The organism is Photobacterium sanguinicancri (genome assembly GCF_024346675.1).
GTDB lineage: Bacteria > Pseudomonadota > Gammaproteobacteria > Enterobacterales > Vibrionaceae > Photobacterium > Photobacterium sanguinicancri.
Window position 1 is genome coordinate 461,372 of record NZ_AP024850.1, and the last position, 461,373, is coordinate 922,744.

Genomic DNA, 461,373 nt, shown 5'->3' on the forward strand with positions numbered 1-461,373 from the left:
GGGTTCAATGTTGGTGTTTTTACCTGGTGCTGGTGAAATTAAACGCTTAGCAGAGCGCCTCATACCCGCTGTGGCGGCGGATACTGTTATCTGCCCACTCTTTGGTCAACTTAATCCTAAACAGCAGCAACAAGCCATTCAGCCTGCCTTAACAGGACAGCGTAAAGTTGTACTTGCCACCAATATTGCCGAAACCAGTTTAACCATTGAAGGCGTACGCTTGGTGGTGGATACCGGCTTAGAGCGCATAGCTCATTGGGATCCCAAAACAGGGATCAGCCGATTAGAGAAAGTTCGCATCGCGCAATCCTCCGCAGAGCAGCGCTCGGGACGAGCGGGGCGATTAGAGCCGGGTGTGTGCTTGCGTTTATACAGCGAAGAGTTGCTATCTCGTCAACCTGCGACCCCACAGCCTGAAATATTACGTGCAGATTTAACCGCATTAGCGATGGAGTTAGCGCAATGGGGATGCCAAGACGCCGCTGATTTACATTGGCTCGATGTTCCTCCCTCGATTAACTTGCACCAATCTCAGCGGTTGTTACAGCAATTAGGCGCGTTTGATGAGCGTTTACAAGTCACAGAGCGAGGCGTGCAGATCCAGCAACTCGGCGCTGACCCTCGCCATGCGGCAATCTTGGCATTTGCTAAACAGCATGGTCCAGCCGCGATGATAACCGCTGCAATGTTAGTGGCGGTGTTAGAAGAGCCACCACGTGGTAATCAAAACCCCGATTTACATTTTCAATTAAGTTTGCTGGAAAGTGGTAAGTTGGCGCGTACCGCTCAGTATTTGCAACGTGCCCAGCAGCATTACAGTAAATTAGATAATAAGAAAGTGGCTCGGTGGCAGCTTGAACGTGATTGGTTGGCGCCTTTACTGGCGGCTGGGTTTCCTGACCGTATTGCTTTATCTCGCAATGGGGATGGTCGCTATCAATTATCGAATGGGCAAGGGGCAATGCTGTCACCTGATGAACCATTGGCAGATAGTGATGTGTTGGTGGTTGTTGATGTTATCAAAACCCGTCAAGGTGATAGCCGTATATTTTCAGCCGTATCCGCTGACAGTGATCACTTACATTCGTTACTGCCTCATCTATTCTATGAGCGCGAGTGGCTTGATTGGGATGATAAAAAAGGGCGTCTAACCGCAGAAACCCATTGGTGCTGCGGTAAGTTGATACTGAAGCGTCAGCTACAAGGTGAACCGGACGCGGCTAAAGCCAGCGAAGCGTTACTGAATGCTGTAATGCGAAAAGGGCTGAGTGTTTTAAATTGGAACGCAAAGGCTGACAGTTTGTTAGTGCGTGCTCGCTGTGCAACACAATGGTTACCTGAATTAGCATTACCAGCCATGGATGAAAAAAGTTTATTAGCAGACGCGGAAATGTGGCTGCTGCCGTACATGAATGGAATGAAAACGTTAAAAGCACTCGCGAAACTGGATGTCGCACAAGCGTTAACGGCACGATTAGGTTGGGATAAAGCTCAAGCATTAGACGTGGCGCTTCCGACGCATTATCAAGTTCCGACGGGATCGCGTTACCCTATCCGTTACTTGGTGGGGCAACAGCCCGTATTAGCCGTTAAGCTGCAAGAAATGTTTGGTGAGAAACATTCACCACAGCTAGCTAATGGCAAGGTTTCGGTGGTGCTTGAACTGTTATCACCAGCCCAGCGTCCGCTACAAATCACCCAAGATCTAGCGGCTTTCTGGCAAGGTTCGTATAACGAAGTGAAAAAAGAAATGAAAGGGCGATACCCTAAACATCCTTGGCCAGATGATCCCGCGAATCATGAGCCGACAAAAAAAATAAAGCGACACCTATAGAGAACAACACTCGCATAACAAGGTCTGCGTGCTGTTAATGCTCTTTTGAGCATAATGATTAATCGCGTCTGAGTTTAAACCCGTGGCATAAACCAAAGTTGAAAGAACATGATGAAGTTATCTATTCGTGAGGCAGCACAAGCTCCACGAAGTGGCCCTAAGCGAAAAGCGCCAGCTAAATCTGACGGTAAAGCACCTAAAAAAGCACCGGCTAAAAAAACTGCCACGGGTAAGCGCAGCCCTAGAAAGAAAACCTCGCGTAAAAAAACAAAAGCTTCATCAAGTTGGTGGCGCAAGCTGCTTGGCTTTGGCGTTAAGCTGACGATTGTGGTGTTTGCCGTGGTGCTGATGGTCGGGATCTATCTCGATACCGTGGTGAAAAATAAATTTGATGGTCAGCTATGGAATTTACCAGCGGTCGTGTATGGCAGGGTACTTAACCTTGAACCCGGTCAAACCGTCACAATTGACGAAGTACGCCGTGAGCTGGATTTATTGCAGTATCACAAAGTGCGCTCGCCGCAACGGGTTGGTGAATACTCATCATCGTCCACTCGTATCGAGGTGATCCGTCGTCCGTTTGAGTTTGATAATGGGCTTGAAGGCAAGCGTCATGTGATGCTGACGTTTGATGGAAACCAATTGCAAAGCATCCATGAAGTGGGTTCAAAGCGCCAATTGGGCTATGTGCGCATTGAACCTAAAATGCTGGGTATGATTGGTGCGACAGGGCGTGAGCAGCGGATGTTTTTGCCACGAGAGCAATTCCCTGAAGTGTTAGTAGATGCCTTGTTGGTGACCGAAGATCGTGACTTTTATCAACATGACGGCGTTTCGCCGTTGGCAATTGTACGAGCATTATTTGCCAATATAAAAGCAGGACGCACCGTACAAGGTGGCAGTACGCTAACCCAGCAGTTAGCGAAGAACCTCTTTCTATCTCAAGAGAAAACCTTGTGGCGTAAGCTGCGCGAAGCCTATATCGCTTTGATCTTAGATTATCGTTACAACAAAGATCGGATCTTAGAGGCGTACTTGAATGAAATTTACCTCGGTCAGAATGGTGGCAAAGAAGTCCATGGTTTTGCCCTTGGTGCGCGTTTGTATTTTGGCCGACCGTTGCAAGAGCTCAGAATTGATCAGCAAGCCTTGTTAGTCGGTTTAGTGAAAGGCCCGTCTTATTACAATCCATGGCGTAATCCGGAACGTGCGCGTCAACGCCGTGATTTGGTACTGCGTTTGATGATGGATAACGGCATTTTAAACGGCAAGCAATATGAGCTAGCGGCATCGCGTCCATTAGACTTGCAGTCTAAGGCTCGGATCTCCACACGTCAGCCTGCATACTTCCAGCAGTTGCAGCGAGAACTGAAAGATAAAGTTGGCGATAAGTTTACGCCAGGTGTGGGCTTGCGCGTTTTCAGTACTTTAGATCCATTATCGCAACAAGAAGCGGAAAAAATGGTGAGCACTATGGTGCCACAACTGAACAAAAAGGCGGGGGTAGAGGTAGAAACTGCGATGGTGGCAGTGGATCGTGTCAGCGGTGAAGTTCGTGCCATGATTGGCGGTAGTCGTCCAGGGTATGCCGGGTTTAACCGCGCATTAGATGCCAGTCGTCAAATTGGTTCATTAGTGAAGCCTGCGGTATATTTAGCGGCGTTGCGCCAGCCTGAACGTTATACCTTAGCCAGCACCATCGATGACAAACCGATCATGCTTAAAGGCAGCAAGGGTAACAATTGGAAGCCGCGTAACTATGATCGTAAATTCCGTGGGCAAGTCCCGCTGTACTACGCGCTCGCTAAGTCGTTAAACGTACCAACAGTGAATCTTGGTATGGCTGTTGGTTTGAACGATGTGATCAAGACCATGGAGCAACTGGGCGTAGATCGTAATGAAATTCCGAAATTACCGTCGATCTTATTGGGTTCGTTTACGCTAACGCCATTTGAAGTCACTCAGATGTTCCAAAGTATTACCAGTGGTGGTCGTAAAGCTGAATTAACCGCATTACGCTCAGTGGTGGATCAGCAAGGTATTTTACTTTACCAAAATTACCCTAAAGCGAGGCAGGCTGTTCCGCAGCAAGCGGCATGGTTAACCACCTATGGAATGAAGAATGTGGTTAGTCAGGGCACCGCTCGTTTTCTCCAGCCACAGTTTGGTTGGGCGGCCTTGGCTGGTAAAACGGGGACAACCGATAAAAACCGTGATAGCTGGTATGTTGGTGCCGATGGTCGTGAAGTGGTGACTATATGGGTTGGACGAGACGATAATAAACCAGTGAACCTAACGGGTTCATCGGGTGCACTTCGAATGTATAGTCATTACCTTAAGTCGCGTCAACCAGAGCCATTGCGCTTATCATGGCCGAGTAAAATCTCGACAGCTAAGTTCCACCGTCAACCCAATGGAACTTTGGGTTTTGATTGCCAAGGCGAGCAATCACTGCCTGTCTGGGATAATAAGGGGCAACTTAAAGCCCGTTGTGAACCGGGTGCGGGTGGTTGGGTGAAAGATTTATTTACGTGGTAAGTCGATGATAGCTGCTGTACCTGGAGCCAATGCATTCAGAATCAATAAATTGATGTTTATTTAAAAAGATAACGGCTCGTTGAGAGAATCAACGAGCCGTTTTTATTGGTGTTTTTTCGTTTACATCACTAATGAATGAGAAACGATAAACCTGTAAGAGGATTAATCGGTTGGATCAAAATAGAAAGAGATGCGTACTCGCGGGTTTAAATAGTCATAAACCTGCTCTGGTAATTTATCGGGGGCGATAGCACGCTCGATCTTTAAATTACTCTCTTCCAAATCAATGATGGGGGCTTCATTAGATGGCACCGATGGATCGTAGAGCAATACGTTCGGAAATAGCAGACTGCTGGTATTTACCGAGATGACCAAACCTAATTGTTGGTTGGAAAGTTGCACTACGCTACCCGGTGGATACACGCCCATTAATTTGACCAGCAACGCCATGTATTCATTGTTGTATTGCGCTTTCTTATTTTTAAACAAATACGACAGCGCACTGTAAGGAATACGCGCCTTGGAAGCATCTTGTGGGTGGCACAACGAATCGTAAGCATTTACGAGGGCAATCAGCTGGGCATCTGCGGTAATTTGATCGCCTTTCAGCCCCTTAGGATAGCCAGAACCATCAATCAACTCATGGTGCTGCTCTAGTATGGGCTTTGCAGCCTCTGGGAAGGTATCTGCAAGGTTTGCAAGCTCAAGGCTATACTTTGTGTGCAAACGTAGATAGTTTTCTTCAGGTGGCGTTAACGGCGTTGTTTTTCGCAATATCGCCGTAGGTACTTTCAGTTTTCCCATATCATGGAATAAAGCCCCTAACGCTAGGTGCTTGATACTTTCCGAAGACATCCCATTCGCTTTGGCGAGCATCATGGCAATAATGGCGACATTGAGCGAATGAAAATAAATATCTTCATGCTCTTTTTTGTCATTCATTAAATGCAGTGCAACGTTATCAGACTCCATCAAGGCATCAACCATGGTGCTAACCAGATCATTGGCTTCATCGATGGCGGTAACAGGGCGGCTTTTGATTTTACTGACAATAGAGCGTAACTGCGCTAATGAGCGTGAAAAATTCTTCTCGCAGCGCTGAACCCTGAGTTTGTAGTTTTTCAGATGTTCAATACGACGCTGCTTTTCTTGCCACAGTTTTTCTGCTTGTTTCCCCAGAAACTGACTTTCTTGTTCTGAAATTGCTTCTGGTTTGGTGTCTGGGTCGAGCGGGGCATTATCGCTCTTATCAGGGATCAGGTAGACATACTTAAGATTTAAGCTTTTTATTAGACGTAGCTGTTGCTGATCTTTGATTTTGAAATGATTGAGCAGAAATGGGTGCTCGGTCCATTGCAAAGGGAGTTTGACGTATAAGCCCGGAGTTAAGCGATCGACCGCAAGTTTGATGTTTGCCATGAGTTAAATAGAACAACCAGTTAATGTTAGCGCTAACCGTGCTGGTTTCGCTTTTTAAGTCATCATAATTATTGTAGGAATTACACTCATTACTGAATATGGCACTGAGTTTGCCCTTGATATGTTACTGGTATGAGTAACAGGTGCTAAAACTAGGCTTATCAACTCGATGCGTGCGGTTTAATAGAATATTACTACCTATAGGCGACTAATATCATTGTGATAAGTTGCTTAAACCACACCATAGGTCAATGCGTTATGGCGTAATTGCTTATCATATCAATAATCACCAACTGAACAAATGTTTGTTCAAAAAAGACGAGATGGGAGGGGGGGAGGGAGTCATTTTTGACTGGTAAAAAAAAACCTCATCCGAAGATGAGGTTTTCAAAAAATGGTGCCGACTACCGGAGTCGAACTGGTGACCTACTGATTACAAGTCAGTTGCTCTACCTACTGAGCTAAGTCGGCACACTAAATTTTTGTCTTTAAGCTGAAAGTATCAACTCAAAGTTATTGGCTCCCCTTGCAAGACTTGAACTTGCGACATACGGATTAACAGTCCGCCGTTCTACCAACTGAACTAAAGGGGAATTATATGGTGCCTCGAGGCGGAATCGAACCACCGACACGAGGATTTTCAATCCTCTGCTCTACCGACTGAGCTATCGAGGCAAAAGTCACACCGAAGTGTTAACTTTTGCAAATCTGCTAAAAGCAGAACTTGCTAAAGAATGGTGCCGACTACCGGAGTCGAACTGGTGACCTACTGATTACAAGTCAGTTGCTCTACCTACTGAGCTAAGTCGGCACACGAATCTTTTTTGTTACCAAGCAAAAGCTTGTTAACGAATTTGGCTCCCCTTGCAAGACTTGAACTTGCGACATACGGATTAACAGTCCGCCGTTCTACCAACTGAACTAAAGGGGAATTGTATGGTGCCTCGAGGCGGAATCGAACCACCGACACGAGGATTTTCAATCCTCTGCTCTACCGACTGAGCTATCGAGGCAAAAGTCACACCGAAGTGTTAACTTTTGCAAACCTGCTAAAAGCAGAACTTGCTAAAGAATGGTGCCGACTACCGGAGTCGAACTGGTGACCTACTGATTACAAGTCAGTTGCTCTACCTACTGAGCTAAGTCGGCACACGAATTCTTGTTTGTCATCAAGCTATTGCTTAACAACTAAATTTGGCTCCCCTTGCAAGACTTGAACTTGCGACATACGGATTAACAGTCCGCCGTTCTACCAACTGAACTAAAGGGGAATTGCTATCGTTGCTTGCACCATTTTTAACTACTAAAGAGAAGTAATGGTGCCTCGAGGCGGAATCGAACCACCGACACGAGGATTTTCAATCCTCTGCTCTACCGACTGAGCTATCGAGGCAACGGAGCGCATTAAAAAGGTTTTCGGCTTTGTCGTCAACGATTTTTTTCAATCTATCGCTTAACTTTGGTTTTTTTGCTCTGATTGATTAGAAAGTACCCCGTAATGCGTTTTTTTTAGGTTGGAAGGGCCTGTTGCTCTTTGAGCAGCGCACGCATTAAAGCCGGGCGTTGTGACACAAAAAGGCGGTATTTTTCGATATTCGCAGGAAGTTTCTGTTTGAAGGCCGTTGCCCAGTTCAGGGTGTGGGTCAAAATAAGATCGGCAACGGTGGGCAGGTTGCCGAATAAATAATCACTCTCGGGGAGCCAATGTGAGGCAACATTAATGGCTTTCTTAAATTCCCAACTGGCGACGGCTTGCATTTCGGGTAAACGAATCGGTTCTGGTAGGGCATAGCGATGCTTCCCGATGTTCCACAAAGGTTGTTCTAGCTCGGTGATGATAAAACTGATCCATTGATGATGGCGAGCTTGTTGTTGCAGGGATTGATGCGGCAGCCAGTGTGGACCATAACGTTCAGCAAGATACAAACAAATTGCGGTTGATTCGCATAGCGTGAGATCGTTGTCGATCAGAGTGGGGACTTTGCCTTCAACATTATGCTGTAAATAGTCTGTCGTTTTTTGCTCGCCTTGCTGAAGGTTGACCAAGTGATATTGCCAATCTAGCCCTAGCTCTTCCAATAGCCATGAAACACGTAATGACCGACTACGAGGGTATCCGTACAAGGTGAGCATATATCGTCCTTTTACTGAGTGACATTGTTAACACTAGACGAAGAATAGCTAACGCGAAAAGACATCATGGTATTTTGTTCTGAGTCGCTAATGGTGGATGTTGGTTTGAATAAAAAGAGGGAGAGTGGTGTGGATGGGCTGATAAATTGCAGACACAAAAAAGCCTCATCCGAAGATGAGGCTTTTTCACTCTAGGATAACCTAGATAATTTGGCTCCCCTTGCAAGACTTGAACTTGCGACATACGGATTAACAGTCCGCCGTTCTACCAACTGAACTAAAGGGGAATTGTATGGTGCCTCGAGGCGGAATCGAACCACCGACACGAGGATTTTCAATCCTCTGCTCTACCGACTGAGCTATCGAGGCAAAAGTCACACCGAAGTGTTAACTTTTGCAAATCTGCTAAAAGCAGAACTTGCTAAAGAATGGTGCCGACTACCGGAGTCGAACTGGTGACCTACTGATTACAAGTCAGTTGCTCTACCTACTGAGCTAAGTCGGCACACGAATCTTTTTTGTTACCAAGCAAAAGCTTGTTAACGAATTTGGCTCCCCTTGCAAGACTTGAACTTGCGACATACGGATTAACAGTCCGCCGTTCTACCAACTGAACTAAAGGGGAATTATATGGTGCCTCGAGGCGGAATCGAACCACCGACACGAGGATTTTCAATCCTCTGCTCTACCGACTGAGCTATCGAGGCAAAAGTCACACCGAAGTGTTAACTTTTGCAAATCTGCTAAAAGCAGAACTTGCTAAAGAATGGTGCCGACTACCGGAGTCGAACTGGTGACCTACTGATTACAAGTCAGTTGCTCTACCTACTGAGCTAAGTCGGCACACGAATCTTTTTTGTTACCAAGCAAAAGCTTGTTAACGAATTTGGCTCCCCTTGCAAGACTTGAACTTGCGACATACGGATTAACAGTCCGCCGTTCTACCAACTGAACTAAAGGGGAATTATATGGTGCCTCGAGGCGGAATCGAACCACCGACACGAGGATTTTCAATCCTCTGCTCTACCGACTGAGCTATCGAGGCAAAAGTCACACCGAAGTGTTAACTTTTGCAAATCTGCTAAAAGCATAACTTGCTAAAGAATGGTGCCGACTACCGGAGTCGAACTGGTGACCTACTGATTACAAGTCAGTTGCTCTACCTACTGAGCTAAGTCGGCACACGAATTCTTGTTTGTCATCAAGCTATTGCTTAACAACTAAATTTGGCTCCCCTTGCAAGACTTGAACTTGCGACATACGGATTAACAGTCCGCCGTTCTACCAACTGAACTAAAGGGGAATTGCTATCGTTGCTTGCACCATTTTTAACTACTAAAGAGAAGTAATGGTGCCTCGAGGCGGAATCGAACCACCGACACGAGGATTTTCAATCCTCTGCTCTACCGACTGAGCTATCGAGGCAACGGAGCGCTATTAAACGGGTTTTGGGCGTTGTCGTCAACCATTTTTTTTAGATAAAACAGTAAATCGGCCTGCTTGCTGGAATTTTACACATAGGGGTGGAAGGATCGCACATTTAAGGTAGTAGAAACCCCAAAATTGGAGTAGGTGAGGTAAACGATGTTTTTGGGGCTGAGGGATTTTGCCGCTGATTTGTCGTTGATTTTCTGTCGCGCCACTTTAAGGAAGTGGCGCGAGGTGAATAAGTGAGCAGCTTGCTAGATCTTGCCTTGATTAAATTCTTTTTGGAAAGTCGTTACCTTTTGTAAGTAACGTCGAGCTTCAGCTTTCGGGTGTTTATTGGTTAATGCCCAATACACTTGGTTGGGTTTCAAGTTATTGAGATCATTCATTGCGCGTTTACGATCATTACGATTGAACGTATTGAGTACGCCACCAGTCCCGCCGTTATAAGCAGAAATCATGCTGTAATGCAGTGAAGTAGGGTGTTTTACATCCCTTAAATAACGGTTTTTTAAGATGTAAAAATATGCGGTTCCGGTATCAATATTTTTGACTGGGTCAAAGAGGTACTCGGGCGAGGGTACGCCTGATTTCTTTTTCACCAACTTAAAAACATCAGCCCCTGCGGTTTTGGGCACCACTTGCATTAGACCATAGGCATTAGCGTGGCTCACTGCATAAGGGTTAAAGCTGCTTTCTGTTTTGATGATCGCGTAAATCAAATCTTCATTAATACCGTAACGTTTCGATGCGTCGCGCACGATGCTGGCATATTTGTAACCCCGCTTATCAACGTGATCGGCCACCATTGGGATTTCCACGTAATACGCTTGTTGAAAACGAACCTTGCGCTTTTTGATTTTATTTTTGACTAAGTAGTCGGCAAAGCGATTAGCACGCCACGACCATTCAACGGGTTTTTTATCTTGATCTAATACTTGGCCAAACAGGAAGGGTTTACCTCCGACTTGAATTTTTTGATCCGAGTAAAGATCGACCCCAGCAGGATCATCGGGAGTAAGAAGGGTTGTTACGATGGCGGCTTTTAAGTGTTTTTCTGGTTCTGTTTTTGCCACGGTTCCAATAACAACAACGCCTCGGTCGAAATCAACGTGGGCACGGCTTTGATAACCGTCGGTGTATTTTACGTAGTGGTGCTTACTGGCAATCATGCCTTCATTGCCCCAATAGCGTTCGACTTCACCATTGAATGAGTTGATCAGTTTATCTAATGCCACTAAATCTTTGGTGAATTGGCCAGGAAGCGGTGCAAGGTTGTTGGCGAAACGGTTTGTCGTGCTGTAGTCAACGTCGTAAATTTTTTCAATAAATTCACGGCTACAACCATTTAATAGAGCTAAGGACAACAATAAGAGAGCGCGTTTTTTCATAACACCGACAGATAAAAAAATGACATCATTTATGTAGCGACAAATGATGTCATTTTCTGAACCTTACGGTAAGCCTTTTTCACCGAAATGATAACAAACCGTGACGTTCAGTAACTATATCGACAAAGATACAGTGCAATTACTCACTCGGCGGTGTGTAACCGTCGATGATCACGTCTTGACCTTCAAACAGGAATTTAACCATCTCTGTTTCAAGCAATTTACGGTGTTCGACATCCATCATGTTGAGCTTTTTCTCATTGATCAGCATGGTTTGTTTACCTTGCCATTCAGTCCAAGCTTCTTTAGAAATGTTGTCGAAAATGCGTTTACCAAGTTCACCAGGGTAAAGTTGGAAATCTAAACCTTCCGCATCTTTTTTAAGGCGAGTACAAAATACAGTACGGCTCATTGAGCGGCTCCTTCAGTCATAACCTACTTACGTACGCAGCTAGTTATACCAGAGTGTCGCGACGGCTGCCAGAACTCCCATGCGTATCACAAAGCCATTAATTTTCTAGGGTTAACCGTTCACAAGCTGATAGTGCAAACTCTCTAAAATTTGCTGAACGGGGGCGGCTAAGCCAATTTTTGCAGGTTGACGTAAGTTATACCATTGGCCGTTTTCTCGTATTTCATGTGGTAGCTTGTCTAATGTGAAATGTACCGGTGTAATGTCGAGATGATAATGGCTGAATGTATGACGAAAAGCGGTAAGCTGCTCTTTCGCGACCACTCTGGATTGATCCGAGAGGCGCTGTTCAATGATGTCTGTGAGTTGATCGTTATCGTGCTGAGGGAAACACCATAATCCGCCCCAAATACCGGTTTGTGGGCGCTGTTCCAGCCAAACTTCATCGCCATGCTGCAAAATTACAAACCATGTTTGTTTTTCAGGCATCGTTTTCTTTGGCTTTTTACCTGGGAACTCGGCTTGGCGCCCTTGCGCTTTAGCTTGGCAAATATCATTGACTGGGCATAATTCACACTTAGGTTTGCTTCGGGTACAAATCATAGCCCCCATATCCATCATGGCTTGGTTGTAACGTTCTACGCCGTCAGCGGGCGTATTGGTTTCCGCTATTTCCCACAGTGCGTTTTCTACGTTTTTTTTCCCCGGCCAGCCTTCGATGGCATAGCAACGCGAAAGGGTACGTTTGACGTTACCATCTAAAATTGGATGATGCTGCTTGAGTGATAGTGATAGAACCGCACCTGCGGTTGAGCGGCCAATGCCAGACAAGGCTTGTACTTGGTCGATATCTGAAGGGAAGATACCGCCATGTTCGTTCACTATGCATTGCGCTGCTTTGTGTAGGTTGCGAGCTCGTGCGTAGTAGCCGAGTCCTGTCCACAAGTGAAGTACTTCATCTTGCTCTGCTGCTGCCAGATCTTGCACGGTTGGAAAGCGTGCCAAGAAGCGTTCGAAATAGGGGATGACAGTTGCAACTTGAGTTTGTTGTAACATGATCTCGCTTAACCATACTTTATAAGGCGTTTTTTCTAATTGCCAAGGCAAGGTTTTGCGGCCAAATTTATCGTACCAAGCTAAAATAGCGTGGGAGAAGGCATTACTGACAGGATTGCTCACAGGACTCTACTTAGGCGCATTGGTAGCACGCTCTTTAATGTGTTTGTTATTGTGTATAGCGACTCTATATTCGAGGTGGATTGCACCATAAAGTAAGCATTCTCGCAATGAAAGTCAGGGCTGTCGTAATGAACCGTCGGTGGATTGATTAGGGCGGTATCTGCTCGGTTAATGTTTTTTTTTGTAGTTGATGGTATAAGCAGGGTGCTGAATTCGACATCAGACTTGCACTTATCCCATAACTTTGGATAATGCCGTCGCTTAGTTTTTATTCTTTTCTAGTTTAGGAAACCCCCCATGAGTGAAGTTACAAAGAAGTCTGGCGACGTTACGCTGACTGAATTTACTGAAGACGGTAAGCTGGTTCGTAAGATCCGTAGCTTCGTTCGTCGTGAAGGTCGTTTAACCAAAGGCCAAGAAATGGCAATGGATAAACACTGGCCGACTATGGGTGTGGATTTCGTTAAAGAAAACCTAAACTGGGCTGAAGAATACAACCGTGAAGCACCTGTTGTGCTTGAGATTGGTTTTGGTATGGGCGCTTCGCTAGTAGAAATGGCGAAAAACGCACCAGAGAAAAACTTTATCGGTATTGAAGTACATAGCCCTGGTGTTGGCGCATGTTTAATGGCGGCAGGTGAAGCTGAACTGACTAACCTTCGTGTTATGTGTCACGATGGCGTGGAAGTGTTTGATTACATGATCCCAGACGGTAGCTTAGATACCGTTCAACTGTTCTTTCCTGACCCATGGCATAAAGCGCGTCATCACAAACGTCGCATCGTTCAGCCAGAATTCGTTGAAATGCTACGTAAGAAGCTTAAAATCGGTGGTGTATTCCACATGGCGACAGACTGGGAAAACTATGCAGAGCACATGGTTGAAGTGATGAATGCAGCCCCTGGCTACAAAAACACGGCAACAGATGGCGACTATATTCCTCGTCCAGAAGATCGCCCATTAACTAAATTCGAAGCACGTGGTCACCGTTTAGGTCACGGCGTGTGGGACATGAAATTCGCGCGTACTGAGTAATTCGTAACGTAAAAATGTACTGAATTTACAGTCACCGTAAATTAAAAAGCCAACCTAGTGTTGGCTTTTTTGCCCTTGGAGTTGAAGAAATGAAACCAACAGAAGAGTTACTCGCTGGTATTTTGGATGAAGTCAGGCCCTTAATTGGTAAGGGAAAAGTGGCTGATTATATTCCTGCCTTAGCCGAAGTTTCGCCGAACAAACTTGGCATCGCTGTGTGTTACAACGATGGTGAGATTATTCAAGCGGGCGACAGTAACGAATGTTTTTCTATTCAATCGATTTCCAAGGTGCTGAGTCTGACATTGGCGATGACCTTGTACGAGCCAGAAGAAATCTGGCAACGAGTAGGAAAGGAACCATCGGGTCATGCATTTAACTCAATGATCCAGCTGGAAATGGAAAACGGTATTCCGCGTAATCCTTTTATTAATGCGGGGGCGTTAGTGGTATCAGATTTACTGCATAGCCGCTTGTCTGCTCCACAATATCGAATGCTGGAACAAGTGCGTGAACTGGCTTGTAACCCACACCTTATTTACGATAAAGCGGTAGCGAGTTCAGAAATGCAACACAGCGATCGTAATGCATCCATTGCCTATTTAATGCGTTCGTTCGGTAACTTTGAAAATGAAGTGATGCCAGTTCTAACTAACTATTTTAGCTACTGTTCGCTGCGGATGAGCTGCGTTGATTTGGCGCGTACCTTTAGTTACTTAGCAAATAAGGGACTTCCTTTAGGCGCAAAAAAAACCATTATCAGCCAAACTCAGAGTAAGCAAATGAATGCATTGCTTGCGACCTGTGGTTTATACGATGGCGCTGGCGAGTTTGCTTACCGTGTCGGTATGCCGGGCAAATCTGGTGTTGGTGGCGGTATTGTTGCGATTGTGCCGGGTGAAATGACGATCTGTGTATGGTCGCCAGAACTGGATCCTTCCGGTAATTCATTAGCAGGTACGGCAGCACTGGAGTTACTTGCAGAGCGTATTGGCCGTTCAATTTTTTAGGGTGATCTTGGTATAGTCCGTCGCCCTTTGCCGTTTAAAGGGGATGAGATGACAGGACTGAAGAGAACACTGAGCAGAAAACGAATAACGATCTTTCGTGCATTAGCTCGTATGATATCTGCGGCACTGGTTGTGGTGGGGATGTTAGGTGCCTCTGTTACACTGGCATGTGAGCCAATATGGCACAATCAGGTGTCGGTTGAACAAGGTGCGCTTTCATTGAATGATGGGCAGCATGCGTTTACTGTTAATGCTGAAGGTAAGCTCTATTTTGGTGTGCATCGCGTGGCATTAAGCGCGGAACAGCAGCAGGTTTTATCGGACTATCATCAGTTGATGCTTGCGGATTTAGCGCAATTATTTCCGATAAGTGATGAGGGTGAAATCAGTGATGAACTGTGCCAAAAAGTAGCGGCGCGTCAACAAAAAGAACAGCAAATTCAATCGACTATTCCAGCACTAAAAGCATGGCGTACAGTGACACTATAAGTTTTAACCAGCCCTAAGTTATTGCAGAAGTGTCGGATAGATAAAATAAAAAACGCGAATGTGGTGAGCATTCGCGTTTTTTGTTTTTAAGCGAAAACGGGATGTTATTCGTCGTCTTCAGCGACAAAAGCGGCCAGTAAATCGTTTAAAAATAGTTTTCCGTGCTCGGTGATCTGCCACTGCTCGCCTTGATCTTGCAGGAAGTTTTGCTCGATCGCCCAATCCATTGTCGGTGCGATAGTACTTAATGGTAAGCCGGTACGATCAATAAAATCTTGCTTTGGACAGGCTTCTAGTAAGCGGAAGCGGTTCATGAAGAATTCAAACGGACGATCTTCAATCGTCACTTCTGTTGCTTGATCTAGGTACGGTTTCGCGGGGTTCAAATAGCCACGAGGATGTTTTACTTTGACGGTACGAACAATACGTCCATCGGCAAAACTGACTTTACCGTGCGATCCACAACCTATGCCAAGGTAGTCACCAAAACGCCAGTAGTTAAGGTTATGACGACACTGATAGCCTGGTTTGCTATAGCCAGAAATCTCGTACTGCACATAACCCGCTTCAGCTAATAGCTGGTGGCCTTGCTCGAAAATATCCCACAAATTGTCGTCATCAGGCAGCGTTGGCGGCTTTGAATAGAACAAGGTGTTGGGTTCTATGGTGAGTTGGTACCAAGACAAATGCGGTGGATTTTGAGCAATAGCTTGCTGGAGATCCGACATCGCATCATCCAGTGACTGATCCGGTAAGCCGTGCATTAAATCGAGGTTAAAGCTGTTTAAGCCAGCATTGGTGGCCAGTAGTGCCGCTTTTTTTGCTTCGTCACTGCCGTGAATGCGGCCTAAGCGGGTTAACTTTTCATCTTGGAAGCTTTGTACCCCGATAGAAATGCGGTTAACACCGACTTGGCGATAGGCGTCAAAACGTCCTGCTTCTACTGTGCCAGGATTGGCTTCCATGGTGATTTCAATGTCGTCACTAAATGGAATACGCGCTTGGATCCCAGCGATGAGTCGACCAATTTCTGGAGGTGAGATCAAGCTTGGCGTGCCACCACCAATAAAGATTGAGTGAAGCGGTCGCGCACGATCATCAAGCTGATAAGCGGCTAAATCGATATCAAGATCGTCGAGCAACGCATCAATGTAGTCGAGCTCGGGAATATCCGCTTTTAAGGCGTGCGAGTTGAAGTCGCAGTATGGGCATTTCTGAACACACCAAGGGATATGAACGTATAAGCTAAGCGGTGGTACTTGCATTAGGCTTCCTTTAGCGCAGCAAAGAGTTTTTGCAGTGCTTTACCACGGTGCGACAGTTGTTTCTTACGTACAGGCTCTAGCTGTGCTGATGCGCATTGATCTTCTGGTACCCAGAATACAGGATCGTAGCCGAAGCCATTGTCACCGTGGGTTTCGGTCAGGATGCTGCCTTCCCAGCTACCGTGGCATACCAAAGGTGTTGGATCGTTTTCATGACGCATCATTACCAGCACACAATGGAAGCGTGCAGTGCGTTGGTCTGCTGGTGCATCTTTCATCGCCTCAAGTAGTTTCTCGATGTTCTGCTGATCGCTTGCACCTTCGCCAGCGTAACGCGCGGAATAAATACCTGGTGCGCCTTTTAGGAAATCAACCTCTAAACCTGAGTCATCCGCGATAGCAGGTAAGCCCGTTTCTTTAGCGGCATGACGCGCTTTGATAATGGCATTTTCAATGAAAGTGGTGCCAGTTTCTGCCACTTCAGAGACGTTGTAATCACTTTGTGCAACCACATCAAAACCGAAATCGGCCAGAATATTAGCCATCTCTTTCACTTTGCCTTGGTTGCCTGTTGCTAGTACAAGTTTGCTCATTACTTTTCCTCTGAAATGCAGTCATTGTATCTGGGGCGCATCATACCCCATTCAATCTACTGGTTCAGTAGATTGCGGATCTGATTCTGTGAGCAGAAAAGAAAAAGGCGTCTAAGAGTAACTTTAGACGCCTGATATTACTGATTTAACTTGAGTCTTAATCGACAAAGAAAGTTTGTTTAAAGTTGATGGTGCCATTGGTACCATTTTGGCTTACATCGATATTAAACTTTAAGCTTTCCTCATTAGCATGGCTAATTTCTGCAATGTAATAAATAGCTTTGCCTTCACGGACTTCGCGAAAAGATAAGCGCTTTTCATTACCCAGTAAATTCCGTGCCGTACCTGACAGTACCGCCGCCACTGCGGGTTTTCCTTGCTGGCTTTTATCCAGTACGGTGACATTGACTACCGCAGAGTAGCGGCTACGTTGGATACGGTAGGTACTGGCCACTTCTGGCGTTAGGAAGGTCGACGGGAAGCTAGAATAGTGTACTTCTAGCTCACCAATATTCTTAAGTTGCTCGGCTTGGGCTGGTAAGGCGCTGAATAAAAGCGCAGACAGTAAAAAAAACATATTTTTCATGACATTATCCTTTTGTTACTCACTTAGTTTTATTCGTCGTTAATTAATAAGACCTTGGCGGTGTTATTTAATTACTCCAAGCATAAGTGGGTAATACAGCGACTCCCCTAAGTATAGAGGAGTCGGGCAAATCCTTATGTGAAGCAGTCACGCGCAACACGATGAAAGGCTGCGGCTACTGTTCGTCTATTCGAGCAGTGGTGCTACGCTGTCAGGCAGAACTTTAGGGCTTTCAATGCGTACTTGCTTATGACGCCCTTGCATACCTTTTTCAATACACACTTGCCCTTTAGCCACTTTAAATTGTTTGGCTAGATATTTGGCAAGGTGGGCGTTGGCTTTACCGTCGACTGGCGGCGCGGTAATGGCGATTTTTAGTTCATCGCCATGTAAACCAACGATTTGATCGCGACTGGCTTTCGGCTGTATATACAGCCGAATAATAAGATCATCACCAGCACGAGCAACAGCGGGTTGACTCATAGTTGGAACCAGACTGGGCCTATTAAGTCACCCATTAGGAAGTTGGCGAACTGCAAGCCGATAAACAGCACAAGAACACTTAAATCCAATCCGCCCATTTGTGGCAAGATACGACGAATAGGGGCCGTTAGTGGTTCAGTTAGCTGATGCATAACGTATTCAATAGGGCTACGACCTTGGCTAACCCAGCTAAGGATCGCACGGATCAGAAGTACCCAGAACAGTAATCCACCCGCTGCTTTTAGCATTGCCAGCGCACCGACCCATAAGAAGTCAGGGCTGAACATCATGTTTCCGCCGCTCACAACCATTTGTAGTGACAGGAACTTCACAACGCTTAGTACGTACGCCAGTAATAAGGTCGCTAAATCTAGCGAGCCGATTGATGGAATAATACGGCGTAGCGGTGCCACGATAGGTTGGGTTGCTTTAATCACAAATTGCGAAAAAGGATTATAGAAATCCGCTCGCGACCACTGTAACCAGACACGCAGTAATACGACCATGATGTAGAGGTCAAATACCGTATTTAATAAAAAAGCCATTGCATTCATATAGTAACCTTAAAAAAGTTTTTCCATTTCTTCAGCGCGAGAGACCGCAGCACGCATTGCTTTGGCTACTGTATCACTCAGCTGATGTTCGTTAAATGTGCGAAGCGCTTCCGCCGTTGTACCACCTTTGGATGTCACTTGTTCGCGCAGGGTTGAAAGTTCGAGATCAGGGTTGGCTTGAACCATTCCTGCTGCCCCCAATGCGGATTGCTGAACCAATAAACGGGCTGTATCAGCATCAAAGCCTTGCTTGATCGCTTCTGCTTGCATGGCTTCCATGAATAAGAAGAAATACGCAGGTGCACTGCCTGCCGCGGCGATCACAGCATTAATGCCAGACTCTTGTTCGACCCAGCATACTTCACCGACAGCTTGCATTAAGTGCTCTGCAAAGGTTTTATCTTGCTGACCAACAATTTCAGATGCGTATAAGCCGCTCATTCCTTTCCCGATTAAAGACGGGGTATTGGGCATTACACGTACGAGCTTTAGTTCGCAAGCTAGCATTTCATTTAATCGCTGTGCTGAAATACCCGCCGCAATTGAAATCACCAGTTTGTTGGTGAAGTTAATACCTTGCAGTTTTTCACACACACAAGCCATTAACTGAGGCTTAACCGCTAATACAATAACATCGGCATGCTCGGCGGCACGTACGTTATCGTCATCGGTGTGAATGCCGTATTGGCGAGCAAGCGGTTCACGACGTTCTGCACTCGGTGCTGTGGCTGTGATGAGGTTCGCGTTGTAACCGCTAGTCACTAACCCTGCAATAATTGAGTGGGCCATGTTGCCTGCACCAATAAAGGTGATTGAGCGTTGTTCCATTGAATAAGGCTCCTTGCCTGTTAAACCTTACCCTTTTAGTTATGGGGGTAAGAAATCATATTTTCTAGAGCAAATGCTATTAACACATACTCGATGGCGGCGGACTAGGCTTTATTGCTGTAGTCACGAGCACCAAAAATCGCGGTACCGATACGAACAATGGTACTGCCAGCAGCAATGGCTGCATCCATATCACCACTCATTCCCATTGAAAGGGTATCGAGTTGGGGGTGATCGGATTGGAGTGCCGCCATGGCATCAGACAATGATTGAAAAGCGGCAAGTTGACTGTCGTAGTCGTGCGCTTTTTCAGGGATTGACATTAAACCGCGTAATACCACATTGGGCATGGTGGCAATATCAGCGGCTACGCTAGGTAGCTCATCAAAGGTTAAGCCTGATTTACTGGCTTCACCGCTGGTGTTGACTTGTAATAGCACGTTGAGCGGTTGGCATTCACTTGGGCGTTGATCGCTAAGCCGACGGGCAATCTTGGCACGATCAATTGAATGCACCCAATCAAAGTGTTCTGCAATAGGGCGAGTTTTATTCGACTGAATGGGGCCGATAAAATGCCAGTCTAAAGCCTCGGCATAAGGTGTTGCACGAAAGTGTTGCACTTTCTCGACACCTTCCTGCACATAGTTTTCACCAAATGCGCGATGGCCCGCCGCTATCGCGTCATCGATAGCAGCAATAGGTTTTGTTTTACTCACCGCCAACAGTTGCACTGAATCGGCGTTTCGGCCGCATTTTTCAGCTGCTGCAGCGATCTGAGTGATGACCTGTTCAATATTTTGCTTGATACTACTCATAATTGATTCTGTGGGGAAAATTAATGGATATCACCGAACTACTGGACTTTAGTGTAAAGCATAATGCCTCTGATCTGCATCTTTCTGCAGGGGTTCCACCAATTATTCGTGTTGATGGTGATGTACGTAAACTGAGTTTACCTGCTTTAGCGCATAGCGAAGTGCATCGCTTAGTTTTTGATATTATGAATGATGCTCAGCGTCGAGAGTATGAAGAAAAGCTCGAAGTGGACTTTTCGTTCGAATTACCTGATGTGGGTCGCTTTAGGGTGAATGCGTTTCACCAGTCTCGTGGTAGTGCTGCTGTTTTTCGTACCATACCTATGCATGTGCCAACGTTGGAATCACTCAGTGTTCCTGACATTTTCTATGATATTGCCCAGCTACCCCGTGGATTAGTGTTAGTGACGGGGGCGACAGGATCGGGTAAATCAACCACGATTGCAGCTTTAGTGGATTACATTAACGAAAACTACAACCGTCATATTCTAACGATTGAAGACCCGGTGGAATTTGTTCATCACAGCAAACGTAGTTTGATTAATCAGCGTGAAGTGCACCGTGATACCCACAGTTTTCAAGCAGCACTACGTTCATCGCTGCGTGAAGATCCCGATGTTATCTTAGTGGGGGAGTTACGCGATCAAGAAACAATCAGCTTGGCACTAACAGCGGCAGAAACGGGTCACCTTGTATTAGGAACCTTGCATACCAGTTCGGCGGCTAAAACTATCGACAGGATCATCGATGTTTTCCCTGGTAATGATAAATCCATGGTGCGCTCGATGTTATCGGAATCATTGCGGGCGGTAATTTCACAAAGCCTGCTGAAATGTACCAGTGGTGGGCGTGTTGCATCACATGAAATTATGATGGCGACCCCAGCCATTCGAAATTTAATTCGTGAAGATAAAGTGGCGCAAATGTATTCGATGATTCAAACCGGCTCGGCAGTCGGTATGCAGACCATGGAGCAGAGTATCAAAATGCTAGTGGCGCAAGGAACGGTCGAAGCGGAAGAAGGCCGACGTATCCTCGACAGTGCCGCAAATCGAATGTAGGAGCGGGTGATGATTTTACAAGACATTCTTAATCAGATGGTGGCGAGTAAAGCCTCGGATCTTTACATCACGGTTGATTCACCGTGTTTGTTAAAGATTGATGGTCAGTTGCAAGCTGTGGGTGAAAGGCTGGATCGTGCGGGTGTTGATGCTTTTTTTGCTGAAGCGCTGGATCCTAAATTAACCCACGAATTTGAGACCACCCGTGAAGCCAATTTTGCGTTAGTGCGTGATGAACTTCGGTTTCGTGTTAGTGCTTTTTGGCAGCGTGAGTTGCCGGGCATGGTGGTGCGACGTATTGAAACCCAGATCCCTAAATTGGATGAGTTATCACTGCCGATTGATATGGAGCGGATGGCACTGGCAAAACGTGGTTTGGTCCTTGTTGTTGGTGCAACGGGATCGGGTAAATCGACGTCGATGGCGGCTTTGACTGGATTTCGCAATCGACAGCGTAGTGGTCATATCTTAACGGTAGAAGATCCGATTGAGTTTGTTCACCAACACGACAAGTGCATAGTGACCCAACGTGAAGTCGGACTGGATACCGAAAGCTACGAAGTTGCATTGAAAAACTCACTGCGCCAAGCGCCCGATATGATTTTGATTGGTGAAATTCGTACGCCTGAAACTATGGAATACGCGATGAACTTTGCCGAAACGGGCCACTTATGTATGGCAACCCTACACGCCAATAATGCCAACCAAGCGCTTGAGCGTATTTTGCATTTGGTGCCGAAAGAGCGCCGTGATCAGTTTTTGTTTGATCTGTCACTGAACCTTAAATGTGTATTGGCACAGCAGTTGATCCCCGATGCGCATGGGGTAGGTCGACACGCGGCCTTTGAGTTGTTGATCAATACACCGCGAGTTGCCGATCTGATCCGACGCGGAGAATTACACGAGATCAAAGACACGATGGCGAAAGGGACTGACTCGGGAATGATGACGTTTGATCAGTCACTGTTCGAGTTGTTTAATGGTGGAAAGATCACCGAGCAAGATGCTCTACACCATGCGGATTCTGCCAATGATTTACGCTTAATGATCAAAAAAGGCGATAAGTTTCAGCAAGGCAATAGCAGCTTAGAAGGGGTGACCGTTAGCTTTGATTAAGATGGCCTCACCATTAGTAATATGATGATCGAATAGCTTTAGGGTTATCATGATCTAAAAGTGACTAAAACCAAACGATAGTATTAAGCCTCTATTTTATAGAGGCTTTTTTATATTCGCGGATCACAGTGATCAGCGATATGAGCTTTTGAGTATATGTAGTCTAAAAGCTGTACAAGCTGATCAACCCTTACGCGTAGCGGATCGAGCAGGATCGATAAAGGAAGAAAGATAAGCTGTGCAGTGATTGGCTGGATAAAAGACAAAAAGCTGATCTTTTATTGTTATTGTTCCAACGTCAGGTTTCTAGCGTGCAACAAAAACGGCGCGACAGATAACTGTTCGCGCCGTTTTAAGTCTTTACTGGGTGCTCTTATTCGCCGTATTGGCGCTCGAACCAACTTTCCAAAATCACTACGGCTGATTGGGAATCAACATTGCCTTTACTGAGTGAGCGGTAGCCACCTTGATTGAATAAATCGGACTTAGCTTCCACTGTCGTGAGGCGTTCGTCGTGTAGTTCAACCTGGTAGCCAAAACGGCCATGGAGGCGGTTCGCGAATTTTTTTGCGCGAGGTGTAATCGCTGGCAGTTCATTACCTTCTAAATCAAGCGGTAGACCTACCACGATTAAGTCAGGTTGCCATTCTTTTAGTAGTTTTTCGATGTCATCCCAATTAGGCACACCATCACGTGCCTTAAATGCACTTAATGGACTAGCTGTACCGGTTAGCTCTTGGCCAATGGCAGTACCTATGCTGGTGGTTCCATAGTCAAACGCTAATACACTTCGTGAATTGCTCATGCATGTCCTTTATCAATAGAAAGATTTGCGGCATTGATACCCAGTTTCGCCACGGCTTTGTGCCAGCGTTCGTTGATCGGAGTATCGAATAGTATAGCGGGATCCGCTTCAATGGTTAGCCAATGGTTATCCACTAACTCTTGTTCAAGTTGTCCGGCATCCCAGCCTGCATAGCCTAAAGCGACGAGGAATTTTTCAGGTGAGTCATCGGATCCTAAAATTGCCAAGATATCTTTAGAGGTGGTGACACTTAGCGTTGGTGTAACCTGAATGCTCGAACTAAACACACCACTATGGTTATGCAGAACAAATCCTCGATCACTTGATACTGGACCGCCATTCAAAACGGGCTGATCTAAATGCTGTGCCTGAGTCACAGGTAAACTGCGCTCAAGGTCGAGTTGTTCCAGCATGTTATTTAATGAAATGTCGATAGGTACGTTAACTACAACGCCCATCGCCCCCTCATCATTATGCTCACACACATAAACCACACTACGCTTGAAGCTGGAATCTTGTAAGGACGGCATCGCAATCAAAAAATGATTTGTCAGATCCATCATTGGTTGTACCTCATTGCGTATCTAAAGAGAGGGGGGTTAGTGATAAGTATGCCGAGGAATGGCGAAACTGTCGATATATCATCAAGATTAAACGTAAAACTGGGCATAAAAAAACGCCCACCAGCTAAGCTGATAGGCGTATTAAATTTAGAGAAGCAGACAATTATGCGTGAGCGTTTACACGGCGCTCAATAGCATCCATCAACTTACCTGTGATTGAAATATCGAAAGCCGCTTCGATTTCACGGATACAGGTTGGGCTAGTAACGTTGATTTCTGTTAGCTTGTCGCCAATGACATCAAGGCCAACAAAAATCAGACCTTTTTCTTTTAGTACTGGGGCGACAGTTTCTGCGATTTTACGGTCTGTTTCACTGATAGGACGTGCTTCGCCACGGCCACCAGCTGCCAAGTTGCCGCGAGTTTCCCCTTTGGCTGGAATACGCGCTAGGCAATATGGCATTGGTTCACCATCCACTACTAAGATACGCTTATCACCGTTGCTGATATCAGGTACAAACGTTTGTGCCATACAGTAGTTTTCACCCATCGCCGTTAACGTTTCGATGATCACTGAAACGTTTGGATCGCCTTTCATTACACGGAAGATAGACGAGCCACCCATGCCATCAAGAGGTTTTAGGATCACATCACCATGTTCTTGGTGGAAAGCTTTCAGCTTATCTGCACGGCGTGTTACTAAGGTCGTTGGCGTCAGTTCAGGGAACCAAGCGGTGAACAGTTTTTCGTTACAGTCACGTAGGCTTTGTGGTTTGTTGACGATCAGTGCACCTTCGTTTTCTGCGCGTTCAAGAATATAAGTCGCGTAGATGTACTCAGTGTCAAACGGCGGATCTTTACGCATTAATACAGCATCAAGATCAGACAGGGCGATTTCTTGCTCGCTTTGGAATTCAAACCAGCCGTTTGGATCTTCTTGTAGCGTTACAACGCGAGTGCGGGCAACCGCTTTACCTTGTTCTAGCGATAGGTCATTCATTTCCATGTAATGAATTTCCCACCCACGGCGCTGAGCTTCCATCATCATGGCAAAGCTGGAGTCTTTTTTAATGTTGATAGACTCGATAGGGTCCATCACGATACCCAGTTTGATCATTGCTGTTATCCTCTTGTTAGCCCAGATCGCCGAAGCGAACTTGTAATGCAGTAATAGCTGTCATTGCTGTTGTCTCGGTACGTAGTACGCGAGGACCTAACAATACTTCATCAAAAGTATATTGTTCGGTCATTGATATTTCATCGGCAGATAAGCCGCCTTCAGGGCCAATCAGTAATTTCACTTTGGTCACTGGCTCTGGCAGGGTATTAATCGAATAAGTTGCACGTGGGTGCAGATTCAGTTTTAAGCCGTCGTACGCTTCGGCACACCAGTCTTCTAATTTCATCACTGGGCGAATTTCTGGTATGACATTACGGCCGCATTGTTCGCAGGCTGCAATCACAATCTTTTGCCATTGATCGAGCTTTTTCTCAAAACGTTCAGCATTAAGTTTAACGCCACAACGCTCTGAAATCAGTGGGGTAATGGTTCTAACACCTAGCTCTACTGATTTTTGAATGGTGAATTCCATTTTTTCACCACGAGAGATCACTTGTCCAAGATGAATATCTAGCGGCGATTCGACGCTGTTTTCATTACGAGCTTGGATTTCAACCTCAACATTCTTTTTGGTTGCGGCAGTGATCACGGCTGGGAACTCGGCATCGCTGCCGTCAAACATCAGCACTTCTTGACCTGGCTGCATACGCATTACGCGGCCGACATGGTTGGCTGCATCATCACAAAGCATCACTTTTCCTTGGGATGGTAGTGACTCTGGGTGGTAAATACGTGGAATTCTCATGGTTAGGTCGATAACTCAATAGTAAATAAATTGGCAAGCAGAATACTAACATGGATACGCGCGAGGTGAATTACAAGAGGGCGATTGTGTTTATCGCCCTTTTATTCAGGATTATGCCCCGAGGTATCCAGTTTGCTGTGGGAAGGTTATAGCTTAGCTTGGTTACAGGCTTCTAAAACAAACGGGTTGTTAGTGCCTTGTGTTTTCTTAATGCGGCGGTCACGTTCACACTCCCATTGGTCAACAGGGTATTGGCGGTTCCATGCTTCCATTAGCTGGCGCTGTTGGCGTGATAGGTTTAACTCGCGGTATTCTTGTGCCATGTAGAGGTAAATACGAGAAATCGCACCGCGAGAAGCTACAGGTGGATCGACGCGTTTATTTTTGAAATCGACCTTCATGTCACACTGGCCATAGAAAGCGCCCTGATTGCCATTCCACGGTAGGAATTGATAGTTAGAGCGGTCGCCATTCACTTCACCAATCGCTGGCGTTAGGTTGTGTAAATCGGACTCCATGACTTTAAAACGTTTGTCTTTACGGCAATTTTTACGGCCGCCGTCTTGCCAGCATTGCAGCTGGTGACCAAATTGCCACGCAGGGACAACGTGTTCCCACTCAATACGGCTGGCGCGTTTTAGCTGTTTACGCACTTGGTAGCCGCAATTATCAAGATCTGGGATCCCTTTTTTGCCTTTCCATTCAATATCACAGCCGCAATAAAAACTAACTGGATGATCTTTATAGATTTTAACCGCTTGTTTTTTTGCATTGGAAAATGAGGTTGGGTGTTTACCTTCAGCATGGCTCGCCGTTGGTAATAACAGCAGACCGAGAAGGGCGATGTAGGCGCGTTTCATGGATTGTATTCGCTCGCAATAGGTTTGATAGGTTTATCAATATTTTACTATTTTAGAACCATATCACGCCATGATGTACCAATAACTTACGCGATTACATAATGCTGAGAGCGGGGAGTATGAGCTATTTGGAGTGACGCCGCCGATATTAAGCGCACAGCGTGAGTGGTTGGCGGCACTGTCGGCAGTGGTAACTGGCTTGCCCGCGTGCCACTTTATTGTGACGGCGTACAGTGAGTTGATGCTGGCTACATTGGCATTGATAGGGGAACGTTTTGCCTTGAACTGAGCTGACATCAAAACTGTGAGTGGTGCGTGCCGGGATACCAAAGACTTGGGTCATGATGGTTTGCCACTCTTTGCCATGCGGGCGAACGCGACCAAAAAGCTTAAATGTGATCAAGTGCGCCACTTCGTGTGGAACCACTTCATTCAGAAATGCTTGTGGATTTTCTTCGAGTAATACGGGGTTAAAACGAACTTCCCAGCCTTGTAAGCGTGCGCTACCTGCGATTCTTCCTCGTTGGGTAAAGTTGATGGTTGGAATGACAAAGCGTTTTTGCAGGCGTTGGTTTGCATGCAAAATACAGTGTTCAACTTTAGCGATAACTTGAGATTGAAGTGAGGACATGGGTAACTTGAATGGCTGGTGGAGTGGGCAGTATAAATAGTTTCAGTAATCGCGACAATAATCGCCATTTTATCTCACGCTTTTTTGGTAAGAGTGAAGAGGGGATTTTAAGCTGGCAATAAAAAAGGAAGCCGAGGCTTCCTTTTTTCTATCAAAATGCAGTTGGCTGAGTGCCAAAGCGAGCTTATTTGATATTGGCGAAATCGCGTAGGATTGCAGCTTTGTCAGTTGCTTCCCATGGGAATTCCTCACGACCAAAGTGGCCGTATGCCGCCGTCTTTTGGTAGATAGGCTGAAGTAGGTTCAGCATTTCTTGTAGACCGTATGGGCGTAGGTCGAAGTTCTGACGAACCGCTTCAATGATGATGTCGTGAGATACTTTTTCAGTACCAAACGTTTCCACCATGATAGATGTTGGATCTGCAACACCGATAGCGTAAGAAAGTTGGATTTCACAACGATCAGCTAGACCTGCAGCAACAATGTTTTTCGCAACGTAACGTGCTGCGTAAGCTGCTGAACGGTCAACTTTTGATGGATCTTTACCAGAGAATGCACCACCACCGTGACGTGCAGCACCACCGTAGGTATCAACGATAATCTTACGACCCGTTAGACCACAGTCACCCATTGGACCACCGATAACAAAACGGCCGGTTGGGTTGATGAAGAAGTTAGTGTCTTTGCTGATCCATTCTGCAGGCAGTACTGGCTTGATGATTTCTTCCATTACGGCTTCACGTAGTTCAGGTGTGGTTACTGAATCACAGTGTTGCGTTGAAAGAACAACGGCATCGATACCAACAATTTTACCTTGGTCGTATTGGAAGGTAACTTGTGATTTCGCATCTGGACGAAGGAAATCTAGTTTACCACTTTTACGTACTTCAGCTTGTTTCTTAACAAGTAAGTGAGAGTAAGTAATTGGCGCAGGCATTAGGATGTCAGTTTCGTTAGTTGCGTAACCGAACATAATACCTTGGTCACCAGCACCCTGTTCTCTAGGGTCTTCTTTATCAACACCTTGGTTGATGTCTGGTGATTGCTTACCGATGGTGTTCAGAACAGCACAAGAATTAGCATCGAAGCCCATGTCTGAATGAACGTAACCAATTTCACGAACAGTTTCACGTGTGATTTCTTCGATATCAACCCAAGCTGAAGTCGTGATTTCACCGCCAACCATTACCATGCCGGTTTTTACGTAAGTCTCACAAGCAACACGTGCTTTTGGGTCTTGCTCTAGGATTGCATCCAATACTGCATCAGAAATTTGGTCTGCAATTTTATCTGGATGACCTTCAGATACGGACTCAGAAGTAAACAGGTGTTTTGCCATGAGAACTCTCACTTTTAAGTATTCATTGAATTAATATAAGTAGCACTTTTATGCGGGCTAGGTGCCGTTCTATTCACACGTATGTACGTTCGTATGTATAGAGCTACTTCCGTCTAGACGGCTATAATACGCAAGTGAGAGTGAAAATCAACAGTACTTATTTTGTGGTTTATAAATATTGATGACGCAAACGTTTACTTTAACTGCGCGAAATCTCTGCGTTTTTGTGACATGGAGCCAGCAGCTTATTGAAAACAGACTTATTTTGTTCAGGAAATCGTTTGCAGTAAGGGCAAATACTTTGCGACAATACCCGCCCGCCGATTCCTGGTTAATTTGCTGCGCCTGATATAGGTACTTTAAGACAAGCAAATAACCATATTACAACAGTCTACGAACCTCTGGAGCAGACATGTCTTCTCGTAACCTTCTTTCAAAGAAAGAGCTGGCTAATGCAATTCGTGCCCTAAGCATGGATGGTGTACAACAAGCAAACTCAGGCCACCCTGGTGCACCTATGGGTATGGCTGATATCGCTGAAGTACTGTGGCGTGACCACATGAACCACAACCCACAAAACCCTGAGTGGGCTGATCGCGACCGTTTTATTTTGTCGAACGGCCACGGTTCAATGCTAATTTACTCTCTGCTTCACCTGACAGGTTATGATCTTTCTATCGAAGATCTGAAGAACTTCCGTCAACTGCACTCTAAAACACCGGGTCACCCTGAATACGGTTACGCACCGGGTGTTGAAACAACAACGGGTCCACTAGGCCAAGGCATCACCAACGGTGTTGGCATGGCAATGGCTGAGAAAGCACTTGCTGCACAATTCAACCGTGAAGGCCACGACATCGTTGACCACAACACTTACGTGTTCATGGGCGATGGCTGTCTAATGGAAGGTATCTCTCACGAAGCATGTTCACTTGCAGGCACATTGGGCCTAGGCAAGCTAGTAGCATTCTGGGATGACAACGGCATCTCTATCGATGGTGAAGTTGAAGGTTGGTTCTCTGACGATACGCCTAAGCGTTTCGAAGCATACGGCTGGCATGTAATTCCTGCGGTTGATGGTCACGATGCTGACGCAATCAATGCAGCGATTGAAGCGGCGAAAGCAGAAACAGGTCGTCCAACGCTTATTTGTACTAAAACGGTTATCGGTTTTGGTTCACCAAACAAAGCAGGCACACACGACTGTCACGGTGCGCCACTAGGTGCTGAAGAAATTACAGCAACCAAAGCACAACTTGGCTGGAACCACGGTCCATTCGAAATCCCTGCAGACATTACGGCTGAATGGGATGCGAAAGAAGCTGGTGCAGCGAAAGAAGCAAGCTGGAACGAGAAATTTGCAGCGTATGAAGCTGCTTTCCCTGAACTAGCGGCTGAATACAAGCGTCGTGTAAACGGTGATTTACCTGCACAGTGGGAAGAAAAAGCATCTGCAATCATTGCTGATCTTCAAGCTAACCCAGCAAACATTGCATCACGTAAAGCATCACAAAACGCACTAGAAGCGTTTGGTGCTATGCTGCCAGAATTCATGGGCGGCTCTGCTGACCTTGCGCCTTCTAACCTCACTATGTGGTCGGGTTCTAAGTCGCTAACAGCAGCTGATTTCTCGGGCAACTACATCCATTACGGTGTACGTGAGTTCGGTATGACAGCTATCATGAACGGTATTGCGCTACACGGTGGTTTCGTACCATACGGTGCAACTTTCCTAATGTTCATGGAATACGCGCGTAACGCAATGCGTATGGCTGCACTGATGAAAATTCAGAACATCCAAGTGTACACGCACGATTCAATCGGCCTAGGCGAAGATGGTCCAACGCACCAGCCTGTTGAGCAAATTGCATCACTGCGCCTAACGCCAAACATGAGCACATGGCGTCCATGTGACCAAGTTGAATCTGCTGTTGCTTGGAAACTGGCAATTGAACGTAAAGATGGCCCAACATCGCTAATCTTCTCGCGTCAAAACCTTGCACAGCAAGATCGTGATGCAGAGCAAGTAGCGAACATCGCGAAGGGTGGTTACATCCTGAAAGATTGTGCTGGTAAGCCTGAACTTATCTTTATCGCAACGGGTTCTGAAGTTGAACTAGCAGTAGAAGCGGCAGCACAACTAACGGCTGAAGGTCGTCAGGTTCGCGTTGTTTCTATGCCAGCAACGGATACGTTCGACAAGCAAGACGCAGCGTACCGTGAAGCAGTATTACCAGCAGCTGTTACTGCTCGTGTTGCTGTAGAAGCGGGTATTGCTGACTTCTGGTTCAAATATGTTGGCCTAAATGGTCGTATCATTGGTATGACAACATTTGGCGAATCTGCACCTGCAGGCGAGCTATTCAAAATGTTTGGTTTCACCACTGAAAACGTAGTGAACAAAGCAAAAGAACTACTAGCATAATTGCTGGGTTCTTCTGCTAATGAAAGGCTTCCTTTGGGAAGCCTTTTTTATTTGCTCTCTATGAATGGAAATGCAAATGAAACAGTATTTATTGGTACTAAGCATATAAAAGCTAAATGGTGAGAAGAATCACATTTATGATGATTCTGAGCAACGCTTGTTATACACTTGCACGGCTTAATTCTTATGTAGCACGGATATGACACTAAAAGTCGCAATTAACGGATTTGGCCGCATCGGTCGCAGTGTGTTACGCGCCCTGTACGAGAGCGGTAAACACCAGCAAATAGACATCGTGGCAGTAAATGAGTTGGCTGAGCCTGAAGCAATGGCCCACTTGTTACAATACGACACTAGCCATGGTCGTTTCTTTAAGCCTGTCTCTCATGATCAGGAGCACTTGTTTATTGCCCATGAAAATGGCGAACAAGACTCTATTCGTATCCTTCATCAAACAGATATTAATTTACTGCCTTGGCGTGACCTCGATGTTGACATTGTGTTTGACTGTACGGGGATTTTTGGTTCGCGTGAAGATGGCTTAGCCCACATTCAAGCGGGCGCTAAGAAAGTGTTATTTTCTCACCCTGCTGCAACGGATATCGACAATACAATTATTTATGGTGTTAACCATGAAACATTGAAACCAGAAGACCGTATTGTGTCGAATGGTTCATGTACCACTAACTGTATTGTGCCTGTTATTAAAGTGCTGGACGATGCCTTCGGGATCGAGTCGGGCACTATCACAACGATTCACTCTTCCATGAATGACCAACAGGTCATTGATGCGTACCACACTGATTTACGTCGAACTCGCGCTGCGAGCCAATCAATTATTCCTGTTGATACTAAATTACATTTAGGTATCGGTCGTATATTTCCGAAACTTTCTGACAAGTTTGAGGCGATTTCGGTTCGTGTACCTACAATAAATGTGACGGCGATGGATTTAAGCGTCACAGTTAAAACAAATGTGAAAGTTAATGACGTAAATCAATCACTGTTGGACGCGACTCGTTGTACATTAGCAAATATAGTGGATTACACAGAAGCACCGCTGGTCTCAATCGACTTTAATCACGATCCCCATAGCGCGATAGTCGACGGTACACAAACCCGAGTCAGTAATCAGCATCTTATTAAAATGCTGGTGTGGTGTGATAACGAATGGGGATTTGCCAATCGGATGTTAGATACCGCATTGGCGATGCATCAAAGCTACGATGGTCTCCCAACGGGAGAGTAGCCTTTTAGCCTGTACTAACGGCTGAAAGTAGATAGACAGATAAAGTAAAGAATTCGTGAGTTTGGCACAGTGCCGAGCTTGAAAGATTTTAGCTAACTTTGAAAAGGGACAAAGAATGTCTGTAATCAAGATGACTGACCTGGAACTTGCAGGTAAACGCGTATTTATCCGTGCTGACCTAAACGTGCCAGTAAAAGACGGTAAAGTAACTTCAGATGCTCGTATTCTTGCATCTCTACCAACTATCAAAATGTGCCTAGAAGCTGGCGCAAAAGTAATGGTTACTTCTCACCTTGGTCGTCCTACTGAAGGCGAATACGCAGAAGAGTTTTCGCTAGCACCTGTAGTTAACTACCTAAACGACGCACTAGATTGCGACGTTAAACTAGCAAAAGATTACCTAGACGGCTTAGAGCTGAACGCAGGTGAGCTAGTTGTTCTTGAAAACGTTCGCTTTAACAAAGGCGAAAAGAAGAACGAAGAAGCACTATCTAAAAAATATGCTGCACTATGTGACATCTTCGTGATGGATGCATTTGGTACCGCTCACCGTGCACAAGCATCTACACACGGCGTTGGTACTAACGCTCCTGTAGCATGTGCGGGTCCTCTACTAGCCGCTGAACTTGAAGCTCTTGGTAAAGCAATGGACAACCCAGCGCGTCCACTTGTTGCTATCGTTGGTGGTTCTAAAGTATCTACTAAACTGACTGTTCTTGAGTCTTTATCAAAAATTGCTGACCAACTTGTTGTTGGCGGTGGTATCGCAAACACATTCATCGCAGCTGAAGGCCACAACGTTGGTAAATCACTGTACGAAGCAGACTTAGTAGAGACTGCTAAGAAGCTAATGAAAGAGTGTGCAATCCCTGTAGCGACTGACGTTGCATGTGCGAAAGCATTCGACGAAAACGCAGAAGCAGAAATCAAAAACGTTGCTGACGTTCAAGACGACGACATGATCTTCGACCTTGGTCCAGATTCAACTGCTGCACTTGCTGAAATTATCAGCAATGCAAAAACAATTCTTTGGAATGGTCCAGTTGGCGTATTTGAATTCAAAAACTTTGAAGCAGGTACTGCAGGCATTTCTAAAGCAATCGCAGATTCAGAAGGCTTCTCTGTTGCCGGCGGTGGTGACACGCTAGCAGCTATCGATAAGTTCGGTATTAAAGCTGACGTTTCTTACATTTCTACTGGTGGTGGTGCATTCCTTGAGTTCGTTGAAGGTAAAGTACTTCCTGCAGTTGCAATGCTTGAAGAGCGTGCAAAAGCATAATTATTAATGTGGGAGCCTAGTGCTCCCATATTTAAATGTTTGTGAATTCGGTCAGGTTTTTATAGAATACTGTCCCAGTAGCAAACGTTTGCAAAGATTTAATATTCACAAAGACAACAAGTTATTAATAGGACTATTGTTATGTCTAAGATCTTCGATTTTGTAAAACCTGGTGTGATTTCTGGCGACGACGTACAGAAAGTATTTGAAGTAGCAAAAGAAAACAAATTTGCTCTTCCAGCTGTAAACGTAGTTAACACTGATACTATCAATGGTGTTCTAGAAGCAGCGGCTAAAGTTAAAGCGCCAGTTGTAGTTCAGTTCTCTAACGGCGGTGCTGGTTTCTTCGCTGGTAAAGGCGTTAAACTTGAAGGTCAAGGCGCACAAATCCTTGGTGCAGTAGCTGGTGCAAAATACGTACACGCTGTTGCTGAAGCTTACGGTGTTCCAGTTATTCTTCACACTGACCACGCAGCTAAGAAACTTCTTCCTTGGATCGACGGTCTACTAGACGCTGGTGAAGCATTCTTCGCAGAAACTGGTAAGCCTCTTTTCTCTTCTCACATGATTGACCTTTCTGAAGAGTCACTAGAAGAGAACATCGAAATTTCTGGTAAGTACCTAGCGCGTATGGCGAAAATGGGTATGACTCTAGAAATCGAACTAGGTTGTACTGGTGGTGAAGAAGACGGCGTTGATAACTCTGATATGGACGCATCTGAGCTTTACACTTCTCCTGAAGACGTTGCTTACGCATACGAGAAACTAACGGCTATTAGCCCACGTTTCACTATCGCTGCATCTTTCGGTAACGTACACGGTGTTTACCAAGCTGGTAACGTTGTACTGACTCCAACTATCCTACGTGATTCTCAAGCATACTGTGCTGAGAAATTCGGTATCGCACCGAACGCACTAAACTTCGTATTCCACGGTGGTTCTGGTTCTTCTGAAGCAGAAATTCAAGAGTCTATCGGTTACGGTGTTATCAAAATGAACATCGATACTGATACACAGTGGGCATCTTGGGATGGCGTTCGTACATACGAAGCTGAAAACCGTGATTTCCTACAAGGTCAAATCGGTAACCCAACTGGCGAATCTGCGCCAAACAAGAAGTACTACGATCCACGCGTATGGCTACGTGCTGGTCAAGCTTCTATGGTTACTCGTCTTGAGAAAGCATTCTCTGACCTTAACGCAATCGACGTACTATAATTTTATAGTCGCCTATTGCTTTAAAGCATTTAAGCTTATGAAAAGCCCGCATTTTGCGGGCTTTTTTTTATTTAAAATCACCCAAATGATAAGATTTTTTTGTCATTACGATAAGATTTATTATTTTATTGTCAGGGAAGAATGGCTGATAATGCCCCGCAAATCATAAAATCGCTGTTATAGTCACTTATGATTATTCTATTGGGTATATAGGCCAATATAGGCGAGTTAATAGAGAGAGAGTAAATATGACCGAGAGTGTAGCCGACAAGGTAGTCGACACTATTACTGATAATGAGTTAACGTCAGGCGTACTTAATGCAGGTACTTGGGTTACTGATAACCAAGATCTTCTTGTCCAGTATGCCGTTAACTTAATTTCTGCTTTGCTGATTTTGTTCATTGGTAACTTGATCGTTAAAGGCATTGCGAATGGCGTAGCGAAAGTGCTGCGTAAGAAAAAAATGGATGATGCAGTCGTTGAGTTTCTTCACTCACTCGTGCGTTACCTGCTATTTGTTATCGTATTAATTGCAGCTTTAGGCCGTTTAGGTGTTCAAACCGCTTCAGTGGTTGCTGTGATCGGTGCCGCGGGTTTAGCGATTGGTCTAGCGCTGCAAGGTTCACTGTCTAACTTTGCTGCGGGTGTATTAATTGTTAGCTTCCGTCCATTCAAATCTGGCGATTACGTTGAGATTGGTGGCGTAGCGGGTTCTGTTGAGTCTATCCAAATTTTCTCGACAGTACTAAAAACACCTGATAACAAAATGGTTGTCGTTCCTAATGGTTCAGTAATTGGTAGCCCTATTACTAACTACTCCCGCCATGCAACGCGTCGAATCGACTATGTTATTGGCGTATCTTACGATGCAGATCTTAAGAAGACTAAAGAAGTTTTAACGCGCGTTGTTGCAGCTGAGCCTCGTGTGCTTAAAGATCCTGAACCAACTGTTGGTGTGGTAGCACTGGCTGATTCATCTGTGAACTTTGTGGTTCGCCCATGGGTGAATACAGAAGACTACTGGGGTGTGTACTTTGATTTGCTACAAGCAATTAAAGAAGAATTGGATAAAGAAAATATCGGTATCCCATACCCACAAATGGATGTGCACCTTAACAAGCAAGAAGGCTAATACCGTTTTTGCTTGATGGATAGCATTAAAAATGGCGCTCAATGAGCGCCATTTTTTTATATTGGGTTCTGATTATGCAGGGACATCGGCGGGTAATCGAATAACCTGATTTGGCAAAGTTGTTAAGAGTGCATCAAGATGCTTGGTCTCAAACGCAAAGGTGTAATCCGGTTTACCTGGTGTGTACATCAGTTCTTGATGTAAATAGACCACAGGGTCGACTAAAATGATCACGTCTTCCGGTAGCGCAAAGGGACAAACAGCCCCTGGCACACAACCTGTTGCCGCTACCATTTCGTCGTTACTGCACACAGATACTCGCTTGCCGACCACTTGCTTGACCAGTTTACTGTCAAGGCGGCTATCACGGTGGGTTAAGAGCAAACAGTGACCTCCACCTTTGATTTTCATGAATAGGCTCTTGCTTGGTGATGCCGTCCAACCCAGTTCATTCGCAATACGAGCGTCTGTTTCGAAGTCTAAAATCGGTTCATGTTGCCAAGCTTGATAAGGTACATCCGCTTGGTTGAATAAGTTGATGTTGGTCTGGTAGATCTGTTCTAACGTATTAAGCGACATACTGTATCCAAAGTCCGTTGGCTAAATGAGTAGCAATAAAGAGCATCATAGCGGCAACAGCAAGATCGATACCGCGCTTTACCTTGGGTTTTGACAATGTTGGGCCTAGTTTTGCCGCGCCAATCGATAAGGTATAGAACCAAGCAAAAGACGCGAAAATTGTACCAATGGCGAAAGCGACTCGATCGCTGCCTTCAAACTGACCGCCAATCGATCCTAGAATCACCACAGTGTCTAAGTACAAATGTGGGTTGAGTACCGTCACAGCTAGTGCCCCCAATATAACGGCTCTACGACCTCGAGCTGTTACTTGTTGGGTTTGTTCTTCTGTATTTTGTGGTTTTAGCGCACTACGCAGCGATAGGCTGCCGTAAAAAAGTAGAAATAAAATACCGCCGACAGTGACGGAGGTCAGTAAGGTTTCGTTACTTGAAAGGAGTGCACCGCCGCCAAAAATACCAAGGCTAATGAAAATTACATCACAAACACTACAAATGGTTGCCGTGGTCAGATGGTGATTACGTTTTATGCCTTGATTTAAAACGTAAGCATTCTGTGCACCAATTGGAATGATTAAGCTCGCGCCTAAGCCAAATCCTTGTAATAAAGCCCAAATGCTCATTTTCTACTTACCTTATTATTGTGTTTTAATGTCATACCTAACTATCGTATCAGTATGTTGAAATGATTAGCGCAAGCGTACACTTAGCGATAGGATTAAGTACAACTAATAAAATTTATGTATCATAAGTTTCTCTAATGATGAGTAACTGAAGTAAGGAAAGCTGATGAGAGGGTTAGATTATCGTTGGGTTGCCGCATTAGATGCGGTGGTGGCACAGCGTGGTTTTGAGCGGGCGGCAGAGCACCTTTGTATTACACAATCTGCGGTGTCTCAACGGATCAAGCAACTTGAAAAGCTGATGGCGCAACCCTTGTTAGTCCGCGAGCAACCACCACGACCGACCGCCGCAGGACAAAAGTTACTAGGGCTATATCGTCGAGTACGATTGCTAGAGCAAGAGCTTTTACCTGAACTCACGCCTGATGACATCAGCCAACCATTGTCGGTGTCTTTAGCGACCAATGCCGATAGTTTGGCAACATGGTTATTACCAGCCTTAAGTCCATTATTGAAAGCACGTCGGATCGAATTAACCTTATTGATCGAAGATGAAGCACGAACCTTAGATAGACTGCGTAGTGGCGAAGTCGTCGGGGCGATCAGCATGGATCAAACGCCAATGCCTGGGTGTGTTGCAGATTATTTAGGGCGAGTGGACTTTCTGTGTGTTGCCAGCCCTGAATTTAAAGCGCGTTATTTTGCTGATGGAACGACGCGCGATAACCTATTTGCAGCGCCCGCGGTAGCGTTTGATCATCATGATGATATGCATGAACAATTTATTCAACAGCACTTTAATTTACCTGTCGGCAGCTTGATGAAACACACGGTACGATCCTCGGAAGCTTTTGTGAAAATGGCGACCGAAGGTCTTGCATATTGCTTGATCCCTCGTATACAGATTATTGATGAACTTGCGGCGGGCGACCTTGTAAACCTTACCCCAGATATTACGTTAATTCGTCGTTTATACTGGCATCATTGGGCGTTAGAAAGCGGGGTTCTGACTGAATTATCTGAGCGTTTGGTGCAGCATGCTCAGCAGGTTCTACCGCAATAATTGCTTATTTTGTTCGTACATCTTGACGTAAATTTACAATAAAACACTGTTCAAATTAAAGGTGGTTTGATAGAGTGCGGTTTCATTAGGATAAATCCTAATATTTGTTGTCCAAGACATACTCATGCTTGTAGGAGAAATAGAATGAAAAAGACGTTACTGGCCACTGTACTTGGTGCGACAGCACTACTATCTATGAATGTATCTGCTGCTGATGTGGCGTTTCCACATCTTGTTACTCAAGGTAACGGCGAAGTGACCGTTACTGCGGATATGGCTATTTTGCATGTTGAAGTCGCCGAAAAGCGTGAAACGGCTAAAGAAGCAAAGCAAGCGGTTGATAAAGCGGTTGTGGCTTTCATGGCACGATTAGAGAAACAAGGCGTGAAACGCGAAGACATTAAGAGTGCAAATATTTCATTAAACCCAGAATACACTTATCCGAAAAACAAAGAGCCAAAACTGATTGGCTACCGTGCGAATCGTCAAGTGACGGTAACGGTGAATCAGTTAGCTAAACTGAATACCTACCTGGATGGATCTTTGGTTGATGGTATTAACCGTATCCAGAATATTGAGTTGAAAAGCAGTAAAGAAACCGAAATTAAGCAGCAAGCGCGCTTAGCAGCGATTAAAGATGCCCAAGCGAAAGCTGAGTCGATCGCAAGTGGCTTTGGTGAAAGCTTAGACGGGGTATGGAAAATTACCTACCTGACACAAAATGCGCAGCCTTATTATGCTCAAGCGCGTATGGCTGCTTACTCAGCAAACGATGCTGCTGAGAGTTACCAAAACGATCAGCTGGTGATTAAAGATCGTGTCGACGTGGTATTTAAGCTGATTGATTAAACTCAGTCCCAGCGATAATGGAACAAGAAAGGCCGCATGATTACATGCGGCCTTTTACGATCTAAGGATCTGAATATTACTTAGCGTCTAACACCAACACCAACACCTAGTGCTTAGTGTAGAATACGCGCCCTAATCGTCCCTTCAATTTGCTTGAGCTTACCGAGAGCTTCTTCTGAACGCTCAGTTTCAACATCAATGACAACATAACCAATTTCAGCACCAGTTTGTAGGTATTGTGCGGCGATATTGATGCCTTCTGTCGCAAAAATCGTTGTTATCTGGTTTAGAATACCAGGGCGGTTTTCGTGAATGTGGAGTAAGCGTGAGCAGTCACGATGTTCAGGTAGTGATACCTCTGGGAAACCAACCGCTGATAATGTTGAGCCATTATCTGAGTATTTCGCCAACTTACCTGCGACTTCAAGGCCGATATTTGCTTGGGCTTCTTGGGTTGAACCACCAATGTGCGGCGTCAGTAATACGTTGTCGTATTGCATTAATGGTGATTCGAACGGGTCTTTATTGGTTTTTGGTTCAACAGGGAACACATCAATCGCTGCGCCCGCAATGTGCTTACTTTCCAGTGCACTGCAGAGTGAATCAATATCTACCACAGTACCACGAGCGGCATTAATGAAGATTGAGCCTGGCTTCATGCGGGCAAACTCTTCCGCCCCCATCATGTCTTGTGTTTCTGGTGTTTCAGGTACGTGAAGGCTAATTACATCACATTTATTGAGCAGCTCGCTCATTGAGAACACTTGGGTGGCGTTACCCAAAGACAGCTTGTTTTCAATGTCGTAGAAGTACACTCGCATTCCGAGGTTTTCTGCCAGAATACCCAGTTGTGTACCGATATGACCGTAACCAATAATGCCTAGGCGTTTGCCTCGGGCTTCAAAGGATGCATCAGCTGATTTGAACCATTCACCACGGTGAGCTTTAGCGTTCTTTTCTGGAATGCCGCGCAATAGTAATAAGATTTCTCCTAACACTAATTCAGCAACACTACGGGTATTAGAGAATGGGGCATTGAATACTGGGATACCGCGACGAGTCGCTGACTCAAGTTCAACTTGATTGGTACCGATGCAGAAACAGCCAACGGCTGCGAGTTTTTTCGCAGCGGCAAAGACTTCTTCGGTCAGTTGAGTACGAGAACGGATCCCGACAAAATGTGCGTCTTTGATGGCTTCGATTAGCTCATCACCTGCCAATGAGCCCTTGTGGTACTCAATGTTGGTGTAACCCGCTTGTTGAAGTGCTTCAATTGCTGAAGGGTGGAGGCCCTCAAGTAGAAGCACTTTGATTTTTTCTTTATCCAGTGAAACATTATCCATGGGGTTCTTATCCTTAAAAACGCAAGTGAAGTCAAAGTACGCTAGCTATCCAATTTGTAGCACCTAGGACGTTATACTAAAAATACTGTAAAACGATGTAAAACAGCAGGATATAAGTAGGTTGTAGGGGAACGGTTGATTGAGTCCGATACGATAGAGCCTAGCTTGAAAGCGTATATTGGTTAATAACGTATCAAAAAATAATCAATAAGGGTAAGAATATTACAAAGAAATGCATAAAAAACGGCGCAGAGGGCGCCGTTTTGTAATCAAGCAACATAACGTATCGGGAATACGGTTACTTTTCGAATTTTTTCACGCCTTCAGGGCTACCCACTAGTAGGGCGTCAGCGCCACGTTCTGCGAAAAGACCCACAGTCACTACGCCTGGTAGTGCGTTGATCTTTTTCTCAAGATCTTTGGCGTCGGTAATTTTCATGTTGTGTACATCAAGAATGATGTTGCCGTTATCAGTCACACAGCCTTCACGGTAAACGGGATCACCACCAAGTTTAACCAGTTCACGACCAATGAAAGAGCGAGCCATAGGGATCACTTCAACTGGCAGTGGGAATTGGCCAAGTACATCAACTTGCTTAGTATCGTCAACAATACAGATGAATTTCTTCGCGATTGCCGCCACGATTTTTTCACGGGTAAGTGCAGCACCGCCGCCTTTGATCATGTCGAAATCGCCATTGATTTCGTCTGCGCCATCAACGTAAACATCAAGGCTTGATACTTCGTTAGCATCAAATACAGGGATACCAATTTTCTCTAGGCGTTCAGTTGACGCGACAGAGCTTGATACAGCACCTTTAATTTCTTCTTTGCGCGATTCAAGAGCATCAATGAAGTGATTTACGGTAGAGCCTGTGCCCACACCGACAATGCTGCCTTTTTTTACGTAGTCTAGTGCAGCCCAGCCGGCAGCTTTTTTCATTTCATCTTGAGTCATGCTATATCTCCTGGTCGTAATGATGACGAGCGTTGGGAGCGCTGATTATAGCTAACAGTGTGGCCTTCGTCAGAATAAAATGTTGACCTATGTCTCTGTTCCATCAATAAAAACCAAGATGACTTTGAATTACAGCGACTTAGCGGAAGGAATTTTTATGCTTTGAGCCAATCGTTTGCTTTTCCTTTCTTATTTGGAGCTATAGGCAAGACGAATTTCTTATGTTTACCAGTGGAATGTGTGCGATGGAGTAATGATCGTAGGCAAGGGGACATCCCAAATTTCATGCGGCAGTTGATTGACGTGCTGGCAGTCATGGGCAAGCCCCAGTGGGTAGGGCAATTGGCGAAAGTGGTGCCAAGGTGCTAGCGTTCGATCGTAATAACCGCCTCCCATACCAAGCCGTTGGCCTGTGGTATCAAATGCGACTAGCGGCGTACAAATAACATCAAGTTCACGTGCCGGTTTGACGAGGCGAATGTCCAAGCAAGGTTCGCTAATACCATAATTGTTGGTGGTCATTGCTGTGGTGGTGGTATAGCGTAAAAATAATAAATGACCACGGCTGAAGGGGTGTAAAACGGGTAAGTACACCGATTTACCTTGTTGCCATAACCACTCTATTAGTGGTTGGGTACTGACTTCACCATCGTTAGATAGGTACAGTGCGATATGCTGAGCTTGAGTAAAGTGAGGTGATTGTTGGCATTGATTCAGCAACTGTTGAGCGGCTTGGCTTTGTTGTTCAATAGAGAGAGCGCGACGACGAGAACGGATCTGTTGGCGAATGTGTTGACGAGAAGAAAGTGTAACCGTTGAGCTCATAGGTCATCCAATGACGAAAGTGAACCGGTAATAGATTGTGTCAAAAAGGGAAGAGCGGTACGGCGTATATCTACAGCCTAACTTTGTACAACCTCATAGAAAAGGTATGCCCCAAGGTGCCGTCGTAAATCTAAGCCCTTGAACCAGATGTTCAAGGTGGATCAGCAACATTAACCGTAGGCTTCTCAGTCGGGCTGAGCATGCTCAATAGCTAATAAAAAAGCCAATCCTGGGTATTTGCTTATCGGCTCGGGGACGTTGATTCACTAACGAGCACCCCAGGGTCAATTCATTATCAACGCTTTGGTTGATTTTGCAATGCTTTATCTAACGTTTCTGCTAATTGATTGATACGATTGGATAAAACATCGTCTTTATTGTCTTTTTCTCGGCGATCACTATGCAATTCACTGCAAATGTTAAGCCCCGCGAACATCAAAAGTTGTTCTGGATTAGAGACTTTGGTGCGTTCGGACAATGTTGTTAAACGCTGATCGAAATCTTCGGCAGCAGCAATAAGAGCTGCTTCTTGGCCTGTAGGACAGTTTACCTTTAAGGTACGACCGAGAATTTTGATTTCAACTGCCTGATTACTCATAAAGTCTCTTATCTGCTCCGTGTCAGCGTGTCTTAAGTTACACCCTGCTTGCGCTTAGGAGTAAATATAGAATAAAGCCCTTTGAACATGCAAGCATACACGCGGTGCTTTGCGGTTCAACACCGTTTGACTACTCAGTTAATAGGCAGTCTGGTGTAAACATCACCCAAATGATAACCACTATGATGGTTCAATCACAACTGGGGGCACCCTCGTTATTTATGCCGCAAGGTATAAGTGGTAGCATACCACAATAACGATTTACGCCAATCTAGATAAGGTAATCACCGCATGAGTGAAGCAAAACTACCCGCTTACAATGTTCTTGATAGTGAACTAAAAAATCACAGTTTAGCGGTATCACCGTCTGAGCTTCATGGCTTATTGATGGGCATGATTTGTGGTGGTTTAACGGTATCGGATGAAAGTTGGGTCGCGGCAGTGAGCGATTATGCTAACCAAGGCGATCCGTTACTAGACAGTGCGAAAGCCACTGTTCGCCAAGTCTTTGATGCCGCTTCTGGTGAGTTGCACAGCATGGCACAAGTTTTATTTACCTCGACTGCTGCTGAATTGGCAGAAAGCCAATTCGAAGTGACGTTATTACTGCCCGCTGAAGACGAGGCGCTTGATGTGCGAGCGGAGGCATTGAGTGAGTGGGTAACTAATTTCATCTCAGGTATGGGCCTGATGGGGATGAAAAAAGCTGAATTAACCCCAGACGTTACTGAAGCGGTGGCGGCACTAGAAGAAATTGCTCAGCTTGGCATCAATGAAGATGAAGACATGGAAGAGCAAGCACTGCTACTAGAACAGATTATTGCGTATGTTCCTGAGTGTGTACTGAGTTGTTTAGTTGGTTTAGGCCAACGACCTGAATCTGTTGAGCAGCCGAATATTCCTGGTATGCCTGCGGATGATGAGCCAACGTTACACTGATCCAATTTGAAGTAAGGGATGAATGTGAAGCACTTTGATGTGGTGATTGCGGGGGGCGCGATGGCTGGAGCCTCGTTAGCTATGGCGATCGATACCCTCAGCCAGCAAGGTTTGAGAGTCGCTGTTGTTGAAGCCGTTGAACCTCAGTTAGATAGCCACCCCGGGTATGATTCGCGCTGTATCGCATTATCGCTTGGGACTGCCGCATTGTTAGATACTATCGGCGTGTGGCCTGCATTGCGTCAAGAGGCGACTGCGATCTCTAATATTCACGTCTCTGATCGAGGTCATGCTGGCATTGTCCGTTTGAGTGCGCAGCAACAAGCAGTTGATGCACTGGGTTATGTGATTGAGTTGGCTGATGCCGGACGCATCTTCCACCAGCATTTAACTGAGTGTCAGCAAGTTACTATGTATTGTCCCAATAGCATCGTGGGCATTGAACGGCAGCAAGACAGTGTCACACTCACATTGAATGCTGGTGAGCAGATCGTCACTCAATTACTGGTTACTGCTGATGGTGCGCTCTCTGGTTGCTGTGAGATGCTGGGTATCGAACGTGAAGAGCATGATTTCGAGCAAGTGGCGGTGATTGCGAATGTGACGACGTCAGAACGTCATCAAGGTCGTGCTTTCGAGCGGTTCACCCCTTACGGCCCTGTTGCTTTACTGCCAATGTCTGACGGGCGCAGTTCGTTAGTGTGGTGCATTAAACCAGAACATCAGCAGCAAGTGATGAACTGGAGCGACAATGAATTTTTGACTGAGCTTCAACAGGCATTTGGTTGGCGCTTAGGAGCGATGGTTAAAACAGGCCAACGAGCTTCGTACCCTCTGTTACTGCGTCAGGCTAAACGCATTACGACTCATCGTGTCGCGGTAGTGGGTAATGCGGCGCAAACTTTACACCCTATTGCAGGCCAAGGTTTTAACCTTGGAGTGCGAGATGTCATGACATTGGCAGAAGAAATCGTTACGGCTTTCGAGCAAGGTCGCGATATTGGTGGAACAGCAATGTTGAGCTGTTATCGTCAGCGCCGCCAGCCTGATCGCCAAGCGACAATCACCATGACGGCAGGATTAGTCGGATTGTTTGCCAATGACAGTTTGCCATTAGTGGCAGGACGAAATTTAGGTTTAATGGCCATGAGTGCTGTTGATTCGTTAAAAGCACCGCTGATCAGGCGTGCCATGGGACAGGTAGAAAGATAATCATGATGCAAAGTGTTGATGTCGCCATTATCGGCGGTGGAATGGTTGGATTAACGCTAGCGGCTGCGTTAGCGGATACCGAACTGCGAGTTGCGGTGATTGAAGGTAAATTACCTGAACCTGAGCTATCTGATTTACCCGATGTACGCGTATCAGCGTTAAGCCGAGCGAGTGAGCGTATTTTACGTAATGTTGGTGTTTGGCCGGGTATTGAGGCTCGTCGCTTTGCACCGTATTCAAAAATGCAGGTGTGGGAACAAGATAGTTTTGCTTGTATCGATTTTGATGCTGCCCGTTTAGCTCAGCCAAACTTAGGTCACATTGTTGAAAATCGAACGATTCAACTCGCTTTACTCGACCGTGTAAAGCAGCTTAATAACGTGACATTGTTGGCGCCAGAGCGTTGCCATAATATCGCATTTGGTGAAACAGAAGCATGGCTGAGTCTTGAATCTGGTCAAAGTCTAACCGCTAAATTAGTGGTGGGCGCAGACGGTGCTAACTCATGGCTACGTAACCAAATGTCGATCCCTTTAACGCATTGGGATTACGGTCATAGTGCGATTGTTGCGAATATTCGCTGTACTGAACCGCATGATAATACGGCTCGTCAAGTCTTCCGCCCAGAAGGTCCGTTGGCATTCTTACCCTTGCATGAGCCTGATTTATGCTCGATTGTATGGTCAGTCTCGCCAGATAAAGCACAAGAGTTATGTGCGTTAGATGACGCGGAATTTAATAAAGCACTGGTTGCTGCTTTTGACGGTAAATTAGGGCTTTGTCAGGTGGAAGGAGAGCGTCAGGCGTTTCCTCTGAAAATGCGCTACGCCCGTGATTTTGTGCGTGAGCGTATCGCATTGGTTGGCGATGCAGCCCATACGATTCATCCGCTAGCGGGTCAAGGGGTTAACCTTGGTTTACTTGATGCTGCAAGCCTTGCTCAAGAAATCAAAACGTTATGGCAACAGCAGCAAGATATAGGCAAACGTACGAACTTACGTAATTATGAGCGCTGGCGTAAAGCGGAAGCGGCTAAAATGATCACGGCGATGCAGGCGTTTCGTGACTTGTTTGATGGTAGCCACCCAGCCAAAAAGTTAGTACGTGATTTAGGTATATTGATTGCCAATACTGCGCCAGGTGTAAAAGATGAATTTATGCGTCGCGCACTGGGTTTATCAGGCTCATTACCGGACCTTGCCAAGTACCGCTAATTAACAAATGTGTTGAAATAGATAACCAGAAAAGCCGCGATACAGAGACCTGTATCGCGGCTTTTTTATATCTGTTTTATATATAGAATCGAACAAATTTGTCCTATTTGGTACTTTTAATCTACATTCATTATCAGTGCATTTATGTGTGAATAATGCACAGCCCCTTCCTGTATATACAGCGCGTTTTGACATGGGCGACGAGCTGTTTTTCATAAGGATGTAAACAATGAGTTATGTACCATCTGAACTACGCTTTACCAATACGCACGAATGGATCCGCGATGAAGGCGACGGTGTGTATACCATCGGGCTGACTGATCATGCCCAGTCTTTGTTGGGAGACATGGTATTTGTGGACTTACCTGAAATTGATGCCGCAACCGATGTGGGAGAAGAGTGTGCTGTCGCCGAATCAGTGAAAGCGGCCTCTGACATTTATGCTCCCTTAACGGGCATAGTTGTGGAAACCAATGAAGATCTAGAGGGATCCCCTGAGCTCGTTAACAGTGATCCATATGGCGATGGCTGGTTGTTTAAATTGAAGTGCGATGATGAAGAGGAGCTTGACGAGCTGTTGGATGCTGAACGCTATCAAGACCTCATCTCTGATTCAGAATAGACATACTCAGGAGCCGCTTCTATAGCCTCAGACTGTCATGCGATGAGCACAAAAAAGCCCACTTACACGTGGGCTTCAATAATCGAACATGTTCCTGTTAGTACACGCGAATACGGCGGATTTCCTGATTCACCTCATTCACGGTTTGGTAATGACGCTGTTCTGCCTTTACCGGTACTAATAACAATCCATTGTTAAATTCATAACCGCCACGGCCATCTATGTAAACTCGGCCGCTGAATAAACGACTAACGTGCTTTGCGACAAGCTTTGGCATGTAACGTTTGAACATTCGCATAAAAACCTAACCTTCCATTGGTCTTGAACAGTGCCATTATAAAACAACACGCATTTCATTTTTGTGATGTTATCAGCATAACGCCTCGATTATTTCCTATTGATTGGTCTATTGATTTGCTCATATTTGCATAAGCAGTGAATTACTCTGCTGTGGTGGGTTTCTCATCAAAGCATAGTATTGGTGAATAAATTCTTGTCTCTGCATATTACTTAAAGCTTAGCTATTGTTTTAAAAGGAATTAAAAACACTTACTTTGTCATTTTATAAGCTTATTTATGCTTATTGATTCTTTTGCTTGTTTAATGTTTGAACAGCTCAGCTTTGTTCGTCATTTATATTTAGTGTTTTGTGCTGTTATCAGCGACTGGTATTAGCAGTTGATTTGTTTTGGATCAATACAGAGTTATTGGCATACGCCAATAATATGTTTATAGCATATGCCAAAAACGAAAGAGAGTACGATGGCTCGACCTAAACTTGCACGCCGTATCGGTTGCCGCCCTGCGTATAGTTGCTTTAAACCCAATGGGGTTCCAATGTCGGAGCTGTCACATCATCAGCTTGCGGCTGATGAGATTGAAGCCATTCGCCTCGTTGATTTTATTGGATTACAGCAGCAACCCGCAGCAGAACAGCTGGGAGTCTCTCGCCAAACCTTAGGTAATATTTTGGTCTCTGCGCGAAAGAAAATAGCGCAAGCCTTAGTAGAAGGTATGGCGTTAGAGCTGCAATCAGCATCGCAATCAACGCCGTTAGCTGAAAAGAAATCTATTAATAAATAAGCCGTTATCAGTAAAGAAAAGTATTAACAAGTAAATGTTAACGAATAAAATTGAATCAGAGAGAATCACGATATGATAAAAGCAATAGCCGTGAATGCTGCAAATAATGTAGCGGGCCACTTTGGTAAAGCCCCTGAATTTGCCGTATATGATGCCCAAGGCCAATTGGTTGAGCGCATGACGAATAGCGGCAGTAAAGCCGTGGGCTGTAAGCATAAAAAGCAGCTACAACGCCGCTTTGGTGAACTGGGTGTACAAGAAATTGTATTAGGCAGTATTGGTCAACGTTCGTTGGCACGCTTACTCAGTGCGGGCTTTGTCGTTAGCCAAGTCGCAGCGCGTACCTCGATTGGTGATGTATTAGCGGGTACCGCACATAAATTGAATTTGACGGAAGCGGAGCAAGGGCGACCTTGTAAGCGTGAAAAGGGCGATTGTGGTTGCGGGTGTGGAACGAAGAAAGCAGCAGCGCCTAAAATTGGCATGATGATGAATACCATGACGCGTTTATCGGGTCTTAGTGGTATTAAGCTGAAATAAGAGGCGCAAGTTATGACGTATTTATTAACGCTAGCAGTTTTTTTATGTGTGATTGCTGCAATGGCGATTGGCTGGATCGTAAAGAAAAAAACAATCGCGGGTAGTTGTGGTGGCTTAGCCAACGTAGGGATTGATAAAGAGTGTGACTGTGAAGAGGTGTGTGATACTCACAAACTTTATCAAATTCAAGAACCAACAACTAAGCCTTCAGCCCAATAAAACCGTGATTATGGGTTATCTCCGTTAGTGAGAAGAATGCCGAAGCGCATGGACGCGTTTGGTAACGGTTTCTTTCACGACTTGGCGTAACCAAGTGAGTTTTGGATGTTCGGTATTACGGCGTTGCCACAGCAAATTAATATCAAAATCAGCAATGTCGACGGGTGGTGGGCATTGTGTCAGATCATCGTTGAATATATCGAGCTGTGCCATTAAGCGAGAGACTACGCAAATCAAATTACGACCCGTTAATAAATGACGGATGGTTAAGAAGTTACGCGATCCCAGCGCGATATGACGTTGAAAACCCTGATCGGCGAGCTGTTTATCAATGCCGCTACACAATATCCCATCTGGCGATACCAGAGCATGTGGTGTCGTGATATAACGCGCTAAACTCACTGGCGTCGTTAATCCTGTCGCTGCACTATCAAACAGACAAACGTGATCTTCGGTATATAAGTATTGGCTGTCTAATTCTTTGTTATTGGCAACCATAGAGCCAATGACGATATCGACATGACGATCGTTAAAAGCGTTAAGGTAATTGTGTCGATCAATATTACAAAAACTGAGGTGGCACTGGGGGGCGAGCTGCTGCAAAGTATCGAATAAGACTGGTGCAAACAGCATTTCAGCATAATCCGTTAAGCCGATAGTAAAGGTGCCTGTGTAATCGTCTGGTACGAAACGTTCTGGCTGCAAAACTTGATTGGTGATCATTGCCAAAATAGTATCGACAGTTGGCGCAAGATCTAAGGCGCGAGCAGTAGGCACCATAAGGTGCCCCTGACGTTCAAATAAAGGGTCGCCTAACAGCTGGCGTAAACGAGATAAGTTATGGCTCATCGCGGATTGGCCTATCGATAACTTATCGGCTGCGCGGGTGACACTACGGTGCTCCATCAGTGCTGAAAACGCGACTAATAAATTAAGATCCACGCCTCGCCAATTAATCGCTTTCATGACTTCCCTTTATTTAATTTAGCTGCCATGGCTTATGGTGCTTAACGACAAATATCAGCCATCATAGGATCACACAAGATCAACAGATCATCGGTGCTCAGCTCAACCCCTGCCATACGGTCACCACTACTAATATTGACCAACTCGTGTTGCTGAATACTTTGATCGAATATTAGAGGTAATGGATTTTTAAGGCCAATAGGCGCGACGGTACCAATGACTAACCCTGTGACTTTTTCAACATCGGTTGCATCGGCGCAGGTCATGCGGCGACAGCCAAAAATATCACGGACTTTTTTGGGATCCACTTGCGCAGGCCCTGGTACGCAGGCTAATACATGAAACCCACTCATATCGCGTAATAAAATGGATTTCACCATTTGCTGAGGATCAACGCCACGTTCTTGAGCGGCTTCTTCTATGGTTTTTGCTGGCTTACTGTGTGGTAAAAGGCGGTATTCCACGCCTTCATCTTCAAGTAACTGAATAACAGCGGTTTGTGTAACTAAAGTCGACATGCTGTTATTCATCATCCAACGAGTAAGGTAAAGCTTGAACTGTCCATAATGCTTCTGGGTGTTCCGCTAATCGGAACTGCGTACCTTCATCAAGATCATTAGGTAGTACCACTAAGGTGATCGCTTGGTTATCTGAAAATTGATAACCCGCAATGACAGTCCCCCCTTTACGCCAGTTTTCGCCTACGCTGCGCTCTAATACATCACCCGCTTGTGGACATTGCTCGCTAGCACCTTGTAGTTGGTACATGGCACGCTTATTAGTGCCACGGTATTTGGCGCGAGCAACCGTTTCTTGACCGACATAACAGCCTTTTTTGAAGCTGATACCGCCAACGGCGTGCAAGTTCATCGCTTGTGGAATAAATTCAAGTTCTGTGGCCGCTTCAATACGAGGGAATGCCGCTTTTATATCGTAAAGATCCCACAAGCTTGTTGTCGCGAGTTGGGCGTTATTTGCCAGTTGAGTGGCAAGTGTGTCTGCATGATCGGCAGCGACGGCGATTAACCAACGTTGCGCGTCTACTTTAACGGCAGTTCCACCTTCAAATGCACGTACATCATCACTGCCTGGGAAGTGTTGATCGATAACGGTTTGGGCATTTTCGCCGCATAGGCCAAGTAGTACATCCTGACCTTCTTCAATATCTACCTTTGAGAACACGGCGTATTTTTTTAGCTCAGGCAGTTGGGTTGCCATGATGCTTTTTCGTTGCAGTAAGGCATATCCTTGCTGGTGGTGGAAAATACGGAAAATAGTACGCATTTTACCTTTGGCATCACAGTGAGCACCGAATGTTGAATGCGCAGGATCGAGTGTGACTACATCACAGGTTACTTGACCTTGTAAGTATGATTTTTTGTCATCGCCCACTAAAGTAACGAGTGACCAATCAGACAGATCGATCAGTGATAAAGTCGGCAGAGTATCGCTGCTAGCTACTGGAAGATGTTCAAAGTGTAAGGTAGTTGACCAAGTGCTCATAAGGCGTATCCACAGTTTGGGTAACCACGTTAGGCAACAGCACTTTGGCTGGCGGACGTAATCACAATAATGAAGTATATGTTGCTATGGTAATGGGCTAAGGGAGATTTGTCAGCTATCGATCAGATGCAGCTCTCATCTTGGCAGATTGCTTGTCTTTGCGCATAGTAGCGGCTATTAGTGACTGATACTATATCGCTAAAATTAACAACCAAGTTGAACATTGAGGTTGAACATGATCAGTGCAGATGAAAAAGCACGCGTTAAATGGGCTTGTCGCCGCGGAATGCTTGAATTAGATGTCATTATTATGCCGTTTTTTGAAGAGTGCTTTGATGAATTACCAGAACAAGAGCAACGCGATTTTATCTCTTTGCTAACGTGTGATGATCCTGATTTATTTATGTGGGTAATGAAGCAAGGGCGTAGTGAAAATGCGGCTCATGCTGCGATGGTGGATAAAATTGTTGCCCTTAACGACAGCAAACTTCGTTAATCTTTCGATTTCACCTTCTACATTTCAAATAGCTGCGCTGCATATTCTTTATGCATGCGTGGCTATTTTTCTTTGTGTCGCGGCTAGCGGCTCAATGACGGCTTTTTTGCTCATCGCTTTTTTTATTGATGTGTTACTGACTGAATGGTTATCTCACATACACACGATGTGGCAGCAACGGGGCTGTTTACAGATCAATGAAAATGGCGATATTCGTTGGCAAAAGGGTGAATACCTCCAATCAGGTCAATTGACGAAGATCCCATTACAAACAAGTTATCTCATCGTTATTTCTGTGACATTTCCTTCGCATCAATCCCGACGCAAGAAAGAGCGATATTTTGTCATTAGTCGAGATTGTTGCCATGGCGATGACTTTCGCACTCTATCTCTTTATACCCGCAGTATTATCAACTCTAAATAGGGTAGTTGCATATCAAACTCCATGACTATATCTAGAGCTAACCTCTTAAGCCGTGTCGCGCGAGGTGGCATTTAAATAACGTTAAACCTTGAGGTGTTATGGCCGATAAAGCTACTTATAACAATTATATCAATAATGAATTTAAGTTTTTTAAAGGACCATTGCCGTGAAAATAAAACATAAGCTATTGGGCTTAACGGGGATCTCCGTTAGTGCCTTATTGTTATCATTAACATTGAGTTGGTTTGCCAATGAACGTGTAGCTGCTATTGATAAAGCAACACTGACTGTGAGTGAACTGGAAGTGACATTATTGAATTTGCGCCGAAATGAAAAAGACTTTCTCGCGCGTTTTGATATGAAGTATCAAGAGACATTCAATAAAAATACGGCATTATTTGAGCAGCAGCTAACGAGCTTAAATTTGAGCGTGACAGGGCTGGATCTCCATCTTGCTCAGATGAATACCTTGCCGCAATATATTCAAAGCTACCAACAAGGCATGATGGCGGTGATTTCTGGCTATCAAGTGTTAGGGTTAACGTCGCAGCAAGGATTGAATTTAACGTTCGAACAAGCGGCAGAAACGTTGCAAAAAGCGGCTTCTCGTCAGCTGGATTCCCAAGCGATCTTCTCTATCATTCAAGATGCGAAGCTGTTTACTGCAACTCAACATTTAGCGTATTTCCAAGATTATCAAGCGGCATACCAGCAAGAACTTGCGTTAGTTGGCGCTCGTGTAAAAGCACCCTTAGTGGCATTTAATGCCGCGCTTGAGCAGGTGCTCGCGCAGAATAAGGTTATCGGGTTAGATCATAAATCAGGTCTACGCGGCGATATTCGTCAACAGTCACATCAACTTGAGCAAGCATTCAATGAGATGTCGCAGCAATTGCGTAAGGTTGGTGACAGCCAGCGTCAAAGCATCATGACGATCACGCTTGTTTCGGTAATGATAGTGATTGCTGCGTTATTGGCACTTTCCATGTTTATCAGCCAGTCAATTCAGCAACGGATCAGTGCGATGAGTAACCTGATGACGGATATAGCGGCAAGCCATGATTTAACTCGCCGTGCTGATGAACAAGGTAACGATGAAATCAGTGATATGGCCGTTAACTTTAATTATTTGCTTACCGGGTTACGTCGATTAGTGAGCGATGTGCAAGGGGCGATCACTGAGTTAGGAGCTGCCTCGGAGCAATTACAACGCCGTAGTCGTGATACGGAAACGTCGATGGCGCAGCAGCAAGCTGAAACGGACTCAGTGGCTACAGCAGTGACAGAGATGGGCGTTACCATTCGTGATATTGCGATGAATACAGAAACTGCCGCAGGTAATGCACATAGTAGCCACGCGGGGGCAGCTGAAGGCTTACAAGAAGTGAATGCAACCAAAGCGCGTATTCGTCAGTTGTCGGATGATTTAGCGCAGACCAGTGATGAAATTGCCAATTTATCGGGCTTATCTGACAACATTGGTTCAGTGCTGGATGTGATTAAGGGTATAGCAGAGCAAACCAACTTGTTGGCACTGAATGCTGCGATTGAAGCCGCGCGTGCGGGGGAACAAGGACGCGGTTTTGCCGTGGTAGCCGATGAGGTGCGAACGTTAGCACTGCGTACGCGTCAGTCGACAGAAGAAATCACTACGATTATTGGCTCGCTGCAAGGGCAAACAGAACAAGTGGTCTCTCACATTAGTCGTTGCCGTGAACAGGGTGATATGAGCGTTGAGCAAGTAGATAGCGCAGAACAAAAAATCAGCCAAATTATGGGTGATATGCAAGCGATTATGGATACCAGTACACAGATTGCAACGGCGGTAGAGCAGCAATCTCATGTGTCTAATGAAGTGGCACAAAATGTAACAGTGATCCGTGATATTACGATGTCGAACGCGGAAGTTTCACACGAAAATGCACAAGCAGCCAACGCTGTCGCGGATCAGGCGCAAGGCTTAGCGAAAGCCATTGCCCAGTACCAGGCCTAACGATTAAACATCTACGACGGCCATTGCAGCTTATGTCTAGTTGTCATTAAAGCGGAGTAATCGCACAGCATAAAAAAGCCCAGTTCACAGCATGAACTGGGCTTTTTAATGTGACTAACTAATCAGCTTTAGCAAGGTTGATCTGGGGTTAGAATTGTCGGCTTCGCCTCGGTATCTACTTCAGGATAATCCAAGGTATAGTGTAAACCGCGACTTTCTTTTCGCTCCATAGCACAGCGTACCATTAACTCGGCAACTTGGACCAAATTACGCAGCTCAAGTAGGTTATTCGAAACACGGAACTCGCTGTAGTATTCATGTATTTCTTGCTTGAGTAGCTGGATGCGGCGCATCGCTCGCTCTAGGCGTTTGGTTGAACGCACAATGCCAACGTAATCCCACATAAAGAGACGAAGCTCATGCCAGTTATGCTGAATGACGACTTCTTCATCTGAACAGTTTACTTGGCTTTCATCCCAGCGCGGTAAGTGATCGGGGAGTGCGACATCATTAAATTTTTTGGTGATACTTTCAGCTGCTGCCCATGCATACACCACGCATTCGAGTAGCGAGTTAGATGCCATGCGGTTGGCACCATGTAAGCCGGTATAGCTGACTTCACCAATGGCATATAAGCCATCCAAATCGGTACGACCTTCTTTATCGACCATCACACCGCCACAGGTGTAGTGGGCTGCAGGTACAATAGGGATCGGCTCTTTGGTGATATCGATTCCAAAGGTCAGCAACTTGTCATAGATAGTCGGAAAGTGTTTAGTGACAAACTCTGCAGGTTTATGGCTAATATCGAGGTACATGCAGTCTGCACCTAAGCGCTTCATTTCGTAGTCGATAGCACGTGCGACCACATCTCGAGGGGCTAATTCTGCGCGTTCAGGGTCGAAATCCAGCATGAAACGGCTGCCATCAGGGCGACGTAAATATGCCCCTTCACCACGAAGTGCTTCCGTCAATAAATAGTTGCGCGCATCGGGGTGGAATAAACAGGTTGGGTGAAATTGATTAAACTCTAAATTGGCAACTCGACAGCCCGCTCGCCATGCCATCGCAATACCATCGCCCGATGATACATCTGGGTTCGAGGTGTATTGGTATACTTTCGATGCACCACCTGTTGCGAGTACCACAAATTTGGCCCGCACGGTTTCCACCGCTTCAATATCGCGGTTCCAGATGTAAGCCCCTAAAATACGGTTTGGCTCATCGGTATTACCGAGTTTTTGGTTGGTAATAATATCCAGTGCGTTATGGCGTTCTAGCACATCAATATTGGGATGGTTCAAGACATTTTCTTGCAGTGAGTTTTGTACTGCCATGCCAGTTGCATCTGCGGCATGAAGAATTCGACGGTGACTGTGGCCGCCTTCTCGAGTGAGGTGATAGCGAGGTTGTTCATCATCTGATTCTTCCTGATCAAATGGAACACCACCATCTATTAGCCACTGTACACATTCTTTTGCATTTTCAGCAATAAAATGAACTACATCTTCATCACAAAGGTGTGCCCCTGCAATTTGCGTGTCTTCAACATGTGACTCAATACTGTCTGACTCGTCGAAAACGGCGGCAATTCCGCCTTGAGCGTAATACGTCGCTCCTTCGCTGCGAGGTCCTTTGCTAAGCACGATAACTTTGCCAAGTGGCGCTAAGCGTAATGCCAGCGATAAACCAGCAGCTCCACTACCAATAACGAGCACATCGCACTGATGTTCGCGAATTTCGTTCATATTAATTTCATATCCCTGTGGCAATCCGCATAATGGTATACCAATATGCGTAACTATGTGAATCAAACCACATTCATTGTGGTGGAATTGCCGTCAAACCATAAGCGAGTTAAGTTGTTAACCGCATTGTTATTCAGCGTGAGAAAGCTCACATGGTATTGCGTTCCATTTTTTAGCTTGTGCCTGCTGCATCTTTATAATGAATGATGCTTATCATCGAATAATCTTGAGCTGAGATGATTCTTCGGCGGCGTAACCTTGTATACTGGTGGTATTTTGCGCCACCGTGATAAAAAAATCGCGCATTATTGTAGAGAAATTATTTTTTATCTTTGGGAACTTTACCTAGTTCAGCAAGTCTTAAATTGTGCTCATGTTATAAAATGCTTTTATATTGCCGCGTGCCAGTGTGGTTAGGGTTGATAGAAAGTTTAGCCTTTGCGCTGAAACTCATGTGGGACAACGTAGAAGTATTGGTATTCACTTGAGGTTAATAAAGTGATGCACGAGTGCAAGACAGATATAGGAGTAACCGCTCGAATGAGCGAGCAGCAAACTGATCAGGTATTAATTGAGCGAGTACAACGCGGTGACAAGCAAGCCTTTAATTTATTGGTCGTTAAGTACCAAAATAAGGTGTGTAATTTAGTTTCCCGTTATGTCAGTAACTCTGGTGATGTGCCCGACGTGGCGCAGGAAGCGTTTATTAAAGCGTACCGAGCATTACCGACATTTCGTGGTGAAAGTGCTTTTTACACATGGCTTTACCGTATTGCCGTTAATACTGCGAAGAATTATTTAGTGGCTCAGGGGCGTCGTCCGCCGGCTTTCGATGTAGATGCAGAAGATGCGGAATACTATGAAAGTGGCAGTGCGTTGAAAGAAATATCGAACCCTGAGAACCATATGTTGTCTGAAGAATTAAAGCAGGTTGTGTTTAGTACGATTGAAGGACTACCTGATGACCTCAAAACTGCAATCTCGTTACGTGAACTGGATGGTCTAAGTTACGAGGAAATTGCTGAGGTAATGGGGTGTCCTGTTGGTACTGTACGTTCACGTATTTTCCGAGCGCGAGACGCGGTCGAAAAACGCATCCGTCCTTTGATGCAACATTAATGTTGAGCCAAACGGTGAAAAAAATGGCTGATAAAGAAAAAATTTCGGCGTTATTAGATGGCGAAGATTTAGATCAGAGCATTATAAATGCGCTGACAGTCGATACAGAAAGCGAGCAAGCCTGGCAAGACTTCAACCTTATTGGTGATGTCATGCGAGGTGATGCACCTCAATGCAAAGAATGGAATATTGCAGGGAGTGTTGCGTTGGCGCTAGAAGCTGAGCCAGCCCATACAGGTGCTGACGTGATGGTTGATACGCAAGATGATATTGCGCCTGTTGTCGATTTGAATACGGTTCGCGAGATCCCTGAATCTCAACCAAGCCCACGCGAAGCGCGTCGTACCTTACCTCATTGGTTAACCCAGTTTGGTCAAGTCGCGATGGCTGCTGGTGTATCGTTAGCGGTGATTGTTGGTGTACAACAATACAATGGTGGCGATGATGGAGCCTCTATCGAGATGGCATCATCAGATTCACAGCTGTCAGTTTTATCAACAGTCCCATTTTCAGGTACAGCTGAGCCCGTAAGCTTAACGCGTGATAGCGTTAGAACAGCACACAACAATGGTCCAAGCGAAGCTCAGATTATGGAGCAACGTCGTCGTATTAATGCCATGCTGCAAGATTACGAATTGCAGTTACGCCTTAATGCTGAAGACGGCAGCATTGATCGTTCATTGTTGAATGCTCAGTAATTCAGATTGAAGCAGTAACAAGCCACGGTGAGTTACTGCAATATTGATGGCGGATACATGAAAAAATTTCTGGTCGGTGCGGCGACACTGGTCAGCCTGATGATGCCATGGCAAGCCTCCGCAGAAGAACCTGTTTCTTCCGCGGAGGCTTTGTTGCATCAGATGGACGTAGCAAGTCGCGAACTTAGCTATGAGTTGTCGTACATTCTTATTAAGAAAAACAGCATTGAGCCATTACGGTATAGCCATGCGCAAATCGATGGCGAAACCTTTGCTCAGCTAGTGTATTTAAGTGGTCCTCCTCGGGAGGTGATCCAGCGTGGTAGCGAAGTCAGTTACTTTGAGCCTGGGTTGGATGCATTTACCATCGACAGCAACAAAATGGTGGCACCTTTGCCACCTATGATGAAAGTTGATGTTGAAGAACTAGCGGCAAACTATGACTTCATCTCTATGGGGCGTGCGCGTGAAGCGGGCGTTGCTTGTGATGTCGTGCGCATTGCGCCTAAAGATGGTACTCGTTATTCGTATTTGCTATGGGTTGCGACCCACAGCAATTTAGTGATGCGCGCCGATCTTCTGGATCGTGATGGTGAGCCTTTAGAGCAATACCGTGCGGTATCGTTCGTGGTGAATCCCAAAATTAGCGAAGTGCTAAAGAAACGTTTGGTATCGGTTGAGCGACCTGTCGTGGTGCAATTACCGCCACAACCGCAAGCTGAACTGGGTTGGCAGGTGAAGTGGTTACCGCAAGGTTTTGAATCGGTTTCTCGTAACCGTCATCGCTTGTTAATGACAGAGCGTCCGGTTGAAAGCAAAATGTTCAGTGATGGCTTATTTAGCTTCTCAATTTATGTGGGTGAAGCCGATGGCTTTACTGTACGTGAGCAGTTAGTACGTCAAGGGCGAAGAACATTGCATAGCTACATGAAAGGCAACGTTGAAGTCACGGTTGTTGGCGATATCCCACCCGCAACAGCGCGTCGTGTTGCTGAATCCGTTGCCTTTACAGCGCAGCCTCCAGCGAAAGCGGAAAAAGTCCAATGATGCGATCTTTAGCAACGGTAATTGCAGTTGAAAGCAACGCAATTACCGTTAGCTGCCAGCAGCTAACCAGTTGTGGGCATTGTGCCTCACGCGATAGCTGCGGGACGGGTATTGTATCTAAAGCGATACCCGGCCGTGCGCATCAACTGACAATTAAAACCCAAGAGTCCATTGCTGTCGGTGATGTGGTTGAAATTGGCTTGGCAGAACAAAGTATGTTGAGTTCCGCCTTGCTGGTTTATTTACTTCCGCTACTCTTCTTAATAGTGGGCACTATTATTGGCCAGTGGGTCTTTGTTGATTTAGCGGCCAGCAGTGAACTGGGGGTGATAGCGATGGCTGGTGCCTGTGCGGCACTGGGTTTGGTTATTGCGCGCCATATTGCTAAGCGTATTGAAGGGCAGTCAGCTTACACTCCGAGCTTAATTCGGGTGCTAGGGGCTCAAATATCCAACGATAGCGTAATAAATGCCGCAAGCAAGGATAGCGACTAGGCGGGAAATTCGGTAGAATCCGTCAACTTGATCGCGAGATCCCATTCATTTAATCACGAGTTAGTCACGTCAATTCATGAAGCACATTCGTAATTTTTCGATTATTGCACATATCGACCATGGTAAGTCGACCCTATCCGACCGCTTGATTCAAGTCTGTGGTGGCCTTTCCGATCGTGAAATGGCTGCTCAGGTTTTGGATTCCATGGATCTTGAACGCGAACGCGGTATCACCATCAAAGCACAAAGTGTGACGCTGGATTACACAGCGAAAGACGGTGAAACCTATCAATTAAACTTTATCGACACCCCAGGACACGTTGACTTCTCATACGAAGTTTCGCGTTCACTTGCTGCCTGTGAAGGTGCATTGCTGGTGGTCGATGCTGGTCAGGGCGTAGAAGCTCAAACACTAGCAAACTGTTACACCGCGATGGAAATGGATCTGGAAGTAGTGCCAATCTTGAATAAGATTGACCTTCCAGCTGCTGATCCTGAGCGTGTAGCAGAAGAAATTGAAGATATCGTTGGTATCGATGCGCTAGAAGCGACTCGTTGTTCAGCGAAAACCGGTGTTGGGGTAGATGATGTTCTTGAGAACATCGTCACTGCGATTCCAGCACCTGAAGGTGATCCTGATGCGCCGCTACAAGCGCTGATCATTGACTCATGGTTTGATAACTATTTAGGCATTGTTTCTTTAGTTCGAGTTAAAAATGGCTCACTGAAGAAAAATGCTAAAATCAAAATGATGAGCACAGGTCAAGTGTGGGGCGTTGATCGTCTGGGTATCTTTACACCAAAACAAATTGACACCACTGAGCTAAATACAGGCGAAGTAGGTTGGGTTGTATGTGGTATTAAAGACATCCTAGGTGCACCTGTTGGTGATACCATTACACTGGCTAAAGATGGCTGCGAAAAAGCGCTACCTGGCTTCCAGAAAGTGAAGCCTCAGGTTTACGCGGGTTTGTTCCCTGTCTCTTCTGATGACTATGAGAACTTCCGTGATGCATTGGGCAAGCTAAGCCTGAACGATGCGTCATTGTTCTATGAACCAGAAAGTTCATCAGCACTTGGCTTTGGTTTCCGTTGTGGTTTCCTTGGCATGTTGCACATGGAAATTATTCAGGAACGTCTAGAGCGTGAATACGATCTTGCACTGATCACGACGGCACCGACGGTAGTTTATCAAGTGGAAACAACACGTGGCGAAACGCTACTGGTTGATAGCCCATCGAAACTGCCAGCCGTGAACGATATCGAAACCATCGGTGAGCCAATTGCACGTTGTAATATCTTAGTGCCAGCTGAATACCTAGGTAACGTCATTACTTTGTGTATCGAGAAGCGCGGTGTTCAAGTTGATATGGTTTACCACGGTAACCAAGTTGCACTAACTTACGATCTTCCGATGTCTGAAGTGGTACTTGATTTCTTCGACCGCTTGAAGTCAACATCCCGTGGTTATGCATCACTGGATTACAACTTCCAACGCTACGAACCATCGAACATGGTACGTGTTGATGTCATGATCAACGGCGAGCGTGTTGATGCACTGGCGATTATTACGCACAAAGACAACGCAAATGGTCGTGGTCGTGATTTAGTCGACAAGATGAAGGAATTCATTCCTCGTCAAATGTTTGATATTGCGATTCAAGCTGCCATTGGCGGTATGATCATTGCCCGCGCAACGGTTAAGCAATTACGTAAAAACGTAATCGCGAAATGTTACGGTGGTGATATCAGTCGTAAGAAAAAACTCCTGCAAAAGCAGAAAGACGGTAAGAAGCGAATGAAGCAGATTGGTAACGTAGAACTGCCTCAAGAAGCCTTCCTTGCTATTTTGCACGTGGGTAAAGATAAATAGAAATCCAGATGACACCTTGCCAGCAATGGTGTTAACTGACGGTTTTTATTAATTAAAAGAGAAAGTCTGAGTTTAAGATGTTTAAACTTGCGCTTTCTCTTTACTGTTGAGTAAGGCTGCAAAATTACGGGGCTTACTCACTGTTTTACTTTGCGAGTTCGCAAAGTGGGTTCAACTATTAGGGATTATAATGGCAAATGTTTTTTCGTTAATTCTGGTATTGGCAACCTTGGTTACCGGTATCGTTTGGGCATTGGATAAGTTTGTCTGGGCACCAAAACGTCAATTGAAAATTGATGCGGCTGCTGCCAATGCGGGCGATGAGATAGATGCTGAAGTTCTTAATTCTGTTGCACCACAACCGGTATGGGTCGAGCAAACTGCTTCGCTTTTCCCGGTTATCGCACTAATAATGGTGTTTCGCTCATTTATTTATGAGCCGTTCCAGATCCCATCCGGTTCAATGATGCCGACGTTACTCGTAGGGGATTTTATTCTGGTTGAGAAATTTAGCTACGGTTTGCGTGATCCTGTATTCCGCCACAAGTTGGTAGAAAACGGTGAACCTGAGCGTGGCGATGTGGTGGTATTTAAGTACCCCCCTCAACCAAACATCGATTACATTAAACGTGTTGTCGGTTTGCCTGGTGATACTGTTCGCTACAGTGCGAACAAACAAGTTTGTATTGCTGCTAAAGGTACATCGGATTGCCTGCCTGTGCCATTGACCAATATGGTTGATAGTGAATTTCAGCAAGGCATGACACAGTTGGTTCAATTTAATGAAAAACTTGGTGACGTTGAACACCAAATTTTGATTCACCCTCTCAAACGTGATCGCACATTAGCGTATCAACCACGCCCAGGCGTGAGCGAGTGGGTTGTACCTGAAGACCAGTATTTTGTAATGGGTGATAACCGCGATAATAGTGCTGACAGCCGCTACTGGGGATTCGTACCAGAAGCGAACCTAGTGGGCAAGGCGGTCGGGATCTGGATCAGCTTTGAGTTTGAACGAGGTGCAGACAGTGCACTACCTTCTTGGATTCCTACCGACGTACGATTTAGTCGTGTCGGTGGCATAAACTGATCGAGATAAAATGACATCTCCAGCAAATAGACTTCAGCGTAAGCTGGGGTACCAATTTAACAATTTAGAACTAATGACCTTGGCGATGACGCACCGTAGCGCCAATGGTACGCATAATGAACGTTTAGAGTTCCTAGGCGATTCGATTTTGAGCTTTGTTATTGCGGATGATTTATACCACCGTTTCCCACATGTGGATGAAGGTGATATGAGCCGTATGCGTGCTACGCTCGTTCGCGGTAAAACGCTGGCTGAGCTTGGTCGTGAGTTTGATTTAGGCGACCACTTACTACTTGGCCCTGGTGAATTGAAGAGTGGCGGTTACCGTCGTGATTCAATTTTGGCTGACTGTGTAGAAGCGATCATCGGTGCGGTTTACTTAGATAGCGATATCGAAGTTGTTCGCGGCATTATTTTAAGCTGGTACCAATCTCGTCTTGATACTATCGAGCCGGGTATTAACCAGAAAGATCCTAAAACACGCTTGCAAGAGTGCTTACAGGGGCGTCGTTTGCCACTGCCAGCATATACAGTAACTAAGGTTCATGGTGAAGCTCATAACCAAGAATTTACTGTACAGTGTGAAGTAACAGGTTTGGACAAACCTGTGATCGGTAAAGGCGGCAGTCGGCGCAAGGCAGAGCAGGCAGCAGCAGAATTTGCTCTTAAGCAGTTGGAATCATGACAGAGAAGCAACATTGCGGCTTTATAGCCATTGTAGGCCGACCGAACGTTGGTAAATCGACGCTACTTAACCGTTTGGTTGGGCAGAAGCTTTCGATTACCTCACGTAAACCTCAAACAACGCGCCACCGTATTATGGGTGTCGATACCCGTGACGGTTACCAAGCGGTGTTTATCGATACTCCTGGCCTTCACATTGAAGAGAAGCGTACGATCAACCGTTTGATGAACCGTGCGGCAAGTAGTTCTTTGACTGATGTTGAACTAGTACTGTTTTTGGTTGACGGTACAGTATGGACAGCTGATGACGAAATGGTACTGAACAAGCTTAAGAAAAGTGAGTTGCCAACAGTACTATTGATCAACAAAGTTGATAACGTTAAAGAAAAAGGCGATTTATTCCCACATCTTGATGCATTGTCTAAAAAAATGGACTTTGTGGATGTTGTGCCTATTTCAGCGAAAAGCGGTACTAACGTTGAAGCGGTAGAAAAAATTGTTCGTGACCATATTCCTGAAGGTGAGTATTACTTCCCTGAAGATTATGTTACTGACCGTTCTCAGCGTTTTATGGCCTCTGAAATCATTCGTGAAAAACTGATGCGTTTCTTGGGTGAAGAACTGCCGTATTCGGTGACGGTAGAAATCGAACGTTTCGATTTCAACCCACGTACCAACGGTTTTGATATCAATGGCTTGATTCTGGTTGAGCGTAAAGGCCAGAAGAAAATGGTGATCGGTAAAAATGGCGAGAAGATGAAAGTCATCGGCCGTGAAGCCCGTATTGATATGGAAGACCTGTTCGAACGTAAAGTGTACTTAGAACTGTGGGTTAAAGTGAAATCTGGTTGGGCTGATGACGAACGTGCATTGCGCAGCCTAGGTTACATCGACGACCTATAAGGGACGCTATGGAAGGGCTACAACGGTGTTTTGTCCTTCACTCTCGTCCTTACAGTGAGACGAGCCTGATCCTTGATGTTTTTAGCGAGGATTACGGCCGTCTTACTTTATTGGCGAAAGGTGCACGGCGTAAACGCTCCAACCTCAAAGGCGCACTTCAGCCTTTTACTCCGTTATTTATGAAATGGACGGGGCGCGGCACCATGCCCATTTTGACCCAAGCTGAGCCCATCTCTATCAGCCTGCCTATGCGCGGCTACATCCTATATTCAGCGCTTTATGTTAATGAACTTATCGCTCGTGTACTGGAAACAAATACCCCCTATCCAGTGTTGTTTCTGGATTACCTGAATGTGCTACGTGAATTGGCACAAGCGGATAACCCAGAACCTGCATTACGACGTTTTGAATTAGCCCTATTAAATCACCTTGGTTACGGTATCGATTTTCTGCACTGTGCGGGGAGTGGTTTATCTGTTGAGGACGGTATGACCTATAACTACCGTGAGCAGCGAGGCTTTATTGCGTCAATGATGACCAATCAATTGACGTTTACAGGGAATCAACTCAAAGCGATTTCTGCACGTCACTTTACCAGCCCAGATCAGCTTCGGGCGGCAAAACGCTTTACACGTATTGCCTTAAAACCTTATCTTGGCGGGAAACCATTAAAAAGTAGGGAACTGTTTATCCCTCGATCAAGGAGTACCGGAAAATGAACAATATACTACTCGGCGTCAATATCGATCATGTGGCAACTCTGCGTAACGCGCGTGGCACACGTTACCCTGATCCTGTGCATGCTGCGGAAGTCGCTGAGCGTGCAGGTGCTGATGGTATTACGATTCACCTTCGTGAAGATCGTCGTCATATTAATGATCGTGATGTCCGTATTTTGCGTGAGACCATTCAAACACGTATGAACCTTGAAATGGCCGTAACCGATGAGATGGTTGATATTGCGCTTAAGACCCAACCTGAATTCGTTTGTTTAGTACCTGAAAAACGCGAAGAATTGACCACTGAAGGTGGTTTAGATGTGGCTGGTCAGCTGGACAAAATCAAAGCAGCAACAGCGAAACTGACGGCTGCGGGTATTAAAGTCTCGCTATTTATTGATGCTGATCGTACCCAAATTGATGCCTCGCTTGCGTGTGGTGCGCCGTATATTGAGCTTCACACTGGCCACTATGCCGATGCAAAAACAGAAGAAGAGCAGCAAGCTGAACTTAAACGTATTGCTGCTGCTGCAAGTTATGCTGATGGTTTAGGCATTAAAGTGAATGCAGGCCATGGTTTGACATACCACAACGTAAAACCGTTAGCAGCACTGCCTGAAATTTACGAGTTGAACATTGGTCATTCAATTATGGGACGAGCAATGTTTGATGGCTTAAATAAAGCCGTTGCGGATATGCGCGCTATCATGCAAGAAGCGCGTAAGTAATGGCTATCCTTGGCTTAGGGACGGACATCGCGGAAATAGAGCGGGTCGAAAAAGTATTAACTCGTCGTACGGGTGAGGCTTTTGCTGAACGTGTTCTAGTGCCGTCAGAGCTGGCTGCGTTTCATGCACTAAAGCTTAAAGGACGTTACTTAGCTAAGCGCTTTGCGGTGAAAGAAGCGGCTTCTAAAGCATTGGGGACTGGTATTGCGTGTGGTGTTAGCTTCCAAGACTTCACGGTGACCAATGATGATTTGGGTAAACCTGTCTTAACCTTATCGGGCAAGGCGGCGGAATTAGCCGCGGCAATGGGCGTAAATCATGTTCATTTGACGATTGCGGATGAAAGGCGATACGCCGTTGCTACAGTGATCCTAGAAAGCTAAACCGTAAAGTAATGAAAAAGGAGAGCCGAGGCTCTCCTTTTTATGGTCGTAATATTAGCGTGACGGTATTAGTGACGATACTCTTTTGATGCTTTAACCACATTATTCATTTCATCGATAAGCTCTAATAGTTCAGGCTCAATATCATCTTGTTTCGCATTGGCTTTTAGCTGAGTTTCAATGGTATGGCACAAGGATTTCAAGCGCGGTACTCCGCTGTATGCACAGCTACCATGCAATTTGTGAATTGACGGCCATAGCTCAATCTCTTTGCCGTCGAGTGCTTCATTTACCAACATTTCGACTTCCGGCATGTAATCGAGCAGCATTTGTAACATGTCTTTGGCGAGATCCTCTTTGCCTGCTGCTTGCTTTAAGGCTAAGGTCCAATCCCAGCTGATACTGTTGTCATACTGCGAGGCTTCTTCCTGCTGTTTTTCGATCGGTGTGAAGATTGCGTCTTCAACCTCATTGTCTGTTGATTGATCGTCTGGATGAGTCCATTTTGACAATATTTGCTGCAAGATATGTTCTTCAATAGGTTTGGTGAGGTAGTCATCCATACCAGCCTTGATAAGACGTTCCCGCTCACCAGCCATCGCATGTGCTGTTACAGCAATCACTGGCGTATGGTGGTTTAGTTCAGTCTTATGGATCTCCTCACAGGCGGTAACCCCGTCCATTTCAGGCATTTGAATATCCATAAATACTAAATCAAAGGCTTTCTGGTGGGCATATTCCACCGCCTTACGGCCACCGGTTGCGGTTATAACTGTTTCTACACGCTCACTCAATAGGGCTGAAATCAGTTTAAGGTTGGCAGGATTATCATCAACGGCCATGACAGTTAATGGCAAAATGGTTTGCGTTGGCTCAGACAGTAATATGGCTTCTGGCTCTAGCAATAAATCATTGCTGCCTGCGAGCGCCTCAAACAATTTACGCTGTGCTAATGGTTTACCGAGACAAGCTGATACGCCCGCTGCCAGTAAGCGCTCTGAGAGTGCCAACTCTGTAGCAGGTAAGCTCACAATAACTTTGTCTGCCACCTGCTCGGCTTTGAACACATTATCAAGCAGAGTCGCAATCGGAGGTTGTTCACCCGGAGAGAGGCTTAACAGGGCAAACTGATGCGGCTCGATATCTTCAGGCATAGTCGAGCGATAGGTGACTTGCAGGCCAGCATTAATCAAGCGTTGCTGCGTTACGGACGCTGCCTGCATGTTTGGCTCGATCAGCAGGAGTTTTTTACCGATCAGAGCTTCAGTGTCTATTGGCTGTGAAACTGGCAAATCAGTTTTCATTAGACGTAAGCTGAACCAGAACGTCGACCCTTGGTGCAAGCGGCTGGTTAAGCTGATTTCACCACCCATTTGGGTGACCAGTTTTTGAGTGATAACTAGACCTAATCCCGTACCACCATAGCGGCGTGAAATACTGGCATCGGCTTGGCTAAATGCTTGGAATAGCTGAGCTTGCTGGCGCTCAGAAATGCCAATACCGGTATCACGAACAATGAATTGCAGTTCGACGTTTTCTTCTTTATCAGCTTTGAGTTCCACCGAGACATCAATGTTACCGCGCTCGGTGAATTTTACTGCGTTACCAATGAGGTTCGTCAGTACTTGCTGAATACGCAGTGGGTCACCAATTAATCCCGCAGGAATACGATTGTCGATCTTTAACGTCAGCTCTAGCCCTTTTTCGTGGGCGTTTGGTGCCAGTAGACGCATGACCTCATCAAGTGATTCGGTAAAATCGAACGGAATATTTTCAAGCAACAACTTACCAGCTTCAAGTTTCGAGAAATCGAGAATGTCATTGATGATCGTGAGTAGATTATTAGCCGATTTTTCAATGGTCTGTAAGTAATCTTGCTGGCTCGAACTTAAACGGGTTTTAAGCATTTGGCGGGTAAAACCAATGACACCATTAAGTGGTGTACGCAGCTCATGCGACATGTTGGCCAAAAATTCCGACTTCACTCGTGCCGCTTCTTGAGCGCGTTTTTTCGCAATATCGAGCTCAACGTTCTGAATCTCTAGCTGTTCAAGCGTTTCACGTAGATCTGAGGTGGCCTGATCGATGCTTTGCTGCATTTCGATATGGTATTCCGCCAGTGAAATAGCCATGGCATTGATACCGTTTTTCAAGGTATCGAGTTCACCCAATAGTTGCCCTTCGATACGCACATCCAAGTGACCACGGCGGATACGGTCAACTACGCTTACCATATGTGATATAGGGCGGGTGACATCTTGCATCAATCGATATGCAAACAAACAAGACAATGTCAGCCCAAGTAATAGCACCATTAAAGCGGTAAATACTTCTTGGTATTGCTGTAAGCGCAGGCTGCTTAAATCGAGTTCTAACGCAATATAGCCCAGCGTGCGTTCTTGGCCTTCGATACCTGATAGCTGACCAAACTGACCTTCGCTGATGATTGGTGCTCGCAATATCATCGAATTTTCATTGAGGCGTGTATCTAAGAGTAACGGGATCGGCTCATCGTCTGGGTACATCAAGGCTTCGAAATTACGATGAAAGTTTGAGGTAACAAACAATTCGTTGTTGGCATCGAATACCGCAATACTGCGTATAATTTGAGAGTGTTTTCGATGGGCGTAGCCAATTAACCGACGTACGGCTTCTCGGTTATCTTTGGTCATACCAAATTCGGTTGAAATGGCCAGCGGCTCAATAATGCTTGCGCCGGTAGAGACAAGTTGATGTTCAAGGTCCTGATAGCGGCTCATAGTGAAAAAAGCGCTTAATAACAGGCCGATAATCAGCGTTGGTGCTAATGTCAGGGTGAAGACCCTGGCACGAAGTCCATATTTGGTCATGGTTCTCTTAATTACAAGAAAGCGATTCTATGGGAGAATTAGTATCCATCAGTGGCCTAGCTTAAAGAAAGTCAGGCCATTCGACAAATTCTCAATGTCTGAACAGTGAGCGAAACACCTATGGCACGCTTTTTTAAGCCTCAAAAACGAAAAATTACCGACACTAAGCACAAGGAAATCACGATAAGTCGCTTAGACCATGTAGGCGCTGGAGTGGGCCACCTGAATAAAAAACCGGTATTTGTTGACGGTTTATTACCAGGCGAAAAAGCGGTTGTTCAGTTTACTGAAGACAAAAAACAGTACGCACGTGCGACTGTGATCAAGCGTCTAACCGATAATGCCGAGCGTATTAAACCGCATTGTCCAATCTATGACCAGTGCGGTGGCTGTAACTTACAACATTTATCCCATTCAGCTCAGGTAGTTGCCAAGCAGCAATCCTTGGGTGAGCTGATGACAAAGTTTGCGGGAGCTGAGGTCGAGATCCAGCAAGCAAAACCAATTGTCGCACAAGATTTTGAATATCGCCGTTGTGCACGTTTCGCGGTAAAGCTCAGTGCCAAAGGGCAACTTGCGTTTGGTTTCCGTAAAAAGCAAAGCAAAGATATTGTCGATGTCGCACATTGCCCAATCTTAGCGGCATCATTGAATGAACTTTTACCGTCATTACGTACTCTGTTAATGGGGTTAAAGGGACGAAAAAACCTTGGGCACGTTGAGCTGGTGGAAGCCGATAATGGCCGTGTTGTGTTGATCCGCCATTTAAAGCCGTTTTCTGACAGCGATATGTCACAAATTAATGCGTTTGCTGATAAAAATGACATCACGTTATATCTAGCGCCTGAGAGTGATGAGCTCAATCATGTGCGTGGTGATAAACCACACTATGGCTTGGACGGGGTTGAACTGACGTTTTCACCAAAAGATTTTATTCAGGTGAATGCGAATGTGAACAAACAGATGGTTGCTCAAGCGGTTGAATGGTTAGATGTGCAGCCAGAAGATCGGGTGCTTGACCTATTTTGTGGTTTAGGTAATTTCAGTTTACCACTGGCAAAACGTGCAAAATCACTGGTTGGTGTTGAAGGTGTCGATGAAATGGTTCATCGTGCTACTTATAACGCCGAAAAAAATGGTATCGATAACGCAACCTTCTATCAGGCTAACTTGGAAGAAGACGTGACTTTGTTATCATGGGCAAAAGAACCCTTTAATAAAATATTACTCGACCCTGCGCGCGCGGGCGCAGCAGGTGTTATGCAGCACGTTATAGCACTTAAACCACAGCGTGTGGTGTATGTGTCATGTAACCCTGCCACGTTGGCGCGTGATAGTCAGGCACTGCTGCAACAAGGTTATCAGTTGGAGCGTCTTGGTATGTTGGATATGTTCCCACAGACAGGACACTTAGAATCAATGGCGCTATTCGTAAAAACGGTTCGCTAAAACGATCGAGTCATACGTAAACGCCATTACAAAAAGCAAAACAGGATAGAGAAATGGTCGCAGTTCGCGGTGCGCATTTAAAGGAAAACGATACATTTGAGCTTTCAGCATGGGTTGATAGTTTGCAGCAAGACGCCAAGATATCGAAGCGTCTAAAAAGCACCTATCAGCGGTGTATCGACATAACATCAACGGAAGATTCAGCAGCATTGTTGCTGTGGCGTGGCCGCGAAATGGTTGAGATCCTCGTGATGCTCAGCATGGATGCAGAAACCTTGGTCGCAGCTTTGCTGTGCCCATTGGTTGAAGCGGGTGTCTACGACTTAGAACAAGTCAAAGAAGACTACAACACTGCAATCATGCAGCTGGTGGCGGGGGTTGACCAAATGGCAGCTATCCGCCAGCTTAGTGCAACCACTGAAGGGGCGGCGCAATCAGCACAGGTAGATAATATTCGCCGTATGCTGCTATCGATGGTGGATGACTTCCGCTGCGTGGTCATTAAACTTGCTGAGCGTATTTGTAACCTACGTGAAGTGAAAGATGAGCCTGATGAGGTACGCCGCGCTGCTGCGAAAGAGTGTGCCAATATTTACGCACCGCTGGCTAACCGTTTGGGTATTGGTCAGTTGAAGTGGGAAATAGAAGATTACGCTTTCCGCTACAAACACCCTGATACTTATAAGAAAATTGCGAAGCAACTGTCGGAGCGCAGGATTGTACGTGAGCAATACATCGAGCACTTTGTCACTGATTTAGCTGACTCTATGGTGAGCTGTAATATCAATGCCGAAGTGCAAGGTCGTCCTAAACACATCTATAGCATCTGGCGTAAGATGCAGAAAAAGAACCTTGATTTTGACGAACTTTTCGATGTGCGTGCAGTACGTATTATTGCCGACCAGCTGCAAGACTGTTATGCCGCGTTAGGGGTTGTACATACTAAATACCGTCATCTGCCAAAAGAGTTTGATGACTATGTCGCTAATCCTAAACCGAACGGTTACCAGTCTATCCACACGGTAGTGTTGGGGCCTGAAGGTAAAACCATCGAAATTCAAATCCGCACCAAGCAGATGCATGAAGAGTCGGAATTGGGTGTCGCAGCACACTGGAAATACAAAGAGGGTGGCGCGGCAGGTGGTAATAAATCATCTTACGATGAGAAAATTGAATGGCTTCGTAAGCTGCTTGTGTGGCAAGAGGAAATGTCAGACTCTGGCGAAATGCTGGATGAATTACGCAGCCAAGTCTTCGATGATCGCGTGTATGCCTTTACCCCAAAAGGGGATGTGGTTGATTTGCCTTTGAATGCGACGCCGCTTGATTTTGCATATCATATCCACTCTGAAGTGGGTCACCGTTGCATTGGTGCTAAGGTGGAAGGGCGTATCGTTCCATTCACCTACAACTTACAAATGGGTGATCAAGTTGAAATTATCACCCAAAAAGAGCCTAACCCATCACGCGATTGGTTAAACCCGAACTTAGGTTTTGTTACCTCTAGCCGTGCGCGTGCCAAAGTACATGCTTGGTTTAGAAAACAAGCACGTGATAAGAACTTGATCGCAGGGCGTGAAATGTTGGAGGCCGACTTACATAAGTTAGGCGCCACCATGAAAGACGCAGAACTTTATGCGTTGAAACGCTTTAATGCCAAAAACCTCGATGAGTTGTTTGTCGGCGTCGGCAGTGGTGATTTGCGTATTAATCAAGTGGTTAATCATATTAACACCTTGGTGAATAAACCCACCGCAGAAGAAGAAGACAAGCAACTGCTTGATAAGCTGACGGAAGCCAGTGAAAAGAGCAGCACCAGCACCCAAAAACCACAACGAGATGCGGTTGTGGTGGAAGGGGTGGATAACCTGATGACCCACCTAGCGCGTTGTTGCCAGCCGATCCCAGGTGATGACATCACGGGGTTTGTGACTCAAGGACGGGGTATTTCGGTTCACAGGAGTGATTGTGAACAACTGGACGAGTTACGTCATCATGCACCAGAGCGTTTGATTCAAACGGTGTGGGGCGGTGGTTTCGTTGGTAACTACAACATTACAGTGCGTGTGATTGCCTCTGAACGAAATGGCTTGATCAAAGAACTCACGAATACCTTAGCCAATGAGAAAACCAAAGTCTCTGGCATGAAGAGCCGTATCGACTATAAGAAACAAATGTCGATCATGGATTTTGAGCTAGAGCTAACGGATTTAGAAGTGCTCAGTAAGGTACTTAAGCGCCTAGAGCAAGTGAAAGACGTCGCCGAAGCGAAGCGTTTGTACTAACGTTGTACAGAACAATAAAAATAAATAACGGGAAGCCTTAGTGCTTCCCGTTTTGTTAAGCGAGATAAAAATGGAAAAAATGACTCCAGCAGCAATGACACAACTACTTGAAATTATGGCGACGTTACGCGACCCGCAACAAGGTTGTCCGTGGGATATCAAACAGACGTTTGACTCGATAGTGCCGCATACTATTGAAGAAGCCTACGAAGTAGCTGATGCTATTCATCAGCAAGACTGGCCTGAAGTAAAAGCTGAATTAGGGGATTTACTGTTCCAAGTGGTGTTTTACAGTCAAATGGCGAAAGAGCAGGGTTTATTTGATTTTGATGATGTAGTCGCAGGACTAAATGAGAAACTAACGCGCCGCCATCCTCATGTTTTTAGTGAAAAAGAATTTGCTGACGATGCGGAAATTAATGCTAATTGGGAAGCAGAGAAAGCCAAAGAGCGCGAACAAAAAGCAGATGACTTGAGTGTATTGGCAAATATTCCACTTGCGTTACCTGCATTGAGCCGTGCTGATAAGATTCAACGTCGTTGTGCCAAGCACGGTTTTGACTGGGATACGCTAGGCCCTGTGGTCGATAAGGTCAAAGAGGAAATTGATGAAGTTCTAGAAGAAGTCATCCAAGTTGAACCAGATCAAGCCAAAATCGCGGAAGAAATGGGGGATTTACTGTTTGCTACAGTTAACTTTAGTCGCCACTTAAAGGTCAACCCAGAGCAAGCTTTACAGTTGGCGAATAAAAAATTTGAGCGTCGATTTCGCCAAGTGGAAGAATGTGTGCTAGAACAAGGTTTGCACCTTGAAGACTGCTCGCTGGAAAAACTGGATGGCATCTGGGATCTTGTAAAGCAACAAGAAAAGTCGAATTGCTAATCAAATTATACTGTTATTGCTCGGTTAAATAGTATGCGGTTAAGGAATAGTTTTGTTGTTATTTTACACGAACAGTTTGTGCAACTCGTATAATTGATTTGAAACAAATAATACTCATGATTGCTGTGATAGTTTTCACGTTGTGGCGATAAAAGGTGTCTGGTATCATTGCTCTCCGTCCAGATAGTTTTTATATCCTCTACACCAATCTTCCAGGTTAAATATGACAACGAATTACATTTTTGTTACGGGCGGGGTTGTTTCCTCTCTAGGTAAAGGTATTGCTGCTGCATCTCTAGCGGCTATTCTAGAAGCACGTGGTCTTAAAGTGACTATGATGAAACTAGACCCTTACATCAACGTTGACCCAGGCACAATGAGCCCAATTCAGCACGGTGAGGTATTCGTTACGGAAGACGGTGCAGAGACCGACCTTGATCTTGGTCACTACGAGCGTTTCATTCGTACTAAGATGACCAAGCGTAATAACTTTACAGCGGGCCGCGTGTACGCGGACGTACTTCGTAAAGAGCGTCGTGGTGATTACCTAGGCGCAACCATCCAGGTTATTCCACACATCACTAACGCGATCAAAGAACGCGTTATTGCAGGTGCTGAAGGCCACGATGTTGCTATCGTAGAAGTGGGTGGTACTGTTGGTGATATCGAGTCACTACCATTTATGGAAGCGATTCGTCAGCTAGCGGTTCAGCATGGTCGTGAGAACACTATGTTCATGCACTTAACACTAGTGCCATACCTTGCAGCAGCAGGCGAAGTGAAAACTAAGCCAACGCAGCACTCTGTAAAAGAACTACTTTCTATCGGTATTCAGCCTGACATCCTTGTATGTCGTTCTGACCGTATGATTCCAGCTAACGAGCGTGCGAAAATTGCATTGTTCTGTAACGTTCCTGAAAAAGCTGTAATCTCAATGAAAGACGTAGATTCAATCTACAAGATCCCTCAACTGATTAAGGCTCAAGGTCTAGATGACCTAGTATGTCAACGTTTCGGCATCACAGCGCCAGAAGCAAACCTTGCAGAGTGGGAACAAGTCATTTACGAAGAAGCAAACCCTACCGCTGAAGTTGTTATCGGTATGGTTGGTAAGTACATTGAACTACCAGATGCTTACAAATCAGTAAATGAAGCATTAAAACATGCTGGTTTGAAAAACCGTCTTTCTGTGAAGATCAAATACATTGACTCACAAGATGTAGAATCAAAAGGCGTTGAAGTTCTAGAAGGTCTAGATGCAATCCTAGTACCTGGTGGCTTCGGTAATCGTGGTGTTGAAGGTAAAATTCAGACAGCACAATACGCTCGTGAAAACAAAATTCCGTACTTAGGCATTTGTCTGGGTATGCAAGTGGCACTGATCGAATTCGCACGTAATGTTGCGGGTCTGGCTGATGCGCATTCAACTGAATTTAACGCAGAAACTAAGAACCCAGTAGTTGGTTTGATTACTGAGTGGGTTGATGGCGAAGGAAATGTTGAAGAACGTACAGATAAATCAGATCTAGGCGGCACAATGCGCCTTGGTTCTCAGCTATGTCACCTAGCGGACGGTTCAAAAGCACGTGAGCTATACAACAGCCCAACAGTGCACGAACGTCACCGTCACCGCTATGAAGTAAACAACAACCTACTTCCTACACTAGAGAAAGCAGGTTTGAAAGTTTCTGGTCTGTCTGCAGATAAGAAACTGGTAGAGATTATCGAGTTCCCTAACCACCCATGGTTTGTGGCAGCTCAGTTCCACCCTGAGTTCACATCAACGCCTCGTGATGGTCACCCATTATTTGAAGGTTTTGTAAAAGCGGCAGGTATTAACCAACGCGGTGAACTTAATCAGTAAGGATTACTGGTAGCAGTGGCGGGGGATGCTACTGCTATTTTTTAGCTTTTTATTTTGAAGATAAAGCAAGAGGAAACATAATGTCTAAGATCGTTAAAGTTCTAGGTCGTGAAATCATCGATTCACGCGGTAACCCAACTGTTGAAGCTGAAGTACACCTAGAAGGCGGTTTCGTTGGTATGGCGGCAGCACCATCTGGCGCATCTACTGGTTCTCGCGAAGCTCTTGAGCTACGTGACGGCGACAAATCACGTTTCCTAGGTAAAGGTGTTCTTAAAGCAATTGAAGCTGTAAACGGCCCAATCGCTGAAGCACTAGTTGGCAAAGATGCGAAAGCACAAGCTGACATCGACCAAATCATGATCGACCTAGACGGTACTGAAAACAAATCACTTTTCGGTGCTAACGCAATCCTAGCTGTTTCTCTAGCGAATGCTAAAGCGGCTGCAGCGGCTAAAGGCATGCCTCTTTACGAGCACATCGCAGAGCTAAACGGCACAGCTGGCGTATTCTCTATGCCTCTACCAATGATGAACATCATCAATGGTGGCGAGCACGCTGATAACAACGTTGACATCCAAGAGTTCATGATTCAGCCAGTTGGCGCTAAAACTCTTAAAGAAGGTCTGCGTATCGGCGCTGAAGTATTCCACAACCTAGCTAAAGTTCTTAAGTCTAAGGGCTACAGCACTGCAGTTGGTGATGAAGGTGGCTTCGCTCCTAACCTTAAGTCTAACGCTGAAGCGCTAGAAGTTATCGCAGAAGCTGTTGCAGCTGCTGGTTACGAACTAGGTAAAGACGTTACTCTTGCTATGGACTGTGCAGCATCTGAGTTCTTCGACAAAGAAGCTGGCATCTACAACATGAAGGGCGAAGGTAAAACTTTCACTTCTGTAGAGTTCAACCACTACCTAGCTGAGCTAGCGAACAACTTCCCAATCGTTTCTATCGAAGACGGTCTTGACGAGTCTGATTGGGATGGCTTCAAGCACCAAACAGAACTTCTAGGCGACAAGCTTCAAATCGTTGGTGACGATCTGTTCGTTACAAACACTAAGATTCTTGCAGAAGGTATCGAGAAAGGCGTAGCTAACTCTATCCTTATCAAGTTCAACCAAATCGGTTCTCTTACAGAGACTCTAGCTGCAATCAAGATGGCTAAAGATGCTGGTTACACAGCAGTTATCTCTCACCGTTCTGGCGAAACTGAAGATGCAACTATCGCTGATCTAGCGGTAGGTACAGCTGCAGGTCAAATCAAAACTGGTTCTATGAGCCGTTCTGACCGTGTTGCTAAGTACAACCAACTTATCCGTATCGAAGAAGCTCTAGGTGCTAAAGCTCCTTTCAACGGTCTTAAAGAAGTTAAAGGTCAAGCTTAATCATTAAGCTTTGATTTTGGATAATTAATTATCCGACGACTTTATGGAAGCCGCCTCGAATGAGGCGGCTTTTTTTATGCTTAAATAAAAAAGACATGCGTGCGAACGCTAGTCAGAAATCGCGTATTGTGGGATGATTGCCGAGCGTGTTGAAGGCGTCTTATTTGCCGAGCTTATGATGAATTGCATTTGGGCTCGGCAAATAGGTATGAATAACAAAACAAAATAGAGTGGGATTTCCATGCGTTTGTTAACTGTACTGATGTTATCCGTGCTGTGCTGGCTACAATATGAATTCTGGCTTGGAAAAAACGGCATGATGGAATACTTGCAGGTTAAAGATAACGTTGAGATTCAGCGTCATGCGAATGCTGAAGTCGCGCTGCGTAATCAGCAAATGTATGTCGAAATCTCCGATCTTAACCGTGGCCTTGAAGCGGTAGAAGAGCGAGCAAGAAATGAACTTGGCATGATAAAACCGGAAGAAACATTTTTCCGTATTGTTGGTGATAATTAATTATCATTGTATTGCCATTATGAATAGCGAACTTCTAACATGACCCAACAACTGACTGCTGTCGTTCCAGCGGCAGGAGTAGGTAGCCGCATGGCTGCTGACCGACCTAAGCAATATCTATCCATTGCGGGTAAAACAATTTTAGAACATACCATCGACCGCTTGTTGAGCCACCCTGCTATTCAGCATGTCGTTATTGCGATTACTCCCTCCGACCCTTATTTTGCTGATTTGCCGCTAGGGCAAGATCCGCGAATTACGGTTGTTGATGGTGGTGCCGAGCGGGCAGATTCCGTGTTTGCAGGTTTGGCAAAAGTACCGAATGATAGCTGGGTATTAGTGCATGATGCTGCTCGTCCATGTTTGCGTCAGAGCGATCTTCAAAATTTGATCGATGCCGCTTTACATAGTGATTGCGGGGCAATCCTAGCATCGCCTGTGCGCGATACCATGAAGCGTGGTAACGGTGAACAAGGGATCGCAAACACCGTTGACCGAAGTGATTTATGGCACGCGCTGACTCCGCAAATGTTTAAAGCTGAAGAGTTACGTGAGGCCTTACAAACTGCATTACGTGACGGCGCGATGGTGACAGATGAAGCCTCTGCGTTGGAACACTGCGGTAAAACACCACGTCTAGTGAAAGGGCGTGCGGATAATATAAAAGTAACCCAGCCTGAAGATTTAGCGCTGGCTGAATTTTATTTGCAATTATTGGTAAAGGAACAAGCATGATGCGAATTGGACACGGCTTTGATGTGCACAAATTTGGCGGTGAAGGCCCAGTAATTATTGGTGGCGTAGCCGTACCTTATGAGCAAGGGCTGATTGCCCACTCAGATGGGGATGTAGCGCTTCATGCTGTTTGTGATGCTTTACTCGGCGCGATTGGCGCGGGTGATATTGGCCGTCACTTCCCAGATACTGATGCTGAGTGGAAAGGCGCAGATAGTCGATTTTTGCTGCGTGACGTTTACCATAAAGTAAAAGCAAAAGGTTACCGCTTAGGTAACCTAGATGTCACCATTATTGCGCAGGCGCCTAAAATGGCACCGCATATTGATGACATGTGTAAAACGATTGCTGAAGATTTAGAAACAACAATCGATAATATTAATGTTAAAGCAACAACCTCTGAGCGTTTAGGATTTACTGGACGTAAAGAAGGTATCGCATGCGAAGCAGTTGTTTTAATTCACAAGGCTAACTAAGCAGTAGCCCACTATAACGGTGTGATTATGTCTGATGTAATGGACAACTTTTTATGGCTTCACGGTAAGCCAACCTCACAAGGCTACATCAAAGTATTACCTGAACACTTTGTTGTAAAAGAGAATCTCGGCTTCTCATTTGCGGGCCATGGTGAGCACTTTATGGTCAAAATCCATAAAGTGGGTGAGAACACTAAATATGTCGTGAACGAGCTAGCAAAAGCATGTGGGGTCAAATCACGTGATGTAAGCTGGGCGGGCTTGAAAGATCGCCATGCAGTAACAGAACAGTGGTTGAGTGTTCATTTACCAGGTAAAGATGATCCTGATCTTGCTCAGTTTGAAGCGGAGCACCCTGGCATTAAAGTGTTAGAGACTGCTCGCCATGATAAAAAATTACGTCCAGGTGATTTAGTTGGTAACTGGTTTGAATTGCGTCTAACCGATATTGATACGCCAGCGGCGGTAATTGAACGATTAGAAAAAGTGCAGCAACAGGGTGTGCCTAATTACTTTGGTGAGCAACGTTTTGGCCGTGGTGGTAATAACGTTGTTAAGGCGCGTGCTTGGGGTAACGATGAATTTCGTGTTCGCGATAAAAGCAAACGTAGTTTTTACTTATCTGCTGCGCGCTCATGGTTATTTAATATGGTGCTATCTGCGCGTATTGAACAACAAAACGTGCACACTGTCATATTAGGTGACTGCTTACAAGCGCAAGGTCGTCATGACAGTACGCTGGTTGAGTCTCTTGACGGTGATTGGCAAAGTAAAGTGGATGCCGGTGAACTTGCGATTACGGCACCTATGGTCGGTGATAATGCTTTACCAACCAGTGCTGATGCGGAAGCGTTGGAACTGGCTGTGATTGATGCAGAACCGCCATTGCTCAAATTGATCCGTGATAACCGTATGCGTCATGAACGTCGCCCACTGTTGCTTAAACCAGATCAACTCACATGGCAGCAAGAAGATAACGATATTGTTGTTTCTTTTGCTCTGCCTGCAGGCTGCTTTGCAACGGCAGTAGTACGTGAATTAATGACAGTACGAGAGCAAGAAGGCGAATACTATGCGAATTCTGATCAGTAACGATGATGGCATTTTTGCAGAAGGGATAAAAACCCTAGCCGAGTCGTTAGCTGAGCTGGGAGAAGTGATTGTTGTTGCCCCTGATCGTAACCGTTCAGGCGCATCGAACTCGCTGACATTAGATATCCCGCTGCGCATCCGTGAAGAAGGTCAAGGGCGTGTGTCTGTTGAAGGCACACCAACCGACTGCGTACATTTTGCGTTGAATGAATGGTTAGATTACCGCCCTGATTTAGTGGTTGCTGGCATTAATCATGGTGCCAATTTAGGTGATGATGTGCTTTATTCTGGTACGGTGGCAGCCGCAACCGAAGGACACTTTTTAGGTGTACCTGCGATTGCGGTATCATTAGTGGGTAAAACACACTTTGCAACAGCAGCACAGGTTGTGAAAGAGGTGATTGTAAATATGCAGTCGACCCCTTTACCGACCAATAAAATTCTAAACATTAACGTGCCTGATTTACCCTATTCTGATCTTCAACCTTGGCAGGTTACACGTTTAGGTGCTCGTCATCGTGCCGAAGATATGGTGAAAGAAATCGACCCTCGTGGCAAAACAGTTTATTGGTTAGGCCCTCCAGGTGCATGCCAAGATGCTGGCCCTGGTACGGATTTTTACGCAATAGAACAAGGTGCTGTGTCGATCACACCATTACAAGTAGATTTAACCGCGCATGATGCCCTTTCAGGCATGAAGCAGTGGATGCAAGATGTGGAGATAAATTAAGGATGCGTCATGTGAGAGAGCGGCATAACCTGATGACATTTTTGAAACAGCAAGGTATCACCAATGAGAGTGTACTGGCTGCAATTGAAAATGTACCAAGGGAGCTGTTTGTCGATGAAGCCTTTTCTCATCAAGCTTATGAAAATAATGCCTTGCCAATTGGCAGTGGTCAGACAATTTCGCAACCTTATATCGTTGCGAAAATGACACAGTTACTGGCGCTGACGCCAGATTCAAAAGTGCTAGAAATAGGTACTGGGTCTGGCTATCAAACGGCAGTTTTAGCACATTTGGTAAACCATGTTTGTTCGGTTGAGCGAATTAAGGCGCTTCAATGGCAGGCCAAACGTCGCTTTAAAAAGCTCGAACTCCATAACATTTCAACAAAACATGGTGATGGTTGGCTAGGTTGGCACAATAAAGGGCCATTCGATGCCATTATTGTTACAGCGGCAGCTGAAAGTTTGCCCGTTGAGTTGTTGACGCAATTAACCCACGGTGGCCGCTTGATTATTCCTGTGGGTGAGCACCAGCAAGTGTTAAAGCAAGTCACGCGTCAGGGTGATGAGTTTTTATATCAAGATATTGAAGTTGTACGTTTTGTTCCGCTAGTAGCTGGAGAGTTAGCGTAAAGCATGATTAAAGGCGTGTTAGGGAAACACTATTGGCGGGTATTAGCGGTAGCAACGAGTTTGCTGCTGCTGTCTGCTTGTAGCTCGAATCCGCCAGCCCCAGTCTCGAGTATTAATAGTAAATACGGTAATGTCGAACGTGGCAGTTTCCGTGGTAGCTACTACCAAGTAAAAAAAGGCGATACATTATACTTTATCGCCTATGTTACTGGTCGTGACGTTAAAGATATCGTTGCGAATAACCGTTTGTCTGCTCCATACACCATTTATCCAGGACAAAAGCTTCAACTTTGGAAGCCGAAATATACAGCGCCATCGTATGGAAAGTCAGCGCCTGTCATCGTGGCTAAAACACCTTCTAAAACAACCAAAAGCCAAGCAAAGCCGAAACCCAAGCCCAAGCCTAAGCCGAAACAAACAACCCCAGTGAAAAAGGCTCAACCCCAGGCTGCACAAAAAACCGCCAATAAAAAAGTTGATCAGGCTCGCACAAAGGAGTACTCTCAAAACACCAAAAGTAACAAAGTTGTTACAAAAAGTGCAAGTTCCAATAACAAGGTTGACCGTTGGATTTGGCCAACGCAAGGGCGACTTATTGCTGGTTTCTCTAACTCTGAAAATGGTAATAAAGGGTTAGATATTGCAGGTCAACGGGGACAAGCGGTAAAAGCATCGGCGGCTGGCCATGTGGTATACGCAGGTAATGCACTTAGAGGCTATGGCAATTTAGTGATCATCAAACACAGCGATGACTATCTAAGCGCTTATGCCCATAACGATAAGTTACTGGTGAAAGAAAAGCAGGCAGTTAAAGCAGGTCAGAAGATAGCTTCCATGGGAAGTTCTGGCGCTAAGAGTGTCCGTTTACACTTTGAGATCCGTTACAAAGGTAAGTCAGTCAATCCGATGCGCTACTTACCGAAAAAATAGACAAGCTGAAGTTGTAATGTCTTGCTAACTCGCCATCTGGGAGGCGCTATGAGTAGAAGCAGCACAGCCAAAAACATCGAAAAATTTGATTTTGATGAAGACATGGAAATGGAAACCCCTACCGTAACAGAAAAAGCGGAAGCCGCTGAAACTGAAGCCGATGATGTAGAAATTTCACGTTACGGAACAACGCAAAAAGCACTTGATGCGACCCAACTTTATCTTGGAGAAATTGGTTTCTCCCCCCTCCTTACCGCAGAAGAAGAAGTGCTTTACGCTCGTCGCGCCTTACGTGGTGACGAAGTTGCCCGTAAACGTATGATTGAAAGTAATCTCCGTTTAGTGGTGAAAATTTCTCGTCGTTACAGTAACCGAGGACTTGCCCTTTTAGATCTTGTTGAAGAAGGTAATCTAGGTCTGATTCGTGCGGTTGAGAAATTTGACCCTGAGCGCGGCTTTCGTTTTTCAACTTACGCAACATGGTGGATCCGCCAAACCATTGAGCGGGCGATCATGAACCAAACGCGTACTATCCGTTTGCCTATCCATGTGGTTAAAGAGTTGAACGTATATTTACGTACTGCACGCGAGCTAGCGCAAAAACTGGATCATGAACCCACCGCGGAAGACATTGCCCTCAAATTAGAAAAACCCGTTGATGATGTCAATCGGATGCTGCGTTTGAACGAACGTGTAGGCTCGGTGGATAACCCGATTGGTGGTGATTCAGAGAAAGCCTTACTTGATATTATTCCAGATGAAAAAAATGGTGGACCTGAAACCTCAACTCAAGACGATGATATCAAACACTCAATAGTGGCATGGCTACAAGAGTTGAACCCTAAGCAGCGTGAAGTGCTAGCCCGTCGTTTTGGACTACTGGGTTATGAAGCATCAACCCTCGAAGATGTCGGCCGAGAAATTGGTTTAACACGTGAGCGCGTTCGTCAAATTCAAGTTGAAGGGCTTCGCCGTTTACGTGACATGCTAACCCATCAGGGCTTAAGCATTGAATCTTTGTTTAACCAAGATATGTTATAGCAACGTAGTTACTATCCTAGCTGTACCGAAAAATTGGGTACATCCATAACGTTAGTATACCAACGAAAAAGAGGACGCATTATGCGTCCTCTTTGTCTTTTTAGTCGTTATAGCCACCAGCTGAACGCTTGATTATAGCAGCGCTTTTAAGCGGTAAAGTTCATCCAGAGCTTGACGTGGCGTCATCTCATCGGGGTTAACTTTGGCCAATGCTTCTTCTACTTCACTTGGTTCTGGGATCAGCGTGAGTTGGTTTTCTTCTTTTGGCACACCACCTGTAGGCTTGATGGCCTGTTGGTGACCGCTCGCTTCCAATTGTTGCAGTTTACTCTTAGCACGTTTAATGACGGCTTTAGGTACACCCGCTAAACTGGCAACGGCCAAGCCGTAAGATTTGCTGGCAGCACCTTCTTGAACGGCATGCATAAAGGCAATTTCATCGCCGTGTTCAACCGCATCTAAGTGAACATTCGCCAAGCCGTCCATCAATGACGGTAGCTCGGTTAATTCAAAGTAGTGGGTCGCAAATAGTGTCATTGCGGCAATTTTTTCAGCTAACCATTCAGCACTGGCCCATGCTAGCGATAGGCCATCATAAGTACTAGTGCCACGGCCAATTTCATCCATTAGTACTAAGCTATTTTGGGTGGCATTGTGCAATATATTCGCTGTTTCTGTCATTTCGACCATGAAGGTTGAACGGCCAGAGGCTAAATCATCAGAAGCACCAATACGGGTGAAAATGCGATCAAGAGGGCCAATTTTAACGGCTTCCGCTGGTACAAACGAACCCACATGGGCCATTAAGGCAATCAAGGCGGTTTGACGCATATAGGTCGATTTACCACCCATATTTGGACCCGTAACGATCAGCATACGGCGATCGTGGTGGAGTGAGATAGGGTTAGCGATAAAAGGTTCGCTTAGCACTTGCTCAACGACAGGGTGACGGCCTGCGGTTATCTCAATCCCAGTTTGTTCGGTGATCTCCGGACGGCAGTAATTTAGAGTGTCGGCGCGTTCTGCAAGGTTCGCCAGTACATCTAGTTCAGAGAGTGCGTTGGCGATTAACTGCAGTTGTTCGAGGTGCGGTAGCAACAAATCAAACAACTCTTCCCACAGTTTTTTCTCTAATGCTAATGCTTTAGATTTTGAATGCAGCACTTTATCTTCGTGTTCTTTTAGCTCGGGGATAATGTAACGTTCGGCATTCTTTAGCGTTTGTCGACGCACATAGTGCGCAGGGACTAAGTGGCTTTGACCACGGCTGACTTGGATAAAGAAACCGTGCACTTGGTTAAAGCCAACCTTTAAACTATCGATATCGTGATGTTCACGTTCGCGCTTTTCTAATTCATCAAGGTAGCGGGTTGCACCATCAGCAAGATCGCGCCATTCGTCTAACTCGGCGTTATAACCTTCAGCTAAAACACCACCATCGCGCATGACGACAGGTGGATTCTCTTTGACGGCACGTTCGAGCAATTCGCAGATGTCATCCATAGGCGCAGCGTGCTGAGCTAACTCTTTAACACGAATTTGGTCAGTGTCAGACAGAATATCGCTGAGTTCTGGTAAGTGCTGTAGCGCGGTACGCATGCGGGCTAAATCGCGTGGGCGGGCAGAGCGTAATGCAAGGCGTGCCAAGATACGCTCAAGGTCGCCCATATTGCGTAGGTTGCTTGCCACATCCATGAATAGACCAGAGTCTTTAAATGCCGCAATAGCATCAAGACGACCATTGAGTTGTTGGCGATCGCGGATCGGTTGGTGCAACCAACGTTTTAGCAAACGGCTACCCATAGGGGTCGCGGTATGATCCAGCACTGATGCCAACGTGTTATCAAAGCCGCCTGCAAGGTTTTGGGTTAGCTCTAAGTTACGACGGGTCGCAGCATCAAGAATCACAGCATGATCTTTACGATCTAAGGTGATCGCGCGAATGTGTGGTAGCGCAGTACGTTGCGTGTCTTTGACATATTGCAGCAAGCAACCAGCCGCACATAAGCCATGCTCCGCTTTTTCAACACCAAAACCCACAAGATCACGGGTGCCAAACTGCAAGGTAAGTTGCTGGCGTGCTGTCTCAATATCAAATTCCCACAATGGGCGGCGACGAGTGCCTTTGATATGTTCAATAATGTGCTGGTGGCTGAAATCTTCAGAGTAGAGTAACTCTGCAGGACTGGTGCGTTGTAATTCAGCTTGCATCGCTTCTTCAGTTTCAGGCTCTGACAACATAAAGCGGCCAGAGGTAATATCGAGTGTGGCATAGCCAAATCGATCACCCGAGTGGAAGATAGCAGCAATAAGGTTGTCGTGACGCTCATTAAGTAACGCCTCATCACTGACTGTACCAGGTGTGACAATACGAACAACTTGACGTTCAACTGGGCCTTTGCTGGTTGCAGGATCACCGATCTGCTCACAGATAGCGACTGACACACCTTGTTGAACAAGCTTTGCTAAATAGCCTTCAACAGCGTGATGTGGCACACCTGCCATCGGGATTGGCTCGCCGTTAGATGACCCACGTTTTGTTAGGGAAATATCTAATAGCTGAGAAGCATTCTTGGCATCATCAAAAAATAGTTCGTAGAAATCCCCCATACGATAAAACAACAACACATCAGGGTTTTCAGCCTTGATCCTTAAAAACTGCTGCATCATTGGGGTGTGCTTTTCTAAACCTTTCACTGTCACGATATTGCCTACTTAGTTTGTTCTGAGATGCCAGATGAAATTCTGGAGAGTAAGGATACGTGAATCCGATCTGGTGGCAAAGTGGTAGCGAGGATTTTCTTCACTTGCACTTGGCGTTAGTATCAAGGAAGTAATACATCAGGAAACGGCATGAGCCACACTCAGGAGAATAGTATGGAATCCACAATACAATTAGCCACTCTATTAGGCGACGCGTTACTAAAACAAGGTTGGACTGCCACTACCGCAGAGTCGTGCACTGGCGGTGGGGTTTCTGCGGCGATTACCGATATTGCTGGAAGTTCAGCGTGGTTTGATCGGGCGTTTATCACTTACAGTAACGAAGCCAAACAGCAGATGCTAGGGGTGAGCGAGTACGCCTTGATAGCAGAAGGTGCCGTGAGTGAAACCGTGGTTGAGCAAATGTCCACTGGGGCATTATTGCATTCTATGGCCGATATTAGCGTGGCGATCAGTGGCATTGCTGGCCCAACAGGTGCAACGGAAACTAAGCCTGTTGGTACTGTGTGTTTTGGCTGGGCAGATAAGACGGGTTGGCATCAACAAACGACCTGTATATTTGCCGGTGATCGCACTCAAGTTAGAGCCCTCGCGATAGAAAAAGCACTGAGCGGAATGGTAGAACGCTTGCAGCAGTTGGGCTCACCAGTGATGTAAGACTATTTACCATAAAAAAAACTCAACCAGTGCTAGACACTGTATGAATAGACAGTATACTAAGCCCATCAACCTTATTTCATTATCCGTTGGAGAGTCGAATGGACGACAACAAACAAAAGGCTCTTGCCGCAGCGTTAGGCCAGATTGAAAAGCAATTCGGTAAAGGTTCAATCATGAAGTTGGGCGATAACCGCACAATGGATATTGAAACTATATCTACCGGTTCATTGTCACTGGATATCGCACTCGGTGCTGGTGGCTTACCAATGGGACGTATTGTTGAAATCTATGGTCCTGAATCATCAGGTAAAACAACGTTAACGCTTGAAGCTATTGCATGTGCACAAAAAGCAGGTAAGACATGTGCATTTATCGATGCTGAGCACGCACTGGATCCTATCTACGCGCAAAAACTGGGCGTTGATATTGATCAGTTATTGGTTTCTCAGCCAGATACAGGCGAACAAGCGCTAGAAATCGTTGATGCACTAGCACGTTCAGGTGCTGTTGATATGATTGTTGTCGATTCAGTTGCAGCACTGACACCTAAGGCTGAAATCGAAGGTGAAATGGGCGACTCACATATGGGCTTACAGGCACGTATGTTATCGCAAGCAATGCGTAAGCTAACAGGTAACCTAAAGCAATCAAATTGCATGTGTGTTTTCATCAACCAAATTCGAATGAAAATTGGTGTGATGTTCGGTAACCCAGAAACAACAACTGGCGGTAATGCGCTTAAATTCTACGCTTCTGTACGTCTTGATATTCGTCGTACGGGTGCAATCAAAGATGGTGACGAAGTTGTGGGTAACGAAACCCGCATCAAAGTTGTGAAGAACAAAATTGCTGCACCATTTAAGCAAGCTGAAACCCAAATCCTATATGGTCAAGGCTTCAACCGTAACGGTGAGCTGATTGACCTTGGTGTTAAGCACAAGCTTGTTGAAAAAGCCGGTGCGTGGTACAGCTATAAAGGCGATAAGATTGGCCAAGGTAAAGCGAACTCTTGTAAGCACCTTGTTGAAAACCCAGCTATCGCAGCTGAAATTGAAAAATCACTGCGCGATATGTTGCTAAGCAAAGAACCACTGGCTGAAGACGAAAGCATTGAAGGTATCGATGCTGCAGAAGGCGAAACGTTTTAATTAACGGCTCTCCTTGTGACGCAATCAGCGATAAAATGAATTAATGACGGGCTCTGTATGAAAATACAGAGCCCGTTTTGTTTGGATGAAATAATGACTGATAACGCATCTAAAAAAAAACAAGGGAAAACTACACCTAAAAAGTCGGTAAAAGAAGCTGCTGTCGGGTATTTATCTCGTCGTGACCACGCTGAAAAAGAGCTGCGGCAGAAATTGAAGAACAGTGGTTATCGTGGTGAAGAGATTGATCAAGCGATCGACTTTTGCCAAGACTATAACTGGCTGGATGATGTTCGTTATGCCTGCATTATGATGAGAAACGGGATAGCGAAAGGGTGGGGGGAGCTGCGTATTAAGCAAGAAATGGAAGTGAAAGGGATCGCGAGCGGTATTATTGATCAGATCTTTGAGGGGGCAGAAACAGATTGGTATGAACATGCTCGCGATGTTGCTATTCGCAAATTTGGTCAGACGGCAATAGATACGCAGAAAGAAAAAGCAAAACGCTATCGATTTATGCAATATCGCGGTTTTAATTTTGACCAAATCGCTTATGCATTCAATCAAGATGAAGAATATTAAAGAATCCTGCTTTTTATTGCGGCTTTTCGCAACATAACATTTCCAGTTACTGCCACCGTTGTTTTACAATAGCCCCCAAAAAATTTATCTTAGAGCGATTCGAGCCCTCACGATTACGTGGTTTGCAGCAAACAGCAAAGCTACATATTGTTAAGGGAATCACTCTACGTGATTATTCTGTCATCAATACAAAGCATTTATTCAGGATTTGCCAATGTACATGAGCACTGATGAGATTCGCCGTGCGTTTCTTGCGTTTTTTGAGAGCAAGGGCCACCAAATTGTGGAAAGCTCTTCGCTTGTACCAGCGAACGACCCAACGTTGTTGTTCACTAATGCAGGTATGAACCAATTTAAAGACACTTTTCTAGGTCTTGAAAAGCGTAACTACACACGAGCGACAACTGCTCAGCGCTGTGTACGTGCGGGTGGTAAACACAATGACCTTGAGAATGTTGGCTTTACAGCACGTCACCATACGTTTTTTGAAATGCTGGGTAACTTCAGCTTCGGTGATTACTTCAAGCAAGATGCGATTAAATACGCATGGGAATTTCTAACGGTTACGTTGAAATTGCCAGAAGAACGCCTGCTGGTAACCATTTACGAAACCGATGACGAAGCTTTCGACATCTGGAATAAAGAAATGGGCATTCCAGCTGATCGCATCGTTCGCATTGGTGATAATAAAGGCGCACCGTACGCGTCAGATAACTTCTGGCAGATGGGTGACACAGGTCCTTGCGGTCCTTGTACTGAAATTTTCTACGATCACGGTGAGCACATTTGGGGTGGCCGCCCTGGTACGCCTGAAGAAGATGGCGACCGTTTCATCGAGATTTGGAACAACGTATTCATGCAATTCAACCGTCAAGCTGACGGTACAATGGAACCGCTGCCTAAGCCTTCTGTTGATACAGGCATGGGTATCGAGCGTATTGCTGCAATCATGCAGGGCGTTCACTCAAACTACGAAATCGATATTTTCCAAACGCTAATTAAAGAGTCTGCGAAAGTTATCGGTCACGATGACCTGTCTAACCAATCACTGCGCGTTGTGGCTGACCACATTCGTTCGTGTGCATTCCTGATCGTTGATGGCGTTATGCCTTCAAACGAAGGCCGTGGTTACGTACTTCGTCGTATTATTCGTCGTGCTGTTCGTCACGGTAACAAGCTTGGTGCACAAGGTGCATTCTTCTACAAACTTGTAGGTCCTTTAGCTGAAATCATGGGCACAGCCGGTGAAGAGTTGAAGAAACAGCAAGCGATCGTAGAAAAAGTACTGAAAATTGAAGAAGACAACTTTGGTCGTACACTGGATCGTGGTCTAGCTATTCTAAATGAAGCGCTAGAAAGCCTAGATGGCAAAGTTTTAGATGGCGAAACAGTATTTAAACTTTACGATACTTACGGTTTCCCTGCTGACTTAACCAACGATGTAGCGCGTGAGCGTGGCTTCTCTATCGATGAAGATGGCTTCAATGAAGCAATGGAAGCGCAGCGTCAACGAGCACGTGAAGCGGGTTCATTCGGTGTTGATTACAACAACGCGATCAAAATTGACGCATCAACAGAATTCTGTGGCTACACGGCAACACAAGGCGAAGGCCAAGTTGTTGCGCTTTACTGTAATGGTGAAGCTGTAGATAGCGTTAATGCTGGCGAAGAAGCACTTATCGTACTTGATAATACGCCTTTCTATGCTGAATCGGGTGGCCAAAGCGGCGACGCTGGTGTGATCAGTGCTGCTGGCGTTAAGTTTGACGTTGCAGATACTCAGAAATTCAGCGATGCTATCGGCCATTCTGGCGTAGTGGCTGAAGGCGCTATCAAGATTGGCGATAAAGTAGTCGCAAACGTTGATACTGCTCGTCGTCAAGCGATTAGCTTAAACCACTCAGCAACACACTTACTGCATGCTGCGCTGCGTAACCTACTAGGTGAGCACGTTGCACAGAAAGGTTCTTTGGTTAAAGCTGACTCACTACGTTTTGACTTCTCTCACCTTGAAGGTGTGAAAGCGGAAGAACTTCGTGAAGTAGAGCGTGTTGTGAACGAGCAAATTCGTTTAAACAACACCATCGAAACGAATGTGATGGACATTGAATCGGCGAAAGAAAAAGGTGCGATGGCACTGTTCGGCGAGAAATATGACGATGAAGTTCGTGTACTAAGCATGGGTGACTTCTCTACAGAGCTTTGTGGTGGTATCCACGCTGCAAATACGGGTGACATTGGTCTATTTAAGATTGTGTCTGAAGGTGGTATCGCTGCCGGTATTCGACGTATTGAAGCGGTAACAGGTGCTGGCGCAATTGCAGCGTTACATGCACAAGAAGCACTACTGTCTGAAACTGCGAGCTTAGTTAAATCTGATGCGGCTTCAGTAGCAAGCAAAGTGGGTGCACTGGTTGCTCATAGCAAGCAGCTAGAGAAAGAAATTCAGCAACTGAAAGATAAGTTAGCTGCACAAGAAGGTGCAGACCTTATTAGTCAGGCGCAAGAAATTAACGGCGTTAAAGTGTTAATTTCTCAACTAGATGGAGCGGATAACAAAGCTCTACGCGGTATGGTTGACGAACTGAAAAACCAACTGGGTAGTGGTGTTGTTGTTCTTGGTAATGTAAGCGATGGCAAGGTAGGCCTTATTGCTGGCGTAACCAAAGATCTTATCGGCAAGGTAAAAGCAGGCGAGCTAGTTAACTTAGTAGCGCAGCAAGTTGGCGGTAAGGGCGGTGGTCGTCCTGATATGGCACAAGCAGGCGGTACTGATGCAGCGGCATTGCCAGCAGCATTAGAATCTGTAACGCCTTGGTTAGCTGAAAAACTGTAAAACTGGAGAGGTGAAGTGGCACTATTGGTGCAGAAATTTGGTGGTACTTCGGTCGGTAGTATCGAACGTATTGAAGCGGTGGCTGAGCGCGTGATTCAAACGCGCCAGCTTGGTCATAAAGTAGTTGTTGTTCTATCAGCAATGTCAGGTGAAACGAATCGCCTGCTGGGCTTAGCAAAGCAAATTGATGAGGTGCCAACACCTCGTGAGTTAGATGTGTTGCTAACAGCTGGAGAGCAAGTCTCTATAGCGCTATTGGCGATGGCCATTAATAAACGAGGCTTCAATGCTGTTTCGATGACAGCAGATCAAGTCACTATTCGAACGGATAATGCATTTAATAATGCCAATATCATATCGATAGATACAGACAGACTGGAAAGCCAGCTTGAGCAAGGTAAAATTGTGATTGTGGCTGGCTTTCAGGGGCGTGATAGCGATAACAATATTACGACTCTCGGTCGCGGTGGCTCTGACACCACGGCGGTTGCAGTGGCGGGTGCGTTGAAGGCTGACGAGTGTCAGATCTTTACGGATGTGGACGGGGTGTACACTACCGACCCCCGTATTGTGCCTTCAGCGGCTCGTTTACCAGAGATTCATTTTGACCACATGCAAACAATGGCTGCATGTGGTGCGAAAGTGCTACAATTACAGTCAGTTGAATATGCGCGTATGCATAAAGTACCCTTGAGAGTACTTTCTTCATTTGAAGAAGGTGAGGGTACGCTAGTTAACTTTGAAACGCAGCACTCACCAGTGATGGTTGGGATTGCGTTACAGCGTCAACAAGCTCTAATTCATATTGATGTGCCACTGGCTGAATTACAGCAACAGGTTGATCTGTTTGGTTTACAGGTTTGGGCTGTTACAAATACAGCACAGAGTGCACAAATTGTTGTCGCTAATGATGATTTAGCACGGCTACGGCTAGTGTTTGATAATAAAATGCGCCATATTAGTGATGTATCGACCCTGTCAATGGTTGGTGATAATGTTGTAACGGTTGCAGAAGCTGTTGTCACAACGTTAAGCAACACGAATATTCAGGTGCATCATAACAAGCAAATGACTGATTGCGTTTCGTTGCTAATCAATGAAGCTGACCATCAAACCGCGGTTGAAGTAATTCATCGTCAGTTTGTTGTGAATCAGGAACTTTTGGGCAATCCATCACTTCTAGCGGTTTCTTGAGTGGGAACTATTTACGAAGTCGTAAAAATTGTTGGATAATGCTCGTTAATATTTATAGAAGAGATTACTCAAGGAGCACATGAATGCTAATTCTGACTCGTCGCGTAGGTGAGACGTTAATGATTGGTGACGAAGTAACTGTCACTGTACTGGGTGTTAAAGGCAACCAAGTTCGCATCGGCGTTAATGCACCGAAAGAAGTTTCTGTACACCGTGAAGAGATTTACATGCGAATCCAAGCGGAAAAAGAAGCTGGAACACCAAATTCTGGTAACTTCTAATTAGAAGAAGGTCGGCCTTTTTATTGCTGGCCTTTTTTGTATCTGGCGGAAAAGTTTTCCTCCATCATTTTACTGCTAAATCAGACATAAATTAGTTAGATACCTCACAACAATGCCCGATTAATTACCTTCTTGGTTACTTACTGTGCATGCGTGAGTTTGTGGGCCATTTTTATCAATAAAGTGTTTGACTTATTTTTGGCTGGCAGTAATATGAGCCCCCGCAACACGGTGAGGTGGCCGAGAGGCTGAAGGCGCTCCCCTGCTAAGGGAGTATACGGTTTATCCCGTATCGAGGGTTCGAATCCCTCCTTCACCGCCATTATCTTTTTAATGGGGTTGCAGCAAAGAAATGACGGAGCGCGCGTAGCTCAGCTGGATAGAGTACCTGGCTACGAACCAGGCGGTCGGAGGTTCGAATCCTCCCGCGCGCACCATTCTTTCTTTTATGAATTTAAACGACAATGAAATGTGTTTAGCTACTTTTCATTGTGGTAAAACAAATTAGTGCGCGCGTAGCTCAGCTGGATAGAGTACCTGGCTACGAACCAGGCGGTCGGAGGTTCGAATCCTCCCGCGCGCACCATCGAATTTGTGTGGTGAGGTGGCCGAGAGGCTGAAGGCGCTCCCCTGCTAAGGGAGTATACGGTTTATCCCGTATCGAGGGTTCGAATCCCTCCTTCACCGCCATTCTTTTGCTATTCGCTAAATATGATGTATTTAGAGTTTAGCCTGTTATCTCTTATAGCGAGAAGATAACAAAGCAACACCCGGAGCGCGCGTAGCTCAGCTGGATAGAGTACCTGGCTACGAACCAGGCGGTCGGAGGTTCGAATCCTCCCGCGCGCACCATTATTTACAAACAGTGATAACCTCAATGTTATTATTGTCGTAACACAGAATTAAGTGCGCGCGTAGCTCAGCTGGATAGAGTACCTGGCTACGAACCAGGCGGTCGGAGGTTCGAATCCTCCCGCGCGCACCATGAATTTGTGTGGTGAGGTGGCCGAGAGGCTGAAGGCGCTCCCCTGCTAAGGGAGTATACGGTTTATCCCGTATCGAGGGTTCGAATCCCTCCTTCACCGCCATTCTTTTACTATTCGCTAAATTATTTAGAGTTTAGTCTGTTATCTCTTATAGCGAGAAGATAACAACGCAACAACCGGAGCGCGCGTAGCTCAGCTGGATAGAGTACCTGGCTACGAACCAGGCGGTCGGAGGTTCGAATCCTCCCGCGCGCACCATATTTACAAGCAGTGATAACCTCAATGTTATCGTTGTAGCAACAAACAGTGCGCGCGTAGCTCAGCTGGATAGAGTACCTGGCTACGAACCAGGCGGTCGGAGGTTCGAATCCTCCCGCGCGCACCATATTTACAAGCAGTGATAGCCTCAATGTTATCGTTGTAGCAACAAACAGTGCGCGCGTAGCTCAGCTGGATAGAGTACCTGGCTACGAACCAGGCGGTCGGAGGTTCGAATCCTCCCGCGCGCACCATATTTACAAGCAGTGATAACCTCAATGTTATCGTTGTAGCAACAAACAGTGCGCGCGTAGCTCAGCTGGATAGAGTACCTGGCTACGAACCAGGCGGTCGGAGGTTCGAATCCTCCCGCGCGCACCATATTTACAAGCAGTGATAACCTCAATGTTATCGTTGTAGCAACAAACAGTGCGCGCGTAGCTCAGCTGGATAGAGTACCTGGCTACGAACCAGGCGGTCGGAGGTTCGAATCCTCCCGCGCGCACCATATTTACAAGCAGTGATAACCTCAATGTTATCGTTGTAGCAACAAACAGTGCGCGCGTAGCTCAGCTGGATAGAGTACCTGGCTACGAACCAGGCGGTCGGAGGTTCGAATCCTCCCGCGCGCACCATATTTACAAGCAGTGATAGCCTCAATGTTATCGTTGTAGCAACAAACAGTGCGCGCGTAGCTCAGCTGGATAGAGTACCTGGCTACGAACCAGGCGGTCGGAGGTTCGAATCCTCCCGCGCGCACCATTATTTACAAACAGTGATAACCTCAATGTTATCGTTGTAGCAACAAACAGTGCGCGCGTAGCTCAGCTGGATAGAGTACCTGGCTACGAACCAGGCGGTCGGAGGTTCGAATCCTCCCGCGCGCACCATCATTTAAAAGCTCAGCTTCGGCTGGGCTTTTTTTATGCCTGTCATTCTCTGTTACCACTTCTGCTACTCATCGCGATTGCACAGCCACACCTACAATGCCTTTATTACTTCATTGTTGCGTTTATTGCAGTACGGCAATTTGTGCGCATGCTTGTTACGAGTGATAAATTGCGTGTTATCTCGCACTTTTATACATTTCTGCACTACGATAGTTACTTTTAACTAAATACGCAGAATCCGTTAATTACCCTCTAATGATGACATTAGTATCAATGCGTTACGGGTCATTTGATTTATAGATGAAAAGCATATCAGAGTGATGAATTCTGATATTTATTGTGGTTGAAAGGGGGATCACCAGCTTTTTGATTGGGCTTAGCTGGATCGAGGGGGGAATGAAAACTGTGAGATAACGCTTTGATCTATGATCGCTATTGTCAGATCTTGGGTTTACAAGATTACCATTACGTTAACGTAAGCTTTTTGTGTTCCATTTTTATATCCTCATGATCTATAAAGTTTTAATTTTACATTCGGCATTTACCCTATTCGCTGATAGTGATTTATCTGGCAGAAATATGATTGTTTTTACGACTTATCGGCAACTGTGGGAAAATAAGAGTAGTTGACGTGTTTTTATTGCTTCTTTGTTAATCAATTTGACTTGTTTTTGTTTGTCATGATAATGCTTAATCGCCAGTCACAATAATGAAAGGAAGCAATAATGACTGATTTAGGTAGTGTGCTAATGGAAGCAGCAACCATCATGATCACCGGAATGGTCGTGGTTTTTGTGTTTTTAAGCATTCTTATTTTTTTAGTGCAGCTTTTGGCAAAGATTGCCCCTGCCGATCCTGAAGTGGTGAATACACCTGCTCAGATGGCGGTAAAAAGCTCGGATACGGTTCAGCCTGAAATTGTTGCTGCGATTGCAGCCGCGGTGAATCAGTATCGTCAGCGCCAAGCATGATCTTTTTAGGACACGGTTTATTACAAGGAGTTTGCGAGCATGTCTAAACCTTTAGCGATTACAGACGTCGTATTACGCGACGCCCATCAATCTTTATTTGCCACGCGTCTTCGTTTAGAAGATATGTTACCGATTGCCGAACAGCTAGATAATGTTGGCTACTGGTCGTTAGAAACTTGGGGTGGTGCAACATTCGATGCTTGTATCCGTTACCTTGGAGAAGATCCGTGGGAGCGTTTGCGTGCGTTAAAGCAGGCAATGCCGAAAACCCCGATGCAAATGCTACTGCGTGGTCAGAATTTATTAGGCTACCGCCATTATGGTGATGACGTGGTTGAAAAGTTTGTTGAACGCGCTCACCACAACGGTATGGATGTGTTTCGTATCTTTGATGCGATGAATGATGTCCGTAACTTTGAAAAAGCCGTTAAAGCAACAGTGGACGTTGGGGCGCATGCCCAAGGGACCATTTCTTATACTACTAGCCCTGTTCACACGATAGATACGTGGCTTGATCTTGCTAAGCGCCTTGAAGATCTCGGTTGTCACTCATTATGTATTAAAGACATGTCTGGGCTTTTAAAGCCTTATGAAGCGTATGAGCTCATTTCCCGTATTAAAGCATCGTGTGATGTGCCTTTGGCATTGCACTGCCATGCAACAACTGGGCTTTCTACCGCGACAGCCGTTAAAGCGGTAGAAGCAGGGTTAGATATTTTAGATAGCTCTATTTCTTCAATGAGCCAAACATACGGCCACACGCCAACCGAAACGGTTATTGCGATGCTGGAAGGCACTGAGCGTGATACTAATTTGAACCTAGAGCAGCTAGAGCCGATTTCAGCTTACTTCCGTGAAGTCCGTAAAAAGTACGCCAAGTTCGAAGGTAGTTTGAAGGGAATTGATGCACGTATTCTATTGGCTCAAGTCCCCGGCGGTATGCTGACTAACATGGAAAGTCAGCTTAAAGAGCAAGGTGCAGCTGATCGTTTCGACGAGGTATTAGCAGAGATCCCGCGTGTCCGTAAGGATCTTGGTTTTATTCCATTGGTTACACCCACCTCACAAATTGTTGGTACACAGGCGGTACTTAACGTACTAACTGGTGAGCGTTATAAGAGCATCACAAAAGAAACCGCGGGCATATTAAAGGGCGAATACGGAACAGCACCTGCACCCGTGAATGCGGAGCTACAGGCACAAGTGTTAGGTGGTGCCAAACCGATCACCTGCCGTCCGGCAGATCTGATTGATGATGAGCTAGCAGCACTGACGACAGACCTTATAACGAAAGCGAAAGCTGAAAAGATCACGTTAGCTGATCAAGAAGTTGACGATGTACTGACCTATGCTTTGTTTCCACAAGTTGGCCTTAACTTCCTTAAAAATCGCAATAACCCTGCAGCCTTTGAACCTGCGCCGCAAGCTGAATCTACCGTGCCTGTTACTACTAATGAGCATGTGACAGCCCCTATGGCCGCAACGGGAGGCATAGAAGCTTATAGCGTTAAAGTGAACGGTCAGGTTTATGATGTGGAAGTTGGCCCGAGTGGTGAACTGACGTCTGTGGTATCAGCAACAACCGCCACCAGTGCTCCCGCAGCGCCAGCGGTGAGTGAGGCTGAGTCAATTGCAGCACCATTGGCTGGGAATATTTTCAAAATTAATGTACAGCCGGGTCATCAAGTGTCAGAAGGTGATGTATTGGTAATACTGGAAGCAATGAAGATGGAAACCGAGGTGCGTGCTGCCCGTAGTGGGGTAATTCAAGCGTTGCATGTGAAAGAGGGTGACTCGGTATCGGTAGGCTCTCCGATTTTGAGCTTAGCGTAAGAGGTATACCATGGACGGTTTATTAAAACTCTGGTCGGAGACCGGGATCGCAAACTTTGAGCTTGGCCAAGTCTTTATGATGTTTATTGGTTTTGGCTTGTTGTTCTTGGCTATTCGTAAAGGCTTTGAACCTTTGCTGTTATTGCCGATTGGCTTTGGGGCGATTTTAGCCAACATACCTAACGCTGGTTTTACTGATGAAGGTGGATTGTTGTATTACATCTATCACGTCGGTATTGAAACGGGTATTTTCCCATTGCTTATTTTTATGGGCGTGGGGGCAATGACTGATTTTGGTGCTTTGATTGCTAACCCGAAAACCTTGTTATTAGGTGCCGCTGCTCAGTTTGGTATTTTCTTTACTTTATTTGGCGCCATCCTACTTAATCTTGTGCCTGGGATGGAGTTCAGTATGGCTGATGCTTCATCTATCGCGATTATTGGTGGAGCCGATGGTCCAACCGCAATTTTCCTTGCGAGTCGATTATCGCCTGACTTATTAGGTGCCATTGCTGTCGCTGCATATAGCTATATGGCCTTGGTACCTATTATTCAGCCGCCGATCATGAAAGCGCTAACCACACCAGAAGAGCGTCAAATCAAGATGCAACAGCTTCGTCATGTCAGCAAAGCGGAGAAGATCTTGTTTCCGCTCGCGGTTTTGATGATGACGGTTTTATTCTTACCTTCAGCAACACCTTTAGTCGGAATGTTCTGCTTGGGTAACTTGATGCGTGAGTCTGGTGTTGTAGATCGTTTATCTAACACGGTACAAAATGAACTGATCAATATCGTCACCATTATGTTGGGTCTCGGGGTTGGTTCAAAACTTGAAGCCGATATTTTTTTACAGCTTGAAACGCTTGGTATCCTATTACTGGGTGCGGTGGCGTTCAGTGTCGGCACGGGTGGTGGTGTATTAATGGCGAAGCTGCTTAACCGCTTTAGCAAAGAAGATATTAACCCGCTCATCGGTGCGGCTGGCGTTTCTGCTGTGCCTATGGCTGCACGGGTCGTGAATAAGGTTGGGCTAGAGTCAAATCCTCAGAACTTCTTATTAATGCATGCGATGGGACCCAATGTTGCCGGTGTTTTAGGCTCTGCGGTGGCTGCGGGTATTTTATTAGCCTTAGTTAGCCCATAGCAGAACACGCTTAATTGCGTGATATCGATATATATTGAAACGGGTAGCAATAAGCTGCCCGTTTTTTTTGTGCGACGAGTTAGGTATAACTAGATCCATAAGAGTAGGATGAATGTTGTCTCAACTCATAGCCCTATAAGGAAAATACCATGGCTTTTTATCCAATGGCTTCGCTTCCCGCCTCGACTCAACAACTCGCTATCACCGCGTTTGGTGAAGCAAATACGCTACAGATACAAACGTCTGCGTTATCCGAGCCACAAGATAACCAAGTCATGGTTGCTGTGGATTTCTCTAGTGTGAACCCCATCGATGCTAAAACACGTGCAGGACTGGGTTGGGCTGCGGCCCAGAACAAAGATAATCTGCCTTGGGTTCCGGGTTATGACATCGCAGGCCATGTGGTTGCAATAGGCGATAATGTGACGCACTTTGTAGTGGGAGAGCGTGTCAGCGGGTTTATTGGTTTTCCTCTCCAAGCGGGGGCGTATAGTCAGTATGTCAATGTGGAGGCGGCAGATTTGAGCATCCTGCCAGATAACGTATCGTTGCAAGTTGCAGCAAGTCTACCGTTAGCGGGACAAACTGCCTGGCAAGCGCTAGAAAAAGTGAAAGTTAAGGCCAGTGATCGGGTCTTAATCTTGGCTGGAGCTGGTGGGGTTGGCCATATCGCGGTGCAGCTCGCGGTTGCTTTGCAAGCGACAGTCTTTGCGACAGGCTCGGCAGATAACAAGGCGTTTATTGAGCAGCTAGGCGCTACGGCGATTGACTATCGTTGTGGTGAGATAGCAAACCAAATTGAACCTGTTGATATTTTGATTGATTTAATGGGTGGCGATGTTGGCATGGCTGCGTTAATGAGTGTGAAGTCGGGTGGGCGAGTGGTGACGATCCCAACGATGACTGCTGAACAAGTGTGTCAGCAAGCTCAATCGCTAGGTTTAGAGGCGACAGGCATGTTGGTTAGCCCAACGGTTGAACAAAACAACACTATGCTTGAAATGGTTGCTAAAGGTCAGCTGAATGTTGAGGTAGCGGCGATCTACCCTTTGGCTGACGGAGATAAAGCGCATCAGCAGATAGAGTCAGGACGTACTCGCGGCAAAATTTTATTGGCTGTAAATAACGCATGATCTCAACATTAGTCAACGGTGATTCGGCCTTATGGGTTTTATTTTCGACTGGATTTTTAAGCGCAACGCTACTACCTGGAGGCTCTGAAGCTAACTTAGTGGCGACGCTGAAGCTGGGTGACAATGCAGTATGGCTGGTGGTGGCTGTGGCCACATTGGGTAATACATTAGGTGGCATGACCAATTATTGGCTTGGCCGTTTGCTTCCAGATAAAACTTCTGATGAAAAACAGGGTCATAGAGCTTTATTGTGGTTAAAAAAATATGGTTACTGGTCGTTGTTTTTTAGTTGGCTGCCGATCATTGGTGATCCCCTTTGCCTCGCGGCTGGTTGGTTACGTATGAATCACTGGCTCAGCTTTCTCATTATTATGATCGGTAAAGCTTTACGTTACACCGTGTTAGCCATGATTGTGGTTGGCTTTTTATAAGGATGTCTTTTGTGCAAAAGTGGTTATTAAGTGCGGCGCTGCTGTCATTTGCCGGTTACCCCTCTCATGCAGCGTTCGCCGCTGCCTCTTCGTCTTCTGTGGCAGCCACTGCTGCACTGCCTGACGGTATCAGTTTAGTCGAGCAGGTTGGGGTTACTGACCCGAATGAACCTGTGATCCCTTACAATAAATATGTCCTCGATAACGGTTTAACCGTTGTATTGCACCAAGATACTTCCGATCCTTTGGTGCATGTTGATGTTACCTACCATGTAGGCTCGGCACGTGAAGAAGCGGATAAATCAGGTTTTGCCCACTTCTTTGAGCACATGATGTTCCAAGGCTCTGACAATGTCGGGGATCAGGAACATTTCCGCTTAATTACCGAAGCGGGTGGGTCGCTTAATGGCACCACCAACCGTGACCGCACTAATTACTTTGAAACCGTACCTGCTAACCAGTTAGAAAAAATGCTGTGGTTAGAGTCGGATCGCATGGGCTTTTTACTGGGCGCCGTGTCGCAACGTAAATTTGAAATTCAACGTGATACGGTGAAAAACGAGCGTGCACAAAATTATGAAAACCGTCCATATGGCTTAATGTACGAACGTATTGGGGAAGCACTTTATCCTCGAGAGCATCCGTACTCATGGCAGACTATTGGTTACATCGAAGATTTAAACCGTGTTGATGTTAACGATTTAAAAGCGTTTTTCCTGCGTTGGTATGGCCCTAACAATGCCACATTAACGATTGGCGGTGATATCGATGTGGCGCAGACGCTAACGTGGATCAATAAATACTTTGGTTCGATTCCACGTGGACCTGAAGTTGAGAAAGCTGACAAGTGGCCCGTCAAAATTGATAATGATCGCTTTATTACGCTGGAAGACAAAATTCAACAACCTATGCTGATGATGGCATGGCCAACATCGTACAACGGCGCGAAAGATGAAGCCTCGCTTGATATGCTCGCGAAAGTGATCGGTGGCGGTAAAAACAGTCTGCTTTATCAAAACTTAGTGAAACCAGGCAAAGTGGTCGATGCAGGCGCATTCCATGATTGTGCCGAATTGGCATGTACCATGTATGTCTATGCGATGGGCCAGAGTGGCGATAAAGGTAACCTAAAAGCCATTCGCCAAGAAGTGACATCGGTATTAAATGGACTTGAACAGCGTGGCGTTAGCGAAAAAGAGCTGAATGAATTAAAAGGCATGGTTGAAGCTAATGCCATTTTTGGATTGCAAAGTGTCAGCGGAAAAGTGTCGCAACTGGCGGCGTATGAAACCTTCTTTGGTGACCCTAACTACTTGCAGCAAGAGTTGGGTAATTTGCGCGCGGTTACCACCAAGAGCATGGAAGCCTCGTACATGCGTTACCTTTATGGCAACCCAAGCGTCACTTTGAGTGTGGTGCCTAAAGGTAAAACTGAACTACAGGCAGCCAAACCGAACTACACGCCAGCAGAGCGAGTACTACCTGAGCACAAAAAAATCACAGAAAAAGAATTAGTCCTACGTGAGCCTATCGACAACTTCGATCGCAGTGTGATGCCACAACCCGCGAAACCTGTTGAAGCCAAATTACCGAATGTATACGACTTTACATTAGCAAATGGTATTAAGGTGCTGGGGGCGAAATATCAAGAAACGCCAACGGTTGAAATTCAGCTAATTTTGCCTGCAGGGCGTCGCTTCGAGCCGCAAGGCAAAGAAGGAGTTGCAGCGTTAACGGCGGCGATGATGGGCGAGGCGACGACGCAATCGAGTGCTGAAACTTTATCGTCAAAGTTAGATGTATTAGGCAGTACCGTACATTTTAGTAGTGGCTTATACACCACAACAGCCTCGGTGACGGCACTGGCGAAAAACTTACCTGCGACTCTAGCTATTTTGCAAGAGAAGCTGTTTACGCCTGCCTTTAGTGAGCAAGACTTTACCCGTTTGAAAGCGCAAGCGATTGAAGGTGCGGTCTACGAGCACCAGCGCCCTAATTGGTTAGCTGCGCAAGCAACACGTGAAGTGCTGTTTAAAGACACCCCAATGAGTATTCCAAGTGAAGGCACTAAAGCTTCATTGGAAAGTTTAACATTGGCTGACGTAACTGCTTTCTATCAAAACTTCTACACGCCTAATGGTGCTGATGTAGTGATTGTAGGTGATGTGAAGCAACAATCTTTGGCCAAAGACCTCGATTTCTTAGCGAAATGGCAAGGAAAACCAGAGCCGAAATTATCCGATTTCACACTGCCGACACTGGGTAAGCAAGCGATCTGGTTAGTCGATAAACCTGGCGCACCACAAACGGTGATTCGCTTGGTTCGTCAAGGTCTACCTTTTGATGCCACGGGCGAGCTTTATGAAACACAATTGGCGAACTTTAACTTAGCAGGTAACTTTAATAGCCGTATTAACCTAAATCTACGTGAAGACAAAGGCTATACCTATGGTGCGGGAGGCTATCAAAGTGGTGGTCGTGAAGTTGGGCTTTCGGTGTTTTATGCGCAAGTTCGTGCTGATGCGAGTTTACCTGCATTGAAAGAGTTCCTAGCCGAGCTTGATAAAATCAGCAAAGACGGCATTACAGATAAAGAGCTGGCATTCATGCGCTTAGCCGTTGGTCAAAAAGATGCATTAAGCTATGAGACGCCAGCTAAAAAAGCGCAGTTACTTGGCCAAATGCTGACGTATTCTCTATCTAAAGACTATGTCAGTGAGCGAAATAACATCGCTGCTAGTATTGATAAGTCACGCTTAAATGCCTTGGCTGAAAAGTGGTTTACGCCGACGGATTACCAGATCATTGTGGTGGGAGATGCAAAGAGCCTGAAACCACAACTGGAAACCCTAGCGATACCAGTAAAAGAAATGACACCGATGAAATAGGGCTTAAGTCATACAGGCTTTAGCATGACGAGATTAAGCCACGATTATTGCGGGACGGTAATATTGTTTCACCAGAATAATCGTGGCAATCGTCGATAATTATGATTACCCTAGTTTGTTATACATAAGATCAAAAATGAGAACAGCTTAGATGGATTTTTCACAACGGTTGCAGCAACTTGCCGCAAATCCAGACGCATTGACTCGCATTGGCCGTGGTTTAGAACGCGAAGCATTACGTATCACGCCACAAGGTAAGCTTTCTAGTGCGTATCACCCTGCGGGGTTAGGTTCGGCACTCACCAATAAGTGGGTGACAACTGATTACGCCGAGTCTTTGCTTGAGTTTATTACACCAGTATCGCGTGATATCGGTGATCTCTTGTCGCAGTTGAGTGATATTCATCAGTTTACTTACACTCAAATGGGTGATGAGAAGCTGTGGCCAATGTCGATGCCATGTTTTGTTGGTAGTGAAGACGATATTGTCTTAGCTCAATACGGCTCATCGAATACTGGCAAAATGAAAACACTGTATCGCCAAGGATTGAAAAATCGTTATGGCAGTATGATGCAAGTGATTTCAGGCGTGCACTTTAACTTCTCTTTCCCTGATGAATTTTGGGATCAGTTGTTTGGTGAACAGTCAGAAGAGCAACGCCAAGCATCAGTGTCGGATGCCTATTTTGGTTTGATCCGTAATTACTATCGCTTTGGCTGGCTTATTCCTTATTTATTTGGTGCATCACCAGCGTTATGTGGTTCATTCATTAAAGAGAATACGGACACTCAGCAACAGTTTAAGAAAACGGGCTGTGGTACGTATTTCTTACCAACCGCAACGGCATTGCGTTTGAGTGATTTGGGCTACACCAATAATGCGCAAAGTGTGCTGAAAATAGGCTTTAATGGTATCGAGCAGTATGTTGATGGCTTACAAAAAGCGATCCGCACACCTTCTGCTGAATTTGCCGATATTGGTGTGAAAGTAGATGGGGAACACCGTCAACTGAACAGTAACGTATTGCAAATTGAAAATGAGCTGTACGCGCCAATCCGCCCGAAACGTGTCGCGCGTGACGGTGAAAAACCATCGGAAGCATTAAGCCGCGGTGGTGTTGAGTACATTGAAGTTCGGTCATTAGATGTAAACCCGTTTAGTCCGATTGGTATTACAGAGCAGCAAGTACGTTTTCTCGATTTATTCCTAACGTGGGCGGTATTAACGCCTTCAGCAGAAATGGATGATGCCGAGCTTGAGTGCTGGCGTGATAATTGGAACCGCGTGGTTGTTGATGGTCGTAATTCCGATCTTATGCTGAAGATTGGTTGTAACGGCGAACGCCTTTCTTTACCTGCATGGGGGCAACGTGTATTTGCGGAACTAGAAGAAGTCGCTATTGCGATGGATCAAGCCGCAGGTAATAACTGTTATCAACAAACTTGCCAACAGTTACTTGAGTGGATTAATAACCCCGAGCTGACGTTATCAGCGCAGATGCTGAAGATGATTGAAGCGCAAGAAGGCATTGGTAATGTTGGTGCTGAATTGGCTCAGCAGCATGCTGATCAGCTAAAACAGCGTAGCTATGCTTTTTACTCGCAACAAGAGTTTGAACAAGAAGTGAAAGTCTCGTTAGAAAAACAAAAGGCGATTGAAGAGAGTGATACTCAATCGTTAGATGCATTTTTAGCGGATTACTTTGCTGATTTGAAGTGATTGACGTATAGCGTTCGTCAACATTCATCAACCTGTTGATGGATAAACGACAGGTGAAAAAATAGGCGGCTACCTTGCCGCCTAGAAAAAAACAATTTCGCAGGGATGACGACAGTTTTACTGCCAGTCATTTATTCTGACTTTCATGAGTGCATTTAGTTCCCAATGAGTAAGAATATGTTTTCGGTAGTGCGCCTTTTATCGCTATTCAGCGTGTTTGCCCTATTGACGGGTTGTGCCACACCACCGCCAAAAGACCAATCTAATGTGTGTAATATTTTCCGTGAAAACCCTGATTGGTATGAAGATGCTATCGATATGCAGCAGGATTGGGGAACGCCTATTCATGTTGCGATGGCGTTCATTAAACAAGAAAGTAGCTTTCGCCATGATGCTCGCCCCCCGAAAGACTATATATTAGGCTTTATTCCATGGGGACGTGTTAGCAGTGCATATGGTTATGCGCAGGCACAAGATCCTGCTTGGTCTGATTACCAAAAAGCGACTCGCAATGGTGGCTCTCGTACCGATTTTGGTGATGCGCTACAGTTTGTTGGTTGGTATACCAGTGAAACTAACCGGCAATTAGGAGTCTCGAAATGGGATGCCTATAATCAATATTTGGCTTATCACGAAGGACGTGGTGGCTATAAGCGTGGTAGCTATAAAGGAAAACCCACCCTTATTAAAATCTCGCGTAAGGTAGAGCAACAAGCCAAAAACTATGGCTGGCAGCTTAAACAATGTAAAGCAGAATTAGAGGATAACCGTAGCTGGTGGTCGTTCTAATAATTGCGTGTTAATAGAATTGGATTCACCACGGCATCAATGTTTGTCGTGGCAAGTTGAGTGCCTGATGAGGGTACAGACGAGGCAAAGGAGAAGGAAGTAATGCCATTATTAGACAGTTTTACCGTTGATCATACTCGCATGCATGCCCCTGCGGTACGTATAGCGAAAACAATGACAACTCCGAAAGGCGATACCATTACAGTGTTTGATCTACGTTTTTGTCGTCCAAATGCTGAAATTTTAACTGAGCGTGGCATTCATACATTGGAACACTTGTTTGCCGGCTTTATGCGTAATCATTTAAATTCAGATACGGTTGAAATCATAGATATTTCCCCTATGGGCTGCCGTACAGGGTTTTACATGAGCTTGATTGGTACACCAACAGAAGCTGAGGTTGGCGCAAGCTGGACGGCGGCGATGGAAGATGTGCTAAAAGTAGAGTCGCAAGATAAGATCCCTGAGCTAAATGAGTATCAATGTGGTACTTACAGCATGCACTCGCTAGATGAAGCAAAGCAGATTGCGACAAGTATCGTGGAGCAGGGTGTTAATGTGAACAAGAACGATGATTTAGCGTTACCGCAAGGCTTACTGAATGAGCTAAGCGTGAAGTAATGCGATAAGCTTTCGTGAGTAAAGTGCACCTAATATTGTTAGTTGCATCCAATAAAAAGCCGACGTGATGTCGGCTTTTTTGTTTTTGGTGTCGCTTGAACGATGTAAGCAATACTGTTAACCGGTTTTTTGTAACTGGCGAGGCAGTACTTTTACCAGCTTAATCATGTTCTCTGATACATCGATGATTTCCATCTGGTAGCGATCAATCTGTACGCTCACTTGAGCATCTGGGATATCTTCGAGATGTTCTAAGATTAAACCGTTTAATGTACGCGGACCATCGGTTGGTAAGTTCCACTTTAAGCTCTTATTAAGGTCGCGGATGTTAGCGCTACCTTCAATGATCAAGCTACCATCTGGCTGTGGAGTGACTTCTTCTGCTAATGTTGGTGCAATTGAGGTTGTAAACTCACCGACAATCTCTTCCAAAATATCTTCGAGAGTGATTAAACCTTGAATGTCGCCATACTCATCAACAATCAAACCGATACGTTCTTTATTTCGCTGAAACTTCAGAAGCTGGATATTCAGTGGCGTACCTTCGGGAATGAAATACACCTCATCAGCGGCGCGAAGTAACACTTCTTTACTGAAATTATTCTTATCCATCATCAAGCGGTACGCTTCACGAACGCGCAGCATCCCGACCACTTCATCAATAGTATCGCGGTATAACACAATACGGCCATGCGCAGAGTGACTTAGCTGGCGCACAATGGATTTCCAATCATCGTTAATGTTGATTGCAGCAATTTCACTGCGCGGCACCATTAAGTCTTCAACCGTCACATTTTCTAAATCAAGAATAGAAATTAGCATGTCTTGGTGGCGGCGCGGGATCAAGCCACCAGCTTCATCCACCACAGTACGTAATTCCTCAGAGCTTAATTTTGAGTCGTTCATACTGTCGACTTTTAAGCCTAGGATAAGCAAGAAAGTGTTGGTAATGCCATTTACAAACCATACTAATGGGTAGAGTAACTTCATAAGTATGTTAAGTAAGATACTGCTTGCGTACGATACGCGCTCGGGGTAAATCGCCGCCAATGTTTTTGGTGTGACTTCCGCAAACACCAGTACCACCAAGGTGAGTGCACCTGTGGCAATAGCAACACCGAAGTCGCCGTACAGGCGCATACCAATAATGGTTGCAATAGCAGAAGCAAGAATATTGACAAGGTTATTGCCGATCAGAATTAGGCCGATCAAACGGTCTGGGCGAGAAAGTAACTTTTCAACTCGCTTGGCCCCGCGGTGGCCTTGGTTTGCTAGGTGTCTCAGCTTATAGCGATTGAGAGACATCATGCCTGTTTCAGAACCGGAGAAGTAACCGGAAATGACGAGTAGTAATACCAGAAGGGAGAATAGTACTCCCGTGGATATGTCGTCCAAAAAACTGTCCTTTAGCGATAGCGATAGTGTGAATCAACGTAATAAATATAGTTCTACGCGATTAGGTTTGTGTGTCAATGATCAAAGTGGTGTTTTATTAACCGCCGATAATGATCTCCTTGACGAAACGACTACCAAAATAAGCAAGGGTGAGTAAAAACGCCCCCACTAAGCTAAACCATACAACGCGGCGTCCACGCCAGCCTTTATGGTAGTGACCCCATAAAAGAATGCTATAAACACCCCAAGCCATCAGTGATAACAAGGCTTTATGCATTTTACCTTGGGCTAGCATATCTTGAATAAAGATAAAGCCAGTGACCAATGTAATGGTAAGAAGAGAATTACCCACTAAAATGATCTTGAAAAGCTGACGTTCCACCATCATTAAAGGGGGGATGTTAGGATTGATCAGCAAACTCTTTTTAGTTTTAAGCTTGTGATCGAGCCACGCTAACTGGATGGCATATAAAGTGGCGATCATTAACGTAGAATATGAGAACAACGCCAGAGAAATATGCAGTAAAACTTGCGGGTGGCCTTCTAAATGGGTAATAAAAGAGCCCGGCAATAAGGTGGCGGCTGTTAAGTTAATTGCGGCAAAGCAGTAAACGACAGGTAACAGGAACCACACGCGCATTTTTAGCGTGGCGAAGGTTGTTAAGGTCGCGATAATGAAACTGATCAGCGAAGCAACGTTTAGAATACTCAGATTCTGGCCGACACCACCAAGAATTAAATCTTTTAATAGTAAGATATGTAACGTTATTGCTGCCAAAGCAGCAATAAAAACAGGTTTGGTTTTTATGCCATCGCTATTGGTTAGGCCCGGAATAACAAGGCCTAAAGCCAGTAAATAGAAGCAAGCTGCCGTAATGGCAATCAACATATCCATAGTAAAAGCGTAACTATCTAAGATGGTTAGAGGTCGCAATTATACCTTGCTGAACACAGAGTCGCCATTGCTACATGAAAGCAGGCGCAGGATTGCGGTATACTAGCGGTAATTTTTTAGAATTATGCCCATTAGAGAGCGGATTTAGCGGTTTTAATTGTTAATCTTTCTATGGGTATAAAAGTTTTGTTGCGAAACGAGCGAGTAGCACATGTTCGAGAATTTATCGGAGCGTTTATCCAAAACGCTTAAAAATATCAGCGGCCGTGGCCGTCTGACCGACGACAATATCAAAGATACGCTGCGTGAAGTACGTATGGCGTTACTTGAAGCGGACGTTGCGCTTCCGGTTGTTCGTGATTTTGTTAAGCGTGTAAAAGAGCGTGCGGTAGGTACAGAAGTATCTAAAAGCCTAACGCCAGGCCAAGAATTCATCAAGATCGTTCAAGCTGAGCTTGAAGCGGTAATGGGTGAATCAAACGAAGAGCTTGATCTTGCTGCGCAGCCACCAGCAGTTATTTTAATGGCAGGTTTACAAGGTGCGGGTAAAACAACCAGTGCTGGTAAACTAGGTAAGCTATTAAAAGAGCGTAATAAAAAGAAAGTATTGGTGGTGTCTGCCGATGTTTATCGCCCAGCCGCGATCAAACAGTTGCAAACCCTAGCATCTGATATTGGCATCGATTTCTTCCCTTCTACAGCAGATCAAAAGCCTGTCGACATCGTTACTGATGCTGTCGCACACGCTAAGCTTAAATTTTACGATGTCTTGATTGTCGATACCGCAGGTCGCTTGCACGTCGACGAAGAGATGATGGACGAGATCAAAGACGTTCATGCTGCTGCCAACCCAGTTGAAACCTTGTTTGTGGTTGATGCCATGACAGGTCAAGATGCGGCGAACACAGCAAAAGCCTTCAACGATACCTTACCACTAACGGGTGTGATCTTAACCAAGGTTGATGGTGATGCACGTGGTGGTGCGGCACTGTCTGTTCGTCATATTACGGGTAAACCGGTTAAATTCTTGGGTGTGGGTGAAAAAACCGACGCACTAGAACCGTTCCACCCCGATCGTGTGGCATCACGTATTTTAGGTATGGGTGACGTACTGTCACTGATTGAAGACCTAGAGCGTAATGTTGATAAAGATCAGGCTGAAAAACTGGCGCAGAAGTTTAAAGAGAAGAAAGGCTTCGACTTAGAAGACTTCTTAAGCCAGCTGAAACAAATGAAGAACATGGGCGGCATGATGGGCATGCTAGACAAAATGCCGGGCATGTCTCAGTTACCTGACAATATGAAAGATCAGGTTAACGACAAAATGTTTAATCAGATGGAAGCTATCATCAATTCAATGACGAAAGGTGAGCGTGAGCGTCCAGAGTTAATTAAAGGTTCGCGTAAGAAGCGTATTGCGGCGGGTTCAGGTACCCAAGTGCAAGATGTGAACCGTCTGCTTAAACAATTTACCCAAATGCAGAAGATGATGAAGAAAATGCAGAAGGGTGGCATGAAGAACATGATGCGCCAAATGAAAGGCATGATGCCCGGTGGCGGCATGTTCCCTGGCCGATAATAAACATTAAAAACGGGATATTTTCGTTAACTGGTGAAAAATTAGCTAAAGAAGTTGCATTCGTCAGTTTAAAGAGTAAAATTCCCGAGCTTAATTTGGCACGGCCCCCGTTGTTTCAGCGGGGGCAATTTTTATTCACAGTAATGCAAAGAGGACGATATGGTTACCATTCGTTTGGCTCGTCACGGCGCTAAGAAGCGTCCTTTCTATCACATCGTAGTTGCTGATTCACGTTGCGCACGCGACGGTCGTAACATCGAACGTATCGGTTTCTTCAACCCTGTTGCTAAGGGCCAAGAAGAGCGTCTACGTCTTGATCTAGATCGCGTAAACCACTGGGTTGGTCAAGGTGCAACAGTATCTGACCGCGCAGCTAAACTAATCAAAGATGCAGCGAAAGCAGCAGCTTAATTAGTCTTTAAATCTGGGTAGAAGATAAACGATGAGTTTAAAAAACCAAGACCACATTGTAGTCGGTAAACTAGGTGCCACCTATGGTATCAAGGGTTGGCTCAAAGTTTTTTCCTATACAGAACAGTCTGAAAGCATTTTTTCTTACGCGCCTTGGCTTGTAAAAGTGAAAGGCGAGTGGAAAGAGCTTCGCGTTGAATCGTGGAAGCGCCATGGCCAAGGGTTGGTTGCTAAGCTTGAAGGTTTGGATATTCGCGAGGATGCCCAAGTGTTCACTAATGCTGAAGTAACTGTACCTGCAGGTCAGCTACCTGCGTTGTCGGATGAAGAATTCTACTGGCGCGAGTTGTTTGGCATGTCTGTTTTCACTACTGAAGGTTACGACCTAGGTAAAGTAACTGACATCCTGGAAACAGGTTCAAACGACGTATTAGTAGTTAAGGCTAATCTAAAGGATGCTTTTGGACAGAAGGAACGCTTAATCCCGTTCCTCGATGAGCAGGTCATCAAGTCGATTGATCGCACTGCTCAGCGGATCGAAGTTGACTGGGATCCTGGATTCTAATCCCCGGTAATAGGTGAACAAATGAAGGTAGGCATAATCAGCCTTTTCCCTGACATGTTTAATGCCATTACCAATTATGGGGTGACAGGCCAGGCGGTAAAAAAAGGCCTTTTGTCAGTAGAAACGTGGAATCCCCGCGATTTTACACATGACAAACATCGTACGGTTGATGATCGACCATATGGTGGCGGACCCGGTATGTTAATGATGGTACAGCCTTTGCGCGATGCCATTCATACTGCCAAACAGTCCGTTGAAGGTCAGGCTAAAGTCATTTATCTATCACCTCAGGGCCGTAAGCTTGATCAAGCTGGTGTTGAGGAGTTAGCTCAGAATGAGAACCTGATTCTTATTTGTGGGCGCTACGAAGGGGTAGATGAGCGCATTATCCAACAAGAGGTGGACGAAGAATGGTCTATCGGGGATTTTGTGCTAACTGGGGGCGAATTGCCTGCCATGACGTTAGTTGATGCAGTTGTCCGGTTTGTTCCGGGCGTGCTGGGAGACTTTGCGTCAGCAGAAGAAGATTCTTTTGCAAATGGCTTGTTAGATTGCCCACATTATACTCGTCCGGAAATGTTGGATGGGCAGGAAGTACCAAAAGTATTACTGTCAGGAAATCACAAGGACATTAGTCGCTGGCGATTAAAGCAATCGTTGGGCCGAACTTGGCTAAGAAGACCAGAGCTCCTGGAAAACCTAGCTCTGACTGACGATCAGGAATTCTTGCTCGCGGAGTTTATCCGTGAACATAGAGCAAGCATTTAATTAATTTAGTATCAGTTTATTCTAGGGTATACACCAATGAGTAACATCATCAAGCAGCTCGAAGACGAGCAACTAAAACAAGACCTACCTACTTTTGCACCTGGCGACACTGTTGTTGTTCAGGTTAAAGTAAAAGAAGGTGACCGTGAGCGTCTACAGGCGTTCGAAGGCGTGGTTATCGCTAAGCGTAACCGTGGTCTACATTCTGCATTCACAGTTCGTAAAATCTCGAACGGTGAAGGCGTTGAGCGTGCGTTCCAAACTCACTCTCCAATCGTTGACAGCATTACTGTTAAGCGTCGTGGTCTAGTACGTCGTGCCAAACTGTACTACCTACGTGAGCGTTCAGGTAAAGCGGCTCGTATCAAAGAGAAACTTGCTCGCAAGTAATCGAACGTGTAAGACGTTTATCGAAAAAGCCCACCTTATGGTGGGCTTTTTTTTGTCTGCAATATAGAGCATACCGTAATCAACTTCATTTGCTTATAGCTTAATAAGTAAAATGCAGACCTAAGGTAAGCGTATTCAGTCGAGCTTCTTGAGGCAGAACGATGTACTGGGTTTCTAACCCAATCAATAAATTATGACTGAGGGGGGCTTTAATACCAAAGGCGAGGTAGGGACGAACACCTTGAAGGGTTTCTTGTTGATTATTGCCATCCTGCCACTGTTCGTATTTAACGTGTGTGTAAGCCGCGCCAAACTTTCCGTAGGCATAAAAACGATTCATGACCGGTACTTCACCACGTAGAGCCAGTATTCCACCTCGATAATCTGCATTCACGGGCTGTGATGTCGCATTACTTTTTATATTGTCATCATCAGCGATATTAAGAAATGAAGCGACTTCAATCGCCATCCCAGGGGTTAATGCATAGCTATAACCAAGCTGAGTGATCCAGCTGTCGTCTTGTTGCTCGCCTGTACTAAAATTACCATAACCCGTATGTACATAGACTTGGTTTGGGTAGTAAGCCGAAGCGGAAAAACTTATGGTGCTACACAGCAGTGCGATGCAAGATCGAGAAGAGAGTAAAGTCATAGCCTATGCATTAATAATGCTCAGTAAAAAACTGAGTGTTATGTGATTTTTGAATGAGTCAAAAATACAGGAAAGGCTGGGTAATAGGAAGAAATGACATAAAAAAGCCAGCTCGAAAGCTGGCCTTGATCGTTAGGGGAACGGGGGAATAAAGGTGCTACACAGTTTCTAGTTTGCCATCATCTTCATCTGCAAGGTCAGTTTCGCCTTTGCCTTTTGATTTTTTAATAACGATGACCGTAACTGCTAGGCTACTTACGATGCCAACAATGGTGGACAGCGTCATTGGTAAGCCAAAGCCCAGTTGCGCATTACTTAGGATAAAGGTGATACATACGGTTGTCATAAAGATAGCTGGGATAGTCGCGACCCAGTGCAGTTTGTTATGACGAAGTAGGTAAGCAGATGCTGTCCATAACATCATTACGGCTGTTGATTGGTTAGCAAAGCCGAAGTAACGCCAGATGATACCGAAGTCAACTTGAGTTAGCACACCACCCAAGACGAATAGTGGTAGCGCCATTAGAAGACGATTACGTAGTGTTTTTTGTTCCATGTTGAAGTATTCAGCAAGGATCAAGCGGCTAGAGCGGAACGCCGTATCCCCAGATGTAATTGGTAGGATCACGACACCAAGGAAAGCTACCACACCACCGACGACACCGAGCAGGCCGATAGATGAATCATAAACGACACTACCTGGGCCACCGGTTTTCACGGCTTCTGCTAATGATTCCACTGAACCGAAGAAAGACAAGGCAAGAGCACACCAGATCAGGGCAATTACACCTTCACCAATCATTGCGCCGTAGAAAACAAAACGTCCATTCTTTTCATTTTCCATACAGCGCGCCATCAATGGTGACTGGGTTGCGTGGAAGCCCGAGATTGCACCACAGGCGATAGTGATAAATAACGCAGGCCAAAGTGGTAAGTCATTTGGGTTCATATTGGTGAACATCTGACTCATTTCGTAATCGCCAAGTAGTGAATGCTCACTGGATACGGCGATAGCAGTAATCAGACCAACTGACATGAATATCAGTAGAGCGCCAAATAGCGGATAGAAACGACCAATGATTTTATCAACTGGCACGATTGTCGCGATGATGTAATAAGCAAAGATAATCACGACCATGGTTGTCATCGACAAGTTCATGCTAGTTTGTTCGTTAACTAGATTCGTTATCATACCTGCTGGCGCAGATACAAAGACCACACCCACAAGCAGCAACAGTACGATAGCAAAAATGTTCATAAAGTGTTTTGCACCGTTGCCTAAGTAGCGACCAGTTAATGTTGGCACTGATGCACCGCCATTACGTACCGATAGCATCCCTGAAAAATAGTCATGCACTGCACCGGCAAAAATACAGCCTAATACAATCCAAAGCATGGCTGCAGGGCCGTATAAGGCACCCATAATTGGACCAAAAATTGGGCCAACACCTGCGATATTGAGTAGTTGTACTAGGTAGACTTTCTTTGTCGACATCGGTACATAGTCAACACCATCCGTTTTGGTATATGCAGGCGTTTGGCGTTTTTCGTTAATGCCAAAAACTTTTTCAATGAATGCTCCGTAGATGAAATATCCACCTATCAGTGCGGCAACGCAGAGTAAGAACCAAGTCATTTTGTTTTCTCGCTGTGTTTGTTTGGGGGAGTGCTTATCGTGCCATCTTACGAATCTAGAGCAGAGATGCACTGAATAAACCAGTGAGTGGTTGTATAGCGAGGTCAGTGGTCGGTGAGTTGATTGAGTGGTTTTAGTTGAGTGCTCGTTTGTCGGTAGATAGATTTTATCTTTGCGAGGTAAGTCCATAATTGCGACAGAGAATTCAGTCTTGGTTAAGTATTTTAACCTATTGTAAATTGGTCATTGTTATCGGTGGGGAAAGTTATGTTGAAGGCGATCAGTGTGACAATTATATTAATTTCATTATTGGGTGGATGCTCTACGACCATTTCTACACAGTCGTTAATAACTGATGAAAACTGGTCTCAGCTTGGATTTAATAAAGGGCGACGAGGAGAAAATCCAGTTGCGGAGGCTGTTCTTCAAAAGACAGTTTCTGAAGTAAACGACATTGTTAATCTTGATTACGATACTTACCTTAAGGGGTATCAGAAAGGGTTGGAGTCTTATTGCTCACTGGAACAGTTACGTCAAATGGGCATGGAAATGAAAATGGACTGGGGTGTTTGCGAATTTCGCCGCGAAGGCGAGGGCCTGTATCAAGTGTATTGGAAGCAAGGGTTTGATCGCAGCATGTCATCGGATGGTATGGCTGGTTACTGACCTTTGCCTGTAAGCAAAGGTCATAACGAGCTTAGCTGAGCCCATATCTGTCTTTGAGTTCTTTGAGGTAACGGCGGCTCACGGGGACTTGTGAACCATGTAACGTGGTGATTTCAGCTAAACCATTTTCAAGTAATTTGATTTCCCTGATCGCTTGCGGGTGGATCAGATATTGGCGATGGCAACGGATCAGCGGTGTTTTTTCTTCGAGCACTTTTAGGGTGAGTTGCGTCGTCGCTTGGGTATTTGGGGTGATCACATGTACCCCCGAGAGATCAGAAAAAGCGGTTTCAATCTCATTTGGGCGTAGCAAAATAATACGGTTATGACCGCAGCACGGGATCAATTCAAGCATGTCATTGGTTATTGGCGAGTAGTCTTGAATCGCACATTCACGTTTAAGGCGCTTGATGGTTTTTCGTAAGCGGTCGTTCTCAACGGGTTTGAGTAAATAATCAAAGGCATTATCTTCAAAGGCTTTGAGGGCGAATTCATCATATGCGGTGACAAATACGACTTTAGGCATAGTGTCGGGGTCGAGCATGCTCAGCATTTCAATCCCTGTGATTTGCGGCATTTGAATATCCAAAAAAATCACATCAGGTTTTAGAGTATTGATTTTTTTCAGTCCCTCAATTGCATTAGGGCACTCATCAATCACCTCTATTTCACCACTTTCAGTCAGTAAATCGATCAGCTCTTCACGGGCATATAATTCATCATCTATCACCAGTGCTTTAATCATGTGAGGGTTTCTCCGTTGAGGCTGATTGTAATTTTAACTGTTGGTTGAGCGGCGCTGTATTGGTAAGTAGCGCTGCGGGTAAAGTGATGACGGCTTCTGTCGATTCGTTCGGCTGGCATTTCATGCTAACGCCATATTGTTTACCGAACATATTTTTAAGGCGTTTGTCGACAATCTTCATACCAAGCCCACTTTCTTCACCTACAGGTTGGTAGCAGCCTGCATTATCAGCGACAACGAGTGTGATCGTCTGATCATGAACGGCGCCGCGAATATGAATAATACCATTCTCTAATAGGGTTGAAGTACCGTGTTTGATGGCGTTTTCCACTAAAGGTTGCAAGGTAAAGGTGGGCAGCTTAAGAGTGAGTAAAACCTCTGGCACATCAACCTGTACATTTAGGCGATCAGAAAAACGAGCCAGTTCAATCTCTAAATAGGCATGAATATGTTGAAGCTCTTCTTTGAGTGTTACCGTTTCGATGTTTTGTTTTAAGTTACGACGGAAAAATTGCGATAAGTGCTGGATAAGCTGACGGGCTTTATCGGGATCACGGCGTACAACGGCATTGATGGTATTGAGTGCATTAAATAAAAAATGGGGATTCACTTGTGCTTGTAGCAAGCGCAACTCTGCTTGTGTTAACAAGGTCTGTTGCTGAATATAACGTCCGGTCAAAATTTGGTTTGAGAGTAATTTGGCTATGCCTTCACCCAGCGTCAGATTAACGGTCGAGAATAGCTTTCGCTTGGGTTCGTATAATTTTATGGTGCCTAGTACTTCATTATTACCACCAATTAGCGGGATCACTAAAGCGGAGCCTAACCGACATTTCTCATGGAGTGAGCAGCAATAAGGGATGTCGTAACCGTCGGCATACACCAGTTCACAGCTATCAATAGCGCGGCGGGTATAGCCTGATGAAATGGGGGTGTCCGGTAAATGGTGGTCGTCACCTATGCCGATAAACGCGAGAATCTTTTCTCTATCAGTAATGGCTACAGCGCCAACCTCGGTTTCTTCGTAAACAATCTGAGCAATTTTTTTAGATGTTTCTTTATTGAAGCCTTGGCTCAAAATCCCAACCGAGCGTTGTGCAATTTTGAGTGCTCGGCTAGAAAAGGCAGCAGAGTATTTTTCGTATATGGTTTTACGGTCTTGGATAATACTCATAAACAGAGCGGCACCCAGTGAATTCGCAATTACCATCGGCAAGGCGATAGCGCTGACTAAATGTAGGGCTTGATCAAATGGTTTAGCGACCACCAGAATAATCAACATCTGCATGATTTCAGCAAAAAGCGTAATAATAAAGACGATAAAAGGCTTAAAAAGTTGTTCAACTTGACCTGAACGAACTAAATATAGGTGCAGCAACCCGCCCATGACTCCTTCCATGGTCGTCGAGATAGCGCAGGCGACATCAGTAAACCCACCCATAGAATAGCGGTGCATTCCGCCCGTGAGCCCCACTGCAAATCCGACGATCGGGCCGCCTAGTAATCCGCCCATTACGGCCCCAATAGCGCGAGTGTTGGCTATTGCATCGTCGATGTTTAAACCAAAGTAAGTACCTAAAATACAGAACAAAGAAAACAAAATGTAGCAGGAAAACCGTTGCGATAACCGCCCAGAAATAGTCGTGATGGGCATGAATAATGGTGTTTTACTCAGGAGGTAAGCAATAACTAAATACACACTGAGTTGTTGCAAAAGCGAGAAAATCAGTTCCATGAGGCGGCCTATGACGGTGATTAGCAATATGGTAACCAGCTTTGAGGGATAACCCCAATATTTATTGCGTGTAAATTTAAATTTACGAATGGTAAATATTGTTTACACCCTGTTGCAATGGGAGGAAAAGGCTTGTTAATGTGACTCTTAACATGAAGCAGAAAAGATTCTGCTAGCATAAAAAGACTGAGACAGATTTTACAGGGAAGCCAACATGCAAAAAGACCAACTCAATAATATTCACATTCAAGATGAACAAGTATTGATCACGCCTGATCAACTCAAGGATAAGTTGCCTGTTAGTGAATCTGCTTTTGGCTTTATTCAACAATCTCGTCAAACCATTGCCGACATTATTCATAAACGCGATCATCGTTTACTGGTGGTGTGTGGCCCATGTTCTATTCACGATGTTGAAGCTGCAAAAACGTACGCGAAAAAGTTGAAGCAGCTTTCTGAGCAACTCGACGATCAGCTTTACATCGTAATGCGTGTGTACTTTGAGAAACCTCGTACCACGGTGGGCTGGAAAGGTTTGATCAATGACCCACATTTAGATGGCTCTTTTGAGGTTGAAGAAGGTCTCCACATTGCGCGTCAGCTATTGATTGATTTGGTTGAAATGGGTATTCCATTAGCAACCGAAGCCTTAGACCCAATCAGCCCGCAGTACATTGGTGATTTATTTAGCTGGGCAGCCATTGGTGCTCGTACGACTGAATCACAAACACACCGTGAAATGGCAAGTGGTTTATCTATGCCTGTTGGCTTTAAAAATGGTACCGATGGTAGCCTCGGTACTGCAATTAACGCGATGCAAGCTGCAGCTTCAGGTCACCGCTTTATGGGGATCAACCGCCAAGGACAGGTTGCTTTGCTAAATACCCAAGGTAACCCGGATGGTCATGTGATCCTCCGTGGTGGTAAACAAACAAATTATGATTCTGTCTCTGTGACTGAGTGTGAAAACGAGATGAGTGCTGCAGGCCTATCTCCGTCTCTGATGGTAGACTGTAGCCATGCAAACTCGCGCAAAGACTACCGTCGTCAGCCTTTAGTTGCTGAAGATGTCATTCACCAAATTCGCGAAGGTAACCAATCAATCATTGGTTTGATGCTGGAAAGCCACATCAATGAAGGTAACCAAAGTGCAGACCTAGCACGTAACGAAATGGCTTACGGTGTGTCAATTACCGATGCCTGCATTAATTGGGATGATACCGAGTCACTTCTACGTCATGCGCATAAAGAACTAGTCCCTTTTTTACAAGAACGTAATCAATAAGTACGGAAAGCAGAGTCATGGTCGCGGAACTGAGCAAATTAAGAGATCAAATCGATGAGGTTGATCGCCAGATGGTTGAGCTATTAGCCCGCCGTCTGTCATTAGTGGAAGATGTTGGTCACGTAAAAAGTCAGCATGGGTTACCTATTTACGCCCCCGATCGTGAAGCGGCAATGCTAGCTTCTCGTCGTGAAGAAGCCGAAAGCAAAGGGGTACCACCTGATCTGATTGAAGATATTTTGCGCCGTACCATGCGTGAATCATACTCCAGTGAAAATGACTCTGGCTTCAAATGCCTCAAGCCTGATCTGCGCCCGATTGTCGTGGTAGGTGGTCATGGTCAACTGGGTGGATTGTTCTGTCGTTTATTTGAACTGTCGGGTTACCAAGTACGTAAGCTAGGTAGTGATGAATGGGATCAGGCAGATGAAATTTTAGCGGATGCAGGTATGGTTGTGGTTTCGGTGCCAATCAACGTTACCGAACAAGTGATTGCCAAGTTAGGCAATTTACCTGCAGATTGTATCTTAGCGGATTTAACCTCGATAAAAAGTGGTCCGTTACAAGCCATGCTTGAAGTACATAAAGGACCGGTTATTGGTTTGCACCCAATGTTTGGCCCTGATATTCCAAGTCTTGCAAAGCAAGTGATTGTGTACTGTGATGGGCGTAACCCAGAGCATTACCAGTGGCTATTAGAGCAGTTCCAAATTTGGGGTGCGAGCTTAAACCGGATCAGTGCGATTGAACATGATCAGGGCATGACGTTGATCCAAGCGTTGCGTCACTTCACTTCATTTGTCTATGGGGTACACCTTGCCGAAGAAGATCCACGATTAGACCAATTGCTTTCGCTAAGCTCACCGATTTATCGTTTAGAGCTTGCAATGGTTGGGCGACTATTCGCGCAGGATGCACAGCTGTATGCCGATATCATAATGTCTGCCCCGCAAAACTTGGCGATGATTAAACGCTTCCATCAACGTTTTGGCGAAGCGATTACCATGCTTGAAAGCCAAGATAAGGCCGCATTCACTCAAGCCTTTGACCAAGTTGAAAATTGGTTTGGTGATTACGCCCAGCACTTCTTAACGGAAAGCCAAGGGTTATTGCGCCAAGCGAATGATTCGACCCACAGATCATAAACCACAACATTATTCAGGCGAGAGTGGTTATTCATTTTCGCCTGTATTCTGTAAAGCTTCTTGCTCGAGTATTCCAAAATTGCACAATTCCTTTCTCCCTGCGTTTGCGCTAACTTCCAATAAAAACGTAACCGAGTAATCACTCACAAACATTGTTTGCGAGTGAGAGCGTTTTAATTTTACTGCGCAATATGAATTTGCTCGATATTATTTATGCTAACACTCTAATTAAATGGATGTTTATACCTAATCTCTCCCTGTTATTTGCTTCAACTACAGATATTAAGATATTAGGAGAGGGGTAATAATATGGATTCGAGAATGAAATTAAAAATGTTAGTTGGCGCGTTAATCTTGTCTAGCTCATCGGCGATGGCGTTTAGTTTTGGTAGCTTAACAGGGGATGGTTTACCCAGCTTAACGTCCAGTCGAACCGAAGGTTTGGGGATTGCTCAAATTTCAGTACCTTATGCAAATAGCGTTAACTACTTTGGTTATATTGATAAAAGCTCAAAGCCATCAGCAAAAATTAAAGGGAAAGATGCGTACTACTTGTATGTGTGGGTGCCTGCTGCATTGGATGAATTGGGTGTGCGTATGATTTCACCTGTGGGGGATTTAGCTGAACCAACGAGTGATGATTTCGTTCAAAAAGGCTTTGAGAAAAAGCTCAAGAAAGATGCGGATAAATGGTTTGATACTTGGATCCGAGTGGAGCGTATGAGCGTGTTCTCACCCGATAAAATCAAAAATGCCAAGAAGGTCTTTAGCGTATTAGATAATGATGATGATGGCGATGACACTTATGAAGAAGAGCGCCATGCTAAATACAATTCCTTAGTTCGCATTGAAACACAGGTAAATAAACCAGAAAAAGCCCTAACGCGAGGTTTGTACCGTGTTGCATTTACCACCTTTAAAAAAGGGAATGTCAGTGGTTCATTTGTTGCAACGGTTGGTACCAATGTACCGGGTGTGAAAATGGCAACCTCATTGTCTGAACTGCATAAAATGGTTAACTAAATTGTTATCTTCTCAGTAATTACCATTGGCATCAGTGGTTGTTCAAAATAAAAAACAAGGGAGCCTGATGCTCTCTTGTTTTATTTTAGTTATTTGAGTCTGTTTCGTTTTATCAAAACTCAATATCAACGGGTTTTACATTCTCGCTTGGGTAGCAACCTAGCACTTTAATGAAGCGGGTTAAGCGCGTGAGTTCTTCGAGTGCGCCTTGCATCACTTCCGATTTTAGATTCTGCTCAACATCAAGGTAGAACATTTCTTCCCACGGATTGCCAATAACGGGACGAGACTCTAGTTTAGTCATATTGATATTGAGGTTACGCAGTACCACTAAACACTCAACCAAAGACCCCGCTTTCTGAGCGGTAGACATGATTAAGGTGGTTTTAGCGGGGATCAAAGACGTCACTTCCACGGGTTTACGGGCAACAACAATAAAACGCGTGAAGTTTTCTTGTTGGTTCGCAATACCTGACTTCACCGCTGTTAAGCCATATATTTCACCGCTGGAGGCATTGCCAATCGCTGCGACATCAGCACGTTGCAGTTCAGCCACTTTTTGCATCGCTTCAGCAGTACTCGAGCAATACTCTTGGTTGATATTTCCCATTGTATGTAAATATTCACTGCACTGCTGGTGGGGCTGTGGGTGAGAGTACAGCGTGGTAATTTGGTCTAGGCTAGTATCGGTTGCGACAAGTAAGCAGTGCTCAATCGGTTGGGTGATTTCACCGACAATCGACAGGCTAGTATGTTGAAGTAAATCGTACACTTCATTGATAGAGCCAGAGCTGGTGTTTTCAATGGGAAGCACCCCATAGTCAGCATTGCCTGTTTCGACGGTATTGATGACATCACGGAACGTCGAACAGCTCATCTCAACCAGTTTAGTTTGTTTTTTACTGAAGTAGTTACGGCTGGCAAGGTGAGAATATGACCCTTGAGATCCTAAGAAAGAAACTCGAGCTACAGGTTGTAAACTTTCTGGGTTGGTGAGTTTTTGCAAATATGCCTGCTGGTATAAGACTGAATCTTCAATAATGGTATGAAATATTTGGGTTACATACTGTGGATCGAGTTGTAGTGCATTACCCGCATCAACTAAACGCAACAACAAGGCTTGTTCCCGCGTTAAATCACGTACTGGTTTAGCTGTTTCAATTTTGCTTTTTGCGACTTCAAGACTAAGTTGGCGACGTTCAGCTAATAGCTGCAAAAGTTCGTTATCTATTCGGCTCACATTCTTGCGAATATCGTCCAATGAATATTGTTGTTCTGTCATAAGGATCCTTGTTATCGCGGCAACTTATCGGTTAATACGGTATATATGTTGTGAATACATGCAAAAAAGCCCCCCGTTTGGGAGGCTTTCTATTCGTCTTTATCTTCTTTCTTGCATAACGAATAGCCTCCACTAAGGGGACATAAAAAAGAAGGTAAAGAAAAACAGGTTTGTTATAAGCATTTGTAGAGAACACTCGTTTCGTATATGTAATAATTTGTTTACAGTCTTGTATCCCTTATGGGATTAAATCACCATATTGTGGTTGGCTAGGGTTGTCAAGGTGAAACCCTAGCCAAAACGAACAAACCCCGCACAGGGCGGGGTTGTTATCAATTCCTCTTCAAAGCTTGCGGTTATACGTCAGCTTCTTCTTCTACCTCTACTTCAGCAAGCTCGGGTTTGTCACTGTGGCTTGCTCGGCGCGCAGAAGGCTTATGCGCTTGTTTATTCAGTTGGCGTTCGAGTTTTTGATAGACTTCAGTAATTGCACCGTACATGTCGTCGTGCTCTGCTGAGGCAACAATATTACCTCCCGGAATAGCAGCAGATGCTTCAACTTTAAATTTACGGCTAGGCTCAGTGCTAACAACGGCATGCTTGTTAATTAGCGGCACTTGATACTTTTCTAACTTATTGAATTTTAGTTCAATTCTCTCACGGATAGCAGGGGTGATATCTAGGTTTTTGCCGGTGATTTCTACTGTCATAATTATCTTCCTCTTTTGCTACCCTTCGTTGGGTTGAGTTCAGATTACTAAATTCAGGCGATGATAATGTGATCTGCGTCACGTTTTGTTTTTTTAAAATATATCCAGAATAATTCTGTGATCAAATCGGTTTTGTCGTAAAAAACTTTCACGAAAAGGCTTGTTTATACCGATCAGGTTAAGGCAGTATGAAGGAAGATAAAACGCTGGCGGCTGGTGCTGACTAGGGGACTTTTTCGATTAGTTACAAACAGTTGTGTTATTTTTGTCCGTTTCGTTCTCGGTGTTATGAGCCACGTAATTGGTGAGCGACAGGCAATGATTAACCAAAACTGGGAAAATTATTAAATTGATGGTGTAACTCGAGTTCTAAAATCGAATGTTTATTATATTGAAATGGACGAGATGAATTGAGCCCGCGTTAATGCATTACTTCATTATAGAATTCAAAAAAACGGCAGCCTGAGGCTGCCGTTTTTCGTTTATGACATTAGTTTATCAACTTGGATTCAGCGCAATTTGCTTTTTAGTATTGGCAATGGGCTCTTCAAGTCCTAATGCTTCATATGCGGTTAGCATTAAATCCAATGACTTACGCGCCGCTTCAGTGTCTGGGTATAAACGTTGGATTTGCTGGCAGCGGTTAACGGCAGCTACCCATGCTTCACGGCGAACATAAAAGTCAGCAGTGGCTAACTCGTAATCAGCAAGACGATTTTTCAGGAAAATCATACGAGCTTTCGCATCAGCAGCATATTGGCTATCTGGGAAGCGATCGAGTAAACGTTTAAAGTCACGGAAAGCCGTGCGTGCAGGTACGGGATCGCGGTCGTGGCGATCGACACTAAACAGATCGTGCATAAAGCTACGGTCTTGTGCCATATGAGTGAGGCCACGCATGTACATCACCCAGTCTGTTTTTTCATGAACTGGATTTAAACGATTAAAACGGTCAATGGTGGCTTCACCTAACGCGAGATCGTCGTTCTTGTAGTAGGCATAAATGAGATCCAATTGTACCTGTTCAGAGTAGGCACCGAATGGATAACGTGAGTCGAGCGTTTCCAAACGTTCGATGGCTTTTGTCCAGCTACCACTTTGTAGGGCTTCTTGCGCAGTGGCATAAAGCTCAGAAGGTGGTACATCTGGCACAACTTCATCAGTGCTGGAACAGCCCGAAAGAAGGGCGACAGCAAGAATCGCTGTGAGAGTCAGGCGTTTCATTACGGCGTCAGATTCCTTGATCAAAAATTTTATTTCTGTGATCCATTACGGTGAGAGCCGTTAACAGATACAATGACACTATTAGGTTATTTTACTCAGCGTTTGGCATTTAGTCTCACGCTTTTTGAAAAAGTTCGCTATGGCACAGCAAATAGAGTTAACAAATACAGTAAATGAGAGCCAGCTAGGCAAACGTCTAGACCAGGTTATCGCAGAATTATATCCAGATTACTCTCGATCTCGCATCAAGGATTGGATTCTTGGCGACATGGTGTCGGTTAACGGCAGTGTCGTTAATAAGCCACGCGCAAAAATGATGGGTGGCGAAGAGCTGCACATTATTGCAGAGATTGAAGATGAAGTTCGTTGGGAAGCACAAGATATTCCGTTGAATATTGTGTATGAAGATGACGATATTATCGTGATCAACAAACCTCGTGACTTCGTGGTTCACCCAGGCGCCGGTACGCCAGATTGCACGGTATTGAATGCGTTATTGCATCATTGCCCGTTGCTTGCTGAAGTACCGCGAGCTGGTATTGTGCACCGTTTGGATAAAGACACGACCGGTTTGATGGTTGTGGCTAAAACAATCCAGTCGCAAACACGTTTAGTGCGTGCGCTACAAAAGCGTAAAATTACGCGTGAATACGAAGCTATCGCTATTGGTAGAATGACGGGCGGTGGCACGATTGAAAAGCCAATCGGTCGTCACTCGACTAAACGAATCTGCATGGCTGTTCACGAGTTAGGTAAACCTGCAATTACACACTACCGTGTTGCAGAGCACTTCCGTGAACATACGCGTTTGATTTTACGTCTTGAGACGGGTCGTACGCACCAGATCCGTGTTCACATGTCATACCTGACTTACCCGCTAGTGGGTGATGTGCAATACGGTGGCCGTCCGCGTCCACCACGCCATGCATCTGATGAGTTAATTGCCGCGTTACGCGCATTTGACCGTCAAGCACTGCATGCTCGTATGTTGCGTCTTGCTCACCCAATGACGGGTGAAGTGATGGAATGGCATGCACCGCTACCAAACGATATGGTGGCGATGATCGACATTCTACGTAAAGATAAAGTCGAGCATGGCGTTGATGACTATTAATATCAGCAGCTAGCGTCAGCTAACACCAATGGATGTGATGAGATGATGACAACGCAAATTATCCCTGACTGGCCTGCACCTACGAATGTGAAAGCAATTAGCACAACACGAGTCGGTGGAACCAGCGTAGCGCCCTACCAAAGTTTTAACTTGGGTTTGCATGTGGGGGATGATCCTCTGGCGGTTTGTCATCATCGTGATAGTTTGCAGCAACAGCTACAACTGCCATCATCACCGGCTTGGTTAAATCAAACACATAGCACGACAGTCTTAACGCTAACGAAACCTTTGCTTGAAGTTGTCGATGCAGATGGCAGTTATACCCAGCAATCGGGTATCGCCTGCACTGTAATGACTGCCGATTGTTTGCCTGTTTTATTGTGTGATAAAGCGGGTACGCAAGTCGCGGCTGTTCATGCGGGGTGGCGCGGTTTAGTCGATGGCATTATTGAACAAGCATTAGCATTATTTAATGCGCCAAGTAGTGACATACTTGTATGGTTAGGCCCTGCTATTGGCCCACAGCAATTTGAGGTGGGAGAAGAAGTACGCCAGCAGTTTATGGCTGTGCTTCCTGAAGCCGAGTGTGCATTTACAGCACACGGTGAAAAGTGGCTAGCTGATATTTATCAGTTAGCTCGTCAGCGCCTATGCCATAGCGGTATTACCCATATTTATGGGGGAGAGCACTGCACCGTGACTGAATCTGATACTTTCTTCTCTTATCGCCGTGATGGTGTGACGGGTCGTCAAGCGAGTTTGATTTGGATTGAATAATCTTTTTTAATTAATCCGTAGCGACAATGAAAAAAGCCCTGCAAGCATTACCTTGCAGGGCTTTTTTATGTTCTGAGATTAAGCCATTAGTTAATAATGGTGATATTCATCGGGTTTGCTTGTGACAGCTGAACTACATTTGCACCAAAGGGGACAGAGTACAGCTCGTAGCCGTTGTCTTTTGCACGGTAGAATCGTTGGTTTACGGTATCGTGTAGCAGCACAACACCTTTATAACTGACTGTGCGCATCATGGCATTTTGAATAACCACAATATTTGTCGCTGCCGTTTTGGGATTGCGACGGTTTTCAATGCGATCTTCAGTACGGGATTCAACTCGTGCTTCTTGACGTACTTCTTGGCGTTTTTCCTGAATATCGCGTTGCGCCATAACATGAGTAGATGAAGCAAGTGCGGCAATGATAACAGCGCTGGTAGTTAGGCCTTTCTTGAACATGATTTTTCCTCGATATGGAACGTCGTATTGATTAAATGGTACGGCATTCTATATTTGGCTGTCAATATTTAGAATGGCATTCCATTTAAATTATCGTTAATGAAGAAAAATTAGTTTATATGTCTGGGAGGGAATATAGATCAGGCGTTATTTAGTAAGTTTGCATAACAAACTCTTCGCGGTTGTGTTGAAATTCTGAGAGATCAACTCCATATATATTAGAGAGAAATAATATCGATATGGGAGGACTTATGCGTCTTGACCGATTTACCAGTAAATTTCAAATGGCGATATCTGACGGACAATCGCTTGCATTAGGGCGAGACCATCAGTATATCGAACCCGCTCATTTGATGTCGGCGTTGCTGAATCAAAATGGCAGTACGATCCGCCCGTTATTGACCATGCTGGATGTTGATACAACGCAATTACGTTCTCGCTTATCAGAACAGCTTGATAAATTCCCTAAAGTGACTGGCATTGGTGGTGATGTTCAGCTTTCACACAGTATGGGGATGTTGCTGAACATGTGTGACAAGCTGGCACAAAAACGAAAAGATAAATACATCTCCTCTGAGTTATTTATTTTGGCTGCCGTTGACGATAAAGGTCCATTAGGACAGTTACTGAAAGAACTCGGTTTAACGGCGACTAAGGTAGAAAAAGCCATCGACCAAGTGCGTGGTGGACAAAATATTGATGATCCTAATGCTGAAGAAAACCGCCAAGCGTTAGAAAAATTCACCATCGATCTGACTGAGCGAGCAGAGCAAGGCAAACTTGACCCTGTGATCGGCCGTGATGATGAAATCCGCCGTACGATTCAAGTCTTACAGCGTCGAACTAAAAATAATCCAGTGATCATTGGTGAGCCAGGTGTGGGTAAAACGGCCATTGTTGAAGGGCTCGCACAGCGGATTGTGAATGGTGAAGTACCAGAAGGTCTTCGTAATAAACGAGTATTGTCACTGGATATGGGCGCATTGATCGCAGGTGCGAAATACCGTGGTGAATTTGAAGAACGCTTGAAGTCTGTTTTGAACGAACTATCTCAAGAAGAGGGGAGTGTCATCCTCTTTATTGATGAGCTTCATACTATGGTCGGCGCAGGTAAAGGCGAAGGCTCTATGGATGCGGGTAACATGCTAAAGCCTGCATTAGCGCGGGGTGAATTACATTGTGTTGGTGCGACAACACTGGACGAATACCGTCAATATATAGAGAAAGATGCCGCGCTTGAACGCCGTTTCCAAAAAGTGCTGGTGGATGAACCTACGGTTGAAGATACCGTGGCAATTTTACGTGGTCTAAAAGAGCGCTACGAACTTCATCATCATGTGGAAATTACCGACCCCGCAATTGTTGCGGCTGCGCGTTTATCGCAGCGCTACGTGTCAGACCGTCAGTTGCCCGATAAAGCAATCGATCTGATTGATGAAGCAGCTTCCAGCATTCGTATGCAAATCGACTCTAAACCAGAATCACTTGATCGTTTAGAACGTCGTATTATCCAACTTAAAATAGAGCAACAAGCGCTGGCTAAAGAAAGTGATGATGCAAGCCAGAAGCGCTTGAGCGATTTACATCTTGAGCTTGAAAGCAAAGAGCGTGATTACGCTGAATTAGAAGAAGTATGGAAAGCTGAAAAAGCGGCATTGTCAGGCACTCAACATATCAAAACAGCCCTTGAGCAAGCGCGAATGGATATGGAGATAGCTCGCCGTGCAGGCGACCTCAATCGTATGTCTGAGCTGCAATATGGCAAAATCCCAGAGCTTGAAAAACAGCTCGATTTGGCCGCCCAAGCTGAGATGCAGGAAATGAGTTTGCTGCGTAATAAAGTAACTGAAGCTGAAATTGCTGAGGTTCTGTCGCGTCAAACAGGTATTCCTGTTGCGAAAATGCTTGAAGGTGAACGTGATAAATTACTGCGTATGGAGGAGGAACTTCATAAGCGTGTGATTGGTCAAGATGAAGCAGTAGATGCCGTATCTAATGCCATTCGCCGTAGTCGCGCTGGACTTTCTGATCCAAACCGTCCGATTGGTTCCTTTTTGTTTTTAGGACCAACTGGGGTCGGCAAAACAGAGTTGTGTAAGTCTTTGGCTAAATTCATGTTCGACAGCGAAGACAATATGGTTCGTATCGACATGTCTGAGTTTATGGAGAAGCACTCAGTGGCCCGTCTTGTTGGGGCTCCTCCTGGCTATGTCGGTTATGAAGAAGGCGGCTATTTAACTGAAGCTGTCCGTCGTCGTCCTTATTCTGTCATTTTGCTTGATGAAGTAGAAAAGGCACACCCTGATGTATTTAATATCCTTTTACAGGTATTAGATGATGGCCGCCTTACTGATGGCCAAGGGCGTACCGTTGATTTCCGAAATTGTGTCATCATCATGACATCGAACTTAGGCTCTGATCGTATTCAAGAGAACTTTGGTGAATTAGATTATGCTGGCATAAAAGATATGGTTTTAGAGGTCGTTAGTCACCATTTTCGCCCTGAGTTTATTAACCGTGTGGATGAAACAGTGGTGTTCCACCCTCTCGGTCAAGAGAACATTCAGCATATCGCAAGTATTCAGGTTGAACGTTTGGTTCAACGACTTGAAGAGAAAGACTATAAATTATCGTTGGATGAGAGTGCATTGGCATTAATTGCTAAAGCCGGATTTGATCCTGTGTATGGCGCAAGGCCACTTAAACGGGCTATTCAACAATATATAGAGAACCCACTTGCTCACGATATCTTGTCGGGTAAGTTAGTTCCAAGCAAAGTGATTCAAGTCGTGGCGGCTGACGGTAAAATTGTCACTAAGCAATAAAGCGGCTTGAGTCGATAGCCAACCCACTATTAGTGGTACAGCTAATAGAAAACACCGAGGTGAGTGATTGCTTCGGTGTTTTTGTATTCGTAATAACAAAACGCGCAAAGAGATGCGGCATTTATTTCCTTTACCTTAATTTACCTGCGAATTCATTTTCGATTCATCTTGAGGCTTGTAATGTGGTTGGGTAATCACACTGGCATCAGCTTATAGTAAGGAGTCATTATGAAAAGCTTAATGGATCAATTGTTAGGGCAAGCAACCAAGCTTATGGATAGCGGTAAGTCGGCGGCAGTAAGCTCATCATCGAATAAAACCGATTTACTTAAAGGCGCTGTCGGCGGTGGATTAATCGGCACATTATTAGGTAATAAGAAAAGTCGAAAGATGGTCTCGAAATATGGCACCAAAGCGGCAATGGTTGGTGGCACTGCTGTTGCTGGTACATTGGCTTATCAGGCCTATAAAAAGTGGCAGCAAGATCAGCCAAGTGAATCGACGGCTCCTCAACCTTTATCTACGTCCTCGGTTAATGATAAAGCCATTGAAGTAAAGGCAGAGGCGAGCGCAGAAAACGTATTACTATTAAAAGCGATGGTATTTGCTGCGAGATCTGATGGACATGTAGATGAAGCCGAAAAACAAGCGATAACGGGATGGGTGCATCAGCAAGGTGTCGGTGAAAATGTTGAAACCATAATTTCACGCTGGATGAATGAACCACTAGATCCTGCTGTATTGGCGAAGGACGTTACCAATCTAGAGCAAGCATCAGAAGTCTATTTAGTCTCATTACTCGCAATTGATGTTGATCACTTCATGGAAAAGGCTTATTTAGCACAGTTATCTCACGCATTAGGACTACCACAGGGTTTAGTTGAGAAAATAGAAGAGCAAGCATCACTATAATCAGAGTGATTGGCGTTGTTATTTGACCGCTTTAGGCTGATTAGGTGTAATTTTGTTCGGTCGGGTGCTTTTGTTGAAGTTATTTCAAAAAGCCCCTTGCCAATGCGATCGAAGTCTCTATAATGCGACCTCACTGACACGGAGCAAGGCGCTAAGCCCGTTACGAAGTCAGTATGTTCTTTAACAATTTGACCATGCAATCTGTGTGGGCACTCGTGAAATGAATAGTCAAAACTGTTCATTGTGACTTTTTAAGTAACAATGAATTTGGCATCAATGAACTGAGTGACCAATACAAAACTTAAGTTTACTTAAGCTTTGGCACAGTCAATTCGAATATCATGACTAGCTTCTAGTTATCGATATTCAATCAGTATTCATTGAGCCATCAAAAACTTTAAATTGAAGAGTTTGATCATGGCTCAGATTGAACGCTGGCGGCAGGCCTAACACATGCAAGTCGAGCGGTAACAGGAATTAGCTTGCTAATTTGCTGACGAGCGGCGGACGGGTGAGTAATGCCTGGGAATATGCCTTGATGTGGGGGATAACTATTGGAAACGATAGCTAATACCGCATAATGCCTACGGGCCAAAGAGGGGGATCTTCGGACCTCTCGCGTCAAGATTAGCCCAGGTGGGATTAGCTAGTTGGTGGGGTAATGGCTCACCAAGGCGACGATCCCTAGCTGGTTTGAGAGGATGATCAGCCACACTGGAACTGAGACACGGTCCAGACTCCTACGGGAGGCAGCAGTGGGGAATATTGCACAATGGGGGAAACCCTGATGCAGCCATGCCGCGTGTATGAAGAAGGCCTTCGGGTTGTAAAGTACTTTCAGTTGTGAGGAAGGCGGTAACGTTAATAGCGTTGCCGTTTGACGTTAGCAACAGAAGAAGCACCGGCTAACTCCGTGCCAGCAGCCGCGGTAATACGGAGGGTGCGAGCGTTAATCGGAATTACTGGGCGTAAAGCGCATGCAGGCGGTCTGTTAAGCAAGATGTGAAAGCCCGGGGCTCAACCTCGGAACAGCATTTTGAACTGGCAGACTAGAGTCTTGTAGAGGGGGGTAGAATTTCAGGTGTAGCGGTGAAATGCGTAGAGATCTGAAGGAATACCGGTGGCGAAGGCGGCCCCCTGGACAAAGACTGACGCTCAGATGCGAAAGCGTGGGGAGCAAACAGGATTAGATACCCTGGTAGTCCACGCCGTAAACGATGTCTACTTGGAGGTTGGGACCTTGAGTCCTGGCTTTCGGAGCTAACGCGTTAAGTAGACCGCCTGGGGAGTACGGTCGCAAGATTAAAACTCAAATGAATTGACGGGGGCCCGCACAAGCGGTGGAGCATGTGGTTTAATTCGATGCAACGCGAAGAACCTTACCTACTCTTGACATCCAGAGAATTCGCTAGAGATAGCTTAGTGCCTTCGGGAACTCTGAGACAGGTGCTGCATGGCTGTCGTCAGCTCGTGTTGTGAAATGTTGGGTTAAGTCCCGCAACGAGCGCAACCCTTATCCTTGTTTGCCAGCACGTAATGGTGGGAACTCCAGGGAGACTGCCGGTGATAAACCGGAGGAAGGTGGGGACGACGTCAAGTCATCATGGCCCTTACGAGTAGGGCTACACACGTGCTACAATGGCGTATACAGAGGGCTGCCAACCAGCGATGGTGAGCGAATCCCAGAAAGTACGTCGTAGTCCGGATTGGAGTCTGCAACTCGACTCCATGAAGTCGGAATCGCTAGTAATCGTGGATCAGAATGCCACGGTGAATACGTTCCCGGGCCTTGTACACACCGCCCGTCACACCATGGGAGTGGGCTGCACCAGAAGTAGATAGCTTAACCTTCGGGAGGGCGTTTACCACGGTGTGGTTCATGACTGGGGTGAAGTCGTAACAAGGTAGCCCTAGGGGAACCTGGGGCTGGATCACCTCCTTAAACGATAGACTGCTTGTTTGATGCAGTGTCCACACAGATTGCTTGGTTAAAATGTAAAAGAGTGAAAAATCATTAGTGATTTTTCAAGAAAGTACTTAGTCCCGTTCGTCTAGAGGCCTAGGACACCGCCCTTTCACGGCGGTAACAGGGGTTCGACTCCCCTACGGGACGCCACTTTCTAAAAACATTCGCTTGAGTGTAATTAGAAAGTGGATGTCTACGGACAAACACAATGCTCTTTAACAATCTGGAAAGCTGACTAGTAAATTCAATCGAATGATTGAATTACAATAGTTTTTATCTTTAATGATAAAAACGAGTTCTCAAAACAACACACATTCAAGTGTCTTGTGTAGAGTCCGGCGAAAAACCAATGTCCTCATTTTTCTTGATCGGAAATGAGTGACGATAAAACCTTGGTTGTTTGAACATACAGACCTCTTGGGGTTGTATGGTTAAGTGACTAAGCGTACACGGTGGATGCCTTGGCAGTCAGAGGCGATGAAGGACGTATTAACTTGCGATAAGCCCAGTTTAGATAGTAAAAATCACTTGAGACTGGGATTTCCGAATGGGGAAACCCACGTGCATAAGCACGTATCGTTACGTGAATACATAGCGTAACGAGGCGAACTCGGGGAACTGAAACATCTAAGTACCCGAAGGAAGAGAAATCAACCGAGATTCCGAGAGTAGCGGCGAGCGAAATCGGATTAGCCCTTAAGCCAGTCTTGCGTTAGGTGAATGTGCTGGAAAGCACAGCGATACAGGGTGATAGCCCCGTAACCGACAACGCATTATTAGTGAAAACGAGTAGGACGGGACACGTGATATCCTGTTTGAACATGGGGGGACCATCCTCCAAGGCTAAATACTCCTGACTGACCGATAGTGAACCAGTACCGTGAGGGAAAGGCGAAAAGAACCCCTGTGAGGGGAGTGAAATAGAACCTGAAACCGTGTACGTACAAGCAGTAGGAGCCCACTTGTTGGGTGACTGCGTACCTTTTGTATAATGGGTCAGCGACTTAATTTTAGTAGCAAGGTTAACCGTTTAGGGGAGCCGTAGGGAAACCGAGTCTTAACTGGGCGTCATAGTTGCTAGGATTAGACCCGAAACCAGGTGATCTAGCCATGGGCAGGTTGAAGGTGAGGTAACACTTACTGGAGGACCGAACCGACTAATGTTGAAAAATTAGCGGATGACTTGTGGCTAGGGGTGAAAGGCCAATCAAACCTGGAGATAGCTGGTTCTCCCCGAAAGCTATTTAGGTAGCGCCTCGGACGAATACTACTGGGGGTAGAGCACTGTTAAGGCTAGGGGGTCATCCCGACTTACCAACCCTTTGCAAACTCCGAATACCAGTAAGTACTATCCGGGAGACACACGGCGGGTGCTAACGTCCGTCGTGGAGAGGGAAACAACCCAGACCGCCAGCTAAGGTCCCAAAGTTATAGCTAAGTGGGAAACGATGTGGGAAGGCTCAGACAGCCAGGATGTTGGCTTAGAAGCAGCCATCATTTAAAGAAAGCGTAATAGCTCACTGGTCGAGTCGGCCTGCGCGGAAGATTTAACGGGGCTAAGCTATACACCGAAGCTGCGGCAATATGACTTGTTCATATTGGGTAGGGGAGCGTTCTGTAAGCCGTTGAAGGTGGTCTGTAAGGGCTGCTGGAGGTATCAGAAGTGCGAATGCTGACATGAGTAACGATAAAGGGAGTGAAAAACTCCCTCGCCGGAAGATCAAGGGTTCCTGTCCAACGTTAATCGGGGCAGGGTAAGTCGACCCCTAAGGCGAGGCCGAAAGGCGTAGTCGATGGGAAACGGGTTAATATTCCCGTACTGCTTATAACTGCGATGGGGGGACGGAGAAGGCTAGGTGGGCTTGGCGACGGTCGTCCAAGTTCAAGGGTGTAGGCTGATAGTTTAGGCAAATCCGGACTATCTTAAGGCTGAGACCCGATGTCGAGTCACTACGGTGATGAAGTCATTGATGCCATGCTTCCGGGAAAAGCCTCTAAGCGATAGGTTATAAGCAATCGTACCCCAAACCGACACAGGTGATCAGGTAGAGAATACCAAGGCGCTTGAGAGAACTCGGGTGAAGGAACTAGGCAAAATGGTACCGTAACTTCGGGAGAAGGTACGCTCCTCGCGGTGATGAGACTTGCTCTCTAAGCTGCTGGGAGTCGCAGATACCAGGTGGCTGCAACTGTTTATTAAAAACACAGCACTGTGCAAAATCGAAAGATGACGTATACGGTGTGACGCCTGCCCGGTGCCGGAAGGTTAATTGATGGGGTTAGACTTCGGTCGAAGCTCTTGATCGAAGCCCCGGTAAACGGCGGCCGTAACTATAACGGTCCTAAGGTAGCGAAATTCCTTGTCGGGTAAGTTCCGACCTGCACGAATGGCGTAATGATGGCCACGCTGTCTCCACCCGAGACTCAGTGAAATTGAAATCGCAGTGAAGATGCTGTGTACCCGCGGCTAGACGGAAAGACCCCGTGAACCTTTACTACAGCTTGGCACTGAACATTGACCCTACATGTGTAGGATAGGTGGGAGCCTTTGAAGCATTGTCGCTAGATGATGTGGAGGCAATCTTGAAATACCACCCTTGTATGCTTGATGTTCTAACGTCGCCCCCTAATCGGGGGTGCGGACAGTGCCTGGTGGGTAGTTTGACTGGGGCGGTCTCCTCCCAAAGAGTAACGGAGGAGCACGAAGGTGGGCTAATCACGGTCGGACATCGTGAGGTTAGTGCAATGGCATAAGCCCGCTTGACTGCGAGAATGACAATTCGAGCAGGTGCGAAAGCAGGTCATAGTGATCCGGTGGTTCTGAATGGAAGGGCCATCGCTCAACGGATAAAAGGTACTCCGGGGATAACAGGCTGATACCGCCCAAGAGTTCATATCGACGGCGGTGTTTGGCACCTCGATGTCGGCTCATCACATCCTGGGGCTGAAGTCGGTCCCAAGGGTATGGCTGTTCGCCATTTAAAGTGGTACGCGAGCTGGGTTTAGAACGTCGTGAGACAGTTCGGTCCCTATCTGCCGTGGGCGTTAGATGATTGAGAGGGGCTGCTCCTAGTACGAGAGGACCGGAGTGGACGAACCGCTGGTGTTCGGGTTGTTATGCCAATAGCATTGCCCGGTAGCTACGTTCGGAATCGATAAGCGCTGAAAGCATCTAAGCGCGAAGCGAGCCTCAAGATGAGTCATCTCTAGACCTTTAAGGTCTCTAAAGGGTTGTCGAAGACTACGACGTTGATAGGCAGGGTGTGTAAGTGCTGCGAGGCATTGAGCTAACCTGTACTAATTGCCCGTGAGGCTTAACCATACAACACCCAAGGGGTTTTACGGACTCCATAACGCTTGAATGCGTGTTAAGAATGAATATTGTAACTAGTTAACTTTCCCAGATTGTATTTATCGCCTGAATGGCGGTGAATAAACCGAATTTGCTTGGCGACCATAGCATTATGGACCCACCTGATCCCATGCCGAACTCAGTAGTGAAACGTAATAGCGCCGATGGTAGTGTGGGGTCTCCCCATGTGAGAGTAGGTCATCGCCAGGCTTCAAATTTAGATAAGTGTATTGAACGACATTTATCGGATAGACAGGCAACTGTTTATCACCGTGTGGAGCGGTAGTTCAGTTGGTTAGAATACCGGCCTGTCACGCCGGGGGTCGCGGGTTCGAGTCCCGTCCGCTCCGCCACTTATTAAAAGCCCTGCTAGCAATAGCAGGGCTTTTTTACATTTGTACTTTGGCGAATTATGGCGCGGCAGCGGTCGTTCGGTTGGTTAGCCTATTTACCTTGGAGGCGGCGGCCTATCACGCCGGGGGACACGCTGATTTTCGGTGTGGCAGTTTATTTATATAAAGTCCCGTCCGCTCCGCCATTTATTCAAAAGTCCTGCCAGCAATAGCAGGGCTTTTTTGCATTTGTATTTTGGCTAATCATGGAGCGGAAGCTGTAGCCAAGTGGGTTAGCCTTTTTATTGACGAGCGTAGCGGCCTGACACGTTGGGGCGCACTGATGTTCGGTATCGCTTCTTCCTGATGATATCTCTGTTTTGTACAAGTGTGATTATGCATAGACTTGCGTTATAAACGATGAATATGAGAAGGTTAACGCTGGAATATATTTTAAGTATTAGGGCTGATATGAAGTTTTTTTATGAGCGCAGTGAATCGGCAACAGAAGTGAACATTGTGATTAAACCACATTCACTCTATTTGATGTTGTTAATGCTTGCCGTCTGGTTATTGAATGATTTCGTGCTGCAATCAGCACCAATGGCACAAGTACTAATGCCTGCCTTTATTATTTTTATAGTGGTCCGCTTTTTTGCCATTATTAAAATCCATCGGGAAATTTTGGTGGCATTGAAAAAAGGGAATGTAGAAACCACGGGTAGTAAGTTTTCCCTCCAGAACCCACTGAAATACTGTATTAAAAAGTAATACTAAGGTGTGTTTCGCCGTCGGAGTGGTGCTTCAATGAGCTAAGCCATCCTCAGCTTTAAACTCTCTTGATGTACGGAAAACGATGATTTTCTAGCAAAGCCGAGCTCAGTCTCGGCTTTGTTGTTTATTGTTTCCAGGTGGGAAAGTATTTATTATTCTCGCGCTGCTAATCCTTTTCTCTTTATCAATGCATAATAGAATAACTATTCGCTAGATGAGGTGTTAGATGGAAAAATTCAACTGGAAGCCTTTATTGTTGGCGTGCCTAATTGTCAGTATTGGCCAGTTAAGTTTAGGGTTGGTTTTCCCATCACTGCCTTGGATCGCACGGGATCTTTCGATCACCACAGATCAAACCCAGTTATTAGTCTCGGGTTACTTACTCATGTTTGGATCGTCCCAACTGATCTATGGGCCACTCTCAGACGTATTTGGCCGTCGGCCTATTTTATTGATTGGATTGTCTATTGCGATCATTGGCTTAGTTGTTGCTGTTTGTAATAGTGATAACTTTTCAGGCTTGTTAGCTGGACGAATTATGCAGGGATTTGGCGCTGGGAGTGTGGGCGTGTTAGCACGAGCAACCATGCGCGATAGTTATCAAAATCAAAGCTTTGTTAAGGCCATGACTTGGGTCTCCATTGTGGCGGCTTTTACTCCTATTATTGGTCCCGTTATTGGCGGTATGGTTAACCATTATTTAGGCTGGCAAAGTGTCTTTATTTTGCTTCTTGCTTACATCAGTTGTATTTGGCTCATTCTTATTTTTTTCTTTAAAGAGACACTGGCTGCAACTTCTCGGCCTCAATCTGTATCCACTTTAGCGCTTTCGTATTTTTCTTTATTCCGAGAGCGTCACTTTATGAGCTTTGCAGGGATTGGTTGGGTGAACTTTACCTTGGTCGTTATCTCTATTTCTTTAATGCCTTTTATTATGCAGGTACAAATAGGCATGGACTCCGATGAATACGCGCTCTGGGCGATGATCCCTGCGATAGGCTTATTGTGTGGTGGGCTATTATGTCAGCGTATACGGCCGCGATTAGGCACCATGAAAGTACTTCAGTTAACGCCATTTATTCATGTTGTATCAGGGATTATTTTTATTTTTGCACCGCTTTCTCCTGTCACGGTAAGTGCTGGGCACTTCTTACTTGCGATGGCCAATGGGATGGCATTCCCGTGTGCGCAATCATTACTACTACTGCCTTATGCAAAAAAAGCGGGCACAGTATCTGCGTTATCTGGCGCATGCCAAATGATTATTGCATCTTTGATCAGTAGTTTTTTACTGCATATCGGCATTAATCAACTTTGGCATTTAGGCTTGGTGATGTTTGGTGCGGCGATAGTAGGTTTAGCTTTAATTTACAGTGGCAGTCATTTGGATAGTGGTAGAGAAGCGGCGGCAGCCCTGAATTAGGGGGGGAACTTGTTCTATCAGATTGGGCGATTTAGACCATACTTACTTTTATAGCCTTTTACCATTAGAGGAGACTCCTCGTGCGCTAAAGGGTGATTCACATGATACAGATTCATATTATAACAATGATGTGGCAAAGCCTCAGTGGCAGAGGATGCAAGTATGATGAAAGTGATAGTCGCAGCAATGGTGGTAGGGTTGGTAGGTTGTACGTCTCCGTATGAGAGCGGTCTGACTGAAGAGAAAAATTGGCAGGGACTGGGTGCTTACCATGGTGAGCAAGGTTACCGTGAACTAAATGAGCAGCGGTTGGGTGATTTAGGTGCGCTGAGTGAAACAGAATACGAAGAGTATCGAGCGGGTTACTTAAAAGGACGTTTTGATTATTGTTCTGGCCGCCAATCCGTATCGACGGTGGTTAATGCGGACTACCTAAATGAATGTACCTCAGATTCAAGCAGTTATGGTTTAACTGGACGAGGTTATTAGTAACGGGTGACTGTTTGATCCATTTGCTTGTTATCAATTCAAAAGGCTGCCCATTGGCAGCCTTTGTTATATCACTAATCGTTAATTGTCGGATTAGTTGTTGCTGTGAAGCTCGCTGTTTAGCTCTACCGCACTCTTATTAGTCAAACATTCAATTTGACCTGTTACTGAGTTACGACGGAACAGAAGGTCAGGTTTGCCTGCAAGGTCGCGCGCTTTAACGACTTCCACTTCTTGGCCTGATGAGTCAAGCATACGCACTTTAGAACCCGCTGTTACGTACAAGCCAGATTCAATCGTACAGCGATCGCCCAGTGGGAAACCAAGACCTGCATTGGCACCTAGTAGGCTGTTTTCGCCAATTGAGACGACAACTTTACCACCGCCAGATAGTGTACCCATGATAGATGCACCACCACCGATATCTGAACCATTACCAACCATAACACCTGCAGAAATACGACCTTCTACCATGCTCACGCCAGTTGTACCTGCGTTGAAGTTGATGAAGCCTTCGTGCATTACGGTTGTGCCTTCACCAACGTGAGCACCTAGGCGAACACGTGATGTATCAGCGATACGCACACCAGCAGGAACAATGTAATCAACCATTTTAGGGAATTTATCTACACAATCGACAGTTAACGCTTCACCGTTTAGGCGTGCTTCAATTTGACGATCGGTTAGCTCTGGTAAATCGATAGGGCCTTGGTTGGTCCATGCGATGTTGTGCAGTAGACCAAAGACGCCATCGAGTACGACACCGTGTGGTTGAACTAAACGATGAGAAATAAGTTGTAGCTTAAGGAAGGCTTCAGAAACAGAGGTTGGTGCTGCATCTGTCGCTAGAATAACAACCACAAGCGGTTGTGAAGAGTTTGCCGCTTTAGCTGCAAATTGTGCATGCTTGTCGTCGTTAGCTGCTACGAAGGCCGCTTGTAAATCAGCGCACTGAGCTGGAGTTATTTCAATTGCTTGGTTGCCTTCTTTGTAATTAACCACAGCGGCAACTGCATTAACTAAAGCATCTGTTGGGTTTAATACAGGGCTTGGAAAAAATGCTTCGATGATTTTACCGTCACGGTTTTTCGTTGCAGTACCTAAGGCAAGAGAAAAGCTAGCCATATTGAATTGTTCTCCATTTCGTAAGTGCTATAGCACTTAATTCGTCTATATATCGTTACCTTCATCATAAAGAGAGTTGTCAGAATATAGAAGAGGGGAAAGGGTAATCAGTGAAAAATGACGTAGATCTGATAAAAATGGGTTAAGAGGGCTAAATGTGGTGGAATTATCGCCATAAAAAAACCTCCAGAAGGAGGTTTTTAGGATATGTACAAAAAGTAAAAAATTAAGCGGCATCTTCCTGAGGAATATCTTCTATTGCTTCAGGCTTTGCTACTTTCTTTTTTGGTGCAGGTTTTGCTTTTTTTGCACCCAGTGCTACAAGTACTTCTTCGCGTTTTTGTGCGAGGAACATTGATAGCTCTTCTTGCTTAGCTTCATCTTCGAATAGTTCACTTTCACTAAGTAAAGCAAACATATCGTCAGCCATATCCAACATTTTGTCGTATGCGTCGGCTTCGGACTTAGAGGTGAAAGTCATCTTTTCTTCTCCGTTGCGCTCAACCACATATTTGACGATAACAGCCATGGTCACCCTCTCCGAATTGATTTACTGGCTGTTTATACAGTAGCATTAAGGGCTATGTCCAGTGATAAGCAGTGTTATGTGATGATGCGAGAAAAATTTGATCGAATTTATGCAAGAGCAGCAGAACGGAAAGGTGGTGATGCAGCCCTTGAGAGCCTGTTATCTGTCGCACTGTCTTCAGAGCAGCTTCAGCAGATCCCAGATGATCGCTGGCTCGCCGCATTTAGCCAAAAAGTGTTTCAATCTGGCATGAGTTGGAAGGTGGTACGGGCGAAGTGGCCCAATTTTGAAGAGGTGTTCTTCGGTTTTGATATCGAAAAAATGCTCTTGATGCCAACGGAAATGTGGGAACGAAAAGCAACCGACCCTGCGATTATTCGCCACTTAGGCAAGGTCATGACCATTCCTGAAAATGCCCGTATGATCCATCAAGCGGCCTGTGAATATGGCTCGTTTTCCAACATGGTCGCACAGTGGCCTTCCGAAGATATTATTGGATTATGGCAGTACCTAAAGAAAAACGGTAAGCGATTAGGGGGTAATACGGGCCCCTATACACTGCGAATTATGGGCAAAGACACCTTTATTTTGAGTGGGGATGTTGAGGCTTATTTACGTAATATTGGGGTGATTGACGGTGGCCGTGATACCAAAAAATCCCAGCAAGCGACATTAGCGGCTTTTAATGATTGGCAGCAAGAATCTGGCCGACCTTTGTGTCAGATCAGCCAAATAATCGCGTTCAGTTGCGGTGATAACCGTATCTAGGGGCATTGCAAGGTTCTAGCTCTATTGAGAGAAATGCCATTGTTGCGCGAAGGATAAGAACATTTCCATTAATGGGCTTTGGTATTTTTCTTTATGGTATAGCAGCCAATACTGACGCTGCATATCGAGCGGCAGTGGCAGAATCACTAAGCGGTGATCATTAACGGCATGTTGGACAGCAAATTTAGACAAACACGTCACGCCGAGCCCCGCAGCGCAGCAGTTGATAATAGCTTCAGTGGTGTTGAGCTCAAACGCTTGGTGCCAATATTCCAGGCGCGGCGCAATGCGGTTTAGAAAGAACTCGCGGGTGCCTGAACCTGCTTCTCGTAAAATCCATTCTGAATGCTCTAAATCGCTTACTTGTAGATTTTTTATCTGGGTCAGAGGGTGATTTGGGTGGCAAACCACTACCATTTCATCGGCTAACCAAGGCTCGATCATCAAATCGGCTTGTTGGACCTTGCCTTCCACCAATCCCACATCCAACTCAAACTCACTGAGCATGTGGCAGATCTGGCTGGTATTAGAGATAAACAAAGATTGATCATCATGTTTTGCATGTTGGCGAAAATCGCGTAGTAAAAAAGGGGTGAGTTGGTTACCCACAGTATCGCTTGATCCAATCCGTAGTTGCCCTGTTGCTGGGCCTGTTTGATTAAATAATTGTTCGATAGTTTGGCTTCGAGCAAGTAACTCATCGGCTAAAGGCAGTAAACGCTTCCCCTGTTCGTTAATGATTAAGCGATTGTTGTTACGATCAAATAACTTATGATCAAGCTGCTTTTCTAGCTCTGCCAGCGCCATACTTACCGCTGGTTTTGAAAGGAATAGCTTTTCAGCTGCAGCGGTAATGGTGCCTTCTTGGGCAACAGTGACAAAAGCATTGAGCTGCTTTAATGCAATAGGATGGGCCATATTCTCATACACCAAAAGTTGCTAATATAATGCAAGTTATATTGTTAAGCATGACTTAACCTTAGGTTAAATATATTCAGTTATTATAAAACAATAGAGTTCGATACACTCCATTTTGTGTTCAGAGTGTGTTCTCAGCCCATGAATTGGCTGGTGGAGAAATGTCATGATTAAAGCGACAAAACGTAAAGTAGCAGGGGCGCCAACCCCAATGGCAGGATTAGCATTAGGTATTGCTAGCCTTGGTTGGTGTTGGGAAAACGTGGCAGATTTAGGTGGTTTGGGCCAACAAATTGGCGCGGGTATTGCGGCTGTATTGCTATTGATTCTTACGGTTAAATTTATCTTCCACCCTAAAATGCTATGGACTGATCTTTCTCACCCTGTCGTTGGAAGCGTTGTACCGACCTATGCGATGGCAACCATGGTGGTATCGAAGGCGCTCGGTCAGTTTTACCCTGTATTCAGCCAAGGCTTATGGCTCTTTGCCGTGGCATTACATGTGGCGTTTCTAGCACTCTTTATTTATCACCGTGCGGTCGATTTTGAATTACACCACATGGTGCCAAGTTGGTTTGTTCCACCTGTGGGTATCATAGTTGCGGATGTCGCGTTTCCTGGCGGCGAGCTATTACCCTTAGCGCAAGGTTTGTTGGTGTTTGGTATGGTTGCCTATGCCGTTATGTTGCCACTGATGATTTACCGTTTAATTTTCAGTCATGAGATTCATGACAATGCGAAACCGACGATTGCGATTATGGCGGCGCCTGCAAGCCTATCACTGGCGGGTTACCTAACGGTGACTGCTGTTCCTTCACCTGTGGTGATTGGCTTACTGATTGGGATCGCCGTGCTGATGACTTTTGTGATTTATGTGGCTTTTTATCGCTTACTGCGTTTGCCATTCAGTGCGGGTTACGCGGCTTTTACTTTCCCTATCGTGATCAGTGCAACGGCATTATTTAAATCAGCGGCTTGGATGACAACGTTTGGTTTTAGCAGTGAGTACGTACAGCAGGTATTTCTCTTGGGCCAAATTGAGTTAGTAATTGCGACTGTTATCGTGAGTTATGTTGCGGTGCGTTACCTTGCTCATTACCGTCCTATCAGCCGTTTATTTCACCCTCAACTTCAGTCTCAACAAGTTTGAGTCTTAGGCTGTGAACATCATTAGCCATCTATATTGAGCAAACGCTAGACAGGTAACAATCTGTTTGGCGTTTGCAGTAAATAATGTGGCTTATTCAATACCTTTCTATTTGCTGCATTCCCTCTATTGGTAGACAATTCCTATAACTTTCTCTTTTGTGTGAGATATCTGCGTGTTTACTGTCTATCACTCCAATCAGCTCGACGTGCTGAAATCCCTTCTGGTTGAACTCATTCGCTTGCAGCCACTGGATAACCCGTTTGAACAAGAGCAAATCTTGGTACAAAGCCCAGGGATGTCACAGTGGTTAAAATTAGAATTAGCCAAGTCCTTCGGCATTGCTGCCAACATTGAATTCCCGCTGCCTGCTACTTTCATTTGGACTATGTTCACCAAAGTGTTGAGTGATGTGCCTGCGCGTAGTGCATTCAACAAAGAGTCGATGACATGGAAATTGATGGAGGTGCTACCACAGCAGTTAGATCTTGATGAGTTTGAACCTCTTAAGCGCTATTTAGAGGGCGATGAAGACGGTTTGAAAATTTACCAATTGGCAGAGAAAATTGCAGATATCTTCGACCAATACTTGGTATACCGTCCTGAATGGGTACAGCAGTGGGAAGCGGGCGAAACCGTTAAAGAGCTGGGCGACGATCACCCGTGGCAGCCTATCTTATGGCAAGCACTATATGATCAGACATTAGCTTTGGGGCAGTCGCCGTATCATCGTGCCAACCTTTATGATCATTTTATCGAGACCCTCACGAACTACGCCGCCAGTGCTGCTGAAGGTGAATTACCTGAAGGCTTGCCAAAGCGTTTGTTTGTATTTGGTATCTCATCGTTGCCGCCGCGTTATATGGATGCGTTAGCTGCACTCGGTGAGCACATTGATGTCCATTTGATGTTCACTAACCCTTGTCGTTATTACTGGGGCGAAGTGCGTGACCGTAAATACCTTGCGCGGTTAGCCGCGAAGAATCGTCTACAAGTTAAATGGCTAGATGATCACAGCGAACAGGGTGATATGGCAGAGCAGCTCAAAGGCAGCATTGAAGATAATGTGCTTGATGAGTTTCATACCGATGCTGTCGGCAATAGCTTGTTGGCCTCTATGGGTAAACTTGGCCGCGATAATTTATTCTTAATGTCCGAAATGCAGGCCAATGAAATTGAAGCCTTCGCGGACATTGAGCGTGATTCACTGCTGCATTCGATCCAAGCCGATATTCTGAATTTAGAAGATCGCCAAAACGACGATATTTTAGATTCAAGTCACCACAAACTGGCGGTGATGTTAGATGATCAATCACTTTCTATTCATGCTTGCCACAGCCCTATGCGTGAAGTGGAAGTTCTGCATGACAAGCTATTGGCGATGTTCGATGCTGATAGCAGCCTAAAACCACGCGATGTCATCGTGATGGTGTCAGATATCAATGCTTATAGTCCTGCGATTCAAGCGGTATTTGGCAATGCTCCGGGTAATCGTTATATTCCATTTTCGATCTCTGACCGTACTGCCGAGCAAGAAAACCCGATTCTGTTGGCTTTCTTACGCTTACTGACATTGCCTGAAAGTCGTTGCCAAGCCTCTGAATTACTCGAACTGTTAGAAGTTCCTGCTGTTATGGCCAGGTTTGGCTTTGATAGTGATAGTTTCGAGAAAGTAAAACGCTGGATCGAAGAAGTTGGTGTACGTTGGGGGCTTGATAGCCAAACCGCTGGCCAATTCGATTTGCCTGCACAGCAACAAAACACCTGGTTGTTTGGCATCCAGCGGATGTTATTGGGCTATGCGATGCCGTACGAGGCTGGCTTGTTTGATGGTATCTCTGCTTATGAAGAAGTGCAGGGTCTCGATGCTGAAATTGCTGGCCAGTTAGCCAGTTTTATCGACAAGTTAATTGATTATCGCCACTGTTTGGCTCAATCACAATCAGTGACTGATTGGACCCAGATTTTGAATCAGTTGCTGGATGACTGCTTTGCGGTCGATATTGACGGCGAACTGGTACTTAAATCAATTCGGGAGTCTTTACATCGTCTGCAAGAACAACTGGATGATGCGCATTACAATGCGCCTATTTCCCCACGCGTCTTGACCGAATACCTAACAGGTAAATTATCTGGTGAGCGTGTGAGTCAGCGCTTTTTGGCTGGCCAAGTGAACTTCTGTACCTTGATGCCAATGCGCTCCATTCCATTCAAAGTGGTGAGCTTGTTAGGAATGAACGACGGTGCTTATCCTCGTAGTATGCCTGCGGAAGGGTTTGATTTGATGGATGGTCGCACTAGAGCTGGTGATCGCTCTCGTCGTGATGATGACCGTTATCTATTTTTAGAAGCTATTCAATCTGCGCAGCAAACGCTGTATATCAGCTATGTTGGCCGTTCTATCCAAGATAATACCGAGAAAGTCCCGTCAGTGCTGGTGAGTGAGCTGGTGGAATATTGCCAGCAAGGCTATTGTCTTGCGGGCGATGAGGCATTACCCGTCGATCAATCAGCGGACAACATCAAGCAACACTTGAATCATTTTCACCCTTTGGTGCCGTTTAGCCCGAGTGCTTTTGAAGGTGACAAGGCCAGTTATGCGGTTGAATGGTTACCTGCCGCAGAGCGTAAAGGTCAGGCTGGTCAAGCCTTTCAATTGTCGGCGCTTGAATCTGAACCTTTTGCTGACGATAAAGTGCTAGAACTTGATTTATCAGAGCTACAACGTTTTTGGCGTTTACCTGTGCGTTACTTCTTTAATCGTCGTTTAAAAGTCTTTTTTGAGCCACCAATGGGGATCATCGAAGATGACGAACCTTTCACGCTTAACGGTTTAGACGGTTATTTAATGCGTGAGCAGTTGTTACAACAATTACTGGATGCCAAGTTAGTAAACCAAGATGAAAGCGCTGTCTTTGATGAATTTTCGGCACAACAAAAAGCGGCAGGTCGTTTACCTGTTGCAGCGTTTGGGGATTTAGATTTAGAGATCACCCGCAATGATGTGTTGGCACTCACCGAGCAGATTTTCCCGTTAATTCATGCTCCTTTGGATGATCAGGAAGTTGATTTAATCTTTAGTTATCAAGGTCACAAGGTGAACCTACAAGGTTGGCTAAAACAAGGTTATCAATCCGGTTTGGTACGTTATCGCAGTGGCAAAATACGCGCTCAAGATCTGCTTATTGCATGGATAGATCACCTCTGCTTGGCGGCAATGCAGCCGCAAAGCTCAAATCCAAACCAAGTTCAGGCTCAGAAGAGCACGCACTTGATTGGTAACGATGAATATCGTCGCTTGCTCCCGATTGATGCCGAGACCGCACGCCAGTACCTACAAGACATTATTGAGCTGTATTTTGATGGCTTAAATCAGCCATTAGCGTATTTCCCTAAAACAGCGTTGGCAGGGATCCAAGCAAGGATCGGACGCGATGGTAGTTTCAAAGACGACGACGAGACAATCCAAAAAGCGTTGAAGAAAATGGCTGATACTTTCAATGATGGTTACTTATTTGCAGGTGAAGGCGCAGACAGTTATATCGCGCGAGTATGGCCTAACTGGGATGATAATTTAGCCAATGATGCGTCACAGCTTGCTAGTCGAATATTGCAAGGTGCGGTATTAAATAGTGAAAAAGTCGAAGAGTAGGCAGGAAGTAGTGTGGCCGTCAGCAAATCATTCTTATTTGTAGGGTGTTTGCTGTACGACCACCGGTCCAGAGGTGACCATGTTTCTGGCTGCGATACTAACCAAAGCGATGGCGTTAAACTGTGAGAAAACTCTCACATTGATAGAAAGAAAACTTATTCAAGCAAGCTAACGTTTATTTCTAAGTTATTGATCACACTTGATCGTGATGAGTAACCAGACAAATGTTAACGGCGGATATTCAGCAAGGTGAACCTTGATGACACCAAAGATATTACCTAGCGTAAGCACTTGGTTGGCGGCGCCAACCCATTTACTCATTACAATCAGAGCTATGACAGAGAAGGATGGCGGGGATGAATAATAACGCAAATACACTGCACCCGATGACGTTCCCTCTTCATGGTGCGCGTTTAATTGAAGCCTCAGCAGGTACGGGGAAAACATTTACCATCGCCAGCTTGTATTTACGTTTATTGCTGGGCCATGGCAGCGTTGATAGCCGACATGGCTGTGAGCTAAATGTTGATCAGATCCTGGTTGTGACCTTTACAGAAGCCGCAACTGCAGAGCTACGGGATCGTATTCGAGCCCGTATTCATGATGCACGTTTGGCGTTTAGCCGTGGGGTGAGTAACGATCCTGTGATCCAACCTTTGCTTGAAGAGATTCAAGATCATAAAACGGCCGCGCAAATTTTATTACAAGCCGAGCGTCAAATGGACGAAGCGGCGATCTATACCATTCACGGTTTTTGTCAGCGGATGCTGACCCAAAATGCATTTGAATCGGGCAGTCGTTTTAACAATGAATTTGTGACCGATGAAAGCCAGCTAAAAAGTATGGTTTCAGCGGATTATTGGCGTCGTGCTTTTTATCATTTACCGCATGCATTAGCGCAAGAAGTTCGCAATATTTGGTCATCCCCTGCGGCCTTATTGAAGGATTTAGGTGGCAGTTTAACCGGTGCGCCGGTGAAGCTCAGCGTTGATGCGATGACGGAATCTTTGGCCGATCTTCACCAAGAAAATCTGCAACGCTTGGATGGCTTTAAAGCCCAGTGGCGTGAACACCAAAGTGATCTCGAACCTTTGATTGCGGGTTCTGGGGTCAACAAACGCAGCTATACCAAAAAAAGTTTACCGACTTGGTTAGAGCAAGTGTCACAGTGGGCAGCAACGCCAACGGTGAACTATGACTTGCCCGATAAGCTTGAACGTTTCCATCAGCAGACCTTGATTGAAAAATCGAAAGACAACCCGCCAGAACATGCGGTGTTTGCCGCGGTTGCTGAGTTATTGGATAACCCTGCTAACTTGCGTGATCCACTGTTAGCTCATGCGATTGCTGAGTGTCGAGAATTACTGGCGCAGGCCAAGCAACGTAAAGGTTGGTTATCGTTTGATGATTTGCTGACACAATTGTCGGCAGCGATTGATAACGACAGTGATGATTTACTCGTTGATCGTATTCGCAGCCAGTACCCAGTGGCGATGATCGATGAATTCCAAGATACCGATCCGCTGCAATACAGTATTTTTAGCAATATTTACACTACAGATACGGCGACACAAAGTGGCTGTGGTTTGTTTATGATCGGTGATCCGAAACAGGCTATCTATGCGTTTCGTGGCGCCGATATTTTTACCTATATTCAAGCGCGCCGTCAGGTAACTGATCACTACACTTTAGGGACAAACTGGCGCTCAACCGCCGATATGATCGCTTCGGTCAATCAGGTATTTGAACATCCTGATAGCCCATTTATGTATGACCAAGATATTCAGTTTTTATCGGTCGCTCATAGCCCTAAAGCGCCAGATCGTAGCTGGTGGTTAGATGGTCAAGTGCAGCATGCACTGACGTTTTGGCATCAAGATAGCTTGGATGGCAAACCTGTCACCAAAGGTAATTACCAAGAGGTAATGGCGGAGGCGACGGCCGCTAAAATCCAAGATATTTTGACTCAATCGCAGCAAGATAGTGCCTATTTCCAAGATAAAGACCACAAGAAATCGATTCAAGCGGGCGATATTGCCGTTTTGGTGCGCACGGGGAGTGAAGGTAAGCTAGTCCGCCAAGCCCTTGCTGAACAAGGCATCGCCAGTGTGTATTTATCTAACCGTGATAGCGTGTTTGGCAGTGCAGAAGCGGCCGATATTCAGCGATTATTACAAGCGGTATTAACCCCTGAAAATGAACGAGCGCTACGGGCAGCGTTAGCGTCGAGCTTGTTTGCTTATACTGCGGCGGATTTAGATTTATTAAATAACGATGAAACCCGCTGGGAAACTGCGGTTACTGAATTTAGAGATTACCGCAAGTTATGGCTTAGTCGTGGTGTGATGCCAATGCTTCGCGCCGTGATGAGCCGAAATGCGATTGCTGAGCGCTTATTGGCTGAAGAGGGCGGCGAGCGTCGATTGACTGACTTGCTGCACATTGGCGAGTTATTACAACAAGCCAGCCAAACGCTTGATAGCGACTATGGCTTATTACGCTGGTTAGCAGAGCATGTTGCTGAACCTAACGGCAATGCTGACGATCAAATCCAACGATTAGAGTCTGAGCGTAATTTGGTTCAGATCGTGACTATCCATAAATCTAAAGGGTTGGAATACGATCTGGTATTTATGCCCTTTGTTTGTAGCTATCGCGCCGCAAGTGAAGCGAAATACCATGATGATCAGCAAAACCTGACCATTCTAGATATTACTAAGCAGGCTGATTCACTAGAAAAAGCAGATAAAGAGCGCTTAGCCGAAGATTTACGTTTGATCTATGTGGCATTAACGCGGGCGGTATACGGTTGTTTTGTGGGTATGGCGCCGATTCGTAATGGCCGCAGCACCAAAGAGCCGACAGGCTTACACCAATCAGCAATGGGTTACTTGGTACAAAATGGCCAAGAAGGTGGCATCAGTGATCTGGAGATCGCGCTGGCGAAGTTAGCGGAAAGCCTCCCTGCTATCACGGTGGCAGAGCCGCCGATATTACCGAGTGATAAGTGGCAACCCGCTGAAGGGGACACGCCTGCGTTAACGGCCAGTCAATTTAGCGCCAGCATTGAGCGAAACTGGTGGATGACCAGCTATTCAAGTTTGGTTAAACAAGGCCACCACAATTCGTATGACAGTAGCTTTGATTTACCGGGTTTTGATACGGATTCGGCAATAGAAGCTGCGGCAGATACGGCATCATCAGATGATGATCACGCTTTAGAGTTGGAGCCTGAATACTCCATTTATACTTTCCCGCGTGGTGCGCGACCAGGCACTTTCTTACATACCGTCTTTGAAGAAATTGAATTTACCGCGCCTGTTGATAGCCCTGAAACCGTGGCGACCTTGACGGAGCTACTGCAAAAAGAAAACTATGAGTTGGAATGGTTACCTGTATTACAGCAATTGATCCGTGACGTATTGCAGTGTTCATTAGACGGCGACGCGATGCGTTTAGGGGAAAAAACGCCAGCGCAACGCTTAACTGAAATGGAATTCTTACTGCCGATCGAGTTACTGGCTGCCCCTATGTTAACCAAGGTGATTGCTAAACATGATGAGGTATCTGCCAAAGCGGGCGATCTGGGTTTTGCGACCGTTAGTGGCATGCTAAAAGGCTTTATCGATTTAGTGTTTGAACACCAAGGTAAATATTATGTTCTCGATTGGAAATCTAACCACTTAGGTGATGATCCATCGGTATACCGCGGCCAGCAGTTGGTCGAAGCAATGCGCGATCACCGTTATGATTTACAGTACCAAATTTATGCGTTGGCATTGCAACGTTTCTTGCGTAGCCGTATTCCTAACTATGACTATGAAACCCATTTTGGTGGGGTGTATTACTTATTCTTACGCGGTATTGAAGCGGGCAGTGACAGTGGTATTTTCCATGCAAGACCAAGTGAGCAACTACTTACAGAATTGGAACAGCTGATTGATGGAGAGCAAATTGATGCTTAAGCGATTACAGGATCTTACTCAGTCAGGTGTACTGCGCCCGCTCGATTATCAGTTTGCTAAGTTTATCGCGCAGCGAGTCGGTGAGTCGCATAGTGAGCATCACGACTTGGTCGCTTTGCTTGCTGCATGGGTGAGCCATGAATTAGGCAAGGGTAACGTGTGTTTAGAGCTGGATGAAAAAAGCACTAAGCGAGTGATGGACTTACCGATCAAGTATTCGGTTGGTTTACTTGAAGGCCTCCCTGAATTTGACTGTTGGGCGGCTATTTTATCCAATTTACCTGTGGTCTCTGATGGGGCAAAGGCTACACCGTTAGTACTTACTGACCAGCGCCTCTATCTGCATCGTTACTGGCATTTTGAGAAAATTGTCGCACAGAAACTCACGCATACAGCGCAAGCGCCTGCTGCCAGTCTGCTAGAGGGTGATATGGCAGCTGTGCTTGATGCGCTATTCCCTCGTACATATGGTTACTTATACGAAGCATTGGCGGTATTTAAAGGCAGTGAGACAGACACGGCACAAGCCCGCCAAGAGCAGGTTTGCGATAAGCTAGATGTGATAGCACCCGCTTTACTGAATTGGCCCGAAATTGATGCTGTATTACAGCAAGCGACGCAAATTGGTGATTTGGCTGCATTAGATAAGTTAGTACCCACTTCAGCCTGTTTGAATTGGCAAAAAGTGGCAGCGGCTATGGCGTTAACGCGCCAGTTTTCGGTTATATCGGGAGGGCCTGGTACAGGTAAAACCACCACTGTGGCTAAGTTGTTGGCAGCCTTGGTGATGCAGGTCGATTTAGCGGCGGGTGTAGAAGCGCCTGCCATTAAATTAGTTGCGCCGACCGGTAAAGCCGCTGCACGTTTGACGGAATCTATTGGCTCGGCGGTGAAATCATTATCGGTGGATGCGATAGTCAAAGAAAATATCCCGACGCAGTCGAGTACCATTCACCGTTTATTAGGTGCAATCCCAAATAGTGTCGATTTTCGTCATAATCGTGATAACCCATTGCACTTGGATGTGCTGGTGGTTGATGAAGCCTCGATGATTGATTTACCTATGATGGCACGCTTGCTTGATGCATTGCCGCCACATGCAAAATTGATTTTGTTGGGTGATAAAGACCAGCTAGCATCGGTTGAAGCAGGCGCTGTACTTGGCGATATTTGTGGCTTTATCGAACAAGGCTATAGTCCACAACAAGCAGCACAACTGAACCAGCTTACTGGGTATCAGTTATCATCGGCGCAACAAAATGTTAGCCCCGTTGCTGATAGTTTGTGTATGTTGCGAAAGAGCTACCGTTTCCACGCTAAATCGGGGATTGGCCAGTTAGCGAGAGCCATTAATAGTGGTAAACCTCAGCTTGTTGATCGTGTTTGGCAGCAAGGTTTTGCGGATATTCGCAATTACCCGCTATCGACTGATAACTACCAAACGCTGATCAAAATGACGGTGAATTTCTACCGTGATTATTTAGACTTAATTGAGCAGCAGGCCTCACCTTCTGACGTGCTTGCCGCATTTTCACAAGTACGTTTATTGTGTGCATTGCGAGAAGGTGACTTTGGGGTACAAGGCTTAAACCAGCGTATTGAGCGAGGGTTAGAGCGCGCAGGTAAAATCAGTACCAGTGATGATACTTGGTATCTTGGCCGCCCTGTGATGATTACTCGCAACGATCATGGTTTAGGTTTGTATAACGGTGACATTGGTATCGCGATGTACGAGCCCAGTAATAGCCTAAATGAAGGTGCAAGCACACCTCGTTTGCGAGTGTATTTCGAAATGCCAGATGGCAGTATCTATGGGGTGTTACCGAGCCGATTACCCGAGCATGACACTGTGTATGCGATGACAGTCCATAAATCACAAGGCTCAGAATTTGCTGATACCTTGATGGTGTTGCCGAAAGATTACAGCCCGATCTTAACGCGTGAGTTGGTATATACCGGCGTGACACGCGCTAAAGCTCGATTACACTTTTTCGCCCAGCCCGATGTTGTGACACGCGCGGTACGTATTTGTACTGAGCGTGCCAGTGGGTTAGCGAGTTTATTAAGCTAATATCAACCTAACTAAGTCACTGCTCGTTCTTACTGGTTAAAATCACTGACAACGCCAGCTTGTGCTGGCGTTGTTGATCTAAAAGTTATAACGCTAAGGTGAGAATTTTAGAACGACGTTGGAAGTTATAGAGGGCTTGTTTTTCCATGGGGAGTTGATCGACCTTGGACTCTATAAAGCCTTGTTCCCTAAACCAATGTAAGCTTTGGGTGGTTAATACAAACAACTGCTTAAGGCCTTGTTCTTTGGCTTGTTGACGGAGGCGGTTCAGTAGTAATGCGCCGCGATCGCCATCGCGAAAATCAGGGTGTACCGCCACACAAGCCATCTCGGCAATTTTGTCTTCAGGGAAAGGGTAGAGTGCTGCACAACTAATGATCAACCCATCACGCTCAATAATGGTAAAGAGCTCAATTTCCTGTTCTAGCTGTTCACGTGAACGACGAACTAAAATACCTTGTTGCTCTAGTGGCCGAATAAGATCTAAGATCCCCCCGATATCATCAATGCCAGCTGAACGTACTTTTTCAGCACTCGCCATCACGATCTGAGTACCAATGCCATCTAAAGAAAAGAGTTCTTGGATTAAAGCCCCGTCTTCTTTGTAGCTAATTAAGTGGCTACGTGGCACACCAGCACGACAGGCACTGATCGCGCCGCGTAAAAAACGTGCCGTCCCACACCCATCTTGCTCTGCTGACACTAAGCGTTGTAGTTCAGTTTCAGCTTCATTGGGCAGTAACTCTGAAATGACATTATTTTGGAGATCGATCACACCTTGCTCAGAACAAAAGCCAATGAGCTTATCGGCCTTTAACTTTATCGCTAATTGTGTCGCTACTTCTTCAGAGGTAAGGTTAAAACATTCACCCGTAACAGAGCTCGCAACAGGGCCAAGTAAGACAATGGCATTTTGATCGAGTTGACGATGAATACCATCACAGTCGATACGGCGAATACGGCCACTATGGACGTAATCAACCCCATCATTGATACCTAAGGGTTGGGCGATGATAAAGTTGCCACTGACGACATTGATCTGTGAGCCTGCCATTGGGGTATTGTTTAGCCCCATGGAAAATCGAGCGGTAATATCAAGCTGAAGAAGCCCTGCGGCTTGCTTCACTATATTCAGAGCCGATTCATCAGTAACCCGAACACCCTGATGGTATGGTGTTGAATAACCATGAATGCCGAGTAGTGAATTGATTTGTGGACGAGCGCCATAAACCACGACAATACGTTGGCCGAGGCTGTTTAACAATGCAATATCATTAACGATATTAGTAAAATTAGCATCACTTATGGCTTCACCACCCAGCATGATTACAATTGTCTTGCCTGCGTGTGCGTTAACGTAGGGCGCTGATTGGCGGAATCCTTTGACAAGTTCTGTACCACGATTTTTCAAAGTTAAACATCCATGTGTGACTTTCGATAGCCCAGTGTGGCCAATTATTTTTTTTGCTTCAAGATCTCGTTATCGATTAGTGAATAATTATTTTTTTATCGAACGTGATACTTAATGTATCGAGTAGATAAAGGTTAGACGTTAATAGTTTTTTGACCAAGTTATGACTAAAGCCATTTCCAAACAGAAAGTAGCAAAAAAGCGCCTGCAAACGACCTTCTTACTAGGGGTGATTAGTTGCGGGACGACCTTAGTGGGTCTGATGACAACTGGGGTTGTTTCATCAGCGTGGTTACTGCCAGAGCCGCCAGCTAATATTGTTGGGGTTTGGACCGAACAAGCGGTGGCTGATTACGCATCTGATAGTTTTGAACTCCGCCCTGATGGTGTTTATGTTAATGGACGCGTGGTAAGTACTCATTATGATTGGGATGGCGATACGCTGCGCTATCAGTTTGGTGATGAGCTCTACGTTTACTCATATTTATCCGGTGACTTTATTCGGCAGTCACCGTCACATTATATTTCAATGTTTCGTCGACAGACCTTGTAGGTATAAAATCAGACATTATCTAAATATAATAGATGTGCCACAGTAACAAGCCTATTCTACCGGTATTAATTTCTATATTTTCAAAGCGATTAATACGCTCTTAAATACTTCATTAATTGAGTTATAATTGACTCTATTTTTAGTTCTAATAGCCTGATTTAATATATTTTTTATCTTCTTTCTCAATGCCTTAGCGTTATCTTACGGTCTCTGTTTTTTATAGATGATCATCTTTTACAATAATAATCATTTTAAAATCATACGTTTACTTATCTCGTCGTTATAACTGAAATTATCCCTGAGCTATTTTTATTTAAATGCATTATTTAGCGTTATATTCACAGCCTTGTTTCGCATTGCAAAATTTGTAAAATAAACCTTAGTGGTGTCATTAATTTGACTGAATTGGTTTCGGCAGACATTTCTAAATGAAATGTGCAGGTGTGGATATGAAGCGCAGTCATCGTTTACAGAAAGGGGTTGCAAGTATTGAATTTGCCCTTGGGTTCATAGTGTTATGGTTTATGACTGTAATGATTATGGATATAGGGCTGAGGAATTATACTGTTGCCGTTGTAAATTTTGCAGCCTCAGAAGCGACGCGAGATGTCAAAGTTCGCCATTTTGAAACTGAATCCGAGTTTGAAAAATACTTTGAAGAAGTATTAAGTGAAAATGCTTTTTCATTATGGGGAGCATTAAATCATGACAGTGAACTCACGGTAGATATGAAGCAGTATCCTAATATTGATGCTTTAGTGGGAGAGCGCCAGCTAATGAATCAAAGTATCGCCTCTGCGCCGATTGCCTCTTATCTTATAACTTTTAATTACAAGCCATTAATTACTCTTGGTGACTACACGTCATTCCCAATTAAGCGGGAAGTGATTGCGGTGCAAGAATACGGCCGTCGAGAGTCTTAAGGTATGTTTACTCATAGTAATAAAAAAATAACTAACCAAACGGGTTCAGTTGCAATTGAATTGACCTTTGTTGTTGGTGCTCTTGCGATGTGCATGATGTTCGCGGGTGATTTAGCAGCAAAGATGACGATTCAAGGTGAGTTAGATAATTTAAGTTACTCTATGGCAAATATAGTGCGAGATCGTACGGCGTTATATTCTCATGCTGATAATGTTCGCGAAGAACTGAGTAGACAAGATGCAGAACAAATCGATCGAATCGTGAGAAGTAACCTGACTCGACAACGAGCTGGATTTAATAACGATAAATATGCCGTTATCGTTGAAGGCGTAACTTTTGATAGTGCTAGTAATGCGAATACGCCTGCCACAGTGAAGCAACTTAAGTCTTTTCATTTAGGCAATAAACAATTGAATTGTAATCCCCCTCCTTCTTCGGAATTTAAAGCATTAACGCCATACACCAATAAAAAACGTTATATGCCAATGTATCGAGTCACTATTTGTTATGAGAGCCCAAACCTGTTTTATACTTTTTCTGGTGCAGAAGAAGGGGCGTTAGTCATTCAATCTTCAAGCATTAACGTGGGGCGCTAGCACGATGCAAAATTATAGTAAGCAATCTGGCGTTGCTGCAATTTGGTTTGTCTTAGTCTTTATTGCTCTCGCAAGCTTAACGGCCTTGGGCGTTGAAGGGGCACGTTATCTTAATAATAAAGCCCGCTTGGGGGATGCCCTTGAAACGGCCTCTTTATTATTGGCAGCACAAGAAGCAAAACAATCTGAAGATGAAAGAAACCAGGCATATGTTACGCAAGTTGCCCGTAGTTATTTGCCAGATGCCAGCACCTCTTTACCACAATTGAATATTCACTATCGAAGCGGTGAAGAGACGATTGAGATCGGTGGTAAGCAGCAAGATGTTGAATTTCTTCAATACAAAGTGACGGCGTCGACTCAACATGATTCGTGGATGAATATGCCAGATGCGCCCTCATTTGATGAAACTCAGAATATAAGTAATTTTGCCGCGGCTAAAAAAGTTGCGATTAAGTCCGGGGTGAGTGATGCTTTTTTAGTTATGGATCATTCCCTTAATATGAACAGTAATACCTGCCAGATTAAATATCCGGGTAGTAATATCTATAAACACCAAACAGCAAAATTATTTATCGCTCACCAATTAGCTCATGAATTTATTAATCGTAAGCAAGGGATCTCGGTAGATAAGAGTAAAGAAGATATTGAGCCAATTGAGGGGAATGTCGCAGTATTTCCATTTGATACCCGTACATCAAATTTTTCAAATGATCAGTCTGGAAGTGGTAATTTGCCGCTCTGCCAAAACCACCTTGATTTTTACAGTGCAAGTGAAGAAAACAGCATTAATGGCCTTGGCGTTGATAAAGGGTTTGGTGAAATAGATTGGAATCACTCCAGCATTAAATGGTTGACGATGGGAGAGGCGTTAAACCGTCAAGACGCTCTTGGTACTTATGTGAATGAAACCTATAACACTCAAGACAAGATTGGCCAATGGTTGCCTGATGCTGAGAAGCATATCGATTATTGGGAAACCGTTAATTCTATTGCGGGCCGTAATGCTTTAGCTGACACATCACGAGAATCAAACTTAATGGCGTTTCCTGATAATCGCCTTTGTCGTGGTAACTTTATGACGGTATCGATTACAAACCCTAAGTTCAATACAGAAAAAAATAAGGTAGGTGGATATTTAGGGTTAATTAATTCATTTACTTCTAATTCACCGATTACGCAAAATAGTGCGCATAAGCCTGGAAGTTACATTGGTGGTTGGAGTGCATCATATCAAGGCATTTTACAGGCACTGAATGATTACCATCATCATGGAGACAAGGACAAACAGTCGACGATGGTCGTTATTTTAGGCGGTGGAGATCGACCAAGAGCCAGTGATAATTTGCGCTATAAGAATGGTCAGGTGATCGATCACTCTAATATATTAAAAAAACTGAGTGATCATGGGCTGTGTGAGAAGATTAAGAGCGATTACCCTAAGCTGAATTTATTTGCGATAGGGATTGATGTGGATCCTAAGAGTTTAAAAGGCGTGACCAAGAGGACTGGCGGGTGTATTGATGATGCGAACACCTCAATGATTGACCACAAGGCAGCCACTGGCACGACAGGATCAACAGATATTTGCTGGGGAGGCACTTCACCTGTCGGCACCGACTTCTCCCTTACGGATTATGGTGTGTCGACCATTAGCGCAATTGTTAGTGCTGGATTAAATGCTGGTGGGGCTGCGGGCCAAAAAGAAGAAGTCGGAAGTATTTACGATCGACGTACTCAATAGCACTGCATTATTGTTTGATCATTATCGTCCTGATGGTGGGCGGTACCTTTCTTGATACTCTTTACAAAATACTGACCTGCTTTTTACAAACCTAATAGCCCGTTTTCTGACGGGCTTGTTATACTTGTTGTTGATTTATCTAACCTATATAGGCTTTTCGTGTTACGTCATTTAACTATCGCAGTGTGCATTATTGGTTTGGCTGGTTGTGCTAAACCTACCGATCGAGGGCAGCAGTACCTTGACGGTGATTTCGAGCAAGTCTTGAATCAAGTTGAGTCGGTAAACTCGGATAAAGTCCGAGATTACAGCCAATTTGATGCGCAGATGACGAAAGTGATTGAACGCTCACCCTCCATGGCGGAAAAGTACTTCCCACTTTATAACCAAATTCAGAGCTGGGCCGCGCATTCTGGCGATCCTACTGAGTTGGCTAATTATGGTATTCAAGCTGCACAAATGGGTGGCGGTGATGGCTACGGTAATGTGATGTTCACTGGCTATTTCTCGCCTGTTATTGAACTGCGTCATCAAGCAAACGAGAAGTTTAAATACCCGGTTTATGGTATGCCGAAATGTGATGGTAAGTGCCCAACGCGTACAGAGATAAACAATGGCGTATTGGCGAATCAGCAACTGGAGCTAGGCTACAGCGCCTCTATGCTCGATGTTTTTATGATGGAAGTGCAAGGCAGTGGCTTTGTCCATTTTGATGATAATGATGAGTTACAGTATTTCGCTTATGCGGGCAAAAATGGTCATCCTTACGTCAGTATTGGTCGCATTCTGATTGAACGAGATCAAGTGCCGCGTGAGAAAATGTCACTAAAAGCTATCTCTGATTGGGTGGCGAAGCAAGATGAAGCGACGGTACGCGAACTGCTAGAGCAAAACCCATCGTATGTCTTCTTTAAGCCGCAAGAGAGCTTGGATGTAATGGGAACCGCGGGTATTCCATTATTGGCGCACGCGTCAGTTGCCGCTGATCGTGAATATTTACCGATGGGCAGTGTGATTTTAGCAGAAGTGCCTCAGCTTGATAGTGAAGGTAATTGGAACGGCAAGCACGTACTGAAACTGCTGATGGCATTAGATACCGGTGGTGCGGTGAAGAAAAATCACCTCGATCTATACCACGGCATGGGTGACCAAGCGGGTATTGATGCTGGGCACTACAAGCATTTTGGCCGTGTGTGGAAGTTAGGTTTACCGAATACCGCCACTGCCGATCCTTGGCTTGTGCCTGCACAGGCTGCGAAGCCTGAATAGAGGTTACCTCTCGGTAAATCCTCTGCCATTTTTATCCTTAGTTTGCTTTTTACACCGCTTGCGCAAACTGGACAATTCTTAATAGAGCGCGTATAACACGCGCTCATTCTTTATCTGAACGACCTAGCTAGCAGTGAATATCCTATGCGCGAATTAGATACCCCAGCCTCAGACAGTTATAACCAACGTTTTGGTGGCACACGTCGCCTTTATGGTAACAGTGAAGTAGAGATTTATCGGGCTGCACATGTCTGTGTGATCGGTATTGGCGGTGTTGGCTCATGGGCTGCAGAAGCATTAGCGCGTTCAGGTATTGGTGAGTTGACGTTAATCGACATGGACGATGTCTGTGTGACGAACATTAACCGTCAGATCCATGCGATGACGGGGACTGTGGGTCAGAGCAAAATTGAAGTGATGGCGGAACGTATAAAGCTCATCAACCCTGAGTGTCAGGTGAATTTGATTGATGACTTTATTACGCCAGAGAACATTCGTGAATACATCGATGGTCGCCACGATTACATCTTAGATGCGATAGACAGCATGAAGCCAAAAGCGGCATTATTGGCACACTGTAAGAGTAATAAGTATAAAGTGATCACCACGGGTGGTGCGGGCGGTCAAACCGATCCAACGCAAATTCAAATCACGGATTTGACCAAGACGATTCAAGATCCACTGGCGAAAAAACTGCGCGATACACTACGTCGTCATCATAATTTTCCGACTAACCCCAAGCGTAAGTTTGGCATCGATTGTGTGTATTCAACAGAGCAGTTGAAGTACCCACAAGCGGATGGCTCGGTCTGTAATATGAAGGCGTCAGCCGAAGGGCCTAAGCGTATGGATTGTGCCAGTGGCTTTGGTGCAGCAACAATGGTGACAGCGACATTTGGTTTTGTTGCCGTTTCTCGTGTGTTGCAAAAGCTAGTACAAAAACACCTAAAATAACGGATAGTTATTACACCGTTCAAGAATATAAAAAAGCGGCTCGCGTAGTGATACGGAGCCGCTTTTTTGTTATTTAATTTGAAGTGTTCACGCGTTTGTAGCAGTCACTTTAATTTGCTCAACAATGGCTTTAAGCCCATTACCACGCGATGGGCTTAGGTGTTCAATTAAACCTAAACGGTCAAAATACGCATCAATATCAAATGCTAAAATATCACTCGCAGATTTGCCTTCATAGGCAGCTAAGACCAGAGTAATTAAGCCTCGAACGATACGGGCGTCAGAGTCAGCGGCAAAGTGGAACACACCGTTTTGATTATCGTGTGTCAACCAGACGAGGCTCTCACAACCACTGACGGTGAGATCGGCGAGCTTAAATTCATCAGGTAATGCGGGAAGCTTTTTGCCTAATTGAATGACGGTGCGATAACGGTCTTCCCAGCCTTTAGCTGTTTGCATTTGCGCGACAATATCGTCAGCGGTAATTTCAGTCCCAAATGGGTGGTGCGGTAATGTCATGGTCTTTCCTTACAGCAGGCTACAGGCTTTGTGTAGCGCAGCGATAAAACAGTCAATGTCTTGTTCAGTATTATAAAGCGCGATTGACACGCGTAATGTACCTGTTAATCCTAACGCATCAAGCATTGGGTGGGCACAGTGATGACCCGCACGCAGTGCGACGCCTTGCTGATCAAGTAAGGTGGCAATGTCTTGATGGTGTACGCCATCAACAACAAAAGAGAACAGGCTTGCGTGTTCTTGTAGGCCAACAATGCGTAGATCTTCAATATCTTTAATACCCTCGATAGCACGCTGGCGAAGGCTCGCAATATGTTGTTCGGCTTGTGGTTGATTAATGGCTTGAAACCAATCAATGGCTGTCGCAAGGCCAAGGCTACCCGCAACATTGGGAGTACCCGCTTCAAATTTACCAGGAACGCCTGAATAGGTGGTGCCGTTGAAGCTGACTTTTTCTACCATCTTACCGCCGCCGTGCCACGGTGGCATCGCTTCTAGTAATGCTAGCTTGCCATACAGAGCGCCAATGCCAGCAGGGGCAAACAGTTTATGGCCAGAGAAAACATAGAAGTCAGCATCCAGCGATTGAACATCTATCGCTTCGTGCACCACGCCTTGAGCACCATCAACGACGACAACTGCACCATGTTGGTGAGCTTCGTCAATTATTTGCTCAATTGGATTTCGGGTGCCTGTGACGTTGGTGATATGGGCTATCGCCACTATCTTGGTTTTGTTTGATAGTAATTGGCTAAAAGCCGCCATATCGAGCGAGCAATCTGAACACATCGGAATTTTGACGACTTTTGCACCCGTCTGCTGGGCCACTATTTGCCACGGAACAATATTGGCATGATGTTCTAATTCGCTGACGAGGATCTCATCATTAGGTTGCAACGTTTGGCGAGCATAGGTTTGGGCGATTAAGTTTAATGCTTCTGTTGCACCACGGGTCCAAATAATTTCACGGTTACTGGTCGCGCCTAAAAAGCGCTGTACAGTTTCACGTGCTTGTTCAAACTTGGCAGTGGCTTTGGCTGTCAAAGAATGGCTGCCACGGTGAACGTTAGCATTTTGACCGCTGTAATATTGCTGAATGGTATCGATCACCACCTGCGGTTTTTGCGCAGTCGCTGCACTATCTAAATACACTAAAGGTTGGCCATTACAGCTTTGCTGCAAGGCGGGAAACTGGGCGCGAATCGCATCGATAGAAAATTGTGCAGTCATGGTGGGTCACATTGCTAATGTTCAAGCCCACAATTGTACTCTAAATTGCCTATTTTGGGTATGAAGGGCCGGTTGGGTGACAAAGCCCGCTTTTTTGGCAAAAAAAAAGCACTGCGTTGGGGCGCAGTGCTAAAAATGATTTTGACAGACAGGTCAAATATACAGGAAGTAACAATTGGTAGATAACTACCGATCCGACACAACTCGGACAATATGCAAACACAACATCGCAACATTGGTTAAGTACAAATGCTACAGAGCAAAAAACTTGTACTACGCCTCAGCTGCGAAACGAATAATAGGGTTTCTGTGGCACTTGAGCAATGGACAATTTATAATGATTACCATAAAAAAAACTAATGTTATGGTCAGGTAGGAAAAGTATGTCGAGACGTTTACCCCCGCTCAACTCATTAAAAGTATTTGAAGCCGCAGCAAGGCACTTAAGTTTTACCCGTGCAGCGGAAGAACTATTTGTCACACAAGCAGCTGTAAGCCACCAAATTAAAGCGCTAGAAGAATTTTTAGGGCTCAAATTATTTCGTCGTCGTAATCGTTCTTTATTGCTGACGGAAGAAGGGCAAAGTTACTTTCTCGACATAAAAGATATTTTTTCTGCAATTTCAGATGCCACAGATAAGGTATTAGAACGCGGTGCTAAAGGTGCGTTAACCATTAGTTTACCTCCTAGTTTTGCCATCCAGTGGTTAGTCCCTCGTCTGAGTGACTTTAACGAAAAACATCCCGATATAGATGTACGCATCAAAGCGGTCGATTTGGATGAAGGATCACTCACGGATGACGTCGATGTCGCGATTTACTACGGACGTGGAAATTGGTCGGGTTTACGCGTCGATAAAATGTACCAAGAATTTTTAATGCCAGTCTGCTCGCCAATGCTACTGAACGGGCCAAAACCCTTACGTTCCTTAGATGACTTGAAGCTGCATACCTTATTGCACGATACCTCGCGCAAAGAGTGGAAGAACTATGTTCGCCAATACAATGTTGCAGGAACAAACGTTAACCAAGGGCCGATATTTAGTCACTCAACCATGGTATTACAAGCTGCGGTACACAGTCAGGGTATTGCACTCGGTAATAATGTATTGGCGCAACCCGAACTTGAAGCGGGTCGTTTAGTGTGTCCGTTCGATGAAGTCCTGCTGAGTAAAAATGCGTTCTATATTGTTTGCCAAGAAAAGCAGGCAGATACGGGGCGTATTCAGGTGTTCCGTGATTGGGTATTAACCAAAGCTGCACGTGAACAAGAGGACATGCCTGATGTCGAATAATGTTTCGAACTCGATACAAAATGAAGCTAAAACTGCGGATTATCCGACGTACATTGTTGATGGCCCCTGTGAAAAAACAGCTAAAGCCACCTTCTTGTTTGCGCATGGTGCTGGTGCGGGAATGGATCATGAATTCATGACAGCGATAGCGCAAGATATTGCAAAACAGGGTATTCGAGTGGTGCGATTTGATTTCCCTTATATGGTCAAGCGTCGTGAAGATGGAAAAAAACGTCCACCCGATCGCCAACCTAAACTTTTAATCGACTTTTTTCGCCATATTGGTGCGCACGAATCGGATACGCTTGTGATTGGTGGTAAATCCATGGGAGGGCGTATGGCCAGCCTGATGGTGAGTGATGTTGCTGCTGAAACACCGGATGTGATGAATTGCCAATCGCGGGTAAAAGGTGTCGCTTGCTTAGGTTTTCCGTTTCACCCTCCGGGTAAACCAGAAAACTTTCGGGGTGAGCATCTAAAAACTATGGCAACGCCAACGCTTATCTTACAAGGAGAGCGCGATACCTTTGGTACACGCGAAGAAGTGGAAGCATGGCAATACAGCGATCAAGTTGAAACGGCTTTTTTACCTGATGGCGACCATGGTTTTAAGCCGCGTAAAAAATCGGGCCATACTGAGACCGCTAATCGGGCATTGGTTGTGAGCCAATTGGTTGATTTTATTCTTCGCTGTACTCAGCCTAAGAGTGAGTAAGCGATGACTAGCCTACCAAGGAAAAAATCAAGCGTTGCATTAAGCGATGAATATGCAACGGCAAACCGTGCTCGCTGGATCCTCGTTTGTGCAACGCTTAGTGGGGCAATCACAGTGATGCTTGGAGCCTTTGCGGCACATGGGCTTAAAGCACAGTTATCGCCGTATCTACTTGATGTATTTAAGACTGGCGTCCAGTACCAAGGATTGCATTCGGTCGCGTTGATCGGATGTGGATTATGGGCACGCATTCTGCCGTCAAAAGCGGTATCATACGCAGCCCTATTTTTCGGTGCGGGCATTGTGTGCTTTAGTGGCAGCTTGTATGCGCTCGCATTAACGGGCATAAAATGGTTTGGACCCATCACACCACTGGGTGGGTTTTGTTTTATTTTTGGCTGGGTAGCATTAACTGTTGCTGCTTGGCGTTCAGCTGAGGGTTCAAAGTGAATCACGTAATTTTATACTGTCGTCCAGGCTTTGAAAAAGAATGTGCCGGTGAAGTTCAAGACAAAGCAAACAAACTGGAGTTGTATGGTTTCCCTCGGGTGAAAAACAATACCGGTTATGTTGTATTTGAATTTTACCAGCAAGGTGATGCGCAGAAGTTTATTAAACTGCAGCCATTTTCTTCACTTATTTTTGCGCGTCAAATGTTTGCAGCGAAGCCTTTGCTGACAGATTTACCGCAAGACGATCGTATTTCTCCTATCTTAGCGGCGGTTGATGGTTTCCCGCGCTGTGGCGAATTACGCATTGAAACGCCAGACACCAATGAAGCGAAAGAGCTGCTGAAGTTCTGTCGTAAATTTACCGTGCCGCTACGCCAAGCGATGCGTAAAAAAGAAATTCTTTACGCACAAGACAGCACTTGGAATCCAGCATTGCATGTGTGCTTTATTGCTCCAGGTTGTTGCTACGTGGGCTACTCATTCACGAACAACAACTCACAGTTCTTCATGGGGATCCCGCGTCTGAAATTCCCATCGGATGCTCCAAGTCGTTCTACGCTTAAATTGGAAGAAGCCTTCCATGTCTTTATCCCTCGCGAAGAGTGGGATGAGCGTTTAGCGCCAGGTATGTGGGGCGTTGATTTAGGTGCATGTCCAGGTGGATGGACCTATCAATTAGTGAAGCGTTCAATGTTCGTTCACGCGATTGATAATGGCCAGATGGCGCAAAGCTTGATGGATACAGGTCAGGTTAAACACCACGAAGTGGATGGTTTTAAATTTGAGCCACCACGTAAGAACGTAACTTGGATTGTTTGTGACATGATTGAAAAGCCTGCACGCGTTGCACACTTAATGGGTGACTGGCTAATTAAAGCATGGGCGAAAGAGGCAATCTTCAACCTGAAACTACCAATGAAAGGTCGTTACGACGAAGTACTGCAAGATATTGAAAATTTGAAGCTGTACTTGGTTAAAAATGGCGTGAAGTTTAATCTTCAAGCTAAACACCTATACCATGATCGTGAAGAAATCACGGTACATATTCAACGTACAGATAACCGTTCAGCCTATTAATTTGTTGTCGGATACTGGATGTTAGATAAAAAAGCGGCCTCGTTAATGAGGCCGCTTTTTTTGTTTCTGGATGAGATAGAGAGAGTTAACTCTAGGCTGTGCTACTTGGTTAGCGCGGTACTCATGATGTGGTTATTCAGGGGCTTGGTAGCGGATATCTTGCAGGTTGAAGCCAAGCTCTAAGTCTGTTTTCAATGACGATACTTGTTTACTTGCACGTGCTGTATCTTCATTACCCGTGATTTTCTTTTGCCATTTTGGGGGTAAATCAGTGGCCGAAAGTACGGCTTCTAAGTCAGGATAGAGCCCTAATAACTCCACAGCGGCTTTTGGGCCAATGCCGGCGATACCGGGGATTTTGCTCGAACTAATTCCTGCTAATCCCCAATAATCAGTAAGTTGCTCTGGCGCAATACCGTATTCTTTTTTGACAAAAGGGGCGTCTAACCAACGTTGTTGGAAGTAATCACGTACCCGTAAGGTCGGTTGGAGTAATTGGCAGTATCCCTTATCTGTCGAGATGATGGTGACCTGTTGGCTGCGTGAGGCGACTTTGAGTGCCAAGGTGGCAACTAAATCATCGGCTTCATCACCATCTGATAGCAATGAATCAATACCGAGTGCCATGAATGCATCTTGAATTTTATCCATGCCTTGAGCTAACTCTTCAGGCATAGGTTTACGCCCTTCTTTATAATGTGGCAGTAGCTCGGCGCGCCAACCTCTGTCATCGCTGTGATGATCAAAGACGGCGACGATATGGGTGGGTTGGCTGTTGTTGATGATTTTATCTAGTGCCTGACAGCACACTTTGGCTGTATTTTCGACGTCAGGTTCACCTGGCTGAGCAGCATGAACACGACGAATAAGGTTTAAAGCATCAATAACAACAAGATGAATAGACATAGCACACAAAAAAAGGACCTAGACAGGCCCTTTATTGTACGCGTTAAATTGTGTTATTTCATTACTGGTGGTGCAGTCACGATCTCATAGCAGGGTTCATACTTGGATCCTGGGAGTTTCATTCGCTGCTGTTCCACGAAACTTTTCAGTAATTTATCCATCCGCTTCATTAGTACGCTATCGCCATTGATTTTAAAGCGACCCTTATGTTCGATTTCACGGATCCCTTCTTCCTTCACATTACCCGCAACAATACCTGAGAAGGCGCGACGTAAATTAGCGGCTAAATGTTCAGGGCGTTGATTCATGTGCAAATCTAAACTTGCCATCGAATCATGCGTTGGCTCGAACGGCAGTTGAAACTCGGGTGGGATCTTCAGCGACCAGTTATAACTGTAGGCATCCCCTGTCGCTAAGCGGTGCTCTTTGACTTGTGGCATCGCATTTTTCATGATGCGAGCAACTTCAGCTGGGTTATCTATTACGATCTGGTAGTGTTTGGTTGCTGCTTCGCCTAACGTGTCGTGAATAAAGCTATCCAAGGTACGGAAATAGGCTTCACTTTCTTTGGGCCCCGTTAAAACAAGTGGCATTGGTTGTGATTCATTTTCTGGTTCCATGAGGATACCAAGAATATAAAGCAACTCTTCGGCCGTACCTGCACCGCCAGGGAAAATGATAATGCCGTGACCAACACGCACAAAGGCCTCTAGACGTTTTTCGATGTCAGGCAGAATGACCAGCTCGTTCACGATAGGGTTAGGTGGTTCGGCCGCGATAATAGATGGTTCCGTTAGGCCCAGAAAGCGACTGTCACCGTAACGTTGTTTAGCATGGCCAATGGCAGCCCCCTTCATCGGGCCCTCCATCGCGCCGGGTCCACAACCGGTACAAATATTCAGCTCGCGTAAACCGAGCTCGTGACCCACTTCACGGGTGTATTGGTATTCAATCGGGTTAATCGAGTGTCCCCCCCAGCAGACCACCATGTTTGGACTTTCACCTGCACGTAATGTTTGTGCGTTACGTAAAATACTGAATACGAAGTTGGTGATATGCGGTGCGCTCGTCAGGTTTAAATCATTACGTTGTTGGACGTGCATGTTCACATACACAATGTCACGTAGCACTGAAAACATATGTTCTTGAATACCACGAATGATTCGGCCATCCACAAAAGCATGCTCGGGTGGGTTCATCAATTCGAGTTTAATACCACGCTCACGGCGCATGACGTTAACATCAAAACTTTTATTTTTTTCGAGCAGTTCTTTGGAGTTATCGGTGTGACTGCCAGAATTCAGTACCGCAAGCGAACAGTTGCGGTAAAGACGGTAAATATCGCTAGAAGCCGTTGCTTTAAGGCGATCGACTTCGAGTTGTGATAGCAGATCCATGCTACCAACTGGGCTGATATGGGTAATCATGGTGACCTCCCTGTTCATGGGAAACAGCAGTTGCTGTGAGGAAAACGAGGAATAGATCCCTTTATCTGGGTTCAAATCGTTTAGTTCTTGGTTTTAGTTTGTGTGATTAGCAAGCCTGAATCGTTCGGGATTGATTATGGTTGTTGATAACGAATCATACTCAGGCGGTAAGCATAACTATTAGTATAGTCAGCTCTTTTTGCTTTTAGCTATTTAATATCAGTAGCTTAATTTTTACATTACACAGCAATATGTGCTTTGCCTAGTAATAAATGTGCAGGGTGTGAGGTTTAAGCTATCCAGCTTAAGCGGTTAGAGCCGGTACTTTTAGCGGTATTGAGTGCTTTTTGGGTGCGTTCAATAATATTCGGCGGGGTATCGTTGGTGTCGAACATGGTCGCACCAATTGAAACGGTAATTGAGACTTGTTGATCACGAAAATGAAACGGTAGATGAGCAACCGCTTCTCGAATGGCATTGATGCGTTTCGTTCGCTCTTCTTCTGTGGTATCTGGCATGATCACCATGAACTTATCGCCATCAAAACGGGCAATAAAATCGGTGTCATCAAGGCTCTGATGAATAGTACGAGCGATGATTTTTAGCGCTTTATCACCCGCGACATAACCAAAGTTAACATTGGTTTCTTTGAAATTATCGACATCAAGCAGAGCGACACATAACGGGTGTTGGTATCGCAACCAGCGGCGGTATTCATGTTCTAGGCGATCGTTAAATGCAGCACGGTTATACACCTTGGTTAAATGGTCTAAGAACATTTTTCGTTCTTGGTTGTTTAATGACTGGTGATGTTCGGCCGTTTTTTCATAAAGTGTAATGACTTTATTTTCGTTATATGCCAATTGATCCAATAACTCGTGCTCTCGTTTTTCGAGCGCGTGAGTACGTTCAATTAAGACCTGTAATTCAGAGCTGATTGTTTCAAGCTGTGGTCGCCATGTCTCGAGGCTTTCTTGTTCTTTCAACCCTTGCTTCATCTGCTGAGATAAGGCTGAGACCCCTGATATCATGGTATGACGTTGTTCGATTAAGGCGCTTGATTGGTCTACCGCCTGATGGGTGGTTTTTTTTAGCGCAGCCAAATCACTGTGTACGCCATCGACAAATTTTTGAGTCGAGCGACGATCTTGGTGATGGCCGTTAATCACTAATCGTAAAATAATTAATGCGTGCTCTACGAGTCTTTCTGCTGTGACACCAGCCAATAGCTTATTACGAATATCTAGCAGCGTGGCGCTGTTGTCATCAGTAAAATCTAGATCGGTGATAAGGTGCTGTAATTCGCAGCTAAGATGAATCAATACATCTTGATCTATGCTGTTACTTTGATGCTGATTGGTTGAGTTTGATAGTAGTTTAACCGCGCTTTCGTACAGTTCTAATAGGCGTATGAGACGGTTGTGATTATCACTTAAACTATCAGGTGATGCTGACAATATATTGCGAAGGTCACGTTTGAGCTGCGGAGGTAAGCCACGAACCCGATTTAGCGTATCACCGCTTAAGTGAATATGTTGCTCAAGGTTTTGGCTTGCTTGTTCGGTGAGTGCCGCTTGACGAGTGACGAGACGCTCAATTAAGGCTAATCGTGGGATCAGCTTACTGATGTCTTTGGGTTGCTCTAGGTCGTGGCGTAGCTCAATCAGTTTTAGGTCAAGCTCCTGGTCTATCCCTCGGCATGCGACAGATAGACGGGTGATCAGGCGCTTTAAAATGACAATCTCGCGACGCGACTTGAGTGAGGCATCACGGAAAGATAGTTGAGCTTGGTCTAGGCGCTGTTTCAATTTACTCACTTCAGAAACAACGGCATTTACGTCAGTCACGGGGGTAAGGCATACCTAAAGCAATCGCTATATAGAGTTAAAGGGGCAAACGAAACCAATAATATGGCGCGTATAGTAACAAAAACATAGTAACTACTATTGATGTAGCGGCATTAATTTCAAATTCTGGATGATTTAATTGACCTTATTATCAGAATCGTGATCATTATTCCAACAAAATTCCAAGCTTGTCGATGCTTGTACTTTGACTAACCCATTATTAATACCTTGCAGACAGGCTTTACGAATATTATCACTCGCAAAACTGGCTGCTGGAGCTGCATCTATTGCACTTAAGTGAACCCATTGACTTCCTTCCTCTTTTTTATTGTTTAAACGGGCAGCATTGGTTGCCATGAGTAGTATGTCGATCAGCTCTTGGTCGTTAATTGCCGTATAAGCACGGGGTAAAAATGGGTATTCAGCCATCCCAATGCGGACTTTGTTGTCGATGTGTCGATCGGCGATAAAACCATCAATTAATTGCTGAATAGAATCAGCGAGCTGAGCGGGTTCACTGTTTAAACGCGAGTTGGGCTCTATGTACAAGAACATCGCATCAGAGAAATGATAAAGGCGTGCTGGCTTGCACACTTCATTTTGGAAGTAAGCGCCGAGCTGACGTTCCATCTCTAACCCTTGTTGGTAGCCTCGTTCCAAGTAAATGTGTTTGAGAAATGGAATTTCAACTAATGCAAAGCGTAAACGATCGCTAAGTGGTTCGTTAATGATGTCGCCTAAGTGCCATTGCTCGAAGTTAGCACTGCTTTGTTGCAGTGAATCGGGGAGGCGTGCATTGAGCATTCGCAGGTTTCTTAGTCCACTACGAGGGTGGGTGTAAAACTCGGTACGCAGCTGCTTAAAGCGATTTTGTAGCATATTTGCCACACTATGGCGGCGCCATAACACAATGCTCACAACCAGCAGTAAACTGATCAGGAAAATGCTCACTTGTTGCTGTTGGTAGAGGGATTTTTCACTCTCAAATTGCTGTCTCTCTAACTCTTCGAGCATTAAAGAGCGTTCCATCATGCGTTGCTGCTGCTTAAACACTTCGACATTGCTTTTTAGCTGTGTTTTTTGCTGGCGTTCAAACAATTGCTCATAACGACGCTGGCTGAGTAAAGCGTTGTAATAATCGCTATTTTGCTCAAAGGCTTGCGATAAAATGACTTCGCCTTGAAGTTGTAAGTTCAGCTGTCCAATTCGACTTGCCGCCAGTAGCCCTGATTGCAGGGTTGAAATGGCTTTCGCTATGTGTCCTTCAGCCAGTTGAAGTTTACCCTCAAGTAAAAGTGTATCGGCATTTAATGCTTCGTTACCTGATCGCTTTGCCATTTGGCGTGCTTGCTGCAGATACTGTTCTGCTTTCGGGTAGTTATAAAGCTGAAGATATACACGTGCAATATTGAGGTATAGCTGCGATGAACGGCCATCGTGCTTTAACTGACTCTCTTGATCTAATGCATTAAAATAATGCACTAAGGCGAGGTTGTAGCGGCCTTGTTGTTCATAGATGGATGCAATAAGCGCGAGCGTTTTTGCCAGTGGTTGGGTGCGTTTGAAGTGCTCGAAAAATTCACCCGCTTGGGTGGCGTGCTCTAAGGCTTTATCAAATACACTGCGCTGTTCAAATAGCGTCGCGAGTCCTAAATTCGCCACGGCGGTCTGCGCTTTGTTATCTTCTTCAACCGATAACCAATACCCGCTTAGTAGGCGATCCAGCGCCAAATCATAGTGGTTATATTTTAAGTAATGTTGACCCAGCGTGAGTTGGTACTCAATTAAGGCTGTAGTGTTATCTAAATTGGTTAATAAGCGTTTCGCTTTGCTAAAGAGCTTTTCGGCTTTTTCTTCAGTACCCACGGCTGATTCAATCACAGCGCGCTGCAATAGCGTTTCGTATTGCAATACCTTCACTTGTTTGGTCAATTTGAGTGGCTCAGATTGGCTAATGGTTGTATCTATATTGTCGAGTAATTTTAAGGCCAACACACTGTTTTGCAGGTTCTCCCAATAGATCTTTGAATAGATCAATTGAGTTTCAATAATGGTGAATTCGAGTTCATTTTCTATCGCGAGTTTAATCGCTTTTTTGATGGTGCTAATAGCGCGATCAGGCTGATTAAGCAGCGAGTGAGCACGCGCCTTAATTTGCATCGCATTGACGGTATTTAGTGGGGTGCGCACCGAGTGATCGGTATCATCATTTACATGGACACGTGAGCTTTCAGTTTGCTCACTCATGCGGCGCTGTTTTAAATAGCGATCGGTGATTCGGAGTGATTTTTCAGGGCTCGTTTGCAGTAGCTCATGTGCTTCCGCAAGGATCGGTGTTGTATAGATTTTTGCTGAAGCGCTAAAAGGAAGGAAACAGATTAGGAAAGCGCAAAAAAGCCAGCGGCAAAAATTCATATTTTCTCTTAAACCACAATAAACACAGTGGTCTAATATACTGGCTTAGGCAATCAAGTCCAGCAAAGGGTATGCTTTTGCTGGACTTATTTTACATCTGTATCGCAGAGTTAGAATTACTGTCGAGCAAGACGGAAATTGTTGCTAGGCGTTTTACCCTGATTTGTACGGTATGGATTAATATCTAGGCCGCCACGACGGGTGTAACGCGCATAAACGGTCAGCAATTCTGGCTGGCAGAAGGCCATAATGTCACTGAAAATACGTTCAACGCATTGCTCGTGGAATTCGTTGTGATTACGGAACGACACTAAGTAACGCAGTAATTTCTCGCGATTAATTTTCTTACCTTTATAAGAAATACGCACGCTGCCCCAATCTGGTTGGTTAGTAATTAGGCAGTTTGATTTTAATAGGTGGCTATGAAGCTCTTCTGTAACGACGTCACCGTCTGCAGCACCATCTAAATGATCAGCGCTGAAATCGTATTCTGTGATTTCAATATCTTGATCATCAATACATTCGCCAGTGAAGTTTACGATGGTTTCATCGGTAAAATCAGTCAAAGGTTGAATGGTGACATCAACGTCAAGGCCTGCGCATGCACTCAGATCTTTGTGTAGTGTTTCAACAATCTCTTGCCAGTCGCTAAAACGTGTTTGGTTAAAGCTGTTAAGATAGAGCTTAAACGATTTAGATTCGATCAGGTTTGGACTGTTGGCGGGTAAACGAACTTCACCGATAGCGACTTGTGGTAAGCCTTTACCGTTTAACCATGACAATTCATAGAGTGTCCAAATGTCGTAGCCAGTGAACGGTAGTTCATCGCCAAGGGCGAGATCGTCACGATTAAGGCTACGTGGAACGGCTTGCAGCAGTGAAGGATCATATTTATCAGCGTATTCAGTTTTTTGACCTAACGTTAAATCCGCTAATTCTGCCGCGTCTTTATATTTGCTCATACTGTCTTGGACACTCTTGGATTAGAATATCCAAAGTTTACTTAATCTTTAATGAGGTTGCGAATGAATCATCCAGTTACGGACGCATTATCTGATTTTTCGGTCCGTTTTATGAAAGCGTGGCACGATGCAGGGCATACATTTCCCCGTAGTGAGGACTTAGTCGGACTTCACTCGCCATGTGTACAACATGATTCGGGTGATGACGTGACTTGGCAGGCAGTAACACGTGAACCTATGGGTGACCTAGCGGCAGTCGAGAAAGGAATTGAGCTGACACTGCATGAAGATATTGTTGCTTTTTATGCCAGCCAGTACAGCGGTGATATGGCGGCGAAGTTTGGCGATCTTGAATTTGATTTATTGCAATCTTTCAGTGAAGACGACACTTTGCGCTTACAAGAGAATATTCTGGGCCACTTAGTGACACAGCGTCGGTTAAAACTAAAGCCTACCGTTTTTATCGGTGCACTGGCTGTTGAAGATAAAGTGATTTCTATTTGTAATATGACGGGGCAGGTTATTTTAGAAACCTTAGGTAAAGATATACGTGATGTGCTCGCTGCGGATGTAGAAAGCTTTTTGACTAAGCTTGAACCTATCGTACGTGAGGATTAAGCATGTACGTTGTAGAAATGAGTTTTGAGTGTTTTGATAACACCACAGTGTCGGCGGTTGATCAGGCGATTAATGGCTTGATGGATGCGTTGCGCTATAACGGTCAGGTGTTAGGCCGTGAATTTCCTATTGTGATGGATGAGGCGATCTTTCGCGTACGAGCCGTTTGCCCTGAAATCGAGAGTCTTCACGCCCAGTTTAATAGTGATAGTGTAAGAGCGTGTTTAAATCGCTTATCACAAGCGAGTTTACTGGCACCTAAAGTGAAAGTGTTAGGTCGTGATCTGAATTCGGAAGCGGCTGCAGAAAATTTTGTGCCATCATGGCAAGTGATCTACACCACTTTTGTTCATACCTGCTCACCATTGCGTTGCGGTGAAACGTTAATGCCAATCCCGTTATACCGAGTCCCCCCAGTATTAAATGGCGATCATAAATCGATCGTTAAATGGCAAACAGAGTGGCAAGCCTGCGATGAAGTGCAAATGGCGGGCGGCTGTAAAGCTGAACATGCCACCCTGCATGAAATTAAAGATGCTGACAGCGACCTGTTTCGACGTGGCTGGGATTTACGTGGCCGAATTGAATACATCACTAAGATCCCGACGTATTACTACCAGTATCAAGTGGGTGGAAAGAGCCTAGCAGAAGAAAAACAACGTCCATGTCCTAAATGTGGCGGTGATTGGTCGCTTGATGAGCCTATCCATGATCTTTTCCATTTTAAGTGTGATGATTGTCGGATTGTTTCAAATCTATCGTGGGATTTTCAGTAGGTTCGCAATCATAATTATTCATTCCTCAGTGCGGTTACTGTGGAAAAGCAAAGGGCTAAACAGCGATGTTTAGCCCTTTTTTTAGTTAATTGTGCTTTCAGGTTTGTTTTCAATCTTTGCTTTCAAGCGCGGTGAGACGAGCTGTTAATGTTGCGACTTGCTGTTCTAGCTGTGCGATTCGCTGTTCTGTTGTAAATGTTGGCGATGTTTTTTCAATCTTAGGCACCTTGGCATTTTTCTTCCAAGCTTGTAGTGCCTTGATGATTAATGGCATAGGTAATGGTGACGTTAGGCGTGACTTTATTAAAGCAACCGATGGCTCTTTCCCTTCGGTAATCAAGGATTGAATCGCTTGTTCTAAATCTTGGCTGATGTCTGACATGGTGTTCCTTTCGAGTCGATATCGAGTACTGATACCGTCTATTTTCGTAGCAAAGCATCCAATTGATCAATCACTTCACACCAATCTGCATCTTGCTCTTGTGATTCTTTGATAAAACGCTTCTGTGAAGGATGCCAAAAAGTGGCTTCTGATAGTGACTCATGCTGCTCTAAGCGGTGGCTTGCTAAGAATTGTTCGATAAATGCTTGTGAATCATTAAGCCCTAATTGACTAAAAAGGTGGCTGAGATTGTGGTTAAAGGTTTCCATTGCACTTCCCCTTTGATTGAAATGAGCCTAGCACAGTGCTCCTTGTCTAATTCACTAAGTATAGGCAGAGAGTGCTGATGAGCAGGGCAATAATGGATGTGATGAAAGTGTTTATTTTGTGATTAATTATGCCAATCATTGTTGGTTTTGTTTGTCGGAGTAATGTGCGTTTTGATCTTTCTAGGATCGTGCTTTTTGTGATGCTTAGATATACACCTTGTTGCTTGTGCGAGATCTCTTACAAGATTGTGGGAAAAAAGCAGAAATCTTCGTGTTCTTACGCTTACCTATGTCATTTATATCTTATTAAACAATAACTTAGTCTTTTTGTGGTGTGGTGTTTATGAACTGTATCACCCTAAAGTGTTATTGGGTGGGTTGTTGGGCTATCGAAATCACGTAATATCTACCGTGTCAGAGGGACACTGGCATTGGAACTTGGAAACGGTTTTTGGAACGAACCGACCTCAGGATGAGGGAAGTAAGCCGGAGCGCTTACTCGCTAGGATAGCGAAAGGACAACGAACGGATACGTTAATGCGGGCTGGATGCTGGCTGAAAGGATACAAAGGATCACTTCAGGATGAAGTCAGGGAACACCTCTAGGATAGAGGCATAAGGGATTCACTTCAGGACGAAGTAAGGGAACACCTCTAGGATAGAGGCATAAGGGATTCACTTCAGGACGAAGTAAGGGAACACCTCTAGGATAGAGGCATAAGGGATTCACTTCAGGATGAAGTAAGGGAACACCTCTAGGACAGAGGCATAAAGGATTCACTTCAGGATGAAGTCAGGGAACACCTCTAGGACAGAGGCATAAAGGATCACTTCAGGATGAAGTAAGGGATACCTCCAGGATGGAGCGAGAGTCGACATAGGATGTGGCGACGGGTCAAGGAACAACCGAAGGACAACTCTAGGATAGAGATTAGGAATTACGCTTGGAAATAAGCTAATCATGGATTGATGCAGGGAGCACCATAGTAGCGGGATTGCTGCATGTAAGACCTAAGGGCGCAACAGAAATGTTGCGCCCGTTCTTTTTCTACTATTTAGATCTATCTTGTTCGCCTCCACGTTTATCTGTGTCTTCTCTTTTTACCGCTATTTCCTACTCTTATTTTGCTTTTACTGCTGTTTTACTTTGTTCATTCATTGTATTGATTGGTTTGGCTATCGTTACCCCCTACCAATATCTGATCACTTTGTGCGAGATCTCTTACAAAGGTGTGGGATAAAGCAATGATTCCTTGCTATAAAAGAGATGCTGACTTTATTAAATTACTGTTATTTATAGCTTTATGTTTTTATGGTCTTTTTCTTAATATAAAGATACGAATAAGTTTTTTCTTACATGGGTTCAATCTGCAGTGGAGCAGCGTAATCTTATTGGTGTCGGAAGGAACTGACGGAACGGAACAGGAAATAGCCAAGGATTTGGGCAGTCTCAGGATGAGACCGATGTATTAGGATGATATATCGTACATGGACTGTGAAGGGAAAGCCGAAGGATTCGGTAATAGTAAGTTAGGATTACTTACTGGTCAGGATGACAAATGGACCACTTCAGGATGAAGTTAGGGACACCTCTAGGATAGAGGCATAAAGGAACACTTCAGGACGAAGTAAAGGACACCTCCAGGACGGAGACGAGAGTCGGATCAGGATGAAACGACGGGTCAAGGTAAGGCCAAAGGACAACTTCAGGATGAAGAATTAAGGATTACGCTGACGGATTACAGCGATTCAATGGATGGATGCAGGGAGCACCATAGTAGCGGGATTGCTGCAAGTAAGACCTCAGGGCGCGACGCAAGTCGCGCCCGCTCTTTTTGGGGAAGGAGCGGGAGCGATTCGAGCCCAATACCAAGACAGACAGATATGACCTATTGGTATTATACCAATCTAACTAAGCAACTGATCGTTCTTGCTGGTTAAAATCAATGATAACTGCGTTGTAGATTTTGTAGATAGAACAACTAGCTATCCGCAATCTACGCCTTGTTCTCAGTGATTTTTCCTGCGCAATCACCTGATCATTTACTTACCCAGATTGGTATTACAAAAAAAGCAGCCTTGGCTGCTTTTTTTGTGTCTGCTATTTAGTGATTGGTCGATATTAGGGCTAATACTCATCCGGTAAACGGTGAGGTGGCACATAAAAACGCATAGGTCTAAACCCTTTCATTACTATGTACCCTTGATAATAGTCTTGCCCATCAGCCGAAAATTCAAACCAATATACGGTATGCCAGTGCCATTGTTGCTCATCACGCAGCTTATGCGATCCTCGGGCTGTACTGAGTAGCTGTAAGCCTAACTTTTCACAGCGTTGCTCTATAAATTTCTGCGCCAATTCCGTTTGGCGGCGTTGTTGCCAAAACAGAAAACAGCCAAACGATACTGTGACAATCCAAAATAAATTGGTCAAATTATCTTCCTTGTAAACCACATTTAACGGCTAATACCCATAGCTTGCAGCGAGTTACTATTGACTACGTGCATGCTGCTGTAACTGAGTAATGGCAGTTACGAGTTCAGGGTTTGCTTGGCTATGAAGTACTTGCAACATGATGCCACGCAATAAAGGCAACATAACTAAGTCGGTAAATAGCTGATTAAACAACACTTGGTCATTAGTTTGAGCCAAGCGTAATAAAAACTCACCGGCAGTATCAGTATGCGTTAAGCCATTCCAGCAGCGCCCTGCAATTGCGACCAGCACTTCTGGGTGGCACAGCTTTGGCTGGCTCAGTACCGCTTTTAAGGCAAGGTTGAGTTGTTGGGCGTCAATTCCTGCCATTGCACGCAATAATGCAGCAATCAGGAATAGGTCGGGCTCAGCTTGTTCGCATTCAAGGTTGAGGCGCTCTTGTAATCGTTCTGCGAGGCTTTGCGGTAATTCACAATGCTCTAAGCAACCGAGTAATGCATATAACGGTGTCATTGGTAGCTTATTGATGCCTTTACGGAGCAGAGTGGTATTGTTTTCTTGTTTCATGCGAGCACAGACATCAGCCAAACCTTGTAAACCAACGGCTTGCCATTGCTCCCAGCCTAAGTCGCCAGTGAGGTAATGCTGAGCGTGTTCATAGTACTGGCTAGAGGAAAGCGATAAGCGTTGGCGAAGCTGAGCATGAAAGATCGCCATCTTGTCGTCGCTAGGTTTGAAGGTGTAAGGGTTTGCTGCTAGCTTTTCTTGTTCTTCTTCCGTTGGCTCACTGTTGAGTGTTGCGCCCATGGCTTCAATCACATACTTGATGAAGTCGCCTACAGCAGCTTGCTTTAGAAGACCACGTTCATCAAGCGGTAAGCGTAAGAACCAAATCCAAGGTGTATTACCCGCTTGCCAAAAAGAAATGGATAAATGAGCATGCTGTTGCAATGGCCATGGATAAGGTTGGCGGTTTTCTTCGACGGCTTTAAATTGCTCAACATCGATTTCGCAAACGCGGCGGCCAAGATCAAAAATTTTGTATTGGCAGCCGGCATTGTCTAACAGTTGGGTGAGGGTATGAAAATTATCCATGGACATCTTTGATTACTCCTAAATGGTTCTTTGATTATATGGACTCTGCGTGCGAGATGGTATCCTTGCGCGCCTGAATTCATCGCACTGGGATAAATGACGTGGATAAATACCTTCATTGCCAACAATTACTGGGAAAGTTGCAGCAAACTATGCAACAACATCAACAATGGGATGCGTGTTCACCGAGTGCGCAGGCATTGGCAAGTATTGAGCCGTTTGCGATAGATACCTTGTCGTGCTCCCAGTGGTTACAGTGGATTTTCATCCCTAAAATGACCCTATTGGTGAGTCAGCATTTACCGCTGCCTAGTCAGTTTGAGATTGCCCCCTATGTGGAAGAGGCGATGAAAAACGAACAAGGTTACGAGGCTATTCTTGCTGTGTGCCATGAATTCGATCATTTACTAAAAGCGAAGTGAGCTAATGGAACTCGAAATTTTATTCCAAGATGAATATTTAGTGGCGGTGAATAAGCCCGCAGGTATGTTAGTGCACCGATCTTGGCTCGATAGTCATGAAACGCAGTTTGTAATGCAAACATTGCGTGATCAAATTGGTCAGCATGTATTCCCGTTACACCGTCTTGATCGCCCAACATCGGGTGTGTTGATCTTCGGATTATCGAGTGAAATTGCGGCACAAATGATGCCATTATTTGCAGGACGAGATATTCATAAAACGTACCATGCCGTGGTGCGCGGTTGGGTAAAAGAGGCGGCAGTATTAGATTATCCACTGAAAAAAGAGTTGGATAAAATCGCCGATAAACACGCCAAAGAAGAACAAGAAGCGCAAGAGGCGGTAACTGCATATTGCCCACTCGCAACCGTTGAAACAAACATTGCAGTGGGTCGCTATAATACCAGCCGCTATTGTTTGGTTGAAATGAAGCCGGAAACTGGCCGTAAACATCAGCTTCGTCGCCATATGCACCATTTAAGTCACCATATTATTGGTGATGTGAACCACGGTGATGGTCGTCATAATCGTATGTTCCGTGAAAATTATGATTGCCACCGCCTGATGCTACACGCATCTCGCTTGCAGTTTGCACATCCGATTACAGGCGAAGCGTTAGACATCCGCGCCAATGTTGATGAGCCATGGCTACGAGTGATGACGGCGTTTGACTGGCCTATTTCTTTAATGTGTGTTGCTGAAAGCTAACGATTAACCGCTTAAATTGTTTGCAACTTTTATCAATGCCGACCACTCTAATACTAAAGGAATGTAATTGTCAGCCTGAGAGGCTAAGCGAGGAAGCGATGGCAAAAATTGGCGTGTTCGTCGGCTCGGTATTTGGTGGCGCGGAAGATGTCGCAGAAGAAGTTGCAGCAAAATTAAATGAAAGCGGCCATTTAACCCAAGTGTATCTTGACCCTGAATTGAGCGATTTAGTCGCCTATCAGCAAGATATAGTGTTGGTGATTTCATCAACCACAGGGCAGGGTGAGATCCCCGATAACTTGATGCCATTGTTTATGGCGTTAAGCGATCAATTCCCGTTAATGCCTGCGATGCATTATGGTGTGGTTGCCTTAGGTGATTCTAGCTATGGCGAAGATCGCTACTGTGGTGGTGGCCGTCAGTTTGATGAGTTGCTACAGCAGTTGCAGGCTAAACCACTCGCACCGCGGTTAGACGTTGATGCTTGTGTTAACTTCGATGCACTAGAAGTGGTGATCCCTTGGCTTGGTGGGCTATTGAAGAAAGTCGCCTAAATTGTTTCTTATCACGATAACAATGACGAACATAAACACAATGACCATTAAGATGCTGTTGTGAGCGTGGCATATAAAAGCACATGGCCAATATAAAGGCGATGTGCTTTTTTGTTGGAGAGGGTGGCGGCTAGCGACTATTTTAGCTTTTCGAGATCGGCTTCGATCTCTGCAATTTTATGGCTAACCACTTGTTCTAAGTGGCGAAGATCACCTAATATTTTTTTCTTAACATCCACTTCTACATGTTTGCGTTTCGTGATTTTATCAAGCTCATCAATGATATGAGTTAGGTTTCGATTGATCTCTGTAACTTCTTTGTATTCTCGGCTACCACTGTTTACAACAACAGATTTGCGTTGGCGTGGAAATTTGAATTTCACACTTTTTGCGAACAGCTCGCCTTTTCGTTTTTTAAAGTAAATTTTAAGAATATCGTTCGCGGCTTCTTGGCGAAGGCTATAGCGTTCGATAGTTTCTGGAAGTTCGATGCCAATGCCGGTGAGGTTTGGGTACATAAAGGCCTCATGTATGGGGTACGGTGGGAGAGAAATGTTGCAATACCAATCTATTCATCATCTAAGTAAATTGGCGATTCTTGTTTGAATAATGTAGCAAGATTGTAAGTTGGACGCTTGCTAAGAGGGCGGGATATGTGGACAAGATCGCCCTTACTCATTTTAAAATCAGTAAGGGCTGATAGGGAGGATTAGTCGTGATGGTCGAGTTTAGCGATCAACTCAGCTTTGAGTACCAGTTGCTCGTCATCCGTTAATTGGCTGCCATGTTCATTAACCACGATGAAAAAGTCTTCTGCGCGTTCACCTATGGTGGTGATTTTTGCGGCTTGTAAGCTGATACGCAGCTTAGCAAAGACGGCACCAATTTTAGCTAATAGCCCTGGCATATCGAGCGCGACTAATTCCATCATGGTTTTCTTACCTGTTTTGGTCGGTAAGAAATCGACTTTGGTTTTGACGTTAAAGTGCAGTAATTTACGTGGCGCGCGTTTCTTTTTACGATCTGACTTCATGTGTGTTAACGCATTCACCAGTGCGCGACGTACTGTATTATGGCGATTTTCATTCAGGGTTTTCCCTGTGGGATCGAGAACCATAAAGGTATCTAATGCATAGCCATCTTTACTGGTCATGATTTGGGCGTCGTGCACGCTCAAATTCTTCTTGTCGAGCTCTGAGACCACAATCGAAAAGAGCTTAGGCTTGTCTTTACAATAAACAAAGACCTCAGTGCCGCCTCTCGTTGATTTCTTACTGAGTAAAATCAATGGTTTTTCATGGTCATGCTGCAACATAGCTTCGGCATGCCATGCCAATTGTTTATGGGTATGTCGTAAGAAGTAATCCGCTTTAAAGCGTTGCCATAAGACTTCTATTTCACGTGGTGCAAAGTTTTGGCTGCGCAGTAACGCAGACGCTAAATGTTGATTGTGGCGGATACGTTCTCGTATATCGGGCGGATTTTCTAATCCGCGACGCAGTGCCTTTTGAGTTGAGTAATACAGCTCTGCCAGTAGTGTGCGCTTCCAGCTATTCCACAGATCTTGGTTCGTGGCACAAATGTCGGCAACGGTGAGGCAAATAAGGTAATCCAGTCGTTCTTCATCACGGACTATTTTGGCGAATGTAGTAACGACTTCTGGGTCGTAAATATCACGGCGCTGCGCGGTCACTGACATCAGTAGGTGGTGTTTGACTAACCAAGAGACAATGTTGGCTTCTGGGCGAGATAAACCATGCAAGATACAGAAATCATAAGCTTCGATAGCCCCCAACTCTGAGTGGTCCCCACCGCGTCCTTTGGCGATATCATGGAAAATCGCCGCGATAAGCAGTAACTCTTTTTTGATGATCCTTGGGTACACTTCGCAGCAAATTGGGTGGCGTTCACGGTTTTCTGGATCGTTAAATTTATTAATATTTTTGAGTACGCGGACACTATGTTCATCGACGGTATAGACATGAAAGAGATCAAACTGCATTTGACCTACAATTTGGCTCCACTGCGGTAAATATGACGACAAAATACCGTGGCGATGCATCAACCTAAAGGCTTTTTGCAGGGCGTTGGGTTGACGGATCAACTCCATGAACTTCTCACGAGCTGCTGGAATATCAACGAGGAAAAGGTTAAGACGACGGCGAGCTGTACGCAGTTGCCGTAAAGTGGGTGCGGCGATACCTTCTATGCTGGAGTTTTCCGCAACGTGTTGGCACATGTCTAAAATGGTTTCAGGGCGCGCCTGAAATAGGGCCGGTTTAGTGGCTTCGATTAAATGCCCGCGAATGTGAAAATCATCACTTAATACAATGACTTCACGTTCTTCGCGATTATTCAAAATAGCCTGATCAAATAACTGCAATAGCATTTTATTGAGTTCTAACACCCGTCTCAGGGTACGGTAGAACTCTTTCATCATCATTTCAACGCCACGGTTCCCTTCAGCGATGAAACCTAGGTTTTCAGCAACAGAAGCTTGGTGGCCAAAGGTGAGTCGATTGTCGTAGCGACGTAGCTCGATGTGCAGTGCAAATCTAATTTGCCATAAAGCGGTTTGGCATTCGGCGAGCTCTCGGTATTCAGCATCGGTAAGAAAGCCAAATCGACTCATTTCCAATAGGCTGGTGGCACCAAAGTGGCGCCGAGCGATCCAACTTAAGGTGTGAATATCGCGTAGGCCACCGGGGCTAGATTTAATATCTGGTTCTAAGTTGTAAGTGGTATCGTGATAACGGGCATGACGCTTTTTTTGTTCATCAAGTTTTGCTTGAAAGAAGACCTCACTGGGCCAGAAGTCTGTCGCGTGTATACGTTCTTCGAGTTGTAGGAATGTTTCTTCACAGCCGCAGATCTGACGCGCTTCTTGCAAATTAGTTGCCACGGTTAAGTCATCAGAACCAATCTCGATACATTGTTCGACAGTACGTACGCTGTGGCCGACGTCGAGTCGTAAATCCCAAAGTAGGGTTAAGTATTGGCTGACTTTTTCGCCGATTGCTTCATCAAGTGCAGTCTGACTCAGTATGAGGATATCGACATCTGAAAGTGGGTGTAATTCACCTCGACCATAACCACCGACTGCAATGAGTGCGAGACCGGGTAACTCATGGAATTGAAAGTTGCGCCATAATCGATGGAGCAAGCTATCAATAAAATGAGAACGAGCATGCACCAGTTCTGTAACTGGACTTCGTGCGAGAAATTGGTCTTTTTGCAACTCTGCAAACTGCTCTAGCTCATCGCGTAGATGCTGTGGGTTACAGTCATGATTATAGTGAGTTGAAGAATCAGTCATTGCTGTCCATGCCATATGATGAAGGTCGGGATGTGCTTATAAAAAAGCCGACGTTATCGTCGGCTTTTTTTATTATGCGTTGTTTACAAAGCGAGGTAATGATTCCTCTTTGCGAAGGGTTAACACTTCGCAACCGGTTTCCGTTACCAGCAATGTGTGTTCCCACTGCGCCGAGTTTTTACCGTCGACGGTGTAAACTGTCCAGCCATCTTCGTCATCGACTAAACAACCAAATTTACCCGCATTGATCATCGGTTCAATCGTGAAACACATGCCCGCTTTAAGTACTGTGCGGTCATTGTTTTTGTAGTGAACCACTTGCGGCTCTTCGTGGAATTCGTTGCCAATGCCATGGCCACAGAAATCTTTCACGATAGAGAAACGGCTGTTACCGTTTTTGATGAACTTTTGAATAGCTGTACCAATTTCGCCTAGTTTCGCACCAGGTTTTACTTTCTTAATAGCAAGGTACAGGCTTTCTTGTGCCACGCGGCAAAGACGTTTGTTTTCAAGTGATGCTTCACCCACTTCAAACATCTTAGAGGTGTCACCATGGTAACCGTCTTTGATAACCGTGATATCAATGTTCACAATATCGCCATCTTTAAGGATCGCTGGTTTACCAAATTTTTGGCCTTCGTTACCATCTTTCTCAGCCGGAATACCGTGACACACGATGTGGTTGATTGACGTACAGATAGATTTCGGGAAGCCGTGGTAGTTAAGCGGAGCTGGGATACAACCTTGCTCTTTGGTGATGTACTCGTGACAGATGCGGTCAAGCTCTTCTGTCGTCACGCCCGGTTTTACGTGAGGTTCAATCATTTCTAATACGTCAGCAGCTAATTGACCTGCTACGCGCATTTTTTCGATTTCTTCCTGCGTTTTGATCTTGATAGTCATTCAATCTTCTCTACGAATTACGGTTTACCTCTCATGTTATCAGCGAGGGGGCAATATGAAAACCAAGTTTCGCTCTTGAGCTAGATTTGGCTGGATTATTGGTGGCTTTATATGGTATAAAGCGCGCCGTAAATGTACTAATTCGGGTTGAAGCTTCGCACTTCACTGGGTTAGTTGCGTTTGCACTAAACTTTATTAATCACTCACACATATCGACACATGCTCCGGGGTGCCCGCTGTTATTTCGCTTAGGCAAATGCAGAAAGAGGGTCGGTAGGATGGGATATGTGGACGCCTAACCCCATAGAGGAATATTCAATGGCAACTGTATCAATGCGCGACATGCTTCAAGCTGGTGTTCACTTCGGTCACCAAACTCGTTACTGGAACCCAAAAATGAAGCCTTTCATTTTCGGTGCTCGTAACAAAGTACACATCATCAACCTAGAAAAAACTGTACCAATGTTTAACGACGCTCTAGCTGAAATCAACAAGATTGCAGCTCGTAAAGGTAAAGTTCTTTTTGTTGGTACTAAGCGCGCAGCCAGCGAATCAATTAAAGAAGCAGCTGTAAGCTGTGACCAGTTCTACGTAAACAACCGCTGGTTAGGCGGTATGTTGACTAACTGGAAAACTGTTCGTCAGTCAATCAAACGTCTAAAAGATCTAGAAGTTCAGTCAGCAGACGGTACTTTCGACAAGCTAACCAAGAAAGAAGCGCTTATGCGTACTCGTGAAATGGAAAAGCTTGAAAAATCTCTTGGCGGTATCAAAAACATGGCTGGCCTACCAGACGCTATGTTTGTAATCGATGCTGATCACGAACACATCGCAATTAAAGAAGCTAACAACCTGGGTATCCCAGTATTTGCTGTTGTAGATACTAACTCTAACCCAGACGGCGTAGACTTCGTTATCCCTGGTAACGATGACGCAATCCGCTCTATCCAGCTTTACACTGGTGCGGTAGCGACAACTGTTACAGAAGCACGTAACCAAGATATCGTAGCGCAAGCTGAAGAAGGCTACGTAGCTGAGTAATAGCCAAGCTCCTTTATTTGAGCTTCTTAAGTTACCTTGCGTAAACTAAGAATGGTTAGCAGGGGCCTACTTAGGCCCCTGATTTTTATATCAAGTATTTAAAACTGAGGATATGACAATGGCAACAGTTACAGCTGCCCTAGTTAAAGAACTGCGCGAACGTACTGCCGCAGGCATGATGGAATGTAAGAAAGCACTTGTTGAAGCAAATGCTGACATCGAGCTAGCAATTGAAAATATGCGTAAGAGCGGTGCTGCAAAGGCTGCTAAAAAAGCAGGTAACGTTGCTGCTGAAGGTACAATCTTAATTAAAGATGCAGACGGCGTTGCCGCTCTTCTTGAAGTTAACTGTCAAACTGACTTCGTAGCTAAAGATGTTAACTTCCTAGCATTCGCTAACGAAGTACTAGATGCAGCACTAGCTGAGCGTCTAGACATCGCTGCACTTCAAGCTAAGTTTGAAGACGCACGTATCGCTCTAGTAACTAAAATCGGCGAGAACATCTCTATCCGTCGCGTTGAGTTTATCGAAGGCGCTAAAGTTGGTTCTTACCGTCACGGCGACCGTATTGGTGTTGTTGTTGCTGGTGAAGCTGACGAAGAAACGATTAAGCACGTTGCAATGCACATCGCTGCATCTAAGCCTGAGTTCGTTAATCCTGAAGACGTTCCAGCTGAAGTAGTTGAGAAAGAGAAAGCAATCCAAGTAGCTATCGCTGTTGAATCTGGCAAGCCACAAGAGATTGCAGAGAAAATGGTTGTTGGCCGCATGAAGAAATTCACTGGCGAAGTTTCTCTAACTGGTCAAGCATTCATCATGGACCCATCTCAAACTGTTGGTCAAATGCTGAAAGCTAAAGGCGCTACAGTAACTAACTTCATCCGTCTTGAAGTTGGTGAAGGTATCGAGAAAGCTCAAGAAATGAGCTTCGCTGACGAAGTAGCAGCTGTACAGAAGGGTTAATCCTTCTTGTAAGAACTCTAAAGACCGTAGCCAAGGCTGCGGTCTTTTTACAACTCCATATCTCAATTGTAAGCCTGGAAGGTAATCCTAATGACCACAAACCCTAAACCGACTTATCAACGAATCTTACTTAAACTGAGTGGCGAAGCGCTACAAGGCGAAGAAGGTTTTGGTATCGACGCACAAGTTCTTGACCGTATGGCACAAGAAGTTAAAGAACTGATTGAACTGGGTGTACAAGTTGGTCTTGTTATCGGTGGTGGTAACTTGTTCCGTGGTGCTGGTCTTGCTGAAGCGGGTATGAACCGAGTTGTGGGCGACCACATGGGCATGCTAGCAACTGTTATGAATGGTCTTGCGATGCGTGACGCACTTCACCGTGCCTATGTGAACGCTCGAGTAATGTCTGCAATTCCTCTAAACGGCGTATGTGATAACTACAACTGGGCTGACGCTATCAGCCAGTTACGTCAAGGTCGTGTTGTGATCTTCTCTGCTGGTACCGGCAACCCATTCTTCACAACTGATTCTGCTGCGTGTCTACGTGGTATTGAAATTGAAGCTGATGTGGTGCTTAAAGCAACGAAAGTTGACGGTGTGTTCACAGATGATCCAGTTAAAAACCCTGATGCTGTTCTTTGTGATAAGCTGGGCTACAATGATGTTCTTGAAAAAGAACTGAAAGTGATGGACTTAGCTGCATTCACTCTTGCTCGTGACCACTCAATGCCTATTCGTGTATTCAACATGAATAAGCCTGGCGCTCTTCGCCGCGTGGTAATGGGTGAGAAAGAAGGCACTCTGATCACTAACGACTAATTTTCGTAAAGGGCTCTAAAGGGCCCTTTATAGTGACCGAATAATCAAGGATATTAATCGTGATTGATGCAATTAAACAAGATGCGCAAGAGCGCATGGCAAAAAGCGTTGATGCGCTAAAAAACCAACTGGCTAAGATTCGTACTGGTCGTGCGCATCCAAGCCTACTAGATACTATTTACGTAGAATACTACGGTGCAAATACACCGCTTAAGCAACTTGCAAACGTTGTTGCTGAAGATTCTCGTACACTGGCGATCACTGTATTCGATAAAGAATTGACGCCTAAAATTGAAAAAGCAATCATGATGTCTGACTTGGGCCTAAACCCAATGTCTGCTGGCACGGTTATCCGTGTTCCACTTCCTGCACTAACAGAAGAGCGTCGTCGCGATCTTGTTAAGATCGTACGTGCTGAAGCTGAGCAAGGTCGTGTTGCTGTTCGTAACATTCGTCGTGACGCTAACGCAGACGTTAAAGGTCTTCTAAAAGACAAAGAAATCTCTGAAGATGATGATCACCGCGCACAAGATGAGATTCAGAAACTGACTGATGTTGCAGTGAAGAACATCGATGCAGTACTAGAAGTTAAAGAAAAAGAGTTAATGGAAGTTTAATTCCTCTCAGCTCATTAGCTTTATGTAAGTTAAGGCGCTGTGCGTGCAGCACAGCGTTTTTTTTTGAGGAAGATTTATGTCGGAATCGACAACTGACACCCCACTGAGCATCGATAGCCTTCCTAAGCATGTTGCAGTGATCATGGATGGCAATGGTCGTTGGGCTAAAGCACAGGGCAAGGCTCGTGTTTTCGGTCATAAAGCAGGTGTTGAGGCTGTTCGAAAAACAGTATCTGTAGCTAATCGTTTTGGCATTAAAGTTGTCACCTTATTCGCGTTTAGCAGTGAAAACTGGCGCCGCCCAGAGGCGGAAGTTTCATTGTTAATGGAACTGTTCATGACGGTATTAGGTCGTGAAGTTAAACGTCTGCACAAAAATAATATTCGTTTGAAAATCATTGGTGATACCAGCCGTTTCAGCCAACGTTTACAAGACAAAATCATGGCAGCTGAAACATTAACCGCAGACAATACCGGCATGGTGTTGAATGTGGCGGCGAACTACGGTGGCCAGTGGGACATCCTTCAAGCAACCAAACGTCTTGCTGTTCAAGTGGCTGAACACGGTTTGACGGCTGAAGATATTACCGAAGATATGTTCGCTGAAGGTTTAACCACCGCAGGGTTACCTGATGTTGATCTGTTGATTCGTACCAGTGGTGAATCCCGAATTAGTAATTTCATGCTGTGGCAGATGGCTTATGCTGAAATGTACTTTTGTGAGCAGCACTGGCCAGATTTTAATGACGACAGCTTTGCGAATGCGATGGCATGGTTTGTTAATCGTGAGCGCCGTTTTGGCTGCACCGGTGAGCAGCTCCAGGCATTGCTTCAACAATAAAAAAGATTTTAAAGAGGATGCAGCTTGCTTAAGCAACGAATTATAACGGCATTGATTCTCGCGCCTTTGGTTATTGCGGGTATTTTCTTCCTACCTTTTCCTGCTTTTGTTGTGGCACTTGCCGCGATTACTATGGTGGGCTTTTGGGAATGGACTCAATTTATAAATGGTAACGCTCGCGTCCAAATCGTGAGCCTGTTTACACTGGTATTTGGTGCTTCTTTAGCTGCAATGCCCACTGATGTTACGGCGCTGGCTGCGGTTGGTGATTCCCACCGTGCGATGCTAGCCGTCGGCGGTATTTGGTGGTTAGTGGCTTCTACGTTGGCGATCACTTACCCAAAAAGCGCTAAGCTTTGGTCATCATCGGCATTGTTGAAAGGTGTATTTGGTGTATTGACGTTATTGCCTTTCTTTTGGGGCATTTTACTGCTTCGTGCCGTTAACTATGCTGAATCACCGTATCACGGCTCACAGCTTGTGATGCTGGTATGCTTTATTGTATGGGCGGCAGATACAGGTGCGTATTTCACTGGTAAACGCTTTGGCAAACATAAAATGGCGCCATCAGTTAGCCCGAATAAGACCATCGAAGGTTTAGTCGGTGGAGCTGTATTGGCAATGTTTATTGCTTGGAGTGGTGCTTCACTGATGAACATTCCATTTTCAGGTGTAGGCTCATTACTTGCTATCGCGATGGTGACAGTGGTGATTTCTGTTCTTGGCGATTTGGTTGAAAGTATGTTCAAGCGTGTTGCTGGTATAAAAGATAGCGGCACAATATTACCTGGTCACGGTGGTATCTTAGACCGTATCGACAGTTTAACCGCCGCGCTTCCCGTCTTTGCTCTATTCTACCTTTGGTAGTCATTATCTCCCATTCAAAGGTAGCTACAGTGTAGCTACCTTTTCTAAGCCAAATGAAGTGATATATGCGTAAGTTATCAATCTTAGGTGCTACTGGTTCTATCGGTACAAGCACACTGGCTGTTGCAGCACAAAACCCTGATTTATTTGATGTCGTAGCGCTTGCTGCAGGTTCTAATGCTCAAAAAATGTTTGAGTTGTGCTGCCAGTGGCAGCCGAAATATGTCGCGATGGCTGATGAGTCGGCGGCGAATGCGTTAGCCGCTATGCTGATTGAGCAATCGATGCAAACAATCGTGCTCGCAGGCGAACAGGGACTCTGCAAGGTTGCCTCCCTAGACGAGATTGATACGGTTATGGCTGCCATTGTGGGCGCGGCAGGGTTACTGCCAACCATGGCTGGTGTAAAAGCGGGTAAGCGTATTTTACTGGCGAATAAAGAAGCCTTGGTAATGTCAGGACAAATGTTCATTGATGCTTGCGAACAATATGGTGCTGAATTGCTGCCAGTAGACAGTGAACATAATGCTATCTTTCAATGTTTACCTGCCGAAATTCAGCGTCGGATGGGGCGCTGCGACCTGACTGAGCATGGTATCAGCAAGATTTTACTTACAGGCTCTGGCGGTCCGTTTCGTTACACGGATATTGCAGAACTAGATGCAGTAACGCCAGAAATGGCAATTGCACACCCGAATTGGTCAATGGGACCGAAGATTTCGGTGGATTCTGCCACTATGATGAATAAGGGCTTAGAGTACATAGAAGCACGCTGGTTGTTTAATGCTTCGCGTGAACAAATGCAGGTGATTATTCACCCTCAGTCTGTGATCCACTCAATGGTGCAATATAAGGATGGCTCTGTGCTTGCGCAGATGGGGCTACCGGATATGAGAACCCCAATTGCGTGTGCGATGTCCTATCCTGAAAGGGTAGATGCAGGTGTTGCGCCGCTCGATTTTAGCCAAGTGGGTGAGTTTACTTTTTTACAGCCAGATTATGACCGTTACCCTTGTCTGAAATTAGCGATGGATGCGTGTTACAGTGGTCAAGCAGCAACGACGGCACTGAATGCCGCCAATGAAGAAGCGGTTGCAGCATTCTTAGATAAGCGCATTGGCTTTACTGATATTGCTAAAATCAACCACTTAGTCTTAGAAACAGCACCCAAGGAAGAACCAACTGACTTGGAATGTGTGATTGAGCTAGATAGAATGGCACGACTTTTAGCTCAGGAAGAGATTGCTAAGGTAGCAAAATGACAGGCATTTTATGGAATTTAGGCGCATTTCTTGTTGCGCTTGGTGTACTAATCGCAGTCCACGAGTTTGGTCACTTTTGGGTTGCTCGCCGTTGTGGTGTTTTTGTTGAGCGTTTTTCCATCGGTTTTGGTAAGGCAATTTGGCAAAAGAAAGGCAAAGATGGTACTGAATATACCTTAGCGATGATCCCGCTAGGCGGTTACGTCAAAATGCTCGATGAGCGAGTTGATGACGTACCAGAGCATCGTCGTCAGCAAGCGTTCAATAATAAAACGCTGTGGCAGCGCAGTGCGATTGTTGCTGCCGGACCAATAGCAAACTTCATTTTTGCTATTTTTGCTTACTGGGTGGTTTACCTCATTGGTGTGCCTGCAGTTAAGCCCGTGATTGGTGATATTGCGCCGCAATCTATTGCTGCAACCGCAGGAATTGAACCAGGAATGGAACTTAAATCTATTTCAGGTATCAAAACCGCTGATTGGGAATCCGTTAATATGGCGATGATCTCCCATATTGGCGATAAGAAAATGGTGATCACGGCGACGGAACCCGAAGGTGGAGCTACTGTCGAAAGAACATTGGATTTAGAGTATTGGCACTTTGATCCTGAAACTGAGCGTGTAATGACGAGTCTAGGGATGAAACCCTATACCCCAAAGATTACGCTCTCTATTTCACAACTTGTTGACGGCGGTGCAGCTATTGATGCTGATATGCGGTTAAATGATCGTATTACTGCAATTGATGGACAACCTGTGACGCAATGGCAGCAAGTGGTTGATGCTGTACGTTCTCATCCCGAGCAAGCGTTAATTATCGAGGTGAGTCGCCAGAGTCAGTTAGTCGATTCAGCCGAGGTTGCTCCTGAGACTAAGTTAGTGACGTTAACATTAACACCTAAAGCCCGAACCTTAGCTGACGGTGAAGTGATTGGTTACGCTGGTTTTGCCCCTGAGCTTGAACCTTGGCCGGAATCTTACCGTCTTAATTTACAGTTTGGTCCTATTGAAGCTGTAGGGAAAGCAACGGAAAAAACGTGGCAGTTAGTCACATTAACATTTGATATGGTCACTAAACTTGTAACGGGTGATGTGGCTGTAAAAAACCTAAGTGGCCCTATTTCAATTGCAAAAGGTGCCGGAATGACCGCCGACTATGGCTTGGTTTACTTCCTTGGCTTTCTAGCATTGATCAGTGTGAATTTAGGTATTGTGAATTTGTTACCGCTTCCAGTATTAGACGGTGGACACTTGATGTTCTTCGCTATCGAAGCAGTAACACGCCGACCAGTCTCTGAACGCGTTCAGGACATTGGCTACAGAGTGGGCTCAGCCATTTTGGTTGCGTTAATGGCCGTCGCGCTATTCAATGATTTTACCCGCCTTTAATAAATGCGTTTTTAGCAAGGAATAATCAGAACAGTAATGGCGATGAAAAAACTGTTGGTCGCATCGCTACTGCTAAGCAGTAGTATGGCGCAGAGTGCTGAACAATTTGTGGTCGACGATATTCGATTTGAAGGTCTTCAACGAGTAACGTTAGGTGCTGCACTATTGAAGATGCCAGTACGTGTTGGTGATAAGGTCGACGACCGTGATATCGCTGATGTTATTCAAGCGCTATTTGCTTCTGGTAACTTTGAAGACATCAAAGTTTATCGCGATGGTGAGGTGTTGTTAGTCAAAGTGTTGGAGCGTCCAACGATTGCTAATATCTCGTTTTCAGGCAATAAAGCGATTAAAGAAGAGCAGTTAAAAGAAAATTTAAATGCCTCAAACATTCAAATTGGCGAAGCCTTAGATCGCACAACGCTGAGTAAAATTGAAAAAGGTCTTGAAGACTTTTACTACAGTGTGGGTAAGTACAATGCGACAGTGCAAGCTGTTGTGACGCCGTTGCCACGCAACCGTGCTGACTTAAAGTTTGTATTTACGGAAGGCGTGTCGGCAACCATTAAGCAAATTAACTTTATCGGTAACGAAGTTTTTACTGATGATGAACTGCGCGGTAAATTTAACCTACAGGCCAATGTGCCGTGGTGGAACTTCCTAGCCAATGAAAAGTATCAAAAGCAGGTGCTGGCTGGTGATATGGAAGTATTGCGCTCTCAGTATCTGAATAATGGTTATTTGAAGTACAAGTTAGAGTCTACCCAAGTATCGATTTCGCCGGATAAGAAAGGTGTCTATATCACCTTGAAGGTTGATGAAGGTGATCAATACACGGTTAAAGGTGTTCAATTCCGTGGGGAAGTTGCTGGTCGCCAAGATGAGTTAGATACACTTGTTACTTTCAATAACGGTGATATTTACAACGGTGCGCAAGTAACAGCTCTAGAAGAAGCCATTAAGCGTAAGCTGGGCGAATCTGGGTATGCGTATCCGCAAGTTACCACTATTCCAGATTTTGACGATGATACGAACGAAGTTTCTTTGTTGGTTAATGTTGAGTCGGGCAAGCGCGTGTATGTACGTAATATTGGTTTCTCTGGTAATACGACAACCAAAGATGAAGTACTACGCCGTGAAATGCGTCAGATGGAAGGCAGCTGGCTAAATTCTAAATCGGTTGAACGTGGCAAAGAGCGTTTGAGCCGTACTGGTTTCTTTGAAACCGTTGACGTTCAGACATCACGCGTTCCTGGAACCGATGATCAGGTGGATGTGACCTATAACGTAAAAGAAGCAAACGCAGGTAGCGTTAACTTCGGTGTTGGTTATGGTACTGAATCAGGTATTAGTTTCCAGGCGGGTTTACAGCAAGATAATTTCTTAGGTACAGGTACACGCTTTGGTATCAATGCGATGACCAATAAATACCAAAAGAATATAAGCTTAGATTACCGTGACCCATATTTTACATTAGATGGGATCAGCCTTGGTGGTAAGGTTTACTACAACGAGTTTGAAGCATCGAATGCCAACATCTCGGACTATACCAACCAAAGTTACGGTGCTAGTTTGACCTGGGGTTTCCCATTTGATGAGCTAAACTTCTTTGAGTTTGGTGTTGGTTATGATCATAACAAGATCTCTAACACCCGAGAGTACTACCAAATCGAAAAATTCAAAGCGATCCATGGTTTTGACCGTGGTGAAAACATCATTGAATTAGATGATTTTGATTGGTCGGTTTCATGGTCGCGAAATAACTTGAACCGCGGTTATTTCCCAACAGCGGGTAATCACCAACGTGCGTCATACCGTATGACGATCCCTGGTTCTGATGCGCAGTACTTCAAAATGCAGTACGATGTGCGCCAGTACATTCCATTGAATGAAGGCCATGATTTCACGGTATTGCTACGCGGTAAAGTGGGTTATGGTAACGGCTACGGTACAACAGAGAATGGCAGTGATCAATTAATGCCATTTTATGAAAACTTTTACGCTGGTGGCTTTAGTACTTTACGAGGCTTCCGCTCTAATACTGTAGGTCCGAAAGCTGTTTATGTTGAAGGTTGTTCCGGTGGCGGCCCATCAGGCAACAACAACTGTGCTACGGGCACAAAAGATGCCGCGGGTGGTAACGCTATTGCATTGGCAAGTGTGGAGTTGATTGTACCAACCCCGTTTGCATCGGAAGAATTTAAAAACCAAATTCGTACCAGTCTGTTTGTGGATGCGGGTTCAGTGTGGGATACCGAGTACGACCTGAAAGATACTGATGGTAAGTACTTGTATGACTACTCTGATCCATCATTAATTCGTGCGTCATACGGTGCCGCGCTTCAGTGGATGTCCCCAATGGGGCCGCTGGTATTCTCGGTAGCTAGTCCGCTTAAGAAGTATGACGGTGACCAAGAGGAATTCTTTACCTTCACAATCGGACAGACATTCTAATTTTTTGAGGAGAACTCTTTTGAAACAATGGATCAAAGCAGCAAGTCTTAGCCTTGTCATTTTATCATCGTCGATGTATGCACAAGCAGCTGAAGCAGCACAAAAAGTCGGTTATGTAGCGACAGGTCAGGCCATGCAACAGTTGGCTAAACGCTATAATGTTACCGAAAAATTACGTAGCGAATTCAAAGATCGCATCGATGAACTTCGTAGCATCGAAAATCGCATGAAAACAAAAGTTGATAAAGCGAAGCGTGATGGTGAGCTACTAAGTGAATCTGACCGTACCAAGATTCAACGTGAACTTGCGTCACTCGATTCAGACTACAAATTAAAAGCAAAAGCGCTTCAAGAAGATCAACGTCGTCGTGGCGCTGAAGAAGAACAAAAACTAGTGATGAAAATCCGTACAGCAATTCAAAGTGTTGCGAAAAAAGAAGGCTATGACATCGTTGTTGATGCACAAGCTGTACTTTACGCAGATCCAAAAGATGACCTATCAAGCAAGGTTATCTCTGCTGTAAAATAATTGATTAAAGCGCCACAGATAACCTAAGCTGCTATGCGTTTAACGTATGGCAGCTTTGTTGTCTCTACCCTTAATGGTGGCGTCTAACAAAAAAGATAAGGTAACTCATGGTTGTAATTACCCTTGCTGAATTAGCAGACAAATTAGGTGCAGAGCTTCATGGTGATGGCACTGTCGAAATTCACTCTATTGCTGGCACTGAGCAAGCTGGTGAAGGTCAAATTACATTTATTTCAAATAGTAAATACCGAAAGCAACTTGCTGACTGCCAAGCTTCGGCTGTCATGCTACAAGAAGGGGATCGCCCTTTCTTTAATGGCAATGCATTAGTGATGGCGAATCCTTATTTAGGTTATGCCAAGGTAGCTCAGTTGCTTGATACCACGCCTGCAGCCGCGAACGATATTGCAGCATCAGCATACATTGCAGATGATGCCGTCGTGGGCAAGGGTGTTGTTATTGGCCACAATGCCGTGATTGAATCTGGCGTTAAGCTGGGTGATAACGTGCAAATTGGCGCAGGCTGTTTTGTGGGTAAAGAAGCCGAGATTGGTGCTAATACTAAACTGTGGGCAAACGTGACTGTTTACCACCGCGTGACATTAGGCACTGATTGTTTAGTACAATCAGGCACGGTATTGGGTTCTGATGGCTTTGGTTATGCGAATGACCGTGGTAATTGGATCAAAATCCCTCAACTAGGTTCTGTTCGTATTGGCAACCGTGTTGAAATTGGTGCATGTACCACGATTGACCGCGGCGCATTGGATGACACTATTATCCATGATGGTGCGATTATCGATAACCAATGTCAGATTGCTCATAATGTATCGATTGGTGAAAACACTGCAATTGCAGGTGCAACTGTGATGGCTGGTAGTTTAACCGTAGGCAAAAACTGCTTCATTGGCGGCGCAAGTGTATTTAACGGTCACATGGAAATTTGTGATGGTGTGTCGATTGCAGGTATGGCGATGGTGATGCGTCCGATTACTGAGCCGGGTTTCTACTCGTCAGGTATTCCGCTTCAGCCAAACAAAGAGTGGCGTAAAACGGCGGCACGCGTTATGAAAATTGACGACATGCATAAACGCCTACGTGCTGTTGAGAAAAAAATAGACGCTGAAGGCTAATGCCAGCGCCATGTATGCCGATATAAATGGGCAACATGCGATTGTGTTCTACGACTCTTAATATCGTAGGACACTTCATTTCCTTGCTATTTTAGCTTTGATTCATCGAACTCGGCTTTGAAATAGCAGCGAATTGAATAACCAAAGTAACATTGTTATTTTGCGTTTCACTTTACTGACAGGAATCCAAGTTTTGACTCGCGAGAACAAAACGTTAAACATCACTGAAATTCAAGAGCTTCTTCCTCATCGTTACCCGTTCTTAATGATCGATCGCGTAACAGATTACGATGAAGGAAAAACACTAACGGCAATTAAAAACGTTTCAGTGAACGAGCCGCAATTTACTGGCCACTTTCCAAAAATGCCTGTATTCCCAGGTGTAATGATCCTTGAAGCAATGGCACAGGCGACTGGTTTATTAGCATTCAAAACATTTGGTGCGCCAGCTGAAAATGAACTTTACTACTTTGCTAGTATTGATAAGGCGAAGTTCCGCAAGCCTGTTGGCCCTGGTGATCAGCTGATCATCGAAGTGGAATACCTGAAAGAGCGCCGTGGCATTGCTATGTTTAATGGTGTAGCAAAAGTTGATGGCACAGTTGTTTGCTCTGCTGAACTAAAATGCGCAAGACGAGAGTTTTAATGATTCACGAAACGGCACAAATACACCCTTCTGCTGTAGTGGAAGAAGGGGCTAAAATCGGCGCGAATGTGACGGTTGGTCCATTTACCTATATCACTAAAGATGTAGAAATTGGCGACGGCACAGAAGTGATGTCTCATGTTGTGATTAAAGGCCCGACGGTCATTGGTCAGGATAACCGCATCTTTCCGTTTGCGGTTATTGGCGAAGAGTGTCAGGACAAGAAATTTAGCGGTGAAGCGACACGCCTCGTTGTCGGTGATCGTAACGTGATCCGTGAGAGCGTCCAGCTTCACCGTGGCACTACCCAAGATAAAGGGGTAACCACTGTTGGTAATGACAATTTACTTTGTGTAAATGCTCACGTTGCTCACGATGTAGTGATTGGCAATCATACCCACATTGGTAATAACTCCATCCTTGGTGGCCATGTTACGGTTGGTGACTATGCTGGCGTGATGGCGTTGTCTGCTATTCACCCATTCTGTACTGTTGGTGCTTATAGCTACATTGGTGGCTGTTCTGCGGTTGTGCAAGATGTACCACCATACGTATTGGCACAAGGGAACCATGCGACACCTTACGGGTTAAACTTGGTTGGCCTTCAACGCAATGGCTTTGAAAAGCCAGAGCTTCATGCTTTACGTCGAGCATACAAAGAAATTTACCGTTCAGGTAAAACATTGGCGGAAGTAAAGCCTGTGTTAGCTGAGATGGCAGAAGAATGGCCATCTATCGGTTTATTCTGTGATGCATTGAATAACACAGAACGCGGTATTATTCGTTAATGGCTAAACCTCTTCGAATAGGTATTGTCGCCGGAGAAATCTCCGGCGATATTTTAGGTGCCGGTTTTATTAAAGCGGTAAAAGCGCAATACCCAGACGCTGAATTTGTTGGTGTGGCTGGCCCTCGCATGATTGAAGCAGGCTGTGAAGCCTTATTCGATATGGAAGAGCTTGCTGTCATGGGGATTGTTGAAGTGTTCGGTCGCTTGCCTCGCTTGTTTAAAATAAAAGCCGAGTTGGTGAAGTACTTTTCAGATAATCCCCCCGATGTTTTCGTTGGCATCGATGCCCCCGATTTTAATTTGCGCCTAGAGCGAGACTTAAAAGAAAGCGGCATTAAAACGGTTCATTATGTGAGTCCATCGGTATGGGCATGGCGTCAAAAGCGGATTTTCAAAATTGAAGCTGCGACTAACTTAGTGTTGGCCTTCTTACCTTTCGAAAAAGCGTTTTACGATAAGTTTAACGTGCCGTGTGAGTTTGTTGGCCACACTATGGCTGATGCCATTCCGTTACAGACAGATCAGCTTGCTGCCCGTGAATTGCTAGGTTTAGATAACAGCAAACGTTGGTTAGCGGTATTGCCTGGTAGTCGTGGTGGTGAAATGAGCATGATAGCGACGCCATTTATTGAAACGTGTCGGCGTTTACACCAGCAACACCCTGACTTAGGTTTTGTGGTTGCTTTAGTGAATGAGCAACGTCGACAGCAGTTTGAGCAAGCATGGCGTGAAACCGCACCCGAGCTGAATTTCGTATTGGTCGATGACACCGCACGAAATGTGATGATTGCTTCTGATGCCGTATTATTGGCATCGGGTACTGTGTCTTTGGAATGTATGCTCGTGAAGCGTCCCATGGTGGTTGGCTATATTGTTAAGCCTCTTACTGCGTGGATTGCACGTCGCATGCTGAAAACCAAGTATGTTTCCTTACCCAATATTCTCGCGGATAAGGAATTGGTACCTGAGTTACTGCAAGAAAATTGCACGCCTGAAAAACTGACTGAACAGGTTAACCATTACCTCAGCACCGATAGCAGCGAATTAATGGCTGAATTTAATCAGCTTCATCAACGCATTTGCTGTAACGCCGATCAAAAAGCCGCCCAAGCTGTGCTTAACTTGATTGGCAAAACGACAGATCAACAAGCAGATTAATCATGAAAGAATTCGAACCATTTGTGTACCCGCAAGCAAATTGTATTGCAGGGGTAGATGAAGTAGGGCGTGGTCCACTTGTTGGTGCCGTGGTAACTGCTGCGGTGATCTTAGATTCTAATAACCCAATTGAAGGGCTAACGGATTCTAAAAAACTGACGGAAAAGAAACGCAATGTGCTGTTTGATGAAATCAAAGAAAAAGCATTAGCGTGGTCGCTAGGGCGTTGCGAACCTGCAGAGATCGATGAGCTGAATATTTTGCAAGCGACGATGGTTGCAATGCAACGTGCAGTTGCAGGCCTGCATATTCAACCTGACTATGTGTTGATTGATGGTAATAAAGTCCCTCAACTACCCATGGATGCCCAAGCCGTGGTAAAAGGCGATTTACGGGTGGCGGAAATCAGCGCGGCATCTATTATTGCTAAAGTGACCCGTGATCGTGAAATGGAAGAGCTCGATGCTCAATATCCGCAATACGGCTTCGCAAAGCACAAAGGGTATCCGACCAAAGCACATTTTGAAGCGCTAGAAGTACATGGTGTTATAGAACAACACCGCAGAAGCTTCAAACCTGTAAAACGCATATTGGGCATAGATTAATCGAGTTGCACACGCACTGATTCGCTCACTAAAAATTTGTGTCAGAAGCGCGCTCCGTGCGGTGTTTTCTGGCACAATGTCCCTCTCGAAATTACCTATCTGATCTGGTTGTCATGGCAGAACCTCGTTTTATTCATCTTCGTATTCACAGTGACTTTTCAATGGTCGACGGCTTGTCGAAAGTACCTCCATTGGTAAAAAAAGTGGCTGAAATGGGCATGCCCGCAATGGCATTAACCGATTTTACTAACCTATGTGGTTTGGTGAAATTTTACTTTGCAGCGCACGGTGCAGGCATGAAGCCAATCATTGGTGCTGATTTCAAAGTGAAGTCGGAAGAGATGGGTGACGAGTTATGTGACTTGACGATTTTGGCATCGAACAACGAAGGGTATCAAAACCTGACGATGTTGATCTCGAAAGCGTATCAGCGTGGTCATTATCACCATCAAGTGGTGATGGATAAAGAGTGGCTGCTTGAGCACAAAGAAGGCTTAATTCTACTTTCTGGCGGTAAAAGTGGTGATGTGGGTAAGGCCTTACTCAAAGGCAATCAGACCCTGATTAACCGTTGTGTTGAATTTTATCAAACCCACTTTGAAGATAACTATTATCTTGAGTTGGTTCGCACGGGTCGCACTGATGAAGAAGCGTATTTGCATTTCGCGGTAGAACTGGCTGAGCAGCAAGGCTTGCCTGTTGTTGCGACCAATGATGTACGTTTCTTAACCTCTGATCAGTTTGATGCCCATGACATTCGTGTGTGTATCCACGATGGTTACACTATCGTGGATCCTAACCGTCCAAAACTGTACAGCGATCAGCAATATTTACGCAGCGAAGAAGAAATGTGTGAGTTATTCTCAGACATACCTGAAGCGCTCGAAAACAGCGTAGAAATTGCTAAGCGTTGTAATGTTACCGTTCGTCTTGGAGAGTATTTCCTACCAAACTTTCCAACTGGTGATATGACTATTGAAGATTTCTTAGTCAAAGTGTCGGAAGAAGGATTAGAGCGCCGTTTAGCCTTCTTATTCCCTGATGAAGAAGAGCGTCTGAAGCGTCGTCCTGAATATGATGAACGCCTTAAAATCGAGCTCGACGTAATCAACCAAATGGGATTCCCTGGTTACTTCTTGATCGTAATGGAGTTCATTCAGTGGTCGAAAGATAATGATGTACCAGTAGGACCTGGTCGTGGTTCGGGTGCGGGTTCATTAGTGGCTTATGCCCTTGATATCACAGACTTGGATCCGCTTGAATTCGACTTGCTCTTCGAACGCTTCCTGAACCCTGAACGTGTATCTATGCCCGATTTCGATATCGATTTCTGTATGGATAAGCGTGATTTGGTTATCGATCACGTGGCTGAAATGTATGGTCGAGATGCGGTATCGCAGATCATTACTTTCGGTACTATGGCAGCAAAAGCCGTCATTCGAGACGTGGGGCGTGTTCTAGGGCATCCCTATGGCTTTGTTGATCGCATCTCTAAACTGGTACCTGCTGAACCGGGGATGACGTTGGCGAAAGCGTTTGAGGCTGAGCCTCAATTGCCACAGGTTTATGCTGCCGATGAAGAAGTCAAAGCCCTGATTGATATGTGTCGCATTCTTGAAGGTGTAACACGAAATGCCGGTAAGCATGCGGGTGGGGTTGTTATTTCACCCACCACTATCACTGATTTTTCACCTTTATATTGCGATGCCGAAGGTGGTAACCCAGTTACTCAGTTCGATAAGAATGATGTCGAAACGGCAGGCTTGGTCAAATTCGATTTCTTGGGTTTGCGTACGTTAACCATCATTGACTGGGCACTGGGAATGGTTAACCCGCGTCTTGTTGCCAATGGCGAAGAGCCTGTCAATATCGCGTCTATCCCTATGAATGACCCTAAGTCATTTGCGATGCTACAGCGTTCTGAATCGACCGCGGTATTCCAGCTTGAATCCCGCGGGATGAAAGATTTGATCAAACGTCTTCAGCCCGATAGCTTTGAAGATATGATCGCATTGGTAGCTTTGTTCCGCCCAGGTCCTTTGCAATCAGGCATGGTAGATAACTTCATCGACCGTAAGCATGGCCGAGAAGCGGTTTCATACCCGGATGAAAAATGGCAACACGACTCGCTAAAAGAAATTCTTGAACCCACTTACGGCATCATTCTGTATCAAGAACAGGTTATGCAGATCGCGCAGGTACTCTCTGGCTACACCCTCGGTGGCGCCGATATGCTTCGTCGTGCGATGGGTAAGAAAAAACCAGAAGAGATGGCGAAACAGCGTGCCACTTTCGAAGACGGCGCGATTAAGAACGGCGTAGACGGCGAGTTGGCGATGAAAATCTTCGACTTGGTAGAAAAGTTTGCGGGCTATGGTTTTAACAAATCCCACTCCGCAGCATACGCTTTGGTTTCTTATCAAACACTTTGGCTAAAAGCGCATTACCCAGCAGAATTTATGGCTGCGGTAATGACTGCTGATATGGATAACACTGATAAAGTTATCGGCTTGGTAGATGAATGTCTTCGTATGAAGCTGAAGTTACTGCCGCCTGATGTAAATAAAGGTCTATACCGTTTCAATGTCGATGATAACGGTGCCATTGTTTACGGTATCGGTGCAGTCAAAGGGGTGGGTGAAGGCCCAATCGATAATATTATCGAAGCCCGTAATAAAGGCGGTCATTTCAAAGATTTGTTTGATTTCTGTGCCCGAATAGACACTAAAAAAGTCAATAAGCGTGTATTGGAAAAATTGATTAAAGCCGGTGCAATGGACCGTTTAGGGCCAAACCGTGCAGCTATGATGGCGACGTTAGATGCGGCGATTAAAGCGGCGAGTCAGCACCATCAGGCGGAAGCGTTTGGTCAAGCAGATATGTTCGGCGTACTGACGGCGGCGCCTGAAGAAGTGGAACATGCTTACGCGAACATCCCTGAATGGCCTGATGCAATATGGCTAGAGGGTGAACGTGAAACATTAGGGTTATACCTAACTGGTCACCCGATTAATGCGTATTTATCTGAGCTAAAACATTACACAACGTGGCGCTTGAAAGATGCGAATCCAACCGGACGTGATAAAGTAGCGACTGTTGCAGGTTTAGTGATAGGCGCAAAAGTGTTTACCACCAAACGCGGCACACGAATTGGCGTTATTTCATTGGATGACCGTTCAGGTCGAATGGAAGTAATGTTATTCTCTGAAGCGTTAGAACGTTACGTCGATCTGATTGAAAAAGATAAAATTGTGGTCGTAACAGGACAGGTCAGCTTTGATGATTTCAATGGTGGCCTTAAAATGTCCGCGCGAGAAGTGTTAGATATCTCTGAAGCAAGAGAAAAGCACTTAAGAGGTCTTGCCATCTCGGTCACCGAGGGGCAGATTGATGAACAGTTTTTTGCACGCTTCAGCCAAGTGCTGGAGCCACACAAAGCAGGTACAGTACCTGTGAACGTGTATTATCAGCGCTCGAACGCACGCGCTAAACTCACCTTAGGCACAGAATGGCGGGTGACGCCTAGTGATAAGCTAATCCTTGATCTCAAAGGGTTGTTGGGTGAGAAGCAAGTCGAGCTTGAGTTTAATTAATAATGTCTGTGATCGCTTACGATGATAGACAAAAGGATTTTGAGTGGTATGAGCCTGAACTTTCTTGAGTTTGAACAACCAATTGCTGAACTAGAAGCCAAGATTGAAGCATTACGTGATGTTTCTCGTCGTGATGAATCTGCGTCGGTTGATCTGGATAAAGAAATTGAACAACTAGAAAAGAAAAGCCTAGAACTGACTAAGAAAGTATTCAGTGATTTAGGTGCGTGGCAAGTTGCCCAAATGGCACGTCACCCTCAGCGTCCTTATACGTTTAATTACGTTGAGCACATTTTTGAAGAGTTCGATGAACTAGCCGGTGACCGTGCTTTTGCTGACGATAAAGCGTTAGTGGGTGGTATTGCACGTATTGACGGTCGCCCTGTGATGATCATTGGTCATCAGAAAGGCCGCGAAACCAAAGAAAAAGTGTTACGAAACTTTGGTATGCCGAAGCCAGAAGGTTACCGTAAAGCCCTTCGCCTAATGAAAATGGCAGAGCGTTTTAAAATGCCGATCATCACGTTTATCGATACAGCGGGTGCATACCCAGGTGTCGGTGCAGAAGAGCGTGGTCAATCTGAAGCTATCGCAACTAACTTAAAAGCAATGGCTGGCCTTACTGTGCCAATCATTTGTAATGTTGTTGGTGAAGGCGGTTCTGGTGGCGCATTAGCTATTGGTGTGGGTGATTGCGTGAATATGCTGCAATACTCAACGTACTCAGTGATCTCACCTGAAGGGTGTGCATCTATCTTGTGGCGTGATTCAGATAAAGCGCCACAAGCCGCTGAAGCTATGGGTATTACCGCTGGTCGTCTAAAAGAACTAGAGCTAATCGATAATATTATTGAAGAGCCGTTAGGTGGTGCACACCGTGATGTGGCTCTGATGGCTGAAAGGCTAAAAGCGCAGTTTAAAGCAACGCTTGAAGAGCTTGATGCACTAGATACAGAAACCTTGTTAGAGCGCCGTTACCAGCGCTTAATGAGCTACGGTTACTGCTGATAGTCAGTGACTAAAGTAATAACAAATTCAATGGGGCAGCCTAACTAGGCTGCCCCATTTTTTATGCTTGTTTTCCCTTTCTTTGTACGTCTTATTTCTTCTCATTGTTATACTGACGCCGTGTTTATTTTCAACGATCATGGTTGCTATGTCTCGCTCGTCGCTTTATCGCCAGCTTCATCTTTGTTTACAGTCCCACTCGCCTAAGTCAAAACGTTTTGTTTTAGCCTTGAGCGGCGGTATCGATTCGCGTGTATTGCTGGATGTCATGGCCGAGTACCTTACGTTACATCCTGATCACCAGTGCGATGCTGTTCATGTTCATCATGGATTAAATGTTCATGCGAATGAGTGGGCAGAGAAGTGTTATATGTGGGCGAAAGCGGTTGGTATTCAATGTTATGTCGAACGAGTTACTTTAATGAAAGACTCTGGAGATAGCCTTGAGCAACTAGCACGAGATGCCCGTTATCAAGCGTTGGCAAAACACATCAAACGTGGCGATGTTTTACTGACTGCGCAACATGCAGATGATCAGGTCGAAACCTTGCTGCTGGCACTAAAGCGAGGCAGTGGACCGGCAGGTTTGGCAGCAATGCCTGTATCAACATCGTTTGCCAACGGCCATCATGTTAGGCCATTACTGCAAATAAGCCGAGTGGATATCGAGGCATATGCCGAGCAGAAAAACCTTGATTGGGTAGAAGATGACAGTAATCAAGATACTCGTTTTGATCGTAATTTTTTGCGTCATCAGATAACCCCATTATTAGTACAGCGTTGGCCTGGGTTACGTAAAGCTGTTGCTCGCAGTGCTGTCTTATGTGGTGAACAAGAGGCCTTACTTGATGAACTCTTAGCAGACAAGCTTGCACTTGCTACTGCTGTTGATGGCAGTTTAGCCTTGAGTGAACATACGCAAGAGCGATTAGGTAAAGCCCTGATCCGACAATGGCTTCAACGGCAAGGTGTCGCGATGCCATCTTGTGCTCAGCTTGAGCAAGTATGGCACTCAGTGGTGCTCGCGCAGCAAGATGCCAATCCACAACTGAATTGGCAACAGCACCAAATTCGACGTTATCAACAGCGCCTATACCTAGTGCAACAATGGCCTGATATCCAAGGTGTTCAGCTGCCTATCACATGCTCTGTACCGTGTGAATTACCACAAGGGTTAGGTCGAGTGACGCTTATGCCAAGCAAACATGGTCAACTTCGTTTACCTCAAAACGATGAGATTGTTTCGGTTCGTTTCAACCCTGAAGGGATAAATGTAAAGCCTGTTGGTAGGGTAGGTAAGCGTAAGCTGAAAAAACTATTCCAAGAGTATGGGGTGCCTAGTTGGAACCGTCGCCGTACCCCATTGGTTTATTATGGCGATCAATTAGTGGCGGTTGCTGGTCTCTTTGTGGTGGATGGTTTTGCTGGGCAAGAGTGTGAACTCACATGGCACAATCCGCTATCCGATTGATATTAAAAGTGCATTGGAAAGGTAAAGCAGGCACAATTACTAGCAGGAAACTACAACTATAAAAGAGGACCTCATGAAGAAAGTTCTTACACTTGCACTGTTAGCCACTGTTATGTCAGCACCTGCTCTTGCTGGCGACCCTGCTGCGGGTAAAGCGAAAGCCGCCATTTGCGCAGCCTGTCATGGCGCAAATGGTATTGCTGTTATTCCAGGTTATCCCAATCTGAAAGGACAAAATGAGCAATATCTCGTTAACTCGTTAAAAGCTTACAAGAATAAAGAGCGTACAGGTGGCATGGCGATGGTGATGCAGCCACAGGCTTCCATGCTTAATGATACGGATATTGCTAACGTAGCCGCATATTTTGCTCAAATGAAATAATTGCTCTAACTGTAATATTGAATAACCGAAAAGCCGCTTGATCACTTGATGATCAAGCGGCTTTTTCATTGGTAACGTGGCGTTTTTAATGAGTAAGAGCCGTGACCTTTATAGGGGAAGAGGCCGCTACAGTTGAATACAAGCAGTACCCGATAAAATGTAGTGATTAACGGATGTGATAATTCTTTCTATAAGGTGATGAATAATTGTTCAGTTGGTCATTCTCTAGTTGCTAAAAATAACAGAAGATATTATTGTACTAGCACGCTGATACATTATTGTTGTTGTCTAGGAGTCATTATGAGTAAACCATCCACACTTGGGGGCGCGTGCATTATCGCCAGTGTTTGTGTTGGGGCTGGCATGCTTGGTTTGCCAAGTGCCGGTGCAGGTGCGTGGACGTTATGGAGTGTGGTGGCCATCTCTTTCACAATGATCATGATGACACTTTCTGGATGGTTGTTACTAGAAGCACTTAAGCATTACGAGTTTAAAGCCTCATTTAATACCGTCACCAAAGATTTATTAAACAATAAACTTAACGTTATTAATAACCTATCGCTTTATTTTGTCGGTGGTATTCTGCTTTACGCTTATATCTCATCATCAGGTATGATTTTTAGTGACATCTTGGGTGTGACGCGTGAATTGGCTTCTGTCCTGTTTGTTGCATTCTGTTCAGCTTTTGTATTGCACTCGACCCGTGCTGTTGATCGTATTTCTATTGTACTGATCCTCTTTATGGTCATCAGCTTTGTATTGGGTATCTCTGGGTTAGCTTCAAATATCAGTGTGCCTGTGTTGTTTGAACAAGCTCAAGGTGGAACCCCATACTCGGCTTATGCACTCGCTCTATTGCCTGTCGCGCTAACATCATTTGGTTACCACCACTCGGTCAGTACGATGCGTGATTACTACCAAGATGAACACCAAGCTAAAAAGGCGATCCTTGGCGGGACGCTAATTGCCCTTACGTTTTACTTAGGGTGGGTGATCTGTATCTTTGGTAATGTATCGCGTGAGGCGTTTGGTCCTGTTGTGACTGCGGGTGGCGGGGTCGATGTATTGATGTCGGCGCTAACTTCAGCGATAGATTCAAATAGCATTCAACAAGCACTGCATGTCTTTTCTATTGCCGCGATCGTTTCATCTTTTATCGGTGTGGGTTTAGGTGTGTTCGATTACTTAGCTGACTTTTTTGGCTTTGGCGATACTAAGCAAGGAAGATTAAAAACCTGGGGTGTAACTTTTCTTCCTCCGTTGGTTTTCTCGTTAGTCGCACCATTTGGTTTTGTTGCTGCAATTGGTTTAGCCGGTGCCGCCGCTACGATTTGGACCTGTATTATCCCTGCTATGTTGGCAAAAAAATTACGTCAAAGACAGCCAGAACAAGAAGGGTTTGTAGTACCTGGTGGCAATGTGACTATTTATGTAGTGATCGCATTCGGGGTACTGACTGCTGCGTTCCATTTACTCGCGATGGCGAACTTACTGCCTATCTTTAAAGGTTAGGGAATCTGCGAAGTAAATACATGAGTCATGTATTCGAGCAATAAAAAAACGGAAGCTTTGGCTTCCGTTTTTTATTGCTCTAAATTTGTGAGTCTTTTGGGGCTAGCGCCTTAACGAAATTGCTTTGTTTCCGGCAAGTAATCAAACCCTGCACTCGCCAAACGAGCAATCAGCTGGGCCTTATCAATTTCGTAATACTTCACCAGATTATCAAGGTCACCAAACTCATCACGGATCTTCATATTGACGATGCTCATCAACATCACGGCATCCATGGTTTCAAAGTTGGTTAGCTTCATGATTAATCCTCGTGATCGCTCATTAATAGGTTAGCAGCAGCGTATGCTGCACGCTCACGCACTTCTTTGGGTAAATCCGTATTCGCAGCAACGTAGTCAAGCGCTTTGATGGCACAGTGAATTGCATTGGGGATATAACCGAGTTCACCACCACCAATTTGGGCGTAGTTCATTCGGATTAATTCGCAACACTCATGTACTTTCATTAGTTCATCCTTAATTAAATCATTAGCTCAATGTACCAGTGTCAGGTGCCGGTAGATTCAGCGAATGATTCACATTTGCAGATTAGTATACCGTGAATAGCGAGGCTTTGATCAATATTAAGAAAGAGGATTAAAAGGGGATACTAACGTGCTAGGTGTGGTTATTTTTGGCGCTTGTGTTGGTACAGTTGGCGATCTGCTCGATCAATTAACGAAATTGATGTATCGCCTTTTTGATAGTGCGCATAACCCAAAGACACGCTGATATTAAGTGCGCGTAATGTTTGGTCTTGCTTCATTAATAGTTGGATACGAGTTGCTACCTTACTGGCAGACTCCCCCGTTGCGGGTTGGAGTAGCGTGGTAAATTCATCCCCACCTAAACGATAACAGCGATCGGTTGCACGCACGGCATCTTTTAAAATGGTCGCAAATCGTCGGATCACTTTATCACCATCAAGATGACCAAAGCGGTCGTTCACTTGTTTAAAGTTATCCAAATCAAAAATGATTAGAACAAGCCCTACATTGCGGCGTTCGCTTAATGCTATTGCATGGCGAATATCTTGTTCAAAGCTGGTACGGTTTCCCAAGGTCGACAAGTAATCTTGTAGAGCGAGGTTTTTCACTCGACGGTATTCAATCGCATTTGCTAATGGGCCGGCAAACAGTCGATGGTAGGTATGAAGCAAGTTGATTTCGTCTTGGTCCAGTTTGTAAGGGGTACAGTACTGGAGTTTGCCGAGCTCATTTTCACCAAAGCGAAGTACAAATGTTTGACGATACTCGGTCGCTTTACCTCTACGGATCAGAGTCGCAGTGCCCTCTAACTCCCAAATTAGCCGATGAATATCAATTTGCTTTTCCATTTCACGAGTGAAAATTTCAAATAGCAGTGCTAAATCAAGCTTGCCTTGGAGCTTCTGTAGGATCAATAGGCGTACGTCAGCACCGAGCGGTTTTCTTCTCGGTTTCTGTGGTGCATCCGCATATTTATCCCAAAGAGCTGGATCCATATCATCATCGAAATAAAGGGTGGGCAATCACTATATGCAAAATTCAGCGTCGATCAACCGTTTGTTGTTAAAATTGATAATAATTAACTGATTCTATTTTAAAAAGTTTCTGAGTTCGCCTTCTTGTCGAAGTGCATCTTCATATCCGAGCTGTATGAGTGACTTGATGTAACCTGGCTCAAACAATATATAGCTCGTAATGGCAGCATCGTCTTGTGGGCTGATCCCTATCATTCTCATTAATGCCCGTGTCATTGGTGGCAGATAGCAGTAATTATCTTGCGCGAGTGGCTCAAAAGACTGGCTTGGGAAAAGGTGAATATGATCGACTACCTTCATATTGAGATTTTCTCGTGCAGTCGTAGGTAAGGTTTGTAATAAGCGATTAGTTCGATCGAGATGCTCTAAATCAGCGGTTAATGTATCGCTGAAAATCGTATCCATTAAATGGCCACCTAAGGTTGCTAACCCTGGTGTTTGAATATGCTCAGACGGTTCAATTTTCTGGTTGATTAAGTTAATGATCAGAATTTTGTCAGCGCCCATTTTGAGTGAAGGGCGTAATGGGGCTAATTGGTGAATAGAACCATCCCCATAATAATGGCGACCGATACGACTGGCGGGGAAAACTAAAGGAATAGCGGCAGATGCCATTAAGTGATCGGTATTGAGCATAGCGCGGCGGCCTTTAGACTTAGCGCGATCCCACTCAGATAGGTGGGATTGGCCTTGAAAGAAGCTCACTGATAAACCGCTTTTGTAACTTGAGGCCGTAATGGATAGTCCCTCTAAGTTGCCAGCCATGATCTGTTTTTCAAGTCGATCGTAATTGTGGACTTGGTTGAGCAATTCGCGCAATGGACGATTATTAAGTAAACCAAATGGTGGTCTTTCGTGGTGCTGAGCTTGCATCCGGGCGTACCACTGGTGGGCTAAATAGCCCGTCATGCCTAATGGACTGGATTTAAAAATTCTACGGCTGTGGAGTCGCCCCCAAATCCATTCTAGTTTCTTCACACCAAGGCGAAAACAGGACGCGTAGCAGGCGATAGAGGTGGCGTTGATAGCTCCTGCGGAAGTACCACAGTAAATAGAAAAAGGGCTGTGATGTACCCGTGGATACCATTCTGAAATGGCTTTGAGTACACCCACTTGATACGCTGCGCGCGCACCGCCACCACTGAGTAATAAACTGATTTTAGGCTTATCCTTTGCCATATCAACATCCTGACTATCTTTGTTTAACTATACAAGGTCTTGTCTGGCAGGATAAGTCTTTTTCGATTAGGCCGAAGGCGGACCAATAAAAAAGCCTCCACGAGGGAGGCTTTAAGATATTGCTTAGAGAGAAGGATTAAGCCATTTTTTGCTTAATAAACTCAACCATCTCAGCAACAGGTACACCGACCTTGCTGCCGTCTTTACGGTCTTTGTATTCCATCTCGCCATTTTCAAGGCTACGGTTACCGATAACGATAGTGTGAGGGATACCGATCAGTTCGTGATCTGCAAACATAACACCAGGGCGCTCTTTACGGTCATCGAATAATACTTCGATACCAGCAGCAGTCAGGTCAGCGTATAGCTTCTCAGCGGCTTCTTTAACTTCTGCAGACTTCGCCATGTTCATCGGTACGATAGACACTTGGAAAGGTGCAATAGCTGCTGGCCAGATGATGCCGTTTTCGTCGTAGTTTTGTTCAATAGCTGATGCAACAACACGTGACACACCAATACCGTAACAACCCATTTCTAGAATTGAGTTTTTACCGTTAGAGTCAAGTACGCCACAGTTCATTGCTTCTGAGTAGGCAGTACCTAATTGGAAGATGTGACCCACTTCGATACCACGTTTTAGTTGTAGAGTACCTTGACCACATGGGCTTGGATCGCCTTCAACAACGTTACGTAGATCTTCAACTTGACCAAGTTCAACGTCACGACCCCAGTTGATACCGAAGTAGTGCTTATCGTCAACGTTAGCGCCAGCGCCAAAGTCGCTCATTACTGCAACCGTGCGGTCAACGATGAATGGTAGTTCAAGGCCAACAGGGCCTAGTGAGCCAGGGCCTGCGCCGATCAGTGCGCGAATCTCTTCTTCTGTTGCCATCTCTAGTGGAGCAGCAACTTCTTTTAAGTTTTCCGCTTTCACTTCGTTAAGCTCGTGGTCACCACGGATGATAAGCGCAACGATTGGAGCTTCGATTTCGTCAGATGCTTTGAAGAATAGTGTCTTAACTGTTTTCTCAATAGCCAAATCGTGCTGCTCAACAAGCTCAGCAATTGTTTTTGCGTTTGGCGTATCAACCAGCGTCATTTCTTGCGTTGGTGCTGCAAACTCAGTAGCAGGTGCTAGTGCTTCTGCTTTTTCGATGTTTGCTGCGTAATCAGACTCTGAAGAGAATGCGATTAAATCTTCGCCACTTTCAGCCAGTACGTGGAACTCCTGAGAACCACTGCCGCCGATAGCGCCAGAGTCAGCCAGTACTGGACGGTACTCAAGACCCATACGGTCGAATGCTTTACAGTAAGCATCGTGCATTGCATCGTAAGACTTTTGCAGGCCTTCTTTGTCGATGTCGAAGCTGTAAGCGTCCATCATGCAGAATTCACGTGCACGCATTACGCCAAAACGAGGGCGGCGTTCGTCACGGAATTTAGTCTGAATTTGGTACAGATTTAGCGGAAGCTGCTTGTAAGAGCTTACTTCGTTACGCACAAGGCTAGTAATAACCTCTTCGGCTGTTGGGCTAAGTACAAACGGACGAGCGTGACGGTCAGTAAAGCGAAGTAGTTCAGGACCCATCTTTTCAGAGCGACCTGTTTCTTCCCAAAGTTCAAACGGCTGAACAACGGGCATCAAAGTTTCAACTGCACCGGCATTGTTGATTTCTTCGCGAACGATGTTCTCGACCTTACGTAAAACACGCAGACCAGTAGGCAGCCAAGTGTAAAGACCTGAAGCCAGCTTACGGATCATACCTGCACGAAGCATTAGCTGGTGGCTAATAACCTCTGCGTCGTTTGGAGTCTCCTTCAGGGTAGAAAGAAGATATTTACTGGTACGCATTGATGGTATCCGTTTGTTGATAAAAATTTATGTGAAGGGATCTATATTATCAGCTAATCCGTTACTCGCCAAAGGATTCATCATCAATTGGCTCTAATGCAATAACGGTAATTGCGTCAAAACTCACGCTGAACCTGACATTATAGTTAAACAGATGTACGGCGTATTGTTTATTGTCAGTTTTCCCTTTTTTGTAAGCTGGGCGGGGATCTTGCGCCAGCACTTCACTGATCACTGCTTGATGATAGGCAGCTTGGCCTTTTTGTAGCTGCTTAACTGCAGAGTCACTGAAAATGACGGGTAAAGTTTGCGGTTCTGAGGCTGCAAATCCTCCGTGGGCACTCGGTAAGCTATCGGAGTAAGGGATGTAAGGTTTGATATCCACAATAGGAGTACCGTCAACCAAATCAACGCCACCTAATTCAATGATCACATTGCCATTTTGTTGGCGTACCCCTTTCAACTCTACCGCTGACATGCCGATGCCATTGGGCCTAAAAGTCGCGCGGCTAGCAAATACGCCAATACGTTCATTACCACCAAGGCGAGGTGGTCGAACGGTTGGGCGCCACCCCGCTTCTAGATTCTGATCAAATAAAAACAACAGCCACAAATGGCTAAATTGCTCTAAGCCGCGAACCGCTTCGGCGGTGTTGGCATCACCTTGTAATACGATTTCAGCCCGCGCACTTGGCACTAGCCCTGGTTGGCGAGGCACCGCAAATTTTTCTTTGTAAGGGGAGTGAATAACACCAACAGGTTCGATAGAAACAGACATACACGCATTCAAGTTAACGAGGATGAAGAAACTTTATCATAAATAAACAAGGAAGAAGTTGTTGAGAATAGCTATCAAGTGTTACATTATAACAATTGTTATAGTGTAACATTAAAATCAAAGCGAATAATAAGGATAGCATCATGAAATCGGGTATCCATCCTGAATACCGCACTGTCGTTTTTCACGACACCAGCGTTGATAAATATTTTCTGATTGGATCAACACTTCAAACAGAGCGCACGATCACTTGGCAAGATGGCAAGGATTACCCGTATTACACCTTAGATGTGTCGTCAGAATCGCATCCGTTTTATACCGGTAAGCAGCGTGTTATTTCTTCTGAAGGGCGTATGGCTAACTTTAACCGTCGCTTTGGACAAATTGGTTCAGCAAAAGGATAAGATGATGAAAGTATTAAGTTCGTTAAAAAGTGCCAAGATGCGTCACCGTGATTGCCAAATCGTAAAACGCAAAGGCCGTGTCTATGTGATCTGCAAATCGAACCCTCGATTTAAAGCGGTGCAGGGCAGTGGCGGTAAGAAGAAATAGCGTGTGATTTGTACTGAAGGAAAGAAAACAATCAAGCCCCTTTTCGAAGGGGCTTGATATTAGGTTTGTTAGACATTATTGCCTAGCGATAGGGCTAAGTGGATTACCAGCCTTTCACTACACCACCTTGAAAGATGTCTTTTGCTGCAGTGTAAACCGTTTCTGATTGGTATGCTTTTACGAATGTTTTCACGTTTTCTGCGTCTACATTATCTTGGCGAGAAACAATCAGGTTTACGTAAGGTGATTCTTTATCTTCAACGAACACCCCGTCACGCTCAGGTGTTAGGTTAATGCTGCTAGCGTAAGTCGTGTTGATAATGGCAAGCTTCACGTCGTCCAGTGAACGAGGAAGTTGAGCTGCTTCTAGTTCAACAATTTTTAGGTTCTTTGGATTTTCAATAATATCAAGAACCGTTGCGGCTAGGCCTGAACCTTCTTTCAGTGTCAGTAAGCCTTGTTGTTGCAGTAGCAGCAGTGAGCGACCTAGGTTTGTTGGATCGTTAGGTACCGCGACTTGATCGCCATCTTGTAGTTCATCAACCGATTTAATCTTGTTTGAGTAACCTGCGATTGGGTAAACAAAGGTATTGCCAGCAACGGTGAATTTGTAACCGCGGTCAGTAATTTGCTGATCAAGATAAGGTTTGTGTTGGAACGCATTCACATCAATTGAGCCTTCTTCAAGCGCTGCGTTTGGTGACACGTAGTCTGTAAAGGTGATCAGCTCAACATCAAGACCGTATTTGTCTTTGGCTTCTTTAGCTGCCACTTCTGCCACTTGCGCTTCCGATCCAGCCATTACCCCAACTTTAATCTTGGTATTATCAACCGCGGCTTCTTTTTCACCACAGCCAGTTAGTACAAGTGCAGATGCTAACCCTGCGACTGCAAAAATGTTTTTTAGATTAAACGCCATGTTACTTCTCCTTTGCGGGGTATTCCCTGATTTTTTGCGTGAGTTAACTTGGCTAACTCACTGTCATAATATGTTGTTGTGTTCGGTGATACGTTGTTATTACGTGATACTAAGATTAGCGATGGTCGGTACGTTTGACTAAGTGATCACCAAGCGACTGGATCAGTTGTACTAAGATAACCAGCATAATGACGGTGATTGCCATGATGGTGCCATCAAAGCGTTGGTAGCCATAACGGATGCCCACATCACCTAGGCCACCGCCACCTACGGTTCCGGCCATTGCCGAGTAACTTACCAGTGTTACTAAGGTGATAGTGACAGCGTTAATGATGCCCGGCAGCGCTTCAGGTAATAGTACTTTAGTTATTATTTGGATTGGCTTTGCGCCCATCGCTTGCGCTGCTTCAACTAGCCCAGTTGGAACTTCCAATAATGCCCCTTCAACCAAGCGAGCGATAAATGGAATCGCTCCGACGGTGAGTGGCACTATGGCTGCAGCTGTCCCGATCGAGCTACCTACAATAAAGCGGGTAAACGGTATAATCGCGACAAGTAGAATAATGAATGGGATTGAGCGACCAATGTTCACCACAATACCCAGTACTTTATTGAGTTTTGGGTTTGCCATTAGGCCGTTATTTTTGGTGAGGTGAAGTGCTACACCTAGCGGAATCCCCAAAATAAACCCAATAAGCCCAGAGGCTAATACCATAGTTAATGTTTGGCCAAGAGCTTCAATTAACAGTTGAACTAAGCGTTCGTTGGTTTGCCACCAAGTAGTAATAGAATCAAGCAACATAACCTAGTACCTCTACGTTAACTTTGTGATCGCGAAGGAAGGCAACCGCATTTTCGGCTGCTTGTTCCGTACCATAAAACTCAGCCAACATCAGGCCAAATTTCACACCGCCAGCGTAGTCCATATCTGAGCTTAAGATACTGATATCAATATTGAACTCACGTGCTACTTGGCTGATCAGCGGAGCGTCAACAGAAGCGCCTGTGAATTCTAAGCGGATGAGAGGGTAACTGTTTTCAATGCGTTCCGCTGTCATCCGCGCTTTGTAATCTTCTGGAATAGAGAGATCCAATGTTGAGCGAATAAACTCCCGCGCGAGTTCTGTTTTTGGGTGGGCAAAAATATCGCCGACTGGGCCTTTTTCTACTAGCTCACCATCGCCAATGATGGCGACTTTAGAACAGATGTTTTTAACCACATCCATTTCGTGAGTGATCAATAAAATGGTGAGGTTTAGTTTACGGTTAATCTCTTTTAGTAGTTCTAAGATCGACTGGGTCGTTGCTGGGTCTAATGCGCTGGTGGCTTCATCACACAGTAGAACTTTGGGCTCAGAAGCCAGTGCGCGCGCAATGGCAACACGTTGTTTCTGGCCGCCACTTAAATTAGCGGGGTAGCTGTTGTGTTTGTCTGACAGCCCAACCAATTGAAGTAGTTCTGTCACTTTGGCTTTTATGTCTGTTTTTGATTTATTCGCGAGCTCAAGGGGCAGGGCTACATTATCAAAAACGGTACGAGAAGAAAGTAGGTTGAAATGCTGGAAGATCATGCCGATTTTGCGGCGAGCAAGGGTTAATTCTTGATTGGATAGCTGAGTTAGGTCAACGCCATCGACAATCACTTGGCCGCGACTAGGGCGTTCTAGCAAATTGACACAACGGATCAGGGTACTTTTACCAGCACCCGATGAGCCAATAACACCGAAAATAGTACCTTGTTCAATGGTAAGGTTGATATCACGCAGAGCATGTATTTCTAACTCTCCCTGATAAAACACTTTGTCTACTCTATTTATTTCTATCATCGAACTTCCTAGATACCAGATAAAATAATGCGTTTTGTGGTTATACGTATTGTATTTGTAACGCGTTTGTGCGAAAAGTTGAATTAAATCGCGTTATGTTGATAACGAGATTAGCAGTCTGGATGGCTAAGTCAATAGATATTTTTACGTCTAGATGGCTAAATGGATTTCGTGTTAAAAACACCCTGCTAAATCCTGACCTCTCTATATCCTCCTTAAAGCTGTAAATAGATGAATCGCAACTGCTGTCGTGCCATAATCTAGCGAAATGAAATATAGAGGGCTTACCTTTGGCCAAACCAGCAGTTTTTATCGATCGTGATGGTGTTATTAATGTTGACCGCGGTTATGTTCATACTGTAGATGACTTTGAATACATCGAAGGTGTCTTTGAATCATGTAAGAAATTAAAAGAAATGGGCTACATGTTAGTACTTGTGACGAACCAAGCTGGTATCGCACGTGGTATGTACACTGAAGATGAATTTCTTTCTTTAACAGAGTGGATGGATTGGAACTTTGTTGATCATGATGTTGAGTTTGATGGGATTTATTACTGTCCGCATCACCCAACGGAAGGCCAAGGTGATTACTTACAAGCTTGTGAATGTCGTAAACCTAATCCAGGTATGTTCATCTCAGCGCGTGATTTCCTAAAAATTGATATGGAAAACTCCATTATGATCGGTGATAAAACCGATGATATGAAAGCGGCGCAAGCGGCCAATGTCGGTTCGAAAGTTTTAGTTCGTACTGGTAAGCCAGTGACAGAAGAAGGTGAAAGCCTTGCATCCGTTGTGCTAGATAGCATCGCAGATGTGCCTGCATGGGTTGCTGCGAAGTAAGCGTAATTCATTACGTTTATGTTCAAAAAAAACAGGTCGCTTAGGCGACCTGTTTTCGTATTAGGGAAAGGGTTATTTATCGGTTATCAAGCGGTAGAATTTCTAATACTTGTTGATAACGATTGGCGAGTTTGAGCAGTTTAGGCTGTTGCTCTGAATCTTCAAACTGAGTCAATGTAATGTGCTTAAGTTCAAGCGTGCTGTTATCGATACTTGGGTCTAGCAGTTGGTTTAATTCATTGGTGAATTGAATCATCTGTAGCGCTAACCCATTCGCTGGGCCTGCATAGTAACTTTGACCATTCTGACGAACAAAAGTCTCTAGCTGGCTAACATGATCGTTACTGCTACGTAGTGAAACATACTGCGCTAATTTGTCACCGTTGGTGTAATAGCCTGTTTGGCTATCACTGAATTGCACGACCAATTTGAGTAACGCTTCAATCTGGCTGTACTCACCTTTATGTGGCAAGTTGTAGAAACGCTTGAGGTTCTTGGCGTAATAAGGTGTTGCTTCTACTTTGGTGTCCACTTCAAATATAGTGAACTCACCTTGTGGTGCAACAGCTTTACCTTGACGATCTCTAAATAACTCGGCGTCTAAGAGCGTTGGTGTATTGTTGGTACCCAAAGCAATGTCGTCCAGCAGTGTTTTAAATATATCGTATCTTATGTAACCGTTTCCGCCGGTAGGAATAATGTAAGGTAAATCAACCAAGGCGCTATCTGTACGGTCAGTGGTACGACGAATACCATCTCGCTCTAGTAATGCAGCCATAGCTGCAAACTTATCAGGCCAGAAACCGTAGTAGTCAAACATGCCGACATAGTTAAACTTCGGATTCACGTTGGGTGCTTTACCGCTGTTGAGCATTTTACCAGCTTCAGCCTGGACTGTTTGTCCTTGGCTGGCTAAGTATGATTCAACGGCTGGGTGGAAACAGCTACGTGGCACTTCCCCTTGATCTAGCTGGCTACGTACTGTGCTTTGATAGATAACATCATTGAGTGTGCGATAACTTATTTCTCCAGTCGTATCTTGCACTTCACATTGGTGGTCTGGTTGTATGACGATATTCACTAAGTTGTTTCTTAGCTCGTCGATACCTTGCGCCATGCCACAGAAGTAATCGAAATTAAAATCAGACACAGGCCATATTTCCATCTGACCAGTACAGACAGGATCTGTTTTGGCGATGAATAGGCGATCTGCATCGCTCCAGCCGAGATATTGCGACATACGATCGAACATCTGAATGTTTTCACGCCAGTTCATGAAGGTGTTGACTCGACCTATTGCGTAATCACTAAGTGTTGATTCATCAAAGTTTTTGCGGTTATTACGCTGCGTATTTAATGGGAAGTGCTCGTAGTAACGCTGCCAATTGTAATCGTTGATTTCGCTGTGGTTTCGTCCTTCATCATGACGGTTACAATCGGTATTTAAGCTGACATTACCATCGGTACAGTACTTAAATTCGCGTAGCACTTTGTCACCAGGTACTTTGTCGCTCCATTTATCATCTAATACCGCATCGTTAACGGCTGCACTCAAAACACCATCGCTTAAGCGTGGGTCAAGGTGGGAGTTTTCAGCAAAGAAAGCGGTTTTAAGTTCTTTATCATAAGCGTTTAAGTTGAAGTACTCCGGTGATGTTGCGGATGAATCGGGTTTTGCACCGAAGGTTGATATTTCAACTTGGCGCTTATAGGCAAAACGCAATGCGGCTTTATCGTATAAGCCAAATACAGGGAGCGCGTCCATCATTGATGGGTTGTAATCCATGATAGAGCTATACGCTGGAATGTATTTTAAACCGTGATTATGCGCTTGCTGTTTGGTGAAGAAGTTGGTGTCATCATTGCTGCCTTGGAAGTTATGGCGTAGCCCAAGATTGTGACCAATTTCATGGACTAATGTTTTCGCGTAATAAATGCCAGCTAAGATACGCCCAACATGTGTTTGCTGCTCAATTGTGAGATCGTCCCAGCGTTTAAGTTGGGTTTTTTCATTATCAGCCCAGACATATGCCTCTTCAGAGGTGAAATCGATTGATTGCCCTGCCACTATCATAGTCGGCAGCATTTTCTCTGTTGTGCTTGACCATAAACTAGAAACTGGGAACATATTGTGTTCAGCCCACAGGCGCTTTTCGAGTTCGTTAATTTTGATTAAATCAACGGGGGTAAGCGTATCTTGCGGAATTTTATTGAGTTCATTAAGTGCTTTTAATGCACTCTCAAGTGGTTCGCTCGCCAGCATTTGTGCTGCTGGTGGTAACGTATTCGATATCACTGCGCCTTGTAAATCTGCCGAGCTTTCACCAAGTTGACCAGTACTTGCTGAATGGGAAAATGTCATCGGTTCAGTGGATTCAAAAGCCCCTTCTTCTATTGGCATTGGTTGTACATTACCTTGGTTATATTGGATCGCGATACGATCCCACAAGCGATGAGCAATGCTTTCTAGTACACCTGAATACTGGTTGACGTGTGCGTGGACGATCTCACCAGTAACTGGATTGACGGCTGATGGACCATAGCCAGCCAAGCCATTTTGTAGGGGTTCGTGAATTAAGTTAATGACGTTGTAGCGTAAGTCGCCTGATCGCTTACCAGAAGGCTCGTGCAGCGTAATTGCTGGTACACCAACTTTGGTTAGTTGTGGATTAATGCGTTCAATGACATCAAGGGTAATTTGCTTATAAAACTGGGTTGTTGGGTCAACATTGAAACTATCAGACAGGTGGTAATCGACGGTAGCTTGCGTTGGATTGAAGCGATGCATGTAATGAATGCGGTTACCATCTTGAGTGTTGTTCCCCAAGTGATCGGGACGAGAGACTTGCGAGGCAAACATACCAAAAGTATCTTCATCGCCTTTAGGGTAAAGCACAGGTTCATAGTCTTGGCTTTGAACTGCATCAAGAGGGACAAATGAATAAAAGTTTGAAACCGTGAAAGTGAGGTTATTGAAATCGAGTCCGTCATTGCCTTGAAATAAGGCATTAACTAAACAGTTCCACTTATTTGAAATTTGATAGTCTTGCTCAAGTTCAATATTCAGTGCGCCATCTTTTAATTCATAACCTTCCCAATCGGTAGCGAGTCGAGCTGGTCCTACGGCAGTATAACACCCTGTTGAATAGGTAAATAAATCATCCCAATCACGCTCTAATACAGCAAGTTTGGTATAATCAGGTGTAAAAAACTTTTTATCTTTCCAACTTACATCATCGTCTTTGTTTTCTTCTTCTTTATTTGTACAGTCATCGTAAGCATCTTCTTTACAGCGGTAATCTTGGTAAGTACCTGGTAGTTTAAGTAGTGGACTTAAGTTTGTGTCAATATCGGACCAACGACCAAAATCATTATTATTTATCTGAGCTTGGCTAATGACATCTGGGCTTAATTGGCGTACTTCTAAACCTTCCTCAGTATAGAAAAATCGAACCAATTTTTCTTGACCTTGCATAAATGGCGCCATGCTAACGGCATAACGTGGTGCTTTTGCCATTGATGGCATATAAAGATAAACTTGGTCAGTTTTAATATCTCTTTTAGTTACTTGTTGAGGATCTCTTTCAACAAGGTCATAACTTTGGTCATCAGCACCACAACCTGCGAGAAATAACGCAGAGATAATACTGGATGCGACCAGTGATCGTTTCATACAAACTCCTTTTGTATTTTAAAATGAATAGCCAACAGCGATTGAATATGTTGCTGTATTGAGATTGAATATGTCTATATCGCCAACAGTGCCACGCTCAGCATCGAAGTAGACACCTGAATTAGAGGTGGAAAGGGCGGTGTAAAAATGTGGTGTTATTTGCCAAAGACCCGTTAATGCGCCTGAATAGTCCCAGTCATATCGAGTGCCATGGTAGTTCCAGCCTGTACCTGCTAGAAGGGATAAGTTCACTTTAAAATCATGCCACTTATAACCAACCCCTGTATTAAATGATGCAACCCATTCGGTTAAGTTTTTCTCTCCCGCTGTTTTGTATTTATGAAAGTTCTTTTTAACTCTGGGCGTGAAGAAGTAATTAAAGTTGTCCCATTTATTAGTGATTGGCATCGAAAGTCGTAAAGCCGTATATAATTCATCTTTCTCTGATAGTTCCGACGTCGGTAAAGTGAGTTGGGAGGCATAACCAATATGGCCGGTTTCTCCCCATGGAAATATCTCATTATTCTTAATGCCAATAACGGTATCCGTTAAGTAAGTACCCGTTTCATCTTCATAAACGCGGTAGCCGCCAGAGTCGAGATAAAAAGTGTGGTTATTATTAAATGTGTAATTTAGATTGCCTGACCAATTTAAATTTCTAATGCTGCGGTGATCATCGGTGTCAAAATAATTAGATGTGTACGTTAGTGATAAATAGCCACCAATATTATTAATATCAGCATGGCTACTATTAGCAAATAGAATATTTGCTATGAAAAAACAAAATATATGCTCTTTGGGAATTCCATTCCGTATTGTTTTTTTTATTTCCATCATGTTCATCCATTAACAATATTATTGACGGTGCTTACTTTAATATTGTTACAGTTTTATATATGGCGTGGTCAATTTTTAGAACTTGTTGAATATTCTGCTTAAATGTAATTTTAAGAGTCACATGTCTCAGAGTAGTAGTATGTTATGGTTTATAAATTCAACTAACTACACTTAGGCTTTAATATTTGACTTAATTATGTGAAGGGGCGTTATTTTGCTTTTATGCGTTTATTGAGTTGAATTTGACACGGTACTAAAAGATTACATTTGAGGTTGTTAGTGATAAATCACCTAATAAATAGTTTGCTATCACCACTTAATCTTATTGATGTAGGGTGATAATCCTTGTTATTAATTTTAATATAGTATTAAATTCTAATACAGAGCGACAAAGATAAATAACGACAAGGAGTGTCGTCGATGTTGTCATATTTTTTACGGCGGTTAATGTTGGTGATTCCTACATTTATCGGTGTAACCTTACTTATATTTACTATCACTCGATTTGTTCCGGGTGGGCCAGTTGAACGCCTACTTGCCAGTATGCAGGCCAAGGGGGATGTGCAATCTACTAGCACGGCTGTTGGCGGAAACAATGCGCTTTCGGATGATCAAATTGCTGAGCTGAATGCCTTTTATGGTCTTGATAAGCCTGTATTTGAAGCGTACACCGAATGGTTGAGCAAACTTGTTGTGCTTGATTTTGGTGAGTCGACCCGTTACTACGAACCTGTTTGGGATATGATTGCTGAGCGTATCCCTGTTTCTGCTTTTTATGGTGGTATGACGTTTTTTATTAGCTATTTCATCTCTATCCCTCTTGGTTATTTTAAAGCCATGCGTCATGGCAGTGTTTTTGATTCCTCTTCTTCCATTCTGATTTTTGTTGGTTACGCATTGCCGGGGTATGTGGTTGGTATTTTATTGATTACCTTATTTAGCTATCACTTAGAGTGGTTTCCGATGGGGGGCTTTGTTGGGGATGATTTTGATGATTACGAAACCATAGCGGAACAGTTTAAAGATATTATGTGGCATGCGGTATTACCGCTAATTTGTTATCTCATTGGTGATTTTGCCACGCTAACAATGACGATGAAAAATAACTTAATGGAAAACCTATCTGCGGATTATGTGCGAACAGCTATAGCCAAAGGTTTACCTTTTAAAACGGCGGTTCGTAAACATGCCTTGCGTAATAGCCTGATTCCTATTGCGAGCCACTTTGGTAATTCATTACTCTTTTTTATGAGCGGCTCATTTCTGATTGAAGTGATTTTCAATATAGATGGAGTCGGACTACTGGGGTATGAAGCTATTATGGAGCGTGATTATCCCGTTGTGATGGGGATTGTTGCGATAAATGCCGTGTTACTAATGATAGGCAATATATTGTCTGATATGTGTGTCGCGGTGGTTGATCCTCGTGTGAAATTTGGAGCGTGAATCAATGACAATTAATCCATTAACTCGAAAAAAACTACTGCGATTTAAACAGATCAAACGAGGGTATTACTCCTTTATTATTTTGTCTGTATTACTGCTTTTATCATTAGTCGCTGAATTATTTATTAATAGTAAAGCGCTCATCGTCAGCTATAACGGGCAATGGCATTTTCCTGTCGTAAGTGATGTTCGTGCAGGATCGGAATTTGGCTTAGGATATAAAAAAGAGACCGATTATCGGGAGCTTCAAGCGCTATACCAGCAACAGTCTGAAGGCAATTGGGTATTATTACCTATTATTCCATGGGACCCGTATGAGCAAGATTTTAGTGGTGATTTCCCACCTACCGAACCGAACTTTGTCGATAAGCACTATTTAGGAACGGATACCATAGGCCGCGACATTGTAGCTCGGCTGGTTTATGGCTTTCGTATCGCGATGGGATTTGCGTTAAGTACTATGGTGATTTCTTATGTGATAGGCGTCGCGGTAGGGTGTGCGATGGGTTTTTGGGGCGGTAAGTTCGATCTTGTTGCCCAGCGTGTCATCGAAATTTGGTCCATGGTGCCATTCTTATACGTCATTATGATTTTGGTCTCGATCACTCAGCCCACTTTTTCGTTATTTGTCGCTATCAATGTGCTCTTTGGTTGGATGGGGATGACGTGGTACATGCGAACCATGACCTATAAAGAATCTGCCCGTGAGTATGTGATGGCTGCGAGAGCATTGGGAGCCTCTACTGCTCGAATTATGTTTAAACATATCTTGCCTAATACCATGGTAATGATTGTAACGCTTGCCCCCTTCACCATTGCGGCAAATATCACAGCATTAACTGCACTTGATTATTTAGGGTTAGGGTTGATGCCTCCGACGCCAAGTTGGGGCGACTTGTTACAGCAAGGCAAGTCGAATCTCGATTCACCATGGATTGTGGTGTCAGTTGTTACTGCGATTGTATTGGTATTGGTGATGGTGACCTTTATCGGAGAGGCTATTCGCGAAGCATTCGACCCTAAAAAATACACCCGCTATATTTAGATCAGAGCGGATCTTTTTCAATAAATTGGTTCATCACTAACACAAGGATGTATAACGATGAAGTTTTTAACTTTTACCGCTGTAGCGGCAGCGACCGCATTTCATTTTAATGTCCAAGCTGCACAGCTACCAGATAATTTGACGTGGGTATCGAATGCCAATGAGCCATTATTTGCATCCGAAGAAGCGCAGTTCGGAGGTAAATTCCGAACCTATATTCAAAGTTTTCCGCAAACATTTCGGGTGATAGGCCCTGATTCTAATGGTGCTTTTCGTTCATGGCTGGTGGATAACCGCCCATCATCTGTTACACGTCACCCTGTTACTAATAAATGGATCCCTGAAATTACCGATGAGTGGGCATACGGAGATGATAATAAAACGGTTTATTTCAAGATTAACCCGAAAGCAACATGGTCTGATGGTAAGGCGATCACATCGGATGATTTCGCGTTTGTGTTAACGTTAATGCGTTCAAAAGATATTATCGATCCTTGGTATAACCAGCATTATACTGAGCAAATAAAAGAAGTTGTGAAATACGATGATCATACATTTGCGGTTGTTTCGACTAAGCCTCGTAATCGTGAAGATTTGATGATCTATAGTAACTTCCAGCCTCGTCCTGCTCATTTCTATCAGACTAAAAATGATAAAAATAATGATGGTATCGATGATAACTTTGTTCGCAAATACAACTTCAAAGCAGAGCCATCAGCTGGACCTTATTATTTAGATAAAGTGAAAAAAGGAAAATCACTGACATTTAAGCATATTGGCCAAGATTGGTGGGGCTACTCCAACCGCTATTTTCAGAATCGTTATAATGTTGAAAAAATCAGTATTAAAGTAATCCGTGATAACGATATAGCGAAGAAGCATTTTGAGAAAGGTAACATCGATACCTTTGCTTTGCTTATTCCATCGCTTTGGCATGAAAAGTCAAACACCAAGCCCTATCAGCAAGGTTATATTCATAAGTTCTGGGGCTATAATCAAGTGCCTGAAGGGGCGGGTGGGATATGGATCAACACTGCCAAAGATAAGCTTGATAACCCGATTATTCGTCAAGGATTAGCGCATGCCATCGACTTTGATGGCATGATCACCAAGTTGCTACGGGGCGATTATACCCGTTTGCCAAATGGTGTTGGGGTTGGTCATGGTGACTACACCAATAATGCAATAACAGCCCCAAAGTTCGCGCCTGAATTGGCGGCCCAAAAATTTGCGAAAGCGGGTTTTGATAAAGTGGGTGGAGATGGCATTCGTATTAATAGTAAAGGTGAGCGTTTAACGTTTGCTGTGACGTATGGTTACGCTCAGCACACGCCGAGAATTGCTTATTTAAAAGAGCAGGCAAAAGAAGCAGGATTAGAACTAACACTTAATCTTGTGGATGGTTCGTCAGCGTTTAAATATGTATTAGAGAAAAAACATCAGTTATCTTTCCATCGAATGGGTACGTCTGAAATTCCTGCATACTGGGAGTATTTCCACTCAGACAATGCCAATAAAGTTCAGAATAACAACTTTACAAATTTTAGTTCGCCTGAACTCGATGCGCTGATCATGGCGTATCGTTCTGAATTCGATCTTGAAAAGAAAAAACAAACTTCGCGCCAAATTCAACAGTTAGTCAGTGAGGAAAACGTCATTATCCCTGGCTATATGGTGCCTTATACTCGTGAAGGTTACTGGCGTTGGTTGAAGTATCCGAAACCAGCGATGACCAAGTTGACTAAGTTTTTGTTCACTACTGGTACATTCCGTGACTATGGCACTTTCTGGATAGATCCCGTTGAATACAAAGAAACGAAAGCGGCAGTGAAAAAAGGACGAAAGTTTGAGCCGATGACGGTTGTTGATGAAACTTACAAGCGGTCCAGTTCGGAGAATAATTAGATGACAGACTCGGTGATTTTATCTGTGAATGATCTCGTCACTGAGTTCACGACAGATGGTGGTGTTGTTCGGGTATTAGATGGTGTGACATTCGATGTGAAAAAAGGGAAGACACTTGGAATTGTCGGAGAGTCGGGTTGTGGCAAGAGTGTAACTGCCATGTCGATAATGGGGCTTTTACCTCGCCCTTATGGACAAGTAGTGGGGGGGCAGGTTTACCTTGATGGAACCGATTTACTTGGATTACCGCCACAAGACCTCTATCACATGCGTGGTAATCGTATCTCAATGATATTCCAAGACCCAATGACAGCCCTTAACCCGGTACACACCATAGGGAAACAAATTAATGAAGTGTTAGAACTACATCGTCCTGAACTGAATAAACGTCAACGATTCGATTATGCGTTATCCATGTTTAAAAAAGTGGGAATTCCTTCCCCAGAACAACGTATTCACGAGTACCCCCATAACTTATCAGGTGGTATGCGTCAGCGAGTGATGATCGCGATTGCACTAGCATGCCAACCCGATGTGCTGATCTGTGATGAACCCACCACTGCATTAGATGTGACCGTTCAAGCTCAAATTCTTGATTTGATGCGTGAGATCCAACAAGAAACTGGGATGGCAATTATCTTCATCACACACGATTTAGGTGTGGTTGCCGAAGTTTGCGACGACGTTGTTGTTATGTATGCGGGGCGAGCGGTTGAAGCTAGTGATGTTTTTAGATTGTTTGAGCAAGCTAAACATCCTTATAGTCGAGGATTACTGCAATCAATGCCTACGCTGAATGTAGGGCATAAGCAGCCGCTGCAAACGATCCCTGGCACTGTCCCGCAATTAGATGAGATGCCTCAAGGCTGTCGTTTTTGCACGCGGTGCCAGTTTATGACGAAGAAGTGTGAATCTCTGCAGCCATCTTGGGAGCGGCTAGGCAATACACATCTCGTGAGTTGTCACCATTGGCGAGAGGTACATTGATCATGGAATTACTGAAGATTAAAGATCTCAAAAAGCACTTCCATTCGGGTGGCGGTTTATTACGAAAGGGTTACTCGGTAAAAGCGGTTGATGGGGTAAGCCTTAGTTTAAATAAGGGAGAAACTTTAGGGTTAGTAGGGGAGTCTGGCTGTGGGAAAAGTACGTTAGGGCGAACATTACTTAAATTATTTGAACCAACAGCAGGAAAGATTTATTTCGAAGGTAAAGATATTACTTCGTTATCAGTAAAAGACATGCGGGTATTAAGGCAAGATATGCAAATTGTCTTTCAAGATCCTACCGAGTCACTCAACGCGCGTCATACAGTGGGTATGATTATCGAAGAGCCATTTGTTATTCACAATATTGGCACTGCAAGTGAGCGTAAAGTTTGGGTGAAAGAGTTACTGGTGAAAGTGGGTTTGTCTGAAAGTGCCGCTGAACGTTATCCCCATGAATTTTCTGGTGGCCAAAAGCAAAGAATAGGAATTGCTCGTGCTATCGCATTAAAGCCGAAACTTCTGGTATGTGATGAATCGGTATCAGCCTTGGATGTTTCTGTTCAAGCGCAAATTATCAATTTACTATTGGCTTTGCAGCAGGAGCTTCAGTTATCGCTTATTTTCATTGCGCATGATTTATCGGTAGTGAAGCATATATCGGATCGTGTTGCAGTTATGTATTTGGGTAAAATTGTAGAAACTGGCCCAACTGCTAACGTGTACACTCAGCCTTCGCACCCTTATACCCAAGCGTTACTGTCGGCGATCCCTATCCCTAACCCAAGATTGCGTAATCAAACTCGAATTATGCTGGAAGGTGAGTTGCCTTCGCCGATTAATCCTCCCCAAGGTTGTCGTTTTCACACCCGTTGCCATTATGCCACAGATAAATGCCAATCAAATCAACCGATAGAAGTGAATATATCAGCTAATCATAGTGTTGCTTGTCATTATCCTTTAGACGTTGCACCCAGTAAAATTGACAAAATAGAGGTATTAAGTACCGATTAAAGGGTATTTGTTTAAAAAGTGCGCGGTTGGTGGTTTTTTTGAATTTAAGGGTTGCCAGCTTTTTGGAACTCCCTATAATACGACCTCACTGACACGGAGCAAGGCGCTAAGCCCGCTACGAAGTCAGTATGTTCTTTAACAATTTGACCATGCAATCTGTGTGGGCACTCGTGAAATGAATAGTCAAAACTGTTCATTGTTACTTTTTAAGTAAGAATGAATTTGGCATCAATGAACTGAGTGACCAATACAAAACTTAAGTTTACTTAAGCTTTGGCACAGTCAATTCGAATATCATGACTAGCTTCTAGTTATCGATATTCAATCAGTATTCATTGAGCCATCAAAAACTTTAAATTGAAGAGTTTGATCATGGCTCAGATTGAACGCTGGCGGCAGGCCTAACACATGCAAGTCGAGCGGTAACAGAAATTAGCTTGCTAATTTGCTGACGAGCGGCGGACGGGTGAGTAATGCCTGGGAATATGCCTTGATGTGGGGGATAACTATTGGAAACGATAGCTAATACCGCATAATGTCCCGGTTTATAATGAACTGGGACCAAAGAGGGGGATCTTCGGACCTCTCGCGTCAAGATTAGCCCAGGTGGGATTAGCTAGTTGGTGGGGTAATGGCTCACCAAGGCGACGATCCCTAGCTGGTTTGAGAGGATGATCAGCCACACTGGAACTGAGACACGGTCCAGACTCCTACGGGAGGCAGCAGTGGGGAATATTGCACAATGGGGGAAACCCTGATGCAGCCATGCCGCGTGTATGAAGAAGGCCTTCGGGTTGTAAAGTACTTTCAGTTGTGAGGAAGGCGGTAACGTTAATAGCGTTGCCGTTTGACGTTAGCAACAGAAGAAGCACCGGCTAACTCCGTGCCAGCAGCCGCGGTAATACGGAGGGTGCGAGCGTTAATCGGAATTACTGGGCGTAAAGCGCATGCAGGCGGTCTGTTAAGCAAGATGTGAAAGCCCGGGGCTCAACCTCGGAACAGCATTTTGAACTGGCAGACTAGAGTCTTGTAGAGGGGGGTAGAATTTCAGGTGTAGCGGTGAAATGCGTAGAGATCTGAAGGAATACCGGTGGCGAAGGCGGCCCCCTGGACAAAGACTGACGCTCAGATGCGAAAGCGTGGGGAGCAAACAGGATTAGATACCCTGGTAGTCCACGCCGTAAACGATGTCTACTTGGAGGTTGGGACCTTGAGTCCTGGCTTTCGGAGCTAACGCGTTAAGTAGACCGCCTGGGGAGTACGGTCGCAAGATTAAAACTCAAATGAATTGACGGGGGCCCGCACAAGCGGTGGAGCATGTGGTTTAATTCGATGCAACGCGAAGAACCTTACCTACTCTTGACATCCAGAGAATTCGCTAGAGATAGCTTAGTGCCTTCGGGAACTCTGAGACAGGTGCTGCATGGCTGTCGTCAGCTCGTGTTGTGAAATGTTGGGTTAAGTCCCGCAACGAGCGCAACCCTTATCCTTGTTTGCCAGCACGTAATGGTGGGAACTCCAGGGAGACTGCCGGTGATAAACCGGAGGAAGGTGGGGACGACGTCAAGTCATCATGGCCCTTACGAGTAGGGCTACACACGTGCTACAATGGCGTATACAGAGGGCTGCCAACCAGCGATGGTGAGCGAATCCCAGAAAGTACGTCGTAGTCCGGATTGGAGTCTGCAACTCGACTCCATGAAGTCGGAATCGCTAGTAATCGTGGATCAGAATGCCACGGTGAATACGTTCCCGGGCCTTGTACACACCGCCCGTCACACCATGGGAGTGGGCTGCACCAGAAGTAGATAGCTTAACCTTCGGGAGGGCGTTTACCACGGTGTGGTTCATGACTGGGGTGAAGTCGTAACAAGGTAGCCCTAGGGGAACCTGGGGCTGGATCACCTCCTTAAACGATAGACTGCTTGTTTGATGCAGTGTCCACACAGATTGCTTGGTTAAAATGTAAAAGAGCGCTAAATGTTGCCCAACAACATTTAGCAAGAAAGACTTAGTCCCGTTCGTCTAGAGGCCTAGGACACCGCCCTTTCACGGCGGTAACAGGGGTTCGACTCCCCTACGGGACGCCACTTTCTTTTAAGATTATGAATGTCTTATTAGAATACGTGGGCGATTAGCTCAGTTGGGAGAGCACCTCCCTTACAAGGAGGGGGTCACTGGTTCGAGCCCGGTATCGCCCACCATCTTTCTTAAGTAAAATGAAATACCCTTGGGGCTATAGCTCAGCTGGGAGAGCGCTTCGCTGGCAGCGAAGAGGTCAGCGGTTCGATCCCGCTTAGCTCCACCACTCTTTAAAAGTATTTTCTTCATAATGAAGTAAGTGCCATTAAAAAGTGGATCTCATTTCTATTTTATAGAATTAGAAACACAATGCTCTTTAACAATCTGGAAAGCTGACTAGTAAATTGAATCGTTAGATTCAATTACAATAGTTTTTATCTTTAATGATAAAAACGAGTTCTCAAAACAACACACATTCAAGTGTCTTGTGTAGAGTCCGGCGAAAAACCAATGTCCTTATTTTTCTTGATCGGAAATGAGTGACGATAAAACCTTGGTTGTTTGAACATACAGACCTCTTGGGGTTGTATGGTTAAGTGACTAAGCGTACACGGTGGATGCCTTGGCAGTCAGAGGCGATGAAGGACGTATTAACTTGCGATAAGCCCAGTTTAGATAGTAAAAATCACTTGAGACTGGGATTTCCGAATGGGGAAACCCACGTGCATAAGCACGTATCGTTACGTGAATACATAGCGTAACGAGGCGAACTCGGGGAACTGAAACATCTAAGTACCCGAAGGAAGAGAAATCAACCGAGATTCCGAGAGTAGCGGCGAGCGAAATCGGATTAGCCCTTAAGCCAGTCTTGCGTTAGGTGAATGTGCTGGAAAGCACAGCGATACAGGGTGATAGCCCCGTAACCGACAACGCATTATTAGTGAAAACGAGTAGGACGGGACACGTGATATCCTGTTTGAACATGGGGGGACCATCCTCCAAGGCTAAATACTCCTGACTGACCGATAGTGAACCAGTACCGTGAGGGAAAGGCGAAAAGAACCCCTGTGAGGGGAGTGAAATAGAACCTGAAACCGTGTACGTACAAGCAGTAGGAGCCCACTTGTTGGGTGACTGCGTACCTTTTGTATAATGGGTCAGCGACTTAATTTTAGTAGCAAGGTTAACCGTTTAGGGGAGCCGTAGGGAAACCGAGTCTTAACTGGGCGTCATAGTTGCTAGGATTAGACCCGAAACCAGGTGATCTAGCCATGGGCAGGTTGAAGGTGAGGTAACACTTACTGGAGGACCGAACCGACTAATGTTGAAAAATTAGCGGATGACTTGTGGCTAGGGGTGAAAGGCCAATCAAACCTGGAGATAGCTGGTTCTCCCCGAAAGCTATTTAGGTAGCGCCTCGGACGAATACTACTGGGGGTAGAGCACTGTTAAGGCTAGGGGGTCATCCCGACTTACCAACCCTTTGCAAACTCCGAATACCAGTAAGTACTATCCGGGAGACACACGGCGGGTGCTAACGTCCGTCGTGGAGAGGGAAACAACCCAGACCGCCAGCTAAGGTCCCAAAGTTATAGCTAAGTGGGAAACGATGTGGGAAGGCTCAGACAGCCAGGATGTTGGCTTAGAAGCAGCCATCATTTAAAGAAAGCGTAATAGCTCACTGGTCGAGTCGGCCTGCGCGGAAGATTTAACGGGGCTAAGCTATACACCGAAGCTGCGGCAATATGACTTGTTCATATTGGGTAGGGGAGCGTTCTGTAAGCCGTTGAAGGTGGTCTGTAAGGGCTGCTGGAGGTATCAGAAGTGCGAATGCTGACATGAGTAACGATAAAGGGAGTGAAAAACTCCCTCGCCGGAAGATCAAGGGTTCCTGTCCAACGTTAATCGGGGCAGGGTAAGTCGACCCCTAAGGCGAGGCCGAAAGGCGTAGTCGATGGGAAACGGGTTAATATTCCCGTACTGCTTATAACTGCGATGGGGGGACGGAGAAGGCTAGGTGGGCTTGGCGACGGTCGTCCAAGTTCAAGGGTGTAGGCTGATAGTTTAGGCAAATCCGGACTATCTTAAGGCTGAGACCCGATGTCGAGTCACTACGGTGATGAAGTCATTGATGCCATGCTTCCGGGAAAAGCCTCTAAGCGATAGGTTATAAGCAATCGTACCCCAAACCGACACAGGTGATCAGGTAGAGAATACCAAGGCGCTTGAGAGAACTCGGGTGAAGGAACTAGGCAAAATGGTACCGTAACTTCGGGAGAAGGTACGCTCCTCGCGGTGATGAGACTTGCTCTCTAAGCTGCTGGGAGTCGCAGATACCAGGTGGCTGCAACTGTTTATTAAAAACACAGCACTGTGCAAAATCGAAAGATGACGTATACGGTGTGACGCCTGCCCGGTGCCGGAAGGTTAATTGATGGGGTTAGACTTCGGTCGAAGCTCTTGATCGAAGCCCCGGTAAACGGCGGCCGTAACTATAACGGTCCTAAGGTAGCGAAATTCCTTGTCGGGTAAGTTCCGACCTGCACGAATGGCGTAATGATGGCCACGCTGTCTCCACCCGAGACTCAGTGAAATTGAAATCGCAGTGAAGATGCTGTGTACCCGCGGCTAGACGGAAAGACCCCGTGAACCTTTACTACAGCTTGGCACTGAACATTGACCCTACATGTGTAGGATAGGTGGGAGCCTTTGAAGCATTGTCGCTAGATGATGTGGAGGCAATCTTGAAATACCACCCTTGTATGCTTGATGTTCTAACGTCGCCCCCTAATCGGGGGTGCGGACAGTGCCTGGTGGGTAGTTTGACTGGGGCGGTCTCCTCCCAAAGAGTAACGGAGGAGCACGAAGGTGGGCTAATCACGGTCGGACATCGTGAGGTTAGTGCAATGGCATAAGCCCGCTTGACTGCGAGAATGACAATTCGAGCAGGTGCGAAAGCAGGTCATAGTGATCCGGTGGTTCTGAATGGAAGGGCCATCGCTCAACGGATAAAAGGTACTCCGGGGATAACAGGCTGATACCGCCCAAGAGTTCATATCGACGGCGGTGTTTGGCACCTCGATGTCGGCTCATCACATCCTGGGGCTGAAGTCGGTCCCAAGGGTATGGCTGTTCGCCATTTAAAGTGGTACGCGAGCTGGGTTTAGAACGTCGTGAGACAGTTCGGTCCCTATCTGCCGTGGGCGTTAGATGATTGAGAGGGGCTGCTCCTAGTACGAGAGGACCGGAGTGGACGAACCGCTGGTGTTCGGGTTGTTATGCCAATAGCATTGCCCGGTAGCTACGTTCGGAATCGATAAGCGCTGAAAGCATCTAAGCGCGAAGCGAGCCTCAAGATGAGTCATCTCTAGACCTTTAAGGTCTCTAAAGGGTTGTCGAAGACTACGACGTTGATAGGCAGGGTGTGTAAGTGCTGCGAGGCATTGAGCTAACCTGTACTAATTGCCCGTGAGGCTTAACCATACAACACCCAAGGGGTTTTACGGACTCCATAGCGCTTGAATGCGTGTTAAGAACGATATTGTAACTAGTTAACTTTCCCAGATTGTATCTTCCGCCGATGGCGTAAGATAAACCGAATTTGCTTGGCGACCATAGCATTATGGACCCACCTGATCCCATGCCGAACTCAGTAGTGAAACGTAATAGCGCCGATGGTAGTGTGGGGTCTCCCCATGTGAGAGTAGGTCATCGCCAGGCTTCAAATTTAGATAAGTGTATTGAACGACATTTATCGGATAGACAGGCAACTGTTTATCACCGTGTGGAGCGGTAGTTCAGTTGGTTAGAATACCGGCCTGTCACGCCGGGGGTCGCGGGTTCGAGTCCCGTCCGCTCCGCCACTTATTTAGACAGAGTTAAGTCTTTAAAATAACTAATAGGGGTGTAGCTCCAATTGGCAGAGCAGCGGATTCCAAATCCGCGTGTTGGGAGTTCGAATCTCTCCACCCCTGCCATCTTTAAGGCTCTAGCAGAAATGCTGGAGCCTTTTTCGTTTTTGGTATTTAGTGCTCAGCAGCGGATTCACCGATACCGAAAATCAGCGCGTGTTGGGCGTTCGGATTTCTCCACTCCTGCCATCTTTAAGGCTCTAGCAGAAATGCTGGCGCCTTTTTCGTTTTTGGTATTTAGTGCTCAGCAGCGGATTCACCGATACCGAAAATCAGCGCGTGTTGGGCGTTCGGATTTCTCCACCTCTGCCATCTTTAAGGCTCTAGCAGAGATGCTGGAGCCTTTTTCGTTTCTGTCATCTAGTTTGTAGTTAAATATAGAGGAGCACTTAACTAGTTAATTCCGCATTAAAACTTTGAGCATTTCACGTCTTCAGGCTTACAAAACATGTCATCGTTGGAGTCAGTGCACTGATCAATAATTTTTGCAATTGCTTGTCCACGACTCGTTGATCGCTCGCTGTATTCTTTGGTAAAGACGCTAAGTCGACATTGATACATATGCAGCTCAGAGTTGGTGTTCTGATTGTTGTTATTCAGTTGAATCTGAAGTTTATACACTTGCTGAGTCAGCTGGCTCACTTGGTACTCAAGTTCAGTGATGCGACGCTCATGATCAGTATTTGCATATGAAACAGGCGAAAATATTATGAATAGTAACGGTATAAACTTTTTCATAATTACTCATTAATTGTTCGATGTTTTATTGTTGGTTGGAGCTTAACAAAATTTGTGCTGAGGCAAAATAAACAATGATGATGATCTAAAGTTAGTGCGGGAAAAGCCTAGGAGGTGATATCTTGTGATTTTTATACGTAAATACTGGAACTACCATGCCTCACCTTCGTTTTCGTGCTATTGATGCGCAACATGTACAAGCGATTTCTACGCAGCTTGTTGATGCGTTACAGCCATTGATGAATTGCCCACGAGAAGACTTTACGATCGAGCATATTCCTTCAACATTCGTTTTTGGTGGTGAAGTGTCTCAAGCATATCCTTTTGCAGAAGTTTTCTGGTTTGATCGTGGCCAAGAGGTTCAGGATGCTGTTGCCGTCCACATAACAGCATTAGTGCGTCAAGCTGTGGCGAATGATAGCCAAGATGTTGCTGTTATTTTTACGGCTCTGACGCCAAGTGCTTATTATGATAACGGCGAGCATTATTAATAGGCGCACGGTAAGATAAGTGACGCTACTGTTAGATTAAGCATAAGTGCGAGCTTATGCTTTTTTATTGGAGGTAAAATGGCGCGTTATATACGAATTTTAATTGTTGCTGGTGTTTTACTAGCTGCAGGTACTATAAGCTTTACAGAGTGGTCATTTAAGGTAACGCAAACCCCTGAGCTGGCGACTGACATTAAAACAGTGGTACCGGAATACTCCTATAATTGCATTACCAAACAAGGTGTTTTACCGCTTGATGTTGATGGTAAATTACATGTGACGGTGTGGAATATTTATAAGCAGCAAAGAGACAATTGGCAAGAAGCACTACAAGAATATAGTGTCGGTAGTCAGTTGGTACTGCTGCAAGAGGCGAACCTTACAACGGGTCTAGCGGATTACCTGCGTAGCGCTTCTTGGCAAGTTACTATGGCAAATGCGTTTAAGTTTTTAGATACGTCTGCGGGGGTTATGAATCTTTCGAAGACCAGCGCTAATAAAACCTGTGCTTATCTCTCTATGGAGCCTTGGCTACGGCTCCCTAAATCTGCACTGTTTGCTCGTTATCAATTATCCAATGGGCAAGAATTAGCTGTCGTTAACTTGCACGGTGTGAATTTTACCGTAGGAGTGGAGGAGTATGAGGAGCAGATGGTTAAACTGGAGCGTGCATTAGCCACACATTCAGGGCCAATGATTTTAGCCGGAGATTTTAATAGTTGGCGTCAAGCAAGGTTAGATATTGTTGAGGCGATGACAGGACGGTTAGCTTTGCATGAGGTAAAACTTGGTAACGATCAACGGATCAAAATCCTAGGTCAACCACTTGATCACATGTATTACAGAGGGCTAGCACTGATACATGCGGAGGCACCATTAACAGATGCCTCCGATCATAATCCCATTATTGCGAGCTTTAAAATCAAGCCAACGCAATCATCAGTGGCCAAACAACAATAACCAGCAACCAAGGTAAAGCGGCAACGATGATCGCTTTTGCACGATCAAAATCAGTCCATGCGCCAACAGCTGCGTAGGTTAATGCGATATACCAAGGTGCTAATAAAGGCATGGTTGTCATGAATGGCGACCATGGATTACTTAGTGGCAATTTGAGTAAACCGTTCAAGCTGTTTAAATCTGCAGCATTTGGCAAAATGTTGGCAGGGTTAAACATAATATTGATGTAACTAGCGAAATCCCCAATCACAGATGGCATCATAATAAAGCATGATGCAGCCAACCATTTACCAAAACTGATCGTGTATTGGCTACCTTTCGTCGCAAGGTTAAGCCATAGTGCCAATATAAATAGGACGGCAGTACGACCAACTAGATCGCTAAATACCTCACCTGCGAGAAGCACTTCCTTAGTCAACCATGCTTGCTGAACATCATGCTCTACGTTACTTAGCTGTGCCGTTAGGGTTTGTTGGAGCCATGGTAAATCAACATTGTTGAAATAGGCTCCCCACATAGCGACAGAGCCAAATATGATCAGAATATACGCTAAAAATGACCACTTCGGTCGTTCATGAATAGCCGCAAAACAGTCGATAGGTGAACGAAAAATATCCACTAAAGCTACGAGTGGGTTTTTAGACGGCGTCATACACTTACCTTAGTTACATCAACATACAGTTTGAGTTGTTGGCCTGGTTTTAGGTATTTTTGACCACTAAGTTGGTTCCATTTAACAACATCAGCGACTTTAACTTTATAACGTTTTGCAATCGTACTTAGGTTATCGCCTTGACGAATTTTGTAGTAAACAGTACGGATGATTTCACCGTCGTTACTGTCTTTCCAAATCGTTAATTTTTGACCGACACGTAGTGTTTTCTTTTTACTTAAACCATTCCACTTGGTTAATTGGTCGATGGATACATTCTGCTTGCGGGCAATGGTCCACAAGCTATCACCAGACTTGACCTTGTAGATTGTACGATAACCACCGCCATGGCTATTTTGGCTGCGAACTTGCTGAAGTGCTGTCGACAGTTGGCTACTTTCACCATCTTGAAGTGCAACAGGGATCAGGATGTGCTTACCAACACGAATGTTTGTATTATTCATGTTGTTTGCACGCTGGATTTGCTTCACTGATGTGTGGTTGCGCTTTGCCAATACGCTTAGAGAGTCACCAGATTTTACTTTATAGCGAACAACCTTCATGCCTTGGTGATTACTGGCTGCAAATTGCTTATTAAAACGAGCAACTTTATTGATTGGCAGTAGTAGGTCATTATTCTTATCTGGTGATGTCGCCCAAGAATTGTAGGCTGGATTCAGTTTTTGTAGATCCGCTGTTTTGATACCGGCATATCGCGCAGCCATGCCTAAATCCATCTGAATACCGGGCTTAACCACGGCAACAGCCGGTTTATTCGCTACCATTGGAATAGATAAACCATACTTCTTCTGGTTTTTAATCACATCAGCAACAGCATAGAGTTTAGGTACATAACCACTGGTTTCTTTAGGTAGGCTAAGTGACCAGAAGTCAGTTGGTTTACCTGCCGCTTTATTATTGCGGATTGCGCGGAATACACGACCTTCACCAGTATTGTAAGCGGCAAGGGCATGCTGCCAGTTACCATCAAACTTACGGTTAAGGTACTCTAGAAGGTCTAGCGCCGCCCGTGTTGACTCTACAACATCACGACGACCGTCATACCACCAGTTTTGCTCTAGGCCAAAGCTACGGCCTGTAGGGGGCGTAATTTGCCAAAGGCCAGCAGCGCGGCCATGAGAGTAGGCAAATTGATCAAATGAACTTTCAACGATAGGTAACAATGCTAGCTCGAGAGGAAGGTTTCGCTCCTCAACAGCTTCTACGATTAAGTATAAGAAAGGTTCTGCACGTTTCGCGACAGTTTCAAGATGAGTTGGGTGTTTGAGATACCAATTACGGTAGTGTCGAACATCTTTATTCTCGGGGATGGCATCAGTATCGATTTGCATGCCAATACGAAGCCACAAGTCTTCTTGTTCTTGTGGCGTGATGACTTTGATTTCTGGTTTGACAATAGGAGGAGTGACAACCGTTTTCGCGGGTTTAACCTGCGTTGAAGCCTCTTTGGGCTCTTGGTTTGTGTTTGCTTGTTCTTCTACTGTGTTCGTTAATTGGCAACCAGCCAGAAATAGCGCACTTGCTAAAAAAAATCGGGACTTCATTGTTCCTGCCTAAAGCCAAAATGGTTGGTGATAATACTTGCCCAACCACCTTAGTGACAAGTGACACAGGTCAAAATTCGTCTTTCCAACGGCGTAGCGCAGCGAAGGTTTCGAGGTCACTATCATTAACTGCTTTATCAGCAACACTTTTTTTGATGTTTGGCTGATCGCAGCGCAAGAAAGGATTTATTAATTTTTCTTGCCCCATTGTGGATGGGATGGTGCTAATGCCTTGTGCACGCTTACGGCTTACCTCTTCACGATAGCGCTGTAAGTGTGGATTTGTTTGTTCTGCCACGAGTGCGAAAGATAAATTGCTCGAGGTGTATTCATGAGAACAGTAAACTTCGGTCTCATCAGGTAATGCAGCCAGCTTTTGAAGTGAGTTAAACATTTGCTCAGGCGTGCCTTCAAATAAACGACCACAACCTGCAGAGAAGAGAGTATCACCACAGAAAAGCTTTTCATCACCCACATAGGCAACGTGCCCTAGAGTATGTCCTGGTAGGCCCAGAACCATAAAGCGCTCACCGAAAAGTTCGACCTGATCGCCATCAGACACGGACTGAGATATGCCAGGGATAGGTTCATTGGCTGGCCCAACGATATTACATTGGGGAGCGAAGCGCTTTAGTTCGCTAATTCCACCGATGTGGTCGTGATGATGGTGTGTCAGCAGGATGGCATCTAAAGTGAGCTGTTGTTCTTCTAATACCTTGATAACAGGGGTGGCATCACCAGGATCGACAACCACGCAATGATTATCTTGACTGTGAATTAGCCAGATGTAATTGTCATTAAATGCAGGTATGCTTTGAATCGTTAGCATTAAATTTGTCTCCAACCTTTAAGGTATTGAGCAATACATATGAAGCCAGCGCGGACATTAAAACATATTGAAGCGCCATACACTTGGTCTCAAGTGAAGCATGGCGAATGGATGGCAAAGCAGCTACAAGCTCATCTTGATGAGTGGTGCCCAAAACTGTTTGGCTATCATATGCTGAAACTTGGAGGGCTCAGTTGTGAACTCGCTAGTGGGCATTGTAACATTCAACATCAGGTATGTATTGATCAGTATAATCCGCTACATAACGTCATTGCGGACACGCTGCACCTGCCCTTTCTAAAAAAATCGTTTGATACTTGTATACTCGCGCATCAACTTGATTATTGTAATGATCCACACCGTTTGTTGCGTGAAGTTGATCGCGTTATGGTAGATGATGGTTATTTGATTTTGACGGGGTCGAATCCAGTTAGTTGGCTTGGAGTCAAAGGCTTGCTGCCTTGGAACCGAAAGAAATACCCTTGGCGCGGGCAAATGTTCATGCCGATGCGGGTGAAAGACTGGCTTGGTGTGCTGAATTATGAAGTGGTTTATAGTGACAAATTCGCGGTACTCCCTGCGACACGACACCTTGCATGTTCAGCATGGGCGGAAAGTGCGTTATCAGAGCACTTCCCATCACTAGGTGGTTTGTATTTTATTGTTGCACGAAAACGCACATACCCTTTGAAGCCTATTAAACCTACTTGGAAATTAAGACGTCAATTAGCACCACTACGTGTTAATTAGAGGCTTGATAGCCTTCATCTGGCTGAGTCGGAGATTCTGCTGCTGCACGCGCTAAATCATCACAGCGCTCATTTTCAGGATGGCCAGCATGCCCTTTCACCCAGTGCCAGTTAACAGTGTGGCGCTGGGTTTCAATATCGAGTTGTTGCCATAGATCTGCGTTTTTCACGGGTTTCTTATCTGCTGTTTTCCAGCCACGTTTTTTCCAGTTATGGATCCATTGCGTAATGCCTTGGCGAACATATTGGCTATCGGTGGTTAAATCAACCATGCAGGATTCTTTGAGGCTGGCTAAGCCTACAATTGCTGCAAGCAGTTCCATCCTGTTGTTTGTCGTCATAAAGTAGCCAGAGGAAAGCTCTTTTTCGTGTTGTTTATAGCGTAAAACAGTCCCGTATCCACCAGGCCCTGGGTTACCTAAACACGATCCATCAGTGAAAATGTCTACCTGCTTGGTCATATTTGATAGTATGCGTCTTAGAGAAAACTTGAGTCTGACACAATCGCCATTATGAAAAAAGCTACTGACCACCGAATTATTGTCTTCGATACCGAAACCACCGGTATGAATATGACAGGCCCACACTATGAGGGCCACCGTATTGTTGAAATTGGTGCTGTTGAGATCGTCAATCGCAAATTCACCGGTAATACGTTCCACGTTTATATCAAACCGGATCGCGCTATCGATGAAGAAGCTGTTGGTGTCCATGGTATCACCGATGAATTCTTGCTTGATAAGCCAACCTACGGCGACATCCACCAAGAGTTTATGGACTTTATCCAAGGGGCTGAGCTTGTCGCACATAACGCGCCCTTCGATATCGGCTTTATGGATTATGAGTTTAGTAAACTCAATGCGTCGATAGGTAAAACAGAAGATTTCTGCAAGGTTACAGATACCTTGGATATGGCGAAGAAGCTATTTCCTGGTAAGCGAAATAACCTAGATATCTTATGTTCGCGTTACGGTATCGATAACTCGCACCGAACTCTCCACGGCGCTTTGCTCGATGCCGAGATCCTCGCTGACGTTTATTTAATGATGACGGGTGGGCAAACCACCTTGGCATTAAGTGCTGACGGAAGTAATGAGGACGGTGTTGAAAAAGCCATCAAACGTTTAGCTTCTGGACGTAAAACATTAAAGGTTATCCGTGCATCTGCCGATGAATTAAAAGCGCATGAATTGCGTTTGGATGTGATCAAAGGTGACCCGATGTGGCGCCAGTAGGAGACGTATGCCACGGTTATTGATATTAGTGATATTTTTGCCTCTATTTTCTTGGGCTCAAGAAAGTACGCAAATGTCATGGCTTGATAACCGTTTCCGTGTCGATCCTACTGTCGATCAAGTGTCTTTTATGGTCAAGCGCGATATAGAAAGTAACTCTGTCGTGATCGTTCGGCCTGATGGCACCAAATATTATGCGTGGCGTCACCCTGATAATGTGTCGTGGTATGAAGAAAAGGGTGTCGATATTATATCGATAGAAAACCCGATGCCCGGACCATGGCAAGCCGTTGGGCGAGTAACGCCCAAAAATAAAATAGATGTATTATCTAATCTTCGACTTGATATTGATGATCTGCCGTCTCGTTTGTATCAATCGGAAACCCTCAAATTTACCGCTCGTTTGCTTCAAGGTGACAAGTTACTGACTTCTAGAGATTTTCTTGATCGTGTGAAGCTTCAAGTTGAGTTGCTAGAGTATGTTGAAAATCCTGATTCTCTTCCTGAAAAATCCAGACCAAGCCCAATTATTCTGGGTGAGTTTGCCGATGATGGCATTGGTTTTGATGAATACCCTGGGGACGGTGTTTTTACTGTTGCGCTACCAATAGACATTCAACCGGGGAAATATCGAGTTCGAGTTTCGTCTCGTAACGGTATTTTTCTGCGTACATTTGAGCAGCAAGTGTTAATTTATCCACCGCCATTAACCGCTGATTTTATTCAAGGTCGTGATCAAATAGAGCCTCACCAGTTTGTGGTTACGCCGGAAATGGGCGCTGTTGTGCCTGGATCTTTAGCTGCCCATATTGAACAAATCGATCCCGAAGGCAAATCGACGATCACACAAGGTCATGCGACGGGCGAGCAAGAAGGCTTGAAAATCATTATCCCTAATCTTGGCGAACCGGGGCAGTATGGTTGGTCTGGTTGGTTATATGCGACAGACTTATTAAATAATCGTGAGTTGATCTTTGGATTACCTAAAAAACATTTTGCAATACAAGCAGAGCTGCAATTGGATCGAAACTTGGAAGATTTTCGTCATCAGCAGCAATTAAAAGCACAAGCAGAAGAAGATGCCCGTTTGGCTGTGGAGCAGGCGCAGGCTCGCTCTAAGGCGATGAAGGTGATTATTGGCAGTAATATTGCTTTGGTTATCTTAGTCGTAGCTGGTGGCTTTATATGGCGAAAATGGAAAACCAAAAAAGTGATCGCTCAAGCTTTAGATGAAGTTGAAAGTGATGATGCAGATGAAAGTGTTAAACCCGCATAATCTGATAATGAGAATAAAAGAAGGGAAGCCGAAGCTTCCCTTTTTTGATCGTGTTGTGTAACGACTTCTATGTCGGCTGAATGCTATGCGGCATTGCCCATAGGCTTGTCAGCTTGTAATGGAGCTGCTGCAAGTTCTTGTGGGTCAAAGTCATCGACGTTGATGGTACGGAGTCGACCGACTTCAGCTTTGCGTAGGAGATCTGCTTCTTGCTCGTTAATTGCATTCAGACTTAAACCGGTATCTGCTAGCTTATCAAGTTGCATAAATGGGTATTTTTTACCTGCAGCTTGGCAGACGCGATCATAGATCGGCTCAGCGGCTAGAATATCTTTCAGCGCTTGTTCCATCATACCCACGGCATTATTTTCTACCGCTTCGAGGAACTGACCTCGTCCTAAACGACTACGGCTTTCACAAGGCGTTTGTAAAATACGTGCTACTTTATGGTCTAGTTTATCCGTTGGCTTTTGGCGTCCAAGTCCCATAGGGAAGAGTACGATGCGCAGTAATCCCGCGACAGGGCGATTGGGGAAATTACGTAAGAATTGATCCAATGCTTGTTCTGTCTGGTAGAGCGAATCTTGCATGCCCCAATGTACTAGAGGTAGATCGTCTTTTTTCTCACCTTCTTCGCTAAAACGCTTCAGTGTGGCTGAAGAAAGATATAGCTGACTGAGTATGTCGCCTAGTCGTGCAGAGAGGCGCTCTTTACGTTTCAGTGAACCGCCCAACACAACCATGGATATATCAGCAAGTAGTGCGAGGTTGGCACTATAGCGGTTGAGCTGTTGATAATAACGGGCAGTTTCATCTTTACGCGGTGTATTAGAACCTCGCCCATCAGTCAGACCAAACCAGAAAGAACGGATGACGTTACTGATAACAAAGCCGACATGGCCAAAGAGCGATTGATCAAAATCGTTTAGCGCTTGTTCTTCGTTCTCGTTGTACGCCGCATTCATTTCTGCAAGGACATATGGGTGGCAACGGATAGCCCCTTGACCAAAGATAATCATCGAGCGAGTCAGGATGTTGGCACCTTCAACGGTCACGGCAATCGGGGCACCTTGATAGCCTCGAGCAAGGAAATTACTCGGCCCCATACAGATACCCTTACCGCCAGCGATATCCATTGCATCAATGACACTTTGTTGGCTGCGGTGGGTACAGTGGTATTTCACTATTGCAGAAATAACAGATGGTTTTTCACCAAGGTCGATCCCTGCAACAGTCAGACTGCTGGCTGCATCCATTACATAAGTATTACCGGCAATACGTGCTAACGGTTCTTCAATGCCTTCCATTTTACCGATAGGTAATTTGAATTGACGACGAATACGCGCATAGGCACCCGTTGCTAAAGCCGCTGTTTTTAACCCCCCTGTTGCATTTGATGGCAGAGTAATACCGCGGCCAACAGATAAACATTCGACCAACATACGCCAGCCTTGGCCTGCCATTTCTTGGCCACCAATGATGAAGCTAATTGGAACAAAGACTTTTTCACCTTGGGTTGGGCCATTTTGGAATGGCACATTCAGTGGGAAGTGACGACGACCAATTTTAACACCATGAATGTCCGTTGGAATGAGGGCACAGGTAATCCCTAAATCTTCTTCGTTTCCGAGGTGGTGCTCTGGGTCGAACAGCTTAAATGCCAGCCCAAGCACCGTCGCGACCGGCGCAAGGGTGATGTAACGTTTGTTCCACGTGAGTTCCATACCAAGTACTTCTTCGCCTTGCCACATCCCTTTTTTGACAATCCCAAAATCAGGAATAGAGCCTGCATCTGAACCAGCTTCTGGGCTTGTAAGCGCAAAACATGGAATTTCTTTACCTTCCGCAAGGCGAGGTAAGTAGTGGTTTTTCTGTTCTTCAGTTCCGTAGTGTTGCAATAGTTCACCAGGGCCCAAAGAGTTTGGAACGCCTACGGTTGAGGATAAGACACCTGATACACCGGTCAGTTTTTGCAGTACCAGCGATTGTGCGTAGGCTGAATAGTCTAAACCGCCATATTCTTTTTTGATGATCATGGCGAAGAACTTGTGATCTTTTAAGTATTGCCAGATCTCAGGTGGTAGATCGGCCAGCTCATGAGTGATTTGGTAGTCATTGGTCATGCGGCAGACTTCGTTGACTGGGCCGTCAAGAAATGCTTTTTCTTCTGCGCTTAGGCGGGGGGCCGGAATATCATGCATTTTGTTCCAGTCAGGTGCCCCACGAAATAAATCAGCTTCCCACCATACCGTACCCGCATCGATGGCTTCCTTTTCGGTGCGGGACATTTCTGGCATCACTTTTTTAAACATACCTAACGCAGGTTTGCTTAAGAGTTGTTTACGAACCGAGGTAATGTTTAGAGGGATAGCGATGGCTAAAAAGATTAACCAGCTAAATTGACCGGCCACATCGAGCACGGTGCCGATGGCTAGGCCTGCTGCAATAGCAAGCGTGAAGGTGCGTAGGTTCGCGCGATGGTAGGCGAGTAACCCGATTAAACCGATCAGACCGAGCAGGTACACAAAAGTGACCATGGTGATTCTCCTTAATCTTGGTGCGACTAATTTTAATTATGTTTGTCGTGTAGGTACGTTTTATGCTAGGTAAGAGGTCTTACCACTTGTGATAATTGTAAGTGTTTTTTTAACAAAATGTAAAATACTTTTCTGCTCTGAAAGTGAACAGTTACATAACCAGTTGTAGTTAAGGCCTTGCTATCACTGGGGTTGACTGAGATCAGTAAGATGCATTTTTGACCTTGCTAAAAAACCTAATAGGTCTAACATACGCATATCTTGTGATGTTGCTCACGTTCCTGAGTCGCTTGTTTTTTCGTCATATCCCCATGCTTCCTTGCTTAAGTGTGTTGATTGTTCGTTTAGCTACTCATCCTCAGTGACAATATCTACCTATATTTGTTGCCTTACCCGAACTCCGACTGACACATGCCCGCCGGAATCCCTCTCTCGGGTGGACAGCTATTTCTGTTGAATCTGTTGCTTAATTGCAGGAGCTCGTAGTGTTGTTATTTCATGCTTTACGCCAAGCGTGGGACGAAGGCTTTTCTTCTTCCAAAATTCGTGCTGATTTAATTGCGGGTATTACCGTCGGTGTTGTGGCTATTCCATTGGGGATGGCACTGGCAATCGCAGTCGGTGTTCCTCCGCAACACGGCCTATATACGGTTATTGTGGCAGGTTTATTGGCTGCATTATTTGGTGGTTCACGTTTTAATATTTCGGGACCAACCGCGGCGTTTGTCGTTATTTTATTGCCTATTACTCAACAGTACGGTTTATCCGGTTTAATGCTGGCGACGTTAATGTCGGGCATGATTCTGGTACTAATGGGGATCTTACGCTTAGGTCAGTTGGTTGCATATGTGCCATACCCTGTTACGACGGGCTTTACGGCGGGTATTGGCTTGGTGATTGCGTTTTTGCAGTTGAAAGATTTACTTGGTCTACATGTGGCAACGAACCCAGTACATTTTCCTGAGAAAGTGATGGCTTACGCGCAGGCGCTACCTTCAACAAACGGTGCGGATGCAGCTGTAGGTTTTGCTACGATTGCGATTTTTATTGGTTGGGCCAAACTAAAAACGCGTATTCCACCACACGTTGTAGCCTTACTGGCTGGTACTGTTATTGCCTTAGTTGTGAATAACATGACGGGGGCGCATGTTGGTTTATTGGGTGAAAAATTCCAATACCAGATTGGTGACTTAATTGGCCAAGGTATTCCTCAAGTATTACCACAATTTACCTTACCTTGGAGTGCTGATGGCATGAATTGGCAGCTGGTGGTTGATTTGTTACCAGCGGCATTCACTATCGCAATGCTAGGTTGTATTGAGTCTTTACTGTGTGCCGTTGTTGCCGATGGTATGACAGGTAAAAAGCATAATCCGGACGCTGAATTAGTAGGGCAGGGCATTGCGAATATGGTCGTGCCATTTTTTGGTGGTATTCCAGCAACAGCCGCTATTGCGCGTACTGCAACCAACATTCGTGCTGGTGCATTCTCGCCAGTTTCTGCCATTGTTCATGCATTGTTTGTGCTGACAGCGATGATTGTGCTGGCACCTGCGTTATCGTATATCCCGATGAGTGCATTAGCGGGTTTACTTATTATGGTTGCTTGGAATATGTCTGAAGCACCACATTTTGTACATACCTTAAAAGTTGCGCCACGCCGTGATGTTGCTGTGCTGCTAACATGCTTTAGCTTAACCGTCGTGTTCGACATGGTTGTTGCCGTTGTTGTGGGTTTACTGCTTGCTGGGGTGTTGTTTATTCATCGTATCGCTAGCTTAACAACTGTGTCAGTTGCTAAGTCTCATCCACACCTTGAGTTAGGTGATGATGTTGTGGTTTATGATATTAATGGCCCGCTCTTTTTTGCGGCTAGCGAAAAAGCCTTTGCGGTAATAGATAATGCGTTAACGGGCACTCGTGCTGTGGTCTTAGATTTTTCGGATGTGACGACCATAGATATTACGGCGATCCATGCATTAGAAAATGCAGTTGATCGTATTCGTGATTACCCTGTTTATTTCTATGGTGTTGCACCGCATGTCGGTACAAAACTGAGCAATGCAGGTGTTTTTGCGGGTGAAAATATTGCGTTAGTGGCGGATGTTGCATCATTACGTAAGCAATTAGCGCAAAACGCTGACAATGTCTCGGTTCAGGAGTCGACACCCTCGACTGTTTCTTTGTACACTGCTGATACTGGCGCGTAATAATGAAGGGTCGCGTGCGGCCCTATAGATGCGTGCATTAACGAATAATAAGAGAATAGCCTATGTACCAAGATCTAATTCGTGCAGAGCTAACCGAAGCTGCTGACGTACTGAACCACTTTTTAAGTGATGATAAAAACATGGCCGACATTGAAGCCGCTGCTAAGCTATTGGCTGCGTCATTCAAACAAGGTGGTAAAGTATTATCATGCGGTAATGGTGGCTCTCACTGCGATGCTATGCACTTTGCTGAAGAGTTGACAGGTCGCTACCGTGAGAACCGCCCAGGCTACCCTGGTATCGCGATTTCAGATCCAAGTCATCTATCGTGTGTAAGTAATGATTTTGGCTACGACTACGTATTCTCACGTTACCTTGAAGCTGTTGGCTCAAAGGGTGATGTGTTGTTTGGTCTATCAACATCAGGCAATTCAGGTAATATTTTAAAAGCGATTGAAGCTGCACATGCGAAAGGCATGAAAGTGATTGCGTTAACCGGTAAAGACGGCGGCAAAATGGCGGGTCTTGCCGATGTTGAAATTCGCGTACCACATTTTGGCTTTGCTGACCGAATTCAAGAAGTACATATTAAGATCATTCATATCTTAATCATGCTAGTTGAAAAGGAAATGGTTGCGGAATAACCCTTTTACTTGAGGTTAGTTGGCTGACCGAGTACAACTAACCTCGTGTGAAGAGTTCTTACGTTTAGCTTTTAAGAAAAAAGGGCATAAAGGAATATGTGTGAATTGCTTGGCATGAGCGCCAATGTGCCAACCGATATCTGCTTCAGCTTTACAGGCTTGATGCAGCGGGGTGGAAATACCGGCCCACATCGTGATGGTTGGGGAATTACGTTTTACGAAGGTAAAGGCTTTCGTACGTTTAAAGACCCGAATCCAAGCTGTAAATCACGTATTGCTGAATTGGTACAGGAATATCCAATAAAAAGCTGTGCTGTGGTCAGCCACATTCGTCAGGCGAATCGCGGTGGTGTGTGTTTAGAAAATACCCATCCATTTACGCGAGAGTTGTGGGGACGTTATTGGACATTTGCTCATAATGGGCAATTGACTGATTACCAGCTATTAGCAACGGGTCGTTTTCAGCCTGTCGGCGATACGGATAGTGAGATGGCTTTTTGTTGGTTACTTAATCAGCTTGAAGCGAAGTTTTCTCAACGCCCAACAGATCCTGATGAACTGTATGGCTTTATGGCAACGTGTTGCGATGAACTGCGTAAACTTGGGGTATATAATATGCTGCTAAGTGACGGGGATGATGTGGTGACATATTGCACCAATAACCTTCATTGGATTACCCGTCGAGCGCCATTTGGCCAAGCGTCATTGATTGATGAAGATGTCACGATAGATTTTAATCAAGAAACAACTCCGAATGATGTTGTGACCGTGATAGCTACTCAGCCACTCACGAATGATGAAAATTGGCATAAAATGGCCGTTGGTGAAATGAATGTATTCCACTTTGGTGAGCCGATTTTTAACCGAGTGGCATCAAAGTAAACGCGTTATTTGAATCATAAAAAAACGCAGTCAATGTAAATTGACTGCGTTTTTTATTATTTATCGTTCGAATGGATATTAATCGTCAGCAGCATAGCCATGCGAAGCTAAGGTATTACCGTCTAAAGAGGCTTGCCCATCGATCATTGCTAGGCGTTCATTGATAAACCAATGTGCGACTAATGGGTAGATGCGATGCTCTTGCTCTTGCACGCGTGAAAAAATATTGTCCACAGTGTCATCTGCAAAGATCGGCACTTTAGCTTGTAAAATCACAGGACCACCATCAAGCTCTTCAGTGACGAAGTGAACACTGGTACCGTGTTCCGTATCGCCTGCATCTAATGCACGCTGGTGGGTATGAAGCCCCGGATACTTAGGTAATAGCGAAGGATGAATGTTAATCATCTTCCCTTGATAGTGACGCACAAAGTCGCCACTTAGGATCCGCATAAAACCAGCAAGGATAATTAAATCAGGCTGATAGGCATCGATTTTTTCAATCATTGCCTTATCAAAGGTTTCTCTGTCACTAAAATTAGCCGCAGAGACATGTAAAGCATCGACATTAGCCTGTCGTGCTCGCTCTAAACCATAGGCGTCAGCTTTGTTTGATAGCACCGCGGCTACTTTTGCATTCGCGATGATACTATTTTCACAAGCATCTAAAATTGCCTGTAGGTTTGAGCCATTTCCTGAGATCAGGACAACGATATTTTTCATTGCCGTACTGCCTTACTTAATTTCTACTTGCTCTTCGCCAGCTTCAACATTTGCAATTTCACCCAGCAGCCAAGCGTTTTCGCCTTCAGCTGTTAGGATCTCGATTGCTTGTGCTGCTTGCTCTTGAGGTAGAGCGATAACAAGACCAACACCACAGTTAAAGGTACGGTACATTTCGTACGTTTCAACGTTACCTGCTTGCTGTAGCCAGTTGAAAATAGCAGGCCACTGCCAGCTTGAACCGTCAACAACTGCTTTTGTTCCTTCTGGTAGTACGCGTGGGATATTTTCCCAGAAACCACCACCAGTGATGTGTGAAATAGCGTGAACATCACAGCTTTCCATCATCTTAAGCGTAGATTTAACGTAGATTTTAGTTGGCGTTAGCAGGTGTTCTGCCAGTGACTTGCCTTCTAGTTCTTCGTTAAGGTCTGCATTTGAAACTTCGATGATCTTACGAATTAACGAGTAACCGTTAGAGTGTGGGCCACTTGAGCCAACTGCGATTAGCGCATCGCCAGCTTTTACTTTCGTACCATCGATAACTTCTGATTTCTCAGCAACACCCACACAGAAACCTGCAACGTCGTAGTCTTCGCCGTGGTACATGCCTGGCATTTCCGCCGTTTCACCACCAATCAAAGAACAACCTGATTGCACACAGCCTTCACCAATACCGGCAACAACTGCAGCTGCTGTATCGATATCAAGTTTACCTGTTGCATAGTAATCAAGGAAGAATAGAGGTTCTGCGCCTTGAACGATAAGGTCGTTCACACACATAGCAACAAGGTCAATACCAATGGTATCGTGTTGTTTCAGATCCATCGCAAGACGTAGTTTAGTCCCTACGCCATCGGTGCCTGATACCAATACTGGCTCTTTATATTTAGTCGGTAGGGAGCACAATGCCCCAAAACCACCAATACCGCCCATCACTTCAGGACGACGAGTGCGTTTAACCACACCTTTAATACGATCAACCAACGCATTACCTGCATCGATATCAACACCAGCATCTTTATAACTAAGAGAAGAATTATTGCCGCTCACAAGAGTTTCCTCACGGTATGTACACCAAACACATTAAATAATCGTACTGATTAGGCCATTATTTAATGGGGCTGAAGTAGAAATCGTGGGTATGATAACAGCAGTCGTGGCGGAAAGGGAAACGTTTGCGTCAATATTTTTGGTTTGCGAATTTCTCGTGAATATCGATGATATTTTAAGCGTAGCCCTGTGGTGAGCATTGGTGATGAAAAAACTGCGTAAGAGAATGGATGATCATTTATGTATAGCGTTTTAATTCTGCTGTGTCTGTTGATTCATTTTTTAGAGATATAAACCTTCCTGAGACAAACGTTTGCTTAAAGAAGCAACAAACACACAAAAAAAGCGTGTTTAAGTGAATGAGTCGCTAAAATTTAGGAAGGTATCGTGTACAATAGCGCGATTTTATATTTTTTTTGCTGTTAGGAGTCATAGATGAAAGTCGTTGAGGTTAAACACCCACTTGTTAAACATAAGATTGGCCTTATGCGTGAAGGTGATATCAGCACTAAGCGTTTCCGTGAATTAGCAACGGAAGTTGGTAGCTTGCTGACTTATGAAGCAACGGCAGACTTCGAGACGGAAAAAGTGACAATTGAAGGCTGGAACGGTCCAGTTGAAATTGATCAATTGAAAGGTAAAAAAGTAACAGTTGTGCCTATTCTTCGTGCGGGTCTTGGCATGATGGACGGCGTACTTGAGCATATGCCAAGTGCACGTATCAGCGTTGTCGGTATCTACCGTGATGAAGAAACACTAGAGCCAGTACCTTACTTCAACAAACTAGCATCAAACATTGATGAGCGTATCGCTCTTGTTGTTGATCCAATGCTAGCAACTGGCGGTTCTATGATTGCAACACTTGATCTTCTTAAAGAGCAAGGCTGTAAATCATTCAAAGTGCTTGTACTTGTTGCTGCGCCAGAAGGTATTGCTGCACTAGAAAAAGCACACCCAGATGTAGAGCTATATACTGCAGCTATCGATGAGAAGCTTAATGATAAAGGCTACATCGTACCTGGTCTTGGTGATGCAGGTGATAAAATCTTCGGCACTAAATAAGCCGAATTGATTTTACGCATAATAAAAAGCCGAACCTTGGTTCGGCTTTTTTGATCTTGTGATGTGCTCTGTCCCGAATTGTATTGGCACATTGAGGACGCAGTATGGCAACATCTTTTAGCTATGAAATAGACATAAAAACGGCAACCATAAGGTTGCCGTTTTTATTATTTGGCTAGCTGTTATTTCTCAATGCCATCAATCTGCGCATTATCAACAACGTGTGATTCACCCAGGTCATCTGGTAACACAAGGTTAAGCAAAATCGCGACGATACCGCATAGGCTGACACCTTGAAGGCTGAATTCGCCGATACCAAAAGCCATGCCACCAATACCAAATACCAGTGTTACCGCTACAATCACAAGGTTACGTGCCTTGTGTAGGTCTACTTGGTTTTTAATCAGAGTATTTAGGCCTACTGTTGCGATTGAACCAAACAGCAAAATCATAATGCCGCCCATTACAGGAACTGGAATGGTTTGTAGTACAGCGCCAAGCTTACCAACAAATGCCAATACAAGTGCTGTTACAGCGGCCCATGTCATGATGATAGGGTTAAAAGCTTTGGTTAGCATTACTGCACCGGTGACTTCTGAGTAAGTTGTATTCGGTGGCGCGCCAAACATCGATGCTGCAATTGTTGCGATGCCGTCACCCGCCATAGTACGGTGTAGACCCGGCTTTTTAAGGTAGTCTTTACCGGTGACATTTGAGATTGCCAACATGTCACCCACATGCTCAACCGCAGGTGCGATCGCAACTGGAATCATGAATAGCACTGCATTGATGTTGAATTCAGGGTAAGTGAAGTTAGGCATTGCTAACCAACTTGCTTGTACCACAGGCGTAAAGTCGACCACACCAAAAGCAAGGCTGACACAGTAACCCGTAACAACACCCGCCATGATAGGTACGAGTTTAAAGAAGCCTTTGGCAAATACGCTGAATGTGATTGTTGTAAGTAATGAGGCGGCAGAAATCCAAATCGCCGCATCACCGTTAACCAGTTGGATGCCACCGTCCCCACTTTTACCAACAGCCATGTTGACTGCAGCTGGTGCCAGACCTAAGCCTATTACCATGATAACTGGGCCAACAACGACCGGCGGCAGTAATTTATGGATGATTCCGACGCCGCGAACTTTGATCACAACGCCCATGAGTACGTATACAACCCCTGCCATCATTAGGCCACCCATGGTGCTGGCTACGCCCCAAGTTTGGATGCCGTACATAATAGGAGCAATAAAAGCGAAAGATGAAGCGAGGAAGATAGGAACAGAACGTTTGGTGATCACTTGGAAAAGAAGGGTACCTATACCTGCACCAAATAGGGCAACATTGGGGTCGAGGCCAGTTAGTAACGGAACCAGCACTAATGCACCGAATGCGACAAATAACATTTGTGCACCTTGGAGAACCTGCATCATTTTTTTATCCACCTTGTCAAAATTTGGTCTTCTAAAAATAAAATCGCGCAATCCTATCACAGTGGCAAACGATTACCTATGCTTTGAAATAGAGTTTTTTCTATCACTGATATGGATACATCCCTTTTGTACGGAGCATCACTAATTCCTGTAAGCGATGCGATATTTCACTTTGGTTTTGCGGGTACCACAGACTTTTTGCTGAGGAATGGCAGATCTGAAGGCGGAAAAATATAAAAACATGAAGATTGACTAAAATCTGTCACGATATCGGGGCTAAGAGGTTGCTGCTGATAGGCAAATCACCTTATGATCGGAATATATCTAAATGATGAATGAGTTTTCTATGCTGCGTTTTGCTTTTTTTATGTTGGCGTTATTGGCGTTGCCTTTGAATGCCGCCACAGTGAATAACTTATATCAGGCTCAGGTTGTATTACCAGACACTGATAAGCAATCAGAACAAACCGCGCGTCAGCAAGGCCTTGAGCAAGTGCTGGTGAAAGTGTCTGGTCAGAGTCAGGTGGTCGATAACGAGGTTATTCGCAAGGCGTTATCAAGCTCAAGCCAATACATTAGTCAATTCGGTGTTGGATCGCTAAATGGTCAACAAACCTTAGATATGACTTTTGATCGGGTGCAAGTTCATAACTTATTAGCTCAAGCCAATGCAACCGTATGGAGCGATCAGCGTCCTGCCGTTTTAGTTTGGTTAGTAAAAGAGAATAACCGTGAACGCGAAATTGTATGGGATCAGACAAGCAACCCACTGCAAACGGAAATGAATACCGCAGCTAATCAGCGTGGTGTACCAGTATTGATGCCTATTGGTGATTTTGAAGATATTACCGCCGTCACAGTACCTGATTTATGGGGTGGTTTTGTTGAGCCTGTTGCAAATGCGAGTTTACGTTATAACCCTGAAGCAATTTTGATTGTACGAGCACGTGAAGATGGCAGTAATGTCTCGCTTTCTTGGCAGCTTTTTGAGCAGTCGGCTGATCGCTTGGTTGCATCACAAGTTGCGCCTAAAGAAGGTCGTGCGAGTGGTGAGTTAGCGGTTGCAACACGCGAAATGGTTAATCAGATTGCCGATCAGTTGGCTGCAAAATATGCCGTGCAACTGGGGGGCGAAAGCCGAGGCCTATTCACCATTAGTGTGGCGAATATTCAAACGACAGAAGATTTCTTTACACTTGAGCGCATGTTAACAAGTTTAAGCTCAGTTGCTTCGGTAGATGTGCAACGTTTACATGGTGATAAGGCGATGTTTGGTGTAAACCTGTTAACGACTGAAGATGCGTTTAAGCGCGAACTGTTGTTGGATCGTCGTATGACTCCGCTTTCTGAAAATAGCTATACAGGACAAGATTTAGTTGAGAGTGATAGCAATATTAATGTTGTTAATCAGGAGCAGAGTATTAGTGATACTGATGTCTCGCGTTCAGAGCAAGACGTAACGACCAATACCGTGATCGTCGGTGATGGTGTGGTATCACCTGAAAAAACGACAGCTCCAGAAGATTCGACATTAACGGAAGGGAGTGTAACCCAGCCGCGTTCATCTGATGTTGTGATGCCATCTGAGGTTGCTGTAGAAAATCAGTTCTATTGGCAGCCTTAACTGTACCAAGCGGCGACTGAATCCGACGCGTTAGATATAAAAACGGCTGCAGATGATGCAGCCGTTTTTTTTAGCGTTGTTAAATGGCATTTATTGCCACTTATTTGTCTTGATGCCTTGCGTGCTCTTCTTTTTCGACTTGAGAAAGGCGTGGCAGTTTCGTTCCTAGTTCCCGCCCTCTTTGACGGGCAAATACGATATTGCCGATGAATGCACACGATGTAATGCCAAGCTCTACTGCTGCTAACCAACGTTCTGCAGGCTCTATCCATAAAATGGTGAGTGCATGCAGGAAGTAGAACATCAAAATGAAATTAGCCCACGCATGAGTGTAGGGCTTTGCCTCGAGTATTCCTTTTAAAGGTAATAGCAGCGGAAATACCCACATGAGCATAATGATGATGTTATTGAGGTGAGGGTGCGGCGAGATAACGCCCTGCCATAACGCGACCCACAGTAATAAGCTTAAGTTACTGGTTAACGCAAAATAGCGTAGATTCTGAGTTAAAGGTTGCATTGCTACCATAAACACCTTCCTTGCGAGTGTTTGTTTTCCATCTTGGCTTTAAGCTCCGTTACCACGCTCTCGAATTGTTTTCGTGTCCGAGAGATTCCAGTAAAGGAAAAACTTAGTCAGCGAGTTTTTTAGCTGTTTGTGCAAGACGCTTTCCTAGCGCCTGTGCCAGTAACATTTCATCCTGATGTAACCCATTACCATTATTTAGGTGAGAAGCCCCATAAGGTGTACCGCCATGCTCCGTAGTGTGGAGTTGTGGTTCAGAATAAGGAATGCCAACGATGAGCATCCCGTGATGGAGCAATGGCAGCATCATGGATTGTAACGTGGTCTCTTGCCCACCATGCATAGACGATGATGAGGTAAAAAGACTTGCAGGCTTACCAATTAACGCCCCTGATAGCCACTGCGCGCTGGTGGAATCAATAAAGTGCTTGAGTGGCGCAGCCATGTTACCAAACCGAACTGGGCTCCCTAATGCTAAGCCGCAGCAAGTTTGTAAATCGTGGTGATTAACCCAAGGATCGCCATCAACTGGGGGCTGCGTTTGCAGCCCTTGCTCATTAATGTCTGGCACCGTTCTTAATACCGCTTCGCAGCCATCAACTTGTTCGATGCCACGGGCTATCTGACGCGCTAATTGTCGCGTACTGCCATGACGGCTGTAATACAGCACTAATATTGAATGCATTAAAGAATATCCAATACTTGCTCTGGTGGGCGACCTAGTGCGGCTTTATTGCCATTGACAACAATTGGACGCTCGATAAGTTTCGGGTTTTCTGCCATTGCAGTAAAAAGTTGCGCTTCAGTAATAGCGTCATCACCCAATGCTAATTCTTTATAAATAGCTTCTTTGGTGCGCATCATTTGGCGTGCCGAATCAAACCCAAGTTGCTTTAGTAGGGTTTCAAGTTCCGCAATGCTTGGTGTTTGATCTAAGTATTTGATGATGGTTGGTGTAATGCCTTTCTCTTCAAGTAGCGCTAATGTTTCACGGCTCTTTGAACAGCGAGGATTGTGATAGATCGAAATAGACATGGTTTCTCCATTTTTAGTTTTGATCCTCCCTGGTAACGTGTTGAGCGCGTAGGGAGTGATGCTTCATTGTAAGGGAATAAAGCGGTATTGAAAGGCGTGTATCAGTGGCTTTGCTATCGCGATCACGCGAGATCGGTTATCGCGATAGCTTGTATCAGGTGTTGTGAGGATCTTATGCGTATTTACAGTGCTGCAAACTTTTCACGAGATAAGCGAAGTTGGTCGATCCGAGCATCGTAACGCGCTTGGTCGAGTGAATTTATCTCAACTAATTGACTGGCCTGGATATAGTTTTTTATGGCTTTATCCCACAACCCACGCAGTGCGAGCAATTCAGCTCGGGCTGCTAGTTCAGCTGCTCGATTTCCTTTTTCCCCTTGTGCTTGGGCAAGCATGTACCAGCCATTGGTATCTTTCGGGTTATCGTAGGTATAACGCAATAACATCGATAAGCTGTCATCGACTTTCCCTGCTTCTTGGTAGGTATGGGCAAGGTTTAAGCGTAATACTTTTTGCTCTGGACTTTGCTTTAAAGCACTCTGTAAGCGAGTAATTGCGGATTCATATTTTTTTTCGCCAATGTCTAAATCGGTTGCGGAATCAATGAAGAAACGATTGTTTGGTTCAGCGGCCAGTAACGGATCGAGTAAGGCATGGGCTTGTTCATATTTACCCGTATCTATCAGTACTAAGGCTTTACCATAGTTCAGCGCGATTTTTTGTTGGCCTCTGGCCTTTTTCAGCTTACGGTCAAACCAATCTAATGCCGCGTCGCTTTCCAACCCAGCAAAACGCGCCACAATACGTGAGCGAGCCAGTAGATAACGATCTGATGGTTCTACCCGACGTGCCGGATATTGACTTGCTCGGTTACGGGTATCTGAAATACGATCTTCCGGTAAGGGGTGAGTCAGCAGCATCGCTGGAGGTTTGCTTGCATAACGATATTGATCGGCTAGGCGACCAAAAAAACGTGGCATTGCTTGTACTTCAAAGCCTGATTTAGCCAAAGTAGCAATACCGATGCGATCTGCTTCTTTTTCGTTACTGCGGGTGTAGTTGATTTGCCCTTGGACTGAAGCGGCTGTTGTTGCGTGCAGTGCAGCCATCCCAGCTTCTGGTGAGGCAATGGCAAGCATAAGAGACCCTATCATTGCGGCCATAGTCGCAGGTGATTTTTTGGCTTGATCTTCCATACTACGCGCTAAATGACGTTGGGTGATGTGTGCGATTTCGTGCGCCACAACAGAGGCAAATTCACTTTCTGATTTGGCATATAAAAATAAGCCACTGTGAAGTGCCACATAGCCACCAAAGAAGGCAAAGGCGTTGATTTCACGATTTTGGATCAGGAAAAAGTTGAATGGGGTACGGACATCATTTGCGTTAGCCACTAGGCGGTGGCCTAAATCTTGGACGTAATCGGCCAAAAGAGGATCGCTGATGATAGGTCGACTTGCACGCAGCATTCGCATGTAAGCATCACCATATTCCAGTTCTTTTTCTATTGTAAGGGTTGAAGCCGCAGTGGTACCAATTTCTGGTAAGCTGTTAAAAGTCTCAGCATGAATAGGCAAACTGCTACTCAATAATGCTGTGATCAGTAAATAAGCTGGGGCTTTCTTCAATCGGGACATAGAAATAATACAATCGCCTTTGGTCTGAATTGTTGGGTCCTAGCCCGGAAAAACAGGGACTATTAGCAATAAGACAATAGAACACCGTACAGGTTTCTTTTTTGTCGAGCAGATGTCATTTACAATGCGTAAATGGATAATAACTGTCAGCACACTGGAATGGAAACGCAATTGCTTAATTTAATGACTGAGCGCTGCCCTATGGCACTATTATTAGCCAAAAGGGCTGTTAACGCGTTGAGTTTGGGACAAAAGCTGGAGATTCATGTTTCTGATTCAGGCGCGAGACAAGATATTCCCCGATACTTAATCAATCATGGTTATGCTATTGAAATTCAGAATGACTCGGCGCAGTCATTGATTCTTTTTGTCACCAAAATGCAAAAATAGAGACAGTTATGCTCGATATGTTTAATCGCTGGTATAAGCGACGTTTTTCAGACCCAGATGCAGCGAGTCTGGTGGTTATCCTTGTGGGTGGCTTTTTAACGATTTATTTCTTAGGGAATTTGATAGCGCCTTTATTGGTGGCAATTGTGTTGGCGTATTTACTCGAATGGCCAGTTGCACGTTTACATAAATTGGGTTTGCCCCGATCGCTTTCCGTTACTGTTGTCTTATTGATCTTTGTCGGGCTGATGGTGATGGCGGTGTTTGGCTTAGTGCCTACCATTTGGCATCAGATTGGAAACCTGATGTCTGATGTACCGACTATGTTTAATGACTTGCAGAGTTATGTATCGTCATTGCCATCACGTTACCCTGACTTTGTGCAGCCACACCAAGTGGATACGTTCATGAATACCCTACGAGAAAAAGTATTGGGTATGGGTGAAAGCGTAGTGAAAGGCTCGTTAGCCTCGTTGGTGAGCTTAGCAGCACTCGGTGTTTATCTTATTTTGGTTCCGTTACTGGTCTTTTTCTTACTGAAAGATAAGCAAGAAATGTTGTCTATCTTAGGGACTGTGTTACCAAAGAATCGTCGCCTTGCCAGTAAAGTTGGCGCGGAGATGAATCAGCAAATTTCAAATTATATTCGCGGTAAAGTAACCGAGATCCTAATTGTAGGTTCAATCAGTTACCTGACGTTTGTGATTTTAGATCTGCGTTATGGCTTGTTACTGGCTGTCTTAGTCGGTTTCTCTGTGCTGATCCCATATATTGGCGCGGCAGCTGTGACCATTCCTGTGGCGATGGTTGGTTTGTTCCAGTGGGGTATCTCGCCTGATTTTTGGTGGCTGCTGGTGGCATACGGTATCATTCAAGCATTAGATGGTAACGTATTAGTACCTATCTTATTCTCGGAAGCTGTCAATCTTCACCCAGTGGCGATTATTATTGCGGTGCTGGTGTTTGGTGGCCTTTGGGGCTTCTGGGGGGTGTTCTTCGCTATCCCATTGGCAACATTGGTGAAAGCGGTATGGAGCGCTTTCTCAGCGACAGAAGATGATGAGTTACAAGAGCAAGCCTAGCGCTTATTCTTATATAGTAAAATGGCGCATTTCGATGCGCCATTTTTTATGATTACTCTGATTATTACTCACCGATTAGCGATAGCAATTGAGTGTCACTTCCAGTACTTTTCGACAAGTCTCAACTTCTTTATCTGTTAAACCTTGAGGGACTTCTGCAAGTAAAGAGTGAATATTATTCCCCGCAGAGTTACACACCATCACCCCTTTTTTTGTGAGGTGGACACACTTTGAATTACCTTTATGTGGGTGAGGACGAGTTGCCACTAAGCCGTGGCGTTGAGCCGTTTTAATAATGCTGGTTACCGAACTTTTTGATCGCATCAAGCGCTCTGCAATATCGATTGGACGTAAGCCATCTTCTTCTTTTAGTAGCATCAGCATTAGCGTTTGTTCGGCATTGAGCTCAGGCGATACCTGACCTACTGTATTTTGTGCTTTGTTTTGCACCGCGCGTGACGTGTTCCAGATTAATCCCAATAGTGTGTCGTTCATTAACATTATCCTTAATATTAAAGTTGAATTTGGTTTTATTTCAAACTAACTGGGGTTATATCTGAGTGAGCAGGCTGTGAGCAAGGTTTGAGTGATGATTTTTATGGATAAAGTGAGGGAAGTCGAACTTTATCGGGTTTTGCGGCGGCATTATGGTTGGTCGGTGATGATCATACGTAACAATAAAAATGCCTGCGGTGAGCAGCGCAGGCATTGAGTTGAACGGTTTTACTGCTCTGTATTAGGCGTCAGCGTGTTCATTTAAGTAGGCAAGCACGACTTCATGATGATCTTTTGTTTTGAATTTATTGAAAACGTGTTCAATAACGCCTTCTTCATTAATTAAAAAGCTCTGACGATGAAGGCCGTCGTATATTTTACCCATGAATTTTTTTTCGCCCCAGACGCCAAATTGGTCGGATACGGCATGATCTTCATCGGAAAGTAACGTGAAGTTTAAATTATCACGTTCAATGAACTTAGGTAGGCGTTTTACCGGGTCAATACTGATACCCAGTACCACAACATTGTGTGCATCTAATTCTGCTTTGCTATCACGCAAGCCACATGCTTGAACAGTACAGCCTGGTGTCATGGCTTTGGGGTAAAAATAAGCTAAGACTTTTTTACCTTTAAAATCAGCCAAGCTAACGTTTTCGTTGTCTTGGTTTAGTAGGGTGAAAGCAGGGGCTGAAGTACCTGCGGTCAACGTATTCATGAGGCTTCCTTATTGATTATGGCCAACAAAATTGACAGTGCCTGTCACCAGTAAATCGGTGCAAAGGGCTTCGAATTCTTCTTGTAATGTCATGAGGTTGCAACCCTCGGGAATATTAGTACTGATTTGGATGAATAAACGATCAGTACTGTCAGTCTCGCTGGCATCGTGAGTGTGTGCGCTTAAGGATGCGATATCGACTTTTCGAGAGGCAAGGAAATGGGTAAATTGACCCACTAAGCCCGGCATATCATCGGCTTCGATATGGAAGTCAGCCGTGTATGAAAATAAGCGCGCTTTATGTTTTGAAGTACGCTTCATCACCGTGAGCAGTTCATGCTCTTGCGCTTTTAGCGGCAAGGAGGCTTCAACGCGAGAGATGGCATTGCCATTGCCTGACAATAACATGATGAGCGTAAATTCATGGCCAAACAGAGCAATACGGCTGTCTATGATGTTACAGCCACACTCGGTGACAAGATGAGTAACTTCGTCTGAGATGCCTGGACGATCCGTACCAACTGCAGTAATAACTAAGTAATGTTCCATATTCTCTACATCGTATTGTTATCTTTCCCGCATGGTAGCACAGGTATTCAGTCGGGATAACCGACATCGCTAGCAACTTCTTATCAAGTTATTGTCAAGATGGTACTTTTACCTACGCTCGTGCTTGAGTTTATATTCACTCAATCGTACCATGAAGTTATATATATCAAGGGGAGATGGACATGTTTTCAGGAAGCATGGTTGCGCTAGTCACGCCAATGGATGAAGCGGGCGAAGTGGATTACACTAGCCTTGCAAATTTGGTGGAATATCATATTGCAGCAGGCACAGATGCGATTGTATCTGTTGGTACTACGGGTGAATCAGCAACATTAACGGTTGATGAGCACGTAAAGGTAGTTGTTAAGACTATCGAGCTTGCGAAAGGCCGTATTCCTGTTATTGCAGGAACAGGCGCTAATGCAACGCACGAAGCCATTACATTCAGTAAACTCTTTATTGGTACTGGTGTTGCGGGTTGTTTAAGTGTCACCCCTTATTACAATAAACCAACGCAAGAAGGTTTATATCTGCATTATAAAGCGATTGCTGAGGCAACAGATCTACCACAGATTCTTTATAATGTACCTGGTCGTACGGCTGTTGACCTATTACCTGAGACGGTTGCACGTTTAGCTAAAATCGACAATATCGTCGGTATTAAGGATGCGACCGCAGATTTAGATCGTGTTCAACAGATTAGGGAACTTTGTGGCGAAGACTTTATCCAACTAAGCGGCGACGATGCTACTGGATTGGAGTTTGTTGAACGTGGTGGTCATGGTGTGATTTCTGTCACGGCAAACGTTGCAGCTGCAGATATGGCAAAAATGTTCAAATTGGCACGAGAAGGTCAGTTTGAGGCTGCACGTGAAATCAATGCACGTTTAATGAGCTTACATAAAAATTTATTTGTAGAATCTAATCCAATCCCAGTGAAATGGGCAGCTCACAAACTTGGTTTGATTGAGTTGGGTGATTTACGTTTGCCATTAACCGTATTAAGTGAGTCAGCACAACCAAAAGTGGTTGAAGCATTGCAAGAAAGCGGTGTGCTGCAATAGTTTGCAACGCGTAGGAGCGCAGGAGCATTAATGAATTCTAAACATAGGTTCGTACTAACGACATTAATGGTTGCCAGCTTGGCAGCCTGTTCGGGTAGTGAAGAGCGACGTCGTCAGGCAAATCAAGATTTTACCTATCTTGAAACTAAACCATTAAGCAACTGGGTGTTGCCTGAAGGTACAGAGCCTTATGCTACTAATGATTATGCGATCCCTAACCAAGCATTTGCTGGTGAAATTGGCGCAGGTGTCGATATTCGTTCGCCACAGCAAGTGCTGGCATTGATCCCTGGTGCTCGCGTTGTTAAAAACGTAGATGGTGTCACCTTAGTGCTAGCTAATAGTGAGGAACTCGCGGGTGTTTGGTCATTAACGAAAACCATGCTTACCGAGCAAGGTATCGCATTACGTGAACAAAGTGCCAACCGCTTAGAAACAGAGTGGGTTTCTTGGACCAATGAAGATGACGAAACACAGGTTAGTAGCCGTTATGTGATCGCTAAGTCTGATAAGCCGGGCGAGAATAACTATCAAATCATTCTTATTGATTGGCGTGAAGGTGATAAAGACGAGCCTGTCTCTGTTATTAATAAAGAACGATATAGCATCTTAATGACTAACTTAGTTACGTCGCGTTACGATGCCGAAGTACGTGAAGAAGCACGATTACGTGCACAAGAGCTAGTGAAACAAATTCCAATTACCATGGGGCAAGATCGTAGTGGTCTGCCTGTTATTATTGCGCGTGCGCCCTATAACGTTTTCTGGGAACGTTTACCATCATTGCTTGATGAGCTTGGCTTTACTATTGAAGGTCGTAACCGTTCACAAGGTGTAGTGGAAGTGAAATTCCGCTCGCCAGATGATCAATTCTGGACGGATCTAGGTGTTAAACCGATTGAGCTTGATGACTCTACTTATAAGCTTCAGTTAGGTGATCTTGGTAACCGTACATCATTGAATGTAACTGATTCAGATGGTAAGCCAATTACAGAGCGTGCGTTAGAAAGCATGGCACCCGTATTTGGTAAAGCCATTGAGTCTAGTAACCGTAAAGCTAACGGTTCATAGAATATTTGAAATGAAAAAAAACCGCTTGAGGCTAACACCGAAAGCGGTTTTTTATTGTCGTAATAATTCGTTTGGAATTATTTAACTTCAATACCTTGTGCCTGCATATCGGCATGGTAAGAAGAACGAACAAATGGACCACACGCAGCATGGGTAAAACCAAGCTCTAATGCAATCTCTTTAAGTTCATCAAACTCAGAAGGCGGCACGTAGCGCTCAACCGGTAAGTGGTGACGGCTTGGTGCAAGGTATTGACCCAGTGTTAGCATGGTAACACCGTGTGCACGAAGATCTTTCAGTACTTGAACGATCTCTTCTTTTGTTTCACCTAAGCCCATCATGACACCAGACTTAGTCGGTACTTCTGGGTGCATCTCTTTGAATTTCTTCAATAGATCCAGTGACCACTGGTAGTTAGCACCTGGGCGAGCTTTACGGTACAAGCGTGGCGCAGTTTCCAAGTTGTGGTTGAAAACGTTTGGCGGGTTGTCACGTAGAATCTCAAGTGCACGATCCATACGACCACGGAAATCAGGCACCAGTGTTTCAATATGAATGCTTGGGTTTTTTGCGCGAATTTCACGAGTACAATCGGCGAAGTGTTGAGCACCGCCATCACGTAAGTCATCACGGTCAACCGATGTTACCACCACGTATTTTAGCTTCATATCAGCAATAGTCTGAGCTAGGTGTGCTGGTTCTTCGGCATTTGGTGGTAATGGACGGCCATGGGCAACATCACAGAATGGGCAACGACGAGTACAAATCGCACCTAAGATCATGAAAGTTGCAGTACCGTGGTTGAAGCACTCAGCTAGGTTAGGGCAAGACGCTTCCTCACAAACAGAGTGAAGCTTGTTCTTACGCATTGCTGACTTGATCTCTTGGATGCGCTTGCTATCTGACGGAAGCTTGATTCTCATCCATTCAGGTTTACGTAGCACTTCCTGTGGCGCTTCTTCTTCTGCAACATTACGTACAGGAATGAGGGCCATCTTATCGGCATCACGGTATTTGACGCCTTGTTCGATTTTTATAGGTTTGCTCATAATTAATTGCTTTCCGTTATCCACTCAACGCTCTGGTAATCGAGCAGTTTTACAAGCTCTTCGACAAGTACAGGCTGAACTTCCGTCAGTTCTGATGGGCCATTAAGTGACGCAAGTTGCGTCATTTCCATACCTGCATAACCACAAGGGTTAATACGCAAGAACGGCGCCAAATCCATATTTATATTGAGTGCCAGACCGTGAAAAGAGCAACCGCGACGGATACGTAAACCGAGTGAGCATATTTTTTGGTTATTTACATATACTCCCGGCGCATCTGGGCGGGCGTTAGACGTTACCCCGAAATGGGATAGCGTTTGAATGACTGTATTTTCAATGTGTGTAACTAAATCACGAACACCCATTTTATTTCGACGTAAGTCGATCAGGATATACGCAATTAGCTGACCTGGACCATGGTAAGTCACTTGGCCGCCACGATCACTTTGAACCACAGGAATATCACCAGTATTTAGCAGGTGCTCTGCTTTACCAGCTTGACCTTGGGTAAAAACAGGGTTGTGTTCGACTAACCAAATTTCATCGGTTGTTTCTGGTGTACGCTCATCGGTGAACTTGTGCATGGCTTGCCATGTTGGTTCGTAGTCGCAGCGTCCAAGGTGTCGAATTATGAGATGTTTTTGCACTGTATCACCCAATTAATATCGGCAAAGCCGAGCTATTCTTGGTTGGCATTATAAAGCTTGGCGGTTGAAATTTCAGCCGCCAATTTGTAGGGGTATTGGGTGTCGCTAACTACAGCACAAGACGAACGATTTCGATATCGCCTAATTCTTTGTAAAGAATCTCAACTTGCTCGATAGACGTTGCTGTAATAGTGACAGAAACAGCGCTGTAAGTACCTTTACCGCTAGGCTTAACGGTTGGTGTGTAGTCGCCTGGCGCGTGACGTTGAATCACTTCAACTACAAGATCCGGTAGTTCAGGCTTGTTGAAACCCATTACCTTATAAGAAAACTTACAAGGGAACTCAAGCAGATCTTTTAGTTTAGGTTGTTCTTGTTGTTGCATTCTGTACTCCAGGATTCCGCAAGGGATAACTCAATTTCAGGCGAGCTATTATACCGATCTTACTACCGACTACCAGTTTCTCGAGACTAGGCGGCAGATAGCAAAAGAGGCAACCTAAGCTGCCCCTTTTTAATTGTTTGTTTTCAGGTAGAAAACTTAGCTTAACCAGCCTTTGAATAGCAACATGATGTAATCAATCAGGCGGCTGAATAGGCTGCCTTCGTTAACATCATTTAGGGCGATAAGTGGATATTCAGCAATATCATCCTCGCCAACACGGTAGTAAAGCGTACCGACTTTTTCGCCTTTCATGATAGGGGCTTTAAGTTCTTTCTCAAGAACAAAGCTTGCTTTCAGATCTTTAGTCTGGCCACGAGGTAGCGTTACAAACGTATCTTGGTCAACACCTAAAGAAACTTCGCTACGATCGCCCATCCACACTTTTTCGGTTACGAAAGTTTCATTCGCTTTATGTGGTGAAACGGTTTCAAAGAAACGGAAGCCGTAGTTAAGCAGTTTTTTACTCTCTGCTTTACGGGCATTCGCACTTTTAGTACCCATCACTACCGAAATTAGGCGCATTTTACCTTCAGTTGCGGTACTAACTAGGCTATAACCTGCGTTGTTGGTATGGCCTGTTTTCATACCATCTACATTGAGGCTTTTATCCCAAAGTAAACCGTTACGGTTGTACTGTGTGATGCCATTGTAGGTGAATGACTTTTCTTTGTAGATTGCAAACTCATCAGGTACATCACGGATAAGCGCTTGACCAAGCAATGCCATATCGTAAGGTGTGGTGTACAGGTTGTCGTTGTCTAGGCCGTGAACATTACCAAAATGGGTTTTATCCATTCCGATGGTTTTAGCCCAAGCGTTCATTAGATCAACGAAAGAGTCTTCAGAACCCGCAACGTGTTCAGCCATCGCAACACAGGCATCGTTGCCAGATTGGATGATGATGCCGCGGTTAAGATCTGCGACTTTTACTTCGCTACCTACTTCAATGAACATCTTTGATGAACCAGGGAAGTTTTTTGCCCAAGCATTTTTACTGATGACAACAGTGTCATCCATCGAGATGTTTCCGCGTTTAACTTCCTGACCAATAACATAACTGGTCATCATCTTCGTCAGACTTGCTGGCGGAATTTGAACAAATTCTTTGTTGCCCGCAAGTACTTTGCCTGAATGGTAATCCATCAGGACATAGCCTTTTGCAGCAATTTGTGGGGCTTCAGGAACAACGGCTGGAGCCGCTACGGCAGATACCGATGCCAGCATCAAAGCAGAGGCAGCGATCGAACGAAAAGTTGCAGCAGATTTCTTCATGATTGATGTAACTTTATTGGGCGATGTCAAAAACTGAACACACTATATCAGATTGAAAGTAATCAACCACCTTTGACATCGCTCCTTATGGTGGGATTAGCGAAAAACTGACAGAGACAAAGTCACGGCCTTTAAATTGGCCGTATTATTGACCAACTGGGCACGAAATAAATCCCGTTAAGGGAATGAAAATTCCCAGCTGGTATTGTTTGATTGCAAAACGTTACTTTTGTTCCAAAGAACGTTGCGATGTAATGATAAAGGCTTTTGGATATTGCTGTGATTTCGCTTTGTCACGTTGTGAAATTGCTTCATCACGATCAATATAAGGCCCTAGGCGAATACGGTAAATATCCGTTTTTTCTACTTTCATTAAATCGACTTTTGTTTCAAATTGCATTTTTAATTGTTCTGCAATTTGTTGTGCTTTTCCTTGATTACTCACCGCAGCAAGTTGAACAAAATACTGATTAGGGTTGGCGCTCTGCCACTCTTCGCTTGATGCTGGTTTTTCAATCGTGATTAATTCAATTTTAACTGGCGCAGTGCCATGTTTGATCACGTCAAGCTTAGAGGCCGCTGCCATACTAAGATCGATTATTCGGCCATCATGGAACGGTCCACGATCGTTTACACGGACAATCGCTGTTTTACCATTATTGGTATTGGTGACTTTTACATAGCTCGGAAGCGGCAATGTTTTGTGTGCTGCTGTCATTGAATACATGTCATATACCTCACCATTTGAGGTTTTATGACCATGGAATTTTTTACCATACCAAGAGGCATTACCTTCTTGGGTAAAGCCTTTTTGGTCTTTTACAATTTCGTAGCGTTGGCCACGTAAAGTGTAATCTTTGTTACCCGCAAGACTTTTGGGTTCATAGCGGGGTTGTGCATCCTCAATATGATCCAGGGTTGGCGATTGTTCTGGTGCCACATCATCAGCAATATCATAGCGCTCATCGCTAGGAGTAGAACTACAGCCTGCCAGAATTAAGACAATAAGTAAGGAGATAACACGCATTTAGGTCGCCTTTGACAACATTTTTCTGTGGGTATGAATAGACATCAGAATGCCAAAGCCAGCCATTAAGGTCACCATCGAGGTACCCCCATAGCTGATTAAAGGAAGTGGAACACCAACAACAGGTAAAATACCACTTACCATTCCGATATTAACGAAAACATAAACGAAGAAGCTCAGAACGATACTGCCTGCCATCATGCGGCCAAACGCCGTTTGTGCTCGACTTGCCAATAATAGGCCACGAGCAATAATGTAGAGATAAAGTGATAACAAGCAGGCGACACCAATTAAGCCCCATTCTTCGGCAATCACCGCAAAAATGAAATCGGTATGGCGTTCAGGTAAGAATTCGAGTTGTGATTGAGTACCTTGCAGCCAACCTTTCCCTACTAAACCACCAGAACCAATGGCAATTTTGGATTGAATAATATGGTAACCCGCTCCTAATGGATCCGACTCTGGATTAAACAGTGTCAGTACCCGTGTACGCTGGTAATCCCGCATTAGGAAGAACCATAAAACAGGAACAAATGCGCCAAGCAATACACCGGCAGAGAAAATAATACGCCAGCTGATACCAGATAAGAACAACACAAAAACACCTGATGCCGCGATTAAAATTGAAGTGCCTAAGTCAGGCTGTTTAGCGATTAAAATCGTTGGTACAAAGATCATCACTAAAGCGACGACAATGTTACGAAAGCTTGGCGGTAGTGGTTTGTTGCCAATAAAGCGGGCCACCATCAGGGGGACGGCCAGTTTGATAAGCTCAGAGGGTTGAAAGCGGACAAAACCAAGGTTTAACCAGCGTTGAGCACCTTTAGAGGCTTCACCAAAGAACAACACCCCGAGTAATAACAAGAGACCTATGCCAAATAGATAGGGTGCCCAGGTCTCATAGTGACGCGGTGCAATCTGTGCTAATGCAAACATCACGCAAAGCGATAGGCCCATGCGTACCGCTTGGCGTTCCATCATTTCAATATGTTGACCACTGGCGCTATACATTACAAGTAGGCCAAAGCACATCAAGGCTAAAATTCCCATTAACAATGGGAAGTCGATATGTAAGCGGTCACTTAGGGTTCGTTTATTGCCAGTGGTGGCCATAATGCTCATTGTGTTACCTCAGTGCTCGATACTGTTTTGTCTAATGGCGCCTTTGGCTTTAGCAGAATGTGGTCGAAAATATGGCGAGCCACAGGGCCGCCGTTTGATGAACCACCGCCCGCATTCTCTAGCACCATAGATACAACGACTTCGGGTTTGTCATACGGTGCGAATGCAGTGAATAGCGCATGATCACGTAAATGCTCGGCAAGTTCCTCTGCATTGTATTTTTCATCTTCTGCGAGGCCAAACACTTGCGCAGAGCCTGATTTACCCCCCGCTTTGTATTGGGCGCCATAAAAGGCACGGCGTGCGGTACCTCGGACACCAAATAGCACGCGTTTCATGCCGTCTTTCGCAATTTCCCAGTCTTCGTCATCCACGCCTGTAATGGGCGGATACTCGTCAAAGATGGCTGGTTTTTCAACGTCATTATCGACAATGTCTTTTAAAAGGTGCGGCGCACGGACAATGCCTTTATTGACTAAAACAGTGGTGGCCTTGGCTATTTGCAATGGCGTTGCTGTCCAATAGCCTTGTCCGATACCAACAGGGATCGTATCGCCTTGATACCAAGGCTGACGGAAACGAGCTTGCTTCCATTCTCGGGTTGGCATATTGGCTTTACTTTCTTCATGAATATCAATGCCAGTGTATTCACCGTAACCAAATTTGGTCATCCAAGCGGATAAGCGATCGATACCGAGATCGTAAGCAACTTGATAGAAGTAAGTATCTACAGATTCTTCTATTGCTTTGTGAATGTTCACCTTGCCGTGGCCCCAACGTTTCCAGTCACGGAATGGGCGGCTATTGGAATTTGGAATTTTCCAGTAACCCGGATCATTTCGTACGGTGCGTGGCGTCACGACACCTTCCGTTAAGGCTGCGACAGCAATCATAGGCTTTACCGTTGACGCTGGTGGGTATATGCCTAGCGTGACACGGTTAACCAATGGGCGGTTAATGTCATTCAATAGTGCTCGATATTTAGGCCCTGAAATACCATGTACAAACAAATTCGGGTCGTAACTTGGGCTTGATACCATTGCAATAACGGCAGAATCGCGTGGATCCATGACGACAATAGAGCCTCGTTTGTATTTTACGATTTCTTCGCCAGTTTCTGGGTCTTTACTGCGCACCGTGAGCTGCTCTTTGACAAACAGTTGCAGGTCAATATCCAAGTTAAGCTTGATATCTTTGCCTGGGATCGGTGGTACGTACTTGAGTGTACGAATAATGCGGCCACGACTGTTCACTTCGACTTCTTGGTAGCCAGATGTGCCGTGTAATAAATCTTCGTAGTAGCGTTCAATACCAAGCTTGCCCATGTCTCGCGTGGCTTTGTAGTTACTGATTTTTTCATCGCGCTCGAGGCGCTCAAGATCACGGTCGTTAATTTTAGCGACATAACCCAAGACATGGGTGAGTGCATCACCATATGGGTAATAACGTTTGAGGTAAGCTTTGACTTCAACCCCAGGAAAACGGTGCTGATTGACCGTGAATAGGGCAACTTGCTCTTCGGTAAGCTGGCCTTTAATTGGGATAGATTTAAAGCGACGGGTATGACGACGTTCTTTTTCAAAACGGGTGATATCTTCGTCGGTAATGCCCATTAATACTTTGAGGCGGGTGAAGGTGGCCTCAATATCAGGCACTTTTTCTTTGGTGATCTCGAGAGCATAAACAGGACGGTTTTCTGCCAGAAGAATGCCATTGCGATCATAGATCATGCCGCGGTTAGGCGCGACAGGTACAACCTTAATACGGTTGTCATTAGATCGTGTCTGATAGTCGTCATGTTCACTAACTTGAATATGGTACAAGTTAGTGAGCAATACGCCTACCAGCACGATAATGCCTATAAATGAGACAAGAGCACGGCGGAAAAAGAGCGCCGACTCAGCCCGATGGTCGCGGATCTGGGTACGCTTTCGTCTCATTGACACTTATTCCCTGTGGTAAGGATGGTTTGCGGTGATGCTCCACGCGCGATATAAACTTTCAGCCATTACCACACGTACCATCGGGTGTGGCAGTGTAAGTGGTGAAAGAGACCAACTTTGTTCGGCCGCTGCTTTACAAGCAGGTGATAACCCTTCAGGGCCGCCAATCAAAATAGAAACATCGCGCGCATCTAGCTTCCAGCTTTCTAGCTGTTGAGCCAGTTGCTCTGTATCCCAGCGTTTACCAGGAATGTCCAAGGTGACAATACGGTTACCTTTCGGTACAGAGGCAAGCATGGCTTCGCCTTCTTTTTGCAAGATACGAGCAATATCTGCATTTTTTCCGCGTTTACCTGCTGGAATTTCAATAAGTTCCAGAGGCATGTCTTTAGGGAAACGACGGCTATATTCTTTATAACCTTCTTCAACCCACTTGGGCATTTTAGTGCCAACGGCAATCAATTGAAGCTTCATGACTGATTAGCTCCAAAGCTTCTCCAGTTGGTACAGGCTACGTGAATCTTCCTGCATGATGTGTAACATTACGTTACCCATATCAACGATAACCCATTGGCCATCATCTTCACCGCTGATACCAAATGGAGGGAAATCAATCAGTTTTGATTCTTTGTTTACGTGATCTGCAATTGAAGATACGTGACGGTTTGATGTACCTGTACATAGAACCATGAAGTCAGTTAGGCTTGACTTACCACGTACGTCAATCGTTACGATGTCTTGGGCTTTAATATCGTCAACTTTATCAACAATAAAATCGTGTAGTTCTTGAACCTGCAAAGGAATCCCCTCGTTTGGTGATAATAAATAAAAAGTTTGCGACAAATCGATCTAAGTCACAATTTAGCGGCGCAGTATAACACGCACTGCCTGATCCGACACAAGCACTAAAAAGGTGTAGGTTCGGTATGGGTGCTTATCCCGCACATCTCAGCGCAGAGCGCACTCAGTGCTGGCCAAGGTTTAGTATCAAAATCCGTTTTCACTTGGATCTCAAGTTGGGTCAATAAACGTAGCAAGCTGACGACTCTGGCATAAGGTAACCGATGAAGGGCGCCGATATAAATTTTACGACGGTTTTGCCATACGCGAAACTGCTCGAAAATAATGTTAAGCGGCGTGCCTTTCTTACCCATCTCTTGCATCTTGTACAGCTGTGTTAATTCGCGCTGCAATGTCCGTAAAATAATAGTCGCTTCAATCCCTTCCCCTTCAAGTTGACGCAATACGCGCTGGCTGCGCTTTGCTTGGCCAGCTAAAACCGCATCAACGAGCTGAAATGGAGTGTAGTGATTATGGCGGCTTAAGGCTTCTTCTAAACGAACAATAGTAAGTTCGCCATCAGGGTAGAGCAAAGTCAGTTTCTGTAGGCTTTGTGCTAATGCCAGCATGTTGCCTTCATGCCATTGAGCCAACATCTGAATCGACTCGTGATCAGCTCTAAGGCCTAATTGTTGGCACCGAGCTTGGATAAAGCGAGGTAAGTGGCGAGGATCTGGTGTATTACAAGGAAGGTACAGTCCCTGACTATCGAGTACTTTAAACCACTTGGTTGATTCTTGCTTTTTATTTACGCGGGGTCCTGTGATTAATAACAGAATATCGCTGTGTAAGCTGTTGCAGATTTCCAGCAATGATTTGGCTTGATTCACGTTTAAGCCAGATTCTGGGATCTCAAGCTCGATGATTTGACGTGCAGCAAAGAGACTCATTGCGTTACAGCAATCGAGCACTAGGTTCCAATCAAGCTGATGATCTATGGTGAAGCTATGACGCTCATCAAAACCTTGTTGCTGCGCGATTTGTTTAATCTGATCGCCACATTCCTGCTTCAGTAGCGGTTCATTGCCAAATAACAGGTAGGATTGACACAGCCCTTTTTTGAGCTGCTGTGTCAGTTGTTCTGGGTAAACTCTCATGGTTGGCTAGTGCCTACCTCGCCTTCTGCGGGTTCCACTGTACTCACTTCCTCTGTGTTGACAGTGTTGGTGCTGTTATACATGTTTGAAGCGGGCATATCTTCCGCTTTGGTATCTTCCATCTCGGCTAGTTTAGCTTCGAGCTCTTGTTCGTCGAGTGTTTCCATCGTTGCTGTCAAACGAGCCATCTGACGTAATATTTGACGCGATGCTTGTTCACGCATTTCGTCTTTGATCATATCTCGTTCAACCGATTTTGCTAGTGCAGTTAACGGGTTATCAAGGAAAGTACGGGTTACCTTCGTTGAGAATGTTTTACTGGCTTTATTAGGAATCGTAATACTGTAGCGTACTGAATAATTGAGTTCGTACTCAGCGGCACGGCTGTTTTGATATAGCGATAGTGTGCGTTCGCCGTCACTTTCACTGATTAAGTGAAGGTTAGAGACTGTCGCAGATGGTGACACGGCTTCAATACCATGCAACTTGAATTGTGATTTTACCAAGCGGGTGAGTTGCCCGTATTGGTCAAAGCTAGTCAGTGATAGTTTGGCGATTTCATCAGGTAGCATGTAAGTACCACGTAAATGGAAACCACACGCAGACACAGTAAGAGAAAGTAGGGCGACCGTAAGTAGTCTAAGGGTGCTTTTTAGAGAAAAGAAAGCCTTCACCAAATTAGCTCCTAAGTAGAGTGAAAACTTATCGACTATAGCGGGAAATCAATCTGATTAGAACCTAGATTGACTGGTAGTTGCTATGACGATGCTAGATAAAAATATCCCCGCCTGAGCGGGGATAGTCTGTCATCAGGTTGTGAACTTAGTTCGCAACGATGTTCAGTAGCTTACCTGGTACGTAAATAACTTTACGTATGGTTAGGCCATCAAGGAATTTCACTGCGTTTTCATCGTTAAGACCAAGCTCTTTTACTTGCTCTTCAGTTGCATCAGCGGCAACTGTCAGTTTCGCACGTAATTTACCGTTGATCATAACTACGATGGTTTTCTCATCTTCAACGAGTGCAGCTTCGTCGAATGTTGGCCATGTTGCAGAGTCAACGTTTGATTCACCTAGCGCTTCCCACATTTCGTAAGAAATGTGTGGTGTCATTGGGTAAAGCATACGTACGACGGCTTTAAGTGCTTCATCTAGAATTGCACGGTCTTGCACAGATTCTTGAGGCGCTTTCGCTAGCTTGTTCATCAACTCCATGATTGCAGCAATCGCGGTATTGAATGTCTGACGACGGCCAATATCATCGCTTACTTTTGCAATGGTCTTGTGAACATCACGACGAAGTACTTTCTGAGCTGAAGATAGTGCGCTAACGTCAACAGTTTCAGCTGTGCCTTTTGATGCGTGCTCGTTAACCAGTTTCCAAACACGTTTCAGGAAGCGGTTAGCCCCTTCAACACCAGACTCTTGCCACTCAAGTGTCATGTCTGCAGGTGATGCAAACATCATGAATAGACGCACGGTATCTGCACCGTATTTGTCTACCATCTCTTGTGGGTCGATACCGTTGTTTTTCGACTTAGACATTTTGATCATGCCTGAGTGCGTTACATCACGGCCTTGGCTATCAACTGCTTTCTCGATACGACCTTTGCTATCACGTTCGATTTCAACATCAGTCGGTGCGATCCACTCTTTGGTGCCTTTATCGTTAGTGTGGTAGAAAGCGTCTGCTAGTACCATACCTTGACAAAGAAGCTGCTTGAACGGCTCGTCAGATGTTACGTAACCTGCGTCACGTAGCAATTTGTGGAAGAAGCGCGAGTACAGTAGGTGCATACAAGCGTGCTCGATACCACCAACGTACTGATCGACTGGTAGCCAGTAGTTCGCTTTTTCTGGATCTAGAATGTCATCAGCTTGTGGAGAACAGTAACGTGCGTAGTACCAAGATGATTCCATGAAGGTATCAAAGGTATCGGTTTCACGTAATGCTGGTTCGCCGTTAAAGGTGGTTTTTGCCCACTCTTTATCCGCTTTAATTGGACTAGTCACGCCGTCCATTACCACGTCTTCCGGTAGGATAACTGGCAGTTGATCCGCTGGAACTGGGTGAACTTGGCCGTCTTCTGTCGTTACCATTGGGATTGGTGCGCCCCAGTAACGTTGACGAGAAACACCCCAGTCACGTAGACGGAAGTTAACTGTCTTCTTACCTTTACCTTCCGCTTCAAGCTTCGCTGCAATTGCATCGAATGCTGCTTGGAATGTTAGGCCGTCAAATTCGCCAGAATCAAACAGTACACCTTTTTCAGTGTAAGCCGCTTCAGATACGTCCAGATCAGAACCGTCTTCTGGTTTGATTACTGGAATGATATCGATGCCGTATTTAGTGGCGAATTCGTAGTCACGTTGATCGTGAGCAGGAACCGCCATTACCGCACCTGTGCCGTAATCCATTAGAACGAAGTTAGCGACGTAAACAGGGACAACGCGACCGTTAAGCGGGTGGATAGCCGTTAGGCCAGTATCCATCCCTTTCTTTTCCATTGTTGCTAGTTCAGCTTCAGCAACTTTGGTGTTACGACATTCATCAACGAATGCAGCAAGCGTAGGGTTGTTCTGAGACGCTTTCTCTGCAAGTGGGTGACCTGCAGCAATACCAACGTAAGAAACGCCCATAAGGGTGTCTGGACGCGTTGTGTATACTTCTAGTGGTGCTTCTTCGCCGTTAACAGCGAAAGATAGCTCAACACCTTCAGAGCGGCCAATCCAGTTGCGCTGCATGGTTTTCACCATGTCAGGCCAACCGTCAAGGTTGTCTAGATCGTCAAGTAGCTCTTGTGCGTATTCAGTGATCTTAATGAACCACTGTGGAATTTTTTTCTGCTCTACAGGCGTATCACAACGCCAACAGCAACCATCTTCTACTTGCTCGTTAGCCAGTACAGTTTGGTCATTCGGACACCAGTTTACAGAAGAGGTCTTCTTGTAAACCAAGCCTTTATTGTAAAGCTTAGTGAAAAACTCTTGTTCCCAACGGTAGTACTCAGGCGTACAAGTTGCGAACTCACGGCTCCAGTCGTAACCCAAGCCTAGCGATTTAAGCTGGTTCTTCATGTACTCAATGTTTTCATAAGTCCATGGTGCTGGTGCTGTGTTGTTCTTAACCGCTGCGTTTTCTGCTGGTAGGCCGAATGCATCCCAACCGATTGGTTGCATGACGTTTTTGCCTTGCAGACGCTGGTAACGAGAAACAACATCACCGATGGTGTAGTTACGAACGTGACCCATGTGCAGTCGACCGCTTGGGTACGGGAACATGGAGAGACAGTAGAATTTTTCTTTATTAGGGTCTTCACTTACAACAAAGGTCTTGTTGTTGTCCCAGTGTTCTTGAACTTTCTGTTCAATGTCCTGTGGGCGATATTGTTCTTGCATCGATGACATCCAGGATTTTGTGAGTTGAGTACAAACACATTCAATATAATCGACATAGAATAACTAAAGGTAAAGGTGTCAACAATAGCTGAGGGTCATTCGATACAGTTATTGTTGCTTTATCTCTGCCTTATACGGTGTTTTGAGTGACTTGTGTTGTCGGTTCAAGGGGAGGAGGTACATATGGCGAAGCAAAAAGCAGAATATGAAGCACTACTTGAGAAAGTAACTGAAGCCTTAAAGCATAGTCCCGAAGAGCTTCAGCAATGGGTTGAAACTACAGAGAAATACCGTCAAGCCGCCAGTGATATGACCAAGGATGAGTTAGCATTGATCTCGGCGTATCTAAAGCGTGATTTGGCTGAATTTGGTCAAAACGTAGAAGAAAGTTCAGAGCCTTTTGATGAAAGCCCATTTTATCAGGCTGTATCGGAAACAATTTGGAGTGGTTTAGCTGAAATTACCGATAAAACCCAATTAGAGTGGCGCGAGGTGATGGGTGATATTCAGCACCAAGGCGTCTATCAAGCTGGAGAAATTATCGGTCTGGGTAATTTAGTTTGCGAACATTGTGGTCATCATCAAATGTATACCCATGTGAAGCGTTTAGAGCCTTGTGTGCGCTGTGGGCACGAGCAATTTACCCGCCAGCCCTTATCACCATAGCTAGGCCTTAACTTAGTTTTGCATTTAGGCGTGAATATAAAGCGGGCGATTAAGCCCGCTTGTTCGTTCAGGTTCTAATTTGAGTTTTATTTACACTGACCCAGCTTGGTCCATACGGCCCAATTGGTGTGGTTATCTATCGGGGATTGGTTTTGAGTCCACCATTGAGCTTGATAGGCGAGACCATTTTGCTGTGCTTGAGCGCCAGCTTGATACACATTGCTAGGTGACCATTGCTGTAATGTACTGCAATCAACTGTCCCCGGCTCTGGTGTGATCCCTTTCACTCGCTGTAAAGCCGCAAAAGTATCGGCAATACCTGTACCACACTCTGAGGTATTACAGCTGCTACCAGCAGGGAATGGACGCGATGTTTCGGTGATATATTGCTCAACTTGATCTGGCGTTAGGCTGGAATCGAGTGAATACATGAGTGCGGCGATACCTGCTACATGTGGGGTAGCCATACTGGTGCCCATTGAGTAGCTATAGTTGTTTTCGCCCGCTTGGCGTTTGCCTGCGTTAAAAGTGGATAGGATCCCACCAGAGCGACCGCCGCCTGGCGCTGTGATATCAATGAGATCGCCATAGTTTGAATAGAATGCACGATTTCCTTCCTTGTTATTGGAAGCAACCGAGATAATGCCTTGGCAGTTACCTGGGCTAAAATCGCGAACATTTAGGTTGTCATTACCTGCTGCCACGACAATGGTGGCGCCTTTCGCTCGGACATCATTAACGGCTTGTTGGTAAGCATAGCCACAAGCCCCTTGGCCACCAAGACTTAAATTTAGGACTTGAGCTGGGTATGGATTGGCTGGTGTGTTGGGAACAGGCAAGCCTGCAGCCCAGCGCATTCCATCGGTAATATCAGAGGTGTAGCCACCACAGGCACCAAGGACTCGCACGGGGACGATACGGGTATTCCAAGCCACACCAGTCACGCCTTGGCTATTGTTACCCTCCGCCGCGATGGTGCCCGCAACATGAGTACCATGCCACGATGAGTTTCTATCTTGTGGCGGATAGTTTTGACCACATTGACCCGCAACTAACCAGTCACCTTCGTCAGTTGCATCGCTATCTCGACCATCGCTATCTCGCGCCCCTTTGGCATTCTTAATAAAATCATAGCCAGGGAGTAAGTTGTTTATAAGGTCGGGATGATCAAAACGAACACCAGTATCGATCACCGCAACAATGACTTCTGAGCCGCCAGTTGTAACATCCCATGCTTTTGGCATATTGATGCCACTGGTCGTATCTGAATAATGCCATTGGAGGTTATATCCCGGATCATTTGGGATCGCGGTCGGCCACATAATACGGTCAGCCTCGGCATATTCGATGTTCGGATCTTGCTGTAGCTGTTCGATCACCGTTTCAAGCTTCGTTTGATCGGATACTTTTAGAATGTGGGTGCCGTTCGCACTTGGGCGAAGGTATTGAATATCGGCACTGATACTTTGTTGCAAGTGGGTTATACCATCAACCATTGGTGATGCCGCAGCCTGCATTACTGGGCTATTAGCACGGTATTTAACAATGACTTGATCGGTTATTAGTGAGTTATTATTGGCTAGAACAGGGCTGCTCGCAATGAGCATAGCCAGTAGAGTTGGTATGGTTCTCATTTTCTATCCTTGATTTTGATACCAAATAGAACAAGCTAAGGCTTATCCAAGTTGGTTTATTGTTATGAGGAAAGTCTTCCTCCCAACCAAGTGTTCTCCTTTTATTTTATTTTTCAGGATAAAAAACGAGAATGGGAATCGATATCAAGGAAATAGTAAAATGCTTGCAAGCGATTTTATACTTGTAGTGATGTGCGTTCAGTTTTATATGTTACTGCTTGATGAATTTTGCGGTGAGTAATGCTAGTAGGCAAGGCGACTAATCCTATTTTATATTGGGTTTGCTGTTAATTGGCAAGATAAAATAGAGTCTTGATAATCGAACTGGCAGGATAATACGACGATGAAAGTCGTATTATCATCCTGCAACCTATTACTCGTCTAGTGGGGGGGCCAAAATAACGGTTGGTTCATCGCTATCACTTGCCTCAGGTGATGTCAGATCACTGACGGGAGCGCCTTGCTTGGCTTGGTCTGTATCCCTTTGATTGAGATCTTTGACCTGTTCTGTGGTCGCGTTGAGCGGCTCATAGCTAAATTTTTGCCCTGCCAATGACGCTTCAATCATCATACCGCCTTTGGCGTAGGTGAAAATGGCTATGCCATTAGTGTAATTGGCTTCGACAAAGTTCTTTCCAGAGCCAGCGCCAACCCCTGTTGTCCCAGCACGTGCTTGCGCGCCTTCTGTTAATGCCACAGCAGAGGCTTGGGCGTCTAATTCAAAGCTACCACTAATAAAGCGTTCGTAAGATCGCTGGTCTTGGAAGAACATGATTTGACTGTAAGATTGTCCTCCAAATTGAAGGCCAACAGAAACTTGGTACAGTTTGGCAAATCCCGTGACGTTTTGGGCTTTATACACAGTGCCAGTACCGTATGCACCGCCGACCCAGAAACCACCTTTACCGACGGAAGGGAAAATAGCGTAGCCATACGCGGAGTCAAAAAAGGGCTGGGTTTGTTGTGCTTGCTGAAAATGCTCAAGGGAAGCACGGATTTCGATGTCTTCTTTAGCGACAGAGCCTGTTGCGATGCAAAGGAGCGCGAGCCCCCCTAGCATTGAAAATAAGCGGTTAACCGTTTTCATGGTGCGAATCCTTTAGTTGTACCAATCTAAATAAGTAACAGCCCAGGTTGGTATAAATACTGAATGTGCTTTCTATCTTAGCAAGATGAAAAAAAAGACGAAGCGTTAATCTTCGTCTTTTAAGGTGCTATTAAGGTTGTTCGGTTTGGGTCTCTCTAAACCCCCCACGTTGACGGCGAATTAAGATCATCGACAACGCTAAGGACCACAATACGTAACCATATAGCGGCCAGCTTCCCAAACTAGTGTAGGGGGTTAAGCCATCCGTTGGGGTAACTTTAGCTCGCAGTACCGCAGTTTCAAATTGCGGTATTTGCTTAGTAATGTGCCCCATATGATCAACGACAGCTGTTACGCCCGTATTGGTGGCTCGCAATAGCGGCTTACCCAGTTCGAGTGAGCGCATCTGTGCGATCTCCATGTGCTGGAATGGGCCAATAGAGGTGCCAAACCACGCATCATTAGACAGCGTTAATAGTAAATCAGTATCAACGTTGACGTTCTGGCGAACCTGTTCACTGAATGCGACTTCGTAGCATAAAGCGGGGGCAATACTATAGCCGTTGGCTTCTAAGTTGGGCTGTACGAAGTCGCCACGACTAAATGAGGACATCGGTAGGTTAAAGAAGGGGGCAATAGGACGCAATAAATCACCAAACGGTACGAACTCACCAAAAGGCAGTAGGTGATGTTTACTGTAACGGGTCGCGTTATCGTAATCGTAACCATTGTCATTATTTTGGCCGAGAGTCAGGATATTATTGAAAAACTCCCCATTTTCTTTTTGGTCTAAAACCCCTGTGATCACTGTGCTGTTGTTTTCGCGAGCCACTTCATCCAAGTTTTGTAAGAACGAAGGAAGGTGTGCTTCTAAGGCGGGAATCGCAGCTTCAGGCCAAACGATAATATCGGCATCCCAGTTTTCACGGGTGAGGTCGATATACTTCATCAGCGTTGGCCAGCGCTCGCTTGGTAGCCATTTTAGCTCTTGCGGCACATTGCCTTGTACTAAGGCGACATCGACGGTTTTATCTGAATTGGGTGTTACCCATTGTGCACCATGAACCAGCAAGGACAAACCTATCACGAGTGCTGGAACCATCAAGGGTTTCCAGTTGCGATCGGAAATTGCCGCCACGATACCAGCGCTGATCAACACTAATGCGAGCGTGATCCCTTCAACACCAAGAATGGGTGCCAGACCTGAGAACGGTGAGTTGAGTTGGCCGTATCCCATCCATAGCCACGGGAAGCCAGTAAATGCCCAACCACGTAGCCAATCTAATAAGAGCCATAACACCGGGCCACTAAGTAGAAGCTGGTAGAAAGGACGGCCTTGATTAAAGCGGTTGAATAGAGCACCAAAAATCAGCGGATAGAGTGCAAGGTAACTGATCAGTGAAACCATGAGGAATACACTGGCAATTTTTGGCATACCACCAAAAGTGTCAATGCTTACATGAACCCAACTGATCCCTGTGCCAAATAAACCCAAGCCCCAGCTAAAACCGATCAATGCCGAGCGTTTAATACTTTGATTGAGGAGTAGCCAGAAAAAGAGCGTGAGTGAAGCAGGGGCAAGAAGCCAGATATTATAAGGTGCGAACGATAAGGTCGCTAAAGCTCCCGCAAAAGCGGCCAATAAAGGCCGCCCAAGGGAGATGAAAAAGGCTTTATTCATCATGGAAAACTAATTAAGTAGTCGTCGTTGGCTGATGCGCTTCATGTGGAATAGTCACCTGAAGCTGAATCACACGACGGTTGTCAGCAGATGTGACTTTAAACGAGTAACCATCAAGTTCAACAACTTCACCACGAGCCGGTAAGTGACCGAAGCTGGTCATTACCAGACCACCGACAGTGTCGACTTCGTCGTCACAGAATGCGGTTTGGAATAAGTCGTTAAAATCTTCAATGGTCGCCAGCGCTTTTACCGAATAGGTATGTTTGCTTAACTGACGGATATCTTGCTCTTCTTCGTCGTCGAATTCATCTTCGATTTCGCCAACGATTTGCTCAAGAATATCTTCGATAGTGATAACACCCGATACACCACCAAATTCATCTACGACGATCGCCATGTGGTAGCGTTCTTCGCGGAATTCTTTCAGTAGGCGATCAACTCGCTTGCTTTCTGGTACAACCACCGCAGGGCGGAGAACTTTGTCCATATCGAAAGCTTCAGAGTCTGGGATCAAGTAACGCAGTAAATCTTTAGCCAGTAGAATACCTTCTACATGGTCTTTGTCGTCACTGATCACAGGGTAGCGTGAGTGTTGAGCATCAACAATTAAATCAATAAGGTCTTCAAGCTTCTGAGAACGTTCGATAGTGACCATTTGAGATCGTGGGATCATTATGTCTCTCACGCGCATTTCTGCTATCTCCATCACACCTTCGAGCATGTCGCGGGTGTCATGGTCAATCAAATCATTTTCTTCCGAATCGCGGAATACCTCGACCAGCTCTTCACGGTTTTGTGGTTCACCTTGAAACAATTGGCCAATACGTTCAAAGAAGGACTTTCTACTCGGACCTTCAGAATTTTGCGAGTTATCTTCGTTCATCACTTTTCATGTCAATAGAGTGGCCTAAACCACGGTAGCTATTCACCCCAAAGGCGAATAGCGTTATAGATAATAAATTACAGGTTGTCGTCGGCGTACGGATCAGAAAATCCCATTTTTTGCATGATTTCTGTTTCCAGCGCTTCCATTTCTTCTGCTTCTTCATCATCAATATGGTCATAACCTAGCAGATGGAGACTGCCGTGTACAACCATATGTGCCCAGTGAGCATTTAGCGTTTTATTCTGCTCTTTTGCTTCTTTCTCAACAACCTGACGGCAGATGATCAGGTCACCTAGCAGATCTAGCTCTACGCCAGGAGGCGCTTCAAATGGAAAAGACAGCACGTTAGTCGACTTGTCTTTGCCACGGTATTCGTGGTTTAGCGCATGGCTTTCTTCTTCATCAACCAAGCGGATAGTCACTTCCGCATCAGCCTTAAACAGGGTGACAGCTGCATTTAGCCACTGTTGAAAATCGGCCTCGCTTGGTAAGCCATCTTGATTTTCAGTTGCATGTTGCAGGTCGAGATAAATAGCCATTAGTTACTCTTTTCTGGTTCTACTGTAGATGTTGCCGCTGCAACTAACGCAGCTTGTTCATTGCGACGACGCTGTTCTGTTAGCTTGCGTTGCTTTTGATCGGCGGTTTCCCACACTTCATAGGCTTGCACTATACGGGCTACCACTGGGTGGCGGACAACGTCATCTGCCTGGAAGAAGTTAAAACTGATTTCATCAACTTCCGATAATACTTCAATCGCATGACGTAAGCCTGAACGGGCACCTCGTGGTAAATCGATCTGGGTTACATCACCGGTAATAACAGCACGTGAATTGAAACCAATACGTGTTAGGAACATTTTCATTTGTTCCACTGTGGTGTTTTGGCTTTCATCCAAAATAATGAAAGCATCATTGAGAGTACGGCCACGCATATATGCTAATGGGGCAACTTCAATGACGTTTCGTTCAATTAACTTTTCAACGCGCTCAAAACCGAGCATCTCAAACAGTGCGTCGTAAAGTGGACGTAAGTACGGGTCAACCTTCTGGCTTAAATCACCCGGTAAGAAACCTAATTTTTCACCCGCTTCAACAGCAGGGCGCGTTAGCAAGATACGACGGATCTCTTGACGCTCAAGGGCATCAACAGCGGCGGCAACGGCAAGGTAGGTTTTACCTGTACCTGCGGGGCCAACACCAAAGGTAATATCATGGGTAACCATGTTAGCTATGTACTGTGCTTGGTTTGGCGTACGTGGCTTAATCACACCTTTTTTGGTTTTGATGTGAATTTCTTTACCGTAAGGGATCGATGAATCCGTACTTTGCTCTAATACACCAGACTCTTTGATCGCAAGGTGGATTTGGTCTGGTTCGATATCTGGGGTTGTATTGCGAACCGGGGCCGTATCGATATACAAATTCTTAATGATTTCAGCTGCAGCGTCGGCGGTATGAGGTTGGCCAACAATAGAAAAGTGGCTACTACGATGATTTATTTCAACACCCAAACGGCGTTCTAGTTGTTTTATATTATCGTCGAAAGGGCCGCAAAGGCTGGAAAGGCGCTGGTTATCGATAGGTTCCAGGTTTAATTCAACAGTAATAATTTTGCTCAAGGTTTGCCTCTCAGTGTAGCCGCCCACAGCAACGGGCGGCTTTCGTATCAGGGCATTGGTCTAAAGGTTATCTTTAGACGTGCGCTATATACTATGGAGTATATACGCCAACACCCAATTCATCTTCTTTACGTGTTTTTGCCATCATCTCGGTAGGAGAGACCGCAATACGTAGATTCATTTCTGCTTCTGTGCGTACAAGTTCACCGCGTAATGAGTTAGTAAACACATCAGTGATCTTAACATCAACAAATTGGCCAATAAGCTCTGCAGAACCTTCAAAGTTCACAACACGGCTGTTCTCGGTACGACCGCGCAGCTCCATGATGTTTTTACGTGACGGGCCTTCAACAAGGATACGTTGTTCAGTACCTAACATCTGGCGCGAGTAACGCATAGCTTGAGTATTGATCTGTTGCTGTAGTTCATACAAGCGTTCTTTCTTCACTTGCACTGGTAGATCACAAGGATAATCTGCCGCAGGCGTACCTGGTCGTGCTGAGAAGATAAAGCTAAAGCTCATATCGAAGTCGATTTCACGGATCAGCTTCATGGTATCTTGGAAATCTTGATCTGATTCACCAGGGAATGCCACGATGAAATCAGAGCTGATTGTAATACTCGGACGTGCTTTACGCAGCTTACGGATTTTCGATTTGTACTCGATCGCTGTGTGTGGACGCTTCATATTTGCCAGAATGCGGTCTGAACCACTTTGTACTGGTAAGTGAAGGAAGCTCACCACTTCAGGTGTATCTTTGTACACTTCGATAATATCGTCAGTGAACTCAATTGGGTGACTTGTGGTGTAACGAATACGGTCAATACCATCAATTGCTGCAACTAAACGGAGTAGTTCAGCAAAAGTTGCGAGCTCATCGTCATGTGTTGCGCCACGGTATGCATTAACGTTTTGACCCAGTAGGTTAACTTCACGAACGCCTTGGTCTGCTAGTTGAGCAATTTCAAACAGCACATCATCAAGCGGTCGGCTAACTTCTTCACCACGGGTATAAGGAACCACACAGTAAGTACAGTACTTAGAACAGCCTTCCATGATAGAAACGAAAGCCGTTGCACCGTCAGCACGAGGTTCTGGTAGGTTATCGAATTTTTCAATCTCAGGGAAAGAAATATCCATAACAGGCGCGTGGTTTGTACCTGACTGTTTAATCATTTCAGGCAAACGGTGCAGGGTCTGTGGGCCAAAAATAACATCAACGTATGGTGCACGTTTGCGAATCGAGTCGCCTTCTTGGGTTGCTACACAACCGCCTACACCAATCACAAGATCGGGCTTTTTATCTTTAAGGAATTTCCAACGGCCTAGCTGGTGGAAAACTTTTTCTTGTGCCTTTTCACGGATTGAGCAGGTATTCAGTAGCAGAACATCTGCTTCTTCTGGGATTTCCGTTAGCTCGAAGCCATTTGAGGCATTGAGAAGATCGGCCATTTTTGATGAATCGTATTCGTTCATCTGGCAGCCCCAGGTTTTAATAAGCAGTTTCTTAGCCATGTCTAACTCTTCGCTCGTAGTGTCAATTATTGCATTCAACATTGCTCGGAAGACGGTAGCCTCATTATTGAGTGCAAGACCGCCAGCAAGCCGCGTATTGTACTGCTTTATCTAGTGCCTGACTAGATCCTCGCCACCCCGAATAAATTGTGGTTTTTTGGACTGGGTTCAGTTGCTATGGTTGAAGGCTCGCATTATGGTTCTAGCAAGGTAAAATATCAGCAGCCAAACAATGAGATAAGTGTATGGAACAGTTTGATGTAGTGATCGCCGGTGGCGGTATGGTGGGGGCAGCAACAGCTGTCGGTATGGCGCAATACGGTTTACGAGTTGTTGTTTTAGACGGACAGCAACCGCAAGAGTTTGAAGCAAGCCAACCTATGGATTTACGAGTATCGGCAATTTCCCCTAATTCAGTGGGACTATTAAGTCGATTGGGTGCATGGAATGCGATCCAAGCGATGCGCGTTTGCCCATTTAAGCGCTTAGAAACATGGGACCATCCTGAGTGCCGTACACGGTTTAGTGCTGATGAGATGCAACTTGATCGTTTGGGCTTTATTGTTGAGAACCGATTGATCCAACTTGGGCTATGGCAACAGTTTTCAGATTATCCAAACCTTACCTTGTTATGCCCAAGCAAAATGATAAACAGCCAAAAAGTATCCAGTGGGGTTGTTGTTACGCTAGATGATGGCCGTCAGCTACAGGCGAAGCTATTAGTGGGGGCTGATGGTGCTAATTCGCAAGTACGCCAGCAATCAGGTATTGGTATTACGGCATGGGATTATCGTCAACACTGTATGTTGATCAATATTGAAACGGCGTTACCTCAGCAAGACATTACTTGGCAGTGGTTTACGCCTAAAGGGCCACGATCGTTCTTACCTTTAGTTGGTCATCAGGGATCACTGGTGTGGTATGACAGTCCACAACGCATTAAACAATTGTCAGCGATGACTGCCGAGCAGCTTGCTATGGAAGTAAAATGTCATTTTCCTGCAGAGGTCGGTGAGTTTACCGTCGTTAATTGGGGAAGCTTCCCGTTAACGCGCCGTCATGCACAGCAGTATTACCAAGATAACATTGTGTTACTTGGGGATGCCGCGCACACAATCAATCCATTAGCAGGTCAGGGGGTAAACCTTGGTTTTAAAGATGTGGATGTTTTACTGCATGAAATAGAAAAAGCGGGAAAGAACTGGGCAGAACAAGATGTACTGAAAAAGTACGAACGTCGTCGTCGTCCTGATAATCTGATCATGCAAAGTGGGATGGATTTTTTCTACACGACATTTAGCAATGATTTATTGCCGCTGAAAATAGCTCGTAACATAGGTTTAAAAGTGGCAGAGAAAGCGGGACCCATTAAAAAGCAAGTATTGAAGTATGCGATGGGAATGTGATTGATCACAAGATTGAAAGAGGCGAGCCAAAGTGCTCGTCTTTTTTATATCTGTTTTTTTGGCAACAATCGGTATTAGCCTGATAAAGAAAAAGCCGAATGTTATTAAAAACATTCGGCTTAACAACCAGAGAGATACGATTTTTGAGGTTGTAAAAAGAGTGGAAAGCCACTCTAAGTCTTCTGCAAAGATACAAAATTTCAATGCGATTAAGCTACTGATAGATGTGTCTTTAACTTGCAACAGGTAAAAGAAAACCCACCAAAAGGTGGGTTTCTAAATGATGGTGCGGACGGAGAGACTTGAACTCTCACACCTTGCGGCGCCAGAACCTAAATCTGGTGCGTCTACCAATTCCGCCACGTCCGCATACTTAGCAATGATTATACAACCGAAGTTGAATAACATCATTAAGTCTAAATTGTGGCAGGGCTACCTGGATTCGAACCAGGGGATGGCGGCATCAAAAGCCGCTGCCTTACCGCTTGGCGATAGCCCTACAGCGTTGCTCGATTAAGAGAACGTTTTTTCTCGGCGAGGAGAAAGAATAAGTTAAGAGAAAATGGTGCGGACGGAGAGACTTGAACTCTCACACCTCGCGGCGCCAGAACCTAAATCTGGTGCGTCTACCAATTCCGCCACGTCCGCATTTTTTATCGTTAATTGCTTAACGAATCTCTTACTTATTAAGTCACATAATCAGCAATTGGTGAGCGCGATTATGATCTTTTTTACTTTGAACTCTAGTGAAAGAGAGCAAAGAATATGGTGCGGACGGAGAGACTTGAACTCTCACACCTTGCGGCGCCAGAACCTAAATCTGGTGCGTCTACCAATTCCGCCACGTCCGCATACTTAGCAATGATTATACAACCGAAGTTGAATAACATCATTAAGTCTAAATTGTGGCAGGGCTACCTGGATTCGAACCAGGGGATGGCGGCATCAAAAGCCGCTGCCTTACCGCTTGGCGATAGCCCTACAGCGTTACTCGATTAAGAGAACGTTTTTTCTCGGCGAGGAGAAAGAATAAGTTAAGAGAAAATGGTGCGGACGGAGAGACTTGAACTCTCACACCTCGCGGCGCCAGAACCTAAATCTGGTGCGTCTACCAATTCCGCCACGTCCGCATTTTTTATCGTTAATTGCTTAACGAATCTCTTACTTATTAAGTCACATAATCAGCAATTGGTGAGCGCGATTATGATCTTTTTTACTTTGAACTCTAGTGAAAGAGAGCAAAGAATATGGTGCGGACGGAGAGACTTGAACTCTCACACCTTGCGGCGCCAGAACCTAAATCTGGTGCGTCTACCAATTCCGCCACGTCCGCATACTTAGCAATGATTATACAACCGAAGTTGAATAACATCATTAAGTCTAAATTGTGGCAGGGCTACCTGGATTCGAACCAGGGGATGGCGGCATCAAAAGCCGCTGCCTTACCGCTTGGCGATAGCCCTACAGCGTTACTCGATTAAGAGAACGTTTTTTCTCGGCGAGGAGAAAGAATAAGTTAAGAGAAAATGGTGCGGACGGAGAGACTTGAACTCTCACACCTCGCGGCGCCAGAACCTAAATCTGGTGCGTCTACCAATTCCGCCACGTCCGCATTTTTTATCGTTAATTGCTTAACGAATCTCTTACTTATTAAGTCACATAATCAGCAATTGGTGAGCGCGATTATGATCTTTTTTACTTTGAACTCTAGTGAAAGAGAGCAAAGAATATGGTGCGGACGGAGAGACTTGAACTCTCACACCTTGCGGCGCCAGAACCTAAATCTGGTGCGTCTACCAATTCCGCCACGTCCGCATACTTAGCAATGATTATACAACCGAAGTTGAATAACATCATTAAGTCTAAATTGTGGCAGGGCTACCTGGATTCGAACCAGGGGATGGCGGCATCAAAAGCCGCTGCCTTACCGCTTGGCGATAGCCCTACAGCGTTACTCGATTAAGAGAACGTTTTTTCTCGGCGAGGAGAAAGAATAAGTTAAGAGAAAATGGTGCGGACGGAGAGACTTGAACTCTCACACCTCGCGGCGCCAGAACCTAAATCTGGTGCGTCTACCAATTCCGCCACGTCCGCATTTTTTATCGTTAATTACTTAACGAATCTCTTACTTATTGAGTCACATAATCAGCAATTGGTTAGCATAATTACGATCTTTTTTACTTCACGCACTTATAAAGTGAATGAAGAATATGGTGCGGACGGAGAGACTTGAACTCTCACACCTTACGGCGCCAGAACCTAAATCTGGTGCGTCTACCAATTCCGCCACGTCCGCATCTGGTAAAGTTTTACATCTTTCGATGATTTCTCTAGAAGAGAAATGGTGGCTACGACGGGATTCGAACCTGTGACCCCATCATTATGAGTGATGTGCTCTAACCAGCTGAGCTACGTAGCCATTTTGTTCTACTCGATGAGTAGTTATTTAATCATGCCGCTTACGCTTCACAGTCGAAACTGAGAAATCAAAGCCACATAATAAAATGTGGCAGGGCTACCTGGATTCGAACCAGGGGATGGCGGCATCAAAAGCCGCTGCCTTACCGCTTGGCGATAGCCCTACAGTGTTACATAAAGTAACTTGCCTAATCTAGTGTTAGGCACTCTTAACCGAGTTAAGAGAATGGTGCGGACGGAGAGACTTGAACTCTCACACCTTGCGGCGCCAGAACCTAAATCTGGTGCGTCTACCAATTCCGCCACGTCCGCATCTGGTAAAGTTTTACATCTTTCGATGATTTCTCTAGAAGAGAAATGGTGGCTACGACGGGATTCGAACCTGTGACCCCATCATTATGAGTGATGTGCTCTAACCAGCTGAGCTACGTAGCCATTTTGTTCTACTCGATGAGTAGTTATTTAATCATGCCGCTTACGCTTCACAGTCGAAACTGAGAAATCAAAGCCACATAATAAAATGTGGCAGGGCTACCTGGATTCGAACCAGGGGATGGCGGCATCAAAAGCCGCTGCCTTACCGCTTGGCGATAGCCCTACAGTGTTACATAAAGTAACTAGCCTAATCTACTGTTAGGCGCTCTTAACCGAGTTAAGAGAATGGTGCGGACGGAGAGACTTGAACTCTCACACCTTGCGGCGCCAGAACCTAAATCTGGTGCGTCTACCAATTCCGCCACGTCCGCATCTGGTAAAGTTTTACATCTTTCGATGATTTCTCTAGAAGAGAAATGGTGGCTACGACGGGATTCGAACCTGTGACCCCATCATTATGAGTGATGTGCTCTAACCAGCTGAGCTACGTAGCCATTTTGTTCTACTCGATGAGTAGTTATTTAATCATGCCGCTTACGCTTCACAGTCGAAACTGAGAAATCAAAGCCACATAATAAAATGTGGCAGGGCTACCTGGATTCGAACCAGGGGATGGCGGCATCAAAAGCCGCTGCCTTACCGCTTGGCGATAGCCCTACAGTGTTACATAAAGTAACTAGCCTAATCTACTGTTAGGCGCTCTTAACCGAGTTAAGAGAATGGTGCGGACGGAGAGACTTGAACTCTCACACCTTGCGGCGCCAGAACCTAAATCTGGTGCGTCTACCAATTCCGCCACGTCCGCATCTGGTAAAGTTTTACATCTTTCGATGATTTCTCTAGAAGAGAAATGGTGGCTACGACGGGATTCGAACCTGTGACCCCATCATTATGAGTGATGTGCTCTAACCAGCTGAGCTACGTAGCCATTTTGTTCTACTCGATGAGTAGTTATTTAATCATGCCGCTTACACTTCACAGTCGAAACTGAGAAATCAAAGCCACATAATAAAATGTGGCAGGGCTACCTGGATTCGAACCAGGGGATGGCGGCATCAAAAGCCGCTGCCTTACCGCTTGGCGATAGCCCTACAGTGTTACATAAAGTAACTAGCCTAATCTACTGTTAGGCGCTCTTAACCGAGTTAAGAGAATGGTGCGGACGGAGAGACTTGAACTCTCACACCTTGCGGCGCCAGAACCTAAATCTGGTGCGTCTACCAATTCCGCCACGTCCGCATCTGGTAAAGTTTTACATCTTTCGATGATTTCTCTAGAAGAGAAATGGTGGCTACGACGGGATTCGAACCTGTGACCCCATCATTATGAGTGATGTGCTCTAACCAGCTGAGCTACGTAGCCATAATTGTTCTTCAAATTTCACTGTCAGATGACTGACCGCTAACTCGGGAACGGGGCGCATTATGCTCATACCAGCGAAAAGCGTCAACAGTTTTTTTAAATATCTCGATAAAATCGCCTTGTTCGATGGATATTTGGACGAAATGAATAATTGGCACACGAAGCAGGCTTTTTTAAGTAGGTAAACACTTGCTTTGTCAGGGTTATCAGAAGAAGTTGTTGATAAACGATAGGTAAAAAATAAGCCAGCAATCATGCTGGCTTATAAAATTTATGCATCAAAATGCGTTTTTAACGTATTTAGTTTTATACGTTGAAGCGGAAGTGAACCACATCGCCATCTTTAACGATGTAATCTTTACCTTCTAGACGCCATTTACCTGCTTCTTTTGCACCGCTTTCACCTTTGAACTCGATGAATGCGTCGTAACCAACAACTTCAGCACGGATAAAGCCTTTTTCGAAGTCGGTGTGGATCTTACCCGCAGCTTGTGGCGCAGTTGCACCAACAGGGATAGTCCATGCACGTACTTCTTTAACGCCTGCTGTGAAGTAAGTTTGTAGCGTCAGTAGTTCGTAACCAGAACGGATCACTCGGTTCAGGCCTGGTTCTTCGATACCCATGTCAGCTAGGAACTCTTCGCGATCAGCATCGTCAAGCTCAGCAATTTCAGATTCGATAGCAGCACAAACCGGAACAACAACTGCATTTTCTTTCGCAGCGTATTCAATAACCATGTCTAGGAATTCGTTATCTTCGAAACCGTCTTCGCTAACGTTAGCGATGTACATAGTTGGTTTGATTGTTAGGAAGTGTAGGTAATCAATCGCAGCAGCTTCTTCTTTAGAAAGCTCGATTGAACGTACCATACCGCCTTCAGTTAGCGTTGGCAGTAGCTTTTCAAGTACAGCAATTTCGTATTTAGCTTCGCTATCGCCGCCTTTAGCACGTTTTGCTTGACGGAAAATAGCACGCTCACAGGTATCAAGGTCAGCCAGAGCTAGCTCTAGGTTGATCACTTCGATATCGTCTAGCGGGCTGATTTTACCTGCAACGTGAACGATGTTGTCGTCTTCAAAACAACGAACAACGTGACCAATCGCGTCAGTTTCTCGGATGTTTGCTAGGAATTTATTACCAAGGCCTTCACCTTTAGATGCACCAGCGACTAGGCCAGCAATATCTACGAATTCCATCGTTGTTGGTAAAATGCGCTCTGGATTTACAATTTCAGCTAGCGCATCCAGACGTAGATCTGGCACAGGTACGACACCAGTGTTTGGCTCGATAGTACAGAACGGGAAGTTCGCTGCTTCGATGCCTGCTTTTGTTAAAGCGTTAAATAGTGTTGATTTACCAACGTTAGGAAGACCAACGATGCCGCATTTAAAACCCATGGTATTAAACCCTTTTGGTGATTACGCAATGCCACGTTAGCTGTTTTACACCAGCGTAACGTAACAAACATTACTAATGAAAACTCACAAGCAGATCGAAATGAATCTATTCTGCTTTGAATGAATGTAGTCGGTTTTGTGCTTTATTAAGCCCATCTTTCAGTAAGATATCCATACAGCGCACAGCTTCATCAGCCGCCGCGTCAATGCATTCTTGCTCTTTAGTCGGTGCTTTACCCAAAACAAAATTGGCGACTTTATTCTTGTCGCCAGGGTGGCCAATGCCAACACGTAAGCGATAGAAATCTTTGTTGTTGCCCATTTTACTGATGATGTCACGCAGACCATTATGCCCACCGTGCCCACCGCCTTTCTTGAATTTCGCTACTCCAGGCGGGAGGTCGAGCTCGTCATGCGCCACTAGGATCTCTTCCGGTTTTATTTGGTAGAAATTCGCTAGCGCTGCCACGGATTTACCTGACAGGTTCATGAATGTTGTTGGGATCAACAAGCGGAGATCTTGGCCATTTGCCATGATCCGGCCAGTCAGACCGTAGTATTTTGATTCTTCTCGTAAGCTGATGTTATGAACACGCGCTAATTCTTCGACGACCCATGCGCCGGCATTGTGGCGAGTTCTAGCATACTCAGGACCTGGATTTGCCAGGCCAACTAGTAGACGAATTTGGTTACTCACGCTTGATTTCTCTCGTCTTAGGCTGAAAACGCGCGCTATGTTATACCAAACTTGGAAAGATTGATACGGATCGCGGTTATTGCCCTGCAAGGTTGTTATAGCCCCAAAAGCAAAACGCCCCGCAAAAGCGAGGCGTTTGTCAGTTCCCGCTTCGCTCGATTAGTGTTCGAACATTGCTGAAATTGATTCTTCGTTGCTAATGCGACGAATAGCTTCCGCTAGCATGCCAGAAAGCGTTAGAACAGATACGCGGCCTGTGTCTATGATTTCTTGAGATAGAGGAATTGAGTCAGTTACGATAACTTCATCGATAACAGATTCACGGATGTTTTGAACAGCCGTACCAGAGAATACTGGGTGAGTTGCGTAAGCGAATACACGCTTAGCGCCGCGCTCTTTCAGTGCTTCTGCTGCTTTACATAGTGTGCCGCCAGTATCGATCATGTCATCAACAATGATGCAGTCACGACCTTCAACGTCACCGATCAGGTGCATTACCTGAGAAACGTTCGCGCGAGGGCGACGCTTATCGATGATAGCGATGTCAGTATCGTCTAGTAGTTTAGCGATAGCACGTGCACGCACAACACCACCGATATCTGGAGATACAACAACTGGATCTTCCAGTTTCTTCGCCAGGATGTCTTCTAGTAACACAGGGCTACCGAATACGTTATCAACTGGTACATCGAAGAAGCCTTGGATTTGCTCAGCGTGCAGGTCAACAGTCAGAACGCGGTCAACACCAACGTTTGAAAGGAAATCAGCAACGACTTTTGCAGTAATAGGCACACGAGCAGAACGGACGCGGCGGTCTTGGCGAGCATAACCGAAGTAAGGGATAACTGCGGTAATACGGCCTGCAGATGCACGACGAAGTGCATCGATCATTACAACTAACTCCATTAGGTTGTCGTTAGTTGGTGCACAAGTTGATTGAATAATGAATACGTCGCTACCACGAACGTTTTCATTAATCTGAACACATACTTCACCATCAGAAAAACGGTTAACTGTCGCATCTCCAAGAGAGATGTATAGACGGTCAGCAATGCGTTGGGCTAGTTCTGGTGTAGCGTTACCAGCAAACAGCTTCATATCAGGCACGGTGGAAACCTCAGGGTTGCGTCCAAGTTGTAATTACTGACCATCCGAAGAATGTGTGCTCAAGGCTGTCAATAAGGGAGACGTGTTGACACCTTTTGCGACAAATCCGTGGAGCCAGTTAGGTAATTTGTTCAGTGTTGCAATGGCCTCGCGATGGGTGCTAAATTCAGCGAACACACATGCGCCAGTACCAGTCAATCTTGACGGCGCATATTCTAACAGCCAAGAAAGCGCCTTATCAACCTTAGGGTGCAGTCTTCTTACTATTTTTTCGCAATCGTTTTCGTAAGTCCCTGCTAATAGTGCCTTCAGGCTGCGTTTTTCAGTATCGCGAGTTAAGTCCGAATGGGTGAAAATATCGACAGTTGCGATGCTAACGTCTGGTTTTGCGACTAAATACCACTTTTCTTCGGGCTCTGCTGGTTGTAATTTTTCACCAACACCTTCAGCAAAAGCACTGACTCCGCGTACGAAAACAGGTACATCAGCGCCTAGGGCTAAACTTATCTCAGCAAGCTGCTCTACGGTTAGCTTGGTTTGCCATAAATAGTTGAGTGCAACCAAGGTTGTCGCAGCATCAGATGAACCACCACCCAATCCTCCACCCATAGGTAAAATCTTGTCTATATGAATATCAGCGCCGGCTGTAATGTTTGCCGCTTTACGCAGGGCATCGGCTGCGCGATAGATCAAATTATCTTCGGTTGCGACCCCTTCAATTTCAGGGGAAATCGTAATTTCCGTGCTGTTATTAGCGGTGATCGTCAGTGTGTCACTGTGATCTAAGAACTGAAATAAGGTCTGTAGATCATGGTAGCCGTTAGGTCTACGACCAGTGATGTAAAGGAAAAGGTTGAGTTTTGCAGGCGCAGGCCAGCGTGTTGTTTGAGTAAGAATTGGGCTGCTCATAACTTATTTCAAAGACCAAGAATGAATAATCAGGGTGATACGTTGGCTATTTTGCGTGAGTACCATTTTTTTTGGTAATACAGGTGAGGTGGTGTAGTCATATTCATCAAACGTCATTTCCCACGTTTGATTGCCCACTGTCTTGGCTAAGTAGCTAACGGTATTTTGTTCATTTAGTTGGTAGCTATCTGCGGCTGTTGGCAGACCAATCAACCAATCTCGCATTTGTTCTACAGGAAGGTTAATCCCCGTGAGTTGCTGGACTAGCGTTGCTGCATCTGTCCCTTGATGACGACGACCATTATTGTCGATCAGTGTGGCACCAGATTCTGTGGTATCGAGTTTGAGTAAAGTACTACCTAAAAAATTGGTAAGAAGCAGCTGATCTTTTTGCGCCGCTGTTTTCCAGAGTAAGTTCGCACCAAAACGAAGATCGGGGCCTTTGTAGCCCAGTTTCCCTTTTGCTTGGTAGTGGCTTAACTGTTCGAGTGCATATTGATGGGTTTGCCAATTGGTAGATTGAACGGGGGCTTGTTGGGCACACCCAGCTAATAATATCAGCATTAAGGCAGTGCTCAGCATGCGATGGCAGCGTTTAAACGACAATGGCACGGATAAATTCATGACGAATGACTCATTCGGTAGTTTGGGCAAACAATAGCGGTAATTAGGCGATAAGCCAAATAAAAGCCGTGGTGACAAAGTGATAATATGTAACAGAAGCACAGGCTTAGCATTGGCTTAATACGCAATTTCATGCGCTTGCAATTAATGTGTATATTGTTAGCGAGTGGGTAAAATAGCACCTAAAAAGCGGCAAATGTGTACTCTATGATGAATGAATCTGCCTGTTTCCTTTTATTACGGTGGGTCATCAAGTAAAATCCCGCCCTAGATCTTTTTATTTGGCAACGTTGGTACACCGTCTCCATGACCTTGCTTGCATTAGGCATCAATCACAATACTGCGACTGTAGATTTGCGTGAAAAAGTGGCTTTTTCTCCTGATAAGCTAACAGCCGCTCTACATGAGCTAGGCACACACCCTGACGTGAATAGTGGCGTTATTATCTCTACGTGCAATCGCACGGAGCTGTATTGTGACGTCTCTCAAGCGGGGCCAGGTGTGCTTATTGATTGGTTAAGCCAATTTCATCAGCTGTCGGCAGATGAGCTCATGCCAAGCCTTTATTTCCATGAAGAGCAAGCTGCAGTACGCCATTTAATGCGTGTTGCTTGTGGCTTAGACTCCTTGGTATTGGGTGAACCGCAAATATTAGGTCAGGTAAAACAAGCGTATTCAGATGCTGGTGATCACCACGCGGTGCACGGCATGTTAGAGAAGCTGTTTCATAAAACCTTTACCGTCGCGAAGCGGGTGCGAACTGAAACTGATATTGGCGGTAACGCAGTATCCGTCGCGTTTGCCGCCTGTACGTTAGCAAAACAGATTTTCGAATCTATGTCAGAAGCAACAGTTTTACTGGTAGGTGCAGGTGAAACAATTGAACTTGTGGCGCGCCACCTTGTTGAGCAAGGGTGTAACAACCTTATTGTTGCTAACCGCACCAAAGAGCGTGCGGCAGGATTATCTAAAGAATTTGGTGCTGAGGTGATCGGCTTACCTGAAATCCCTGATCACCTTCACCGTGCTGATATTGTAATTAGTTCAACAGCCAGCCCATTACCCATTGTTGGTAAAGGGATGGTGGAAAAAGCGATCAAAGCACGTCGACACCAACCTATGCTATTAGTAGATATCGCAGTTCCACGTGATATCGAGCAAGAAGTGGGTGATCTCAACGACGTATATCTTTACACGGTGGATGACTTACAAGGAATTGTGAACAAAAACCGTGAACAACGTAAAGTGGCTGCAATTCAAGCGGAAGCCATTGTCAGTGAAGAAAGCGCCGCTTTTATGAGTTGGCTACGTTCACTGGAAGCGGTAGATAGTATCCGTCAATACCGTTGCCATGCTGATGATATTAAACAAGACTTATTGAGCCGCAGTCTACAGTTACTGGCTAATGGTAGTGATCCTGAAAAGGTATTAACCGAACTCAGTAATAAGCTCACCAATAAGTTGATTCATGCCCCAACGCGCGCCATGCAACAAGCGGCTCATCACGGTGAACCGGAAAAGCTGGCCGTTATTCGTGAAAGCTTAGGATTAGATTCTCAGAGTCTAAGCACCAAAAGCAAATAACGACGTCCTATTCGAGGTGGTAAGTTAAGCATTCTTAATGAGAGATGTTGCTTATCGCCATAAACAGAACATTGATTTGTAGTGAATTATGAAACCGTCCATTTTAGTTAAATTAGAAACTTTGGTTGAGCGTTACGAAGAAGTTCAACACTTACTGGGTGATCCTGGGGTTCTTAGCGATCAAAATAAGTTCCGTGCGCTATCACGTGAATATTCTCAGCTAGAAGAAGTAACCAAAGCTTTCCAAGCGTATCAACAAGCAAAGGAAGACTTGGAAGCCGCTGAAGAAATGGCACAAGAAGACGATCCTGAAATGCGTGAAATGGCGCAAGAAGAAGTGAAAGACGCGAAAGCGAATATCATTCGTCTGGAAGATGAGCTGCAAGTACTATTGATCCCGAAAGATCCAAATGATGAACGTAACTGTTTCGTCGAAATTCGTGCAGGTGCGGGTGGTGATGAAGCGGGTATCTTTGCGGGTGATTTGTTCCGTATGTACAGCAAGTTTGCTGAGCGTCAAGGTTGGCGTATCGAAGTGATCAGTGAAAACCGCTCAGAACAAGGCGGTTATAAAGAAATGATCGCGAAAGTAAACGGCGAAGGTGCTTACGGTATCTTAAAATTTGAATCTGGTGGTCACCGTGTACAGCGTGTTCCGGCCACAGAATCACAAGGTCGTGTTCATACATCGGCTTGTACCGTTGCTGTAATGGCAGAGATCCCAGAAGCGGACCTTCCTGAGATTAAAGCGGCAGATTTGAAAATTGATACATTCCGTGCATCAGGCGCGGGTGGTCAGCACGTCAACACCACGGATTCTGCAATTCGTATTACGCACTTACCAACAGGTACTGTTGTGGAGTGCCAGGATGAGCGTTCACAGCATAAAAACAAAGCAAAAGCGATGTCTGTACTGGCTGCTCGTATCATTAAAGCTGAAGAAGAACGTCGTCACGAAGCGGAAGCAAGTACACGTCGTAACCTACTAGGTTCGGGTGACCGTTCTGACCGTATCCGTACTTATAACTACCCACAAGGTCGTGTATCGGATCACCGTATTACGTTAACGCTTTACCGCCTAAATGAAGTGATGGAAGGTGATTTAGATAGCTTGATCCAACCAGTATTGGTTGAGCACCAAGCGGATCAACTTGCAGCAATGGCTGAACAAAACTAATGGCGTTGTCGATTGACGCTTTGCTCAAGCAAACTACAGCGCAATTGACCGATGCGGGCTCTGATAGCCCGCACATTGATGCTGCTGTTTTGCTTTGTCATGTGCTGGATAAACCGCGCAGTTATTTGCTGACGTGGCCAGAAAAAACGTTAGAGGACGCGCAGCAGCAGATGTTTGATGCATTAGTTGCACGGCGTATTCAAGGTGAGCCGATTGCTTATATTGTCGGTGAACGTGAATTTTGGTCGCTGTCTTTGAAAGTCGCACCGCATACTTTGATCCCACGCCCTGATACCGAACGCTTAGTGGAGCTGGCATTGGATAAAATGCCAAGCCAAGCATGCCGAGTGTTAGATTTGGGAACAGGTACGGGAGCGATTGCACTAGCACTGGCTTCTGAACGTGCTGACGCCTTGGTAACTGGGATTGATCTTCGTCCTGAAACGGCGCAATTGGCGACTGAAAATGGGCAACGTTTGGGTATTACCAATGCGGCTTTTTTGTCTGGAAGTTGGTATAGCCCGTTATCAGCCAATGATCAGTTTGCTGTGATTGCGAGTAACCCGCCTTATATTGACGATCAAGACCCGCATTTAGCGCAAGGGGATGTGCGGTTTGAACCGCTAACAGCACTTGTTGCGCCAGATAATGGTTTAGCTGATATTCGAATTATCAGTGAGCAAGGCCGACAGCATTTACAAACGGATGGCTGGTTATTGATGGAGCATGGCTTTGAGCAAGGCTTCGCCGTTCGTCAGATTTTACAGGATTTGGGGTATACCCAAGTAGAGACAGCTCAAGATTACGCAGGATTAGATCGCGTAACGCTTGGGTGTTGGCAAGGATAGAGAGACAAAACTATGTATGCAGCAGCTAAACACTTCCACATGCTGGCTATCGTTCTGAGCGTATTGTTATTTACAGTTCGTTATTGCTTGATGATGGCTAATTCCACGCTGAATGAAAAAAAATTCCTCAAAATAGCACCCCACGTCGTTGATACGTTTCTATTACTGTCGGGTGTGGCGCTGATCTTCATAACGGGCTTTATGCCGTTTACCGAAGCTGGAAGCTGGTTAACACAAAAACTAAGTTGTGTGCTGGCGTACATTGCGTTGGGCTTTTTCACATTGAAATACGGTAAAAATAAAGTTTTTAAAACGTTCGCGTATTTTGGTGCGTTAGGTTGGCTAGTTGCTGCCGCTAATATCGCAATGACCAAAACATCATTTTTAGGGTGATTGACGTGAACTTTAGTCATGAAGAATTAGAGCAAATGCCACTTGTTGAAGGAGCATTAGCGATGACAGCGTTAACGGATCCTTCATTTCCGAAAGGCTGGGTACAAATCCAACTTGAGCGTATGGCAAAAGAAGCTGAACACGCGTTGATGGATGAACCTAACCCACATGTACGATTGGATGGCTTGATTCGTTTATTTTATCGTGAGTGGGGCTTTGAAGGGGATGAACAGCAATACTTCTCGTCTGACAATATCTACCTCGATAAAGTGTTAGATCGTAAGCGCGGTATTCCTGTGAGTTTAGGTGCTATCTTTCTTTATTTGGCTAATCACCTTGATCTACCTGTTAGTAGTGTCGGTTTCCCCACCCAATTCATTTTGAAAGTGACTTGGTATGATAGCGAAATTCAGTATATCAACCCATTTGACGGTGAATTTTTAAGCCTACGTACTTTAGGTGGTTGGCTTAAAGGGGCGAAAGGCCCATTCGCACAAATTGGCGCAAGAGATCTCGAAAATGCGACCAACAGCGATATAATTAAGCGTTGGTTAACGGTAATGAAAAGCGCTTTACTGCGTGAAGAGCAATATACCGATGCGTTGCGCTGTAGCGATCTTGCTTTGAAGATGCAGCCAGACGATCCGCATGAAATTCGTGACCGTGGTTATATTTATCAAAAGCTAGACTGTAGCCATGCTGCAGCCTCTGATTATAGCTATTTTATTGAACAATGCCCTGAAGACCCTGCAGCTGAGTTATTGAAGTTGCAAGTAGCAGCCCTGAACGAAGAGCCGCTGACCCTTCACTAATAAAGAGAAAAGATAATGATGGAACAGAAAGTAGTTCGCGTTGGCGATCTTGATGTAGCAAACGACAAACCGTTTGTCCTGTTTGGTGGCATGAACGTGCTTGAATCTCGCGATTTAGCGATGAAGATCTGTGAACATTACGTAAAAGTGACAGACAAGCTTGGTATCCCTTATGTCTTCAAAGCGTCTTTCGATAAAGCGAACCGTTCATCTGTTCATTCATACCGTGGCCCTGGTATGGAAGAAGGGCTTAAGATTTTCCAAGAACTGAAAGACACGTTTGGTGTGAAGATCATCACGGATATTCACGAACATCACCAAGCTCAGCCTGTTGCTGATGTGGTTGATGTTATTCAGCTTCCTGCTTTCCTTGCGCGTCAAACTGATTTGGTTCAGACAATGGCGAAAACGGGTGCTGTGATCAACGTGAAAAAACCACAGTTCATGAGCCCAGGTCAAGTGGGTAACATTACAGAGAAATTTGCAGAGTGTGGTAACGAAAATATCATTCTTTGTGAGCGTGGTGTACTGCACGGTTACGACAATCTTGTTGTTGATATGCTTGGTTTCGATGTGATGAAAAAAGCATCAAAAGGCAGCCCAATCATCTTTGATGTGACACATGCACTTCAGTGCCGTGATCCTCAAGGTGCAGCTTCTGGTGGTCGTCGCGAGCAAACGGTTGATCTTGCGCGTTGTGGTATTGCTGCGGGTATTGCGGGCCTATTTATGGAAGCGCACCCAACCCCAGATCAAGCACGCTGTGATGGCCCTTCGGCTTTCCCTCTTGATAAGCTAGAACCCTTCTTGAAGCAAATTAAACAACTTGATGATCTTGTTAAAGCGTTCGAGCCAATCGAAATTAACTGATTATCAGTGCACTAGTGCATACTAGTTATAGTGAAAAGCCCCAGTAAGTTCGCCTACTGGGGCTTTTTTGTTCGGCAATAAAAAAATGAAAATTTGAAAAATTTGGTGGATAGCTCTGCTTAACTGGCCACTTAGTAGCGAATTAAAGTATCCACCTCTTTTATGGTGGGGGATGTAACTATATATTTCATGGTTACGGAGTGAGATGTTTGTCGTTCGCTTTGTGAGAATTAAATGCCAAGCCGATATACTTCGGCCAGATTTTAATTCCGCAGAAGTAGGTTGTTACGTGTCATTATCTCAAGATATACCAGTAAGCAATGAAGACGTGTCCAGTTCTTCATGGAGTAAACACGATACAAGCTGGATGCTAAGCTTATTTGGTACCGCAGTGGGGGCGGGTATTCTCTTCTTGCCAATCAACATTGGTGCGGGTGGCTTTTGGCCCTTAGTGTTGATGTCCTTACTTGCATTTCCGATGACCTACTTTGCACACCGTGGTTTAGCGCGTTTTGTTCTTTCTTCTCGTAATCAGAAAGCAGATTTTACCGATGTAGTAGAAGAGCATTTTGGCCGCTCGGCTGGTCTAGTGATCTCGGTATTGTATTTTCTGTCTATTTTCCCGATCTTGTTGATTTACGGCGTCGGTCTAACGAATACTGTTGATAGCTTTATTGTTAATCAACTGGGCTTCGGTTCGCCATCGCGTATTGCCTTATCTGGTCTACTGGTTTTTAGTATGATCACCATCATGCTAGCGGGTGAAAAGGTGATGCTAAAAGCCTTTGAAATTATTGTTTATCCGCTGGCTGCAATTCTATTTTGCCTTTCGGTATACATGATCCCCAACTGGCATTTACCAACTATGGGTGCGCTACCAAGTGTGGGGGATTTTTCACTGACAGTTTGGCTTTCTGTACCTGTGACGGTTTTTGCATTTAGTCATGCAGCTGCAATCTCAAGTTTTGCCCAAGCGCAGCGTCGTCACTACGGTAAAGCCGCTAACGATAAAGCGGAACATATTCTAAAGCGTACCTCTATCATGCTGATTGGCTTTGTACTGTTCTTCGTTTTCTCTTGTGTCTTAAGCTTAAGCCCAGAGCAACTACTTGAAGCGAAAGCGCAGAATGTCTCTGTACTGTCTTACCTTGCTAATATTCATGACAATCCTTTTATTGTTCTGCTTGGTCCGCTGATTGCCTTTATTGCCATATCATCATCATTTCTTGGTCACTTTTTAGGTGCGCGCGAGAGTTTTAATGGTTTAGTCCGTAAGCATTCTAGTTTGTCGCCAAAAGCGACAGATAAAGCGGGAATTGTCTTTATGATGCTGAGTATTTGGGGAGCAGCTGTGATGAACCCGAGTATTTTAGGCATGATGGAAGCCTTTTCAGGCCCAGTGATTGCGATGATTTTATTTATCATGCCAGTTATTGCGGTTTATAAAGTTGAATCGTTACGCCGTTATCGTGGCAAAGTGAGTAATCACTTTATTTTAGTGGTTGGTGTGCTGGCGGTATCTGCAATCTTATTCAATTTTTAACCGTGCGCTATTGATATAAGCGGAGTCAGGGTTAGTAGATACTGACTAATAGGTAAAAGAAAAGGGTGTCACTGATTCAGTGACACCCTTTTTTGTTTCATTTTCAGGCTGGCTTATAGCTTAAACTGATTAATTTCTTGTTGTAGCTGATGTGACAATGAAGAGAGTTCAGCAGCTTGTCGCGCAGCTTCGTCGGCTTCTAATGCCAGTTCATCAGACACATCGCGAATACCCTGAGTATTGCGAGTGATTTCTTCTGTAACTGAAGATTGCTCTTCAGCAGCAGAGGCAATTTGTGTCGCCATATCGCTAATATTGGTCACTGCTGTATTAATCTGTGACAGGCTAGCAGAGGCTGCGTTTGCATCATCAACTGAAGTTTCAGCTAAGTGGCGACTGTTTTCCATTATACCGACAGCGCGACCTGTTGTTTGCTGTAGCGTCTCAATCATCTGCTGGATTTCTTGCGTTGAAGCGTGAGTACGTTGGCTCAATACACGTACTTCATCGGCTACAACGGCGAAGCCACGGCCTTGTTCACCTGCACGAGCAGCTTCAATTGCGGCATTCAATGCCAGTAGGTTAGTTTGCTCGGCAATCCCTTGAATGGTCGAAAGGATAGTATTGATACTTTGCGCATGTGTATTTAACTCACCAATCACACCTGTTGCGGTTTCGACTTCACCGGCAAGGCTAGAGATCGAGTGCTGACTTTGGGTAACTTGGGTTGAACCATGCTCTGCTGCACTCACCGTTTCACCTGATGTTTGCGCGGTATTATCTGCATTACCGGCGATTTCCTGTGTTGCTGCCGCCATTTCATTAATCGCAGTGGCAACCATATTGATTTCATCTTGTTGATGTTGAATACGAGTGCTGCGTTCTTCTGCTTGCGATGCCGTTGTTTGCGCTTGTTGGCCTAACGAATCAGAAACATCACGTAAGCGCATCACCATTTGGTGCATGTTACCGACAAAGCGGTTGAAATTAAGAGCTAGTTGACCGACTTCATCATCGCTGCGTGGCTCAAGACGCTGGGTTAAATCGCCTTCCCCTGATGCGATTTCTGCGAGTGCATCAGATACACGCATAAGATCGCGGAACAAGAAGTTAACTAGCCAAGCCACAATAGCGACCACAATAATAGTGATCACAATCGAGGTGATGAACAGTTGGCGCATCAGGCTATGCATGCTTGCTTCTTCTGTTGCTTGATCCATTTCGATACCAAGGATCCAGTCGGTATCCGGGATAGCAGTGAAGTGAACGAGCTTATCAACACCTTTGATCTGCATATTTTCAATCTGATTGGATCGCATTTGTGTATCGATGGCAGACAAGGAGAACGCACTGCTGTAGCGGTTGATAGGTTGCAGTAATAAAGACTTATTTGGATGAGCTAAAAATGTACCGTCTTGCTTATTGATCAACATGGCATAAGCATTTTTGCCTGCATCAAGGTTAATCACATCATCAATCAACTGATCGATTAGTACATCTGCGCCAACAACACCTACTAGCTGACCATTTTTACGAACGGGTTCTGCAATAGTCACTAATAGTGCGTTAGTAATGGCATCTTGATAGGCGGTAGTAATAATTTGTTTGCCAGCACTGTTTGCATCTTTGTACCAAGGTCGAGTACGTGGATCGTAGTCCGCTCGGTTACGTTCTGGATGAGAGCGGTACATATCACCTTGTGGAGTACCTAAGAAAATATCGTCAAATCCACCGGCATTACGAGCTTGCTTCAGGAAAGGAACAACATCTGCTTGGCTAGCATGATCGTTAAATGCACTAGCGATATCTCGACGGATGTTAACCCAATCACTGATACCATCGGTTGCTGCGGTTGATAGGCTATTTACGCGGGAATAAACGCCATTACGAGTTTGGTTGTTTAGTTGGTTTGCTGCCAGCCAGGTTAAAGCTGTTGCCATTAGTACAACGGCTGAAAGGCTAGCTCCAATGAGTTTTTGTTTTAATGTTAAGGTCATTGTCTACTTCAATGTCATATTTAGGAACTGTTTGGGACACTAAGTTTATAAACATACTTTTTAATATGCACGGGTATTTAATTAATTTATTAATATTTTTATTCATAATAAATGCTGCGTGTTTTTTATGACGTTTGACTTGTAATTAAGCATCAAAAAGCGACGTTTAAATGGCAGTATTGAAATATACGCCAGTGGAATACTAATCAAGTTGCATTTGTTCTGAAAAACAAAAGTAATAGAGCATTGATCGTGAAGATATTTTACGAAAGAAATAAAGCGGTATGCAAAAAAGTATATTGAAGAGGGTAAATAAAGCGTTATTTAATGAAAAGGCATAGCGCGCAATAAATGATTTACGCTATGCCTTGATTTTAACTAATAGACTCTACTACGTGTAGAGTCTGTTGGTGGGGTTATAGCTTGAAGCGGTTAATCTCTTGCTGCAATTCGTGTGATAGCTGTGATAATTCAGCTGCTTGTCGTGCTGCTTCATCGGCTTCTAGCGCCAGCTCATCAGACACATCGCGAATACCTTGGGTATTGCGGGTGATTTCTTCTGTTACCGATGACTGCTCTTCAGCGGCAGAGGCAATTTGAGTTGCCATATCACTGATGTTAGTGACGGCATTATTAATTTGCGACAAGCTTGCTGAAGCGGCATTGGCATCATCAACTGAGGTTTCCGCTAAGTGGCGGCTGTTCTCCATAATGCCCACAGCGCGGCCTGTTGTTTGCTGTAGTGTTTCAATCATCTGCTGGATTTCTTGTGTTGAAGCGTGAGTACGTTGGCTCAGTACTCGAACTTCATCGGCCACAACAGCAAAACCCCGGCCTTGCTCGCCGGCGCGTGCGGCTTCAATGGCGGCATTCAACGCAAGTAAGTTGGTTTGTTCTGCAATACCTTGAATGGTTGAAAGAATGGTGTTGATGCTTTGCGCATGTGTATTGAGCTCACCAATCACACCTGTCGCCGTTTCAACTTCACCAGCTAAGCTCGAAATAGATTGCTGACTTTGAGTGACTTGCTCAGAACCATGCTCTGCCGCGCTAACGGTTTCACCCGATGTTTGCGCAGTGTTATCTGCATTACCTGCGATCTCTTGAGTTGCTGCCGCCATTTCATTAATCGCAGTGGCAACCATGTTGATTTCATCTTGCTGGTGTTGGATGCGCGTGCTGCGCTCTTCTGCTTGTGATGCGGTTGTACGCGCTTGCTCACCTAATGAGTCAGACACATCACGTAAACGCAACACCATTTGGTGCATGTTACCGACAAAGCGGTTGAAGTTAAGGGCCAATTGACCAACTTCATCGTCACTACGTGGTTCTAAGCGTTGCGTTAAATCGCCTTCACCTGATGCAATTTCTGCTAATGCGACAGATACATGATCAAGATCGCGGAATAAAAAGTTAACCAAGAAAGTAACAGCGGCTACTACTGCCAGTGTAATTAGAATTGAAACGATGATTAATTGACGGAGGGATGACGTTAAACTTGCCTCTTCAGTGTTTCGATCCATCTCAACGCCAAGTGTCCAAGTCGTATTTGGAACTTGTATAAAGTAAATTAATTTATCGTCACCATCAATATTGAGAGTTTCAATTGATTTATCTTGTATTGCTTTTTTAATACTTGATTGGTTGAACTCACTATTATATTGGCTGATTGGTTTTAGCAATAAGTTTTTATTTGGATGTGCTAAGAATGTACCATCACGGTTATCCAGTAACATCGCATAAGCATTTTTACCTGCATCTAGGTTAACCACTTCATCAATAAGCTGATCAATTAAAACATCTGAACCAATTACGCCAACTAGGCGGCCATTTTTATACACAGGTTCAGTAATGGTTACCATGAGTGAACCACTCATTGCATCACGGTAAGCTGATGTAATTGTTTGTTTACCTTCTGCCGCTGCACCCTTGTACCACGGGCGCTCACGTGGGTCGTAAGCACTGTAGTTACGATCAGATATAGAGCCATAGACCTTGCCATTACTGTCACTGAAGTAGATGTCTTCAAAGTCACCAGCTTGTTTTGCTTGTTGTAGAAAAGGCGTTGGATTAGTGCTGTTTATATAAGGTGAGAATGCTTTGGTAATACTACCTCGAATATTAACCCATTCACGAACTGTATTACTTGCGGCATTTGTTAAGCTGTATGCGCGAGAAATTACACCATTACGTGTCTCATTATATAACTGGTCGGAAGCTAACCAAGTTAATGCGGTTGCCATAATAACAACTGCCGCTAAACTAGCACTGATGAACTTCTTCTTTAAAGATAATTTCATAGTTTTTATGATTATATTGAAAAGGAATTATATTTTAGCTTTAAAGTTATAATTGTGCACGTGTTTGTTTTATAGGGCAGATTGTTTTACTGTTAAATTTGTATTTTAATTATTTTTGAATAATAAAATTAATTGTGGATATAAAAGTTATTTATCATCGTATATAAAAAATAAACTTTTTAGTTTTAATTTATAAATTAAACTAAATGTGAGATTTGTATTATACGCAATTCGTGGTGCATATTTTAATTTGGATGTTTAGACGTCTAGATGTTGACTCGGCTAGGGGTTAGTTTTAGTCTAAGCCAAATTCTAAAATAGATGACTAAAGCCATCATGCCGAACACAACACAATCTCAGTCTGATCAGCCCATTGCGCCGTCAGCACTTGCGCTCTTACCGCTAGGGGTATTTCTAACCCTCTTTATTGGTGTCGGGAGTTATTTAACCTTTCAAGGTGTCGATTTTGCCTTCTACCAGTTACCAGCCCCTGTTGCAGCATTACCAGCTGTCGTTGTTGCGCTATTACTGAGTAAAAATAAACTGAATAAAGCGATAGAGCAGTTTATTAAAGGTGTAGGCCATGGCGATATTATCGCTATGTGTATGATTTATTTATTAGCGGGTGCCTTTGCGTCTGTTGCGAAAGCAACGGGTGGGGTAGATGCGACCGTTAACCTTGGTTTGTCGATGCTACCGTCAAGCTTGATTCTGCCGGGTATTTTCGTTATTTCTGCCTTTATTGCGACGGCGATGGGCACATCAATGGGCACAATTGCAGCGGTTGCCCCCGTTGCTTTAGGTATTGCGCAAGCTGCAGGTATGGATGTTGCTCTAACTGCGGGTGTGGTACTGAGCGGTGCCATGTTTGGTGATAACTTATCTATTATCTCTGATACAACGATTGCCTCGACACGCTCACAAGGCTGTCAGATGCGCGATAAATTCAAAGAGAATATCGGCATTGCTTTGCCTGCTGCTATTGCCGCGATTTTATTGTTTGCGGCGAGTAGTACCGCCACTGATGTGCCAGCAACGGGTGATGTTGAATGGTTGAAGGTGCTGCCTTACATTACCATTTTAGTACTCGCGGTATCTGGCGTGAATGTCTTTGTGGTACTTAGCTTGGGTATTGTTCTTGCTGGTGGCGTTGGTTTAGTGGCAACAGATGGCTATGGCTTCGCGACGTATGCGAAAGATATCTATGCTGGTTTTGGCAATATGCAAGAGATCTTCTTACTGTCGATGTTAATTGGCGGTATGGGCGAGTTAATGCGCCAACAAGGTGGCTTAGCGTATCTAACACAGCTGATTAGTCGTGTGATTAACGTGTTTAGTAAAGCGCACACGAAAGGACAAAACTTGCGTGCCAGCGAATTGGGTATCGCGAGCCTTGTTAGTCTAACTAACTGCTGTACTGCTAATAATACGGTGGCGATTATCGTATCGGGTGGTGTCGCGCGTGAGCTAGCTGAAACCAACGGTGTGACGCCTCGTCGAGCGGCAAGTTTGCTTGATATATTCTCGTGTGTCATCCAAGGTATTCTACCGTACGGCGCGCAAGCACTATTATTGGGCTCTGTTTTTGGCTTATCACCATTAGAAGTGGTGAGTCATTCTTATTACTGTTTCTTCTTAGCGATTGCTGCTGTTGCTGCTGTGTTTATTAAGCATGCAGCGCGTGAGGCTGCTACTGCCTAGTGAGCCTTATACACAATTATGCGTAAGCATAGATAAAGCCAATTCTTATCAAGCTCTACTTCGGTAGAGCTTTTTTATGCAAATTTGCAATAAATCAGACAATTAGTGCCACTGTAGGGTGAGCTAACCGACATATTCATGAAATGGATGCACTTGATATCAGTAATTATTTTAAACTAACGCCGATTTCTACTCCTAACGGTTGCCTTTTTGAGCGCAGTAAAGAGTAGTGGCATAAAGGAATAATAATAACTGAATTAAGGTGATATTCATGAAGCAACGCCTATTTGCTAAGACTGCATTAAGTGCAGCTTTACTTGCAGTACTCAGTGGCTGTGCAAGCCAAGCTGATAGTAACGCTCCTACGTGGGATGCTGATAAAGCCTACAAAATTACTATCCTTCACACGAACGATAACCATGGCCGTTTTTGGGAAAACAAATACGGTGAGTATGGTATGGCTGCGCGTAAAACCCTGCTTGACCAAATTCGTACTGAAGTAAAAGCTGAAGGTGGCACAACGTTGCTTCTTTCTGGTGGCGATATCAACACCGGTGTACCTGAATCAGATCTTCAAGATGCTGAGCCTGATTTTAAAGGCATGAACATGCTAGGTTACGATGCAATGGCATTGGGTAATCACGAATTTGATAACCCACTTGATGTACTTCGTAAGCAAGAAGGTTGGGCTGACTTCCCATTTCTTTCTGCCAATATTTACGATAAAAAAACCGGTGAGCGTTTATTCCAGCCGTATCAAATCTTTGAACAACAAGGTATCAAAATTGCGGTTATCGGCCTAACAACGGAAGATACTGCAAAAATTGGTAACCCTGAATATATCGGTGGGGTAGAGTTCCGCGATCCTAAAGCTGAAGCGAAAAAAGTGATTGCAGAGCTGCGTGAAACTGAAAATCCTGACGTGATCATTGCCGCGACTCACATGGGTCACTATGCCAATGGTAACCGTGGTGTGAATGCGCCGGGTGATGTTGCATTAGCGCGCTACCTTCAAGAAGGCGATCTGGATATGATCGTCGGTGGCCACTCGCAAGAACCTGTGTGCATGGAAGGTCCAAACATGTACAACAAGAACTTCAAACCAGGTGATGCTTGTAAGCCTGATAGCCAAAATGGTACTTGGATTGTTCAGGCGCACGAATGGGGTAAATATGTAGGTCGTGCGGATTTCGAATTCCAAAACGGCGAACTACGTATGGTGAGCTACGATCTTGTACCAGTGAACTTGAAGAAAAAAGTGAAGTTGGCTGATGGCTCGAAAAAGCGCGTATTCATTCAAGATGAAATTGTTAAAAATGAAGAAGTGCTTGATTTCTTAACGCCTTACCAAGAAAAAGGCCAAGATCAACTTAACGTTAAGATTGCTGAATCAAACGGTAAACTGGAAGGTGACCGCGGTGTTGTGCGCTTTAAGCAAACTAACTTAGGTCGTCTGATTGCAGCATCACATATGCAGCGTGCCAAAGCAGATTTTGCGGTAATGAACTCGGGCGGTGTACGTGATTCTATTGCCGCGGGCGATATCACTTACAAAGATGTGCTTACGGTTCAACCATTCGGCAATATCGTAACTTACACTGATATGAGCGGTGCAGAAGTACTTGATTACCTTAATGTCGTTGCGACCAAGCCTATCGACTCTGGTGCTTACGCACAGTTCTACGGTATTTCAATGACGGTAGCGAATGGTCAAGTAAACAACGTGGTACTTAACGGTAAAAAGCTAGATCCTAAAGCGACATACCGTTTCACTGTGCCAAGTTTTAACGCTGCGGGCGGCGATGGTTACCCTAAATTGGCTGACCACCCAGGTTATGTAAACACTGGTTTTGTTGATGCAGAAGTCCTTAAAGAGTTCTTAGAAACAAATAGCCCTGTTGATGTGAATGCCTACGCGCCTAAAGGCGAAATCATTTATAAATAAGCGTGAATTAAATCAAAGAGAACGGCTCCTTTAGAGGAGCCGTTTTTTTATGGTTTGAAAAGCGTATGATGAAAGTATTGATTTGAACCAGCAAGAATGAAGAGCATGACACCAGCAATTAAATTAGCGAAAAAACAAGGCATCTCATATCAAGTTCATCAGTATGAACACGACCCAGCTAACACCAATTTTGGTTTAGAAGCCGCTGATGCTTTAGGGCAAGATCCGCAACAGGTTTTTAAAACACTGTTATTTGCATTAAACGGTGACCCCAAAAAGCTTGCGGTAGCAGTAGTTCCTGTCGCCGGTATGCTTGATCTTAAATCCGCGGCAAAAGCGGCGGGTGGCAAGAAAGCAGATATGGCGGATCCTGCTATTGCTGAAAAAACCACAGGGTATGTGGTCGGGGGGATCAGTCCATTAGGTCAGAAAAAGCGCTTACCAACATTTGTTGATCAATCAGCAACGGCCTTTTCAAGTATTTGTGTGAGCGCTGGTCGACGCGGGCTTGAAATTGAATTGTCTCCGCAAGATTTGGTTAAGCTAACACAAGGTACTTTTGCTCCAATAGCCAAAATTTAACAGGCTGTATATTCATGAAAAATATTAATCTTAACTTATTGGTTAGCTTGCAGGCTTTGCTGGAAGAGTGCCATGTTAGTCGTGCGGCAGAGCGGCTGCACATTACTCAGTCTGCGGTTAGCCGACAGCTTTACCAGTTACGTGATATTTTTCATGATCCCTTGTTGATTCGTGACGGTAATCGATTGTTGATGACACCCAAAGCAGAGCAACTCAAGGCAAGAGTGGATGCTGTGCTTGGTGATTGTCAGCAGATCCTTCAGCTAGATACTTTTGATCCGCAAACTTGGCGGGGCAAGGTTGTATTGTCATCATCGGATTATGTTGCGCAATATATTTTACCTGATGTGGTAGAGCTATTACGTGAACATGCACCTCAAGTCTCGGTAGAGTATCAATTATGGCAACCTGATTTTTACTCTGAATTAGGTCAGCGTGATATTCATTTATTCTCCTCCATGCTTTCTTCATTGCCTGAAGGTTTATGTGGTGAACCGATTGGTGCTGATTATCCGGTTTGCGTGATGAGTCAGCAGCATCCTCTTGCTCAGCAAAGTCAGTTATCGCTGACAGACTTTTTACGTTATAGCCATATTTCAGTTTCAGGTGGTGGTGATAAAGACAGTTTTATTGAGCAGTACTTATCGTCGCAAGGACTTCAACGGGATATTAAATTTCGAGTTCCTTTTTTTACTTCTGCATTCAATACGTTGAGTCGTAGCGATATGTTGATGGTTGTACCTGAACATATTGCGCTAAACATGAAGCCAAGCTATCCCATTCATTTTCTGCCACTTCCTATGCCTGTTGACCAGCATAAATACTGGCTAATGTGGCACCCTAAATATGATAGCGACTTGCCTCATCAATGGCTTCGCCAGCGTGTACTCACCGTGATGCGTGATTCTATGTATTCAATGAGTATGAGTTGAAGTCATAAGGTCCATGACTTTTTTTGATTTCAATTAATACTATAGTCTTGTTACTTTAGCGCCCTAACAAGGAGCGCAGCATGACACTCAGTATTTGGTTTTCTCTTTTTATTATCTGTATTTTAGGTGCGATGTCACCAGGGCCTAGTCTTGCCGTTGTGGCGAAGCACAGTCTTGCAAGTGGGCGATTACACGGCATAGTTACATCATGGGCGCATGCGATGGGTGTCGGCTTTTATGCTTTACTGACGCTATTAGGGCTTGCAGTTGTGTTGAAGCAGTCGCCAACCTTGTTTATGGCTATTGGCTATGCAGGGGCTGCGTATCTTGCGTATTTAGGTGTGAATGCACTGCGCTCGAAGGGCGGTATTGCTGCTAAGTTGAAAGCGGGGGAAACAACAAGTTTATTTGAAGCAGCACGTGATGGACTAATGATTTCATTATTAAACCCTAAACTTGCACTGTTCTTTTTAGCCTTGTTTAGTCAGTTTGTTGCGGTAGGGACCGAATCGGTTAGCCGTAGCATCATTGTTGCGACCCCACTGCTGGTGGATGGGTTATGGTACACCTTGATAGCGATAGTCTTATCGCGACCTAAAGTGCTGGATGTATTAAGAACTAAGGCTCTGTGGATAGATCGTTTATCCGGTGTGGTACTTATTCTATTAGCTTTACGTGTTGTGTATTTTGTATAAAGAAAAAGGAGCGCTAGTCGCTCCTTTTTTGATCTGGTCGATCTGAAAAGAGTGCCTCGTCCTAAAAGACATTCACGGGTTATCGAGTTAGCCTTTTTTACTCATGTGGCGCTCTCGATTTTCCAGCTTTTTCTCTGGACTCTTTTTCAACATCACATACAAAGCACCATTGCCGCCATGCTGACGAAGGGCTGAGTGGTAGCACATCACTTCACAGATTTGTTCTAGCCAAGTCGAGAGATAGCTTTTCATTAATGCAGGTGGATTAGAGCGCTCACCTTTGCCATGTATAATGATGACAGTACGAATATCCATGCGATGGCATTGTCGAAGAAAGTGCAGCACTTCGTCACGGGCTTGTTTTAATGTTTTGCGGTGAAGGTCTAACCTAGCTTGAATATCGTATTTACCTAGGCGCATTTTTCGAAATACACCTTCTTGAACACCATCTCGCTTAAATTCCAACATATCATCAGGCTGACACATTTTCGCATAATCCAACGACAGATATTCTGGATCGCTATTGGTCAGTGTTTGGGCTGCAAGGCGGCGTGCAAGATGTGCATCGGTGACTTGATGCTTTACTGTGGTTTCAATTGTATCTTGGGTGATTGGCGCAACGTCGGCCATCATCTCTTTAAAGAGATCGAGTTCATCGTTATTTGGCATGATGATATAGCTTAAGAAACGGGTGTTCTTAGTATACCTATTTGCGGAGAAAAATGATCAAAATGCAAAGCTTCAACCTGATCGAATTATCAGATTGAAGCGAAAAATAAGCCACAAGAAAAGTGACCAGGGTCAAGCTACGACTTGCGGTCGTGCAAACCATAAAGACCCCGGGTCAGCAAAAATAGATTTTGCTTAATGGCTCTAGTGAGGAGAAGGTGCCGAGAGCACTTTGTAAACAAAGAACCCGCCGAAAAAGATCATTAACCCTAACGCACCAAAGATTACAATCATTGAAGATAAGCCAACGGCATTACCGAAGAGGAGATCTAACCAAAAGTCCATGCTAATCCTTAGCGTTGTTGAGTAATGGTGACAAGATACCCAATGATAACGATTTGTTATGATGATCTAGATCAATGGTATTAAAACTGTATGCAAGTTGTACTTTGCTTTGTGTGTCAGATCACTCTAAGTGTGTGATATTGAGCAATCTGGACGTTAGATAAGCAACTGATGTTTTAAAGTGAAAAAAAATGCGTTAAGTACTTGCGTAAATTACCGTGCTGAGTATTATAAGCGACCTCAGCAGCAATCCTGTTGAGTCAGTTGATAAAACTGAATTGTCGGTGAATAGCGCAGCTTGGTAGCGCATCTGGTTTGGGACCAGAGGGTCGGGGGTTCGAATCCCTCTTCACCGACCACTCTTACTTCTGTTGGGTGTATGTCGGACAGAATAATCTGGTAAGATTTAAAATATACAGCTCGGTGAATAGCGCAGCTTGGTAGCGCATCTGGTTTGGGACCAGAGGGTCGGGGGTTCGAATCCCTCTTCACCGACCACCTTATTTCTGTTGAATGTAAGTTGAGCAGAAGAATCTGGTAGGATTTAAAACATACAGCTCGGTGAATAGCGCAGCTTGGTAGCGCATCTGGTTTGGGACCAGAGGGTCGGGGGTTCGAATCCCTCTTCACCGACCACCTTTAGAAAGCCTCGTCGAAAGACGAGGCTTTTTTCGTTAAAGCGAATGTGGATTTGTGTAGTGAATGGCTCAGTGCATAGCGTAGCTTGGTAGCGCATCGCAGCTCTGTAGAGTGGCGGACCAGAGGGTCGGGGGTTCCCTATTTTCAAAAGCAGGCTCTTTACTCTTGGCCTATTTATTAACCTCCTAAACTCTCACCACAAGACACTGTTTTAGTACGCTGATAATTAAGAACTTATTGTCTGGCTTTATGAGTCGAATGCTTTTTATTCGATTAATAGTTAATGAGCCTACTAAATAGTGCTTTTATTAGACTCCGCACATATGGGTGGTAGTATCTCAGCTCTGTATTCTTTTAAGTGTCTGTTATGAAACATGTAATCATTTTTGCTGGTATTCTTTTCGCATTGACTGGCTGTGTAACTAAAAAAATCCAACTCAATCCTGGTGCTGAAAGTGTCTCTGAAATTTCAGAACATTCTGTTCGTTTCTTAAATTGCGATTTAATTAAAACGCATACAATTCAAAATGCGCATCCTAATAATGTCGACTTAGAGCTGAAAAATGTGGCTTACGCGAGTGGTGGTAATCACTACAGTGTCGTAGAAGTACTTGCGACTAGGAAAAATCGTCCAACAAGTGTGGTTGCTGCTATCTATCAATGTGGTGAAAAAATTCAAGAGAAGAAGCCTGAACTGACAACGTCGGATGTTGCCCAGCTATTGCCTGGGGCACATTTGGTTAAAGCGATCACTTTTGCTGAAATTGAAAACGCTACCTGTAAAGTTTTGGGTACGCAGTTTATTGAGAAAACTTCACCGGAAGGCGTTTATATTAACCTTGCGAACGATACGTATATGATGTCGGGTAACCGTTATCAGATTAAGAAAATAGTGTCGACATCCGGTGGTGCACCAACGTCGGTATACGCTGATATTTACCGTTGTAAGCATCAAAGCGCACACTACTAAGTGTTTCGTGGAAAAATGATAATGAAAAAAGCCTCGTCGAAAGACGAGGCTTTTTTTTAAGCGAATGTGGACTTCTGTAGTAGATGGCGCAGTGAATAGTGCAGCTTGTTCGCGCATCGTAGCTTTGTAGAATGGCGTGAACATTCAATGACTATGAGTGTTCAACCATGATTAATTTCGAGGTATCAAATCCTTTCTTTTTAGCATCGGCGAGAAACTTCTTCATGATGCTAGGATCCACTTGCGGTGTGCGTGACAGCAGCCATAAATAATCTTTGTTATAGCCTGAAACAAAGGCGTAATCGTAATTATCTCCTAATTCGAAAACGACATACGATGAATAGAAAGGTCCCCAAAAAGAGACTTTGAGATGACCAACATCGGTTTTATCGACGAAGTAAGCTTTACCTATTGCCTCACTCCATTGTTCTTTATCTGCAGAAAATCCACGGTTAACAACATTGATTCCTTGATCCTTACGCATTTCATAAGTCGCGGTGACATTGGATAGCCCAGACTCAAATGAATGATCGAGTCTTGCCACTTCGTACCATTGGCCTAGAAAGCGATTAATGTCGAAGGCTTTTACCGGCTCTATATCATCAGGAGTATGTGTGCAGCCTGTCAGTAAAATAAGTGACAATAAAAGTGCTCTTATTTGCATGTTTAATCCTCAGATATCGAGCGTAAAATTCGAAGAATGGTAAGCGATAGAGTATTTACCATTCGCACTGTGATTGCCCACTTTGAGTGAGTAACTGAACGCTAAACCCTTCTTCTTTCAAAAGGCTAGGTAAGCCTTGTGGACCGATTAAATGAAATGCACCTACTACTAGCATGTAATTTCCCGCTGGGTATTTTTGGGTATCGTTCAGTTGTTCTACCCAATTGATATTACGCTGGTCGATCAACATAAAATCGGTTTCATCTGAGTAACTGCTAGCGGCAAATAAACTCTCGAGTTTTTCTTTATCGCCATCTTGCCAAGCCGCAATGAGACAGTCGAGTTGATCATCGACTTCATCCCAATCATTAATGGTCTCAAGCAGCATATCTAATCCATTTTTAGGTAGCTTTTTCATCATATCAAGCTGCTTAGCGACACTTTCGAGTTGATGAATAGGCATCGATTGATTAGCGGCACGTTCTAGCAAAATATAATCAATGCCTAAATCGGCTTGAAGCCCGAGGTTATAAGCAAGCGCGAGCTGAATACTCATTACGCTATACCATGGTGGAGCATAAGCCAGATCATTGGGTTTTAGCTTCAATTGTTTGGCTATTTTGTTGAGCTTTAGTGTGTCTGATTCGCTGAGTAATGAGTGGGTTAATGGTGGATTAAAGGTGAATGAAGGCATCTTGGTGTCAAGAATATTGGCTTCGACTATCAGTCCATCAGCGGCTTGCCAGTGATTAAGGAAAATTTCAGGTAGGGGGTACATATCTTGTGTACCCACATGGATCGAGCCTAAGATCGTAAATTGGCGATGGCCATCAGTAGCATGCCAAACCATAGGATCAGCAAAAGCAGAAGATGCTAAAAAAGGGAAAACGATAAACAGTTTCGTGAAGAAAGATTTCAGCATAACGCACCAAAGGTCATTGTTTAACTTAGGTATATCATAGCCCTTTAAGTTGAACAATTTATCCTTATAGTGCGTTAATGTTATGTCGACACAGTAATTTATTGCTTGGTATGAGTGTTTTTTGCTAGTGATTTTCTGAACAATGATTCACTCTTATTGGCATAACCAAAACCACCAAACAATAAATGCGATGAGTGCAACCCCGATAATGAGTACCATCTTAGCTCTCCTTTTTATTGGGTGTGAATAGGCGTAGTCGGTTAGCGTTACTGACGACCGTAATGGAAGACAAGGCCATTGCCGCTCCTGCAACGACAGGGCTGAGTAAAGTACCTGTAAACGGAAATAGTAGACCTGCAGCAACAGGGATCCCTAGCGAGTTATAAATAAATGCGCCAAAGAGATTCTGCTTCATATTGTTCAGTGTGGCTTGAGAAAGCTGTAATGCATCTGCAACGCCGTGAAGCGAGTGACGCATCAAGGTAAACTGAGCGCTTTCAATTGCGACATCACTGCCGCCACCCATGGCTAAACCAACTTCTGCTTGAGCGAGGGCTGGGGCATCATTAATACCATCTCCTACCATTGCAATTCGTTGTCCTTGTTGTTGAAGGTCGGTAATTAATTGGGCTTTTCCATCAGGCAATACACCAGCGATTACGCGATCAATTCCTGCTTGTTGCGCTATCGCTTGAGCGGTGGTTTCTGTATCGCCAGTCAACATCACCACATTGAGCTTCATCGCTTTTAAGCGGCTAATTGCCTCAGCAGAATCGGCGCGCAGTGGATCACTGACTGCAAACACACCTGCGAGGACGTGGTTTACCGCAAAGAAAACAACCGTGGCACCTGTTTGCGCTAGCTTCAGGTTGTCTGCTTGTGCCATTTCCGTCGAGATACCATGTTGCTCCAGTAGGCCGGCATTGCCGAGCTGTAGATCGTAGTGAGTATCCGTTGCAGGTGTACCAAGGCTGCCAACAACACCTAAACCCGGTATTGCTTTAAACTGAACGTTATCATTCAGTGTGAGCGATTGTGCCTGCGCTTCTTGTACAAAGGCTTTTGCAAGCGGGTGCTCTGAATGCAGCTCTAAACTTGCGGCTAACGCTAATAGAGTCTGTTTGTTGTGATTGCCATAGCTAATGGTTTCAGTAACGCGAGGTTTACCTTCGGTAATTGTGCCCGTTTTATCTAATACGACAGTATCGATGTTGGCGGCAACTTGCATCGCTTCGGCATCTCGAATGAGTACACCGTATTCCGCTGCTCTGCCAATACCGACGGTAACTGACATTGGGGTCGCTAAGCCAAGTGCACATGGACAGGCGATAATGAGCACTGTGGTTGCTGTGACTAACATATACACAGCGGAAGGTTGTGGACCAAAGTAGTACCACGCCATCGCGGTGATGGTCGCAATGATCATTACTGCGGGCACAAAGATCGCTGAAATAGAATCGGCCAATTTGGCTAATGCAGGTTTACTGCTTTGCGCTTGGCGAACCAGTTGGATGATACGCGCCAGCATAGTGTCGTTACCAATTTGTTCCGCTTTGAACAGTAGGCTGCCATGTTGATTGATGGTGCCTGCATGGATGGTGTCACCTTGTTGTTTATTCACCGCAAGTGGTTCACCTGTTAGCATGGATTCATCAATATAGGTATCGCCTTGCTCTACAACGCCATCAACGGGCACTTTTGAACCGGGACGTAAACGTACCAGCATGCCTTTTTGAACCTGATCAAGCGCGACCTCGATTTCTTCACCATTGTGAACGATGATAGCGGTTTGAGGCTGAAGATCGATCAAACGCTCAATGGCTTGAGAAGTACGCGTACGCGCTTTCGCTTCGAGTGCATGACCAAGTGTGATTAAACCAAGGATCATCGCGGACGCTTCGTAATACACGTGGCGTGCTTGTGGGGGGAACCAATCAGGTGCAATGACCACCAGAGTAGAGTAGAGCCACGCAGCCCCTGTGCCTAACGCAACCAAGGTATCCATGCTAGCGCGGTGATGAAGGAAGGCTTTATACGCATTCACATAAAAATGACGCCCCGTCGTGACTAAGAGACCTAGCGTAATTAGGCCGATTAATCCCCAACCTATTTGGCTTGCCTTTGATTCAATCATCATACTGCCACCAAATACGCCCCACGCCATCAAGGGAATACCTATGCTGAGGGCGATTATTGCATTGCGAATGTGGGTTTTATAGCTGGTGGTTTGTTGTTCTTGTTGGCGTTGGCGACGAGCGTGTTCATCTTCGCTGACTTCTGCACCGTAACCTGCTTCGATAACGGCGGTAATAATATCGATATTTACGGCAGTACCACTGACTAAAGCTGTGCGTTCGGCCAAGTTAATATTAGCGGTTTGTACCCCTGCGACACCGAGAATTGCTTTCTCTACTGAAGAAACACAGCTTGCGCATGTCATGCCGGTTAGTAAAAACTGCGTCGTTTGTTGGTTAGCTGGATCTTCAGCCTGAGTTGTTGTTTCAGTGTCATTGTTAGTATTGGCTTGATGCTGTTCTTGGTCTGTTTCTACACCTGCACTTTTAGTCACCGCCGAGGTTTCATTATCCGTGCTCGCCGTGGTATCGCGAAACTCAGGTGGTGTGACGCTGGCTTGAAAGCCTAATTGTTCAATGAGCTCAATGAGGGTGCCTGTTGTAAGGGCACTGGAAATGACAGCAGTATTTTTAGTCACACTAAACTGGCTGATATCCGCTTGTTCGCTAAGTACTTTCTCTACTTTTGCGACACACTTTCCGCAGCTTAGTCCACTGAGTGCCAAGGTGATAGTCGGCTGTTGTTCAACACGGTAACCTAAGACTGTGACAATTTCGCTGATTTCTTGCGTGGAAATAAGCCCTGAAATATCGAGTTGGTGTTTAGTGACTGTGGCTTTACTGACGAGTGGGTGTTGATCGAAAACTTGCTGCACTTTGGCAACACAGCGTCCGCATGACAAACCTGCTAGGGGTAATGAATGTTGCTGACCGACGCCATAGCCGAGATGTTCGATAGCGGTAAAGACCGTATGTAAGGGTTCTTCAGTGCTCACCCTTGCTTGCTTTGTATCAACATCGGCGGTGGTATTGGGTAGCGCAGTTAGTGCAGCCTTTATTTTATTAGCGCAGTTCATGCAGCGAACTTGGCTTAAAGGTAGATGAAATTCAGCCATAGTTTTAACCTTAATCAAATAGGTATAAGGCGGCAGTATGGTTAGCGATAACGTAAGTGAAGGTGCTAGCCCACTGTCGATTATTTACGAGTTAGGCATAGAATAAACCTTCCATCAACTGGAAGGTCAACAGTATTTATGCAATGCTAATAAACATGGCTGTGATGGATGTTTACGTGTGATTGGCGTGTAAAACAAAAGGTGAAAAAATGAACATTAGCGATATAGCTAAAAAAACCGATTTGAGCACCAAGACGATTCGGTTTTATGAAGATAAAGGCATTATTAGTTCACCGCAGCGGGCGAGTAATGGTTATCGCCGCTATAACGAGAGCCACATTGCCGAACTCAATTTGATTCGACGTGCGCGTTTGGTTGGATTTACCTTGGATGAAGCGAAAGCCTTGCTGGGATTATCTCGTGATCCTGAGCGAAAAAGTGCCGATGTGAAAGAGAAGGCGCTAGAGAAGTTAGTGGAAATCGATCATAAAATAGCTGAGCTACAACAGATGAAGCACACCTTGGAAACTTTAACCAATCAGTGTCCAGGTAATGAAGGGGCGGTTTGTCCAATTATTGAAGGATTACAAAATCCGTCGTTCCTATCATCGCCCTGCTGCAATGCGAAAGAAGCGTTGTAAGTTATGGTTTTAAACCAATCTAAATAACAGATAATTACTTTTTTAGGTTGATGTGAAATAAATTAATGTATAAAAATCAAATCAATAGATGCAAAAAAGCCATATTAAAGATGGCTTTTTTGACAGAAAAGTGACCACTTAATACATGGTTAACTTTGGACGATTAGTGGCATTAGTACAGTAGCGAGTAAAGCTGGCGACGGTACAGTGCGGCAATCGCATTCCCTTGACCAAGGGCGGCAAGGATGTCCATCATCGTTTTTTTCGCATTGCCATCTGCGAAGTTCATGTCTTTTCGCAGTAAACCAATCAACAATTCTAATGACTCTTCTTGGCGGTTCACTTGGCTGTATTGTAGTGCAAGCTCGTAGGCAACGTGTTTATCACTAGGGTCTGCAGCTAGTTTTTCTTCGAGTAAGCGAATTTCAGGTGACTCACTTGCTTGTTTATGAAGTTCTAGTTTTGCCATCAGGCCTTTATATTTAGCATCTTGATCTTGCATGGTAATGGTTGCAAGTAAGGTTTCTGCTTCATCAAATTGCATCGTTTCAACTAAACATTCTGCAATCGCAAGTGTGACAATAGCTTGTTGTGGGAACTTAGGTGCAAGCTCTCTTAGTATCGGCAGTGCTTGATTAAAGGCTTGGGTATCAACCAAATTCAACGCTTGTTTTAGCGCAATTTCATCTTGGCTTGGTAAATGTTTTGCCAGCATGGTACGAAGACTATCTTCTGTTTGTGGGCCAGCAGAGCCGTCAGCTGGTTGACCATTTTTGAAGAGGGCAACAGTAGGAAGGCCACGAACGCCAAATTGTTGTGCGACTGCTGGTTGCGCTTCACAGTTCAATGTTGCGACGGTGAGTAAACCTTGGTACTCAGCAGCCAGCCTATTGAGTAAAGCGTTAACTTCAATAGTTTCAGGCATTGATGGCGCCCAAAAGCTAATAGCAACAGGAGTCTGCATTGATTGCTCAATAACTTGCTGTAAATTTTGTTCGTTGATTTCGATAGCTGAGTTTTGGTACATGCCATTCATTCCATAAACTGTTTGATACTCACTATATGGGGATCGTGGCGTTAATATCAAGGGGATGCTGGGGGGCTAAAAAGCAAAAAGGAGAGCGAGGCTCTCCTTTTAACCGTTAAAGGTTAGAAGCAATGCAAGTGTCACACAAACACAAAGCATATTTAACTGTCGTAAGGACATGAGCGTTCCTCATAATGTTCTTTTTATAATTAATAGTTGCGGTGTAGCTATCTCTGATAGTGACTAATTTACAATCACTCTATGACAGTAATATTACGTTAGTGGTACTTTTTGATTAAATCGCGCTATATCGGACTAGAAAAGTTATTTAGCTAACTTTAGAAGGCTACATATGAGCATATGGGTTAAATAGAGTGTTATTTTAGGATTGTGTTCATGATGGATAAGTCATGATAAAGACCATCACAAGTATTATGAATGGTCTTTGCTTTAGGCTATGCGGTGTCTGGCTTAGACGCTTTTACTTAGTATTTTATCGAGTATGCTAGAAGGTAGCACTCTGCGTAAGAAACCAAAGAGATATGTTGGCTGTGTGACAAAATAGCGAGCCTTTGGCTTATCACTGCCAATTATATGTAATAAAGGGCGTAAAACGGCTTCTGATGTCAGTGTAAATTTATTAGATGGTGAAGATTTACCCAATCGTTCCAGTGTCTTATGGTAATTATCAATATGGCGAGACTCATCAATATTGATGTGTTTTTCGAATGCATTTTTCGCATTTTCACGGAAGTGACTCTCGATGGGGCCGGGCTCAATCAAGCAGACCTTGATTGGTGTATCCATTAATTCAAGACGCAATGTGTCGGTATAGCCTTCAAGGGCGAATTTACTGGCATTGTATGCCCCGCGATATTTCATTGCGACTAAACCCAGCACTGAGCTGTTTTGAACAATTTTACCACTGCCTTGCTTGAGCATGAGGGGAATAACGGCTTGTGTGAGTTCATGCCAACCAAATACATTGGTTTCAAACTGTTCACGTAAAGCTTGAGTGGGAAGATCTTCTAACGCGCCCGCTTGGCCATATGCGCCGTTATTAAACAACACATCTAATTTACCTTCTGTCAGTGCAAGCGCTTGTTTTAGGCCTTGATGAATCGAATCTGTATCTGCTAAATCAAGTTGAACACATTGCAAACCTTGAGATTGCAATTCATCGACATCATGTTGTTTTCGGCAACTGGCTACTACGTTATAACCCGCTTTATGAAGGGCAAAGGCACAGTGGCGACCAATACCTGTACTGCAGCCAGTGATTAAAATTGAGCTTGTCATGTGCTTCCTGCTTTTATTATTTATCATGAATCTATTGGCGAATAGATAAAGGGAGTTTGCTTTTTTCTACCTAATTGCCGCTATTATTGATTTCTAATACTTTAATAATTTCTGTCGCCATGTAACCCGCGATCCACGGCTGTGCTTCCGCTTTCGGGTGAAGGCCATCATCCATCATCCACTCTTGCTTCAAAATCACCTCTTCAAGAAAAAAGGGCAGCAAAGGCGACGAATATTCCTGACTTAACGCTGGGTAGAGTGCGCTAAACAGCTGGCTGTATCGTTTACCATAATTAGGGGGAACTTGAATTTGCATTAGCAAGCTCTGAGCGCCACTGGCTTGAATGTCTTCGATCATCATCGCTAAATTGTTACGAATCGTTTTAGGAGGAAACCCTCGTAAACCATCATTCGCACCTAGCTCGATTATGACGTAATCTGGTTGATGACGGTCTAATAGGGTTGGCAGCCTTGCGAGTCCATTGCCTGTGGTATCCCCAGAGATACTGGCATTGATGACAGTTAAGTCATGGCCTTGCTGGCGAAGTTTGGGCTCAAGGAGTATTGGCCAACTTTGTTCAGCACGCATGTTGTAACCCGCGCTTAGGCTATCTCCTAGCACCATTAAGGTGCCACAGTATCCAGTTATCGATACTAAGGGCAGCGTAAAAATAAAAATTAAAACTGAAAGGAATCGTTTCATGTCTACATCCGTGATTAAAGCTGTGTCCGTATCTAAGCACGTGGCTACGACAACATCGTCTATTACTATTCTGCAGGATGTTTCGCTTGAGGTCGAGCAGGGTGAAAGCATTGCATTGGTTGGCGTCTCTGGTGCTGGTAAATCAACCTTAATGACCTTACTGGCTGGGTTGGATATTCCCACGTCTGGTGATATTGAATTGTTGGGGCAATCATTAACGACGTTAGATGATGAAGCACGCGCGGCTTTACGCAGTGAATCGATTGGTTTTGTTTTTCAAAGTTTTTTATTAATCCCTTCGTTAACGGCACTTGAGAATGTGCTCTTACCTGCGATTATCCGTGGTGAAGAGGGTGATGCCACTCGTGCAATGGAGCTGCTTGCCCAAGTGGGCTTACAAGGGCGTGAAACGCATTTACCGACCCAGCTATCAGGTGGAGAGCAACAACGTGTCGCCTTGGCGCGTGCATTTATTACCAAGCCAAAAATCCTGTTTGCCGATGAGCCAACGGGTAACCTCGATCAGCATACCGCCAGTACCATTATTGAAATTCTTTTTGCGTTAAATCGCGATCATGGCACCACGTTAGTCTTGGTTACTCATGATCCGCAATTAGCGCAGCGTTGTGATCGCGTAGTCCGTATTGAAGGCGGTATGGTGGCAGCAGCATGAGTGAGCTTAGTGAAACATCGGTAACAACACGGCAGCGTACGCCGCATTTATTATCTCGTTGGAGCTGGCGAGAGTTATGGCAAGGGCAGTTATGGCCTGTCGCAGTGGCATTAACGCTCATTATTGCGTGCGTGTTTGCGCTGTCGGCACTTGTTGTGCGGGTCGAGAAGATCATGACGGATCAGGGGCGATCCGTGTTAGCAGCAGATTTGGTTCTGGTGTCGGGTAACCCGATTGATGATGACACTCTGGCCTCCGCATCGCAGCGCGGTTTAACCGTATCTAAGCAAACTCGATTCGGTACGATGGCATTTAGCGATGAAAATATGCAGCTAGTCAGCGTAAAAGCGGTAGCCAATGATTTTCCGTTACGTGGCAATTTAGCCTTGTCGTCTGGCGAGGCGGCAAGTGTTCAGTCACAGCATGTGCAGCCGGGCGAACTTTGGTTAGCTGAACGGTTATTTTCATTACTCGCGGTGAAAGAGGGTGATGAAGTCATGATAGGTGATGCGCAGTTCACCGTTTCAGGCTTAATCGCACAAGACCCTGAATTATCTTTTAATCCATTCAGTCAGATGCCCGCGGTGCTTATTCACTATGATGATATTGCACGTACGGGGGCGGTACAGCTTGGTGGTCGAGTGCAATATCGGGCGTATTTTGTCGGAGCTGATGCTGTTCTTTCTCCGTTTAGACAGAGTATTGAACTGCAAGCGGGTCAGCGATGGATCAGTGAATCAACCCAAGGGCGAACGGGTGATTTGATTGATAGAGCTCGTCAATATTTATCCTTGACCCTCATTTTGGTCATTATCATGGCCAGTGCCACCTTGGTTCTTACCTGTCAGCACTACACCGCTAGCCGTCGAGAAACGGTTGCTATGATGAAAAGCCTTGGTGCACGTAAGGCATGGTTATGGCGTTGGTTGGCTGGTCAGCTATTGATGCTATTTGCTTTTGCGGCTGTGCTGGGTGTCGGTTTAGGGGCTTTACTGGAGACTTTATTACGGTTGCCATTAGGGGATATTTTACCCGATCCGCTACCGCCAATGGGGTTGACTCCCTTACTCACCAGCGTGTTGGTGGCCTTGTTGGTTGCGATACCAGGGATGGGGATTTCATTAATTAAACTTGTGAATACCCCTGCCATTGCTGTTATGCAGCCTGAAGGCTCTGCGCAATCCGGTTCAGGGTTATTGAATACAAGCCTATTGAATACAGGGCTATCGAATACAAGCCAACTATCACCCTGGCGCTTTGGATTGGTGTTATTGCCCCTTGGTGCTTTATTGATTTGGTTTGGCGATAACACCTTGATGTGGTTAACCCTATTAGGGCTAGCCGTTATGCTGATCTTACTTGCAGCAATCGGTGTTGCTGTCGTGGCGTTATTACGGAAAAAACGTTGGGGGCCAGCGATGCAGTTGGCACTGAGCCGTATTGGTCGAAGTCCTTTAGCGACAGGAGCACAGTTAGCAGCATTAACAGCGTCGCTGATGTTACTGGCGGTGATATGGCTGCTACGAACAGATTTGCTCGCGGATTGGCAGCAAACCTTGCCACCTGATGCACCGAATGTGTTTGCTCTCAATATTAGTGAAGCGGAAACTCAGCCTTATTTAGCCGCGTTAGATGCACAAAATATTGAACATTCCTCGATGTACCCTGTTATTCGCGGGCGTCTTGTTGCCGCCAATGGCGAGCAATTTCTTAAGGGTACTCAGATTCCGCAAGATAATAAAAATGCGCAAGCGAGCGGTGATCAAGCCCAGTCGGATGAAGCCCAGCCGGATGAAGCATTACGCCGTGAGTTAAATTTCACATGGCGCGAATCGCCACCCGTACATAATCAAATTATAGCGGGAGCATGGGGCGGTGAAGGGACGGTATCGGTTGAACAAGGCATTGCAGAACGCTTGAGCATTCAAGTCGGCGATGAGCTGGCATTTACCGTTAACAGCCAGCCATTTTCAGCGGTCGTTGGCAGTATCCGTCATGTTGAGTGGCGTAATATGCGACCTAATTTTTATTTTATCTTCTCGCCAGATGTGGTGGCAGAGCTCCCTGCGACCTTCTTAGTCAGCTTTCGGATTGGCTCAGATCAGAGTCCTTTGCTCAATCAACTGGGTCGTGACTACCCAACGGTAAGTCTGATGGACTTACGGACCATGGCATCACGTATCCAGTTAATGTTACAGCAAGTGTCACTGTCGCTATCTGTACTGGCTGCGCTGGGGGTGGTGAGTGGGTTATTACTGGTACTGACGTTATTACGCCTTGGTTTGTCGCAGCGTCAGCAAGAGATGAAGCTCTATCGTACTTTAGGGGCGAGCCGTCAACGGATCAGTGCAACGGTATGGTCTGAATACGGCATGATGGCACTGATTGCCGGTGTGATGGCAACCTTGGGGGCTGAGAGCATGGTGGCTGCCTTAGTGTACTTTGGGTTTGAGCTCACACCGCAATGGCACCCGTTGCTTTGGTTAGGTTTACCTGTGATCGCTGTAGGGCTGGTATTGGCATTAGCGCAAAGTATGCTGCCTAAATTGCTCCAGCCGCTAAAAAATTAGGTGTTAGCCACATTGTGAGCGGCTATTTCACGGTATGAAGGGTTTCTTTTAAGGCGTGTTCCAGTTCTGGAAAGCAAAATTTAAACCCTTCTGCTTCAAGTCGAGCAGGGAGTGCGCGTTGACTGTCGAGTAACAGGCAAGCAGATTCCCCAAGCCCCATTTTAATCAGCCACTCTGGGGTGCTTAGAACATGGGGGCGGTGCAATACTTTGGCTAATGTCTGGCTAAATTGCTTGTTGGTGACAGGTGCTGGCGCGGTAAAGTTAAATGGCCCCTTTGCTGTCGGGTGCTTCAATAAAAATAGAATACCTTTCACCATGTCTTGCAAATGGATCCAAGGAAAATACTGACCGCCACCACCAATAGGGCCACCTAAACCAAGTTGATAAGCGGGTAGCATTTTGGCTAACGCACCGCCATGCCTTGCGAGCACAATGCCAGTGCGAAGTAAACAGACGCGGGTTTGATCTGACTGCGCTTGCAATGCGATATCCTCCCATTTCTGGCAGACATGATGGGCAAAATCATCTTTGTTTACTTGCAGATTCTCATCAAACATATCTTCTTTTTGGTCGCCATAGATACCAACAGCTGAACCACTAATGAAAATGTGGGGTGGGTTGTGTCCTGCCTTTAATTTGTTCACCAGTTCTTGGGTGATGTGCCAGCGGCTATCGCAAATCTTTTGTTTCTGTTTTTCGCTCCAGCGTTTATTCACGATAGGTTCTCCCGCCAGATTAATAACGGCATCAAAACTATCGAGGTTGTCTAATTCAATGAGCTGGTTAATGACTTTTATATGATGACCTAAACGTTGATAAGCGCGGGTGGTATCTCGGGTTAGGACGGTCACCTGATCATGGTTGAAGTGAGGAAGAAGCGCTTTGCCGATAAACCCTGTCCCGCCTGTTATTAGTATGTTCATTGTAACCTCTCCCTTCCTTCAAATGCCGTGTGGGTATTCGTTTGTAACTGCCTTCGGGCTGATACTAGATGATACCCCGATAATGCTTTGATAGATCACCAGTTTGTATCTGGATGTATGACGTTATGATTTTGGTGCGAAGTGATTATCAGCAGGCTAAGTATAACGGAGATGTAAAAATCGAATTTGAAAGGAAAACAATTGAGGGGAAACTTTTGGATACGAGACCATTTTAGAATGGCTAAAAACCATATTAATAACAAGGGATAAATTTAACAATAATCATATTTGTGTGCTACTTCGCGCTGTCTACATTTCAAATTGTAACCTAGTGTAAATTAGCACTATCACTACAGTATGAAGGCATCATAAAGGAGTGATGAGTGAAAGGATTCACGGCATTTTTACAGTCCATGCTTTCTAGTCTGCGCGATTTATTACCCATTATTGTGGTGATAGGATTTTTCCAGCTTATTGTCTTACAGCAGCCTCTTCCTCAGCTTGGCACTATCAGCTTTGGCTTACTGCTGGTGGTACTTGGCCTAACGTTATTTGTGATCGGTTTAAACATGGGATTGTTTCCCATCGGCGAATCGATGGCGCAAGCATTTGCCCGTAAAGGGAGTGCAGCGTGGTTGTTATTTTTTGCATTTTGTCTGGGTTTTGGTACCACGATAGCGGAACCTGCGTTAACTGCTGTGGCATCTGAAGCGGCGTACGTAGCTGCTGAAGGGGGCATGATTGCGAGCAATGAAAGTGCGATGCAGGACTATGCTTCAGGATTACGGTTAACCGTTGCCTTATCGGTTGGAGTCGCAATTGTATTAGGGGTATTGCGGATTTTAAAAGGTTGGTCAATTCAAAGAATGATCATCGGCGGTTACTCGTTAGTCATGGTGATGACATGGTTTGCCCCCCCAAGCATTATCGGTATTGCTTATGACTCGGGTGGTGTAACGACATCCACCATTACCGTTCCCTTAGTCACCGCCCTCGGCGTCGGCTTGGCTTCATCCATTAAAGGCCGAAACCCTATGGTTGACGGCTTTGGTTTGATTGCTTTTGCTTCCTTAACGCCCATGATCTTTGTGATGGCGTATGGCTTATGGTTAGCTTGAAAGGAGTGTTGATATGAGCCTACTTGCTACCACCGCCCAGCACTTTCTATCGACTTTCATAGGCACTGTCCGTGATGTTATGCCGATCGTGATCATTATGTTTGGTTTCCAGTTTGCGGTATTGCGCCGCCCAGTCAAAAATTGGCGCAAAGTTGCCACTGGTTTTGTGCTGGTTATTTTTGGCTTATCTTTTTTCCTTATGGGGCTAGAGTTAGCGCTATTTCCTCTAGGGGAGTCGATGGCTCAGCAACTCACGGCGCCTGCTTTTTTGTTTGATAGTGATGAAGTGATCCCATTACACATTGATTGGTCTGAGTATTATTGGATTTACCTATTTGCTGCTGCTATTGGTTTTAGTACGACTATTGCCGAACCTTCATTGATTGCGGTGGCCATTAAAGCTAACCAAGTATCGGGTGGAACCATTAAAGTTAATGGACTGCGTATTGCGGTTGCGCTTGGTGTTTCCATGGGGATTGCACTGGGGAGTTACCGTATTGTCGTAGGTGACCCGCTGCATTATTACATTTTGGTTGGTTATATCATTGTTGTCATTCAGACCTTTTTTGCACCCAAAATGATAGTGCCACTGGCGTATGATTCTGGTGGAGTGACCACTTCAACAGTGACCGTACCGATTGTGACAGCATTGGGACTAGGGCTTGCCTCTACTGTCCCAGGACGAAATCCGATGTTAGATGGTTTTGGTCTGATTGCGTTTGCGAGTTTGTTTCCGATGATGACAGTGATGGGCTATGCCCAGTTATCGGTATGGCGAGAAAGGAGATCGGAAAATGCGCTTTAAATTGATAGTCGCGTTTGTTGAAGATGATAAAACTGATGCAGTGCTTGATGCCGCGCGTGCTGCTGGTGCAACGGGGGCTACGGTAATTAATAACGCCCGCGGAGAGGGGCTTCACAAAAAAACCACTTTCTTTGGCTTGTCGTTAGAAGTTCAGCGCGATGTTATTTTATTTTTAGTGGAAGAACACCTTGCGCGCCATATCCTCGAAACTATCGAGCAAGTCGGCGAGTTTGATTCGGCATCGGGGCAGGGGATTGCGGTTCAAATTGATGTAGAAGATGCCGTTGGCGTTGCTCATCAAGTCGAGCAACTCACTAAAGTTGTGGAGGATAAATTATGAGTGATGCAGCGATCGTTAGAGTACGTGATGTCATGATGAACACTTATGCCATGGTTGAAGGTGTGACGACAGTGGCAGAGGCTATTGGCATTGCTAAACACCAACAAGTGAAAGCATTGATAGTGAATAAGCGGGATGCTGATGATGAATTTGGCATCGTCTTAATGAACGATATCGCCAAAAATGTGTTAGCGAAAGACCGTTCACCCAAACGGACTAATGTGTATGAAATCATGACTAAGCCTGCGTTATCTGTCAGTGGTTCGATGGATGTTCGCTATTGTGCGCGGTTATTTGAACGCTTTGGGGTGAGTCGTGCACCAGTGATCGAAGATGGTAAAGTTTTGGGGATGGTCAGTTATAACAACATCGTACTGAATGGCATGCTGCGGGACGAATAGCAATCATAGTGTGAAGGGCGTAACATACTTTGCATTCGGTATTGATTGTATTTATACGACTTATGAAATTGTTTTTTGCTTCAGATTTACACGGCTGTGCTGAGAGCACCCGTACCATGTTGGCTGCGTTTGAACAAAGTGGTGCTGAGCACTTAGTCTTATTGGGTGATGTTTTAAATCATGGCCCTCGCAATGCCTTGCCAGCGGGCTATGCACCGATAGAAGTCGCAGAGCAGCTGAACCAATATGCTGATCGTATTTTGGCGGTACGTGGCAATTGCGACAGTGATGTTGATCAAATGCTACTCGACTTCCCTATGATGGCGGATTACAACTGGGTATTGCTGCCAACGGGGCGCCGCTTATTCCTAACTCATGGTCACCTTTACCATGCGGACAAACACCCTCGATTACGCCAAGGTGATGTGATTGTTTCGGGTCATACGCATTTACCTGTAGCGCAAGCACACGGTGACTATTTTGCGTTTAATCCGGGCTCGACAACGATTCCGCGGGGTGAGCATCAAGCGAGTTATGGTCTGTTAGAAGACAAGACATTGTCGGTAATGAGCTTTACTGGCGAGACCTTGTGTTCAGTAGCGTTGAGTGATTAACGTCGCGGAGAGTCGCGAATAAAAATGATAACAGTAAGCGCACCTCGGTGCGTTTTTTTGTGGCTGCAATCCCCCCTGATGGTATTGAATGATAATGGGATCTGTCAGTAATACTCGGCTTTTACGTGTTTTGGGATGAGGTTCGTAGGCTTTGACAGAAACCTAACATGCAGCGCTAGAACAATAAGCATAAAGGTGCAATGCTTAGTGACATTAGCGTAACATTAATGTGCGCGGCAACGTATGAATAGGCAGAATATGAACAAGAATTTATTAGGGATAGCGCTTGGTGGTTTGTTGATTGCGTCGGGATTAGGCGCGAGTGGCTATTTCATAGGCCAGACGATGTATAACGCCAAAGTAGCAATGAATACGGCTGAAGTGAAAGGTCTAGCTGAACAGCGTGTTGAGGCGGACGTCGCAAACTGGTCGCTAAGTTTTTCTAACCAAGTGAAGAGTAAAGCAGAGATCCCTTCACTGTATCAACTCGCCGAAAAGCAGCAGCAAGAAATCGTCGATATACTGAAAGCTAATGGTTTTACTGATGAAGAAATTACTGTTGGTCTGATTGATTACAGTACCTATGAATACCGTGATGAAAACCAAGTGGTTGTCGAACAAGATCATGATCTAACGGGTACCATTAGCTTAGAAACGACCAAGATCCATGAAATAGCCAAGGTGCGTGCTGCGGTCAATAAGTTGATTGCTAAGGGCTACAATATTTCGAATCATGCTCCGACATATCGGTTTACCAAGCTGAACCAAATAAAGCCTGAAATGCTGAAAACTGCCACTAAAAATGCGCGTATCGCTGCTAATGAATTTGCTGAAAATGCCGGTGTTAAAGTGGGCAGCATTCGTACTGCTCGTCAGGGGAATTTTTCGATCACCGATGCTGGGCAGGAATACGGTGACTTGTATAAAATCGAAAAAGACATTCGAGTGGTCACCAGTATTGAATTTTACTTAACGGAATAGCGTGATTTTACTTAATTGAGTAGTACGGACAGTTGGCGGTGAAATGTGTTCACCGCCCGTTGCTTTATTCTTCTATTGTTACTAGCTATTACTACTACTTGCTATCCGAGTGTCCCAAATCGCGTTTGGGATCGATAATATCGCGTACTCGCTGCTTCAATATCTTCGCTTCAGGAAAGCCACCGTCGGCTTTACGTTCCCATATTTGCTCACCATTACATAAGATACGAAAGTGACCACCTGTATCTGGGTGGAGGCTGACGGTTTCTATCTCTTCGCTAAACGTATGCAGTAACTCTTGGGTGAGCCAAGTTGAGCGCAGCATCCAGTTACATTGACGGCAGTAGTAAATATCAATTTTTGCTTTTTCCATATCGTGATCTTCCAATACGTTTAATTCATACGCTAAAGCTAATGACTAAAAACCAAGTAGTAATTTGAAGCCAATAACAAAAGTCAGTAGTTCAAAGCACCGCTTGATCAAGCGGTTACTTTTTTGTGTCGCAAGGTGGGCGCCAAGGTAGCCACCTAACAGTGAGCCAAGTAATAGCACAGGGATCCAAGGCCAAAATATTTTCGCGCCTGCAACATACATGGTGACAGCACCAATACCGTTCCAAAATAACCCGACGCTAACGAGTGTCAGAGCCACTGCTTTTTTGTAATCAAAGCCGAACCATCGCACCAAAAATAGCGTGACAAACAAACCTGTCCCTGCAGTGAGTGAGCCATTAAGGATCCCGATCAAGGCCAAACCTAGCCCACCTATGATCATGCCGATTCTATTACGGTGCTGAAGTTGTTCAGTTTGACCGAGCTCTTTTTGAAACAGTGAATAGATACCTAGCCCTAAAATTAAGCTGCCAAGTAAGGCTTCAGCAATTCGCCCTGGTACAAAAAGGATTACATTAGCCCCTAGGATGACCCCAAGCGATCCAGCTGCCACTACATAAGAGGTTAAAGCCCAGTTTAACGAGCCTGATCGAATATGTTTGATGGCGGCACCGACACCAAGGGCGACACTGGCGACTTTGTGAGTGGCAAGGGCAATACTAAAAGGGAGACCAAGAAAGATCAGTAGTGGAAATTGGATCAGACCTGCACCACCACCTGAGAGGGAGGCAAGGGTATTTGAAATCAGTGAGCCGATAAACAGGCCAAGGGTGTTGATGACATCCATGAAAGTACAAGCTTATCCGTAAGCGTAATAGCGTGTTAATTAGCATACGGACTGATGTGCAATATTGGAATGGTTATGGATACTGATACTAAAAACTAATATTGGGCATGATAAAAGAGAGGCATAAAAAAACGCCCCCATCAGAGATGGAGGCGTTCAAGTGGCAGTTAGTCGTTAAAAACGATTAAGCGCCAGCTTCTTCAGCTTGTTTAGCCTGAATCGCAGTAAGTGCAACTGTGTATACGATATCGTCTACTAGTGCGCCACGAGAAAGGTCATTTACAGGCTTACGCATGCCTTGCAGCATTGGACCGATAGATACTAGGTCTGCTGAACGTTGTACTGCTTTGTAAGTCGTGTTACCCGTGTTTAGGTCTGGGAATACGAATACAGTCGCTTTACCCGCTACTGGCGAGTTAGGCGCTTTAGAAGCAGCAACGTTTTCCATGATTGCAGCATCGTACTGTAGAGGACCATCGATGATTAGATCAGGACGTTTCTCTTGAGCAATGCGAGTTGCTTCACGTACTTTATCTACGTCTGCGCCTTTACCAGAAGTACCAGTAGAGTATGAGATCATAGCAACGCGTGGTTCGATACCGAATGCTTTCGCTGAATCTGCAGATTGAATTGCGATTTCAGCAAGTTGCTCAGCGTTTGGATCTGGGTTGATTGCACAGTCACCGTATACCAGTACTTGATCAGGCAGAAGCATGAAGAATACTGAAGATACGATAGATGCATCAGGTGCAGTTTTGATGATTTGGAACGGAGGAACGATAGTGTTCGCCGTAGTGTGAACAGCACCAGAAACTAGGCCGTCCACTTCATCGTTTTCTAGCATCATAGTGCCAAGGAAAACTGAATCTTGCAGTTTTTCACGTGCAACAACATCAGTCATGCCTTTCGCGCCACGTAGCTCAACAAGACGAGCAACGTAGTTTTCGCGTACTGCTTCAGAATCGATGATAGTTACGCCAGCACCAAGTACAACGCCTTGTTGCTCAGCAACACGCTTGATTTCTTCTGGGTTACCAAGAAGTACACATTCAGCAATACCGCGCTCAGCACAGATAGCCGCAGCTTTAACTGTACGTGGCTCATCACCTTCAGGAAGAACAACACGCTTAGCCGCTTTACGAGCAAGTTCAGTTAGTTCGTAACGGAATGCTGGTGGGCTTAGGCGACGCTCTTTCGTTGAACCTTCAGTTAGCGATTCAATCCACTGACCATCAATGTGGCTAGCCATGTATTCGTTAACGAATTCAACACGCTCTTTATCGTCCGCTGGTACTTCTAGGCTGAAGCTTTGAAGGTTTAGCGATGTCTGCCAAGTGTTACCTTGAGCAGTCATAACTGGAAGACCAGTTTCGAATGCGCGCTCACAAAGATCAGTTACTGCTTTAGGTAGCTCGTAGCCGCCAGTAAGTAGTAGAGCACCGATTTCAACACCGTTCATTGCAGCAAGACATGCAGCAACGATAACGTCAGGACGGTCTGCAGAAGTTACTAGCAGTGAACCTGGACGGAAGTGTTCAACCATGTGAGGGATAGAGCGTGCACAGAAAGTGATGCTCTTAATACGACGAGTCGCGATATCACCTTCGTTGATGATTTCAGCGTTTAGGTGCTTCGCCATGTCTGTTGCACGTGTTGCGATTAGCTCTGGGCTCCAAGGTGCACAACCAAGTACACGGATAGGGCTAGAGTTGAACACTTGCATAACTTCAACGTTTGAAGGAACAGTACCTTCAGCATCGTCAAAGATTTCAGATAGGTCAGGACGAGTACGGCCGTCAGCATCTACAGGTGCGTTTAGTTTGTTAACGATAACGCCAGAGATTTGCTTGTTTTTCGTGCCGCCGAAGTTAGAACATGCTACTTCGATACGCTCTTTAAGTTGTGATGGGTTGTCTGTACCCGGAGTCACAACGAATACGATTTCCGCATCCAGCGTTTTAGCAATTTCATAGTTAATCTGGTTCGCAAATGGGTGCTTGCGAGTTGGTACTAGACCTTCGATTAATGCAACTTCAGCATTAGCTGTCGCTGTTTTGAAACGTGCAACGATATCTTCTAGAAGAACATCGCTTTGGTCGTTACGAAGAAGCTCTTCAGCACGAGCCATTGATACAGGATCTGCAACGTTCATGTCGCTGTTTGCGCGAATGATCGTTGTTGTTAGATCTGGCTGATCGCCACCGTGACGCGGTTGAGCGATAGGCTTAAAGAAAGAAACACGAACGCCTTTGCGCTCCATTGCACGAACAACACCAAGACTAACGCTTGTTAAGCCAACACCAGCGCCAACTGGGATAAGCATAATAGTACGGGACACTATGAATTCCTCAAACTATTGAACAATACAGCGCTGTTCCGTAATCGTTTTAGGCCACTAGTGGTTAGAAACAACTATGGAACAACACCACAATAAAAATAAAAGTTCATGGGATTAACCATGAAAAACGGCCGGCCTAAGCCAGCCGTTAGAGGCTGTTTTAATCAACAACCTGATAATCTCAGATTAGATTTCAGTCAGACGAGCTGTATCTTCTGCGATTACTAGTTCTTCGTTAGTCGAAACAACCATTGCAGGAATACGGCTGTTTGCAGAAGTAATAGTACCTTCTTTACCGAAACGTGCTTTAAGGTTAGCTTCGCTATCTACTTCAACACCTAGGATAGCTAGACGGTTAAGAACCATCTCGCGGATAGGTGCAGAGTTTTCACCGATACCACCAGTGAAAGTAATTGCGTCTAGACGACCTTCTAGTGTTGCAGTGTAGCCAGCAACGTACTTAGCTAGACGGTGACAGAATACGTCCATTGCACGCGTTGCTTCTTCTTTCTCGCCGTAGTTGTCTTCAACGAAACGACAGTCAGAAGTCACTTGAGTTAGACCTTGTAGGCCAGACTCTTTAGTAAACATAGTGTTGATTTCAGCAACGCTCATGCCTAGCTTGTCGTGTAGGTGGAACATAACAGCAGGGTCTAGGTCACCACAACGTGTACCCATAACAAGACCTTCAAGAGGAGTAAGGCCCATAGAAGTATCTACAGATTTACCGTTCTTGATTGCACATACAGATGCACCGTTACCTAGGTGACAGTTGATGATGTTTAGTTCATCTTCTTTCTTACCTAGTAGCTCAGCTGTTACACGCGTGATGAACAGGTGAGAAGTACCGTGTGCGCCGTAGCGACGGATACCGTGGTCTGTGTATAGGTTGTACGGAAGAGCGTATAGGTACGCTTCTTCTGGCATAGTTGTGTGGAACGCAGTATCGAATACAGCTACGTTTTGTAGTGCAGGGAATGCGCTCTGAGCAGCTTTAATACCAATGATGTGAGCTGGGTTGTGAAGCGGTGCGAAAGTCGCAGCGTCTTCGATACCTTGAAGAACTTCATCAGTGATAAGAGCAGAAGCAGTGAATTGCTCACCACCGTGAACTACACGGTGACCGATAGCTGCTAGGCTGTCAGCAAGTTCAGGCTTAGAAGCAATGATAGTATCTACCATGAATGCTAAAGCTTCTTCGTGTGCAGCACCGTTACCAAGCTGTGCTTCGTGCTTACCATCAAGTTTCCACTTGATGCGAGCTTCTGGAAGGTGCAGACATTCTGCAAGACCTGTTAGGTGTTCATCACCTGATACAGGATCAACGATTGCGAACTTTAGAGAAGAGCTACCGCAGTTAAGTACTAGAACCAGCTTAGACATGAGAGTGACTACCTATAATCTGTCTGAAAGTTGATATTCATTCGAATAAAAAAGTACCCATAGAATAGACGACTTTTTATACAGCCGATCTAATCTGGGTCAAATTCGTGTCTATCCGTAGAACTGAGAATTGAGAAACCCACAATCCTGGGTCATCCTTGAGGTTGCCTTAGAGTTGCCATAATAGAAATTACGAGCAACAATTAATTGAGGCGTGCTGTAGGATAGCGATTGTTACGCAATATAACAAAAAGATTTTTAGAAAAGTTTAATTTGAATCAAGTTTATTATCACTTAATTTGAATTGTTGTACTAAAATTTGAAGTTTGGTGTTTTATGAGTCGAAAATCGATTTGGTCACTGCTCCGTAATGGGCAGGATTACATGGCTATATGGCCAATGCGCAAAGAACTGGCTCCTATGTTCCCAGAGCCGCGCTATATTAAAGCGACACAATTCGCAATTCGTGTCATGCCAGCAGTAGCTGTGATTAGCGTATTAAGCCAGATGGTGTTCCACAATTATGATGCGATTCCACAAGCGATGATTATTGCGCTGTTCTCTCTGAGTATGCCGCTGCAAGGTTTATTGTGGCTTGGCCGACGCAGCCGAACAGATCTGCCACCATCATTAGCGACTTGGTATCGTGAACTTCATGACAAGTTAGAGAATGAAGGTAATGCGATGCAGCCAGTGAAAGCGAAGCCACGGTATTTGGAATTAGCGCAAGTATTAAATCTCGCGTTTAAGCAACTTGATCGCACCTCGCTTGAGCGTTGGTTTTAATCTTGCCTAGATAGCAGATAGCAGATAGCAGATAGCAAAAAAGCCCAGAAATGGGCTTTTTAGTCTCTTAGCTTAATAAAGCGAAGATTAGAACTCGTCGTCTTCTAATAGTTGACGTTTTGCACGAGCAGCTGGCTTAGCCAGAATCTCAAGGTAGAACGACGGTTGTGCTGCAGCTTCAGCGTCATCGATGCACTTGTTGATTTCTTTTACGTGGATCACTGTTGCTTCTTGCTCAGTGTTACCAAACTTACAATCAAAATCCCAGTAATCTGCACCCTGTGGAAGCGCTTTGTTACGCTCGCGTTTCAGGTATTTCTTCACTTCGTGCTTAACAGCTTCTACAACGCGTGGAACGGCTTTTTTTGGGTGAGTTAAAGCAAATGTTTTTTTCATCGTTTTCCTAAATCAAATTTGGGCACTGCTATGCAGGCGCTGATCACATTTTACTTCAATTTAGCGTCAGAGGCGATAATGAATCTATTTTGAGCAATCACAAGTTAAAAAATAGCCCACAATTAATGCAGGCCAATCCTTATATGTGTCTTTTTACGGTTGTGATTCCGCATTTTTCATTACTTAGTTAGCTTAATAACAGACTGTCATCTGCTAGTTCTTCGCCGCGGACTTTGCTAAACATTTCGAGCAGTTGTTTTACATCCATCCCTTTGCGCTCTTGCCCCATCACATCTAACACTATTTTGCCTTGGTGTAGCATGACAGTACGTTCTCCGTATGCCAGTGCATCTTTCATTGAGTGTGTGACCATCATTACCGTCAGATTAAACTCATTCACCACGGTATTAGTAAGCGCTAGCACAAAAGCAGCCATGCGCGGATCAAGTGCTGCGGTGTGTTCATCAAGCAATAGCAGTTTACTGTCTGCCAAGGTTGCCATAACGAGGCTAACTGCTTGGCGTTGACCGCCAGACAATAAACCTATGCTATCGCCTAAACGATCTTCTAACCCAAGGCCAAGAATACTGATGCGCTCTTGAAATAACTTTCGGCGGTTAGATGACAAAGCATGTTTCCAGCTACGACGCCCACCGCGTTTGTAAGCTAACGCCATATTTTCTTCTATGGTCAGTGATCCACATGTTCCCGCCAGTGGATCTTGAAAAACACGAGCGGCATACCGCGCACGCTCATGGACACTGTGGTGGGTGACATCAATATTATCGATCAGCACATGGCCGTCGGTCATTTGGGTTTCGCCACTGATCGCCCCTAACAGGGTTGATTTACCTGCACCGTTAGAGCCGATAACGGTCACAAACTGTTTTTCTGGCACTGTCAGTGATACGCCACGTAATGCGGGGTTTTCTAATATTGTGCCTTCGTTGAAGGTAACGCGAATATCGTTTAGTTCTATCATTTTATTACCTCCGAGTTAGGCTAAATTCTTGGTGTGAGAGGGGGCATTTTTGCGCTTTCTTTGCTTGGCCTTCTTTTGAAATGATGACTTCAACTTAGGCGCGATAAGGGCGGCTGCAACTAAAACGGCGGTGATTAAATTTAAGTCGGATGCTTGTAGTCCAAACATGCCGCTACTGAGTGCGAATGCAACGGCTAAGCGGTAAAGCACTGAACCCAAAATAACGGCAACAACGGCAACCCAAATCTTTCGGCCTGGGATTAAAGTTTGTCCTAAGATGACCGCAGCAAGGCCGACCACAATTGTGCCAACGCCTGATGTCACATCGGCAAAGCTATTGGTTTGTGCAAATAACGCACCAGAAAAACCAACAAAACCATTAGACAGCGCAAGACCAAGGTAGGTATACAAGGCGGTATTGCCCCCTTGCGCATTGACCATACGGCTATTAACGCCTGTTGCACGTAAGCCGAGGCCAAAATCACTCGCCAATAAACGAACAATGAACCAAGCACTAAACAGAACCAGTAAGAACACCATTGCTAGTCGCAGCACGCCCGAATCAAAACCATGATCCATGGCAAAAAATTCAAGTGGTGTAAAGATAGTCTCTTCGCCGAGTAGTGCTAAGTTAGGTTTTCCCATGATACGAATATTGATGGAAAAGGCGGCAATCATGGTGAGGATGCTGGCCAGTAAATGCAGGATCCCACAACGAATGGCAAGAACCCCGGTGACTAAACCACAGAGCCCGCCCGCAATAATGGCAAGCCCAGTGGCTATCCATGGGTTGATACCAGCCACAATGGCGGTTGCGGCGACAGCTGCGCCCATCGGAAAGCTGCCATCAACGGTTAAATCGGGAAAGTCGAGTACGCGAAAAGTGAGGTAAACCCCAAGCGCGACCAAGCCGTAGACGAGGCCAATTTCAAGCGTACCGATAAAGGCGAAAAAAGACATTAACTGCTCCTTGTCTTTGATACCACAAGTCGGGGGGAGCCTACTTGTGGCATTGTCCTTGTGTTTATTTTAAGAGATTTTTAATCGAACGGCTGTTAATAGAACTGCTTTTAATATATCTGTGTGGCGCTCGATCTTAGATCAAGTGCTGACCACGAATTAACGGTTTCAGTTAATTCGTGGTGTTTAGCGGCTACTGTTTAATAGAGGTCGCACGTTTAAGTACTGACTCTGGCAATGTGATCCCTAGTTTTTGTGCGGCAACTTTGTTTAGGGCAAGATCAGAACCTTTAGCCACTTTCACTGGGAGTGAAGAGATCTTTTGCCCTTTCAGGAGAGCATCAACATAATCTGCGGTTTGCATGCCCACTTGGTAGTAATCAAATCCTAGTGCTGCAAGAACACCGTTTTCGACATAGGTTGTTGATGCACCAATGATGGGTTTATTGGCTTGGTTAGCGGCATTGACTAGACCATCAATTGCACTGGCGACCGTATTATCAGTTGGGGCGTAAATAACATCCGCTTTTGAAGCGACAATTTGCGCGGCTGATTGTACATCTGCACTTTTTAGTGCTGTGCCCTCAACAACCGTAAAGCCTTTTTCTTTCGCCGCGGCTTTCAGCAATTCAACCAGTGCAACAGCGTTGGATTCACCAGGGTTGAACACCACACCGATACTTTTCATATTCGGTACAAGCTCGTGCATTAAATCGACATGCTGTGCCACAGGAGAGAGGTCAGATAATCCAGTCACATTACGTGCGGGTTTATCCATGTTTTTGACTAATTTGGCTCCTACAGGATCGGTAACGGCAGTAAAAACAACAGGGATAGAACGAGTTGAAGCGGCAAGGGCTTGCGCCGTTGGTGTTGCAATACCGACTAAAACATCCGGCTGCTCACCAACAAGTTGCTTGGCAATTTGTACCGCAATCGCTGGGTTACCTTGCGCTGTTTGGTAAGTGAATTCGAGGTTCTCACCTTCGATATACCCTTTTTTCTTAAGGCCGTCGAGTAAACCTTGGCGAGCTGCATCTAAAGCGGGATGTTCAACAATTTGTGATACTGCAACGTGCGCGGTTTCGGCCACGGCAAGCGATGACGTTGCCATTAATGATGCGGCAATACAGACCGCAGATAATAATTTATTTCCTTTCATACTTGCTCCTTGCTGTGTTCCGTTCCGTGTGTTTTTTATCTGCTGGTATCAGCAATTTTATTGGCTTGGAATAATGTTTTAGCGCAAAGAGAAAAGAAAGAACATCTAAATTTTAACAATATTGAAACATGCAAAAGGCAAGAGTAACTGCATTTTAAGTCTATAGTAGAGAATAATATTACAACGAGATATGACGGGGTTCATTAGTGTCTAAAATGTGAACTGACTCTGAAATATCATTCTTTATTGGAATATTCATCCATGAGTGAGGATATTTCAGATTATGTTCAGTTTGCTGACAGGATATGCGGCGATAATGCATTTATAGGGCTATTTATTTTCCCATAGGATGGAAGTTTATGTGGCTCCTTGAGATACAGCTGTATCTCTCCCAATGAGTCCCAGTACCTCGCACTACATAAGTAGAGTGAAGTAAAAAAGCTTGGCCGCCGATGGGACTCAATCCACCCTACTCATCATGACTTCCTTAAATCGCCACTTTGCGATTCAGAGCCTTATTCGTAGCATTGTAATGACTTGTTTCGACCATGAATCTTCGTCATAGCTGCAATCATCTTTTCTTTACTCATGTATTGTTTCGGCAATGGCTGCATTTCAACCTGATAATCTGGCGCTCCTTGCTTCAAGACCGTTTCAGAAGAAACTGGCGTGACCATCACAACCTTTAAGTTTGGATTTCGCGAAAGAATACGTGACGCAGTACCTAGCCCTTCTTCAACATGGAATCGACCCGCTGTGTGTAATATCTGGGTATGTGGATGCGTCGCCAAATAATTCACCATGCTTTCTGCCATCGTGTCATCCCAGGCTGTTTGCGCGGCAAATTGACGTTTAGTTTGTGCTTCATCCCCATGGTGCATCGAGCTGATGAATTTATCTTGATAGGCATCTTCCGCCAGTGTCAGTGAGCCTGCAACCCAAGTTCGTTCATTTGTCGGTAGGCGATTTAGGTAAGTTTCACCGTATTTACCAATGCAACGAACGATAGGCTTTGGTGCGTTGGCAGCAATGACATCAAGATTATTGGTTTTCGCAAATTCAACCAAAGGGCGATAGTCAGAGATGTAATTTGGCCATGCGTTAGCGTCTTTGGTTAAGCTTGCTTCACCAATTTTGTTTGCCAGATAATCATCAACAACCCCTTGCTTATCACGAGTGAATTGTTCCATAGAAAGCGCAAGATTCGTGTTTTGGCTGTATAACGCAGCAAGTAACTGTGCTTGTAATAAATGGGCTGCAGGATGGCCATGCCATTCACCGACTAACACTATGTCTGCATCTTGGATCTGGACGGCTAGTGCAGAGAGAGAAAGCACTTCACCTTGAGGGGAACTAATAGTGTAGTCATAAAAAGTTGGCGCGAGAGTGTTTGCTGTTACAGCGCTGGGTATGGCATTAATTGTACTTGGTGATGATGCTGATTGTGCCGAGCAACCAACTAATAAACTAATACAGCTGAGAGAAAACCATTGTTTCATGCTTTTCATTAAATATTCCCAAACCTTAGGTGTGCAGAGTGTTTGCTAATTGATAGCAGTAACTTTAACTCTAGATGAAAGGCTGGATAATAGAGCAGATGAAATTGATTCTCAATATTTAATGAGAATCAATTTCACTTGTAATGATTAATTCGTGGTGCGAGGAAAAAACAGCTTACAGGCTATTTTTTCGGTAAACACGGATTGAAAAATCAGCTTCACAACGAAACTGTGTTGCTTTGGCCAGTTGTGCCCATACCGCCTCTGAAGTTTTCCAAGCAAATGGAGTCATTTGCATCAACGCAGTGGCTTCGTCACCGTTTAGGCTCATTTCGTAATGAAGCTGCTCATCTTCAATCAGTGTAAACCCTTCAATATTCTCTGGGGCTATATCATGCAGGCGCACGTCTGAATAAATGAGCTCTTTTAATTGATATAAATGTCTTGCAGCTGGTGTCACGGTCACCAGCAGGCCATTTTCTTTGATTGTGCGTTGAAGCTCTTCTTGGCGACAAGGGGCATAAATGCGAACAACAGCATCTAGAGAGTTATCTGCGAAGGGTAACCTATGGCTAGAAGCAACGCAGAAATGACATTGAGAGTAACGTTTTGCTGCGTAACGTACTGCTATTTTTGAAATATCTAATCCATGAATGCTTAAATCAGGGTGTTGTTCGTTCAGCTTAGTAAAAGCTGAAGTGTAGTAACCTTCTCCACAACCTATGTCCAATAGATTGGTTGCACCTTGTACCATGTTTTTATTTAGCGTGTTAACAACATGATCACGCAGCGGTTGGTAATGATCGGTATTTAGGAATAAACGACGCGCTTGCATCATTTCCTTATTGTCTCCCGGGTTTTTAGAGCTTTTATGATGCGCGGGCATCAGATTCACATAGCCTTCTTTTGCAAGATCAAACTGGTGATTATTCTCGCAGCGCCAAGTGTTGGCTTGTTGAGTAAGTGGTTGATGACAAAGAGGGCACTGATAAGGCATGAATTTAACCGAGATAAAAATGAGAGCTCTATTGTAATCCTCCGACAATCCAGCTGCAACTAACGGCTTAAAGCACATTTATGCGTTGCATGTTTCATATCTAGCATCAAGAAATACGATCGGAATCACAAACAAAAACAATTATTTCTGAATACAAAACAACGCTGTTTTTATTCAGGGTTGATTCAGGTTAAATCGCTATCTTAATGCGTAATCCGAGTGCTTAATGTACTGATAAAGACATAAATACTTGGCTTTTTTTGCTCCAAAAATGTGTAAGTGCCCATGCTTTTATAGGAAATTCGATGGCATCAGGGCTTAGTCATCATTCATGGATGAAAAGCAAAATTATTCGGTTTGTTCAAGAAAGATCCACTGCCGTGAACATGCTGAGTAGGGATAACTAAAAATAATATTAGGACTCAGAAAAATGAAAAAAACAATTCTAGCAGCACTACTTCCAGCAATGCTTGTAGCAGGTACTGCACAAGCTGCATCTGTATACCAAGCTGAAGACGGTTCAAACGTAGACGTATTTGGTCGTCTAGGTTTTAACGCACATAACCGTACTTCTGGCGATAACGCTGATGGCGATATGCGCGGTAGCTTCGATAACCGTCTAGGTTTTGGTGGTTCTCAAACTATCAACGATCAAATGTCAGTGATCGGTTGGGCTGAATACCAAATCGGTGCTGCTGAAGGTTCTAACGCAGGTAACGATAGCTTCACCGCTCGTTACGTGTGGGCCGGTGTAGACATGGGTAACATGGGTAAAGTTACAGGTGGCCGTGTGGCTTCTGGTCTTATCATGGCGACAGACATTGCTGATGTATTCGCATCTTCAGATGTTAACCTTGCAAGCCAAGCTAGCGTAATCAACACCAACGCAACTCAAGTTTTCCGTCAAGATGATACTATTCAGTACCAAAACAGCATCGCTGGTTTTGATATGTCTGCGGCGTACATCATCGGTAACGATCGTCTGAAAAATGGTTACAACCTTGCACTACGTTACACATTAGACATGGGTAACGCAGGTAAACTAGCTCCAGTTGTTGGTTACCAAAGCAACACTGCTGAAGATGGTACTCGTGAAATTGTTAACGGTTCAGCGACTGGCTCTGAACTAGATAAGAACGATTTCTGGGTTGTTGGTACGCGCTACTACTTCAACGACCTAATGCTAGGTGCGGTTTACTCTGAAGACAAAGTAAGCTACCGCGGCAACGTTGAAGATACTAAAGATAAAGGTTACGAACTAACAGCTGTTTACGACTTCCAAAACGATTGGGTTGTTCGTGGTGGTTACCGTGACTACAAGAAAACATCTGGCTCAACTACAGACAGCAAGATGAAAGATTGGACTGCTGAAGTTCAATACAAACTAACAGATCGTTCTTCTATCTTCACAAGCTACATCTTACGTGATGGCGAAGATAACTCTAAAGCAAGCAATGCTAAATACGATCTAAACCAAGATTACTACAATGTTGGTCTACGTTACGAATTCTAATCGAATCGTAACTGTTAGAAATATACTGCTTTAAGACAAGCCAGCGTGAGAACGCTGGCTTTCATCTATCTGATACTTTGGCAATCAAGCACTTAGTTAGTAAGGGAAGGGAATGAAAAAGACATTAATGGCACTGACATTACCAGCATTATTGGTTGCGCAAGCCGCTTGGGCCGATGTGATGGTGAAAATGCCTAGCAATTTTGAAATATTGGCAACGGAACAAGTACGTATCAAAAGGGCAACGAAACAAGTAGCACTACCAGAGGGCGATCAACATATTCTGGTGCGTTTTGATAGTCCTACTAACCCTCACTCAACGGCGCAGTCACTAGGGTTTGTCAGCTCTAAGCCTATTCTTGTGAGTTTTACTGCAAAAGACGGTGAAGTGGTGTCGTTGGTGCCACCAAGAATTGATACTCAGCAAGAGGTAAAAACGTTTGCTCGCCAACCAACCTTTAAGCTTGTTGATGCAAAGGGAAACACGGTTGCGCATGAATCGACGAAGATACTGTTCGAAGGCTCACCAATGACGGCGGATTACAATGCGATTTTAGCTGATCAAATTGTATCACCTGCGCCTGTTTTATCTTCAACTGCGGTTGCTGGAAGTGGTGTCGCTGCGGTTAATGCCGCGCAAATAGACGTGAACAACTTAACCCCACAACAGGCTGATGCCTTGCTACGAGATTTGTATAAAAATGCGGATGAAAAACGTCGCAAAGACTTTATGCGCTGGGCGTTAGGACTATAACTGGTGAGCACGTTAGCATATTAGCGCTAAGCGTAAGATAGCTTTAAAGAAAGCCCAGAATTTCTGGGCTTTTTCATTGGTGTTGTTTGTTCTAGCAGCTAGATTGAACCTTATATTCTGCTTTATCGAGACTGTGTTTTTTCATTCTCAAATACAGCTTCTTCCGAGGGATTTGTAAGTAGCTTGATACTTCGTTAATACGACCTGCAAACAAGTAAAGTGCGTCTTCAATCACTTGTTTTTCGTAGCTATCAACTAAATCATCGAGTGGACTACTCATTTGATCTAGTGGTTTAGTGCGTTCTTGTCCGGCTAACTTAACAATACCTATCGCATAAAGCTCCGCGACATTTTTAATTTCTAAAACGTTTCCTGCCCAATCATGGCGATTCAGGGTATTGATATACGCTTTATCCACCGACGGTAATGGTTTTTTCAGGGTTAAACAGCTCTGTTTCAAGAAGTGCTTAAATAGCATGGCAATATCGCAAGTACGTTGCTGGATTGTTGGCATGCTTAAACGAACCTGACTTAAGAAGTAGAACAACTCAGGCAAGAATACTTCGGTTTCCACTTGTTGTTCAGGGTTGTTATTGGTGACGGCCAATACGCGTACTTCTTTTTTACCCTGACGTTCTTGCTCTAACAAGAAACGACATAGCCATTGTTGGGTTTCTTTAGGCATTTCTTGTGGGTTGTGCAAGCATAGGGTACCACTGCGCGCAGAAATCATGCTGCGCTGTAAATCAGGTGTCGTGCTGACTGCGCTGCCTTTTAATGTCACGTAAGGGCCTTGGCGAATGTGGCTACCATCGTGTAATAATTTCGCGACGGTGCTGCGACCCGTACCTTGGCAACCTTCGATCAGTACATCTTTGAGGGTTGGTGCTGTTTCAGCAATTTGCTCGCGGATTTTTGTGATCAGCGGACTATCGCCAAGTAAAATGCTACTAGCTCCTTTAAGTAACGTAATACGTTGCTCGATCGTTTGTTGACGGCGAGGTAAAAAGCGTTCAAGCAGGGCTAATAATTGCTCTGGCTGTAATGGCTTTTGCAAGAAGTCGATCGCGCCTTTTTTGACGGCATCGACAGCCATTGGGATATCACCGTGACCAGTGATCATAATGACAGGCAATTCAGCATCTAAGTCTTTGATCTGTTCGAGCAATTCGATACCGCTGAGCCCTGGCATGTACATATCCGTTACGACTACACCTGCCCAATCTTTATGGAGCATTTCAATCGCTTTAGTCGGATCGGTAACAGCAAGTGCACTATAACCAGCAATCTCTAAAAGGCTTTGATATGCCTCAACCACATCTTGGTCATCATCAATGACCAGCACTTGAATATCATTAGTTATTTTCATGTGTAGGTAACTCCAGTATCACCATGGCGCCCCCCTCGAGGGCAGACGCGAGGGAAATGCTTCCCCCAAATCGGGTCAAAATTGAGCGGCAGATGCTTAAACCAAGGCCTAATCCCACATCTTTTGTTGTGGTGAATGGCGTGAAGAGTTTCTCCATCATGGTGGCATCAAAACCTTTACCTGAATCACTTACAGCGATCAGGGTGGTGCTATTGTCTTGCGATAGTAAATGGACTCGAATGTGGCGATTATCGCAACTTGCGACAGCATCACAGCTATTTACCAATAAGTTCACTAATACTTGTTCAAATTGCACGTCATCGGCATTGATTTTCAGATCTGGCGATATTGCATTTTCGATTGTTGTTTTTTGTACTCGAGCTCGTCCTTCAACAATCTGCATTGCTTGCTCGACCGAGTCACTGACCGCAATATTTTTTAATGGGTTATCAGCGGATTGTTTTTTAGAAAAGTTGCGCAGGCTCGCAATGATACGGCCCATACGTGCGGTTAAACCTTCTATTTTTTCAAGACTGCTCGGCAATTTATCAATTTTGCTTTGCTTAACCGCCATTTTAGTCGCAAAAACATGGGTAGAGATGGCTGATAAGGGTTGGTTTAACTCATGTGCGAGTGATGTCATAGTTTGACCCACAACCGCCATTTTAGCCGCTTGAATTAATTCATCTTGAGTTGAACGCAGATCTTGTTCAATGCGTTTACGATCTTCAATTTCAGCACGAAGCTGGCGGTTGCGATTGGTCAGTGATTCTGTTTTTTCATACACGATACTTTCGAGCCAGCGGGCGGCTTTTTCTTGTTCGGTGATGTCTGTCATCGTGATGATAACTTTGTCTGTCGTTCCTTGTTTAAACAGGCGAAAGTCGAGGCGTAGGTAGAGATGCTCTTCGTTGTGGTAATGCTTGAGCGTCAGGTTACAGGCCCCGTTTTCTAGCAGTGGACTAGCAGGGTGGAATAGTGACTCTAGTCGCGAATCAATATTACTATTAAATAGCTGCCATACCACCATGTTTTCAGTATTATCTTTTTGATGTTTAAACAGTTGTTGGGCACTTGAGTTGACCGATTCGACATGACCCGCCAAATCACAAGTGATGATACTGGCTTGTGTATTGTTAATCAGATTAAGTGCGTTAGTGCGTTCCATTTCTTGCATTTGAAGGCAAAACTGACGCAAGCTTTCGCCGATCAAACCAATCTCATCATTACCCGTTACTTGAATTTCAACATTTAAGTTGCCTTTAGTGACTTCATGTAAATGCCTACCTAGTGTATTCAAGCGTTTTACAATTCCTCGGCCAACTAAGTAAATAGACAAAATAATGGCCATTAAAATGGATAAACAAACGGCACCCAATAATATTAAGTTACTGATAATGATGGCATTTCTTGTCTGGTCGTTTAGGTCGATTAAACTGGCGTCTGCATTGGTAACCATCTTTTGAATTAATGCTTCTTGGCGTGCTAAACGCTGTTGAATATCTTGTTCGTATTGATTTATGGCGTGGTAGATTTCAGAATCTTTTCGTAACTGCTGTTCTAGCTGGCCATTGGGGGCAACGATAGCGATCAGATCATTCAAATGCTCACGATAGGTTGAGGTTGAGGGGTAATGGCTCAGTTGTTCGCTCATGGTTTGAACTTCTGCGATCTTGTAGCCAATAAAGTAAAATGCGTTGCTGAGATCGCGGCTATGGTGCTGCAAAATAATTTCTTGTGCTAACTGGTGAAGTTCGTTTTCTTTGACCGTGATGGATTGAATCAACGAGAACTCAGTCATAACATCAATGATCGCATTGGTGTCTATGATGTTGGGTAGCATACGGGTAAGTTGCCATTCTACTTCTTGCTGTAGCAGGGGTAATTCATTGATTAAATCTTGGTGTATCCAGTGAATATTATTTTCGACTTGCAACAGCGTATTACGCTGAATATTACGCTGCTCAAGTTGTTGCGTGTATTGGCTTAACGTATCTGCTAGCCCTTTCTGAGTCGCCAAAATGGCATTGTATTGCTCCATGCTGACGGTGTCTTTAATGGCTAAATTGATAAGCTGGAGCTTGGCTGTGATTTTTTGCTGTAACTCTTTATGCACAATAGGATCGGTATTCATACTGATCTTATTTAGTGCCGCTTGAAGTCCCGCAGTATTACGTTCTAGCTGATAACTCGAACGGAGTGTCGGCATGTTTACGGTGACAATTTCTTCAATATGATCGTCTAGCGTTTCCCAGTTATACACAGCAACGCCACTCACCCCGATCGTTAGCATTGCCATAAAGCCAATCGCGAAAATGAGGCGGTTACCAATGGTATTCACATTAACCATGATGATAGACCTCGAGCTCCATCACGATATCTTCGGTTATTGCGATCGAAGCGTTGAGTTGCTCATACATATCTAGACACCATAAGTGACTGTCATTTAGCCCTTGGTGTTTTTTGCTCGATAGCTTGCTACCATTTTTCAGAATGTCTTTAAGATCTTGCTCTGAGATTGGAGGGGTTGTTGCAAGCGTTATAGCTTGTTTTAACTGCCGCTGTTGTTGTTGCGTAAGCTGGCTAAATGTTTGTATTTTATTGATCAGTAGCCAAGCTTTATTGTGTAGTGCCAGTGAGTGAACAATTGTATGAGTAAACAGTTGTTTCACAATAACCCCACGTTGCTTGATCAATGCGTAGTCAAGGCGCTGACCTTCTGACAGCACGTTATGATCATGTGAGTGAGGGTAGCGCTGATGGATTTCTTGCTGTGGCGATTTATTACTTTGAAAAGATTCAATGTATTGTAAAAAAGGCACTGTTTTATCTGAGTGATGTAAGTTTTTTATACTGCCCATATAAGCGGGTAAAACAGGGCTGTTCGGTTGGTAACTAAAGCCAATAAAAGGGAAAGGCTTCTGAGTTCTGAAGGCGAATACATCCATAACAGGCGCAACACCAACTAAACCACGAGATATTTGGTCTGTCACATTAAACATGGATACAGAAGCGAGGTTACCGCTGATTTTGTACAACAGTTTCCAGCCTGCTTGCCAGCCGTAATGCTGCAAAATACTTTCAACCATGTAATGACTAGAGATGGATCGCGAAGGCGTTGCCATGATTAAGTGCTGAAAATATTGTGGATGCGTCAAGCTTTCCCAACTGCTTGGTCGGTCGAGGTTGTGTTTTTCTAAATAGCGTTGATTCCACATAAATCCGTAACGGGAATAGCCTAGTAATGCGATTTTTTTATTAAATTGTTGAAGGGTCGCTTTTACTTCTGCATTAGCAAATTTTTCACTGACGCTTGGTAATTTCATTAATGCATTGCTTTGTTTCAGTTGCTCAAAAATGGGGATCGAGGTTGAAATCACCATATCAATATCGTGCGTAGAATCATTGAGTAATCGTAAAGCGGCATCTTCGTGGCGATGCAATATCTTTATTTTTACATCTGGATATTTGGCCTGATAATCCGAAATTAATGTACCCAGTGAATTTTGACTGAAAGTTGTTAGCACAATAAGAGGCGTGTTGTAAGCAAACACAGCCTGTGGGAGTAGCATCAATAAAAGAGTAATCAAGCGGTACATAGGAATAACGTCATGTTGTGTGGTTAGCGTTAGAGGCTAATTAAATTTGATGCTTCATGAATCAATGTATCGGGTTGTTGCGGGGGATTATACTGAAAAAAAAGCGTGAGAAAGCATTCTTGAGCTTGGATAGGCTTTTATTTGAAAACTTGTTTTATATGTGTTGATAGTGACTCATTTGTTGGTTATCTGTTTATATTAATCACAAAAAACTGGAGCAAGCTCCAGTTTTAGATCGCAATGAAAATCGTGTTATTTCGATTTACGCACTAAGAATTTGTTGTAGCTCTGTCGCACATAGGTGGTACTGGCGTGGACAATTGCGCCATGTTTGTAGCATGCGTTGGTATTTATCAAGCATTGCAACTTGGCTGTTGAATTGGTGCTCAGTTTTATCAAACTGCGGGTACAAACCTTCTTCTTCTGTTAGGAAGCGAACATAGTGTACCAGTTGAGATTCAGTCGCAGCGTCAAAACCTAAGAATTGAAGGCGGCGTGTGTCGACTTGACTTTGATCGCCTTCATTTAACATTTTGTGTGACTCTTGCATTGCGTGGTGCATTTCCATGAAATCGATCACTTGGCGGCAAGTGTTCTCGCTCATGTTACCGAAATCTTTATCTAGTTCACGCATTTGTAAACCGTAGCCACGTTCTACAATTGTTTGTAGACGACGGTACTTTGCTGCGTTCTCAGGTGTTAACTGAGACATAAGGTAATACTGGTTAGATAAGATTAAGCGTTGTGCGTTGGTCATTTCCATGATGATAGGCCTTTAATATTTTTTATCTTCTGACGCTGAGATTAGCAGTTTGGATGTAAAAAAACATGATCTGACTACATGTAGCACATGTTTTTTTGTTAAAAAGTATAAGGTGGTGAAAGGTTAGTCATCTGTATGCTATTAATGCTATATAACCTTATATTTAACAAGGAATTGAGGTGTTTGAGTTACGCTAGATGCTGCTTTAATTTGGTGTGTCTGCATTGGTATTTTTAAATACCAAGCTTGACAGCAATATGAATTCCTAACAGGTATCAATATTCGTTTTTTGTGAACATTTGAACACAAGTGGGAAATTTTGACGCCTGAATATTATGCAATAAACGATGCTTTTGTTGGATAATTTTGCAAACGACCTGCTGTGCATTGAACAATTGTATTCTTCCCTTTACCCTTCCGCGCCTGACGAATAAGTCGGTAACTCACAAATTGCATTAAATCCCCGATAACTCGGCCAATATAACGGCATTTTTGAATGTTGTTTTATCAGCGAAGAATGAGAAGTCGATTGCTAGGATGGCATGGATCAAGGAGAGCAAAAGGAAATCGAGCGCATTTGGTATTGATCTTACTAACCCAGTTTGTGGGTTGAGGATTGATGAAACGAAGCGAGCAATAATTATTGTTCGATAAGATGAGTAATGACAATGCAATTGATTTCTGGTTTGGTCGGTATTCTGGCTTTAATTTTAATCGCTTATTTTTTATCAGAGAAGCGTTCACACATTAACTGGCGTACCGTGTTGGGGGCGCTGGCTATTCAAATGACTTTTGCCGCTATTGTTTTGTATAGCGAAAATGGTCGTGCCGCATTGGGTGAGTTTTCGAGTGCAGTACAGAACATCATTAATTTCAGTAATGAAGGCATTAGCTTTTTGTTTGGCGGATTAGTATCAGACAAAATGTTTGAGCTGTTTGCTGGCGGTGGTTTCATTATGGCTTTCCGTGTATTACCTGTAGTGGTCTTTTTCTCTGCTTTTGTCGCGGTATTGTATTACCTCGGTATCATGCAGTTACTGGTTGGTACTTTAGGTCGTGCTTTATCAAAAATGTTAGGAACAAGCCGTGCTGAATCTATTTCAGCTACCGCCAACATCTTCCTTGGTATTTCAGAAGCACCACTCACGGTTCGTCCTTATATTGCACGCATGACACGTTCAGAGCTTTTTGCCGTAATGGTGGGTGGTATGGCATCGGTTGCGGGTTCAGTGCTTGTGGGGTATTCACAAATGGGTATCCCATTAGAATACTTACTGGCTGCATCATTTATGGCAGCGCCTGCTGGTTTGATGATGGCAAAGCTTCTGATCCCTGAAACAGAGCAAGCGTGTGATTCTGCTGAAAGTGCTGAAGACGAGAAAAAGCCGGCCAATATTATTGATGCGGCAGCGCAGGGTGCTCTACAAGGCATGCAACTAGCACTAAATATTGGTGCGATGTTGTTGGCTTTCATTAGCTTGATTGCGATGCTGAACGCATTATTAGGTTGGGCGGGTTCATTAGCTGGTTTTGAAGGGCTTTCGCTCGATCTGGTGTTTGGCTACTTATTCTTACCATTTGCTTATATTGCGGGTTTATGGGATTTCGACGCTGCCCAGCAAATGGCCACCTTATTTGGTACCAAAACTACCATTAATGAATTTGTGGCATTTTCCCAACTTGCGCCAATGATTGAAAGTGGTGTGCTAGATAAGCGTACTGAAGTGATTATTGCGTTCGCATTATGTGGTTTTGCTAACTTTGGTTCGATAGCGGTGCTATTGGGTTGCATGGGGCTGATGGCTCAAACGCGTTACGATGAAATTGCTAAGCTAGGTATGAAATCATTAGTCGCAGCAACCTTAGCTAACTTGTTGAATGCAACGGTAGCAGGATTGTTTATTTCGCTGACGCTTTAATCACAGTGAAATGATTGTTATTGAAAGATTTAGTGTCGACACTAGGTTTCGACACTAACTATCGAAACAAATAAGTATCGAGAGACAATCGCGATAATCTAAGTCGATAAAATAACAAGGCCACGCAATGCGTGGCCTTGTTGTATCTGTGGCTATTGGAGGGTATCAACTCAGGCCAATAATGTTGCCATCAGCATCAATATCAAGGTTCATAAAGGCCGGTTTTTCAGGTAAACCAGGCATCGTCATGACATTACCGCAAAGGGCGTAAACAAAGCCTGCACCCGCACACAATTTTAGTTCACGAACCGGAATGATAAAGTCACTAGGTGCACCTTTAATGCTTGGGTCATGACTGATTGATAGTGGCGTTTTTGCCATGCAAACCGCTAAATTATCGTGACCTTGTGCTTTAAGTTCTGCCAGTTGTTGCTTCGCTAGTTCTGATAATTCAACCCCACGACAGCCATAACCAACTTCGGCGACTGCCATTAATTTTTCTTCTAATGGCTGTGATAATTGATACAGCGGCTTGAAGTTAGCTGGTGTTTCACACGCTTTAACAACGGTGTGAGCAAGTTCTACAGCGCCTTCACCACCTTTACCAAAGGCCTCGCTTAAGGCGACATCAACATAGGTATCAAATGTCTCGTTAGCGATCATCTCTTTAAGTTGATTGAGCTCCGCATCACTGTCTTGTGGGAAACGGTTAATGGCAACCACTACAGGTACACCGTATTTAGCTGCGTTATTGATGTGCCATTTAAGGTTGTCAAAGCCAGCAATCAGCGCTTTCTCATCAGCGTCAAAAATAGCATCTGGTAACGCTTGGCCTGGACGTAGGTCGTATAACCCTGAATTTGCTTTCAAGCCACGAAGTGTCGCGACGACCACGGCACAGTCAGCACCACGACCTGCTTGTTGTGCTTTGATATTACAGGCTTTCTCAAAGCCCATATCAGAACCAAACCCACCTTCTGTGACTGTGAATTCACTGAGCTTTAGTGCTATACGATCGGCAATGATAGATGAGTTACCGTGCGCAATATTGGCAAATGGCCCCGCATGGATCAGGGTTGGTACACCTTCCAATGTTTGCATCAGAGTTGGTTCAATGGCTTCACACATGGTTACTGCCATGGCGCCTGCAACTTGCAGGTCTTCTGTTGTAATAGGCTGACCATCAAGGTTGTAAGCCACCACAATGCGGCCTATACGTTGGCGCATATCGGCAAGGTCGGTAGAAAGCGCCAAAATAGCCATTAATTCCGATGCTGCAGAGATATCGAAACCATCTTCACGCTCAATGCCGTTGATGGTTTTACCTTCTTCGTTTTTACCGACAGTGATCATGCGAAGCGCACGATCGTTATGATCCATTACTCGACGCCAAACAATACGATTGCGATCAATTCTAAGCGTGGGTAGCCCTGTTTTTTCGCTAAACACATCAAAGCCATGACGCTCTTCATGGTATATGCGCGCATCAATGGCTGCAGAAGCTAGGTTATGAGCTGCCGTTACCGCATGAATATCACCAGTCAGATGGAGGTTCAGTTTTTCCATAGGTGCAACTTGCGCGTAACCACCACCAGCAGCGCCGCCCTTAACACCAAATACAGGACCCATTGAAGGCTGGCGAATACAGGCTATAACGCGCTTGCCAATCTTAGCTAATCCTTGAGATAGGCCAATAGTTGTGACTGTTTTACCTTCACCTAATGGGGTTGGTGTAATGGCAGTAACAAGAATCTGTTTACCTTCTGGACTGTTGGCTAGGCGCTTAAGAATCGACGTTTTGACCTTGGCTTTTAACGTCCCTTGAGGCGTTAAATCTTGCGGTTCAATACCCGCATTAAGCGCAATTTGGTCAATAGGAGTGAGTGCGGTGTCGCGGCAAATTTGAATGTCGCTTTTCATGTGGGCTCATACCTTTTTAAACAATGGGGAAGCACTGCTTTGAGCTGCTATGGCAGGTCACGCAATCGTTTGCGGTGGCTTTATACCACAATTTTATCACGGTTATATAGTTTTATTCCGATATATCTGTTGTTGATTTGTTGGTGGTTATAACACTATCAAAAAGCCAATTCCGAGAACTAGCTAAAAGTCTTGGTATTAAGGTCTTTGTCTGTTGTTTCAATTTTGTTAAATGTGTTGTTGGTAACAAAATTAATTTTATGGCGCTGAATAACCACCCAGATTATTGGTCGTAACTACTCAGGAGGATGAGGATTTACGATAGGCAGACTTGAGGGGGGATAGATGTAAAGCCGTTAACCTGCCTATTAGATTAATAACCGTCAGTGAGCTGCTGGGTGAAATGAGATTGCAAGTAGTCGAGCAATAAACGCATCTTCTTTGAATCGGCAGCGCGAGGCGGATAAACACCGTAAATATTAATATCACTAAGCTGATAATCATCCAAAATAATCTGCAACTTTCCTTCTTTCACTAATGGCAATGCATCGTATTGTGGTAAACGGCCAATACCATGTCCCCCAACGACAAAAGCGGTTCTTGCTGAGGCGCTATTGGTGGTAATACTGCCTTGCATTTTGACATTGTAAGCGCGTGTCCCTTTGGTCAGCGTTTGAATTTTTGAAGTCTTTTTATATACCACCCATTCATGATGAGCCAGTTCCGCTGGGGTTTGTGGTAGGCCATGTTGGCTAAAGTAGGAAGGGGCGCCACAAAGGGTATTCTTCATCGTCATGAGCTTTCGGGCATACAAGCCTGAATCCGCCAAAGGTGCACCACGGATTGCTAAATCAATGCCTTCTTGAATAATATTCACAATATCATCAGTCAGATTTAGGTCGATTTCTATTTTAGGATATAGGGTTTTGAAATCATTTAGTGCTGGCACTATGGTGTGCATGCTGATGTTAACAGGGGCGCTAATGGTAATTTTGCCTTCCGGCTCTTCCCGTAAGTTTTCGACTTGTTGATTGGCGGCGGAGGCTTCTTCACTGATCCGTTTACAGCGAAGGTAATAGCGTTGGCCTGCATCGGTAAGGCTGATGCTACGGGTCGTACGGTTTAAGAGTGGGATCCCAATATGATCCTCGAGCTTCTTCAGGTGATAACTCACCACGCCTCGGGAAACCCCTAGCTGTCGAGCGGCGGCAGAAAAGCTGCCTTGCTCTACTATTTGGGCAAAGACCACCATACTTTTGAGCTGTTCAAATGATACGTCCATCGCTTTTCGCCCCTATGTCTGCCTGATTTGTTTATTGGGTTCGTGTACCTGGCTCAAGTTGTATTGAGGTCATCACGTCTGCTGACTTTAGCAGAACAAAGGCTAACATTGATCTAATTATTAGAACAATGATGCCAAGTTTATCGCCATTGTCTGAATCTAAGGGAAGGCATAGACTTTCGTTACTTGCTTAATCGGACGACACGAGGCGAATAATGAAAATTCTAATGGTTCTGACTTCACACGATAAATTGGGTAATACTGGGCATAAAACAGGCTTTTGGGTCGAGGAATTTGCCGCACCGTATTACCGCTTTTTGGATGCGAATGTAGATATTACCTTAGCGTCTCCTGCGGGTGGGCAGCCTCCTATTGACCCGAATAGTGAACTTGAACAATCACAAACAGATGCCACTGTACGCTTTAACCAAGATGCAGATGCCCAACTGGTGCTTGCCAATACCCTGAAATTAGCCGATGTATCTGAACACGACTACGATGCTATTTTTTATCCGGGGGGGCATGGTCCGTTATGGGATCTGGTTGATGATGCAGACTCAATTGCCTTGATTGAATCGTTTTGGCAAGCCCAAAAGCCAGTTTCTGCTGTGTGTCACGCACCTGCTGTGTTACTTAATGCTAAAGACCAGCATGGTGAGTTTATTATTTCGGGTAAAGCGGTGACAGGCTTTACAAATTCAGAAGAAACGGCTGTTGGTTTAGCAGAAGTAGTGCCATTCTTGCTCCAAGACGAATTAGTAAAACGTGGTGGACAGTATGAGTCTGCACAAGATTGGCACCCTCTAGCCATTCGAGATGGCAAGCTGATCACTGGGCAAAATCCTGCCTCGTCAGAAGCAGTCGCGGAAGCGCTGTTAAATGCTTTAAAATAATTTAATTGGCTATACCGCTAGTGGAAGAATCCCCTTAGCGGTATAGCCTTTGCATTCATAATAACGATATCGTAATCACGAAAGGAATGAGCAATGCTTAATTTCACCTTCCACAACCCTACTAAAATTTTCTTTGGTGAAAACCAAATTGCTGCAATCGCCAAGCAGATCCCTGCTGATGCTAAAGTCTTAGTGACCTACGGCGGTGGCTCTATTAAAGCGAATGGGGTTTACGATCAAGTAAGTAGCGCACTTAAAGATCACCAATGGAGTGAGTTTTCTGGTATTGAACCTAATCCACAATTCGATACTTTGATGAAAGCTGTCGCGCAAATTAAAGAACAAGGCATTACTTACTTACTTGCTGTCGGTGGTGGTTCTGTTGTTGATGGTACTAAATTTATTGCAGCTGCTGCGCGCTTTGAAGGTGAGCAACCGTGGGATATTTTGGCGCAGCATGCCAAAGTAACAGATGCAGTACCTATGGCTTGTGTGTTGACCTTGCCAGCGACAGGTTCAGAGAGTAACACAGGCGCAGTGATCACGCGTGGCACCACTAAGTTAGCGTTTATGTCGCCTCATGTTCAGCCTTTATTTGCTGTTCTTGACCCGAAAGTCACGCTAAGTTTATCTGAGCGCCAAGTGGCGAACGGTGTGATTGATGCTTTTGTTCACACCATGGAGCAATACTTAACATTCCCAGTGAATGCTAAAGTACAAGATCGTTTTTCAGAAGGCCTATTGCTGAATTTGATTGAGGAAGGTCCAAAAGTATTAGCAACTCCAGATGATATGGAAGTGCGCTCTAATATTATGTGGTCTGCAACGATGGCACTTAATGGCCTGATTGGTTCGGGTGTTCCACAAGATTGGAGCACACACATGATTGGTCATGAGTTGACTGGTCAATATGGTATCGATCATGCGCGTACGCTGGCGATTGTTTTACCTGCCGTTATGAAAGTGCAGCGTGAGCAAAAACGTGGCAAGTTAGTGCAATATGCACAACGCGTTTGGAACATTGTTGATGGCACTGAAGATGAAATCATCGACCAAGCTATTGCGAAAACAGAAGCCTTCTTCAAGGCTATGGGGATGCCAATTCGCCTAAGCGATGCGGATCTTGATGCTGCAAGTATCGATGTTCTCGTGGCGCAACTAGAAGAGCATGGCATGACGACATTGGGTGAGCATGGCGACATGACATTGGATGTTAGCCGTAAAGTGCTAGAAGCCGCTTTATAACCGAAATTCATTTCGGCAATACGTATTGAGTCAGTGCTGCTACTGGCTCAATAGCGATAATATCTAAAGCCCTGTGAGTATACACTGACAGGGCTTTTTGCATGAATCATTCCCGCTCATTTCTGTCAAACTGATAGTATTATTACAGATTAATGTCGTAGTAAGTTGTATCGTGGACTTTATTCTATGGGCAAGTTATTGAATTATATAGCCCGATATTGGTGTGCCACTGTCGATAGCTAAAAGTGAAAACTGGCTTTCCATTACTGGTGGTTTGCTGCTGTAATACTTCTCTTTATTGTGCGTGCTCAGCCTATAAAAAGAAGATAAATATAATATGAATAAATCAACCAACAACCAAACAGCGACACATGCGATGGCGATAGAAGAGCCTGTTACCAAGTGGCAGCATACTGCGCTGCTCTCACTCTTTATTATGGCTAGCCTCATTAGCTTTATTGTTGTGATGATTGAAGCGAATACCCGTTAATTAGGCATCAAAAACGGCAAGACTGATAAGCTCAGATCTATTGCTGTGTTTTGATGACTGTTCAGCGGTTATAAAAAAGGAGAGCACATGCTCTCCTTTATAAATTGATTGGGTTACTTGTGAACCAATTAGTACATCACTTTATGGCCGTAGCTTGCGAGAATACTTTTGATGTTTTCCATCGTTTCTTTTGGCGGCGGATTAACCCCCGTTAGTTGATACTCAAAGCCCATCGCTTCCCACTTGTGCTCGCCAAGTTGGTGGTACGGCAATAATTCAACTTTCTCGATATTATCCATGTCTTTGATGAAATCGCCCAGTAAGTGCGCCGATTTTTCATCGTCAGTGTAACCAGGAACAACAACGTAACGTAGCCATGTTTTTTGACCGCGTTTGTGCAGGTAGCGGGCAAAATCTAAAACACGTTTGTTAGGTACGCCCACAAGGTTTTGGTGAATAGAGTCATCCATTTGTTTGATATCAAGCATGACTAAATCAGATGCATCAAGCACTTCATCAATCACGTCGGTGTGCTTACGAATGTAGCCATTGGTATCAAGACAAGTGTGAATACCTTCAGCTTGAGCGGCGCGGAAGAAATCACGAACAAATTCAGGTTGCAGCATGGCTTCACCGCCTGATGCCGTTACACCACCGCCAGATGCTTTCATAAAGTGACGGTAAGAAGTGGCATCTTTCATGATCTCTTCAACAGTAATCTCTTTACCGTCGTGTAAGTCCCATGTGTCGCGGTTATGGCAGTATTGGCAGCGCATTAAGCAACCCTGCATGAATACGATGAAACGAATACCTGGGCCATCAACGGTTCCACAGGTCTCGAAAGAGTGAATACGACCTTTTACTGACATTGTTTTACTTCTCCGCAGTGGTGCGTGTTTTGCCTGTTATTTTATTACAAAACAACAGGTGAAAGTAGCTAAAATGTCTTTAAAAATGTAAGGGTTTTGTGCGTTTATTCGTCCAGTTGTTGGTGTTATCAGCGCTAAGGGTGTAACTCAGTTACTTTTTGTTGCCACTCAATATGCCACTGGTTGAGTTTGTCGATAGGCATAGGTGCCGCAATAAAATAGCCTTGTGCCAGCTGACAATTAAGATCACGCAGTTGTTGCCATATCTGGATATTTTCTACCCCTTCCACAATAGCGGTTAAAGAGAGGCGATTACTCAAAAATAGGCAAGACTCGACAATCGCTAAAGCTGTGTCGCTGGTTGTAATGGCTTGGGTGAAACCCATGTCAATCTTCAGTGATTCAAATGGTAGGGTTTCAAGTTGTTTTAAAGATGAAAAACCAGTACCAAAATCATCGATTGATAAGGTGAAGCCATTCATTCCTAAACGAGAGGCTGATTCAAGCGCACGGCCAGTATTTTTCACCATGTCTGATTCCGTCAATTCAAAATAGACTTTATGGTGCAAGTTGGGGGTGAGCTTAGCTCGTTTCAGGACATTGTCGACAAAACCTGGGGTGCTTAATGTTGCCGACGTGATATTGATAGCCACACGTTTCGCTTTTAGTAATGCGGTATGTTCAATGATGTAGTTTAGAGTATATAAGGCTAAATCAGCGTCTTTACCTAGTCGACTAACAAGAGGAATAAACTCGTTAGGGCTGATTAAGCCAAGTTTGGGATGATGCAGGCGCATTAGTGCCTCAGTTGATACCCAGTGACCCGTGGCGATGTCAACAATCGGTTGGAGGTAAGGCACAAACCAATGTTGCTGAAATGCTTTCTCTATGATGCTCTCATCGACCATGCTCGCTGTCGAAGGGCGGGCATACTGTGTCTCGACCTTTGTATTACGCGCACTTTCAATCATGCTCGCTAGCGTGGCGAGCTGTACTGGCTTTGCTAAAGCACCTAATAAATTTAGATGATAATCAGTACACATTTTACTGACTGAGCGGATCACTTCTTGGCTAGTTGCACTGGTGATGACCACACTACCTTTGAACGCTTGCTCTGCAATTTTGCTCAGAAAAGTAATCCCATCCATTTCTGGCATATTTAAATCGCACAGCAATAAATCTGGTGAAAACCTGACCATGGCTTCAAGAGCCTCTATACCTGATGAGGCCGTTTGGATTTCATCCTCTGGCTCAGTCAGCAACTGAGCCAGTTGGGTTGCCATTATTTGACGCTGGAAAGCGTGATCTTCAATTAACAGTACTTTCATTGAATGCAGAGACCTGCTGTTCTAGTTGGTGAATATGGTGTTCAATTTCTTTTAGCTGCTTTTTAAATACACTATCATCATTTGGAACTTGAGGTTGTTGAGCGAGTAGCTCCATATCTTCACAGGCTTGCGCTAACGATTGATATTCGACCATTCTTGCCGCGCCTTTCATGCGGTGACTTATTAAGGCTATGTTATCAATATCTTGAGAGAGCAATACTTGCTTTAGTTCGGCTAGGTCGGTTAAACAAGCTTGGTGATATTGCTGCAAAATTTGTTGGCATAATGCTGGGTCACCAAAAATATTACTTAAACTTGCAAGGCTAATGACTTCGTTAGCGGCCAGTTCAGTGATGCTTTGTTGCTCCGCGCTGAATGTCGCTTCTTTTACAGCGAAAGGAGAAGGTTCATCAGTAAATGTCTCATAAATTAAAGAGCCAGATATATTGCTACTCTCTTCTTGATTAGGCGTGAAATCCCCTAAGTCCCATTCATCGAGATCAAAACCACACCCTTCTTGCTGCGTGATATCGGCATCAGGATGTAGCCATAGAGCTAATACAGTATCAAGTTGCTGTAGTGTCACAGGCTTAAACAGGCATTGATCAAAACCATTGGCTTTGCAGTTCGATTTCTCGCTGGCGGCAGCATTGGCTGTCAGGGCAATAATCGGGATTAGTTTCCCCGTCGGTGTACGGAAACCTTGTTGTCGCACCGCCGATGCAAGGCCATAACCATCCAATTCTGGCATGTGGCAGTCCGTTAAGATCAGATCATAATCTTGCTGATGTAGTGCATTTAATGCTAATTGCCCGTTATCTGTAATATCAGCGCGATAGCCTAGTTGCAGCAACTGCTGAGCAATAATTTGCTGGTTTATCGGGTGATCTTCCGCTACTAAAATTTTAAAGGGCTTCAAATCGACATTTTCGTCAATGAGCGTTTCTACACACTCTTCCGTCACACTTAATTGATTGTTGGCAGGCGGTTGTAGCTCTCTGATATCGGAACGATAGCCCTCTGTAAATGCGGAAGGATTAGCTTGTACGGTCAGCACATGCTTTAGCTGCATTGGCATTAACGGTGACAGCGATAATATCCAGCCGTGCTCTGTCGGCTCTGGTGAGAGTAGACTTGATTGACGTAAGAATATCCATTTTACATGAGCAAAATGTTCGGCTATCCATGCAGGCGTCAGTTGTAGTGCTTGGTAGTCATATTCACTGATTATGAGAGTATTGAGCGCTTGTTTTTTCTCCTGTAATTGCAACGAGGCCAATAACTCTTGCTGGTTGTATGCTTCGATAGCATGTGTTTGTTCAGACCAGTTGTTCAAGTAGCCATATAAAGCTGAATGTTGCTCGTGCGGCAAGTTTATCAAGCCACAACTCGGTAATAGCATCGTGTATGTGGATGCGGTGATTACAGGAAGTGTAAGGTGAAAAATAAACTGACTGCCAATACCTACTTGGCTTTCTACATGTATTTCCCCCCCCATGAGTTGCACCAGTTGGCGGCAGATGGAAAGGCCTAAGCCTGTGCCACTAAAACGGCGTTCGCTACTAATATCAGCTTGTTCAAAAGGTTGGAATAGTGTCTGAATATCGCGGTCGCTGATACCAATTCCACTGTCTTCAATGATGAAGCGTAAAGTTTGTTGATTATCATGCAGGCTAGCCACATCAACCAATAGGCCAATATGACCATGATCGGTAAACTTGGTCGCATTGTTTAGCAGGTTATTCATGACCTGACGTAAACGAAGTGGATCAAAAGTCATGATTTTGGCAACCGTAGGGTCAACCCAAAGCTTAAATCGAACCCCTTTTTGCTCGGCGTGGACAACGTGGGGCTGAACCAACTCGTGGATCAAATTCGCCATGTCATAGGGTTCAGCGCTGAGGCTCAATTTTCCAGCTTCAACTTTTGAGAAGTCTAAAACGTCATTGACGATATTAAGCAAGTTATTGCCTGACTGCACCAGGCTGGTATGGATACTTTTAGCTTCTGGGCGGTAAACATGGGGTGCTAGTAGCTCGAGTAAGCTTAATACTCCACTGATAGGCGTGCGGATCTCGTGACTCATCATCGCAAGGAAACGTGATTTTGCGATTGTGGCTGCTTCAGCATCTTTGCGCGCAAGTTCAAGTTCGTGTTGCTGTTCTTTCATCGGCGTAATGTCGAGCAATATGGTATTCCACTGCCAGTCATCGCCCTGTGGCGTGATGTGGCAGCGAACCTCGATCCAACGCTGGCTTGTTTGTCGGCTCTTAAGCTGTAACTCTGTTTTCCAGTAGCCTTTTAAGCAGGCGTCACGCATAGCAGTGAGAATATCGTTGTTATCGTCACGCTGCTTTAGTAATCGGAAAATAAGCATAGGCTGAGCAAATAATTTACTCGCTGAAATACCGATGAGCTCATGTACTTTGTTACTAACAAAAAGCAATTTAATATCACTTGGGTCATCACTGCGCTGAACGTGCTGTAGCAAAACACCATCGAAGTTGTTGGTAAGATAAGTGAGTTGCTGCTCTACCTGCTTACGTTGTTTTACTTCATTGGTTAGCTTGCGGTTCCAGTACATGATAGTAAATATTATCAGTGCTGAAATGGCGCTGACGATGGCGCCCCATAGTAGTAATTCTTTATACGGGATGCCTTTGTGAACGGTTACGGTTTGCCATTGCTTATCTATTTCGCTGAACTTTTGTGGTGGAATAGCATTGAGCGCTTTATTCACCAAGTCTCGTAATAAGCGGTTATCTTTTGATACGGCCATACCGACGGGGTGATGGTATGAATCTAATTTACTGTCGATGATTTGTAAGCGGCCAAGAAATTCGCTTTGCAGTAATGAGGATGCGCTTGAGATCGATATAACAGCAACATCGATTTTACCTTTCATTGCAGCGGTGAGAAGTTCTTCATTATTGTCATAAAAGGCAAGGGGATTACCCTCAAACAGTTTTTTGCTTAATGCATGCCCGTAGCGGTTTTTAAGTACACCAATTTTACTTATGTTTGAGAACGGCTCTTGGCCCGTATTGTCAACCATGACCCAGCTCTCTTCGGTATAAGGCTGAGTACAGCTAATAAATTTCTTGCGATCTGCAGTACAAGTGACGGCTGCAATCATATCGAAATCTTGTGCTTCTAATTGTGGTAGCACACTTTGCAACGATGTTATCGGCATCGTAGAGACTGGTATTTTTAGCAGCTTGCTAATTTCGGCTAATATGTCGGCACTTATCCCTCTCATTATTCCCTCACTATCACTGAACTGATAAGGGAAGTCATTGGGGTGGTAAGCGACTTTTAAGGTTGAGTGACTATCAAGCCATTGCTGTTCTTCTGGTGTTAAATTCAGATTATTTTCAATGTTTAGGTAACGCTGTTGAGACGTTGTTAGCCAAGTATCATAAATTGATGCCAATAGGTGCTGGCTTAGTGATTCATATGCAGTATTTAAATCCGCAATGATAGTGGCATTGTTTTTGTGACTGGCAATGTAGAGCCTTTCATACGGAAGATCGGGTAACTCCTGGAAAGAAATAGCGCCACGATCATCTTCACGTGAAAGCATGTTTCGTAATGTAATGGCGTTACCAATGTAGGCATTTGCATCTCCAATCCGCATAGCATTAAAGGCTGCTGAACTAGATGAGTATTGCTCAATATTTAATTTTTTATTGGCTAATTGACGCAGTTGCTCTTCAATGGCAAAGCCACTTTCAACTGAAATCACTTGGCCCGTTAGGTCTTGAATATTCTGAATAGAAGGGTCTTTGCTCACGACAGCCATAGGTACCACAACCAGTGGTTTACTAAAGTGCATGATTTTTTTACGTTCAAATGTTGACGATACACCCACTAAAATATCAATTTCGTTGTTGTTAAATCCCTTAAGTACATCGTCAAAATTCGGGTAAATGACCGTTTGGGTTGTGTAACCACTCTTCTTTGCAATTTCATACACAATACTTGGTAGTAAACCTGCCATGTGACCGCGATCAGAGACATAAGTAAATGGTGCCCAATCAAAATTCGGATAGCCAATGCGCAGTACTTTATTTTGTATTGTGGGTATGGTCGTCGCAGGTTTTATATCCGTAAATATAGGCTGAACCTGAAGATCATTGGCTAGTGTGTTGAAAGTAGGGGCGATAAAACAAATAACAAACAGAATAACTCTTAACATGGTGTTGTGCTTCCTGATGCTTTAGCGGTCATTTGTTCTATCGGAGTTGCAAACGCATCGTCTTGAGCACGAAGTGTTTGATACCAAGTCGGTGGTTCGGCTAATGCCTCAAATGTCCAACGGGCTTCCATTAAATATTCACGCTGCTGGTGGGTCAGTGGTAATAAATTTAAACTAAATAGCTCAATTAATTGGCGTGCAATGACATGATCGAAACGAAAGTTCGGCCAAATATTCAGTAATGCTTGGCCTGCTTGTTTATATTGTTTTTCGTTAAATAAACATAGTGCCTGCTGGTAGGCTTGCGTTTCTGTGTTCAAAGAGTTCCGCTGGCGTTTAAGCCAGAGTTTTTTGAGTAAACGGTGTGAGGCGTTACTTTCATCATGACTCAACTTATCAAGCTTTGTAAGTGTACTTATTTCTGATTTTGTCATGCAGAGGTGACGATAGACTTTCTGCAAAATAGCATTGAATTCAAAGCTACTTTCTCGTAATTCTTCGGCTGTTGTAATGTAGTCATGTTGCAAATAGCGATAGGCTTTAAAGTTATCGCCTTTTTTCACTGCTTGCAGCGCTTTTAATACTGAGACAAAAGCACGATCTTCCACAGACAGCGCTTTCTGTGAAGTTTGCATTAGCCACTGACGCTCAATGGTATGTTTTTGAACGATCTCTTGCTCAATTTGACTCACAAATAAGAGCGCATGATAGCGAGGCATATCCCAAATAGAATATTGGATATGCACACAGGCTTCTCGTAGCCTTGAAAACGCACTTTGTGTGTTATTGACCTGTGCTAACCAAAAGATTGAAAACTGGCGTTCAAGATTGGTATTACTCAGTTGCTGAGCATGCTGCCAATATTGCATTGCATCTGTGAGCTGATGGTTTTGTAAGGCAATTTTCGCACTAAGGTCAAGTACTAGTAAATGGTTAGGGTGATTAAGGCGAACGGCCGTTAGCACCGAATTAGCAGACGTTAAATCTTGCTGTAATAAATACAGTTCAACGAGCAAGATCTGTGCAGGTAAGTGAGGGTGTTTAGGGACAAAGCTCGCTAATAAGGCCGTTGCTTTTTGGTACTCACCATCAAGGGTTAATCGCTTGCACAAAGCTGTAATCGCTTGGCGAAATGCTTTGGTGCTTTTTGCTTGCTGCAATGCCACTTTGGCGCCGGAAACCCCTGAAAGTTTAAATCCAGTATGGACGTGATTATTGAGTTGACGCTGAGAAAAGCTAGCTTGTAGGCGCTGTTGTAGAGCATCGGTACGAAGCGGTTTGATCAGGTAGTCGTCTGGTTCAAACTCAGCAAAACCCATGAATACTGGGATTGAATCTTCTGCTGTGATCACAAATACCATTGGCGAATGTGCCAGTAGTTTTTTTTGCGATAGATGCTCAAGTAGTTGCAACCCAGTGCTGCCATGGCCAAGATTAAAATCAATAAAAAGAATATCGAACACTTTGTTCTGACACATCTTAATTGCATCACTGGCGTTGGTTGCCGTGTGGATATTGGCAGGGTTGAAACCACAGTTTTGTAGGATCAGCTTGGTCGTCTGTTGGATGATCGAACAGTCGTCTACAACAAGTACAGAGCTATCTTGCCGCATTAAATTTATTACCTTACTCAAGCGTATATTAAATTATACATAGCGTTATATCCCTGTGGGTTACCTGAATCTGGTAAGTGTATAGCTTAACGTTATTGCTAAGCAGCATTCATCCTGAAATTTACATTGATACAAGGAATGGGTATTTTTCGCAGATAATAAGTGAGAGCGGTATTTTTGGCAACAGACAAAATACTATTCAGTATGTTATGTGGTTAATGTGTTTTTTTTGTGTGAAATATTATCATCATTACCAGTTTACAGTTTGCAGTACTGTTTGGGTGGTAGTAATCGAAAGGATTTAAAAAAAGGCATAAAAAAAGCCGACCCTAAGGTCGGCTTTTTAACAACAATTCAGAAGTCTAGATTATAGAGATTCTGTGAAAGTACGTGCGATTACGTCTTTTTGTTGTTCAGTCGTTAGAGAGTTAAAACGCACAGCGTAACCCGATACACGGATAGTTAGCTGAGGGTAGTTCTCTGGGTGCTTAACTGCGTCTTCTAGCGTTTCGCGGTTAAGAACGTTAACGTTCAGGTGTTGACCGCCTTCGATGCCTGCTTCATGGTGGAAGTAACCATCCATAAGACCAGCAAGGTTAGCTTTTTGCGTATCAACTTCTTTACCTAGCGCGTTTGGCACGATAGAGAAAGTGTAAGAGATACCATCTTTAGCGTCAGCAAACGGTAGTTTACCTACAGATGTTAGAGATGCTACAGCACCTTTCTCATCACGACCGTGCATTGGGTTTGCACCCGGTGCGAAAGGAGCACCTGCTTTACGGCCATCAGGCGTGTTACCTGTTTTCTTACCGTATACAACGTTAGATGTAATAGTAAGAATAGACTGAGTTGGGATTGCATCGCGGTACATTTTCAACTTACGGATTTTGCCCATAAATGTTGAAACTAGTTCACAAGCGATGTCATCTACACGTGAGTCGTTGTTACCAAATTTAGGGTAATCACCTTCGATTTCAAAGTCGATAGAGATACCGTCTTCGTCACGGATAGGCTTAACTTTTGCGTACTTGATAGCAGACAGTGAGTCAGCAGCAACAGATAGACCAGCAATACCACAAGCCATTGTACGACGAACGTCACGATCGTGAAGCGCCATTAGAGAAGCTTCGTAGCTGTATTTGTCGTGGCTGTAGTGAATGCTGTTTAGTGCAGTCACGTACTGTGTTGCTAACCAATCCATGAAGTGATCTAGACGATCCATCACATCAGCGTAATCTAGAACTTCGTCAGTTACTGGCGCAGTTTTAGGACCGATTTGCATTTTAAGCTTCTCATCAACGCCGCCGTTGATAGAGTAAAGCATAGTTTTTGCAAGGTTAGCACGTGCACCGAAGAACTGCATTTGCTTACCAACAACCATTGGCGATACACAACAAGCGATAGCGTAGTCATCAGAGTCCATGTCTGGACGCATTAGATCATCGTTTTCGTACTGGATAGAAGAAGTATCGATAGATACTTTTGCACAGAAACGTTTGAAGCCATCAGGTAGCTGCTCAGACCAAAGAACAGTGATGTTCGGCTCTGGAGAAGGACCCATAGTGTATAGGCTGTTTAGGAAACGGAAGTTTGAACGCGTTACTAGCGTACGTCCGTCAAGGCTCATACCACCCATTGATTCTGTTGCCCAGATTGGGTCACCAGAGAATAGCTCATCGTATTCAGGCGTACGTAGGAAACGAACCATACGTAGCTTCATTACGAAGTGGTCGATCATTTCTTGTGCTTGAACTTCAGTGATTAGGCCTGCAGCGATATCACGTTCGATGAAGATATCTAGGAACGTAGAAGTACGGCCTAGAGACATTGCAGCACCATTTTGTGATTTAACTGCAGCTAGGTAGCCGAAGTAAGTCCACTGAATAGCTTCTTGTGCATTAGTTGCAGGACCAGAGATATCACAGCCGTATTTAGCTGCCATAGTTTTGATCTGACCTAGAGCACGGTGTTGCTCTGCAATTTCTTCACGAAGTTGCATAGTCATTTGAACATCTTCGCCAGACTCGAAACGCTCTTGTAGAGACGTGAATTGAGCGAATTTGTCTTTCATTAGGTAGTCGATACCGTAAAGTGCTACGCGACGGTAATCACCAATGATACGACCACGGCCGTATGCATCAGGAAGACCAGTCAGAACACCAGACTTACGACATTTCATGATGTCAGGCGTGTAGATATCGAATACACACTGGTTGTGTGTTTTACGGTATTCAGTGAAGATTTTAGAAACTTCAGGGTCTAGCTCACGACCGTATACTTTGCATGAACCTTCAACCATACGGATACCACCGTTAGGGATGATAGCACGCTTAAGTGGCGCTTCAGTCTGAAGGCCAACAATCGTTTCAAGATCTTTGTTGATGTAACCTGCGTCATGCGCAGTAATGGTAGAGATAACAGAAGTATCGAAATCAACAGGAGCATGAGTGCTGTTTTCCTGTTTGATACCTTCCATTACTTGAGTCCAAAGCTTGTTAGTCGCTTCAGTACCTTCAGATACTAGGAAAGACTCGTCACCCTCGTAAGGAGTGTAGTTTTTCTGGATGAAGTCACGAACGTTTACATCGTTCTGCCATTCGCCAGCAGCGAAACCTTCCCAAGCTTTAGCAAATTGCTCAGCCATTGTATACCTACCTATATTCTATTCAGTAGAAAAAATAATCGTGTTATCGACATCTAAAACTTAGTGATGGCCTTGGCCTTTAAGTTCTGGACGGCGATGGATAATCCAATAAGTCATACCAACTAAGAAGCCACCACCAAGGATGTTACCTATGGTTACAGGGATCAGGTTGTTAAGAACAAAATGACTTACCGTTAAATCTGCGAATTGCGATGGATCAACACCTGCCATGGTCCAAAATTCAGGACTAGCGAAAGAGTGAATCACGATACCCATCGGAATCATAAACATATTAGCAATGCTGTGCTCAAAACCACACGCTACAAACATAGCAACAGGGAGCAGCATTACCATAATTTTATCAGTTGCGGTTCGACATGAAAATGTCATCCACGTCGCAAGGCAAACCATCAGGTTACATAGCATACCCAATACTACGGCTTGGCCAAAAGTATGGTGCAATTTATGTTGTGCAATTTTCATTGCATTGATGCCCCATTGGCCGTTAGCGCCCATGTGTTGCTGTGCAATCCAAATGCAAGCGACAAAGAAAGTAGCACCAACAAAGTTACCTAAGTAAACAACAACCCAGTTGCGTAATAGTTGAGCCGTTGAAATACGACCACTTGCGCGAGCAACTGTGGTGAGTACTGAAGAGGTGAACAGTTCACCACCACAAATAACGACAAGAATAAGACCAAGACTAAATGCAAGACCACCAACAAATTTGGCCATGCCCCAAGGCATATCACCAGCACCTGTTGTCACTGTGGTATAGAAAACAAAGGCGATAGAAATAAATACGCCAGCAGTAATAGCAAGGAAGAAGGATTGTAGTGGGTTCTTCGTTGCTTTGTAGACACCAACTTCTTCGGCTTTATGCGCCATCGCTGGTGGCATGAGGGCGTCAAACGGGTTGTTTTCAGTCTTCAAAGGAATGCTCTTTAAGTTCAAATTTTTGCTGACTGAATAATAGCAAATGGCAGCGCTCAAAAAGTTGACCCAGATCATGGCGGTGAAATTATATAACAAGATGGGTCGATTTGTTATATGTCATACAAACCTAAGTGTTTGTTTTTATTGAGTATAATTTTTTTGATAAACACTAAAAAAATTTTAATGTAATTTACTTTCACCTTCGTAAGGTGAAATTTACACTTTAGGGTTAGTTTCGTAATTTCAATAAGATAGTAAGAATAAATGCGGGTTTCTAGAAGTGAGTGATGTTTTATAGAAACAAAGATTTCAAAGAGATTGTTAAAACAAAGTTGTATTATTAATCAATACCTTGTTAAAAATGTCGTTTATCTTTGTTGAGACAAGTAAAAAGGATGATACAGGGTAACCTTACCATCCATTATTTTGTTACAAAGTGTGATCTATAATCGATATTGTATGATTTTTATTCGCTTTTTGTCGCTTGTAGTAAGAATTCAACAATTTCTGATGTGCTGGGAATTGCTTCATGTATTAGATCATCTGATGCGTCATAAGAGCGTATTCTCGTTTCTACATCCCTTCAGACAGTAACGCTAGTCTCTTGTCATCAACATGTCTCATTAGAACTCAATGGGTGAGTTGTGCCTAATGAATGGGGAGCAAGAAGACAGAGCTAAAAATGTTGTAGTAATGGCTTATTTTTCTAACACATATTTTACCCAGTAAGCAAAACTAGAATATTTTTCGTACATTTTGACGCTTATCTCATCTTAATGGTGCGACCAGTGAAAGTTGTCACAGATTAGCTGGAGTGGCTGTAGCAGAATTGTGTGGCTTAATAAAAACGATCACGCATCTTGTGCTGATCAAAAATTAAATGTCGAAGTAATATGCTGCTTAATAGCAAGTATGCAGATAAGTGGATGACGCCTCGACATAAAAACGAGGGATACGATGAAAACCAAGATTGCTAATTACATTGATGGCTTACGAGATGATTATATTCAAGCTGTCCAGCATTTAGTGTCGATGCCAAGTGTGTATCAAGATGATGAGAGTAATACGCCATTTGGGCAGCCAATTGATGACTGCCTGACTGCGACATTAGCATTTTGTGAAACCCTAGGCTTTTCAACTTATAAAGATCCTGAAGGCTACTATGGCTACGCTGAGATAGGGCAGGGCGAGCAGATGATTGGGGTGCTTGGCCACCTTGATGTTGTGCCTGTTGGTGAACTTTCTGCCTGGGATTCCGATCCGTTTGCGGCAGATATCCGAGACGGTCGTATATACGGTCGTGGCACCCAAGATGATAAAGGCCCGACGATTGCTGCCATGTTTGCAGTGAAAGCCCTACAAGCCTGTGATGTTGCTTTTACTAAACGAGTACGTTTTATCTTTGGTACCGATGAAGAAACACTGTGGCGTTGTATTGACCGCTACTGTGCTAAAGAAGAAATTCCACAATGTGGCTTCACACCTGATTCTGCTTTCCCACTGATCCACGCTGAAAAAATGTTGATCCAATCTTACTTGAAGTGCAGTGGAGATGTAGATCTTAGCCTTAAATGTGGCGGTGCACTGAACGCCGTACCTGAGTTAGCTCGTTATCAAGGGCCTTTACTTGAAGAGTTGGTTGCTGCACTTGATCAAATGGGATTTGATTTTAGTTGTGAAGATGATGAGCTGACTGTCTTTGGTAAAGCGGCGCACTCGGCATCTGCTGACACCAAAGGGGTGAATGCGATTGCACGTTTATGTATGGCGCTAGCCAAAGTGGGTGTTGAGCACCCTATGGTGCGATTCATCGCTGAACAAGTAGGTGAAGATGCGAATGCCAAAGAGATTTTTGGCTCTGTAGAAGATGTGAGTGGTCGATTAACCTTCAATGTGGCGCAGCTTGAGATTAATGAAACCAACAGCCAGTGCGGTATTGATATCCGTGTGCCTGTTACCTTCAGTAAAGACGATTACGACAACGACATCAAAGCGGTCAGTGAACAGTATGATCTGCAATACGAAGAGTTTGATGTATTGCCGTCCCTTTATATGCCAGCGGATAGTCCAATTATCCAGAGCTTAATGAAAGCATACCAAGATATCAGTGGCGATATGGAAAGTAAGCCAATGACTTCTGGTGGGGCGACCTATGCCCGCGCTATGCCAAATTGTGTTGCGTACGGGGCGATTTTCCCTGGCCGCGAGAAAGTTGAACACATGCCAAATGAATACCTCATTATCGATGACATGCTTAAAGCGATGAATGTGTATGCCAATGCCATTTATCAGCTACAGGGAGTAGAGCTATGACAACGGCAACAGAAAAAAGCCAACCAGTAAATGCGAAAAAATCATTCAAGATGCCAACGGTTTATACCATCTTGTTCATTATTATCGCTTTAGTGGCTTTGCTGACATGGATTATGCCAGCAGGTAAATATGACTACATGGTGAACGGTACGGATCAGATCATACCGGCAGCCGAAGTGTTGGATTACAACGGGGGTGAGCGTTTACTGCCTATTCCTGGTTCTTATCAAGAAATTGAATCATCCCCACAAGGTGTGATTGATGTATTGATGGCACCGATCAAAGGCTTCCATAAAGCCGTTGATGTGGCGCTATTCGTGCTGGTTATTGGTGGTTTCTTAGCGATTACCATGCGTACTGGGGCGATGGACTCAGGGGTTGCGGCGATTGTCCGTAAATTCCGTGGCCGTGAGCAAATGCTGATCCCTGTTTTGATCACCTTGTTTGCATTAGGGGGGTCAACCTACGGGATGGCGGAAGAGACCGTTGCATTCTGGGCGGTGATCTTACCCGTAATGGCTGCGGCTGGTTATGACCGTATGGTTGCCGCGGGGATCATCTTGCTTGGTTCTGGTGTGGGGGTATTGGCATCAACAGTAAACCCATTTGCAACAGGTATCGCATCTGGTTTTGCAGGCCTACCGATTGGTGATGGTATCGGTTTGCGTGTTATCCAACTGACCGTGCTGATTGTTTTAGCGTCTTGGTTTGTTATGCGCTATGCCGCGCAAGTGAAAGCGGATAAATCAAAATCTGTGCTTGCGGACATTGAATTTGAAGATGAATTCTCTCACATGAAAGAAGACACTGGCGAATTCACCACCAAGCAAAAACTGACCATGAGTGTGTTCTTCGGCGCATTCTTAGTCATGATTTACGGTGTTATTCCATGGGAAGACATGGGCATCACAGCCATTCCGACATTGTGGTGGTGGTTCGATGAACTTTCTACTCTGTTCTTGGCATCAGCGATTTTAATTGCTGTTATCAACCGCATGTCTGAAGGTGATTTCATCAAAACCTTCATGGAAGGGGCAAAAGACCTAATTGGTGTTGCGCTGGTGGTTGCCGTAGCACGTGGTATCTACGTTGTTATGGATAACGGTGTGATCATCGATACTATTCTTAACTGGGCTGAAGGTATGGTTACGGGCTTGTCATCTGGCGTGTTCGTGATTGTGACTTACCTGGTTCATATCGTATTGAGCTTCTTTATCCCTTCTACCTCTGGTCTTGCAACGGTTTCTATGCCGCTAATGGCACCATTGGCTGACTTCTCGGGTATTGGCCGCGATTTAATTATCACCGCTTACCAATCAGCAAGTGGTTGGATTAATATTTTTGCGCCAACGGCGGGTCACTTAGTGGCTGGTTTGGCATTGGCAAAAATACCGTATGAACGCTTCTTGAAGTGGGTTATGCCATTCGTCGTCATGGTATTTGTTGCTACTATTCTTGTCTTGTTCGTTGGTGCGGCACTGCTGTAAATCTGTCGTTCACACAACAAATAGCATAGATATTAAAAGAGGTGTACCTAGGTACACCTCTTTTTTTATGGCTATTCAGTGAAAGCATCGAGCTTGCTAAGCGCTTAGAGGCTTAGAGGCTTAGAGGCTTAGAGGCTTAGAGGCTTAGAGGCTTAGTTATTCGTTACGGTAAACTCACTTAAGCGGTTTCTCTGATCTTCCGCTAATTGCGATAAGTGACCACTTGCTTCAGCTGTTTGGCTAATACCTGCCACATTTTGGCTGATGATATCGTTGATGTTATTGATATTCAGAGTGATGTCCGAGATTGCACGGCTCTGTTCATCAACCGATGCCGTCACATCACCATTCACTTCACTAATATGGCGCAGTGCTTGGGTAATGGATTCAATTTGTAGGCTCGTTTGCTCAGCGATCTCGTTATTCTCTTTTACCTTAGTTAGGCTGTTATTAACCGCTGTAACAACCGTTGAAGATTTGCTTTGCAGTTGTTCGATAATAGTTTGGATTTGCTGAGTCGATTCTTGTGTTTTGGCTGCCAATACACGTACTTCATCGGCAACAACCGCGAAACCACGACCACTTTCCCCCGCACGAGCGGCTTCAATTGCTGCATTTAGTGCTAGCAGGTTCGTTTGTTCAGAAATGCTGTCGATGACAGTAATAACTTCACTGATTTTGATGCTCTGTTCATTAAGATCAAGCACCTGCTCTGATGTTTCGTTCAATTGCAGGGTTAATTCTTGTGATAGTTCACGTGACTGCTGGGCAATCGCGGTACCTTCAGCACCCATTTCCAATGCTTGTTGGGCGCTATCATCAGCGGTTCTGGCGTAACCATCGACCTGTGAAGCGGCGGCTGAAAGCTCTGTTACTGCATGGGTAATTTGTTCTACTTGCTGCTGCTGTTCACGACCGTTGACTTCACTTTGCGTCATTACTGCTGCTAGCTCGGTTGAAGAGGTAGCGACTTCATCACCAACACCACGAAGGGCACGAATAGTTTGATTAAGCTGTGAAATAGCATCATCAAGGCTAGCACCAAGCATACCTAACTCGTTTTTACCTGCGATGTCAGTACGGGTAGTCAGTTTGCCTTCTGCCAGTGATTTTACTGCTAAGTAAAGGTTTTGCATTAGGTTACTGATCGCATTGGCTAGTAGCAAACTCATTGCCATAGATAGAATGATAGCAATGGTAGAGGCGATGATCTGACTTGAAGCCACAGAGCCGAGCAGCTCATGTGAGCGTCCAGATAGTTCCTCTGTGTGTATGATTGCATCTTGAGTGAGGCTGGTGATGATATCTGTATTGACGTTACCCAAGTCAATCATAGCTGTCACGGCTTTTGCTTTTTGTGCATCAAGCGCGATGATTTGAGTAACTTGTTTTTCCCACTCATCAGCGTGGTTGATCAGGGTCTGTGCTTCTGGCCACTGACGGAAAGATTTTAGTTCTTTGATCAGCAAACGCGTTTGTTCAAGTGCTTTACTTGTCGCGTCACTATTTTGACCTTTTACACCTTCTGCAATTTCAAACAACATTAAACCACCAATACTTGAAATATCGGATAGTTTATTGGTCCAGAGGGAAATATCTTCGCTATTACGGTGACTTGCAACCGCACTATCAGCATCATTAATATCGTTTGTGATCCAACTTGTTGCATCATATATTGCGTTAATATTTTGACGATGTTGGCGGACGTACTGTGAATTAATCGTATATTGATTAAAGTTGCGAATAAATTTATTAAGTTCAGATTTAACGTCAGGTGTTAGCGCAATATTATCTGCTTTTATTAAATCACTATAACTTTGCTGAACTTTGGCGTAATTGTCATTGTTCGTAGCTACCATTTTATCTAAGCGATCATAGAAACCTAGACCATATATAGATGCCATGCGGCTAACATCTTGTAAATCTTGAAATTCTTTCAGTGTTGCATTAAAAGAAATGTAGTTGTTTACCGTGTTTGTATTTTCTTCTACGTCAGACAGTAAGCTTTGGCTTATTAATATGGTAATAATAAAACAGATAATTGCAAAGGCGGAAGAAAGGGATAGTAATATTCTTAATGGAATGTTTTTTATAGTATTTGTCATGTCTCATCTACGTCTGAAGTATGTATTAATAGAGTGTGTTACTTTTATTGTTATTCTTTTATTTAGTAAATATTAGAAGACTAATATTTTGTTAGGCATTATATACGCAGATAAGATGTTTTAAAGGGGGAACATGAAATTTAGGAATAAATTCCTAGTAAGTAATAAAATAAGATATGTGTTATTTATATTAGTTCTTTACATTCATTCATAAAGTTATATTTAATATATAAAGTGCAATTATGATTTCATTTAATCAAACAGTTAAAAAGAGGCAATGTGTTAGTTTTGCCTCTTTTTTAATGCGTTGATCTATGAGTTATCTAACACTAATCACATTGCAGGAAACAATATTTGGTAAAGGTAACCTGCGCTGATTGCCATTCCAAGAATGACAACAAGGAACGCGATAATCATTTTATTTTTGAAGATCGATTTTAATAGAATAACTTCCGTTAGACTTGCACCCGCACTACCGATAATTAATGCCATTACTGCACCTAATCCCATGCCTTTTGCGGCTAATGCTGCACTAAGCGGGATAACTGCTTCTGCACGAATATAGAGTGGAATACCAATCACGGCTGCGACAGGAATGGCAAAGATATTATCGTCGTTCGCTACACTTGCAACCCATTCTGTTGGCATAAAGCCATAAATCATCGAGCCAACTGCAATACCACCAATCAGGTAAGGAAGTACCTTTTTGAAGTCTACCCATGTAGATCGCCATACTCTAACCCATTTACTAACAGGCTTAGCCTTGCTGCCACAACTTGAGCCACAGCCTTTAGATGCTGGTGCTTCATAAGCTTCTGGTTTGATATAACGCTCAAAGCCTAGCTTTTCGAGTGTGTAACCGGCAATAACGGAAACACCCATCGCAACCATAAAGTAGAACACTGTCACTTGTAGGCCAAAGGTAACCGCAAACAAGCCAATAATAATTGGATTTAGCAGTGGGCTAGCAAACAAAAATACCATCATGGTGCCAAACCCTGCTTTAGCGCGAAGTAATCCTTTTAGAAACGGAATCGTTGAGCATGAGCAGAAGGGGGTAATTGCGCCAAGGAACGCTGCGATGATATACCCTTTTCCTCTCTTTGCACTTAAGATCTGCTGGATCTTTGCTGGGGAAATATACTCTTGCAAGATCCCAACAGCGTAGCTGATAAGTAAAAATAGGACGGTTAGCTCAGCAGCAAGAAAAACAAACATATCTAAGGTGTCTTTTGCCATAGTGAGCATGCTTGGAGTGATCATAGTAAGCCTTAAATTTTATAGTTAAATCTACATTTCTGGAATAGTCGAAATATAGGCGCAATTAATTTCATCGTCAATATATTTCTGCTATTATCGAAATATAAATTACCGAGATGAAGTAAGGCCAGAAGTTATGGATATCGAATTTTTTGCTAAGGCCCTGAAAGAACTAGGTCATCCGACACGTCTTCAGATTTTTAAGCATTTGGTAAAGTCGGGTCATCAAGGCTTAGCCGTTGGTGATATACAAGAAGAGTTGGGTATTCCTGGTTCAACCTTGTCACACCATATTTCAAGTTTGGTGGCGGCAGGTCTAGTTAAGCAGCATCGGGAAGGGCGAACGCTTTATTGTGTGCCACAGTATGATGCCTTACAGCAAGTAATTGATTTTTTGCAGGATGAATGTTGTAGCCGAGAGGCATAAGGTAATGTGAAGAGAGTTTATGCTTTAATATTGGTACCTAACGTACGAATATTTTGTGCAGCTCCTTCGCTGTTGTAGGTCATTTGATGCTTGCCGCGGCTTTGCTGGAATAAGTTATTTAATTTATGAAAGCTTAGCTGTGCACGTTGAAGTGCTTCACCATTAATTTCATTGAGTTCTTTACAGCGAGCGGCGCAGGCTTTGATGGTATTAACAGACTCGATGTGAGTTGGGGACTCTGTTAATAGTTGACGTTGAGTATGGCTAGCAATGAGGTGGTCTTGTTGTTGGACCTTATGGATAAGATTGAGTTTTTCTTTAGCAATACGCTCAATTTCAGTAGATTGACGCGAGACGATAGCCCCTTTTTCCTGCTCAAGAAGGCGAGACAACGACATTAATGTTGCGTGTTGTAATTCAAGCAACTGATCTATGGTCTGAGACATCTAAGGTTACCGATGGTTAGCAGGAAATTATGAATTGTTATGGTTAAAGGGAAGGGTTACTTCCCCTTAAATACCACGTAACTCATCTTCAAATTTTGTCATATTTGATGCAAGTTTGTCAGCATCAACTTTGTACGAGCCATCTGCGATAGCTTGTTTAATTTCGGCAACTTTTGCGCTGTCAAAACTGGGTTCAGCTGCAAGTTGTTGGTGGATTTGTCCCACTGCTTTTCCTTGTGCGCTAAGGGATACAGCATCATTTTTCACACGCGGGCTCGACGCAGCAGCAGCAGCAGCTGTCGATGGCGCATCAGATGATGTACTACCTACTTTGGTTTGATTACTACGCGTAGTCGGAATTGGTTGTCCGGTACGGAGCTGATCGATATTTGCCATAAGATTAACCCTTTGAACAAAATACTGATTGAATATTCAAGTACCTAATAGAGGTAGCTTGGGTATCTACTATCGGCCGTGAATATTATAACTTTAGCACCTAAATTAAAAATTTACGGTCACTTCACCAACACCCGTAACGATACCATCGACCACACGTTTGGATTTGTTATTTTGGATGCGGACTTGTTCGCCAAGTGCACCATCACCTAGCGCAGTACCATTGGTGACAATATTCAGTCCACTACCACCTGCACGGATTAACACTGAATCATTACGGCACACCAAGCAAATATCATTGCCTTCAATCGTATCGCCCATATTAACGCCACGTTTTACTTTAGAACCAATAACTTGGTTTGGATCTTCAAAGCTAACACTGCGTTGGAAGCGGTTTTCAACCAGCTTTATGGTGAGGTCTGATGCTGATAGCACAGTGCCTCTTGGCAAAGGTTTAGTTGCAACAACACGTGGTAATAGTAGCTTTACTCGCACAGGCACATATACTTGCCAGCCTTCTGATGGACAATTGATAAGTACAGTGACATTGCCGGTCATTGATTGTTTGCCGGGAACAGAAATATTGAGAGGAACGGTACATTCAGCGAGGCGTAATCGTGAATCAAGCTGGGTTGCCGTTACTTGTAGCTCGCCGTTTTGTGGTGCTGATAGGCTGTCAGTGACAAAATCCTCTGCCGTTTGCTGTACGGTATGTAGATAATTTGTACTTGTTCCATGTACAATAGTGCTAAAGATAATCGCGAAGATGCCGACTATCAGTAATAAGGGTGAAAAATGTGCTTTATTTGTCACTGTTTTACTCATATTAACAATATTGCAGGGGCTGAAATCGCAAGTGATGAAGTCCATAATATGTGATTCGCAAATAGATTGCTTGCGATCACCCGCTTAAATATAAAAATCTTTAGATGGAGTCACCTGTATGACGGGAATACTTGATTCAGTGAATCAGCGCACCCAGCTTGTCGGCCAAAACCGTCTGGAACTACTTACGTTCCGCTTAAACCGACGTCAGCGTTACGGCATTAACGTTTTTAAGGTGAAAGAAGTTTTACAGTGCCCTAAATTGACCACCATGCCTAACCTGCACCCATTGGTGAAAGGTATTGCACATATCCGTGGTCAGACTATCTCTGTTATCGATATGAGCCTAGCTACTGGCGGTCGCCCAATCGATGATCTGAATAATTGTTTTGTTATCATTTCTGAATTTAACCGTTCAATTCAAGGTTTCTTGGTTTCATCTGTTGAGCGTATAATCAACATGAACTGGGAATCGATTTTGCCGCCGCCAAAAGGTGCTGGTAAAGCGAACTACCTAACGGCCGTGACAGAAATTGATGGCGAGCTAGTGGAAATCTTGGATGTTGAAAAAATCCTTGATGAAATTTCACCAGTGAACACCGACATTACAGATACAGTGCTAGAAGAGTTGATTGAAGACTTTACGGCAGTACGCCGTGTACTTGTTGCCGATGATTCAAGTGTGGCACGTAAACAAGTTCAGCGTGCTATTGAAGCGATTGGCTGTGAATGTGTGTTGGTTAAAGATGGCCGTGAAGCCATTGTAAAACTGCGTGAAATGGCGAAAGAAAGCAGTATCTATGAACAGTTGGCGCTCGTTATTTCTGATATCGAAATGCCGGAAATGGATGGATACACGCTGACAGCCGAAATTCGTAACGATCCTAATTTAAAAGATCTTCACGTTATTCTTCATACTTCGTTGAGTGGTGTTTTCAACCAAGCTATGGTTGAGCGTGTGGGGGCTAATGCCTTCATTCCTAAGTTTAACCCAGATGAACTCGGTGCAGCGGTTAAAGCCGCCATGCCAGTTGAAGCATAATTAAAGATTACAATTGGCTTATTAAGCAGTGATTTTATTAGCTGAGTAGGCCATGAGTAACAAAAAAACGCTGAAATGCAACCGTGTATTAAAGAGTAGTAGATGACAGCTATAACAATAAAAGACCAAGAATATAAAGACTTTTGCCGATTTCTAGAAGCTCAGTGTGGCATTGTCCTTGGCGACAGCAAACAGTACTTAGTGCGTAGTCGCCTAAGTCCATTAGTCAGCCGATTTTCGCTATCATCTCTGTCTGAATTATTGCAGCAAGTGATCACTGGCCGTAATCGCGAACTTCGCGTTGCAGCTGTTGATGCGATGACGACAAACGAAACTTTATGGTTCCGTGACAGCTACCCGTTCACCGTGATGTCAGATAAAATTCTGCCAGAACTTGCAGCGAACAAACGACCACTTAAAATTTGGTCTGCAGCGAGTTCATCAGGTCAAGAACCGTATTCACTGGCGATGACAATCTTGGAAACTCAAGCTCGTCGTCCAGGTTTGCTGCCAACTGTTAGTCTAACGGCTACAGATATTTCGCAAACAATGCTAGATACTTGCCGTGCAGGTGTGTATGACAACCTAGCATTAAGCCGTGGTTTATCACCAGAACGTCGCCGTATGTTCTTTGAAGACAATGGTGACGGCCGCATGAAAGTGAACGACAAAGTGAAGCGTATGGTTAACTTCCGTCCGCAGAACTTAAAAGACAGTTACGCGCTATTAGGTAAATTCGACATTATCTTTTGTCGTAACGTATTGATTTATTTCTCGCCAGAGATGAAATCAAAAGTACTTAACCAAATGGCGGCATCACTTAACCCGGGTGGTTATTTGTTCCTTGGTGCATCTGAGTCGTTAACTGGTTTGACTGATAAGTTTGAAATGATCCGCTGTAACCCAGGTATCATCTACAAGCTAAAATAATCAGGTTGCAGCCAGCGCTCACGCTGGCAATCAGTATGGGCGTGGTCTAAATATTGGGTTGTAGCGATACAATCGAGCAGACCTAACGTTTCGTACTGGTTTTAATATGGCATTGCTTCATTTAATTGTTCTACCAATGTATGCGGGCAATGCCACCTTTATCCTCTTTATTTACGCGCTGCTTATTTGATTCACCCGATAAGCGAACGACGCCGTTTTTCATTCTTCATTTTTATATATTCCTCAAACCTAAAACTTGGCATTGTCTTTGCATTTAACTACTCAGGTTAATTGGAGGCAGCTATGTCCATTTCTTTTGATAAAGCATTAGGTATTCACCAACATACGGTTGGGATCCGCGCTCAGCGTGCAGAAACTCTAGCGAGTAACCTCGCTAATGCCAATACCCCTGGGTATAAAGCAAAGGACATGGATTTCGATCGCGCACTGAAAGCGGCAAAGTCTGGGGCAAGCATTGGCCTTAGCCGTACCAGCGAGCGGCATATCTCTGCCTCAACTAAATTAATGGGCGAGCAAATGTACCGTGTGCCAACGCAACCCGACACTGGCGACGGCAATACAGTCGACTCTCAATTAGAAAAAAGTTTGTTCATGCAGAACTCACTGGAATACCAAGCATCACTAGATTTTCTTGGTTCTAAATTTCAGAACATGTCCAAGGCATTGAAAGGGGAATAATAAATGAGCCTATTTAACGTATTTAATGTGGCAGGATCTGCCATGAGTGCAGAATCGGTTCGTTTGAATACCACTTCAAGTAACCTTGCGAATGCGAACAGTGTGAGTAGTTCTGCAGAAGAAACGTACAAAGCACGTCACCCTATTTTTGCGGCGGAATTGCAAAGTGCCAGTTACCGCCGTGAAGACAGCGTGCCTGTCCAAGTGAAAGGCATTGTTGAAAGCCAAAAGCCGTTGCGTGCTGAATACAACCCAGCTCACCCAATGGCGAATGCTGAAGGTTACATCTACAAGCCAAACGTTAATGTGATGGAAGAAATGGCCAATATGATTTCTGCATCGCGTTCCTATCAAAGTAATGTGCAAGTAGCTGATGCAAGTAAGCAAATGCTGATGAGCACATTACAGATGGGCAAATAGGTAAGGAGTTTCAGTAATGACCGGTATTAATGGTGCAGGTGGCGCTTCCAACCTAACGTATCTTGATCAGCTTAAGGCGATGCAAGATAAAAAGGTCCAAGAAGAACAGAAAACCACAGGTCAGAATGAGCTAAAGCAAGAAGACTTTTTGTCGTTGCTTACCAAGCAACTTGCACAACAAGACCCATTTAAACCTGTGGGTAATGACCAAATGATTGCTCAAATGGCATCATTTGCGACGGTTGATGGTATCAGCCAAATGAATGACCAATTTGGTAGCTTGAATTCAGCAATGACCTCAAGCCAAGCACTACAAGCTTCTTCGCTCGTTGGCCGTGATGTACTGATCCCAAGTTCAACCGCCGTGAAGAGCATCGAAGGTGGTGTTGCGGGCATGGTGAAATTACCACAAGCCCTCGATAACTTGATGGTGCGGATTGAAAACGAACAAGGTCAATTAATTAAGACAATGGATCTTGGTGCGAAACCACCAGGTGAACATCGCCTTGATTGGGATGGTATGGATGAAAACGGCAACCCATTGCCTGAAGGTCGATACCAAGTTAAGGCGGCAGGTCTGGTTGGCGGTGAAAGCCGTGAATTCGACGTATCAACCTATGCAAACGTAAATAGCGTCTTGCTAGGAAATGGTGATGGCAATGTCATGCTAAACCTTGCTGGTTTGGATTCACCATTCAAATTGGCTGAAGTTTTAGAAGTCGGTAAGGTTTAATAAGGTTTAGGGATTCGGAGAATAGATCATGGGTTTTAACATTTCACTTAGTGGTATCGGGGCATCGCAGAAAGACCTTAATACTACCAGTAACAACATTGCGAACTCGAATACATACGGTTTTAAAGAGTCGCGTGCTGAGTTTGGTGATGTGTACTCATCGTCGATTTTTTCGAATGCAAAAACGACCACCGGTGGCGGTGTACAAACTTCAGTGGTTGCTCAGCAATTCCACGAAGGTTCAAGCATCTACACTAATAACCCGCTTGATATGCGTATTTCAGGCAGTGGTTTCTTTGCGGTTGCTGACGATAGCCTACAACCACAAAATAATAGTTTAAGCCGTAACGGTGCATTCCACTTAAACAAAGACAACTACATGGTTAACTCCGAGAACCAGTACTTGCTTGGCTATAAAGTGGACTCAGAAACTGATCAAGTAACATCGTACGAACCACAGGCGTTGAAAGTGCCAGATCAATTTGGTCAGCCTCGTGCATCAACCAATGTGCAAGTGGGTGTGAACTTACCTGCCAATGCAGATGCAAAAGATGCGTCATTGTTTAACCACAATGATCCTGCAACGTACGACAAATCAACCTCAGTAACGATTTACGATTCGCTGGGTCAGCCATATAAGATGAGCACGTATTACACCAAAGATAATACAGCGCCAAATCGCTGGGTATCTCACTATACGGTTACGGATAGTGACGGTGAAAAGCCGTTGAATGTAACTAATGGCGGTTCAACCAGTGCAACGGGTCACAAAGGTACAGTGTTAGACTTTAACTCTGACGGTTCTGTAAAAACCATCAATGGTGGTAATCCTATCGTTACTGATAGCTTTGCAGCGGCAGGTATTCAGATGAACGGTGGTGATGATCAACAAACTCTGACCTTTAATTATGACGAACCAACCCAGTACGCAGCCCCATTTGAGGTGCGCCGCTTTAATGAAGATGGTGCAACAACGGGCTACCTTGCAAAAGTAGACATCGATCCGAAAGGTTCTATCGTTGCGACTTACAGTAATGGTGAAAACGTTACCTTAGGTCGTGTTGGTATGGTACGTGTACCTAATGAACAAGGCCTAGTTTCTAAGGGCGGTACTCAGTGGGTAGCGAGCCAGGACTCAGGTGCGGCAATTTGGGGTGAAGCAACCCAAGGTGCATTTGGTGCGATTAAGAGTGGTACGCTTGAGCAATCAAACATCGATATGACCCAAGAGTTGGTTGATTTGATCACCGCGCAGCGTAACTTCCAGGCTAACTCACGTGCGCTAGAAGTCGATAACCAGCTACAACAAACTATTCTTCAAATCCGTTAATTAGTATGAGTGCTCAGCATTCATCTTTATAAATAGTTCGGATCCTGCTTTATTGATTTTGCCGCCTCTATGTAAGGCGGCAAAATTTGTCATATCTGCCGCCATGAAATTGGCACCCTTCCGTTATATCTTGCCTCCAGTTATCTAACATTTTGATAAGTAACACTATTAAATAGTGGCATATTTATTGCTTAATTCTCGTCATATGATGATGGGAGAGTAATATGGATCGCGCGCTATTTCTTGCCATGAGTGGGGCAAAGCAAGACATGCATGGTATGCAGCTGCATGCCAACAACCTTGCTAACGTAAAAACGACGGGTTTTCGTGCCGATCTTGAACAAGCTCGCAGCATGCAAGCATACGGCGAAGGCTTACCAAGTCGTGTTTTTGCGATGACTGAACGCCCAGGCCAAGATTTCTCGCAAGGCTCAGTAATGACGACGGGTCGTGATTTAGATGTCGCGGTTCAAGACCAAGGTTGGTTAGCCGTGATGGACCCATCAGGCCAAGAAGCCTATACCCGCGCGGGTCACTTAAAAATCGACCAAACGGGTATGTTGCAAAACTCGAATGGTAACTTGATGATGGGTGAAAATGGCGGCCCAATTTTTGTTCCTCTCCCTATCAGTAAAATTCAAATTGGCACTGATGGTACTATCTCGGTATTACCACAAGGTGCGCCACCCGAAGCAATGGAAGTAATTGATCGCTTGAAGCTGGTTCGTCCGGCTAACAATGAACTTTACAAAGATGCGAACGGCTTATTTAAGTCGAAAACACCAGGTAAAACCTACGAAGCGGATGCCAATGTCAAAGTCCTAAAAGGGGCACTGGAAGGCAGTAACGTGAATGCAGTGGGCGAAATGACCAGCATGATCGATCTACAACGCCACTTTGAAATGCAAGTGAAATTGATGAAAACCGCGGAGCAGATGGACGAGGCCTCAAGCTCGTTACTGCGCATGGGTTAATAGGGTAGAAGGAAACTAAGATGCATCCAGCACTATGGGTAAGTAAGACTGGCCTTGACGCTCAGCAAACCAATATTTCAACCATCTCGAATAACTTGGCGAATGCCTCGACCGTGGGTTTTAAAAAGAGCCGTGCGGTATTTGAAGATTTGTTCTACCAAAACATTAATCAGCCGGGCGGCCAGTCGTCGCAAGACACACAATTGCCATCAGGCTTGATGTTGGGTGCCGGTTCAAAAGTGGTGGCTACTCAAAAAGTATTTACCCAAGGTAATACCCAAACAACCAATAATGCGATGGATATGATGATCGAAGGCGATGGCTTCTTTCAAATCATGCTGCCAGACGGCAATATCGGTTATACCCGAAACGGTCAGTTCACGATTAACAATGAAGGCCAATTAGTTACGACAGGTTCTGGTTACGTGCTACAGCCTGAAGTGGCAGTACCGGAAGATGCGGTCGGTATTACGGTTGGTACGGACGGTGAAGTCTCGGCACGTATTCGTGGTCAGCAAGAAAATCAGGTGCTTGGCCAAATCACCACAGTTAACTTTATCAATCCAGGCGGTTTAGAGCCGATTGGTCAAAACCTCTTCCTACCGACAGGTGCTAGTGGTGATCCTCAAGAAGGTGTACCGGGTTTGAATGGCTTAGGTTCTGTTCGTCAGTCGATGTTAGAAACATCGAACGTTAACGTGACGGAAGAACTGGTCAATATGATTGAAGCTCAGCGTGTGTACGAGATGAACTCGAAAGTGATTTCAACCGTCGACCAAATGCTGAGTTACGTAAATCAGCAACTCTAATCCGCCACTGAAAAGAAGGTAGTTGTACGATGATGAAAAAACTGTTGTGTGGTGTGTTTATCATGACCCTTACGGGCTGTGAAATGCTGACGCCACCACCGGATACTGGCAGTGATGTTGAAAAAGCGACCACCAATGTGGATGCGGTTGAAGGCTCAACCGAAAAAGACACAGACTTGGTGGACATGCTGCGTCGTCGTACCGATCCACAGGCGGGAGATCCTGCTTGGGCGAGTCTTCGCCCTCAGCCAAAGCCAGAGCATTACGCAACATCTACAGGATCTTTGTTTAGTCAAACGCAAGTACAAGACTTATACGATGACACCAAACCGCGTGGTATCGGTGACATAGTGACTGTACTGCTTGAAGAAAAGACCCAAGCGAAAAAAAGTGCGAGCTCAGATTTAGACAAGAAAACCGATATGAGCATGGATCCTATGGCGATCGGTGGTCAAAATTTACAAATTGCTGGGCGAGAACTGTCGTACGAAGTGAAAAATCAGAACAAATTTGCAGGGACGACATCAGCTGATCAGAGCAACAGCATTAAAGGTGAAATTTCGGTTGAAGTTATTGATGTGCTAGCGAATGGCAACTTAATGGTACGCGGTGAAAAGTGGTTAACACTTAATACTGGCGATGAATATATCCGAGTTAGCGGTACCATTCGTCCTGACGATATTTCACAAGACAATACGGTTACCTCTACACGAATTACCAATGCGCGTATTCAGTATTCTGGTACGGGTGATCGCCAAGATATTCAAGAACAAGGTTGGTTAGGCCGATTCTTTAACGTCACCTTATAACTGTGGCATTTATTAGGAGCATGAACGTGAACATCCGTCTATTGATAGCCAGCTTGTTGATTCTACTAACGTTACCAGTACACGCAGCGCGCATTAAAGATGTGTCTGAGGTTGCTGGGGTTCGTAGTAACCAATTAGTCGGTTATGGTCTTGTTGTTGGTTTGCCGGGAACCGGTGAAACCACACCGTTCACCGATCAAAGCTTTCGTGCCATGCTACAAAACTTTGGTATTCAATTGCCAGCAGGGCAAAAACCAAAAACTAAAAACGTAGCGGCTGTTGCCGTTAATGCCACATTACCTGCTTTTACCAAGCAAGGTCAGAGTATTGATATTACGGTTTCTTCAATCGGTTCTGCTAAGAGTTTACGCGGCGGTACCTTGTTGCAAACTTTCCTAAAAGGTCTTGATGGCAAGGTATACGCGGTTGCTCAAGGTAGTTTAGTGGTTAGTGGATTCAGTGCTAACGGTGCCGATGGATCTAAAATTGTCGGTAATAACCCAACCGTTGGACGGATTAGTAATGGCGCCATGGTTGAACAAGAAGTGCCAAACCCATTTGGTCGTGGTGATTTCCTGACTTTTAACTTATTTGAATCTGACTTTACGACAGCCCAGCGAATGTCTGACACCGTCAATCAATTTTTAGGCCCTGATATGGCGGCAGCGATTGATGCGACCTCTATTCGAGTGCGTGCGCCTCGAGATGTCAGCCAGCGTGTTGCTTTTTTATCGACGATTGAAAACCTCGAATTTGACCCAGCCGAAGGCGCTGCCAAGATTATTGTTAACTCCCGTACAGGTACCATAGTGGTCGGCCAGCACGTTAAGCTAAAACCTGCGGCGATTACTCATGGTGGCATGACGGTAACGATCCGAGAGAACCCACAAGTCAGTCAACCAAATGCATTTTCGGGAGGGAATACGGTAGTAGTACCCAATTCTGACATTGAAGTGACAGAAGCCGATTCGCGAATGTTTAAATTCGACCCAGGTGTTAGCTTAGATGACTTAGTACGCGCGGTGAACCAGGTCGGTGCTGCACCATCAGATTTAATGGCTATTTTGCAAGCGCTGAAACAAGCGGGTGCTATTGAAGGTCAGCTGATTATTATCTAGTGGTATTTCTGAGTAAGTTGAGAAATACCAAGTAGAAAAAGACCCAATTGAGAAAAGATAATGATTAAAAATGTAGATGCGGGATTTGTTCATGATTTATCAAGCCTTGATCGCTTGCGTGCCGGGATCAAAGATGATGAACAAGGATCGTTACGCGCTGCTGCAGTGCAATTTGAATCAATCTTTACTCAAATGCTGTTTAAATCGATGCGCCAAGCGAATGAAGCGTTTGAATCGGATTTAATGAGCAGCAGTAATACCAAGTTCTTTGAGCAAATGCACGATGAACAAATGGCCAGTGAGCTTAGTAGTACTGGTTCATTAGGCTTAGCTGATTTGATCGTAAATCAACTCGGTGGCGATCAAGAGAAGCCACCTGAAGATGTTATCCGTAATGCGATTCATGATTCTCCGTTGCGTTTACCTGTTGATAAAAATGGTAATAAGCCCGATCAGGCGATGGTAGATAAAGCTGCCAATGACGCGATCTTAGCCATGCAATCGTCGCAAGCTCAGCAATCGGCAGTGATGGCCCCACCGATGGCAAAGGCTAAGCCCGAAACCTTTGATAGCCCAGAACAGTTTGTGAGTAAGCTGCAACCGTACGCTGAAAAAGCAGCCAAGGCATTAGGCACAGATCCGGCGGTATTGATTGCTCAGGCTGCGTTAGAAACCGGCTGGGGTAAAAAAGTCATTAAGAATGCAGCGGGTTCTAGTAATAACTTATTCAACATTAAGGCTGATCCACGCTGGCAAGGTGGCAAAGTGGCAACTAATACCTTGGAGTTTCATAACGGTATCGCGGTGCAAGAGAAAGCCGCTTTTCGTTCGTATAACGACTATCAAGACAGCTTTAACGATTATGTGCGCTTTTTGAATCAAAACCCACGTTATGAAAACGCCCTGAATTCCCCGCAAGATCCACGTCAGTTTATTCGTAACTTGCATCAAGCCGGTTATGCTACCGATCCGAATTACTCACAAAAAGTTATTAGTGTGATGGATAAAGTCACCAGTATGATGAAGTGATAATCAGCGAAGCCACTGGTTTATTGTCAGCAAAAAGCACCTAAAGTAAGGTGCTTTTTTTGTTTCTGTAAGGTACTGATTTTAGTTTTGTTTAGTTGGCTCGAATATTGCATTTAAGTCTGCATTAATCGTATTTTCATGAACAATTTACTGGAGGCGAGATGGGGTTTGACCTACTCAATATGGGGTCGCAGGGCGTTTTAACCGCTCAGCGTCAGCTCAACACCACTAGCCACAATATTAATAACGTTAATACTGAAGGTTATAGCCGTCAGTCAGTTGTTCAGAGCACCAATGATCCAATTTGGTGGGGCGGCAATCAGTACGGTACGGGTGTGCATGCGGCAGAAGTTCGCCGTGGTTATGATCAATTTGCCACCAATGAATTAAACCTCACGACGACGAACCTGAATTACGCCAGCGAACGCGAAGGGCAGTTGGGGCGTTTGGATAATATGTTGGCAAACAGTGCCAAAAAAATTCCAGAAGACATGAACCAATGGTACGACGCCATCAAAGGTATGGCGGATAGCCCGAGTGACATTGGTAGCCGTAAAGTTGTATTAGAAAAAGCCAAACTGGTTGCGGCTGGCCTTAATGACAATCATAAGGTTTTAGCGCAGCAGCAAACTGAAACTAATGAAGTGCTAGGGCGTACGCTGAATCGAGTCAATGATATCGGTCGTGAGCTGGTGGATATTCATAAAGCGATTATCAAAACCCCGACATCGGGCGCTGACAATGATTTATTAGATCGCCATCAAGCACTGATCAATGAATTGTCGCAATACACCAAAGTGACGGTGACTCGCAAGAATGAAGAAACCTTCAACATCATGATTGGCAGTGGCCATACGCTAGTATCAGGTACTGAGTCGAGCCAATTACAGATGGTGGATGGTAATCCCGATCCGCGTCAAACCCAGCTTGCTATGGTTGAAGGCCAATCACTTAAAACGATTCGTAATGATGATATTGGTGGCAAACTGGCTGCATTATTTCAGTTTAGAGATGAAACGTTAGCACAAGCAATGGACGAAATGGGCCGTATTGCGGTGGGTTTCTCCGACTCGATGAATGAACTGCAATCGCAAGGTTTAGACTTGAAAGGCCAAGTGGGAGAAAATATTTTCCATGATATAAATAGCCCCGAAAGTGCGGGGTCACGCGCCTTGATCCCGAAAGGTTCTACGGCGGCAGTCAACGTTTATATTGATGATATTAAAGCGTTAAAGTCGGGCGAATATCAACTAAGTTTTGATGGTAGCCAACACAAGTTAGTTTCACCTGATGGCCAGAGTCAAACCGTGATGCCAAGTGGCACTCCCCCTAAATTTAGCGTCGATGGGTTAGAAATTGAAATTGCAGCACCGATTGGGATTGGTGAACCGATTTTAATTCGCCCAACACGTACTTCTGCCAGCGAAATCCGTGTAACCATGGATGACCCAGCTAAACTGGCAGCGCAAAGTTACATGAGTTCAGCAACAAAAGCGCATGGTACTGCTGATTTACAGGTATCAACCCCAGGTGCATTACGTGAATTCCAAGTAGCTATTTCACCTGATGCCAGCCAGTTCGCTGTACTTGATATGAAAGGGCAAATTTTGCAGGCACCACAGACGTACCCGCCAGCAGGAGATGTAACAGTAAACGGTACCAGTTTTAGCTTAAGTAATGGCGCACTGGGTAACGATGTCTTTGCGGTTAACTTAAATGCTGCGGTGGGTGATAACGGTAACCTAATAAAAATGCAGGATGTGCAAACGGCAAAGGTAATGAACGATGGCCGCTCTACGGTATTGGATGTCTACGAAGGGCTCAATACGGATATGGGAGTGCAAAAAGCATCGGCAAGCCGTTTACGTGAAGTGGGCTTAGTGGAAAAAGATGCCGCTGAAAGCCGAGTGGCTGAAATATCAGGGGTCAACCTTGATGAGGAGGCTGCCAATATGATGCGCTTCCAACAGTCTTATGCCGCCTCGTCCCGTATTATGACGGTGGCGAATGAAACCTTTGAAACCTTGCTGAATGCATCTCGCTAGGGAGTAACTTGATATGATCACTCGTATGGCTACCTTCCATAACTATCGTTCAGTTGCGAATGATATGAATCGCCAACAAGTCAAAGTTGCTGAAAATCAGCAGCAGTTAGCATCCGGCAAACGGTTATTAACGGCTGGTGATGACCCTGTTTCATCGATTTATATTCAGAATTTCGATCAACAAAATACTCAAATAGATCAATCGCTGAAAAGCATCACGATGGCACGAAACCGTCTTAATAATGAAGAAACAGCGGTTGCTGAAGTTGAAAATTTGCTTGATGAAGCAAAGCGAAAATCCATGCTGATGGTCAACGGTTCACTATCAGCCGATGACCGTATTGCGCATAAGCAAGATATGCAGGGTTTATACGACTCGTTCATGAACGTAGTGAACAGCCAAGATGAATCTGGCAACTTTGTGTTTGCTGGTACGCGTTACAATAAACAACCTTTCTTTCGCGATAACAATGGTGTTGTGGCTTATGCGGGTGACAGTTATCAACGTATGGCTAAAGTCTCAGCATCGGTTGATGTACCCATTAACGATGCTGGCGATAAACTCTTTTTAGAGGTTGCTAACCCCTATGGTGATTATCAGCCTGACTATGATTTAAAAAGTGGCTCTCTGCTGCTGTTATCTAACGCGACCAATACTAACAACGCTGATAAAGCCGCGTATGACGTGACCTTTACCAATACTGCAGCTGGAACCAACTATGAGTTATTCCAAAACGGAGTATCGGTGCAGCAAGGTAAATACGAGGCGGATACTGGGATTCAGTGGGGAACGTTACAAGTTGATTTAGAAGGCGAAATTAAAGATGGCGATAAAATTAGCCTAAATCGCCAAGAGCATGTCAATGTTTTTGAAGCGTTTCGCCGTGGTATCGAATTATCTGATAGCAGTGTATCAGATGCATCGGCCAGTGCAGAATTACACCAGGTCGCCGCTGAACTGTCTGAAGGGTTTAAACATATTAACCGGGTGCGCTCAGAGGTAGGTACACGCTTACAAACATTGGACCGCCAAGAAGATATGCATCAAGACTTTAAGATTGTCATGAGTGAAGCTCGTGGCACATTAGAGGATTTGGACTATCCAAGTGCGGTAATTGAATTGAACGAAAACATGATGTCTCTGCAAGCATCGCAACAAGCGTTTGCGAAGACAAAAGATTTGAATTTGTTTAATTATATTTAAAGCACCTAGATGAAAAGGACGATATACGCAGTCCTGTCCTAAAAGCCTTTGCGAGTAAGCAAAGGCTTTTTTGATCGTGCTAGGTTTACCGTGTTTACTTATTGATCTGCAAAGTCGTTTTTAATACGCTGGCTGATGGCTTCAATCATAGGGTATTTATTCCCCATCATTGGTGGGAAGCGGAAGAAAAACTCCTGTTTCTCATTCATATCGCCAAAGTACTCCGTTGGCTCTGCAAAGTTCGATTCATTTGAGCCGGCACCATAAACATAACAAGGAGTGGTTGTCGTCACGGTTAACATATGTACAGCGGTTGGTGCCGTAAAGACAATATCAAGTGAATTCATAACGGCAGCAGTGGCGAGGAAATCATCACGCAGATCTAATCCTTCAAGCTGAATCACTTTCACGCCGCTTAGCTTCTCTATTTTTTTCAATTCTTTGCTGCACTCACCGTACTGCAAGTTGTAGAAGCTAGCATCAGGAAATTGCTTAATAAAGTGCGCAACTTCATGGGTTTTCAAGAAGTTAATATTACGGGATGCAGACCCTAGACCGCTTCGCCAGCTGATGCCGATTCTGAGCCCTTTACCTGAATGTTGGGTATCAACCTTGTCTTGCCATTGCTGCTTTAGGTCGGCAGGAAATACACCATAATGAGGTTTAGCCCAGTGTTTGCCCTTTTCTCCATAGATTTCACCACCAAGACTGCCCGCAGGGATCCAGCTCGTACATTGCTGAACAACCTCGGTTGGAATATCAAGTAAGTGCTTTTCTTGAGAGCGTTTTAGCGGAATGTAGCTAACCGTAGGATAGGCGAGTGATAAATAAGGGACAAGTCGCTGATCACAAGCGACAAATACCTTTTTCACACGCTCTATAATAAAGTTGAGGTTATGATAAAAACGGATTTCATCACCAACGCCTTGTTCAGGTAGAACAATAACCGTTTCTTCTTTTGTTGATAGGCTTGCGTGCCAGCGAGGCATGTCACTCGTATGATTAACACGCTCATCAAGCTCAATACCCAGTTCATAAGCTGGGTAGTATTCTTGCCAGTTGTTGCGGTGTAAAAACAAGATATGCTGAAGCCAGCGCATTTGTAAATTGTCAGGAGTCATGCGAAAAACATCAGTAAAATAGCTCTCTGCTTGTTGAATATCGCCTAAGTACCAAGTGACTTCGGCTTTGTAGCTGAGTAATTCATTGAGTCGTTTTTGAGATGCTCCCACCATGGCTTGATCAATACAATCTATGGTGGCTTGCATTGCTTCTGGTGTGTAGTTATGACGATTTCGTAATAAATGAAAGCTACATAAGGTGTACAAATAGCAAATATCGTTATCTTCTGGATAGCGTTGCTTTAACGCTTTGCCCAGAGTTTCACCTTGGATCCACTGTTTGTCTTTGACGCACATGACGAGCCATTGTTTTTCAATTTGCGCATGTTGGCCAGCTTCTCGGACGAAGTTTTGGCAAACGAGTCGGCCTTCTGAATATTGATTTAGTCGGGCATACACTTTGGATAATAAAAGTGCAGCAAGTTCATCGGCAGGATTGATCGATAGTAATCGCTTGAGCTGGTGGGCAGCTTCAATATTTTTCTCTTGTACCATCAACAACTGTGACCATTTATGAATCGCATCACGGTTATTTTCATCTAACGATAGAATCGCAACAATGAGTTGTTCGGCTTGCTCATTTTGACCTTGAGTCATCAAGGTCTCGGCAACTGCAAGTGTTTCGGCAATCTCAGTATCGAGTTGTTGTGCTTTATGTTGCTTTATTTGATCGAGCTGTTTTTGATCGCGTTTGCTGGCACCACGTTGCCCCATTAGCGCGGTAAGCTCTTGCCGCAGTTGCAATGCAGTGGCATTCGTTGGATCGAGGGATAAAACATCTTCTGTAAAATTCAATGCGTCTTTGTTGCGGCCTTGGGCTTTAATGGCAATAGCAAGATCGAGAATAAGAGAAAGATCTTGAGGCGCTAGGCTCTGAGCATGACGAAGTTTTGTTTCAGCGGCAGTAAAATCGTGATCTTCCATATCCAAGACAGAGAGTACTTGTAAAACAGGTAAAGAGTCAGGGGAGGCAGCGAGGATTTGCTCGAAGATATTTCTCGCCGTCTCTTTTTCACCCTTTTGGTAATGTTCCACCGCTAAGTTAAACGCCTCTTCTAGCGTTAAGGACGTATTACTTGTCTCGCTCGTCATTGTTTATTCTCAGCTACAGCTATAGTTATGGCTGATTATAAAGCAAGAAGTGTACCTACAGGGAATTCTTGAGCGGGAATAGGCACCCCTTTGCCACTACGGTTATTCTTTTCTTTGTGATTTATTTTAAGTTATTGAAAATAAATATTTAAGTTTTTTGGCACACTTATTGCTAAATGCATGGGGTGGCAATAAGCATTGCCGATAATTTAATGATATTAGATAGCTAGTCCCGCTTCATTGTCTTTTGGATTGACTGTTGCGGGTAGGCTGTTTCGCTGAAGACAGCGAAAGTCAAAGGAGAGCAAAATGGGTGTAACCGTAAACACCAACGTGTCTGCCATGACTGCGCAGCGTTACCTGAACAAGGCATCAGAAGATCTTGGTCGTTCAATGGAACGCTTATCGACAGGTGAGAAGATCAATAGTGCAAAAGATGATGCTGCTGGTTTGCAGATTTCTAATCGCTTAGTGGCGCAAACACGCGGCCTAAACGTTGCAATGCGTAATGCTAACGACGGTATTTCGATTGCTCAAACTGCTGAAGGCGCGATGCAAGAGTCAACCAGCATCCTGCAACGTATGCGTGACTTATCCCTTCAATCATCGAACGGCGCAAACTCGGACGATGATCGTGTTGCAATGCAAGAAGAAGTTTCTGCACTGCAAGATGAACTTAACCGTATTGCTGAAACGACTGCCTTTGGTGGCCGTAAGCTATTGAACGGTACATTTGGTGAAGCTGCATTCCAAATTGGTTCTGATTCTGGTGAAGCTATTATTATGGGTATCACTAGTGTGCGTGCCGACCATACTGATATGGGTGGCCAGAAGGTAGTGGCAACCGGTATGGCAGAGCCTACTTGGACTGCGGGTTCAAGTAACGTCATGAAAATTAAGATTGATGGTGAGGCTTCGCCGTCTATTTCGATCGACCTTATCGAAGGCGATGATATTGAAGAAGTGGCAACACGCATCAATGGTCAGTCTAACGGTCGCGTTAATGCATCGGTAACGGAAGAAGGTAAGCTACAAATCTTCTCTGACGAAGGCAGTATTGAAATTGATGGTACAACGAAACTAGCGCAAGGTGTTGATGCCGCGGGTGCTGCTGCTGATATCTTTGCTGCAGGTGCCACAAGTACTTTAACCACAGTGCAAGAAGTGGATGTTAAGTCCGTAGGGGGCGCGCAATCTGCGGTCAGTGTTATCGATGCTGCGCTTAAATATATTGATAGCCAACGAGCTGATTTAGGTGCGAAACAGAACCGCCTTGGCCACACTATTAATAACTTGGCTAACGTATCTGAAAACGTATCTCAGTCGAATAGTCGAATTCGTGATACTGATTTTGCCAAAGAAACAACAGAGATGACGAAGAGTCAGATCTTGCAACAAGCAAGTACGTCTATTCTTGCGCAAGCAAAACAAGTACCTCAAGCGGCAATGACGTTACTTCAATAAACCAAATCACATTTTACTAAACGGCAAGAGGTTTCCTCTTGCCGTTTTTTTTGCTGTAGTTACGTGCTTTTTTCTGCATTTATCCTATTTCCATAATTCATTGCCTTTGGTGGTTGGCCTTTTTTCTTATTTTTCAAAAAAAAACTTAAAGGTTTTCGAAACCATGCCGTTACAACTCTTGAATAAAGATTATAAAGGTTTTGCCGGCTGGGCTGGTCAAGCCATTCTGAATAAGTAAGGAGATACATTATGGCAGTTACAGTAAATACTAACGTTTCTGCAATGACCGCTCAGCGTTATTTAAACCAAGCGTCTGAAGCGTCTGGCAAATCAATGGAACGTCTTGCGACTGGTAGTAAGATCAACAGTGCGAAAGATGATGCTGCTGGTCTTCAAATCTCCAACCGTTTGATGACTCAAAGCCGCGGCCTAGATGTTGCAGTACGAAATGCTAACGATGGTATTTCAATGGCGCAAACCGCTGAAGGTTCAATGCAAGAAACAACTAGCATCCTACAGCGTATGCGTGACTTGTCTCTACAGTCTTCAAACGGCTCAAACTCTGCAGAAGACCGTGAGTCAATGCAAGGTGAGGTCACAGCACTTCAAGACGAACTTAACCGTATCGCAGAAACCACGTCTTTCGGTGGTACTAAACTGCTTAATGGTACGTTTAACACGCGTTCTTTCCAAGTGGGTGCGGATTCAGGTGAAGCCGTACAAATGGAAATTAAAAACGTTCGTGCTGATGAATCAAAAATGGGTGGCCAAGTTCATACTGCTACCAATGGCGCTTCTGCTGGCTGGGAAGTGAAAACAGGTTCATCATTAACAATTAAAGTTAATGGTGGCGCAACTATCGATGTTAACGTTAAAGCTGGCGACGATATCGAAGAGCTTGCAACCAAAATTAACGGTGCAGTTGATGGTATCAACGCATCAGTAGGTGACGACGGTAAACTACAAGTTGTTTCTGCTGCTGGTGAGTCAGTCACATTTGCTGGTGGTGTTGGTACATCCCTAGGCCTAACAAGTGGCGCTGGTACGAAAGAAACAATCCAAGATGTTGATATTCAAAATGTTGCAGGCGCACAAAAAGCGGTAGCACTTATTGATAACGCCCTAAAATACGTTGATTCAAACCGTGCAGAGCTTGGTGCTTCGCAAAACCGTTTGAACCACACCATTAACAACTTGAATAACGTTAATGAGAACGTATCGGCATCTAACAGCCGTATCCGTGATACAGACTTCGCGAAAGAAACGACTGAAATGACGAAGAACCAGATTCTTTCTCAAGCTTCTACGTCTATCTTGGCGCAAGCGAAACAAACGCCACAAGCGGCACTTAGCCTATTAGGTTAATCGCTGATAAGACGGCAAGGTGAAGACCTTGCCGTTTTTCTGTTTACTGGAAGGTAATAGATAATGGAAATAAAACCCGTTGCTATATCTCAGCTGCCTTCATCCACTTCTTCGCAACACTCCTCATCTGGCACGAATGTTGCAGATAAATCTGGCAGCACAACACCACTTTCTCAATCAAGACACCAAGAGCAAGCTGTAAAAAGTAGCGATCAAGGCAAAACTGATGTTCGCCGTGTGGAACAAACCGTTTCGCTTGAAGAAAAACAACAAATTCAACAGCAAGAATTGGCAAAAATGGTTGAGAGCATCGAAGAGTTTGTTGGTACTTTAAATAAAGGGCTAGCATTTCGCTTAGACGAAGACTCTGGTCGGCAAATTATTACCGTTTACGATAAAAAAAGCGGTGAAATTGTCAGGCAGATCCCTGATGAAGATTTATTGTCACTATCTCGTCAGTTAGCAACACACTCTGGGGGATTGTTTACCACCCAAGTTTAAATTTGATTCGTTCGAGGATGTAAATGAATATTGGTTCCGCAACGGCGTCTGGCCTTGATATCAACACGATGGTGAATAAAATTGTTGATTCTGAGCGTGCCCCGAAAGAAGCGCGGATCAATGAACAACGCGGACAAATCAGCACCACTATCAGTGCCTACGGGCAACTCAAAAGCTCCCTTGATGGCATGAAAAACATGATGGCAGACTTTCGCCGTAATGATGCCTTCTCTGCGCGTATGGTCACCGTTGATAACGATGAAGTACTTAACCCATCGGTTGATGCGGACGCTATTCCTGGTAAATACACCATTGATGTGCAGCAACTCGCACAGTCCCATAAAATTGTCTCAGGCTCATTTGATGAAAAAGACAAATTAGGTGCGGGTAAACTATCCATCGCCCTTGGCGGTAAGCATTTCAATGTAGAGATACCAGAAGACGAAAGTAAAGCCTTAGATGTGGTTCGCCATATTAATCGCCACCCCGCCAATACTGGGGTGATGGCGTCGTTAATTAAAGATGATGTAGGTACTCGCTTAGTCTTATCATCGGATAAACCCGGTGAAGATAACACTATTAAGGTCAGGGTTGATGCTCCCATTACGAGCACGCTGCAGAAGTTTGGGTTTAATCCTAATAATGAATTGAACTCGATGAGTGAAATGCAGGTAGCAAAAGACTCTAGAGTGTTGATTGATGGCTTAGCGGTTGTCACTAGCCAAAACAATGTGATTGAAGATGCGATTAAAGGGGTCGATCTCAATTTAGAAAAAGTGACGGATGGTATCGATGTTAAACCCGTAGTGGTTGAAGTCGCTTACGATCGTGACTCCGTTAGAGGCGCAATCGAGCAGTTTGTTCAAGCTTATAACCAATTTGAGAATACGTCTGAACGGCTCGCGAAATTTGATCCGCAAAGCCAAGAAAAAGGCCCATTAGTGGGTGACAGCATCGTTCGTATTTCAAATAATCAATTGCGTGCTGCATTTTCAACGCCGCTAGAAAAGGCACCTGAATCACTGTCAACGTTGAGTGAGCTTGGGATCAAGACCACCCTTGAAGGTAGCTTAGAAATTGATTACAAAGTGCTTGATAAGCACTTAGATAAGAACTTCAGTGATGTGGGTGAGTTTCTTGGTGGGCGAAACGGTTTTGCTCGTAAAATAGAAGAGTTGATCCACGCTCATACAGGGATCACTGGCAGTATTCGTAGCCGTGAAAATAGCTTAAATGACCAAGTGTTAGATCTTAATAACGATCAAGACAAGTTAGATCGACGCATGGACAGTGTGCAAAAGCGAACCTTTGATCAGTTTGCGGCAATGGATAATGCGATGGGTAAAATGCAGAGTCAATTTGGTTCAATGATGAGTATGATGCCACAGTAAAGTGACTTTGGTGTCGTGATAAAGAGATTTCAGTATGCAGCAATTAGATCAGCTAGATGAAAAGTTAGCCGCCTTATTGGCAACAAACACCGAGTTGGCAACAGAAACAGAGGTTGATTCTGAGCAGCTGCAGCAGTTATTACAGCAACGTGAAGTGTTGCTACAAGAATTAATGGCGCACCCAGAACGGTTGAATAAACCACAATGGCAAGCTGCCGTAGAAAGAACATCGTTGTTGCTTGAGCAGATCCGTTACCACAGGGACAGATCCGCCGGCCAACTTAAACGACTCCAGCACGGGCAACGCTCGATGCAGATTTATAATAAATTTCGGTAAGGTAAGTAATCATGGCAATGAGAGGCTCTCTTCAGGCTTATAAACGTGTATCCGTTGATAGCCAGCTAACATCAGCGACCCCACACCGTGTGGTACAAATGCTTATGGCTGGTGCTATCGAGCGTTTAATTCAAGGTAAAGCAGCCATGCAGCAAGGCTCTATTGCTGTGAAAGGTGAGCGTTTAGGTAAGGCATTGGACATCGTCATAAGCCTACGAGGCTGTTTATCAATGGAAGATGGTGGTGAAATTGCGACCAACCTTGATTCACTATATGACTTTATGATTCATCAGATCTCTACCGCCAATCAAAACAACGAACCTGAAAAACTGGACGACGTTGTTGATATTCTTCGAGAGATAAAATCTGCTTGGGATCAGATCCCAACTGAATTTCATTCAATGACACAGCTTGATAATTAAGCAACCACCTCGCAAAATTACTTCTGGTTTGTACTGGGGTCACAGGTTTTTGTCGTCCCCAGTTGCCATCTGCTGTGCATTTATTACAATAGGCAGTTATGAATTTTGGTAGCTGTTCCTTTTTAGAATACGCCACAAAATAAAATCCCCCATAAAGGCAGGCAGTTAGACCTATGCAAGGCTTAGCTAAAACTCTCGTTATTGATGACGATTTGCAGCACCGACATGACTTAAGTGTCATTTTAAATTTTGTGGGTGAACAGCATGAAGCCGTCTCAACAGGTGAAGTGCACAGTTCACTTTTAGATCAAGCCTGGGGAGCGTGTTTACTTGGTAAAATTAGCTCGCCAATTGCGCTGACCAAGATTTTGGATTTTCTTCAAATTCACCATCACATTCCAGTGATCGCATTATCAACACATAATAGTGAAGTCGCAGGCCTCTCAAACTATGTGGGTGAACTTGAATTACCGCTTCATTATCCTCAGCTGACAGATGCGTTACGCCATTGCCAAGAGTTTCTTGGTAAGCGTAGCTTCCATGTCCCTCAGCTTGGTAGGAAAAACACCTTATTCCGTAGCATGGTTGGTCGCAGTGAAAGCATCAGCCAAGTGCGTCATCTGACTGAACAAGTTTCAGCAACAGATGCGAGTGTCTTGATTTTAGGTGAGTCTGGTACGGGTAAAGAAGTTGTTGCTCGTAACATCCATTACCATTCATCTCGCGGTAAAGGCCCATTCGTCCCTGTAAACTGTGGCGCAATTCCACCTGATTTACTTGAAAGCGAACTGTTTGGCCATGAAAAAGGGGCGTTTACTGGAGCGATAGCTTCACGTAAGGGCCGTTTTGAATTAGCGGATGGCGGTACATTATTCCTTGATGAGATTGGTGATATGCCAATGTCGATGCAAGTGAAGTTACTGCGCGTACTGCAAGAGCGTAGCTTTGAACGCGTTGGTGGTAACCAAACGATTAAAGTTAACGTGCGCATTGTAGCGGCGACTCACCGTAACTTAGACGAGATGATAACTGCGAATCAGTTCCGTGAAGATTTGTATTATCGTCTCAATGTCTTCCCAATCGAAATGCCAGCGTTACGTGAACGTATCGAAGATACGCCATTATTATTACAAGAGTTACTGGCGCGTATGGAAGCTGAAGGGGCTAAGCCTATTCACTTTACACCCCGTGCCATTAATTCCTTAATGGAACATGATTGGCCGGGCAATGTGCGTGAACTAGCCAACTTAGTTGAACGCTTAATTATTTTGTACCCAGGTGAAATGGTGGATGTGAATCATCTACCGATGAAATATCGTTACAGCGAGTTACCTGACTTCCAACCAGAAGATAATAACTTCTTGTCGGTAGAAGATCAGGAGCGTGCAGCCTTAGCCGATATGTTTGCCTCTTCATTTGAAGATGAGTCTCACGATGACAATGCCGCGTTTAGTGATCTACCTCCTGAAGGACTTAACCTTAAAGAGATGCTTGCTGAACTTGAAATTGACATGATACGTCAAGCGCTTGACGCTCAAGGTGCGGTTGTTGCACGTGCTGCCGACATGTTAGGTATGCGTCGTACAACACTTGTTGAAAAAATGCGCAAATATGGCTTAAACAAAGCCAGCTAATCGAGTTAAAAATCGCGTGTCATTTTTATGACGCGCGTTATTACCTTCCTATAAAGCTCAATTCATTGAAAATCAACGTTTTTTATTGGCACGAAATATGCTTAATAGGGTTAAGTGTTAAATTATTTCGAGCTGAATCAAATTACGTATGGATCAACAAGAATCACCACTAGGCTCTTTGAGTCAACAGGTCAGTCGTTATAAGCAAGTATTGGATGTCTTGCCTGCAGGTGTGATCTTGTTAGACCCTATGGGATGTGTTTGCGAAGCGAATCCTGAAGCACAGCGCTTATTAGACACCCCGTTAGCGGGTGAACGTTGGTTTGATGTGATACAACGTGCCTTTTCACCGAAAGAAGATGATGGACATGAAGTTTCTTTACGTAATGGTCGTAAAGTAAAGCTTGCGATTTCAGCGTCCGATGCCGGGCAACTTATTCTGATCACCGATATGACAGAAACACGGTTACTGCAATCTCGTATCGGTGATATGCAGCGCATGTCGTCATTAGGGCGTATGGTTGCATCGCTTGCTCACCAAGTACGTACACCGTTATCGAGTGCCATGCTTTACGCATCTAACTTGTCATCACCGAATTTGAATGAACAAACTCGTGATCGCTTTCAAACCAAGTTGGTGGATCGTTTACACGATCTTGAAAAGCAAGTGAATGACATGCTGTTATTTGCCAAAGGTGGTGATAACAAAGTCGTCGCGCAGTTTACATTAGAAGCTTTACTCAATGAGCTTGAACCTATGGTTGAAGCGCAGGTTCTTGCCCAGAAAATTGATTTTAGTATTGATTGTGATGACGAAAGTTTACTGATCTTAGGCAACGCTAACGCCCTTGCGAGTGCGTTAAGTAACTTGATCACCAACGCGATCCAAATTGCGGGCAAAGAAAGCCAAGTTTCCTTAGTATGTCAATCGAGCCAAGATCAGATCCACCTAAGTGTGATTGATAATGGACCTGGCATTGCACCTGACATGCAAGCCAAAATATTAGAGCCCTTTTTTACCACTCGCCAACAAGGTACAGGCCTTGGTCTTGCCGTGGTTCAAATGGTGACTAAAGCACATAAAGGTCGCCTTTCGTTAGTGTCGGAAGAGGGACAAGGGGCATGTTTCACTGTTTCATTGCCAATGGCAGACACCGTTGCCACAGAGAGTGACCATGTTGCTCAGTACGCTGAAAATACCCCAATGGGAGAATTATAAATGAACACAAGCCGAGTCTTAGTTGTAGAAGATGATGAAGGTCTGCGTGAAGCACTCGTCGATACATTGGCCCTTGCAGGGTATCAATGGATAGAGGCAGATAGTGCAGAACAAGCGCTTTTGTTATTGAAATCTGAGTCGGTAGATATTGTGGTTTCAGACGTACAAATGGCAGGCATGGATGGCTTAGGTTTACTGCGTAATATCAAACAACATTGGCCTAAAATCCCAGTGTTGCTAATGACAGCGTACGCCAATATTGAAGATGCTGTTGCGGCGATGAAAGAAGGTGCTATCGATTACATGGCAAAGCCATTTGCGCCTGAAGTTTTGCTTAATATGGTGAGCCGTTACGCGCCCGTCAAAATGGAAAGCAGCCAAGCGATTGTGGCTGATGAAAAAAGTTTAAAGTTGTTAGCGTTAGCCGATAAAGTCGCTAAAACTGATGCCAGCGTAATGGTACTTGGCCCAAGTGGCTCAGGTAAGGAAGTGATGTCTCGCTATATTCATCAGCAATCTCATCGAAACACCAAACCATTTGTCGCCATTAACTGTGCTGCGATTCCGGACAATATGCTGGAAGCGACTTTATTTGGCTATGAAAAAGGGGCGTTCACGGGGGCAATTCAAGCTTGCCCTGGTAAATTTGAACAAGCACAAGGTGGAACTATTTTGCTGGATGAAATCAGCGAAATGGACCTGAACCTGCAAGTTAAATTATTACGTGTATTGCAAGAACGAGAGGTTGAGCGTTTAGGTAGCCGTAAGAGCATTAAGCTGGATGTACGCGTATTGGCAACCAGTAACCGTGATTTAAAACAGTATGTGTCTGAAGGTAACTTCCGTGAAGACTTATACTATCGCTTGAATGTATTCCCATTAGTTTGGCCTTCGCTGGCTGAACGTACTGGGGATATTTTGCCATTAGCGAAACATTTACTAGAGCGTCATTGCGTTAAACAAGGTAATGCTGTACCAACATTTACTGTTCAAGCTCAGCAGAAGTTATTGGAGTATCAATGGCCTGGTAATGTGCGAGAGCTTGATAATGTTATCCAGCGAGCAATGATTTTAGCGAATGGTCCACAGATTGATGCTGATGCCATTTTGCTAGAAAGTTTAGACTGGCTTGATGCATGTAGTATCCAACCCGCGTACGATAACGCGTTAGCCCCAACAGTCAGCCCTGTTGCACAGCCTGCTCCTATGAATAATGTGGCAAGTTCAGGTAATAATGGCCGTGAAGGCTTGGGCAATGAGTTGCGGGAACAAGAGTTTGCCATCATTCTTGATACGATTCATGCGTGCGAAGGTCGCCGAAAAGAGGTTGCCGAGCAATTGGGGATCAGCCCACGAACGCTTCGCTATAAATTGGCGAAAATGCGTGATGCAGGTATCGAAATCCCATTGTAAGAGCGACCTAGTTAGCAAAGCAGGTGCAATGGCATGACGTTTGATGTTTTATTGTCTGAAATGCGTGCTAATAAATCGCTCTGTCAATATAATGGCAAACACAATCAATATAATTACTACTCTCTCATTATCCTTAGATGTGATTATGTCATCTTAGTGGGAGAGAGCCATGAGGTAGCGAATGAAAATCAGTGGTCTTCAATCTGAAATGCAAACCATGGCATTAGAAGCGCAGAACACAACACGTCCTGCGACAGCTCAGCAAGTGAATGCTGATTTTGGTGATTTACTTGGCGATGCCATTAAATCGGTAAACCAACTGCAAGGTGAGTCGAGTGCGTTACAGACTCGTTTTGATCAAGGCGACCGTAGTGTTAGCCTTTCCGACGTAATGATAGCCCGGAATAAATCCAGCGTTGCTTTTGAAGCAACCGTACAAGTGCGTAATAAGCTGGTGGAAACGTATAAAGAAATGATGAATATGCCAGTTTAATTCGGGAATTAATTCGTGTCTGAACAATCACAAAATCACGATCTGGCACTCGCTGGCAATAGTAGCTCAGCGGTTGTTTCAGCAGAGGGTGATCTTGAACTACAAAATCCAGATTTAGAGGCGAAAAGCGCTTCCAAGGTTGACGGTCTACTCGGCAACCTCGATTTGCTGCGTCAGGTGATCCTTGTCTTATCAGTTGCGATTTGCGTTTCGTTGATCGTGATGGTCGTGATGTGGATTAAAGAGCCTGAAATGCGTCCACTCGGCACCTATCAGACTGAAGAATTGATCCCAATTCTTGACCATTTTGATCAGCAAAAAATTCCTTATGTACTGGATGGCAATACGATCCGAGTGCAAAGTGATAACTATGCCTCCGTTAAGCTTGAGCTTTCTCGTGCCGGGCTTAATAACGCAGTGGCCGAAGGTGACGATATTCTGCTGCAAGATATGGGATTTGGTGTATCGCAACGGTTAGAACAAGAACGATTGAAATTAAGTCGTGAGCGTCAACTTGCGCGAGCCATTGAACAAATTCGCCATGTCCGTAAAGCTCAAATCTTATTAGCGATGCCAAAACAAAGTGTATTTGTGCGTCATAATCAAGAAGCAACGGCGACGGTATTTTTGACCTTGTCATCGAATACGTCTCTGGGCCAGCAAGAAGTCGATTCGATCGTTGACATGGTAGCGACGGCTGTACCAAGCCTTAAGCCAACACGTGTTACGGTGACCGATCAACATGGTCGTTTACTGAGTTCAGGTACCGAAGACCCATCGGCAACGGCTAAACGTAAAGAATACGAGCACGAACAAAAGCAAGAAAGAGCGCTACGTGACAAGATCGACTCTATCTTAATTCCTGTTTTAGGTCTGGGTAACTACACCTCACAGGTGGATGTATCTCTCGATTTTAGTGCGATAGAAGAAACACGGAAAAAATTCGACCCCTCAACGCCATCAACGCGTAGCGAATACACATTAGAAGATTACAATAACGGTAATATTGTTGCTGGTATTCCAGGTGCTCTGAGTAACCAACCGCCTGCTGATGCGTCTATCCCTCAGGATGTACGTGATTTACAGAGTGGCAAGGGATCGAACAATGGCAAAGTACACCGTGAAGCCACGCGTAACTTTGAGCTTGATACCACCATCAGCCATAAACGTGCTCAAACGGGGGTTATTAGCCGACAAACCGTTTCTGTGGCAGTTGATTACAAAAATGTCACCAATCCAGAAACGGGTGAGGTGACACGAGTCCCCGTTAGTGAAGCTGAATTACAAAAAATTCGTCGTTTGCTAATGGGTGGCGTTGGTTTCGCTGAGTACCGTGGTGACATGCTAGAAGTCATTTCAGTACCGTTTGCGCTCCCTGAACAACCTGTATTGGCCGATCTTCCTATCTGGGAACACGAAAACTTTAATACATGGGTACGCTGGCTAGCTGCGGCACTGGTGATCATCGTGGTATTGATGACGCTGGTTCGTCCTGCTATGCGTAAGCTGCTGTACCCGAACCAATCTGAAGATGGCACGCCATTGGATGAACATGGTTTACCTATCATTAATCGGGATAGCGATGGCCTAGGCCTTATTGGTTCTGATTTAGATGGTAGTGATGGTTTTGATCTCAGCAGTAGTGGATTAGATTTACCGAACTTGCACAAAGATGAAGACTTACTGAAAGCCGTTCGTGCCTTAGTGGCGAATGAACCAGATCTTGCGGCGCAGGTCGTGAAAACGTGGGTAAATGAAGATGGCTGATGAAGCTGACAAAATAGATGAAAAAAAGTTTGATGTAACCAGCTTATCAGGTACTGAAAAAGCCGCGATTTTATTGCTTAGTTTAAGTGAGCAAGATGCAGCAAGCATCATCCGTCATTTTGAACCCAAACAGGTTCAGCGTGTTGGTGGCATCATGGCGAGCATGAACGATTTAAGCCAAGAAAAACTGTCTGCCGTTCATCGTAATTTTCTAGAAGATATCCAAAAATACACCAGTATTGGTATGGGTAGCGAAGACTTCGTACGAAATGCCTTGGTAGCAGCACTGGGTGAAGATAAAGCCAATAACTTGGTCGATCAGATCCTTATGGGCAGTGGTTCTCGAGGTTTGGACTCTTTGAAATGGATGGACCCTCGTCAGGTGGCAAGTATCATCTTAAACGAGCACCCACAGATCCAAACGATTGTACTGTCGTATTTAGAGCCTGAACAGTCAGCCGAAATATTAGCCCAGTTCCCTGAACGTGTTCGCCTTGATCTTATGATGCGTATTGCCAACCTTGAAGAAGTTCAGCCAGCAGCATTGCACGAGCTAAACGACATCATGGAGAAACAATTTGCGGGTCAAGCGGGTGCGCAAGCAGCGAAAATTGGCGGCTTGAAAGCAGCGGCAGAAATCATGAACTACCTCGACAACAATGTTGAAGGTTTGTTGATGGATCAAATTCGCGATAATGATGAAGACATGGCAACCCAAATCCAAGACTTGATGTTTGTGTTTGATAACCTTGCAGAAGTTGACGATCGTGGTATTCAAGCCTTGCTACGCGATGTTCCACAAGAGCTACTGCAAAAAGCCCTTAAAGGGGCTGATGATCTGCTGCGTGATAAAATCTTACGTAACATGTCGAAGCGTGCAGCTGAAATGCTGCAAGACGACCTTGAAGCCATGGGACCAATTCGTGTGGCAGATGTAGAATCGGCACAAAAAGAAATTCTATCTATCGCTCGTCGCCTCGCTGATGCTGGAGAGCTGATGCTGTCGGGTGGTGGTGGTGATGAGTTCTTATAAGTGATGAACCGTAGCTATCTAATCAATAATCTAGCTGGAATCCAACAAGGCGGAGTATTTAATGAGCACTGATCGCCGTCGTGGATTTATGCGTGTTTCAGAGCATCAAGCACAAGAACTCGAGCGCTGGGCGTTTCCCGATTATGCCGAGGAACAGTTAGAGCCGCGTGATAACGCGATGAACTATGATCCGCAGTGGGAACCTGAACCATTAGAGCCAGAAGAAGAGCCTGGTCCTCCGCCATTAACCGCGGCAGATTTAGACGACATTCGCCAATCGGCTTATGAAGAAGGATTAACCGAAGGGCGCACCTCAGGTCATGCTGAAGGTTTTGACATCGGCAAGCAAGAAGGGCTTGAATCAGGTTTACTTGAAGGCCGAGAGCAAGGCCACGCCGAAGGTCTCCAACAAGGCCAAACTGAAATATCAGCCCATGTTGCAGCCTTGGTGAAACTGGCTGAACAGCTAGCGACGCCGTTACAACAACTTGACGGTGAAGTTGAAAATCAAATGGTTGCCATGGTCACCAGTTTGGCGAAAGAGCTGATCCGAGTTGAAGTGCAAACTAACCCACAAGTGATCTTACAAACCGTACGTGAAGTGATTGCCGAATTACCAATGGCAGGGCGTACGATTACCTTACAACTACACCCTGATGATCTCGCAATTGTACGTGATGCCTATAACGAAGATGATCTTGCCGATCGCCAATGGAAGCTACAAGCTGAGCCAGCCATGAACCGTGGTGATCTTCATGTTCAGTCTGGTGACTCTAATGTCGATTTCTTTATGGACGATCGCATTCGCCAGCTATTAGAGCAATTTCAAGGTGTAAATAAACAACATGGTGGTGAGTAATGTCATCACCTTACTCTGAGCATCCGCTAACGGATGATCCGCAACAGCCTTTACCACATCAAGCTGGCGTTACTGGTCAAGTGGAAGAAAACCAGCAAGGCTTTGATCAACAAAGCTCGGATCTACAAAGTACCAATCCACAAAGCAGCGATCTACAAAGTGCTGAGCCGCAAACTGACGCAGCACTTGTTTCAACACCTGTCACGCCCGCTCATATTTCCCCTAATTTATCGGAAAAGCTAGCTAAGTATAAAACAAAAGGCTTAGCCACTCGGCCTGTTGCCTCAGGACGATTAGTTCGTGTGGTTGGTTTAACACTAGAGGCTATTGGCTGTCGTGCGCCTGTTGGAAGCTTATGCAAAGTGGAAACGCTTAAAGGGGAAATGGAAGCCGAAGTGGTTGGTTTCTCTGGTGATACCTTGTTTTTGATGCCAAGCGAGCAACTTGCTGGGATCATGCCGGGCGCAAAAGTGACGCCAATTACAGAAGCCGCAGGCATTCCTGTTGGAATGGAACTGCTTGGCCGCGTGATTGATGGCGTGGGTAATCCTCTTGATGGGTTAGGTGATATTTTCACCGCGAAACGTGCCGCTTTTAATGCAGAACCGATCAACCCCTTATCACGCAAGCCAATCAAAGAACCGCTTGATGTTGGCCTTAAAGCGATCAATGGATTATTAACCGTTGGTAAAGGGCAACGCATTGGTTTATTTGCAGGTTCTGGTGTGGGTAAATCTGTGACTTTAGGCATGATGACCCGAGGTACAACTGCACAGGTTGTGGTGGTTGGCTTGATCGGCGAACGTGGTCGTGAGGTAAAAGAATTTATTGATGAAATTCTTGGTCTGGAAGGACGAGCGCGTGCGGTTGTGGTTGCGGCTCCTGCCGATGCTTCGCCACTAATGCGCTTAAAAGGTTGCCAGACAGCCCTGACGATTGCGGAATACTTCCGTGACCAAGGGTTAGATGTTTTGTTATTAATGGATTCGCTGACGCGTTTTGCCCAAGCGCAGCGTGAAATAGCCTTATCTGTGGGTGAGCCTCCAGCAACCAAAGGTTATCCACCATCGGTCTTTGCTAAATTGCCTGCTTTGGTAGAACGTGCTGGTAACGGCAATGAAAACCAAGGGTCTATTACGGCTTTTTTCACCGTATTAACGGAAGGTGATGACTTACAAGATCCGATCGCCGATGCCTCGCGAGCGATTTTGGATGGTCACATAGTACTGTCCCGTGAAATGGCCGATGCAGGGCATTACCCTGCGATTGACGTTGAGCGTTCGGTGAGCCGTGTTATGCCAGCCATTGTCGATGACGAGCACATGTTGATGTCAAAAGCTGTTCGCCAAGTGTTATCGATTTGCCGTAAAAACCAGGATTTAGTGTCGATAGGGGCTTACAAACCGGGTACTGATCCCGCCATTGACCAAGCTTTCTTGTTGAAGCCCAAACTCGATATGTACTTGCAGCAGCAGATGAAAGAATCTGTACCGTACCAAATGTGTGTCAATATGCTCAGAAGTACTCTCAGCGGATAATTTTAAAATTGATCGTTTATGCCTAACAGTGCCTTACAACTTATCCTAGAACGCGCCAAAGAAGATGAGCACCAAGCTTCTTTAGCGCTAAATAACGCCCGTAATGAGCGTGATAACTATTTAGTTCAACTTCAGCAAATTGAACAATATCGCTTAGATTATTGTAAGCAACTCTCCAGCCGAGGCCAGGCTGGCCTAACCGCTAGTAATTATAATCACTTACAAAAATTCCTTACTCAGCTTGATGAAACGTTGGCGAAGCAGAGAATGGCAGGGGCGCAATTTGACGAACAAGTGAATGCTTGTAGTGAATACTGGCAAGAGGTCAGAAAAAAGCGCCGCTCCATTGAGTGGCTACTAGAAAAAAAGCAAACCGAACGCCAACAGATGTTGGATAAACAAGAGCAAAAAATGATGGATGAATTTTCAACCTTACAATTTGCTCGTCGCCATTTACGCTGATCATCACGAGTTGAGTGTATAGCTTGAATAGACGATTAAGAGCACTATTCATAGTGGCTTGATTATTGCATGGTATTTGCATTCATTGTACCGTGCTTTTTTTCTTGTTGATGAGTGTTTATGAGCCTGTCTAGCTTAATGCCTTTTAATTTTTCTTCTGTTTCTAAAGCTGCGCCTAATGAGGCGAATCCAGCATCTTCAGATACTGAAGGTGGAAGTGATTTTTCCGAAGAATTACAACAAGCTAGTGCGTCTTCATCACCATCCTCATCGGTATTAAAAAAACAACTAAGTAGCGGCGAAACTGTTTCTGATACGCCTGAACAGGCAGTAAAGAGCAGTGGCGAGAAACTGACGTCTGATGATTCAGTCGAGTCCGCTGAAACCGTAGCTAAGAGTGCTGACCTTGAATTAGGGCAAATTGATGGCGAACTTGCTGCCAAAGATGAGGCTAAAGCCATCACATCTGATCAGCAAGTTATTGATACAGATAGTAATGACGCTATTTCTGATGACGTGCTACAAGTTGAAGCCGTTACTTCTGGTCAGGCTGACAATACCAAGGTTAGTGCGGTAGAGAATATACCACCAAGTCAAGCAAAGCAGCAGACAATGACAGAAGGGGAAGCCTTTTTAAATCAGATGGATGCAGCGAATAAGCAGTTGTCAGCAAAAGAGTTAAATACCCCAAATCAGCCTTCAGCAAATGATGTTGATGGCAACACCTTGCCAGTTGGTACGGCATTAGTTGCTGGCCAATCGCTAGGCGAAGCTCCTGCTAATGCTTCTATTGATGCTTCTATTGATGCTTCTGTTGGTACTTCAGTTGATAGCGCTGAATCGCAAGGCCAAGCGGAAGCTGCAAATACAGAATCACTTGCGCATGTCTTTAACTCCTCAGCAGTGAATAGTAACGTAACAGCCGCAAATGTGGGTGATGCCTCCGTAACCAGCAGTGAAGCGGAAGCAGTTGTGAATGGAACGGCTTCAGGGGCGACAGAGGCAAGCCAAGCTGTCGCGGCATCTGGTGCCATTGGTGTTGCTGCGACCAATAATGTAAATATGGCAACTAATGGAAACAGTGAGCCTGTTATTACCGACGCGAGTGATACCACAACAGAACAGGTATCAGGAAAAGCGAGCGGTGCTAATGTGTTAGCGAATGGTACAACAGCGAGTACTCCATCGGCGGGTACGGCACATATTCCATGGTCTTCCAGTGCAGTTATGGCCCCAAGCACGATGGACGCTGGTGGCGTATCAAGCGCGAACTTAGCGGGTGGTCTTGCTGTCGGAGTCAGTGCAGGAGTCAGTACAGGAGTCAGTACAGGTATAGGTATCGGCGCTGAAGCTGTAACGCCAACGGATGGTTCAAATCTAGAAATGGATCACGCTGCGACAATGTTGGCTGGGGGGGCGATTGTTGCCAATACAGCTGATGGGCAACAAGACCCAGCTGCAAATATACAAGCAAATGAGTCAGCTGTGGCAACAACGAATAACGTGACCGCGGGAAGCCTGACCATGCAGCAAGCAGCAAAAGCGGATGCATTGGCACAAGCCCAAACACCCATTCAGTTAACCAAAGATCACGGTGGTGATGAGTTGGCCGAAAAAGTGAATATTATGCTGTCGAAAAATTTAAAGCATGTTGATATTCGGTTAGACCCGCCAGAGTTGGGTAAAGTACAAATCAAATTATCTATGAATCAAGATCAGGCATCGGTTCAATTTACAGCGGCGAATGCACAAACCCGTGAGTTATTGGAGCATTCTATGCCGCGTTTGCGTGAGTTACTTCACCAGCAAGGTATGCAGCTAGCACAAACCTCGGTGCAACAAGACACCAGCCGTCAGCAGTCAGGCGGACAAGCTTTCGCTGGTCAGCAAGGCCAACACACCAATGGGCAAGATGGCTCAAATGGTGGACAGCAGCGTGGCGGCACATCAGGCCAAGGACATGGTCAAGGTGATGGGCATTGGGGAGCGGGTGACGGACAATCGCTAGAAATGTATGCCACACCATCAAACGATCGTGTCGATTACTATGCTTAAGCTGAAAAATACACGACAATAGGCGTAATGGATTGGCTTAGGTTTAATAAAGAATAAAAGAGGAAGCATGGCGGACGAGTTACAAGAAACGGGCAAAAAGAAGAAGCTCATTATCATTATAGTGGCTGTAGTTGTTCTTCTTATCGGTGGTGGTGCAGCTGCATGGTTCATGATGGACGATGATACGCCTGCTGCCGTTGAGTCAGTTAATACTCCAGCACAAGCGACAAAAACTGAGCCTGCGTATTACGTGACTTTGCCACAGCCTTTTATCTTTAATGTGACAGGTGATAAGCGTGATCGCCTTGTTCAAGTTAAAGTGCAATTAATGGTGCGAGGTGACGATAATGAATCAACCGCTAAACAACATGTTCCTTTGATTGAAAGTACCCTGTTGCAGACATTCGGTGCTGCGACAGTAGAAGAATTACGCACGCCAAATGGTCGCGTTGAATTACGTGAAAAAGCGCGCGAATCTGTGCAAGGTGCGCTGCAAAAAGTCTCGGGCCGACGAGTGGTCGAGCGTGTTTTATTTACTGGCTTTGTAATGCAATAGGTTCAATGTGAGTGATCTATTAACCCAAGACGAAATTGATGCGCTCTTACATGGTGTTGATGACGTAGAAGATGATGATGATCTAGACGATGGTGGCTCCTCCAATGCCACGACGTTCGATTTTTCATCGCAAGATCGTATTGTTCGTGGGCGGATGCCTACGCTTGAGTTGATCAATGAACGCTTCGCCCGACACATGCGTATTAGCTTGTTTAATATGTTGCGTAAAACGGCTGAAGTGTCGATCAATGGCGTGCAAATGATAAAATTTGGTGAATACCAAAACACCTTATACGTTCCAACCAGTTTGAACATGGTTCGCTTTCGTCCGCTAAAAGGGACTGGGCTTATTACCATGGAAGCGCGTTTAGTTTTCATCTTGGTAGAAAACTTCTTTGGTGGGGATGGACGTTTCCACGCAAAAATTGAAGGGCGTGAATTTACCCCTACCGAGCGCCGTATTGTTCAAATGCTATTGAAACTCGTATTTGAAGATTACCGCGAGGCATGGTCGCCAGTAATGGGGGTTGAGTTTGAGTATCTCGATTCTGAAGTTAACCCAACCATGGCGAACATTGTCAGCCCAACTGAAGTGATCGTAGTGAGTTCGTTCCATATTGAAGTGGATGGCGGTGGCGGTGATTTTCACGTGGTCATGCCATACTCCATGGTTGAGCCTATTCGTGAATTGTTGGATGCGGGTGTGCAATCCGACAAAATGGATACTGATGTTCGCTGGAGTAAAGCATTGCGTGATGAAATCATGGATGTACCAGTGAATATGCGTGCCAAATTATTGGATGTGAATTTGTCACTACGTGATTTGATGGAACTGCAAACGGGTGATGTGATCCCAATTGATATGCCAGAAGCGGCAACTGTGTTTGTTGAAGATCTACCAACATATCGCGCAAAAATGGGTAAATCAGGCGATAACGTCGCGTTAAAAATTACCGAAAAACTAAAACGACCAGATATGGTGAAAACTGATCTGGCTTTCCTTGATCGTGATGCACTTGGTACCGCGTTGATGGAAATTAATAATGAAGACTAACGATAGGTGTAATCATGTCTCAAAATGATCAACAAATCGCAGATGACTGGGCTGCAGCGCTTGCGGAGCAAGCTGACGACGAAACAGTACAGGCTGCGCCACTTGAAGAGTTAACTGACGAGAGTACACCAATTACGGAAGATGAACGCCGTAAGCTTGATAGCATCATGGATATTCCGGTGACTATCTCAATGGAAGTCGGTCGCACCCAGATTAGTATTCGTAACTTACTGCAATTAAACCAAGGTTCAGTGGTGGAATTGGATCGTATCGCTGGTGAGTCTTTGGATGTGATGGTAAACGGCACATTGATTGCACACGGTGAAGTGGTCGTGGTGAATGATAAATTTGGTATTCGTCTTACTGATGTCATCAGTCAAACTGAACGTATTAAGAAACTACGTTAATGCTGTGGCGTAAATTGAGTAAAATGGTTGACCTACGAATGACGAAAATACTGCTTTCAGTGCTACTTGCTAGCTTATCTTTACCAGCAATGGCAGCCCCACCAGAAGTGAATCTTGCGACGACATTAGCATCATTGCTGTTAGTCATTATGTTGATTTTAGTGCTAGGTTGGCTACTAAAACGCTTACGTTTGCCTTCGATCCAAGGCGATAACAATATGAAAATTGTTAAGCAGCTAACAGTGGGACAAAAAGAACGTATTTTGTTGCTACAGGTCGGTGATGAGCAGCTATTAGTTGGGGTGACTCAGCATAATATTTCGTTACTGAATAAGTTGGAACAACCACTTCCAGAGCCTGTGGTTACTCGTCCCGAGTTTGCTAGTCAACTGGGCAAAATATTAAAAAACGACGCTAAAACGAAATGATAAAAAATAGCCTAGTGGCTGCATTGTTGGCAGCGTGTACTTTCTTTTTCAGTGTTTCAGCATGGGCATCCGTAGAAAATGGTACGGTAAGTGTCACTGAGCAAGCTATGCAAAGCGAGCAAGGTGCATCGCATATGGTGGCTAAGCGAAATGGCACGGGGATTCCTGCTTTTTCCGTTAGCGTGAACCCTGACGGTACGGAAGATTACTCGGTCACTTTACAAATACTGGGCTTGATGACAGCACTGGGTTTTTTACCCGCTATCATTATTTTGATGACCTCGTTTACCCGTATCGTGGTAGTCATGTCTATCTTGCGTCAAGCCATGGGTTTGCAACAGACGCCATCGAATCAGGTGATTATTGGCATCGCTTTGTTCATGACATTTTATGTTATGTCACCAGTAATCGATAAAATAAATACTCAAGCTGTTCAGCCGTACATCAATGAAGAAATAAATGCAGAACAAGCATTTACTGCTGCACAAGATCCACTGCGTCAGTTTATGTTGAAGCAAACTCGGGTGAAAGATCTCGAGAGCTTCGTCAATATGTCTGGCTCATCGGCGACAGATCCACAAGAAGTGCCGATGACAGTCTTGATCCCTGCGTTCATTACTTCAGAACTAAAAACCGCATTCCAAATTGGTTTCATGTTGTTTTTACCATTTTTGATTATTGACCTTGTTGTTGCTTCCGTCTTGATGGCCATGGGTATGATGATGCTATCACCTATGATTGTCTCTTTGCCGTTTAAACTCATGCTGTTTGTATTGGTCGACGGTTGGAACTTGATCCTGTCAACGCTCGCGGGCAGTTTTGGCACTTAGCCAGTAGAGAGTACGCATGACACCTGAAGCTTTTGTCGAAATATTCCAAGATGCACTCTACATGGTTTTAATCATGGTATGCATGATTGTAATACCGGGCCTATTGGTGGGCTTGGTTGTTGCTGTTTTTCAAGCCGCAACCTCAATCAACGAACAAACCTTGAGCTTCTTGCCTCGTTTGATTGCCACTTTGTTAGCATTAATGCTCTTTGGGCATGCGATGACAACCATGCTCATGGACTATTTTTTCCGCGTGATTGAGCGGATCCCGCAGTTACTCTATTAGTGACTCAAATTATGACAATGGAACACGCGTAAACGATGCACTATCCAGCGGCAATGATCCTCGATTGGATGGCGAATTATTTTTGGCCATTTATCCGCATCTCATCGATGTTAATGTCGATGACGTTTTTTGGCGCGCGCTTTGTTTCACCTAAGATTCGTTTATATCTTGCGGTGACTATTACGATAGCGGTGATGCCTGCATTACCTGCTGTTCCGCAAGATATTGAAGTCATGTCTTTTCAAGGTTTTCTGATCATTGCCCAGCAAGTAATTATTGGTGTTTCAATGGGGTTTGTGACTCAGTTTGTAAGCCAAACCTTTGTCTTACTTGGCCAGATTCTAGGTATGCAATCGAGCTTGGGTTTTGCTTCTATGGTCGATCCGGCTAACGGTCAAAATACGCCTGTACTTGGTCAGTTATTCATGATGTTTGCACTCATGCTGTTCTTGTCGACTGACGGCCATTTAGTGATGCTACAAATGGTGATAATGAGCTTCACGACCTTGCCTATCGGGAAAGGGATGTTGGAAGCGGGGGATTATTATCAGCTCGCTGGTTGGTTTGGTTTAATGTTTAAAGCGGCACTGAACATGGCATTAGCTGGGATTATCGCCCTAATGACAGTGAATTTAGCCTTTGGTGTTATGACACGTGCTGCACCACAGTTAAACATTTTTGCATTAGGTTTTTCTTTTGCGTTATTGCTGGGCTTAACCATTGCTTGGTTCTTAGTCTTAGGGATGTTGCCACACTATGAGTATCAGTGGCAGCTTGGTGTTGACCAGGTTTGTAGCCTGATCCGTTTAGATTGTTAATCCAGTAGGTTAGAAGCAGAGATGTCAGATTCTGACGGTCAGGAACGTACCGAAGAGGCCACGCCCCGAAGGCTTGAGCAGGCGCGAGAAAAAGGTCAAGTACCGCGCTCAAGAGAATTAGCTTCCGTTGCCGTGTTAGTGGCTGGTGCTGTATCACTGATGTGGTTTGGCGAGTCGCTAGCACATGGCTTGATTGCCATTATGACAAAAATGTTCACCCTTTCTCGTGAAGAAATCTTCGATGTCAGTAAATTGTTTGCGATGATCTTCGTATCACTCAAGCACATTGCTATGCCGTTGTTTATTGTCTTGGCTTTTTTGTTTGTCTGCGCCTTAATTGGGGCATCCGCATTAGGTGGTGTGAGCTTTTCTGCCGAAGCGGCGCGTCCCAAGCTATCAAAAATGAGCCCACTGAGCGGTTTCAAGCGAATGTTTGGCCTTCAGAGTTGGGTTGAGCTGATCAAATCGATCCTTAAAGTACTGCTGGTGGCAGGGGTTGCGCTGTATTTGATGTACAGCAGTATTAATGATTTATTTTTGATCAGTACCGAGTTATTCCCTAATAATTTCTATCATGCTTTGCAGCTCTTAATGGACTTCGTGCTATTGATTTGTTGTTCTTTGCTGGTGGTCGTCGCCATTGATGTGCCTTATCAAATTTGGCAACACAACGAACAGCTAAAAATGACGAAACAAGAAATAAAGGATGAATATAAAGACAGTGAAGGTAAACCTGAAGTTAAAGGGCGTATTCGTATGCTTCAGCGGGAAATGGCTCAGCGTCGAATGATGGCTGACGTGCCTGAAGCTGATGTGGTGATAACAAACCCGGAACACTTCTCGGTGGCATTACGATATAACACTGAGTTAGATGGTGCGCCTGTGGTCATAGCGAAGGGAACCGATCATTTAGCACTTAAAATTAGAGAAGTCGCCAATAAGCATAAAATTGATATTGTTCCATCGCCACCCTTAGCACGTGCGATTTATCACACGACGGAACTAGAACAACAAATACCGGATGGATTATTTATCGCGGTTGCTCAGGTGCTTGCTTATGTTTATCAGTTGAAACAGTATCGAAAAGGGCAAGGTAAAAAGCCCGTACTTTCAAAAGAGGCAAATAATATTCCGACTGAACTTCGTCACTAAAGCCTCTCTTAACTTGGCGGTATCAATAGCATCAAACAAATTGAGTTGTTTAATATTAAATCGTACATATTTTCATCACCAATTGTTATACTGTGAGCCGCTTCAAATTATGCTTTTTCGTCAAAAAAATGACGATCGATTGGGCATGATTGTTGCTTTGTTGTTTCGTTTTTAAGACGAAAGCCTTAAAATAGCCTGACAATTATTATTCCAATTTCCTATGCGACATTATTAATAGCGATTTAATGAAACTTCTAACGTCTTTAGCGGCGAAATTACCGCTGTCTCGTTTAAAAGCAATGCCTGCCATTGGCGCACCCGTTATGGTGCTAGCAACGCTCGCGATGATCATCTTGCCAATGCCTCCGATTCTGTTGGATATGGCGTTTTCTTTTAATATCGCATTATCGATGGTGGTATTGCTTGTCACCATCTATACCCGCCGCCCATTAGATTTTGCGGCATTTCCTACGGTTCTACTGATTGCCACTTTATTACGATTAGCATTGAACGTAGCTTCTACGCGTGTGGTATTGCTTTATGGCCATGAGGGCTCTGCTGCCGCAGGCCAGGTCATTGATGCTTTTGGTTCTGTTGTTATTGGCGGTAACTATGCGGTTGGTTTAGTGGTCTTCCTGATTTTGATGATCATCAACTTCATGGTTGTAACCAAAGGTGCTGGCCGTATTTCGGAAGTAAGTGCCCGTTTTACCCTCGATGCATTACCCGGTAAACAAATGGCAATTGATGCCGATTTGAACGCAGGTTTGATCGATCAGGACCAAGCGCGAACTCGCCGTAGTGAAGTGACTAAAGAAGCTGACTTCTATGGCTCGATGGATGGTGCCTCGAAGTTCGTAAAAGGTGATGCCATCGCTGGTATCTTGATTTTGTGTATCAATATTATCGGCGGCTTGGTGATCGGCATGGGTCAGCATGGCCTAGCGTTTGGCGAAGCGCTCGAAATTTATAGCTTACTGACCATAGGTGATGGTCTGGTTGCTCAAATTCCGTCACTGTTATTGTCGATTGGCGCAGCCATGATGGTGACCCGTCAAAATACTGACGAAGATATGGGGCAGCAGCTTTACTTTCAGTTATTCAATAACCCGCAAGCTTTAATTATCACTGGTGGCATTTTGTTTGTGATGGGTATTGTGCCGGGGATGCCACATGTTCCTTTTCTGCTACTAGCTGCCTTGATTGGATTGATGGCTTATTGGCGAGTGAAAAAAGAACAAGCGGCGGCGTTGGTCGAAAAAGATGAAGCATCTACCGAACTTGCTGCGGCACCAAAACAGAAAGAGTTGTCGTGGGATGATGTTCAACCTGTTGATATTATTGGCCTTGAAGTGGGTTACCGCTTGATACCTATGGTTGATAAAGAGCAGGGCGGTGAGCTACTTGACCGTGTTAAAGGGGTACGTAAGAAGCTTTCTCAAGATTTTGGCTTCTTAGTTCCACCTGTTCATATTCGCGATAATTTAGAACTGCCGCCTAACAGTTACCGCATCAGTTTGATGGGGGTTGCTTGTGGTGAGGCCAATATTCACCACAACATGGAATTAGCCATTAACCCTGGCCAAGTCTTTGGTTCTATTGATGGTGAAGTCACCACTGACCCTGCTTTTGGTCTAGAAGCCGTGTGGATTATGGAGTCTCAGCGGGAACATGCCCAAGCGTTAGGTTATACCGTGGTGGACTCTGCGACAGTACTTGCAACGCACCTTAGCCAGATCCTGACAAACAGTGCCGCACAACTGCTCGGCCATGAAGAAGTTCAGAACTTACTTGAGATGCTAGGGCAGTCCACACCTAAATTGGTGGAAGGCTTTGTGCCGGATCAAATATCGCTTGGTGTGGTTGTTAAAGTGATGCAGAACTTGCTCAATGAAAGCATTCCAATCCGTGATATTCGAACGATTGTTCAGACTTTGTCCGAGTACGCACCCAAGAGTCAAGATCCTGACATATTAACGGCAGCTGTTCGCATTTCATTAAAACGACTAATTGTTCAAGAAATCAACGGTATAGAGCCAGAGTTGCCTGTTATCACCTTGGTTCCAGAGTTGGAACAAATATTGCATCAAACAATGCAATCTGCGGGTGGTGAGTCTACAGGTATTGAACCTGGTTTAGCCGAGCGACTACAGCGCTCGTTAGCAGAAGCTACCCAACAGCAAGAGCTGAAAGGGGAACCCGCAGTACTGCTGACATCAGGTGTACTACGTTCAACTCTCGCGAAGTTCGTAAAGAATACCATCCCAAGTTTACGGGTGCTTTCCTACCAAGAAGTGCCAGATGAGAAGCAAATTCGAATCGTAAACGCCGTGGGAAATTAACCCTGTAATACATTGTAGTTCAGTGTTTTACCTATTGGGGTCTAGTAACAATTTTATCAAGCCAGCCTTAGGCTGGCTTAATGAGTCTGACAATGTGCTAAAGCGCCATTTGACGGGAATATTAGATTGAAGATTAAACGATTTTTTGCAAAAGATATGCGAACAGCATTGAGCCAAGTGAAGGAAGAACTTGGTTCAGATGCGGTGATCATGTCGAATAAAAAAGTCACTGGCGGAGTGGAGATTGTTGCCGCAGTTGACACTGACTCTGGCAATCAGCCGCCGCCACCGTCTCCTGCCCGTGATGAGTTAGCGAATCGCTTAGGTCAAGCGAAGCGTAAATTGGCTGATGATAAAGTACAGCTTAAACAATCGGCAGGTAGCCGATTCGCCAGCATGCTACAGAATTATCAAGGCCATAATGAATCTTCAGCGGAAAACCGCAGTGAAGAAGATTCATTATCTGCGTTATTAAAGCGCCAATCTAAGCATAGCAACGGTGGACGTGATTACGGTTATGACCGTGAAGAACAACCGTCACGCCAACGACATGAGCAGCAACAACATGCCCGTCAACCGATGCAAAGTCGTAATAATATAGGCATGCAATCACGTGAGCAGTCAGGCTCTACAAATTACGGTTCTCAAGCGAATAACGGGCATGCTAATGGTGGCTTAGGTAAACGCCAACCAGCCAAGCATGCATTAGATATTGGTAATTACCAGCGACCAAACTCTCAAAATTATGATGATAAGCCTGATTGGGGTCACAACCAGCGCAGTGGTTACCAAGGTGGTCAAAATAATACGGCATCGCGTTCACCGATGGGGGAGCGTAACAACCGTTTAGACCCATCACGTTATGATTCTAAATCGCCATCACGCCCTGAAGATATTGATGCGATGCGCAGTGAAATGGCTTCGATTCGCCGTTTGTTAGAGCACCAATTATCAGGCTTGATGTGGCAAGAGGTTGAACGTCGTGAGCCAATGCGCGCCATGATGATTAAACGCCTAGAGAAAATGGGCCTATCACCTGAATTGAGTGATCAGCTTGCTTGTTATATCCCAGAAGACGTGCCAGCTCATGAAGCTTGGCCTGCATTACTCGGTTTATTAGCCGATCAAATTATTACCACCGACGACTGTATTTTAGAAACGGGTGGAGTGGTCGCTTTATTAGGCCCTACAGGCGTAGGAAAAACCACGACTATTGCGAAGTTAGCTGCGCGTGCTGCGATGGACTACGGTCCAGAAGAGATCGCTCTGGTGACAACCGATACTTATCGTATTGGTGCGCACGAGCAATTATCTACTTATGGTCGAATTTTAGGCTGTCCGGTAAGAGTTGCTAAAGATGCGGAAGAACTGGCCGATATACTTCATCAGTTACGACATCGACGATTAGTTTTATTAGATACAGCAGGGATGGGGCAGCGTGATATTCGCCTGTCAGAACAACTTGATACGCTCATGCAAAACAGTGGCGCTCAAATCCGCAGTTTGTTGGTATTACCTTCAACTGCACAGCGTCGAGTCTTACATGAAACGATTGAACATTTCCGTCGTATACCGTTATCTGGTTGTGTGTTAACCAAGCTTGATGAAGCATTAAGTTTGGGTGAGGTGATGTGTGTAACCATAGAGAATGCACTCCCTATTGCGTATTTGGCCGATGGTCAGCGTGTGCCAGAAGACATAAAAGTTGCCACAGGCAAGTTTTTGGTCGCACGAGCCAACGAACTATTAGAACAAGAAATTAGTCAGCAACCTCACTTCTGGAGTAGCGACAATTCAGAAAACCAGGCGGCGGATTTTTATGATTGAGAACATGATGCACGATCAAGCGAGCGGCTTACGCCGTATGACTAAACTGTCTTCTACCAAAGTTATCACTGTTACCGGCGGTAAAGGTGGAGTAGGTAAAACTAACGTCACGCTCAACATGGCAATCTCAATGGCCCGCCAAGGTACAAGAGTCATGGTATTGGATGCCGACTTGGGGCTGGCTAACGTTGATATCATGCTAGGTTTACGTGCAGGCAGAAACTTGTCTCACGTGCTAGCTGGCCTGTGTGATCTACAAGATATTATTGTAGAAGGCCCATACGGTGTGAAAATTATTCCCGCATCGTCAGGTACCCAAAACATGGCAGAATTAAGCCCTGCACAGCATGCTGGATTAATTCGTGCATTCGGTAGCTTGAATGATGACGTCGATGTGTTGTTGGTAGATACCGCGGCGGGTATTTCAGACATGGTACTGAGCTTCTCGCGAGCAGCACAAGAAGTGCTAGTTGTTGTTTGTGATGAGCCAACGTCTATTACCGATGCTTATGCGCTGATTAAAATTCTTAGCCGAGAATACGATGTGCAGCGCTTCAAAATTGTTGCCAACATGGTACGCAGTTACCGTGAAGGGCGCGAATTATATGCCAAGCTAACTCGTGTTACTGAACGCTTTTTAAGTGCAAACCTAGAGTTGGTAGCTTGCGTGCCACTGGACGATAAAGTTCGTCAAGCCGTAAAGCGTCAAAAAATTGTGGTTGAAGCTTACCCTAAAAGTCCTGCAGCATTAGCGTTAAATTCACTGGCGAACAAAGCGCTTACTTGGCCAGTACCAACCAGTGCTGGTGGCCACCTTGAGTTCTTTGTTGAGCGGTTATTAGTGAAACCAACGCCAACAGAGGTACCTATCGGTGAATAAAGCGTTAACCTATGGCCGTTACCAAGAGAGCCCGCAAGCGTTCGTAATGCGCTATTCGGCCTTGGTTAAGCGGATTGCACATCACTTAATGGGACGGCTTCCTCCCAGTGTGCAAGTTGAAGATTTAATTCAAGCAGGCATGATTGGCCTGCTTGAGGCACAACAAAACTACGACCCGACAAAAGGGGCGAGTTTTGAAACATTTGCTGGAATTCGTATTCGGGGCGCAATGCTTGATGACATTCGCCGTGGAGATTGGGTGCCACGTTCGGTTTATAAAAATAGCCGACGTATTACCGAAGCAATCTCGGTGCTTGAAGGTGAGCTAGGTCGCGACCCGAACGATCAGGAAATTGCTACACATCTCGAAATGACACTGGATCAATACTATCAGGCTTTAAATGATGTAAATTGTGGTCGCTTGGTAGGTATGGATGATCTTGGTGTGACAGAAGATGCGATTGCCAACGAGGAATCGCTAGAGGAAAATCTTCCCTTTCAAGGTGTTGTGGATGATAATTTCCGCCATTCATTGGCTGAAGCCATTAAAACCTTGCCTGAACGTGAAGCACTAGTACTGTCGCTCTATTATGATGAAGAACTCAACTTAAAAGAGATCGGTGCTGTTATTGGGGTTAGTGAATCCCGAGTGTGTCAGATTCATAGTCAGGCTATGCAACGCTTGCGCGCTAAGCTCACTGCTTGGACTGCGTAAAAATTAGAATATTATAAAAACACTGTGACCTCAGTGGAGGCAACTTTGAACAAAAATATGAAAATCCTCATTGTTGATGACTTCTCAACAATGCGCCGCATCGTTAAAAACCTTTTACGTGACTTGGGCTTTAATAACACCCAAGAGGCGGATGATGGATTGACCGCATTACCTATGCTCAAAAAAGGTGGTTTTGATTTCGTAGTGACTGACTGGAACATGCCTGGCATGCAAGGGATTGATCTACTTAAACACATCCGTGTTGATGATGAATTGAAGCATCTGCCTGTCTTAATGATTACTGCGGAAGCAAAGCGCGAGCAGATCATTGAAGCCGCTCAAGCCGGTGTTAATGGTTACATTGTTAAGCCATTTACTGCAGCAACGCTTAAAGAAAAGTTGGATAAAATTTTCGAACGTATGCAGTAATGCTGTCTGTCAGACGCTAACAGGTAACCATAATAATGATAACACTTGCTCAAGCGAAACAGCTTGTCAGCCTGCTTGAAGACGGACAACAAGATGAAGCGAATCAACTCGTTTTATCCGCCGTAAATGAAAGCCGCGATCCAATGTATGACGAAGTTGGGAAACTGACCCGTCAATTGCATGATTCGTTGCAGAATTTCCGTCTTGACCCGCGTATTTGTGATCTTGCTAAAACTGAAATTCCAGATGCGAGAGGGCGTTTGTCGTATGTTATTGACCGCACTGAAGAGGCGGCGAATAAAACGATGGATGCAGTAGAAAATACTTTACCTATTGCGGATAAGTTGCACGATAACTTGCTATTAGTTCAGCCTCAGTGGAAGCGACTAATGGTAGGTAAAATCGAGCTGCACGAGTTTAAAACGCTTTGCCACAACATTGATGGATTGCTAACGCAAGTTGAAGGCGATAGCGGTGAACTTCGTAGTCAACTGACAGAAATCTTAATGGCGCAAGACTTTCAGGATCTCACCGGGCAGATTATTCGCCGTGTGATTGAGCTCGTCCATGAAGTGGAAGATCAGTTAGTTGATATCCTGAAAGCCTTTGACATGGAACAAGATGACAAAGCTGAAGCCCTAACGGAAGCACAAACTATTGCCCCAGAAGGGCCAATTATCAACAGCGAAGAACGTGTAGATGTAATGTCTTCACAAGATGATGTTGATGATTTGCTGTCGAGCCTTGGATTTTAGGGGAATTATATGAGCTTTGATTTAGATGAAGATATCCTGCAGGATTTCCTTATTGAAGCAGGAGAAATCCTAGAGTTGCTTTCGGAGCAGCTTGTGGAGCTAGAACGTAGTCCAGATGACGGTGAACTTCTAAACGCGATTTTTCGCGGTTTTCACACCGTAAAAGGTGGTGCCGGTTTCTTATCATTGGCTGAGCTTGTTGATGCTTGTCATGGTGCTGAGAATATCTTTGATTTACTTCGTACCGGTAAGCGTCAAGTTACATCTGAACTGATGGACGTGATTTTAGAAGCGTTAGATACCATTAATGCCATGTTTGTCCAAGTTCAAGCGCGCGAGCCATTGGACCCAGCAAATCAAGCATTGTTGGAAGCGCTTCACCGTTATAGCCAGCCGCCAACGGAAGCTGAACTGAATCCACCTGTTGTGGAAGACGTTGTTGTACCTGTGGCAACTCCAGAGCCTGTTGCTCCTGTAGTCGAAGCGCCTATTGAAGTACCTGCATCAACCATTCCAAGCGATAGTATTATTGCTGGTAACTCAGTTGATGACATTACTCAAGATGAGTTTGATCGTCTATTAGATGAACTTCATGGTGTGGGTAATAGCCCGTCAGACGCTGCTATTTCAGCGCCAGCACCTGTAGCCGAAAATATTGTTAATCAAATTCAGGCAGAAAGCGGTGATATTACCGATGATGAATTTGAACGCTTACTGGATGAACTTCACGGTTCAGGAAAAGCACCTGGTTCGAATACACCAGTAGCAGCTCCTGTGGCTAAAGCGCCAGTTGTTGCGCCTAAGCCTGCAGTGTCAATTACTGCAACGTCAGGCGATGACGACTTAATGTCAGACGATGAATTTGAGCGTTTACTAGATGAACTGCATGGTTCAGGTAAAGGTCCATCACCTGATGAGCTTGATTTTGCCACTAAGCCTATCGCTGACATGATTGCAGATGATGCGCCTGTTGCATCTGCTCCTGTTGCATCAGCCCCAGTTGCTGCGGCTCCAGCTCCAGCGGCTAAGCCAGTTGTTGCTGCACCTGTTGCACCTACGCCAGCGCCAGTTGCGGTCTCAGCACCTGCAGCTAATCCAGTGGCTGAACGTAAAGCGCCACCAGCAAAACCTGCGCAGGCTAAAGCACAAGCAGAAGCAACGGTACGTGTCGATACATCAACGCTAGATACCATCATGAATATGGTGGGTGAGCTGGTATTAGTGCGTAACCGCCTGGTTAGCTTAGGTCTGAATAATAACGACGAAGACATGTCTAAAGCGGTTGCTAACTTAGATGTAGTCACAGCTGATCTGCAAGGCGCGGTAATGAAAACGCGTATGCAACCGATTAAGAAAGTCTTTGGTCGTTTCCCGCGCGTTGTACGCGATTTAGCTCGTGCACTGAAAAAAGATATCGTGCTTGAAACGCGTGGTGAAGAAACCGACCTTGATAAAAACTTGGTTGAAGCACTTGCCGATCCATTGGTCCACTTAGTAAGAAACTCGGTAGACCACGGTATTGAAATGCCAGATGTACGTGAAAAAGCGGGTAAACCTCGTACCGGTACGGTTCTGCTTTCAGCATCACAAGAAGGTGATCATATCCTCTTAACCATCGAAGATGATGGTGGCGGTATGGATCCTGATAAGCTACGTGCGATTGCGGTTGAACGTGGTGTGATGGACGCAGATGCGGCTTCTCGTATATCGGACAACGAAGCGTACAACTTAATTTTTGCACCGGGTTTCTCGACCAAAAAAGAAATTTCTGACATTTCTGGTCGTGGTGTAGGGATGGATGTTGTTAAGACGGGTATCAACCAGCTAAATGGCTCAATTTTTATCGATTCAGCGCTAGGTAAAGGCACTCGTATCGACATTAAAGTTCCGTTGACGTTAGCGATTCTACCGACCTTGATGGTGGGTGTTGCTGAGCAGCCATTTGCACTGCCATTAGCCAGTGTGAACGAGATTTTCCACCTTGATCTGCGTAAGACCAATGTGGTTGATGGTCAGTTAACGACGATTGTGCGTGATAAAGCTATCCCACTGTTCTACCTCCAAGATTGGTTGAGTGGTGTTGGCTTACCTAAACGCGAACGTAAACACGGCCATGTAGTTATTGTTCAGCTTGGTCATCAGCGTATTGGTTTTGTGGTCGATACTTTGATTGGTCAAGAAGAAGTGGTTATTAAGCCGCTTGATGAGTTGCTTCAAGGTACGCCAGGTATGGCGGGTGCAACGATTACCAGTGATGGTCATATTGCCCTGATTCTTGATGTACCAAATTTGCTGAAGCATTACGCTGGTCGTTAAGATAAAACAATAATAAATCAAAAGAATTAGGAGCATTTGTTCCTAATTCTTTTTCCGGGTATCCGGAGCAACAGGACAATAAGTAGATGGCAATTAAAGTATTGGTAGTGGACGACTCAAGTTTTTTTCGTCGTCGTGTGAGTGAAATTATAAACTCAGATCCACAACTGGAAGTAATTGGTAACGCTGTAAATGGTAAAGAAGCAGTCGATCTTGCAAAGCAACTTCGTCCTGATGTTATTACCATGGATATCGAAATGCCGGTGATGGACGGTATTACGGCTGTGCGTGAAATTATGAAAAGCACACCGACACCAATCTTAATGTTTTCATCACTAACACATGATGGTGCTAAAGCGACCTTGGATGCTTTAGATGCCGGTGCGTTAGATTTCCTGCCTAAAAAGTTTGAAGATATTGCGCGTAATCGTGATGAAGCCGTGAGCTTATTACAAAAACGCGTAATAGAAATTGCACGTAAGCGTGTGATGATGCGCCGTACGGCAGTGCGCCCAGCAACAGCGGCGACAATCACACCGCGCGAACCTGTTTCACGTGATGCTGCACGCCCTTTAGCTGCTCGTCCAGCGACAACAACGACAGCAACTCGTGTGCCAGTTGCACCTCGTTCAGCGATCAAACCTGTTGCTGCGCGCTTTAAAGCAACAGGTAAAAAATATCAGTTAATGGCGATTGGTACGTCAACAGGTGGCCCAGTAGCACTTCAGAAAGTGTTAACTAAACTTCCTGCCAATTTCCCATTACCGATCGTGCTAGTACAACATATGCCAGCTACATTTACGGCGGCTTTTGCAGCGCGTTTGAATAACTTGTGTAAAATCTCAGTTAAAGAAGCCGCAGATGGCGACGTACTAAAACCGGGTGTTGCTTACCTTGCCCCTGGCGGCATGCAAATGATGCTTGAAGGTCGTCCTGGTTCAACCCGCGTTCGCATTATTGATGGCGGCGAGCGAATGAACTACAAACCTTGTGTTGATGTTACTTTTGGCTCTGCAGCGAAGATTTATCAAGATAAAGTGTTATCGATGATCCTTACGGGGATGGGTGCTGATGGCCGTGAAGGTTGTCGTATGCTGAAAAGCGGTGGCTCAACTATTTGGGCACAAGACGAAGAAAGCTGTGTGGTTTACGGCATGCCACAAGCGGTTGCTAAAGCTAACATCTCAACGGAAGACTTACCGCTTGAGCGTATATCTGAACGTATTTTAGTCGAGTTAGGACTAGGGTGAGGAGCACCGCGTGTTAGTCTGGAGCATTGCTAACCAAAAAGGTGGTGTTGGTAAAACAACGACAACAGTTGCGCTTGCTGGGTTACTCAGCGAGCGAAATAAACGTGTGTTGTTGGTTGATACCGATCCCCATGCGTCGTTGAGCACGTATTTGAACATCGATTCAGATCATGTGCCTGCAAGCTTATTTGATTTGTTTCAGTTAACGGAGATTACCCGCAACACCGTGATGCCACTGGTGATGCAGACTAATTATCCGGGCATTGATATTATCCCTGCCCATATGTCGCTAGCGACATTAGATCGCGTCATGGGTAGCCGCGGTGGTATGGGGTTGGTGCTGAAAAAAGCATTGCGCAGTTTGGTTGATGATTACGACTATGTGCTGATCGATTGTCCACCGATCCTTGGTGTAATGATGGTCAATGCGTTAGCAGCCAGTGATCGTATTTTGATCCCGGTACAAACCGAATTTCTGGCGATGAAAGGGCTTGAACGCATGATGCGTACATTGCATATTATGCAAAAGTCACAGCCTAACGGATTCAGGGTCACAATTGTGCCAACCATGTACGACAAGCGAACGCGTGCTTCTTTGCAAACCTTGCAAGAATTAAAGGTGCGTTTCCCTGATCAAGTGTGGGCATCCGCTGTACCAATTGACACTAAGTTTCGTGATGCCAGCATCAAGCATATGCCACCATCCTACTTTGCTCGTAGTTGCCGTGGTGTCTTTGCCTATAAAACATTATTAAATTATCTCCTGCGGTTAGAACAAGATGAGCGATAAAAAACGATTATCCAGTGAACAAGCACTGGACGATTACTTTTTCGATCTGTTGATTGAGCCAGAAGAAGAGCTTGAAGCAGAAAGCACGATTGAAAGTGAGGCAGATACAAGTGGGGAGATCGAATCTCAACTAACTGAACTGCCAGCAGATATTGATGTTACGGCAACCGATAGTGATGAATCAGATAATATTGGTGTAAGTGACGATGTTGTAGATCAACAGCCTGAGTTAGGTGACGGGGAGGTCAAACCGACGGATGATTTATCTGTGTTACCCGCTCAAGTTGATGGTTTACTCACTAATTACGATCAAAAAAGTGAAGATAATTCGCAAGTGGTCGATAGCTTAGATGACTTTGTCGATGATCTTGCCTTGGAAATGTCGGCAAGTCGAAATACGGATTATGATTTTTCAACGATTGAACTGACGCACAGTACGCATGGTAAGATCGCTGAAGATGCACAAGCTAGCAATACACACCACGATGATGGTGAAGTATTGACGAGTCAATCGCTTGCCGATGACTCGACGTCAGTAAATTCAGAAGTGAATGTCGATGGTTTAACACCATCACTTGTTTCATCATTTTCGCTGACACAACACAGCCAGTCACAAGCATCTAACTGGGTGCCATCAGTTCAGCGTGTAGAAGCCCGTAACCTGGCGTCATTTACGCCAGTCGTCATGGAGCATACTCAACCTGATATGCAAGGCGTACAACGTCTGCTTGATCAAATGGTGAGCATGCAAACTGCGATTCAACAAGACAGCGATGCCTTGATTGATAATGTGACCGAAGCAGAGTTCCTTGCAGCAGCGCAAGATGACGTTATGCTTGCAGAGCCAGAGCCAGAGCCAGAGCCAGAGCCAGAGCCAGAGCCAGAGCCAGAGCCAGAGCCAGAGCCAGAGCCAGAGCCAGAGCCAGAGCCAGAGCCAGAGCCAGAGCCAGAAATTATCGAGCAAGTGGAGGAAACCCCTTCAGTTGCGACTGACATTGTTGCGAACTTAAGTGTTAATAACAATGTAGAATCTCAGCTAGCGACACAAGTTGGCAGTGACATACCACCCGAGAAAACTGCAGAATCGCAGTTAGGTAGTGAGTTTCAAGCGCTCTTTTTTGAAGCTTGTGGGGTGACATTTGCTGTGTCGTTAACAGAACTGGGCGGTATCCATCAAATGGGTGAGTTAAACCATTTGTTAGGCCGACCAGAGTGGTATCTTGGCTTATTAACGAGCCGTGAGTTACAGCATGATGTTGTTGATACTGCACGGTGGGTAATGCCAGAAAAGTTAAGCTCTGACGAACATAAAGAGAACTATCGCTATATCGTCATGTTGGGTGAAAGTAAGTGGGGGTTAGCATGTGATAAGCTCCACGGTACTGAAACCTTAACAAAACAGAGTATTCGTTGGCGAGAAAAGGTTGGAAAACGACCTTGGCTTGCTGGAATGGTTAAAGAAAAAATGTGTGCTTTAATTCACGTCGAAGAACTTATCAAAATGCTCAATGCAGGGCTTGATGTTAAGGGTATTCAGTGAGTAGGCCCCAAGAGGAAACAGCATGTCGCAGGTGAGTGTAGCCGAAATTCAAAAAGAAGACGGCGATCAAGTATTACAGTGGGTTACTTTCCAACTGGAAGATGAAACTTACGGTATTAACGTAATGCAGGTACGCGAAGTACTGCGTTACTCTGAAATTGCACCTGTACCAGGTGCGCCAGACTACGTGATTGGTATTATCAACCTACGTGGTAATGTTGTAACTGTGATCGATACTCGTTCTCGCTTTGGCTTGATGCCGGGTGAGATTTCAGACAATACCCGTATCGTTATTATTGAAGCCGAAAAACAAGTAATTGGTATTTTGGTTGATAGCGTTGCAGAAGTTGTTTATTTGCGTAGCTCAGAAATCGACACGACTCCAAGTGTGGGTACTGAAGAAAGCGCTAAGTTCATTCAAGGCGTAAGTAACCGCGATGGTGAGCTGCTGATCCTAGTGGATTTAAATAAGCTGCTTAACGATGATGAATGGGACGAGATGGCGTACCTATAATGCTTGATTTGGTCATACAATGGTTACCTCTTGGTATCTCGTTGGTTGCGCTTGTCTTACTGTTTGTGTTACTTGGCCGTGAGCGAAAAGCCCGTTTAGCCTTAGAAGCTAAATTTTCGGCGATGGAGCTTGTGGCAAAAAATGCACGTCAGCAACATGAAAGCCTCACTAAACAGTTCAATGAACTGCGTGTAGGTACCATGGGTATGAGCCAAAAAATGGCCGAAATAGCAGATCATCAAGAAATGTTAGCGGATCGTCAAAGTGAAATATCAATGCAAGATCCTGATGGACGCTTGTATAGCCGAGCCAACAAAATGGTTGAGCTTGGTGCGGATATTAATGAGTTGATGGAAGAGTGTGATTTGCCAAAAGCAGAAGCTGAATTGCTGATGCGATTACAGCAAATATCACAAACTCGCCGCCGCTAAGTATTCTACCTGTTGTTTACACGACAGTATCGATGTTTTCAGACCCTTCCCATCCGGGCGGGGTTTTTCCGTTTATGAACCATGAAAATGCAATAAGCTCTGCAATGATGACGTAGAGTTGCTCTGGAATGGTATCACCGACCTCAAGCTTGTTTAAATACTCCAGCAATACGGGATCTTCGTGAATTAACCCGCCTTGTTGTTTAACTTGCTCAATAATATGCTCGGCAAGCTGCTCTGTCCCTTTGCTGGTGACTTGTGGTGCTGTTCGGCCATCATAGTGTAATGCAACAGCATGTTTTGAGTAGCTCATATTTTGGCGATCAGTCCTGTATACGTTGTATTGTGCTCGCTATCAAACGTTTTGCTTTCTTGTTTGAAACTCATATTTGAAGTGGCTATACCCAGTGATTGCATTCGATGAGTGAGGTGAGGGGCTAGCAGCTCTGTACGTTGTAGTAGTTGTGCTGACGTACTACTGAAAAGGAGATGTAGTTGCTGATTTTTCCACACGGCTTTGGTGATTAATGTTTCACTGTCGCCAATGGGAAGCGTGAGGTCAATATGCCAACTTTCTTGTTTCTCATTTTTTTGTGAGCCACTCTTCGCTTTGTCTCTCCAGACATGTAGTTTAATTTCTTTTCCTTGTGCCTGCGCGAGGTGTAGCTGCAATACTGTCGGGATATCACTATCTTGCTGTGCATTAAGCGCGATACGTTGTTCTGCGGCTAAGCGAAGTAAAGCTTTAAAGTCATTTTGATCGCTGGGTGAGAGATCGGATAGCCACTGGTAAACCGTACTATTGGGTGTAGCTAATTGTTGAAGTAGCATTTGAACGGCTGATTGCCCAGCCCCTTGGCGTAACCAAGAAATAAGAGTTGCCTGATTATTCGGCAAAAGAAGCTGAGAGAGTATTTGCTGAGTAAAGTTTTGTGGTGTAGTCGACGTCGTATTTAACGATGACAAAAGTGCAACAAAACGTTGCAGTGCAGGCAGGTTTGTTAATAAAGTTTGCAGCCTTTGATGTGGGGTTTCCCCTACCACTTTGGTGGTAACTGGTTGACTTGTATCAACAACTTGGCCATTTAATCGCACTTTATCTGTATTGACTTGTCTATCGCTAGTTACTATAGCCATTAACGTTTTGTTGATGTGTACGGGGTTCACAAATACTTACCTTCACCCTTAATCTAGATAATCGGGTCGCTAACAATATGTCCGTCCGATGTGGTAATATGCGTGCTTAATTGTGTCACCTAGGATACATCATTTCGTATGTTGTCAGTAGAAAAGTTAAGCTGTATTCGTGATGAACGTGTACTGTTCGATGACTTAAGTTTTACCGTTGAAAGCGGTGAGTTAGTGCAAATTGAAGGCCATAACGGTGCGGGTAAAACTACGTTGCTCCGTATCATCGCAGGGCTAGGTAATACCGATGAAGGTCGAGTATGCTGGAATCAGGAAGATATACTGAGTGCCCGTGAAGAATATCATCAAGAGTTGCTTTTTTTAGGGCATCAAACCGGTGTAAAGCGCGAACTGACAGCATTTGAAAATTTAGCTTTTTTCCAAGCAATGCATACTGAGGTTGGTGAGTCACCGTTAGGCGGCAGTGCGCAAGTATTTGGTGATGATGCCTTGTGGCAAGCATTAGCCCATGTGGGCTTAGCCGGGCGTGAAGATGTTCCGGCGGGTCAATTATCTGCAGGTCAGCAACGACGTGTTGCTCTTGCAAGGTTATGGATAAGTAATCATCGATTGTGGGTGCTTGATGAGCCACTCACCGCGATAGATAAACAAGGTGTTCGTGTATTAGAGCGTTTGTTTTTAGCGCATGCACAACGTGGTGGCATCGTATTGTTGACCACGCACCAAGATATGTTTACAGACAGTGATCAACTAAGAAAAATAAAATTGGGGCAGTAAGCCGAATGTTGAATGCTATTTCTCAGGTTATTCGTCGTGAGCTATTAATTGCCTTTCGTCGTCAGGCCGATGTGTTTAACCCATTGTGGTTTTTCATTATCGTTATTACCTTATTTCCATTAGGGATCGGACCTGAGCCTAATTTACTTGCTCGTATCGCACCGGGCATTGTGTGGGTTGCGGCACTATTAGCAGCACTGTTATCACTTGAGCGTTTGTTTCGTGATGATTATGCCGACGGTTCATTAGAGCAAATGATGTTGATGCCAACGCCATTACCTGTGTTGGCATTAGCGAAAATGTTAGCGCATTGGTTACTGACGGGTGTGCCACTATTAATTATAAGTCCTCTGCTTGCGATTTTATTGTCGCTGGATTGGGCAACATGGAAAGCCGTTGTGCTTACCCTGTTAATTGGTACACCAACGTTGAGTTTTCTAGGCGCGATTGGGGTGGCATTAACGGTGGGATTACGTAAAGGTGGTGTTTTATTGAGTTTGCTCATATTGCCTCTTTATATTCCTGTGCTTATATTTGCAACCTCGGCGATTGATGCAGCGAGCCTAGGCATGCCATACAATGGGCAATTAGCCTTAATGGGCGCCATGCTGGTGGCATCAGCAACGTTATCACCGTTTGCGGTTGCTGCCTCGCTTCGAATTAGCGTGAACTGATTGCAACTTTTGTGGTTGCAGTGAGTAATATAATTATATTTATAACTGTTACATTTAGACTGAGTAGAGTTGATTTATGTGGAAGTGGCTACATCCCTACGCAAAAGCTGAAAACTGCTACCGCTTATGCGGCAAGTTGTTACCTTGGTTTTCCGCTATCGCACTGATATCTATTATCGCAGGTTCCGTTTGGGGGCTGGCTTACGCGCCAAGTGATTATCAGCAAGGCGATAGTTTCCGTATTATTTACCTGCACGTACCGGCTGCTATATGGTCGATGGGCGCATATATGTCGATGGCGATTGCCGCTTTTATTGGCTTAGTGTGGCAAATTCGTCTATCAGATATGGCTGCAGCGGCAATGGCGCCTATTGGTGCTGTGTTTACGTTTATTGCACTACTTACAGGTGCAATTTGGGGTAAGCCTATGTGGGGTGCTTGGTGGGTATGGGATGCTCGCCTGACTTCTGAATTGATTCTTTTATTCTTATACCTTGGTGTTATCGCGCTATACAGTGCATTTGATGATCAAAAAACAGCGGCGAAAGCTGCGGGTATTCTTGCTATTGTCGGTGTGATTAACCTGCCTATTATTCACTTCTCAGTCGAGTGGTGGAATACCTTGCACCAAGGTGCGACCATTACCAAATTTGATAAACCATCGATGGACAGTTCAATGCTGTGGCCTTTATTGCTAAACATTATTGGCTTTGCTTGTTTCTTCGGTGCGGTAACTTTGGTGCGTTTGCGCAGTGAAATTATTGCACGTGAAAGTCATCGCCCTTGGGTCCGTCAGTTAGTAAAGTGAGGAAAGTATGCATTTTGAATCATTTAGCGACTTTTTAGCGATGGGGGGTTATGCCTCTTACGTGTGGAGCGCTTACGGTATCTCTTTCCTTGCGATGCTTTGGATTTTATTGTCTAGCTTACAAAAAAAGCGCCGTTTAATGGCGGAGCTTAAAAATAAAATTGCGCGTGAGCAGCGTATTGAAGATGCGAAAAAACTGGAGAACACACTATGAACCCGAGACGTAAAAAGCGCTTAACCTTGGTGTTAGCGTTAGTCGTTGGCCTCGGTGCAACTATTGGCTTAATGCTGTATGCATTAAATCAAAATATGGACTTGTTCTATACCCCGACCGAACTTGTGAATGGTAAACCTGATGGTACAAAACCAGAGGTTGGTCAGCGTTTACGTATTGGCGGTATGGTGGTTGCAGGTTCAGTCAGTCGTGACCCTCAGTCGTTACAAGTAAGTTTTGATGTGGCCGATATTGGCCCGTCAGTAACCGTTACGTATGACGGCATCTTACCGGACTTGTTCCGTGAAGGTCAGGGTATTGTTGCGCAAGGTGTGTTAGTTAACGCAACAACCGTTGAAGCGCATGAAGTGTTAGCGAAGCATGATGAAGAATATATGCCGCCAGAAGTTGCAGCTGCAATGGAAAAAACACACGCGCCGCTTGAATATTCAAAAGAACAAACGCAAGGTAGTACACAATGATTGCTGAAATAGGGCACTTTGCTCTGATCATTGCGCTAGGGTTGTCGGTGCTTGCGAGCATTTACCCACTCTATGGTGCAACGACCGGAAATCAGGCAATGATGCGGACAGCACGACCACTCACACATGGTGTGTTTGGTATGCTGATGATCTCGTTTGTTATCCTGTGTTGGGGATTTTATAGCAACGATTTTACGATCACGTATGTTGCAAGTAACTCAAACTCTTTACTGCCTTGGTACTACCGTATAACTGCAGTTTGGGGTGCACACGAAGGTTCGTTACTGCTTTGGGTATTAATCCAAGCGGGTTGGGCTGCTGCTGTCGCTCGTTTTAGCCGTGGTATGCCGCTAGAATCTGTAGCACGCGTATTGGCAGTCATGGGAATGATTTCAGTGGGCTTCCTACTGTTTATTATTGTTACCTCAAACCCATTCCTGCGTACGCTTCCTTATTTCCCTGTTGATGGCCGTGATCTTAACCCGCTTCTACAAGATCCTGGTTTGATCATTCACCCACCAATGCTTTACATGGGCTATGTTGGTTTCTCGGTTGCGTTTGCATTTGCGATTGCATCGCTAATGACGGGTCGTCTTGATACGGCTTGGGCGCGCTGGTCTCGCCCTTGGACAATCGCAGCATGGTCTTTCCTAACGCTGGGTATCGCACTAGGTTCATGGTGGGCTTACTATGAATTAGGCTGGGGCGGTTGGTGGTTCTGGGATCCAGTAGAAAATGCTTCATTTATGCCATGGCTTGCGGGTACGGCATTAATGCACTCGTTATCTGTGACAGAAAAGCGCGGTACATTTAAAGCTTGGACAGTATTGTTAGCCATCTCTGCATTTTCACTGAGCTTACTGGGTACTTTCCTTGTGCGTTCTGGTGTATTGGTCTCGGTTCACGCCTTTGCTTCTGACCCTGCACGTGGCATGTTCATTTTAGGTTTCTTGGTTGTTGTTATTGGCGGTTCATTATTGCTTTACGCTCTGCGTGGCGGTCAAATTCGCTCTCGTGGTAACTACAGCTTGCTGTCGCGTGAAAACCTACTGTTAGCGAATAACTTATTGTTAATTGCTGGCCTGTTAGTGGTATTAATCGGTACTTTGTTACCGCTTGTACATAAACAAATTGGTTTGGGCTCGGTATCTATCGGTGCGCCATTCTTTAATACCTTGTTTACTTGGCTAATGATCCCATTTGCTTTCATTTTGGGTATCGGCCCACTGGTTCGCTGGAAACGCGATCAGATGTCGAGTATTAAAAAACCAATGATCATTTCAGCTTTGATCACTGTACCGTTTGCAATTGGCTCTATCTACTTGTTGACCGATAAATTCCAAGTGATGGCGGCACTGGGTGTTGCGATGGCGGTTTGGATTATTACACTGCAATGTTATGAAGTTTATGAGCGAGCAACGCATCGCCATAGTCTAATGACGGGGTTAGGTAAGCTAGGCCGAAGCCATTGGGCTATGGTATTAGGTCACTTAGGTATGGCTGTTACCGTTATTGGTATCGCGCTTGTGTCTAACTATGATCTAGAACGTGATGTTCGTATGGCGCCGGGTGAAACCATCAATGTTGAAGGTTACGACTTCCACTTCGCCGGTGTGCGTGATGCTGACGGTCCAAACTACGACGGTTATATTGCTGACTTTAACATTACTAAATCGGGCAAACGTGTAACGACACTTCATGCCGAAAAACGTTTCTACAGCGTAGCGCGTTCTATGATGACCGAGGCTGCTATTGACAGTGGTATTACCCGCGACCTTTATGTTGCTATGGGTGAGAAACTGGGTAACGACGGCGCTTGGGCGGTACGTATTTACTACAAACCATTTGTGAACTGGATTTGGTTCGGTGCAACCTTAATGGCATTGGGCGGCGCAATTGCAATTAGTGATAAGCGCTACCGTTTCCGTAAAAAAGCGAAGCAACCAGAATCAAGTGATGCTCAAGAAGCTGAGGTGAACTGATGAATAAAAAAGTCTTATTTATCCCACTAGCTCTGTTTATTGGGTTAGTTGTGATGTTCCTTGTTCAATTAACGCGCAATGCTGGCGGTGATGATCCCACTAAATTGGAATCAGTCTTAGTAGGCAAACCTGTTCCTCAATTTAAGTTGGAAGATTTAGTTGAAGCAGGCAAGTTGTACGAGCAAGGGATTTTCAAAGGTGAGCCATTATTGCTAAACGTATGGGCAACTTGGTGTCCAACGTGTTATGCCGAGCACTCTTACCTAAATGAGTTGTCAGCTGATGGTGTGAAGATCGTAGGCCTGAACTACAAAGATGATCGCTTAAAAGCGGTGCAATGGTTGAATGAACTGGGTAACCCTTATGTTCATAGCCTGTTTGATGGTAACGGCATGCTTGGGATGGATCTGGGCGTATATGGTGCGCCAGAAACCTTCTTGATCGATGCGAATGGCATTATTCGTTACCGACACGTCGGGGATGTTAACCCGCGTAACTGGTCAGAAAAATTGCAACCTATGTATCAAGCGTTACTTGAGGAGGCAAAAGGATGATGAAGCGACTTTCCATTATGCTCGCGAGTTTACTTTTGGTATTAACGGCTTCACTGCCTGCCTATGCTGCGATTGAAGTACATACTTTCGATAATGTCACTCAGGAAGAAGCTTTCCAAGAGCTAACAGCGACCCTGCGTTGTCCTAAGTGTCAGAATAACACCATTGGTGATTCTGATGCCCCGCTGGCACAAGATATGCGCCAGAAAGTGTATGACATGCTGCAGCAAGGCAAAGAAAAGCAAGATGTCGTTGATTACATGGTTGCCCGTTACGGTAATTTTGTAACTTATGAACCACCAGTAATGTTATCGACAATTATTCTTTGGCTTGGTCCTTTTTTGTTTATCGCAATTGGTTTCACTGTACTGGTGATGCGTTCTCGCCGCACTACTGCAACTGATAACACAGCGAAAGCGGATGATTTCGATGAGCAAGAAGCAAAGCGCCTTAAAACCTTGCTTGCTGAAATGGAAAACACAGAGAATAAAAACGATAAGGTGAAAAAATAATGATGTTGTTTTGGATTGCCACGGTCGTTTTGATTCTGATCGCGGTTGCTGTCTTTGTTGTGCCAATTTACTCAGGTAAAGAGGAAGATGAAGTTGCAAGCCGTGACGAGCTTAATAAAGCATTTTATAAAGATCGCGTGCGTGAAATCGAACTAGAAACAAGCGAAGGCATTGTCGAAAAACAAGGCGATCTTGTGACTGAACTGCAGCAGTCGCTACTTGATGATGTTACCGAACAGAAAGAATTGCATGAAAACAATGTATCAGCAGGATTAGTTATCCCCGGCGTATTGGTGATGATTATGATCAGCTATGGTATGTACTTTAATGTTGGTAACCTCAATAAGGTTGAAGAATGGCAAGAGGTCGCATCACGTTTACCTGAGCTATCACAACGCTTGATGGGTGAAGCTCAAGACCCGCTTAGCGATGAGGAAATGAATGATCTGACGCTTGCCTTGCGTACGCGTTTGCATTCAACACCGGATGATGCAACAGGCTGGCTGCTACTTGGTCGTGTCGGAATGGCAAACCGTGATGCCGAAACATCACAAAGTGCGATGAAGCGTGCTTATGATCTAAATCCTGACGATACAGAAACCCAGCTTGGTTATGCACAAACATTGATGATGATTGGTGATCCTGCACAGGTTGATTTTGTGCGCTTCCTACTTAAATCAGTGATTAAGCGTGACCATGCTAACGTGCGTGCGATGTCTCTTCTGGCCTTTGATGCATTTGAAGATGGGAAGTTTGAGCAAGCAATTTCATACTGGACCATGATGAAAAATCTAATCTCACCAGATGACCCTCGTGCCCCAATGTTGAACCGCAGTATTGAACGTGCGCAAGCTCAGTTATCACCGACAGGTGTGACAGCTAAATCAGTGTCTATTACAGTAGACCTTGCTCCTAGTGTTCAATTGCCGCAACAAGGTGTACTGATCATTTCTGCCCATGATGAGAATGGTTCACCAATGCCTATCGCCGCGCGTCGTGTACCATTATCAGGGAGCTTTCCAGTAACGATAACGCTCGATGATAATGACAGCATGATCCCTGAGCGTTTGTTATCTTCACAATCTAAATTGATGGTGAAGGCACGTATTGATACTGATGGTAACGTAATGACGAAACAAGGTGATTGGTTTGGTGAAAGCCAACCGGTTGATCTTGGAAGTAGCGTAGAAGTAAAAATTAATCAGCAATACGAATAACAAAACTGGCATATATTGAGCAGGCTCGATACTATTATTGAGTCTGCTTTTTTTATGGATGAAATAGAAAGCTTGTTAAAAGAAACAGTTACTACATCACTATTGGCACTTTTTTTATCATTGTCTCTCGTGGGCTGCGCTGACACACCTGAGCAATTAGAGAATGATGTTACTGAAACCAACAAAGTTACTGTCGCAGATCATATTGATTATGAAGCAGAGGTCGCGTTAGATAATCAAGTGTATGACCCGTTAGAAGGTATAAACCGAACGATGTGGGATCTAAACTATAACTATCTTGATCCTTATATTGCTCGTCCAGCCGCGATTGCTTATGTCGATTATGTCCCTGTGCCCGTACGCTCTGGTCTAGCCAATTTTTTCGCCAACCTTGAAGAACCAGCAAGTATGGTGAATAGCTTAATTATGCTAAACCCTGAAAATGCGGCGACGCATTTTAATCGTTTTTGGTTCAATACGGTATTTGGTTTGGGTGGGTTAATTGATATTGCGACTGCGGCAAATATTCCATCACCAGGTCAACGTGAATTTGGTGACTCATTGGGTTACTACGGGCTAGGTAATGGCCCTTACTTTATGGTGCCACTTTACGGCCCTATTACCTTACGGGAAGGTACAGGTGATATTGTAGATGGGCTTTATTTCCCGCTGAGCTTACTGACGTTCTGGCAAAGTGCAGGTAAGTGGGCACTAGAGGGGCTAGAGAAACGTGCTGCTCTTGTCTCGCAGGAATCGATTCTTGATGACTCTCCTGATCCTTATATATTTACCCGTGATGCGTATATTCAATATAAGAACTTTAGAGCAACAGGTGGTGCTACTGTTGATGAAGAGCCGCAAGAAGAAGCTTTCTCTGATGAGTTCTTAGACGAGATCGACGATTACTAATATCGAGAGTAACCTTGACCAACCAAACGAAAAGAGAGTGCCTAGGCACTCTCTTTTTTATTTCTGTTTTCTGTATTAGAAGCGGTAACTAGCCTGTACACCCACTAGCCAAACATTACCAGTGGTTTCACCTGTAAATTGACCTAACTCAGGGTGACCGGTCTCTTTTTCAGTCATAGACGCATCTTTAGCAAAGATGTAAGTGAAGCCTGCATCTAGGGTGAAGGCTTTAGTCACTTGGTAGCCTGCACCCACACTTAGCCATAGGCGATCTGTTTCTGGAATCGTTTGTGTACGGTTGTCATCGTTAACCGCTGAGGTGTCGTAAGCCACACCAGTGCGAAGCACGACTGCTTGGTTTAGCTGGTAAGTTGAACCAACCGCTAAACGGTAGTTGTCTTTCCAGTTTTCTTGTTTGATTAGCTTTTTATCACTCCCAAGAGCTGGGATGTTTGCTTCTAGTTTTTCAAAGCTGCTCCAATCGGTCCAGTTAAAGCTTGCGTGAATAGCGAGTTGTTCAGTTAACTGGTGGAAGCTCGCTAGTTCAGCTGTCGCAGGAAGAGATAGCTCCATTGAACCGTCGAACTTTTGTTCTGGGTTCATAGGGTTGAAAGAGAAGCCTTCAGCGTGACCTTCAAGGTTTAGATCTACTGCTGAACGGTAGTTGAAACCAATGCGGTTGTCGTCATTGATCTGCCAAGCGGTACCTAGTTGCCAGCCCCACGCGTTGTCTTCACCTTCCATGTATTTTAGGTTGGTTCCTTTAGGTAAGGTACCCACAGGTGTTGACATGTCTGCTGGGTTTGTTGCGCCAAAGTGACCTTCGCCCATTACGTAACGAATACCAGCACCGACACTGAATTGCTCGTTAATTTTGTAAGCAATGTTAGGGTTGATTTCTACCGAGTGCACTTTTGCTTGGTTACCAAACTGGGTCGCTTTAAAGTCGCCACCCAGTTCAGTTTCCATACCGTAGTTAGTTGAAAACGCTAAACCTAAGAATACTTGGTCATTTAGTTGGTGAGACAAATAGAAGTTAGGGATAACCGCTGAGCCTGCAATGTCTTTTGCTTCTGTAGGGATCGCCATACCAACATTTAGATCACCTTTAACATCGATGTTTGGATCAACGTAAATCGCACCAGTCGATACTTGAGTACCTTTAAGGTACGTTAGCATTGCTGGGTTGCGAAATTGTGCGCCTGCATTGTCAGCCATTGCAGCTTCACCGGCAAATGCACGGCCAAGGCCTGTTGCTGAGTATTCTGCAAGTTGGAAGCCTGCTGCTGTTGCACTTGTGCTTACACCAAAAGTTAACGCTGCTGCTAAAGCAATAGTAATATTATTCTTTTTCATGATTTATTGTTCGCTGAAATTAATACAACGAATGATACGCTTTAGAGTAAAAGCTTTAAGTTATAAATGCATATTTTTGTGTTATTGGATGAATTAGCGGCAATTTAGTGAGGATGGTAGAAATAGTTGATGCTTTTTTCAGTCGTTTACATTGTTATTGATTTTTTTCAGCGTACAGGCGTGTTGTTATTTGAGGGGTTGAGCGTACAGAGCGTCGCTGAAAGTGAGCGATGATAAAATGGTTAATTCAGTAAGTGTAGCAAAAAGTGCATATTTATTAATGGTTAATATAACTAAAATGAATAAAAATAAAAAGGGAGCCAAAAGGCTCCCTTAAATATTATGGCTTAACTGTTCGCTGAAATTAGAATGAACGGCTGTATTGAACACCATATAGCCAAGCATTAGCACGTGTAGTTGCTGATACACTTGTGATGTTAGGTAACATAGATGCCGTGCTTGGGTCTGGATTTGGAGTGCTTTCATTTACACTAATGTCTTTACCCATTAGGTAAGTAACACCGAAATCGATATTTGATTTGTTATCGATGTGGTAAGTGAAACCAGCAGATAGCCACTGACGGTCAGAGTCAGGTACTGAGATTGATGTGGTCTGATCTTGGGCACTGGTGTCGTACATGTAGCCCGCACGAAGATCCCAATCGTTGTTTAGGTAGTAAGTTCCACCTAATGCGTAGTGCCAACCGTCTTTCCAGTTGTAGTCATTTAGATGAGTGCCACCGTCAGTCTCTAGTTTGTCGAATTCACTCCACTTAATCCATTGCACGCTATAGTGAACTGCGAACTGATCGTTGAGTTTATGAAAGCCAGAGAACTCAGCCATATCAGGTAGAGGCATGATTAGTTTTTCGTCAACCTTATTGCCACCAAGTGATATATCACCTTCAGCCTTTAGATCTGGGCTAAAGCGGTACGATAAACCAAAACGATTATCTTCATTCAGTTCATAAACAGAACCGATATTCCAGCCAAGCGCATAACCGTCGGCATCAACATCGACTAGTTTCCCTTTTGCGCCAAGACCCGCTTCTAGCATTGCGTTCGTGCGTTCTAGTTTACCGCTACCGTAGATCACATCTAAACCACCACCAACACTGAATTGGTCGTTGATGCGGTAGGCGACACTTAGCGCGAAGTTGATGCTTTTAACGTCAGTTAAACCGCCATATTCGTTACCAGCAAAACTGTCATCGAACTCAGTTTTAGTACCAAAGTTAGAGTAGATGCCACCACCGACAGTAAATTTGTCGTTGATAGGGTGAATGTAGTAAATATTTGGTACGTATGCAGTACCGCCAACACTTTGATTACTTTGGCCAGGAACCGATTGACCTGCAAATTTATAATCGATGTCTTTAACTTGGATGTCAGTATCAATAACGTTAAGGCCAAGAGAGATTGCAGGTGCATCGAATAAAGCCATTGCTGCTGCGTTACGAGATAGTACAGATGCATTATCTGCGATTACCGCATCACCAGCGAAAGCACGGCCAAGTCCAGTTGCCGATTGACCATTAAGTTGGAAACCAGCAGCTGCCGCTTGCTGAGATGCCATTGCCACTGTCAATGCTACGATTGACTTAGTAAACAGACGCTTCTTGTTCATATTTATTATTATTCCTAATTATTTTGTGCAGATATATCTTCTACTTTGGAAGATTGCGCAAGATTGTAGGTGTGTAGCCTGGTCTATCAAAGCTGACCAGTTGCTATTTTATTGATACGTTTAACTAAAGTTAACGTTTCGTTACGGATTGTATAGCAATTGAGCGACTGTAGGGGAGGAGTAATAATGTATTATGCAACAGGGGTAACACTTTTACGTGGTCTATGTGAAAAAAGAATAAAGGCTACGCGATCTCGTAGCCTTTAATGCGTAACCTATTGAACAATAAGTAACCAATCATCATAGGGGGATGATTATTGGTATTGCTTTATATTTGCCATTGAAGCTCAGACTTTATTGTTTTAGCAACCGGATCCATATCAACCCCTTTCTCACCAACCACAATTAAACTGGCATTTCGGAGTGGCAGTAATACGCCTCCCATCGTTTTATCGTTAAAGTTAGTAACAGTTGGGCTTTGTTCTGGAACAATAAAGACGGTGACTTTACCTTCAGGTGTATCGACTACCATGTGAAGCGCATTTTGCTCCCCAAAAGAGCAGTGATTTACGTAGTACACATGGCCAGGTAATGATGATAATTCTGTTCCAAAAGGCTTTAGTTTGGCATTAACTTGGCTGAGTTGTACTGATTCATCTATGGTATCAATGAATGGTGCTTCAGCATGTACATGACTAAGTGCAATTTGCCCTAATGACGATGCTTCAGCAGAGCGTATTACTTCTGCATTTGATAGGATTTGGTCAAATTGCCCCGTAAATACCCCAAAAGCAAAGGCGACTGATGCTGCAATAGCTAAATGCACTCGGGTTGTTTTGGGTTTCGCCGGCGTTTGTCCTGATTGATGGAACAAAATACGATCAACCAGATCGTCTGGCACATCGACCTTTAGTGCTTTTTCAAGTTTAGTATCGAGTAGCTGTAATTCATCGGATAGCTTTCTATTCACCAAGGATGAATTCTTCGCTTCGATCATTTCAGCGCTATTATCGTTAGGATCCGCGAGAATACGCCTACGGAATTCAAGATCGTCCATTGTGATGACCCCTCTGTTCGGATTGTTTCTCTAATTGTTCTTTTAATTGATTTCGTGCTCTGAACAAGCGAGTCATAACGGTATTACGGTTTAGATCTAGAATTTCAGCAATTTCATCACCACTAAAGCCTGCCATAACCTGTAATACCAATGGTTCTCTGTATTCTGGGGTTAGCTTCATTATTTGACGGTGTAGCTGCTGTTGCTCTAATTCCATCTCATTATCTTGCTGGTGCGTATCAGCAATGGCGTAATCATCAATATCAACTAGATCGAATTGTTTACGTTCAAAACGACGGGCATTTTCACGCCTAAGAATGGTAATTAACCATGCTTTAGCTGCTTTGTCATCTTGTAAACTGTCGAGAGAGCGCCATGCCCGCAAGCAAGTTTCTTGGACTAAATCTTCTGCAATATGCTGATCGTGGCAAAGCCAGTATGCATATCGGTAAAGATCTCGGTGCCATGCCCTAACGAGGGCTTCGTATCGTCTTTGCTTATTCATATCAACAGAGACCGAGGCATCCGGCTTTTTCTTACGAAAAAATTGTTTAATCATACTTTTGCCTAAACCAGTGATGGTTATCCTTGCAATCTGAGTGAATTGTCGCCGTTGGTTAATCAAAAAATTGTGTTTTCAGCCTTAAAATTGATCTGCTTCAAATTCTGACTGCTCAGGCAAGTTATAGTAGTCCTCGTCATCTGGTAGAGATGGTTGAGCGCAAGTTCTGAGGATTCAGGGTTGCGAGCAGCAGGATCTATCTGTTGAGCAAGATGACAACTTCCTTTTGAAGGCTGACTTTACTTTCTCCTATCAGGTATTGCCTGATTTGCAATTGGCTTTATGTTAATTGACTTTATATTCATTACGTAGATTGCTTTCCGCGTAAATTATAACCATACCATATAGGTGTGGTTTTTTTTTGCCTATAGAAAAGTATATACCTAAGTAAAGGTAAGATACCTAATGAAGTTTCATACTTTAAATATCGATGTTTCTCTTCTCTTCTCTTCTCTTCTCTATGGGCTGTGCTTTCTACTTTACTGTGGTTGTGATTACCTTCTAACTCCTCAAATATCTGGCTGATGAATAGCGAAATTATCGCTTAAAAGTATCGATGTTCATCATGTTTCTTAAAACATTCGTTTGAATTAAATAACAAATTGATTACAATTGGTGTGGTCTGACCTCTATTTTGGTGATCCTTGTTAGCTGTCGACGACGGTAAGGATCGCAATTAGCTGCAATTTAATCATTAATAAGGAGTAGCGATGACACGTCTCCAGAACCTCACCACCTCACAAGGTGAGCGCATCGCCGTTGTAAGTGGATTACGTACCCCTTTTGCTCGCCAAGCGACCGCCTTTGATGGTGTGTCTGCGCTTGATATGGGCAAGATGGTAGTGAATGAAATGCTTAATCAAGTCGATATTGATCCTAAGCTGATCGAGCAAGTTGTCTTTGGTCAGGTTGTGCAAATGCCTGCAGCCCCGAACATTGCGCGTGAGATTGTTCTGGGTACTGGCATGCACATTGGTACAGATGCTTATAGTGTGACGCGTGCTTGTGCTACCAGCTTTCAAGCAGCAGCCAATGTAAGCGAAAGTATCTTGTCGGGCACGATTGATATTGGTATCGCGGGTGGTGCTGACTCATCATCGGTATTACCGATAGGCGTGTCGAAAAAAATGGCCGCGACCTTATTGCAGCTAAGCAAAGCAAAAACCATGAGTAAGCGTTTAAAGCTGCTCAGTAAATTAAGCTTAAAAGATTTAATGCCAGTACCGCCTGCGGTTGCTGAATATTCAACAGGACTAAGCATGGGACAAACGGCGGAGCAGATGGCTAAAAGCCATGGCATTACCCGTTTGGAACAAGATGCATTAGCGCACCGATCTCATACATTGGCGGCGCAAGCATGGCGTGATGGTTTGATCCAAGGTGAAGTGATTACGGCTTTTCCTGAACCTTATCGCCAGTGGATTGATAAAGATAATAATATTCGTGAAGATTCTAGTATGGAATCTTATGCCAAACTTCGCCCGGCGTTTGACCGTAAGTTTGGTACCGTGACGGCGGCAAACAGTACGCCATTAACCGATGGTGCTGCTGCTGTGCTCCTGATGCGAGAAGGCCGCGCTAAAGAGCTGGGTTTTACCCCGCTTGGTTACATTCGATCTTATGCATTTTCTGCCATTGGCGTAGAGCAAGATATGTTAATGGGGCCGTCTTACGCGACACCGATGGCGTTGGATCGCGCAGGGTTGTCGTTATCTGATTTAACCCTGATCGATATGCATGAAGCATTTGCTGCTCAAGCATTATCGAATGTGAAGATGTTTGGCTCGAAGAAATTTGCCCAAGAAAAGCTCGGTCGTAGCGAAGCGATTGGTGAAATCGACATGGATAAATTCAATGTCCTTGGCGGTTCTATCGCTTACGGTCACCCTTTTGCGGCAACGGGCGCACGAATGATGACGCAAACACTGCGTGAGTTAAAACGTCGCGGTGGTGGATTTGCATTGAATACCGCATGTGCCGCTGGTGGCTTAGGTGCAGCAATGATTTTGGAGGCAGAGTAATGACACAATCAGCATTTACATTAACGTATGGCGATAACGGTGTTGCTTGGCTCAAGATCGATGTGCCTGATGAAAAAATGAATACGCTGCAATCAGCATTTGTCGATCAAGTGACAACTGTACTCGAAGAGCTGAAAACAAAGTCAGATCTTAAAGGTATGGTGGTGCATTCAGGTAAGCCTGATAATTTTATTGCTGGCGCAGACATTAAAATGTTGGCGGCATGTACAACAGCAGAAGAAGCACAGCAACTGGCCGCGCAAGGTCAGGTGTTGTTCTCGCAATTAGAGGCATTACCGTTTCATGTGGTGGCGGCAATTCACGGCCCATGTTTAGGTGGTGGGTTAGAGCTGGCTTTAGCGTGCCATAGCCGCGTCTGTTCTGATGATGATAAGACACGGTTAGGATTGCCTGAAGTACAGCTTGGCTTATTGCCTGGTTCGGGGGGAACCCAGCGTTTACCACGTTTGGTCGGTGTTGCTAATTCGCTTGATATGATTTTAACCGGTAAGCAATTACGTGCTAAAAAAGCGAAAAAGATTGGTTTAGTTGAAGAGTCGGTCCCCTTGAGTATTTTGCTTGATGTTGCAGAGAAGCAAGCACTAAAACCCAAGCCTAATCGTAAAAGTTCACTACAAGAATGGGCGCTGGGTGGTAATGCGCTGGGCCGTTCATTGGTGTTTGATCAAGCGGCCAAGAAAACCCATGAGAAAACCCGCGGTAATTACCCTGCGGCTGATGCCATTCTTGAAGTGATTAAAGTCGGCTTGCAAGATGGCTTGAAAAAAGGCTTTGATCTTGAAGCGAAACGCTTTGGTGAACTGGTCATGAGCCCAGAATCTGCTGCACTGCGCAGCATCTTCTTTGCTACGACAGCCATGAAGAAAGAGCATGGAGCTGATGCTGAACCTAAAACGGTTAAGCGGATTGGCGTATTAGGTGGTGGTTTAATGGGAGGCGGGATCAGCCATGTCTCGGCCGTTAAAGCTAAGCTACCGACTCGCATTAAAGATATTGCTAATGATGGCATTAAAAATGCCATGAACTACAACTTTAAACTGTTAGAGAAGCAGCGTAAGCGCCGCATTATTAGTAAAGCAGAGCAGCAATCTAAGATGCTCTCTATTTCAGGTGGTACCGACTACACTGGCTTTAATCATGTTGATGTGGTTATCGAAGCGGTATTTGAAGATTTGAATCTTAAGCATCAAATGGTGAAAGAAATCGAGGAAAACGGCAACGCGCAGACGATCTTCGCAACCAATACTTCATCGCTACCTATTCATCAAATCGCTCAAGCAGCTGAACGTCCTGAAAATGTGGTTGGCTTACATTACTTTAGCCCAGTAGAAAAGATGCCCTTAGTTGAAGTTATTCCACACGAAGGGACATCAGAGCAAACTATCGCCACCGTAGTCGCACTCGCGAAGAAGCAGGGTAAAACCCCGATTGTTGTTGGCGATAAAGCAGGTTTTTACGTAAACCGCATACTAGCACCATACATGAATGAAGCCGCGTCGGTGTTAATGGCTGGCGAACCGATTGAGCATATTGATAATGCCTTGCTTGATTTTGGTTTCCCTGTTGGTCCTATTACGTTACTTGATGAAGTTGGTGTTGATATTGGCGCGAAAATCATGCCGATCCTTGTCGCTGAATTGGGTGAGCGTTTCCAAGGTCCAGACGTTTTCGATGTGTTGCTTGCGGATAACCGTAAGGGGAGAAAAACGGGTAAAGGCTTCTATAAGTACGACAGTAAGAAAAAAGAAGTCGATAAAACCGTGTATAAACTGCTGAATATTGAGCCACAGCAGCATGCTGCCGCAATTGATATCGCTCAGCGTTGTAGCTTAATGATGCTTAACGAAGCTGCCCGCTGTCTAGATGAAGGTGTGATTAAATCGGCGCGTGATGGTGATATTGGGGCAATTTTTGGTATCGGTTTTCCACCATTCTTAGGTGGCCCATTCCGCTATATGGATCAAGTGGGTATCGAGCGCATTGTCGAGCTGTTAACTGACTGCACTGATAAATACGGTGAACGCTTCCAGCCATGCGATAAGTTGGTGGCGATGGCGAATGAAGGCCAAACCTTTTATTCGTAGCTGATTTGTACTAATACCTGCACGTTTTATCAGTGACGCGCTTTATTGAAGGTCTGCCTTGTGCAGACCTTTTTTATGGGGGCGTCTTTCATCGTCACTATCACTCATTGTTTTAATATCAACTTGTTGGTGGTTTAGGATAAGAGCGTAAACGAAAATGGCTTTCGATAAAGCGAGGCCGAATAAAATGATAAAGCAGTAAGGCCAGACTAAGTGCAATGAAAACGTGTAAGTGCAAAACGACAACGGCAATGGTCGAAAACAAAATAATAGTAACAAAAGCATAGATAAGAATATCGAGCTCATCGTGCATTAGCTCTTGTTGGCAATGTGGGCAGCGAAACGATTCTTCGTATTGGCTTAAAAGAGGCGCATGGATATTGCGCTTACAGTGAGGGCAGACATGTTTCATCATTAACCTTTAGTAGATGAATGACGTCCTTATCAGTAACAAAGATCTGTGATTGTAGGTCTTCAATACAAGCTGGCAATTCACTGTGTTAATTGTGTCGATAAGAAATGCTTCTCGTATAGGGCTTTTTTAGCTTATTTATTGTTCTAAAAAGAAATATAGCAAAGGCGCTGAAATTCTCTGTTGCGGAATAGAATAAAAAAACGACCAGAGAGTAACTGGCCGTTAGGTAAATGTTGTCGAAATGAGGTTAACGCGCTTGTTTTTTGAACTCATCAATAGAGTCGATAGGTTGGCCTATATTTAATGGCTCAAGATTCGCATGTGCACCACCTTGGCAATGCATGACCACACGGTTTGCCGTTCGGGGTTTGACGATATCAACAATGAAACGCACCATGTCGGCACGGCTCAATGATGTCAGTGCTTTAATGACTTTTTGGCGTTGATTAAAGCTCTCGTCTTTGTTGCCGATACTCACCCAGAATCGTTGGGCGCGGGTGCGTAAGTTAGTATCAGGGTCTGATATTTGGGCAATTAACCCTTGTTTACTGGCTTGCCATTGTTCTTCATTTAATTCGAGTAACACTAATGCGAATTCATTGGTGAAATCATCAATCGCTTCAGACAAGTAACTTGGCCCAGCAACAGGGGATTGAATGTATAAGATCAGCCCTGGGTGGCGGTTAAGCGGTAAATTGGCAGTCCCCACCATATAGCCTAATTGCTGCTTGGTACGTAATTCATGGAAGAAGGTGGTCGACATCAAGTGATTTGCCAGCGTATAGATGGCGATTTTACGCGGTGTCGTCTCTCGCGATTGGTAATACATCAAAATGGCTGAGTCAGCATGGTTACAACTGATCTCATGCGTTTGTGTGCCGCCTTCGCCTAAACGCACTAATGGGCGTTGTGCTTCGCCATATAGCTGGTCGGTAACTCGGAAAGCATCTTTGAGTATTTCTGCCAGTGCGAGAGCATCGTCTTTTAGCCAGTTACCGTAGACGAAAGTATCGATATGAAGCTCGGCAAACATGGCTTCAACAAATTCAGGGAGCTCATCCAGCTCTATGGATTCTAAGGCTTCGATTAATGCTGGGTAAGGCGGATTATTGGGTTGTAATAACCCCGTAAGTTCATTGAAGAGTTGGGATATGGGTTTGTCTTCCGCAGCATTACGCCAATTGCGAAGCATCTGTGCTTTGATGTTACGAAAACGTTCTGGGTCAAAGTTACGATTGCCAAACTTATCCAGAATCAGTTTCATCAATAAGGTTTGTTTTTCACTAAAGCCTGACAGTTGTAATGTTACACCGCCTTGGTGCGCATATAAGTTATAAGACATGCCTGCGATTTCAGCAGGGTAGGTACTCTCATTAATTGCTTCTAATAACATCTCTACACATAAACGTGTTTTGACAATATTTCGGGGTGAACTAACAGCGTGTGGACTATCAATCGCCACATAGACCACCCCTTTAGGTACGCGGAATTCATGCTCTTGTTTGTGCCATAAACGAAACCCTGGTAAATCTTGAATAAGTTCGGGGGGCTGTTCGGCATTGTCTGCAAGTGGGTGCGGATCTAGGCTTTCACAAATAAATGGGTTCGGTTCGGGCAGCGTTAACTCAGACGATACGGTAACATTTTGCCAGCGACTCAGTTGAGCGTCAGTAAAGGGTACTACCGAGTAAGGTGTGTGATACCACTGGGCAATTTGGTCATAGTGCTGGCCTTGTGCCACGAGCACTAAACGCATGTTGTCAGGTTTAAGGTACCCTAATAAACCTTGAATAAGCTCTTCATCATATTCCGCCATCATGTAATCGCCATAGACGATATCTTCAGGCGTGTAGTGTAGTAGGTTCATCACTAAATAACTGACGGTATCAAGTGGGCGGCTTTTTTCTTGATAACGGAATGCAAACTCTAACACTGAACGTTTTTCGTTATAGCGCCACTCGTTTAAGCCCTGCGTTTTAATTAATTCAATGTATTGGAAAACCGATTCAACGATTTCATCGATGTTTTCAAGCCCTTTGGGTGTCAGGTTTAATCCCACTGTAAATTCACGGAAGTTATCGCCACTCACACCGCCACCTGCTGCAAGGGTGTTGATTAACCCTCGTTTTTTCAAATATGACATCAGGCTACCTTGCCCTTCATTACCCAGTAAATGGGCAATGTAAGACAAGGGTTTCTTATGATAAAAAGCATCGACTGATGGCATAGTGAAAGACAGTGTTAACTTACGAACTTCTTTAATGGGTTCGATTTGTATGAAACGAGCTGTTTCTTTTTCGGTGACTAACGGTATGTCAATTTTAGGGCGTGGCAAACCGTTTGAAGGAATGAGGCTGAAAAAGTCAGTGGTATATTGCTCCAGCTCGTCTAATGACTGTGGGCCAAGTAAGACTAAGCCCATCACACTGGCTGAATAATGGGTTTGATAAAAGTTGATGAGCTCATCGCGTACCGAGGACTGATCGCGATCATCGAGTGTTGTTAGATCCCCGACAGAAAATTTTGAAAATGGGTGAGCGGGGTTGGTGGTTTCTTTATGTACTTGATATAAGCGACGTACATCGTCTTTTATTTTTAATTTGTACTCGGAGTCAACGGCTTGTCTTTCTTTGTCGACAGCATCTTCATTAAATAAGGGCGCCGTAAAAAACTGACCGAAGCGATCTAGCCCTTCTTCAAAAGTGTGAGGACTGACTTCAAAAAAGAAGGTGGTATTTTCTGTGCCTGTCCACGCATTGTTACTACCGCCACTGCGATTAATGAAGGTTTGGAAGTCGCCGATGACTGGGTATTTTTCCGTTCCAAGAAACAGCATGTGTTCAAGAAAATGAGCCATCCCTTGACGGTCGATAGGGTCATCAAAATGGCCGACATTGACCGTTAATGCGGCTGCAGATCGGGGAGCATCTTCATCATGTACTAATAAGACCTTGAGCGCATTAGGCAAGGTCAGACAGCGATACTGTTTGGGATCATTCGGACTAATGTGCACAGGAGAGCCTATATTATTATGATAATTAGGCTAATTATGACGCTCAACCTTCATGCTGGCAAACTTAACACGCTAACTATGTTGACTTTATTATCATTTTTATCACTTTTTAATTGAGCAATTAACATGGGTTATTACGTATAAATGATAATCAAAGGATTATTGCGAGTCTATTAACGGACATTTGAAGAAACGCTAGTTGAAAATAGCGTTTCTGAGGTCACGGAATAGGAATAGAATTGCCGCAATAGCTATTCAGCATCGGCAAGGCTTGTTAGCATTGTGACGAAATAGAGTATCGGATTAGATCATGCGAATTTTTATTATGCGTCATGGTGAAGCTCAAAACTTTGCCCCAAGTGATGCCGAGCGCCCCCTCACACCACGAGGTGAGTCGCAGTCACGTCAAATGGCGGAACATTTAGCAGACCAGCTAGATGGCCAACTCGATATGGTATGGGTAAGCCCATACTTACGTGCGCAACAAACGTGGCAAACCATGGTCGATTGCTTACCATCTGCGGCGAAAGTAATGACAGTGGATGACATTACACCCTATGGTGAAGCCGAACAGGTTGCTGCGTACATTAAAGCCGTTATTGGTGTCGAACGCCCCGACACTTTATTGGTTGTATCACACTTGCCATTAGTGGGTTACTTAACGGCAGAGTTAGTTGTCGGTATACAGCCTCCAATGTTCCAAACATCAGCGATTGCGTCTGTAGAATATAATCCAGACACTGACGTTGCTACCTTCCTTGAACAAGCGATTCCGCACGGTTAATTCACCGTGCTATCTCATTATTTGCGATCTTTTCTTGTTGGTGCAGTTTTTGCTTAAGAAACGGAAAGGATTGCCGATAAGGTAACCACAAGGGATGGTTTGGCGTAGACCAAGATCGTCATTAGCACCTTCAACAAAAGAATAGCGGTAATGAAAACAAAACTTCTGGCAGTAATTTGCACTCTGTTTCTTTTTGGTTGTGTTCAACCACATCAAGGGCCAAGCATCAATGCAAATGGTGCAATTAAATGGGCTAATGGCTTCAGTGAAGAAATGCACATATCGGCATCTGGCAGCACGTTAACGTTCGCTGCGCCAGACTCTTTCGGTCGCAATGGTGGCGGCATCGCGATTTTTTCACGTATCGACAGTGCACGTAATGGTGACTGTGAACACTACTACAGCGAAGGTGCATTAAAAACACGTATGCAAATCTGCAAAAGTGGTGAAGTTACGTTAATTAAAGAAGGGAAAGTGATTAACGTTGGCGCACTGGCTAAATTCGTTTATTAGGCCAATACACATATTTAGTTATCAATGGGGTAGTTTTAGTGTGAGCCATTAAAGCTATCGTTGATAAGAAGAAGCGAGGGGACCACCAATGGTCTCCTCGTTTTTTTGTTTTTCCTGCGCACGTTAATTTACCAAATAAGTATTAACGTTCAGGGATATCTAATAAGACCAATAAGGCACCATTGCCGCCAAACTCCAGTGGTGCTTGGTGGAAAGCCATAACGTCTGGGTGTTGTGCTAGCCATAGCGGTGCTTTGGCTTTCAGAATGTGCTTGCCAATACCATGCATAACACAGGCACAAGACACTTTTTCTTTGATGCAGGCGGCAATCATTGCGGCCAGCTCTCGCTTCGCTTCTTGCTGTGTCATACCATGCATATCTAGATACATGTCAGGCACATATACCCCACGGCGAAGCTTTTTCACTTCATATTTAGACACGCCAGTGCGGGCATATTGCATTGGCCCGTTCTCATTTAAATGAGGCTCAAACTCGTCAGAGAAATAAAACTCATGGTTTTGAGTTTCTTTTATCGAGACTTTGGGCTTATTGACGTTTGTGCTCTGTCGGCGTGATGTGATTATGGTATCATGCGTCAACTTTTTTACGCCCTTTACCGCATCTTGGAAGAGAGAGAAGTCATCTTCCAACGCAGGATCTTTTTTAGTCATAATGAATTTCCAACAACTCGATAGCGGTATTGTAGCGTCATTCGGAGGCTATTTTGGATAAGATTTTTGTCGACGAAGCCGTCAACGAACTTCACACATTGCAAGACATGCTACGTTGGACGGTAAGTCGTTTCAATGCTGCGGGACTTTTTTATGGTCATGGTACTGATAATGCGTGGGATGAAGCTGTTCAGCTTGTGCTTCCAACATTGTATTTGCCGCTAGATATTCCATCAGATGTGCGTGAGTCACGTTTAACAAGCAGCGAGCGTTTACGCATTGTTGAGCGTGTTATTCGTCGTATTAACGAACGTACTCCTGTGTCGTACCTAACGAATAAAGCCTATTTCTGTGGATTAGAGTTCTTTGTTGATGAGCGTGTACTTGTTCCACGTTCACCTATTGGTGAGCTGATTGAAAACAGCTTTGAACCATTTTTAAAAGAACGTCCAACACGTATCATGGATTTGTGTACGGGCAGCGGTTGTATTGGTATCGCAACAGCGCATATGTTCCCAGAAGCAGAGGTAGATATTGTTGATATCTCTACCGACGCACTGGCAGTAGCAGAACAAAACATCACGGATCATGGTTTAGAGCAGCAAGTGATTCCACTGCGTTCGGATCTATTACGTGATGTACCAAAAGACCTTTACGACCTTATCGTGACAAATCCACCTTACGTGGATCAAGAAGATATGGATAGCCTGCCTGACGAATTCCGTCATGAACCTGAGCTTGGCTTAGCGGCGGGTAGTGATGGTCTGAAATTGGTTCGCCGTATTTTGTCAAATGCACCTGATTACTTGAAAGAGAATGGTGTTTTGATCTGTGAAGTGGGTAACTCCATGATCCACATGGAAGAACAATACCCGAACATTCCATTCACTTGGATCGAATTTGAAAACGGTGGTCATGGTGTATTCATGATGACACGTGAGCAATTGATCGATTGCCAAGACGAGTTCGCTCTTTACCGCGACTAACTCAAGAAGTTAGCGCTTAAAGTGTCGACTTGAATAAAAACGGAGCCTCGCGCTCCGTTTTTTGTATCTACAATTTGCCTTCAGTCTGGTTGGTTAGAAACGACGCCCTAACGAGAAGGTAAACTGGTTCCAGTTCAAGAAGCCATACTCTGCAAACAAGGTCCATTCTTTGTTGTCACCAAAGTCATACACGGCACTGACTGCCATGTTAGAGCTTTCTTTACTCTTCAAATCGACATTTGATGAAAGAAGTGTATTTGAGGCTAAGGCTATGTTCTTATCCGAGCTTGCTAGAAAGTCTTGATTGGATTGAGGGTGGAAGAAATAAGGGAGGCCAATGATGACTGTGGGCAAAGGAAAATTGTCGGAATAATAGCGAAACAAAAAAGGTGAAGCGTTACTTCACCTTAAAGTTTACGTTGCCAGCTTGGATCTAGATGATCTCTTAGGCTTCTTGTTGTTTAGTGACTAATGACGCCATCACTTCCGCGCGATTATCTAAATAGTCTGTTAGACCAGCACGGCGAAGATCACAAGATGGACAATCACCACAGCCATCGCCAATAATGCCGTTGTAACAAGTCAGTGTTTTCTCACGAACAAAATCTAACTGATGTTTTTGATCTGCTAAAGCCCACGTTTCGGCTTTATTAAGCCACATCAAAGGCGTTTCGATAGTGAAAGTTCTATCCATTCCCAGTACCAATGACTGATTAAGTGATTTCACAAATTCGTCACGACAGTCAGGGTAACCCGAAAAGTCTGTTTCACACACACCAGTAATGACAGATTCAGCACCAATTTGGTAAGCGTAAATCCCCGCCAGTGTTAGAAATAGGATATTACGGCCCGGCACAAAAGAGTTCGGTAAGCCGTTGGCTTGCAGCTCGTGTGAAACCTCAATGCTATCGCGAGTTAATGAGCTAATTGCCAATTCATTCAACAAGCCAACATCCATCACTTTATGTGCGGTGATGTTGAGTTCTTTACAGATAGATTCGGCTACTTCAATTTCAAGCTTATGACGTTGACCATAATCGAATGTAATACAGTGTACTTCATCGTATTGGGCAATGGCTTGGATAAGGCAAGTAGTGGAGTCTTGACCACCACTAAAAACAACTACGGCTTTGCGCATGAATCTTTGTCCTTCAAAGTGTTCGTACCGAAAAACAGTCGGTAGGGATCTATCTTTGTTCTGGCACTCTTAATCATGGTGAGAAAAGGGCCTTTCAAAGAGAGGCCAACAGCAGATTTTCTATTGGCGAGGCAATGCTACCTTACCCTGAGTGTAGAAGGAAGTAAGCAGGAATAAGCATGGATAAAGAAACGATAAAGGGGCCAATATACGGCGTTAAAAAAAGCCGTAAACATGTATTACGGCTTCTGTATCTTCCTATTTACGAGGCGTTAATGACTAGTTGAATTCACCTGTTTGCTCAAACTGCTCAAGTTGTTGTAAGTAGCCTGAGATATCACCAATGTTTTCGCGTACCCACTCTAGATTGAAATAGGTATCTAAGTAGCGCTCACCACTGTCACATAGCAAGGTCACGATTGAACCTGTCTCGCCGCGTTGTTTCATTTCAATGGCCAATTGCAATACACCATAAAGGTTCGTACCAGTAGAAGCGCCAGCTTTACGGCCTAATAGTTTTTCTAACCAGTGTACTGTTGCCACACTGGCAGCATCAGGGATAGTGCGCATTTCATCGACTACTCCTGCAATAAAGCTGGGCTCTACACGCGGGCGGCCTATGCCTTCAATACGGCTGCCTTTATCACCAACGAGTGCTGCATTTTGTGTTTTATAAAATTCGTGAAAAACAGAGTTTTCAGGGTCAACCACACACAGTTGTGTCGTGTGCATTTGATAGCGAATGTAACGGCCGATGGTCGCAGATGTACCGCCAGTGCCAGGGCTCATCACAATCCAGCGTGGAATAGGGTGCTCTTCTAATGCCATCTGGCTGAATATGCTGTTGGCAATATTATTATTTCCCCGCCAGTCAGTGGCCCGCTCAGCAAAGGTGAACTGATCCATGTAATGTCCATTCATCTCTTTTGCTAAGCGGCGAGATTCGTCATAAATTTCGCTAGGGCTATCCACAAAATGGGCTTGGCCACCATAAAATTTTATTTGTTCTATTTTTTTACAGGCTGTTTTGCGCGGTACAACGGCAATAAAAGGAAGACCAAGCAAACGTGCAAAGTAGGCTTCAGACACGGCAGTGCTACCTGATGATGATTCAATGATTGGAGTGTCTTTATTGATCCAGCCATTACAAAGTGCATAAAGAAAGAGTGAGCGTGCTAAGCGATGTTTCAAGCTACCTGTTGGGTGCGTACTCTCATCTTTTAAATAAATATCAATACCGTCGAGGATTGGAATGTCTAATTTGATAAGGTGCGTGTCTGCTGAGCGTTGGTAATCCGCTTCAATTTTACGAATAGCAGTGTTAATCCATTGTGAGTTATTTGTCATTTTTTAAACCTCAGCAGTCTGTTTTTTTTCTTGATACGGATTATCTTAGTTATTAAATGGGATAAAAACTTTGCTATATTTGCTTGAATAACGCTAAATGTAGAAAAAAATTCTCTGAATGTGAGGTTAGTTGTTAATGAAAGCTCCAATCGATCAAGTTGATAGGACATTACTTAGGTTGCTACAACAAGATGGTACCTTATCGCTTGCGGAATTAGCGGATAAGGTAAATTTAACAACAACCCCTTGTTGGAAACGTTTAAAGCGTTTGGAAGAGAATGGAATTTTACGCCAGCGTGTAGCCTTACTTGACCCTATTCTTCTGGGGTTATCATTCACTGCTTTTGTTCAAATCAAAACCAGCAACCACTCGAAAGAATGGTACAACACCCTAGTCGAAGCTGTGGATGATTTTCCTGAAGTGATGGAGTTTTATCGTATGGCGGGTGAATACGACTATATGATGAAAGTGCAAGTTGCCGATATGGCTGCCTTCGATCAGTTTTATAAGAAAATGGTGAATAGCATTGAAGGGCTCACGAATGTGACGTCGACCTTTGCAATGGAGCCACTGAAATACACTACGGCTTTACCTTTATAGTTTCTTCTCTACATATTTTTTAAAGCCCGCTTTATGATAATTTCGCATAAAGTGGGCTTTTTTTATGTGATTTTTAGAATAAATCACGTTTCATATCTATTATGCCACCTGTCTTATATTAGCATATTTCAAATGGTGTATTTTTGATGCAATAAAGGTGATGCGAGTCAATTATTGGCAATAAAAATTATTATCATTACTGTTATTTACATTTTGAAACATATATAGTGCGAACAATTCTCGTTTAGCATCTGTTCGGTGACACTCATTTGTTGTGCAAATAACCGTGATGGAATAATAAAAAAGGAAAAACCGTGAAGAAGTCAACGTTAACGCTTGCCATTGCCGCAGCCGTTTTTGCATCGACTGCGAGTGCTGCAGCTCAAGTTAAAGTGCTTGATAAGACTCATCAGCCAGCAGGTAACTTTCTAGCATATACCGAATTTGAATTATCAGGAGAGCCTTTAGCAGAATCGCTAGGCCTAGATCTTGATGTGTTAGACCCGAATATTGCAGATGATCCAACACCATTTGATTTTGCTGCAGGTATTGAAAGTTACGAGTACTCAGAAGAAGCGATGTACGCGTTGAACTACCAATCGCAAATGGGTCCACACCTTGTTAACGGTCCTGTTAACCAAGCGCGTGGCGGTAAACTTGCTGATTTAGGTAAACGTGTTATCGAAATGGCGGGTGCGGTGGGTTTCCCAGCGAGCGAAATTCCGCAAAACATGTACCCAATTTCGATTCCATATGTTTCGGGTAACCCTGAGTTTGCACAAAAGCCTGACACCACCACAGTTAACGGCGATGAAGTCGAGATTACGACGGCGAAAGGTAATAGCAAAACAGTTCAAACGGTTGTTCCCGCTTATTTCCGTGACTACAAAACATTGGCTTGGGATGAAGCGAGCTTTGATAAAGCATTCAACCCTGCTGCAACTGGCGGTATTTTGCTGAAAGAAGTGATGTGGTCACAAGATTTCTTAGGTGGCATGCACGTCACTGCGACAGATGAAGAAGTAGAAGCTGAATCTGCTGTTATGGATCAAGACGGCAAGCACAGCCTGGGTGTTTCTGCCGCTGATGGCTTTAACGGCATGATGCTGACTGAAATGTCGATTGATAAGATGCTTATCATGCAACAGCAATTAGGCTTTGATGGTAAGAAGCTGGGTGTGAAATTCGGCCCTGATTACGATCCAGCGAAAGGCCCAATTTGGTTCGCGCACAAAGTGGCCGTGACTGAAGGTGAACAAAACGGCGTTAAATCCATTGCGGGTCTAAAAGTAACTGATGGCACATCAACACTACGTGATACTTGGTCAACACTATGGCCTGTAGCGGAATTCTTTGCATTCAGTGATCAACGTGAAGCAAACAGCGCGCAAAATCCTGCTTTCTTAGCGGTATTTGATGGTGCTCCATTTGCGGCGGCACCTGCGGCTAACACTGATGCGAATGAAGGAAATGATGTCGTTGCTGACGATGCTTTCTCGTTAGCGAACAATATTTCAAACCTTTTATTTAAAAACATTGCAGCGCTGCACTACAACCAAGCGAAAGGTACGTTTGTTACCGAATTCAAAGATGGTAAGCAAGGCAACCAAGTTGATACTTACGATGCTGCGTACTCGATTGTTGCACTATCGATTTACCAACGTGCGAAAGATGCATTGCCTGTTG

At 44.8% G+C, this 461,373-nt stretch carries 403 protein-coding genes, 71 tRNA genes, 6 rRNA genes, 1 other RNA gene and 1 other annotated feature (2 of these 482 only partly in view); of the genes, 272 read left to right on the top strand and 209 right to left on the bottom strand.

From position 1 onward, the window contains the following. A protein-coding gene (gene hrpB, locus OCU87_RS02195) for an ATP-dependent helicase HrpB (protein WP_261857757.1) crosses the window boundary here: on the top strand, nucleotides 1-1,834 show its 3' portion. 635 nt of this gene lie to the left of the window's left edge; 1,834 of the gene's 2,469 nt are visible here — the last part of the coding sequence; the start codon falls outside the window, past its left edge; the stop codon is at nucleotides 1,832-1,834. 108 nt (nucleotides 1,835-1,942) lie between these two features. Next, nucleotides 1,943-4,372 (top strand): penicillin-binding protein 1B, encoded by a 2,430-nt coding sequence (gene mrcB / locus OCU87_RS02200; protein ID WP_261857758.1) that lies wholly within the window; start codon nucleotides 1,943-1,945, stop codon nucleotides 4,370-4,372. A 162-nt stretch (nucleotides 4,373-4,534) separates the two neighbouring features. Here mrcB and OCU87_RS02205 read toward each other — a convergent pair whose 3' ends face one another. From OCU87_RS02205 to mutY, 25 genes are all read right to left on the bottom strand, one after another. Then, nucleotides 4,535-5,791, bottom strand: coding sequence for an HD-GYP domain-containing protein (locus OCU87_RS02205; RefSeq protein WP_261857759.1), 1,257 nt, complete (start codon nucleotides 5,789-5,791; stop codon nucleotides 4,535-4,537). 395 nt (nucleotides 5,792-6,186) lie between these two features. Then, nucleotides 6,187-6,262, bottom strand: a tRNA-Thr gene (locus OCU87_RS02210). A gap of 46 nt (nucleotides 6,263-6,308) precedes the next feature. Next, nucleotides 6,309-6,384, bottom strand: a tRNA-Asn gene (locus OCU87_RS02215). 6 nt (nucleotides 6,385-6,390) lie between these two features. Then, nucleotides 6,391-6,466: transfer RNA gene (locus tag OCU87_RS02220), tRNA-Phe, on the bottom strand. Between the two features lie 60 nt (nucleotides 6,467-6,526). Then, nucleotides 6,527-6,602, bottom strand: a tRNA-Thr gene (locus OCU87_RS02225). A 44-nt stretch (nucleotides 6,603-6,646) separates the two neighbouring features. Then, a tRNA-Asn gene (locus OCU87_RS02230) sits at nucleotides 6,647-6,722 on the bottom strand. Nucleotides 6,723-6,728: 6 nt separating this feature from the next. Then, nucleotides 6,729-6,804, bottom strand: a tRNA-Phe gene (locus OCU87_RS02235). A 60-nt stretch (nucleotides 6,805-6,864) separates the two neighbouring features. Beyond that, a tRNA-Thr gene (locus tag OCU87_RS02240) sits at nucleotides 6,865-6,940 on the bottom strand. A gap of 46 nt (nucleotides 6,941-6,986) precedes the next feature. Next, a tRNA-Asn gene (locus OCU87_RS02245) sits at nucleotides 6,987-7,062 on the bottom strand. A 46-nt stretch (nucleotides 7,063-7,108) separates the two neighbouring features. Continuing rightward, a tRNA-Phe gene (locus OCU87_RS02250) sits at nucleotides 7,109-7,184 on the bottom strand. A 116-nt stretch (nucleotides 7,185-7,300) separates the two neighbouring features. Further along, the gene (locus OCU87_RS02255; protein WP_261857760.1) at nucleotides 7,301-7,924 is read right to left on the bottom strand and encodes a glutathione S-transferase family protein; all 624 of its coding nucleotides are present in this window, start codon (nucleotides 7,922-7,924) and stop codon (nucleotides 7,301-7,303) included. A 211-nt stretch (nucleotides 7,925-8,135) separates the two neighbouring features. Next, a tRNA-Asn gene (locus tag OCU87_RS02260) sits at nucleotides 8,136-8,211 on the bottom strand. Nucleotides 8,212-8,217: 6 nt separating this feature from the next. After that, nucleotides 8,218-8,293: transfer RNA gene (locus OCU87_RS02265), tRNA-Phe, on the bottom strand. A 60-nt stretch (nucleotides 8,294-8,353) separates the two neighbouring features. Next, a tRNA-Thr gene (locus OCU87_RS02270) sits at nucleotides 8,354-8,429 on the bottom strand. Nucleotides 8,430-8,473: 44 nt separating this feature from the next. Next, nucleotides 8,474-8,549: transfer RNA gene (locus OCU87_RS02275), tRNA-Asn, on the bottom strand. 6 nt (nucleotides 8,550-8,555) lie between these two features. Next, nucleotides 8,556-8,631 (bottom strand) — tRNA-Phe (locus OCU87_RS02280). Nucleotides 8,632-8,691: 60 nt separating this feature from the next. Continuing rightward, nucleotides 8,692-8,767, bottom strand: a tRNA-Thr gene (locus OCU87_RS02285). 44 nt (nucleotides 8,768-8,811) lie between these two features. Next, nucleotides 8,812-8,887 (bottom strand) — tRNA-Asn (locus tag OCU87_RS02290). 6 nt (nucleotides 8,888-8,893) lie between these two features. Beyond that, nucleotides 8,894-8,969 (bottom strand) — tRNA-Phe (locus OCU87_RS02295). A 60-nt stretch (nucleotides 8,970-9,029) separates the two neighbouring features. Beyond that, a tRNA-Thr gene (locus OCU87_RS02300) sits at nucleotides 9,030-9,105 on the bottom strand. A gap of 46 nt (nucleotides 9,106-9,151) precedes the next feature. After that, a tRNA-Asn gene (locus tag OCU87_RS02305) sits at nucleotides 9,152-9,227 on the bottom strand. 46 nt (nucleotides 9,228-9,273) lie between these two features. Continuing rightward, a tRNA-Phe gene (locus OCU87_RS02310) sits at nucleotides 9,274-9,349 on the bottom strand. A gap of 257 nt (nucleotides 9,350-9,606) precedes the next feature. Beyond that, nucleotides 9,607-10,743, bottom strand: coding sequence for a membrane-bound lytic murein transglycosylase MltC (gene mltC / locus OCU87_RS02315; protein ID WP_062689527.1), 1,137 nt, complete (start codon nucleotides 10,741-10,743; stop codon nucleotides 9,607-9,609). Nucleotides 10,744-10,882: 139 nt separating this feature from the next. Continuing rightward, nucleotides 10,883-11,155, bottom strand: coding sequence for an oxidative damage protection protein (locus OCU87_RS02320; RefSeq protein ID WP_062689529.1), 273 nt, complete (start codon nucleotides 11,153-11,155; stop codon nucleotides 10,883-10,885). A gap of 111 nt (nucleotides 11,156-11,266) precedes the next feature. Further along, on the bottom strand, nucleotides 11,267-12,334 hold the full coding sequence (gene mutY, locus OCU87_RS02325) for an A/G-specific adenine glycosylase (protein WP_261857761.1): 1,068 nt from the start codon (nucleotides 12,332-12,334) through the stop codon (nucleotides 11,267-11,269). 297 nt (nucleotides 12,335-12,631) lie between these two features. On the opposite strand from mutY, the gene trmB reads away from it, so the two are divergent. The 3 genes from trmB (at nucleotide 12,632) to OCU87_RS02340 (ending at nucleotide 14,868) form a co-directional block, all read left to right on the top strand. Then, a complete protein-coding gene (gene trmB / locus OCU87_RS02330; protein ID WP_062689531.1) occupies nucleotides 12,632-13,369 on the top strand; it encodes a tRNA (guanosine(46)-N7)-methyltransferase TrmB in 738 nt (245 codons plus the stop codon). A gap of 89 nt (nucleotides 13,370-13,458) precedes the next feature. Beyond that, entirely contained in the window at nucleotides 13,459-14,379 is a 921-nt protein-coding gene (gene glsB, locus OCU87_RS02335) for a glutaminase B (RefSeq protein WP_062689533.1), read from the top strand. A gap of 48 nt (nucleotides 14,380-14,427) precedes the next feature. Continuing rightward, nucleotides 14,428-14,868, top strand: coding sequence for a hypothetical protein (locus OCU87_RS02340; protein WP_261857762.1), 441 nt, complete (start codon nucleotides 14,428-14,430; stop codon nucleotides 14,866-14,868). A 104-nt stretch (nucleotides 14,869-14,972) separates the two neighbouring features. On the opposite strand, the gene hemW is transcribed toward OCU87_RS02340, so the two are convergent. From hemW to OCU87_RS02375, 7 genes are all read right to left on the bottom strand, one after another. Next, nucleotides 14,973-16,133, bottom strand: coding sequence for a radical SAM family heme chaperone HemW (gene hemW / locus OCU87_RS02345; protein ID WP_062689537.1), 1,161 nt, complete (start codon nucleotides 16,131-16,133; stop codon nucleotides 14,973-14,975). Next, complete coding sequence (locus tag OCU87_RS02350; RefSeq protein WP_261857763.1) at nucleotides 16,133-16,726, bottom strand: XTP/dITP diphosphatase; 594 nt, start codon at nucleotides 16,724-16,726, stop codon at nucleotides 16,133-16,135. The genes hemW and OCU87_RS02350 overlap by 1 nt, the downstream gene beginning before the upstream one ends. 157 nt (nucleotides 16,727-16,883) lie before the next feature. Then, nucleotides 16,884-17,312, bottom strand: coding sequence for a DUF4426 domain-containing protein (locus OCU87_RS02355; protein ID WP_094957444.1), 429 nt, complete (start codon nucleotides 17,310-17,312; stop codon nucleotides 16,884-16,886). A gap of 186 nt (nucleotides 17,313-17,498) precedes the next feature. Beyond that, nucleotides 17,499-17,795 (bottom strand): DUF167 family protein YggU, encoded by a 297-nt coding sequence (yggU, locus tag OCU87_RS02360; RefSeq protein ID WP_261857764.1) that lies wholly within the window; start codon nucleotides 17,793-17,795, stop codon nucleotides 17,499-17,501. Beyond that, nucleotides 17,792-18,349 carry a YggT family protein gene (locus OCU87_RS02365; protein ID WP_094957446.1) on the bottom strand — a complete coding sequence of 186 codons (558 nt, stop codon included), beginning with the start codon at nucleotides 18,347-18,349 and terminating at the stop codon, nucleotides 17,792-17,794. Before OCU87_RS02365 ends, yggU begins: the two co-directional genes overlap by 4 nt. A 9-nt stretch (nucleotides 18,350-18,358) precedes the next feature. Continuing rightward, on the bottom strand, nucleotides 18,359-19,177 hold the full coding sequence (gene proC, locus OCU87_RS02370) for a pyrroline-5-carboxylate reductase (RefSeq protein ID WP_261857765.1): 819 nt from the start codon (nucleotides 19,175-19,177) through the stop codon (nucleotides 18,359-18,361). A gap of 104 nt (nucleotides 19,178-19,281) precedes the next feature. After that, entirely contained in the window at nucleotides 19,282-19,992 is a 711-nt protein-coding gene (locus OCU87_RS02375) for a YggS family pyridoxal phosphate-dependent enzyme (protein ID WP_062689547.1), read from the bottom strand. 23 nt (nucleotides 19,993-20,015) lie between these two features. Between OCU87_RS02375 and OCU87_RS02380 the strand changes: the two genes are divergently transcribed. Together OCU87_RS02380 and OCU87_RS02385 are read left to right on the top strand one after the other, a co-directional pair. Next, nucleotides 20,016-21,053, top strand: coding sequence for a type IV pilus twitching motility protein PilT (locus OCU87_RS02380; RefSeq protein ID WP_062689549.1), 1,038 nt, complete (start codon nucleotides 20,016-20,018; stop codon nucleotides 21,051-21,053). Nucleotides 21,054-21,062: 9 nt separating this feature from the next. Continuing rightward, on the top strand, nucleotides 21,063-22,169 hold the full coding sequence (locus tag OCU87_RS02385) for a PilT/PilU family type 4a pilus ATPase (protein ID WP_094957449.1): 1,107 nt from the start codon (nucleotides 21,063-21,065) through the stop codon (nucleotides 22,167-22,169). A gap of 373 nt (nucleotides 22,170-22,542) precedes the next feature. On the opposite strand, the gene ruvX is transcribed toward OCU87_RS02385, so the two are convergent. The 7 genes from ruvX to metK form a co-directional block, all read right to left on the bottom strand. Next, complete coding sequence (gene ruvX, locus OCU87_RS02390; RefSeq protein ID WP_062689551.1) at nucleotides 22,543-22,974, bottom strand: Holliday junction resolvase RuvX; 432 nt, start codon at nucleotides 22,972-22,974, stop codon at nucleotides 22,543-22,545. Next, nucleotides 22,971-23,534: a YqgE/AlgH family protein gene (locus tag OCU87_RS02395; protein ID WP_094957453.1), complete on the bottom strand. Its 564-nt coding sequence runs from the start codon at nucleotides 23,532-23,534 to the stop codon at nucleotides 22,971-22,973. The genes ruvX and OCU87_RS02395 overlap by 4 nt, the downstream gene beginning before the upstream one ends. A 166-nt stretch (nucleotides 23,535-23,700) precedes the next feature. Beyond that, the gene (gene gshB, locus OCU87_RS02400; protein ID WP_261857766.1) at nucleotides 23,701-24,654 is read right to left on the bottom strand and encodes a glutathione synthase; all 954 of its coding nucleotides are present in this window, start codon (nucleotides 24,652-24,654) and stop codon (nucleotides 23,701-23,703) included. A gap of 16 nt (nucleotides 24,655-24,670) precedes the next feature. Beyond that, nucleotides 24,671-25,402 carry a 16S rRNA (uracil(1498)-N(3))-methyltransferase gene (gene rsmE / locus OCU87_RS02405; protein ID WP_062689553.1) on the bottom strand — a complete coding sequence of 244 codons (732 nt, stop codon included), beginning with the start codon at nucleotides 25,400-25,402 and terminating at the stop codon, nucleotides 24,671-24,673. Between the two features lie 146 nt (nucleotides 25,403-25,548). After that, the gene (locus tag OCU87_RS02410; RefSeq protein WP_261857767.1) at nucleotides 25,549-26,262 is read right to left on the bottom strand and encodes an endonuclease; all 714 of its coding nucleotides are present in this window, start codon (nucleotides 26,260-26,262) and stop codon (nucleotides 25,549-25,551) included. 148 nt (nucleotides 26,263-26,410) lie between these two features. Continuing rightward, nucleotides 26,411-26,893 carry a SprT family zinc-dependent metalloprotease gene (locus tag OCU87_RS02415; protein WP_261857768.1) on the bottom strand — a complete coding sequence of 161 codons (483 nt, stop codon included), beginning with the start codon at nucleotides 26,891-26,893 and terminating at the stop codon, nucleotides 26,411-26,413. 184 nt (nucleotides 26,894-27,077) lie between these two features. Further along, nucleotides 27,078-28,232 (bottom strand): methionine adenosyltransferase, encoded by a 1,155-nt coding sequence (gene metK / locus OCU87_RS02420; protein ID WP_062689559.1) that lies wholly within the window; start codon nucleotides 28,230-28,232, stop codon nucleotides 27,078-27,080. A 412-nt stretch (nucleotides 28,233-28,644) separates the two neighbouring features. Between metK and tkt the strand changes: the two genes are divergently transcribed. The 5 genes from tkt (at nucleotide 28,645) to mscS (ending at nucleotide 35,536) form a co-directional block, all read left to right on the top strand. Further along, nucleotides 28,645-30,657, top strand: coding sequence for a transketolase (gene tkt / locus OCU87_RS02425; protein ID WP_261857769.1), 2,013 nt, complete (start codon nucleotides 28,645-28,647; stop codon nucleotides 30,655-30,657). A 199-nt stretch (nucleotides 30,658-30,856) separates the two neighbouring features. After that, nucleotides 30,857-31,906: an erythrose-4-phosphate dehydrogenase gene (gene epd, locus OCU87_RS02430; protein WP_062692829.1), complete on the top strand. Its 1,050-nt coding sequence runs from the start codon at nucleotides 30,857-30,859 to the stop codon at nucleotides 31,904-31,906. A 115-nt stretch (nucleotides 31,907-32,021) separates the two neighbouring features. After that, nucleotides 32,022-33,185, top strand: a complete 1,164-nt coding sequence (locus OCU87_RS02435) for a phosphoglycerate kinase (protein WP_062692827.1) — start codon at nucleotides 32,022-32,024, stop codon at nucleotides 33,183-33,185. A 141-nt stretch (nucleotides 33,186-33,326) separates the two neighbouring features. Beyond that, nucleotides 33,327-34,403, top strand: a complete 1,077-nt coding sequence (gene fbaA, locus OCU87_RS02440) for a class II fructose-bisphosphate aldolase (RefSeq protein ID WP_062692825.1) — start codon at nucleotides 33,327-33,329, stop codon at nucleotides 34,401-34,403. Between the two features lie 248 nt (nucleotides 34,404-34,651). After that, nucleotides 34,652-35,536, top strand: coding sequence for a small-conductance mechanosensitive channel MscS (gene mscS / locus OCU87_RS02445; protein WP_062692823.1), 885 nt, complete (start codon nucleotides 34,652-34,654; stop codon nucleotides 35,534-35,536). Nucleotides 35,537-35,608: 72 nt separating this feature from the next. Here the strand turns inward: mscS and OCU87_RS02450 are convergent, their stop codons facing one another. Both OCU87_RS02450 and OCU87_RS02455 read right to left on the bottom strand, forming a co-directional pair. Then, a complete protein-coding gene (locus OCU87_RS02450) occupies nucleotides 35,609-36,115 on the bottom strand; it encodes a YbaK/EbsC family protein (RefSeq protein WP_062692821.1) in 507 nt (168 codons plus the stop codon). Next, nucleotides 36,105-36,737 (bottom strand): LysE/ArgO family amino acid transporter, encoded by a 633-nt coding sequence (locus OCU87_RS02455; RefSeq protein WP_062692819.1) that lies wholly within the window; start codon nucleotides 36,735-36,737, stop codon nucleotides 36,105-36,107. The genes OCU87_RS02450 and OCU87_RS02455 overlap by 11 nt, the downstream gene beginning before the upstream one ends. Nucleotides 36,738-36,903: 166 nt before the next feature. Between OCU87_RS02455 and OCU87_RS02460 the strand changes: the two genes are divergently transcribed. Together OCU87_RS02460 and OCU87_RS02465 are read left to right on the top strand one after the other, a co-directional pair. Next, nucleotides 36,904-37,800, top strand: coding sequence for a LysR family transcriptional regulator ArgP (locus OCU87_RS02460; protein ID WP_062692817.1), 897 nt, complete (start codon nucleotides 36,904-36,906; stop codon nucleotides 37,798-37,800). A gap of 144 nt (nucleotides 37,801-37,944) precedes the next feature. Continuing rightward, on the top strand, nucleotides 37,945-38,649 hold the full coding sequence (locus tag OCU87_RS02465; protein ID WP_261857770.1) for an oxidative stress defense protein: 705 nt from the start codon (nucleotides 37,945-37,947) through the stop codon (nucleotides 38,647-38,649). Between the two features lie 113 nt (nucleotides 38,650-38,762). Here the strand turns inward: OCU87_RS02465 and serA are convergent, their stop codons facing one another. From serA to zapA, 5 genes are all read right to left on the bottom strand, one after another. Beyond that, nucleotides 38,763-39,992 carry a phosphoglycerate dehydrogenase gene (gene serA, locus OCU87_RS02470; RefSeq protein ID WP_062692813.1) on the bottom strand — a complete coding sequence of 410 codons (1,230 nt, stop codon included), beginning with the start codon at nucleotides 39,990-39,992 and terminating at the stop codon, nucleotides 38,763-38,765. A 298-nt stretch (nucleotides 39,993-40,290) separates the two neighbouring features. After that, nucleotides 40,291-40,950 carry a ribose-5-phosphate isomerase RpiA gene (rpiA, locus tag OCU87_RS02475; RefSeq protein WP_094958284.1) on the bottom strand — a complete coding sequence of 220 codons (660 nt, stop codon included), beginning with the start codon at nucleotides 40,948-40,950 and terminating at the stop codon, nucleotides 40,291-40,293. 225 nt (nucleotides 40,951-41,175) lie between these two features. Beyond that, nucleotides 41,176-41,775, bottom strand: a complete 600-nt coding sequence (locus OCU87_RS02480) for a 5-formyltetrahydrofolate cyclo-ligase (protein WP_261857771.1) — start codon at nucleotides 41,773-41,775, stop codon at nucleotides 41,176-41,178. Nucleotides 41,776-41,879: 104 nt separating this feature from the next. Next, a non-coding RNA gene (ssrS, locus tag OCU87_RS02485) (6S RNA) lies at nucleotides 41,880-42,063 on the bottom strand. A 7-nt stretch (nucleotides 42,064-42,070) separates the two neighbouring features. Then, nucleotides 42,071-42,373, bottom strand: a complete 303-nt coding sequence (gene zapA, locus OCU87_RS02490) for a cell division protein ZapA (protein ID WP_062692811.1) — start codon at nucleotides 42,371-42,373, stop codon at nucleotides 42,071-42,073. A gap of 291 nt (nucleotides 42,374-42,664) precedes the next feature. Between zapA and OCU87_RS02495 the strand changes: the two genes are divergently transcribed. The 4 genes from OCU87_RS02495 to gcvH all read left to right on the top strand — a co-directional run bounded on the left by OCU87_RS02495 (nucleotide 42,665) and on the right by gcvH (nucleotide 46,360). Next, entirely contained in the window at nucleotides 42,665-43,312 is a 648-nt protein-coding gene (locus tag OCU87_RS02495; protein ID WP_261857772.1) for a UPF0149 family protein, read from the top strand. Between the two features lie 18 nt (nucleotides 43,313-43,330). Then, on the top strand, nucleotides 43,331-44,524 hold the full coding sequence (gene ubiH, locus OCU87_RS02500; RefSeq protein WP_261857773.1) for a 2-octaprenyl-6-methoxyphenyl hydroxylase: 1,194 nt from the start codon (nucleotides 43,331-43,333) through the stop codon (nucleotides 44,522-44,524). 2 nt (nucleotides 44,525-44,526) lie between these two features. After that, entirely contained in the window at nucleotides 44,527-45,738 is a 1,212-nt protein-coding gene (locus OCU87_RS02505) for an FAD-dependent 2-octaprenylphenol hydroxylase (protein ID WP_261857774.1), read from the top strand. 229 nt (nucleotides 45,739-45,967) lie between these two features. Then, the gene (gene gcvH, locus OCU87_RS02510; RefSeq protein ID WP_261857775.1) at nucleotides 45,968-46,360 is read left to right on the top strand and encodes a glycine cleavage system protein GcvH; all 393 of its coding nucleotides are present in this window, start codon (nucleotides 45,968-45,970) and stop codon (nucleotides 46,358-46,360) included. Between the two features lie 97 nt (nucleotides 46,361-46,457). Here gcvH and OCU87_RS02515 read toward each other — a convergent pair whose 3' ends face one another. Continuing rightward, nucleotides 46,458-46,658: a DUF1107 domain-containing protein gene (locus OCU87_RS02515; RefSeq protein ID WP_048900570.1), complete on the bottom strand. Its 201-nt coding sequence runs from the start codon at nucleotides 46,656-46,658 to the stop codon at nucleotides 46,458-46,460. A 464-nt stretch (nucleotides 46,659-47,122) separates the two neighbouring features. Between OCU87_RS02515 and OCU87_RS02520 the strand changes: the two genes are divergently transcribed. The 3 genes from OCU87_RS02520 to nqrM all read left to right on the top strand — a co-directional run bounded on the left by OCU87_RS02520 (nucleotide 47,123) and on the right by nqrM (nucleotide 48,202). Further along, a complete protein-coding gene (locus OCU87_RS02520; protein WP_062692805.1) occupies nucleotides 47,123-47,443 on the top strand; it encodes a DUF134 domain-containing protein in 321 nt (106 codons plus the stop codon). 72 nt (nucleotides 47,444-47,515) lie between these two features. Further along, nucleotides 47,516-47,983: a NifB/NifX family molybdenum-iron cluster-binding protein gene (locus OCU87_RS02525; RefSeq protein ID WP_062692804.1), complete on the top strand. Its 468-nt coding sequence runs from the start codon at nucleotides 47,516-47,518 to the stop codon at nucleotides 47,981-47,983. Nucleotides 47,984-47,995: 12 nt separating this feature from the next. Beyond that, on the top strand, nucleotides 47,996-48,202 hold the full coding sequence (gene nqrM / locus OCU87_RS02530; protein ID WP_062692802.1) for a (Na+)-NQR maturation NqrM: 207 nt from the start codon (nucleotides 47,996-47,998) through the stop codon (nucleotides 48,200-48,202). Nucleotides 48,203-48,226: 24 nt separating this feature from the next. Here nqrM and OCU87_RS02535 read toward each other — a convergent pair whose 3' ends face one another. From OCU87_RS02535 to ygfZ, 3 genes are read right to left on the bottom strand one after another with little or no spacing between them, the layout of a single operon-like run. Then, nucleotides 48,227-49,168, bottom strand: coding sequence for a LysR substrate-binding domain-containing protein (locus OCU87_RS02535; protein WP_261857776.1), 942 nt, complete (start codon nucleotides 49,166-49,168; stop codon nucleotides 48,227-48,229). A 41-nt stretch (nucleotides 49,169-49,209) separates the two neighbouring features. After that, nucleotides 49,210-49,686 carry an aminoacyl-tRNA deacylase gene (locus OCU87_RS02540; protein ID WP_189337876.1) on the bottom strand — a complete coding sequence of 159 codons (477 nt, stop codon included), beginning with the start codon at nucleotides 49,684-49,686 and terminating at the stop codon, nucleotides 49,210-49,212. Nucleotides 49,687-49,690: 4 nt separating this feature from the next. Next, nucleotides 49,691-50,671, bottom strand: a complete 981-nt coding sequence (gene ygfZ / locus OCU87_RS02545; RefSeq protein WP_261857777.1) for a tRNA-modifying protein YgfZ — start codon at nucleotides 50,669-50,671, stop codon at nucleotides 49,691-49,693. A gap of 235 nt (nucleotides 50,672-50,906) precedes the next feature. Here ygfZ and OCU87_RS02550 point away from each other — a divergent pair, with 235 nt between their 5' ends. The 3 genes from OCU87_RS02550 (at nucleotide 50,907) to OCU87_RS02560 (ending at nucleotide 53,584) form a co-directional block, all read left to right on the top strand. Continuing rightward, entirely contained in the window at nucleotides 50,907-51,167 is a 261-nt protein-coding gene (locus OCU87_RS02550) for an FAD assembly factor SdhE (protein WP_062692799.1), read from the top strand. Next, a complete protein-coding gene (locus OCU87_RS02555; protein WP_261857778.1) occupies nucleotides 51,136-51,591 on the top strand; it encodes a protein YgfX in 456 nt (151 codons plus the stop codon). The genes OCU87_RS02550 and OCU87_RS02555 overlap by 32 nt, the downstream gene beginning before the upstream one ends. 166 nt (nucleotides 51,592-51,757) lie before the next feature. Continuing rightward, a complete protein-coding gene (locus tag OCU87_RS02560; protein WP_261857779.1) occupies nucleotides 51,758-53,584 on the top strand; it encodes a methyl-accepting chemotaxis protein in 1,827 nt (608 codons plus the stop codon). 128 nt (nucleotides 53,585-53,712) lie between these two features. Here OCU87_RS02560 and nadB read toward each other — a convergent pair whose 3' ends face one another. Beyond that, nucleotides 53,713-55,332, bottom strand: a complete 1,620-nt coding sequence (gene nadB, locus OCU87_RS02565; RefSeq protein WP_094957470.1) for an L-aspartate oxidase — start codon at nucleotides 55,330-55,332, stop codon at nucleotides 53,713-53,715. A 540-nt stretch (nucleotides 55,333-55,872) separates the two neighbouring features. On the opposite strand from nadB, the gene rpoE reads away from it, so the two are divergent. The 11 genes from rpoE (at nucleotide 55,873) to acpS (ending at nucleotide 65,070) form a co-directional block, all read left to right on the top strand. Next, nucleotides 55,873-56,451, top strand: a complete 579-nt coding sequence (gene rpoE, locus OCU87_RS02570) for an RNA polymerase sigma factor RpoE (RefSeq protein WP_062692794.1) — start codon at nucleotides 55,873-55,875, stop codon at nucleotides 56,449-56,451. A 23-nt stretch (nucleotides 56,452-56,474) separates the two neighbouring features. Continuing rightward, a complete protein-coding gene (locus OCU87_RS02575) occupies nucleotides 56,475-57,149 on the top strand; it encodes an RseA family anti-sigma factor (protein ID WP_062692831.1) in 675 nt (224 codons plus the stop codon). A gap of 57 nt (nucleotides 57,150-57,206) precedes the next feature. Continuing rightward, nucleotides 57,207-58,196 carry a sigma-E factor regulatory protein RseB gene (rseB, locus tag OCU87_RS02580; RefSeq protein ID WP_062692792.1) on the top strand — a complete coding sequence of 330 codons (990 nt, stop codon included), beginning with the start codon at nucleotides 57,207-57,209 and terminating at the stop codon, nucleotides 58,194-58,196. Beyond that, complete coding sequence (locus tag OCU87_RS02585; RefSeq protein ID WP_261857780.1) at nucleotides 58,193-58,690, top strand: SoxR reducing system RseC family protein; 498 nt, start codon at nucleotides 58,193-58,195, stop codon at nucleotides 58,688-58,690. The genes rseB and OCU87_RS02585 overlap by 4 nt, the downstream gene beginning before the upstream one ends. Before the next feature lie 76 nt (nucleotides 58,691-58,766). After that, on the top strand, nucleotides 58,767-60,563 hold the full coding sequence (gene lepA, locus OCU87_RS02590; protein ID WP_062692788.1) for a translation elongation factor 4: 1,797 nt from the start codon (nucleotides 58,767-58,769) through the stop codon (nucleotides 60,561-60,563). A 190-nt stretch (nucleotides 60,564-60,753) separates the two neighbouring features. Then, nucleotides 60,754-61,653, top strand: coding sequence for a signal peptidase I (gene lepB / locus OCU87_RS02595; protein WP_261857781.1), 900 nt, complete (start codon nucleotides 60,754-60,756; stop codon nucleotides 61,651-61,653). 10 nt (nucleotides 61,654-61,663) lie between these two features. Further along, nucleotides 61,664-62,338: a ribonuclease III gene (rnc, locus tag OCU87_RS02600; RefSeq protein ID WP_062692787.1), complete on the top strand. Its 675-nt coding sequence runs from the start codon at nucleotides 61,664-61,666 to the stop codon at nucleotides 62,336-62,338. Continuing rightward, nucleotides 62,335-63,240 (top strand): GTPase Era, encoded by a 906-nt coding sequence (gene era, locus OCU87_RS02605; RefSeq protein ID WP_094957472.1) that lies wholly within the window; start codon nucleotides 62,335-62,337, stop codon nucleotides 63,238-63,240. Before rnc ends, era begins: the two co-directional genes overlap by 4 nt. Nucleotides 63,241-63,248: 8 nt before the next feature. After that, the gene (gene recO / locus OCU87_RS02610) at nucleotides 63,249-63,959 is read left to right on the top strand and encodes a DNA repair protein RecO (RefSeq protein WP_261857782.1); all 711 of its coding nucleotides are present in this window, start codon (nucleotides 63,249-63,251) and stop codon (nucleotides 63,957-63,959) included. Then, complete coding sequence (gene pdxJ, locus OCU87_RS02615; protein WP_062692785.1) at nucleotides 63,956-64,687, top strand: pyridoxine 5'-phosphate synthase; 732 nt, start codon at nucleotides 63,956-63,958, stop codon at nucleotides 64,685-64,687. The genes recO and pdxJ overlap by 4 nt, the downstream gene beginning before the upstream one ends. Beyond that, a complete protein-coding gene (acpS, locus tag OCU87_RS02620) occupies nucleotides 64,687-65,070 on the top strand; it encodes a holo-ACP synthase (protein WP_062692783.1) in 384 nt (127 codons plus the stop codon). Before pdxJ ends, acpS begins: the two co-directional genes overlap by 1 nt. A gap of 68 nt (nucleotides 65,071-65,138) precedes the next feature. On the opposite strand, the gene barA is transcribed toward acpS, so the two are convergent. Then, nucleotides 65,139-67,919, bottom strand: coding sequence for a two-component sensor histidine kinase BarA (barA, locus tag OCU87_RS02625; RefSeq protein WP_094958326.1), 2,781 nt, complete (start codon nucleotides 67,917-67,919; stop codon nucleotides 65,139-65,141). 120 nt (nucleotides 67,920-68,039) lie between these two features. Here barA and rlmD point away from each other — a divergent pair, with 120 nt between their 5' ends. The 13 genes from rlmD (at nucleotide 68,040) to rpoS (ending at nucleotide 81,935) form a co-directional block, all read left to right on the top strand. After that, nucleotides 68,040-69,368: a 23S rRNA (uracil(1939)-C(5))-methyltransferase RlmD gene (rlmD, locus tag OCU87_RS02630; RefSeq protein ID WP_062692782.1), complete on the top strand. Its 1,329-nt coding sequence runs from the start codon at nucleotides 68,040-68,042 to the stop codon at nucleotides 69,366-69,368. Nucleotides 69,369-69,421: 53 nt separating this feature from the next. Then, on the top strand, nucleotides 69,422-71,653 hold the full coding sequence (relA, locus tag OCU87_RS02635; protein ID WP_261857783.1) for a GTP diphosphokinase: 2,232 nt from the start codon (nucleotides 69,422-69,424) through the stop codon (nucleotides 71,651-71,653). Nucleotides 71,654-71,723: 70 nt separating this feature from the next. Next, nucleotides 71,724-72,536, top strand: coding sequence for a nucleoside triphosphate pyrophosphohydrolase (gene mazG, locus OCU87_RS02640; RefSeq protein WP_062692778.1), 813 nt, complete (start codon nucleotides 71,724-71,726; stop codon nucleotides 72,534-72,536). A gap of 223 nt (nucleotides 72,537-72,759) precedes the next feature. After that, on the top strand, nucleotides 72,760-74,400 hold the full coding sequence (locus OCU87_RS02645) for a CTP synthase (RefSeq protein ID WP_094958324.1): 1,641 nt from the start codon (nucleotides 72,760-72,762) through the stop codon (nucleotides 74,398-74,400). An 80-nt stretch (nucleotides 74,401-74,480) separates the two neighbouring features. Further along, entirely contained in the window at nucleotides 74,481-75,782 is a 1,302-nt protein-coding gene (eno, locus tag OCU87_RS02650; RefSeq protein ID WP_062692775.1) for a phosphopyruvate hydratase, read from the top strand. Nucleotides 75,783-76,023: 241 nt separating this feature from the next. Further along, nucleotides 76,024-76,299 (top strand): cell division protein FtsB, encoded by a 276-nt coding sequence (gene ftsB, locus OCU87_RS02655; protein WP_062692773.1) that lies wholly within the window; start codon nucleotides 76,024-76,026, stop codon nucleotides 76,297-76,299. 39 nt (nucleotides 76,300-76,338) lie between these two features. Then, nucleotides 76,339-77,034, top strand: coding sequence for a 2-C-methyl-D-erythritol 4-phosphate cytidylyltransferase (ispD, locus tag OCU87_RS02660; protein ID WP_094956960.1), 696 nt, complete (start codon nucleotides 76,339-76,341; stop codon nucleotides 77,032-77,034). After that, nucleotides 77,034-77,510, top strand: a complete 477-nt coding sequence (gene ispF / locus OCU87_RS02665) for a 2-C-methyl-D-erythritol 2,4-cyclodiphosphate synthase (protein WP_094956972.1) — start codon at nucleotides 77,034-77,036, stop codon at nucleotides 77,508-77,510. The genes ispD and ispF overlap by 1 nt, the downstream gene beginning before the upstream one ends. A 27-nt stretch (nucleotides 77,511-77,537) precedes the next feature. After that, nucleotides 77,538-78,602, top strand: coding sequence for a tRNA pseudouridine(13) synthase TruD (truD, locus tag OCU87_RS02670; RefSeq protein WP_261857784.1), 1,065 nt, complete (start codon nucleotides 77,538-77,540; stop codon nucleotides 78,600-78,602). Next, a complete protein-coding gene (gene surE / locus OCU87_RS02675) occupies nucleotides 78,583-79,332 on the top strand; it encodes a 5'/3'-nucleotidase SurE (RefSeq protein WP_261857785.1) in 750 nt (249 codons plus the stop codon). Before truD ends, surE begins: the two co-directional genes overlap by 20 nt. A 2-nt stretch (nucleotides 79,333-79,334) precedes the next feature. Then, nucleotides 79,335-79,964 (top strand): protein-L-isoaspartate(D-aspartate) O-methyltransferase, encoded by a 630-nt coding sequence (locus OCU87_RS02680; RefSeq protein ID WP_062692768.1) that lies wholly within the window; start codon nucleotides 79,335-79,337, stop codon nucleotides 79,962-79,964. A 3-nt stretch (nucleotides 79,965-79,967) separates the two neighbouring features. Next, a complete protein-coding gene (nlpD, locus tag OCU87_RS02685) occupies nucleotides 79,968-80,894 on the top strand; it encodes a murein hydrolase activator NlpD (RefSeq protein WP_062692766.1) in 927 nt (308 codons plus the stop codon). Between the two features lie 48 nt (nucleotides 80,895-80,942). Next, on the top strand, nucleotides 80,943-81,935 hold the full coding sequence (rpoS, locus tag OCU87_RS02690) for an RNA polymerase sigma factor RpoS (protein WP_261857786.1): 993 nt from the start codon (nucleotides 80,943-80,945) through the stop codon (nucleotides 81,933-81,935). A gap of 132 nt (nucleotides 81,936-82,067) precedes the next feature. Here rpoS and mutS read toward each other — a convergent pair whose 3' ends face one another. Further along, complete coding sequence (gene mutS, locus OCU87_RS02695) at nucleotides 82,068-84,605, bottom strand: DNA mismatch repair protein MutS (RefSeq protein WP_390960782.1); 2,538 nt, start codon at nucleotides 84,603-84,605, stop codon at nucleotides 82,068-82,070. A gap of 207 nt (nucleotides 84,606-84,812) precedes the next feature. On the opposite strand from mutS, the gene OCU87_RS02700 reads away from it, so the two are divergent. The 30 genes from OCU87_RS02700 to luxS all read left to right on the top strand — a co-directional run bounded on the left by OCU87_RS02700 (nucleotide 84,813) and on the right by luxS (nucleotide 105,024). Then, nucleotides 84,813-85,316: a CinA family protein gene (locus tag OCU87_RS02700; protein ID WP_062692763.1), complete on the top strand. Its 504-nt coding sequence runs from the start codon at nucleotides 84,813-84,815 to the stop codon at nucleotides 85,314-85,316. A gap of 101 nt (nucleotides 85,317-85,417) precedes the next feature. Next, nucleotides 85,418-86,467 carry a recombinase RecA gene (gene recA, locus OCU87_RS02705; RefSeq protein WP_261857788.1) on the top strand — a complete coding sequence of 350 codons (1,050 nt, stop codon included), beginning with the start codon at nucleotides 85,418-85,420 and terminating at the stop codon, nucleotides 86,465-86,467. A 93-nt stretch (nucleotides 86,468-86,560) separates the two neighbouring features. Then, on the top strand, nucleotides 86,561-87,049 hold the full coding sequence (recX, locus tag OCU87_RS02710; protein WP_261857789.1) for a recombination regulator RecX: 489 nt from the start codon (nucleotides 86,561-86,563) through the stop codon (nucleotides 87,047-87,049). Nucleotides 87,050-87,263: 214 nt separating this feature from the next. Beyond that, nucleotides 87,264-89,885, top strand: a complete 2,622-nt coding sequence (gene alaS / locus OCU87_RS02715) for an alanine--tRNA ligase (protein ID WP_261857790.1) — start codon at nucleotides 87,264-87,266, stop codon at nucleotides 89,883-89,885. A 15-nt stretch (nucleotides 89,886-89,900) separates the two neighbouring features. Beyond that, nucleotides 89,901-91,079 (top strand): aspartate kinase, encoded by a 1,179-nt coding sequence (locus OCU87_RS02720; RefSeq protein ID WP_261857791.1) that lies wholly within the window; start codon nucleotides 89,901-89,903, stop codon nucleotides 91,077-91,079. Nucleotides 91,080-91,162: 83 nt separating this feature from the next. Beyond that, a complete protein-coding gene (gene csrA, locus OCU87_RS02725; protein WP_062692754.1) occupies nucleotides 91,163-91,360 on the top strand; it encodes a carbon storage regulator CsrA in 198 nt (65 codons plus the stop codon). Nucleotides 91,361-91,590: 230 nt separating this feature from the next. Next, a tRNA-Ser gene (locus OCU87_RS02730) sits at nucleotides 91,591-91,682 on the top strand. 38 nt (nucleotides 91,683-91,720) lie between these two features. Next, nucleotides 91,721-91,797 (top strand) — tRNA-Arg (locus OCU87_RS02735). 72 nt (nucleotides 91,798-91,869) lie between these two features. Further along, nucleotides 91,870-91,946: transfer RNA gene (locus tag OCU87_RS02740), tRNA-Arg, on the top strand. A gap of 12 nt (nucleotides 91,947-91,958) precedes the next feature. After that, nucleotides 91,959-92,050: transfer RNA gene (locus OCU87_RS02745), tRNA-Ser, on the top strand. An 85-nt stretch (nucleotides 92,051-92,135) separates the two neighbouring features. Further along, nucleotides 92,136-92,212 (top strand) — tRNA-Arg (locus OCU87_RS02750). 56 nt (nucleotides 92,213-92,268) lie between these two features. Next, nucleotides 92,269-92,345 (top strand) — tRNA-Arg (locus tag OCU87_RS02755). A gap of 11 nt (nucleotides 92,346-92,356) precedes the next feature. Continuing rightward, nucleotides 92,357-92,448, top strand: a tRNA-Ser gene (locus OCU87_RS02760). A gap of 79 nt (nucleotides 92,449-92,527) precedes the next feature. Continuing rightward, a tRNA-Arg gene (locus OCU87_RS02765) sits at nucleotides 92,528-92,604 on the top strand. 50 nt (nucleotides 92,605-92,654) lie between these two features. Further along, nucleotides 92,655-92,731 (top strand) — tRNA-Arg (locus OCU87_RS02770). A 50-nt stretch (nucleotides 92,732-92,781) separates the two neighbouring features. Continuing rightward, nucleotides 92,782-92,858 (top strand) — tRNA-Arg (locus OCU87_RS02775). Nucleotides 92,859-92,908: 50 nt separating this feature from the next. Beyond that, a tRNA-Arg gene (locus OCU87_RS02780) sits at nucleotides 92,909-92,985 on the top strand. A 50-nt stretch (nucleotides 92,986-93,035) separates the two neighbouring features. Beyond that, nucleotides 93,036-93,112 (top strand) — tRNA-Arg (locus OCU87_RS02785). Between the two features lie 50 nt (nucleotides 93,113-93,162). Continuing rightward, nucleotides 93,163-93,239: transfer RNA gene (locus OCU87_RS02790), tRNA-Arg, on the top strand. Between the two features lie 50 nt (nucleotides 93,240-93,289). Beyond that, nucleotides 93,290-93,366, top strand: a tRNA-Arg gene (locus tag OCU87_RS02795). Between the two features lie 51 nt (nucleotides 93,367-93,417). After that, nucleotides 93,418-93,494, top strand: a tRNA-Arg gene (locus OCU87_RS02800). A gap of 725 nt (nucleotides 93,495-94,219) precedes the next feature. Continuing rightward, entirely contained in the window at nucleotides 94,220-94,465 is a 246-nt protein-coding gene (locus tag OCU87_RS02805; protein WP_062688020.1) for an oxaloacetate decarboxylase subunit gamma, read from the top strand. 39 nt (nucleotides 94,466-94,504) lie between these two features. Then, nucleotides 94,505-96,298, top strand: coding sequence for a sodium-extruding oxaloacetate decarboxylase subunit alpha (oadA, locus tag OCU87_RS02810; RefSeq protein ID WP_261857792.1), 1,794 nt, complete (start codon nucleotides 94,505-94,507; stop codon nucleotides 96,296-96,298). 10 nt (nucleotides 96,299-96,308) lie between these two features. Continuing rightward, entirely contained in the window at nucleotides 96,309-97,442 is a 1,134-nt protein-coding gene (locus OCU87_RS02815) for a sodium ion-translocating decarboxylase subunit beta (RefSeq protein ID WP_261857793.1), read from the top strand. Between the two features lie 149 nt (nucleotides 97,443-97,591). Further along, nucleotides 97,592-98,575: an NADP-dependent oxidoreductase gene (locus OCU87_RS02820; protein WP_261857794.1), complete on the top strand. Its 984-nt coding sequence runs from the start codon at nucleotides 97,592-97,594 to the stop codon at nucleotides 98,573-98,575. Continuing rightward, nucleotides 98,572-99,006 (top strand): YqaA family protein, encoded by a 435-nt coding sequence (locus OCU87_RS02825; protein WP_062688021.1) that lies wholly within the window; start codon nucleotides 98,572-98,574, stop codon nucleotides 99,004-99,006. The genes OCU87_RS02820 and OCU87_RS02825 overlap by 4 nt, the downstream gene beginning before the upstream one ends. A gap of 11 nt (nucleotides 99,007-99,017) precedes the next feature. Further along, a complete protein-coding gene (locus tag OCU87_RS02830; RefSeq protein WP_261857795.1) occupies nucleotides 99,018-101,894 on the top strand; it encodes a M16 family metallopeptidase in 2,877 nt (958 codons plus the stop codon). 151 nt (nucleotides 101,895-102,045) lie between these two features. Beyond that, nucleotides 102,046-103,614 (top strand): glutamate--cysteine ligase, encoded by a 1,569-nt coding sequence (gene gshA, locus OCU87_RS02835; protein ID WP_261857796.1) that lies wholly within the window; start codon nucleotides 102,046-102,048, stop codon nucleotides 103,612-103,614. 177 nt (nucleotides 103,615-103,791) lie between these two features. Further along, complete coding sequence (locus tag OCU87_RS02840; RefSeq protein WP_062688023.1) at nucleotides 103,792-104,403, top strand: transglycosylase SLT domain-containing protein; 612 nt, start codon at nucleotides 103,792-103,794, stop codon at nucleotides 104,401-104,403. A 102-nt stretch (nucleotides 104,404-104,505) separates the two neighbouring features. Next, the gene (gene luxS, locus OCU87_RS02845) at nucleotides 104,506-105,024 is read left to right on the top strand and encodes an S-ribosylhomocysteine lyase (protein WP_062688024.1); all 519 of its coding nucleotides are present in this window, start codon (nucleotides 104,506-104,508) and stop codon (nucleotides 105,022-105,024) included. 117 nt (nucleotides 105,025-105,141) lie between these two features. Here the strand turns inward: luxS and OCU87_RS02850 are convergent, their stop codons facing one another. Beyond that, nucleotides 105,142-106,419, bottom strand: a complete 1,278-nt coding sequence (locus OCU87_RS02850) for an HlyC/CorC family transporter (RefSeq protein WP_062688025.1) — start codon at nucleotides 106,417-106,419, stop codon at nucleotides 105,142-105,144. 97 nt (nucleotides 106,420-106,516) lie between these two features. Next, a complete protein-coding gene (locus tag OCU87_RS02855) occupies nucleotides 106,517-107,314 on the bottom strand; it encodes a cytochrome C assembly family protein (RefSeq protein WP_261857797.1) in 798 nt (265 codons plus the stop codon). 211 nt (nucleotides 107,315-107,525) lie between these two features. On the opposite strand from OCU87_RS02855, the gene ffh reads away from it, so the two are divergent. The 5 genes from ffh to rplS all read left to right on the top strand — a co-directional run bounded on the left by ffh (nucleotide 107,526) and on the right by rplS (nucleotide 111,027). Next, nucleotides 107,526-108,893 carry a signal recognition particle protein gene (gene ffh, locus OCU87_RS02860; RefSeq protein WP_062688026.1) on the top strand — a complete coding sequence of 456 codons (1,368 nt, stop codon included), beginning with the start codon at nucleotides 107,526-107,528 and terminating at the stop codon, nucleotides 108,891-108,893. Nucleotides 108,894-109,052: 159 nt separating this feature from the next. Next, nucleotides 109,053-109,304, top strand: coding sequence for a 30S ribosomal protein S16 (gene rpsP, locus OCU87_RS02865; protein WP_048900827.1), 252 nt, complete (start codon nucleotides 109,053-109,055; stop codon nucleotides 109,302-109,304). Between the two features lie 31 nt (nucleotides 109,305-109,335). Further along, a complete protein-coding gene (gene rimM, locus OCU87_RS02870; protein WP_062688027.1) occupies nucleotides 109,336-109,869 on the top strand; it encodes a ribosome maturation factor RimM in 534 nt (177 codons plus the stop codon). A 21-nt stretch (nucleotides 109,870-109,890) separates the two neighbouring features. Further along, on the top strand, nucleotides 109,891-110,637 hold the full coding sequence (gene trmD, locus OCU87_RS02875) for a tRNA (guanosine(37)-N1)-methyltransferase TrmD (RefSeq protein ID WP_062688028.1): 747 nt from the start codon (nucleotides 109,891-109,893) through the stop codon (nucleotides 110,635-110,637). Nucleotides 110,638-110,673: 36 nt separating this feature from the next. Next, a complete protein-coding gene (gene rplS, locus OCU87_RS02880; RefSeq protein ID WP_062688029.1) occupies nucleotides 110,674-111,027 on the top strand; it encodes a 50S ribosomal protein L19 in 354 nt (117 codons plus the stop codon). A gap of 100 nt (nucleotides 111,028-111,127) precedes the next feature. Here rplS and OCU87_RS02885 read toward each other — a convergent pair whose 3' ends face one another. Together OCU87_RS02885 and OCU87_RS02890 are read right to left on the bottom strand one after the other, a co-directional pair. Continuing rightward, nucleotides 111,128-111,679 (bottom strand): porin family protein, encoded by a 552-nt coding sequence (locus tag OCU87_RS02885; protein WP_261857798.1) that lies wholly within the window; start codon nucleotides 111,677-111,679, stop codon nucleotides 111,128-111,130. A gap of 157 nt (nucleotides 111,680-111,836) precedes the next feature. Beyond that, on the bottom strand, nucleotides 111,837-113,315 hold the full coding sequence (locus OCU87_RS02890; RefSeq protein WP_261857799.1) for a carbon starvation CstA family protein: 1,479 nt from the start codon (nucleotides 113,313-113,315) through the stop codon (nucleotides 111,837-111,839). A 285-nt stretch (nucleotides 113,316-113,600) separates the two neighbouring features. Here OCU87_RS02890 and OCU87_RS02895 point away from each other — a divergent pair, with 285 nt between their 5' ends. After that, nucleotides 113,601-113,981 carry a DUF2799 domain-containing protein gene (locus OCU87_RS02895; protein WP_241148773.1) on the top strand — a complete coding sequence of 127 codons (381 nt, stop codon included), beginning with the start codon at nucleotides 113,601-113,603 and terminating at the stop codon, nucleotides 113,979-113,981. A 31-nt stretch (nucleotides 113,982-114,012) separates the two neighbouring features. On the opposite strand, the gene btsR is transcribed toward OCU87_RS02895, so the two are convergent. After that, nucleotides 114,013-114,726 (bottom strand): two-component system response regulator BtsR, encoded by a 714-nt coding sequence (gene btsR / locus OCU87_RS02900; RefSeq protein WP_261857800.1) that lies wholly within the window; start codon nucleotides 114,724-114,726, stop codon nucleotides 114,013-114,015. Continuing rightward, on the bottom strand, nucleotides 114,719-116,461 hold the full coding sequence (locus OCU87_RS02905) for a sensor histidine kinase (protein WP_261857801.1): 1,743 nt from the start codon (nucleotides 116,459-116,461) through the stop codon (nucleotides 114,719-114,721). Before OCU87_RS02905 ends, btsR begins: the two co-directional genes overlap by 8 nt. Before the next feature lie 214 nt (nucleotides 116,462-116,675). Here OCU87_RS02905 and OCU87_RS02910 point away from each other — a divergent pair, with 214 nt between their 5' ends. The 3 genes from OCU87_RS02910 to OCU87_RS02920 all read left to right on the top strand — a co-directional run bounded on the left by OCU87_RS02910 (nucleotide 116,676) and on the right by OCU87_RS02920 (nucleotide 119,914). Beyond that, the gene (locus tag OCU87_RS02910; RefSeq protein ID WP_062688034.1) at nucleotides 116,676-117,746 is read left to right on the top strand and encodes a 3-deoxy-7-phosphoheptulonate synthase; all 1,071 of its coding nucleotides are present in this window, start codon (nucleotides 116,676-116,678) and stop codon (nucleotides 117,744-117,746) included. A 17-nt stretch (nucleotides 117,747-117,763) separates the two neighbouring features. After that, on the top strand, nucleotides 117,764-118,891 hold the full coding sequence (tyrA, locus tag OCU87_RS02915; RefSeq protein WP_062688035.1) for a bifunctional chorismate mutase/prephenate dehydrogenase: 1,128 nt from the start codon (nucleotides 117,764-117,766) through the stop codon (nucleotides 118,889-118,891). Between the two features lie 321 nt (nucleotides 118,892-119,212). After that, nucleotides 119,213-119,914 carry a LipL32 family surface lipoprotein gene (locus OCU87_RS02920; protein ID WP_189337882.1) on the top strand — a complete coding sequence of 234 codons (702 nt, stop codon included), beginning with the start codon at nucleotides 119,213-119,215 and terminating at the stop codon, nucleotides 119,912-119,914. Nucleotides 119,915-120,026: 112 nt separating this feature from the next. Here OCU87_RS02920 and pheA read toward each other — a convergent pair whose 3' ends face one another. The 3 genes from pheA to bamD form a co-directional block, all read right to left on the bottom strand. Then, entirely contained in the window at nucleotides 120,027-121,196 is a 1,170-nt protein-coding gene (pheA, locus tag OCU87_RS02925) for a prephenate dehydratase (protein ID WP_261857802.1), read from the bottom strand. A 59-nt stretch (nucleotides 121,197-121,255) separates the two neighbouring features. Then, nucleotides 121,256-121,377: a sequence feature (Phe leader region), on the bottom strand. Nucleotides 121,378-121,552: 175 nt separating this feature from the next. Next, nucleotides 121,553-121,906, bottom strand: a complete 354-nt coding sequence (hpf, locus tag OCU87_RS02930) for a ribosome hibernation-promoting factor, HPF/YfiA family (protein WP_062688037.1) — start codon at nucleotides 121,904-121,906, stop codon at nucleotides 121,553-121,555. 498 nt (nucleotides 121,907-122,404) lie between these two features. Next, nucleotides 122,405-123,130, bottom strand: coding sequence for an outer membrane protein assembly factor BamD (bamD, locus tag OCU87_RS02935; protein ID WP_062688038.1), 726 nt, complete (start codon nucleotides 123,128-123,130; stop codon nucleotides 122,405-122,407). 139 nt (nucleotides 123,131-123,269) lie between these two features. Between bamD and rluD the strand changes: the two genes are divergently transcribed. Both rluD and pgeF read left to right on the top strand, forming a co-directional pair. Continuing rightward, nucleotides 123,270-124,244: a 23S rRNA pseudouridine(1911/1915/1917) synthase RluD gene (gene rluD, locus OCU87_RS02940; RefSeq protein ID WP_261857803.1), complete on the top strand. Its 975-nt coding sequence runs from the start codon at nucleotides 123,270-123,272 to the stop codon at nucleotides 124,242-124,244. 42 nt (nucleotides 124,245-124,286) lie between these two features. Continuing rightward, a complete protein-coding gene (pgeF, locus tag OCU87_RS02945) occupies nucleotides 124,287-125,021 on the top strand; it encodes a peptidoglycan editing factor PgeF (protein WP_261857804.1) in 735 nt (244 codons plus the stop codon). An 86-nt stretch (nucleotides 125,022-125,107) separates the two neighbouring features. On the opposite strand, the gene OCU87_RS02950 is transcribed toward pgeF, so the two are convergent. After that, nucleotides 125,108-125,479, bottom strand: a complete 372-nt coding sequence (locus OCU87_RS02950; protein ID WP_062688039.1) for a hypothetical protein — start codon at nucleotides 125,477-125,479, stop codon at nucleotides 125,108-125,110. Nucleotides 125,480-125,730: 251 nt separating this feature from the next. Between OCU87_RS02950 and clpB the strand changes: the two genes are divergently transcribed. The 10 genes from clpB to OCU87_RS03000 all read left to right on the top strand — a co-directional run bounded on the left by clpB (nucleotide 125,731) and on the right by OCU87_RS03000 (nucleotide 137,552). Further along, on the top strand, nucleotides 125,731-128,304 hold the full coding sequence (gene clpB / locus OCU87_RS02955) for an ATP-dependent chaperone ClpB (protein ID WP_062688040.1): 2,574 nt from the start codon (nucleotides 125,731-125,733) through the stop codon (nucleotides 128,302-128,304). 228 nt (nucleotides 128,305-128,532) lie between these two features. Next, nucleotides 128,533-129,216, top strand: coding sequence for a tellurite resistance TerB family protein (locus tag OCU87_RS02960; RefSeq protein ID WP_261857805.1), 684 nt, complete (start codon nucleotides 128,533-128,535; stop codon nucleotides 129,214-129,216). Nucleotides 129,217-129,615: 399 nt separating this feature from the next. Next, nucleotides 129,616-131,158, top strand: a 16S ribosomal RNA gene (locus OCU87_RS02965). A 98-nt stretch (nucleotides 131,159-131,256) separates the two neighbouring features. Further along, a tRNA-Glu gene (locus tag OCU87_RS02970) sits at nucleotides 131,257-131,332 on the top strand. Nucleotides 131,333-131,611: 279 nt separating this feature from the next. Then, nucleotides 131,612-134,504 (top strand): 23S ribosomal RNA (locus OCU87_RS02975). A gap of 124 nt (nucleotides 134,505-134,628) precedes the next feature. Next, nucleotides 134,629-134,744 (top strand): 5S ribosomal RNA (gene rrf, locus OCU87_RS02980). Together the 16S, 23S and 5S rRNA genes with 2 tRNA genes alongside form the textbook arrangement of a ribosomal RNA operon. Nucleotides 134,745-134,810: 66 nt before the next feature. Beyond that, a tRNA-Asp gene (locus tag OCU87_RS02985) sits at nucleotides 134,811-134,887 on the top strand. A gap of 450 nt (nucleotides 134,888-135,337) precedes the next feature. Continuing rightward, nucleotides 135,338-135,637 carry a hypothetical protein gene (locus tag OCU87_RS02990; RefSeq protein WP_062688911.1) on the top strand — a complete coding sequence of 100 codons (300 nt, stop codon included), beginning with the start codon at nucleotides 135,338-135,340 and terminating at the stop codon, nucleotides 135,635-135,637. Between the two features lie 229 nt (nucleotides 135,638-135,866). Continuing rightward, nucleotides 135,867-137,063 carry a multidrug effflux MFS transporter gene (locus tag OCU87_RS02995; protein WP_261857806.1) on the top strand — a complete coding sequence of 399 codons (1,197 nt, stop codon included), beginning with the start codon at nucleotides 135,867-135,869 and terminating at the stop codon, nucleotides 137,061-137,063. Nucleotides 137,064-137,225: 162 nt separating this feature from the next. Next, entirely contained in the window at nucleotides 137,226-137,552 is a 327-nt protein-coding gene (locus OCU87_RS03000) for a DUF2799 domain-containing protein (protein WP_062688907.1), read from the top strand. Nucleotides 137,553-137,645: 93 nt separating this feature from the next. Here the strand turns inward: OCU87_RS03000 and dapD are convergent, their stop codons facing one another. Together dapD and OCU87_RS03010 are read right to left on the bottom strand one after the other, a co-directional pair. Next, nucleotides 137,646-138,677, bottom strand: coding sequence for a 2,3,4,5-tetrahydropyridine-2,6-dicarboxylate N-succinyltransferase (gene dapD, locus OCU87_RS03005; RefSeq protein ID WP_062688905.1), 1,032 nt, complete (start codon nucleotides 138,675-138,677; stop codon nucleotides 137,646-137,648). 226 nt (nucleotides 138,678-138,903) lie between these two features. Next, entirely contained in the window at nucleotides 138,904-139,206 is a 303-nt protein-coding gene (locus OCU87_RS03010; RefSeq protein WP_094957518.1) for a YebG family protein, read from the bottom strand. A gap of 81 nt (nucleotides 139,207-139,287) precedes the next feature. Between OCU87_RS03010 and OCU87_RS03015 the strand changes: the two genes are divergently transcribed. Further along, on the top strand, nucleotides 139,288-139,974 hold the full coding sequence (locus OCU87_RS03015; RefSeq protein ID WP_094957526.1) for a DNA-3-methyladenine glycosylase I: 687 nt from the start codon (nucleotides 139,288-139,290) through the stop codon (nucleotides 139,972-139,974). Between the two features lie 21 nt (nucleotides 139,975-139,995). Here OCU87_RS03015 and OCU87_RS03020 read toward each other — a convergent pair whose 3' ends face one another. Then, nucleotides 139,996-140,892: a LysR substrate-binding domain-containing protein gene (locus OCU87_RS03020; RefSeq protein ID WP_062688901.1), complete on the bottom strand. Its 897-nt coding sequence runs from the start codon at nucleotides 140,890-140,892 to the stop codon at nucleotides 139,996-139,998. Between the two features lie 166 nt (nucleotides 140,893-141,058). Here OCU87_RS03020 and OCU87_RS03025 point away from each other — a divergent pair, with 166 nt between their 5' ends. Continuing rightward, entirely contained in the window at nucleotides 141,059-142,042 is a 984-nt protein-coding gene (locus OCU87_RS03025; protein ID WP_261857807.1) for a TDT family transporter, read from the top strand. Between the two features lie 172 nt (nucleotides 142,043-142,214). Continuing rightward, nucleotides 142,215-145,691 carry an exodeoxyribonuclease V subunit gamma gene (gene recC / locus OCU87_RS03030; protein WP_261857808.1) on the top strand — a complete coding sequence of 1,159 codons (3,477 nt, stop codon included), beginning with the start codon at nucleotides 142,215-142,217 and terminating at the stop codon, nucleotides 145,689-145,691. Between the two features lie 186 nt (nucleotides 145,692-145,877). Here the strand turns inward: recC and OCU87_RS03035 are convergent, their stop codons facing one another. Next, on the bottom strand, nucleotides 145,878-146,012 hold the full coding sequence (locus OCU87_RS03035; protein ID WP_261857809.1) for a hypothetical protein: 135 nt from the start codon (nucleotides 146,010-146,012) through the stop codon (nucleotides 145,878-145,880). Nucleotides 146,013-146,047: 35 nt separating this feature from the next. Here OCU87_RS03035 and recB point away from each other — a divergent pair, with 35 nt between their 5' ends. Both recB and recD read left to right on the top strand, forming a co-directional pair. After that, the gene (gene recB, locus OCU87_RS03040) at nucleotides 146,048-149,656 is read left to right on the top strand and encodes an exodeoxyribonuclease V subunit beta (RefSeq protein ID WP_261857810.1); all 3,609 of its coding nucleotides are present in this window, start codon (nucleotides 146,048-146,050) and stop codon (nucleotides 149,654-149,656) included. Beyond that, complete coding sequence (gene recD, locus OCU87_RS03045; protein WP_261857811.1) at nucleotides 149,649-151,727, top strand: exodeoxyribonuclease V subunit alpha; 2,079 nt, start codon at nucleotides 149,649-149,651, stop codon at nucleotides 151,725-151,727. Before recB ends, recD begins: the two co-directional genes overlap by 8 nt. Nucleotides 151,728-151,812: 85 nt before the next feature. Here recD and argA read toward each other — a convergent pair whose 3' ends face one another. Continuing rightward, on the bottom strand, nucleotides 151,813-153,138 hold the full coding sequence (argA, locus tag OCU87_RS03050) for an amino-acid N-acetyltransferase (protein WP_094957524.1): 1,326 nt from the start codon (nucleotides 153,136-153,138) through the stop codon (nucleotides 151,813-151,815). 163 nt (nucleotides 153,139-153,301) lie between these two features. Here argA and OCU87_RS03055 point away from each other — a divergent pair, with 163 nt between their 5' ends. The 6 genes from OCU87_RS03055 to tcdA all read left to right on the top strand — a co-directional run bounded on the left by OCU87_RS03055 (nucleotide 153,302) and on the right by tcdA (nucleotide 159,178). Further along, nucleotides 153,302-153,691, top strand: a complete 390-nt coding sequence (locus tag OCU87_RS03055; protein ID WP_094957525.1) for a DUF2850 domain-containing protein — start codon at nucleotides 153,302-153,304, stop codon at nucleotides 153,689-153,691. A 449-nt stretch (nucleotides 153,692-154,140) separates the two neighbouring features. Then, nucleotides 154,141-154,614 (top strand): TadE/TadG family type IV pilus assembly protein, encoded by a 474-nt coding sequence (locus OCU87_RS03060; RefSeq protein ID WP_062688892.1) that lies wholly within the window; start codon nucleotides 154,141-154,143, stop codon nucleotides 154,612-154,614. A gap of 3 nt (nucleotides 154,615-154,617) precedes the next feature. Continuing rightward, nucleotides 154,618-155,211, top strand: a complete 594-nt coding sequence (gene tadF, locus OCU87_RS03065; RefSeq protein WP_062688890.1) for a tight adherence pilus pseudopilin TadF — start codon at nucleotides 154,618-154,620, stop codon at nucleotides 155,209-155,211. Nucleotides 155,212-155,215: 4 nt separating this feature from the next. Continuing rightward, nucleotides 155,216-156,955, top strand: coding sequence for a TadE/TadG family type IV pilus assembly protein (locus tag OCU87_RS03070; RefSeq protein WP_261857812.1), 1,740 nt, complete (start codon nucleotides 155,216-155,218; stop codon nucleotides 156,953-156,955). Nucleotides 156,956-157,114: 159 nt separating this feature from the next. Then, complete coding sequence (mltA, locus tag OCU87_RS03075; RefSeq protein ID WP_261857813.1) at nucleotides 157,115-158,224, top strand: murein transglycosylase A; 1,110 nt, start codon at nucleotides 157,115-157,117, stop codon at nucleotides 158,222-158,224. 144 nt (nucleotides 158,225-158,368) lie between these two features. Further along, a complete protein-coding gene (gene tcdA / locus OCU87_RS03080; RefSeq protein ID WP_261857814.1) occupies nucleotides 158,369-159,178 on the top strand; it encodes a tRNA cyclic N6-threonylcarbamoyladenosine(37) synthase TcdA in 810 nt (269 codons plus the stop codon). 87 nt (nucleotides 159,179-159,265) lie between these two features. On the opposite strand, the gene csdE is transcribed toward tcdA, so the two are convergent. Both csdE and csdA read right to left on the bottom strand, forming a co-directional pair. Further along, complete coding sequence (gene csdE / locus OCU87_RS03085) at nucleotides 159,266-159,697, bottom strand: cysteine desulfurase sulfur acceptor subunit CsdE (RefSeq protein WP_261857815.1); 432 nt, start codon at nucleotides 159,695-159,697, stop codon at nucleotides 159,266-159,268. 9 nt (nucleotides 159,698-159,706) lie between these two features. Next, on the bottom strand, nucleotides 159,707-160,927 hold the full coding sequence (gene csdA / locus OCU87_RS03090; RefSeq protein WP_062688885.1) for a cysteine desulfurase CsdA: 1,221 nt from the start codon (nucleotides 160,925-160,927) through the stop codon (nucleotides 159,707-159,709). A gap of 383 nt (nucleotides 160,928-161,310) precedes the next feature. Here csdA and OCU87_RS03095 point away from each other — a divergent pair, with 383 nt between their 5' ends. The 4 genes from OCU87_RS03095 to rlmM all read left to right on the top strand — a co-directional run bounded on the left by OCU87_RS03095 (nucleotide 161,311) and on the right by rlmM (nucleotide 164,466). Beyond that, the gene (locus tag OCU87_RS03095) at nucleotides 161,311-162,222 is read left to right on the top strand and encodes a transcriptional regulator GcvA (RefSeq protein WP_062688883.1); all 912 of its coding nucleotides are present in this window, start codon (nucleotides 161,311-161,313) and stop codon (nucleotides 162,220-162,222) included. Continuing rightward, the gene (locus OCU87_RS03100; RefSeq protein WP_157072556.1) at nucleotides 162,212-162,937 is read left to right on the top strand and encodes an alpha/beta family hydrolase; all 726 of its coding nucleotides are present in this window, start codon (nucleotides 162,212-162,214) and stop codon (nucleotides 162,935-162,937) included. Before OCU87_RS03095 ends, OCU87_RS03100 begins: the two co-directional genes overlap by 11 nt. Nucleotides 162,938-163,054: 117 nt before the next feature. Beyond that, nucleotides 163,055-163,387 (top strand): DUF423 domain-containing protein, encoded by a 333-nt coding sequence (locus OCU87_RS03105; RefSeq protein WP_062688914.1) that lies wholly within the window; start codon nucleotides 163,055-163,057, stop codon nucleotides 163,385-163,387. Continuing rightward, on the top strand, nucleotides 163,384-164,466 hold the full coding sequence (gene rlmM / locus OCU87_RS03110) for a 23S rRNA (cytidine(2498)-2'-O)-methyltransferase RlmM (protein WP_261857816.1): 1,083 nt from the start codon (nucleotides 163,384-163,386) through the stop codon (nucleotides 164,464-164,466). The genes OCU87_RS03105 and rlmM overlap by 4 nt, the downstream gene beginning before the upstream one ends. Nucleotides 164,467-164,598: 132 nt before the next feature. Here rlmM and xni read toward each other — a convergent pair whose 3' ends face one another. The 5 genes from xni to queF all read right to left on the bottom strand — a co-directional run bounded on the left by xni (nucleotide 164,599) and on the right by queF (nucleotide 172,023). Further along, on the bottom strand, nucleotides 164,599-165,372 hold the full coding sequence (xni, locus tag OCU87_RS03115; RefSeq protein WP_261857817.1) for a flap endonuclease Xni: 774 nt from the start codon (nucleotides 165,370-165,372) through the stop codon (nucleotides 164,599-164,601). Between the two features lie 53 nt (nucleotides 165,373-165,425). Beyond that, nucleotides 165,426-166,799, bottom strand: coding sequence for a nucleotide 5'-monophosphate nucleosidase PpnN (gene ppnN, locus OCU87_RS03120; RefSeq protein ID WP_261857818.1), 1,374 nt, complete (start codon nucleotides 166,797-166,799; stop codon nucleotides 165,426-165,428). Nucleotides 166,800-167,089: 290 nt separating this feature from the next. Beyond that, nucleotides 167,090-168,646, bottom strand: coding sequence for a GGDEF domain-containing protein (locus tag OCU87_RS03125; RefSeq protein ID WP_261857819.1), 1,557 nt, complete (start codon nucleotides 168,644-168,646; stop codon nucleotides 167,090-167,092). 135 nt (nucleotides 168,647-168,781) lie between these two features. Beyond that, nucleotides 168,782-171,061: a tetratricopeptide repeat protein gene (locus tag OCU87_RS03130; RefSeq protein ID WP_261857820.1), complete on the bottom strand. Its 2,280-nt coding sequence runs from the start codon at nucleotides 171,059-171,061 to the stop codon at nucleotides 168,782-168,784. Between the two features lie 116 nt (nucleotides 171,062-171,177). Next, nucleotides 171,178-172,023: an NADPH-dependent 7-cyano-7-deazaguanine reductase QueF gene (gene queF, locus OCU87_RS03135; RefSeq protein ID WP_062688878.1), complete on the bottom strand. Its 846-nt coding sequence runs from the start codon at nucleotides 172,021-172,023 to the stop codon at nucleotides 171,178-171,180. A 63-nt stretch (nucleotides 172,024-172,086) separates the two neighbouring features. Between queF and syd the strand changes: the two genes are divergently transcribed. After that, entirely contained in the window at nucleotides 172,087-172,641 is a 555-nt protein-coding gene (gene syd, locus OCU87_RS03140) for a SecY-interacting protein (protein WP_062688876.1), read from the top strand. A 2-nt stretch (nucleotides 172,642-172,643) separates the two neighbouring features. Next, entirely contained in the window at nucleotides 172,644-173,417 is a 774-nt protein-coding gene (locus OCU87_RS03145; RefSeq protein WP_261857821.1) for a Zn-ribbon-containing protein, read from the top strand. Between the two features lie 109 nt (nucleotides 173,418-173,526). Here OCU87_RS03145 and OCU87_RS03150 read toward each other — a convergent pair whose 3' ends face one another. The 4 genes from OCU87_RS03150 to OCU87_RS03165 all read right to left on the bottom strand — a co-directional run bounded on the left by OCU87_RS03150 (nucleotide 173,527) and on the right by OCU87_RS03165 (nucleotide 177,606). Next, the gene (locus tag OCU87_RS03150; protein WP_094955840.1) at nucleotides 173,527-173,799 is read right to left on the bottom strand and encodes a hypothetical protein; all 273 of its coding nucleotides are present in this window, start codon (nucleotides 173,797-173,799) and stop codon (nucleotides 173,527-173,529) included. Nucleotides 173,800-173,837: 38 nt separating this feature from the next. Continuing rightward, complete coding sequence (locus OCU87_RS03155; RefSeq protein ID WP_062688872.1) at nucleotides 173,838-174,068, bottom strand: DUF2789 domain-containing protein; 231 nt, start codon at nucleotides 174,066-174,068, stop codon at nucleotides 173,838-173,840. A 2,128-nt stretch (nucleotides 174,069-176,196) separates the two neighbouring features. After that, nucleotides 176,197-176,502 carry a DUF3301 domain-containing protein gene (locus OCU87_RS03160; RefSeq protein WP_062690226.1) on the bottom strand — a complete coding sequence of 102 codons (306 nt, stop codon included), beginning with the start codon at nucleotides 176,500-176,502 and terminating at the stop codon, nucleotides 176,197-176,199. A 57-nt stretch (nucleotides 176,503-176,559) separates the two neighbouring features. Next, the gene (locus OCU87_RS03165; RefSeq protein ID WP_261857822.1) at nucleotides 176,560-177,606 is read right to left on the bottom strand and encodes a DUF3549 family protein; all 1,047 of its coding nucleotides are present in this window, start codon (nucleotides 177,604-177,606) and stop codon (nucleotides 176,560-176,562) included. Nucleotides 177,607-177,701: 95 nt separating this feature from the next. Between OCU87_RS03165 and OCU87_RS03170 the strand changes: the two genes are divergently transcribed. The 3 genes from OCU87_RS03170 to OCU87_RS03180 all read left to right on the top strand — a co-directional run bounded on the left by OCU87_RS03170 (nucleotide 177,702) and on the right by OCU87_RS03180 (nucleotide 179,324). Next, the gene (locus tag OCU87_RS03170; protein ID WP_261857823.1) at nucleotides 177,702-178,022 is read left to right on the top strand and encodes a YqcC family protein; all 321 of its coding nucleotides are present in this window, start codon (nucleotides 177,702-177,704) and stop codon (nucleotides 178,020-178,022) included. A 4-nt stretch (nucleotides 178,023-178,026) separates the two neighbouring features. Further along, entirely contained in the window at nucleotides 178,027-178,770 is a 744-nt protein-coding gene (gene truC, locus OCU87_RS03175) for a tRNA pseudouridine(65) synthase TruC (RefSeq protein WP_094955837.1), read from the top strand. A 98-nt stretch (nucleotides 178,771-178,868) separates the two neighbouring features. After that, complete coding sequence (locus tag OCU87_RS03180; protein WP_062690229.1) at nucleotides 178,869-179,324, top strand: flavodoxin; 456 nt, start codon at nucleotides 178,869-178,871, stop codon at nucleotides 179,322-179,324. Between the two features lie 137 nt (nucleotides 179,325-179,461). On the opposite strand, the gene OCU87_RS03185 is transcribed toward OCU87_RS03180, so the two are convergent. From OCU87_RS03185 to map, 3 genes are all read right to left on the bottom strand, one after another. Then, the gene (locus OCU87_RS03185; protein WP_062690230.1) at nucleotides 179,462-179,842 is read right to left on the bottom strand and encodes a DUF3461 family protein; all 381 of its coding nucleotides are present in this window, start codon (nucleotides 179,840-179,842) and stop codon (nucleotides 179,462-179,464) included. A 191-nt stretch (nucleotides 179,843-180,033) separates the two neighbouring features. Beyond that, the gene (gene glnD, locus OCU87_RS03190) at nucleotides 180,034-182,640 is read right to left on the bottom strand and encodes a bifunctional uridylyltransferase/uridylyl-removing protein GlnD (protein ID WP_062690231.1); all 2,607 of its coding nucleotides are present in this window, start codon (nucleotides 182,638-182,640) and stop codon (nucleotides 180,034-180,036) included. Between the two features lie 72 nt (nucleotides 182,641-182,712). After that, nucleotides 182,713-183,543, bottom strand: coding sequence for a type I methionyl aminopeptidase (gene map, locus OCU87_RS03195; RefSeq protein ID WP_094955836.1), 831 nt, complete (start codon nucleotides 183,541-183,543; stop codon nucleotides 182,713-182,715). Nucleotides 183,544-183,861: 318 nt separating this feature from the next. Between map and rpsB the strand changes: the two genes are divergently transcribed. From rpsB to OCU87_RS03295, 20 genes are all read left to right on the top strand, one after another. Continuing rightward, a complete protein-coding gene (gene rpsB, locus OCU87_RS03200) occupies nucleotides 183,862-184,584 on the top strand; it encodes a 30S ribosomal protein S2 (protein ID WP_062690233.1) in 723 nt (240 codons plus the stop codon). Between the two features lie 118 nt (nucleotides 184,585-184,702). Further along, a complete protein-coding gene (gene tsf, locus OCU87_RS03205) occupies nucleotides 184,703-185,548 on the top strand; it encodes a translation elongation factor Ts (RefSeq protein ID WP_094955835.1) in 846 nt (281 codons plus the stop codon). A 90-nt stretch (nucleotides 185,549-185,638) separates the two neighbouring features. Continuing rightward, nucleotides 185,639-186,367 carry a UMP kinase gene (pyrH, locus tag OCU87_RS03210; protein WP_062690234.1) on the top strand — a complete coding sequence of 243 codons (729 nt, stop codon included), beginning with the start codon at nucleotides 185,639-185,641 and terminating at the stop codon, nucleotides 186,365-186,367. A gap of 59 nt (nucleotides 186,368-186,426) precedes the next feature. Next, entirely contained in the window at nucleotides 186,427-186,984 is a 558-nt protein-coding gene (gene frr / locus OCU87_RS03215) for a ribosome recycling factor (protein ID WP_261857824.1), read from the top strand. 76 nt (nucleotides 186,985-187,060) lie between these two features. Beyond that, complete coding sequence (locus OCU87_RS03220) at nucleotides 187,061-187,825, top strand: isoprenyl transferase (protein ID WP_261857825.1); 765 nt, start codon at nucleotides 187,061-187,063, stop codon at nucleotides 187,823-187,825. 24 nt (nucleotides 187,826-187,849) lie between these two features. Beyond that, entirely contained in the window at nucleotides 187,850-188,692 is an 843-nt protein-coding gene (locus OCU87_RS03225) for a phosphatidate cytidylyltransferase (RefSeq protein WP_062690236.1), read from the top strand. Nucleotides 188,693-188,757: 65 nt separating this feature from the next. Further along, nucleotides 188,758-189,954, top strand: a complete 1,197-nt coding sequence (gene ispC / locus OCU87_RS03230) for a 1-deoxy-D-xylulose-5-phosphate reductoisomerase (RefSeq protein ID WP_261857826.1) — start codon at nucleotides 188,758-188,760, stop codon at nucleotides 189,952-189,954. Beyond that, nucleotides 189,951-191,342 (top strand): sigma E protease regulator RseP, encoded by a 1,392-nt coding sequence (gene rseP / locus OCU87_RS03235; protein WP_062690238.1) that lies wholly within the window; start codon nucleotides 189,951-189,953, stop codon nucleotides 191,340-191,342. Before ispC ends, rseP begins: the two co-directional genes overlap by 4 nt. Before the next feature lie 36 nt (nucleotides 191,343-191,378). Continuing rightward, nucleotides 191,379-193,796: an outer membrane protein assembly factor BamA gene (gene bamA, locus OCU87_RS03240; protein WP_094955832.1), complete on the top strand. Its 2,418-nt coding sequence runs from the start codon at nucleotides 191,379-191,381 to the stop codon at nucleotides 193,794-193,796. 19 nt (nucleotides 193,797-193,815) lie between these two features. Then, complete coding sequence (locus OCU87_RS03245) at nucleotides 193,816-194,325, top strand: OmpH family outer membrane protein (protein WP_062690240.1); 510 nt, start codon at nucleotides 193,816-193,818, stop codon at nucleotides 194,323-194,325. 107 nt (nucleotides 194,326-194,432) lie between these two features. Further along, complete coding sequence (gene lpxD / locus OCU87_RS03250) at nucleotides 194,433-195,458, top strand: UDP-3-O-(3-hydroxymyristoyl)glucosamine N-acyltransferase (protein WP_094955831.1); 1,026 nt, start codon at nucleotides 194,433-194,435, stop codon at nucleotides 195,456-195,458. Nucleotides 195,459-195,651: 193 nt separating this feature from the next. Continuing rightward, nucleotides 195,652-196,104, top strand: coding sequence for a 3-hydroxyacyl-ACP dehydratase FabZ (fabZ, locus tag OCU87_RS03255; protein WP_062690263.1), 453 nt, complete (start codon nucleotides 195,652-195,654; stop codon nucleotides 196,102-196,104). After that, on the top strand, nucleotides 196,104-196,892 hold the full coding sequence (lpxA, locus tag OCU87_RS03260) for an acyl-ACP--UDP-N-acetylglucosamine O-acyltransferase (protein WP_062690241.1): 789 nt from the start codon (nucleotides 196,104-196,106) through the stop codon (nucleotides 196,890-196,892). Before fabZ ends, lpxA begins: the two co-directional genes overlap by 1 nt. Continuing rightward, complete coding sequence (gene lpxB / locus OCU87_RS03265; protein ID WP_261857827.1) at nucleotides 196,892-198,052, top strand: lipid-A-disaccharide synthase; 1,161 nt, start codon at nucleotides 196,892-196,894, stop codon at nucleotides 198,050-198,052. The genes lpxA and lpxB overlap by 1 nt, the downstream gene beginning before the upstream one ends. A gap of 2 nt (nucleotides 198,053-198,054) precedes the next feature. Then, complete coding sequence (gene rnhB / locus OCU87_RS03270) at nucleotides 198,055-198,657, top strand: ribonuclease HII (RefSeq protein ID WP_261857828.1); 603 nt, start codon at nucleotides 198,055-198,057, stop codon at nucleotides 198,655-198,657. A 113-nt stretch (nucleotides 198,658-198,770) separates the two neighbouring features. Next, the gene (gene dnaE, locus OCU87_RS03275; protein WP_261857829.1) at nucleotides 198,771-202,250 is read left to right on the top strand and encodes a DNA polymerase III subunit alpha; all 3,480 of its coding nucleotides are present in this window, start codon (nucleotides 198,771-198,773) and stop codon (nucleotides 202,248-202,250) included. Nucleotides 202,251-202,298: 48 nt separating this feature from the next. Then, nucleotides 202,299-203,258: an acetyl-CoA carboxylase carboxyl transferase subunit alpha gene (accA, locus tag OCU87_RS03280; RefSeq protein WP_062690245.1), complete on the top strand. Its 960-nt coding sequence runs from the start codon at nucleotides 202,299-202,301 to the stop codon at nucleotides 203,256-203,258. Between the two features lie 148 nt (nucleotides 203,259-203,406). Further along, nucleotides 203,407-204,729, top strand: coding sequence for a tRNA lysidine(34) synthetase TilS (gene tilS, locus OCU87_RS03285; RefSeq protein WP_261857830.1), 1,323 nt, complete (start codon nucleotides 203,407-203,409; stop codon nucleotides 204,727-204,729). A 73-nt stretch (nucleotides 204,730-204,802) separates the two neighbouring features. Further along, nucleotides 204,803-205,111 carry a c-type cytochrome gene (locus OCU87_RS03290; protein WP_062690246.1) on the top strand — a complete coding sequence of 103 codons (309 nt, stop codon included), beginning with the start codon at nucleotides 204,803-204,805 and terminating at the stop codon, nucleotides 205,109-205,111. Nucleotides 205,112-205,411: 300 nt separating this feature from the next. Next, nucleotides 205,412-206,623, top strand: coding sequence for an aromatic amino acid transporter (locus tag OCU87_RS03295; RefSeq protein WP_062690247.1), 1,212 nt, complete (start codon nucleotides 205,412-205,414; stop codon nucleotides 206,621-206,623). Nucleotides 206,624-206,733: 110 nt separating this feature from the next. Here OCU87_RS03295 and OCU87_RS03300 read toward each other — a convergent pair whose 3' ends face one another. From OCU87_RS03300 to tsaA, 6 genes are all read right to left on the bottom strand, one after another. After that, nucleotides 206,734-206,922, bottom strand: coding sequence for a DUF4250 domain-containing protein (locus OCU87_RS03300; protein ID WP_062690248.1), 189 nt, complete (start codon nucleotides 206,920-206,922; stop codon nucleotides 206,734-206,736). 2 nt (nucleotides 206,923-206,924) lie between these two features. Further along, entirely contained in the window at nucleotides 206,925-207,128 is a 204-nt protein-coding gene (locus OCU87_RS03305; RefSeq protein ID WP_094955825.1) for a YaeP family protein, read from the bottom strand. Nucleotides 207,129-207,289: 161 nt separating this feature from the next. Next, on the bottom strand, nucleotides 207,290-208,144 hold the full coding sequence (locus tag OCU87_RS03310; protein ID WP_062690250.1) for a GGDEF domain-containing protein: 855 nt from the start codon (nucleotides 208,142-208,144) through the stop codon (nucleotides 207,290-207,292). A gap of 93 nt (nucleotides 208,145-208,237) precedes the next feature. Then, the gene (locus tag OCU87_RS03315; protein WP_261857831.1) at nucleotides 208,238-209,362 is read right to left on the bottom strand and encodes a patatin-like phospholipase family protein; all 1,125 of its coding nucleotides are present in this window, start codon (nucleotides 209,360-209,362) and stop codon (nucleotides 208,238-208,240) included. 136 nt (nucleotides 209,363-209,498) lie between these two features. Continuing rightward, entirely contained in the window at nucleotides 209,499-211,214 is a 1,716-nt protein-coding gene (locus OCU87_RS03320) for a proline--tRNA ligase (protein ID WP_261857832.1), read from the bottom strand. 61 nt (nucleotides 211,215-211,275) lie between these two features. Beyond that, the gene (gene tsaA, locus OCU87_RS03325; protein WP_261857833.1) at nucleotides 211,276-211,992 is read right to left on the bottom strand and encodes a tRNA (N6-threonylcarbamoyladenosine(37)-N6)-methyltransferase TrmO; all 717 of its coding nucleotides are present in this window, start codon (nucleotides 211,990-211,992) and stop codon (nucleotides 211,276-211,278) included. 143 nt (nucleotides 211,993-212,135) lie between these two features. Between tsaA and OCU87_RS03330 the strand changes: the two genes are divergently transcribed. Beyond that, a complete protein-coding gene (locus OCU87_RS03330) occupies nucleotides 212,136-212,396 on the top strand; it encodes a type B 50S ribosomal protein L31 (protein WP_062690253.1) in 261 nt (86 codons plus the stop codon). Nucleotides 212,397-212,400: 4 nt separating this feature from the next. Beyond that, nucleotides 212,401-212,544, top strand: a complete 144-nt coding sequence (gene ykgO, locus OCU87_RS03335; RefSeq protein ID WP_048899969.1) for a type B 50S ribosomal protein L36 — start codon at nucleotides 212,401-212,403, stop codon at nucleotides 212,542-212,544. Between the two features lie 103 nt (nucleotides 212,545-212,647). Here the strand turns inward: ykgO and OCU87_RS03340 are convergent, their stop codons facing one another. The 3 genes from OCU87_RS03340 to metN all read right to left on the bottom strand — a co-directional run bounded on the left by OCU87_RS03340 (nucleotide 212,648) and on the right by metN (nucleotide 215,289). Beyond that, nucleotides 212,648-213,463 (bottom strand): MetQ/NlpA family lipoprotein, encoded by an 816-nt coding sequence (locus tag OCU87_RS03340; protein ID WP_062690254.1) that lies wholly within the window; start codon nucleotides 213,461-213,463, stop codon nucleotides 212,648-212,650. A 115-nt stretch (nucleotides 213,464-213,578) separates the two neighbouring features. Beyond that, on the bottom strand, nucleotides 213,579-214,265 hold the full coding sequence (locus tag OCU87_RS03345; RefSeq protein ID WP_062690255.1) for a methionine ABC transporter permease: 687 nt from the start codon (nucleotides 214,263-214,265) through the stop codon (nucleotides 213,579-213,581). Continuing rightward, on the bottom strand, nucleotides 214,255-215,289 hold the full coding sequence (gene metN / locus OCU87_RS03350; RefSeq protein ID WP_261857834.1) for a methionine ABC transporter ATP-binding protein MetN: 1,035 nt from the start codon (nucleotides 215,287-215,289) through the stop codon (nucleotides 214,255-214,257). Before metN ends, OCU87_RS03345 begins: the two co-directional genes overlap by 11 nt. A gap of 290 nt (nucleotides 215,290-215,579) precedes the next feature. Here metN and gmhB point away from each other — a divergent pair, with 290 nt between their 5' ends. Continuing rightward, nucleotides 215,580-216,134 carry a D-glycero-beta-D-manno-heptose 1,7-bisphosphate 7-phosphatase gene (gene gmhB / locus OCU87_RS03355; protein WP_261857835.1) on the top strand — a complete coding sequence of 185 codons (555 nt, stop codon included), beginning with the start codon at nucleotides 215,580-215,582 and terminating at the stop codon, nucleotides 216,132-216,134. 76 nt (nucleotides 216,135-216,210) lie between these two features. Here gmhB and OCU87_RS03360 read toward each other — a convergent pair whose 3' ends face one another. Then, entirely contained in the window at nucleotides 216,211-219,807 is a 3,597-nt protein-coding gene (locus OCU87_RS03360) for a zinc-dependent metalloprotease (RefSeq protein ID WP_261857836.1), read from the bottom strand. Nucleotides 219,808-219,825: 18 nt separating this feature from the next. Beyond that, nucleotides 219,826-220,644 (bottom strand): porin family protein, encoded by an 819-nt coding sequence (locus OCU87_RS03365; RefSeq protein WP_261857837.1) that lies wholly within the window; start codon nucleotides 220,642-220,644, stop codon nucleotides 219,826-219,828. A gap of 420 nt (nucleotides 220,645-221,064) precedes the next feature. On the opposite strand from OCU87_RS03365, the gene OCU87_RS03370 reads away from it, so the two are divergent. The 13 genes from OCU87_RS03370 to OCU87_RS03430 all read left to right on the top strand — a co-directional run bounded on the left by OCU87_RS03370 (nucleotide 221,065) and on the right by OCU87_RS03430 (nucleotide 233,039). Then, nucleotides 221,065-222,090, top strand: a complete 1,026-nt coding sequence (locus OCU87_RS03370; RefSeq protein ID WP_094955817.1) for an ABC transporter permease subunit — start codon at nucleotides 221,065-221,067, stop codon at nucleotides 222,088-222,090. 4 nt (nucleotides 222,091-222,094) lie between these two features. Continuing rightward, nucleotides 222,095-223,135 (top strand): ABC transporter permease, encoded by a 1,041-nt coding sequence (locus OCU87_RS03375; protein WP_062690261.1) that lies wholly within the window; start codon nucleotides 222,095-222,097, stop codon nucleotides 223,133-223,135. A 57-nt stretch (nucleotides 223,136-223,192) separates the two neighbouring features. Beyond that, nucleotides 223,193-225,040 carry an extracellular solute-binding protein gene (locus OCU87_RS03380; protein WP_261857838.1) on the top strand — a complete coding sequence of 616 codons (1,848 nt, stop codon included), beginning with the start codon at nucleotides 223,193-223,195 and terminating at the stop codon, nucleotides 225,038-225,040. Further along, nucleotides 225,041-226,027: an ABC transporter ATP-binding protein gene (locus OCU87_RS03385; protein ID WP_094955815.1), complete on the top strand. Its 987-nt coding sequence runs from the start codon at nucleotides 225,041-225,043 to the stop codon at nucleotides 226,025-226,027. A 2-nt stretch (nucleotides 226,028-226,029) separates the two neighbouring features. Further along, nucleotides 226,030-227,040 carry an ABC transporter ATP-binding protein gene (locus OCU87_RS03390; RefSeq protein ID WP_261857839.1) on the top strand — a complete coding sequence of 337 codons (1,011 nt, stop codon included), beginning with the start codon at nucleotides 226,030-226,032 and terminating at the stop codon, nucleotides 227,038-227,040. Nucleotides 227,041-227,394: 354 nt separating this feature from the next. Further along, nucleotides 227,395-228,952: ribosomal RNA gene (locus OCU87_RS03395) — 16S ribosomal RNA — on the top strand. A gap of 102 nt (nucleotides 228,953-229,054) precedes the next feature. Then, nucleotides 229,055-229,130, top strand: a tRNA-Glu gene (locus OCU87_RS03400). A gap of 38 nt (nucleotides 229,131-229,168) precedes the next feature. Continuing rightward, a tRNA-Val gene (locus OCU87_RS03405) sits at nucleotides 229,169-229,244 on the top strand. Nucleotides 229,245-229,272: 28 nt separating this feature from the next. Next, nucleotides 229,273-229,348 (top strand) — tRNA-Ala (locus OCU87_RS03410). Nucleotides 229,349-229,652: 304 nt separating this feature from the next. Next, a 23S ribosomal RNA gene (locus OCU87_RS03415) occupies nucleotides 229,653-232,545 on the top strand. Nucleotides 232,546-232,666: 121 nt separating this feature from the next. Next, a 5S ribosomal RNA gene (gene rrf / locus OCU87_RS03420) occupies nucleotides 232,667-232,782 on the top strand. Between the two features lie 66 nt (nucleotides 232,783-232,848). Next, a tRNA-Asp gene (locus OCU87_RS03425) sits at nucleotides 232,849-232,925 on the top strand. A 37-nt stretch (nucleotides 232,926-232,962) separates the two neighbouring features. Beyond that, nucleotides 232,963-233,039, top strand: a tRNA-Trp gene (locus OCU87_RS03430). 342 nt (nucleotides 233,040-233,381) lie between these two features. Here the strand turns inward: OCU87_RS03430 and OCU87_RS03435 are convergent. Continuing rightward, entirely contained in the window at nucleotides 233,382-233,711 is a 330-nt protein-coding gene (locus OCU87_RS03435; protein WP_261857840.1) for a hypothetical protein, read from the bottom strand. 155 nt (nucleotides 233,712-233,866) lie between these two features. Between OCU87_RS03435 and OCU87_RS03440 the strand changes: the two genes are divergently transcribed. Both OCU87_RS03440 and OCU87_RS03445 read left to right on the top strand, forming a co-directional pair. Further along, complete coding sequence (locus tag OCU87_RS03440; protein ID WP_062690698.1) at nucleotides 233,867-234,202, top strand: DUF1904 domain-containing protein; 336 nt, start codon at nucleotides 233,867-233,869, stop codon at nucleotides 234,200-234,202. Between the two features lie 78 nt (nucleotides 234,203-234,280). Further along, nucleotides 234,281-235,162 (top strand): endonuclease/exonuclease/phosphatase family protein, encoded by an 882-nt coding sequence (locus tag OCU87_RS03445; protein WP_261857841.1) that lies wholly within the window; start codon nucleotides 234,281-234,283, stop codon nucleotides 235,160-235,162. Here OCU87_RS03445 and OCU87_RS03450 read toward each other — a convergent pair. From OCU87_RS03450 to gloB, 3 genes are all read right to left on the bottom strand, one after another. After that, nucleotides 235,125-235,814: a YIP1 family protein gene (locus OCU87_RS03450; protein WP_261857842.1), complete on the bottom strand. Its 690-nt coding sequence runs from the start codon at nucleotides 235,812-235,814 to the stop codon at nucleotides 235,125-235,127. The two genes, OCU87_RS03445 and OCU87_RS03450, sit on opposite strands and share 38 nt — an antisense overlap. Next, on the bottom strand, nucleotides 235,811-237,379 hold the full coding sequence (locus tag OCU87_RS03455) for a LysM peptidoglycan-binding domain-containing protein (protein WP_062690699.1): 1,569 nt from the start codon (nucleotides 237,377-237,379) through the stop codon (nucleotides 235,811-235,813). The genes OCU87_RS03450 and OCU87_RS03455 overlap by 4 nt, the downstream gene beginning before the upstream one ends. Before the next feature lie 70 nt (nucleotides 237,380-237,449). After that, nucleotides 237,450-238,208 carry a hydroxyacylglutathione hydrolase gene (gene gloB / locus OCU87_RS03460; protein WP_062690700.1) on the bottom strand — a complete coding sequence of 253 codons (759 nt, stop codon included), beginning with the start codon at nucleotides 238,206-238,208 and terminating at the stop codon, nucleotides 237,450-237,452. A gap of 39 nt (nucleotides 238,209-238,247) precedes the next feature. Here gloB and OCU87_RS03465 point away from each other — a divergent pair, with 39 nt between their 5' ends. Continuing rightward, nucleotides 238,248-238,958: a methyltransferase domain-containing protein gene (locus OCU87_RS03465; RefSeq protein ID WP_062690701.1), complete on the top strand. Its 711-nt coding sequence runs from the start codon at nucleotides 238,248-238,250 to the stop codon at nucleotides 238,956-238,958. Here the strand turns inward: OCU87_RS03465 and rnhA are convergent. Further along, nucleotides 238,951-239,418: a ribonuclease HI gene (rnhA, locus tag OCU87_RS03470; protein ID WP_094957574.1), complete on the bottom strand. Its 468-nt coding sequence runs from the start codon at nucleotides 239,416-239,418 to the stop codon at nucleotides 238,951-238,953. The two genes, OCU87_RS03465 and rnhA, sit on opposite strands and share 8 nt — an antisense overlap. Nucleotides 239,419-239,469: 51 nt before the next feature. On the opposite strand from rnhA, the gene dnaQ reads away from it, so the two are divergent. Together dnaQ and OCU87_RS03480 are read left to right on the top strand one after the other, a co-directional pair. Next, nucleotides 239,470-240,192 (top strand): DNA polymerase III subunit epsilon, encoded by a 723-nt coding sequence (gene dnaQ, locus OCU87_RS03475; protein WP_062690702.1) that lies wholly within the window; start codon nucleotides 239,470-239,472, stop codon nucleotides 240,190-240,192. Between the two features lie 7 nt (nucleotides 240,193-240,199). Beyond that, the gene (locus OCU87_RS03480; RefSeq protein WP_261857843.1) at nucleotides 240,200-241,468 is read left to right on the top strand and encodes a TIGR03503 family protein; all 1,269 of its coding nucleotides are present in this window, start codon (nucleotides 240,200-240,202) and stop codon (nucleotides 241,466-241,468) included. An 83-nt stretch (nucleotides 241,469-241,551) separates the two neighbouring features. On the opposite strand, the gene fadE is transcribed toward OCU87_RS03480, so the two are convergent. After that, nucleotides 241,552-244,005, bottom strand: a complete 2,454-nt coding sequence (gene fadE / locus OCU87_RS03485) for an acyl-CoA dehydrogenase FadE (RefSeq protein ID WP_261857844.1) — start codon at nucleotides 244,003-244,005, stop codon at nucleotides 241,552-241,554. 485 nt (nucleotides 244,006-244,490) lie between these two features. Between fadE and dauA the strand changes: the two genes are divergently transcribed. The 3 genes from dauA (at nucleotide 244,491) to OCU87_RS03500 (ending at nucleotide 247,741) form a co-directional block, all read left to right on the top strand. After that, complete coding sequence (gene dauA, locus OCU87_RS03490) at nucleotides 244,491-246,215, top strand: C4-dicarboxylic acid transporter DauA (RefSeq protein WP_094957571.1); 1,725 nt, start codon at nucleotides 244,491-244,493, stop codon at nucleotides 246,213-246,215. 62 nt (nucleotides 246,216-246,277) lie between these two features. Then, a complete protein-coding gene (gene lpcA, locus OCU87_RS03495; protein ID WP_062690704.1) occupies nucleotides 246,278-246,859 on the top strand; it encodes a D-sedoheptulose 7-phosphate isomerase in 582 nt (193 codons plus the stop codon). Nucleotides 246,860-246,955: 96 nt separating this feature from the next. Continuing rightward, nucleotides 246,956-247,741 carry a class II glutamine amidotransferase gene (locus OCU87_RS03500; RefSeq protein ID WP_094957570.1) on the top strand — a complete coding sequence of 262 codons (786 nt, stop codon included), beginning with the start codon at nucleotides 246,956-246,958 and terminating at the stop codon, nucleotides 247,739-247,741. Nucleotides 247,742-247,819: 78 nt separating this feature from the next. On the opposite strand, the gene purN is transcribed toward OCU87_RS03500, so the two are convergent. Then, nucleotides 247,820-248,464: a phosphoribosylglycinamide formyltransferase gene (gene purN / locus OCU87_RS03505; RefSeq protein WP_261857845.1), complete on the bottom strand. Its 645-nt coding sequence runs from the start codon at nucleotides 248,462-248,464 to the stop codon at nucleotides 247,820-247,822. A gap of 12 nt (nucleotides 248,465-248,476) precedes the next feature. Beyond that, a complete protein-coding gene (gene purM, locus OCU87_RS03510; RefSeq protein WP_062690707.1) occupies nucleotides 248,477-249,517 on the bottom strand; it encodes a phosphoribosylformylglycinamidine cyclo-ligase in 1,041 nt (346 codons plus the stop codon). 435 nt (nucleotides 249,518-249,952) lie between these two features. Here purM and upp point away from each other — a divergent pair, with 435 nt between their 5' ends. Next, the gene (gene upp / locus OCU87_RS03515; RefSeq protein WP_062690708.1) at nucleotides 249,953-250,579 is read left to right on the top strand and encodes a uracil phosphoribosyltransferase; all 627 of its coding nucleotides are present in this window, start codon (nucleotides 249,953-249,955) and stop codon (nucleotides 250,577-250,579) included. A gap of 182 nt (nucleotides 250,580-250,761) precedes the next feature. On the opposite strand, the gene OCU87_RS03520 is transcribed toward upp, so the two are convergent. After that, a complete protein-coding gene (locus OCU87_RS03520) occupies nucleotides 250,762-252,012 on the bottom strand; it encodes a uracil-xanthine permease family protein (RefSeq protein ID WP_062690709.1) in 1,251 nt (416 codons plus the stop codon). Nucleotides 252,013-252,340: 328 nt separating this feature from the next. Between OCU87_RS03520 and OCU87_RS03525 the strand changes: the two genes are divergently transcribed. Next, complete coding sequence (locus OCU87_RS03525; protein ID WP_261857846.1) at nucleotides 252,341-253,636, top strand: DUF2066 domain-containing protein; 1,296 nt, start codon at nucleotides 252,341-252,343, stop codon at nucleotides 253,634-253,636. A 100-nt stretch (nucleotides 253,637-253,736) separates the two neighbouring features. On the opposite strand, the gene OCU87_RS03530 is transcribed toward OCU87_RS03525, so the two are convergent. The 4 genes from OCU87_RS03530 to bepA all read right to left on the bottom strand — a co-directional run bounded on the left by OCU87_RS03530 (nucleotide 253,737) and on the right by bepA (nucleotide 256,831). Next, nucleotides 253,737-254,162 (bottom strand): DUF2069 domain-containing protein, encoded by a 426-nt coding sequence (locus OCU87_RS03530; protein WP_062690710.1) that lies wholly within the window; start codon nucleotides 254,160-254,162, stop codon nucleotides 253,737-253,739. Nucleotides 254,163-254,265: 103 nt separating this feature from the next. Then, complete coding sequence (gene wrbA / locus OCU87_RS03535) at nucleotides 254,266-254,844, bottom strand: NAD(P)H:quinone oxidoreductase (protein WP_261857847.1); 579 nt, start codon at nucleotides 254,842-254,844, stop codon at nucleotides 254,266-254,268. Continuing rightward, nucleotides 254,844-255,194, bottom strand: a complete 351-nt coding sequence (gene arsC / locus OCU87_RS03540; protein WP_062690711.1) for an arsenate reductase (glutaredoxin) — start codon at nucleotides 255,192-255,194, stop codon at nucleotides 254,844-254,846. The genes wrbA and arsC overlap by 1 nt, the downstream gene beginning before the upstream one ends. A 182-nt stretch (nucleotides 255,195-255,376) precedes the next feature. Then, on the bottom strand, nucleotides 255,377-256,831 hold the full coding sequence (gene bepA / locus OCU87_RS03545) for a beta-barrel assembly-enhancing protease (RefSeq protein WP_062690712.1): 1,455 nt from the start codon (nucleotides 256,829-256,831) through the stop codon (nucleotides 255,377-255,379). A 159-nt stretch (nucleotides 256,832-256,990) separates the two neighbouring features. On the opposite strand from bepA, the gene OCU87_RS03550 reads away from it, so the two are divergent. Further along, entirely contained in the window at nucleotides 256,991-257,221 is a 231-nt protein-coding gene (locus OCU87_RS03550; RefSeq protein ID WP_062690713.1) for a sulfurtransferase TusA family protein, read from the top strand. Between the two features lie 8 nt (nucleotides 257,222-257,229). Continuing rightward, on the top strand, nucleotides 257,230-258,303 hold the full coding sequence (locus OCU87_RS03555; RefSeq protein ID WP_094956190.1) for an AI-2E family transporter: 1,074 nt from the start codon (nucleotides 257,230-257,232) through the stop codon (nucleotides 258,301-258,303). A 75-nt stretch (nucleotides 258,304-258,378) separates the two neighbouring features. Here OCU87_RS03555 and OCU87_RS03560 read toward each other — a convergent pair whose 3' ends face one another. From OCU87_RS03560 to OCU87_RS03570, 3 genes are all read right to left on the bottom strand, one after another. Then, complete coding sequence (locus OCU87_RS03560) at nucleotides 258,379-258,798, bottom strand: MarR family winged helix-turn-helix transcriptional regulator (protein ID WP_261857848.1); 420 nt, start codon at nucleotides 258,796-258,798, stop codon at nucleotides 258,379-258,381. Nucleotides 258,799-259,039: 241 nt separating this feature from the next. Beyond that, a complete protein-coding gene (bcp, locus tag OCU87_RS03565; RefSeq protein ID WP_062690715.1) occupies nucleotides 259,040-259,516 on the bottom strand; it encodes a thioredoxin-dependent thiol peroxidase in 477 nt (158 codons plus the stop codon). 9 nt (nucleotides 259,517-259,525) lie between these two features. Next, nucleotides 259,526-260,065, bottom strand: a complete 540-nt coding sequence (locus OCU87_RS03570; RefSeq protein WP_062690716.1) for a glycine cleavage system protein R — start codon at nucleotides 260,063-260,065, stop codon at nucleotides 259,526-259,528. Nucleotides 260,066-260,247: 182 nt separating this feature from the next. On the opposite strand from OCU87_RS03570, the gene dapA reads away from it, so the two are divergent. Together dapA and bamC are read left to right on the top strand one after the other, a co-directional pair. Continuing rightward, nucleotides 260,248-261,129, top strand: coding sequence for a 4-hydroxy-tetrahydrodipicolinate synthase (gene dapA / locus OCU87_RS03575; RefSeq protein WP_094956188.1), 882 nt, complete (start codon nucleotides 260,248-260,250; stop codon nucleotides 261,127-261,129). A gap of 30 nt (nucleotides 261,130-261,159) precedes the next feature. Beyond that, nucleotides 261,160-262,200 (top strand): outer membrane protein assembly factor BamC, encoded by a 1,041-nt coding sequence (gene bamC / locus OCU87_RS03580; protein ID WP_261857849.1) that lies wholly within the window; start codon nucleotides 261,160-261,162, stop codon nucleotides 262,198-262,200. A gap of 77 nt (nucleotides 262,201-262,277) precedes the next feature. Here bamC and lipA read toward each other — a convergent pair whose 3' ends face one another. The 12 genes from lipA to leuS all read right to left on the bottom strand — a co-directional run bounded on the left by lipA (nucleotide 262,278) and on the right by leuS (nucleotide 275,041). Then, the gene (gene lipA / locus OCU87_RS03585) at nucleotides 262,278-263,249 is read right to left on the bottom strand and encodes a lipoyl synthase (RefSeq protein ID WP_062690717.1); all 972 of its coding nucleotides are present in this window, start codon (nucleotides 263,247-263,249) and stop codon (nucleotides 262,278-262,280) included. Between the two features lie 2 nt (nucleotides 263,250-263,251). Beyond that, complete coding sequence (gene lipB, locus OCU87_RS03590) at nucleotides 263,252-263,896, bottom strand: lipoyl(octanoyl) transferase LipB (RefSeq protein ID WP_062690718.1); 645 nt, start codon at nucleotides 263,894-263,896, stop codon at nucleotides 263,252-263,254. 109 nt (nucleotides 263,897-264,005) lie between these two features. Continuing rightward, nucleotides 264,006-264,281, bottom strand: a complete 276-nt coding sequence (gene ybeD, locus OCU87_RS03595; RefSeq protein ID WP_062690719.1) for a DUF493 family protein YbeD — start codon at nucleotides 264,279-264,281, stop codon at nucleotides 264,006-264,008. 156 nt (nucleotides 264,282-264,437) lie between these two features. Next, on the bottom strand, nucleotides 264,438-265,613 hold the full coding sequence (locus OCU87_RS03600; RefSeq protein WP_094956185.1) for a serine hydrolase: 1,176 nt from the start codon (nucleotides 265,611-265,613) through the stop codon (nucleotides 264,438-264,440). Between the two features lie 223 nt (nucleotides 265,614-265,836). Further along, nucleotides 265,837-266,640, bottom strand: coding sequence for a septal ring lytic transglycosylase RlpA family protein (locus OCU87_RS03605; protein WP_062690720.1), 804 nt, complete (start codon nucleotides 266,638-266,640; stop codon nucleotides 265,837-265,839). Then, complete coding sequence (mrdB, locus tag OCU87_RS03610) at nucleotides 266,641-267,762, bottom strand: peptidoglycan glycosyltransferase MrdB (protein WP_261857850.1); 1,122 nt, start codon at nucleotides 267,760-267,762, stop codon at nucleotides 266,641-266,643. Beyond that, complete coding sequence (gene mrdA, locus OCU87_RS03615; protein WP_062690721.1) at nucleotides 267,759-269,702, bottom strand: penicillin-binding protein 2; 1,944 nt, start codon at nucleotides 269,700-269,702, stop codon at nucleotides 267,759-267,761. The genes mrdB and mrdA overlap by 4 nt, the downstream gene beginning before the upstream one ends. A gap of 6 nt (nucleotides 269,703-269,708) precedes the next feature. After that, complete coding sequence (rlmH, locus tag OCU87_RS03620) at nucleotides 269,709-270,179, bottom strand: 23S rRNA (pseudouridine(1915)-N(3))-methyltransferase RlmH (RefSeq protein ID WP_062690722.1); 471 nt, start codon at nucleotides 270,177-270,179, stop codon at nucleotides 269,709-269,711. A gap of 6 nt (nucleotides 270,180-270,185) precedes the next feature. After that, complete coding sequence (gene rsfS / locus OCU87_RS03625; RefSeq protein ID WP_062690723.1) at nucleotides 270,186-270,503, bottom strand: ribosome silencing factor; 318 nt, start codon at nucleotides 270,501-270,503, stop codon at nucleotides 270,186-270,188. A 107-nt stretch (nucleotides 270,504-270,610) separates the two neighbouring features. Further along, nucleotides 270,611-271,642 carry a DNA polymerase III subunit delta gene (gene holA, locus OCU87_RS03630; RefSeq protein ID WP_261857851.1) on the bottom strand — a complete coding sequence of 344 codons (1,032 nt, stop codon included), beginning with the start codon at nucleotides 271,640-271,642 and terminating at the stop codon, nucleotides 270,611-270,613. After that, nucleotides 271,639-272,316, bottom strand: coding sequence for an LPS-assembly lipoprotein LptE (locus OCU87_RS03635; protein WP_083540941.1), 678 nt, complete (start codon nucleotides 272,314-272,316; stop codon nucleotides 271,639-271,641). Before OCU87_RS03635 ends, holA begins: the two co-directional genes overlap by 4 nt. A 148-nt stretch (nucleotides 272,317-272,464) precedes the next feature. Continuing rightward, on the bottom strand, nucleotides 272,465-275,041 hold the full coding sequence (leuS, locus tag OCU87_RS03640; RefSeq protein ID WP_261857852.1) for a leucine--tRNA ligase: 2,577 nt from the start codon (nucleotides 275,039-275,041) through the stop codon (nucleotides 272,465-272,467). Between the two features lie 183 nt (nucleotides 275,042-275,224). Between leuS and OCU87_RS03645 the strand changes: the two genes are divergently transcribed. Further along, nucleotides 275,225-275,707 (top strand): zinc ribbon-containing protein, encoded by a 483-nt coding sequence (locus OCU87_RS03645; RefSeq protein ID WP_062690727.1) that lies wholly within the window; start codon nucleotides 275,225-275,227, stop codon nucleotides 275,705-275,707. Nucleotides 275,708-275,793: 86 nt separating this feature from the next. Here OCU87_RS03645 and OCU87_RS03650 read toward each other — a convergent pair whose 3' ends face one another. The 7 genes from OCU87_RS03650 to miaB all read right to left on the bottom strand — a co-directional run bounded on the left by OCU87_RS03650 (nucleotide 275,794) and on the right by miaB (nucleotide 284,135). Then, nucleotides 275,794-277,341, bottom strand: a complete 1,548-nt coding sequence (locus tag OCU87_RS03650; protein ID WP_062690728.1) for a S8 family serine peptidase — start codon at nucleotides 277,339-277,341, stop codon at nucleotides 275,794-275,796. A 373-nt stretch (nucleotides 277,342-277,714) separates the two neighbouring features. Beyond that, nucleotides 277,715-278,428 (bottom strand): lipid-binding SYLF domain-containing protein, encoded by a 714-nt coding sequence (locus OCU87_RS03655; protein WP_261857853.1) that lies wholly within the window; start codon nucleotides 278,426-278,428, stop codon nucleotides 277,715-277,717. A 130-nt stretch (nucleotides 278,429-278,558) separates the two neighbouring features. Then, on the bottom strand, nucleotides 278,559-280,109 hold the full coding sequence (gene lnt, locus OCU87_RS03660; protein ID WP_261858340.1) for an apolipoprotein N-acyltransferase: 1,551 nt from the start codon (nucleotides 280,107-280,109) through the stop codon (nucleotides 278,559-278,561). Between the two features lie 13 nt (nucleotides 280,110-280,122). Beyond that, entirely contained in the window at nucleotides 280,123-280,995 is an 873-nt protein-coding gene (gene corC, locus OCU87_RS03665) for a CNNM family magnesium/cobalt transport protein CorC (RefSeq protein WP_062690730.1), read from the bottom strand. Nucleotides 280,996-281,072: 77 nt separating this feature from the next. Beyond that, complete coding sequence (ybeY, locus tag OCU87_RS03670) at nucleotides 281,073-281,537, bottom strand: rRNA maturation RNase YbeY (RefSeq protein ID WP_062690731.1); 465 nt, start codon at nucleotides 281,535-281,537, stop codon at nucleotides 281,073-281,075. After that, complete coding sequence (locus OCU87_RS03675; RefSeq protein ID WP_062690736.1) at nucleotides 281,537-282,619, bottom strand: PhoH family protein; 1,083 nt, start codon at nucleotides 282,617-282,619, stop codon at nucleotides 281,537-281,539. The genes ybeY and OCU87_RS03675 overlap by 1 nt, the downstream gene beginning before the upstream one ends. Nucleotides 282,620-282,710: 91 nt before the next feature. Beyond that, nucleotides 282,711-284,135: a tRNA (N6-isopentenyl adenosine(37)-C2)-methylthiotransferase MiaB gene (gene miaB / locus OCU87_RS03680; RefSeq protein ID WP_261857854.1), complete on the bottom strand. Its 1,425-nt coding sequence runs from the start codon at nucleotides 284,133-284,135 to the stop codon at nucleotides 282,711-282,713. A gap of 245 nt (nucleotides 284,136-284,380) precedes the next feature. On the opposite strand from miaB, the gene OCU87_RS03685 reads away from it, so the two are divergent. After that, nucleotides 284,381-285,541 carry a 2-octaprenyl-3-methyl-6-methoxy-1,4-benzoquinol hydroxylase gene (locus tag OCU87_RS03685; RefSeq protein WP_261857855.1) on the top strand — a complete coding sequence of 387 codons (1,161 nt, stop codon included), beginning with the start codon at nucleotides 284,381-284,383 and terminating at the stop codon, nucleotides 285,539-285,541. A 284-nt stretch (nucleotides 285,542-285,825) separates the two neighbouring features. Here the strand turns inward: OCU87_RS03685 and OCU87_RS03690 are convergent. From OCU87_RS03690 to lolB, 31 genes are all read right to left on the bottom strand, one after another. Further along, nucleotides 285,826-285,910, bottom strand: a tRNA-Leu gene (locus OCU87_RS03690). Between the two features lie 55 nt (nucleotides 285,911-285,965). After that, nucleotides 285,966-286,040 (bottom strand) — tRNA-Gln (locus tag OCU87_RS03695). 64 nt (nucleotides 286,041-286,104) lie between these two features. Then, nucleotides 286,105-286,189, bottom strand: a tRNA-Leu gene (locus OCU87_RS03700). Nucleotides 286,190-286,307: 118 nt separating this feature from the next. Beyond that, nucleotides 286,308-286,392: transfer RNA gene (locus OCU87_RS03705), tRNA-Leu, on the bottom strand. A 55-nt stretch (nucleotides 286,393-286,447) separates the two neighbouring features. Next, a tRNA-Gln gene (locus OCU87_RS03710) sits at nucleotides 286,448-286,522 on the bottom strand. A 64-nt stretch (nucleotides 286,523-286,586) separates the two neighbouring features. After that, nucleotides 286,587-286,671, bottom strand: a tRNA-Leu gene (locus tag OCU87_RS03715). 118 nt (nucleotides 286,672-286,789) lie between these two features. Beyond that, nucleotides 286,790-286,874, bottom strand: a tRNA-Leu gene (locus OCU87_RS03720). Nucleotides 286,875-286,929: 55 nt separating this feature from the next. Beyond that, a tRNA-Gln gene (locus OCU87_RS03725) sits at nucleotides 286,930-287,004 on the bottom strand. Between the two features lie 64 nt (nucleotides 287,005-287,068). Continuing rightward, nucleotides 287,069-287,153, bottom strand: a tRNA-Leu gene (locus tag OCU87_RS03730). A 118-nt stretch (nucleotides 287,154-287,271) separates the two neighbouring features. Next, nucleotides 287,272-287,356 (bottom strand) — tRNA-Leu (locus tag OCU87_RS03735). A 55-nt stretch (nucleotides 287,357-287,411) separates the two neighbouring features. Beyond that, nucleotides 287,412-287,486, bottom strand: a tRNA-Gln gene (locus OCU87_RS03740). A 64-nt stretch (nucleotides 287,487-287,550) separates the two neighbouring features. After that, nucleotides 287,551-287,635, bottom strand: a tRNA-Leu gene (locus OCU87_RS03745). Nucleotides 287,636-287,752: 117 nt separating this feature from the next. Next, nucleotides 287,753-287,837, bottom strand: a tRNA-Leu gene (locus OCU87_RS03750). Between the two features lie 46 nt (nucleotides 287,838-287,883). After that, nucleotides 287,884-287,960: transfer RNA gene (locus OCU87_RS03755), tRNA-Met, on the bottom strand. Nucleotides 287,961-288,048: 88 nt separating this feature from the next. Next, nucleotides 288,049-288,123 (bottom strand) — tRNA-Gln (locus OCU87_RS03760). 63 nt (nucleotides 288,124-288,186) lie between these two features. Beyond that, nucleotides 288,187-288,271 (bottom strand) — tRNA-Leu (locus OCU87_RS03765). Between the two features lie 46 nt (nucleotides 288,272-288,317). Beyond that, nucleotides 288,318-288,394: transfer RNA gene (locus tag OCU87_RS03770), tRNA-Met, on the bottom strand. Between the two features lie 88 nt (nucleotides 288,395-288,482). Continuing rightward, nucleotides 288,483-288,557, bottom strand: a tRNA-Gln gene (locus tag OCU87_RS03775). A 63-nt stretch (nucleotides 288,558-288,620) separates the two neighbouring features. Next, nucleotides 288,621-288,705, bottom strand: a tRNA-Leu gene (locus OCU87_RS03780). A gap of 46 nt (nucleotides 288,706-288,751) precedes the next feature. Next, nucleotides 288,752-288,828: transfer RNA gene (locus OCU87_RS03785), tRNA-Met, on the bottom strand. A gap of 88 nt (nucleotides 288,829-288,916) precedes the next feature. Further along, a tRNA-Gln gene (locus OCU87_RS03790) sits at nucleotides 288,917-288,991 on the bottom strand. Between the two features lie 63 nt (nucleotides 288,992-289,054). Further along, nucleotides 289,055-289,139 (bottom strand) — tRNA-Leu (locus OCU87_RS03795). 46 nt (nucleotides 289,140-289,185) lie between these two features. Further along, a tRNA-Met gene (locus tag OCU87_RS03800) sits at nucleotides 289,186-289,262 on the bottom strand. 88 nt (nucleotides 289,263-289,350) lie between these two features. Beyond that, nucleotides 289,351-289,425: transfer RNA gene (locus OCU87_RS03805), tRNA-Gln, on the bottom strand. Nucleotides 289,426-289,488: 63 nt separating this feature from the next. Then, nucleotides 289,489-289,573: transfer RNA gene (locus OCU87_RS03810), tRNA-Leu, on the bottom strand. Nucleotides 289,574-289,619: 46 nt separating this feature from the next. Continuing rightward, a tRNA-Met gene (locus OCU87_RS03815) sits at nucleotides 289,620-289,696 on the bottom strand. A 306-nt stretch (nucleotides 289,697-290,002) separates the two neighbouring features. Continuing rightward, nucleotides 290,003-291,094, bottom strand: a complete 1,092-nt coding sequence (gene ychF, locus OCU87_RS03820; protein ID WP_094956172.1) for a redox-regulated ATPase YchF — start codon at nucleotides 291,092-291,094, stop codon at nucleotides 290,003-290,005. A gap of 106 nt (nucleotides 291,095-291,200) precedes the next feature. After that, complete coding sequence (gene pth / locus OCU87_RS03825; RefSeq protein WP_062688042.1) at nucleotides 291,201-291,791, bottom strand: aminoacyl-tRNA hydrolase; 591 nt, start codon at nucleotides 291,789-291,791, stop codon at nucleotides 291,201-291,203. Between the two features lie 159 nt (nucleotides 291,792-291,950). Next, nucleotides 291,951-292,898, bottom strand: a complete 948-nt coding sequence (locus tag OCU87_RS03830; RefSeq protein ID WP_062688043.1) for a ribose-phosphate pyrophosphokinase — start codon at nucleotides 292,896-292,898, stop codon at nucleotides 291,951-291,953. 33 nt (nucleotides 292,899-292,931) lie between these two features. Next, entirely contained in the window at nucleotides 292,932-293,807 is an 876-nt protein-coding gene (ispE, locus tag OCU87_RS03835) for a 4-(cytidine 5'-diphospho)-2-C-methyl-D-erythritol kinase (protein WP_261857856.1), read from the bottom strand. A gap of 3 nt (nucleotides 293,808-293,810) precedes the next feature. Beyond that, a complete protein-coding gene (gene lolB, locus OCU87_RS03840) occupies nucleotides 293,811-294,431 on the bottom strand; it encodes a lipoprotein insertase outer membrane protein LolB (protein WP_062688045.1) in 621 nt (206 codons plus the stop codon). Nucleotides 294,432-294,737: 306 nt separating this feature from the next. On the opposite strand from lolB, the gene hemA reads away from it, so the two are divergent. From hemA to OCU87_RS03875, 7 genes are all read left to right on the top strand, one after another. Then, the gene (hemA, locus tag OCU87_RS03845; protein WP_062688046.1) at nucleotides 294,738-296,015 is read left to right on the top strand and encodes a glutamyl-tRNA reductase; all 1,278 of its coding nucleotides are present in this window, start codon (nucleotides 294,738-294,740) and stop codon (nucleotides 296,013-296,015) included. Nucleotides 296,016-296,103: 88 nt separating this feature from the next. Continuing rightward, nucleotides 296,104-297,192, top strand: coding sequence for a peptide chain release factor 1 (gene prfA, locus OCU87_RS03850; protein WP_062688047.1), 1,089 nt, complete (start codon nucleotides 296,104-296,106; stop codon nucleotides 297,190-297,192). Next, complete coding sequence (gene prmC / locus OCU87_RS03855) at nucleotides 297,192-298,040, top strand: peptide chain release factor N(5)-glutamine methyltransferase (protein WP_261857857.1); 849 nt, start codon at nucleotides 297,192-297,194, stop codon at nucleotides 298,038-298,040. Before prfA ends, prmC begins: the two co-directional genes overlap by 1 nt. 12 nt (nucleotides 298,041-298,052) lie before the next feature. After that, on the top strand, nucleotides 298,053-298,433 hold the full coding sequence (locus tag OCU87_RS03860) for a SirB2 family protein (RefSeq protein WP_062688049.1): 381 nt from the start codon (nucleotides 298,053-298,055) through the stop codon (nucleotides 298,431-298,433). Between the two features lie 35 nt (nucleotides 298,434-298,468). After that, nucleotides 298,469-299,245, top strand: coding sequence for a SirB1 family protein (locus OCU87_RS03865; protein WP_062688146.1), 777 nt, complete (start codon nucleotides 298,469-298,471; stop codon nucleotides 299,243-299,245). Nucleotides 299,246-299,260: 15 nt separating this feature from the next. Beyond that, the gene (kdsA, locus tag OCU87_RS03870) at nucleotides 299,261-300,115 is read left to right on the top strand and encodes a 3-deoxy-8-phosphooctulonate synthase (RefSeq protein ID WP_261857858.1); all 855 of its coding nucleotides are present in this window, start codon (nucleotides 299,261-299,263) and stop codon (nucleotides 300,113-300,115) included. A gap of 289 nt (nucleotides 300,116-300,404) precedes the next feature. Next, the gene (locus OCU87_RS03875) at nucleotides 300,405-301,658 is read left to right on the top strand and encodes an aromatic amino acid transport family protein (protein WP_094956193.1); all 1,254 of its coding nucleotides are present in this window, start codon (nucleotides 300,405-300,407) and stop codon (nucleotides 301,656-301,658) included. Between the two features lie 113 nt (nucleotides 301,659-301,771). Here OCU87_RS03875 and OCU87_RS03880 read toward each other — a convergent pair whose 3' ends face one another. Further along, the gene (locus tag OCU87_RS03880) at nucleotides 301,772-303,655 is read right to left on the bottom strand and encodes a methyl-accepting chemotaxis protein (protein ID WP_261857859.1); all 1,884 of its coding nucleotides are present in this window, start codon (nucleotides 303,653-303,655) and stop codon (nucleotides 301,772-301,774) included. Nucleotides 303,656-304,071: 416 nt separating this feature from the next. Beyond that, nucleotides 304,072-305,955 carry a methyl-accepting chemotaxis protein gene (locus OCU87_RS03885; protein WP_261857860.1) on the bottom strand — a complete coding sequence of 628 codons (1,884 nt, stop codon included), beginning with the start codon at nucleotides 305,953-305,955 and terminating at the stop codon, nucleotides 304,072-304,074. Between the two features lie 336 nt (nucleotides 305,956-306,291). On the opposite strand from OCU87_RS03885, the gene OCU87_RS03890 reads away from it, so the two are divergent. From OCU87_RS03890 to OCU87_RS03910, 5 genes are all read left to right on the top strand, one after another. Further along, the gene (locus OCU87_RS03890; RefSeq protein ID WP_261857861.1) at nucleotides 306,292-307,656 is read left to right on the top strand and encodes a Na+/H+ antiporter NhaC family protein; all 1,365 of its coding nucleotides are present in this window, start codon (nucleotides 306,292-306,294) and stop codon (nucleotides 307,654-307,656) included. Between the two features lie 271 nt (nucleotides 307,657-307,927). Continuing rightward, nucleotides 307,928-309,601 (top strand): bifunctional UDP-sugar hydrolase/5'-nucleotidase UshA, encoded by a 1,674-nt coding sequence (ushA, locus tag OCU87_RS03895; RefSeq protein ID WP_261857862.1) that lies wholly within the window; start codon nucleotides 307,928-307,930, stop codon nucleotides 309,599-309,601. A 105-nt stretch (nucleotides 309,602-309,706) separates the two neighbouring features. Continuing rightward, a complete protein-coding gene (ybaK, locus tag OCU87_RS03900) occupies nucleotides 309,707-310,183 on the top strand; it encodes a Cys-tRNA(Pro) deacylase (RefSeq protein ID WP_062688148.1) in 477 nt (158 codons plus the stop codon). A 14-nt stretch (nucleotides 310,184-310,197) separates the two neighbouring features. Beyond that, nucleotides 310,198-311,115 carry a LysR family transcriptional regulator gene (locus OCU87_RS03905; RefSeq protein ID WP_062688051.1) on the top strand — a complete coding sequence of 306 codons (918 nt, stop codon included), beginning with the start codon at nucleotides 310,198-310,200 and terminating at the stop codon, nucleotides 311,113-311,115. Between the two features lie 80 nt (nucleotides 311,116-311,195). Then, on the top strand, nucleotides 311,196-311,810 hold the full coding sequence (locus OCU87_RS03910) for a LysE family translocator (RefSeq protein WP_094958432.1): 615 nt from the start codon (nucleotides 311,196-311,198) through the stop codon (nucleotides 311,808-311,810). A gap of 87 nt (nucleotides 311,811-311,897) precedes the next feature. Here OCU87_RS03910 and smrA read toward each other — a convergent pair whose 3' ends face one another. Next, the gene (smrA, locus tag OCU87_RS03915) at nucleotides 311,898-312,479 is read right to left on the bottom strand and encodes a DNA endonuclease SmrA (RefSeq protein ID WP_261857863.1); all 582 of its coding nucleotides are present in this window, start codon (nucleotides 312,477-312,479) and stop codon (nucleotides 311,898-311,900) included. A gap of 204 nt (nucleotides 312,480-312,683) precedes the next feature. Continuing rightward, nucleotides 312,684-312,824, bottom strand: coding sequence for a DUF3149 domain-containing protein (locus OCU87_RS03920; RefSeq protein WP_048900999.1), 141 nt, complete (start codon nucleotides 312,822-312,824; stop codon nucleotides 312,684-312,686). A 282-nt stretch (nucleotides 312,825-313,106) separates the two neighbouring features. Between OCU87_RS03920 and OCU87_RS03925 the strand changes: the two genes are divergently transcribed. The 4 genes from OCU87_RS03925 to OCU87_RS03940 all read left to right on the top strand — a co-directional run bounded on the left by OCU87_RS03925 (nucleotide 313,107) and on the right by OCU87_RS03940 (nucleotide 314,433). Beyond that, a tRNA-Pro gene (locus OCU87_RS03925) sits at nucleotides 313,107-313,183 on the top strand. A gap of 62 nt (nucleotides 313,184-313,245) precedes the next feature. Beyond that, nucleotides 313,246-313,322: transfer RNA gene (locus tag OCU87_RS03930), tRNA-Pro, on the top strand. A gap of 61 nt (nucleotides 313,323-313,383) precedes the next feature. Continuing rightward, nucleotides 313,384-313,460 (top strand) — tRNA-Pro (locus tag OCU87_RS03935). Between the two features lie 370 nt (nucleotides 313,461-313,830). Beyond that, nucleotides 313,831-314,433 (top strand): hypothetical protein, encoded by a 603-nt coding sequence (locus OCU87_RS03940; RefSeq protein ID WP_062688054.1) that lies wholly within the window; start codon nucleotides 313,831-313,833, stop codon nucleotides 314,431-314,433. Nucleotides 314,434-314,584: 151 nt separating this feature from the next. On the opposite strand, the gene OCU87_RS03945 is transcribed toward OCU87_RS03940, so the two are convergent. From OCU87_RS03945 to OCU87_RS03955, 3 genes are all read right to left on the bottom strand, one after another. Then, nucleotides 314,585-315,097, bottom strand: coding sequence for a lipocalin family protein (locus OCU87_RS03945; protein WP_261857864.1), 513 nt, complete (start codon nucleotides 315,095-315,097; stop codon nucleotides 314,585-314,587). A gap of 55 nt (nucleotides 315,098-315,152) precedes the next feature. Beyond that, complete coding sequence (locus OCU87_RS03950; RefSeq protein WP_261857865.1) at nucleotides 315,153-316,019, bottom strand: TraB/GumN family protein; 867 nt, start codon at nucleotides 316,017-316,019, stop codon at nucleotides 315,153-315,155. Between the two features lie 220 nt (nucleotides 316,020-316,239). Next, complete coding sequence (locus OCU87_RS03955; protein ID WP_261857866.1) at nucleotides 316,240-319,209, bottom strand: heavy metal translocating P-type ATPase; 2,970 nt, start codon at nucleotides 319,207-319,209, stop codon at nucleotides 316,240-316,242. A 209-nt stretch (nucleotides 319,210-319,418) separates the two neighbouring features. Here OCU87_RS03955 and cueR point away from each other — a divergent pair, with 209 nt between their 5' ends. Further along, the gene (cueR, locus tag OCU87_RS03960) at nucleotides 319,419-319,850 is read left to right on the top strand and encodes a Cu(I)-responsive transcriptional regulator (protein ID WP_261857867.1); all 432 of its coding nucleotides are present in this window, start codon (nucleotides 319,419-319,421) and stop codon (nucleotides 319,848-319,850) included. A 172-nt stretch (nucleotides 319,851-320,022) separates the two neighbouring features. Here cueR and OCU87_RS03965 read toward each other — a convergent pair whose 3' ends face one another. The 3 genes from OCU87_RS03965 to OCU87_RS03975 form a co-directional block, all read right to left on the bottom strand. Further along, nucleotides 320,023-320,877, bottom strand: a complete 855-nt coding sequence (locus tag OCU87_RS03965) for a co-chaperone YbbN (protein ID WP_261857868.1) — start codon at nucleotides 320,875-320,877, stop codon at nucleotides 320,023-320,025. Between the two features lie 471 nt (nucleotides 320,878-321,348). Further along, nucleotides 321,349-322,176, bottom strand: coding sequence for an SDR family oxidoreductase (locus tag OCU87_RS03970; RefSeq protein WP_261857869.1), 828 nt, complete (start codon nucleotides 322,174-322,176; stop codon nucleotides 321,349-321,351). Between the two features lie 70 nt (nucleotides 322,177-322,246). Next, on the bottom strand, nucleotides 322,247-322,879 hold the full coding sequence (locus tag OCU87_RS03975) for an arylesterase (RefSeq protein WP_261857870.1): 633 nt from the start codon (nucleotides 322,877-322,879) through the stop codon (nucleotides 322,247-322,249). On the opposite strand from OCU87_RS03975, the gene OCU87_RS03980 reads away from it, so the two are divergent. Both OCU87_RS03980 and OCU87_RS03985 read left to right on the top strand, forming a co-directional pair. Further along, nucleotides 322,878-323,552, top strand: coding sequence for an ABC transporter ATP-binding protein (locus OCU87_RS03980; RefSeq protein WP_062688061.1), 675 nt, complete (start codon nucleotides 322,878-322,880; stop codon nucleotides 323,550-323,552). The two genes, OCU87_RS03975 and OCU87_RS03980, sit on opposite strands and share 2 nt — an antisense overlap. After that, nucleotides 323,549-326,122: an ABC transporter permease gene (locus tag OCU87_RS03985; RefSeq protein ID WP_261857871.1), complete on the top strand. Its 2,574-nt coding sequence runs from the start codon at nucleotides 323,549-323,551 to the stop codon at nucleotides 326,120-326,122. The genes OCU87_RS03980 and OCU87_RS03985 overlap by 4 nt, the downstream gene beginning before the upstream one ends. Before the next feature lie 22 nt (nucleotides 326,123-326,144). On the opposite strand, the gene OCU87_RS03990 is transcribed toward OCU87_RS03985, so the two are convergent. Then, on the bottom strand, nucleotides 326,145-327,047 hold the full coding sequence (locus OCU87_RS03990; RefSeq protein ID WP_094957305.1) for a TIGR01777 family oxidoreductase: 903 nt from the start codon (nucleotides 327,045-327,047) through the stop codon (nucleotides 326,145-326,147). Between the two features lie 413 nt (nucleotides 327,048-327,460). Here OCU87_RS03990 and OCU87_RS03995 point away from each other — a divergent pair, with 413 nt between their 5' ends. The 6 genes from OCU87_RS03995 (at nucleotide 327,461) to OCU87_RS04020 (ending at nucleotide 331,306) form a co-directional block, all read left to right on the top strand. Continuing rightward, nucleotides 327,461-328,165, top strand: coding sequence for a DUF1538 family protein (locus OCU87_RS03995; RefSeq protein WP_390960786.1), 705 nt, complete (start codon nucleotides 327,461-327,463; stop codon nucleotides 328,163-328,165). A gap of 13 nt (nucleotides 328,166-328,178) precedes the next feature. Then, on the top strand, nucleotides 328,179-328,970 hold the full coding sequence (locus tag OCU87_RS04000; protein ID WP_261857872.1) for a DUF1538 domain-containing protein: 792 nt from the start codon (nucleotides 328,179-328,181) through the stop codon (nucleotides 328,968-328,970). Then, a complete protein-coding gene (locus tag OCU87_RS04005; protein ID WP_062688064.1) occupies nucleotides 328,960-329,310 on the top strand; it encodes a P-II family nitrogen regulator in 351 nt (116 codons plus the stop codon). The genes OCU87_RS04000 and OCU87_RS04005 overlap by 11 nt, the downstream gene beginning before the upstream one ends. Continuing rightward, a complete protein-coding gene (locus OCU87_RS04010; protein WP_062688065.1) occupies nucleotides 329,307-329,711 on the top strand; it encodes a CBS domain-containing protein in 405 nt (134 codons plus the stop codon). Before OCU87_RS04005 ends, OCU87_RS04010 begins: the two co-directional genes overlap by 4 nt. A gap of 62 nt (nucleotides 329,712-329,773) precedes the next feature. Continuing rightward, the gene (yfcE, locus tag OCU87_RS04015) at nucleotides 329,774-330,325 is read left to right on the top strand and encodes a phosphodiesterase (protein WP_261857873.1); all 552 of its coding nucleotides are present in this window, start codon (nucleotides 329,774-329,776) and stop codon (nucleotides 330,323-330,325) included. Between the two features lie 258 nt (nucleotides 330,326-330,583). Further along, the gene (locus OCU87_RS04020) at nucleotides 330,584-331,306 is read left to right on the top strand and encodes an SIMPL domain-containing protein (RefSeq protein ID WP_094957301.1); all 723 of its coding nucleotides are present in this window, start codon (nucleotides 330,584-330,586) and stop codon (nucleotides 331,304-331,306) included. A gap of 94 nt (nucleotides 331,307-331,400) precedes the next feature. Here the strand turns inward: OCU87_RS04020 and OCU87_RS04025 are convergent, their stop codons facing one another. From OCU87_RS04025 to OCU87_RS04040, 4 genes are all read right to left on the bottom strand, one after another. Further along, complete coding sequence (locus OCU87_RS04025) at nucleotides 331,401-331,679, bottom strand: SelT/SelW/SelH family protein (protein WP_094957300.1); 279 nt, start codon at nucleotides 331,677-331,679, stop codon at nucleotides 331,401-331,403. Between the two features lie 45 nt (nucleotides 331,680-331,724). After that, entirely contained in the window at nucleotides 331,725-332,486 is a 762-nt protein-coding gene (locus tag OCU87_RS04030) for a sulfite exporter TauE/SafE family protein (protein WP_261857874.1), read from the bottom strand. 184 nt (nucleotides 332,487-332,670) lie between these two features. Next, nucleotides 332,671-334,809, bottom strand: coding sequence for a phosphate acetyltransferase (gene pta / locus OCU87_RS04035; protein WP_261858341.1), 2,139 nt, complete (start codon nucleotides 334,807-334,809; stop codon nucleotides 332,671-332,673). Nucleotides 334,810-335,010: 201 nt separating this feature from the next. After that, nucleotides 335,011-336,207 (bottom strand): acetate kinase, encoded by a 1,197-nt coding sequence (locus tag OCU87_RS04040; protein WP_094957297.1) that lies wholly within the window; start codon nucleotides 336,205-336,207, stop codon nucleotides 335,011-335,013. A 336-nt stretch (nucleotides 336,208-336,543) separates the two neighbouring features. On the opposite strand from OCU87_RS04040, the gene yfbV reads away from it, so the two are divergent. After that, on the top strand, nucleotides 336,544-336,993 hold the full coding sequence (gene yfbV / locus OCU87_RS04045; RefSeq protein WP_261857875.1) for a terminus macrodomain insulation protein YfbV: 450 nt from the start codon (nucleotides 336,544-336,546) through the stop codon (nucleotides 336,991-336,993). Nucleotides 336,994-337,080: 87 nt separating this feature from the next. Here the strand turns inward: yfbV and OCU87_RS04050 are convergent, their stop codons facing one another. From OCU87_RS04050 to rlmA, 6 genes are all read right to left on the bottom strand, one after another. Beyond that, a complete protein-coding gene (locus OCU87_RS04050) occupies nucleotides 337,081-337,389 on the bottom strand; it encodes a DUF6172 family protein (protein WP_062688071.1) in 309 nt (102 codons plus the stop codon). A 187-nt stretch (nucleotides 337,390-337,576) separates the two neighbouring features. Further along, nucleotides 337,577-338,371 (bottom strand): ABC transporter ATP-binding protein, encoded by a 795-nt coding sequence (locus OCU87_RS04055; protein WP_094956852.1) that lies wholly within the window; start codon nucleotides 338,369-338,371, stop codon nucleotides 337,577-337,579. A 15-nt stretch (nucleotides 338,372-338,386) separates the two neighbouring features. Further along, nucleotides 338,387-339,331 carry an ABC transporter permease gene (locus OCU87_RS04060; protein ID WP_062688072.1) on the bottom strand — a complete coding sequence of 315 codons (945 nt, stop codon included), beginning with the start codon at nucleotides 339,329-339,331 and terminating at the stop codon, nucleotides 338,387-338,389. 193 nt (nucleotides 339,332-339,524) lie between these two features. Further along, nucleotides 339,525-340,493 (bottom strand): ABC transporter substrate-binding protein, encoded by a 969-nt coding sequence (locus OCU87_RS04065; protein WP_261857876.1) that lies wholly within the window; start codon nucleotides 340,491-340,493, stop codon nucleotides 339,525-339,527. 515 nt (nucleotides 340,494-341,008) lie between these two features. After that, entirely contained in the window at nucleotides 341,009-341,992 is a 984-nt protein-coding gene (locus OCU87_RS04070) for a ChaN family lipoprotein (RefSeq protein ID WP_261858342.1), read from the bottom strand. Between the two features lie 175 nt (nucleotides 341,993-342,167). Then, nucleotides 342,168-342,989, bottom strand: coding sequence for a 23S rRNA (guanine(745)-N(1))-methyltransferase (rlmA, locus tag OCU87_RS04075; RefSeq protein WP_062688073.1), 822 nt, complete (start codon nucleotides 342,987-342,989; stop codon nucleotides 342,168-342,170). 430 nt (nucleotides 342,990-343,419) lie between these two features. Between rlmA and OCU87_RS04080 the strand changes: the two genes are divergently transcribed. Together OCU87_RS04080 and OCU87_RS04085 are read left to right on the top strand one after the other, a co-directional pair. Continuing rightward, the gene (locus OCU87_RS04080) at nucleotides 343,420-344,502 is read left to right on the top strand and encodes a porin (protein ID WP_062688074.1); all 1,083 of its coding nucleotides are present in this window, start codon (nucleotides 343,420-343,422) and stop codon (nucleotides 344,500-344,502) included. A 112-nt stretch (nucleotides 344,503-344,614) separates the two neighbouring features. After that, nucleotides 344,615-345,256 (top strand): DUF2057 domain-containing protein, encoded by a 642-nt coding sequence (locus OCU87_RS04085; protein WP_062688075.1) that lies wholly within the window; start codon nucleotides 344,615-344,617, stop codon nucleotides 345,254-345,256. A gap of 91 nt (nucleotides 345,257-345,347) precedes the next feature. Here the strand turns inward: OCU87_RS04085 and OCU87_RS04090 are convergent, their stop codons facing one another. The 4 genes from OCU87_RS04090 to OCU87_RS04105 all read right to left on the bottom strand — a co-directional run bounded on the left by OCU87_RS04090 (nucleotide 345,348) and on the right by OCU87_RS04105 (nucleotide 350,987). Next, a complete protein-coding gene (locus OCU87_RS04090; RefSeq protein WP_062688076.1) occupies nucleotides 345,348-346,625 on the bottom strand; it encodes a sigma-54-dependent transcriptional regulator in 1,278 nt (425 codons plus the stop codon). Beyond that, nucleotides 346,612-348,975 carry an ATP-binding protein gene (locus OCU87_RS04095; protein ID WP_261857877.1) on the bottom strand — a complete coding sequence of 788 codons (2,364 nt, stop codon included), beginning with the start codon at nucleotides 348,973-348,975 and terminating at the stop codon, nucleotides 346,612-346,614. The genes OCU87_RS04090 and OCU87_RS04095 overlap by 14 nt, the downstream gene beginning before the upstream one ends. Continuing rightward, on the bottom strand, nucleotides 348,968-350,224 hold the full coding sequence (locus OCU87_RS04100) for an ABC transporter substrate-binding protein (RefSeq protein ID WP_261857878.1): 1,257 nt from the start codon (nucleotides 350,222-350,224) through the stop codon (nucleotides 348,968-348,970). The genes OCU87_RS04095 and OCU87_RS04100 overlap by 8 nt, the downstream gene beginning before the upstream one ends. Before the next feature lie 262 nt (nucleotides 350,225-350,486). Further along, nucleotides 350,487-350,987: a YfbU family protein gene (locus OCU87_RS04105; protein WP_062688079.1), complete on the bottom strand. Its 501-nt coding sequence runs from the start codon at nucleotides 350,985-350,987 to the stop codon at nucleotides 350,487-350,489. Between the two features lie 668 nt (nucleotides 350,988-351,655). Here OCU87_RS04105 and OCU87_RS04110 point away from each other — a divergent pair. Next, on the top strand, nucleotides 351,656-352,906 hold the full coding sequence (locus tag OCU87_RS04110) for a NupC/NupG family nucleoside CNT transporter (RefSeq protein WP_062688153.1): 1,251 nt from the start codon (nucleotides 351,656-351,658) through the stop codon (nucleotides 352,904-352,906). A gap of 165 nt (nucleotides 352,907-353,071) precedes the next feature. On the opposite strand, the gene OCU87_RS04115 is transcribed toward OCU87_RS04110, so the two are convergent. Both OCU87_RS04115 and OCU87_RS04120 read right to left on the bottom strand, forming a co-directional pair. Further along, a complete protein-coding gene (locus OCU87_RS04115; protein ID WP_261857879.1) occupies nucleotides 353,072-354,826 on the bottom strand; it encodes a formate--tetrahydrofolate ligase in 1,755 nt (584 codons plus the stop codon). A gap of 373 nt (nucleotides 354,827-355,199) precedes the next feature. Beyond that, nucleotides 355,200-356,108: a LysR family transcriptional regulator gene (locus tag OCU87_RS04120; protein ID WP_261857880.1), complete on the bottom strand. Its 909-nt coding sequence runs from the start codon at nucleotides 356,106-356,108 to the stop codon at nucleotides 355,200-355,202. Nucleotides 356,109-356,323: 215 nt separating this feature from the next. On the opposite strand from OCU87_RS04120, the gene OCU87_RS04125 reads away from it, so the two are divergent. The 3 genes from OCU87_RS04125 (at nucleotide 356,324) to OCU87_RS04135 (ending at nucleotide 358,736) form a co-directional block, all read left to right on the top strand. Continuing rightward, nucleotides 356,324-357,001: a type 1 glutamine amidotransferase domain-containing protein gene (locus OCU87_RS04125; RefSeq protein WP_261857881.1), complete on the top strand. Its 678-nt coding sequence runs from the start codon at nucleotides 356,324-356,326 to the stop codon at nucleotides 356,999-357,001. Between the two features lie 93 nt (nucleotides 357,002-357,094). Then, a complete protein-coding gene (locus OCU87_RS04130; protein ID WP_062688081.1) occupies nucleotides 357,095-358,246 on the top strand; it encodes an iron-containing alcohol dehydrogenase in 1,152 nt (383 codons plus the stop codon). A 337-nt stretch (nucleotides 358,247-358,583) separates the two neighbouring features. Then, the gene (locus OCU87_RS04135) at nucleotides 358,584-358,736 is read left to right on the top strand and encodes a hypothetical protein (RefSeq protein WP_157072536.1); all 153 of its coding nucleotides are present in this window, start codon (nucleotides 358,584-358,586) and stop codon (nucleotides 358,734-358,736) included. 128 nt (nucleotides 358,737-358,864) lie between these two features. On the opposite strand, the gene pflA is transcribed toward OCU87_RS04135, so the two are convergent. From pflA to focA, 6 genes are all read right to left on the bottom strand, one after another. Further along, nucleotides 358,865-359,605, bottom strand: a complete 741-nt coding sequence (pflA, locus tag OCU87_RS04140; RefSeq protein ID WP_062688082.1) for a pyruvate formate lyase 1-activating protein — start codon at nucleotides 359,603-359,605, stop codon at nucleotides 358,865-358,867. A gap of 134 nt (nucleotides 359,606-359,739) precedes the next feature. Beyond that, a complete protein-coding gene (locus OCU87_RS04145) occupies nucleotides 359,740-360,933 on the bottom strand; it encodes an EAL domain-containing response regulator (protein ID WP_261857882.1) in 1,194 nt (397 codons plus the stop codon). Continuing rightward, a complete protein-coding gene (locus tag OCU87_RS04150; protein WP_261857883.1) occupies nucleotides 360,914-365,131 on the bottom strand; it encodes a transporter substrate-binding domain-containing protein in 4,218 nt (1,405 codons plus the stop codon). Before OCU87_RS04150 ends, OCU87_RS04145 begins: the two co-directional genes overlap by 20 nt. Then, nucleotides 365,125-366,744 (bottom strand): response regulator, encoded by a 1,620-nt coding sequence (locus tag OCU87_RS04155; protein ID WP_261857884.1) that lies wholly within the window; start codon nucleotides 366,742-366,744, stop codon nucleotides 365,125-365,127. The genes OCU87_RS04150 and OCU87_RS04155 overlap by 7 nt, the downstream gene beginning before the upstream one ends. A 367-nt stretch (nucleotides 366,745-367,111) precedes the next feature. Then, nucleotides 367,112-369,388, bottom strand: a complete 2,277-nt coding sequence (gene pflB / locus OCU87_RS04160; RefSeq protein WP_094958890.1) for a formate C-acetyltransferase — start codon at nucleotides 369,386-369,388, stop codon at nucleotides 367,112-367,114. A 60-nt stretch (nucleotides 369,389-369,448) separates the two neighbouring features. Next, nucleotides 369,449-370,288 (bottom strand): formate transporter FocA, encoded by an 840-nt coding sequence (gene focA, locus OCU87_RS04165; protein WP_062688155.1) that lies wholly within the window; start codon nucleotides 370,286-370,288, stop codon nucleotides 369,449-369,451. A gap of 993 nt (nucleotides 370,289-371,281) precedes the next feature. Between focA and OCU87_RS04170 the strand changes: the two genes are divergently transcribed. Together OCU87_RS04170 and OCU87_RS04175 are read left to right on the top strand one after the other, a co-directional pair. After that, nucleotides 371,282-372,637: a M20 family metallopeptidase gene (locus tag OCU87_RS04170; protein WP_094958725.1), complete on the top strand. Its 1,356-nt coding sequence runs from the start codon at nucleotides 371,282-371,284 to the stop codon at nucleotides 372,635-372,637. Further along, on the top strand, nucleotides 372,634-374,124 hold the full coding sequence (locus OCU87_RS04175) for a YfcC family protein (RefSeq protein ID WP_062688087.1): 1,491 nt from the start codon (nucleotides 372,634-372,636) through the stop codon (nucleotides 374,122-374,124). Before OCU87_RS04170 ends, OCU87_RS04175 begins: the two co-directional genes overlap by 4 nt. Nucleotides 374,125-374,276: 152 nt before the next feature. Here the strand turns inward: OCU87_RS04175 and OCU87_RS04180 are convergent, their stop codons facing one another. Continuing rightward, nucleotides 374,277-376,229, bottom strand: coding sequence for a methyl-accepting chemotaxis protein (locus tag OCU87_RS04180; protein WP_261857885.1), 1,953 nt, complete (start codon nucleotides 376,227-376,229; stop codon nucleotides 374,277-374,279). A 333-nt stretch (nucleotides 376,230-376,562) separates the two neighbouring features. Continuing rightward, a complete protein-coding gene (locus OCU87_RS04185) occupies nucleotides 376,563-377,468 on the bottom strand; it encodes a permease (protein ID WP_205049172.1) in 906 nt (301 codons plus the stop codon). Nucleotides 377,469-377,625: 157 nt separating this feature from the next. Between OCU87_RS04185 and OCU87_RS04190 the strand changes: the two genes are divergently transcribed. Next, a complete protein-coding gene (locus tag OCU87_RS04190) occupies nucleotides 377,626-377,916 on the top strand; it encodes an ArsR/SmtB family transcription factor (protein WP_062688089.1) in 291 nt (96 codons plus the stop codon). 17 nt (nucleotides 377,917-377,933) lie between these two features. Here OCU87_RS04190 and OCU87_RS04195 read toward each other — a convergent pair whose 3' ends face one another. From OCU87_RS04195 to flgA, 3 genes are all read right to left on the bottom strand, one after another. Further along, complete coding sequence (locus OCU87_RS04195) at nucleotides 377,934-378,362, bottom strand: flagella synthesis protein FlgN (RefSeq protein ID WP_062688090.1); 429 nt, start codon at nucleotides 378,360-378,362, stop codon at nucleotides 377,934-377,936. A gap of 66 nt (nucleotides 378,363-378,428) precedes the next feature. After that, a complete protein-coding gene (gene flgM, locus OCU87_RS04200) occupies nucleotides 378,429-378,758 on the bottom strand; it encodes a flagellar biosynthesis anti-sigma factor FlgM (RefSeq protein WP_261857886.1) in 330 nt (109 codons plus the stop codon). A gap of 105 nt (nucleotides 378,759-378,863) precedes the next feature. Next, nucleotides 378,864-379,571: a flagellar basal body P-ring formation chaperone FlgA gene (flgA, locus tag OCU87_RS04205; protein WP_083540798.1), complete on the bottom strand. Its 708-nt coding sequence runs from the start codon at nucleotides 379,569-379,571 to the stop codon at nucleotides 378,864-378,866. Between the two features lie 130 nt (nucleotides 379,572-379,701). Between flgA and OCU87_RS04210 the strand changes: the two genes are divergently transcribed. The 13 genes from OCU87_RS04210 to flgL all read left to right on the top strand — a co-directional run bounded on the left by OCU87_RS04210 (nucleotide 379,702) and on the right by flgL (nucleotide 392,725). Then, nucleotides 379,702-380,625 (top strand): chemotaxis protein CheV, encoded by a 924-nt coding sequence (locus OCU87_RS04210; protein ID WP_094955856.1) that lies wholly within the window; start codon nucleotides 379,702-379,704, stop codon nucleotides 380,623-380,625. Between the two features lie 102 nt (nucleotides 380,626-380,727). Continuing rightward, entirely contained in the window at nucleotides 380,728-381,555 is an 828-nt protein-coding gene (locus OCU87_RS04215; protein WP_062688092.1) for a protein-glutamate O-methyltransferase, read from the top strand. 303 nt (nucleotides 381,556-381,858) lie between these two features. Then, a complete protein-coding gene (flgB, locus tag OCU87_RS04220; RefSeq protein ID WP_062688093.1) occupies nucleotides 381,859-382,254 on the top strand; it encodes a flagellar basal body rod protein FlgB in 396 nt (131 codons plus the stop codon). A gap of 3 nt (nucleotides 382,255-382,257) precedes the next feature. Then, complete coding sequence (gene flgC / locus OCU87_RS04225; protein ID WP_048899751.1) at nucleotides 382,258-382,674, top strand: flagellar basal body rod protein FlgC; 417 nt, start codon at nucleotides 382,258-382,260, stop codon at nucleotides 382,672-382,674. Nucleotides 382,675-382,690: 16 nt separating this feature from the next. After that, nucleotides 382,691-383,407: a flagellar hook assembly protein FlgD gene (gene flgD, locus OCU87_RS04230; RefSeq protein WP_062688094.1), complete on the top strand. Its 717-nt coding sequence runs from the start codon at nucleotides 382,691-382,693 to the stop codon at nucleotides 383,405-383,407. 28 nt (nucleotides 383,408-383,435) lie between these two features. Further along, the gene (gene flgE, locus OCU87_RS04235; RefSeq protein ID WP_062688095.1) at nucleotides 383,436-384,737 is read left to right on the top strand and encodes a flagellar hook protein FlgE; all 1,302 of its coding nucleotides are present in this window, start codon (nucleotides 383,436-383,438) and stop codon (nucleotides 384,735-384,737) included. Between the two features lie 224 nt (nucleotides 384,738-384,961). Next, the gene (flgF, locus tag OCU87_RS04240) at nucleotides 384,962-385,711 is read left to right on the top strand and encodes a flagellar basal-body rod protein FlgF (protein WP_062688096.1); all 750 of its coding nucleotides are present in this window, start codon (nucleotides 384,962-384,964) and stop codon (nucleotides 385,709-385,711) included. 20 nt (nucleotides 385,712-385,731) lie between these two features. Then, on the top strand, nucleotides 385,732-386,520 hold the full coding sequence (gene flgG / locus OCU87_RS04245; protein WP_062688097.1) for a flagellar basal-body rod protein FlgG: 789 nt from the start codon (nucleotides 385,732-385,734) through the stop codon (nucleotides 386,518-386,520). Between the two features lie 32 nt (nucleotides 386,521-386,552). After that, nucleotides 386,553-387,329 (top strand): flagellar basal body L-ring protein FlgH, encoded by a 777-nt coding sequence (flgH, locus tag OCU87_RS04250; RefSeq protein WP_062688158.1) that lies wholly within the window; start codon nucleotides 386,553-386,555, stop codon nucleotides 387,327-387,329. Between the two features lie 26 nt (nucleotides 387,330-387,355). Continuing rightward, nucleotides 387,356-388,447: a flagellar basal body P-ring protein FlgI gene (locus OCU87_RS04255; RefSeq protein ID WP_390960453.1), complete on the top strand. Its 1,092-nt coding sequence runs from the start codon at nucleotides 387,356-387,358 to the stop codon at nucleotides 388,445-388,447. A 63-nt stretch (nucleotides 388,448-388,510) separates the two neighbouring features. Further along, on the top strand, nucleotides 388,511-389,476 hold the full coding sequence (flgJ, locus tag OCU87_RS04260) for a flagellar assembly peptidoglycan hydrolase FlgJ (protein ID WP_083540800.1): 966 nt from the start codon (nucleotides 388,511-388,513) through the stop codon (nucleotides 389,474-389,476). Nucleotides 389,477-389,637: 161 nt separating this feature from the next. Next, on the top strand, nucleotides 389,638-391,521 hold the full coding sequence (gene flgK, locus OCU87_RS04265) for a flagellar hook-associated protein FlgK (RefSeq protein ID WP_261857887.1): 1,884 nt from the start codon (nucleotides 389,638-389,640) through the stop codon (nucleotides 391,519-391,521). Nucleotides 391,522-391,534: 13 nt separating this feature from the next. Further along, entirely contained in the window at nucleotides 391,535-392,725 is a 1,191-nt protein-coding gene (gene flgL / locus OCU87_RS04270; protein WP_062688100.1) for a flagellar hook-associated protein FlgL, read from the top strand. A 98-nt stretch (nucleotides 392,726-392,823) separates the two neighbouring features. On the opposite strand, the gene OCU87_RS04275 is transcribed toward flgL, so the two are convergent. Then, a complete protein-coding gene (locus OCU87_RS04275; RefSeq protein ID WP_261857888.1) occupies nucleotides 392,824-394,938 on the bottom strand; it encodes a tetratricopeptide repeat protein in 2,115 nt (704 codons plus the stop codon). A 342-nt stretch (nucleotides 394,939-395,280) separates the two neighbouring features. Between OCU87_RS04275 and OCU87_RS04280 the strand changes: the two genes are divergently transcribed. From OCU87_RS04280 to OCU87_RS04455, 36 genes are all read left to right on the top strand, one after another. Beyond that, a complete protein-coding gene (locus OCU87_RS04280) occupies nucleotides 395,281-396,402 on the top strand; it encodes a flagellin (protein ID WP_390960790.1) in 1,122 nt (373 codons plus the stop codon). A gap of 249 nt (nucleotides 396,403-396,651) precedes the next feature. Next, nucleotides 396,652-397,767, top strand: a complete 1,116-nt coding sequence (locus tag OCU87_RS04285; protein ID WP_094955860.1) for a flagellin — start codon at nucleotides 396,652-396,654, stop codon at nucleotides 397,765-397,767. A gap of 63 nt (nucleotides 397,768-397,830) precedes the next feature. After that, nucleotides 397,831-398,268 carry a flagellar protein FlaG gene (locus OCU87_RS04290; protein ID WP_062688106.1) on the top strand — a complete coding sequence of 146 codons (438 nt, stop codon included), beginning with the start codon at nucleotides 397,831-397,833 and terminating at the stop codon, nucleotides 398,266-398,268. A 23-nt stretch (nucleotides 398,269-398,291) separates the two neighbouring features. Next, on the top strand, nucleotides 398,292-399,659 hold the full coding sequence (fliD, locus tag OCU87_RS04295; protein ID WP_094955861.1) for a flagellar filament capping protein FliD: 1,368 nt from the start codon (nucleotides 398,292-398,294) through the stop codon (nucleotides 399,657-399,659). A gap of 34 nt (nucleotides 399,660-399,693) precedes the next feature. Continuing rightward, complete coding sequence (locus OCU87_RS04300; RefSeq protein WP_062688109.1) at nucleotides 399,694-399,996, top strand: hypothetical protein; 303 nt, start codon at nucleotides 399,694-399,696, stop codon at nucleotides 399,994-399,996. A gap of 17 nt (nucleotides 399,997-400,013) precedes the next feature. Then, nucleotides 400,014-400,418, top strand: a complete 405-nt coding sequence (gene fliS / locus OCU87_RS04305; RefSeq protein WP_062688160.1) for a flagellar export chaperone FliS — start codon at nucleotides 400,014-400,016, stop codon at nucleotides 400,416-400,418. A gap of 173 nt (nucleotides 400,419-400,591) precedes the next feature. Then, nucleotides 400,592-402,052 (top strand): sigma-54 dependent transcriptional regulator, encoded by a 1,461-nt coding sequence (locus OCU87_RS04310; RefSeq protein WP_094955862.1) that lies wholly within the window; start codon nucleotides 400,592-400,594, stop codon nucleotides 402,050-402,052. Between the two features lie 148 nt (nucleotides 402,053-402,200). Continuing rightward, the gene (locus OCU87_RS04315) at nucleotides 402,201-403,271 is read left to right on the top strand and encodes a sensor histidine kinase (RefSeq protein ID WP_261857889.1); all 1,071 of its coding nucleotides are present in this window, start codon (nucleotides 402,201-402,203) and stop codon (nucleotides 403,269-403,271) included. Then, nucleotides 403,272-404,684 (top strand): sigma-54-dependent transcriptional regulator, encoded by a 1,413-nt coding sequence (locus OCU87_RS04320; RefSeq protein ID WP_261857890.1) that lies wholly within the window; start codon nucleotides 403,272-403,274, stop codon nucleotides 404,682-404,684. 181 nt (nucleotides 404,685-404,865) lie between these two features. Next, nucleotides 404,866-405,177: a flagellar hook-basal body complex protein FliE gene (gene fliE / locus OCU87_RS04325; RefSeq protein WP_062688113.1), complete on the top strand. Its 312-nt coding sequence runs from the start codon at nucleotides 404,866-404,868 to the stop codon at nucleotides 405,175-405,177. 15 nt (nucleotides 405,178-405,192) lie between these two features. After that, nucleotides 405,193-406,944, top strand: coding sequence for a flagellar basal-body MS-ring/collar protein FliF (gene fliF / locus OCU87_RS04330; RefSeq protein WP_261857891.1), 1,752 nt, complete (start codon nucleotides 405,193-405,195; stop codon nucleotides 406,942-406,944). After that, a complete protein-coding gene (fliG, locus tag OCU87_RS04335) occupies nucleotides 406,937-407,977 on the top strand; it encodes a flagellar motor switch protein FliG (protein WP_062688116.1) in 1,041 nt (346 codons plus the stop codon). Before fliF ends, fliG begins: the two co-directional genes overlap by 8 nt. Nucleotides 407,978-408,038: 61 nt before the next feature. Continuing rightward, the gene (fliH, locus tag OCU87_RS04340) at nucleotides 408,039-408,836 is read left to right on the top strand and encodes a flagellar assembly protein FliH (RefSeq protein ID WP_094955866.1); all 798 of its coding nucleotides are present in this window, start codon (nucleotides 408,039-408,041) and stop codon (nucleotides 408,834-408,836) included. Nucleotides 408,837-409,051: 215 nt separating this feature from the next. After that, complete coding sequence (fliI, locus tag OCU87_RS04345) at nucleotides 409,052-410,374, top strand: flagellar protein export ATPase FliI (protein WP_062688162.1); 1,323 nt, start codon at nucleotides 409,052-409,054, stop codon at nucleotides 410,372-410,374. An 18-nt stretch (nucleotides 410,375-410,392) separates the two neighbouring features. Continuing rightward, entirely contained in the window at nucleotides 410,393-410,836 is a 444-nt protein-coding gene (gene fliJ / locus OCU87_RS04350; protein WP_062688118.1) for a flagellar export protein FliJ, read from the top strand. 120 nt (nucleotides 410,837-410,956) lie between these two features. Next, the gene (locus tag OCU87_RS04355; RefSeq protein ID WP_261857892.1) at nucleotides 410,957-412,891 is read left to right on the top strand and encodes a flagellar hook-length control protein FliK; all 1,935 of its coding nucleotides are present in this window, start codon (nucleotides 410,957-410,959) and stop codon (nucleotides 412,889-412,891) included. A gap of 67 nt (nucleotides 412,892-412,958) precedes the next feature. Beyond that, a complete protein-coding gene (fliL, locus tag OCU87_RS04360; RefSeq protein ID WP_062688123.1) occupies nucleotides 412,959-413,447 on the top strand; it encodes a flagellar basal body-associated protein FliL in 489 nt (162 codons plus the stop codon). Nucleotides 413,448-413,454: 7 nt separating this feature from the next. Continuing rightward, a complete protein-coding gene (gene fliM, locus OCU87_RS04365; RefSeq protein WP_062688125.1) occupies nucleotides 413,455-414,501 on the top strand; it encodes a flagellar motor switch protein FliM in 1,047 nt (348 codons plus the stop codon). A 14-nt stretch (nucleotides 414,502-414,515) separates the two neighbouring features. Further along, a complete protein-coding gene (fliN, locus tag OCU87_RS04370) occupies nucleotides 414,516-414,908 on the top strand; it encodes a flagellar motor switch protein FliN (protein WP_062688127.1) in 393 nt (130 codons plus the stop codon). A gap of 38 nt (nucleotides 414,909-414,946) precedes the next feature. After that, nucleotides 414,947-415,336 carry a flagellar biosynthetic protein FliO gene (gene fliO / locus OCU87_RS04375; protein WP_094955888.1) on the top strand — a complete coding sequence of 130 codons (390 nt, stop codon included), beginning with the start codon at nucleotides 414,947-414,949 and terminating at the stop codon, nucleotides 415,334-415,336. After that, nucleotides 415,333-416,166, top strand: coding sequence for a flagellar type III secretion system pore protein FliP (gene fliP / locus OCU87_RS04380; protein WP_062688129.1), 834 nt, complete (start codon nucleotides 415,333-415,335; stop codon nucleotides 416,164-416,166). The genes fliO and fliP overlap by 4 nt, the downstream gene beginning before the upstream one ends. Nucleotides 416,167-416,182: 16 nt before the next feature. Beyond that, nucleotides 416,183-416,452 (top strand): flagellar biosynthesis protein FliQ, encoded by a 270-nt coding sequence (gene fliQ / locus OCU87_RS04385; protein ID WP_062688131.1) that lies wholly within the window; start codon nucleotides 416,183-416,185, stop codon nucleotides 416,450-416,452. A 35-nt stretch (nucleotides 416,453-416,487) separates the two neighbouring features. Next, a complete protein-coding gene (fliR, locus tag OCU87_RS04390; RefSeq protein ID WP_062688133.1) occupies nucleotides 416,488-417,270 on the top strand; it encodes a flagellar biosynthetic protein FliR in 783 nt (260 codons plus the stop codon). 21 nt (nucleotides 417,271-417,291) lie between these two features. Further along, on the top strand, nucleotides 417,292-418,422 hold the full coding sequence (gene flhB, locus OCU87_RS04395; protein ID WP_261857893.1) for a flagellar biosynthesis protein FlhB: 1,131 nt from the start codon (nucleotides 417,292-417,294) through the stop codon (nucleotides 418,420-418,422). Nucleotides 418,423-418,667: 245 nt separating this feature from the next. After that, a complete protein-coding gene (gene flhA / locus OCU87_RS04400) occupies nucleotides 418,668-420,764 on the top strand; it encodes a flagellar biosynthesis protein FlhA (RefSeq protein ID WP_062688135.1) in 2,097 nt (698 codons plus the stop codon). A 126-nt stretch (nucleotides 420,765-420,890) separates the two neighbouring features. After that, on the top strand, nucleotides 420,891-422,591 hold the full coding sequence (gene flhF / locus OCU87_RS04405; RefSeq protein WP_261857894.1) for a flagellar biosynthesis protein FlhF: 1,701 nt from the start codon (nucleotides 420,891-420,893) through the stop codon (nucleotides 422,589-422,591). Continuing rightward, a complete protein-coding gene (locus tag OCU87_RS04410; protein ID WP_062688137.1) occupies nucleotides 422,584-423,471 on the top strand; it encodes a MinD/ParA family protein in 888 nt (295 codons plus the stop codon). Before flhF ends, OCU87_RS04410 begins: the two co-directional genes overlap by 8 nt. Further along, nucleotides 423,464-424,186, top strand: coding sequence for an RNA polymerase sigma factor FliA (locus OCU87_RS04415; RefSeq protein WP_062688139.1), 723 nt, complete (start codon nucleotides 423,464-423,466; stop codon nucleotides 424,184-424,186). Before OCU87_RS04410 ends, OCU87_RS04415 begins: the two co-directional genes overlap by 8 nt. A gap of 57 nt (nucleotides 424,187-424,243) precedes the next feature. Next, a complete protein-coding gene (gene cheY / locus OCU87_RS04420; protein ID WP_048899792.1) occupies nucleotides 424,244-424,615 on the top strand; it encodes a chemotaxis response regulator CheY in 372 nt (123 codons plus the stop codon). Nucleotides 424,616-424,650: 35 nt separating this feature from the next. Next, nucleotides 424,651-425,370, top strand: coding sequence for a protein phosphatase CheZ (locus OCU87_RS04425; RefSeq protein ID WP_062688141.1), 720 nt, complete (start codon nucleotides 424,651-424,653; stop codon nucleotides 425,368-425,370). Nucleotides 425,371-425,379: 9 nt separating this feature from the next. Beyond that, nucleotides 425,380-427,686, top strand: coding sequence for a chemotaxis protein CheA (locus tag OCU87_RS04430; RefSeq protein WP_261857895.1), 2,307 nt, complete (start codon nucleotides 425,380-425,382; stop codon nucleotides 427,684-427,686). A gap of 86 nt (nucleotides 427,687-427,772) precedes the next feature. Beyond that, a complete protein-coding gene (locus OCU87_RS04435; protein WP_261857896.1) occupies nucleotides 427,773-428,936 on the top strand; it encodes a protein-glutamate methylesterase/protein-glutamine glutaminase in 1,164 nt (387 codons plus the stop codon). 10 nt (nucleotides 428,937-428,946) lie between these two features. Continuing rightward, complete coding sequence (locus tag OCU87_RS04440; RefSeq protein ID WP_062688144.1) at nucleotides 428,947-429,726, top strand: ParA family protein; 780 nt, start codon at nucleotides 428,947-428,949, stop codon at nucleotides 429,724-429,726. Then, nucleotides 429,716-431,266, top strand: coding sequence for a chemotaxis protein CheW (locus OCU87_RS24980; RefSeq protein ID WP_315972478.1), 1,551 nt, complete (start codon nucleotides 429,716-429,718; stop codon nucleotides 431,264-431,266). The genes OCU87_RS04440 and OCU87_RS24980 overlap by 11 nt, the downstream gene beginning before the upstream one ends. Nucleotides 431,267-431,288: 22 nt before the next feature. Continuing rightward, the gene (locus OCU87_RS04450) at nucleotides 431,289-431,780 is read left to right on the top strand and encodes a chemotaxis protein CheW (RefSeq protein ID WP_062689751.1); all 492 of its coding nucleotides are present in this window, start codon (nucleotides 431,289-431,291) and stop codon (nucleotides 431,778-431,780) included. Beyond that, nucleotides 431,780-432,211 carry a DUF2802 domain-containing protein gene (locus tag OCU87_RS04455; RefSeq protein ID WP_261857897.1) on the top strand — a complete coding sequence of 144 codons (432 nt, stop codon included), beginning with the start codon at nucleotides 431,780-431,782 and terminating at the stop codon, nucleotides 432,209-432,211. The genes OCU87_RS04450 and OCU87_RS04455 overlap by 1 nt, the downstream gene beginning before the upstream one ends. Before the next feature lie 16 nt (nucleotides 432,212-432,227). Here the strand turns inward: OCU87_RS04455 and OCU87_RS04460 are convergent, their stop codons facing one another. Both OCU87_RS04460 and OCU87_RS04465 read right to left on the bottom strand, forming a co-directional pair. Then, complete coding sequence (locus OCU87_RS04460) at nucleotides 432,228-432,524, bottom strand: EscU/YscU/HrcU family type III secretion system export apparatus switch protein (protein ID WP_062689753.1); 297 nt, start codon at nucleotides 432,522-432,524, stop codon at nucleotides 432,228-432,230. Further along, the gene (locus tag OCU87_RS04465) at nucleotides 432,521-433,348 is read right to left on the bottom strand and encodes a hypothetical protein (RefSeq protein WP_261857898.1); all 828 of its coding nucleotides are present in this window, start codon (nucleotides 433,346-433,348) and stop codon (nucleotides 432,521-432,523) included. The genes OCU87_RS04460 and OCU87_RS04465 overlap by 4 nt, the downstream gene beginning before the upstream one ends. A gap of 138 nt (nucleotides 433,349-433,486) precedes the next feature. Between OCU87_RS04465 and ccmA the strand changes: the two genes are divergently transcribed. From ccmA to OCU87_RS04515, 10 genes are all read left to right on the top strand, one after another. After that, a complete protein-coding gene (gene ccmA / locus OCU87_RS04470; protein ID WP_094955878.1) occupies nucleotides 433,487-434,137 on the top strand; it encodes a cytochrome c biogenesis heme-transporting ATPase CcmA in 651 nt (216 codons plus the stop codon). Nucleotides 434,138-434,142: 5 nt separating this feature from the next. Then, nucleotides 434,143-434,811, top strand: coding sequence for a heme exporter protein CcmB (gene ccmB / locus OCU87_RS04475; protein ID WP_094955879.1), 669 nt, complete (start codon nucleotides 434,143-434,145; stop codon nucleotides 434,809-434,811). Nucleotides 434,812-434,887: 76 nt separating this feature from the next. After that, a complete protein-coding gene (locus tag OCU87_RS04480) occupies nucleotides 434,888-435,619 on the top strand; it encodes a heme ABC transporter permease (protein WP_062689759.1) in 732 nt (243 codons plus the stop codon). Between the two features lie 7 nt (nucleotides 435,620-435,626). After that, entirely contained in the window at nucleotides 435,627-435,833 is a 207-nt protein-coding gene (ccmD, locus tag OCU87_RS04485) for a heme exporter protein CcmD (protein ID WP_062689761.1), read from the top strand. After that, nucleotides 435,830-436,315, top strand: coding sequence for a cytochrome c maturation protein CcmE (ccmE, locus tag OCU87_RS04490; RefSeq protein WP_062689763.1), 486 nt, complete (start codon nucleotides 435,830-435,832; stop codon nucleotides 436,313-436,315). The genes ccmD and ccmE overlap by 4 nt, the downstream gene beginning before the upstream one ends. Further along, nucleotides 436,312-438,297 (top strand): heme lyase CcmF/NrfE family subunit, encoded by a 1,986-nt coding sequence (locus tag OCU87_RS04495; protein ID WP_062689764.1) that lies wholly within the window; start codon nucleotides 436,312-436,314, stop codon nucleotides 438,295-438,297. The genes ccmE and OCU87_RS04495 overlap by 4 nt, the downstream gene beginning before the upstream one ends. Beyond that, on the top strand, nucleotides 438,297-438,851 hold the full coding sequence (locus OCU87_RS04500; protein WP_094955883.1) for a DsbE family thiol:disulfide interchange protein: 555 nt from the start codon (nucleotides 438,297-438,299) through the stop codon (nucleotides 438,849-438,851). Before OCU87_RS04495 ends, OCU87_RS04500 begins: the two co-directional genes overlap by 1 nt. Then, nucleotides 438,848-439,363 (top strand): cytochrome c-type biogenesis protein, encoded by a 516-nt coding sequence (locus OCU87_RS04505; RefSeq protein WP_094955884.1) that lies wholly within the window; start codon nucleotides 438,848-438,850, stop codon nucleotides 439,361-439,363. Before OCU87_RS04500 ends, OCU87_RS04505 begins: the two co-directional genes overlap by 4 nt. Beyond that, nucleotides 439,363-440,580, top strand: coding sequence for a c-type cytochrome biogenesis protein CcmI (gene ccmI / locus OCU87_RS04510; RefSeq protein WP_261857899.1), 1,218 nt, complete (start codon nucleotides 439,363-439,365; stop codon nucleotides 440,578-440,580). The genes OCU87_RS04505 and ccmI overlap by 1 nt, the downstream gene beginning before the upstream one ends. Before the next feature lie 54 nt (nucleotides 440,581-440,634). After that, nucleotides 440,635-441,489 carry an MlaA family lipoprotein gene (locus tag OCU87_RS04515; protein ID WP_062689767.1) on the top strand — a complete coding sequence of 285 codons (855 nt, stop codon included), beginning with the start codon at nucleotides 440,635-440,637 and terminating at the stop codon, nucleotides 441,487-441,489. 75 nt (nucleotides 441,490-441,564) lie between these two features. Here OCU87_RS04515 and OCU87_RS04520 read toward each other — a convergent pair whose 3' ends face one another. The 4 genes from OCU87_RS04520 to OCU87_RS04535 form a co-directional block, all read right to left on the bottom strand. Then, nucleotides 441,565-442,845 carry an outer membrane protein transport protein gene (locus OCU87_RS04520; protein WP_062689769.1) on the bottom strand — a complete coding sequence of 427 codons (1,281 nt, stop codon included), beginning with the start codon at nucleotides 442,843-442,845 and terminating at the stop codon, nucleotides 441,565-441,567. 364 nt (nucleotides 442,846-443,209) lie between these two features. Further along, nucleotides 443,210-444,472, bottom strand: a complete 1,263-nt coding sequence (locus OCU87_RS04525; protein WP_261857900.1) for an outer membrane protein transport protein — start codon at nucleotides 444,470-444,472, stop codon at nucleotides 443,210-443,212. Between the two features lie 328 nt (nucleotides 444,473-444,800). Next, the gene (locus OCU87_RS04530; RefSeq protein ID WP_261857901.1) at nucleotides 444,801-445,529 is read right to left on the bottom strand and encodes a DUF3379 domain-containing protein; all 729 of its coding nucleotides are present in this window, start codon (nucleotides 445,527-445,529) and stop codon (nucleotides 444,801-444,803) included. Further along, on the bottom strand, nucleotides 445,516-446,088 hold the full coding sequence (locus OCU87_RS04535) for a sigma-70 family RNA polymerase sigma factor (RefSeq protein ID WP_094956375.1): 573 nt from the start codon (nucleotides 446,086-446,088) through the stop codon (nucleotides 445,516-445,518). Before OCU87_RS04535 ends, OCU87_RS04530 begins: the two co-directional genes overlap by 14 nt. 713 nt (nucleotides 446,089-446,801) lie before the next feature. Between OCU87_RS04535 and fadI the strand changes: the two genes are divergently transcribed. Then, nucleotides 446,802-448,112 carry an acetyl-CoA C-acyltransferase FadI gene (fadI, locus tag OCU87_RS04540; protein ID WP_094956374.1) on the top strand — a complete coding sequence of 437 codons (1,311 nt, stop codon included), beginning with the start codon at nucleotides 446,802-446,804 and terminating at the stop codon, nucleotides 448,110-448,112. After that, entirely contained in the window at nucleotides 448,112-450,217 is a 2,106-nt protein-coding gene (gene fadJ, locus OCU87_RS04545; RefSeq protein WP_261857902.1) for a fatty acid oxidation complex subunit alpha FadJ, read from the top strand. The genes fadI and fadJ overlap by 1 nt, the downstream gene beginning before the upstream one ends. A 118-nt stretch (nucleotides 450,218-450,335) precedes the next feature. On the opposite strand, the gene OCU87_RS04550 is transcribed toward fadJ, so the two are convergent. Both OCU87_RS04550 and OCU87_RS04555 read right to left on the bottom strand, forming a co-directional pair. Continuing rightward, nucleotides 450,336-450,632, bottom strand: coding sequence for a hypothetical protein (locus tag OCU87_RS04550; RefSeq protein ID WP_141226230.1), 297 nt, complete (start codon nucleotides 450,630-450,632; stop codon nucleotides 450,336-450,338). A gap of 247 nt (nucleotides 450,633-450,879) precedes the next feature. Further along, the gene (locus OCU87_RS04555; protein ID WP_261857903.1) at nucleotides 450,880-453,645 is read right to left on the bottom strand and encodes an insulinase family protein; all 2,766 of its coding nucleotides are present in this window, start codon (nucleotides 453,643-453,645) and stop codon (nucleotides 450,880-450,882) included. Between the two features lie 310 nt (nucleotides 453,646-453,955). Here OCU87_RS04555 and sixA point away from each other — a divergent pair, with 310 nt between their 5' ends. Together sixA and OCU87_RS04565 are read left to right on the top strand one after the other, a co-directional pair. After that, nucleotides 453,956-454,429 carry a phosphohistidine phosphatase SixA gene (gene sixA / locus OCU87_RS04560; protein WP_261857904.1) on the top strand — a complete coding sequence of 158 codons (474 nt, stop codon included), beginning with the start codon at nucleotides 453,956-453,958 and terminating at the stop codon, nucleotides 454,427-454,429. A gap of 150 nt (nucleotides 454,430-454,579) precedes the next feature. After that, nucleotides 454,580-454,942, top strand: a complete 363-nt coding sequence (locus OCU87_RS04565) for a hypothetical protein (RefSeq protein ID WP_189337830.1) — start codon at nucleotides 454,580-454,582, stop codon at nucleotides 454,940-454,942. Between the two features lie 142 nt (nucleotides 454,943-455,084). On the opposite strand, the gene smrB is transcribed toward OCU87_RS04565, so the two are convergent. After that, a complete protein-coding gene (smrB, locus tag OCU87_RS04570; protein ID WP_062689779.1) occupies nucleotides 455,085-455,615 on the bottom strand; it encodes an endonuclease SmrB in 531 nt (176 codons plus the stop codon). Between the two features lie 53 nt (nucleotides 455,616-455,668). Between smrB and prmB the strand changes: the two genes are divergently transcribed. Next, nucleotides 455,669-456,601, top strand: coding sequence for a 50S ribosomal protein L3 N(5)-glutamine methyltransferase (gene prmB / locus OCU87_RS04575; protein WP_094956370.1), 933 nt, complete (start codon nucleotides 455,669-455,671; stop codon nucleotides 456,599-456,601). 445 nt (nucleotides 456,602-457,046) lie between these two features. Here the strand turns inward: prmB and queC are convergent, their stop codons facing one another. After that, nucleotides 457,047-457,739 carry a 7-cyano-7-deazaguanine synthase QueC gene (gene queC, locus OCU87_RS04580; RefSeq protein ID WP_062689783.1) on the bottom strand — a complete coding sequence of 231 codons (693 nt, stop codon included), beginning with the start codon at nucleotides 457,737-457,739 and terminating at the stop codon, nucleotides 457,047-457,049. A gap of 279 nt (nucleotides 457,740-458,018) precedes the next feature. Then, nucleotides 458,019-459,086: a PLP-dependent cysteine synthase family protein gene (locus OCU87_RS04585; RefSeq protein WP_261857905.1), complete on the bottom strand. Its 1,068-nt coding sequence runs from the start codon at nucleotides 459,084-459,086 to the stop codon at nucleotides 458,019-458,021. A gap of 136 nt (nucleotides 459,087-459,222) precedes the next feature. Between OCU87_RS04585 and OCU87_RS04590 the strand changes: the two genes are divergently transcribed. Further along, nucleotides 459,223-459,687 (top strand): Lrp/AsnC family transcriptional regulator, encoded by a 465-nt coding sequence (locus OCU87_RS04590; RefSeq protein ID WP_094956367.1) that lies wholly within the window; start codon nucleotides 459,223-459,225, stop codon nucleotides 459,685-459,687. A gap of 314 nt (nucleotides 459,688-460,001) precedes the next feature. Next, nucleotides 460,002-461,373, top strand: the 5' portion of a protein-coding gene (locus OCU87_RS04595) for a hypothetical protein (RefSeq protein ID WP_261857906.1). 650 nt of this gene lie beyond the right edge of the window; 1,372 of the gene's 2,022 nt are visible here — the first part of the coding sequence; it begins with the start codon at nucleotides 460,002-460,004; its stop codon lies off the right edge, out of view.

Excerpts from the sequence above, each read along its gene's own strand:
- OCU87_RS03375 (WP_062690261.1), top strand. The coding sequence starts at position 222,095 with ATGACAATTAATCCATTAACTCGAAAAAAACTACTGCGATTTAAACAG.
- OCU87_RS03315 (WP_261857831.1), bottom strand. The coding sequence starts at position 209,362 with ATGGCAAAGGATAAGCCTAAAATCAGTTTATTACTCAGTGGTGGCGGT.
- mrcB (WP_261857758.1), top strand. The coding sequence starts at position 1,943 with ATGATGAAGTTATCTATTCGTGAGGCAGCACAAGCTCCACGAAGTGGC.
- fliJ (WP_062688118.1), top strand. The coding sequence starts at position 410,393 with ATGCCTAACAGTGCCTTACAACTTATCCTAGAACGCGCCAAAGAAGAT.
- OCU87_RS24980 (WP_315972478.1), top strand. The coding sequence starts at position 429,716 with ATGAGCGATAAAAAACGATTATCCAGTGAACAAGCACTGGACGATTAC.
- tadF (WP_062688890.1), top strand. The coding sequence starts at position 154,618 with ATGTTTACTCATAGTAATAAAAAAATAACTAACCAAACGGGTTCAGTT.
- OCU87_RS03305 (WP_094955825.1), bottom strand. The coding sequence starts at position 207,128 with ATGAAAGTACATGAGTGTTGCGAATTAATCCGAATGAACTACGCCCAA.
- corC (WP_062690730.1), bottom strand. The coding sequence starts at position 280,995 with ATGAACGAAGATAACTCGCAAAATTCTGAAGGTCCGAGTAGAAAGTCC.
- lpxB (WP_261857827.1), top strand. The coding sequence starts at position 196,892 with ATGGCTAAACCTCTTCGAATAGGTATTGTCGCCGGAGAAATCTCCGGC.
- OCU87_RS04190 (WP_062688089.1), top strand. The coding sequence starts at position 377,626 with ATGGATATCGAATTTTTTGCTAAGGCCCTGAAAGAACTAGGTCATCCG.
- trmD (WP_062688028.1), top strand. The coding sequence starts at position 109,891 with ATGAAGGTAGGCATAATCAGCCTTTTCCCTGACATGTTTAATGCCATT.
- OCU87_RS02700 (WP_062692763.1), top strand. The coding sequence starts at position 84,813 with ATGGAATCCACAATACAATTAGCCACTCTATTAGGCGACGCGTTACTA.
- mscS (WP_062692823.1), top strand. The coding sequence starts at position 34,652 with ATGACCGAGAGTGTAGCCGACAAGGTAGTCGACACTATTACTGATAAT.
- fadE (WP_261857844.1), bottom strand. The coding sequence starts at position 244,005 with ATGGTCACTTTTGTGTACCTGCTCGGTCTGATCGGTTTAATCGGGTTA.
- flgM (WP_261857886.1), bottom strand. The coding sequence starts at position 378,758 with ATGGCAAATATCGATCAGCTCCGTACCGGACAACCAATTCCGACTACG.
- OCU87_RS03185 (WP_062690230.1), bottom strand. The coding sequence starts at position 179,842 with ATGTACCCAAACCTCACCGGCATTGGCATCGAACTTCCAGAAACTATC.
- relA (WP_261857783.1), top strand. The coding sequence starts at position 69,422 with ATGGTCGCAGTTCGCGGTGCGCATTTAAAGGAAAACGATACATTTGAG.
- recX (WP_261857789.1), top strand. The coding sequence starts at position 86,561 with ATGACTGATAACGCATCTAAAAAAAAACAAGGGAAAACTACACCTAAA.
- OCU87_RS02550 (WP_062692799.1), top strand. The coding sequence starts at position 50,907 with ATGATCAGTGCAGATGAAAAAGCACGCGTTAAATGGGCTTGTCGCCGC.
- OCU87_RS02415 (WP_261857768.1), bottom strand. The coding sequence starts at position 26,893 with ATGTCCTCACTTCAATCTCAAGTTATCGCTAAAGTTGAACACTGTATT.
- csdA (WP_062688885.1), bottom strand. The coding sequence starts at position 160,927 with ATGACTGCACAATTTTCTATCGATGCGATTCGCGCCCAGTTTCCCGCC.
- OCU87_RS02840 (WP_062688023.1), top strand. The coding sequence starts at position 103,792 with ATGTTTTCGGTAGTGCGCCTTTTATCGCTATTCAGCGTGTTTGCCCTA.
- ispC (WP_261857826.1), top strand. The coding sequence starts at position 188,758 with ATGCGTAAGTTATCAATCTTAGGTGCTACTGGTTCTATCGGTACAAGC.
- OCU87_RS02805 (WP_062688020.1), top strand. The coding sequence starts at position 94,220 with ATGACTGATTTAGGTAGTGTGCTAATGGAAGCAGCAACCATCATGATC.
- zapA (WP_062692811.1), bottom strand. The coding sequence starts at position 42,373 with ATGAGTAATCAGGCAGTTGAAATCAAAATTCTCGGTCGTACCTTAAAG.
- OCU87_RS04060 (WP_062688072.1), bottom strand. The coding sequence starts at position 339,331 with ATGTCTTTTTTCGCCTTTATCGGTACGCTTGAAATTGGCCTCGTCTAC.
- OCU87_RS02920 (WP_189337882.1), top strand. The coding sequence starts at position 119,213 with ATGAAATTAAAAATGTTAGTTGGCGCGTTAATCTTGTCTAGCTCATCG.
- OCU87_RS03860 (WP_062688049.1), top strand. The coding sequence starts at position 298,053 with ATGTATGCAGCAGCTAAACACTTCCACATGCTGGCTATCGTTCTGAGC.
- rnc (WP_062692787.1), top strand. The coding sequence starts at position 61,664 with ATGACATCTCCAGCAAATAGACTTCAGCGTAAGCTGGGGTACCAATTT.
- OCU87_RS04310 (WP_094955862.1), top strand. The coding sequence starts at position 400,592 with ATGCAAGGCTTAGCTAAAACTCTCGTTATTGATGACGATTTGCAGCAC.
- OCU87_RS02890 (WP_261857799.1), bottom strand. The coding sequence starts at position 113,315 with ATGACTTGGTTCTTACTCTGCGTTGCCGCACTGATAGGTGGATATTTC.
- OCU87_RS04525 (WP_261857900.1), bottom strand. The coding sequence starts at position 444,472 with ATGAACAAGAAGCGTCTGTTTACTAAGTCAATCGTAGCATTGACAGTG.
- OCU87_RS02365 (WP_094957446.1), bottom strand. The coding sequence starts at position 18,349 with ATGAATGCAATGGCTTTTTTATTAAATACGGTATTTGACCTCTACATC.
- OCU87_RS04520 (WP_062689769.1), bottom strand. The coding sequence starts at position 442,845 with ATGAAAAAGAATAATATTACTATTGCTTTAGCAGCAGCGTTAACTTTT.
- fadJ (WP_261857902.1), top strand. The coding sequence starts at position 448,112 with ATGACACAATCAGCATTTACATTAACGTATGGCGATAACGGTGTTGCT.
- OCU87_RS04465 (WP_261857898.1), bottom strand. The coding sequence starts at position 433,348 with ATGGCTATAGTAACTAGCGATAGACAAGTCAATACAGATAAAGTGCGA.
- lnt (WP_261858340.1), bottom strand. The coding sequence starts at position 280,109 with ATGAATAAAGCCTTTTTCATCTCCCTTGGGCGGCCTTTATTGGCCGCT.
- flgE (WP_062688095.1), top strand. The coding sequence starts at position 383,436 with ATGGGTTTTAACATTTCACTTAGTGGTATCGGGGCATCGCAGAAAGAC.
- OCU87_RS03105 (WP_062688914.1), top strand. The coding sequence starts at position 163,055 with ATGCTTGGAGCCTTTGCGGCACATGGGCTTAAAGCACAGTTATCGCCG.
- OCU87_RS02380 (WP_062689549.1), top strand. The coding sequence starts at position 20,016 with ATGGATATCACCGAACTACTGGACTTTAGTGTAAAGCATAATGCCTCT.
- ybeD (WP_062690719.1), bottom strand. The coding sequence starts at position 264,281 with ATGCAACAACAAGAACAACCTAAACTAAAAGATCTGCTTGAGTTCCCT.
- ffh (WP_062688026.1), top strand. The coding sequence starts at position 107,526 with ATGTTCGAGAATTTATCGGAGCGTTTATCCAAAACGCTTAAAAATATC.
- ubiH (WP_261857773.1), top strand. The coding sequence starts at position 43,331 with ATGAATGTGAAGCACTTTGATGTGGTGATTGCGGGGGGCGCGATGGCT.
- OCU87_RS03525 (WP_261857846.1), top strand. The coding sequence starts at position 252,341 with ATGATGAATGAGTTTTCTATGCTGCGTTTTGCTTTTTTTATGTTGGCG.
- rpoS (WP_261857786.1), top strand. The coding sequence starts at position 80,943 with ATGAGTAGAAGCAGCACAGCCAAAAACATCGAAAAATTTGATTTTGAT.
- recD (WP_261857811.1), top strand. The coding sequence starts at position 149,649 with ATGCTTAAGCGATTACAGGATCTTACTCAGTCAGGTGTACTGCGCCCG.
- OCU87_RS02355 (WP_094957444.1), bottom strand. The coding sequence starts at position 17,312 with ATGAAAAATATGTTTTTTTTACTGTCTGCGCTTTTATTCAGCGCCTTA.
- OCU87_RS03445 (WP_261857841.1), top strand. The coding sequence starts at position 234,281 with ATGGCGCGTTATATACGAATTTTAATTGTTGCTGGTGTTTTACTAGCT.
- OCU87_RS04150 (WP_261857883.1), bottom strand. The coding sequence starts at position 365,131 with ATGTTAAGAGTTATTCTGTTTGTTATTTGTTTTATCGCCCCTACTTTC.
- OCU87_RS04175 (WP_062688087.1), top strand. The coding sequence starts at position 372,634 with ATGACAACGGCAACAGAAAAAAGCCAACCAGTAAATGCGAAAAAATCA.
- clpB (WP_062688040.1), top strand. The coding sequence starts at position 125,731 with ATGCGTCTTGACCGATTTACCAGTAAATTTCAAATGGCGATATCTGAC.
- surE (WP_261857785.1), top strand. The coding sequence starts at position 78,583 with ATGCGAATTCTGATCAGTAACGATGATGGCATTTTTGCAGAAGGGATA.
- OCU87_RS03500 (WP_094957570.1), top strand. The coding sequence starts at position 246,956 with ATGTGTGAATTGCTTGGCATGAGCGCCAATGTGCCAACCGATATCTGC.
- dnaE (WP_261857829.1), top strand. The coding sequence starts at position 198,771 with ATGGCAGAACCTCGTTTTATTCATCTTCGTATTCACAGTGACTTTTCA.
- ychF (WP_094956172.1), bottom strand. The coding sequence starts at position 291,094 with ATGGGTTTTAAATGCGGCATCGTTGGTCTTCCTAACGTTGGTAAATCA.
- OCU87_RS03345 (WP_062690255.1), bottom strand. The coding sequence starts at position 214,265 with ATGTTGCTTGATTCTATTACTACTTGGTGGCAAACCAACGAACGCTTA.
- OCU87_RS04110 (WP_062688153.1), top strand. The coding sequence starts at position 351,656 with ATGCAATTGATTTCTGGTTTGGTCGGTATTCTGGCTTTAATTTTAATC.
- hemW (WP_062689537.1), bottom strand. The coding sequence starts at position 16,133 with ATGCAAGTACCACCGCTTAGCTTATACGTTCATATCCCTTGGTGTGTT.
- rseB (WP_062692792.1), top strand. The coding sequence starts at position 57,207 with ATGAAAAAATTTCTGGTCGGTGCGGCGACACTGGTCAGCCTGATGATG.
- OCU87_RS04495 (WP_062689764.1), top strand. The coding sequence starts at position 436,312 with ATGATTGCTGAAATAGGGCACTTTGCTCTGATCATTGCGCTAGGGTTG.
- OCU87_RS02410 (WP_261857767.1), bottom strand. The coding sequence starts at position 26,262 with ATGAAACGCGCCTACATCGCCCTTCTCGGTCTGCTGTTATTACCAACG.
- barA (WP_094958326.1), bottom strand. The coding sequence starts at position 67,919 with ATGACCAAATATGGACTTCGTGCCAGGGTCTTCACCCTGACATTAGCA.
- cheY (WP_048899792.1), top strand. The coding sequence starts at position 424,244 with ATGAAAATCCTCATTGTTGATGACTTCTCAACAATGCGCCGCATCGTT.
- OCU87_RS04050 (WP_062688071.1), bottom strand. The coding sequence starts at position 337,389 with ATGAAAAAAACATTTGCTTTAACTCACCCAAAAAAAGCCGTTCCACGC.
- mltC (WP_062689527.1), bottom strand. The coding sequence starts at position 10,743 with ATGAAAAAACGCGCTCTCTTATTGTTGTCCTTAGCTCTATTAAATGGT.
- bamA (WP_094955832.1), top strand. The coding sequence starts at position 191,379 with ATGGCGATGAAAAAACTGTTGGTCGCATCGCTACTGCTAAGCAGTAGT.
- OCU87_RS03885 (WP_261857860.1), bottom strand. The coding sequence starts at position 305,955 with ATGAAATTATCTTTAAAGAAGAAGTTCATCAGTGCTAGTTTAGCGGCA.
- OCU87_RS02950 (WP_062688039.1), bottom strand. The coding sequence starts at position 125,479 with ATGTTCAAGAAAGGCCTAACTACCAGCGCTGTTATCATTGCCGCACTT.
- OCU87_RS02350 (WP_261857763.1), bottom strand. The coding sequence starts at position 16,726 with ATGAGCAAACTTGTACTAGCAACAGGCAACCAAGGCAAAGTGAAAGAG.
- OCU87_RS02515 (WP_048900570.1), bottom strand. The coding sequence starts at position 46,658 with ATGCGAATGTTCAAACGTTACATGCCAAAGCTTGTCGCAAAGCACGTT.
- ftsB (WP_062692773.1), top strand. The coding sequence starts at position 76,024 with ATGCGTTTGTTAACTGTACTGATGTTATCCGTGCTGTGCTGGCTACAA.
- OCU87_RS03920 (WP_048900999.1), bottom strand. The coding sequence starts at position 312,824 with ATGGACTTTTGGTTAGATCTCCTCTTCGGTAATGCCGTTGGCTTATCT.
- OCU87_RS03025 (WP_261857807.1), top strand. The coding sequence starts at position 141,059 with ATGATTAAAGCGACAAAACGTAAAGTAGCAGGGGCGCCAACCCCAATG.
- OCU87_RS04130 (WP_062688081.1), top strand. The coding sequence starts at position 357,095 with ATGCTTAATTTCACCTTCCACAACCCTACTAAAATTTTCTTTGGTGAA.
- OCU87_RS02815 (WP_261857793.1), top strand. The coding sequence starts at position 96,309 with ATGGACGGTTTATTAAAACTCTGGTCGGAGACCGGGATCGCAAACTTT.
- OCU87_RS03655 (WP_261857853.1), bottom strand. The coding sequence starts at position 278,428 with ATGAAAACGGTTAACCGCTTATTTTCAATGCTAGGGGGGCTCGCGCTC.
- OCU87_RS04095 (WP_261857877.1), bottom strand. The coding sequence starts at position 348,975 with ATGGTTAATGTGAATACCATTGGTAACCGCCTCATTTTCGCGATTGGC.
- OCU87_RS04120 (WP_261857880.1), bottom strand. The coding sequence starts at position 356,108 with ATGGACGTATCATTTGAACAGCTCAAAAGTATGGTGGTCTTTGCCCAA.
- OCU87_RS03320 (WP_261857832.1), bottom strand. The coding sequence starts at position 211,214 with ATGCGTACCAGTAAATATCTTCTTTCTACCCTGAAGGAGACTCCAAAC.
- OCU87_RS04505 (WP_094955884.1), top strand. The coding sequence starts at position 438,848 with ATGATGAAGCGACTTTCCATTATGCTCGCGAGTTTACTTTTGGTATTA.
- tilS (WP_261857830.1), top strand. The coding sequence starts at position 203,407 with ATGTCTCGCTCGTCGCTTTATCGCCAGCTTCATCTTTGTTTACAGTCC.
- ccmE (WP_062689763.1), top strand. The coding sequence starts at position 435,830 with ATGAACCCGAGACGTAAAAAGCGCTTAACCTTGGTGTTAGCGTTAGTC.
- OCU87_RS03560 (WP_261857848.1), bottom strand. The coding sequence starts at position 258,798 with ATGAACGACACACTATTGGGATTAATCTGGAACACGTCACGCGCGGTG.
- OCU87_RS02505 (WP_261857774.1), top strand. The coding sequence starts at position 44,527 with ATGATGCAAAGTGTTGATGTCGCCATTATCGGCGGTGGAATGGTTGGA.
- OCU87_RS03365 (WP_261857837.1), bottom strand. The coding sequence starts at position 220,644 with ATGATGGAAATAAAAAAAACAATACGGAATGGAATTCCCAAAGAGCAT.
- OCU87_RS03990 (WP_094957305.1), bottom strand. The coding sequence starts at position 327,047 with ATGAACATACTAATAACAGGCGGGACAGGGTTTATCGGCAAAGCGCTT.
- rlmH (WP_062690722.1), bottom strand. The coding sequence starts at position 270,179 with ATGAAGCTTCAATTGATTGCCGTTGGCACTAAAATGCCCAAGTGGGTT.
- yggU (WP_261857764.1), bottom strand. The coding sequence starts at position 17,795 with ATGAGTCAACCCGCTGTTGCTCGTGCTGGTGATGATCTTATTATTCGG.
- rpoE (WP_062692794.1), top strand. The coding sequence starts at position 55,873 with ATGAGCGAGCAGCAAACTGATCAGGTATTAATTGAGCGAGTACAACGC.
- OCU87_RS02825 (WP_062688021.1), top strand. The coding sequence starts at position 98,572 with ATGATCTCAACATTAGTCAACGGTGATTCGGCCTTATGGGTTTTATTT.
- OCU87_RS02575 (WP_062692831.1), top strand. The coding sequence starts at position 56,475 with ATGGCTGATAAAGAAAAAATTTCGGCGTTATTAGATGGCGAAGATTTA.
- OCU87_RS04065 (WP_261857876.1), bottom strand. The coding sequence starts at position 340,493 with ATGAAAGGAAATAAATTATTATCTGCGGTCTGTATTGCCGCATCATTA.
- OCU87_RS04085 (WP_062688075.1), top strand. The coding sequence starts at position 344,615 with ATGAAAAAGACATTAATGGCACTGACATTACCAGCATTATTGGTTGCG.
- arsC (WP_062690711.1), bottom strand. The coding sequence starts at position 255,194 with ATGTCTATTTCGATCTATCACAATCCTCGCTGTTCAAAGAGCCGTGAA.
- lpxD (WP_094955831.1), top strand. The coding sequence starts at position 194,433 with ATGGTTGTAATTACCCTTGCTGAATTAGCAGACAAATTAGGTGCAGAG.
- OCU87_RS02340 (WP_261857762.1), top strand. The coding sequence starts at position 14,428 with ATGACAGGACTGAAGAGAACACTGAGCAGAAAACGAATAACGATCTTT.
- dapD (WP_062688905.1), bottom strand. The coding sequence starts at position 138,677 with ATGGCTAGCTTTTCTCTTGCCTTAGGTACTGCAACGAAAAACCGTGAC.
- nadB (WP_094957470.1), bottom strand. The coding sequence starts at position 55,332 with ATGAACGAAATTCGCGAACATCAGTGCGATGTGCTCGTTATTGGTAGT.
- yfcE (WP_261857873.1), top strand. The coding sequence starts at position 329,774 with ATGAAATTGTTTTTTGCTTCAGATTTACACGGCTGTGCTGAGAGCACC.
- OCU87_RS02820 (WP_261857794.1), top strand. The coding sequence starts at position 97,592 with ATGGCTTTTTATCCAATGGCTTCGCTTCCCGCCTCGACTCAACAACTC.
- truC (WP_094955837.1), top strand. The coding sequence starts at position 178,027 with ATGGAACTCGAAATTTTATTCCAAGATGAATATTTAGTGGCGGTGAAT.
- OCU87_RS03555 (WP_094956190.1), top strand. The coding sequence starts at position 257,230 with ATGCTCGATATGTTTAATCGCTGGTATAAGCGACGTTTTTCAGACCCA.
- OCU87_RS03955 (WP_261857866.1), bottom strand. The coding sequence starts at position 319,209 with ATGGCTGAATTTCATCTACCTTTAAGCCAAGTTCGCTGCATGAACTGC.
- mrdB (WP_261857850.1), bottom strand. The coding sequence starts at position 267,762 with ATGAGCATTATGGCCACCACTGGCAATAAACGAACCCTAAGTGACCGC.
- OCU87_RS03985 (WP_261857871.1), top strand. The coding sequence starts at position 323,549 with ATGAGTGAGCTTAGTGAAACATCGGTAACAACACGGCAGCGTACGCCG.
- OCU87_RS03910 (WP_094958432.1), top strand. The coding sequence starts at position 311,196 with ATGACACTCAGTATTTGGTTTTCTCTTTTTATTATCTGTATTTTAGGT.
- syd (WP_062688876.1), top strand. The coding sequence starts at position 172,087 with ATGAATCATCCAGTTACGGACGCATTATCTGATTTTTCGGTCCGTTTT.
- purN (WP_261857845.1), bottom strand. The coding sequence starts at position 248,464 with ATGAAAAATATCGTTGTCCTGATCTCAGGAAATGGCTCAAACCTACAG.
- ispF (WP_094956972.1), top strand. The coding sequence starts at position 77,034 with ATGCGAATTGGACACGGCTTTGATGTGCACAAATTTGGCGGTGAAGGC.
- fliN (WP_062688127.1), top strand. The coding sequence starts at position 414,516 with ATGTCTCAAAATGATCAACAAATCGCAGATGACTGGGCTGCAGCGCTT.
- OCU87_RS02645 (WP_094958324.1), top strand. The coding sequence starts at position 72,760 with ATGACAACGAATTACATTTTTGTTACGGGCGGGGTTGTTTCCTCTCTA.
- mrdA (WP_062690721.1), bottom strand. The coding sequence starts at position 269,702 with ATGAGACGAAAGCGTACCCAGATCCGCGACCATCGGGCTGAGTCGGCG.
- fliR (WP_062688133.1), top strand. The coding sequence starts at position 416,488 with ATGCACTATCCAGCGGCAATGATCCTCGATTGGATGGCGAATTATTTT.
- OCU87_RS03435 (WP_261857840.1), bottom strand. The coding sequence starts at position 233,711 with ATGAAAAAGTTTATACCGTTACTATTCATAATATTTTCGCCTGTTTCA.
- OCU87_RS04080 (WP_062688074.1), top strand. The coding sequence starts at position 343,420 with ATGAAAAAAACAATTCTAGCAGCACTACTTCCAGCAATGCTTGTAGCA.
- OCU87_RS04105 (WP_062688079.1), bottom strand. The coding sequence starts at position 350,987 with ATGGAAATGACCAACGCACAACGCTTAATCTTATCTAACCAGTATTAC.
- tyrA (WP_062688035.1), top strand. The coding sequence starts at position 117,764 with ATGGTCGCGGAACTGAGCAAATTAAGAGATCAAATCGATGAGGTTGAT.
- lpcA (WP_062690704.1), top strand. The coding sequence starts at position 246,278 with ATGTACCAAGATCTAATTCGTGCAGAGCTAACCGAAGCTGCTGACGTA.
- fliE (WP_062688113.1), top strand. The coding sequence starts at position 404,866 with ATGAAAATCAGTGGTCTTCAATCTGAAATGCAAACCATGGCATTAGAA.
- OCU87_RS04585 (WP_261857905.1), bottom strand. The coding sequence starts at position 459,086 with ATGACAAATAACTCACAATGGATTAACACTGCTATTCGTAAAATTGAA.
- ispE (WP_261857856.1), bottom strand. The coding sequence starts at position 293,807 with ATGAGCAGCCCAATTCTTACTCAAACAACACGCTGGCCTGCGCCTGCA.
- tcdA (WP_261857814.1), top strand. The coding sequence starts at position 158,369 with ATGCGCGAATTAGATACCCCAGCCTCAGACAGTTATAACCAACGTTTT.
- rimM (WP_062688027.1), top strand. The coding sequence starts at position 109,336 with ATGAGTTTAAAAAACCAAGACCACATTGTAGTCGGTAAACTAGGTGCC.
- lolB (WP_062688045.1), bottom strand. The coding sequence starts at position 294,431 with ATGAATTTATCCGTGCCATTGTCGTTTAAACGCTGCCATCGCATGCTG.
- OCU87_RS02450 (WP_062692821.1), bottom strand. The coding sequence starts at position 36,115 with ATGTCGCTTAATACGTTAGAACAGATCTACCAGACCAACATCAACTTA.
- gshA (WP_261857796.1), top strand. The coding sequence starts at position 102,046 with ATGGATTTTTCACAACGGTTGCAGCAACTTGCCGCAAATCCAGACGCA.
- OCU87_RS02960 (WP_261857805.1), top strand. The coding sequence starts at position 128,533 with ATGAAAAGCTTAATGGATCAATTGTTAGGGCAAGCAACCAAGCTTATG.
- OCU87_RS03650 (WP_062690728.1), bottom strand. The coding sequence starts at position 277,341 with ATGAGAACCATACCAACTCTACTGGCTATGCTCATTGCGAGCAGCCCT.
- OCU87_RS04025 (WP_094957300.1), bottom strand. The coding sequence starts at position 331,679 with ATGGAAAAAGCAAAAATTGATATTTACTACTGCCGTCAATGTAACTGG.
- OCU87_RS03145 (WP_261857821.1), top strand. The coding sequence starts at position 172,644 with ATGTACGTTGTAGAAATGAGTTTTGAGTGTTTTGATAACACCACAGTG.
- nlpD (WP_062692766.1), top strand. The coding sequence starts at position 79,968 with ATGATTAAAGGCGTGTTAGGGAAACACTATTGGCGGGTATTAGCGGTA.
- OCU87_RS04535 (WP_094956375.1), bottom strand. The coding sequence starts at position 446,088 with ATGATTAAACAATTTTTTCGTAAGAAAAAGCCGGATGCCTCGGTCTCT.
- OCU87_RS04020 (WP_094957301.1), top strand. The coding sequence starts at position 330,584 with ATGAACAAGAATTTATTAGGGATAGCGCTTGGTGGTTTGTTGATTGCG.
- OCU87_RS04145 (WP_261857882.1), bottom strand. The coding sequence starts at position 360,933 with ATGAAAGTACTGTTAATTGAAGATCACGCTTTCCAGCGTCAAATAATG.
- OCU87_RS04515 (WP_062689767.1), top strand. The coding sequence starts at position 440,635 with ATGGATGAAATAGAAAGCTTGTTAAAAGAAACAGTTACTACATCACTA.
- gshB (WP_261857766.1), bottom strand. The coding sequence starts at position 24,654 with ATGATCAAACTGGGTATCGTGATGGACCCTATCGAGTCTATCAACATT.
- OCU87_RS03360 (WP_261857836.1), bottom strand. The coding sequence starts at position 219,807 with ATGAAACGATCACTGGTCGCATCCAGTATTATCTCTGCGTTATTTCTC.
- OCU87_RS03905 (WP_062688051.1), top strand. The coding sequence starts at position 310,198 with ATGAAAAATATTAATCTTAACTTATTGGTTAGCTTGCAGGCTTTGCTG.
- recB (WP_261857810.1), top strand. The coding sequence starts at position 146,048 with ATGAATAATAACGCAAATACACTGCACCCGATGACGTTCCCTCTTCAT.
- yfbV (WP_261857875.1), top strand. The coding sequence starts at position 336,544 with ATGAGTCGAAAATCGATTTGGTCACTGCTCCGTAATGGGCAGGATTAC.
- fliD (WP_094955861.1), top strand. The coding sequence starts at position 398,292 with ATGAATATTGGTTCCGCAACGGCGTCTGGCCTTGATATCAACACGATG.
- OCU87_RS03455 (WP_062690699.1), bottom strand. The coding sequence starts at position 237,379 with ATGAAGTCCCGATTTTTTTTAGCAAGTGCGCTATTTCTGGCTGGTTGC.
- cueR (WP_261857867.1), top strand. The coding sequence starts at position 319,419 with ATGAACATTAGCGATATAGCTAAAAAAACCGATTTGAGCACCAAGACG.
- OCU87_RS04300 (WP_062688109.1), top strand. The coding sequence starts at position 399,694 with ATGCAGCAATTAGATCAGCTAGATGAAAAGTTAGCCGCCTTATTGGCA.
- accA (WP_062690245.1), top strand. The coding sequence starts at position 202,299 with ATGAGCCTGAACTTTCTTGAGTTTGAACAACCAATTGCTGAACTAGAA.
- OCU87_RS04320 (WP_261857890.1), top strand. The coding sequence starts at position 403,272 with ATGAACACAAGCCGAGTCTTAGTTGTAGAAGATGATGAAGGTCTGCGT.
- OCU87_RS02525 (WP_062692804.1), top strand. The coding sequence starts at position 47,516 with ATGATAAAAGCAATAGCCGTGAATGCTGCAAATAATGTAGCGGGCCAC.
- OCU87_RS03370 (WP_094955817.1), top strand. The coding sequence starts at position 221,065 with ATGTTGTCATATTTTTTACGGCGGTTAATGTTGGTGATTCCTACATTT.
- OCU87_RS03165 (WP_261857822.1), bottom strand. The coding sequence starts at position 177,606 with ATGTCCATGGATAATTTTCATACCCTCACCCAACTGTTAGACAATGCC.
- smrA (WP_261857863.1), bottom strand. The coding sequence starts at position 312,479 with ATGCCAAATAACGATGAACTCGATCTCTTTAAAGAGATGATGGCCGAC.
- OCU87_RS03550 (WP_062690713.1), top strand. The coding sequence starts at position 256,991 with ATGGAAACGCAATTGCTTAATTTAATGACTGAGCGCTGCCCTATGGCA.
- OCU87_RS04280 (WP_390960790.1), top strand. The coding sequence starts at position 395,281 with ATGACTGCGCAGCGTTACCTGAACAAGGCATCAGAAGATCTTGGTCGT.
- oadA (WP_261857792.1), top strand. The coding sequence starts at position 94,505 with ATGTCTAAACCTTTAGCGATTACAGACGTCGTATTACGCGACGCCCAT.
- mutS (WP_390960782.1), bottom strand. The coding sequence starts at position 84,605 with ATGATGCAGCAGTTTTTAAGGATCAAGGCTGAAAACCCTGATGTGTTG.
- OCU87_RS02375 (WP_062689547.1), bottom strand. The coding sequence starts at position 19,992 with ATGAGTAGTATCAAGCAAAATATTGAACAGGTCATCACTCAGATCGCT.
- alaS (WP_261857790.1), top strand. The coding sequence starts at position 87,264 with ATGTACATGAGCACTGATGAGATTCGCCGTGCGTTTCTTGCGTTTTTT.
- OCU87_RS02480 (WP_261857771.1), bottom strand. The coding sequence starts at position 41,775 with ATGAGCTCAACGGTTACACTTTCTTCTCGTCAACACATTCGCCAACAG.
- metK (WP_062689559.1), bottom strand. The coding sequence starts at position 28,232 with ATGGCAAAACACCTGTTTACTTCTGAGTCCGTATCTGAAGGTCATCCA.
- OCU87_RS03950 (WP_261857865.1), bottom strand. The coding sequence starts at position 316,019 with ATGCTGAAATCTTTCTTCACGAAACTGTTTATCGTTTTCCCTTTTTTA.
- OCU87_RS04435 (WP_261857896.1), top strand. The coding sequence starts at position 427,773 with ATGGCAATTAAAGTATTGGTAGTGGACGACTCAAGTTTTTTTCGTCGT.
- OCU87_RS02585 (WP_261857780.1), top strand. The coding sequence starts at position 58,193 with ATGATGCGATCTTTAGCAACGGTAATTGCAGTTGAAAGCAACGCAATT.
- OCU87_RS04590 (WP_094956367.1), top strand. The coding sequence starts at position 459,223 with ATGAAAGCTCCAATCGATCAAGTTGATAGGACATTACTTAGGTTGCTA.
- fliP (WP_062688129.1), top strand. The coding sequence starts at position 415,333 with ATGATAAAAAATAGCCTAGTGGCTGCATTGTTGGCAGCGTGTACTTTC.
- OCU87_RS03035 (WP_261857809.1), bottom strand. The coding sequence starts at position 146,012 with ATGAGTAAATGGGTTGGCGCCGCCAACCAAGTGCTTACGCTAGGTAAT.
- rluD (WP_261857803.1), top strand. The coding sequence starts at position 123,270 with ATGGCACAGCAAATAGAGTTAACAAATACAGTAAATGAGAGCCAGCTA.
- rnhA (WP_094957574.1), bottom strand. The coding sequence starts at position 239,418 with ATGACCAAGCAGGTAGACATTTTCACTGATGGATCGTGTTTAGGTAAC.
- OCU87_RS03340 (WP_062690254.1), bottom strand. The coding sequence starts at position 213,463 with ATGGCGTTTAATCTAAAAAACATTTTTGCAGTCGCAGGGTTAGCATCT.
- flgL (WP_062688100.1), top strand. The coding sequence starts at position 391,535 with ATGATCACTCGTATGGCTACCTTCCATAACTATCGTTCAGTTGCGAAT.
- OCU87_RS04090 (WP_062688076.1), bottom strand. The coding sequence starts at position 346,625 with ATGAAAATAACTAATGATATTCAAGTGCTGGTCATTGATGATGACCAA.
- pflA (WP_062688082.1), bottom strand. The coding sequence starts at position 359,605 with ATGTCAGTAAAAGGTCGTATTCACTCTTTCGAGACCTGTGGAACCGTT.
- OCU87_RS04115 (WP_261857879.1), bottom strand. The coding sequence starts at position 354,826 with ATGAAAAGCGACATTCAAATTTGCCGCGACACCGCACTCACTCCTATT.
- OCU87_RS02395 (WP_094957453.1), bottom strand. The coding sequence starts at position 23,534 with ATGGATCTGACAAATCATTTTTTGATTGCGATGCCGTCCTTACAAGAT.
- flgC (WP_048899751.1), top strand. The coding sequence starts at position 382,258 with ATGAGCCTATTTAACGTATTTAATGTGGCAGGATCTGCCATGAGTGCA.
- ygfZ (WP_261857777.1), bottom strand. The coding sequence starts at position 50,671 with ATGAGCACTTGGTCAACTACCTTACACTTTGAACATCTTCCAGTAGCT.
- OCU87_RS03290 (WP_062690246.1), top strand. The coding sequence starts at position 204,803 with ATGAAGAAAGTTCTTACACTTGCACTGTTAGCCACTGTTATGTCAGCA.
- OCU87_RS03645 (WP_062690727.1), top strand. The coding sequence starts at position 275,225 with ATGGCGAAGCAAAAAGCAGAATATGAAGCACTACTTGAGAAAGTAACT.
- OCU87_RS03220 (WP_261857825.1), top strand. The coding sequence starts at position 187,061 with ATGTCGGAATCGACAACTGACACCCCACTGAGCATCGATAGCCTTCCT.
- bamC (WP_261857849.1), top strand. The coding sequence starts at position 261,160 with ATGAATTCTAAACATAGGTTCGTACTAACGACATTAATGGTTGCCAGC.
- lepA (WP_062692788.1), top strand. The coding sequence starts at position 58,767 with ATGAAGCACATTCGTAATTTTTCGATTATTGCACATATCGACCATGGT.
- pheA (WP_261857802.1), bottom strand. The coding sequence starts at position 121,196 with ATGACAGAACAACAATATTCATTGGACGATATTCGCAAGAATGTGAGC.
- lpxA (WP_062690241.1), top strand. The coding sequence starts at position 196,104 with ATGATTCACGAAACGGCACAAATACACCCTTCTGCTGTAGTGGAAGAA.
- luxS (WP_062688024.1), top strand. The coding sequence starts at position 104,506 with ATGCCATTATTAGACAGTTTTACCGTTGATCATACTCGCATGCATGCC.
- trmB (WP_062689531.1), top strand. The coding sequence starts at position 12,632 with ATGAGTGAAGTTACAAAGAAGTCTGGCGACGTTACGCTGACTGAATTT.
- OCU87_RS04180 (WP_261857885.1), bottom strand. The coding sequence starts at position 376,229 with ATGACAAATACTATAAAAAACATTCCATTAAGAATATTACTATCCCTT.
- recA (WP_261857788.1), top strand. The coding sequence starts at position 85,418 with ATGGACGACAACAAACAAAAGGCTCTTGCCGCAGCGTTAGGCCAGATT.
- OCU87_RS03310 (WP_062690250.1), bottom strand. The coding sequence starts at position 208,144 with ATGGATCCAGCTCTTTGGGATAAATATGCGGATGCACCACAGAAACCG.
- ybaK (WP_062688148.1), top strand. The coding sequence starts at position 309,707 with ATGACACCAGCAATTAAATTAGCGAAAAAACAAGGCATCTCATATCAA.
- OCU87_RS04030 (WP_261857874.1), bottom strand. The coding sequence starts at position 332,486 with ATGGATGTCATCAACACCCTTGGCCTGTTTATCGGCTCACTGATTTCA.
- OCU87_RS04005 (WP_062688064.1), top strand. The coding sequence starts at position 328,960 with ATGCGCTTTAAATTGATAGTCGCGTTTGTTGAAGATGATAAAACTGAT.
- ispD (WP_094956960.1), top strand. The coding sequence starts at position 76,339 with ATGACCCAACAACTGACTGCTGTCGTTCCAGCGGCAGGAGTAGGTAGC.
- recO (WP_261857782.1), top strand. The coding sequence starts at position 63,249 with ATGGAAGGGCTACAACGGTGTTTTGTCCTTCACTCTCGTCCTTACAGT.
- pgeF (WP_261857804.1), top strand. The coding sequence starts at position 124,287 with ATGATGACAACGCAAATTATCCCTGACTGGCCTGCACCTACGAATGTG.
- OCU87_RS04480 (WP_062689759.1), top strand. The coding sequence starts at position 434,888 with ATGTGGAAGTGGCTACATCCCTACGCAAAAGCTGAAAACTGCTACCGC.
- OCU87_RS04055 (WP_094956852.1), bottom strand. The coding sequence starts at position 338,371 with ATGATAGAACTAAACGATATTCGCGTTACCTTCAACGAAGGCACAATA.
- OCU87_RS03995 (WP_390960786.1), top strand. The coding sequence starts at position 327,461 with ATGCTTTCTAGTCTGCGCGATTTATTACCCATTATTGTGGTGATAGGA.
- OCU87_RS04125 (WP_261857881.1), top strand. The coding sequence starts at position 356,324 with ATGAAAATTCTAATGGTTCTGACTTCACACGATAAATTGGGTAATACT.
- fliH (WP_094955866.1), top strand. The coding sequence starts at position 408,039 with ATGAGCACTGATCGCCGTCGTGGATTTATGCGTGTTTCAGAGCATCAA.
- xni (WP_261857817.1), bottom strand. The coding sequence starts at position 165,372 with ATGTCTATTCATCTTGTTGTTATTGATGCTTTAAACCTTATTCGTCGT.
- ccmI (WP_261857899.1), top strand. The coding sequence starts at position 439,363 with ATGATGTTGTTTTGGATTGCCACGGTCGTTTTGATTCTGATCGCGGTT.
- OCU87_RS04410 (WP_062688137.1), top strand. The coding sequence starts at position 422,584 with ATGATTGAGAACATGATGCACGATCAAGCGAGCGGCTTACGCCGTATG.
- upp (WP_062690708.1), top strand. The coding sequence starts at position 249,953 with ATGAAAGTCGTTGAGGTTAAACACCCACTTGTTAAACATAAGATTGGC.
- OCU87_RS03300 (WP_062690248.1), bottom strand. The coding sequence starts at position 206,922 with ATGAAGCTAACCAACTTTGAAACCATGGATGCCGTGATGTTGATGAGC.
- OCU87_RS04565 (WP_189337830.1), top strand. The coding sequence starts at position 454,580 with ATGAAAACAAAACTTCTGGCAGTAATTTGCACTCTGTTTCTTTTTGGT.
- epd (WP_062692829.1), top strand. The coding sequence starts at position 30,857 with ATGACACTAAAAGTCGCAATTAACGGATTTGGCCGCATCGGTCGCAGT.
- leuS (WP_261857852.1), bottom strand. The coding sequence starts at position 275,041 with ATGCAAGAACAATATCGCCCACAGGACATTGAACAGAAAGTTCAAGAA.
- btsR (WP_261857800.1), bottom strand. The coding sequence starts at position 114,726 with ATGATTAAAGCACTGGTGATAGATGATGAATTATATGCCCGTGAAGAG.
- OCU87_RS03965 (WP_261857868.1), bottom strand. The coding sequence starts at position 320,877 with ATGTACCAAAACTCAGCTATCGAAATCAACGAACAAAATTTACAGCAA.
- OCU87_RS03570 (WP_062690716.1), bottom strand. The coding sequence starts at position 260,065 with ATGGAACATTACTTAGTTATTACTGCAGTTGGTACGGATCGTCCAGGC.
- OCU87_RS02855 (WP_261857797.1), bottom strand. The coding sequence starts at position 107,314 with ATGGATATGTTGATTGCCATTACGGCAGCTTGCTTCTATTTACTGGCT.
- OCU87_RS02495 (WP_261857772.1), top strand. The coding sequence starts at position 42,665 with ATGAGTGAAGCAAAACTACCCGCTTACAATGTTCTTGATAGTGAACTA.
- OCU87_RS03150 (WP_094955840.1), bottom strand. The coding sequence starts at position 173,799 with ATGTCAGACATCAGCCAAGATTTAGAACAAGCGATTCAATCCTTGATT.
- OCU87_RS04455 (WP_261857897.1), top strand. The coding sequence starts at position 431,780 with ATGCTTGATTTGGTCATACAATGGTTACCTCTTGGTATCTCGTTGGTT.
- OCU87_RS02460 (WP_062692817.1), top strand. The coding sequence starts at position 36,904 with ATGAGAGGGTTAGATTATCGTTGGGTTGCCGCATTAGATGCGGTGGTG.
- acpS (WP_062692783.1), top strand. The coding sequence starts at position 64,687 with ATGGCTATCCTTGGCTTAGGGACGGACATCGCGGAAATAGAGCGGGTC.
- OCU87_RS03130 (WP_261857820.1), bottom strand. The coding sequence starts at position 171,061 with ATGAATTTTTGCCGCTGGCTTTTTTGCGCTTTCCTAATCTGTTTCCTT.
- OCU87_RS03530 (WP_062690710.1), bottom strand. The coding sequence starts at position 254,162 with ATGGTAGCAATGCAACCTTTAACTCAGAATCTACGCTATTTTGCGTTA.
- pta (WP_261858341.1), bottom strand. The coding sequence starts at position 334,809 with ATGCTTATCCCAGTTGGCGCTGGTGTTGGCTTAACAAGCGTTAGTCTT.
- truD (WP_261857784.1), top strand. The coding sequence starts at position 77,538 with ATGTCTGATGTAATGGACAACTTTTTATGGCTTCACGGTAAGCCAACC.
- wrbA (WP_261857847.1), bottom strand. The coding sequence starts at position 254,844 with ATGCATTCAATATTAGTGCTGTATTACAGCCGTCATGGCAGTACGCGA.
- sixA (WP_261857904.1), top strand. The coding sequence starts at position 453,956 with ATGCGAATTTTTATTATGCGTCATGGTGAAGCTCAAAACTTTGCCCCA.
- fadI (WP_094956374.1), top strand. The coding sequence starts at position 446,802 with ATGACACGTCTCCAGAACCTCACCACCTCACAAGGTGAGCGCATCGCC.
- ybeY (WP_062690731.1), bottom strand. The coding sequence starts at position 281,537 with ATGGCTATTTATCTCGACCTGCAACATGCAACTGAAAATCAAGATGGC.
- OCU87_RS04155 (WP_261857884.1), bottom strand. The coding sequence starts at position 366,744 with ATGCGGCAAGATAGCTCTGTACTTGTTGTAGACGACTGTTCGATCATC.
- OCU87_RS03380 (WP_261857838.1), top strand. The coding sequence starts at position 223,193 with ATGAAGTTTTTAACTTTTACCGCTGTAGCGGCAGCGACCGCATTTCAT.
- OCU87_RS04355 (WP_261857892.1), top strand. The coding sequence starts at position 410,957 with ATGAGCCTGTCTAGCTTAATGCCTTTTAATTTTTCTTCTGTTTCTAAA.
- pyrH (WP_062690234.1), top strand. The coding sequence starts at position 185,639 with ATGACCACAAACCCTAAACCGACTTATCAACGAATCTTACTTAAACTG.
- OCU87_RS02990 (WP_062688911.1), top strand. The coding sequence starts at position 135,338 with ATGAAGTTTTTTTATGAGCGCAGTGAATCGGCAACAGAAGTGAACATT.
- tsf (WP_094955835.1), top strand. The coding sequence starts at position 184,703 with ATGGCAACAGTTACAGCTGCCCTAGTTAAAGAACTGCGCGAACGTACT.
- OCU87_RS02680 (WP_062692768.1), top strand. The coding sequence starts at position 79,335 with ATGCGTCATGTGAGAGAGCGGCATAACCTGATGACATTTTTGAAACAG.
- OCU87_RS02535 (WP_261857776.1), bottom strand. The coding sequence starts at position 49,168 with ATGAAAGCGATTAATTGGCGAGGCGTGGATCTTAATTTATTAGTCGCG.
- OCU87_RS03450 (WP_261857842.1), bottom strand. The coding sequence starts at position 235,814 with ATGACGCCGTCTAAAAACCCACTCGTAGCTTTAGTGGATATTTTTCGT.
- OCU87_RS02910 (WP_062688034.1), top strand. The coding sequence starts at position 116,676 with ATGCAAAAAGACCAACTCAATAATATTCACATTCAAGATGAACAAGTA.
- lepB (WP_261857781.1), top strand. The coding sequence starts at position 60,754 with ATGGCAAATGTTTTTTCGTTAATTCTGGTATTGGCAACCTTGGTTACC.
- rpsB (WP_062690233.1), top strand. The coding sequence starts at position 183,862 with ATGGCAACTGTATCAATGCGCGACATGCTTCAAGCTGGTGTTCACTTC.
- kdsA (WP_261857858.1), top strand. The coding sequence starts at position 299,261 with ATGATGGAACAGAAAGTAGTTCGCGTTGGCGATCTTGATGTAGCAAAC.
- OCU87_RS04315 (WP_261857889.1), top strand. The coding sequence starts at position 402,201 with ATGGATCAACAAGAATCACCACTAGGCTCTTTGAGTCAACAGGTCAGT.
- OCU87_RS02255 (WP_261857760.1), bottom strand. The coding sequence starts at position 7,924 with ATGCTCACCTTGTACGGATACCCTCGTAGTCGGTCATTACGTGTTTCA.
- ushA (WP_261857862.1), top strand. The coding sequence starts at position 307,928 with ATGAAGCAACGCCTATTTGCTAAGACTGCATTAAGTGCAGCTTTACTT.
- flgH (WP_062688158.1), top strand. The coding sequence starts at position 386,553 with ATGAAAAAACTGTTGTGTGGTGTGTTTATCATGACCCTTACGGGCTGT.
- OCU87_RS04185 (WP_205049172.1), bottom strand. The coding sequence starts at position 377,468 with ATGGCAAAAGACACCTTAGATATGTTTGTTTTTCTTGCTGCTGAGCTA.
- OCU87_RS02885 (WP_261857798.1), bottom strand. The coding sequence starts at position 111,679 with ATGACTTTACTCTCTTCTCGATCTTGCATCGCACTGCTGTGTAGCACC.
- pdxJ (WP_062692785.1), top strand. The coding sequence starts at position 63,956 with ATGAACAATATACTACTCGGCGTCAATATCGATCATGTGGCAACTCTG.
- OCU87_RS03520 (WP_062690709.1), bottom strand. The coding sequence starts at position 252,012 with ATGATGCAGGTTCTCCAAGGTGCACAAATGTTATTTGTCGCATTCGGT.
- fliO (WP_094955888.1), top strand. The coding sequence starts at position 414,947 with ATGACGAAAATACTGCTTTCAGTGCTACTTGCTAGCTTATCTTTACCA.
- OCU87_RS02520 (WP_062692805.1), top strand. The coding sequence starts at position 47,123 with ATGGCTCGACCTAAACTTGCACGCCGTATCGGTTGCCGCCCTGCGTAT.
- pflB (WP_094958890.1), bottom strand. The coding sequence starts at position 369,388 with ATGGCTGAGCAATTTGCTAAAGCTTGGGAAGGTTTCGCTGCTGGCGAA.
- OCU87_RS04100 (WP_261857878.1), bottom strand. The coding sequence starts at position 350,224 with ATGTACCGCTTGATTACTCTTTTATTGATGCTACTCCCACAGGCTGTG.
- miaB (WP_261857854.1), bottom strand. The coding sequence starts at position 284,135 with ATGGCTAAGAAACTGCTTATTAAAACCTGGGGCTGCCAGATGAACGAA.
- OCU87_RS02435 (WP_062692827.1), top strand. The coding sequence starts at position 32,022 with ATGTCTGTAATCAAGATGACTGACCTGGAACTTGCAGGTAAACGCGTA.
- bcp (WP_062690715.1), bottom strand. The coding sequence starts at position 259,516 with ATGAATACGTTGACCGCAGGTACTTCAGCCCCTGCTTTCACCCTACTA.
- fliL (WP_062688123.1), top strand. The coding sequence starts at position 412,959 with ATGGCGGACGAGTTACAAGAAACGGGCAAAAAGAAGAAGCTCATTATC.
- flgF (WP_062688096.1), top strand. The coding sequence starts at position 384,962 with ATGGATCGCGCGCTATTTCTTGCCATGAGTGGGGCAAAGCAAGACATG.
- OCU87_RS03060 (WP_062688892.1), top strand. The coding sequence starts at position 154,141 with ATGAAGCGCAGTCATCGTTTACAGAAAGGGGTTGCAAGTATTGAATTT.
- rlmD (WP_062692782.1), top strand. The coding sequence starts at position 68,040 with ATGGCACGCTTTTTTAAGCCTCAAAAACGAAAAATTACCGACACTAAG.
- OCU87_RS04070 (WP_261858342.1), bottom strand. The coding sequence starts at position 341,992 with ATGAAACAATGGTTTTCTCTCAGCTGTATTAGTTTATTAGTTGGTTGC.
- OCU87_RS03975 (WP_261857870.1), bottom strand. The coding sequence starts at position 322,879 with ATGAAACGATTCCTTTCAGTTTTAATTTTTATTTTTACGCTGCCCTTA.
- OCU87_RS03980 (WP_062688061.1), top strand. The coding sequence starts at position 322,878 with ATGTCTACATCCGTGATTAAAGCTGTGTCCGTATCTAAGCACGTGGCT.
- rplS (WP_062688029.1), top strand. The coding sequence starts at position 110,674 with ATGAGTAACATCATCAAGCAGCTCGAAGACGAGCAACTAAAACAAGAC.
- ccmB (WP_094955879.1), top strand. The coding sequence starts at position 434,143 with ATGTTGAATGCTATTTCTCAGGTTATTCGTCGTGAGCTATTAATTGCC.
- OCU87_RS03015 (WP_094957526.1), top strand. The coding sequence starts at position 139,288 with ATGATGCGAGAAAAATTTGATCGAATTTATGCAAGAGCAGCAGAACGG.
- flgD (WP_062688094.1), top strand. The coding sequence starts at position 382,691 with ATGACCGGTATTAATGGTGCAGGTGGCGCTTCCAACCTAACGTATCTT.
- OCU87_RS04500 (WP_094955883.1), top strand. The coding sequence starts at position 438,297 with ATGAATAAAAAAGTCTTATTTATCCCACTAGCTCTGTTTATTGGGTTA.
- OCU87_RS04450 (WP_062689751.1), top strand. The coding sequence starts at position 431,289 with ATGTCGCAGGTGAGTGTAGCCGAAATTCAAAAAGAAGACGGCGATCAA.
- holA (WP_261857851.1), bottom strand. The coding sequence starts at position 271,642 with ATGAGAGTTTACCCAGAACAACTGACACAGCAGCTCAAAAAAGGGCTG.
- OCU87_RS03945 (WP_261857864.1), bottom strand. The coding sequence starts at position 315,097 with ATGCAAATAAGAGCACTTTTATTGTCACTTATTTTACTGACAGGCTGC.
- bepA (WP_062690712.1), bottom strand. The coding sequence starts at position 256,831 with ATGTCCCGATTGAAGAAAGCCCCAGCTTATTTACTGATCACAGCATTA.
- focA (WP_062688155.1), bottom strand. The coding sequence starts at position 370,288 with ATGCCACCAGCGATGGCGCATAAAGCCGAAGAAGTTGGTGTCTACAAA.
- OCU87_RS04170 (WP_094958725.1), top strand. The coding sequence starts at position 371,282 with ATGAAAACCAAGATTGCTAATTACATTGATGGCTTACGAGATGATTAT.
- OCU87_RS04550 (WP_141226230.1), bottom strand. The coding sequence starts at position 450,632 with ATGATGAAACATGTCTGCCCTCACTGTAAGCGCAATATCCATGCGCCT.
- flhA (WP_062688135.1), top strand. The coding sequence starts at position 418,668 with ATGAAACTTCTAACGTCTTTAGCGGCGAAATTACCGCTGTCTCGTTTA.
- fliS (WP_062688160.1), top strand. The coding sequence starts at position 400,014 with ATGAGAGGCTCTCTTCAGGCTTATAAACGTGTATCCGTTGATAGCCAG.
- proC (WP_261857765.1), bottom strand. The coding sequence starts at position 19,177 with ATGGAACAACGCTCAATCACCTTTATTGGTGCAGGCAACATGGCCCAC.
- fliG (WP_062688116.1), top strand. The coding sequence starts at position 406,937 with ATGGCTGATGAAGCTGACAAAATAGATGAAAAAAAGTTTGATGTAACC.
- OCU87_RS03055 (WP_094957525.1), top strand. The coding sequence starts at position 153,302 with ATGACTAAAGCCATTTCCAAACAGAAAGTAGCAAAAAAGCGCCTGCAA.
- OCU87_RS04285 (WP_094955860.1), top strand. The coding sequence starts at position 396,652 with ATGGCAGTTACAGTAAATACTAACGTTTCTGCAATGACCGCTCAGCGT.
- OCU87_RS03180 (WP_062690229.1), top strand. The coding sequence starts at position 178,869 with ATGGCAAAAATTGGCGTGTTCGTCGGCTCGGTATTTGGTGGCGCGGAA.
- OCU87_RS04010 (WP_062688065.1), top strand. The coding sequence starts at position 329,307 with ATGAGTGATGCAGCGATCGTTAGAGTACGTGATGTCATGATGAACACT.
- OCU87_RS02465 (WP_261857770.1), top strand. The coding sequence starts at position 37,945 with ATGAAAAAGACGTTACTGGCCACTGTACTTGGTGCGACAGCACTACTA.
- flgK (WP_261857887.1), top strand. The coding sequence starts at position 389,638 with ATGGGGTTTGACCTACTCAATATGGGGTCGCAGGGCGTTTTAACCGCT.
- glnD (WP_062690231.1), bottom strand. The coding sequence starts at position 182,640 with ATGACTGATTCTTCAACTCACTATAATCATGACTGTAACCCACAGCAT.
- hemA (WP_062688046.1), top strand. The coding sequence starts at position 294,738 with ATGACCTTGCTTGCATTAGGCATCAATCACAATACTGCGACTGTAGAT.
- OCU87_RS04000 (WP_261857872.1), top strand. The coding sequence starts at position 328,179 with ATGAGCCTACTTGCTACCACCGCCCAGCACTTTCTATCGACTTTCATA.
- OCU87_RS04430 (WP_261857895.1), top strand. The coding sequence starts at position 425,380 with ATGAGCTTTGATTTAGATGAAGATATCCTGCAGGATTTCCTTATTGAA.
- flgG (WP_062688097.1), top strand. The coding sequence starts at position 385,732 with ATGCATCCAGCACTATGGGTAAGTAAGACTGGCCTTGACGCTCAGCAA.
- OCU87_RS03385 (WP_094955815.1), top strand. The coding sequence starts at position 225,041 with ATGACAGACTCGGTGATTTTATCTGTGAATGATCTCGTCACTGAGTTC.
- OCU87_RS03890 (WP_261857861.1), top strand. The coding sequence starts at position 306,292 with ATGCCGAACACAACACAATCTCAGTCTGATCAGCCCATTGCGCCGTCA.
- OCU87_RS03295 (WP_062690247.1), top strand. The coding sequence starts at position 205,412 with ATGAGTAAACCATCCACACTTGGGGGCGCGTGCATTATCGCCAGTGTT.
- prfA (WP_062688047.1), top strand. The coding sequence starts at position 296,104 with ATGAAACCGTCCATTTTAGTTAAATTAGAAACTTTGGTTGAGCGTTAC.
- gcvH (WP_261857775.1), top strand. The coding sequence starts at position 45,968 with ATGAGTTATGTACCATCTGAACTACGCTTTACCAATACGCACGAATGG.
- rpiA (WP_094958284.1), bottom strand. The coding sequence starts at position 40,950 with ATGACTCAAGATGAAATGAAAAAAGCTGCCGGCTGGGCTGCACTAGAC.
- OCU87_RS04290 (WP_062688106.1), top strand. The coding sequence starts at position 397,831 with ATGGAAATAAAACCCGTTGCTATATCTCAGCTGCCTTCATCCACTTCT.
- ccmD (WP_062689761.1), top strand. The coding sequence starts at position 435,627 with ATGCATTTTGAATCATTTAGCGACTTTTTAGCGATGGGGGGTTATGCC.
- OCU87_RS03940 (WP_062688054.1), top strand. The coding sequence starts at position 313,831 with ATGAAACATGTAATCATTTTTGCTGGTATTCTTTTCGCATTGACTGGC.
- OCU87_RS03010 (WP_094957518.1), bottom strand. The coding sequence starts at position 139,206 with ATGGCTGTTATCGTCAAATATGTGGTTGAGCGCAACGGAGAAGAAAAG.
- OCU87_RS03865 (WP_062688146.1), top strand. The coding sequence starts at position 298,469 with ATGCCACTTGTTGAAGGAGCATTAGCGATGACAGCGTTAACGGATCCT.
- queC (WP_062689783.1), bottom strand. The coding sequence starts at position 457,739 with ATGCGCAAAGCCGTAGTTGTTTTTAGTGGTGGTCAAGACTCCACTACT.
- OCU87_RS03440 (WP_062690698.1), top strand. The coding sequence starts at position 233,867 with ATGCCTCACCTTCGTTTTCGTGCTATTGATGCGCAACATGTACAAGCG.
- tkt (WP_261857769.1), top strand. The coding sequence starts at position 28,645 with ATGTCTTCTCGTAACCTTCTTTCAAAGAAAGAGCTGGCTAATGCAATT.
- csrA (WP_062692754.1), top strand. The coding sequence starts at position 91,163 with ATGCTAATTCTGACTCGTCGCGTAGGTGAGACGTTAATGATTGGTGAC.
- ccmA (WP_094955878.1), top strand. The coding sequence starts at position 433,487 with ATGTTGTCAGTAGAAAAGTTAAGCTGTATTCGTGATGAACGTGTACTG.
- OCU87_RS03070 (WP_261857812.1), top strand. The coding sequence starts at position 155,216 with ATGCAAAATTATAGTAAGCAATCTGGCGTTGCTGCAATTTGGTTTGTC.
- OCU87_RS03880 (WP_261857859.1), bottom strand. The coding sequence starts at position 303,655 with ATGACCTTAACATTAAAACAAAAACTCATTGGAGCTAGCCTTTCAGCC.
- OCU87_RS03970 (WP_261857869.1), bottom strand. The coding sequence starts at position 322,176 with ATGACAAGCTCAATTTTAATCACTGGCTGCAGTACAGGTATTGGTCGC.
- OCU87_RS03480 (WP_261857843.1), top strand. The coding sequence starts at position 240,200 with ATGCCACGGTTATTGATATTAGTGATATTTTTGCCTCTATTTTCTTGG.
- OCU87_RS03100 (WP_157072556.1), top strand. The coding sequence starts at position 162,212 with ATGTCGAATAATGTTTCGAACTCGATACAAAATGAAGCTAAAACTGCG.
- OCU87_RS02320 (WP_062689529.1), bottom strand. The coding sequence starts at position 11,155 with ATGAGCCGTACTGTATTTTGTACTCGCCTTAAAAAAGATGCGGAAGGT.
- nqrM (WP_062692802.1), top strand. The coding sequence starts at position 47,996 with ATGACGTATTTATTAACGCTAGCAGTTTTTTTATGTGTGATTGCTGCA.
- OCU87_RS03390 (WP_261857839.1), top strand. The coding sequence starts at position 226,030 with ATGGAATTACTGAAGATTAAAGATCTCAAAAAGCACTTCCATTCGGGT.
- glsB (WP_062689533.1), top strand. The coding sequence starts at position 13,459 with ATGAAACCAACAGAAGAGTTACTCGCTGGTATTTTGGATGAAGTCAGG.
- map (WP_094955836.1), bottom strand. The coding sequence starts at position 183,543 with ATGACTATCAAGATCAAAACGCAGGAAGAAATCGAAAAAATGCGCGTA.
- flhB (WP_261857893.1), top strand. The coding sequence starts at position 417,292 with ATGTCAGATTCTGACGGTCAGGAACGTACCGAAGAGGCCACGCCCCGA.
- OCU87_RS03600 (WP_094956185.1), bottom strand. The coding sequence starts at position 265,613 with ATGAAGAAATCTGCTGCAACTTTTCGTTCGATCGCTGCCTCTGCTTTG.
- OCU87_RS02205 (WP_261857759.1), bottom strand. The coding sequence starts at position 5,791 with ATGGCAAACATCAAACTTGCGGTCGATCGCTTAACTCCGGGCTTATAC.
- era (WP_094957472.1), top strand. The coding sequence starts at position 62,335 with ATGACAGAGAAGCAACATTGCGGCTTTATAGCCATTGTAGGCCGACCG.
- mazG (WP_062692778.1), top strand. The coding sequence starts at position 71,724 with ATGGAAAAAATGACTCCAGCAGCAATGACACAACTACTTGAAATTATG.
- OCU87_RS03020 (WP_062688901.1), bottom strand. The coding sequence starts at position 140,892 with ATGGCCCATCCTATTGCATTAAAGCAGCTCAATGCTTTTGTCACTGTT.
- OCU87_RS02455 (WP_062692819.1), bottom strand. The coding sequence starts at position 36,737 with ATGAGCATTTGGGCTTTATTACAAGGATTTGGCTTAGGCGCGAGCTTA.
- serA (WP_062692813.1), bottom strand. The coding sequence starts at position 39,992 with ATGGATAATGTTTCACTGGATAAAGAAAAAATCAAAGTGCTTCTACTT.
- OCU87_RS04215 (WP_062688092.1), top strand. The coding sequence starts at position 380,728 with ATGACAGCTATAACAATAAAAGACCAAGAATATAAAGACTTTTGCCGA.
- eno (WP_062692775.1), top strand. The coding sequence starts at position 74,481 with ATGTCTAAGATCGTTAAAGTTCTAGGTCGTGAAATCATCGATTCACGC.
- OCU87_RS03155 (WP_062688872.1), bottom strand. The coding sequence starts at position 174,068 with ATGGAAACCTTTAACCACAATCTCAGCCACCTTTTTAGTCAATTAGGG.
- bamD (WP_062688038.1), bottom strand. The coding sequence starts at position 123,130 with ATGAAACGCCTGACTCTCACAGCGATTCTTGCTGTCGCCCTTCTTTCG.
- metN (WP_261857834.1), bottom strand. The coding sequence starts at position 215,289 with ATGATAGAAATAAATAGAGTAGACAAAGTGTTTTATCAGGGAGAGTTA.
- rpsP (WP_048900827.1), top strand. The coding sequence starts at position 109,053 with ATGGTTACCATTCGTTTGGCTCGTCACGGCGCTAAGAAGCGTCCTTTC.
- OCU87_RS02385 (WP_094957449.1), top strand. The coding sequence starts at position 21,063 with ATGATTTTACAAGACATTCTTAATCAGATGGTGGCGAGTAAAGCCTCG.
- dapA (WP_094956188.1), top strand. The coding sequence starts at position 260,248 with ATGTTTTCAGGAAGCATGGTTGCGCTAGTCACGCCAATGGATGAAGCG.
- OCU87_RS03685 (WP_261857855.1), top strand. The coding sequence starts at position 284,381 with ATGGAACAGTTTGATGTAGTGATCGCCGGTGGCGGTATGGTGGGGGCA.
- OCU87_RS03465 (WP_062690701.1), top strand. The coding sequence starts at position 238,248 with ATGAAGCCAGCGCGGACATTAAAACATATTGAAGCGCCATACACTTGG.
- OCU87_RS04135 (WP_157072536.1), top strand. The coding sequence starts at position 358,584 with ATGAATAAATCAACCAACAACCAAACAGCGACACATGCGATGGCGATA.
- gloB (WP_062690700.1), bottom strand. The coding sequence starts at position 238,208 with ATGCTAACGATTCAAAGCATACCTGCATTTAATGACAATTACATCTGG.
- OCU87_RS04210 (WP_094955856.1), top strand. The coding sequence starts at position 379,702 with ATGACGGGAATACTTGATTCAGTGAATCAGCGCACCCAGCTTGTCGGC.
- tsaA (WP_261857833.1), bottom strand. The coding sequence starts at position 211,992 with ATGTCTGTTTCTATCGAACCTGTTGGTGTTATTCACTCCCCTTACAAA.
- ykgO (WP_048899969.1), top strand. The coding sequence starts at position 212,401 with ATGAAAGTATTAAGTTCGTTAAAAAGTGCCAAGATGCGTCACCGTGAT.
- OCU87_RS04275 (WP_261857888.1), bottom strand. The coding sequence starts at position 394,938 with ATGACGAGCGAGACAAGTAATACGTCCTTAACGCTAGAAGAGGCGTTT.
- OCU87_RS04460 (WP_062689753.1), bottom strand. The coding sequence starts at position 432,524 with ATGAGCTACTCAAAACATGCTGTTGCATTACACTATGATGGCCGAACA.
- hpf (WP_062688037.1), bottom strand. The coding sequence starts at position 121,906 with ATGACAGTAGAAATCACCGGCAAAAACCTAGATATCACCCCTGCTATC.
- lipA (WP_062690717.1), bottom strand. The coding sequence starts at position 263,249 with ATGAGCAAACCTATAAAAATCGAACAAGGCGTCAAATACCGTGATGCC.
- rsmE (WP_062689553.1), bottom strand. The coding sequence starts at position 25,402 with ATGAGAATTCCACGTATTTACCACCCAGAGTCACTACCATCCCAAGGA.
- csdE (WP_261857815.1), bottom strand. The coding sequence starts at position 159,697 with ATGACATTACCGCACCACCCATTTGGGACTGAAATTACCGCTGACGAT.
- prmC (WP_261857857.1), top strand. The coding sequence starts at position 297,192 with ATGGCGTTGTCGATTGACGCTTTGCTCAAGCAAACTACAGCGCAATTG.
- OCU87_RS03605 (WP_062690720.1), bottom strand. The coding sequence starts at position 266,640 with ATGCGTGTTATCTCCTTACTTATTGTCTTAATTCTGGCAGGCTGTAGT.
- OCU87_RS04530 (WP_261857901.1), bottom strand. The coding sequence starts at position 445,529 with ATGGACGATCTTGAATTCCGTAGGCGTATTCTCGCGGATCCTAACGAT.
- OCU87_RS04040 (WP_094957297.1), bottom strand. The coding sequence starts at position 336,207 with ATGTCTAAGCTGGTTCTAGTACTTAACTGCGGTAGCTCTTCTCTAAAG.
- ruvX (WP_062689551.1), bottom strand. The coding sequence starts at position 22,974 with ATGAGCAATTCACGAAGTGTATTAGCGTTTGACTATGGAACCACCAGC.
- ppnN (WP_261857818.1), bottom strand. The coding sequence starts at position 166,799 with ATGATTACCCATATCAGCCCAGTTGGTAGCATGGATCTGCTATCACAA.
- rlmA (WP_062688073.1), bottom strand. The coding sequence starts at position 342,989 with ATGCCTTATCAGTGCCCTCTTTGTCATCAACCACTTACTCAACAAGCC.
- OCU87_RS02905 (WP_261857801.1), bottom strand. The coding sequence starts at position 116,461 with ATGGAACTGATTTTCTCGCTTTTGCAACAACTCAGTGTGTATTTAGTT.
- fliQ (WP_062688131.1), top strand. The coding sequence starts at position 416,183 with ATGACACCTGAAGCTTTTGTCGAAATATTCCAAGATGCACTCTACATG.
- OCU87_RS03330 (WP_062690253.1), top strand. The coding sequence starts at position 212,136 with ATGAAATCGGGTATCCATCCTGAATACCGCACTGTCGTTTTTCACGAC.
- OCU87_RS04195 (WP_062688090.1), bottom strand. The coding sequence starts at position 378,362 with ATGTCTCAGACCATAGATCAGTTGCTTGAATTACAACACGCAACATTA.
- fbaA (WP_062692825.1), top strand. The coding sequence starts at position 33,327 with ATGTCTAAGATCTTCGATTTTGTAAAACCTGGTGTGATTTCTGGCGAC.
- OCU87_RS02995 (WP_261857806.1), top strand. The coding sequence starts at position 135,867 with ATGGAAAAATTCAACTGGAAGCCTTTATTGTTGGCGTGCCTAATTGTC.
- rnhB (WP_261857828.1), top strand. The coding sequence starts at position 198,055 with ATGAAAGAATTCGAACCATTTGTGTACCCGCAAGCAAATTGTATTGCA.
- OCU87_RS03000 (WP_062688907.1), top strand. The coding sequence starts at position 137,226 with ATGATGAAAGTGATAGTCGCAGCAATGGTGGTAGGGTTGGTAGGTTGT.
- rseP (WP_062690238.1), top strand. The coding sequence starts at position 189,951 with ATGACAGGCATTTTATGGAATTTAGGCGCATTTCTTGTTGCGCTTGGT.
- OCU87_RS04425 (WP_062688141.1), top strand. The coding sequence starts at position 424,651 with ATGATAACACTTGCTCAAGCGAAACAGCTTGTCAGCCTGCTTGAAGAC.
- OCU87_RS02540 (WP_189337876.1), bottom strand. The coding sequence starts at position 49,686 with ATGTCGACTTTAGTTACACAAACCGCTGTTATTCAGTTACTTGAAGAT.
- smrB (WP_062689779.1), bottom strand. The coding sequence starts at position 455,615 with ATGACTAAAAAAGATCCTGCGTTGGAAGATGACTTCTCTCTCTTCCAA.
- dnaQ (WP_062690702.1), top strand. The coding sequence starts at position 239,470 with ATGAAAAAAGCTACTGACCACCGAATTATTGTCTTCGATACCGAAACC.
- OCU87_RS03095 (WP_062688883.1), top strand. The coding sequence starts at position 161,311 with ATGTCGAGACGTTTACCCCCGCTCAACTCATTAAAAGTATTTGAAGCC.
- flgB (WP_062688093.1), top strand. The coding sequence starts at position 381,859 with ATGTCCATTTCTTTTGATAAAGCATTAGGTATTCACCAACATACGGTT.
- queF (WP_062688878.1), bottom strand. The coding sequence starts at position 172,023 with ATGAGCAAATATAAAGACGCGGCAGAATTAGCGGATTTAACGTTAGGT.